This is a genomic window from Cupriavidus sp. CER-90 (genome assembly GCF_057652055.1).
The window spans coordinates 566,034-1,018,892 of the sequence record NZ_JBYGYM010000002.1; the positions used below are offsets into that span (position 1 = coordinate 566,034).

At 67.0% G+C, this 452,859-nt stretch carries 408 protein-coding genes, 2 tRNA genes, 1 other RNA gene and 1 riboswitch (2 of these 412 running past the window's edge); of the genes, 202 read left to right on the forward strand and 209 right to left on the reverse strand.

What is annotated here, in order from left to right:
- On the reverse strand, window positions 1-229 hold the start of the coding sequence (locus AC24R4_RS13165; RefSeq protein WP_400395879.1) for a replication-associated recombination protein A. Its footprint begins 1,136 nt before the window's first position; 229 of the gene's 1,365 nt are visible here — the first part of the coding sequence; its start codon is at window positions 227-229; its stop codon lies off the left edge, out of view.
- Window positions 230-459: 230 nt separating this feature from the next.
- Here AC24R4_RS13165 and AC24R4_RS13170 point away from each other — a divergent pair, with 230 nt between their 5' ends.
- Window positions 460-1,143, forward strand: a complete 684-nt coding sequence (locus tag AC24R4_RS13170) for a hypothetical protein (RefSeq protein WP_153946770.1) — start codon at window positions 460-462, stop codon at window positions 1,141-1,143.
- A 161-nt stretch (window positions 1,144-1,304) separates the two neighbouring features.
- On the forward strand, window positions 1,305-1,475 hold the full coding sequence (locus tag AC24R4_RS13175) for a hypothetical protein (protein WP_400393231.1): 171 nt from the start codon (window positions 1,305-1,307) through the stop codon (window positions 1,473-1,475).
- Between the two features lie 49 nt (window positions 1,476-1,524).
- Here AC24R4_RS13175 and AC24R4_RS13180 read toward each other — a convergent pair whose 3' ends face one another.
- From AC24R4_RS13180 to AC24R4_RS13190, 3 genes are all read right to left on the reverse strand, one after another.
- Window positions 1,525-1,959 (reverse strand): hypothetical protein, encoded by a 435-nt coding sequence (locus AC24R4_RS13180; RefSeq protein WP_400393233.1) that lies wholly within the window; start codon window positions 1,957-1,959, stop codon window positions 1,525-1,527.
- A 61-nt stretch (window positions 1,960-2,020) separates the two neighbouring features.
- Window positions 2,021-2,656, reverse strand: coding sequence for an outer membrane lipoprotein chaperone LolA (gene lolA / locus AC24R4_RS13185; RefSeq protein ID WP_400393235.1), 636 nt, complete (start codon window positions 2,654-2,656; stop codon window positions 2,021-2,023).
- Between the two features lie 128 nt (window positions 2,657-2,784).
- On the reverse strand, window positions 2,785-5,118 hold the full coding sequence (locus AC24R4_RS13190) for a DNA translocase FtsK (protein ID WP_400393237.1): 2,334 nt from the start codon (window positions 5,116-5,118) through the stop codon (window positions 2,785-2,787).
- A 181-nt stretch (window positions 5,119-5,299) separates the two neighbouring features.
- Here AC24R4_RS13190 and trxB point away from each other — a divergent pair, with 181 nt between their 5' ends.
- The 3 genes from trxB to AC24R4_RS13205 all read left to right on the forward strand — a co-directional run bounded on the left by trxB (window position 5,300) and on the right by AC24R4_RS13205 (window position 7,689).
- Window positions 5,300-6,253: a thioredoxin-disulfide reductase gene (gene trxB, locus AC24R4_RS13195; RefSeq protein WP_400393239.1), complete on the forward strand. Its 954-nt coding sequence runs from the start codon at window positions 5,300-5,302 to the stop codon at window positions 6,251-6,253.
- Between the two features lie 115 nt (window positions 6,254-6,368).
- Complete coding sequence (locus AC24R4_RS13200; protein ID WP_400393241.1) at window positions 6,369-7,034, forward strand: Smr/MutS family protein; 666 nt, start codon at window positions 6,369-6,371, stop codon at window positions 7,032-7,034.
- Between the two features lie 7 nt (window positions 7,035-7,041).
- A complete protein-coding gene (locus tag AC24R4_RS13205; RefSeq protein WP_400393243.1) occupies window positions 7,042-7,689 on the forward strand; it encodes a trimeric intracellular cation channel family protein in 648 nt (215 codons plus the stop codon).
- Between the two features lie 60 nt (window positions 7,690-7,749).
- Here AC24R4_RS13205 and glnK read toward each other — a convergent pair whose 3' ends face one another.
- Both glnK and AC24R4_RS13215 read right to left on the reverse strand, forming a co-directional pair.
- A complete protein-coding gene (gene glnK / locus AC24R4_RS13210; protein WP_006162803.1) occupies window positions 7,750-8,088 on the reverse strand; it encodes a P-II family nitrogen regulator in 339 nt (112 codons plus the stop codon).
- Between the two features lie 116 nt (window positions 8,089-8,204).
- A complete protein-coding gene (locus tag AC24R4_RS13215) occupies window positions 8,205-10,295 on the reverse strand; it encodes an NAD(+) synthase (RefSeq protein ID WP_400393244.1) in 2,091 nt (696 codons plus the stop codon).
- A gap of 165 nt (window positions 10,296-10,460) precedes the next feature.
- Between AC24R4_RS13215 and AC24R4_RS13220 the strand changes: the two genes are divergently transcribed.
- Window positions 10,461-11,660, forward strand: a complete 1,200-nt coding sequence (locus AC24R4_RS13220; protein WP_400393246.1) for a GNAT family N-acetyltransferase — start codon at window positions 10,461-10,463, stop codon at window positions 11,658-11,660.
- Window positions 11,661-11,684: 24 nt separating this feature from the next.
- On the opposite strand, the gene AC24R4_RS13225 is transcribed toward AC24R4_RS13220, so the two are convergent.
- Together AC24R4_RS13225 and ppa are read right to left on the reverse strand one after the other, a co-directional pair.
- Window positions 11,685-12,260 (reverse strand): cytochrome b, encoded by a 576-nt coding sequence (locus AC24R4_RS13225; RefSeq protein WP_487523216.1) that lies wholly within the window; start codon window positions 12,258-12,260, stop codon window positions 11,685-11,687.
- Window positions 12,261-12,396: 136 nt separating this feature from the next.
- Window positions 12,397-12,924: an inorganic diphosphatase gene (gene ppa / locus AC24R4_RS13230; RefSeq protein WP_400394202.1), complete on the reverse strand. Its 528-nt coding sequence runs from the start codon at window positions 12,922-12,924 to the stop codon at window positions 12,397-12,399.
- A gap of 184 nt (window positions 12,925-13,108) precedes the next feature.
- On the opposite strand from ppa, the gene AC24R4_RS13235 reads away from it, so the two are divergent.
- The 4 genes from AC24R4_RS13235 (at window position 13,109) to AC24R4_RS13250 (ending at window position 16,982) form a co-directional block, all read left to right on the forward strand.
- Window positions 13,109-14,545 carry an aldehyde dehydrogenase family protein gene (locus AC24R4_RS13235; RefSeq protein ID WP_400394203.1) on the forward strand — a complete coding sequence of 479 codons (1,437 nt, stop codon included), beginning with the start codon at window positions 13,109-13,111 and terminating at the stop codon, window positions 14,543-14,545.
- Entirely contained in the window at window positions 14,538-14,777 is a 240-nt protein-coding gene (locus AC24R4_RS13240; RefSeq protein ID WP_153946759.1) for a hypothetical protein, read from the forward strand. Before AC24R4_RS13235 ends, AC24R4_RS13240 begins: the two co-directional genes overlap by 8 nt.
- Before the next feature lie 74 nt (window positions 14,778-14,851).
- Window positions 14,852-15,613, forward strand: coding sequence for an SDR family oxidoreductase (locus AC24R4_RS13245; RefSeq protein ID WP_400394205.1), 762 nt, complete (start codon window positions 14,852-14,854; stop codon window positions 15,611-15,613).
- Window positions 15,614-15,668: 55 nt separating this feature from the next.
- The gene (locus tag AC24R4_RS13250) at window positions 15,669-16,982 is read left to right on the forward strand and encodes an MFS transporter (RefSeq protein WP_400394206.1); all 1,314 of its coding nucleotides are present in this window, start codon (window positions 15,669-15,671) and stop codon (window positions 16,980-16,982) included.
- A 57-nt stretch (window positions 16,983-17,039) separates the two neighbouring features.
- Here the strand turns inward: AC24R4_RS13250 and AC24R4_RS13255 are convergent, their stop codons facing one another.
- From AC24R4_RS13255 to AC24R4_RS13280, 6 genes are all read right to left on the reverse strand, one after another.
- Entirely contained in the window at window positions 17,040-23,099 is a 6,060-nt protein-coding gene (locus AC24R4_RS13255) for an Hpt domain-containing protein (protein ID WP_487523217.1), read from the reverse strand.
- Window positions 23,100-23,137: 38 nt separating this feature from the next.
- Window positions 23,138-25,333, reverse strand: a complete 2,196-nt coding sequence (locus tag AC24R4_RS13260; protein WP_400392736.1) for a methyl-accepting chemotaxis protein — start codon at window positions 25,331-25,333, stop codon at window positions 23,138-23,140.
- Window positions 25,334-25,388: 55 nt separating this feature from the next.
- Window positions 25,389-25,940, reverse strand: a complete 552-nt coding sequence (locus tag AC24R4_RS13265) for a chemotaxis protein CheW (protein ID WP_153946754.1) — start codon at window positions 25,938-25,940, stop codon at window positions 25,389-25,391.
- A 119-nt stretch (window positions 25,941-26,059) separates the two neighbouring features.
- Window positions 26,060-26,428 carry a response regulator gene (locus AC24R4_RS13270; protein ID WP_092594954.1) on the reverse strand — a complete coding sequence of 123 codons (369 nt, stop codon included), beginning with the start codon at window positions 26,426-26,428 and terminating at the stop codon, window positions 26,060-26,062.
- A gap of 33 nt (window positions 26,429-26,461) precedes the next feature.
- The gene (locus AC24R4_RS13275) at window positions 26,462-26,956 is read right to left on the reverse strand and encodes a response regulator (protein WP_153946821.1); all 495 of its coding nucleotides are present in this window, start codon (window positions 26,954-26,956) and stop codon (window positions 26,462-26,464) included.
- A 358-nt stretch (window positions 26,957-27,314) separates the two neighbouring features.
- A complete protein-coding gene (locus AC24R4_RS13280) occupies window positions 27,315-27,485 on the reverse strand; it encodes a rubredoxin (RefSeq protein WP_011298773.1) in 171 nt (56 codons plus the stop codon).
- Between the two features lie 255 nt (window positions 27,486-27,740).
- Between AC24R4_RS13280 and hemL the strand changes: the two genes are divergently transcribed.
- A complete protein-coding gene (hemL, locus tag AC24R4_RS13285; RefSeq protein ID WP_400392738.1) occupies window positions 27,741-29,033 on the forward strand; it encodes a glutamate-1-semialdehyde 2,1-aminomutase in 1,293 nt (430 codons plus the stop codon).
- Window positions 29,034-29,149: 116 nt separating this feature from the next.
- On the opposite strand, the gene dapA is transcribed toward hemL, so the two are convergent.
- Window positions 29,150-30,028: a 4-hydroxy-tetrahydrodipicolinate synthase gene (gene dapA / locus AC24R4_RS13290; RefSeq protein WP_400392740.1), complete on the reverse strand. Its 879-nt coding sequence runs from the start codon at window positions 30,026-30,028 to the stop codon at window positions 29,150-29,152.
- A gap of 367 nt (window positions 30,029-30,395) precedes the next feature.
- Between dapA and AC24R4_RS13295 the strand changes: the two genes are divergently transcribed.
- From AC24R4_RS13295 to AC24R4_RS13305, 3 genes are read left to right on the forward strand one after another with little or no spacing between them, the layout of a single operon-like run.
- Complete coding sequence (locus AC24R4_RS13295; protein ID WP_400392742.1) at window positions 30,396-31,010, forward strand: LemA family protein; 615 nt, start codon at window positions 30,396-30,398, stop codon at window positions 31,008-31,010.
- 37 nt (window positions 31,011-31,047) lie between these two features.
- Complete coding sequence (locus tag AC24R4_RS13300) at window positions 31,048-31,896, forward strand: TPM domain-containing protein (protein WP_400392744.1); 849 nt, start codon at window positions 31,048-31,050, stop codon at window positions 31,894-31,896.
- A gap of 40 nt (window positions 31,897-31,936) precedes the next feature.
- A complete protein-coding gene (locus AC24R4_RS13305) occupies window positions 31,937-32,473 on the forward strand; it encodes a TPM domain-containing protein (RefSeq protein WP_400392745.1) in 537 nt (178 codons plus the stop codon).
- A 30-nt stretch (window positions 32,474-32,503) separates the two neighbouring features.
- On the opposite strand, the gene AC24R4_RS13310 is transcribed toward AC24R4_RS13305, so the two are convergent.
- Window positions 32,504-33,766, reverse strand: coding sequence for an MFS transporter (locus tag AC24R4_RS13310; RefSeq protein WP_400392747.1), 1,263 nt, complete (start codon window positions 33,764-33,766; stop codon window positions 32,504-32,506).
- Window positions 33,767-33,856: 90 nt separating this feature from the next.
- Between AC24R4_RS13310 and AC24R4_RS13315 the strand changes: the two genes are divergently transcribed.
- The 4 genes from AC24R4_RS13315 (at window position 33,857) to AC24R4_RS13330 (ending at window position 38,990) form a co-directional block, all read left to right on the forward strand.
- Complete coding sequence (locus AC24R4_RS13315; RefSeq protein ID WP_400392749.1) at window positions 33,857-34,780, forward strand: LysR substrate-binding domain-containing protein; 924 nt, start codon at window positions 33,857-33,859, stop codon at window positions 34,778-34,780.
- Window positions 34,781-35,809: 1,029 nt separating this feature from the next.
- Entirely contained in the window at window positions 35,810-37,186 is a 1,377-nt protein-coding gene (locus AC24R4_RS13320; protein WP_487523953.1) for a sigma-54 dependent transcriptional regulator, read from the forward strand.
- A 55-nt stretch (window positions 37,187-37,241) separates the two neighbouring features.
- Window positions 37,242-37,715: a GtrA family protein gene (locus AC24R4_RS13325; RefSeq protein WP_487523218.1), complete on the forward strand. Its 474-nt coding sequence runs from the start codon at window positions 37,242-37,244 to the stop codon at window positions 37,713-37,715.
- 54 nt (window positions 37,716-37,769) lie between these two features.
- Window positions 37,770-38,990 carry a glycosyltransferase family 87 protein gene (locus AC24R4_RS13330; RefSeq protein WP_487523219.1) on the forward strand — a complete coding sequence of 407 codons (1,221 nt, stop codon included), beginning with the start codon at window positions 37,770-37,772 and terminating at the stop codon, window positions 38,988-38,990.
- 48 nt (window positions 38,991-39,038) lie between these two features.
- Here the strand turns inward: AC24R4_RS13330 and AC24R4_RS13335 are convergent, their stop codons facing one another.
- The 3 genes from AC24R4_RS13335 to AC24R4_RS13345 are packed head-to-tail and all read right to left on the reverse strand — an operon-like array spanning window position 39,039 to window position 42,604.
- Window positions 39,039-40,055 carry a glycosyltransferase family 2 protein gene (locus AC24R4_RS13335; RefSeq protein WP_487523220.1) on the reverse strand — a complete coding sequence of 339 codons (1,017 nt, stop codon included), beginning with the start codon at window positions 40,053-40,055 and terminating at the stop codon, window positions 39,039-39,041.
- A complete protein-coding gene (locus tag AC24R4_RS13340) occupies window positions 40,048-41,334 on the reverse strand; it encodes a glycosyltransferase family 87 protein (protein ID WP_487523221.1) in 1,287 nt (428 codons plus the stop codon). Before AC24R4_RS13340 ends, AC24R4_RS13335 begins: the two co-directional genes overlap by 8 nt.
- 1 nt (window position 41,335) lies before the next feature.
- Window positions 41,336-42,604 carry a glycosyltransferase family 87 protein gene (locus AC24R4_RS13345; protein ID WP_487523222.1) on the reverse strand — a complete coding sequence of 423 codons (1,269 nt, stop codon included), beginning with the start codon at window positions 42,602-42,604 and terminating at the stop codon, window positions 41,336-41,338.
- A 1,077-nt stretch (window positions 42,605-43,681) separates the two neighbouring features.
- Here AC24R4_RS13345 and AC24R4_RS13350 point away from each other — a divergent pair.
- The 21 genes from AC24R4_RS13350 (at window position 43,682) to AC24R4_RS13450 (ending at window position 65,400) form a co-directional block, all read left to right on the forward strand.
- Window positions 43,682-43,855 carry a Flp family type IVb pilin gene (locus tag AC24R4_RS13350; protein WP_487523223.1) on the forward strand — a complete coding sequence of 58 codons (174 nt, stop codon included), beginning with the start codon at window positions 43,682-43,684 and terminating at the stop codon, window positions 43,853-43,855.
- 93 nt (window positions 43,856-43,948) lie between these two features.
- Window positions 43,949-44,125 (forward strand): Flp family type IVb pilin, encoded by a 177-nt coding sequence (locus AC24R4_RS13355; protein ID WP_487523224.1) that lies wholly within the window; start codon window positions 43,949-43,951, stop codon window positions 44,123-44,125.
- 41 nt (window positions 44,126-44,166) lie between these two features.
- Window positions 44,167-44,340 carry a Flp family type IVb pilin gene (locus AC24R4_RS13360; RefSeq protein WP_153946739.1) on the forward strand — a complete coding sequence of 58 codons (174 nt, stop codon included), beginning with the start codon at window positions 44,167-44,169 and terminating at the stop codon, window positions 44,338-44,340.
- 35 nt (window positions 44,341-44,375) lie between these two features.
- A complete protein-coding gene (locus AC24R4_RS13365) occupies window positions 44,376-44,879 on the forward strand; it encodes an A24 family peptidase (RefSeq protein WP_487523225.1) in 504 nt (167 codons plus the stop codon).
- Between the two features lie 74 nt (window positions 44,880-44,953).
- On the forward strand, window positions 44,954-46,366 hold the full coding sequence (locus tag AC24R4_RS13370) for an ATP-binding protein (RefSeq protein WP_487523226.1): 1,413 nt from the start codon (window positions 44,954-44,956) through the stop codon (window positions 46,364-46,366).
- Between the two features lie 45 nt (window positions 46,367-46,411).
- On the forward strand, window positions 46,412-47,260 hold the full coding sequence (gene cpaB / locus AC24R4_RS13375; RefSeq protein WP_487523227.1) for a Flp pilus assembly protein CpaB: 849 nt from the start codon (window positions 46,412-46,414) through the stop codon (window positions 47,258-47,260).
- 66 nt (window positions 47,261-47,326) lie between these two features.
- Window positions 47,327-49,198: a type II and III secretion system protein family protein gene (locus AC24R4_RS13380; protein WP_487523228.1), complete on the forward strand. Its 1,872-nt coding sequence runs from the start codon at window positions 47,327-47,329 to the stop codon at window positions 49,196-49,198.
- A 26-nt stretch (window positions 49,199-49,224) separates the two neighbouring features.
- Window positions 49,225-49,572 carry a hypothetical protein gene (locus AC24R4_RS13385; protein ID WP_487523229.1) on the forward strand — a complete coding sequence of 116 codons (348 nt, stop codon included), beginning with the start codon at window positions 49,225-49,227 and terminating at the stop codon, window positions 49,570-49,572.
- A 34-nt stretch (window positions 49,573-49,606) separates the two neighbouring features.
- A complete protein-coding gene (locus AC24R4_RS13390; RefSeq protein ID WP_487523230.1) occupies window positions 49,607-50,914 on the forward strand; it encodes a pilus assembly protein TadG-related protein in 1,308 nt (435 codons plus the stop codon).
- Window positions 50,915-50,923: 9 nt separating this feature from the next.
- Window positions 50,924-51,445, forward strand: coding sequence for a TadE/TadG family type IV pilus assembly protein (locus AC24R4_RS13395; protein ID WP_487523231.1), 522 nt, complete (start codon window positions 50,924-50,926; stop codon window positions 51,443-51,445).
- Window positions 51,442-51,900 (forward strand): TadE/TadG family type IV pilus assembly protein, encoded by a 459-nt coding sequence (locus tag AC24R4_RS13400; protein WP_487523232.1) that lies wholly within the window; start codon window positions 51,442-51,444, stop codon window positions 51,898-51,900. Before AC24R4_RS13395 ends, AC24R4_RS13400 begins: the two co-directional genes overlap by 4 nt.
- Before the next feature lie 49 nt (window positions 51,901-51,949).
- The gene (locus tag AC24R4_RS13405) at window positions 51,950-53,143 is read left to right on the forward strand and encodes a CpaE/TadZ family protein (protein WP_487523233.1); all 1,194 of its coding nucleotides are present in this window, start codon (window positions 51,950-51,952) and stop codon (window positions 53,141-53,143) included.
- A gap of 70 nt (window positions 53,144-53,213) precedes the next feature.
- Window positions 53,214-54,584: a TadA family conjugal transfer-associated ATPase gene (locus AC24R4_RS13410; RefSeq protein ID WP_487523234.1), complete on the forward strand. Its 1,371-nt coding sequence runs from the start codon at window positions 53,214-53,216 to the stop codon at window positions 54,582-54,584.
- A 43-nt stretch (window positions 54,585-54,627) separates the two neighbouring features.
- A complete protein-coding gene (locus AC24R4_RS13415; RefSeq protein ID WP_487523235.1) occupies window positions 54,628-55,605 on the forward strand; it encodes a type II secretion system F family protein in 978 nt (325 codons plus the stop codon).
- 52 nt (window positions 55,606-55,657) lie between these two features.
- A complete protein-coding gene (locus AC24R4_RS13420; protein WP_487523236.1) occupies window positions 55,658-56,629 on the forward strand; it encodes a type II secretion system F family protein in 972 nt (323 codons plus the stop codon).
- A gap of 221 nt (window positions 56,630-56,850) precedes the next feature.
- Window positions 56,851-57,639 (forward strand): metallophosphoesterase family protein, encoded by a 789-nt coding sequence (locus AC24R4_RS13425; protein WP_487523237.1) that lies wholly within the window; start codon window positions 56,851-56,853, stop codon window positions 57,637-57,639.
- A gap of 216 nt (window positions 57,640-57,855) precedes the next feature.
- Window positions 57,856-60,315: a type VI secretion system Vgr family protein gene (locus tag AC24R4_RS13430; RefSeq protein WP_487523238.1), complete on the forward strand. Its 2,460-nt coding sequence runs from the start codon at window positions 57,856-57,858 to the stop codon at window positions 60,313-60,315.
- 32 nt (window positions 60,316-60,347) lie between these two features.
- On the forward strand, window positions 60,348-62,156 hold the full coding sequence (locus AC24R4_RS13435; RefSeq protein ID WP_487523239.1) for a lipase family protein: 1,809 nt from the start codon (window positions 60,348-60,350) through the stop codon (window positions 62,154-62,156).
- Entirely contained in the window at window positions 62,153-63,052 is a 900-nt protein-coding gene (locus AC24R4_RS13440; RefSeq protein WP_487523240.1) for a T6SS immunity protein Tli4 family protein, read from the forward strand. The genes AC24R4_RS13435 and AC24R4_RS13440 overlap by 4 nt, the downstream gene beginning before the upstream one ends.
- Window positions 63,053-63,181: 129 nt before the next feature.
- Window positions 63,182-64,180 (forward strand): T6SS immunity protein Tli4 family protein, encoded by a 999-nt coding sequence (locus AC24R4_RS13445; RefSeq protein ID WP_487523241.1) that lies wholly within the window; start codon window positions 63,182-63,184, stop codon window positions 64,178-64,180.
- Between the two features lie 320 nt (window positions 64,181-64,500).
- On the forward strand, window positions 64,501-65,400 hold the full coding sequence (locus AC24R4_RS13450; protein ID WP_487523242.1) for a T6SS immunity protein Tli4 family protein: 900 nt from the start codon (window positions 64,501-64,503) through the stop codon (window positions 65,398-65,400).
- Between the two features lie 348 nt (window positions 65,401-65,748).
- On the opposite strand, the gene groL is transcribed toward AC24R4_RS13450, so the two are convergent.
- Window positions 65,749-67,392, reverse strand: a complete 1,644-nt coding sequence (gene groL / locus AC24R4_RS13455) for a chaperonin GroEL (protein WP_092595012.1) — start codon at window positions 67,390-67,392, stop codon at window positions 65,749-65,751.
- A gap of 88 nt (window positions 67,393-67,480) precedes the next feature.
- Window positions 67,481-67,771, reverse strand: coding sequence for a co-chaperone GroES (gene groES / locus AC24R4_RS13460; protein WP_008644494.1), 291 nt, complete (start codon window positions 67,769-67,771; stop codon window positions 67,481-67,483).
- A 350-nt stretch (window positions 67,772-68,121) separates the two neighbouring features.
- Between groES and AC24R4_RS13465 the strand changes: the two genes are divergently transcribed.
- Window positions 68,122-70,449, forward strand: coding sequence for a patatin-like phospholipase family protein (locus AC24R4_RS13465; protein WP_487523243.1), 2,328 nt, complete (start codon window positions 68,122-68,124; stop codon window positions 70,447-70,449).
- Window positions 70,450-70,468: 19 nt separating this feature from the next.
- Here AC24R4_RS13465 and AC24R4_RS13470 read toward each other — a convergent pair whose 3' ends face one another.
- The 5 genes from AC24R4_RS13470 to AC24R4_RS13490 form a co-directional block, all read right to left on the reverse strand.
- Window positions 70,469-71,692, reverse strand: coding sequence for an alpha/beta fold hydrolase (locus AC24R4_RS13470; RefSeq protein WP_400395073.1), 1,224 nt, complete (start codon window positions 71,690-71,692; stop codon window positions 70,469-70,471).
- Complete coding sequence (locus tag AC24R4_RS13475; RefSeq protein ID WP_400395072.1) at window positions 71,689-72,978, reverse strand: MASE1 domain-containing protein; 1,290 nt, start codon at window positions 72,976-72,978, stop codon at window positions 71,689-71,691. The genes AC24R4_RS13470 and AC24R4_RS13475 overlap by 4 nt, the downstream gene beginning before the upstream one ends.
- A gap of 113 nt (window positions 72,979-73,091) precedes the next feature.
- The gene (locus AC24R4_RS13480) at window positions 73,092-73,376 is read right to left on the reverse strand and encodes an ArsR family transcriptional regulator (protein WP_400395069.1); all 285 of its coding nucleotides are present in this window, start codon (window positions 73,374-73,376) and stop codon (window positions 73,092-73,094) included.
- A gap of 240 nt (window positions 73,377-73,616) precedes the next feature.
- Window positions 73,617-74,027 carry a cupredoxin domain-containing protein gene (locus tag AC24R4_RS13485; RefSeq protein ID WP_400396141.1) on the reverse strand — a complete coding sequence of 137 codons (411 nt, stop codon included), beginning with the start codon at window positions 74,025-74,027 and terminating at the stop codon, window positions 73,617-73,619.
- The gene (locus AC24R4_RS13490) at window positions 74,027-74,920 is read right to left on the reverse strand and encodes a metallophosphoesterase family protein (protein WP_400396140.1); all 894 of its coding nucleotides are present in this window, start codon (window positions 74,918-74,920) and stop codon (window positions 74,027-74,029) included. The genes AC24R4_RS13485 and AC24R4_RS13490 overlap by 1 nt, the downstream gene beginning before the upstream one ends.
- Window positions 74,921-75,098: 178 nt before the next feature.
- Here AC24R4_RS13490 and AC24R4_RS13495 point away from each other — a divergent pair, with 178 nt between their 5' ends.
- Window positions 75,099-75,728 carry an RNA polymerase sigma factor gene (locus AC24R4_RS13495; protein WP_400396138.1) on the forward strand — a complete coding sequence of 210 codons (630 nt, stop codon included), beginning with the start codon at window positions 75,099-75,101 and terminating at the stop codon, window positions 75,726-75,728.
- Window positions 75,715-76,512 (forward strand): anti-sigma factor family protein, encoded by a 798-nt coding sequence (locus tag AC24R4_RS13500; protein WP_400396136.1) that lies wholly within the window; start codon window positions 75,715-75,717, stop codon window positions 76,510-76,512. The genes AC24R4_RS13495 and AC24R4_RS13500 overlap by 14 nt, the downstream gene beginning before the upstream one ends.
- A gap of 179 nt (window positions 76,513-76,691) precedes the next feature.
- Here AC24R4_RS13500 and AC24R4_RS13505 read toward each other — a convergent pair whose 3' ends face one another.
- The 4 genes from AC24R4_RS13505 to AC24R4_RS13520 form a co-directional block, all read right to left on the reverse strand.
- Window positions 76,692-78,944 carry a xanthine dehydrogenase family protein molybdopterin-binding subunit gene (locus tag AC24R4_RS13505; RefSeq protein ID WP_400395279.1) on the reverse strand — a complete coding sequence of 751 codons (2,253 nt, stop codon included), beginning with the start codon at window positions 78,942-78,944 and terminating at the stop codon, window positions 76,692-76,694.
- A 9-nt stretch (window positions 78,945-78,953) separates the two neighbouring features.
- A complete protein-coding gene (locus AC24R4_RS13510) occupies window positions 78,954-79,421 on the reverse strand; it encodes a (2Fe-2S)-binding protein (RefSeq protein WP_400395276.1) in 468 nt (155 codons plus the stop codon).
- Window positions 79,422-79,584: 163 nt separating this feature from the next.
- On the reverse strand, window positions 79,585-80,463 hold the full coding sequence (locus AC24R4_RS13515) for a c-type cytochrome (protein ID WP_487523244.1): 879 nt from the start codon (window positions 80,461-80,463) through the stop codon (window positions 79,585-79,587).
- A gap of 135 nt (window positions 80,464-80,598) precedes the next feature.
- Window positions 80,599-81,009, reverse strand: coding sequence for a nuclear transport factor 2 family protein (locus AC24R4_RS13520; protein ID WP_400395272.1), 411 nt, complete (start codon window positions 81,007-81,009; stop codon window positions 80,599-80,601).
- Between the two features lie 318 nt (window positions 81,010-81,327).
- On the opposite strand from AC24R4_RS13520, the gene AC24R4_RS13525 reads away from it, so the two are divergent.
- From AC24R4_RS13525 to AC24R4_RS13545, 5 genes are all read left to right on the forward strand, one after another.
- Entirely contained in the window at window positions 81,328-84,699 is a 3,372-nt protein-coding gene (locus AC24R4_RS13525) for a diguanylate cyclase (RefSeq protein ID WP_487523245.1), read from the forward strand.
- A 302-nt stretch (window positions 84,700-85,001) separates the two neighbouring features.
- Window positions 85,002-86,306 carry a dicarboxylate/amino acid:cation symporter gene (locus AC24R4_RS13530; RefSeq protein ID WP_400393869.1) on the forward strand — a complete coding sequence of 435 codons (1,305 nt, stop codon included), beginning with the start codon at window positions 85,002-85,004 and terminating at the stop codon, window positions 86,304-86,306.
- Window positions 86,307-86,557: 251 nt separating this feature from the next.
- Window positions 86,558-88,450, forward strand: a complete 1,893-nt coding sequence (locus AC24R4_RS13535) for a sensor histidine kinase (protein WP_400393868.1) — start codon at window positions 86,558-86,560, stop codon at window positions 88,448-88,450.
- On the forward strand, window positions 88,440-89,816 hold the full coding sequence (locus tag AC24R4_RS13540) for a sigma-54-dependent transcriptional regulator (RefSeq protein ID WP_400393866.1): 1,377 nt from the start codon (window positions 88,440-88,442) through the stop codon (window positions 89,814-89,816). Before AC24R4_RS13535 ends, AC24R4_RS13540 begins: the two co-directional genes overlap by 11 nt.
- A gap of 496 nt (window positions 89,817-90,312) precedes the next feature.
- Window positions 90,313-90,912 carry a helix-turn-helix domain-containing protein gene (locus AC24R4_RS13545; RefSeq protein WP_153946709.1) on the forward strand — a complete coding sequence of 200 codons (600 nt, stop codon included), beginning with the start codon at window positions 90,313-90,315 and terminating at the stop codon, window positions 90,910-90,912.
- Between the two features lie 68 nt (window positions 90,913-90,980).
- Here the strand turns inward: AC24R4_RS13545 and AC24R4_RS13550 are convergent, their stop codons facing one another.
- Together AC24R4_RS13550 and AC24R4_RS13555 are read right to left on the reverse strand one after the other, a co-directional pair.
- Entirely contained in the window at window positions 90,981-92,084 is a 1,104-nt protein-coding gene (locus tag AC24R4_RS13550) for an ornithine cyclodeaminase (RefSeq protein ID WP_487523246.1), read from the reverse strand.
- Between the two features lie 12 nt (window positions 92,085-92,096).
- Window positions 92,097-92,969: a dimethylarginine dimethylaminohydrolase family protein gene (locus tag AC24R4_RS13555; protein ID WP_400396895.1), complete on the reverse strand. Its 873-nt coding sequence runs from the start codon at window positions 92,967-92,969 to the stop codon at window positions 92,097-92,099.
- Window positions 92,970-93,158: 189 nt separating this feature from the next.
- On the opposite strand from AC24R4_RS13555, the gene AC24R4_RS13560 reads away from it, so the two are divergent.
- Window positions 93,159-93,581, forward strand: a complete 423-nt coding sequence (locus AC24R4_RS13560; RefSeq protein ID WP_092595042.1) for an Lrp/AsnC family transcriptional regulator — start codon at window positions 93,159-93,161, stop codon at window positions 93,579-93,581.
- Window positions 93,582-93,593: 12 nt separating this feature from the next.
- On the opposite strand, the gene AC24R4_RS13565 is transcribed toward AC24R4_RS13560, so the two are convergent.
- Window positions 93,594-95,399 (reverse strand): chloride channel protein, encoded by a 1,806-nt coding sequence (locus tag AC24R4_RS13565; RefSeq protein ID WP_487523247.1) that lies wholly within the window; start codon window positions 95,397-95,399, stop codon window positions 93,594-93,596.
- A 156-nt stretch (window positions 95,400-95,555) separates the two neighbouring features.
- Here AC24R4_RS13565 and AC24R4_RS13570 point away from each other — a divergent pair, with 156 nt between their 5' ends.
- From AC24R4_RS13570 to AC24R4_RS13595, 6 genes are all read left to right on the forward strand, one after another.
- Window positions 95,556-96,716, forward strand: a complete 1,161-nt coding sequence (locus AC24R4_RS13570) for an HPP family protein (protein ID WP_487523248.1) — start codon at window positions 95,556-95,558, stop codon at window positions 96,714-96,716.
- Between the two features lie 121 nt (window positions 96,717-96,837).
- Window positions 96,838-97,941 (forward strand): AI-2E family transporter, encoded by a 1,104-nt coding sequence (locus AC24R4_RS13575; protein ID WP_400394809.1) that lies wholly within the window; start codon window positions 96,838-96,840, stop codon window positions 97,939-97,941.
- Window positions 97,938-98,615, forward strand: a complete 678-nt coding sequence (locus tag AC24R4_RS13580) for a paraquat-inducible protein A (protein ID WP_400394807.1) — start codon at window positions 97,938-97,940, stop codon at window positions 98,613-98,615. Before AC24R4_RS13575 ends, AC24R4_RS13580 begins: the two co-directional genes overlap by 4 nt.
- Window positions 98,616-98,674: 59 nt before the next feature.
- A complete protein-coding gene (locus AC24R4_RS13585) occupies window positions 98,675-99,382 on the forward strand; it encodes a paraquat-inducible protein A (RefSeq protein WP_400394813.1) in 708 nt (235 codons plus the stop codon).
- Window positions 99,369-101,000, forward strand: coding sequence for a PqiB family protein (locus AC24R4_RS13590; RefSeq protein WP_400394806.1), 1,632 nt, complete (start codon window positions 99,369-99,371; stop codon window positions 100,998-101,000). Before AC24R4_RS13585 ends, AC24R4_RS13590 begins: the two co-directional genes overlap by 14 nt.
- A complete protein-coding gene (locus AC24R4_RS13595) occupies window positions 100,997-101,692 on the forward strand; it encodes a PqiC family protein (protein ID WP_487523249.1) in 696 nt (231 codons plus the stop codon). Before AC24R4_RS13590 ends, AC24R4_RS13595 begins: the two co-directional genes overlap by 4 nt.
- A gap of 4 nt (window positions 101,693-101,696) precedes the next feature.
- Here the strand turns inward: AC24R4_RS13595 and AC24R4_RS13600 are convergent, their stop codons facing one another.
- Window positions 101,697-102,248, reverse strand: a complete 552-nt coding sequence (locus tag AC24R4_RS13600) for a nucleoside 2-deoxyribosyltransferase (protein WP_487523250.1) — start codon at window positions 102,246-102,248, stop codon at window positions 101,697-101,699.
- Window positions 102,249-102,706: 458 nt separating this feature from the next.
- On the opposite strand from AC24R4_RS13600, the gene AC24R4_RS13605 reads away from it, so the two are divergent.
- The 5 genes from AC24R4_RS13605 to AC24R4_RS13625 all read left to right on the forward strand — a co-directional run bounded on the left by AC24R4_RS13605 (window position 102,707) and on the right by AC24R4_RS13625 (window position 109,109).
- Complete coding sequence (locus AC24R4_RS13605) at window positions 102,707-103,297, forward strand: fimbrial protein (protein WP_487523251.1); 591 nt, start codon at window positions 102,707-102,709, stop codon at window positions 103,295-103,297.
- Between the two features lie 135 nt (window positions 103,298-103,432).
- Entirely contained in the window at window positions 103,433-104,176 is a 744-nt protein-coding gene (locus tag AC24R4_RS13610; RefSeq protein WP_487523252.1) for a fimbrial biogenesis chaperone, read from the forward strand.
- Window positions 104,177-104,178: 2 nt separating this feature from the next.
- Window positions 104,179-106,746, forward strand: coding sequence for a fimbria/pilus outer membrane usher protein (locus AC24R4_RS13615; protein ID WP_487523253.1), 2,568 nt, complete (start codon window positions 104,179-104,181; stop codon window positions 106,744-106,746).
- A gap of 17 nt (window positions 106,747-106,763) precedes the next feature.
- Window positions 106,764-107,807, forward strand: coding sequence for a fimbrial protein (locus AC24R4_RS13620; RefSeq protein ID WP_487523254.1), 1,044 nt, complete (start codon window positions 106,764-106,766; stop codon window positions 107,805-107,807).
- Between the two features lie 255 nt (window positions 107,808-108,062).
- Window positions 108,063-109,109 (forward strand): fimbrial protein, encoded by a 1,047-nt coding sequence (locus AC24R4_RS13625; protein WP_487523255.1) that lies wholly within the window; start codon window positions 108,063-108,065, stop codon window positions 109,107-109,109.
- A 36-nt stretch (window positions 109,110-109,145) separates the two neighbouring features.
- On the opposite strand, the gene AC24R4_RS13630 is transcribed toward AC24R4_RS13625, so the two are convergent.
- Together AC24R4_RS13630 and AC24R4_RS13635 are read right to left on the reverse strand one after the other, a co-directional pair.
- Complete coding sequence (locus AC24R4_RS13630) at window positions 109,146-109,964, reverse strand: tetratricopeptide repeat protein (protein WP_487523256.1); 819 nt, start codon at window positions 109,962-109,964, stop codon at window positions 109,146-109,148.
- A 10-nt stretch (window positions 109,965-109,974) separates the two neighbouring features.
- Window positions 109,975-112,038 (reverse strand): bifunctional 2',3'-cyclic-nucleotide 2'-phosphodiesterase/3'-nucleotidase, encoded by a 2,064-nt coding sequence (locus tag AC24R4_RS13635; RefSeq protein ID WP_400393584.1) that lies wholly within the window; start codon window positions 112,036-112,038, stop codon window positions 109,975-109,977.
- Window positions 112,039-112,310: 272 nt separating this feature from the next.
- Between AC24R4_RS13635 and modA the strand changes: the two genes are divergently transcribed.
- Genes modA through AC24R4_RS13650 form a run of 3 tightly spaced genes read left to right on the forward strand, consistent with a single transcriptional unit; the run spans window position 112,311 to window position 114,588 of the window.
- Entirely contained in the window at window positions 112,311-113,081 is a 771-nt protein-coding gene (gene modA, locus AC24R4_RS13640) for a molybdate ABC transporter substrate-binding protein (protein WP_400393586.1), read from the forward strand.
- Between the two features lie 60 nt (window positions 113,082-113,141).
- Window positions 113,142-113,858 (forward strand): molybdate ABC transporter permease subunit, encoded by a 717-nt coding sequence (modB, locus tag AC24R4_RS13645; protein ID WP_400393588.1) that lies wholly within the window; start codon window positions 113,142-113,144, stop codon window positions 113,856-113,858.
- Window positions 113,859-113,865: 7 nt separating this feature from the next.
- Complete coding sequence (locus AC24R4_RS13650; protein WP_400393590.1) at window positions 113,866-114,588, forward strand: sulfate/molybdate ABC transporter ATP-binding protein; 723 nt, start codon at window positions 113,866-113,868, stop codon at window positions 114,586-114,588.
- 3 nt (window positions 114,589-114,591) lie between these two features.
- Here the strand turns inward: AC24R4_RS13650 and AC24R4_RS13655 are convergent, their stop codons facing one another.
- From AC24R4_RS13655 to AC24R4_RS13675, 5 genes are all read right to left on the reverse strand, one after another.
- Entirely contained in the window at window positions 114,592-115,110 is a 519-nt protein-coding gene (locus AC24R4_RS13655; RefSeq protein ID WP_400393592.1) for a class IV adenylate cyclase, read from the reverse strand.
- Between the two features lie 3 nt (window positions 115,111-115,113).
- The gene (locus AC24R4_RS13660) at window positions 115,114-115,917 is read right to left on the reverse strand and encodes a TOBE domain-containing protein (protein ID WP_400393593.1); all 804 of its coding nucleotides are present in this window, start codon (window positions 115,915-115,917) and stop codon (window positions 115,114-115,116) included.
- A 79-nt stretch (window positions 115,918-115,996) separates the two neighbouring features.
- On the reverse strand, window positions 115,997-116,239 hold the full coding sequence (locus tag AC24R4_RS13665) for an RNA recognition motif domain-containing protein (protein ID WP_153946688.1): 243 nt from the start codon (window positions 116,237-116,239) through the stop codon (window positions 115,997-115,999).
- A gap of 91 nt (window positions 116,240-116,330) precedes the next feature.
- A complete protein-coding gene (gene fabI / locus AC24R4_RS13670) occupies window positions 116,331-117,110 on the reverse strand; it encodes an enoyl-ACP reductase FabI (protein ID WP_400393595.1) in 780 nt (259 codons plus the stop codon).
- 84 nt (window positions 117,111-117,194) lie between these two features.
- The gene (locus tag AC24R4_RS13675; RefSeq protein WP_487523257.1) at window positions 117,195-119,531 is read right to left on the reverse strand and encodes a DUF3141 domain-containing protein; all 2,337 of its coding nucleotides are present in this window, start codon (window positions 119,529-119,531) and stop codon (window positions 117,195-117,197) included.
- Between the two features lie 271 nt (window positions 119,532-119,802).
- Here AC24R4_RS13675 and AC24R4_RS13680 point away from each other — a divergent pair, with 271 nt between their 5' ends.
- Complete coding sequence (locus AC24R4_RS13680; protein WP_487523258.1) at window positions 119,803-120,750, forward strand: bifunctional enoyl-CoA hydratase/phosphate acetyltransferase; 948 nt, start codon at window positions 119,803-119,805, stop codon at window positions 120,748-120,750.
- 12 nt (window positions 120,751-120,762) lie between these two features.
- Window positions 120,763-121,986 (forward strand): acetate/propionate family kinase, encoded by a 1,224-nt coding sequence (locus tag AC24R4_RS13685; RefSeq protein ID WP_400396599.1) that lies wholly within the window; start codon window positions 120,763-120,765, stop codon window positions 121,984-121,986.
- A gap of 15 nt (window positions 121,987-122,001) precedes the next feature.
- Here the strand turns inward: AC24R4_RS13685 and AC24R4_RS13690 are convergent, their stop codons facing one another.
- A complete protein-coding gene (locus AC24R4_RS13690; protein WP_487523259.1) occupies window positions 122,002-122,778 on the reverse strand; it encodes a tyrosine-protein phosphatase in 777 nt (258 codons plus the stop codon).
- A gap of 171 nt (window positions 122,779-122,949) precedes the next feature.
- On the opposite strand from AC24R4_RS13690, the gene AC24R4_RS13695 reads away from it, so the two are divergent.
- The gene (locus AC24R4_RS13695) at window positions 122,950-123,645 is read left to right on the forward strand and encodes a transglycosylase domain-containing protein (protein WP_153946684.1); all 696 of its coding nucleotides are present in this window, start codon (window positions 122,950-122,952) and stop codon (window positions 123,643-123,645) included.
- Between the two features lie 15 nt (window positions 123,646-123,660).
- Here AC24R4_RS13695 and AC24R4_RS13700 read toward each other — a convergent pair whose 3' ends face one another.
- The 5 genes from AC24R4_RS13700 to AC24R4_RS13720 all read right to left on the reverse strand — a co-directional run bounded on the left by AC24R4_RS13700 (window position 123,661) and on the right by AC24R4_RS13720 (window position 129,792).
- The gene (locus tag AC24R4_RS13700; protein ID WP_487523260.1) at window positions 123,661-123,903 is read right to left on the reverse strand and encodes a formate dehydrogenase subunit delta; all 243 of its coding nucleotides are present in this window, start codon (window positions 123,901-123,903) and stop codon (window positions 123,661-123,663) included.
- Window positions 123,904-123,911: 8 nt separating this feature from the next.
- Window positions 123,912-124,760 (reverse strand): formate dehydrogenase accessory sulfurtransferase FdhD, encoded by an 849-nt coding sequence (gene fdhD / locus AC24R4_RS13705; RefSeq protein WP_400394111.1) that lies wholly within the window; start codon window positions 124,758-124,760, stop codon window positions 123,912-123,914.
- 13 nt (window positions 124,761-124,773) lie between these two features.
- Window positions 124,774-127,647 (reverse strand): formate dehydrogenase subunit alpha, encoded by a 2,874-nt coding sequence (gene fdhF, locus AC24R4_RS13710; RefSeq protein WP_400394113.1) that lies wholly within the window; start codon window positions 127,645-127,647, stop codon window positions 124,774-124,776.
- Between the two features lie 73 nt (window positions 127,648-127,720).
- Entirely contained in the window at window positions 127,721-129,277 is a 1,557-nt protein-coding gene (locus tag AC24R4_RS13715; protein ID WP_400394114.1) for a formate dehydrogenase beta subunit, read from the reverse strand.
- Window positions 129,274-129,792: a formate dehydrogenase subunit gamma gene (locus AC24R4_RS13720; protein WP_153946679.1), complete on the reverse strand. Its 519-nt coding sequence runs from the start codon at window positions 129,790-129,792 to the stop codon at window positions 129,274-129,276. Before AC24R4_RS13720 ends, AC24R4_RS13715 begins: the two co-directional genes overlap by 4 nt.
- Window positions 129,793-129,928: 136 nt before the next feature.
- Between AC24R4_RS13720 and AC24R4_RS13725 the strand changes: the two genes are divergently transcribed.
- Window positions 129,929-131,020, forward strand: a complete 1,092-nt coding sequence (locus tag AC24R4_RS13725; protein ID WP_400394117.1) for a substrate-binding domain-containing protein — start codon at window positions 129,929-129,931, stop codon at window positions 131,018-131,020.
- A 45-nt stretch (window positions 131,021-131,065) separates the two neighbouring features.
- Here AC24R4_RS13725 and AC24R4_RS13730 read toward each other — a convergent pair whose 3' ends face one another.
- From AC24R4_RS13730 to AC24R4_RS13740, 3 genes are all read right to left on the reverse strand, one after another.
- Window positions 131,066-132,763, reverse strand: a complete 1,698-nt coding sequence (locus AC24R4_RS13730) for a M30 family zinc metallopeptidase (RefSeq protein ID WP_487523261.1) — start codon at window positions 132,761-132,763, stop codon at window positions 131,066-131,068.
- A 196-nt stretch (window positions 132,764-132,959) separates the two neighbouring features.
- On the reverse strand, window positions 132,960-133,910 hold the full coding sequence (gene ppk2, locus AC24R4_RS13735; protein ID WP_400396581.1) for a polyphosphate kinase 2: 951 nt from the start codon (window positions 133,908-133,910) through the stop codon (window positions 132,960-132,962).
- Window positions 133,911-134,010: 100 nt separating this feature from the next.
- Window positions 134,011-135,066 (reverse strand): transporter, encoded by a 1,056-nt coding sequence (locus tag AC24R4_RS13740; protein WP_400396578.1) that lies wholly within the window; start codon window positions 135,064-135,066, stop codon window positions 134,011-134,013.
- Window positions 135,067-135,312: 246 nt separating this feature from the next.
- On the opposite strand from AC24R4_RS13740, the gene adh reads away from it, so the two are divergent.
- Window positions 135,313-136,833, forward strand: a complete 1,521-nt coding sequence (gene adh / locus AC24R4_RS13745; protein WP_487523262.1) for an aldehyde dehydrogenase — start codon at window positions 135,313-135,315, stop codon at window positions 136,831-136,833.
- Between the two features lie 34 nt (window positions 136,834-136,867).
- Here the strand turns inward: adh and AC24R4_RS13750 are convergent, their stop codons facing one another.
- Window positions 136,868-138,760 carry a sigma-54-dependent Fis family transcriptional regulator gene (locus AC24R4_RS13750; protein ID WP_487523263.1) on the reverse strand — a complete coding sequence of 631 codons (1,893 nt, stop codon included), beginning with the start codon at window positions 138,758-138,760 and terminating at the stop codon, window positions 136,868-136,870.
- Between the two features lie 69 nt (window positions 138,761-138,829).
- Window positions 138,830-140,344: a sigma-54 interaction domain-containing protein gene (locus AC24R4_RS13755; RefSeq protein WP_487523264.1), complete on the reverse strand. Its 1,515-nt coding sequence runs from the start codon at window positions 140,342-140,344 to the stop codon at window positions 138,830-138,832.
- A gap of 275 nt (window positions 140,345-140,619) precedes the next feature.
- On the opposite strand from AC24R4_RS13755, the gene AC24R4_RS13760 reads away from it, so the two are divergent.
- The 3 genes from AC24R4_RS13760 (at window position 140,620) to AC24R4_RS13770 (ending at window position 144,549) form a co-directional block, all read left to right on the forward strand.
- Window positions 140,620-142,011: a GntP family permease gene (locus AC24R4_RS13760; protein ID WP_400396455.1), complete on the forward strand. Its 1,392-nt coding sequence runs from the start codon at window positions 140,620-140,622 to the stop codon at window positions 142,009-142,011.
- Window positions 142,012-142,030: 19 nt separating this feature from the next.
- Window positions 142,031-142,807: a 3-hydroxybutyrate dehydrogenase gene (locus AC24R4_RS13765; protein ID WP_400396452.1), complete on the forward strand. Its 777-nt coding sequence runs from the start codon at window positions 142,031-142,033 to the stop codon at window positions 142,805-142,807.
- Window positions 142,808-142,980: 173 nt separating this feature from the next.
- Entirely contained in the window at window positions 142,981-144,549 is a 1,569-nt protein-coding gene (locus AC24R4_RS13770) for a diguanylate cyclase (protein ID WP_487523265.1), read from the forward strand.
- Window positions 144,550-144,559: 10 nt separating this feature from the next.
- On the opposite strand, the gene AC24R4_RS13775 is transcribed toward AC24R4_RS13770, so the two are convergent.
- The 6 genes from AC24R4_RS13775 to AC24R4_RS13800 form a co-directional block, all read right to left on the reverse strand.
- The gene (locus tag AC24R4_RS13775; RefSeq protein ID WP_487523954.1) at window positions 144,560-145,303 is read right to left on the reverse strand and encodes a response regulator transcription factor; all 744 of its coding nucleotides are present in this window, start codon (window positions 145,301-145,303) and stop codon (window positions 144,560-144,562) included.
- Between the two features lie 153 nt (window positions 145,304-145,456).
- On the reverse strand, window positions 145,457-145,864 hold the full coding sequence (locus AC24R4_RS13780) for a cupin domain-containing protein (RefSeq protein ID WP_487523266.1): 408 nt from the start codon (window positions 145,862-145,864) through the stop codon (window positions 145,457-145,459).
- A 4-nt stretch (window positions 145,865-145,868) separates the two neighbouring features.
- On the reverse strand, window positions 145,869-146,348 hold the full coding sequence (locus AC24R4_RS13785; RefSeq protein WP_487523267.1) for a carboxymuconolactone decarboxylase family protein: 480 nt from the start codon (window positions 146,346-146,348) through the stop codon (window positions 145,869-145,871).
- A gap of 195 nt (window positions 146,349-146,543) precedes the next feature.
- A complete protein-coding gene (locus AC24R4_RS13790) occupies window positions 146,544-147,044 on the reverse strand; it encodes an Ohr family peroxiredoxin (protein WP_487523268.1) in 501 nt (166 codons plus the stop codon).
- A 15-nt stretch (window positions 147,045-147,059) separates the two neighbouring features.
- On the reverse strand, window positions 147,060-147,809 hold the full coding sequence (locus tag AC24R4_RS13795; RefSeq protein ID WP_487523269.1) for an SDR family oxidoreductase: 750 nt from the start codon (window positions 147,807-147,809) through the stop codon (window positions 147,060-147,062).
- A 154-nt stretch (window positions 147,810-147,963) separates the two neighbouring features.
- A complete protein-coding gene (locus tag AC24R4_RS13800; RefSeq protein WP_487523270.1) occupies window positions 147,964-148,935 on the reverse strand; it encodes a GlxA family transcriptional regulator in 972 nt (323 codons plus the stop codon).
- A gap of 514 nt (window positions 148,936-149,449) precedes the next feature.
- Here AC24R4_RS13800 and AC24R4_RS13805 point away from each other — a divergent pair.
- The 3 genes from AC24R4_RS13805 to AC24R4_RS13815 are packed head-to-tail and all read left to right on the forward strand — an operon-like array spanning window position 149,450 to window position 152,252.
- A complete protein-coding gene (locus tag AC24R4_RS13805; RefSeq protein ID WP_487523271.1) occupies window positions 149,450-150,286 on the forward strand; it encodes a sensor histidine kinase in 837 nt (278 codons plus the stop codon).
- Between the two features lie 23 nt (window positions 150,287-150,309).
- Window positions 150,310-151,359 carry a LysR family transcriptional regulator gene (locus tag AC24R4_RS13810; protein ID WP_487523272.1) on the forward strand — a complete coding sequence of 350 codons (1,050 nt, stop codon included), beginning with the start codon at window positions 150,310-150,312 and terminating at the stop codon, window positions 151,357-151,359.
- Complete coding sequence (locus tag AC24R4_RS13815; protein ID WP_487523273.1) at window positions 151,356-152,252, forward strand: DMT family transporter; 897 nt, start codon at window positions 151,356-151,358, stop codon at window positions 152,250-152,252. Before AC24R4_RS13810 ends, AC24R4_RS13815 begins: the two co-directional genes overlap by 4 nt.
- A gap of 100 nt (window positions 152,253-152,352) precedes the next feature.
- Here AC24R4_RS13815 and sodB read toward each other — a convergent pair whose 3' ends face one another.
- Together sodB and xseA are read right to left on the reverse strand one after the other, a co-directional pair.
- The gene (sodB, locus tag AC24R4_RS13820) at window positions 152,353-152,931 is read right to left on the reverse strand and encodes a superoxide dismutase [Fe] (RefSeq protein WP_153946660.1); all 579 of its coding nucleotides are present in this window, start codon (window positions 152,929-152,931) and stop codon (window positions 152,353-152,355) included.
- Between the two features lie 184 nt (window positions 152,932-153,115).
- On the reverse strand, window positions 153,116-154,501 hold the full coding sequence (gene xseA / locus AC24R4_RS13825; RefSeq protein ID WP_487523274.1) for an exodeoxyribonuclease VII large subunit: 1,386 nt from the start codon (window positions 154,499-154,501) through the stop codon (window positions 153,116-153,118).
- 1,005 nt (window positions 154,502-155,506) lie between these two features.
- Here xseA and AC24R4_RS13830 point away from each other — a divergent pair.
- The 7 genes from AC24R4_RS13830 (at window position 155,507) to AC24R4_RS13860 (ending at window position 160,858) form a co-directional block, all read left to right on the forward strand.
- Window positions 155,507-156,127, forward strand: coding sequence for a MotA/TolQ/ExbB proton channel family protein (locus AC24R4_RS13830; RefSeq protein ID WP_400395938.1), 621 nt, complete (start codon window positions 155,507-155,509; stop codon window positions 156,125-156,127).
- Window positions 156,128-156,145: 18 nt separating this feature from the next.
- The gene (locus AC24R4_RS13835) at window positions 156,146-156,577 is read left to right on the forward strand and encodes an ExbD/TolR family protein (protein WP_400395937.1); all 432 of its coding nucleotides are present in this window, start codon (window positions 156,146-156,148) and stop codon (window positions 156,575-156,577) included.
- A 128-nt stretch (window positions 156,578-156,705) separates the two neighbouring features.
- Window positions 156,706-157,821 carry a tetraacyldisaccharide 4'-kinase gene (gene lpxK, locus AC24R4_RS13840; protein ID WP_153946656.1) on the forward strand — a complete coding sequence of 372 codons (1,116 nt, stop codon included), beginning with the start codon at window positions 156,706-156,708 and terminating at the stop codon, window positions 157,819-157,821.
- Window positions 157,802-158,002 (forward strand): Trm112 family protein, encoded by a 201-nt coding sequence (locus AC24R4_RS13845; protein ID WP_153946655.1) that lies wholly within the window; start codon window positions 157,802-157,804, stop codon window positions 158,000-158,002. The genes lpxK and AC24R4_RS13845 overlap by 20 nt, the downstream gene beginning before the upstream one ends.
- Before the next feature lie 44 nt (window positions 158,003-158,046).
- Window positions 158,047-158,856 carry a 3-deoxy-manno-octulosonate cytidylyltransferase gene (gene kdsB, locus AC24R4_RS13850; RefSeq protein WP_487523275.1) on the forward strand — a complete coding sequence of 270 codons (810 nt, stop codon included), beginning with the start codon at window positions 158,047-158,049 and terminating at the stop codon, window positions 158,854-158,856.
- Between the two features lie 398 nt (window positions 158,857-159,254).
- Entirely contained in the window at window positions 159,255-159,920 is a 666-nt protein-coding gene (adk, locus tag AC24R4_RS13855) for an adenylate kinase (RefSeq protein WP_400393034.1), read from the forward strand.
- A 179-nt stretch (window positions 159,921-160,099) separates the two neighbouring features.
- Complete coding sequence (locus AC24R4_RS13860) at window positions 160,100-160,858, forward strand: 3-hydroxyacyl-CoA dehydrogenase (RefSeq protein ID WP_400393036.1); 759 nt, start codon at window positions 160,100-160,102, stop codon at window positions 160,856-160,858.
- A 12-nt stretch (window positions 160,859-160,870) separates the two neighbouring features.
- Here AC24R4_RS13860 and AC24R4_RS13865 read toward each other — a convergent pair whose 3' ends face one another.
- On the reverse strand, window positions 160,871-161,665 hold the full coding sequence (locus AC24R4_RS13865; RefSeq protein ID WP_400393038.1) for a helix-turn-helix transcriptional regulator: 795 nt from the start codon (window positions 161,663-161,665) through the stop codon (window positions 160,871-160,873).
- A 131-nt stretch (window positions 161,666-161,796) separates the two neighbouring features.
- Between AC24R4_RS13865 and AC24R4_RS13870 the strand changes: the two genes are divergently transcribed.
- Window positions 161,797-162,567 carry a class I SAM-dependent methyltransferase gene (locus tag AC24R4_RS13870; RefSeq protein ID WP_400393040.1) on the forward strand — a complete coding sequence of 257 codons (771 nt, stop codon included), beginning with the start codon at window positions 161,797-161,799 and terminating at the stop codon, window positions 162,565-162,567.
- Window positions 162,568-162,603: 36 nt separating this feature from the next.
- On the opposite strand, the gene AC24R4_RS13875 is transcribed toward AC24R4_RS13870, so the two are convergent.
- Entirely contained in the window at window positions 162,604-163,509 is a 906-nt protein-coding gene (locus AC24R4_RS13875) for a LysR family transcriptional regulator (RefSeq protein WP_400393042.1), read from the reverse strand.
- A 94-nt stretch (window positions 163,510-163,603) separates the two neighbouring features.
- On the opposite strand from AC24R4_RS13875, the gene AC24R4_RS13880 reads away from it, so the two are divergent.
- On the forward strand, window positions 163,604-164,629 hold the full coding sequence (locus AC24R4_RS13880; protein WP_153946648.1) for a bile acid:sodium symporter family protein: 1,026 nt from the start codon (window positions 163,604-163,606) through the stop codon (window positions 164,627-164,629).
- Between the two features lie 66 nt (window positions 164,630-164,695).
- Here the strand turns inward: AC24R4_RS13880 and AC24R4_RS13885 are convergent, their stop codons facing one another.
- Together AC24R4_RS13885 and tsaE are read right to left on the reverse strand one after the other, a co-directional pair.
- Window positions 164,696-166,207, reverse strand: a complete 1,512-nt coding sequence (locus AC24R4_RS13885; RefSeq protein WP_400393044.1) for an N-acetylmuramoyl-L-alanine amidase — start codon at window positions 166,205-166,207, stop codon at window positions 164,696-164,698.
- The gene (gene tsaE, locus AC24R4_RS13890) at window positions 166,201-166,734 is read right to left on the reverse strand and encodes a tRNA (adenosine(37)-N6)-threonylcarbamoyltransferase complex ATPase subunit type 1 TsaE (RefSeq protein ID WP_400393046.1); all 534 of its coding nucleotides are present in this window, start codon (window positions 166,732-166,734) and stop codon (window positions 166,201-166,203) included. Before tsaE ends, AC24R4_RS13885 begins: the two co-directional genes overlap by 7 nt.
- Window positions 166,735-166,750: 16 nt before the next feature.
- Between tsaE and queG the strand changes: the two genes are divergently transcribed.
- The gene (gene queG / locus AC24R4_RS13895) at window positions 166,751-167,953 is read left to right on the forward strand and encodes a tRNA epoxyqueuosine(34) reductase QueG (protein WP_400393048.1); all 1,203 of its coding nucleotides are present in this window, start codon (window positions 166,751-166,753) and stop codon (window positions 167,951-167,953) included.
- Between the two features lie 10 nt (window positions 167,954-167,963).
- Here the strand turns inward: queG and AC24R4_RS13900 are convergent, their stop codons facing one another.
- Complete coding sequence (locus AC24R4_RS13900; protein WP_400393050.1) at window positions 167,964-168,857, reverse strand: AEC family transporter; 894 nt, start codon at window positions 168,855-168,857, stop codon at window positions 167,964-167,966.
- Between the two features lie 154 nt (window positions 168,858-169,011).
- On the opposite strand from AC24R4_RS13900, the gene AC24R4_RS13905 reads away from it, so the two are divergent.
- The 6 genes from AC24R4_RS13905 (at window position 169,012) to plsY (ending at window position 173,619) form a co-directional block, all read left to right on the forward strand.
- A complete protein-coding gene (locus tag AC24R4_RS13905) occupies window positions 169,012-169,629 on the forward strand; it encodes a chalcone isomerase family protein (RefSeq protein ID WP_400393052.1) in 618 nt (205 codons plus the stop codon).
- 105 nt (window positions 169,630-169,734) lie between these two features.
- A complete protein-coding gene (locus AC24R4_RS13910) occupies window positions 169,735-170,724 on the forward strand; it encodes a tripartite tricarboxylate transporter substrate binding protein BugE (RefSeq protein WP_400393054.1) in 990 nt (329 codons plus the stop codon).
- A 272-nt stretch (window positions 170,725-170,996) separates the two neighbouring features.
- The gene (locus tag AC24R4_RS13915) at window positions 170,997-171,476 is read left to right on the forward strand and encodes a methylated-DNA--[protein]-cysteine S-methyltransferase (RefSeq protein WP_400392683.1); all 480 of its coding nucleotides are present in this window, start codon (window positions 170,997-170,999) and stop codon (window positions 171,474-171,476) included.
- Complete coding sequence (gene xerD / locus AC24R4_RS13920) at window positions 171,473-172,381, forward strand: site-specific tyrosine recombinase XerD (protein WP_400392685.1); 909 nt, start codon at window positions 171,473-171,475, stop codon at window positions 172,379-172,381. Before AC24R4_RS13915 ends, xerD begins: the two co-directional genes overlap by 4 nt.
- A gap of 22 nt (window positions 172,382-172,403) precedes the next feature.
- Window positions 172,404-172,895: a Cys-tRNA(Pro) deacylase gene (gene ybaK / locus AC24R4_RS13925; protein ID WP_400392687.1), complete on the forward strand. Its 492-nt coding sequence runs from the start codon at window positions 172,404-172,406 to the stop codon at window positions 172,893-172,895.
- A 115-nt stretch (window positions 172,896-173,010) separates the two neighbouring features.
- Entirely contained in the window at window positions 173,011-173,619 is a 609-nt protein-coding gene (gene plsY, locus AC24R4_RS13930; RefSeq protein ID WP_400392689.1) for a glycerol-3-phosphate 1-O-acyltransferase PlsY, read from the forward strand.
- A gap of 28 nt (window positions 173,620-173,647) precedes the next feature.
- Here the strand turns inward: plsY and AC24R4_RS13935 are convergent, their stop codons facing one another.
- Window positions 173,648-174,931 (reverse strand): ATP-binding protein, encoded by a 1,284-nt coding sequence (locus AC24R4_RS13935; RefSeq protein ID WP_400392691.1) that lies wholly within the window; start codon window positions 174,929-174,931, stop codon window positions 173,648-173,650.
- A 36-nt stretch (window positions 174,932-174,967) separates the two neighbouring features.
- Entirely contained in the window at window positions 174,968-175,702 is a 735-nt protein-coding gene (locus AC24R4_RS13940) for a response regulator (RefSeq protein ID WP_066739401.1), read from the reverse strand.
- Window positions 175,703-176,010: 308 nt separating this feature from the next.
- Between AC24R4_RS13940 and AC24R4_RS13945 the strand changes: the two genes are divergently transcribed.
- From AC24R4_RS13945 to AC24R4_RS13960, 4 genes are read left to right on the forward strand one after another with little or no spacing between them, the layout of a single operon-like run.
- Window positions 176,011-177,555, forward strand: coding sequence for an MdtA/MuxA family multidrug efflux RND transporter periplasmic adaptor subunit (locus AC24R4_RS13945; RefSeq protein ID WP_400392693.1), 1,545 nt, complete (start codon window positions 176,011-176,013; stop codon window positions 177,553-177,555).
- 22 nt (window positions 177,556-177,577) lie between these two features.
- Entirely contained in the window at window positions 177,578-180,766 is a 3,189-nt protein-coding gene (locus tag AC24R4_RS13950) for an MdtB/MuxB family multidrug efflux RND transporter permease subunit (RefSeq protein ID WP_400392694.1), read from the forward strand.
- Window positions 180,766-184,062, forward strand: a complete 3,297-nt coding sequence (locus AC24R4_RS13955) for an efflux RND transporter permease subunit (protein WP_400392696.1) — start codon at window positions 180,766-180,768, stop codon at window positions 184,060-184,062. The genes AC24R4_RS13950 and AC24R4_RS13955 overlap by 1 nt, the downstream gene beginning before the upstream one ends.
- A 14-nt stretch (window positions 184,063-184,076) precedes the next feature.
- Entirely contained in the window at window positions 184,077-185,561 is a 1,485-nt protein-coding gene (locus AC24R4_RS13960) for an efflux transporter outer membrane subunit (RefSeq protein WP_400392698.1), read from the forward strand.
- Here the strand turns inward: AC24R4_RS13960 and AC24R4_RS13965 are convergent.
- Complete coding sequence (locus tag AC24R4_RS13965; protein WP_487523276.1) at window positions 185,546-187,189, reverse strand: hypothetical protein; 1,644 nt, start codon at window positions 187,187-187,189, stop codon at window positions 185,546-185,548. The two genes, AC24R4_RS13960 and AC24R4_RS13965, sit on opposite strands and share 16 nt — an antisense overlap.
- Before the next feature lie 213 nt (window positions 187,190-187,402).
- Window positions 187,403-188,302, reverse strand: a complete 900-nt coding sequence (locus AC24R4_RS13970) for a LysR family transcriptional regulator (protein WP_487523277.1) — start codon at window positions 188,300-188,302, stop codon at window positions 187,403-187,405.
- Between the two features lie 122 nt (window positions 188,303-188,424).
- Between AC24R4_RS13970 and AC24R4_RS13975 the strand changes: the two genes are divergently transcribed.
- Both AC24R4_RS13975 and dacB read left to right on the forward strand, forming a co-directional pair.
- Window positions 188,425-188,874 (forward strand): PACE efflux transporter, encoded by a 450-nt coding sequence (locus AC24R4_RS13975; RefSeq protein WP_153946631.1) that lies wholly within the window; start codon window positions 188,425-188,427, stop codon window positions 188,872-188,874.
- A 93-nt stretch (window positions 188,875-188,967) separates the two neighbouring features.
- Window positions 188,968-190,557 carry a D-alanyl-D-alanine carboxypeptidase/D-alanyl-D-alanine endopeptidase gene (dacB, locus tag AC24R4_RS13980; protein WP_400395838.1) on the forward strand — a complete coding sequence of 530 codons (1,590 nt, stop codon included), beginning with the start codon at window positions 188,968-188,970 and terminating at the stop codon, window positions 190,555-190,557.
- Between the two features lie 271 nt (window positions 190,558-190,828).
- Here the strand turns inward: dacB and AC24R4_RS13985 are convergent, their stop codons facing one another.
- The 7 genes from AC24R4_RS13985 to AC24R4_RS14015 all read right to left on the reverse strand — a co-directional run bounded on the left by AC24R4_RS13985 (window position 190,829) and on the right by AC24R4_RS14015 (window position 198,547).
- A complete protein-coding gene (locus AC24R4_RS13985; RefSeq protein ID WP_400393814.1) occupies window positions 190,829-191,821 on the reverse strand; it encodes an L-threonylcarbamoyladenylate synthase in 993 nt (330 codons plus the stop codon).
- Window positions 191,822-191,827: 6 nt separating this feature from the next.
- Window positions 191,828-193,072 (reverse strand): 5-(carboxyamino)imidazole ribonucleotide synthase, encoded by a 1,245-nt coding sequence (locus AC24R4_RS13990; protein WP_400393816.1) that lies wholly within the window; start codon window positions 193,070-193,072, stop codon window positions 191,828-191,830.
- A gap of 27 nt (window positions 193,073-193,099) precedes the next feature.
- Complete coding sequence (gene purE, locus AC24R4_RS13995) at window positions 193,100-193,597, reverse strand: 5-(carboxyamino)imidazole ribonucleotide mutase (protein WP_400393818.1); 498 nt, start codon at window positions 193,595-193,597, stop codon at window positions 193,100-193,102.
- Window positions 193,598-193,615: 18 nt separating this feature from the next.
- Window positions 193,616-194,524, reverse strand: a complete 909-nt coding sequence (locus AC24R4_RS14000) for a phosphoribosylaminoimidazolesuccinocarboxamide synthase (protein ID WP_400393820.1) — start codon at window positions 194,522-194,524, stop codon at window positions 193,616-193,618.
- Between the two features lie 107 nt (window positions 194,525-194,631).
- Window positions 194,632-195,696 (reverse strand): class II fructose-bisphosphate aldolase, encoded by a 1,065-nt coding sequence (gene fba, locus AC24R4_RS14005; RefSeq protein ID WP_400393821.1) that lies wholly within the window; start codon window positions 195,694-195,696, stop codon window positions 194,632-194,634.
- 112 nt (window positions 195,697-195,808) lie between these two features.
- Entirely contained in the window at window positions 195,809-197,254 is a 1,446-nt protein-coding gene (pyk, locus tag AC24R4_RS14010) for a pyruvate kinase (protein ID WP_153946624.1), read from the reverse strand.
- Window positions 197,255-197,350: 96 nt separating this feature from the next.
- A complete protein-coding gene (locus tag AC24R4_RS14015) occupies window positions 197,351-198,547 on the reverse strand; it encodes a phosphoglycerate kinase (RefSeq protein ID WP_400393823.1) in 1,197 nt (398 codons plus the stop codon).
- Between the two features lie 370 nt (window positions 198,548-198,917).
- Here AC24R4_RS14015 and AC24R4_RS14020 point away from each other — a divergent pair, with 370 nt between their 5' ends.
- A complete protein-coding gene (locus AC24R4_RS14020) occupies window positions 198,918-200,027 on the forward strand; it encodes a helix-turn-helix transcriptional regulator (RefSeq protein WP_400393825.1) in 1,110 nt (369 codons plus the stop codon).
- A 146-nt stretch (window positions 200,028-200,173) separates the two neighbouring features.
- On the forward strand, window positions 200,174-201,331 hold the full coding sequence (locus tag AC24R4_RS14025) for a helix-turn-helix transcriptional regulator (RefSeq protein WP_487523278.1): 1,158 nt from the start codon (window positions 200,174-200,176) through the stop codon (window positions 201,329-201,331).
- Here the strand turns inward: AC24R4_RS14025 and AC24R4_RS14030 are convergent.
- From AC24R4_RS14030 to AC24R4_RS14050, 5 genes are all read right to left on the reverse strand, one after another.
- On the reverse strand, window positions 201,328-201,651 hold the full coding sequence (locus AC24R4_RS14030; protein WP_092595218.1) for an AzlD domain-containing protein: 324 nt from the start codon (window positions 201,649-201,651) through the stop codon (window positions 201,328-201,330). The two genes, AC24R4_RS14025 and AC24R4_RS14030, sit on opposite strands and share 4 nt — an antisense overlap.
- Window positions 201,648-202,445 (reverse strand): AzlC family ABC transporter permease, encoded by a 798-nt coding sequence (locus AC24R4_RS14035; RefSeq protein ID WP_153946620.1) that lies wholly within the window; start codon window positions 202,443-202,445, stop codon window positions 201,648-201,650. Before AC24R4_RS14035 ends, AC24R4_RS14030 begins: the two co-directional genes overlap by 4 nt.
- A gap of 242 nt (window positions 202,446-202,687) precedes the next feature.
- Complete coding sequence (locus tag AC24R4_RS14040) at window positions 202,688-204,019, reverse strand: MFS transporter (RefSeq protein WP_400396167.1); 1,332 nt, start codon at window positions 204,017-204,019, stop codon at window positions 202,688-202,690.
- 74 nt (window positions 204,020-204,093) lie between these two features.
- On the reverse strand, window positions 204,094-205,581 hold the full coding sequence (locus tag AC24R4_RS14045; RefSeq protein WP_487523955.1) for an amidase: 1,488 nt from the start codon (window positions 205,579-205,581) through the stop codon (window positions 204,094-204,096).
- 402 nt (window positions 205,582-205,983) lie between these two features.
- Window positions 205,984-208,914: a DEAD/DEAH box helicase gene (locus tag AC24R4_RS14050; protein ID WP_400394574.1), complete on the reverse strand. Its 2,931-nt coding sequence runs from the start codon at window positions 208,912-208,914 to the stop codon at window positions 205,984-205,986.
- Between the two features lie 241 nt (window positions 208,915-209,155).
- On the opposite strand from AC24R4_RS14050, the gene AC24R4_RS14055 reads away from it, so the two are divergent.
- The 5 genes from AC24R4_RS14055 to AC24R4_RS14075 all read left to right on the forward strand — a co-directional run bounded on the left by AC24R4_RS14055 (window position 209,156) and on the right by AC24R4_RS14075 (window position 212,565).
- The gene (locus AC24R4_RS14055) at window positions 209,156-209,350 is read left to right on the forward strand and encodes a zinc-finger domain-containing protein (RefSeq protein WP_029051276.1); all 195 of its coding nucleotides are present in this window, start codon (window positions 209,156-209,158) and stop codon (window positions 209,348-209,350) included.
- Between the two features lie 130 nt (window positions 209,351-209,480).
- Complete coding sequence (gene waaF, locus AC24R4_RS14060) at window positions 209,481-210,503, forward strand: lipopolysaccharide heptosyltransferase II (RefSeq protein ID WP_400394573.1); 1,023 nt, start codon at window positions 209,481-209,483, stop codon at window positions 210,501-210,503.
- Between the two features lie 10 nt (window positions 210,504-210,513).
- A complete protein-coding gene (locus AC24R4_RS14065) occupies window positions 210,514-210,954 on the forward strand; it encodes a YybH family protein (protein ID WP_066739424.1) in 441 nt (146 codons plus the stop codon).
- Between the two features lie 14 nt (window positions 210,955-210,968).
- Window positions 210,969-211,985, forward strand: a complete 1,017-nt coding sequence (locus AC24R4_RS14070; protein WP_400394575.1) for a YheT family hydrolase — start codon at window positions 210,969-210,971, stop codon at window positions 211,983-211,985.
- 10 nt (window positions 211,986-211,995) lie between these two features.
- Window positions 211,996-212,565 (forward strand): DUF2946 family protein, encoded by a 570-nt coding sequence (locus AC24R4_RS14075; protein WP_487523279.1) that lies wholly within the window; start codon window positions 211,996-211,998, stop codon window positions 212,563-212,565.
- Between the two features lie 57 nt (window positions 212,566-212,622).
- Here the strand turns inward: AC24R4_RS14075 and AC24R4_RS14080 are convergent, their stop codons facing one another.
- Window positions 212,623-214,533, reverse strand: coding sequence for a beta-barrel assembly-enhancing protease (locus AC24R4_RS14080; protein ID WP_487523280.1), 1,911 nt, complete (start codon window positions 214,531-214,533; stop codon window positions 212,623-212,625).
- Between the two features lie 101 nt (window positions 214,534-214,634).
- Here AC24R4_RS14080 and moaC point away from each other — a divergent pair, with 101 nt between their 5' ends.
- The 3 genes from moaC (at window position 214,635) to AC24R4_RS14095 (ending at window position 216,315) form a co-directional block, all read left to right on the forward strand.
- Window positions 214,635-215,111 carry a cyclic pyranopterin monophosphate synthase MoaC gene (gene moaC / locus AC24R4_RS14085; RefSeq protein ID WP_400397619.1) on the forward strand — a complete coding sequence of 159 codons (477 nt, stop codon included), beginning with the start codon at window positions 214,635-214,637 and terminating at the stop codon, window positions 215,109-215,111.
- A gap of 212 nt (window positions 215,112-215,323) precedes the next feature.
- Complete coding sequence (locus AC24R4_RS14090; RefSeq protein WP_487523281.1) at window positions 215,324-215,794, forward strand: hypothetical protein; 471 nt, start codon at window positions 215,324-215,326, stop codon at window positions 215,792-215,794.
- The gene (locus AC24R4_RS14095) at window positions 215,791-216,315 is read left to right on the forward strand and encodes a hypothetical protein (protein ID WP_487523282.1); all 525 of its coding nucleotides are present in this window, start codon (window positions 215,791-215,793) and stop codon (window positions 216,313-216,315) included. Before AC24R4_RS14090 ends, AC24R4_RS14095 begins: the two co-directional genes overlap by 4 nt.
- 8 nt (window positions 216,316-216,323) lie before the next feature.
- On the opposite strand, the gene AC24R4_RS14100 is transcribed toward AC24R4_RS14095, so the two are convergent.
- The 9 genes from AC24R4_RS14100 to recA all read right to left on the reverse strand — a co-directional run bounded on the left by AC24R4_RS14100 (window position 216,324) and on the right by recA (window position 225,781).
- Entirely contained in the window at window positions 216,324-218,138 is a 1,815-nt protein-coding gene (locus AC24R4_RS14100) for a PglL family O-oligosaccharyltransferase (RefSeq protein ID WP_487523283.1), read from the reverse strand.
- A gap of 143 nt (window positions 218,139-218,281) precedes the next feature.
- Window positions 218,282-218,767 (reverse strand): pilin, encoded by a 486-nt coding sequence (locus tag AC24R4_RS14105; protein WP_487523284.1) that lies wholly within the window; start codon window positions 218,765-218,767, stop codon window positions 218,282-218,284.
- A 277-nt stretch (window positions 218,768-219,044) separates the two neighbouring features.
- On the reverse strand, window positions 219,045-219,473 hold the full coding sequence (locus tag AC24R4_RS14110) for a pilin (protein ID WP_487523956.1): 429 nt from the start codon (window positions 219,471-219,473) through the stop codon (window positions 219,045-219,047).
- 389 nt (window positions 219,474-219,862) lie between these two features.
- Entirely contained in the window at window positions 219,863-220,558 is a 696-nt protein-coding gene (locus AC24R4_RS14115) for a TerC family protein (RefSeq protein WP_249640939.1), read from the reverse strand.
- 321 nt (window positions 220,559-220,879) lie between these two features.
- A complete protein-coding gene (gene sucD, locus AC24R4_RS14120) occupies window positions 220,880-221,761 on the reverse strand; it encodes a succinate--CoA ligase subunit alpha (protein ID WP_092595242.1) in 882 nt (293 codons plus the stop codon).
- A 59-nt stretch (window positions 221,762-221,820) separates the two neighbouring features.
- On the reverse strand, window positions 221,821-222,987 hold the full coding sequence (gene sucC / locus AC24R4_RS14125) for an ADP-forming succinate--CoA ligase subunit beta (protein WP_092595244.1): 1,167 nt from the start codon (window positions 222,985-222,987) through the stop codon (window positions 221,821-221,823).
- Window positions 222,988-223,077: 90 nt separating this feature from the next.
- Window positions 223,078-223,749 (reverse strand): DUF2889 domain-containing protein, encoded by a 672-nt coding sequence (locus tag AC24R4_RS14130; protein WP_400393918.1) that lies wholly within the window; start codon window positions 223,747-223,749, stop codon window positions 223,078-223,080.
- 403 nt (window positions 223,750-224,152) lie between these two features.
- Window positions 224,153-224,620, reverse strand: coding sequence for a recombination regulator RecX (recX, locus tag AC24R4_RS14135; protein ID WP_400393916.1), 468 nt, complete (start codon window positions 224,618-224,620; stop codon window positions 224,153-224,155).
- A 99-nt stretch (window positions 224,621-224,719) separates the two neighbouring features.
- On the reverse strand, window positions 224,720-225,781 hold the full coding sequence (gene recA, locus AC24R4_RS14140) for a recombinase RecA (protein WP_092595250.1): 1,062 nt from the start codon (window positions 225,779-225,781) through the stop codon (window positions 224,720-224,722).
- A gap of 281 nt (window positions 225,782-226,062) precedes the next feature.
- Here recA and AC24R4_RS14145 point away from each other — a divergent pair, with 281 nt between their 5' ends.
- The 5 genes from AC24R4_RS14145 (at window position 226,063) to AC24R4_RS14165 (ending at window position 231,004) form a co-directional block, all read left to right on the forward strand.
- On the forward strand, window positions 226,063-226,752 hold the full coding sequence (locus tag AC24R4_RS14145) for a response regulator (protein WP_092595252.1): 690 nt from the start codon (window positions 226,063-226,065) through the stop codon (window positions 226,750-226,752).
- 12 nt (window positions 226,753-226,764) lie between these two features.
- Entirely contained in the window at window positions 226,765-228,339 is a 1,575-nt protein-coding gene (locus AC24R4_RS14150) for a sensor histidine kinase (protein WP_092595254.1), read from the forward strand.
- Window positions 228,336-228,716 (forward strand): DUF4212 domain-containing protein, encoded by a 381-nt coding sequence (locus AC24R4_RS14155; RefSeq protein WP_487523285.1) that lies wholly within the window; start codon window positions 228,336-228,338, stop codon window positions 228,714-228,716. The genes AC24R4_RS14150 and AC24R4_RS14155 overlap by 4 nt, the downstream gene beginning before the upstream one ends.
- 307 nt (window positions 228,717-229,023) lie before the next feature.
- Entirely contained in the window at window positions 229,024-230,715 is a 1,692-nt protein-coding gene (locus AC24R4_RS14160) for an MFS transporter (protein ID WP_400395590.1), read from the forward strand.
- Between the two features lie 212 nt (window positions 230,716-230,927).
- Window positions 230,928-231,004 (forward strand) — tRNA-Met (locus AC24R4_RS14165).
- A 126-nt stretch (window positions 231,005-231,130) separates the two neighbouring features.
- On the opposite strand, the gene panP is transcribed toward AC24R4_RS14165, so the two are convergent.
- The 3 genes from panP to AC24R4_RS14180 all read right to left on the reverse strand — a co-directional run bounded on the left by panP (window position 231,131) and on the right by AC24R4_RS14180 (window position 235,368).
- Window positions 231,131-232,726 carry a pyridoxal-dependent aspartate 1-decarboxylase PanP gene (gene panP, locus AC24R4_RS14170; protein ID WP_400395591.1) on the reverse strand — a complete coding sequence of 532 codons (1,596 nt, stop codon included), beginning with the start codon at window positions 232,724-232,726 and terminating at the stop codon, window positions 231,131-231,133.
- A 177-nt stretch (window positions 232,727-232,903) separates the two neighbouring features.
- A complete protein-coding gene (locus tag AC24R4_RS14175) occupies window positions 232,904-234,337 on the reverse strand; it encodes an N-acyl-D-amino-acid deacylase family protein (RefSeq protein ID WP_487523286.1) in 1,434 nt (477 codons plus the stop codon).
- A 14-nt stretch (window positions 234,338-234,351) separates the two neighbouring features.
- Entirely contained in the window at window positions 234,352-235,368 is a 1,017-nt protein-coding gene (locus AC24R4_RS14180; RefSeq protein ID WP_487523287.1) for a Bug family tripartite tricarboxylate transporter substrate binding protein, read from the reverse strand.
- A gap of 112 nt (window positions 235,369-235,480) precedes the next feature.
- Here AC24R4_RS14180 and AC24R4_RS14185 point away from each other — a divergent pair, with 112 nt between their 5' ends.
- The gene (locus AC24R4_RS14185; RefSeq protein ID WP_487523288.1) at window positions 235,481-236,401 is read left to right on the forward strand and encodes a LysR substrate-binding domain-containing protein; all 921 of its coding nucleotides are present in this window, start codon (window positions 235,481-235,483) and stop codon (window positions 236,399-236,401) included.
- A gap of 16 nt (window positions 236,402-236,417) precedes the next feature.
- On the opposite strand, the gene AC24R4_RS14190 is transcribed toward AC24R4_RS14185, so the two are convergent.
- On the reverse strand, window positions 236,418-237,104 hold the full coding sequence (locus AC24R4_RS14190) for a LuxR C-terminal-related transcriptional regulator (RefSeq protein WP_487523289.1): 687 nt from the start codon (window positions 237,102-237,104) through the stop codon (window positions 236,418-236,420).
- A 79-nt stretch (window positions 237,105-237,183) separates the two neighbouring features.
- On the opposite strand from AC24R4_RS14190, the gene AC24R4_RS14195 reads away from it, so the two are divergent.
- Window positions 237,184-237,330, forward strand: coding sequence for a hypothetical protein (locus AC24R4_RS14195; protein ID WP_487523290.1), 147 nt, complete (start codon window positions 237,184-237,186; stop codon window positions 237,328-237,330).
- Window positions 237,331-237,433: 103 nt separating this feature from the next.
- Window positions 237,434-237,883 (forward strand): universal stress protein, encoded by a 450-nt coding sequence (locus AC24R4_RS14200; RefSeq protein WP_487523957.1) that lies wholly within the window; start codon window positions 237,434-237,436, stop codon window positions 237,881-237,883.
- A 46-nt stretch (window positions 237,884-237,929) separates the two neighbouring features.
- Here the strand turns inward: AC24R4_RS14200 and AC24R4_RS14205 are convergent, their stop codons facing one another.
- Both AC24R4_RS14205 and AC24R4_RS14210 read right to left on the reverse strand, forming a co-directional pair.
- Window positions 237,930-238,979, reverse strand: a complete 1,050-nt coding sequence (locus AC24R4_RS14205) for a serine/threonine protein kinase (RefSeq protein WP_400397508.1) — start codon at window positions 238,977-238,979, stop codon at window positions 237,930-237,932.
- Between the two features lie 12 nt (window positions 238,980-238,991).
- Window positions 238,992-240,587 (reverse strand): DEAD/DEAH box helicase, encoded by a 1,596-nt coding sequence (locus AC24R4_RS14210; protein WP_487523291.1) that lies wholly within the window; start codon window positions 240,585-240,587, stop codon window positions 238,992-238,994.
- A gap of 249 nt (window positions 240,588-240,836) precedes the next feature.
- Between AC24R4_RS14210 and AC24R4_RS14215 the strand changes: the two genes are divergently transcribed.
- The 13 genes from AC24R4_RS14215 (at window position 240,837) to AC24R4_RS14275 (ending at window position 255,474) form a co-directional block, all read left to right on the forward strand.
- Window positions 240,837-242,525: a ClcB-like voltage-gated chloride channel protein gene (locus AC24R4_RS14215; RefSeq protein ID WP_400395934.1), complete on the forward strand. Its 1,689-nt coding sequence runs from the start codon at window positions 240,837-240,839 to the stop codon at window positions 242,523-242,525.
- A gap of 160 nt (window positions 242,526-242,685) precedes the next feature.
- Window positions 242,686-243,111, forward strand: a complete 426-nt coding sequence (locus AC24R4_RS14220) for a hypothetical protein (protein ID WP_487523292.1) — start codon at window positions 242,686-242,688, stop codon at window positions 243,109-243,111.
- A 61-nt stretch (window positions 243,112-243,172) separates the two neighbouring features.
- Window positions 243,173-244,525 (forward strand): tRNA (N6-isopentenyl adenosine(37)-C2)-methylthiotransferase MiaB, encoded by a 1,353-nt coding sequence (miaB, locus tag AC24R4_RS14225; protein WP_400395170.1) that lies wholly within the window; start codon window positions 243,173-243,175, stop codon window positions 244,523-244,525.
- Between the two features lie 6 nt (window positions 244,526-244,531).
- The gene (locus AC24R4_RS14230; protein WP_153946592.1) at window positions 244,532-245,530 is read left to right on the forward strand and encodes a PhoH family protein; all 999 of its coding nucleotides are present in this window, start codon (window positions 244,532-244,534) and stop codon (window positions 245,528-245,530) included.
- A 2-nt stretch (window positions 245,531-245,532) separates the two neighbouring features.
- The gene (gene ybeY / locus AC24R4_RS14235) at window positions 245,533-246,285 is read left to right on the forward strand and encodes an rRNA maturation RNase YbeY (protein ID WP_400395168.1); all 753 of its coding nucleotides are present in this window, start codon (window positions 245,533-245,535) and stop codon (window positions 246,283-246,285) included.
- Window positions 246,286-246,396: 111 nt separating this feature from the next.
- A complete protein-coding gene (locus AC24R4_RS14240; protein ID WP_153946590.1) occupies window positions 246,397-247,284 on the forward strand; it encodes a CorC family transporter in 888 nt (295 codons plus the stop codon).
- Window positions 247,285-247,400: 116 nt separating this feature from the next.
- On the forward strand, window positions 247,401-248,921 hold the full coding sequence (gene lnt / locus AC24R4_RS14245; RefSeq protein WP_487523958.1) for an apolipoprotein N-acyltransferase: 1,521 nt from the start codon (window positions 247,401-247,403) through the stop codon (window positions 248,919-248,921).
- Window positions 248,922-249,384: 463 nt separating this feature from the next.
- Window positions 249,385-250,338, forward strand: coding sequence for a glycine--tRNA ligase subunit alpha (gene glyQ / locus AC24R4_RS14250; protein ID WP_153946588.1), 954 nt, complete (start codon window positions 249,385-249,387; stop codon window positions 250,336-250,338).
- Window positions 250,335-250,955, forward strand: coding sequence for a hypothetical protein (locus AC24R4_RS14255; protein WP_153946587.1), 621 nt, complete (start codon window positions 250,335-250,337; stop codon window positions 250,953-250,955). The genes glyQ and AC24R4_RS14255 overlap by 4 nt, the downstream gene beginning before the upstream one ends.
- A gap of 30 nt (window positions 250,956-250,985) precedes the next feature.
- Window positions 250,986-253,109 (forward strand): glycine--tRNA ligase subunit beta, encoded by a 2,124-nt coding sequence (gene glyS, locus AC24R4_RS14260; protein ID WP_400394260.1) that lies wholly within the window; start codon window positions 250,986-250,988, stop codon window positions 253,107-253,109.
- 37 nt (window positions 253,110-253,146) lie between these two features.
- Window positions 253,147-253,749 carry a D-glycero-beta-D-manno-heptose 1,7-bisphosphate 7-phosphatase gene (gmhB, locus tag AC24R4_RS14265; RefSeq protein ID WP_400394262.1) on the forward strand — a complete coding sequence of 201 codons (603 nt, stop codon included), beginning with the start codon at window positions 253,147-253,149 and terminating at the stop codon, window positions 253,747-253,749.
- Between the two features lie 34 nt (window positions 253,750-253,783).
- Window positions 253,784-254,545: a lysophospholipid acyltransferase family protein gene (locus AC24R4_RS14270; RefSeq protein ID WP_400394264.1), complete on the forward strand. Its 762-nt coding sequence runs from the start codon at window positions 253,784-253,786 to the stop codon at window positions 254,543-254,545.
- Window positions 254,542-255,474, forward strand: coding sequence for a M48 family metallopeptidase (locus AC24R4_RS14275; protein WP_400394266.1), 933 nt, complete (start codon window positions 254,542-254,544; stop codon window positions 255,472-255,474). The genes AC24R4_RS14270 and AC24R4_RS14275 overlap by 4 nt, the downstream gene beginning before the upstream one ends.
- A 35-nt stretch (window positions 255,475-255,509) precedes the next feature.
- Here the strand turns inward: AC24R4_RS14275 and AC24R4_RS14280 are convergent, their stop codons facing one another.
- A complete protein-coding gene (locus AC24R4_RS14280) occupies window positions 255,510-258,299 on the reverse strand; it encodes an autotransporter family protein (protein ID WP_487523293.1) in 2,790 nt (929 codons plus the stop codon).
- Window positions 258,300-258,558: 259 nt separating this feature from the next.
- Here AC24R4_RS14280 and gloA point away from each other — a divergent pair, with 259 nt between their 5' ends.
- Window positions 258,559-258,966, forward strand: a complete 408-nt coding sequence (gloA, locus tag AC24R4_RS14285) for a lactoylglutathione lyase (protein ID WP_066739460.1) — start codon at window positions 258,559-258,561, stop codon at window positions 258,964-258,966.
- Between the two features lie 11 nt (window positions 258,967-258,977).
- Window positions 258,978-259,883: a DMT family transporter gene (locus AC24R4_RS14290; protein WP_400392082.1), complete on the forward strand. Its 906-nt coding sequence runs from the start codon at window positions 258,978-258,980 to the stop codon at window positions 259,881-259,883.
- 65 nt (window positions 259,884-259,948) lie between these two features.
- Here the strand turns inward: AC24R4_RS14290 and trpS are convergent, their stop codons facing one another.
- From trpS to AC24R4_RS14315, 5 genes are all read right to left on the reverse strand, one after another.
- Complete coding sequence (gene trpS / locus AC24R4_RS14295; RefSeq protein WP_400392080.1) at window positions 259,949-260,977, reverse strand: tryptophan--tRNA ligase; 1,029 nt, start codon at window positions 260,975-260,977, stop codon at window positions 259,949-259,951.
- Window positions 260,978-261,057: 80 nt separating this feature from the next.
- Complete coding sequence (gene rsmA, locus AC24R4_RS14300; protein WP_400392077.1) at window positions 261,058-261,900, reverse strand: 16S rRNA (adenine(1518)-N(6)/adenine(1519)-N(6))-dimethyltransferase RsmA; 843 nt, start codon at window positions 261,898-261,900, stop codon at window positions 261,058-261,060.
- 3 nt (window positions 261,901-261,903) lie between these two features.
- Entirely contained in the window at window positions 261,904-262,968 is a 1,065-nt protein-coding gene (gene pdxA, locus AC24R4_RS14305) for a 4-hydroxythreonine-4-phosphate dehydrogenase PdxA (RefSeq protein ID WP_400392075.1), read from the reverse strand.
- Between the two features lie 17 nt (window positions 262,969-262,985).
- Entirely contained in the window at window positions 262,986-264,455 is a 1,470-nt protein-coding gene (locus AC24R4_RS14310; RefSeq protein ID WP_400392073.1) for a peptidylprolyl isomerase, read from the reverse strand.
- A gap of 9 nt (window positions 264,456-264,464) precedes the next feature.
- Window positions 264,465-266,939, reverse strand: a complete 2,475-nt coding sequence (locus tag AC24R4_RS14315; RefSeq protein WP_400392071.1) for an LPS-assembly protein LptD — start codon at window positions 266,937-266,939, stop codon at window positions 264,465-264,467.
- A 179-nt stretch (window positions 266,940-267,118) separates the two neighbouring features.
- Here AC24R4_RS14315 and AC24R4_RS14320 point away from each other — a divergent pair, with 179 nt between their 5' ends.
- From AC24R4_RS14320 to AC24R4_RS14400, 17 genes are all read left to right on the forward strand, one after another.
- A complete protein-coding gene (locus tag AC24R4_RS14320) occupies window positions 267,119-268,177 on the forward strand; it encodes an aminoglycoside phosphotransferase family protein (RefSeq protein ID WP_400392069.1) in 1,059 nt (352 codons plus the stop codon).
- A gap of 86 nt (window positions 268,178-268,263) precedes the next feature.
- The gene (locus tag AC24R4_RS14325) at window positions 268,264-268,953 is read left to right on the forward strand and encodes an AzlC family ABC transporter permease (protein WP_400392087.1); all 690 of its coding nucleotides are present in this window, start codon (window positions 268,264-268,266) and stop codon (window positions 268,951-268,953) included.
- Window positions 268,950-269,273 (forward strand): AzlD domain-containing protein, encoded by a 324-nt coding sequence (locus AC24R4_RS14330; protein ID WP_400392067.1) that lies wholly within the window; start codon window positions 268,950-268,952, stop codon window positions 269,271-269,273. Before AC24R4_RS14325 ends, AC24R4_RS14330 begins: the two co-directional genes overlap by 4 nt.
- Window positions 269,270-269,980 carry an N-acetylmuramate alpha-1-phosphate uridylyltransferase MurU gene (murU, locus tag AC24R4_RS14335; RefSeq protein WP_400392065.1) on the forward strand — a complete coding sequence of 237 codons (711 nt, stop codon included), beginning with the start codon at window positions 269,270-269,272 and terminating at the stop codon, window positions 269,978-269,980. Before AC24R4_RS14330 ends, murU begins: the two co-directional genes overlap by 4 nt.
- 136 nt (window positions 269,981-270,116) lie before the next feature.
- On the forward strand, window positions 270,117-271,514 hold the full coding sequence (locus AC24R4_RS14340; RefSeq protein WP_400392063.1) for an aminopeptidase P N-terminal domain-containing protein: 1,398 nt from the start codon (window positions 270,117-270,119) through the stop codon (window positions 271,512-271,514).
- On the forward strand, window positions 271,511-271,975 hold the full coding sequence (locus tag AC24R4_RS14345; protein WP_400392060.1) for a hypothetical protein: 465 nt from the start codon (window positions 271,511-271,513) through the stop codon (window positions 271,973-271,975). The genes AC24R4_RS14340 and AC24R4_RS14345 overlap by 4 nt, the downstream gene beginning before the upstream one ends.
- Window positions 271,953-273,227 (forward strand): UbiH/UbiF/VisC/COQ6 family ubiquinone biosynthesis hydroxylase, encoded by a 1,275-nt coding sequence (locus tag AC24R4_RS14350; protein ID WP_400392059.1) that lies wholly within the window; start codon window positions 271,953-271,955, stop codon window positions 273,225-273,227. The genes AC24R4_RS14345 and AC24R4_RS14350 overlap by 23 nt, the downstream gene beginning before the upstream one ends.
- Window positions 273,228-273,401: 174 nt before the next feature.
- The gene (gene dusB / locus AC24R4_RS14355) at window positions 273,402-274,472 is read left to right on the forward strand and encodes a tRNA dihydrouridine synthase DusB (RefSeq protein ID WP_400392057.1); all 1,071 of its coding nucleotides are present in this window, start codon (window positions 273,402-273,404) and stop codon (window positions 274,470-274,472) included.
- Window positions 274,469-274,702: a Fis family transcriptional regulator gene (locus AC24R4_RS14360; RefSeq protein ID WP_066739474.1), complete on the forward strand. Its 234-nt coding sequence runs from the start codon at window positions 274,469-274,471 to the stop codon at window positions 274,700-274,702. The genes dusB and AC24R4_RS14360 overlap by 4 nt, the downstream gene beginning before the upstream one ends.
- A 16-nt stretch (window positions 274,703-274,718) precedes the next feature.
- Window positions 274,719-276,293, forward strand: a complete 1,575-nt coding sequence (purH, locus tag AC24R4_RS14365; RefSeq protein WP_400392053.1) for a bifunctional phosphoribosylaminoimidazolecarboxamide formyltransferase/IMP cyclohydrolase — start codon at window positions 274,719-274,721, stop codon at window positions 276,291-276,293.
- Window positions 276,294-276,399: 106 nt separating this feature from the next.
- The gene (ruvC, locus tag AC24R4_RS14370) at window positions 276,400-276,945 is read left to right on the forward strand and encodes a crossover junction endodeoxyribonuclease RuvC (protein WP_153946805.1); all 546 of its coding nucleotides are present in this window, start codon (window positions 276,400-276,402) and stop codon (window positions 276,943-276,945) included.
- A gap of 112 nt (window positions 276,946-277,057) precedes the next feature.
- Window positions 277,058-278,233: a glycerophosphodiester phosphodiesterase gene (locus AC24R4_RS14375; RefSeq protein WP_487523294.1), complete on the forward strand. Its 1,176-nt coding sequence runs from the start codon at window positions 277,058-277,060 to the stop codon at window positions 278,231-278,233.
- A gap of 54 nt (window positions 278,234-278,287) precedes the next feature.
- Window positions 278,288-278,869, forward strand: coding sequence for a Holliday junction branch migration protein RuvA (gene ruvA / locus AC24R4_RS14380; RefSeq protein ID WP_400396997.1), 582 nt, complete (start codon window positions 278,288-278,290; stop codon window positions 278,867-278,869).
- A gap of 84 nt (window positions 278,870-278,953) precedes the next feature.
- Window positions 278,954-280,021: a Holliday junction branch migration DNA helicase RuvB gene (ruvB, locus tag AC24R4_RS14385; RefSeq protein ID WP_487523295.1), complete on the forward strand. Its 1,068-nt coding sequence runs from the start codon at window positions 278,954-278,956 to the stop codon at window positions 280,019-280,021.
- 228 nt (window positions 280,022-280,249) lie between these two features.
- Window positions 280,250-280,840, forward strand: coding sequence for a hypothetical protein (locus AC24R4_RS14390; protein ID WP_153946565.1), 591 nt, complete (start codon window positions 280,250-280,252; stop codon window positions 280,838-280,840).
- Window positions 280,841-280,904: 64 nt separating this feature from the next.
- Window positions 280,905-281,492: a BPSL1445 family SYLF domain-containing lipoprotein gene (locus AC24R4_RS14395; RefSeq protein ID WP_487523296.1), complete on the forward strand. Its 588-nt coding sequence runs from the start codon at window positions 280,905-280,907 to the stop codon at window positions 281,490-281,492.
- A 165-nt stretch (window positions 281,493-281,657) separates the two neighbouring features.
- Window positions 281,658-282,392 carry a queuosine precursor transporter gene (locus tag AC24R4_RS14400; RefSeq protein WP_153946563.1) on the forward strand — a complete coding sequence of 245 codons (735 nt, stop codon included), beginning with the start codon at window positions 281,658-281,660 and terminating at the stop codon, window positions 282,390-282,392.
- Window positions 282,393-282,422: 30 nt separating this feature from the next.
- Here the strand turns inward: AC24R4_RS14400 and AC24R4_RS14405 are convergent, their stop codons facing one another.
- The 4 genes from AC24R4_RS14405 to tyrS are packed head-to-tail and all read right to left on the reverse strand — an operon-like array spanning window position 282,423 to window position 285,539.
- Window positions 282,423-283,097 carry a histidine phosphatase family protein gene (locus AC24R4_RS14405; protein WP_092595342.1) on the reverse strand — a complete coding sequence of 225 codons (675 nt, stop codon included), beginning with the start codon at window positions 283,095-283,097 and terminating at the stop codon, window positions 282,423-282,425.
- Window positions 283,098-283,152: 55 nt separating this feature from the next.
- Complete coding sequence (locus tag AC24R4_RS14410) at window positions 283,153-283,800, reverse strand: YbhB/YbcL family Raf kinase inhibitor-like protein (RefSeq protein WP_400394789.1); 648 nt, start codon at window positions 283,798-283,800, stop codon at window positions 283,153-283,155.
- A 19-nt stretch (window positions 283,801-283,819) separates the two neighbouring features.
- Window positions 283,820-284,290 carry a D-aminoacyl-tRNA deacylase gene (gene dtd / locus AC24R4_RS14415; RefSeq protein WP_066739485.1) on the reverse strand — a complete coding sequence of 157 codons (471 nt, stop codon included), beginning with the start codon at window positions 284,288-284,290 and terminating at the stop codon, window positions 283,820-283,822.
- Between the two features lie 7 nt (window positions 284,291-284,297).
- Entirely contained in the window at window positions 284,298-285,539 is a 1,242-nt protein-coding gene (gene tyrS / locus AC24R4_RS14420; protein WP_400394786.1) for a tyrosine--tRNA ligase, read from the reverse strand.
- A 216-nt stretch (window positions 285,540-285,755) separates the two neighbouring features.
- Between tyrS and AC24R4_RS14425 the strand changes: the two genes are divergently transcribed.
- Both AC24R4_RS14425 and AC24R4_RS14430 read left to right on the forward strand, forming a co-directional pair.
- Window positions 285,756-287,150: a M23 family metallopeptidase gene (locus tag AC24R4_RS14425; RefSeq protein WP_400394783.1), complete on the forward strand. Its 1,395-nt coding sequence runs from the start codon at window positions 285,756-285,758 to the stop codon at window positions 287,148-287,150.
- Between the two features lie 3 nt (window positions 287,151-287,153).
- Window positions 287,154-288,293, forward strand: a complete 1,140-nt coding sequence (locus tag AC24R4_RS14430; RefSeq protein ID WP_487523297.1) for an anhydro-N-acetylmuramic acid kinase — start codon at window positions 287,154-287,156, stop codon at window positions 288,291-288,293.
- 73 nt (window positions 288,294-288,366) lie between these two features.
- Here AC24R4_RS14430 and erpA read toward each other — a convergent pair whose 3' ends face one another.
- From erpA to rplM, 5 genes are all read right to left on the reverse strand, one after another.
- Window positions 288,367-288,735, reverse strand: a complete 369-nt coding sequence (gene erpA / locus AC24R4_RS14435) for an iron-sulfur cluster insertion protein ErpA (protein ID WP_066739489.1) — start codon at window positions 288,733-288,735, stop codon at window positions 288,367-288,369.
- Window positions 288,736-288,834: 99 nt separating this feature from the next.
- Window positions 288,835-289,395 (reverse strand): bactofilin family protein, encoded by a 561-nt coding sequence (locus tag AC24R4_RS14440; RefSeq protein ID WP_487523298.1) that lies wholly within the window; start codon window positions 289,393-289,395, stop codon window positions 288,835-288,837.
- 22 nt (window positions 289,396-289,417) lie between these two features.
- Entirely contained in the window at window positions 289,418-290,173 is a 756-nt protein-coding gene (locus tag AC24R4_RS14445; RefSeq protein WP_487523299.1) for a DUF6776 family protein, read from the reverse strand.
- Window positions 290,174-290,412: 239 nt separating this feature from the next.
- Entirely contained in the window at window positions 290,413-290,805 is a 393-nt protein-coding gene (gene rpsI, locus AC24R4_RS14450; protein ID WP_066739492.1) for a 30S ribosomal protein S9, read from the reverse strand.
- 14 nt (window positions 290,806-290,819) lie between these two features.
- Window positions 290,820-291,248, reverse strand: a complete 429-nt coding sequence (rplM, locus tag AC24R4_RS14455) for a 50S ribosomal protein L13 (RefSeq protein ID WP_019447062.1) — start codon at window positions 291,246-291,248, stop codon at window positions 290,820-290,822.
- A gap of 761 nt (window positions 291,249-292,009) precedes the next feature.
- Between rplM and AC24R4_RS14460 the strand changes: the two genes are divergently transcribed.
- Window positions 292,010-292,432, forward strand: a complete 423-nt coding sequence (locus AC24R4_RS14460) for an OsmC family protein (RefSeq protein ID WP_153946555.1) — start codon at window positions 292,010-292,012, stop codon at window positions 292,430-292,432.
- Window positions 292,433-292,533: 101 nt separating this feature from the next.
- Here AC24R4_RS14460 and rnpB read toward each other — a convergent pair.
- The 5 genes from rnpB to AC24R4_RS14485 form a co-directional block, all read right to left on the reverse strand.
- Window positions 292,534-292,878, reverse strand: an RNA gene (gene rnpB / locus AC24R4_RS14465) — RNase P RNA component class A.
- A 35-nt stretch (window positions 292,879-292,913) separates the two neighbouring features.
- On the reverse strand, window positions 292,914-293,717 hold the full coding sequence (locus AC24R4_RS14470; protein WP_487523300.1) for a DUF3025 domain-containing protein: 804 nt from the start codon (window positions 293,715-293,717) through the stop codon (window positions 292,914-292,916).
- A 5-nt stretch (window positions 293,718-293,722) separates the two neighbouring features.
- A complete protein-coding gene (pyrC, locus tag AC24R4_RS14475) occupies window positions 293,723-294,757 on the reverse strand; it encodes a dihydroorotase (RefSeq protein WP_153946553.1) in 1,035 nt (344 codons plus the stop codon).
- Window positions 294,758-294,772: 15 nt separating this feature from the next.
- Entirely contained in the window at window positions 294,773-296,071 is a 1,299-nt protein-coding gene (locus tag AC24R4_RS14480) for a glycerate kinase type-2 family protein (RefSeq protein WP_400395253.1), read from the reverse strand.
- Entirely contained in the window at window positions 296,068-297,141 is a 1,074-nt protein-coding gene (locus tag AC24R4_RS14485) for a tartrate dehydrogenase (protein ID WP_400395255.1), read from the reverse strand. Before AC24R4_RS14485 ends, AC24R4_RS14480 begins: the two co-directional genes overlap by 4 nt.
- A gap of 121 nt (window positions 297,142-297,262) precedes the next feature.
- Here AC24R4_RS14485 and AC24R4_RS14490 point away from each other — a divergent pair, with 121 nt between their 5' ends.
- Window positions 297,263-298,093, forward strand: a complete 831-nt coding sequence (locus AC24R4_RS14490) for a class II glutamine amidotransferase (RefSeq protein ID WP_153946551.1) — start codon at window positions 297,263-297,265, stop codon at window positions 298,091-298,093.
- Window positions 298,094-298,350: 257 nt separating this feature from the next.
- Here AC24R4_RS14490 and AC24R4_RS14495 read toward each other — a convergent pair whose 3' ends face one another.
- The 6 genes from AC24R4_RS14495 to AC24R4_RS14520 form a co-directional block, all read right to left on the reverse strand.
- Window positions 298,351-299,085 (reverse strand): amino acid ABC transporter ATP-binding protein, encoded by a 735-nt coding sequence (locus AC24R4_RS14495; RefSeq protein ID WP_153946550.1) that lies wholly within the window; start codon window positions 299,083-299,085, stop codon window positions 298,351-298,353.
- The gene (gene gltK / locus AC24R4_RS14500) at window positions 299,082-299,765 is read right to left on the reverse strand and encodes a glutamate/aspartate ABC transporter permease GltK (protein ID WP_153946549.1); all 684 of its coding nucleotides are present in this window, start codon (window positions 299,763-299,765) and stop codon (window positions 299,082-299,084) included. Before gltK ends, AC24R4_RS14495 begins: the two co-directional genes overlap by 4 nt.
- A gap of 11 nt (window positions 299,766-299,776) precedes the next feature.
- The gene (locus tag AC24R4_RS14505) at window positions 299,777-300,505 is read right to left on the reverse strand and encodes an amino acid ABC transporter permease (RefSeq protein ID WP_400394325.1); all 729 of its coding nucleotides are present in this window, start codon (window positions 300,503-300,505) and stop codon (window positions 299,777-299,779) included.
- Between the two features lie 65 nt (window positions 300,506-300,570).
- Window positions 300,571-301,470 (reverse strand): glutamate/aspartate ABC transporter substrate-binding protein, encoded by a 900-nt coding sequence (locus tag AC24R4_RS14510; protein ID WP_153946547.1) that lies wholly within the window; start codon window positions 301,468-301,470, stop codon window positions 300,571-300,573.
- Between the two features lie 313 nt (window positions 301,471-301,783).
- A complete protein-coding gene (locus AC24R4_RS14515; RefSeq protein WP_066739501.1) occupies window positions 301,784-303,091 on the reverse strand; it encodes a Glu/Leu/Phe/Val family dehydrogenase in 1,308 nt (435 codons plus the stop codon).
- Between the two features lie 131 nt (window positions 303,092-303,222).
- Window positions 303,223-304,179, reverse strand: coding sequence for a LysR family transcriptional regulator (locus AC24R4_RS14520; protein ID WP_400394323.1), 957 nt, complete (start codon window positions 304,177-304,179; stop codon window positions 303,223-303,225).
- Window positions 304,180-304,368: 189 nt separating this feature from the next.
- Between AC24R4_RS14520 and AC24R4_RS14525 the strand changes: the two genes are divergently transcribed.
- Together AC24R4_RS14525 and AC24R4_RS14530 are read left to right on the forward strand one after the other, a co-directional pair.
- Window positions 304,369-304,923: a cysteine dioxygenase family protein gene (locus tag AC24R4_RS14525; RefSeq protein ID WP_400394321.1), complete on the forward strand. Its 555-nt coding sequence runs from the start codon at window positions 304,369-304,371 to the stop codon at window positions 304,921-304,923.
- 61 nt (window positions 304,924-304,984) lie between these two features.
- Complete coding sequence (locus AC24R4_RS14530; RefSeq protein WP_092595370.1) at window positions 304,985-305,443, forward strand: Lrp/AsnC family transcriptional regulator; 459 nt, start codon at window positions 304,985-304,987, stop codon at window positions 305,441-305,443.
- A 10-nt stretch (window positions 305,444-305,453) separates the two neighbouring features.
- On the opposite strand, the gene AC24R4_RS14535 is transcribed toward AC24R4_RS14530, so the two are convergent.
- The 5 genes from AC24R4_RS14535 to AC24R4_RS14555 form a co-directional block, all read right to left on the reverse strand.
- A complete protein-coding gene (locus tag AC24R4_RS14535; RefSeq protein WP_487523301.1) occupies window positions 305,454-306,119 on the reverse strand; it encodes a hypothetical protein in 666 nt (221 codons plus the stop codon).
- 238 nt (window positions 306,120-306,357) lie between these two features.
- A complete protein-coding gene (locus tag AC24R4_RS14540) occupies window positions 306,358-307,131 on the reverse strand; it encodes an ABC transporter permease (RefSeq protein WP_153946543.1) in 774 nt (257 codons plus the stop codon).
- A gap of 2 nt (window positions 307,132-307,133) precedes the next feature.
- A complete protein-coding gene (locus tag AC24R4_RS14545) occupies window positions 307,134-308,003 on the reverse strand; it encodes an ABC transporter ATP-binding protein (RefSeq protein WP_487523302.1) in 870 nt (289 codons plus the stop codon).
- 17 nt (window positions 308,004-308,020) lie between these two features.
- Window positions 308,021-309,079 carry an ABC transporter substrate-binding protein gene (locus tag AC24R4_RS14550; RefSeq protein ID WP_400391051.1) on the reverse strand — a complete coding sequence of 353 codons (1,059 nt, stop codon included), beginning with the start codon at window positions 309,077-309,079 and terminating at the stop codon, window positions 308,021-308,023.
- Window positions 309,080-309,251: 172 nt separating this feature from the next.
- The gene (locus AC24R4_RS14555; protein ID WP_400391048.1) at window positions 309,252-311,144 is read right to left on the reverse strand and encodes an ABCB family ABC transporter ATP-binding protein/permease; all 1,893 of its coding nucleotides are present in this window, start codon (window positions 311,142-311,144) and stop codon (window positions 309,252-309,254) included.
- 113 nt (window positions 311,145-311,257) lie between these two features.
- On the opposite strand from AC24R4_RS14555, the gene AC24R4_RS14560 reads away from it, so the two are divergent.
- Window positions 311,258-311,659 carry an acyl-CoA thioesterase gene (locus tag AC24R4_RS14560; protein WP_101680068.1) on the forward strand — a complete coding sequence of 134 codons (402 nt, stop codon included), beginning with the start codon at window positions 311,258-311,260 and terminating at the stop codon, window positions 311,657-311,659.
- Between the two features lie 114 nt (window positions 311,660-311,773).
- Here the strand turns inward: AC24R4_RS14560 and AC24R4_RS14565 are convergent, their stop codons facing one another.
- From AC24R4_RS14565 to clsB, 7 genes are all read right to left on the reverse strand, one after another.
- On the reverse strand, window positions 311,774-312,550 hold the full coding sequence (locus tag AC24R4_RS14565; protein WP_400391045.1) for an enoyl-CoA hydratase: 777 nt from the start codon (window positions 312,548-312,550) through the stop codon (window positions 311,774-311,776).
- 35 nt (window positions 312,551-312,585) lie between these two features.
- The gene (locus tag AC24R4_RS14570; RefSeq protein ID WP_400391042.1) at window positions 312,586-313,542 is read right to left on the reverse strand and encodes a DegV family protein; all 957 of its coding nucleotides are present in this window, start codon (window positions 313,540-313,542) and stop codon (window positions 312,586-312,588) included.
- A 115-nt stretch (window positions 313,543-313,657) separates the two neighbouring features.
- The gene (locus tag AC24R4_RS14575; protein WP_400391060.1) at window positions 313,658-314,857 is read right to left on the reverse strand and encodes an acetyl-CoA C-acyltransferase; all 1,200 of its coding nucleotides are present in this window, start codon (window positions 314,855-314,857) and stop codon (window positions 313,658-313,660) included.
- Window positions 314,858-314,877: 20 nt separating this feature from the next.
- A complete protein-coding gene (locus AC24R4_RS14580; RefSeq protein WP_400391039.1) occupies window positions 314,878-317,304 on the reverse strand; it encodes a 3-hydroxyacyl-CoA dehydrogenase NAD-binding domain-containing protein in 2,427 nt (808 codons plus the stop codon).
- Between the two features lie 95 nt (window positions 317,305-317,399).
- Window positions 317,400-319,187 carry an acyl-CoA dehydrogenase C-terminal domain-containing protein gene (locus AC24R4_RS14585; RefSeq protein WP_400391036.1) on the reverse strand — a complete coding sequence of 596 codons (1,788 nt, stop codon included), beginning with the start codon at window positions 319,185-319,187 and terminating at the stop codon, window positions 317,400-317,402.
- 90 nt (window positions 319,188-319,277) lie between these two features.
- Window positions 319,278-319,868 carry a TetR/AcrR family transcriptional regulator gene (locus tag AC24R4_RS14590; RefSeq protein WP_092595388.1) on the reverse strand — a complete coding sequence of 197 codons (591 nt, stop codon included), beginning with the start codon at window positions 319,866-319,868 and terminating at the stop codon, window positions 319,278-319,280.
- A 408-nt stretch (window positions 319,869-320,276) separates the two neighbouring features.
- Window positions 320,277-321,704: a cardiolipin synthase ClsB gene (gene clsB / locus AC24R4_RS14595; protein WP_400391033.1), complete on the reverse strand. Its 1,428-nt coding sequence runs from the start codon at window positions 321,702-321,704 to the stop codon at window positions 320,277-320,279.
- 57 nt (window positions 321,705-321,761) lie between these two features.
- Between clsB and mobB the strand changes: the two genes are divergently transcribed.
- Window positions 321,762-322,274, forward strand: a complete 513-nt coding sequence (gene mobB / locus AC24R4_RS14600) for a molybdopterin-guanine dinucleotide biosynthesis protein B (protein WP_400391030.1) — start codon at window positions 321,762-321,764, stop codon at window positions 322,272-322,274.
- 45 nt (window positions 322,275-322,319) lie between these two features.
- On the opposite strand, the gene AC24R4_RS14605 is transcribed toward mobB, so the two are convergent.
- From AC24R4_RS14605 to AC24R4_RS14680, 16 genes are all read right to left on the reverse strand, one after another.
- Window positions 322,320-323,075, reverse strand: coding sequence for an endonuclease/exonuclease/phosphatase family protein (locus tag AC24R4_RS14605; protein WP_153946533.1), 756 nt, complete (start codon window positions 323,073-323,075; stop codon window positions 322,320-322,322).
- Window positions 323,072-323,560, reverse strand: coding sequence for a dihydroneopterin triphosphate diphosphatase (nudB, locus tag AC24R4_RS14610; RefSeq protein WP_400391027.1), 489 nt, complete (start codon window positions 323,558-323,560; stop codon window positions 323,072-323,074). The genes AC24R4_RS14605 and nudB overlap by 4 nt, the downstream gene beginning before the upstream one ends.
- An 85-nt stretch (window positions 323,561-323,645) precedes the next feature.
- Window positions 323,646-324,614 carry a hypothetical protein gene (locus AC24R4_RS14615; RefSeq protein ID WP_400391024.1) on the reverse strand — a complete coding sequence of 323 codons (969 nt, stop codon included), beginning with the start codon at window positions 324,612-324,614 and terminating at the stop codon, window positions 323,646-323,648.
- Between the two features lie 199 nt (window positions 324,615-324,813).
- Window positions 324,814-326,622, reverse strand: coding sequence for an aspartate--tRNA ligase (gene aspS / locus AC24R4_RS14620; RefSeq protein WP_092595400.1), 1,809 nt, complete (start codon window positions 326,620-326,622; stop codon window positions 324,814-324,816).
- 48 nt (window positions 326,623-326,670) lie between these two features.
- Window positions 326,671-327,366, reverse strand: coding sequence for a DUF502 domain-containing protein (locus AC24R4_RS14625; protein WP_249640935.1), 696 nt, complete (start codon window positions 327,364-327,366; stop codon window positions 326,671-326,673).
- A 13-nt stretch (window positions 327,367-327,379) separates the two neighbouring features.
- Window positions 327,380-327,685: an FmdB family zinc ribbon protein gene (locus AC24R4_RS14630; protein WP_400391020.1), complete on the reverse strand. Its 306-nt coding sequence runs from the start codon at window positions 327,683-327,685 to the stop codon at window positions 327,380-327,382.
- 194 nt (window positions 327,686-327,879) lie between these two features.
- Window positions 327,880-329,316 (reverse strand): high affinity choline transporter 1, encoded by a 1,437-nt coding sequence (locus AC24R4_RS14635; RefSeq protein WP_400391017.1) that lies wholly within the window; start codon window positions 329,314-329,316, stop codon window positions 327,880-327,882.
- A 280-nt stretch (window positions 329,317-329,596) separates the two neighbouring features.
- Window positions 329,597-331,174: a ubiquinone biosynthesis regulatory protein kinase UbiB gene (ubiB, locus tag AC24R4_RS14640; RefSeq protein WP_153946529.1), complete on the reverse strand. Its 1,578-nt coding sequence runs from the start codon at window positions 331,172-331,174 to the stop codon at window positions 329,597-329,599.
- 57 nt (window positions 331,175-331,231) lie between these two features.
- Complete coding sequence (locus AC24R4_RS14645) at window positions 331,232-331,909, reverse strand: ubiquinone biosynthesis accessory factor UbiJ (protein WP_400391013.1); 678 nt, start codon at window positions 331,907-331,909, stop codon at window positions 331,232-331,234.
- 114 nt (window positions 331,910-332,023) lie between these two features.
- Window positions 332,024-333,022, reverse strand: coding sequence for a Tim44 domain-containing protein (locus AC24R4_RS14650; RefSeq protein WP_400391010.1), 999 nt, complete (start codon window positions 333,020-333,022; stop codon window positions 332,024-332,026).
- Between the two features lie 50 nt (window positions 333,023-333,072).
- Window positions 333,073-333,804 (reverse strand): bifunctional demethylmenaquinone methyltransferase/2-methoxy-6-polyprenyl-1,4-benzoquinol methylase UbiE, encoded by a 732-nt coding sequence (gene ubiE, locus AC24R4_RS14655; RefSeq protein ID WP_400391007.1) that lies wholly within the window; start codon window positions 333,802-333,804, stop codon window positions 333,073-333,075.
- A gap of 22 nt (window positions 333,805-333,826) precedes the next feature.
- Complete coding sequence (locus AC24R4_RS14660; RefSeq protein ID WP_066739527.1) at window positions 333,827-334,243, reverse strand: gamma-butyrobetaine hydroxylase family protein; 417 nt, start codon at window positions 334,241-334,243, stop codon at window positions 333,827-333,829.
- A gap of 59 nt (window positions 334,244-334,302) precedes the next feature.
- The gene (locus tag AC24R4_RS14665; RefSeq protein ID WP_400391004.1) at window positions 334,303-336,213 is read right to left on the reverse strand and encodes an ABC transporter ATP-binding protein/permease; all 1,911 of its coding nucleotides are present in this window, start codon (window positions 336,211-336,213) and stop codon (window positions 334,303-334,305) included.
- A gap of 210 nt (window positions 336,214-336,423) precedes the next feature.
- Window positions 336,424-336,858, reverse strand: a complete 435-nt coding sequence (locus AC24R4_RS14670; RefSeq protein ID WP_400391001.1) for an HIT family protein — start codon at window positions 336,856-336,858, stop codon at window positions 336,424-336,426.
- Window positions 336,859-336,940: 82 nt separating this feature from the next.
- Window positions 336,941-340,915, reverse strand: a complete 3,975-nt coding sequence (locus AC24R4_RS14675; protein WP_400390998.1) for a DUF3683 domain-containing protein — start codon at window positions 340,913-340,915, stop codon at window positions 336,941-336,943.
- 201 nt (window positions 340,916-341,116) lie between these two features.
- Window positions 341,117-341,695: a YqaA family protein gene (locus AC24R4_RS14680; protein ID WP_400390995.1), complete on the reverse strand. Its 579-nt coding sequence runs from the start codon at window positions 341,693-341,695 to the stop codon at window positions 341,117-341,119.
- Between the two features lie 256 nt (window positions 341,696-341,951).
- On the opposite strand from AC24R4_RS14680, the gene AC24R4_RS14685 reads away from it, so the two are divergent.
- From AC24R4_RS14685 to AC24R4_RS14720, 8 genes are all read left to right on the forward strand, one after another.
- The gene (locus tag AC24R4_RS14685; RefSeq protein WP_400390992.1) at window positions 341,952-342,446 is read left to right on the forward strand and encodes a (2Fe-2S)-binding protein; all 495 of its coding nucleotides are present in this window, start codon (window positions 341,952-341,954) and stop codon (window positions 342,444-342,446) included.
- A 12-nt stretch (window positions 342,447-342,458) separates the two neighbouring features.
- Entirely contained in the window at window positions 342,459-344,843 is a 2,385-nt protein-coding gene (locus AC24R4_RS14690; RefSeq protein WP_400390989.1) for a xanthine dehydrogenase family protein molybdopterin-binding subunit, read from the forward strand.
- 14 nt (window positions 344,844-344,857) lie between these two features.
- A complete protein-coding gene (locus AC24R4_RS14695) occupies window positions 344,858-345,658 on the forward strand; it encodes an FAD binding domain-containing protein (RefSeq protein ID WP_400390986.1) in 801 nt (266 codons plus the stop codon).
- Between the two features lie 398 nt (window positions 345,659-346,056).
- Window positions 346,057-346,953, forward strand: a complete 897-nt coding sequence (locus AC24R4_RS14700) for an AAA family ATPase (RefSeq protein ID WP_400395444.1) — start codon at window positions 346,057-346,059, stop codon at window positions 346,951-346,953.
- A gap of 13 nt (window positions 346,954-346,966) precedes the next feature.
- The gene (locus AC24R4_RS14705) at window positions 346,967-348,190 is read left to right on the forward strand and encodes a vWA domain-containing protein (protein WP_400395443.1); all 1,224 of its coding nucleotides are present in this window, start codon (window positions 346,967-346,969) and stop codon (window positions 348,188-348,190) included.
- Window positions 348,181-348,765, forward strand: coding sequence for an SRPBCC family protein (locus AC24R4_RS14710; RefSeq protein ID WP_400395440.1), 585 nt, complete (start codon window positions 348,181-348,183; stop codon window positions 348,763-348,765). The genes AC24R4_RS14705 and AC24R4_RS14710 overlap by 10 nt, the downstream gene beginning before the upstream one ends.
- Window positions 348,738-349,787 carry an XdhC family protein gene (locus tag AC24R4_RS14715; RefSeq protein ID WP_400395437.1) on the forward strand — a complete coding sequence of 350 codons (1,050 nt, stop codon included), beginning with the start codon at window positions 348,738-348,740 and terminating at the stop codon, window positions 349,785-349,787. The genes AC24R4_RS14710 and AC24R4_RS14715 overlap by 28 nt, the downstream gene beginning before the upstream one ends.
- A complete protein-coding gene (locus AC24R4_RS14720; RefSeq protein WP_400395435.1) occupies window positions 349,784-350,389 on the forward strand; it encodes a nucleotidyltransferase family protein in 606 nt (201 codons plus the stop codon). Before AC24R4_RS14715 ends, AC24R4_RS14720 begins: the two co-directional genes overlap by 4 nt.
- Window positions 350,390-350,567: 178 nt before the next feature.
- Here AC24R4_RS14720 and AC24R4_RS14725 read toward each other — a convergent pair whose 3' ends face one another.
- Genes AC24R4_RS14725 through otsB form a run of 3 tightly spaced genes read right to left on the reverse strand, consistent with a single transcriptional unit; the run spans window position 350,568 to window position 354,656 of the window.
- Window positions 350,568-351,962 carry an alpha,alpha-trehalose-phosphate synthase (UDP-forming) gene (locus AC24R4_RS14725; protein WP_400392957.1) on the reverse strand — a complete coding sequence of 465 codons (1,395 nt, stop codon included), beginning with the start codon at window positions 351,960-351,962 and terminating at the stop codon, window positions 350,568-350,570.
- Window positions 351,963-351,993: 31 nt separating this feature from the next.
- Window positions 351,994-353,859, reverse strand: coding sequence for a glycoside hydrolase family 15 protein (locus tag AC24R4_RS14730; RefSeq protein ID WP_400392959.1), 1,866 nt, complete (start codon window positions 353,857-353,859; stop codon window positions 351,994-351,996).
- Window positions 353,856-354,656: a trehalose-phosphatase gene (gene otsB / locus AC24R4_RS14735; RefSeq protein ID WP_400392961.1), complete on the reverse strand. Its 801-nt coding sequence runs from the start codon at window positions 354,654-354,656 to the stop codon at window positions 353,856-353,858. The genes AC24R4_RS14730 and otsB overlap by 4 nt, the downstream gene beginning before the upstream one ends.
- A 188-nt stretch (window positions 354,657-354,844) precedes the next feature.
- Here otsB and ilvA point away from each other — a divergent pair, with 188 nt between their 5' ends.
- Entirely contained in the window at window positions 354,845-356,380 is a 1,536-nt protein-coding gene (gene ilvA, locus AC24R4_RS14740; protein WP_400392963.1) for a threonine ammonia-lyase, biosynthetic, read from the forward strand.
- 8 nt (window positions 356,381-356,388) lie between these two features.
- Window positions 356,389-357,222 (forward strand): NADPH-dependent 7-cyano-7-deazaguanine reductase QueF, encoded by an 834-nt coding sequence (gene queF, locus AC24R4_RS14745; protein WP_400392965.1) that lies wholly within the window; start codon window positions 356,389-356,391, stop codon window positions 357,220-357,222.
- A 33-nt stretch (window positions 357,223-357,255) separates the two neighbouring features.
- On the opposite strand, the gene AC24R4_RS14750 is transcribed toward queF, so the two are convergent.
- Entirely contained in the window at window positions 357,256-358,695 is a 1,440-nt protein-coding gene (locus tag AC24R4_RS14750; RefSeq protein WP_400392967.1) for a carbohydrate porin, read from the reverse strand.
- 248 nt (window positions 358,696-358,943) lie between these two features.
- Between AC24R4_RS14750 and AC24R4_RS14755 the strand changes: the two genes are divergently transcribed.
- From AC24R4_RS14755 to AC24R4_RS14775, 5 genes are read left to right on the forward strand one after another with little or no spacing between them, the layout of a single operon-like run.
- Window positions 358,944-359,618, forward strand: a complete 675-nt coding sequence (locus AC24R4_RS14755; protein WP_400392969.1) for a TetR/AcrR family transcriptional regulator — start codon at window positions 358,944-358,946, stop codon at window positions 359,616-359,618.
- Window positions 359,619-359,639: 21 nt separating this feature from the next.
- Window positions 359,640-360,611 (forward strand): HlyD family secretion protein, encoded by a 972-nt coding sequence (locus AC24R4_RS14760; protein ID WP_400392971.1) that lies wholly within the window; start codon window positions 359,640-359,642, stop codon window positions 360,609-360,611.
- Window positions 360,608-361,645, forward strand: a complete 1,038-nt coding sequence (locus AC24R4_RS14765; RefSeq protein WP_400392973.1) for an ABC transporter ATP-binding protein — start codon at window positions 360,608-360,610, stop codon at window positions 361,643-361,645. Before AC24R4_RS14760 ends, AC24R4_RS14765 begins: the two co-directional genes overlap by 4 nt.
- Window positions 361,642-362,820: an ABC transporter permease gene (locus AC24R4_RS14770; RefSeq protein ID WP_400392975.1), complete on the forward strand. Its 1,179-nt coding sequence runs from the start codon at window positions 361,642-361,644 to the stop codon at window positions 362,818-362,820. The genes AC24R4_RS14765 and AC24R4_RS14770 overlap by 4 nt, the downstream gene beginning before the upstream one ends.
- Before the next feature lie 16 nt (window positions 362,821-362,836).
- On the forward strand, window positions 362,837-364,312 hold the full coding sequence (locus tag AC24R4_RS14775; protein ID WP_487523303.1) for an efflux transporter outer membrane subunit: 1,476 nt from the start codon (window positions 362,837-362,839) through the stop codon (window positions 364,310-364,312).
- Between the two features lie 199 nt (window positions 364,313-364,511).
- Here AC24R4_RS14775 and AC24R4_RS14780 read toward each other — a convergent pair whose 3' ends face one another.
- The 3 genes from AC24R4_RS14780 to AC24R4_RS14790 all read right to left on the reverse strand — a co-directional run bounded on the left by AC24R4_RS14780 (window position 364,512) and on the right by AC24R4_RS14790 (window position 367,974).
- A complete protein-coding gene (locus tag AC24R4_RS14780) occupies window positions 364,512-365,711 on the reverse strand; it encodes a pyridoxal phosphate-dependent aminotransferase (protein WP_487523304.1) in 1,200 nt (399 codons plus the stop codon).
- Between the two features lie 81 nt (window positions 365,712-365,792).
- Window positions 365,793-366,638 (reverse strand): beta-keto acid cleavage family enzyme, encoded by an 846-nt coding sequence (locus tag AC24R4_RS14785; RefSeq protein WP_400394903.1) that lies wholly within the window; start codon window positions 366,636-366,638, stop codon window positions 365,793-365,795.
- Between the two features lie 10 nt (window positions 366,639-366,648).
- Window positions 366,649-367,974: an aspartate aminotransferase family protein gene (locus AC24R4_RS14790; protein ID WP_400394900.1), complete on the reverse strand. Its 1,326-nt coding sequence runs from the start codon at window positions 367,972-367,974 to the stop codon at window positions 366,649-366,651.
- A 183-nt stretch (window positions 367,975-368,157) separates the two neighbouring features.
- On the opposite strand from AC24R4_RS14790, the gene AC24R4_RS14795 reads away from it, so the two are divergent.
- Window positions 368,158-369,054: a MurR/RpiR family transcriptional regulator gene (locus tag AC24R4_RS14795; RefSeq protein WP_400394898.1), complete on the forward strand. Its 897-nt coding sequence runs from the start codon at window positions 368,158-368,160 to the stop codon at window positions 369,052-369,054.
- A 120-nt stretch (window positions 369,055-369,174) separates the two neighbouring features.
- Here AC24R4_RS14795 and AC24R4_RS14800 read toward each other — a convergent pair whose 3' ends face one another.
- From AC24R4_RS14800 to AC24R4_RS14820, 5 genes are all read right to left on the reverse strand, one after another.
- On the reverse strand, window positions 369,175-370,092 hold the full coding sequence (locus AC24R4_RS14800; protein ID WP_153946501.1) for a glutamate/aspartate ABC transporter substrate-binding protein: 918 nt from the start codon (window positions 370,090-370,092) through the stop codon (window positions 369,175-369,177).
- A 156-nt stretch (window positions 370,093-370,248) separates the two neighbouring features.
- A complete protein-coding gene (locus tag AC24R4_RS14805; protein ID WP_487523305.1) occupies window positions 370,249-371,610 on the reverse strand; it encodes an MFS transporter in 1,362 nt (453 codons plus the stop codon).
- 104 nt (window positions 371,611-371,714) lie between these two features.
- On the reverse strand, window positions 371,715-371,924 hold the full coding sequence (locus AC24R4_RS14810) for a DUF2783 domain-containing protein (protein ID WP_400396641.1): 210 nt from the start codon (window positions 371,922-371,924) through the stop codon (window positions 371,715-371,717).
- Between the two features lie 44 nt (window positions 371,925-371,968).
- Entirely contained in the window at window positions 371,969-373,723 is a 1,755-nt protein-coding gene (locus AC24R4_RS14815) for an FAD-dependent oxidoreductase (protein WP_400396643.1), read from the reverse strand.
- 211 nt (window positions 373,724-373,934) lie between these two features.
- Window positions 373,935-374,894 (reverse strand): MBL fold metallo-hydrolase, encoded by a 960-nt coding sequence (locus AC24R4_RS14820; protein ID WP_400395558.1) that lies wholly within the window; start codon window positions 374,892-374,894, stop codon window positions 373,935-373,937.
- A 265-nt stretch (window positions 374,895-375,159) separates the two neighbouring features.
- Between AC24R4_RS14820 and AC24R4_RS14825 the strand changes: the two genes are divergently transcribed.
- A complete protein-coding gene (locus AC24R4_RS14825; protein ID WP_400395557.1) occupies window positions 375,160-375,942 on the forward strand; it encodes an IclR family transcriptional regulator in 783 nt (260 codons plus the stop codon).
- Entirely contained in the window at window positions 375,939-376,736 is a 798-nt protein-coding gene (locus AC24R4_RS14830) for an IclR family transcriptional regulator (RefSeq protein WP_400395554.1), read from the forward strand. The genes AC24R4_RS14825 and AC24R4_RS14830 overlap by 4 nt, the downstream gene beginning before the upstream one ends.
- A gap of 48 nt (window positions 376,737-376,784) precedes the next feature.
- Here the strand turns inward: AC24R4_RS14830 and AC24R4_RS14835 are convergent, their stop codons facing one another.
- The 13 genes from AC24R4_RS14835 to AC24R4_RS14895 form a co-directional block, all read right to left on the reverse strand.
- Window positions 376,785-378,527: a SulP family inorganic anion transporter gene (locus AC24R4_RS14835; protein ID WP_487523306.1), complete on the reverse strand. Its 1,743-nt coding sequence runs from the start codon at window positions 378,525-378,527 to the stop codon at window positions 376,785-376,787.
- Between the two features lie 221 nt (window positions 378,528-378,748).
- Complete coding sequence (locus AC24R4_RS14840) at window positions 378,749-379,516, reverse strand: DeoR/GlpR family DNA-binding transcription regulator (protein WP_487523307.1); 768 nt, start codon at window positions 379,514-379,516, stop codon at window positions 378,749-378,751.
- Between the two features lie 127 nt (window positions 379,517-379,643).
- The gene (locus AC24R4_RS14845) at window positions 379,644-381,866 is read right to left on the reverse strand and encodes a TonB-dependent receptor (protein WP_400396327.1); all 2,223 of its coding nucleotides are present in this window, start codon (window positions 381,864-381,866) and stop codon (window positions 379,644-379,646) included.
- Between the two features lie 33 nt (window positions 381,867-381,899).
- Window positions 381,900-382,159: riboswitch (cobalamin riboswitch) on the reverse strand.
- A gap of 106 nt (window positions 382,160-382,265) precedes the next feature.
- Complete coding sequence (locus AC24R4_RS14850) at window positions 382,266-383,015, reverse strand: amino acid ABC transporter ATP-binding protein (RefSeq protein WP_487523959.1); 750 nt, start codon at window positions 383,013-383,015, stop codon at window positions 382,266-382,268.
- A 28-nt stretch (window positions 383,016-383,043) separates the two neighbouring features.
- Window positions 383,044-383,697 (reverse strand): amino acid ABC transporter permease, encoded by a 654-nt coding sequence (locus AC24R4_RS14855; RefSeq protein WP_153946491.1) that lies wholly within the window; start codon window positions 383,695-383,697, stop codon window positions 383,044-383,046.
- An 86-nt stretch (window positions 383,698-383,783) separates the two neighbouring features.
- Window positions 383,784-384,572 (reverse strand): transporter substrate-binding domain-containing protein, encoded by a 789-nt coding sequence (locus AC24R4_RS14860; protein ID WP_487523308.1) that lies wholly within the window; start codon window positions 384,570-384,572, stop codon window positions 383,784-383,786.
- Between the two features lie 418 nt (window positions 384,573-384,990).
- Window positions 384,991-385,449, reverse strand: a complete 459-nt coding sequence (locus tag AC24R4_RS14865; RefSeq protein WP_153946489.1) for a chromate resistance protein ChrB domain-containing protein — start codon at window positions 385,447-385,449, stop codon at window positions 384,991-384,993.
- Between the two features lie 36 nt (window positions 385,450-385,485).
- The gene (locus AC24R4_RS14870) at window positions 385,486-386,685 is read right to left on the reverse strand and encodes a chromate transporter (protein ID WP_487523309.1); all 1,200 of its coding nucleotides are present in this window, start codon (window positions 386,683-386,685) and stop codon (window positions 385,486-385,488) included.
- 19 nt (window positions 386,686-386,704) lie between these two features.
- Entirely contained in the window at window positions 386,705-387,673 is a 969-nt protein-coding gene (locus AC24R4_RS14875; RefSeq protein ID WP_487523310.1) for a chromate resistance protein ChrB domain-containing protein, read from the reverse strand.
- An 81-nt stretch (window positions 387,674-387,754) separates the two neighbouring features.
- Window positions 387,755-387,949, reverse strand: coding sequence for a hypothetical protein (locus tag AC24R4_RS14880; RefSeq protein WP_487523311.1), 195 nt, complete (start codon window positions 387,947-387,949; stop codon window positions 387,755-387,757).
- Window positions 387,950-388,022: 73 nt separating this feature from the next.
- A complete protein-coding gene (locus AC24R4_RS14885; RefSeq protein WP_153950441.1) occupies window positions 388,023-388,721 on the reverse strand; it encodes a hydrolase in 699 nt (232 codons plus the stop codon).
- A 318-nt stretch (window positions 388,722-389,039) separates the two neighbouring features.
- On the reverse strand, window positions 389,040-389,591 hold the full coding sequence (locus AC24R4_RS14890) for a single-stranded DNA-binding protein (RefSeq protein WP_400393837.1): 552 nt from the start codon (window positions 389,589-389,591) through the stop codon (window positions 389,040-389,042).
- A 228-nt stretch (window positions 389,592-389,819) separates the two neighbouring features.
- Complete coding sequence (locus AC24R4_RS14895; protein ID WP_400393835.1) at window positions 389,820-391,070, reverse strand: MFS transporter; 1,251 nt, start codon at window positions 391,068-391,070, stop codon at window positions 389,820-389,822.
- Between the two features lie 394 nt (window positions 391,071-391,464).
- Between AC24R4_RS14895 and uvrA the strand changes: the two genes are divergently transcribed.
- On the forward strand, window positions 391,465-394,329 hold the full coding sequence (gene uvrA, locus AC24R4_RS14900) for an excinuclease ABC subunit UvrA (protein WP_400393833.1): 2,865 nt from the start codon (window positions 391,465-391,467) through the stop codon (window positions 394,327-394,329).
- A gap of 41 nt (window positions 394,330-394,370) precedes the next feature.
- Here the strand turns inward: uvrA and AC24R4_RS14905 are convergent, their stop codons facing one another.
- Both AC24R4_RS14905 and AC24R4_RS14910 read right to left on the reverse strand, forming a co-directional pair.
- Window positions 394,371-396,047 carry a Na/Pi cotransporter family protein gene (locus AC24R4_RS14905; protein WP_400393831.1) on the reverse strand — a complete coding sequence of 559 codons (1,677 nt, stop codon included), beginning with the start codon at window positions 396,045-396,047 and terminating at the stop codon, window positions 394,371-394,373.
- Between the two features lie 145 nt (window positions 396,048-396,192).
- Window positions 396,193-396,765 carry an adenine phosphoribosyltransferase gene (locus AC24R4_RS14910; protein ID WP_400393829.1) on the reverse strand — a complete coding sequence of 191 codons (573 nt, stop codon included), beginning with the start codon at window positions 396,763-396,765 and terminating at the stop codon, window positions 396,193-396,195.
- Between the two features lie 120 nt (window positions 396,766-396,885).
- Here AC24R4_RS14910 and AC24R4_RS14915 point away from each other — a divergent pair, with 120 nt between their 5' ends.
- Together AC24R4_RS14915 and AC24R4_RS14920 are read left to right on the forward strand one after the other, a co-directional pair.
- Window positions 396,886-397,464, forward strand: coding sequence for a DJ-1/PfpI family protein (locus AC24R4_RS14915; RefSeq protein WP_101680002.1), 579 nt, complete (start codon window positions 396,886-396,888; stop codon window positions 397,462-397,464).
- 46 nt (window positions 397,465-397,510) lie between these two features.
- Window positions 397,511-397,927 (forward strand): ribbon-helix-helix domain-containing protein, encoded by a 417-nt coding sequence (locus AC24R4_RS14920; RefSeq protein WP_487523312.1) that lies wholly within the window; start codon window positions 397,511-397,513, stop codon window positions 397,925-397,927.
- A 34-nt stretch (window positions 397,928-397,961) separates the two neighbouring features.
- On the opposite strand, the gene AC24R4_RS14925 is transcribed toward AC24R4_RS14920, so the two are convergent.
- A complete protein-coding gene (locus AC24R4_RS14925; RefSeq protein WP_400391316.1) occupies window positions 397,962-399,941 on the reverse strand; it encodes a monovalent cation:proton antiporter family protein in 1,980 nt (659 codons plus the stop codon).
- Between the two features lie 149 nt (window positions 399,942-400,090).
- On the opposite strand from AC24R4_RS14925, the gene AC24R4_RS14930 reads away from it, so the two are divergent.
- The 11 genes from AC24R4_RS14930 (at window position 400,091) to AC24R4_RS14980 (ending at window position 409,636) form a co-directional block, all read left to right on the forward strand.
- Window positions 400,091-401,074 (forward strand): KpsF/GutQ family sugar-phosphate isomerase, encoded by a 984-nt coding sequence (locus AC24R4_RS14930; RefSeq protein WP_400391318.1) that lies wholly within the window; start codon window positions 400,091-400,093, stop codon window positions 401,072-401,074.
- Window positions 401,075-401,077: 3 nt separating this feature from the next.
- On the forward strand, window positions 401,078-401,707 hold the full coding sequence (gene lptC, locus AC24R4_RS14935) for an LPS export ABC transporter periplasmic protein LptC (RefSeq protein WP_400391321.1): 630 nt from the start codon (window positions 401,078-401,080) through the stop codon (window positions 401,705-401,707).
- A gap of 64 nt (window positions 401,708-401,771) precedes the next feature.
- Window positions 401,772-402,416 carry a lipopolysaccharide transport periplasmic protein LptA gene (gene lptA / locus AC24R4_RS14940; protein WP_153948984.1) on the forward strand — a complete coding sequence of 215 codons (645 nt, stop codon included), beginning with the start codon at window positions 401,772-401,774 and terminating at the stop codon, window positions 402,414-402,416.
- Window positions 402,417-402,439: 23 nt separating this feature from the next.
- Window positions 402,440-403,240 carry an LPS export ABC transporter ATP-binding protein gene (lptB, locus tag AC24R4_RS14945; protein ID WP_153948985.1) on the forward strand — a complete coding sequence of 267 codons (801 nt, stop codon included), beginning with the start codon at window positions 402,440-402,442 and terminating at the stop codon, window positions 403,238-403,240.
- 175 nt (window positions 403,241-403,415) lie between these two features.
- On the forward strand, window positions 403,416-404,897 hold the full coding sequence (locus tag AC24R4_RS14950) for an RNA polymerase factor sigma-54 (protein WP_400391325.1): 1,482 nt from the start codon (window positions 403,416-403,418) through the stop codon (window positions 404,895-404,897).
- A 50-nt stretch (window positions 404,898-404,947) separates the two neighbouring features.
- Window positions 404,948-405,301: a ribosome hibernation-promoting factor, HPF/YfiA family gene (gene hpf / locus AC24R4_RS14955; RefSeq protein ID WP_066739680.1), complete on the forward strand. Its 354-nt coding sequence runs from the start codon at window positions 404,948-404,950 to the stop codon at window positions 405,299-405,301.
- Between the two features lie 500 nt (window positions 405,302-405,801).
- The gene (ptsN, locus tag AC24R4_RS14960; protein ID WP_066739687.1) at window positions 405,802-406,257 is read left to right on the forward strand and encodes a PTS IIA-like nitrogen regulatory protein PtsN; all 456 of its coding nucleotides are present in this window, start codon (window positions 405,802-405,804) and stop codon (window positions 406,255-406,257) included.
- A gap of 66 nt (window positions 406,258-406,323) precedes the next feature.
- Entirely contained in the window at window positions 406,324-407,295 is a 972-nt protein-coding gene (gene hprK, locus AC24R4_RS14965; protein WP_092603200.1) for an HPr(Ser) kinase/phosphatase, read from the forward strand.
- 195 nt (window positions 407,296-407,490) lie between these two features.
- Window positions 407,491-407,829: a PsiF family protein gene (locus tag AC24R4_RS14970; protein WP_153948988.1), complete on the forward strand. Its 339-nt coding sequence runs from the start codon at window positions 407,491-407,493 to the stop codon at window positions 407,827-407,829.
- Between the two features lie 169 nt (window positions 407,830-407,998).
- Window positions 407,999-408,925, forward strand: coding sequence for an RNase adapter RapZ (gene rapZ, locus AC24R4_RS14975; RefSeq protein WP_400391330.1), 927 nt, complete (start codon window positions 407,999-408,001; stop codon window positions 408,923-408,925).
- Between the two features lie 57 nt (window positions 408,926-408,982).
- Window positions 408,983-409,636 (forward strand): LON peptidase substrate-binding domain-containing protein, encoded by a 654-nt coding sequence (locus AC24R4_RS14980; RefSeq protein WP_153948990.1) that lies wholly within the window; start codon window positions 408,983-408,985, stop codon window positions 409,634-409,636.
- 48 nt (window positions 409,637-409,684) lie between these two features.
- On the opposite strand, the gene mutY is transcribed toward AC24R4_RS14980, so the two are convergent.
- The 3 genes from mutY to mutM form a co-directional block, all read right to left on the reverse strand.
- Window positions 409,685-410,848 carry an A/G-specific adenine glycosylase gene (gene mutY / locus AC24R4_RS14985; protein ID WP_400391333.1) on the reverse strand — a complete coding sequence of 388 codons (1,164 nt, stop codon included), beginning with the start codon at window positions 410,846-410,848 and terminating at the stop codon, window positions 409,685-409,687.
- Between the two features lie 71 nt (window positions 410,849-410,919).
- Window positions 410,920-412,863, reverse strand: coding sequence for a dynamin family protein (locus AC24R4_RS14990; protein ID WP_400391335.1), 1,944 nt, complete (start codon window positions 412,861-412,863; stop codon window positions 410,920-410,922).
- Window positions 412,864-413,222: 359 nt separating this feature from the next.
- The gene (gene mutM / locus AC24R4_RS14995; protein WP_400391338.1) at window positions 413,223-414,125 is read right to left on the reverse strand and encodes a bifunctional DNA-formamidopyrimidine glycosylase/DNA-(apurinic or apyrimidinic site) lyase; all 903 of its coding nucleotides are present in this window, start codon (window positions 414,123-414,125) and stop codon (window positions 413,223-413,225) included.
- Between the two features lie 272 nt (window positions 414,126-414,397).
- Here mutM and AC24R4_RS15000 point away from each other — a divergent pair, with 272 nt between their 5' ends.
- From AC24R4_RS15000 to pth, 7 genes are all read left to right on the forward strand, one after another.
- Entirely contained in the window at window positions 414,398-416,218 is a 1,821-nt protein-coding gene (locus AC24R4_RS15000; protein WP_400391340.1) for a tetratricopeptide repeat protein, read from the forward strand.
- A gap of 147 nt (window positions 416,219-416,365) precedes the next feature.
- Window positions 416,366-416,980, forward strand: coding sequence for a lipoprotein insertase outer membrane protein LolB (lolB, locus tag AC24R4_RS15005; protein WP_400391343.1), 615 nt, complete (start codon window positions 416,366-416,368; stop codon window positions 416,978-416,980).
- 8 nt (window positions 416,981-416,988) lie between these two features.
- A complete protein-coding gene (gene ispE / locus AC24R4_RS15010) occupies window positions 416,989-417,867 on the forward strand; it encodes a 4-(cytidine 5'-diphospho)-2-C-methyl-D-erythritol kinase (RefSeq protein ID WP_400391346.1) in 879 nt (292 codons plus the stop codon).
- A gap of 65 nt (window positions 417,868-417,932) precedes the next feature.
- A tRNA-Gln gene (locus tag AC24R4_RS15015) sits at window positions 417,933-418,009 on the forward strand.
- A gap of 94 nt (window positions 418,010-418,103) precedes the next feature.
- The gene (locus tag AC24R4_RS15020) at window positions 418,104-419,057 is read left to right on the forward strand and encodes a ribose-phosphate pyrophosphokinase (RefSeq protein ID WP_153948997.1); all 954 of its coding nucleotides are present in this window, start codon (window positions 418,104-418,106) and stop codon (window positions 419,055-419,057) included.
- Between the two features lie 164 nt (window positions 419,058-419,221).
- Window positions 419,222-419,833: a 50S ribosomal protein L25/general stress protein Ctc gene (locus AC24R4_RS15025; RefSeq protein WP_153948998.1), complete on the forward strand. Its 612-nt coding sequence runs from the start codon at window positions 419,222-419,224 to the stop codon at window positions 419,831-419,833.
- 103 nt (window positions 419,834-419,936) lie between these two features.
- Window positions 419,937-420,533 carry an aminoacyl-tRNA hydrolase gene (pth, locus tag AC24R4_RS15030; RefSeq protein WP_153948999.1) on the forward strand — a complete coding sequence of 199 codons (597 nt, stop codon included), beginning with the start codon at window positions 419,937-419,939 and terminating at the stop codon, window positions 420,531-420,533.
- A gap of 120 nt (window positions 420,534-420,653) precedes the next feature.
- Here pth and AC24R4_RS15035 read toward each other — a convergent pair whose 3' ends face one another.
- From AC24R4_RS15035 to AC24R4_RS15055, 5 genes are all read right to left on the reverse strand, one after another.
- Complete coding sequence (locus tag AC24R4_RS15035) at window positions 420,654-420,914, reverse strand: YfhL family 4Fe-4S dicluster ferredoxin (RefSeq protein ID WP_153949000.1); 261 nt, start codon at window positions 420,912-420,914, stop codon at window positions 420,654-420,656.
- Between the two features lie 67 nt (window positions 420,915-420,981).
- Window positions 420,982-421,467: a pantetheine-phosphate adenylyltransferase gene (coaD, locus tag AC24R4_RS15040; protein WP_066739714.1), complete on the reverse strand. Its 486-nt coding sequence runs from the start codon at window positions 421,465-421,467 to the stop codon at window positions 420,982-420,984.
- A gap of 234 nt (window positions 421,468-421,701) precedes the next feature.
- Entirely contained in the window at window positions 421,702-422,337 is a 636-nt protein-coding gene (gene rsmD, locus AC24R4_RS15045) for a 16S rRNA (guanine(966)-N(2))-methyltransferase RsmD (protein ID WP_400391351.1), read from the reverse strand.
- Window positions 422,338-422,410: 73 nt separating this feature from the next.
- Window positions 422,411-423,775, reverse strand: a complete 1,365-nt coding sequence (locus AC24R4_RS15050) for a M16 family metallopeptidase (protein WP_400391354.1) — start codon at window positions 423,773-423,775, stop codon at window positions 422,411-422,413.
- A 22-nt stretch (window positions 423,776-423,797) separates the two neighbouring features.
- Window positions 423,798-425,333 carry a M16 family metallopeptidase gene (locus tag AC24R4_RS15055; protein ID WP_400391357.1) on the reverse strand — a complete coding sequence of 512 codons (1,536 nt, stop codon included), beginning with the start codon at window positions 425,331-425,333 and terminating at the stop codon, window positions 423,798-423,800.
- A gap of 60 nt (window positions 425,334-425,393) precedes the next feature.
- Here AC24R4_RS15055 and ftsY point away from each other — a divergent pair, with 60 nt between their 5' ends.
- Window positions 425,394-426,677 (forward strand): signal recognition particle-docking protein FtsY, encoded by a 1,284-nt coding sequence (ftsY, locus tag AC24R4_RS15060; protein WP_400391360.1) that lies wholly within the window; start codon window positions 425,394-425,396, stop codon window positions 426,675-426,677.
- A 104-nt stretch (window positions 426,678-426,781) separates the two neighbouring features.
- Here the strand turns inward: ftsY and AC24R4_RS15065 are convergent, their stop codons facing one another.
- From AC24R4_RS15065 to AC24R4_RS15080, 4 genes are all read right to left on the reverse strand, one after another.
- The gene (locus tag AC24R4_RS15065) at window positions 426,782-427,075 is read right to left on the reverse strand and encodes a hypothetical protein (protein WP_487523313.1); all 294 of its coding nucleotides are present in this window, start codon (window positions 427,073-427,075) and stop codon (window positions 426,782-426,784) included.
- Entirely contained in the window at window positions 427,072-427,362 is a 291-nt protein-coding gene (locus AC24R4_RS15070) for a hypothetical protein (RefSeq protein ID WP_487523314.1), read from the reverse strand. The genes AC24R4_RS15065 and AC24R4_RS15070 overlap by 4 nt, the downstream gene beginning before the upstream one ends.
- Before the next feature lie 451 nt (window positions 427,363-427,813).
- The gene (maiA, locus tag AC24R4_RS15075) at window positions 427,814-428,461 is read right to left on the reverse strand and encodes a maleylacetoacetate isomerase (protein WP_487523315.1); all 648 of its coding nucleotides are present in this window, start codon (window positions 428,459-428,461) and stop codon (window positions 427,814-427,816) included.
- Window positions 428,462-428,465: 4 nt separating this feature from the next.
- Window positions 428,466-429,167 carry a fumarylacetoacetate hydrolase family protein gene (locus AC24R4_RS15080; protein WP_400396569.1) on the reverse strand — a complete coding sequence of 234 codons (702 nt, stop codon included), beginning with the start codon at window positions 429,165-429,167 and terminating at the stop codon, window positions 428,466-428,468.
- 182 nt (window positions 429,168-429,349) lie between these two features.
- Between AC24R4_RS15080 and AC24R4_RS15085 the strand changes: the two genes are divergently transcribed.
- The 5 genes from AC24R4_RS15085 to ybiB all read left to right on the forward strand — a co-directional run bounded on the left by AC24R4_RS15085 (window position 429,350) and on the right by ybiB (window position 434,629).
- Entirely contained in the window at window positions 429,350-429,985 is a 636-nt protein-coding gene (locus AC24R4_RS15085) for an ANTAR domain-containing response regulator (protein WP_400396566.1), read from the forward strand.
- A gap of 481 nt (window positions 429,986-430,466) precedes the next feature.
- Window positions 430,467-431,777 carry a CmpA/NrtA family ABC transporter substrate-binding protein gene (locus AC24R4_RS15090; RefSeq protein WP_400392120.1) on the forward strand — a complete coding sequence of 437 codons (1,311 nt, stop codon included), beginning with the start codon at window positions 430,467-430,469 and terminating at the stop codon, window positions 431,775-431,777.
- Window positions 431,778-431,878: 101 nt separating this feature from the next.
- Window positions 431,879-432,748, forward strand: a complete 870-nt coding sequence (gene ntrB, locus AC24R4_RS15095) for a nitrate ABC transporter permease (protein ID WP_400392117.1) — start codon at window positions 431,879-431,881, stop codon at window positions 432,746-432,748.
- Window positions 432,749-432,761: 13 nt separating this feature from the next.
- Window positions 432,762-433,565 (forward strand): ABC transporter ATP-binding protein, encoded by an 804-nt coding sequence (locus AC24R4_RS15100; RefSeq protein ID WP_400392114.1) that lies wholly within the window; start codon window positions 432,762-432,764, stop codon window positions 433,563-433,565.
- Window positions 433,566-433,639: 74 nt separating this feature from the next.
- Complete coding sequence (gene ybiB / locus AC24R4_RS15105) at window positions 433,640-434,629, forward strand: DNA-binding protein YbiB (RefSeq protein WP_400392112.1); 990 nt, start codon at window positions 433,640-433,642, stop codon at window positions 434,627-434,629.
- A gap of 88 nt (window positions 434,630-434,717) precedes the next feature.
- Here the strand turns inward: ybiB and AC24R4_RS15110 are convergent, their stop codons facing one another.
- Window positions 434,718-435,590: a pirin family protein gene (locus tag AC24R4_RS15110; RefSeq protein ID WP_400392109.1), complete on the reverse strand. Its 873-nt coding sequence runs from the start codon at window positions 435,588-435,590 to the stop codon at window positions 434,718-434,720.
- Between the two features lie 354 nt (window positions 435,591-435,944).
- On the opposite strand from AC24R4_RS15110, the gene rpoH reads away from it, so the two are divergent.
- Window positions 435,945-436,880 (forward strand): RNA polymerase sigma factor RpoH, encoded by a 936-nt coding sequence (gene rpoH, locus AC24R4_RS15115; protein ID WP_400392107.1) that lies wholly within the window; start codon window positions 435,945-435,947, stop codon window positions 436,878-436,880.
- Between the two features lie 140 nt (window positions 436,881-437,020).
- On the opposite strand, the gene AC24R4_RS15120 is transcribed toward rpoH, so the two are convergent.
- From AC24R4_RS15120 to AC24R4_RS15140, 5 genes are all read right to left on the reverse strand, one after another.
- Window positions 437,021-437,635 (reverse strand): SCO family protein, encoded by a 615-nt coding sequence (locus AC24R4_RS15120; RefSeq protein ID WP_153949014.1) that lies wholly within the window; start codon window positions 437,633-437,635, stop codon window positions 437,021-437,023.
- A gap of 95 nt (window positions 437,636-437,730) precedes the next feature.
- Window positions 437,731-438,657 (reverse strand): heme o synthase, encoded by a 927-nt coding sequence (gene cyoE, locus AC24R4_RS15125; RefSeq protein ID WP_194946565.1) that lies wholly within the window; start codon window positions 438,655-438,657, stop codon window positions 437,731-437,733.
- Window positions 438,658-438,665: 8 nt separating this feature from the next.
- The gene (locus AC24R4_RS15130) at window positions 438,666-439,769 is read right to left on the reverse strand and encodes a COX15/CtaA family protein (RefSeq protein WP_400392103.1); all 1,104 of its coding nucleotides are present in this window, start codon (window positions 439,767-439,769) and stop codon (window positions 438,666-438,668) included.
- A 76-nt stretch (window positions 439,770-439,845) separates the two neighbouring features.
- Window positions 439,846-440,481: an SCO family protein gene (locus tag AC24R4_RS15135; RefSeq protein WP_228771002.1), complete on the reverse strand. Its 636-nt coding sequence runs from the start codon at window positions 440,479-440,481 to the stop codon at window positions 439,846-439,848.
- 48 nt (window positions 440,482-440,529) lie between these two features.
- The gene (locus AC24R4_RS15140) at window positions 440,530-441,249 is read right to left on the reverse strand and encodes an SURF1 family protein (RefSeq protein WP_487523960.1); all 720 of its coding nucleotides are present in this window, start codon (window positions 441,247-441,249) and stop codon (window positions 440,530-440,532) included.
- Between the two features lie 99 nt (window positions 441,250-441,348).
- On the opposite strand from AC24R4_RS15140, the gene AC24R4_RS15145 reads away from it, so the two are divergent.
- A complete protein-coding gene (locus tag AC24R4_RS15145; protein ID WP_092603143.1) occupies window positions 441,349-441,558 on the forward strand; it encodes a twin transmembrane helix small protein in 210 nt (69 codons plus the stop codon).
- Between the two features lie 127 nt (window positions 441,559-441,685).
- Here AC24R4_RS15145 and AC24R4_RS15150 read toward each other — a convergent pair whose 3' ends face one another.
- From AC24R4_RS15150 to AC24R4_RS15185, 8 genes are all read right to left on the reverse strand, one after another.
- Window positions 441,686-442,546: a cytochrome c oxidase subunit 3 gene (locus tag AC24R4_RS15150; RefSeq protein ID WP_092603141.1), complete on the reverse strand. Its 861-nt coding sequence runs from the start codon at window positions 442,544-442,546 to the stop codon at window positions 441,686-441,688.
- A gap of 96 nt (window positions 442,547-442,642) precedes the next feature.
- A complete protein-coding gene (locus AC24R4_RS15155; RefSeq protein WP_092603139.1) occupies window positions 442,643-442,858 on the reverse strand; it encodes a DUF2970 domain-containing protein in 216 nt (71 codons plus the stop codon).
- Between the two features lie 11 nt (window positions 442,859-442,869).
- Complete coding sequence (locus AC24R4_RS15160; RefSeq protein ID WP_400392095.1) at window positions 442,870-443,469, reverse strand: cytochrome c oxidase assembly protein; 600 nt, start codon at window positions 443,467-443,469, stop codon at window positions 442,870-442,872.
- Window positions 443,470-443,506: 37 nt separating this feature from the next.
- The gene (locus AC24R4_RS15165) at window positions 443,507-443,653 is read right to left on the reverse strand and encodes a cytochrome oxidase small assembly protein (RefSeq protein ID WP_175460007.1); all 147 of its coding nucleotides are present in this window, start codon (window positions 443,651-443,653) and stop codon (window positions 443,507-443,509) included.
- Window positions 443,654-443,742: 89 nt separating this feature from the next.
- Window positions 443,743-445,374, reverse strand: coding sequence for a cytochrome c oxidase subunit I (gene ctaD, locus AC24R4_RS15170; RefSeq protein ID WP_092603135.1), 1,632 nt, complete (start codon window positions 445,372-445,374; stop codon window positions 443,743-443,745).
- Window positions 445,375-445,416: 42 nt separating this feature from the next.
- A complete protein-coding gene (coxB, locus tag AC24R4_RS15175; protein WP_400392092.1) occupies window positions 445,417-446,682 on the reverse strand; it encodes a cytochrome c oxidase subunit II in 1,266 nt (421 codons plus the stop codon).
- A complete protein-coding gene (locus AC24R4_RS15180; RefSeq protein ID WP_400392123.1) occupies window positions 446,679-447,260 on the reverse strand; it encodes a DUF2244 domain-containing protein in 582 nt (193 codons plus the stop codon). Before AC24R4_RS15180 ends, coxB begins: the two co-directional genes overlap by 4 nt.
- A 263-nt stretch (window positions 447,261-447,523) precedes the next feature.
- Entirely contained in the window at window positions 447,524-448,462 is a 939-nt protein-coding gene (locus AC24R4_RS15185) for a methyltransferase domain-containing protein (RefSeq protein WP_400392089.1), read from the reverse strand.
- Window positions 448,463-448,564: 102 nt separating this feature from the next.
- Between AC24R4_RS15185 and AC24R4_RS15190 the strand changes: the two genes are divergently transcribed.
- Both AC24R4_RS15190 and trmL read left to right on the forward strand, forming a co-directional pair.
- Window positions 448,565-449,275: a ComF family protein gene (locus tag AC24R4_RS15190; RefSeq protein WP_487523316.1), complete on the forward strand. Its 711-nt coding sequence runs from the start codon at window positions 448,565-448,567 to the stop codon at window positions 449,273-449,275.
- Window positions 449,276-449,326: 51 nt separating this feature from the next.
- Window positions 449,327-449,797 carry a tRNA (uridine(34)/cytosine(34)/5-carboxymethylaminomethyluridine(34)-2'-O)-methyltransferase TrmL gene (gene trmL, locus AC24R4_RS15195; protein WP_101679962.1) on the forward strand — a complete coding sequence of 157 codons (471 nt, stop codon included), beginning with the start codon at window positions 449,327-449,329 and terminating at the stop codon, window positions 449,795-449,797.
- Between the two features lie 27 nt (window positions 449,798-449,824).
- On the opposite strand, the gene AC24R4_RS15200 is transcribed toward trmL, so the two are convergent.
- The 4 genes from AC24R4_RS15200 to grxC form a co-directional block, all read right to left on the reverse strand.
- Complete coding sequence (locus AC24R4_RS15200; RefSeq protein ID WP_487523961.1) at window positions 449,825-450,808, reverse strand: Bug family tripartite tricarboxylate transporter substrate binding protein; 984 nt, start codon at window positions 450,806-450,808, stop codon at window positions 449,825-449,827.
- Between the two features lie 48 nt (window positions 450,809-450,856).
- On the reverse strand, window positions 450,857-451,882 hold the full coding sequence (locus tag AC24R4_RS15205; protein ID WP_487523317.1) for an NAD(P)H-dependent glycerol-3-phosphate dehydrogenase: 1,026 nt from the start codon (window positions 451,880-451,882) through the stop codon (window positions 450,857-450,859).
- A gap of 131 nt (window positions 451,883-452,013) precedes the next feature.
- Complete coding sequence (gene secB / locus AC24R4_RS15210) at window positions 452,014-452,532, reverse strand: protein-export chaperone SecB (protein ID WP_066739790.1); 519 nt, start codon at window positions 452,530-452,532, stop codon at window positions 452,014-452,016.
- A gap of 206 nt (window positions 452,533-452,738) precedes the next feature.
- On the reverse strand, window positions 452,739-452,859 hold the 3' end of the coding sequence (gene grxC, locus AC24R4_RS15215; RefSeq protein WP_066739793.1) for a glutaredoxin 3. 137 nt of this gene lie beyond the right edge of the window; only the last 121 of its 258 coding nucleotides appear in the window; its start codon lies off the right edge, out of view; its stop codon occupies window positions 452,739-452,741.

A 452,859-nucleotide genomic window follows, 5' to 3' on the forward strand; every position in this document is an offset into this window, starting at 1 on the left:
CGTCGAATGCATTGGCCATCAGCCGCGCCAGCGTGGTCTTTCCCACGCCGGGCGGGCCCCACAGGATCATCGAATGCGGTTCGCCGGAGGCAAAGGCCACGCGCAGCGGGCGGCCGGCGCCCAGCAGGTGCTGCTGGCCGATGACTTCGTCGATATTGCGCGGGCGCAGGCGCTCGGCCAGCGGCTGTCGGGAACGTTCAGGAGGGCCGGAAAACAGCGAATCCGCCACGGTACGGGAGCCTTTGTCGTGTGGTAGCGCCGCCACAGGCGGCACGGAACGCCACAGTGTAGACGATCGGGGCCGGCGCGATCGGTTTGCGTCCGCCCCTAAAGTCGGCTCCGGATCTGCCGATAACGTCCAATGGCCCGCGTTTCATGCACGCGGGAAGGTCGACGCCGGCACAACGACCGGCGGCTCACTTCAGAACCACTCACTGTTTGCGAAATTCGGGGATTTGTATGCTGCGATACCGCATGCTGATGTTCAAGCTGAACCGGCTGGCGAACAAGAACAAGCTCAACGGCGTGGAAGAAATCTCGCTGGCTGGCCAGTTTGCCGAACTGATCGAATCGCAGGAAGAAGCCGATCAGGTCATCACCGACCTGTTCGAGCATGAGAACGCGCACGTGCGCCGCATCGGCCTTGCCGCCATCCGCCGCTCCCGGCGCTACGGTGGCCGCCTGCTGCAGGCGGCGCTGCTGCGCCGCATGATCGACGTGGAAGGCTGGATCCGCCATGACGCGGTCTGGATTGTCCAGGAAGCCGACATGGACGGCGCCGAAGTGCGCGCTTCGCTGCGCCGCATCGCCGCCAACGTCAAGCTGCCGCAGGACGCCGTGCGCGCCAAGCAGAATCCCGCCGACGGCATGCTGCACGCGGCCGTGCGCGCCCGCCAGTATCTCGATGTGCTGATTGCGCGGTCAGCGGCCGCTCACAACGAGGCGCTCGCGGCTGGCGGCGGGCTGGCCGGCGCTACCGATGGTAAGCCATATGCCCAGGATTCGGTCGGTCATATCCGCGCCGTCCACCGCCAGTTGCAACGCAAGCTGGCCGGTCGCAAGCTCAAGAGCAGCACCAAGCTCAAGTTCCGCAAGGTGGAACCCCGTTACGACGAAAACGACAACCGGCGCTTCCTGCTCTGACGGGCGCCCCGGTGGAGTCATTGCGCGGTGCAGCAATGAGCGCGCTTGTGGTCCGATCTGAATTCTTTTGAAATGGGGCGCGCCGGGATGGGGGCGCCGTACCATGGCTGGCAGCCGGCGCGACCGCACCGGCCTGACCGGATCAGGAGGACACCACTGCCATGGCCATCACCACCCGCATGCGCAAGAAGAAGCAGTACAAGAAAGCCGTGCTGAAGCTGCGCGCCGCCATCAAGCGCGGCAATGAAGAGGCGATCCGCATCCGGCGCGAACAATTGCAGGCGCTGCCCAAGCCGCGCCAGCGCTACGCCCGCGAGTCATTGTCGACGTAGGGGCCAGCCTCACGGGCTGCCCTGGCGCGTCAGTGGCGCGCGTAGCCCGTCAGCCCTTGGCCCGTTCGGTCAGGGTCTTCATCGCATCCGCGGGCAGCGGCCCGTGGCAGCTGCGCTCGCCATTGGCCTGCCCAACGATCAGCCAGACCTTGTCGGGGGAGCCCGCGGGGTGCAACACCCATGCCGGGCCGCGCGCCGTGTTGCTGGCGGGCAGGTCTTCCAGCACGCCGTTGTGCGGAGACTGCAGCAGCGTGGCACATTCGCCCTGCCCGATGCGCGTGGCCTTCAGGAAGTCGGAATTGCCCAGCACCTCGGGCAGCGCAGTGTCCGAGCCGCGCAGGAACGCATCGACGTCGAACTTGCTGGCCTGGCTGTGCGCGCAGGCGGACAGGACCAGCGCGGCGGCCAGCGCGCCACCCGGGGCGGCCAGACGGGATACCGGGCGCAGGCTCGGCAGTCGGGGGAAGGCGGGGGCGTCTTTCATGGCTGTCCTCTGGCGTCTTTGTGGCTCTGTTTCGCGCTGTCTCGCTTCTCGGGCGCGCGCCTTACTGCTTCATCACGTCGGCGCCCTTGGGTACCGTGAAGCGGAAGGTATCCGCGGGCAGCGACGGATTCTTCTGGATGGCCGTGAACGTCAGCAACGTGGTATTGCCGAACGCGTCGCGCAGCTCCATCGCTTCGAGGTTGCCGCTCTTGAAGCCAATGCCGATGCGCTCGAACTGCGTGTCCTTCGACTTCGGCGTCAATTCCAGCCATTCCACGCCATCGCGCGTGGCGCCGTTCTTCACATCGAAGTTCTTCGACAGGTCGTTGCTGCCGAACAGGATGGCCGCCGGGCTGGAGCCCAGCGCGTTGTCCAGCTTGCGCTCGGTGACCTGGTTCAGGTCCTTGTCGTAGATATAGAGCGTCTGGCCGTCGGCCTGCAGCAGCTGGTCATAGGGCTTGGTATAGCGCCAGGTGAACTTGCCCGGACGCGAGAAAGCGAAGGTGCCGCTCGACGTGCCGGCCACCTTGGCGTCGCCCCCCTGCCCCTTGATCTGCTTCTGCGTGAATTCGCCCCGGGCGGTCTTCACACTGGTCACAAAGGTCTGCAGCTGGTCGGTGGCGGCAGCGTGCGCGGCCGGCACGGCGGCCAGCAATGCCAACGACGCGCACAGCGGCGCGAGAATGCGATGTCGCATGGATCGTTCCCTTACGATTTGGCTGATGTCCGATTAGAGCACGCCCCGGATCGGCAATTCCGCGACAGGCTGTGACGGGCGTAACGGTATATTACCCGTCACTTCAGTTTGTGCGGAATGCTGCGGCGTCAGTCTTCGGCCGTGGCGCTGCTGCCGGCCGGCACCAGGATGTCGCGGTTGCCGTTGCCCGACATGGCCGAGACCAGACCGGCCTTTTCCATATCCTCCAGCAGCCGTGCGGCGCGGTTGTAGCCGATGCGCAGATGCCGCTGCACCAGCGAAATCGACGCCCGGCGGTTCTTGATCACCACTTCCACGGCCTGGTCATAGAGCGGATCGGCCTCCCCGCCGCCTGCGCCGCCGATGCCGGCGCCACCGCCCAGGCTGTCGCCGGCGCCATCGCCATCGACCAGCCCGCCTTCGAGGATGCCCTCGATATAGTTGGCCTCGCCGCCCTCCTTGAGCTTGTCGACCACGCGGTGGACTTCATCGTCGGACACGAACGCGCCGTGCACCCGCACCGGCATGCCGGTGCCGGGCGCCAGGTAGAGCATGTCGCCCATGCCCAGCAGCGCCTCGGCGCCCTGCTGGTCCAGGATCGTGCGCGAATCGATCTTGCTGCTGACCTGGAACGCGATTCGTGTCGGCACATTGGCCTTGATGAGGCCGGTAATCACGTCCACCGACGGCCGCTGCGTCGCCAGCACCAGGTGCAGGCCGGCGGCACGGGCCTTTTGCGCGATGCGGGCGATCAGCTCCTCGACCTTCTTGCCCACCACCATCATTAGGTCGGCCAGTTCGTCGATCACGATGACGATCGTCGGCAGCTTGTCCAGCGGCTCGGGGGCGTCCGGCGTCAGGCTGAACGGGTTCGGAATCTTCTCTTCCTTTGCCGCGGCCTCGTCGATCTTCTTGTTGTAGCCGGCCAGGTTGCGCACGCCCAGCTTGCTCATGAGCTTGTAGCGGCGCTCCATCTCGCCCACCGCCCAGTTCAGCGCATTGCCGGCCTGGCGCATATCGGTCACCACCGGGCACAGCAGGTGCGGAATGCCCTCGTAGACGCTCATTTCGAGCATCTTCGGATCGATCAGGATCAGGCGCACCTGGTCGGCGCGGGCCTTGTATAGCAGCGACAGGATCATCGCGTTGATGCCCACCGACTTGCCCGAGCCCGTGGTACCGGCCACCATGCAGTGCGGCATCTTGGCCAGGTCGGCCACCATCGGCTTGCCGGCAATGTCCTTGCCCAGCGCCATGGTCAGGCTCGACACGCTCTCGTTGTAGACCTGCGAGCCCAGAATTTCCGCCAGGCGCACGGTCTGGCGCTTCGGATTCGGCAGTTCCAGGCCCATGTAGTTCTTGCCTGGGATCGTCTCGACCACGCGGATCGACACCAGCGACAGGCTCCGCGCCAGGTCGCGCGCCAGATTCACCACCTGGCTGCCCTTCACGCCCGTAGCCGGCTCGATCTCGTAGCGCGTGATCACGGGGCCCGGATAGGCGGCCACGACCTTGACCTCGACGCCAAAGTCCTTGAGCTTCTTCTCGATCAGGCGCGACGTGTATTCCAGCGTCTCGGCGCTCACCGTTTCCTGCTGGGTCGGCACGGCGTCCAGCAGCGACAGCGGCGGCAGGTCCGTATCCTGGATATCGGCAAACAGCGGCTGCTGTTTCTCGCGTTCCACGCGCTCGTGCTTGGGCACGGCCTGCTGGCGCACGATCTGCACCGGCGCAGCTTCTTCGTGCTTCACGCGCTGCACTTCAACGGTTTCGGTACGTTCCACCTTGGCGGCCGCGCCGATGATGCGGTCCTGCTTCTTCTCGCGGCGGGCCTTGAAGCCCATGAACAGCGTCTCGACAAAGCCGCCCACGTGCTCGGCCACCGACAGCCACGAGAAATGGAAGAACAACGACAGGCCGATGGCAAAGATCAGCAGCAGCAACAGCGTGGCGCCCGAGAAACCCAGCGCCAGCTGCAGCCAGCCGCCGAGCAGGTCGCCCAGTACGCCACCGGGGGCGCGCGGCAGGGCCGAGCGCAGCGGATACATGCGGATGGCTTCCAGGCCCATGCTGGACACCAGCGTCAGCGCAAAGCCGATCCAGCTGACGGCGGTGCTGTGCTGGGGTTCCGGCACGCGCTCGGGCAGCTCGGCCGTCAGCACGCGCCAGCCGCGCCAGCAGCGGCGCATCAGCAGCACGCTCCACCAGTAGGCCGAAAAGCCGAAGATGAAGAAGAGGATGTCGGCCACCCAGGCGCCCACGCGGCCGCCAAGGTTGCGGATATCGGACACCTGGCTGGCATGCGACCAGCCGGGGTCCGCCTTGCTGTAGCTGGCCAGCACGCACAGGAAGCCGAGCGTCACGGCAAGCAGCAGGAACCAGCGCACCTCGCCAAGCAGCTTGCCGATGCGCGATGGAAGTGCCGACGGGTCGGTCCGGGTAGTCGTGGTAGCGCGAGCCATGCGTCAGGGTCTGTTCGATCGTGCGAAGTGGACGATGGCGGCCATTTTAACCTCGGCTGCCCCTATCGCCTTCATTGGAATTTGCAACAGTCGGCAAACGCCGCGCCACATATAATGGCGGTTTCGAGTGACACCGGGGCGAATGCCGCACCGGCTCACTTGCTGTCTACAGGAACGCATCATGTCCGCAAAACACGCAAAAGTGCTGATTCTCGGGTCCGGCCCGGCCGGCTACACCGCCGCCGTCTACGCGGCCCGCGCCAACCTGAACCCGGTGCTGATCACCGGCCTGGCCCAGGGCGGCCAGCTGATGACCACGACCGACGTGGAAAACTGGCCCGCTGACGCTAACGGCGTCCAGGGCCCGGACTTGATGCAGCGATTCCTGGCGCATGCCGAGCGTTTCAACACCGAAATCATTTTCGATCACATTCATACGGCCAACCTGACCGAGAAGCCGATCCGGCTGATCGGCGACGCCGGCGAGTACACCTGCGACGCGCTGATCATCGCCACCGGCGCCTCGGCACAGTACCTGGGCCTGCCCTCGGAAGAAAGTTTCATGGGCCGCGGCGTGTCCGCCTGCGCCACCTGCGACGGCTTCTTCTACAAGAACCAGGAAGTGGCCGTGATCGGCGGCGGCAATACGGCCGTGGAAGAGGCGCTCTACCTGTCGCATATCGCCAGCAAGGTGACCGTGATCCACCGCCGCGACAAGTTCCGCGCCGAGCCGATCCTGGTGGACCGCCTGCTCCAGCGCGTCAAGGAAGGCCGCGTGGAACTGCGCTACGACCATACGCTCGACGAAGTGCTGGGCGACCAGTCCGGCGTGACCGGCCTGCGTATCCGCAGCACCAAGGATACGACGAAGACCGAGGATCTCAAGCTTTCGGGCGTGTTCGTGGCCATCGGCCACAAGCCGAACACCGACCTGTTCGTGGGCCAGCTGGAAATGCATAACGGCTACATCGTGACCAAGAGCGGCCTGTCGGGCGATGCCACGGCCACCAGCATCCCGGGCGTGTTCGCCGCCGGTGACGTGCAGGATCACGTCTATCGCCAGGCCATCACCAGCGCCGGCACGGGCTGCATGGCCGCGCTGGACGCCCAGCGTTATGTGGAAGCACTGAAGTAACTTCGCGCCGGCCGGCCGCTGGCCGGCCCTGGCGCAACGCCTACGGGGACGCCCGCCTTGCAGCGGCCGTCCCCGTTTTCCTTATAATCGGTGCCGAGATTTCAGAGATTCTGCTATGTCGCAAGGCGCCAAAACCCCACCCAAGCGATTCGGCCTGCACGATCTGGCCGTGGTGCGTGACGGCCTGAAGGCCGATGCCGAGCGCCGCGAGGCCGAACGCAAGGCTGCCGAGGCCGCTGCCCGGCGGGCCGAGGAAGAGGCCAATGTCTTCCGGTCCAGTATCGGCTCGGTCAGTTCCCTGCGCGACCGCAACCGCGTGCAGCATGCCGCCAAGGCCCCTGCCCCCATCCCGGTACAGACCCAGCTCAATGACAAGGCCGTGCTGGCAGCGTCGCTGTCGGACGAATTCGACGTCGAGAACCTGCTCGATATCGACGAGACCATGTCGTTCCGCCGGCCCGGCATCGGCGAGGATGTGATCAAAAAGCTGCGCCGTGGCGAGTGGGTGCCGCAGGACAAGGTGGACCTGCACGGCCTGCGCAGCGACGAAGCTCGCGAGGCGCTGGCCAGTTTCCTGCGCCGCTCGGTACGCAACGGCGTGCGTTGCGTACGGGTGATCCACGGCAAGGGCATCGGCTCGCCGGACAAGCTGCCCGTGCTGAAGGGCAAGGTCCGCAGCTGGCTGGTGCAGAAGGAAGAAGTGATCGCTTTCGTCCAGGCCCGCGAGTCGCAAGGCGGCGCGGGCGCCCTGATGGTTCTGCTGCGCCAGCCCAAAGCCTGACGCCCCTATGCACTTTCACCTGCCGTTCGATCTGCTGATGGGGCGGCTGCCCCTGATCCTCCATGTCATGGAGATCACCGGGGTACTGGCGTTCGCCGTGTCGGGCGTGGTCGATGCCCGCAAGCAAAGGCTGGACGCGGTGGGCACGTTCATCGTGGCCTTCGCCACCGCCTTTGGCGGCGGCACCGTGCGTGACGTGCTGCTGGACCGGCGGCCGTTCTACTGGGTCGAGCACGAATACTACGTGCTGCTGATCTTTGCGATGTCGATTGGCGCGGCGATGGTGTTCCGGGTGGTCAGCACCGTGGCGTCCGACCGCGCGATGCTGGTGGCCGATGCCATCGGCCTGGGGCTGTTCTCCGTCACGGGCACGTCGCTGGCGCTGGTGGCGCAGATGACCCCGACCGTGGCCGTGATGATGGGCATCATCTCCGCCGTGTTTGGCGGCGTGCTGCGCGACGTGCTGTGCAACGAAGTGCCGATGATCCTGCGCGACCGCTCGCCCTATGCCAGCTGTTCGTTCGTGGGCTGCTGGGTCTACGTGGGGCTGACGTGGCTGCGCGCCGACCAGGAGGTGGCGCTGCTGTCCGGCGCGCTGGTGACGATGGGAATGCGGCTGCTGTCGGTCCAGTTCGGATGGAAGCTGCCGAGTTAGCCGGGCACAGGCATAAAAAAACCGGCCCATAAGCCGGCTTTTCGTCAAACGTGGTGTCGCTCAGACCGCCGCTTCGTCCTGTTCGCCGGTACGAATGCGGATCACGCGTTCGATTTCGGTCACGAAGATCTTGCCGTCGCCAATCTTGCCCGTGTGGGCGGCCTTGACGATGGCATCGAGAACGGTGTCCAGCTGGTTCTCAGCCACCACCACTTCGATCTTGATCTTCGGCAGGAAGTCGACCACATACTCGGCGCCGCGGTACAGCTCGGTATGACCTTTCTGGCGGCCAAACCCCTTTACCTCGGTCACCGTCAGACCGGTCACGCCCACGTCGGCCAGTGCTTCGCGCACTTCGTCAAGCTTGAACGGTTTGATGATGGCGGTAATCTGCTTCATGGCTGGCCTCTGTCTCTAAAGGTGTCGGAAGATGTCAGATTCTAGCCCGAAACACCACACGCCGATTGCGGGAAGTCCCACATTGCCCGCAATCGGCGTGCCAGACGCCGTCACCATCAGTCCGCCTGGTCCGGAATCCGGGCCAGATCGCGTACCCACACGACCGACTCGCCGTCGCTGGGCGCCCGCCAGTCGCCGCGCGGCGACAGCGAGCCGCCCGACCCCACCTTGGGCGCGTTCGGGATGCACGACCGCTTGAACTGGCTGGTCCGGAAGAATCTGTCGACGAAAATCCCGAGGATGCGCTTGATTTCCGGCAGTTGATAGCTGTTACGGGCGACATGCGGACCGTTCGGCCAGGTGCCGCGCGCCACGTCGCCCCAGGCGTGCAGCGCCAGGAACGCGACCTTGGACGGCGCATAGCCATAGCGCAGTGTGTAGTACAGGTTGAAATCCTGCAGTTCGTACGGCCCGATGATCTGCTCGGTCTTCTGCCCAGGCGCCTCGTCCTGCCCCTTGGCGGCGGGGGCGCTGGGCACCAGTTCGGGGCTGATATCGGTATCCAGCACCGCCAGCAGCACGTCCTCGCCCCCCTCGCCGATCTGGCTGGTCTCGGCCACCCAGCGCACCAGGTGGCTGATCAGCGTCTTGGGCACGCTGGCGTTGACGTTGTAGTGCGACATGTGGTCGCCCACGCCATAGGTGCACCAGCCCAGCGCCAGTTCGCTGAGATCGCCGGTGCCGATCACGATCGCGCCGTTGTGGTTGGCCAGCCGGAACAGGTGGTTGGTGCGCTCGCCGGCCTGCACGTTCTCGAACGTGACGTCATAGACCGGCTCGCCCCGTGCATAGGGGTGATCCAGATCCTTCAGCATGGCCAGGCAGCTTGGCCGGATGTCGATCTCACGCGCCGTGCAGCCCACGGCCTGCATCAGTTCGCGCGCCTGCTTCAGCGTGCGGTCGCTGGTGGCGAACCCCGGCATCGTATAGGCCAGGATATTGGCGCGCGGCAGGCCCAGGCGGTCCATCGCCTTGGCGCAGACCAGCAGCGCATGCGTGGAATCGAGCCCGCCCGACACGCCTATCACCACTTTCTGGATGCGGCTGGACGACAGCCGTTGCACCAGCGCCTGTACCTGGATGTTGTAGACCTCCATGCAGCGTTCGTCGCGGCGGCGCGGGTCGGCCGGCACATAGGGGAATCGCTCGACCTTGCGCTCCAGCGGCAGCGCCTCAGCGGTCGGCAGTGCCATCTGGAAAGCCACCACGTCGAACTTCTGGACCTCTTCCTTGTGCCGGCGCACCGACTGGCCGAACGACGTCTGGTGCATGCGCTCGCGCGACAGGCGCTCCAGGTCGATATCGGCGAACAGCAGGTGCGAGGTGTCGGCAAAACGCTCCGATTCGCCCAGCAGCTCGCCGTTTTCGTAGATCAGCGCCTGGCCGTCCCAGGCCAGGTCGGTGGTGGACTCGCCCTTGCCGGCCGACGTGTAGAGGTAGGCCGCCAGGCAGCGCGCCGACTGCTGCGACACCAGCTGATGGCGGTAGCCCGACTTGCCGACCACGATATTCGACGCCGACAGGTTCACCAGCACCGTGGCGCCGGCCAGCGCCGCAAACGACGACGGCGGGATCGGCACCCAGACGTCCTCGCAGATTTCGGCATGGAAGCGGAAGAACGGGATGTTCTCGATCTCGAACAGCAGGTTCGCCCCGAACGGCACTTCGGCGCCCAGCAGCGACACCGTGTCGACGGCCGCACAGTCGGCGCTGCTGAACTGGCGCGCCTCGTAGAATTCCCAGTAGTTCGGCAGGTAGGTCTTCGGCACCACGCCCTGCACCACGCCGTTGGCCACCACCACGGCGCAATTGAACAGCTGGTGCTCCACCAGCACCGGCATGCCGACGATCATGGCAGCCCCGATGCCGGCCGAGGCTTCGACGATGGTCTGCAGCGCCAGCTCGCATTCGCGCAGCAGCGCGCGCTGGTGGAACAGGTCGTCACAGGTATAGGCCGGCAGGCCCAGCTCGGGAAACGCCACCAGCACGGCGCCGCCGTCGGCGGCCTGGCGCGCCAGGGCAAGGGTCTGTTCGGCGTTGTAGGCGGGATCGGCCACGCGGCACTCGGGCACGCCAACGGCCACGCGCGCAAAGCCGTGGGAATAGAGGTTGAAGAAGGGGTGCGTGGGGTGCGTGGGGTGCGTCATGTCTGGACCCGTACCGGGAAGGCACGTCGGGGGAGTGGACATCGGAAAAGGGATATGCGCATTCTACGACGCCCTGCGCCAGGCCGGCGTCAGCGTCACGCTGACGACGCCTGCAGCACAATTTCAATTCCGGTAGACTCGCCCGGGACCTATGCCCACCCGTCCATGAGTGATTCGCGCCCCAACTACCGCACGGAAATCGTGCTGGACCTTGCCGAAATCGAAGCCGCCGACTGGGACGCGCTGCAGGCCGCGCAGGCCGAACCCACGCCGTTCCTGCGCCACGCCTTCCTGCACGCCATGCACGCCAGCGGCAGCGCCACCGACGCCACCGGCTGGTCACCCCGCTTCCTGACGCTCTGGGTGCCCGACGGCAACGGCCCGGGCCGCGACCGCCTGGCAGCGGCCATGCCGCTCTATGCCAAGTCCCACTCGTATGGCGAATACGTGTTCGACTGGGCCTGGGCCGACGCCTATCGCCAGCACGGGCTCGACTACTACCCGAAGTGGCTGGCGGCGGTACCGTTCACGCCGGTGCGCGGCGCCCGGCTGCTGGCCGAGGACGACCTGGCGCGCACGGTGCTGCTGCGGTTCGCGCTGGCGCTGGCCGAGGAAAGCCAGCTGTCGTCGCTGCACATCCTGTTTCCGTCCGACCACGAGGCCGACCTGATGCAGGAGGCCGGCATGATGATGCGCCACGGCGTGCAGTTCCACTGGACCAACCCGGGCTACGCGGACTTCGACGCCTTTCTGGCCACGCTGTCGCAGAAGAAGCGCAAGAACATCCGCGCCGAGCGGCGGCGCGTCGCCGAGGCCGGCATCACGTTCCGCCAGTTGCGCGGCGCGGCGATCGACGACGCGGCCTGGAAGTTCTTCAACCGCTGCTACCGGCAGACGTACCGCGAGCACCATTCCACACCCTACCTGAACCTGGATTTCTTCCGGCGCATTGGCGCGGCGATGCCGGAGAACCTGCTGCTCGTCATCGCCACGCGCAACGGCGCCGATATCGCCAGCGCCCTGCTGGTCTACGATGCCGATCCGGCGGTCAGCACGCTGTACGGCCGCTACTGGGGGGCGCTGGAACACCACCCGTGCCTGCATTTCGAGACGGCCTACTACCAGCCGCTGGAGTTCTGCATCGCCGAGGGCATCGGCACGTTCGAAGGCGGGGCGCAGGGCGAGCACAAGATGGCGCGCGGCTTCCTGCCCGTTGCCACCCGTTCGGCGCACTGGCTGGCCCATCCGTCCTTTGCCGACGCCGTGGAACGCTTCCTGGAGCGCGAGCGCCAGGGCATGGATGCCTACCTGGACGAGCTGAACGACCGCAATCCGTTTGCGCGGCCGGCGGGCGGCGGCGACTGAGGCACACCGGGCCCGCCTGCCAGTCTATCGGCGCGGCAGCATCCGCCGCATCGTGTTGTCGCCCAGCATGTAGTGGTGGAACAGCGCGGCCATCGCGTGCAGGCCGATCACCAGATAGAAGGCGTTGCCGATTGTCTCGTGGATCTCGCCCAGCCAGTCCTTGAGCGCGGCGTCGGGCGCGATCAGCGGCGGCAGGCCGATGCCCGTGCCCGGCAGCATCAATTCGCGTCCGGCCGCGTTCATCATCAGGATGCCAAGGATGGGCTGCGCCACCAGGAACAGGTACAGCAGGCCATGCACGGCCGCGCCGGCCAGCTGGCCCAGGCGCGGATACGCTTCGGGCGCCGGCGCACCGCGCACCGCACGCCAGAGCAGGCGCGGCACGATCAGCGCCAGCACCAGCGCGCCGGACCATTTGTGGACTTCCATGGCCACCATGCGCGCGGCGGTGCCCTTGTCGGTAAAGCCGCGCAGTTCAATGGCGGCGTACGCCACGGCCACCAGCACGAACATCAGCCAGTGAAATGCGATGGCCACCGCGTCATAGCGGGCGAATGCGGCCGCGTCGGGCGCGGTCGCGGTGCCGTTGTGAACAGGCATCGGTACTCCATTTGCTTGTGGGGATGGGCCGGAAGCTTAGCGTCCGGGCCCCGCGCGTCGCTTTGCCGCCGATCATTCCCAACAAAAAACCCCGCCATCGGGCGGGGTTTTCCTCGGACCATCGGCAGCGACGCGATTACTTCTTGAAGTTCGCCACGCCGTCGGTGATTTCCTTGTGGGCTTCCTCGATGCCGGCCCAGCCTTCGACCTTGACCCACTTGCCTGCTTCGAGTGCCTTGTAGTTCTCAAAGAAGTGCTGGATCTGGTCGAGCGTATTTTGCGCCACATCCGACAGGCCCTTGATGTGGGCGGTGGCGGGGCTCAGCTTGTCCACGGGCACGGCCACCAGCTTGGCGTCCACGCCCGACTCGTCGGTCATCTTCAGCATGCCCAGGGCGCGGCAGCGCACGACGGCGCCGGCCAGGATCGGGAACGGGGTCAGCACCAGCACGTCCACCGGGTCGCCGTCGCCCGACAGCGTCTGCGGGATGAAGCCGTAGTTGGCCGGGTAGCGCATTCCCGTGCCGATGAAGCGGTCCACGAACAGCAGGCCGGTTTCCTTGTCGGCCTCGTACTTCACCGGATCGCTTTGCGCGGAGATCTCGATGATGACGTTGAAATCGTTGGGAAGGTCCTTGCCCGGGGAGACGAGGTTGAAGCTCATGCGAGTTCTCCGAATACCTGTGGAATGGGATGGGCGGCATTATAGCGGGTCGGCCCTGACCGCAGCCTGACACCCGCCGCCGCGCCGTGTGGCGTTTGATGCCTTGCACGCCCGGCGCGGTGCGCGATAATGCGGCATTCCCGATTTCAGCATTTGCTCCATAACCGGAGCCGTGGAGACCTGCATGCATGCCCAGCATTTCGTCGCCAATCGCCTGATCGCCCCCGATTCCGGCCTGCGCATCAAGGTGTTCGACCCCTCCAACGGCGAGCCGTTCGCCGAGATCGCCCGCGGCAATGCCACCGATATCAGCGTGGCCGTCCGTGCCACCCGCCAGGCCTTCGAAGGCCAATGGGGCGCGATGAACCCGGCCGACCGCGTGCGCCTGCTGAACCGCGTGGCGCTCAAGCTGATCGCGCACGAGGACGAACTGGCCGCGCTGGAAGCGCGCGACACCGGCAAGCCGCTGCGCCAGGCCCGCGCCGACGCCCGCGCCGTGGCCCGCTATTTCGAGTTCTACGCGGGCGCGGCCGACAAGCTGCACGGCGAGACCATTCCCTACACCACCGGCTACACGGTACTCACCGTGCGTGAACCCCATGGCGTGACCGGCCACATCGTCCCGTGGAACTACCCGCTGCAGATCTTCGGCCGCAGCGTGGGCGCGGCGCTGGCCACCGGCAACGCCTGCGTGGTCAAGCCCGCCGAGGACGCCTGCCTGTCGATCCTGCGCGTGGCCGAACTGGCTGCCGAGGCCGGGCTACCCGAGGGCGCGCTGAACATCGTCACCGGCTACGGCCACGAGGCTGGCGCGGCGCTGGCCCGCCATCCGGGCATCAACCATATTTCGTTCACGGGGTCGCCGGACACCGGCAAGCTCGTGTCGCAACTGGCCGCCGAGAACCACGTGCCGGTGACGCTGGAACTGGGCGGCAAGTCGCCCCAGGTGGTGTTTGCCGATGCCGACCTCGACGCGCTGCTGCCCGTGGTGGTCAACGGCATCGTGCAGAATGCGGGCCAGACCTGCTCGGCCGGCAGCCGCCTGCTGGTGGAGCGGCCCGTCTACGAGGCCCTGCTCGACCGGCTGTCGGGCGTGTTCGAGTCGCTGCGTGTCGGCCCGTCGGCACTGGACCTGGAATGCGGCCCGCTGATCAGCCGCAAGCAGCAGCAGCGCGTGTGGGATTTCGTGTCCGATGCCCAGCACGACGGCATTGCCGTGATGGCCCAGGGCCAGATCGTGGGCGAGGCGCCGGAGTCCGGCTACTACCAGGTGCCGATGCTGTTCCGCGACGTGCCCGCCACGCACCGGCTGGCCCAGGAAGAAGTGTTCGGGCCGCTGCTGGCCGCCATGCCGTTCGATACCGAGGACGAGGCCATCCGCCTGGCCAACGGCACCGCGTATGGCCTGGTGGCAGGGGTCTGGACGCGCGACGGCGGCCGCCAGATGCGGCTGGCGCGCAAGCTGCGGGCCGGCCAGGTCTTCATCAACAACTATGGCGCCGGCGGCGGCGTCGAGCTGCCGTTCGGCGGCACCGGCCAGTCGGGCTATGGCCGCGAGAAGGGCTTCGAGGCCCTGTACGGATTCACCACTCTGAAAACCATCGCCATTCAACATGGGTAGCATCAACTTTCTCTCGGTCGCCTTCGCCATCTTCTTTTTCTGGATGGCGTGGCATGTGCGAAACAAGCGCGCCACCAATCCGTCCGGCATGCCCCGCCTGCAGGTGTTCAAGCGCAAGTGGGGCGATACCGTGGGCGACCGCGTCCACTGGTGCATGTACGTGGCCCTGCCCTTCCTGCTCGGCATCATGATGGTAGCCAACGCCCTGCAGAACAAAGGCCCCTTCCACTGATTTCACAATTCCGATGTTCCGCCCGTAGTGCGGCAACAGACCGCGCCGGGCTTCACCCAACTGGAGACTTGGCAATGACCAGACTGGCTGGCAAGGTAGCGGTAGTGACGGGCGGCGGCTCGGGCTTTGGCGAAGGCATCGCCCAGACATTCGCGCGCGAAGGCGCCAGCGTGATGGTGGCCGACCTGAACCTCGACGCCGCCCATCGCGTGGCGGCGGCCATCCGCGACGCGGGCGGCAAGGCCGACGCGGTGCGCGCCGACGTATCGCGCGGCGACGACGTGGCCGCCATGCGGGATGCCACGCTGGCCGCCTTTGGCGACGTCCACTGCGTGGTCAACAATGCCGGCACCACCCATCGCAACAAGCCGATCCTGGAAGTCACCGAGGAAGAGTTCGACCGTGTCTACGCGGTCAACGTAAAGAGCATCTACTGGTCGGCGCACCATTTCATCCCGCACTTCCGCCAGCGTGGCGGCGGCAACTTCGTCAACGTGGCCTCGACGGCCGGCATCCGGCCGCGCCCCGGCCTGGTCTGGTACAACGGCAGCAAGGGCGCCGTGATCGTGGCCAGCAAGGCCATGGCCGCCGAACTGGGCCCCGACAACATCCGCGTCAACTGCGTGAACCCGGTGATCGGCGCGACGGGCCTGCTGGAGCAGTTCATGGGCGTGCCCGACACCCCCGAGAACCGCGCCCGGTTCCTGGCGACCATCCCCATGGGGCGCATGTCCACGCCGCAGGACGTGGCCAATGCCTGCCTGTACCTGGCGTCGGACGACGCCAGCTTCATCACCGGCACCTGCATCGAGGTGGATGGCGGCCGCTGCGTCTGACCATCCGCGGGCATCCGCAACACAACTAGAACCACATCCCAACGAGGAGACACCGATGACAACCACCGCAGTCAACGCCGGCGCGCGCGACGCCGGCTTCGAGGACGCCACTTACCGCAAGGTGACGTGGCGCCTGGTGCCGTTCCTGCTGCTCTGCTACGTCGTGGCCTACCTGGACCGCGTCAACGTGGGCTTTGCCAAGCTGCAGATGCTCAACGACCTGCAGTTCAGCGAAACCATCTACGGGCTGGGCGCCGGCATCTTCTTCATCGGCTATTTCCTGTTCGAAGTGCCGAGCAACGTGATCCTGCACAAGGTGGGCGCGCGGCTCTGGATCGCCCGGATCATGATCACGTGGGGCCTGATCTCGGCGGCCATGATGTTCGTCACCACGCCGACGATGTTCTACGTGCTGCGCTTCCTGCTGGGGATCGCCGAAGCCGGCTTCTTCCCGGGCATCATCCTGTACCTGACCTACTGGTATCCAGCCAGCCGGCGTGGGCGCACCACCACGTTCTTCATGACGGCCATCGCGCTGTCGGGGGTGATCGGCGGCCCGCTGTCGGGCTGGATCATGCAGTCGTTCGACGGCCGCAATGGCTGGGCCGGCTGGCAGTGGATGTTCCTGGTGGAAGGCATCCCGTCGATCCTGGTGGGTATCTGGGTGCTGCTGTACCTGGACGACCGCATCGCCTACGCCAGGTGGCTGAGCGACGACGAAAAGGCGCTGCTCCAGCGCAATATCGCGGCCGAAGACCAGCACAAGGACGATCCGGCCGTCACGCAGGTGCTGTCCAGCCCGCGCGTCTGGTTGATGAGCGCGATCTACTTCAGCTTCGTGATGGGCCTGTACGGCGTGAGCTTCTGGCTGCCGACGATCATCAAGCAGACCGGCGTCAAGGGCGCGCTCGACGTGGGCCTGCTCACCGCCATTCCGTATGGCTGCGCCGTGGTGGGCATGATCCTGTTTGCCTATAGCGCCGACCGCCGCGGCGAGCGCCGCTGGCATATCGCCGTGCCGGCACTGCTCGGCGCGCTGGGTCTGGTGCTGTCGGTGCAGTGGCATGGCGATACGACGATGGCCATGGTGGCGCTGACGCTGGCCACCATCGGCATCCTGACCACGCTGCCGCTGTTCTGGAGCCTGCCCACGGCCTTCCTGGCCGGTACGGGCGCCGCCGCCGGCATTGCACTGATCAACTCGCTGGGCAACCTGGCGGGCTTTATCAGCCCCTACGCGGTCGGCTGGCTCAAGGACATGACGCACAGCACGGACTCGGGCATGTACCTGCTGGCCGCCTGCATGGTGGTGGGCGCGGCACTGACGCTGTCGGTGCCGGTGCGGATGGTGAATCAGAAGCAGGATTGAGTTTGCAGCGCCCCTCTCCCACAAGCGGGAGAGGGGCGCCAACGCAGGCTGGGCGGCTTACGCCTCGCCCAGCATCTGCGCCACTGACGATGCGGTGGTGGCGGCCTTCTCGCCGATCAGCTGCTGGAGCGTGCGCAGCAGTTCGTCTTCGTTGAACGGCTTGCCCAGGTAGACGTTCACGCCGATCTCCGCCGCATAGCGGCGATGCTTCTCCGCCGTACGCGACGTGATCATGACCAGCGGCATGCGGCTGGTGCGGGCATCGGCCCGCACGTTGCGCGTCAGGTCGAAGCCGTCCATGTTCGGCATCTCGATATCGACCAGCATCGCGTCGGGCATCACTTCCTGCAACTGGCGCAGCGCGTCCACGCCATCGCGTGCCAGCACCACCTGGTAGCCGGCGCGCGTGAGCAGGCGCTGGCTGGCCTTGCGCACGGTCAGCGAATCGTCCACCACCATCACGGTCGGCTGCGTCATCAGCCCCGGCACGGGCACCGCCGCGCCAGCGTCGACGAACTCGGCCACCGCGCCGGTCTGGCCGCCGTGTTGCAGCGCGGCCAGCACCGGCCTGGCCGGCGCCGTGGCGCCGCGCTCCCGCTCCCAACGCTGGGCCAGCACCACCGGGTTGTAGATCAGCACGATCTCGCCATCGCCCAGCGTGGTCGCGCCGGCAATGCCTTCCATCCGGGCCAGATGCGGGCCGATGTGCTTCACCACCACTTCGCGGTTGCCCAGCACGTCGTCCACATGCACGGCCACGCGTTCGGCCCCCGAGCGCACCACCACCACCGGGGAATACTTGCGGCCCGACGCCATGCCGGCAGTTTCCTCCAGCAGCGCGCCAAAGTAGAAGAACGGCACTTCGATGCCGGCGGCGCTGAAGCGCCCGGCGTTGTAGGCCTCCAGCAGCGGCTTCTCGCGCAACTGGTGGACCTGGTCGATCATGCCGCTCGGCATGGCGAACAGGCGTCCGCCCAGCGACACCAGCAGCACCTGCGTGATCGCCGTGGTCAGCGGCAGGTGCACCGTGAAGCTGGTGCCACGGCCGGCTTCGGTCGACAGCGTGATACGGCCGCCCAGTGCCACCGTTTCGGCCCGCACCACGTCCATCCCGACCCCACGGCCAGCCAGTTCGGACACCGCGTCGGCAGTCGAGAAGCCCGGCGCGAAGATCATTTCGGTCAGGCGCGCCTCGCTGGCATCTTCGTCGGGGGCCATCAGCTGGCGCGCCACGGCACGCTCGCGAATGCGGGACAGGTTCAGGCCGCTGCCGTCGTCGAAGAACGTCAGCACCACCTCGTTGCCTTCCTGCTGCACTTCCAGCGTCAGCGCGCCGGTGGCCGACTTGCCCGCCGCTCGCCGCACGTCGGCCGGCTCGATGCCATGCACCACGGCGTTGCGGATCAGGTGCTCGATCGGCCCGGCCATGCGGTCCAGCACCGAGCGGTCGATTTCCACGGTACCGCCCTTGATCAGCAGGCGCACTTCCTTGCCGGTCTCGGTGGCCGACTGGCGTGCCACGCGGTACAGACGTTCGGCCAGCGCATCGAACTGCACCATGCGCGCCTGCATCAGGCCGCGCTGCAGGCCACGCGTCAGCCGCGCCTGCGCCGCCAGGTCACCCGACGCGCGGTCGAAGCCGCGCTGCAGGTTCTGCTCCACGGTGGCCACGTCGTTGACCGATTCGGCCATCATCCGCGTCAGCTCCTGGAAGCGCGTGAAGCGGTCGAATTCCAGCGGATCGAATTCCTGATTGTGCTGCTGGTCGGCGATCCGCGACGCCATCTGCGTTTCGGCCTGGATTTCGATCTCGCGCAGCTGCATGCGCAGACGGGCGACGTTGTCGTTCAGTTCGCCCAGGTAGCTGCGCAATGCCTCCAGTTCGCTGTCCAGGCGCGCGCGCGTCGCGCTCACTTCGCCGGCGTCATTGATCAGCGTGTCCAGCGCGCGGGCCTGCACGCGCACCAGTGCGCGCTGGCGGTCGGCGTCGGTCGGCAAGGCGGCCGGGGTGGCCGGCATCATCGGCGCGACCGGGGCTACCGGGGCTACCGCGTGCTGCGGCGCGCCTTGCGTCGCCGCATGGCCCAGGGCCTCCGGCGTCGCCAGCGCGGCGGGGCCGGCGGGCGCGGCGACCAGGCCGTTGACCACGTCGGCATCGTCCACCGGCAGCAGGCGGCCGTTCTGCAGCGCGTCCACGTGCGCCAGGATGCGGTCGTACCACGCGTACAGCTTGCCGAACAGCTCCGGCGACACGCGCTGGCCGCGCACGCTGGCTTCGAGCAGCGTTTCCATTTCGTGGGCCGCCTGGCCCAGCGCCATGGCCCCGGCCATGCGCGCACTGCCCTTCAGCGTGTGCAGGCCACGCAGGATCAGGCCGCCGTGCTGCGCCTCGTCGGGCGAGGCTTCCCACGTGCGCACCAGCTTGCCGAGATCGGGCAGCGCGCCATGGGCTTCTTCCAGGAAGATCTCGACCAGCGCCGGGTCCAGTGCCGACGCGTCGGTCGAGGTGTCCTCGGGCGGCGTACCGGCCATGTCGGGCGTGTCGGGGGAATGCGGCGTGACGTGCGCCACGGCGATCGAATCATGGCGCGGCGCGGTCGGCAGCGAAATCACCACGGCGTCCTGCACCGGGGTGACGGGTGTCAATACCGGGCCCGCCGGCGCCGACACCGGCGGCAGCGACGTGATCGGCGTCAGCTTCACGGGCGGCAGTTCCGCCTCCGGCGCCTGCACATCGGCGTCGATCTCGGGCAGCGGCGTCGTCGAATTCTGACCGAACAGTTGGGACACCGAGCCTTCCTGCCCGGTGGACTGGGCGGCCGGCAGCGCGGCGCGCGGACGCACCAGCGCGCGCTCGCCGAAATCGTTCAGGTCGCGGCACAGCGAGGCATCGGCATCGGGCCAGATGCCGGCGGCAAACTGATGCAGCATCGCGCGCAGGCGGTCGACGGCCATGTCCAGCAGGCGGAAGTCGGCCGGATGCATGACCACCGGATGGCGGCCCAGCAGCAACAGCAGATGTTCGAGCGCCTCGGCAATCTCGCGTACCGGCTCCAGGCCAACCGTCGACGCGCTGCCCTGCAGCGTGTGCGCCACGCGCATTGCCAGCTCGCTCGGGCACGGATGGTTCTCGTGCCGCCACTCGGACAGGTCCGTGGCGAACTGGCGCAGCAGGTCGTCGGCTTCCTGCAGGTAGACGTTGTACAGCGCCAGGCCAATGCGAACCGGACCGATGACCTTGTAGCCCTCGTCCTCGTCGGCCAGCCCGCCGGACAGCCGGAACGGCAGCACGTTGTCGTCGGCCGGCGCGGCCTCGTCGGCGCCGCCCAGGGCGGCCGTCTCCCCGCCGGTTCCGGCGGGCTCCGTCATAGCGATGCCATCCGACACGTCCGCGGGCTCGGCGGACGTGGACCGCGTGTCCACCGATGCCGGCGGTGCCGATGCCTGCGCCAGCAGTGCATCCAGTGAATCGATCGAGCCGAACGGGTCGGCCTCGGCCGCGTCCTTTGCCACGCCGCCCGGCTGGCGCAGCGCCTGCGCGGCATCGACCAGCGGATCGATCTCGCGTAGCGTCGAGGGGTCCTCAAGCAGGGCCAGCGCCCATTCGCGCAGCAGGTCGTGCGCCTGTTGCAGCAAGGCGGGCAGCGCGGGCACCGGCTCGCGCGCCTCGGCAATCCACAGGTTCATCACCTGCTCGACGGCCCATGCGGCTTCGCCGTAGCGGTTCAGGCCGACCATGCGGCTCGATCCCTTGAGCGTGTGGAAGGCGCGGCGCAGACGGCTCAGCACGTCGGTATCGCGCAGGGCGTCCAGGCCGCCGGCCAGGTCGGTGGCGATATTGCCCAGCACCTCTTCGGCTTCGGACAGGAAGATTTCCAGCAGTTCGGCGTCGATCGCGGCGGCATCGGACGGCATCGACGCGGCGGGCGCGGCCGTCACCGGCGCGACGGCGGCCGGCAACGGATCGGCCAGCGCCACCACCATGCGCTCGGCCGCCGATTCGCTGCCGGCCAGCCAGGCGTGCAGCTGCGTGGTGGCCTCGCTGGCCTGGCGGCGCAGCGCGGCATCGTCGTCGATGGCAGCCTGGTCGGCCACCTCCTGCAGCGCGGCACGCAGCCGCTGGATCTCGGGAGCGTCCGCAGTGGCCGCCACGCGGATGGCATCCATCGCGGCACTGCGCGCCGCGCCCAGCGCGCCTTGCGGGGCGGCGTCCTGGCGTTGCGTGTGCAGCGCGAACGGATCGTCGCTGGCGGCATCGTTCTGCTTGCGGCCAAATTCGAGCAGGTCGGCAAACGCATGGACCGCGCCCAGTTCGGCCGCGATATCCGACAGCTGGCCGATACGCGCGGCATGGTCGGTGGTCTCACGCAGCACGCCAAGGCGCTGCAGCACCGAGCGCACCGACGCCAGCGCGGCTTCGGTCTCGACGTCGATCCCCTCGGGCAGCGCGGCGCTGCCGTGGATGCGTTCGACCGAGGCCAGCAGCGCGCCAAAGGCTTGTGCGGCATCGTCCAGGGCATTGCCCGCATCGGCCCGTGCCGCATTGCGGTCATAGGTATCGAGCCACGATTCGCCGCTGTCCAGCTGGGCACGCACCTGCGCCACGGCTTCGGTGCGCTGCGCCTGGGCGCCAGCGGACTGCACCAGTTCGGCCAGCCAAGCGGGCGCTTCCGCCTCCGCGTCGGCCAGGCAGGCGGCCAGCGTCTCGCAGCGCGCGGCGAACTCGGCCGCCGATGCGTGGCCGGACTTGCCGTGGACGCGCCACGGCATGGCCAGCGCGCGCGACAGGAAAAGCGCCACGCCGCCACGGCCCAGCGCATCGCCCGCCGGCCGCTGGCCCGCGTACGCCGCGGCGGCGGTCAGGCATTGCTGCAGCGCCGGCTGCGCCAGCGGCATGGCGGCCTCGGCCAGCGATGCCAGCGCAAGCTCCCAGCCCGACTGGTCGTCGGCGGCGGCCCGCTCGATGGCGGTGGCGGCATGCTGCAGGTTGCGGGTATCGATCGGATCGAGCCAGCCGTAGTAGCGTTGCCGGTAATCGGCCCGCGCCACCACGTGCGCCGGGTCTACCCGGTACGCCTGCAGGCTGCGTGCGATATCGACGCGCAGTACCTGCACGGCGGCCTGCACCACGGGCGGCGTGGTGTCCTCGGGGCCGTCGGGGGTCAGGCCGGTGCTGACCAGCAGGAAGACGGCGTCGTTGAGCAGCGCCTGCGGCACGCGCACCTGGCCCTGCAGGTACTGGCGCACCAGCAGGTGGGTACGGGCGGCAAAACGCTTGGCCAGCAGGTCGGACGGCAGCAGGCCGTGAGCCAGTGCGCGGAACACCAGGGCCAGCGTGTGCCAGATGCCGCGGTCGGGCGTATCGGTGGTGCGGCGCGCGTCCTGCTCGTGGTTGCGCACATCGTCGAGCACCGACTGCAGCGGCAGCCAGGCCTCGCGCAGCAGCGACGTTTCGGTGCACGGCGTGGGCAGGCGCAGCGCCTTCAGCAACGCGGCCTCGAAACGCTGGCGCGCGCGCGTCACGGCGGACGCCGAGCGCGTGGGCAGCAAGATGCCGGGCAGCATCTGCAGCTCGTCCAGCCACAGGTCGGCCGGATGCACCCGCTCTTCCTTCATCATCGAGAGCGCGGCGGCATAGGGCTGGAACAGGCGCAGCGGGTCTTCCGCGTCGCCCGCCATCAGGTCGTCGACGTATTCGGCCAGGGCCTGCACGCCGGTGCGGAACACCGCCAGCATGGCGGCGTCGGCGGCCACGGTGCCGGCATCGACGGCTTCCAGCAGGCGGCGCAGCGCCTGGCAATAGGCATCCACCCCGCGCAGGCCGACGATATGCACGGCGCCGGCGGCCTGGTGCAGGTGCTGGCCGGCCAGGCGCAGCGACGTGGTGTCGCGGGCGCCCAGTGCTTCCGGCGTTTGCCGGATCTCGTCGACATAGTGGCCCAGCTCGCTCGCGGCGTCGTCCAGCGCGGTGCGCAGGCTTGGCGCGAGCCAGGCCAGCACCGAGAGGTCGCGCTGCGGGGCAGCCGGCACCCCGGCTGCGGCCGTATCCGGCGTGGCATGCGGTTGCGACGCGGCCCTGGCGGCCTCGTCGCTGGTAAGGATGGAATTCAGGGACATGACCAGTTCCGGTGCGGCCGTCAACGTACGGGCGGGCGTCAGGCGATCTTGAATCGCGACACCGAGTTACGCAGTTCTTCGGTCAGCGCGGTCAGCTGGCGCACCGACGTGGCGGTGTGGCGCGTGCCGGCCGTCGTCTGGGCGGTAACCTGCAGGATGCCTTCGATGTGATGGGCCACGTTGGTGGCCAGGCTCGCCTCGTGCGACGTGGTCTGCGCGATCTGTTCGATCAGCTCGGCCAGCTGGCGAGACACGCGTCCGATCTCCACCAGTGCGGCGCCGGCGTTGTCCGACAGCCGCGCCCCTTCCACCACGCCCGCCGTGCTCTGCTCCATGGCGTGCACGGCGTCCTGCGTGTCGGTCTGGATCGTGCGGATCAGCGCGCCAATCTGCTTGGTGGCCTCGCCCGAGCGTTCGGCCAGGCGCTGCACTTCTTCCGCCACCACCGAGAAGCCGCGACCCGCTTCGCCTGCCGACGCCGCCTGGATGGCGGCGTTCAGTGCCAGCACGTTGGTCTGTTCGGTAATGTCCGAGATCAGCTCGACGATTTCGCCGATCTCCTGCGACGATTCGCCCAGGCGCTTGATCCGCTTCGAGGTTTCCTGAATCTGGTCGCGAATGTCGTTCATGCCCGCGATCGCGTTCTGCACCGCCTGCTGGCCCTGTTCGGCCGCCGACAGCGACGCACGCGCCACGTTGGCGGATTCGGCCGCGCCGCGCGATACCTGCGTGATGCGGTCCGCCATCTCCACCACCGACTCGCCGGTCTGGCGGATCTGGCGCGACTGCTCTTCGGTCGTGGCCGCCAGCTGCACCGAGGTGTCCTGCACCTGCGACGAAGCGTGCTGCACCTGTCCGGCGGTCTGCTGCACGCGGCCCACCAGCTCTTTCAGTTCTTCCACCGTGTAGTTCACCGAATCGGCGATGGCGCCGGTGATGTCCTCGGTCACGGTGGCCTGGCGCGTCAGGTCGCCGTCGGCGATGTCCTGCAGCTCGTTCATCAGCTGCAGAATGGCCTTCTGGGTGGCGTCGTTGTTGCGCTTTTCCTCCAGGCGGCGCGCTTCGGCTTCACGCTCGCGCGCTTCCGCTTCCAGCGCACGCACGCGCGAATCGCGCAGGTACAGCGCCGCCAGCCCGGCCAGGCACAGCAGCGTGGCCACGGCCGACACCACCATCGCGCCAAACGTCCACGGGCGGAACCGCGCCCCTTCGGCGTACGACGTCTGCAGTTCGGCCAACTCGGCGCGCAGCGCCTCGTTGTCGTTGAAGATCTGCTGCTGCGCGCGCTTGGCGGCGATCAGGCCCGGCAGGTTCTGCAGGATGGTCTGCGTGGTCTTCTGCACCGCCTCGAACCGCTGCGACAGCTGCTGCAGGTAGTTGCGCGTCTCGGCATCGGTGGCCGGCGCCAGGCGCAGGGCTTCGGAGCCGTTGGTCAGCCCGTCCAGCGTTTCGCGGAAGGTGTTGGTGTCCTTGCCCAGCAGGAACGCGGTTTCGGGGTTGACGCCTTCGCCCGAGAGGAACTCGTTCAGGTTCTTACCCAGGCGCTGCGTCAGCATCACCAGCTGCGCGGAAGCGGCCACCTCGCGGGTGTTCGATCCGGCCTGCAGCTTGATGGCGGCCACCTGTTCGGCCGCTTCGAGCAGTTCGGGGTTCGACGCGTTGAAGATCTGCAGCGTCTGGCCGATCGTGGTCAGAATGGGCTGCTGGGCCAGCACGTCGGCCGCGCTCTTTTCCGATCGCTTCCACGACCCGAACGCCTTTTCGAGCAGCGGCTCGGCCGGGCCCGACGTGGCACGCACGTGCTTTTCGTCGCTGCCGTTCTGCAGCGCCAGCAAGTCGGCGGTCAGCTGTTCCTTGGACTGGCGCAGCTGCGTGAATGCCTGCGCGTTGCCGAGCAGCGCCACCGGCACCGCTTTACCCAGACGCTGCGAGTGCATCAGCATGTTACCGGCGATCTCGATCTGCGCCGCGCCGTTGTTGGCCTGGCGGTTATCAAGATAGACCGATGCCAGCAGCGCCAGCAGCGACGCCACCACGCCGCCGGTCAGCAACCGTTGCTGGGAAGAGAACGGCATGCGCGTCAGCCAGCCCGACATCCTCTCCACGGGCGTCTGGCCCGCCACACCCTTGCCCGCGCCGGCCTTGGCGAATACCGATGCGCGCGGCGCCGCCGCGTCGGCAGCGGCACCGGCGGTAGCGGTGCGACGGCCCAGGCTGATCTTCTTGATTCCCATGGCAACCCTCTGTTCGTTCGTTTTCTGTTTGGTTCTTGTGCCCGGACGTCAGGCCTCAGGCCGCGTCGCGGCCGGCCTGCAGGAAGGCGGGCGCGTCCAGCAACTGGCGGATGTCCAGCACCTGCCAGTCGCGCCCGTCCCGGTCCGCGAAGGCGGCACCGCGCCAGGCTTCGGGTTCCGCGCCACCGGCCGGCGTCAGGTCCACGGCGTGCCGCAGCCCCACCACGCGCGTGGCGATGATGCCGCAGGCGCGTTCGACATGGCGCGACAGCACCACGATCTTGCTGCCAGGCTGCACCGGGGTCGGACCGTCGCCGCAGAACATGCCGAAATCGATCACGCCCAGCAGGTTGCCCCGGGCGTTGACCAGGCCGCGATACCACGGCTGCGTCAGCGGCACGGGCGCGGGCGCGCGCATTTCCAGCACCTCGCCGGTGTCCATCAGCGGCAGCAGCCAGTTGCGCTGGCCCACCAGCACGCCCAGGTAGCTGTCGACGGCGGGCAGGTTGCGCGCCTCGCGCAGGCGCCGTGCCAGCATGGCCTGATAGTCATGCAGGCGGGTCTGGCGAGTCTGGCGGGTTCGGATGTCTTGGCGCGGCGCGTTCATGATCGGATACCAGTGAAACCTGGAAACCAGTGGTGAGACCAGTTGTCATGGCCGTGCGCGGGCGCCGCCGGCGTCCCAGGACACCCGCGCCCACTGCGGCCCCTTGGCTGCCGCGGCGCTCAGTGCGCCAGCGCGGCGATCTTCGAAAGCAGTTCCTCGCCGTCCACCGGCTTGACGATGTAGTCCGACGCGCCCTGGCGAATGCCCCAGATGCGGTCCGTCTCCAGGCCCTTGCTGGTGCACATGATCACGGGGATGTCCTTGAAACGGTCGTCGCGCTTGATCGCGCGGGTGGCCTGGTAGCCGTTCTGGCCCGGCATCACCACATCCATCAGGATCAGGTCGAAGGTTTCGGCCTCGAGGCGCGTCATGGCCTGTTCGCTGTTGCCGGCCACCGAGACCTTGAAACCCTTCTTGCCGAGCAGGTCGGACATGAACAGGGCTTCGGTGGGCGAATCGTCGACGATAAGGATTTTGCTGATGGTCATTGTTTCATTCCTGGATACTTCGGGCGGCATGCGTCATGCCGCCACGGCCGCACCCTCTTCCGGCACGCAGCCCGCCAGGCAGGTCTGCACCGCCTGTAGCAGGGCTTCGCGGGAAAACGGCTTGGCCAGATGGTTGTGCGCGCCGACGAGCTTGCCGCGCGAGCGGTCGAACACGCCGTCGCGGGACGACAGCATGATCACGGGGATAGCGTGGAAGCGTGGGCTTTTCTTGATCAGGGAGCAGGTCTGGTAGCCATCGAGCCGCGGCATGAGGATGTCGCAGAAGATGACGTCCGGATGGAGGTCGCCCACCTTGGCAAGCGCCTCGAAGCCGTCCTCGGCCAGCATGACCTGGAAGCCTGCCTGCGTCAGAAAGATCTCCGCCGTCCGGCGGATGGTGCTGGAGTCGTCGATCACGAGCACCTTCACAGCGGCCTTGCGCGCTGTGGATGCCTCGCTGGCACCGGCGGTGGCGCCGGCGTTGACCCCATCGACAGACGTGTCTTGTTCTGTTTGAGTGACCCGCATCTTGTTCCCGCGACCCACGTCCTGCGTGACACAACAGGCGTAGGCATTCACTTGAGAACTTCCGCACGGCGCCATGAATGGCTGGCCGGCGGCCCCCGATTTTCCATTTCCCAGTCAAAAAAATACCCGGCAACCCGGCCGGTGGCGGCGCGCTTCTTGTCCGCGCCTGCCCGTTACTGCCATGTTCTTGTGCCGCGGCACCCCGTCTTCAGCCTGCCAGTGGGGCGCGGCCGGACGGATGTTCAGTTTTGCCGCAGAGTGTGACAACTCGTGGGGGGGCCGTCAATCCGGACACCCCGCTGCCACGGGCCGTTCTGTCGCTTTGGCGCGACGCACGGCCATTTCCGGACGACAGGCCTCAGATGGCCACCATCTCGAAATCTTCCTTGCGTGCCCCGCATTCCGGGCAGGTCCAGTTGATGGGCACGTCCTCCCATTTGGTACCCGGGGCGATGCCGTCTTCCGGCGCGCCGGTGGCCTCGTCATAGATCCAGCCACAAATCAGGCACATCCAAGTCTTGTATTCCATATGCAGGCTCTTGCCAGTCTCCATTAAAATCCAGCGCATGATGGTACCCAATCGGCGCCGATGACGCCACCCATGGGCCTGCGCAAATGGCCCAATATCGCCGCGTTCGTGCAATTTGACGTGCAGATGCCGCCTGAACGGCACCCTTTCGGCCAGGATTGCCCGCATTTCGGGCAGACCGCGGCTTGAGGCACGAGCAAGCCGCCCCCGGCCGGACGCCTGTCTTACCCAGTCTTCTCTTTTGGCCAGATTCCCATGTCCCGTAACCAGCAGCTCTTCGACCGCGCCCAGCAGACCATTCCCGGCGGCGTCAACTCGCCCGTGCGCGCCTTCCGTTCCGTCGGCGGCACGCCGCGCTTCATCACCCGTGCCGAGGGCGCGTACATGTGGGACGCCGACGGCCAGCAGTACATCGACTACATCGGCTCCTGGGGTCCGATGATCGTCGGCCACGCGCACCCGGACGTGGTGCGCGCCGTGCAGGAAACCGCCGTGCAGAGCTTCTCGTTCGGCGCCCCCACCGAGGCCGAGATCGTGATGGCCGAGGAAATCTGCAAGCTCGTGCCGTCGATCGAGCAGGTGCGGCTGGTGTCGTCGGGCACCGAGGCCACCATGAGCGCGCTGCGCCTGGCGCGCGGCTTCACGGGCCGGGACCTGATCATCAAGTTCGAGGGCTGCTACCACGGCCACGCCGACAGCCTGCTGGTCAAGGCCGGCTCGGGCCTGCTGACGTTTGCCGATACCACCCAGAACGCGCCGTCGTCGGCCGGCGTGCCCGCCGACGTGACGCGCCATACGATGGTGCTCGAGTACAACAACGTGACCCAGCTCGAAGAAGCGTTCGCGCGCCACAAGGGCGAGATCGCGGCGGTCATCGTCGAGCCCGTGGCCGGCAACATGAACCTCGTGCGCGCCAGCGAGGCCTTCCTGAATGCGATGCGCAACCTGTGCAGCGAACACGGCAGTGTCCTGATCTTCGACGAAGTGATGACTGGCTTCCGTGTGGCGCTGGGCGGCGCGCAGTCGCACTACGGCATTACCCCGGACATGACCTGCCTGGGCAAGGTCATCGGCGGTGGCATGCCGGCGGCGGCGTTTGGCGGCCGGCGCGACATCATGGCCAAGCTGGCGCCGCTGGGCGGGGTCTACCAGGCCGGCACGCTGTCGGGCAACCCGCTGGCCGTGGCCGCGGGCCTGGCCACGCTCAAGCTGATCCAGGCACCGGGCTTCTACGACCGCCTGGCCACGCAGACGCGCAAGCTGACCGACGGCCTGACCGCCGCCGCCCGCGCCGCGGGCGTGCCGTTCTCGGCCGATGCCATCGGCGGCATGTTCGGCCTCTACTTCACCAACGCAGTGCCGGCCAGCTTTGCGGAGGTCACCCAGGCCGACGTGGGCCGCTTCAACCGCTTCTTCCACGCCATGCTGGCCGAAGGCGTCTACCTGGCGCCGTCGGCCTTCGAAGCCGGCTTTGTCTCGGCAAAGCACGACGACGCCATCATCGACGCAACGGTCAAGGCCGCCGAAAAGGCGTTCAAGGCGGGCTAACACCCCTGAACCAGCAGGAAGCCGCCGGTCGGATCCAGCCCGGCGGCGCCTGATTCGTCCGCCCTCTCCCCCAACCCCTCTGCCCCCTTGCGGGAGAGGGGAGCAAACCCGTGGCGTCAAGCCGAAACCCCATCGAACATCTCCGCGAGCTGGTTCGCCAGTTCCGGCGATGCGCTGGTCATCGGCGCGCGCAGTTCGTCGCGCAACCAGCCAAGGCGGGCCAGCAGCGCCTTGGCCGGCCCCGGGTTGGGCTCGGCGAACAGGGCCTGGACCAGCGGCATCAACGCATGGAACAGGCGGCGCGCGTCGGCGAGCCGCCCTGCTTCCGCCGCGCGCCATATCTCCACGAACAGTTCGGGCCGGAAATGCGCCGAGGCGATGATCGCCCCGCGCCCGCCCAACGCGAGCGTGCCCAGCAACTGGTGATCCTCCCCCGCCAGCACTGACAGCCTGCCATCCGCGATCAGCGCCTGGGTAGGCTGCGCATTGCCGCCGCAATCCTTGATGGCGACGATATTTTCGTGGTCAGCCAATGCCAGCAGCGTGTCCAGCGTCAGCGTGGCGCCGGTGCGATAGGGAATGTCATAGAGGACCAGCGGCGCCCGGGCAGCATCGGCCAGCCGCGTGAACCAGTCGCGCAATCCCGCCTGCGACGGGCGGATGTAGTAAGGCGCGGGCGCCAGCACCCCCGCCAGCGGACGGCTGTCGAGCTGTTCCAGCCGCGCCATGGCATGCCCCAGGTGGTTGCCGGCCAGACCCATCACCACGGGCAGGCCCGCGGCCGCTTCCAGCACGGTATCGAGCACGGCCAGTTGCTCGGATGCGTCGAGCGCGGCCGCCTCGCCCGTGCTGCCGCAGACCACAAAGCCGGCCAGCCCGGTGGCGCGGTAGTGCATCACCAGGCGGCGCAGTGCGGCATGGTCGACGGCATTGTCGATAAAGGGGGTCACCAGCGGCAGCCAGATGCCCTGGAAGGAAGTTTGCGTGGTTTGCATCCATACACTCCGGATCGACCGGTTCAAAAAACCGTCGATGCGCGACAAGGCAGGACTTGCGGCAAGGGGAGAAAAACCGGGCGGGTACGCCCTCTCGGCCGGTGGGTGCTGTTCCGTCGCCCATCTGACGGAACAGCGCGCTCCGGTCAGACGAGCGACTGTTTTTTGGCTTTGGCGCGCGCAGCCCGGTCCACCGTGCCCAGGACGGGTACGGACAGGACGAAGGAAAGGCGGTTGGCGCACGGCATGGGCATGCAATCTACCGGCCGGCAGCGACCATCGTCAAGCGGCACGTACTTTGCCCGGCGGCTTGACCACGCTGCGCTACACTGCAGAATTGCCATTCCGGAGATCGAGGAGTCCCTTGATGCGCACTGCCACCGCCCCTGCCACCACCCCCGCCCTGTTCCGCTGGCTGCTGCTCGGCCTGCTGGCCAGCCTGCTTTCGGCCTGCGGCTACAACGATTTCCAGAAGAAGGACGAGGCCGTCAAGGCCGCCTGGGGCGAAGTGGTCAACCAGTACCAGCGGCGCGCCGACCTGATTCCGAACCTGGTGGCCACCGTCAAGGGCTATGCCAGCCACGAGCGCGAGACGCTCGAAGCCGTGACCAAGGCCCGCGCGCAGGCCACCAGCATCCAGGTCACGCCGGAAACGCTGAACGACCCCGAAGCGTTCGCCCGCTTCCAGCAGGCGCAGGGCCAGCTGACCAACGCGCTGTCGCGGCTGCTGGCGGTGTCCGAGAACTATCCGAACCTGAAGGCCGACGCGTCGTTCCGCGACCTGCAGAGCCAGCTGGAAGGCACCGAGAACCGTATCACCGTGGCCCGGCAGCGATATATCGCCGCCGTGCAGGACTACAACGTGCTGGCGCGCAGCTTTCCGACCAACGTGACGGCGATGGTCTTCAAGTACCCGGTCAAGCCATCGTTCACCGTGGAAAACGAGAAAGCCATTTCCACCCCGCCGGCCGTGAAGTTCTGAGCGCCCGGCACTGCAACGCGAAACCCGAAAGACCATCATGCGAAGACTGGTCAAGCTCTCGTTCCTGGCATGGATGCTGGCCATCGTGCTGGCAGCGCCGGCCCGGGCCGCCGACGGCTTCGTGGCCGTGCCGCCGCTGAACGCGCGCGTGACCGACCTGACCGGCACCCTGAGCGCCGACCAGCGCAACGCGCTGGAAAACGTGCTGGCCGAATACGAGCAGCAGCGCGGCAGCCAGATCTTCGTGCTGATGCTGCCCACCACCGACCCCGAGACCATCGACGCCTACAGCATCCGCGTGGCGGAGGCGTGGCGCGCGGGCCGCAAGGGCATCGACGATGGCGTGATCGTGATCGTCGCCAAGGACAATCCGCCCGGCCTGCGCAAGATGCGCATCGAGGCCGGGCGCGGCGTGCAGGGGTCGCTGACCGACGCCATGTCCGGCCGCATCCTGCGTGACGTGATGGCGCCGCATTTCCGCCAGAACGATTTCTATGGCGGGCTGGCCGCCGGCATCTCGGCCATCCAGGCCGCCATCGACAAGGAAGGGCTGGCCGCGCCGGACCGCCGCAAGCCGCAGGGCAATGTCGATATCGGCGACTGGCTGCCGGTGCTGTTTCCGCTGGCCATCATCGTGTTCTTCTTCCTGTCGGCCATGCTGCGCCGCGGCGGCAGCCCGCACGTGGTGACGGGCCGGCGCGGCTGGCCCACCGGCACGGCCGGCGGACTGGGCGGCATGACCGGCTACGAGATCGGACGCCACTGGGGTAGCGGCGGCGGTTTTGGCGGTGGCGGCTTTGGCGGCGGGGGCGGCGGCGGGGGCGGTGGCTTTGGCGGCGGCGGGGGCGGCGGCTTCGATGGCGGCGGCGCGTCCGGCAACTGGTAACGGTGGATAACGGTGGCTAATCGTGGGTAACGAAGATCCGATGCACAAACCCCAGGCGTCGCACCCCGCGTCCAGGCGGTCGCTCAGGCGCGTGCTGCGCCATCTGGGCACCGGCCCCGGCACGGCCCGCAAGGCCTTTCCCGACGAAGCGCGCCATCAGCTCCAGGTGGCCGTGCACAAGGGCGAGCAGCATCACCGTGGCGAAGTGCGCGTGGTGATCGAAGCCAGCCTGCCGCTGGCGCTGGCGTGGCGCGGCACTTCGGCGCGCGAACGGGCGCGGGCGCTATTTGGCGCGCTGGAGGTCTGGAATACCGAGGACCATACGGGCGTGCTGCTGTATATCAATCTGGCCGACCATGCCGTGGAACTGCTGGCCGATCGCGGCATCGACGCCTGCGTCACGTCCCGGCAATGGCAGCAGATCTGCGCGCAACTGGCGCAAGGGCTGGCCAGCGACCTGTCGGTCAAGCCCGTGCTCGACGCCATCGCGCAGATCCACGCGCTGCTGACCACGCATTTTCCCACCCACGGCGGGCGCAACCCCAACGAACTCGACGACCGGCCCATCGTTCTGTGACCAAGCGCGCCGCCGCGGCCTGACGGCGCCCTAGGGCTGCTTCTCCATCAGATACCAGATCGCCGCCAGCACCTGGACCGCCACCAGGCCGGCCCAGACCCACAGATGGGCCGACGCCGGATAGTGGCCGCCCGTGGCCGGAAAGAAATCGAGCACGAAGCCGATGCCGACCTGGAACACGAAGGTGGCCAGGAACACGGTCAGCGTCATGGCCGTGGTGGCGCGGCCGATCAGCGCATCGGGAAAGCGCCGGGCCAGCAGCGCGTAGGTCAGGATGCCGCTGGAGCCGAACACACCATAGGCACCCCACAGCACGGCAAGCGAGACAAACGGCAGGCGGGCCATCAGCAGCAGCTGGATCACGATAAAGCCGATCATGCCGAAACCGGCGAAGGCATAGAGGCTGATGCCGCGCCGCTCCAGATGGCGGGCCGCCCAGCCCGCGCCCACGCAGCCGGCCATCATCGCGATACCGATCACCGACACCAGCCGCGCGCCCGCGCCTGCGGCCAAGCCCTGCACATCGCGCATATAGGCGCTGACCCACAGCGTCTGCACGGCCAGGAAGATGCCCTGGTTCAGCAGGGTCAGCGGCACCACGCGCCAGAAGCGTTCGCTGCTCAGGATCGTCCGCGTGCCGCGCAGCTGCTCGGCAAAGCTCTCCTTGCCCACCCGCTTGACGTCGGGCACCCCGAACCAGAGCAAGACGGCCATGCCGAACGAAATCGCGGCCAGGCCGGCGCTGACCGTGCGCCAGTCCGTCCAGGACAGCAGCCACGACAGCGGGGCGCCCACCACCACCGCGCCCAGCCCGCCAATGGCCATCACCAGCCCGTTCAGCAGCGGCATGCGCGACAGCGGAAACCACATCGACAGCGCCTGGATGGCGGCGCCCAGGCACACCGACACCCCAACGCCGATCATCGCGCGGCCCACGGCCAGTCCGACCATGCCCGGCGCCCAGGCAAACACCAGCGATCCGGCCACCGCCAGCATCAGCAGCACGGCCTCGGTGCGGCGCGGGCCTAAACGGTCCAGCAGGATGCCGGCGGGCAGCTGCGCGCAGGCGAAGCCAAGGAAGTAGAAGCTCGTCAGCAAGCCCAGGTCGCCGGCGGTCAGCCCCAGTTCGCGCGTCAGGAACGGCGCGAAACCGAGGTTCACGCCACGGAAGATGTACGACACCAGGAATCCGAGCGAAAAGAACGCCAGGACACGCCAGCGCGCCGGCGCAGCATGATTTGGCTGCGCCGCGGCGGCAGCCGGTCGGGTGGGATGAGCGGTGGAAGTGTTCATGCCCTGCATTGTGATCACCAGCTTGGTGCAAGACCAGCGAAAGATACCCGCGGCAATTGTGAGTAGAATTTGACGACATTCCGCACCGCCATGGTCAACAGTCGCCCCCCTCACCTGCCCCCGCTCCAGGCGCTGCGCGCGCTGGAAGCCGCCGCGCGGCACCGCAGCTTCTCGCGTGCCGCCGAAGAACTGGCGCTGACGCACAGTGCCATCAGCCATCACATTCGCGCCCTGGAAGACAACCTCGGCACCAAGCTGTTCCGGCGCACCGGGCTGACGATGACGCCCACCAGCGCCGGCGCCCGGCTGGCCGAACAGGTGCGCGGCGCGCTGGACCAGCTGGAAGTGGCACTGCGCGAGGCCAGCGACGTGGCGGCCCCGCCGGTGGTCCGGCTGCAGGTCAGCGTCATGGCCGACCTGGCCAACGCCTGGCTGATCCGCCGGCTGCCGAGCCTCCATGCGCAGGCGCCCGAACTCGATTTGCATCTGCGCCTGCATGCGGAGATTTCGCCACCCGACCCGTATTCGGTCGATGTCGGCATCTGGCACCAGCGCGTGGACCTGCCCGGCTTCGAGTGCCACAACCTGATTGAAGACCATGTGATTGCCGTGGCCAGCCCGGCCTTGCTGGCCAGGTATCCGGGCTTTACCGTGGCCGACCTGCCCCGGCTGCCCATGCTGCGTTTTGCGCTGCGCCCGTGGCGCGACTGGCTCCTGATGGCCGGGCTGCCGCCCGAGGAACCCGAACGCGGCCCGATCTTCCAGGACGCCGGGCTGATGCTGCAATCGGCAGTGGCCGGGCTGGGCGTGGCCACGGCCCGGGCGCAACTGGCGCAGGACTACCTGGCCAGCGGCCAGCTGGTGCAGATCGGCACCACGCGTATCCCGTCGAGCCTGCATTACTGGGTGACCTGGCGTGAAGGGAATCCGCGCGAAAAGGCCATCCATCGCTTTCACGCGTGGCTCAAGGAGCAGATTGCCGGCATTGCGCCTGCGGAGGAACTACAGCAGTGAAACAGACTGCGCATGCCGCCTGCCGGCTTGTTTCACGTTTGCAACCATTTAGAGCAGGAGTTGGAGGTCGAGCGCAAATCCCCTCCAAACTCATCCGTACAGGCGAGGCCGAACCGCGGAATTCGACCAAATGACGGACGGAAATCGGCATGTCGTCTCGCGCGGACGCCGAGTATCGATAATGATTTGCAACCCCCCAGCGGTTTCTTCAGCCTTCATTAAGGTAACCGACCGCGCCGCAGCAATGTCTGCCACCCCAAGTATCAAAAGAGAGACATCCTTCCAGGGAAATATCCCTCCCGCATCGGCCTCCCCGGAAGTGGCGGAAACATTCCCTGTCCCCACTTGCGTGGGGAGAAAGATGTCATGCGGGATATCTGCATTTGTCACCGATGGGCGGTGCTCCCCGGATATTGCGGGCGCCTCCACCCTGCCGCCGGAGGACAAAGTTTCATAAATGGAACACTTTTGCCGCGGCAAGCGGCCGCAAATTTGAGTCAACGAAAAAATACAATAGAAATCAATGACTTAACATAGGCGGACGATGGGTGACTATATTGCCATCAACGGGCTGATTCCAGGGACGGGTCGGTCTTGCGGAGCTGGAGCGTTCCCAGGCGAGCCAAACCCGCAACCAGTGATGGACTGACGCAGCAATGTGCAGATCCAATCCGCGTGGCGGCATCCGGGCAACCAGCCGGATTGCCGCCACGACATATATGCCCAGGGTTTTTTCTTCTGTTGCACGCGGCCGAATGGGGTGAACAGCGTATCCGGCGGGCCGACCGGAAAGTTTGCGGGAAAACGGGAATCGGCGAATTCAGAGCCGGAACCGGGGGATTACTCTCATCACGAAGCAGCGGCACGGGTCGCGCATCACCGCCGCTCCGCTTGGCCAGGCGCAACCGCGCCGGATGGGCTTGCCCCCAACGATTCAACGTTTCCTTTCTCCCGCAAGCCAGGTGGTGGAGTCCGTATTTGACTCGTCGCCACGGCAGTTGGAAAAAACAAAAAATGCTGGGGGAAATCATGAGCTATTACGTCAACCGCCCGTTGCTGTATCTGTCCAGGCATCACGATGCGTCGTTGTGCCGCTTTTTGTCCGGCCAGGGATGGAAGCTGGTATTTGCCAACAGCCTCGAGGACCTGGCCGGGCTGCCACTTGACGGGCCGTTCTCGGCGGGCCTGCTCGATTTCCACAGCGGCTTCAGCGACGTCGAAATCGAGCTGATGGAGCCGTGGCTGGCCGCGCGCCACATCGGCTGGATCGGCGCGATCAGCAGCTCTGACGCACTGACCGACACCACGCGCAAGCTGCTGACGCTGTACTTCATCGACTACTACACGGCACCGTTCAACACGGCCGATCTGAGCCGCGCGCTTGGTCACGCGGTCGGCATGGCCGCCCTGCGTCCGGGGCGCGAGCAGCCAACAGTGCCCGAGGCGCGTCCGCACGGCATCATCGGCGAATGCCACGCCATGCAGGCGCTGTACCGCAGCATCGACAAGGTGTCCAGGTGGGACACGCCGGTGCTGATCTCGGGCGAGTCCGGCACCGGCAAGGAACTGGCGGCACAGGCCATCCACCGTGCGTCGCGCCGCGGCAGCCAGCCGTTTGTCGCGGTCAACTGCGCGGCCATTCCGCCCACGCTGCTGATGTCCGAACTGTTCGGCTACGAGCGCGGCGCCTTCACGGGCGCCACCAAGCGCAAGCCGGGCCGGATCGAGATGGCGCAGGGCGGCACGCTGTTCCTGGACGAAATCGGCGACATGCCCCTCGAAAGCCAGACCAGCCTGCTGCGCTTCCTGGAAACCGGGCGTATCGAACGGCTGGGCGGCACCGAATCGGTGGCGGTCGATGTCCGGGTCATCTCGGCCACGCACGTCGACCTCGAAGCGGCCGTGGCGGCCGAGCGGTTCCGTGGCGACCTGTACCACCGCCTGTGCGTGCTGCGCGTCAAGCAGCCGCCGCTGCGCGAACGCGGCTCCGATGTGCTGCTGCTGGCCGAACATATCCTGGAGACCGTGCGCAAGGACTCGCCCGAGCATATCCGCGGCTTTTCGCCGCTGGCCTTGCGCGCCATCACCGCCCATGCCTGGCCGGGCAATGTGCGGGAACTGCTGAACCGCATTCGCCTGGCCGCCGCCATGTGCGAGAACGGCGTGATCCAGCCGTCCGATCTCGAACTCGGCGCGCCCGTGGAGACCAAGCCGCTCACGCTGGCGGCCATTCGCGAAACGGCCGAACAGAACGCGATTGTCGAAGCCCTGCAACGGCACCACGAGCGCCTGATCGACGTGGCGGCCGAGCTTGGCATCTCGCGCGTCACGCTGTTCCGGCTCATGCGCGACTACAAGCTGCAGGTGCGCAAGGGCAACGTGGGTCTGGTCTGCGTCCAGAACTGAACTGACCAGATCAGCCGATCAGCGGATCAGCCGGCAGCCGACGCGGAGCCCGACCATGCAGCACGCCCAGTCTCCATCCCGCCTGCGCGACAGTGGCGCGCCGGGCCAGACGACGGACAGGCCGACGGACCGGCCGACAATCTGGCAGCGCATGCCGTCGCGGGACACCTTCGTGCGGCTGATGCGCTTCGGCGTATCGGGCGTCATCGCCACGGGCATTCACGTGGCGGTGGCCACGCCGCTGATCTACCTGCTGCATGCGTCGCAGGTGAGCGCCAACGGCGTGGCGTTCGTCGTCGCCAATATCGCGTCGTACCTGCTCAACACGCTGTGGAGCTTCGGCGCCACGCCCTCGCGCGACAGCTACGTGCGCTTTCTGATCGTATCGCTGCTGGGCCTGGGCCTGACGCTTGCCATATCGGCCGGCGCGCAGGCGCTGGGGCTCGGCTACTGGGCCGGCCTGGCCGTGATCCTGTCAGTGGTGCCGGCCGTCACCTTCGTATTGCACCGGGCCTGGACGTATCGCTAGCCGGGCCAGCCCTCACTTCCATCGGGCCGGACCGGCCCATCAAGAGGAGCCCCCATGCCAGCGGCCACCGACCTGCCCACGCCCGCGACACACGGCGGCGCGCAACCCGCCCGCTGGCTGACGCCCGGACGGATCTGCCTCTATGCGGCCACCTTGCTGGTCCTGGAGTGCATCGTGATTGGCGCATGGTGGTACAGCCACGCGATCATCGCCAATCCAACCGTGCCGGGGATGGGCTGGGATTTCGTGGTGTACTGGTGCGCGTCCTCGCTCGCGCACCTGCATGGCGCACCGGCCGCCTATGACTGGGAACTGCTGCGCGCCGCCGAGCGCCCGCTGCTGCAGATCGCCTTCGGCCCGTTCGCCTATCCGCCGACGTTCCTGCTGCTGATCTATCCGCTGGCCCTGTTGCCGTTCGGGCTGGCGCTGGTGCTGTTCTCGCTGGCCGGCGTCGCGGTGTATCTGGGCTACCTGCGTACCGTGATTGGCCGGATACACCGCTACTGGTTCGTGCCGGCACTGGCCTTCCCGGGCGTCTGGGTGGCGCTGATCGCGGGCCAGAACTCGCTGTTCACCGCCGTGGCCGCCGGCGGGGCACTCTGGCTGCTGCGGCGCCATCCGATTGCCGCTGGCGCCTGCATCGCGCTGCTGTGCGTCAAGCCGCAACTCGGCGTGCTGTTTCCGCTGATGCTGCTGTGCGAGCGGCGCTGGGTGGCGTTTGCGGCGGCGGCAGGCTGTACGGCGCTGTTCGTCGGCCTGACCACCGCTGCGTTCGGCGTGGACGTCTATCCGGCGTTCTTCCGCAGCATGGCGATGTTCCGTGAGGCGGTGGCAGTCAACAGCGGCGTCCTGCGTGGCGCGCCGACGCTCTTCGGCATGTTGCGCGTGGCCGGCATCGACGTGCCGCTGGCCTACGCCGTACATGCCGCCGTGGCGCTGTGCGCGGTGGCCGCATGCGTGTGGATGTGGTGTGGCCGGGCGCGGCTCGCGCTGGGTGCGTCGGCATTGGTGGTCGGCACGCTGATCGTCCAGCCCTATCTGATCTACTACGATCTGGCCTGGCTGGCGATACCGCTGGCGCTGCTGTGCGTGGACATGGTCCGGCATGGCAGCCGTGCGTGGGAGCGCCTGCTGCTGGCGATCACGTGGCTGGTACCGGTGCAGGCGATGAGCCCGCTGGTGATCGGTGGCATGCCGCAGATCACCCCCTTCGTGCTGGCCGGCCTGCTTGCGCTGATCGTGGCGCGCCATCAAAGCAACGCCGCCCGATCCTAAACCGGACCGGGCGGCGCCCCACCCCTCGGAAAAACCCCCCGGAAAAACCTACTGCCGCTTGCCGCCCGCCGCGATCGAGATCACCCGGCCGCCACTGCCGAAGCGCCCTTGGGGCCGGCGGTCCTGATAGCGGCGCTTGACCAGGTAGATCGGGCGCGCCTTCGATTCATCGTAGATGCGGCCGATGTACTCGCCCAGCACGCCCAGCCCGATCAGCTGCAGTCCGCCGAAGAACAGCAGCAGCGACAGCACCGACGCATAGCCGGGCACATCGACACCAAGCAGAATCGTCCGGGCCACGATGAACGAGCCGTAGCAGAACGCGACCATGGCGACGAACGAGCCGACGTAGGTCCAGCTGCGCAGCGGCAGCGTGCTGAAACTGGTGATGCCCTCCAGCGCCAGGTTCCAGAGCCGCCAGCCGGAAAACTTGGACTCCCCGGCGCTGCGCGGGGCCCGTTCGTACTGGACGATCGCCGTGGTGAAGCCCACCCAGGCAAACAGGCCCTTCATGAACCGGTGCCGCTCGGGCAGCTGCTTCAGCGCGTTGACCACGGAGCGGTCCATCAGCCTGAAGTCGCCGACGTTCTCGGGGATCTTCAGGTCCGACAGCCAGTTGTGCACGCGGTAGTAGGCGGTGGCGGTCACGCGCTTCAGGAAGGTATCGCTGGCGCGGCTGGCGCGTTGGGCCAGCACCACCTCGGCACCGGCGCGCCATTTTTCGACCAGCGCGGGAATCAGCTCGGGCGGGTCCTGCAGGTCGGCGTCGATCGGGATCACCGCGTCGCCAAACGCCTCGTCGATGCCGGCGGTCAGTGCCGCCTCCTTGCCGAAGTTGCGCGTCAGGTCGATCACGCGGACACGTGCATCGCGTCGCGATACCGCGATCAGGCGCGCCAGCGTGTCGTCGCTGCTGCCGTCGTTGACGCAGACAATCTCGAAGCGCGTCCGCGGCACCGATTCCAGTACCGGCACCACGCGTGCGAAGAAGGCCTGCAAGGCGTCGCCCTCGTTGTAGAACGGCACCACCAGCGACAAGAGCTGGTTATCGTCATAGTCAGCCATGATCTCTTTCCTCCCGGCGCGTGTGGTCGCGCGCCACGTCTCCCGGCATCGGGCGATGCCCCTCCATCCTTTCCATCCGGATTCGCCACACGCCAAGGCCCAGGGCAAGCATCAGCCCGAGCGGCAGCGGCTGGCATCCAATCTCCGCATCGGTCACGCGGGTCCACAGCGGCATGAGCCACAGCACGGCCAGCAGTTCCCGCTCGCCCCGCAGCCAGCCCACCCGATGCGCATGCACGCCCAGCCACGCAATGGCCAGCCCGAGACACACCAGGTCGTAGTCGTACAGGTAGGCAGGCAGCAGCAGCCCGCCCGTGACAAGCACCGCCGCACGCAGCGCGAAGCTGCAGGGCCCGGTCCACGCATAGATGACCGATGCCAGCGCAGCCGCGGCCACCATGCCGTGGATGGCATAGGGCAGCAGCACGCCGCCGCTGATCAGCTTCACCGCCGCAAACACCGTGGGCATGCGCGCCAGGAGCGCGGCGCCCTGCTCCACCGATTCGCGCGCCATGGCGGCGTTGCGCAGGAACGCGGCGAACGGCTCGGTGCCAAACGCGAGCAGCGAGATCAGCGTCAGCAACAGCGTCGTGGCGACCATGGCGCCCAGCGCACGCCAGGCACGCGCGCAAAGCAGGGCTACCGGGAACATCAGCGCAAGTTGCGGCTTCATCGCCACCGCGCCCAGCAGCACGCCCGCCAGCACCGGACGCCGTTGCAGGCAGGTCAGCGCGAGTCCGGCGCAGCCCGCCAGCCACAGCGCGTTCTGTCCGGTAGCCAGCACGACGACGATGCCCGGAAACGCCACCGCCGCCAGACGCGCGTCACGCCAGGGCAGCGTGCGGTGCATCGCCCATGCGTACCAGGCCGCACCCCCCGCCAGAAAGACAAAGGTGGCCAGCCCATAGGGCAGCAACCCGAACGGCAGCACGAACCACAGCGATGCGGGCGGATACAGCCACGGCAGCACGCCGTCGCCAATGGCAAGACCGGGCACGGCGGACAACTCCATCTGCCGCAGCGCGGCGAAGTCGTAGGGCGCGGCCGCCCCGCTGGACAGTGCCAGCTTTGCCGCGCTCCAGAACACGACAAAGTCGCCGCCCGGCGCAAATACGCCAGGGCTATTCAGCACGCAGGCGCGCAACAGCCAGATGCCGAAATACAGCGCGTAGCACCCCAGCGCCACGCATGCGTAGAGACGCAGGCGCCGCTGGTCGAGCCAGTGCGCCGGGGACGCGGCGGCCCCGCTGCGGTGGGTGGCGGCGTGTACCGTGGCCATGTCAGGTTCCCACCGGCGCCGGAACCGGCGCGCAAGCGGTGCGCGCCATCACCCGGCGCACCGCCACCAGCACCAGCAATGCCGATACGAGCGGGCCGATCTGGGGCATGCCAAGCTTGGGATTCACGTGCTCGAAGACCGGCAGCCACCATGCCACCAGCAGCAAGGCGCGCTCGCGGCTGGCCAGCCCGTGGCGAATGCCGTCGCCGACCAGTCCCGCCGCGGCAATGCCCATCCATGTCAGCTCGTAATGGCGCACGTACGGCGTGGCCAGCAGCGCGGCGGCGGCCAGCACGGCCACGCACAGGGGTGCCTCACGTGTGCGGGACCAGACGTAGGCCACGGACGCCGCCGCCGCCAGCGCCGCCAGCCCTTGCACGGCATAGGCGGCGGACGGGCCGAGCCCCGCCAGCTGCGCGGCCGCCAGGACGGACGGCATGGCGTACCACCCCTCGGGCGTGCCTTCCACGAGATTGGCGCGGGCCCACGCGATGCTGCGCAGGAACGCCGGAATGGTCTCCCAGCCGCAGATGGCCACGCTGACCGCCGCAAAGATCGCGGCCGTGGCCGCCGCGCTGGCCAGTGTGCGCAGATGGCGCCCCGCGATCAGCGCCACCGGCACCAGCAGCGCCAGCTGGGGCTTGATGGCCAGCAGCCCGATCAGCACGCCGGCCAGCACCGGGCGCTTGCCCATCAGGCACACCGCGCCGCCGATCAGCGACGCCGTCAGCAGCGAGTTCTGGCCCAGGATGACGGAAATCAGGACGGCCGGCGACGCCAGCACCGGCAGCCACAGGCCGCGCCGCAGCAGCGATCCGGCGCCCACCAGTCCGCCGATCGCCCGCAGGTAGGCGTAGGCGCCCGCCATTGCGAACAGCACATAGCTGAACGCGAGCGGCAGTGCCGCCAACGGCAGCACGACCAGCAGGAACGTGGGCGGATACAGCCAGGGCAGCACGGCTGTGCTGTCCACGCCGAGCGGCCCGTAGGCCGCCATCACCTCGAGGTGCCGGGCCACGTCGTAGGCGTGTACCGCGCCTTCGCTCAGTGCCAGGTAAGACGCGCTCCAGAACACGGCGAAGTCGGCGCCGGGCCGGCTGACGTGGCTGTCGGTGAAGCCGCGGCTGTACCACGCCCAGGTCACCATCAGGAGCACGAACAGGAGCAGGAACGCCGCGCTGTAGGCGCGCGCCCGGTCCAGATCCAGCCATGCGCGACCGGCGTGCTGGCCATGCTTCCCGGTGTCTGTCCGGACTGCTTGCTGATTCATGACTTGCCCCGTTCCGTTGTTGTCCTGCAGGCCGCTTGTCGCCGTTCCCTGAATCTCGGCAATGCCTGGCGTTGCCTAAGTCTTGTCATGCGAGGACGTTTGCGCAAGACACGCCAGGCCGCAAAAGCAGGCCGGAGGCCGCCTGCAACCCGGTGGGCACCGACAACGTTTCCGTTCTGAATCACGGGTGGGTTCCTGGCCGGAAATGGCGCCACGCAAGCGTTTGCGGGCCAGGTGGGAAAGCCGGCGCGCGCGTCGGCCTGCACACGGCGACGCCGTGGATGATTCCATTCGGAAACGTCGCCCCCGCGGCCGGGCGGTTCATCCATCAGACGGGCCATGCCATGCGCCGCACGGGTCCACCCCAGCGGTTGTCATCCAACGGCGTGACCGCGCCCGGCCACCGGCCTCGTCCGCCTCATGCTTTCGGATGAGCGCGGCCGCCGTGCAGCCGCGTCGCCCCGGAACGGCGGTCGGATAGGCCCTCATCCCTGGGTGGCCTCATCCAAAAAAAATCGCCTCGCCAGCGTTTCCGGCTGGCAACGACGAAGGCCCGAAACGGCGCCTGCAGCGCGCATCGCCTCGCCCGCCGTGGGACACACCTGCCCGCAAAGCCTTGCCGCACAAGGGTCCTGGCATGGCTGGCCCGCGGTTTGCCTATGCCTGGCATGCGGCACCGATTCACCGGGACTGCCGCACTGCCCGCGATGACCGTGATTGCAGGCAGACGACCACAACAATTCGGGGAGCCGCACCATGCCAGCTTTCGGTCCGCTCGTGAGATTGCATCGGGCACAGGGTCGCACCGTCTCCGCCCGCGGCGGCGGCAGCGTGCCCTTCCGATGCATGGCACGCGCCAGCCACGCCCAACATGCGGCACGGTGCATCCATGCGTCCGCCGAACGCCGTCTGCAGGCACGCAGCCCGCAGGGCCCCGGCACGGGCGCCGGCCGCTGGCCATTCCACTGCTGCGCCATCTGCGCGCCGCCGCACTGTTGCCGTACCCGCCTCTGAATGTCGGATTGTCCTTACGTAGTTCCCATAGAAGCGTTTGTTCCACAACACAAGGAGCTTGCCATGCAACGACTGACCCAAACCCTGACGCGTTTTGTCCGTGACGACGACGGCGTGACCGCCATCGAATATGGCCTGATCGCCGCGCTCATCGCCGTGGTGATCATCGCCACGGTGCAGACCGTCGGCACCAACCTGAGCAAGGTGTTCAGCTACATCGGCGCCCAACTGGCCTGACGGACCGCAGGTTCCGCGGCGTAAAGCGTGCGTGCCCCACGCTGCGGAACCTGCGACGCCCCGCCTCACGGACCCCAACCTAGGAGAGCACCCATGCGCAACCCCATTGCCAGCCTGAAGACGTTTCTTCGCGACGACGACGGTGTCACCGCCATCGAGTACGGCCTGATCGCCGCGCTCATCGCCGTGGTGATCATCGCCACGGTGCAGACCGTCGGCACCAACCTGAGCAGCGTCTTCAGCTTTATCGGCGCGGAGCTGGCCGCCTGACGGACCACTCACCAAGCTACGGCCCCACTGAGGAGACCACCATGCGCGGCATCCAAACCCTGTGCCGGAACTTCCGCTGCGATACACGCGGCGTGACGTCGATCGAGTACGCATTGCTGGGCGCCCTGATTGCGATGGTGATCATTGGAGCCGTGAGCGTCCTTGGCAGCAATGTCAAGGCGCTCTACGAACTCATTGCAGCGGAGATGCCCTGAAACGGCCACGCCAACCCAGACGAACCGAGCCCGCCATGTCCACGATCCCGTCGCTCTCGCCCTTTGTCGGCCCCATCGCCATCGTGGTGGTACTGACTGCCGCCGCCACGGACCTGCAGCGCCGCCGCATCCCGAACTGGCTGACGTTCGGCGCATGGCTGGCGGCGCTGCCGGTCCAGATGATGGTGCACGGGCCGGCTGCGGGCACCTCCGCATGGGCGCTCGGCTGGCTGACCGGCTTCGGCATCTTCCTGCCCGTCTATCTGCTCCGCGGCATGGCTGCGGGCGACGTCAAGCTGATGGCCGCCGTGGGCGCCTGGCTGGGCGCCAGTCTTGCCGCATGGATCGCGCTTGCGTGCTTCGTGATCGGCGGCGCCTGGGCGCTGATGCTGGTACTCGCGACCGGCAAGGGGCAGCAGTTGCTGCGCAACCTAGGCGGCATCGCGCTTGCCGGCCAGACGGGCCCGTCGGTGGGCTCGCTGCCCTACGGCGTGGCCATCGCCGCCGGCACGCTGACGATGCTGTTCGCCCGGACATGACGGGCCCATCGATGTCTCCGGGCGGCGCCATGCCACGCCACGGCAATGCAGACCAACATTCAAGGGGAAAGGCAATGTCAGAACACCACGAAGACCAGGCGACACCACTGCCCGAGGCACTCGCCTCGGTGGTCCGGCACGCCCAGATCGATCAGGCGCCGCCACCCGCCTGGGCCGTGCCGCCGCGCACCATCGCGGATACCGGGCTGGAGGTGTCGCTGCTGCTGGGGCTGCTGCTGAAGGCCGCCTACCTGCACCGCAGCGTCTCGCTGGCCATCCTGATGGATACGCTCCGGCTGCCCGCTTCGGTGGTGAACGAGATCGCGGCGCTGGGTGTGCGCGAACGGCTGCTCGAGGTGGCGCATCGCGGCGCCAGCGACATCGACGTGCGATTCCGCCTCACCGACGCCGGCTATGCCCGCGCCGCCGAGACCGCCGCGCGCTGCAGCTACACGGGCGCCGCGCCGGTCACGCTGCAGGCGTACATCGACGCCATCGCCCTGCACTCGATCCACCATACGTCGGTGACCAAGACCGAAGTGTCCCGTGCCTTCCAGGAACTGGTGGTGCCGGGGGCGCTTCTCGAATCGATCGGCATGGCCCTGAACACCGCGCGGGCGCTGATGATCTACGGTCCGCCGGGCAGCGGCAAGACCTACCTGGCGCAGCGCCTTGGCGCACTGCTGCCCGGTGCCGTGCCCGTGCCGCATGCGATCACGGTGGCAGGCGAGATCATCCAGGTGCTGGACCCGCTGGTGCACACGCCGGTTGCCGCCGGCGACGCACCGGGCTCCCACCGCGCCATGGACCGCCGCTGGGTGGTCTGCCATCGGCCCGTGGTGCTGACCGGCGGCGAACTGACGCTGTCGATGCTGGACCTGCGCTACGACAGCGCCTCGGGCTTCTACCAGGCACCCCCGCACATGAAGGCCAACAACGGCATCTACATCGTGGATGACCTGGGCCGGCAGATGGTGGGCGTGGAACAGCTGCTGAATCGCTGGATCGTGCCACTGGATCGCGGCATCGACATGTTCACGCTGCACAGCGGCGTGCGGTTCTCGGTGCCCTTCGACGTATGGCCGGTGTTCTCCACGAACATGGAACCCGGCCAGCTCGGCGACGACGCCTTCCTGCGCCGGCTGGGCAGCAAGCTCTACGTGGGGCCGCTGTCGGTCGACGACTATCGCGAGGTCTGCCTGCGCACGGCCGCCGACCTGGGCCTCGCCTGGCCGGAACCGGCCTTCGAATTCCTGCTGGAGAGCCTGCACTTTTCCAGCGACATCCCGTTGCTGGCCTGCATTCCGCGCGACCTGCTGCGGCTCGTGGCGTCGCACCTGCGCTACCACGACGATGCCCCGCACGTGACCGCGGAAGGGCTTTGCCGGGCCTGGCAGAGCTACTACGGCCTGCGCGCCAGGCCGGAAGTGTCGTCACCCGTCACCAGCGAACACTGCTGGCCAGTCGGCCATCCCGCAGCGGGCTGAACCGGCCCGGCCAGGAAGCACGTACCTACGTAGGGGAGAGTCATCATGAAGAACACGCGAGCAATCCTGATGCTGCTGGTTGCGCTGGTCGCCGGCGCGGCAGCGGTGGTATCCGCATCCCGATGGCTGCTCCAACAGTCGTCGAGTTCGACCAGGCAGGTGGTGGTGGCCGCCAACGACCTCGACCTTGGCCAGCCGCTCAACGGCAGCCAGCTCAAGCTGGTGAGCTGGCCGGCCGCCAGCGTGCCGCCGGGCGCATTCGAGGACCTCAAGGCCCTGGACGGGCGCGTGGTACGGACCAGCCTGCAGCGCGGCGAGCCCATCCTCGACGCCAAGCTGGCGCCAATCGGCACCAAGGGCGGCCTGTCGGCGGTCATCAATGACGGCAAGCGCGCCATCACGGTTCGGGTCAACGACGTGGTGGGCGTGGCGGGCTTCGCGCTGCCCGGCAACTACGTCGACGTGATCGTCAACACGAACGAGGAAGCCAGGAGCACCCAGAACGGCAACATCTCGAAGATCGTGCTCGAGAAGATCCTGGTGCTGGCGGTGGCCCAGCAGGTGAGCCGCGACGACACGCAGCCCAAGGTGGTCAACGCCGTGACGCTGGAAGTCACCCCCGACCAGGCCGAAAAGCTCGATGTGGCGCGCAGCGTGGGCACGCTGTCGCTGGTGCTGCGCAACCAGATGGACGTGGCCGACATCAACACCGGCGGCGCCACCAAGCACACGCTGCTGGGCCGCGCCGATCCGCCCGCGCCGGCTCCGGCCGCCACGCCGGCCGCTGCGCCGCGCACCGTGGTCAAGACCCGCACCATCGTGGCCGCGCCGGCGCGCCCGGGCAATTGTGTCGGGGTGCTGGCAGGTGTTCAGGGCAGCCTCGAGTGCTTCTGAACACGGACGGTGACGAACGAGACGCGCAACGCATCCATCCGAATCATTCTCCGGGGGGAGATCATCATGAAAAAGAAAGCATCCGAAGCCGCACGCGGCACACGCCTGGTCGTGCTGGCGGCCATCCTTTGCACACCGCTGGCCGCCGCGGCCCAGGTCGCCGTCGATGCCGGCAACATCGCCAAGGCGACCACGCCGGCGGCATCGGCGGCGCCCGGGGTCAAGGTACCGGCAACGGGCGGTCCCGTGCAGATGACCATCAGCATGACGCCGGTTCCGGCCGCGCCGTCCAACGCCGCCGAGGTGCGGGGCCCGAGCTGCTCCGGCGCCATCCGCAATGAATCGAGCGTGATCGTGCCGGTGGGCAAGTCGCAGCTGATTCCGCTGCCGGAGCCCATTCGCAACCGCACGCTGGGCAACCCGAACGTCGTGCAGGCCACGATGGTGTCTCCGCAAACGCTCTATGTGCTGGGTCGTACCGTGGGCACCACCAACATGATCGTGCAGGGTCGCAGCGGCGCCTGCAGCATCATCAACGTGGTGGTCAACGCGGACGCGAACGGTCTGCAGACATCGCTGGCGCAGCTGCTGCCCGGCGAATCGGGCATCCGCGTGATGACCGCCGCCGACAACCTGGTGCTGACCGGCAGCGTGTCCAGCTCGCAGGCGGCCCTGCAGGCCATGGACATCGCCCAGGCCTATGCCAACGCGGCCCAGGCCGACGGCGGCAATGCCAGAAAGGGCGGCGTGCTCAACATGATGTCGGTGGATACCCCGCAGCAGGTGATGCTGGAAGTGAAGGTGGCCGAGGTCTCCAAGACACTGCTGAACCAGCTGGGATCGGCCGTCAACATCCAGGGCGGCTTCGGGTCGTGGACCGGCGGCGTGCTCACCAACCTGCTCACGGGCGCGGCGGCCGGCTTCTTCGGCAGCAAGGCCAACAACAAGCCGTTCAACCTGGCCATCGACGCGCAGAAGAACGACAGCCTGGTGAAGGTGCTGGCCGAGCCGAACCTGGTGACCATCAGCGGCCAGGAAGCCAGCTTCCTGGCGGGCGGCAAGATCTACATCCCGGTGGCGCAGAGCAACGCGCTGGGCGGCGCCTCGACCATCACGCTGCAGGAAGAGGAATACGGCGTGGGGCTGAAGTTCACGCCCACGGTGCTGGCCAATGGCCGCATCCACCTGAAGGTGTCGCCGGAAGTGTCGGAGCTGTCGCCCACGGGCGCCACGGTCAGCGGCAGCAGCCTGACCGGCCAGACCATCCTGCCGCTCATCACGACGCGGCGAGCATCCACCACCGTGCAGATGCGCGATGGCGAGAGCTTCGCGATTGGCGGCCTGCTGCAGGACAGCGCGCGGGGCGCGTTGAAGGCCCTGCCTGGCGCGGGCGAAGTGCCGGTGCTTGGCACGCTGTTCCGCAGCACGCAGTTCCAGCAGGACCTGACCGAGCTGGTGTTCATCATCACGCCGCGCCTGGTCAAGCCGATGACGAACCAGAACTACCCGCTGCCGACCGACGGCTTCAGCACGCCTGACCCGCTGTCGCTCTACTTCATGGGCAACATGGAAGGCCGCGGCAAGCCGCCGCAGCAGCCCGCCCCGGCCCCGTCGCAGCCGGCCGCACCGGCCACGGCCCCGGCACCCGCCCCTTCGGCACCGCGCACCGAGAACACCCCAGGCACGCCGGTCCCGACGGTCCCGGTCGGCAAGGTCCTCGACGAACCGGCGCCCTCGGCCCCCGCGTCTCCGGCCGCACCCGTGGCTGCCGCGCGGCCACGCCCGCCCCGGGCGCCCGTGACGGGCACGGCGCCGGCCGCCACGGCCGAAGACCAAAGCGCGCGCGTCGCACGCATCGAAGCCACCGCGCAGCGCCTGGCCCAGGCCCGCGCCGCGACGGCCACCGCCACCGGCCCCGGCACCCCGGGCAGCAACTGATCCGCCGCGCCTCCAGGAGAACGATCATGAACAACACACGCAAGCTTTCGCGCAGCGCCGCCACGCTGGTAGTCGGCACCCTGACCTGCCTCGGGCTGTCGGCCTGCATGACCTCGACCCCCGTGTGGGACCATCACCGGGGCGAGGCGCTGGCCGCCATCAAGCAGCAGCAGATCATCAACCCCGAAGCGCCGGCCGGACTGCCCACCGTCGAAGGCACCGACGGCAAGACGGCCGTGGCCGCGATGCGCAATTTCGACCGCTCGCTGATGCGGATGCAGCAGGGCACCGGCGCGCCCAGCGTCTTCGGCATCGATTTCGGTTCGGGCGGCGGCTACGGTGGCGTCGGCATGGGCGGCGGCGGCCAACGCTGAAGCCAACGCAACGCTTTCCGGGGAGGGTGCCATCATGTCCAGAACCAGGCCTCGCGGCAAGCCACTGCTCCGCATTCACGCGCGGCAGCGCGGCGCCGTCGCCATCATCGTCGGCCTCATGATCGCGGTGCTGGTCGGCTTCATCGGCCTCGCACTCGATCTGGGCAAGCTGTACGTGAGCAAGAGCGAACTGCAGAACCGGGCGGACGCGTGCGCGCTGGCCGCGGCGCGCGACCTGACCGGCGCCACCCCGCTCACGGTTTCAGAGGCCGCAGGCTTTACCGCCGGGGCCCGCAACCTGGTGCTGTTCCAGGGCAAGCTGGAACAGCAGCCGGGCATCAAGTCCACCGAGGCCGTGACCTATACCGATTCGCTGGCAAACCCCTTCCTGGACAGGAACTCGGTCACGTACCCGCTCAACACCATCAAGTACGTGAAGTGCGAGGTCTCGCGCGCCGGCATCGCCAACTGGTTCGCACAGGCGCTCAATGCCCTGCCCGGCACGCACATCGGCCCGAGCACGGTCGCCGCCTTTGCCGTGGCCACGACTACATCGGCGCAGACCACCTGCGCGATCCCCGTGTTCGTCTGCAAGGCCGACACCGCCACGCCGCCCGTGCCAGGCGGCTACACCATCGGGCAGTGGCTGACGACCAAGGCGGGCACAGCGGACGTGCAGGATTTGTCATACGGCGGCGGAAACTTCGGCTGGGCGGACCTGAGCGGCGGCACCAGCGCCAAGGACCTGGCCAACCAGCTCAAGGGCGCCGGCCAATGCAACCTGCCGGCCACGGGCGCCGAAATCGGCACGACCGGCAACAAGGCGTCGATCTCCGACGAATGGAACAGCCGCTTCGGCATCGTCAAGGGCAGTACCGTGGGCGTGACCGACTTCACGGGCTTCGCCTACACCCCCACGTCGTGGAAAGCGCAAAGCAACGCCTACAGCGGCACGTCGACCGACACCAAGGGGGCGACGCAGTCCAACTTCCTGGCCAACCGCAAGGCCTACGCGCCCTATCAGGGCGACACGGCCGCCGGGCTGACCACGCAGGGCACCACGGCGAGCGGCCCCACCTACCAGGCCGGCGCCGACCGCCGCCTGGTGCTGGCACCCATCGTCGACTGCTCGCCGCTCGGCACCCCGGGCGCGCACAAGGTGACCGTGACGGGCTGGGCCTGCCTGCTGATGCTCGACCCGATGCAGAAGGGGGGCGCCAACGACACGGTGCATCTCGAGTATCGCGGCGATTCGAGCTTGCCGGGCAGCCCTTGTGCCACGCAGGGCATGCCCGGCGCCAGTACCGGCGTCGGTCCGCTGGTTCCCGTGCTGGTGCAATAGGAGTCGATCATGAAACGGCTGACACACTCCCGACCCCACACCCGCAGGCACCAGCGCGGCGTGGCGGCGGTCGAGTTCGGCATCCTGCTCGTGCCGATGGTGCTGATGGCCTGCGGCGTCGCCGAGTTCGGACGCGCGGTCTATCAGTACGACACGCTGACCAAGGCCACGCGCTCGGCGGCCCGCTACCTGTCGCAGTTCTCGCCCGACGACGTCACGTACCCGACGGCGGCGACCAAATGCCTGGCCGCCTATGGGAACACCGGCTGCTCGGGCCAGCCGCTGGCGCCGGGGCTGACCACCGCGATGGTCGTGATCTGCGACCGCGTCGATGGCACCGGATGCCCGGGTCAAGCCTTCAGCAATGTCGCCACCTACGACAACCCCTCAGGCACCGGCACGCAGGCCGGCACCGTGAACCTGGTGGCCGTCCGCATCAGCGGCTTTGCCTACTCGCCGCTGCAGTCGTTCATCAAGCTTTCCGGGCTGAAGTTCGGCGATATCACCACCGTCATGAGGCAAGTGCTATGACACATCGTGCTCACCCCCTCGGGCTTGCCCGGCAGCGCGGCGTTGCCGCGGTGGAGTTCGCGCTGATCGCGGGCGTGTTCTTCACGCTGCTGATCGGCATCATCGAATTCTCGCGGGTGCTCTTCTACTGGAACACCGCCGCGGAGGTCACGCGCCTGGCCGCTCGGTCGGCCGTGGTGTGCGACTCCAACGCCAGCATCATCAAGACGAAGATGGAGAACATGCTGCCGCTGCTGCAGAACTCGAACATCAGCGTGGCCTACTCGCCCACGGGCTGCGACAGCGATCCGGCCACCGCGCGCGCCAGCTGCCAGTCCGTGACCGTCAGCGTGACCAATGTGACGATTGCCACGGTGATCCCGGTGATGCGCCTGCGTATCGGTATGCCGGCGTTCACCACCACCATGACGCGCGAAAGCATGCAGACATCGACCGGCGGGTCGGTGTGCAGCTGACGCGCAGGCACCCATTCGCTCCATCCGCCCCGAACATCGCGAGGACACCATGCTCAAGATCCTGATCGCATCCGACGACGCCGAACGGCTGGCTGAGATCAACCGGCTCACGGCCAACGCCGGCAACTTCCAGACCATGTCGATGCAGGAGGGGCTGGCCCGCCTGCCGCTGCAGGCCAGCCGGCTGCGCATGGCGGACCTGCTGATCCTGGAGCTGCCCGATATCGCGCCCGCCCAGATGTTCGCGGTGGAAACCCTGCGCCAGCAGCATCCCGACCTGCCCTGCATCCTGATCACGCAGTCGCACGATTCCAGCGTGCTGATCCAGGCCATGCGCGCCGGCGTGCGCGACGTGCTTTCCTGGCCGCTGGACAAGAGCCAGCTGGCCGAAGCGCTGAAACGCGTGGAAGCCACGCACGTGCCGCGTTCGCACGACGTGGCGCAGGTGGTGTCGATGATCTCCTGCAAGGGCGGCGCGGGCACCAGCTTCATCGCCGCGAACCTGGGCGATGCACTGTCGCGCCACTTTGGCAAGCGCGTGCTGGTGGTGGACCTGAACCGGCACTTTGGCGATCTCACCTATATCGTGACCGACAAGGCGCCGCCCAGCACGCTGTCGGAAATCTGCAGCCAGATCGACCGTATGGACGCGGCGTTCCTGGAGGCTTGCCTTGTGCATGTCAGCGACGGCCTGGACATGCTCGCGGGTGCCGCAGACCCGGTGCGGGCCAGCCAGATCCAGAAGGAAAAGCTGGAGTGGATCCTGTCGGTCATGCAGCCCAACTACGACTATGTGATCTTCGACGTGGGCCAGAGCATCGATCCGCTGTCGATCAGCATGCTCGACCACAGCGACCGCATCTGCGTGGTGACCGAACCCAGCATCGCCTTCGGCCGTCCCAGCCGCCGGCTGCTCGATATCCTGCGCGCCCTGCACTACCCCGACGACAAGATCCGGGTGGTACTGAACCGCACGGGCCGCAAGAACGAAGTGCCGCGCGCCACGATGGAAGAGATCTTCGGCATGAAGGTGGCGTTCACCCTGCCGGACGACCCGGCCACCGTGGACGAGGCCGTCAGCCACGGCGAACCGGTGGCCAAGCTGAGCAAGCGCAGCAGCATTGCGCGCGCACTGCAGTCGATGGCCATGCAGCTGGCCCCCAGCCAGGAAGCCGAGCGCCGCAGCCGGCAGGAAAGCGTGTCGCCGCTGCGCAAGCTGATGCTGCGCGCGCGCAGCACCTGAAGCCGCCTGCCCGAGTCAGACCGATCCGCCCGAACACCCGGAACCGAATCCGCCAAGCCAGGAGTCCATCATGTCAATCCGCGAACAGCTCGCCAATGCCGGGACGCCCTTCACGGCCAACGGCCATGCCACGATCCACTTTGGCACTGCCGCCAGCACGAACACTCCGGGATACCACGCGCTCAAGCGCAATGTCCACGAGTCCGTGCTCGACCGGGTGGAACTGGAGCGCCTGGCGCACTTTCCGCAGGAGCAGGTGCGTCAGGAGATTTCCACACTGGTCAATCTCATCATCGAGGAGCAGAAGGTGCTGCTCAACGACAACGAGCGTCGCCAGCTGACCGTGGAGATCTACGACGAAATGTTCGGCTTCGGCCCGCTGGAGCCGCTGCTGAACGATCCCACCGTGTCGGACATCCTGGTCAATACCGCGCGGCAGACGTATGTGGAGCGGCGCGGCAAGCTCGAGCTGACGAACGTGGTGTTCTACGACGACGCCCATCTGATGAAGGTGATCGAGAAGATCGTGTCGCGCGTGGGACGCCGGATCGACGAAACCAGCCCCATGGTGGATGCCCGGCTGCCGGACGGCTCCCGCGTCAACGCCATCATCCCGCCTTCCGCCATCGACGGGCCGCTGCTGTCGATCCGCCGGTTCTCGGTGAATCCGCTGCAGGTGTCGGACCTGGTGGCGCTCAAGAGCCTGACGCAACCGATGGCCCAGTTGCTGCAGGCGCTGGCGCATGCGAAGGTGAACGTGCTGGTCTCGGGCGGCACGGGCAGCGGCAAGACCACGCTGCTGAACATCTTGTCCGGCTTCATCCCCGAAGACGAACGCGTGGTGACCATCGAGGACGCCGCCGAACTGCAGCTGCGCCAGCCCCATGTACTGCGCCTGGAAACCCGGCCGCCCAACATCGAGGGCAAGGGCGAGATCACGCAGCGCGCCCTGGTGCGCAACGCGCTGCGGATGCGGCCCGACCGCATCATCCTTGGCGAAATCCGCGGCGGCGAGGCGCTGGACATGCTCAACGCGATGAACACCGGCCACGAGGGTTCGCTGACCACCATCCACGCCAATACGCCGCGCGACGCGCTGACCCGGCTCGAGAACATGGTCAGCATGGCCGGCCTGACCATGCCGGCCAAGGCCATGCGGCAGCAGATCGCCTCGGCGATTACCGTCGTGGTCCAGGCCGCGCGCATGACCGACGGCAGGCGCAAGATCATCAGCATCCAGGAAATCACCGGCATGGAAGGCGACATCATCAACACGCAGGAGATCTTCACCTTCCAGCGCACCGGCGTGGCCGAGGATGGCGCGGTCCGGGGTCACTTCAAGGCCACCGGCGTGTATCCCAAGTTCGCCGAGCGGCTGCGTGTATTCGGCGTCGGCCTGCCGGACGAAATCTACGACCCCGCGCGCCGCTTCGAGGTGTGAACCCGCGCACGCGCCAACGACAACATCCCCGGGGGGGTCACACATGAGCACGATCTTTTACGCCTTCGGCATCCTGCTCTTCGTCGCCGTGGTGCTCGGCGTCGAAGCCATCTACCTATGGTGGAACAACGCCCACGGCCCCGCGGCCAGGCGCATCGAGGCGCGCCTGCGGGCGCTGTCGGCCGGCGGCCATGTCAGCGCCGAGCGCCTGTCCATTCTCAAGAAGCGGCTGCTCAGCGATTCGCCGCGCATGCAACGCTGGCTGATGAACGTGCCGCGCATCGGCGCACTGGACCGCTGGCTCGAACAGTCGGGCAGTTCGTGGTCGGTGGCACAGCTGCTCGGCTACTGCGGACTGGTGGTGCTATGCGCGGTGGCGCTGATTCCGGTCGCGCCCTTGCCGATGCCCGTCATGCTCGGCGGCGCCGCGTTCGCGTGGACGCTGCCCTTCCTGCATGTCATGCGGCAGCGTGCCAGGCGGCTCAAACAGCTGGAATTGCAACTGCCCGATGCGGTGGACATGATCAGCCGGGCGCTGCGCGCCGGCCACTCGTTTTCCGGTGCGCTGGGCATGGTTGGACAGGAAATCAAGGCGCCGCTGGGCCCCGAGTTCCGCACCACGTTCGAAGAGATCAACTACGGTGTTGCGCTTGACGAGGCCATGACGAACCTGGCCATTCGCGTGCCGGTGGCCGATCTCCGCTACTTTGTCATCGCCGTGCTGATCCAGCGCGAGAGCGGCGGCAATCTGGCGGAGATCCTCGACACCATCGCAACGATGGTGCGCGAGCGGCTCAAGCTCTTCGACAAGATTCGAGTGCTGTCGGCAGAGGGCCGGCTCTCGGCCTGGATTCTTGGCCTGCTGCCGTTCGGCACGGCCGGCATGATCCTGGTCGTCAACCCCGACTTCATGAAGGTGCTCTGGGAAGACCCGCTTGGATGGCGAATGATTGGCGGCGCCATCACGTCGATGGTCTTCGGTGTGGTGTGGATGCGCAAGATCATCCGCATCCGGGTATGAGTCGGATAACGACAGGCAGGCTTGGACGGTCAACCTGAGGGGGAGTTCGATCATGCAAGACATCATGCAGGGCTTTCGGATAGATCAGTGGATCGTGCTGGCACTGATCTTCGTCGCGGCGTTCGGCACCGTATTCGGCGTGCTCTACGCGTTTTCGCCCGACCGGATGCGCGGCCGGATGGAACGGATTGCCAGCGAGACGAGCCCCTTCACCGGCGACGCCGGGCAACGCCAGGCCCTGATCGAGACAATCGTCCGATGGGCCCAGCCTGTCTCGCGGCTGTCGCTGCCCAAGGAGGGCTGGGAGAATTCGCAGCTGCGCATCCGCTTCATGAACGCCGGATGGCGCAACGCGAATGCCGCCCCGCTGTACTTCGCGGCCAAGACGCTGCTGGCGGTGGCGCTGCCGATGCTTGGCCTGGTGGCAACGGCCAGCACCCCGGCATTCCAGCAGGAGAGCGCGATGTTCGCGATGCTCGCGGTGCTGGCTGCCATCGGCTACTACATTCCGAACATCCTGCTCTCGCGCAAGGTCGCCACGCGCCAGCGGACGGTCTTCGAGGAATTCCCGGACGTCATCGACCTGCTGACCGTCTGCGTGGAAGCCGGCCTGGGGCTCGACGCCGCGCTGATGCGCGTGGCCGACGAACTGGCGCTGCGCTGCCCCGTGCTTGCCGACGAACTGCAGCTGATGCTGCTGGAACTGCGCTCCGGCTTCTCGAAAGAGAAGGCGCTCGGCAATCTGTCGCTGCGCACCGGCGTGGAAGATGTCGACAAGTTCGCATCGATGCTGGTCCAGGCCGACCGCTTCGGCACCAGCCTGGGCGAGTCCCTGCGCGTGCTGTCCGACATGCTGCGGACCAAGCGCCGCATGCGGGCCGAGGAACAGGCCGCGAAGATCGCGCTGAAGCTGCTGTTCCCGCTGATCTTCACGATTTTCCCCACGCTGCTGCTGGTCCTGCTGGGGCCGGCGTTCATCCAGATCTACCGGGTTCTGCTGCCCACCATGGCGGGCAGCAACTAACGCCACATCAAGCGGCGCATCGTCATAACGGTTCCCCCGGCTGTCCTCCCCTGGTGCAATGCCAGGCAGACAGTCTTGCCCGGACAAGTCCGGGCTTTTCTGCTTGGTGCCACGCCAGCGCGCCGCCCAGGCAACCGTGCAGCTTGACGGGAGCCCCCAGTCTTCTTAAGAATGCTTGCAGACCAATTCGCGCCCGTATGCAGATACGGGGGGCCAGCCCCATGAAAATCCGCATCCTCAGTGATCTCCACATCGAACACCACATGCCGGAGGATGTCCCCGGCTGCAGCGCCGATCTGACGATCCTGGCCGGCGACATCGCCAACGGCCGCGACGGTATCGACTGGGCCGCCCGTACCTTCGCGGGCCCTGTGCTCTACATCCCCGGCAATCACGAATACTACGAAAGCGCGTTCGATCCCGTGGACCAGCAAATGGCGGAAGCCGCCGCCGCGTCCGGCAATGTGACGCTGCTCAATGGCGCGGTAGCGGAATTTTCCGACGCCCCGGGCGGCCCGGTGCGGGTGATCGGCACCACGTGGTGGACCGACTATGCGTTGTACGGCGAGAACCGTATCGACGAAGCCATGGCGGCCTGCGCCAAGGTGATGGTCGATCACCGGCTGATCGCCACCACTGGCGACGACGGCCTGCCCCGCCCGTACACGCCCGCCGACGCCCTGGCGCGCCACCGCGCGGCCACGGCGTGGCTGGCCGAAACTCTGGCGCAGCCGTTCGACGGCAAGACCGTCGTGGTCACCCACCACGGGCCCGATCTCGGCAGCCTCGATGCGCGCTACGCCCACGACATCGTCTCGGCCGGCTTCATTTCACGGCGTCCCGACCTCGTGGCCCAGGCCGATCTCTGGGTCCATGGCCACACGCACACCAGCTTCGACTACTGGATCGACGACACGCGCGTGGTCTGCAACCCGCGCGGCTATATCTCGCGCAGAACCGGCGTGCCCGAGAACGCCTTTTTCGACTGGGGCAAGGTCGTGGAAGTCTGAGGCAGCCTCGGATTTCTCTGATCCGAGGAATTGGTCGGTCCGATCGATACGTCGGCGCTATCGCAGGTCATCGTTCCCCGCACACCATTGTCAATCGCAAAGCGGCGATTATGACGACGGGTTGCGTCGGATTAGTTCGCTGCGGATTCGTTGACGCACTCCGCAAGCAGTCGGTGTAGCGTGCCACCCACAGCAAACAGCACGTGGCGCGCACCGATGATCGACAAGGACGCTCTGGTATCCGGCGGGCAGTGGTTTCTTCAGCATGCAGGTCCGAAAACCTACCGCCTCGAAGTCCCCGCCGCGCCCACCGCCATCGCGCTGTCGGTGGTCTCGTTCAAGGCCGTCGAGGCACTCGGCAAGCCTTACGAGGTCACCGTCCAGCTGACCCACCCGCTGGAACTGGACCGTGCCGACTACCTGAATCGTCCCGCCACCTTCGTCATCGACCCCGGCGATGGCAGCGAGCCGCGCCGCTTTGCGGGATGGATTCCGGCGTTCTCGAAGACCCGCCAGACGCGCGACTTCCATGGCTACGAGATGGTCGTGGAGCCGCTGGTGACGCGCCTGCGGCTGACGCCGCGCAGCCGTGTCTATCAGCACAAGACCGCACCGCAGATCATCGAGGCGATCCTGCGCAGCCACGACCTCGAAGGCCACCAGTTCGCTTTTCGGCTACGCCGGGAGTATCCCGAGCACAAGTTCCGCCTGCAGTACCGGATGTCCGATTGGGACTACGTGCGCCTGCTGATGGAGCAGGAAGGCATGTACTGCTACTTCGCGCCGGGGAAATTTGGCGAAATTGTGGTGTTCGGGGACGACATCGACCACTACATCTATCAGCCGGAACTGCGGGTGCCCTATCGGGAGACGGCCGGACTGGAGTCCGGCACCGAAGCGGTCTTTGCCATTCGTACCAATACGAGAACCGTCGCCAGATCGGTCCTGGCATCGGACTACAACCCCGCGCACGCCTACGAGCGGCTCAAGGCCGATGCCAACATTGCATACAAGGATCGGACGACTTATGGCGAGCCATACATCCATGGCACCCATCATCGGGATATGGCTGGCGCGAAGTGGGAGGCGCTGCTGCGCCACGAGGCGGCCATCGCCGGGCAGGTCGTCTATCAGGGTGAAAGCAATGTGCTGGCGTTGCGCCCGGCGCGCATCCTGCGCATGGATACGACGCTGCCCGATGCGCCCAACGGCCAGGTCATTACCGAAGTCATCCACACGGGCGCCCGCGATCAGGCTTATCGGAATACCTATCAGGCGATTCCGTCGGACCGGCGCTTCCGTCTGCCGGTCGACGACACCAAATGGCCGCGCATCGCCGGCACGCTGAGCGGTCGCGTCACCTCGCCGGGCCAATACAAATATGCCTACCTGACGCAGGACGGCCATTACACCGTCCGCTTCGATCTCGACTTCGACGAATGGCCGAATGGCCAGGAAAGCGTACCGCTGCGGCTGGCCAAACCGTTCGCCGGCCCGGTGCAGACCGGCTTCCACTTCCCGCTGCTCGAAGGCACCGAGGTCGCCATCGCCTTCCACGACGGCAACCCGAACCGTCCCTATATCGCCCACGCGCTGCACAACAGCCACAAGCCCGACCTGATCATCGGCCGGGACGGCTGGCAATCACGCAACGTGATTCGGACGCAGCGCAACAACAAGCTGCGCTTCGAGGACTGGGTGGGGCATGAGGGGATCAAGCTGTCGACCGAGTACGGCGGCAAGTCGCAACTGAACCTCGGATATCTGGTGGACCGCCAGATGAAGGAGCGGGGGCAGGGGTTCGAGTTGCGGACATCGCACTGGGGCGCGGTGCGGGCGGGCAAGGGGCTGTTTTTGTCGGCGGATGATCAGCCTGCAGCGTCTGGCCCGCAGCTTGACATGGCAACCGCGAAGCGGCTTCTGGAACAGGCGCTCCAGCACAGCGAATCACTGTCCTCGGCAGCCCGTGCCGCCCAGGCGCATGCCGCGGACTGCGAACGGCAACGTGCACTGCTCCGGGATGCCCTCGATCAACTGCAGGCGGCTGGCATCCTCGTCAGCGCACCAGCCGGCATCGCGCTGGCGTCTGGCTCGGACCTGCAACAGTCGGCTGCGGGAAACCTCATCGCCACGGCGGGCCGCCACGCCGACTTCAGTGCGCTCAAACGTTTCACCGTGGCCGCTGGCGATCTTGTGTCGCTCTTCGCGCAGAGGCTCGGCATCAAGTTGATGGCAGCAAGAGGCAAGGTCGAGATTCAGGCCCAGAGCGATGACATGCAACTGCGCGCGGACAAGAACATGGTGATTTCCAGTGCGAACGGCCGGGTCGTCATCGAGGCCAGCCAGGAACTGTTGCTCAAGTGCGGCGGCTCCTACCTGCTGATGAGCGCGACCGGCATCGAAGACGGAACACGAGGAGAGCGCACGATCCGGTCTAACGGGATCGGCAGGCAAGGCCCCGCTTCGCTGGCGCAGACGATGAACACCTGGGACAAAGCCGATTTCGTGGCCCGCCAGGTAGTGCGGAATCCGTCGACAGGTGAGCCGGTATCGGGGTTCAACGTCACCATGACGCGGGATGACGGCACCAGGCTCCACGAGACATCCGATTCGACCGGGAATCTTTCGCCCCAGAAAAGCAACGATATCGAATCGGTCAGGAGCAACGTCCAGTAACCCCGAAGTTTGCCACCGTAGCCATCCATTCCATGCCACAGAATTCAAAGCGCGTCATTTCGCCAACGTTCGTCGACGACAATGGGCAAACCTTCAGTGTCTCCACGATGAGCGCCGCGTCCGACAATGTCGAGCACGTCATCCTGTCCAAACCGTGCATCATTCCCGTGTTGTTCCTGCCCGGCATCATGGGAACCAACCTTCGCGACACGCAAAGCAAGAAGGCAGTCTGGCGCCCGCCGAGCACCGATTTCCAGGGCCTGGCCGATGCGCTGCTGCAACTCATCGCCTACGCCTTTACCTCTGCGCAGACCCGAGCCGCATCGCTGTTGATGGATCGGGTCGAAGTCGATCCGAATGGCACCATCGACGCTGGCCGGAGCGGCTTGCCGATCAATGTGCTGACGCTACGTGGATGGGGAACCATCATGCGTGGCAGCTACCACGCATTCCTGTCCAATCTGCAGTACTACCTGAACAACCTGGCCCGGTACGACTTCGAACGTTGCGAGGTGAACTTCGAGGAATGGGCCGCCGAGGCGGGAACGGAGCCGCCCACCGACTGGGGCAGCGAAAAAGGCGAGGCGCTCACCCGCGGCGAAATCCTCCACGCGGCGCGGTACCAGTTCGACGTGTGGGTGGGCGGCTACAACTGGCTCCAGAGCAACCGGGATTCGGGCGAGCGAATCAAGGCGTATATCGAAAAGGAGATCCTGCCCTACTACAACGAGGGCGGGGCGATTCTGCTTCACGATACCCCCGATGGCGCAGGCAGGGACGACAGAGGCATGGCGCGCAAGAAGCCGTCGCGCATCGTGGCCGAGAAGGTAATTGTGGTCACGCATTCCATGGGCGGCTTCGTCAGCCGGGCACTGACCGAGATCCACGGCTGCGACAAGGTTCTGGGGGTGTCTCACGGCGTTCAGCCCGCCACGGGCGCACCGGCTGCCTACAAACGCATGCGGGCCGGCTTCGAAGGCGTGTCCCAGGTCGTCCTGGGCCGCAACGCCGCCGAGGTCACTGCCGTCACCGCCAATTCGCCAGGGGCGCTCGAACTACTGCCATCAGCCGACTACAACGGTGGAAAACCATGGCTCTTTGTCCGCGAACCGCGGAACGCTGATGGCTCGAAACCGCCGGCCATCCTCGCCCTTCCCCGAAACGGTGACCCGTACTCGGAGATTTATCAGTCGTCAGCGTGGTATGGGCTGGTGCCTTCGCACAATGAATGGATGTTGGGTCTTGGTGCGACGAACGAGGTTATCGAAGAGGATGACATCCAAACGTCTGAAACGGATCGCCAAACCTTTGCAGAGAACATTAGGACCGTCAAAGAGTTTCACGCCGCAATCGGCGGGCGATACAAGCTACCGACTTACACCCATTACGGCGCGCAGGGCGAGCGAGATCCCGCCCTGGATAAGGGCGGACTGTTTGGTAGCGGGCTCATGGCCGCCGACAACAGGTGTGCATGGGGAACTGTGTCGTGGATAGGCCAAGGTGTCGCCAGGCATGACCCGGGCACGATGCAAATAGAGCTCGATGATGGGAACGGCAGAATTCGAACGAGTGATGGAACATGGTTGCATATCGCCGATCCCGAGTCTCCCGGCGACGGTACGGTACCTGTCGAATCCGCTGCGGCACCAGCAGGTCGGCGGAGCGTAGTCTTGTCGTTCTCGCATGGCCACGGTCGCCCTGGTAAATGGAATCGGAAGTTCGGCTATGACCACCAGGATAGCTATAAGGATGAACGAGCGTTATACGCCAGTCTCTACGCAATCATAAAGATCGCCCAGGACGCCGACTGGTATCCGACGTTTGAACAGGAGTCCGCATGAGCAGCTCGACGACTATGGCCATCGGCCGTCATTTGGTAGATGTGCCCGAGGATGCCGTGATTGTTCCTCAGTGGAGATTCAATAACAGCCCGCTGGCTTTTCGCGACGACATTCGTACAGATGTGGCGTATGACGCCATGATCAACCAGCGTGAGCAGGCCCTGCGTGCTGCTCCGCACGAGCAATATGGCAGTCTGTTCGTTCAACGAGTGGACCACTCGCCCCATCGCGGCGTGACTTTGGTTTCCTGGAATCGTCCAAGCGGCACGATCATGTACCAGTTCGACTCATACTTCCGCATTGGGGGCCGGACATTGTCGTATCTGATGAGAGTGTCGAACGACCGTCGCGACTCTCAGCTGAAGCTTTGCGCGGAGATTGCCGATAGGCTGCGGCCAGTGGATGGCGCGTCGGTGCCTCGGCGAAAAGGCTTTGTGGCGGGCAGCGTCATATTGGAAGACACCCGATTCAACCGCGAAAGCTGGTCCTTGACCATCAAGCTCCCAAACAAACCCGACGCATGGATCCAGGTGTCGGCCTTCGCTCAATATCGCGTAGAGCCCGGCCTGCGCAAACGCGCCGGCGGCTTGCTGACCAGCTTGCTGGGCTCGATTGCCGGCATGCATCAACTACGCAACCGTGCGCGGCCGGTCGGCCCCATCGAGGCCGACGAGATCCTGATCGCGGGGACGGAGAAGGGAAAGCGACTCTACGCCTTCAAATGGGAAGCCTCCGGCAAAGCGCATTCGCTCGCGGAGCCACAGCTCAATGCCGAGCTCGACGTCATCGAGAGCGTCTACAAGACCAACAACGAATCATTCGCCAGCGACGAAGAAGCGCTGGAGCTATGGGACAGGTTGATCGATTCCATCCGCCTGCGGCCGGGAGCCGTCTGACCATGGATACAGCCCGACCATGACACCCATGACAAAAGCGAACCACTTGCGTCCGCGGGTGCTGCTCGCACTTGCCTCGGCATACTGCTTCACGATACCCCGGAGGGCAAAGGCGGGGACAGCAGAGGCATGGCGCGCAAGAAGCCGTCGCGCATCGTGGCCGAGAAGGTGAGCCAAGATCGCTCAGGGTGCTCAATGGTATCCGTTACTCGAACAGGAGTCCGCATGACCCGAAGTTGGATAACCATCTCCATCGGCCGTCACCTCGTGGACGTGCCGGAGGATGCGACGCTCGTGCCGCAATGGCGGTACAACACTGATCCTCTAGTCTTTCGCAACGACATCCGCACAGACTTGGCGTATGACGCCATGATCAACCAGCGTGAGCGGGCCCTGCGTGCCGCGCCGCACGAGCAATTCGGCAGTCTGTTCGTTCGGCGAGTGGACCATGGCATCAATCGCGGCGTCACGCTTGTGTCATGGAATCGACCGGGGGGCACGATCATGTATCAGTTCGATTCGTACTTCCGCGTGGGCGGCCGGACTCTCGCGTATCTCAGGGAAGTTTCGAACGACCGTCTCGATTCGCAATTGGAGCTTTGTGCGGAGATTGCCGACAAGTTGCGGCCCGTGGACGGCGCGTCGGTGCCTCGGCGAAAGGGCTTTGTGGCAGGCAGCGTCATATTGGAAGACACCCTGTTCAACCGCGAAAGCTGGTCCCTGACCATCAAGCTGCCCAACAAACCCGACGCATGGATCCAGGTGTCGGCCTTCGCCCAGTATGGCGTCGAGCCCGGCCTGCGCAAACGCGCCGGCGGCTTGCTGACCAGCTTGCTGGGCTCGATTGCCGGGATGCATCAACTGCGCAACCGTGCGCGGCCGGTCGGCCCCATCGAGGCCGACGAGATCCTCATCGCGGGGACGGAGAAGGGAAAGCGGCTCTACGCCTTCAAATGGGAAGCCTCCGGCAAAGCGCATTCGCTCGCGGAGCCACAGCTCAATGCCGAGCTCGACGTCATCGAGAGCGTCTACAAGACCAACAACGAATCATTCGCCAGCGACGAGGAAGCTCTGGAGCTATGGGACAGGCTGATCGGTTCCATCCGCCTGCGGCCGGGAGCCGTCTGAACATGGATACAGCCCAGCCCATGGCAAAGGCGAACCACTTGCGCCGGCGGGTGCTGCTCGCACTTGCCTCGGCATACTGCTTGACGATACCCCGGATGGCAAAGGCGGGGACAGCAGAGGCATGGCGCACAAGAAGGCGTCGCGCATCGTGGCCGAGAAGGTGATCGTGGTCACGCATTCCATGGGCGGCTTCGTCAGCCGAGCAATGACGGAGATTCACGGCTGCGACCAGTTTCCCCTGGTGACGGTACGGCTCCAATCGAATCTGGCGCAGCCCCCAAAAACAAGACAGGCGTTGCGCCCTTCGCACAGGAGTCCGAATGAACCCCAGCTGGAAAACGGTGGCGATTGGCCGTCATTTAGTAGATGTGCCAGCGGATGCCGCGGTGGTGAGTCAATGGAAGTTCAATACCGTTCCAATCGTGTTTCGCAACGACGTCCGTACCGACGCAGCGTATGACGACATGGTCAACGAACGCGAGCAGGTTCTGCGCTCGACGCCGCACAATCAATACGAATGCATGTTCGTTGAACGCGTGGAGCACGCCAATCGCGGCGTGACGCTCGTATCCTGGAACCGGCCGGGTGGGACTATCATCTACCGCTTCGAGACCTACTATCGCATCGGGAGCCAGACGTTGTATTACGCTGGCGACGTGACAGATGACCGTCGTGTCAGCGCGCTGAAAACTTGTGACGATCTGAGTCGCGCATGGCGGGTGTTCAACGCCGACGATGCGCCTCCGGGTCCCGGCTTCGTTGCGGCAAATGTGATTCTGGTCGACACCCTGTTCAACCGCGAAAGCTGGTCCCTGACCATCAAGCTCCCAAACAAACCCGACGCATGGATCCAGGTGTCGGCCTTCGCTCAGTATCGCGTAGAGCCCAGCCTGCGCAAGCGGGCCGGCGGCTTGCTGACCAGCTTGCTGGGCTCCATTGCCGGCATGCATCAACTGCGCAACCGTGCGCGGCCGGTCGGCCCCATCGAGGCCGACGAGATCCTCATCGCGGGGACGGAGAAGGGAAAGCGACTCTACGCCTTCAAATGGGAGGCCTCCGGCAAGGAATACTCGCTCGCCGAACCGCAGCTCAATGCCGAACTGGACGTCATTGAAAGCGTCTACAAGACCAACAACGAATCATTCGCCAGCGACGGAGAAGCCCTGGAGCTATGGGACAGGCTGATAGATTCCATCCGCCTACGGCCGGGAGCCGTCTGATCATGGATACAGCCCAGCCCATGGCACCCAAGACACCCATGACACCCATGACAAACGCGAACCGCTCACGCCGGCGGGTGCTGCTTGCACTTGCCTCGACTCCCCTGCTTCCCCACGCCGGCATTGCGTACGCCGGCAGGTGGCAACGGCACGCTGCCGTATCGACTGGCGCGGCAATGCAATGGCTGAGGGCGGAATTGCTTCCGTCCTTGCGCCAGCGGCAAGACGCCCCGCACGCGATTGCGGCGCGCGCTCGCTGAAGGCCGCACAAAACAAAAACCCCCGAGGGCTCGCACCCTCGGGGGTTTTTTGACAGTCAGGCCGTCTGGCCCGGCAGTCCGGCGCGATTTACATCATGCCGTCCATGCCGCCCATGCCGCCCATGCCGCCCGGCATTGCCGGAGCCGACTCTTCCTTCGGCGTTTCGGCAACGGCGCAGTCGGTCGTCAGCATCAGCGAAGCCACCGAAGCGGCGTTCTGCAGCGCGGTGCGGGTCACCTTGGTCGGGTCCAGCACGCCCATTTCCACCAGGTCGCCGTACTCGCCCGAAGCGGCGTTGTAACCGTAGTTACCCTTGCCTTCGATGACCTTGGCCACCACGACCGACGCTTCTTCACCAGCGTTCAGCACGATCTGGCGCAGCGGCTCTTCCATGGCGCGCAGCACGATCTTGATGCCGGCGTTCTGGTCGGGGTTGTCGCCTTGCAGCGCCGAGATGGCAGCGCGGGCGCGCAGCAGGGCCACACCACCGCCGGGGACGATACCTTCTTCCACGGCAGCGCGCGTCGCGTGCAGTGCATCCTCCACGCGGGCCTTCTTTTCCTTCATTTCGACTTCGGTGGCAGCGCCAACCTTGATCACGGCAACACCGCCGGCCAGCTTGGCCACGCGCTCTTGCAGCTTCTCGCGGTCGTAGTCCGAGGTCGCTTCCTCGATCTGGGCGCGGATCTGCTTCACGCGGCCTTCGATCGCAGCTGCGTCACCGGCGCCGTCGATGATGATGGTGTTTTCCTTGCCGATCTCGATGCGCTTGGCCTGGCCCAGGTCCTGCAGCGTGGCCTTTTCCAGCGTCAGGCCGATTTCCTCGGCGATCACCGTGCCGCCCGTCAGGATGGCGATGTCTTCCAGCATGGCCTTGCGGCGGTCGCCGAAGCCCGGAGCCTTCACGGCGGCGGTCTTCAGGATGCCACGGATGTTGTTCACCACCAGCGTGGCCAGGGCTTCGCCTTCCACGTCTTCGGCGATGATCAGCAGCGGGCGGCCAGCCTTGGCCACTTGCTCCAGCACCGGCAGCAGGTCACGGATGTTCGAGACCTTCTTGTCGAACAGCAGAACGAACGGGTTGTCCAGCTGAACAACCTGCTTTTCCGGGTTGTTGATGAAGTACGGCGACAGGTAGCCGCGGTCGAACTGCATGCCTTCCACGACTTCCAGCTCGTCGGCCAGCGACTTGCCGTCTTCCACCGTGATCACGCCTTCCTTGCCGACCTTGTCCATGGCTTCGGCGATGCGCTCGCCGATCGAGGCGTCGCTGTTGGCCGAGATCGCGCCAACCTGGGCGATTTCCTTGCTGGTCGTGGTCGGCTTGCTCAGCTTCTTCAGCTCTTCCACGGCCGAACCCACGGCCTTGTCGATGCCGCGCTTCAGGTCCATCGGGTTCATGCCGGCGGCCACGAACTTCATGCCTTCGCGGACGATCGACTGGGCCAGAACCGTAGCGGTGGTGGTACCGTCACCGGCGTTGTCGCTGGTCTTGGAAGCCACTTCCTTGACCATCTGGGCGCCCATGTTCTGCAGCTTGTCCTTCAGCTCGATTTCCTTGGCCACGGACACACCGTCCTTGGTCACGGTCGGGCCGCCGAAGCTGCGCTCCAGCACCACGTTGCGGCCCTTCGGGCCCAGCGTCACTTTCACTGCGTTGGCGAGAATGTTCACGCCTTCAACCATCTTGGCACGTGCGGCGTCGCCGAACACTACGTCTTTTGCTGCCATGTTCTGAATCTCCGAATCTGGGAAGACCGCCCCGCGCATCGGGCTGGGCGGTCAGGAATCTGGGTATGTCTGGAAGGACGGGCGTCGATTACTTGTTGACGACAGCCATGATGTCTTCTTCGCGCATGACCAGCAGCTCCTGGCCATCCACCTTCACGCCCTGGCCGGCATACTTGCCGAACAGCACGCGGTCACCCACCTTCACGTCGAGGGCAATGTTGTTGCCCTTGTCATCCTTCTTGCCCGGGCCAATGGCGAGCACTTCGCCTTGATCCGGCTTTTCGGCTGCATTGTCGGGAATCACGATGCCGGAAGCGGTCTTCGTTTCATTGTCCAGACGCTTCACGATCACACGGTCGTGCAGAGGACGCAGGTTCATACGGACTCCTAAATACAAAAAAAGTGAGTTTTAATTCACAAAACGGCCGTTATCAGGGGTGCCTGGCACCGTTCGGCAACGGCCATCGGGTTTTCGGGTATACCGCAGGGAAGGGGCAACAGCTGGCTGTTAGCACTCTCCCCCAGCGAGTGCTAATTATAGGGACGGGGTATTTCGTTTTCAAGACGCGGGCTGAATGGGGGTTTTCCCGTACCCTGCGGTTTTTTTCTTCGCCGCGCGCCAGATCGCCACTTTCTGGCCGCATCCCCTGACAATGTCCACGAAAAGTCCCGCTGCGACGTTGGCAGACGGGTTCTCCACCGTTGTCCGCCCTTTCCGAAGTGACCGTCATGTTTCGCCAACCCATTGCGCCGCACCGAGCCCCGCCGGGGTGGGCTGTCCTGTTCGGTCTGTTCCTGCTCGGTTTGCTGTCGTGGCAGCACGCCCATGCGGCATGCGGCGCCGGGCCGGCCAGTGGTCCCGACGGTGCAAATGGCGCCCCGCCCGCCCGGCCGCGCATCGGCCTGGTGCTGTCCGGCGGCGGCGCGCGGGGCTACGCCCATATCGGCGTGCTCAAGGCGCTGGAGCAGATGCATATCCCCGTGGACTGCATTGCCGCGACCAGCATGGGTGCCGTGGTCGGGGGGCTGTACGCGAGCGGCATCGGCGCCGACGAGCTGGAAACCCGGCTGTCCCGGGTGAACCTCAGCGACATCGTGTTCGACCGCAACGAGCGCGCGCAGCTGCCGCAGACGCTCCGGGAGGACAGCTTCCAGTATCCGATCGGCATTTCGGCGGGGCTTGGCAAGGATGGCGTCAAGCTGCCGATTGGCCTGGTGCAGGGCAACAAGCTGCTGACGCTGCTGCAGGACTGGACATCGGCATGGCCCGGCGACGTCGATTTCAATACCCTGCCGGTGCCGTTCCGCACGATCGCCACCGACCTCGGCACGGGCGCGCCCGTGGTGCTGGACCACGGCTCGCTGCCCCGTGCCATCCGTGCCAGTGCCGCCGTGCCCGGCCTGTTCGCGCCGTTCGCCGTGAACGGACGCACGCTGGTCGATGGGGGGCTGGTCAGCAACCTGCCGGTGCAGATGGCGCGCGACATGGGCGCCGACATCGTGATTGCCGTCAACGTGGCCACCCCGCTCGACGATCCGGCCACGCTGGACTCTCCGGCAGCCGTCACCCAGCAGATGGTGACGATCCTGACCAACCAGAACGTGGCCACCCAGAAGGCGCTGCTGGGCCCGCGCGACGTCCTGCTCGAGCCCGACCTGGGCAAGCTGTCCTTCACCGATTTCTCGCACGCCGGCGACGGTATCGGGCTCGGTTATGCCGCCACCAGCGCCATCGCGCCCCGGCTGGCCGGGCTGGCCCTGCCGCGCGAGGCCTGGGACCAGTACATCGCGTCGCGTGCCACGCACGTGGCCACCGCGGAACCGCGCCGGGTCGACGCGATCGAGGTACACACGTCGGGCCGCATTCCGGCGTCGTACGTGCGCCAGTACCTGCGCGTGCGCGAGGGTGACCGCTACGACACGGCCGCCGTCAACCACGACCTGACCCAGTTGTCGACCAGCGGCGATTTCGAGAGCGTGACGCAGGAACTGGTGACCGAGAACGGCCGCTCGGTGCTCAAGGTCGATGCGCACGAAAAGTCATGGGGCCCGCAGTTCCTGCTGTTCGGCTTCGGACTGTCCACCACGTTCGACGGCAAGGGCGCCTTCAACCTGCAGCTGGGCCACCGCTATCCATGGCTGACACAAGGCGGGCTCGAATGGCGCAATGACATCGTGCTGGGCAGCAACCAGGCGAAATGGCATACCGAACTGCGCCAGCCCGTGTTCGACCGGCTGGGTTTCTATATCGCGCCCTATCTGGAATACGCCCGCAAGCACGTGGACATCTATCCGGACAATGGCGACAAGCGCAATGCCACGCCGCTGACCGCCGTGCGCGTGGACACCGCCCAGGCCGGCATCGACTTCGGCCTGCCGATCGGCCGCCTGGGCGAGTTCCGCCTCGGCGCGAACTACCAGCAGGTGCGCTACGCCTCGGACTACCTGCTGGCCGGCGCGCCCAACGGCCGGTTCAGTGCCCGGGTGCGCCAGCCCGTGGTGCGCGCCCAGCTGACCATCGACCAGCTCGACGACCCGCTCTTCCCGCGCAAGGGCTATTACCTGTACGCGGTGAACCAGCTGTCGTTCGGCGGGGCCGACAACACTTTCGACGACGTCCACGCCAAGGCGCTGTGGGCCGGCAGCTACGGCCGTCACACGCTGAACCTGGCCGCCGAAGGTGCCATGACGTACAACGACCACCGCTCGAACAACAGCGTCAGCGGCGGCCTGGGCTTCACGCTGGGCGGCTTCCAGCGGCTGTCCGCCTATGCGCCGGACCAGTTCTCGGGCAACTACCTGCTGTATGGGCGGCTGACCTATCTGAACGAACTGCGCGAGTTCACGCTGCCGGGGCTGCGCAGCACGGTCTTCGGCACCAGCCTCGAAATCGGCGATGTCTGGCTCAGGCGGCGCAACTTCGGCAGCGGCCCGTACAAGTCCAGCGCCAGTGCGTTCATCGGGGGGAACAGCGTGATCGGCCCGCTCTACTTCGGCTTCGCGGCGGCCCCGAAGGGCGTCTGGAACATCTACCTGCAGCTGGGCCGCGTGTTCTGAAGGGCCCCGGCCGGCATGCTCAGACGGCCTGGCCGGCCAGCGCCGCCGGGCTGGCCACCGCCATCGCCGAGCGGTATTCGACGGCCGCGATGCGGCCATTGCGCAGCTGCAGCGTCTGGGTGCCATGGCCCTGCATCGGCGTGCCGTCGAACAGATAGGACACGCTGATATCCACCTCCACGGTCTGGCCGTCGATGCGCGGCGCGCCCGCCACGTCGATGCGGATCGTGTCGCCAGCCAGTTGCGCCAGGCGCTGGAACAGGCCGATCACGGCATCGCGGTCGCCATACTCGCCGGCCAGCGGGTGATCGCCCACGTGCCGCCAGACGATGGCCGGATCGAGCTGCGGATAGATGGCCTCGAAATGGCGCGAGGTCAGCGCGGCCAGGTAATCCTGCACCAGCGCCTGCACGGCCTCTACGGCCATCGGCGCCTCGACGGCGCGGCGCGTGCGCGCGCGGCCGGCGCCGGCGTCGAGCCCAAGGAATCCGGCCACGCTGGCCATCACCTGCTCGCGGTCGTTGTCCACGCAGATCATGTGATAGCTGTTTTCGACCACCACGCCTTGCACCTGCGGCACGTTCGCCAGCAGGAAGTCCGCCGACCGCACCGACGTCAGTTCGTCCTCGCGGGCATGCACCACCAGCGTCGGGCAGGCCACGCGACGCGCGCCGTCGAGCACCCAGCGCCGCAGGCGGTCCACCTGGCGGATGCAGGTCAGCGGCACCCATCGGTAGTGGAAATTGTCGCCGCGCTCGAACTTGGCCTTGACGATGGCGCGCACCAGATCGTTCTTGATGCCGAACGGCTCGTTTTCCTCGACCTTGATGCGGCCCGGCAGCACGGGCAGGTGGTAGACCACGTGCCGCAGCCAGCGGTACGGCGGGGTTGACCAGCCGTCGATATAGACCGGGGCGGACAGCGCCACGAGCTTGCCCTTGCGGTGCTGGCGCCGTTCGGCCAGCGCCACCGCCAGCAGCGCTCCCATGCACATGCCGATCACGTGGAACGTGTCGTACTGGTCGACCAGCGCGTCGTAGGCCTGCGTGACCGACGCCATCCACTGCTCGGCCCGCACGTGCAGCAGGTCTTCCGGCGTACCGCCGTGGCCCGGCAGCGTCACGGCGTGGGTTTCCACGCCGCCGCGCCGCAGTACCTTGTGCATCGGCCCCAGGTCATACTGGGTGCCGCCCAGCCCATGGATCAGCAAGGCCCCGACGCGCGGTGCCTGTTCGGTCGTCATGCTGCGCGCCGCCCCTCGGTGTCGTGGCTGGCGACGATGCGCCAGGCCCCGGCGATCAGCGCCACGGAGTCGTCGCCGTCCAGCAGCGGGCCGCTCATGTCCACCACCGTGGTGGTGGCGCCCGCCGGCAGCAGCAGCCGGAAGGTCAGATCCCCGCGCACTTCCCCATCGCTTTCGCGCAGCCAGCGCCGGCGTACCTCGGCACGGTCGTCGGGATGCACGCAGGCCAGCACGTCGTCCAGCGTGGAGAAGGCCGGCTCGGCCATGCCAAACGCCTGTTCGACACTGCCGCTCCAGCGCAGCCGGCCGCTATGCGGGTCGAGGTTGTACACCAGCTGCCCGCTGGCGGCCAGCGCCAGTTCCACGTCGTTCTGACGGCTCGCCGCCGCCTCGTGCAGCTGCTCGCGGGCCGTGCGCAGCGTGCTGATCAGCAGCGTGAGCAGCGCGGCCACGGCCAGGTAGAGCTGGGCCACCAGCAGCGAATTGCCGTGGTAGACCGCCGTGTCGGCGAACGGGCCGTCGCCCTGGGCGGTGTTGACCAGTACCAGCGCCGACAGCAGCGCCACCGCCACCGAGCCGCCCCGTCCGCCCAGCAGCAGCGCCGCGATCGCCACGAAGAACAGCGGGATATAGGTCAGCGCATAGGCCACGTCCAACGACAACTGCACGATGCGGGTGCCGTCGAACACGACCGCGGCCGTCACCAGGACGGCCAGCAGCGCGGCGATACCGGCCAGGAATTCGCCCCGGCGCCGGCCGCCCGAACGGGCCGCGCTGAAGCGCGCCCAGCCCGCGAATACCGGTGTGACGATCAGTACACCCACGAAGTCGGCGGCCGCCCAGACCTTGGCAGTGGCCCAGAACGGCACGTCCAGGAACAGCCAGAACCAGCCCGCCCCGAACACCGCCCCGCCCACGCTGCTGACCACGGCGGCCACCAGCACGCCGCGCAGGAAGGCCAGTCCTTCGAGCGAGAACCGCATCATGTGGACCAGTGCCACGGCCAGCGCCGCAAAGCCGATCTCGTCCAGCGAGAACAGCACCATGCGGAACGGATCGCGCCCTTCCACCACGCCCAGCAGCATCTGCGCGGCCAGGAAGGCCAGCCCCAGCGGCACCCAGCGGCGGGCCGGCGCCAGCATGAAGGCGGCCACGGTCACGCCGGCCGGCAGCCAGATATAGCCGGTGGCCGAGAACGGCCCGTTGATCTGGTGCGACGCGTAGCCGAAGACGAAATACAGGATCGCCCACAGCGGCAGTGTCACGATCCGGTTCGAAAATTTCACGGTGGATTCCTGATGCAAGGCGCAACCCGGCAACGGCCGGTCGCCCTGAATGAACGGAGAACCACGCCGGCCAGTTGACCGGCGCCCTCAAAAAAGCGCCTGAAGCAGCACTGTCAGTTCAGGCCGCTGCGATCGACGAATTCCAGCGCCTCACGCACCGCCCGGCGCGCCTTGAGCGCATAGCAGACCTGGTGGTCGCGGATGACCAGCGCCAGCACCTCGGCCTGGACCATCTCCTGGAAATGGTGGGCGGCACGGCGCAGTGTCACGCCGGACGCTTCGGCCAGCGCAATGGCGGGCAGGCAATCGTCGCCGGCCTCCAGCAGCGCGCGGCAGATGGCCGCGCGGGCCGGCACCGTCAGCAATGCGAGGGTCAGGGTGCTTTCCTGGGTTTCCATGGTGGTCTGCCTGAGAGAAGTTGGCCGCAAGCCCGATGATGCACGACTGCCCTGGCATCGTACGCTGAAACAGGCAGTCATACGCCCTTCGTATCCCCGCATGTCGCGGGGTAAGGTGCGCATCGTATCCTTGTCGAGTCAAGCGATGGGCGTCCGACCGAAGCCTGCAATGGTCCCGTCCCGCCCCGCCCCGCCGCCACCCCGGGCGCTTTTCCTCTCCCCCGTCCCCGCTCCCGACCGCTACGCCACGCTGATCGTGCCGCTCATGCTCTCGTGGCCCGAGCCGCAGAAGATGTCGCACAGGAAGGTGTAGGTGCCGCGCTGCTTCGGCGCGGTCAGCCTCACTTCCACCGCCTTGCCCGGGGGGAGATCGGCACGGACCGAGAAGTCCGGGGCCGAGAAACCCATGATCACGTCCTCGGCGGTCACCGCCAGCACGACGGTCTCGCCGGGCTTGAGCGTCAGCTTGTCGGGGATGAAGACGAAGCGCCGCGCGCGCATCGGAATCACGCGCGGCGCGGCGGCCCCGCCCATCGCGGGCACGACGGCGGCGGCCAGCACCAGGCCCATGACCTGTGCCAGCATCCGGCGCCGGCCCGCGACGGCGGGCGGGGTGGCCTGGGCGGCCGGATCGGTCGGATGGTTCATCATCACGCCCTCCCGATCACCGGCTGCTCGGCCAGCTGGAATGCATCCTTGCCCGGCGACGCCGTGGCGTTCACCTCGCGCCAGCCAAGGCCCTGGTACGGATGCGCGGCATCCCAGGGCACCGGCAGCCGGCGCGGCTGCGACCCCGCCACCGGCAGCGGAAACATCAGCGAGCGCGCCGCGTGATGCGCGATATGCCCGGTCATGCGGTGATGTTCCTGGTGGATATGCCCGTAGAACACCGTCACGTTCTGGTACGGCATCAGCTGGTCGATCACCTTGGCGCCATCGCGCGTGGCCCAGTCCCACTGCGGATACAGGTCGAACAGCGGCCGGTGCGTGAAGAGCACGATACGCGCGTCGTGCGGCTGCCTGGCCAGGTCGGCGGCCAGCCAGGCCAGCTGGGCCTCGCCCACCTGCCCGGCCGGGTCCGACACGTTGTCCAGCACGATCGCGTGCAGGCCCTTGTGGTCGAACGTGTAGTGCGTGGGCCCGAACAGCTCCTGGTAGGCCGCGCCGTTGTCCAGGCTGGCATCGTGCTCGCCCGGCATCAGGTGGACGGCCCCGGCGCGCAGCGGGGCGATGATGTCGCGGAATTCGCGCATGCGGCGGCGGCGCTCGGCCGGGTCGTCGGTCGTATGGGTCAGATCGCCCGTAAACATCACGAAATCGGGCGGCTGCGGCAATGCGTTGACCGCCGCCACGGCCTTGGGCAGCGTGCCGCGCGCATCGGGATTGGGCGGCCCCTCGAACCCCCAGTGCGCATCGGACAGCTGGACGAACACGAAGTCGTCATCGCGCCCGGCTGCCCAGCCCGGCAGGGCCGATGCGAACACGGCGCCGCCGGCCGCACCCGCCAGGCGCAGGATGTCGCGCCGGCTCCAGTTTCCATTCATGACCGTCTCCGTTGGGTGGATGGTGACTGTCATACCCGGGCGGCCCGGCGTTTATTCCCTGCGGGTCTGCCCCGTTGGCGCGCGGCGGCCGGCGGGAATAGAATCGGCCCAGCGCCGGTAATACACGGGAGACGCCCCATGCCGCAGTGCCCTGCCGATCCGCCCTTCGAGGACTGACTTGGACGCCGCCAACACGCGCCGCAGATTCGACACCCTGGTGCTGCCGCACCTGGATGCCGCGTACAACCTGGCCCGCTGGCTGTGTGGCAATGCGGGCGATGCCGACGACGTGGTGCAGGAGGCCTTCCTGCGCGCGTTCCGGCTGTTCGGGGGCTTCCGCGGCGACCAGGCCCGGCCATGGCTGCTGGCCATCGTGCGCAACACGTGGTTCACCACCTGGCAGAAGCGCCGCGCGGCGGCGGAAACGGGCTACGACGAATCGCTGATCGATGCCGACCTGCCCGACTGGCACGGCGCGCCCGGCGATCCGGAACAGTGGCTGCTGCGCGACGAGGACGTCCGGCTGGTCCATGCGGCGCTGGAGCGGCTGCCAGTGGCGTTTCGGGAGGTGCTGGTGTTACGCGAACTGGAGGAACTGCACTATCGCGACATCGCGCGCATTGCCGACATTCCGGTAGGCACCGTGATGTCGCGGCTGGCGCGCGGCCGCCGCATGCTGGCCGCCGCCGTGGTGGCGCTGCGCGATGGCACGCCGCAGCCGGCGGCCAGCGGCTTGCCGGCCGCCTCCGGCCTGAACCCCGACGACCCCATTCCCCCCGCAGGAGACCGGCGCCATGGATTGCAATGAAGCCCGCCAGCTGCTGCACGCCACCGCCGACGGCGAGGTGGGCGCGGCCGACAGCGTGCGGCTGGAACGGCATCTCGAAGACTGCGACGGTTGCGTGGACGCCCTGAGCCACCTGCAGGCGCTGCACCGCGCCACGCGGCGCGGCGCCACCTACCACCGCGCCCCGGCCGAACTGCGCGCCCGCATTCTCGACGCCCTGCCCGACCCCGCCGACAGCGGGCTCGCCGATCCGTCACCCGACGCACCGGCCGGCTGGCGGCGCTGGTTCGCGTGGTCGCCACCGGTCAATGCCGCGCTGGCCGCCGTGACGGCGGCGGCCGTCGGCCTGAGCCTGTTTCAGTACAACACCGCGCCGTCGCCGGACGACCTGCTGGCCAGCAGCATCGTCGCCAGCCATGTGCGCGGGCTGATCTCGAACCGGGCCAGCGATGTGTTCTCGACCGACCAGCACACGGTCAAGCCGTGGTTCAACGGCCGCATCGACTACGCGCCCGATGTCCGCGACCTGGCTTCGGCCGGTTTTCCGCTGGTCGGCGGCCGGGTGGACTTTGTCGACGGGCAGCGCGTGGCCGTGCTGGTCTATCAGCGCCGCCAGCATCCGGTGGACGTCTTCGTGATACCGGGCGCGGGCGCCCGCGTGGGGGAACGGGTCCGGCAGGGATACCAGCTCGAAAGCTGGACGGCCGGCGGCATGCGCTACGTGGCGATCACCGACGCGTCGGCGGGCGACCTGCGCAAGTTCGTGCAGGCGTGGCGCAATGCGGAGGATGGGGAGCGCCGGTGAGGCGTAAGCCCTGATGGTCTGAGTGTTTGCTCCCCTCTCCCACTTGTGGGAGAGGGGTTGGGGGAGAGGGCGAGCGGCTCAAGCCACGACACGTCGCAATTTGAAACGCCATGCCCTCTCCCCCGGCCCCTCTCCCGCATCGCGGGAGAGGGGAGCACACAAGGGCAGGAAGAATCCGCTCAGGCCATCACGAACGGCAGCTGACGCTGGCGCTTGCCCGTGAGGCGGAACAGCGCGTTGGCCACGGCCGGGGCAATGCCGGGCGTGCCCGGTTCGCCCAGGCCGGTCGGGTTGTCGTTCGACGGCACGAAGAACACGTCCACCACCGGCGTGTCGGGCATGCGCGGCGGCGGATAGTCGGGGAAGTTGCTGTTCTTGACCATGCCGTTTTCCATCTCGATGGCAAAGCCCGGCTTGATCATCGATAGCCCGAACACGCAGCCGCCCTGGACCTGCGCCTCGGCGGTCAGCGGATTGACCACGCGGTTCGCATGCACGCCGGCCGTCACGCGATGCACGCGCGGCTCGCCCTTCACCACCGACACGTCGACGATATAGGCCACCACCGAGCCGAACGACTCGTGCACGGCCACGCCCCAGGCATGCCCCTTCGGAAGCTTCGTCTTGCCATAGCCCGACCTGTCCACGGCCAGCTGCAGCGCGGCGCGATGGCGCGCGTGCTTCTTCTCGTCCAGCCGCGCCAGGCGCCAGGCCACCGGGTCCTGCCTGGCGGCCGTGGCCATCTCGTCGGCCAGCGTTTCCTTGACGAATGCCGTGTGCGTGTTGCCCACCGAGCGCCACCACAGCACCGGCACATCCACCTTCGGATGGTGCACGTGCACCTGCAGCGGCAGGTCGTAGTCGTTCTCGACGATGCCTTCGGTCATCGTGGCGTCCACGCCGTTCTTGACCATCATCGGCTCGAACGGCGTACCGGTGATGATCGACTGGCCGACGATGGTGTGCTGCCAGCCCACGACCTTGCCCTGGGCGTCCACGCCGATGCGGGCGCGATGCACGTGCAGCGGGCGGTAGTAGCCGCCCTTGATGTCGTCCTCGCGGCTCCACATCACCTTGATCGGCTCGGTATGGCCGTTGGCCACCCAGGCGCGCAGCACGTTGGCCGACTCCACGAGGTAGTCCGACGTCGGCACGGCGCGGCGGCCGAAGCCACCGCCGGCCATCATCGTGTTCAGCGTCACCTTCTCGGGCGTCAGTTGCAGCGTGCGGGCGATGGCGCCCTGGTCGATGGTCTGGAACTGCGAGCCCACCCACACCTTCACGGCGGTCACCTTGTTGCCGGCCACCTCGGGCTGCAGCGTGCAGTTCAGCGGCTCCATCGGCGCGTGGGCCAGGTACGGCACGCGATACTCGGCGTCGATGACCTTGGCCGCGCCCGACAGCACGGTGTCGATATTGCCGCCTTCGAGCGGCCTGGCCACGATGCCCGGCTGCGCGGCCAGCTTGCTGAACTGGTCGAACAGCGCGGCCGTGCTGACCGTCGAACCGGCGTCTTCCCAGACGATCTCCAGCGCGTCGCGCGCGGTCTTGGCCGGCCAGTAGCCGTCGGCCACCACCGCCACGCCCGAACCGCCGCGATCGGTGTTCACCAGCATCACATCGGCCACGCCCTTGATCTTGCGCGCGCGGTCGGCGTTGAACGACTTGACCTTGCCGCCGAAGCGCGGCGGGTGCGCTACCACGGCCACCTTCATGTCCTTGAGCCGGACGTCCATGCCGAACACCGGGTCGCCGTGCAGCTTCGATGCGGCGTCCAGGCGCGGCGTGGGCTTGCCGACGATGCGGAACTGGGCCGGGTCCTTGAGCTTGACCTGGGCCGGCACCGGCAGGCCCATGGCCGCCTGCGCCAGTTCGCCGTACGTGGCGCGGTTGTTGCCCGACGTGACCACGCCCATCGACGCGGTGCAGCTGGCCGGATCGACCTCCCACTTCTGCGCGGCGGCGCCGATCAGCATGGCCCGCGCCCGCGCACCCAGTTCGCGGTACTGCTCGAACGAATGGTTCAGCGCCGTCGAGCCGCCGGTCATCTGGATACCGAACATCGGGTCCTTGTACGCATCACCGGCCGGGGCCAGGATGGCGCGCACGTTCTTCCAGTCGACGTCCAGTTCCTCGGCCAGCGCCATCGGCAGCGCCGTATGCACGCCCTGGCCGAATTCGAGCCGGTTCACGGCGATGGTCACCGTGTTGTCCGGCGCGATGGTCAGGAACGCCTGCGGCGGCGCCGCCGGCCTGGCCGGCGCCTGCTGGGCCAGCGCGGCATCCACGCCGACGATGCCGAGCGCAAACCCGCTGCCCGCCAGGCCCGACATCTTCAGAAAGCTGCGCCGCGACAGCGTGGCCGCCGCTTCCGGTTGCGCAGCGGGCGCACCGCTGCCGCCCGCCAGGGCTTCAATCCCTCGAATACGCATGGCAGCCCCTTATGCCTTGACGGCGATGGCACGCGAGGCGTCCTTGATCGCCGCGCGAATCCGTTGATAGGTGCCGCAGCGGCAGACGTTGCCGGCCATGGCCTGGTCGATATCGGCATCGCTGGGCCGCGGCTTGCTGCGCAGCAGGCCCACGGCGCTCATCACCTGCCCGTTCTGGCAGTAGCCGCACTGGGCCACGTCGTGCTTGAGCCAGGCCGCCAGCACGGCCTTGCCGACCGGGTCGTCGCCCATGCTTTCAATCGTGTTGATCTTGCTGCCGGCCGTGGCCGAGATCGGCATCACGCAGCTGCGCGTGGCCTGGCCGTTGATATGGACGGTGCAGGCGCCGCACGCGGCCATGCCACAACCGAACTTGGTGCCGGTCATGCCAAGGTTGTCGCGCAGGGCCCACAACAGTGGCGTGGACGGATCGGCGTCCACCTCCACGGTCTTGCCGTTGAGGGTGAGGGTCGTCATTTGGGGGTGCTCCTTGGGTGCTTGGCCCAGTCGGTTATTCGCGCGTCACGCCGGGCCAATGGCAAAAGATCCCTGGCCACCCGGCGAACCCGTGGAGCATAGTAGAAATATGAAAAGCTTGCGCAGTCCCGCTCACATCCTGCGGTGCGCACCATAACCGGGATTATTTCTGGCTCAGGAACAGATAGAGCGCCTGCAGGTCGGTTTCGTTCATGTTGGCGAAGGCGGTGAACGGCATCACGCGGCTGACGTCGGTGCCGTCGGGCCGTTTGCCGGTGCGCATCATGGTCACGAACTGGTCGGCCGCGGGGTAGTGCTTCATCGCCCCGCCCGGCTGCAGGTTGGCGGCGGGCGGCCAGTCGGGCGGCGCGCCGGGGATATGGCCGCCGCGCAGCTGGGTCCCGTGGCAGCCCTTGCACGAATTGGCCACGTACGCGCCGTACTGGGCGTTCACGGCCGCGGCCACCGGGGCCGCGGGCGGCAGGCTGTGGTCGATCTTGCCGGCGGCGTCCTGGATCACGCCAGCGCCATACATGCCCCGGATGAACCATGGCAACTGCACCTCGCCGGGACGGCCCGGGCCGGGTGGCAGGCTCTGGACATAGGCCACCAGCGCGCCAAAGTCTTCGTTGGACAGCCGGTTGTAATCCTCGCTGGGCATCACCAGCAGCGGCCGGCCCGACGGCGCCACGCCATGCCGGATGGCACGGTCCCAGTCCTGGGGCTGGAATCTGGCGATATCGGGGTTGGCGCGGGTCAGGTCGGGGGCGAAGACCCGGAATCCGTTGGATTCATCGAACACCTGGCGGCCGTTGCCCTTGGCGCCGTGACAGTCCGCGCAGCCGCGCGACTCATATAGATACCTGCCATGGGCGATGGCCGTGGCGTCGGTCGGGATCGTCACCGGCTGCACGGCCACGTCGATCTTGCGCTGGAGCTTGCGGCCGCCCCACCAGTACGTGCTGCCCACGGCCAGCACCACGAACACCACGAAGGCAACCAGCGCGGCGCTGGCAATGCGGAAGAATCGCTTGACGTCCATGGGTATCCCCCGTGAGCGGCCATCGAGAAAGCGCAGATTGCGCCGCCCGATTGAAACGGGCGCGCGCGTCGCGTTCCGTGCGGGATCGTACAGAAGCTGCGCCAGCGCCGCCAGCCCGGGGGATACGCGCGGCGCTCAGCCCGCCAGCCCGGCCGGGGCGCGGTCGATAAAGCCGGTCATGCCGGCCAGGCGGCCATCGTCGGCAATCGTGGCAAAGTCGGTGCCCACCACCAGCGCGGCTTCGCCGGCCGGGCCCAGTTCCCAGGTAAAGCGCAGGTTGGCGCCGTGGGCGTCCACCGGCGATACGCGGCGGAACACGAAGCCGGGGAAGCGGGCCTGCACGCCGGCAATCATGGCGTCGATGCCGGCGTGGCCGTCGCCGCGCATCAGCGGGTCCACGTACACGGCCGACTCGGTCCAGGTCCGGCCGATCAGGGCGCGGCGGCGGACGGCGTCGGTTTCGTTCCAGGCGGCCAGGTAACGGTCGGCCAGTTCTGCCAGGTCGGTCGTGGCGGCGCTGGCGTTCGGGGCGATGGTGGCGGTCATGGCATTGCTCCTTGTGGTTGAGGACCTGCAGGGGTTGATCACGTCATGGCCTCATCATGGATGCCCGCCGGCCGCAGCACGATTACGCCTCAGGTAATCGCCACGATTCCGCCGCCAGGCGCCGCCCACGCCGCCCGCCATACCAGCTTTCGGCCTGCGGCGCCAGTCCCAACAAAGCCATGCAGATGCCCCTATCCCGGCCGTCAGATTCCGCCTGGCGCGACTACAGTGCCACCTACGCTGGGCAGGGTGCGGCCATTGCATTCCTGCCGGCATGGCTTTCGGCGCGCCAGGCGCGCCCCAGGAAACCCGAATCTGATGACGCCTGACAGGGCCGCGCCCCCTTCGAACCTTCCGTCCATCGCACGCCTCGGCATCTGGCGTCCGCTGCTGCTGGCGGCTGCGGGCTACTTCGTGCTGGCGCTGGCCGGCCTGTGGCTGGCGCGCGTTCCGGGTCACGCGGCGGCCGTGTGGCTGGCCAATGCCTTTGGCCTGGGCATGCTGCTGCACCGCCCCACCCGCGAGGCGCCGGCGCTGCTGGCGACCATGCTGGCTTCCAATATTGCCGCTGACATCGTCGTCGCCGGGCATCCGCTGGGCGCCGCGCTGCTGCTGTCGGCCGCCAACCTGGTCGAACTGGCCGGGTCGGCCGTGCTGCTGCAGGTCATGGTCGGCCGCCATGCGCTGGCCCGTCCCGGACAACTGACCACCTTTGCGCTGACGCTCGGCATTGCCTCGACCGTCGGGCCGGCCCTGAGCGGGCTGCTGGGCGCCTGGGTCATCTCGGCGCGCTATGGCACGCCGTTTCCCACGGTCTGGTGGAACTGGTGGAATGCCGGCGCCGTCGGCATGGTGATGCTGCTGCCGCTGATGGTGTCGCTGTCGCGCGAACGCGTGCGCGCCACCTGCCAGCGCCCGATGCTGCTGCGGCTGGCCGGGCTGTTCACGCTGTGCGTGGGCATCGGCGCCGGCGCCATCCGCGCCGGCCATGACCCGTTCGTGGTGATGTCGTTGCCGCTGGTCATCGTCGCGCTGGCCAGCAACCCGTTTGCCACGGCGCTGCTGGCGCTGCTGTCGGCGGTGGCCGCCGAATGCATCGGGCTGGTCTCGGGCACGGAATTCCTGGCCGCCCGCTCGGTGCCGTTGTCGGGGGCGCTGGTCATGGTGTTCCCGGTCTGCATTGCGTTCATGACCGAGCAGAACCGCAAGGGCCGGCTGGAATTGCGCAGCAGCGAGCGGCGCTTTCGCCAGGCGCTGGAGCACTCGGCCATCGGCATGGCGCTGGTGGGCATGGACGGGCGCTGGCAGATGGTCAACCGCGCCATGGTCGACCTGCTGGGCTACAGCGCCGACGAACTGCGCGACCTGCCGTTCCAGCTGATGACCCACCCCGACGACCTCGCGGCCGACCTCAGGCTCGTAGAACGGCTATTGGCCGGCGAGATCGACTCGTATCGTCTGGAAAAACGCTACCGTCACAAGAGCGGCCATTACCTGTGGACGCTGCTGGCGGTATCGCTGGTGCGCGACGACAACACCGGACGGCCCGACCATTTCATCGCGCAGGTGGAAGACATCCACACGCGCAAGCTGGCGCAGGAACAGCTGGAACAGCTGACCCGCCGCACCCAGCTGGCCGTGGAAGCGGGCGGCGTGGGCATCTGGGAATGGGATTTCACGCAGGCGGCGATCACCTGGGACACCCGCATGCACGCGCTGCACGGCACCGCGCCCGAGCTTGGGCCGCCGACGCTGGCCCAGTGGATCGCGATGGTCCACCCCGAGGACGTGAGCCGCGTCAGCACCGAAATGCGCCAGGCCATCCGGGGCGTGCGCCGCTTCGACACCGAATACCGCGTGGTGCGGCCCACGGGCGAGATCCGCCACGTGCGCGCCATGGCCACCATCTCGCGCCACGAGGACGACACCACGCGGGCGCTGGTGGGCACCAACTGGGACATCACCGAACAGCGCAACCTGAACCGGGCGCTGTTCGAGGAGAAGGAACGCCTGCACATCACGCTGCGCTCGATTGGCGATGCCGTGATCTGCACGGACCGCGTGATGCGCGTGACGTTCATGAACCCGATTGCCGAGCAGCTGACCGGCTGGAACCTGGACGCCGCCATGGGCCAGCCGCTGGACCAGGTGTTCCGCATCGTCGACGAAGACACCGACCTGGTCATCCCCAGCCCGGTCGAGCAATGCCTGGAAACGCTGCGTCCGGCCTATCTGCAGGAAGGCGCGGTGCTGCAGAGCCTGACCGGCGAACGCCATGACGTGCAGGATTCCGCCGCGCCCGTGCTGGCCAACGACGGCAGCGTGCTGGGCGCCGTGCTGGTGTTCCAGGACATCACCACGTCGCGGGCGCTGCAGCGCGAACTGGCCCACTCGGCCACGCACGACGCGCTGACCGGCCTGCCCAACCGTGCCTGGTTCGAAAAACGCCTGCGTGAAGCCTGCGAGAGCGCCCGGCTGCACGGCCATCGCGCCGCACTCTGCTTTATCGACCTGGACCGTTTCAAGATCGTCAACGACACGGCCGGCCATGGTGCGGGCGACGTGCTGCTGCGCGAACTGGGCTACGTGATCCGCCACCAGGTGCGGCCCGACGACCTGCTGGCCCGCCTGGGGGGCGACGAATTCGCGCTGCTGCTCAAGGACTGCAGCATCGAACACGCCGAGCAGGTCTGCATGAAAGTGATCGACGCCGTGCGCGAACGGCGCTTTCCGTGGGATGGCCGCGTCTACGACGTGGGCGCCAGCATCGGCATCGCCGCCATCGACAACGACGTGCCGCCGGTCAGCGAACTGATGAGCCGTGCCGATGTGGCCTGCTACGCCGCCAAGGCCGCCGGGCGCAACCGCGTGTCGGTCTATCGCCGTGACGAAAGCGACGCACGCCGCCATCACCGCGAACTGGAGGTGGCCGCCGGTATCCATTCGGCGCTGGAAGCCAACCGCTTCCGGCTGTACGCGCAGGAAATCTGCTCGCTGCGTCCGGGCGAGGACGATTCGCGCCACGTGGAAATCCTGGTGCGGATGGTGGACGAACAGGGCACGCTGATCATGCCGGGCGCGTTCATCCCGGCCGCCGAACGCTACGACCTGATGGGCCATATCGACCGCTGGGTGATCCGCAACGTGCTGCAGCAGTACGGCGACCGCCTGGCCAGCGTGCCGGGGCTGTCTGTGTCGATCAACCTGTCGGCCAATTCGCTGGGCGAGCCGTTCCTGCTGCCCTTCCTGCATGCCGCGCTGGAAGACTCGGCCCTGCCGGCCGACCGCATCCGGCTGGAAATCACCGAGACCGCGCTGATCAACAACATGACCGCCGCCAGCCGCGTGGTGGCCGACATGCGCAGCGCGGGCTGCACCGTCGCGCTGGACGATTTCGGCGCCGGCCTGTCGTCGTTTGCCTATCTGAAGCAGTTCCCGGTCGACTATCTCAAGATCGACGGCAGCTTTATCCGCAACCTGGCCAAGAACGCCGTGGACCGCGAGATCGTCAGCTCGATCAACGACATCGGCCATCGGCTGGGCGTGCGCACCGTGGCCGAATGGGTCGAGGACGAAAGCACGCTCCACACACTGCGGGCCATCGGGGTCGATTACGCGCAGGGCTATGCCATCGGCAAGCCCATGCCGCTGGAAGCCTTTCTCGACACCTGCGAGGGCCTGCCGGCCTGATCCTTCCCGCGCGCGGCGCGAAATTGCGCACCGCAGCATGCGCCGGACACCACATTGCCGCGCAACGCCGTTCGGAAATCCGGACGGCGTTTTGCGCTGGGCGTTCGGATTCCCGAACCGTGCGCCGGCGCCGCTTCAAAAATCCCTTTGTATTCATCGCTTTACATCTGTATCCAAGTGCAACCGGGCTGGCACGGCTCGTGCAATCTAGCCGCCGCCGTATGACATCCGGTCCCGGGTGCGCAGCCCTCCCCCAGGGCCGTTCGTGCGCCCGGTCCGGCACAAAGGAGGATGTACCCACGATGACAAAACGACTGCCAACCCTGATTTTTGTTGCGATGCTGCTCGGCGTGATCGTCGGCAGTGCCGCGCACAACATGGCCCCGGACGCGGCCATGGCCAAGTCGATCGCCGATCACCTGTCGATCCTGACCGACGTGTTCCTGCGGATGATCAAGATGATCATCGGCCCGCTGGTGTTTGCCACGCTGGTGTCGGGCATTGCCAGCATGGGCGACGGCAAGACCGTCGGCCGCATCGGCCTGAAGGCCATGGCGTGGTTCATGGCCGCATCGATCACGTCGCTGCTGCTGGGCCTGCTGATGGCCAACGTGCTGGCCCCGGGCCATGGCATGAACCTGCCCCTGCCGGCCGCCGACGCCGCGTCGAACCTGAAGACCGGCGCCCTGAACCTGCGCGACTTTGTCGCCCACATGTTCCCGAAGAGCTTTGTCGAGGCCATGGCCACCAACGAGGTGCTGCAGATCGTGGTGTTCTCGCTGTTCTTCGGCTTCGCGCTGGGCACGCTCAAGGACGGCGTGGGCAAGCCCGTGCTGGCCGCCATCGACGGCCTGGGCCACATCATGCTGAAGGTCACCAACTACGTGATGGCGTTCGCGCCGCTGGGCGTGTTCGGCGCCGTGGCGGCCGTGATCACCGCGCAGGGCCTGGGCGTGCTGGTGGTGTACGCCAAGCTGCTGGGCAGCGTGTACCTGTCGCTGGCGCTGCTGTGGATCGCGCTGATCGCCGGGGGCTACTACTTCCTGGGCCGCGACATCTTCAAGCTGATCCGCCAGCTGCGCGCGCCGCTGATGATCGGCTTTGCCACGGCCAGCAGCGAATCGGCCTATCCGAAGGTCATCGACCAGCTGAACCGCTTTGGCGTGAAGAGCCGCATCACCAATTTCGTGCTGCCGCTGGGCTATTCGTTCAACCTCGACGGCTCGATCATGTACACGTCGTTCGCCGCGCTGTTCGTGGCGCAGGTGTACGGCATCCAGCTGTCGCTGTCGCAGCAGATCACGATGCTGCTGGTGCTGCTGGTGACCAGCAAGGGCATCGCCGGGGTGCCGCGCGCATCGCTGGTGGTGGTGGCCGCCGTGCTGCCGATGTTCGGCCTGCCCGAGGCCGGCATCCTGCTCGTGCTGGGCATCGACCATGTTCTGGACATGGGCCGCACCGTGACCAATGTGCTTGGCAACGCCATTGCCACAACCGTTGTCGCCAAAAGCGAGAACGCGATTGGCGCGCCGGAACTGTCTGACGAGGCAGATACCTCGGCTGACGACGCCGGCCTGACACCCGTTCAGGCCCTGGCCAGCAAGTAAGCTGGCTGGAGGCGTGCCAGGGGCCCGGCTGCCGATCAGGCGGCCGGGCCTTTTTGCGTTTACGGATTCCGGCGGCGGCAGGCAGCGTGACCCGAACGGGTGAACCCCCAAGGCGCCGCTTCGGACGGCGTGGCCGCCGGCTGTGGTAAAACGTCGCCTTGCCGCACCGCACCGGGCAATTTGCGAGTGGTCCTCCGATCACATACCCCGCCCGATACGCCACCCGGCAACGTCCGCATTCCCGAATCCGCATGATCGTGTCCCCCTCCGACGGCGACCAGGCGTCCCTTTCGCCCTGGCGCCGCATGGCTCCCTTTGTCGCCCTGCTTGCGCTGGCCGTCCTGGTCACCGGGGCCGGCTGGCTGGGCTATCGCTATACCTACGATGCCGCGTTGACCCGCCAGGCCGAGCGCGGCCAGGTGCAGATGCGGCTGTACGCCCAGGCGCTGGAAAGCGAACTGGCCCGCTATGACTACGTGCCGAGCCTGCTGTCGCTGGACGCGCGCATCGACGCCCTGCTGCGCCATCCCGGCTCGGCCGAGCGCGTGTCGCAGGCCAACGCCTACCTGGCGGCCCTGAACGGCCGCGCCGGCACCCGGGTCATCTACCTGCTCGACGCCCGCGGCAAGGTGCTGGCCACCAGCAATTTCCAGCGGCCGGACAGCTATCTGGGCGAAGACCTGAGCTTCCGCCCGTACTTCCGCACCGCCATCGAAGGCCAGCTGGGGCGCTTCTACGGCGTGGGCACCACGCGCAGCGAGTCGGGGTACTACCTGTCGGCGCCGCTGGGCGACCGCGATCACCCGGTGGGCGTGGCCGTGGTCAAGATCGGGCTGGAACCGCTGGAAAACCGCTGGCAGGGCAACGACAGCCAGATGCTGCTGGCCGACGAGAACGGCGTGGTGATCCTGGCATCGGACCCATCGTGGAAGCTTGCCGCGCTGCGGCCGCTGTCGGACGACCAGCGCGCGCGGCTGGACCGCAGCCTGCAATACAACCGCGCCCCGCTGCCGCAACTGGCGCTGAGCACGGTGCGGCCGCTGGCCAATGGCCCGTCGCAGGGCGGCGACGCGCTGGTGCGGCTGCGCCAGGGGCCGCCGATGCTGGCCCAGCACCTGGCCCTGCCCGGCACCGACTGGGACCTGACCCTGCTGACCAATACATCCCAGGCACGCGTGGCCGCGCTCAACAGCGCCGCGCTGGCCGGCGTGCTGGCCGCCTTCGTGCTGCTGCTGGGCGCCGCCTGGAACGTGCGGCGGCGCATCGTGGGCGAGCGCCTGGCGGCGCGCGCCGCACTGGAAGCCGCCAACAGCGAGCTCGAACGCAAGGTGGCCGAGCGCACCGCCGACCTGTCCGCCACCAACCAGCAGTTGCAGGCCGAGGTCGGCGAGCGGATCCGGACCGAAACCTACCTGCGCCAGGCCCAGGACGGACTGATGCAGGCCGGCAAGCTGGCTGCCGTGGGACAGATGTCCGCCGGCATCGCCCACGAACTGAACCAGCCGCTGGCGGCCTTGCGCACGCTGTCGGGCAACACGGGCAAGTTCATCGCCCAGGGCGACTACGACACCGCGCAAGGCAACCTCGAACGGATCATCGGCCTGGTGGAGCGCATGGGCCGTATCACCGGCGCGCTGAAGTCGTTCGCGCGCAATCCCGCCGCTGGCCAGGGCCACAGCGCCCGGCTGGCCGATGCCGTGGACAACGCGCTGTTCCTGCTGGAAACGCGCGTGGCCGACGTGGGCCCGCGCATCGAGCGCGATATCGACGCCTGCCTGACCGTGCGCTGCGACCCGAACCGTCTGGAGCAGGTGCTGGTGAACCTGATCGGCAACGCGCTCGATGCGCTGAAGGGCCGGCGAGACCCGCGCCTGTCGCTGCACGCCTACGCGTCGGGCGGCATGATCCACCTGACCGTACGCGACAACGGGCCGGGGCTCTCGGAGACCGCGTTCGCGCGGTTGTTCGAGCCGTTCTTCACCACCAAGCCCGCCGGCGAAGGCCTGGGGCTGGGGCTGACGCTGTCGGCCGGCATCCTGAGCGAAAACGGCGGCACCCTGACCGCGATCAATCACCCCGACGGCGGCGCCTGCTTCACGGTGGCCCTGCCGCGCGTTACCGAGGAACTGCGCCATGTCGGCTGAACCGGGCCACGTCATCGAAGCGGCCGGCGCCCACGCCGCCCTGACGGTGCTGATCGTCGAAGACGATGCCGACGTGCGGCTGGGCTGCGAACAGGCGCTCCGGCTCGAAGGTATCGCCACGCGCGCCGTGGGCAGCGCGGAAGCCGCGCTGCGCGAGGCAGAGGCCGGTTTTGCCGGCATCGTCGTCAGCGACATCCACCTGCCCGGCGCCGACGGCATGGCCCTGCTGCGCGAACTCGGCGCGCGCGATGCGGCGTTGCCCGTGATCATGATTACCGGCCATGGCGACGTATCGCTGGCGGTACAGGCCATGAAACAAGGCGCCTACGACTTTCTTGAGAAGCCGTTCTCGCCGGAGCGGCTCGTGGCCACCTGCCGCCGGGCGCTGGACAAGCGCCGGCTGGCCCTGGAAGTGGCCGACCTGCGCGCCCGTCTGGCAGGCCGCGAGGGCCTGGCCGCGCGGCTGATCGGCCATTCGCCGGCCATCGAGCGGCTGCGCCAGATGATCGCCGGCATTGGCGACACGGCGGCCAACGTGCTGATCCACGGCGAAACCGGTACCGGCAAGGAACTGGTGGCGCGCTGCCTGCACGAAGCCAGCGGGCGCCGCGCGAAACACTTCGTGCCGATCAACTGTGGCGGCCTGCCCGAACAGCTGTTCGAGTCCGAGATCTTCGGCCACGAGGCGGGCGCGTTCACGGGCGCGGCCAAGCGCCGGATCGGCAAGATCGAGCACGCCGAAGGCGGCACGCTGTTCCTCGACGAAATCGAGAGCATGCCGATGCCGATGCAGATCAAGCTGCTGCGTGTGCTGCAGGAGCGCGTGGTGGAGCGGCTCGGGTCAAACCAGCCGGTGCCGGTGAACACGCGCGTGGTGGCCGCCACCAAGGCCGATCTGCGCGCGCTGGCCGATGCCAGTCAATTCCGCGCCGATCTCTACTATCGCCTGAACGTGGTCACGCTCGAACTGCCGCCGCTGCGCGAACGCCGCGAAGACGTGCCGTTGCTGTTCGAACACTTTCTGGCGCAGGCCGCGTTGCGCTTCGAGCGCGAGGCCGTTCCGCCCACGCCGGCCGAAATGGCGGCCCTGGTGGCCTACCCGTGGCCCGGCAACGTGCGCGAACTGCGCAACCTGGCCGAACGCCATGTGCTGGGACTGGGCTGCGATCCCGCCCAGGGCGGCGCCGCGCCCGAGGCGCTGCCGTTGCCCCAGGCCGTGGAGCAGTTCGAACGTGCGTTGATCGCCGATGCATTGCGCCGTCACGCCGGCAACCTGACGCGTGCCGGCGAGGCCCTGGGCGTGGCCAAGACCACGCTGTTCGACAAGGTGCGCAAGTACGGCCTGTCGAGCGGCGGTGCCAGCTAAGTACAACGCCACGGGCGCAAATGTGTCAAATGTATATAACCGGGGAACCTGTACGTCGCGTGCGCAGTCTGTTGATCCGGTACGCGACGCCTGCGGCATAAATGTCGGGCGTCATGCCGTTGTCCATCGCTGTCTACCGAATTGCAACGATGTTCGTTAAACAACAAAAGTGTGACGCCAATCATTGCTTTCCCTGTGGCAACGAATCATCTTGAAGCCATACTATTGGCATCCGGCAATCGGGCGGCGCCACAAGCGTCGCGGCGATGGCTGACCAGGCGACAAAGATCGCCACTGCAGCAAGCGGGCACGGCTACCTGAAGCCGTTGCTACGTCAACAGGAACAAAGCAACAAAGACCGGCCGGGGAGCGGGTCGACAGCAATCAGGGTCAGTAAAAACAGCAGCCCGGTCATTTGACCGACGTGGCGTGTCCGAGGACGCCCGTGCGGCACGCGCGTCGTGCTGTGCTGCTGATCGACACTACGGGTGATTGGATGAAACTGGATCCAGAACTGGCTGAAAAGCCGTACTACAGCACGCGAACCGCTGCAAAACTTCTCAACGTATCGCTGGGCACCGTCCAGAAAATGGTGGAACGCGGTGAACTTGGCGCCTGGAAAACCAATGGCGGCCACCGGCGCATCCACAAGGAAACCGTGCATCGCCTGCTGGCAAACCGCGCCATGCCGGATGTCGGCATCGAGCACAATCTCGACCTCGTGGTGTTCCACCCGAACCACACCGAAGCGCAGCGCATCAGTGCCCAGCTGGGCAAATGGTCGCTGCCGCTGAAGACGCAGGTACTGGAGGACGTGGTGGACACGGTCATTACTTCGGTCGATGCGCGGCCTCGCGTGGTGCTCTACTACGTGGAGGAACTCAACGACGCGGAATCCGCCACGATCGAAAAACTGCAGAACTTCTTCTCGCGGCAGCGCGTGATCTTCGCGGTCATCACCAACCGCCAGGCCTACGACGGCGTGGCGGACGCCCTGCAGCAATGGGGCATCATGGTGTTCCTGAAGACACCGTCGCTGGAGGAAATCAAAGGCTTCCTGCGTGCCCAACTGATGATGGGCCGCACCGGCGCTTAAGGTTTCATTAAGGTTCGACGTGCAACGGCCCGGACACCGCGTCCGGGCCATTTTTTTTGGCGCGCCCGTCAGGCCGATGCGACGGCCTCGCGCGCCTGCGCAAGCATCCCCCCGCCGTCGGCCTGCATCATCCACCCATAGAGATCGCGCGGGTCCGGAGGCATGGCCACAAGCGCCACGAAGCGGCCGGCATCGCGCTGCGCCGCGGCCGCATGCAACCACCGCAGCGCCGCATAATCCTCCAGCGCAAAGCCGACCGAATCGAAAACGGTCACCTCCCCGGCATGCGCGCGGCCCGGCGCCGCACCCGAGAGCACCTGCCACAGCTCGCTGACGGGCGCCTCGGGCCACTGCTGGATCTCGCCTTCGATGCGTGACTGCGGCGCATACTCCACCACAATGCGCGCGCCACGCAGGATATCGACGTGCAACTCGGTCTTGCCAGGACAGTCGCCGCCCACGGCGTTCAGATGCATGCCCGGTTGCACCATGTCAGGCGTCAGGATGGTCGCGCGGGTCTTGTCGGCGGTGACCGTGGTCACGATGTCGGCACCCGCCAGTGCATCGCGCACCGATCGGACTGGCACGATCTCCAGACCTGGCACTTTCGCCAAATTGCGCGTCAGCCGCGCCGTCGCCGACGGATCGATATCGAAGGCCCGCACGGTCGTGATGCCCGCGATGGCGTGAAATGCCAGCGACTGGAACTCGGCCTGCGCGCCGTTGCCGATCAGTGCCATGGTGCGTGCCCCCGGCCGGGCCATGGCCTGTGCGGCCAGCGCGGAAGTGGCCGCGGTGCGCAGCGCCGTGGCCAGGGTCAGATCGGCCAGCAGCAGCGGAAAGCCGGTCTGCACATCGGCCAGCATGCCGCACGCCATGACCGTGGGCAGCGCGAACCGTGCATTGCGCGGATGCCCATTGACGTACTTGTATGCGAACCGCGTGCCATCGCTGACCGGCATCAGTTCGATCACGCCCACCGCCGAATGGCTCGCCAACCTCGCAGATTTCTCAAATTCGTGCCAGCGCAGGAAGTCATCACGCACACAGCCGGCCATCTGCACGATGGCTTGCGGGACGCCCACGCCCCGCACCAGCGCCGCGACATCGTCTGCATCGAGAAAGCGCGTCAGCACGTTCGCTTCCCGGGTCAATTCCGTGTTCGTTCTCATGGCGGATCTCCTTCATGCCGCAGCGGCACGCCGCATCGGCGTGCTGGCGCGGTCGAGCCGCAAGGTCATGCAGTACGCGCCGCCGCCCGACAGCATGTACGGCGTCAGGTCCACCTCGTGCAGCCGATACCCGCGCCGACCCAGTTCATGGCGTAAATGCGATGTGGTGCGCGTCATCACCACGTGGTCGTCCAGATTGACCGCGTTGACGCTGAAGTGGCGCAGGTCGTCCTCGGTGGCCTCGATGCGCTGGACCATCGGGACGCGTGCGCGCAGCGTGCGCAGCGCATTCTCGGTGAAGGCCGGCGGGTAGTACAGCACTTCGCCGCCCGATAGCGGACAGAAGCACACGTCGAGGTGATAGCTCTGCTCGGTGGCCAGTTCCAGCGCCACCACCTCCTGGTCGAATTCGCGCGCCATGGCGTCGGCTGCCTCGCGGGACGAGCGCGGCCCGTAGCCGGCCCAGAAATGGCCGCGCCGCGCGTCCCAGATGCAATCGCCCGCGCCTTCCTGAAAACAGCCGTCGGGCAGCAGCGCCACGCTGTCGATCAGGCCGCGCGCCCGCAGGTCGTCGAAGATCGCCGCGAACGGCTGTTCCTCGCCGCGCCGCTGCGGGTAGCGAAAGCGCGCCAGCACCGCCTTGCCATCGAGCACCACGGCGGCATTGGCCGGAAACACCATGTCGGGCTGGCCCGCCACACCCTCGGCCACTTCCACGGCAAACCCGGCACGGCCCAGCGCATCGTGCAGCGCGTCGAACGACGCCAGCGCGCGCAGGTGCATGCCGCCGGGGTCGCGCGCCCAGGCGTCGGGGTCCATCCACGGATTGATGCTGTATGACACGTCGTAAAACGTTGGGGCCACCAGCAGGATGGTCGGGCGCATAAGGGGGCGGATGGTCGGGGGATGGATCACGGCGGCTCTCCTCTGTTCTGGATGAATGGCGATGTCGTGAGTGCATTCTCCTGCCCGTCGGCGCCAACGAATAGTTAGCAAACTGGACAAATCGCTATGCACGTTTGACAATTTGTCGGCATTGGCTGGCAATCTGCCAAGACCTGCCGGAGAGACGCCATGGATGCGACCGATCGACAACTGCTGGGCCTGCTGCGCGACAACGCCCGCACGCCGGTGACGGCGCTGGCCCGCGCCCTGCGCGTCTCGCGCGCCACGGTGCAGAACCGGATCGAGAAACTGGAGAAGGAAGGCCAGATCGTGGGCTATACGGTGCGGCTCAAGCCTGAGGCCGAACCGCACCGCATCCGCGCATGGATGACGGTGGCCGTGGAGGGCAACAAGGCGCGCCAGGTGCTGCAGGCGCTACGTGGCGATCCCAACGTGCAGACGCTGCATACGACCAACGGCCGTTGGGACATCATTGCCGAACTGCGCGCCGATACGCTGGAGCAGTTCGACCGCACGCTCGACCGCATCCGGCTGGTCGATGGCATTTCGGCCACCGAGACCAGCATCCTGCTGTCGAGCTACAAGCTGTAGCCGCCGCCCCGCCTACGAACCCTGGCGCGCGGCCGCCTGCACGGCGCCGCGCAGCCGCTCGCGGTGCGTTTCCTCGTGCAGCGCATGCTCGCTGGGCGCCAGCAGGTCGCGCAGCGACACGATCCCCACCAGCCGCATGCTGACCAGGCTGTCGACCACCGGCATGCGCGCCACGCTCAGCGCCGCCATCTGCCCGGCCGCCGCGCGCCCGGTTTGCGCCGGCAGCAGCACGGTAGGCGTGCCCTTGTCGGAAAGCCCGGCCTGGGCGGCGATCAGGTCGCCACAGCACAGGCCCGCATCGTCGCCGGCATGGGCGGCCGTGATGGCGGATCGATGGAGCATGCCCAGCACCCGCCCTTCGGCCACCACCGGATAGGCACGATGCGCGGCGTGGCTGCCGAAGTGGCGCGCTAGCGCCACGGCCACCGGCATGGCGGCGTCGATGGTCACCACATCGCGCGTCATCAGGTCTTCCACATGCGAGCGTTCCAGCGGATCGACGCCATATTCGCGGTAGATGTGCAGGCCGCGCCGCGCGATCTTCTCGGTCATGATGCCGCGCTTCATGGTCAGCACCGAGAAGCCGCAGGCCACCGCCGTGGTCAGCAGCAGCGGCAGCAGGGCCTCGCTGTCATGCGTCAGGCCGAACGCAAACACGATGGCGGTCAGCGGCGCGCCGAGCACGCTGCCGAGCACGCCGGCCATGCAGACCAGCGCCCACAGGCCCGGCGAGCCGCCCGGGAGAATCGGGCCCAGCACTACACCCAGGCCGGCGCCGAGCATCAGCAGCGGCGCCAGCACCCCGCCCGACGTGCCCGAGCCCAGCGCGGCAATCCAGATCACGGCCTTGACCGCCAGCAGCGCCACGGCCACCTCGATGGCCAGCCGGTTGTTGAGCAGGTCGCCGATCACGTCGTAGCCCACACCCAGTGCGCGCGGCTCGAAGTATCCGCCGATGCCCACCACCAGGCCGCCGATGGCCGGCCACCACATCCAGTGCAGGCGCAGCTTGCCGAAGGCATCCTCGGTGCGGTACAGCGCCAGCGTCAGCGCCGCCCCCAGCACGCCGCACAGTAGCCCGGCCAGCACGCACGACCCCAGCGCCACCGTGCCGGCGGCGGCCGTCTGCAGCGGAAACAGCGGGCCCGCCTCGAACACGAACGGCCGCAGGAAGCCGGCCACCGCGCAGGCCAGCGCCACCGGCAGCAGGCTGCGCGGGCGCAGTTCGAACAGCAGCAGCTCGATGGCCAGCAGCACGGCGGCCACCGGCGTGCCGAAGATCGCCGTCATGCCCGCGCAGGCGCCGGCCACCAGCAGCGTCTTGCGCTCGGCGGCGGTCAGGTGCAGGTATTGCGCCAGCAGCGACGCAATCGAGCCGCCCGTCATGATGATCGGGCCCTCCGCGCCGAACGGGCCGCCGCTGCCGATCACGATGCCCGACGACAGCGGCTTGAGCACCGCCACCTTTGGCGACATCTTGCTCTTGCCGAACAGCACGGCCTCGATGGCCTCGGGAATGCCGTGGCCGCGGATCTTGTCGCTGCCGTAGCGGGCCATCAGCCCGACGATCAGGCCGCCCAGGGCCGGTACGACGATCACCCAGGGCCCCAGCGCATGGTGGGCCGGCGAGCGCTCGGCGAACGACAGGGTCTGGAAAAAGAACAGATTGGTGAAAAAACGGATCAGGTTGACCAGCACGAATGCTGCACCTGTACTGATGCCGCCAATGACCAGCGCGATGCCTGCCAGCATGGGCAGGCGGCCGTTGACGGCGTAGTCGCGCTTGACGGAATGGTGCGTTGCGGAATGATTAGACATGGACGAATGCCGGGGGCGGCTGGGATGATACGAAGTACAGCCAGCGCAATATATCATGCTGTGATACATTGCCGGCTCGGCCAATGCGCCACGACGCCCCGCCGCTCGGCCAATGCGCCGACCGCCCCCAACGTTCCAAAGCCGCCCCCGCTTTCGATGCCCGCTGCATTCGACCCGACCTCTTCCGTCGCCGAGGCCCGTGCCTGGCTGCGCACCTTCGTCCCCCTGCCCATCGCCGCGAGCTGGCGCGAGCGGCTAAAGAGCTGCCTGGGCGCCCTGATCGGCCTGGCGCTGACCGAATGGATCTGTCGCCAGTTCCTGCTGGGATTCAATCCCTGGTTCATCGCGCCCATGGGCGCCTCCGCCGTGCTGCTGTTCGGGGTGCCGGCCAGTCCACTTGCCCAGCCGTGGTCGATCATCGGCGGCAATATGGTGGCCGCTACCGTCGGCGTGGCCTGCGCGAAATGGATACCGGACCCCGGCCTGGCGGCGGGCGTGGCGGTGGCTGGGGCCATCGCGCTGATGTTCCAGCTGCGCTGCGTGCACCCGCCCAGCGGCGCGGTGGCCGTGACCGCCGTGTTCGGCGGGCCGGCCGTGCAGGCGCTGGGCTTTGGCTTCGTGGTGATCCCGGTGGCCATCAATTCGATGCTGCTGCTGCTGACCGCCCTGGCCTTTAACAACCTCGCCCGGCGCCGCTATCCGCACCGCCCACCCGAGCCGGCGGCGCAGCATCACACCAAGGACGTGCCGCCCAGCAAGCGGGTGGGCTTCAACCGGGCCGACCTCGATGCGGTGCTGGCGGCACGCGGCGAATTCCTGGACATCGAGGAGGATGACCTGGAAGCCATCCTGGTGGCGGCAGAGCTGCGTGCGCATTCGCGTCGCTTCGGCGAAGTGCTGTGTGGCGAGATCATGTCGCGCGACGTGGTGGCGGTGCGTCCGGGCCAGTTGGCCGCCGATGCGGCCGCGCTGATGACGCGCCATCACATCAAGGCGCTGCCCGTGGTGGACCGGCAGCGCCGCCTGCTTGGCATCCTGACGCAAAGTGACTTTTTCCGCGCCTATCGCGTGAATTCGCGCCGCGTGAATGGGGCGGTGCGCGACCTGATGACGCGTGCCGTGATCACCGCGCGCGCCGAGCATCCGATCGTCAGCCTGGCCCAGGCGTTCTCCGACGGCGGCCTGCACCATGTGCCGGTGCTGGACGAACGCAACCGCGTGGTGGGCATGGTCACGCAATCGGACCTCGTGGCCGCGCTGCTGCGCCAGAGCGACCAGGCCATGGACAGGGCCGAAGCCGGCACGCCGGCGGGGTGATTCGCCGCCGGGCGCCTCGCCCGGCAATCGTTGACCCGGCAAGGGATTACCCGGAACCCGCATCGAATTCCGCTATGCTTACGGCGTTCTCGCAACATGGGCGCCGGACTGGCGTGCAACGATGAGTTCCGGACAACTGATTGAAAAGCTCGCCGCGGTCTTTGCGCTGATCGCCCTGATCGGCGGGTCCCTGCTGGTACTGGCCCCGTTTGCCACCGCGCTGGTCTGGGGCGCGATCCTGGCCTACAGCTCGTGGTATCCCTACACCGTGCTCACGCGGTGGCTGGGCAACCGGCGCGGGCTGGCCGCGCTGATCTGCGTGCTGATCGCCACGATCATCGTGCTGGGCCCGTTCGTCTATGCCGGCGCCAGCTTCTCGGCCCATATCGACGAACTGACCGGCCTGGTCAACCGCTACGCCGAACGCGGCATCCCGCAACTGCCCGAATGGCTCAGCAGCCTGCCCTATGTGGGCCCGCAGCTGCAGTCGAACTACGACCAGATCATCCACGCCGACTCCGAAATGGTGGCCAACCTGCGCAAGCTGATCGCGCCGGTGGGCCATGCGGTGCTGGGCGCGGGGCTGTCCATCGGCGGCGGCCTGGGCCAGCTGGCCCTGTCGATCATCCTGGCGTTCTTCTTCTATACCGGCGGCGAACTGGCCGTGGACTGGCTGCGTGGCGGCATGCGCCGGGTGGCCGGCGAGCGCGCCGACCACCTGATGGCGCTGGCCGGCGGCACCATCAAGGGCGTGGTCTACGGCGTGCTGGGTACCGCGTTCGTGCAGGCCGTGCTGGCCGCCATCGGCTTCTGGATCGCGGGCGTGCCCGCCGCGGCCATCCTGGGCCTGATCACGTTCTTCCTGTCGGTGGTGCCGATGGGCCCGCCGCTGGTGTGGATTCCGGCCGCGCTGTGGCTCTATCACAGCGGCGACACCGGCTGGGCCATCTTCATGGTGGTCTGGGGCGGCGCGGTGGTGGGCATGGCCGACAACGTCATCAAGCCGCTGCTGATCAGCAAGGGCACCAGCCTGCCGCTGATCTGGATCATGATGGGCGTGCTGGGCGGCGCACTGGCGTTCGGCTTCCTGGGCGTCTTCCTGGGCCCGACCGTGCTGGCGGTGGCCTACGCGCTGCTGCGCGACTGGACCATCGGCTCGCAGGAACGCCCCGGCGTGACCGACGTGACGCCGGCGCCGCCCTCGCAATTGACGCCGGACGCATGACGCCGGACGCGCACGTCTCGTCCCCGCCCCCGGCGCAGGCCCTGCACCGGCTTGTGGCCTGCGAGTATTGCGACGCGCTCTACGAGCGCACCGCGCTGGCGCCGGGCGAGCGCGCCACCTGCCTGCGCTGCGGCGGCGTGCTGTACCGCGAGAGCAGCCGCGCCTACCAGCGCCTGCTGCCGCTGGTGGTGACCGCGCTGATCCTGTTCCTGGTATCGAACACGTACCCGATCGTCGAGATGGACCTCAAGGGCGTGCGCACCGAGACCACGCTCTGGGGGGCCGTGCAGGCGCTGCACAGCGACCACATGACGCTGGTGGCGATGCTGGTGTTCGGCACCACGATCCTGTTCCCGCTCGCCGAGATGCTCATGATGTGCTACCTGCTGGTGCCGATGGCGCGCCACCGCATGCCGCCCGGCTTCGACCGGATCGTGCGCGGCATCCGCCAGACGCGGCCGTGGGGCATGATCGAGGTCTTCATGATCGGCGTGCTGGTGACCGTGGTGAAGCTGTCGACCATGGCCCAGGTGATTCCGGGCGTGGCGCTGTGGTCGTTTGGCGCGCTGGTGGTGGTGCTGGCCGCGATGCTGTCGTTCGATCCGCGCGATCTGTGGCACTACCTTGAGCCGGCCGGCGCCGACGAGGCCCCGCCCCGGGAGGACACCGCGTGACCGGCCCGCGCCCCTCGCGCACGGCCCAGGCGCGCGAACAGCTGGCCCGCTCGCGCCGCATGGCCGCCGACGTGGTGGCCGAGCTGACCGACGACGACGAACGCACGCCCCTGGCGCAAGTGCCCACGGCGTCATCGCGCGGCCTGCTGTCCTGCCACGCCTGCGACCTGGTCAGCCCGATCGCGCTCGCGGGCCAGCCCTGCCCGCGCTGCGGCGCCACGCTCCACCAGCGCAAGCCGGCCAGCCTGGCCCGTACCTGGGCCTTCCTGCTGTCGGCGTTCATCCTGTACATCCCGGCCAACCTGCTGCCGGTGATGGTGACCGAATCGATCCTGGGCACGCAGCGCGACACGATCATGTCCGGCGTGATCTACCTGTGGCTGTCGGGCTCGCACATGCTGGCCGGCGTGGTGCTGATCGCCAGCATCATCGTGCCGCTGCTGAAGATGCTGATCCTGACGCTGCTGCTGGCATCGGTCCATTTCAGATCGACATGGCGCATCCGCCAGCAGACCCGGCTCTATGGCCTGGTCGAAATCATCGGCCGCTGGTCGATGCTCGATATCTTCGTGGTGGCCCTGCTGGCGTCGCTGGTACGCGCCGGCGCGCTGGCCACCATCATTCCCGGGGGCGGGGCGCTGGCCTTTGCTTCCGTCGTGGTCATGACCATGCTGGCGTCGCTGTCGTTCGACCCGCGCCTGCTGTGGGATTCGCTCGACCCGCCCGCCCCTTCGAAATTGCCGGAATCCGACAATGCCCGATCCTGATACCCCTACCCCATCGCCCGGCGTCCCCCAGCCCGCGCGCAAGCGCCGCGCCCCGTGGCTGCCATCGCTGGTCTGGCTGATCCCGATCGTGGCGGCCGTGGTGGGCATCTCGCTGCTGGTCAACACGCTGACATCGCGCGGCCCCGAGATCACCGTCACCTTCCGCACCGCCGAGGGCCTGACCCCGGGCAAGACCGCCGTGCGCTACAAGGACGTGGACATCGGGCTGGTCAAGTCGGTGCGGCTCGCGTCCGACCGGTCTCACGTGCTGGCCTCGATCGAGCTGACCAAGGACGCCGAGAACTTTGCCGTCAAGGACACGCGCTTCTGGGTGGTGCGGCCGCGCTTTGCCATCAGCGGCGTGTCGGGGCTGGAAACCCTGCTGTCGGGCGCCTATATCGGCGTGGATGCCGGCAAGTCCCCTGAAAGCCGGCGCAGCTTCACGGGCCTGGAAGTGCCGCCGGTGGTCACCGCCGATGCGTCGGGGCGGCAGTTCGTGCTGCGTGCGCAGGACCTGGGATCGCTGGATATCGGCTCGCCGGTCTACTACCGGCGCGTGCCGGTCGGCCAGGTGGTGGCCTACCAGCTGGAGCCCAACGGGCGCGATATCACGCTGCGCGTGTTCGTCAACAAGCCCTACGACAAGCTCGTGACGGCCGATACCCGCTTCTGGCACGCCAGCGGCGTGGACCTGAAGCTCGATGCCGGCGGCCTGAAGCTGTCCACGCAATCGCTGGTCACCGTGCTGCTGGGCGGCGTGGCATTCCAGGCGCCCGAGAACACCAGCGCGCACGAGGCCGCCGCCGAGAACACCCAGTATCTGCTGGCCGCCGACCAGGCCGAGGCGATGAAGGAACCCGAGGAACTGGCGCCCACGCTGGCCGTGCTGAACTTCGACCAGTCGGTGCGCGGGCTGTCGCCGGGCGCGCCGGTGGACTTCCGGGGCGTAATCGTGGGCCAGGTGCGCTCGATCGGCATCGAATACCAGCGCGACAAGAAGGCGTTCCGCATGCCGGTGGTGGTGGAGCTCTATCCGTCGCGCATGGGCTTCCGCGAACGCGACGTGGCCGACGAGGCGCGCAAGCGCACCATCGTGCAGGCGCTGGTCAAACGCGGCATGCGCGCGCAGCTGCGCACCGGCAACCTGCTGACCGGCCAGCTGTACGTGGCGCTCGACTTCTTCCCGAAGGCGCCGCCGGCCAAGGACATCGACCTGGAAGCCCCGATGCCGGAATTCCCGACCACGCCGGGCACGTTCGACGAACTGCAGGCCAAGCTGGGCGATATCGTCAACAAGATCGACAAGGTGCCGTTCGAGCAGATCGGCCAGGATGCGCGCACGGCCATCGTGTCGATGAACAAGATGCTGGAAACGGCCGACAAGCTGGTGGCGCAGCTCAATGGCGACGTGGCGCCGCAGGTGCTGGCCGCGCTGCAGGATGCGCGCCGGACGCTGACGGCGGCCAACGGCACGCTGGCGTCGGATGCGCCGCTGCAGCAGGACACGCGGCGCATGCTGCAGGAACTGACGCGCACGGCGGTGTCGCTGCGCGCGCTGACCGATTATCTGGAACGCCACCCCGAGGCGCTGCTGCGCGGCAAGACGGAGGACAAATGATGAAACGTTCGCTGACACTTGGCGCGACGCTGCTGGCGGCGGCATGGCTGGCCGGCTGTGCCTCGCCCGAGCCCCGCTACTACACGCTGGCGACCGGTGCCGCCGCACCGGCCGGCGCGCCAACCCCGGCCGCCAATGCCACCGCCACGCAGCCGGTATGGATCGAGGTGGCGCCGGTGCGCGTGCCCGAGCGCCTGAACCGCGCGCAACTGGTGGTGACCGATGGCAATACCGGCAATGTGAAGCTGCTCGACCAGTCGCGCTGGTCGTCGCCGCTGCCCGACGAACTGCGCGATGCGCTGTCGCAGCAGTTGCAGGGCAACCTGGGGGCCGTGGACACGTACCAGCAAGGGATCTCGGATGTCTCGCCGGTGTTCCGCATCACGACCGAAGTGGTGCGGCTGGACGCCGATCCGGGCCAGCGCGCGGGGGCATCGATTGCATGGACGGTGCGCCGGCTGCCCGATGGCCGCGTGCTGAGCGGGCGCACCGAAGCCGACCTGCCCGCGCCGGGCCAGGTCGATGGCGTGGTCGGCGCCTATCGCCAGATCGTGGCCACCACGGCATCGGAGATTGCCGCCGGCGTGCAATCGCTGCGCGTGCAGGGCGGCACGGCCGCATTCTCGACCCCCACTTTGGCCCCCACCCCGGCCCCCGCCCCGGCCTCACCGGCCCGCCAGGCGGGTAAGTAGGCAGCTAGTCCTCCGGGTCGCCATTGGCCTGCGCCTGCGCACGACGCGCGGCGCGGCGCCGGTCGGCCCCGGCCATCTCGGCCAGGCAGGCCTCGGCATCGCCCTTCACCAGCCGCACGCTGCAAGCCAGCATCAGGTTCATCGGCAGGCCGAAGTTCTCGACCACGTAGTCGTTGGCGTCGCGCGCATCGCCATCGTCGTCGGTCGACACACGCACGCGGTCCAGCAGCGTGCCGGCATCGGCCGCGTAGCCCCACACCGGTTTCTGTAGCGCCACGGCAAAGCCAACCTCGAAGGCGGTGCCGCTGTCGGGCTCGCCGGGGCCGCGAAAGTCGTCCAGGTTCGCCATCACGATATCGGCGCGCCGGATCAGCGCGATATTGGCCTCGTAGATCCACTGCGCGGTGTCGGGCCCCGACAACCCCTTCGGGGCCGCCTTGTCTAGCGGATAGCACCCTTCGAAGCCATACCGGGCGCAAAGCGCCTTCAGATGTTCGCCCCAGGCGAGCGCATCCTTGCGAAATACGTCGAAGCCGGCGAGGTAGATGGTCTTCATGGCGGGTCCTCGGTTGGGGGCACGCCGGAAGCATACCGCAGGCGGCATCGCCGTTTCGTGGGGTCGTCCCGTTCGGTGCGAATTAGGGAAATTTCCGATTAGAAATCGGCATTCGATTCCGTGCCGGACGATGAATACGGCCATGGCATTTGATTATTCGCCCGGGCCCGCAGAGCCACGCACGCTGGCCGCTCGGACGATTCCGAAAATCAATAGAAATAGTCCCAAAAATCAAATAATTATTTTCGGCAAATTCCAGAAAATAACGATTCAGCAGGATTACCCGTATCGGTACTGTTTGCTCCGTCAGGAAAAGCGTGATGCGCAAGCCGCGTCATGCGCGCCGTGCCGGGGCGGATGCCTTTTGCATGGTTGCGCCTGATTCGCGGCATGGCTGTCCTTGCGTTTCGCCCGACCTTCCCGGTCCGGCCTGGCAGCGATCCCTCTCAACCCATGACATGAGGTCCACAGTGAACCACCATCGAACGAAAATCCTCGCAGCGTCCCTACTGCTTGCCGTGTTGAGTCCGGCCGCGTCCGCCTCCGACGGCACCATCACCTTTACCGGCCGGATCACCTCGAACACCTGCACGATCTCCGGCAACGGCGGGGGCACCGACTTCACGGTGGCCTTGCCGCCCGTATCGTTGTCGACCCTGGCGGCCGCAGGCAATATCGCCGGCCGTACGCCGTTCAACTTCCAGCTCACCGGCTGCACGCCCAACGCCGGCAACGTGGCGGTCTACTTCGAGCCCGGCGCCGCCGTGGACCTGGCCACGGGACGCCTGATCAACACCACCGTCAGCGCGCCCGGGGTCGGCGACACCCCACCGGTCGTGGCCGCCACCAACGTGCAGATCGGGGTGCTGAATGCCGACCTGACGAACATTGCCGTGGGCGCTGCGTATGCGTCGCAGAACAGCCAGCGCGTGGCGTTCACGGGCGGCACGGCTTCGCTGCAGTACTACGCGCAGTACGTGGCAACGGGCGGCGCGGCCACCCAGGGCACGTTCACCTCCGCGTTGACGTATTCGGTCGTGTACCCGTAGCCAGGGCGCCATCCCGCTCGTCCGACGGCATGCCCTCCCGCATGCCGGCACTACCGGCCGGCCTCGTGCCGGCCTTACTGCCCGCCTTACTGCCCGCCGTTCATCATGCTCAAGACATTCCGCCATCGCGCGACCATGGCTGCCGTTCTTCTGGCCTTGGCCGCGCCCGGCGCCCTTGCGTCCGTGGTCCTGAACGGGACCCGTGTCGTCTATCCGGAATCGGAACGCGAAGTCACCCTCAAGGTCACCAACGAGGGCGACACGCCATCGCTGGTGCAGGCATGGATCGACGACGGCGACGCCAACGCCTCGCCGGAGGAAGCGAAATCGCCATTCACGCTGACGCCCCCGCTGTTCAGACTGGACCCGAAGAAGGGACAGACGCTGCGCATCATCCACCTGCAGCAGCCCCTGCCCGCTGACCGCGAGTCGCTGTTCTGGCTGAACGTGCTCGATGTCCCGCCGGTGGCGTCGGGCGGCACCGCGCAGCAGAACTCGCTGCAGTTTGCATTCCGGACGCGCATCAAGCTGCTGTTCCGCCCCGCCGGCCTGCCCGGCGACGCGTCCAGCGCGCCCGCGCGGGTCGCCTGGCGCGTGGTGCGCAAGGACGACGGCGGCCAGGTGCTGACCGCCCTGAACCCCACGCCCTATCACATCACCTACACCAAGGTGGAGGCCACCGTGCGCGGCCATGTGTACGCCGTTGACGCCGGAGACATGGTGAAGCCCGGCGCGACGGTGGAGTTCCCCCTCGACGGCACGCACCCCGCCTCGGGCGAGCCGGACCAGGTGCATTACACGTTCATCAACGACTTTGGCGCTGCCGTCACGGGCACCCACAGGAAGCGGCCGGCCGCGCCAACTGTCACCGGGCAATGACGATGCACAAGCCAAGACCAAGGCCGTCGCGCGTGCTGGCCGCGCACTGGGTACTGGTCACGTCGCTGCCGGCGACGGCATTCGCCGGTGAGTCCGGCAACGCGGCCACGGTGGCCACGGTACAGTTCAACGCGCAGTTCCTGAAGCGGTCGGACGGCTCCACGGTCGATGTCAGCCGTTTCGCCAACGGCAACCCGGTCTCGCCGGGCGACTACCCCGTCGACATCTACCTGAACGGCGCCTGGATTGCGCGCGAGACCGTGCGGTTCCGTCCGCTGGACACCGGCGTGGCGCCCTGCATGGACGGCGCGGTCATTGCCCGGCTCAACCTCGACGAACAGGCGTTGCCGTCCACCAGCCGCAACGCCATTGCGCGGGCCATCCGGGGCCAATGCACCGAGCCCGCGGCGATCTCGGAAGACATCGGCTGGTCGTTCAACCTCAACGACCTGCGCCTGGACATCAGCATTGCCCACGCGCTGCTGCGCCGTACGCCGCGCGGCAGCGTCAGTCCCGAACTGCTTGACGATGGCGTGCCGTCGGCCACGGTTGCCTACAACCTCAACACGTTCCACACCACCGGGCATGGCGGGGGCACGTTCACTTACCTGGGTCTCGATGCCGGCCTGAACATCGGGCCCTGGCACTTGCGCCAGCGGTCCTCGATGAGCTGGCAGTCGGTCGGCCAGGACAGCTACAACTACCAGAACATCGCCACCTATGTGCAGCGGGACATTTCCGCCTGGCGCAGCCAGCTCACGCTGGGCGATGCCTATACCGATGGCGCCGTCTTCGACAGTTTTTCCGTGCGCGGCGCGAACCTGGCCAGCGACGACCGGATGCTGCCGGACTCATCGCGCGGCTATGCGCCGCTGGTGCGCGGTGTGGCGCGCTCCAACGCGCGCGTCACGGTCACGCAGAACGGCAACAAGCTCTACGAGACGACCGTCGCCCCTGGCCCGTTCGAGATCAGGGATCTCTATGCCACCGGCTACGGCGGCAACCTGCTGGTCACGGTGACCGAGGCCGATGGCAGCCAGAGCAGCTTTACCGTGCCCTACGCATCGGTCGTGCAACTGCTGCGACCCGGCATCACCCGCTATTCGGCGGCGGCAGGCGAATACCGCACCGGGTCGAGCGTCCAGAAAAAGCGCGAGAAGCTCGTGCAGGGCACGGTGCAGCACGGCTTCAACAATCTCGTCACGGGCTACGCGGGCCTGGTGCTCTCGGAGGGATACCAGGCGGGCCTGCTGGGTGCCGCCTTCAACCTGCCCGTGGGCGCCTTCGCACTGGACGCCACGCATGCGCGCGCCATGATCCCCGGCTTCGAGGACAGCAGCGGGCAGAGCGTGCGCATCAGCTACAGCAAGTTCGTGCCGTCGACCAGCACCAACATGACCATCGCGGCATACCGCTACGCGACCCGCGGCTTCTGGACGATGCGCGATGCGTTTGCCGCTCGCTCCAGCGGTGGCAACGCCCGCGCGGTGGACCGCCAGCGCAGCCAGGTCCAGCTCACCTTGAACCAGAGCCTGGGCGAGCGATGGGGCAATCTCTATCTGACCGGCACGTCGGCCGAGTACTGGAACCGGCGCGGCACGGCGCTGATGTTCCAGGTGGGCTACAGCAACGCCGCCAACCTGTTGGGGCTGCCGATGACCTACAACATCGCGGCGTCGCGGCAGCGCGAACTGCTGACCGGGCGGTTCAGCACGCAGGTCTTCGCCAGCCTGACCGTACCGCTGGGCAAGGGCAGCCATGCCCCGATGCTGTCGTTCTCGGGCACGCACAACAGCGGCAGCGATTCGTCGCAGCAGATGCGGCTGAGCGGCACGGCGCTGGAAGACGACGCGGTGACCTACGGCCTGAACGTCGACCGGATGCCGCACGCGACAACGGGCGGCGGCAATGTCCAGTACCGCACGCCGTACACCACGGTATCGGCGTCGGTCAGCGGCGGCAGCCAGTACACCCAGTACTCGGGCGGGCTGCAGGGGGCACTCGTGGCCCACGCGGGCGGCGTCACGCTGGCCAACTACCTGGGCGACACCATTGGCATCGTCGAGGCCAAGGGCGCCTCGGGCGCGCGCGTTGCCAATGCGCCGGGCGTCAGGATCGACGCGTTCGGCTACGCCATCGTGCCGTACCTGCAGCCCTACAACATGAACACGATCGAACTGAACCCCAAAGGCTTGCCGCTGGACGTCTCGCTGGACACAACCAGCACCCAGGTGGCGCCCCGTGCGAACGCCGCGGTCAAGATCACGTTTGCCGCGGTGACTGGCCGCTCGGCCATCGTGTCCGCCACCCTGCCCAACGGCAAGCCGCTGCCGTTCGGAGCGACGGTGTCCGATGACAGGCAGGCCGATATCGGCGTGGTCGGCCAGAGCGGCATCATCTTCGCGCGCGGCATCGAGCAGGCCGGACAGTTGCAGGTGACCTGGGGCACGGATCACAGCCAACGCTGCACCATTGCATACGAACTGCCGCCGCGGGACAAGAACGCCACCACGTATGCCCAGGTGCGCGCCGTATGCCAGCCCCAGCCCGACACGGAGGTCAAAGCGTGATAAGCGTGATAAGCGTGATGCCACACCCGCACCACGGCCCATGCCTGGGCAGGGTAATCGCGTCCGGACTGCTGGCCTGCCTGCCGGCCATCGTCCATGCGCAGGATCGACCGGTCAGGCAATGCACGATCCGGTCCGATGCGACCTCCATCGCATTCAACGGGTTCAGCATCCCCAGGGACGCCGCGGTGGGCACCGCCTTGAGCGAAGTCGTGACCACCACGGCAAACGTGACGTGCCCGGCCAATCCCGCTGACTATGGCGGCCCATCCGTCGGGGGCCCCGGATTCTATCTGCAGCTGTTTCCCAACCTGCGCCTTGCCACCGGCGTACCGGGCGTGTGGGCCACCGGGACCCCGGGCGTCGGCGTGCGCGTGATCTCCGTGAATTACGGGAACGCGGTGGTGTCGCGGGTGGGCACGGGTGGCAAGACCGATTTCGGGCCACGCGTTGCGCGTCGGGCCCCCTACACGGGGACGTTCCGCTTCTCGTACCAGTTGATCAAGACGGGGCAGATCGTCGGCCTCGGCCATATTCCCACTGGCAGCATGTTCGCCCTGCGCAGCCACAATATTCCCGCCAACGTTGTCTCGGCAGCAAAGGCACAAGTGTTCCTGCGCGACTCGGCGTTCAACGCACTGACTTGCCGCGTCACCACGCCCAGCGTCGATGTCCCGCTGGGCAATGTCAATGTGACCGAGCTCCGGACCGTTGGCGCCAGCGCCGGCCGGACCCCCTTCTTCATCGGGCTGCAATGCGATGCCGGCTCGGACGTCCATATCACGCTGACCGACGCGACAAGACCCGCCAACCGCACCAACCTGCTCACGCTCACCAGTGCCTCCACGGCACGCGGTGTCGGCATCCGCATCCGCAACCCTGACGACAATCCCGTGCGTTTCGGGCCGGACTCGCCGGTCGCGGGCAACACGAATCAATGGCGGGTGGGCACGTCGGACGCCACCGACAGCATCGCGATGAGCGCCGAGTACGTGGCCAGCGGCACAGTCAGCCCGGGCACGGTCCGGGCGCTGGCCACCTTCACGATGAGCTACCAGTGATTGGGGAGTAGAAGCCCGTCCCGTCCGGGGCGGCAACGCTGCCGATGGACGACGGGCATTGCCCAATGGGGGTTTCAGCGCCCCCTGTTCTTCGGTGACCGCCGAGCTGAAAACAAACAGACGTGCCGCCCCAACAGGGTCGATGTGGGGCATGGCACGCGGGCGGCGGCGCCACACCTGCTGCAACTTTGCTCGATGGATTTACTGCTACCCACCCGCCCATCAGCGGGCGGAAGCCAGTACATGAGGGATAACATGGCAACACTTCAGACCTGTGCGCGTCGTCCTGGACGACTTCTCTTCGCAATGCTGCCGGGGCTCGTCGGGGGCCTGCTCGGCCTGACGCCGGACCGCGTCCTCGCCCAGCAGTGCACGCTCGGCCCCCAATCGTCCAGCTTCGCCTTCTCGAATATCAACGTTTCGCGCGATGCGCCGATCGGGGCCACGATCAGCGAACAGAGAACGCTGACGATTTCAGTCAGATGTCCGCGCATGAGATACAACAGCCGGGGCGTATCCGTCCAGCTGATGCCCACGCTGAATACATCCACCACGGTTCAGGACGTGTGGGAATCGGGAGTTCCCGGCATTGGCATTCGCGTCACGGCCCGAAGAACTGGCCGCGACGGCCGGGAGGGCAGGGCTTCCGACACGTCCGCAGGCACTTACAGGACGCTCTCCACGTACGCGTACTCGCTGACGAACGGCTACACGGGCAGCACGGTCATGACGCACCAGCTGGTCAAGACCGGGCAGATCAGCACCAATGGCCAGATCAACATCGGCCCCATCTACTCGCTGCGCAGTCTCAACCATGACAACGGCCGGGCGTCGGGAACGCAAGCCACCGTTTCGATGGGCAACAGCACCCTGGCATCGCGATCGTGCCGCGTCACCACCCCCAACGTTGCGGTACCCATGGAACCCGCACATGCCATGGCACTGGAGGAAGCCGGCGCGACCACCGGAAGCACCGGATTCTTTATCGGTCTGCACTGCGATAACGACACCAACGTCTTCATCACGCTGACGGACGCCACGATGCCGGGCAACCGGACCGACCTGCTGACGCTGGCACGCGATTCCACCGCGCAAGGGGTTCGCCTGCGCATCCGCAACCCGGAAAACCAGCCTGTCAGGTTCGGGCCCGACTCGGCCACGGCCGGAACGGTGAACCAGTGGCGTGTCGGTCAATCCAGCGGCGCCACCAACATCCGGATGAGCGCCGAGTACGTATCGACCGGCAACGTCACGGCGGGCACCGTCCGTGGCCTGGCGACGTTCACGATGAGCTATCAGTAGCCGGTGCCCGTCGTGGCGCGCCCGCGCGGCCGGCCATCAGGGATTGATGGCCGGATGCTTGAGCGCGTGCGCCGCCTCGGCCATGTGCTGCCGGTAGTGGCGGTCGTCCCGCGCGAGCCCCAGTTCGCCGTTGCGATAGGCCATGGCCAGCGTCTGGATCGACGCGGGATGCTCGCGTTCGGCCGCCGCTTCGTACCACGCCACCGCGCGGGCATCGTCCTGCGCCACGCCCTCGCCTTCGCGATAGGCATTGCCGAGCAGGAACATGGCCTGCGCCACACCGCCATCGGCCGCCACCTTGAACCAGCGTGCCGCGCTGGCCGGATCGGGCGTGCGGCCATGGCCGCCGCGATACAACAGGCCCAGGTAGTAGGCCGCGCCGATGTCGCCGCCATGGGCCGCCGCGTCGAGCAGGCGCCAGGCCAGCGGCAGGTCTGTCCGGCCGCTGGCCAGCGTGCCCAGCATCGCCGCCTTGCCGAGCAGGAAGCGGGCACGCACATGGCCGCTGTCCGCCGCCATGCGCAGCCAGCGTTCGCCCTCTGCGCGCGTGGCCGCGTCGGTGCGCGACATCATCGTTTCGCCAAGTGCGGCCCGCGCGGCGGTTTCGCCGGCGCGGGCGGCCTGCTGCAGCTGATCGAGCGCCCCGGCATCGTCAGCCGATGTCGCCAGCCACTGCCACTGCGACAGTTCGGCGTGGCGCGTGTCGGCCTGGTGCCGCCACATCGCTGCGCCGGCCACGCCGGCTGCGGCCACCGTCACCGCCAGTGCGGCGGCCACGAACAGCGGATGGATGCGCGACAGGCGGCGCGATGCGGCGGGCGCGGGCGTGGCGGAAGCGGTAGCAGAAGCTTGCATCGTGGATGGATTACTGGTTCAGATCGATCTTGTACTTCGACAGGTTCTTGCCCGAGCCGTCGTCGGCTGCGACCAGGGACACGCCGGCCACGCCGCCCGCCGCTGCCTGCGCCAGCATGCCTACGCCCGAGCTGAACACCACGTCGCCGGCGGTCGCCACCTTCGTGAAGTGCCAGCTGCGGGCGCTGCCGTTGGCGGCGCGGGTCACGTTGGCGACGGCCTTCACGTACTGGATCAGCACGTCGCGGTTGGCGTCCGGCGACGCGTAGACCGTCCGGGTGCCGTCCAGGCCCGGGAAGTTGCCGCCGCCGCTGGCGCGGTAATTGTTGGTGGCCACGATGAAGTCCATGGCCGACGTGACCGGCGCCCCCTTGTAGGTCAGGTTCTTGATACGGTTGCCCACCGTCTGCGTCACGTCGATTTCGTACTGCATGTCCGCGTCGGTGAACATGTCGAAGTTGTAGCCCGGGAACGTGCTGATCAGTGGCTGCTCGGTGGTCAGCGCCGGGTTGATCTGGTTGAATCGCCTGGCCGCGGTTTCCAGCCAGGCCTTCAGTTCGTCGCCATTGACCTTCACCGCGTAGACGGTGTTCGGGTACAGGTAGAGATCGGCCGCGTTATTGATGGCCAGGTTGCCGGACGCCACGTCGGTATAGTCGTTACCGCCGCCGAAACCGCTCTTGAACGGTGCCGACACGGACAGCACGGGCAGCGAGGCCAGCGCCGGCAGGTTGGCGGCGATGTAGTCCTTCACGTACTTCGCCTGCGCCTGGTTCACGATCTGGATGGCGCCCGGGTCGCCCACATCGGCAAAGTAGCTGGTCATGCGGTAGTTCGTGCTGCCGATCGGCGTCTTCACGTACTGGATGGTGGCCTGGTGTTCGGTGTCGATGGCCGGTGCCACGCTGGCGTCGGCGGCCACGTAGGTCTTGTCGGCATTCTGGATCGAGCGGGCCTCCACCCTGGTGTTGGCCCGGTCCACGCTCCAGTTCTTGCCATCGTGGTTCAGCGCCAGGTTGACCACGCCCAGGTGCTTGCCCCAGTAGTTGGCCATCACGGTCGGCACGCCGTTGACCGTGCCGCGGGCCTTGTCCACGCCGGGCAGGTTGAACTGGCTCACCGTACTGGTGGCATCGGGGAAGATCTGGTGCGAGTGGCCGATCAGCATGGCGTCCACGCCCTCCACCTTCGACAGGTGATAGCTACCGTTCTCCATCGTCGGCGAGTACGTGGAATTGTCCAGCCCGCCGTGCGAGATCACGACCACCAGGTCGGCGCCCTTGGCGCGCATTTCGGGGATGTACTTCCTGGCAGTCTCGACCACGCCTTCGGTGTAGACCTTGCCGTCGAGCCAGCGTTTGTCCCAGCTCAGGATGGCCGGCGGTGCAAAGCCGATGATGCCGACCTTGATCGGTGCCGACACGGTCTTGCCGTCCGGGCCCGTCGCCGTGATCGTCTTGTTCAGGATCGCGTACGGCTGGAACAGCGGCTGGCGCGTCTTCACGCTGTAGACGTTGGCCAGCACCTGCGGAAACTTCGGCCCGGCGCAGGTCTGCTGCGCGGACGGGTCGGGCAGGCCGTCGACATGGAAGCGGTTGCCCGTGACCTGGCTCAGGTACGGCAAGCCGTAGTTGAATTCGTGGTTGCCGATGCCGCCACCGTCGAATCCGGCCGCATTCATCACCTTGTACATGGCCAGCGTCTCGCCGCAGCCGATCGGCTTGACCAGCGCCTGGTAGTCGGACAGCGCGGTGCCCTGGATGGTGTCCCCGTTGTCCAGCAGCATGCTGTTCGGGAATTCGGCGCGTGCCGCCTTGATCAGCGTGGCCACGCGCTCGAAACCGATCGACTTGTCCTCGGCGAGCTTGAAATAGTCATAGCTCAGCACATTGGTGTGCAGATCGGTGGTTTCCAGCAGCGCCAGCGTGGACTTCGTGCCTGCCGGGATCGACGTGTTGCCGTTGTTCTCGTTGTTGCCGCTGCCCGCGTTGGTGTCGTCGTCGGCGCCGCAGGCGGCCAGCGCGGCGCTGGCCACGGCCGCCAGCATGGCGGCGCGGATGCGATGGTTTTGCATGGTCTCGGATTTCCCTGTCGTGTTCTGTTTATGGTGCAGCCGGGGAATTGTCCGAAGCCGGGATGGCAGGGAAGTGGCGAAATCGCGTCATTACCGTGACAATCCGCGCATATATGACAAAAACGTCATATATACGCAGTGCCGGGGCAGCCAGGATGATTTCGGCCCGCTGAAGATCCTTATTCATTGGCGCAATTGACGCTGCGTTATATAGGCGCTTATATTGCGGATGCAAACCATCGCGCACGCCATCCCCTTCCGCCACATCTGCCATGAGCCTTTATCCCCTTGCGCGCCGTGCCGCCGCCGGCGCCGCCCTGCTTGCCCTGACCCTGGCCGCGCCGTCGGCCTTTGCCGCCGACCTGGTGGTGTCTGCCGCCGCCAGCCTGACCAACGCGTTCAAGCAGCTGGGCGAGCAATTCGAGCGCGCCCATCCCGATACCAGGGTGGTGCTGAACTTTGGCGCGTCGGACGTGCTGATGCAACAGATCGTCAAGGGTGCGCCGGCCGACGTGTTCGCCTCGGCCGACCAGAGCGCCATGGACAAGGCCGAGGCCGAAAAGGTCGTGCAGGCCGCCACGCGCAAGGATTTCGCGGCCAATGCGATCGTGCTGATCGTGCCCCATGACAGCAAGCTGAACATCGCCGCGCCGAAGGACCTGACCCGTGCCGATATCAGGCGCGTTGCCTACGGCAACCCGTCGTCGGTGCCGGTGGGCCGCTACACCAAGGGCGCGCTGGCGTCGCAGGGGCTGTGGGATGCAGTCGAAGCCAAGGGCGTGCCGGCCCAGAACGTGCGCCAGGCCCTGGACTATGTGGCGCGCGGCGAGGTCGATGCCGGCTTCGTGTTCGCCACGGACGCCGCCGTGATGCCGGAGAAGGTCAAGGTAGCCGCGCGCGTGCCGGCCGCCACGCCGGTGACCTATCCGATCGCCGTGACCACGCAAAGCAGGCAGGCCCCCCAGGCCAACGCGTTCGTGCAGTATGTGCTGTCGCCGGAAGGTCAGGCCACGCTGGCGCGGTACGGTTTCCAGAAGCCCTGATTCACCACGGCCTGCCCCGGGTCACCCCGTTCCCCCGAATCACTGTCTGAAATCATCGCCATGGATGCTGTCTGGGTTCCGCTGCTGCTGTCGCTCAAGGTGGCGGGATGGGCCACGTTGCTCAATGCCGTGCTGGGCGTGGCCGCCGCCTATGCCATCGCGCGCTGGCGCTCGCGGGCGCGCGATGTGGTCGATGCCATCCTGACGCTGCCGCTGGTGCTGCCCCCTACCGTGCTGGGCTACTACCTGCTGGTGCTGGTGGGACGGCGGGGCGTATTCGGGGCCTGGCTGGAAAATCTGGGCATCGAACTGGTGTTCACCTGGCAGGGCGCGGTCCTGGCTTCGACCGTGGTGGCGTTTCCGCTGGTACTCAAGTCGGCGCGCGCGGCGTTCGAGGGCGTCGATCACCAGCTTGAAAATGCGGCCCGCGTGCTGGGCGTCTCCGAATCCGCCATCTTCTTCCGCGTAACGCTGCCCATGGCGTTGCCCGGCATCGTGGCCGGTGTGCTGCTGGCCTTTGCGCGGGCGCTGGGCGAATTCGGTGCCACGCTGATGGTGGCCGGCAACCTGCCGGGCCGCACGCAAACGCTGTCGGTCGCCATCTACGAGGCCGTGCAGGCCGGCAACGACGACACGGCGAACCTGCTGGTGCTGGTGACGTCGCTCACCTGCATCGTGCTGCTGGTGGTGGCCGCGCGCCTGGTGCCGCCGGCCCAGCGCGGCACCGGGGCCGTGTTCGAGCGGCGCAAGTTCCGGCGCGACGCCATCAGCGGGTGAGATCGACATGAGCATGCAGATCACCGTCCGGAAACGCATGGCATCGCAAGATCGCCAATTCGCGCTCGATATTTCCTTCGCATCGGATAGCCGCCGCATTGCGCTGTTCGGCCCGTCCGGCGCCGGCAAGAGCCTGACGCTGCGGGCCATTGCCGGCCTGATGGCGCCTGACAGCGGCCGCATCGTGCTTAATGGCCGGACGCTGTTCGACAGCGACACCGGCATCGACGTCCGGCCGCAGGAGCGCCGCGTGGCCTACCTGTTCCAGGATTACGCGCTGTTCCCGCACCTGACCGTATCGCAGAACATTGCGTTCGGGCTCAGGCGAGGCTGGCGCAATCCGGCACGCCGCGCGCTGCCGCCCGAAGCCGCGCGCTGGGTCGAGGCATTCGGCCTGGAGGAGATCGTCAACCAGTATCCGTCGCAGATTTCAGGCGGGCAGAAGCAGCGCGTGGCGCTGGCCCGCGCCCTGGTGGCACGGCCCGACATCCTGCTGCTGGACGAACCGTTTTCGGCGCTGGACCCCGCCTTGCGCACGCGGATGCGCGAGGAACTGCGCGCGCTGCAGGAAAGCCTGGATGTGCCGATGCTGATGATCTCGCACGACCCCGAAGACGTCGAAGTGCTGGGCGACCACGTGCTGGAAATCCGCGAAGGCCGTATCCACGCCAGTGGGCGCGCGCACCGGCACCCGCCGGTCTACGCGCCCGCGAGCCCCCACGCCGTGTAGCGGTCAGGCACCCTGCTGGCGCAGCAGGTCAAGATAGGCGCCCTCGATCAGCGCATCGGGCGCCACGCCCAGCCGGGCCATCAGCGCGTGGGCCTCCGCCACGCCGGCATCCACGGGCTCGCCGTCGCGCAGCACCACTTCCAGCTCCAGGAAATCGCCCAGCCCTTCCACGCGGTCCAGATGCACGCGGGTGCGGCCCACCAGAAACAGCGTGCGCACCTTGCGCACCCGGCCGATGGTGCCGTGCGCGGCGGTCAGCGCGTCGCGCAGCGTGTCGGGCGACGCGGTGGGCGACAGGATATAGAAGCTCTCCTTGGGCCCGGCCTGATCGGGCCGCGCGTAGAAGATCAGCTGGCCCGACGTGGCGTCGAACGCGCGCAGCTTCAGGCGCCCGTTCGGGCACGGGAAGAAGGTGTCGTCCTGCTCGATCCGTTCCGGGCCCTCGGTGGCGATAGCCGCGGCACGCGGCACCAGCGCGCCGACGCTGTCGATGCGCGCCTTGATTTCCACATTGCGTGCCATGGTTCAGATCATCGTCCCGAGTATGACGCTCGACGCCTTGAAGATTGCCAGCGCGCGCACACCTTCCTTCAGGTCCAGGTCGGCCAGCGCCCCGTTGTTGATGATGGCCGCCACGGTGCCGCCGCCATCGAGTTCGAGTACCACCTCGGCATTGACGGCGCCGGGCACCACACGGGCGACCGTGCCGGGCAACTGGTTGCGGGCGGAAAGCCGTGCGGCGGGGTCCGGCAGCCCGATCAGCACCGACGACGCCTTGACCAGCGCGAACGCCTCGGCGCCGGGCGCCAGGCCCAGTGTTTCCACGCTCTCGTGCGTGATCGTGGACACGATGCGCAGGCCGCCCGGCAGCGCCAGCGTGACTTCGTCGTTGACGGCGCCGGCCCGCACGGCCTCCACGCGGCCGAACAGCTTGTTGCGCGCACTGGTCTGAATCATCATGCGTTGGATCAGGTGGATATCTTCGGGATTGGCATCGGACATCGCCCCGGCCCGCTCCAGATGGGCGATGAACCGGGCGTGCTCGGCTTCCATTGCGCGGAAGGTGGCGATCAGGCGCGCGGCCCGCTCGGTCAGCCGTGTGCCGCCGCCGCCCTTGCCGCCGGCGGCGCGTACGACCAGTGGCTCGCCGGCGCTGTTGTTCATGGCATCGATGGCATCCCATGCGCCCTTGTAGCTGATGCCCACGGCACGCGCGGCGGCCGTGATCGAGCCGTGTTCGCCAATGGCGGCAAGCAGCGCGATGCGGTCGCGGCCGCCCCAATCCTGCTTGCCGGCACGAAACCAGATGGCGCCCTGGAGTTCGAGCATGCGCTGACCTGTGTGTAATGAAGGGAACGCGTATGGTACCGCCAGAACCACCCGGTGCGGGCCGGGCAGCGGTCCGGCGTCAACTCTGGTGGGCCGGGATGTACCAGCGCATGATGCTGCCGGCAAAGTACTGCTTGTCGAACTGCCGCAGCAGGCGCCAGCAGGTGAACGGGTCGACCGCCAGGTCCACCCACGCCCACGGGTGATCGGCGTCGCCGTCGCGCACGATCTCGACGGAGTTCACCGTGGCGTAGTCCTTGAGTTTGTCCCGCAGCATTTCCTCGGTCACATCACGATGCAGCCCGCGGATCAACACCTGCATGGCAGCCTCTCCCGCATTGGAAAGTAGTGATGCATGTATTCTAGGCCGCGCTTTGCCTCGTGGCGGCCGGCCGATGCGGCAATCGCACGTTTCACGCCATGATGTGTACGCCACCGTCCACGTACACCGTATTGCCCGACACGCGGCGGGCATACGGCGTGGCCAGGTACGCGGTGGTAAAGCCCACATCCATGATGTCGACCAGTTCGCCCAGCGGCGCACGGCCGGCTGCCTCGGCCAGCAGGACATCGAAATCCTTGAGCCCGGACGCCGCGCGCGTCTTGAGCGGCCCCGGCGAGATGGCATGCACCCGGATGCCCTTCGGCCCCAGCTCGTAGGCCAGGTAGCGGCAGGTGGCCTCCAGCGCGGCCTTGACCGGCCCCATCAGATCGTAGTTCGGCACCACGCGGTTGGCGCCGTCATAGCTCATCGCGAACAGCGTGCCGCCCTGCCCCATCAGCGGCACCGCCCGCCGCGCCATGCGGATGAACGAATGGCATGACACGTCCATGGCCCGCGCGAAACCGGCGGCCGACGACTGCAGCAGCCCGCCCTGCAGGTCGGCCTTGGGCGCGAAGGCCACCGAATGCACGACCGAATCGAGATGGCCCCACACTTCGCCGATGCGCGCGAACAGCGCTTCCATCTGCGCGTCGTCTTCCACGTTCAGCGGCATCAGGATTGGCGCCCCGATCTGCTCGGCCAGCGGCGCGACATGCGGGTAGGCCTTGTCGTTCAGATAGGTCAGGGCCACTTCGGCGCCCATCTCGCGAAACGCACGTGCGCAGCCCCACGCGATGGAATCCTCGTTGGCGACGCCAACGACGAGCACGCGGTTGCCGGACAGCGGGGGACTAGGAACCTGGAGCATGCGCAAACCTCCCATTGTTGGCGCTTTCTGCTGGCTTCGCCGCTGCGCCTTTCGCGGGCAAGGCAGGAAGCCAGCGACATACCGCTACGCCCGCGCTTCCTGCGTGGCCTTGCCGTTGCCGTGGTCGGTGCCGAAAATCTCGGCAACCTCGCGGTAACGGGCCAGCCATTCGGCATCGAGCGGCCCACCCACGGTCAGCACGCGGTGCGCCAGCACCATGATGCGGCGGCGCTCCTTCATCTCGGGCACCAGTGCCGGCAACGCCCGGATGGCGCCTTCGGGGTCGAGGCTGACGATATAGCTCTGCCGGCGCACGGCGTCCTTGAATTCCGCCAGCGTGATGCGCTGCTCCGGCGGGTTCTCGCGCGCCAGCTTGCGCAGCAGGTTGAACGGCCGCTCCTCGATGGCCGAGCGGCCCTGCGTCACATACGACAGCACGCGCAGGAAGGCATCGAGCGGCGTGCCGGTGTCGATCTCGCGTTCCGCCTCGCGCCGCCGCAGTTCGGCCACCTCCTTGCGCAGGGCCGTAATGGCGGGCGACTCCGGTGCCTTCGGCGTGGCCGTCATGCCCAGCATCGCCGGCAGCCACGGCGTGGCGTAGAGCGATTCGAACACGCGCTCCTGCCAGGCGTCGCGCGCATCGCGATACTGGTCCAGCGAGCGCACGATCTGGTCGGACACGGCCTGCTGCATCGCCAGGAACGGATTGTCGGCGGACACCGGCTGGCGCGCGTCGCGCACGACCGGCGCCATCGTGGCAACCCACTGCATCCACGGGTTGCTGTCGGCAAACAGCGAGCGTTCGAGCCGCGACGGGTGAATCGCACGAATACCCTCGGCCGTGGCCTCGTTCGAGATGGCGCGCACGAATGGCGATGCGTAGGTATCGTAAAGATGCTGGTTGATCTCCGCCACGCGGCGCACCACTTCGAACGGCTGCTCGTCCTCGCGGCCGTCGTCCAGGGCCAGGATGTCGTCGATGGTCCGACGCTCGAAACGCACCAGGTAGCGGCCTTCGATCAGGTCGGTGTGCGGGGACCCGGGTGCAACGTCCTCGATCTTCGCTTCATACAGTCCCGGGGGCAGCACGTCGATCAGGTCCAGCGCGCAGAACAGCTCCGAGTGCTCCTTGTTGGCCACGCTGCCCGAGACAAAGATGCCCAGGTGTCCGATGGACGGATGCAGGCAATAGACGATGGTCTGATCGTTGGCCACCAGTTCGTCCACGCTCGCGTAGAGATCGGGAATCCAGTTCAGCGCCTGCTGCGGCGGCGTGATGTTGTCCCCCCAGGAGGCGAACACGATCACCGGCGAGCGCACGTTGCGCAGGTCGATCACGGTCTGGCCGTCGCTGCTGCGTACCTCGCCCGCCGTCAGGTGATTGCCGACAAACAGGTTCTGCACGATCCAGTCGATCTCGCCGCGGTTCATCAGGAAGTGGCCGCCCCACCAGCGTTCGAACTCCAGGAAGCGGGGCCCTTCCGTATCGACCTTGGCATAGACGTTGTACAGCTTTTCCCATAGCGTGTTCGACGGGTTCAGCTTCTCGAAATTCTGCACCAGCCAGGCGCCGTCGAAACGGCCATTGCCCAGGTCGGCCGCCAGCGACGACAGCCACGTGCCACCGAGCAGGCCGCCCGAATAGCGCATCGGATTCTTGCCGCGCACGCCCGACCAATATGCCACGGGCGCGCCGGCCAGCAGGATCGGGCCCGTCGCTTCCGGCGAAGCGGCCGCAAGGATCAGCAGCGCCCAGCCGGCCTGGCAATTGCCGACGACGAACGGCTTGCCCGGCGCATCGGGATGGCGCTCGGCCACGGCCTGCAGGAACTTGCCCTCGGTACGCGCCACATCCTCGATCGTCTGGCCCGGGCACGGGTCGCGGAAGAACGTGATGAAGTAGCACGGATGGCCGGTGCGGATGGCGTTGCCGATCTCGCTGTCGGCCTTGAAGCCGCCGATGCCGGGGCCGTGACCCGCGCGCGGGTCCATCACCACGAACGGGCGCCGGGTCATGTCGGTGGGATGCGCGTCCGGCGGCACGATGCGCAACAGCGCGTAGTTCACCGGCCGGGGCAGATCGCGCCCGTCCATCAGTACCTCGTAATCGAAGACGAGCACGGGCGGCATGCCACCGCGCTCGTGCTCCGCGGTCTCGTTGCCCCGCTGGCGCAGCACGTCGAGAAACAGGATGGAACGCTGCCAGGCGTCGAGCCCGTATTCCCAGGCAGCCTGCGCCACCGGATTCATCGGCACCGGCGGGAACATGGCGGACGGGAACATCGCGGAAGGAAATGGTGAACCGGGGAGGGTGGCCTGGGCAGCCGATGCGGCTGGATCAGCCGGCTTGCCCTGCGGGGCGGCCTGGGCGGGGGCGTCCTGTCCGGATGCTTGCCCCGGGACAGGTTGGCGTGCATTCATTTCCGTTTCTCCTTGGGGATTGGCGGAGTCAGATGGCATGCAGCGTGGCGCGAACATCGCTTGCTGCGATGCAACAGTAAAAATCTACCAGTCCGGGGGCGCGCTGACAACCGTTACCAAAGTCCAATGCGTCGGACCGCTTCGCCCGTGACAGAACCAAGTCATCGATACGGCGCCCGCGTTGGCCTATACTGGCTCGGAACGTTTGCGCAACGCAGCATCCACATGCCCCTGCCGGGTGCTGTTCCGATGGCTCACCAGGTACATGCCCATGCCGACCCCATCGTCCGACGACAAGTACGCCCGGCTGCTCGCACGTTGCGAGGGTCTTCCGCCCATCCCGACCGCCGTGGCGCATCCCTGCGACTATTCTTCGCTCGATGGCGCGCTGGAAGCGGCGCGCCTCGGGCTGATCGTGCCCATCCTGTGCGGCCCCGCGGCCCGCATCCGCGCAGTGGCCGAGGAGCATGGGCTGGCGCTGGGCGACACCGAAATCATCGACGCGCCGCACAGCCATGCGTCGGCCGATTGTGCGGTCGAGGCCGTCCGCACGGGCCGGGCCGAACTGCTGATGAAGGGCAGCCTGCACACCGACGAATTGCTGCATGCGGTGGCGCGCAGCGCCAGCGGCCTGCGCACCGGGCGGCGGCTGTCGCACGTGTTCGCGATGGATGTGCCGAGCTATCACAAGCCGCTGTTCATTACCGACGCCGCCGTCAACATCTTTCCCACGCTGAACGAAAAGGCCGACATCGTGCGAAATGCCATCGACCTGGTGCGCGTGCTCGGGGTCGAGCGGCCCAAGGTGGCGATCCTGTCCGCCGTGGAGACGGTCACCGACAAGATCCCGTCGACGATCGAAGCCGCCGCGCTGTGCATGATGAGCCTGCGCGGGCAGATCGAGGGCGGCCTGCTCGACGGGCCGCTGGCGTTCGACAACGCCATCAGCAAGGCGGCCGCCGACACAAAGGGCATCAAGTCGGAGGTGGCGGGCGACCCCGATATCCTGCTGGTACCGGACCTGGAAGCCGGCAACATGCTGGCCAAGCAGCTGACGTTCCTGGCCGGCGCCGAGGCCGCGGGCATCGTGCTGGGCGCCCGGGTCCCGGTCATCCTGACCAGCCGCGCCGACAGCGTGCGCGCCCGCATCGGCAGCTGCGCCATCGCGGTGCTGCTGGCGCATTCGCGGCGCACCGCGCAAACCGCCGTACCGGCCTGAGGAGACCCTGGCGTGAGCACACCACATCCCGTCATTCTCGTCGTCAACGCCGGTTCGTCGAGCGTCAAGGTGTCGATCTACGTGGTGCCGGACGCGGCGCACGAGAACGTCGATATCCAGCCGTCGCTGGCCGCGCATGGCCAGATCGAAGGCATCGGCGTGGCACCGCGCCTGGTGGCGCGCATGGCCGACGGCCGCGAAGTGACCGATCAGAAATTTCCCGTCGAGCAGGTGCCCGACCACGACGCGGCCTTCCGGCTGATCCGGCTGACGCTGAGCGTGGCGCTGCGCGACACGCCGCCGGTGGCCATCGGCCATCGCGTCGTGCATGGCGGCAGCGACTTTGCCGATGCGGTGCGCATCGACGACGCGGTGATTGCCAGGCTGGAAACGCTGGTGCCGCTGGCGCCCTTGCACCAGCCCCACAACCTGACGGCGATCCGTGCCATCCGCGCCGCGGCACCCGACCTGCTGCAAGTGGCCTGCTTCGACACGGCGTTCCACGTCGGCCGCGACGAGCTGGCGCAGCTGATGGCGCTGCCCTATGAATACTACGAGCAGGGCGTGCGGCGCTACGGCTTTCACGGGCTGTCATACGCGTATATCGCGCGCCGCCTCAAGCAGGTGGCGCCCGATCTGGCCGAAGGCCGTGTCATCGTGGCGCATCTGGGCAACGGTGCCAGCCTGTGCGCGATGCACGGCGGCAAGAGCGTGGATTCGACCATGGGCCTGACCGCGCTCGACGGCATGCCGATGGGCACGCGCTGCGGGTCGATCGATCCCGGCGCGGTGCTGTACCTTGCCGCGCAGGGCATGAGCCCCGATGCGATCCAGTCGATGCTGTACGGGCAGTCAGGCCTGAAGGGCATCTCCGGCATCAGCAGCGACATGCGGGCGCTGCTGGCCAGCGACAGCCCGCGTGCGAAGCTGGCCGTCGATTTCTACGCGTATCGCGCGGCCCAGGAAATCGGCAAGCTGGCGGTCACGCTCGGCGGCCTGGACGCCCTGGTCTTCACGGCAGGGGTGGGCGCCAACTCGCCCGACATTCGCGCCCGCATCTGCGCGCACCTGACCGAACTGTTCGGCGTTTCGCTGGACCCCACCGCCAACGGCGACAACTGCCAGCGCGTGAGCCGCGATAGCAGCCGCATCCCGGTACTGGTGTTGCCGACCGACGAGGAAGGCATGATCGCGCTGTCTACGGCGCGCATCCTGCGCGAGAGCGGCGGGCGCTGAGACCGGGATGTCGGCCTAGGGCGCGAGGTAGTGGGCCCGCAGCAATGCGGTGTCCACGCCGAGGTCGTCAGACAGAAAGCGTTCCAGGCTGCCGTATGTCGCGGTGATGGCATCCATCGATGCCTCGATGTACTCGGGGCGCACTTCCAGCAGCGGCAGCATGGCCTCCGCCGTCACGCCGATCTGCGCGACGCCGGCCAGCATCTTTTCATTGAATCGCTGGTTCCAGTGGTTCGACTCGAGGTAGTTGGCCACGATATCGTCCTGGGACACGCCGAGTGCGCCCAGCAGCAGCAGCGACGCAAAGCCGGTGCGGTCCTTGCCCGCCGTGCAGTGGTAGTAGAGCGTCTTGCCCGCTTCGGCGTGGCGCAGGAACGTGCGGAAAGCGTCGCGGTAGCGCACCGGGAAATCGCGATACACGTCGAGCATGAAGCCGTGCATCTGCGCGGCGTTGCTCGCACGCAGTCGGGGCAGCAATACGTCCATCGACATCGCGCCATCGAGTACCGGCACCGCCAGCCACGCGAAACGCTCGCCGAATGCCTGCTCGCCGGGGGATTTCTCGCCCGGCGACCGGAAGTCGACGACGATGTCGAGCTGCAACGCGTGCAGCTTGTCGAGATCCGCGGCGCAACCGAGTGCCGGATTGGCGCTGCGGTACAGCTTGTTCTGGCGAATCCGGCGGCCGGCATGCCCGGTCAGCCCGCCCAGGTCGCGCGCGTTGGCGATGGTTTCCAGGTCCAGACAGGGCCGCATTGTGGCGGCCGCGCTATATAGGTTATCGGTCTGCATGGCTCTTGAAAATGTTCGGCATTGGCGTCGATTATTTCAGATCGCCAACGGCGACGACACCCTGATTATCACCAAATGCCCTCGGCGCGGGCGCGCGGGCGCCCCCGGGCCCTCCCTCGGGATGCGGCCGGAAAATCGGGTATCGCGCCTGGCAATGGCACAATACGCGCCATGCAACGTATCTGGTCCGCCTTCGTCAAGTTCGTGCTGCTCGCCGTGGTGGGCGGCACGTTGCTGGTTGCATTCGCCGTATTGATGGCCAACCGGCAGTTGCCGTCGCTCGACGCCATGCTGGCCTTCCGGCAGACGCCGGGCTACGTCAGGCTGGCGGATTTTCCCCACACGCTGCCCGAGGCCGTCGTGGCCATCGAGGATGACCGCTTCTACCTGCATGATGGCGTCGACTATGTGGGCGTGATGCGCGCCGGCATCGCGAACCTGTCGGACGAACTATCGCAGGGCGCATCCACCATCACCATGCAGGTGGCCCGCAACTTCTTCCTGTCGCGCAAGAAGACCTACACGCGCAAGCTCTACGAAATCCTGCTGGCGTACCGCATCGAGAACGCGCTGAGCAAGGACGAGATCCTCGAGCTCTACCTGAACAAGATCTACCTGGGCCAGGGCGCCTATGGCTTCTCGGAAGCCGCCGACACCTACTTCGGCAAGCCCGTGGACCAGTTGTCGCTGGCCGAATGCGCGATGCTGGCCGGTCTGCCCAAGGCACCGTCGGCCAACAATCCCGTGGTGAACCCGCGCCGGGCGCGGCAGCGGCAGAGCTACATCCTGCTGCGGATGATGGAGCTGGGCCGGATCACCCGTGCCCAGTACGACGCCGCGCTGCTGGAGCCGCTGCGTCTGCGTTGACCGTCTTGTCAGCGCTCAGGCCGCCGCCCGCAGGACGATCTGGAGCATTTCGGGATGACGCGCCACCGCTTCCACGACGATGGGGTGCACCCCCTCGCCGCCGGCTTCGATATGCGCCAGGAACGCCCGCTTCATGCGGGGCTCCCAGAACTTCTTGATATGCGAGGCGATATCGGCCAGCGCCTCGTCACGATCGGGCATCGCCTCGAAAAAGCTGCCGATCTGGTTGGCCATCTTGACCAGGTTCTCGATATGCATGCCAGACCTTATCCAGTATGTAGTCGTTGAGGATGGCTGTAGACCACCATGGTGCCGCCCCGGACAAAGCCGGCCAGCGTGATGCCTGCCGTCTCGGCCAGGCGCACCGCCATGGCCGTGGGGCCGGACACCGCCGCCAGCACGCCGGCGCCGATGGCGGCGGTCTTCTGCACCATCTCGTAGCTCGCGCGGCTGGTCACGATGACCGCGCCGCGCGCAATGTCTTCCTGGCCCCCGCGGGCCAGTGCGCCGGCCAGCTTGTCCAGCGCGTTGTGCCGGCCCACGTCCTCGCGCACCAGCGCGACCTCGCCATCAGGCCGCATCCACGCCGCCGCATGCGTGGCGCCGGTGTCGCGCAGCAGCGCCTGGCGCTTGTGCAGCACCGCGAACGCATGCTCGAACACGCGCGGATCGAACTCGGCCTGGCTGCGCACCGGTTCCGGCATGCGCATGACCTCGTCCAGCGATTCGGTGCCGCAAAGCCCGCACCCGGTACGCCCGGCCATGGCCCGCCGGCGGCCCTTGAGTTCGACGAAGGCGCCCGTGGCAATCTCCACCTTGACCGTGATGCCCTGCGCGCCGGCCTCGACGTCGACGCCGTAGATGTCGCTGGCGGCCGCCACAATGCCTTCGCTGAGGCTGAAGCCCAGCGCGAAGTCCTCCAGATCGGCCGGCGTGGCCAGCATCACCGCATGCGAGATGCCGTTGAACTCCAGCGCCACCGGCACTTCCTCGGCCAGATGATCGACCTCGGCCGTCAACACCCCGTGACGCCAGCGGCTGACCGGGAACGTGCGCTGCGCCGGCACCTCGTCGGTGCCGGCCGCGCTGTCCGGAGATGGCACATCGCGTTTCATCGCCGCTCCCGGGTCAGCCCGCCTGCGCCGTCTCGCTGGCGGCGCGCAGGTGGCCAAGCTGCTCTTCGTTGAACGCCTGGTAGTTGCGCTGCCAGGTGGACGGCTGCGCCACCGGCATCACCTGCACCGCCGTCACCTTGTACTCGGGGCAGTTGGTGGCCCAGTCCGAATTGTCGGTGGTGATCACGTTGGCGCCCGACTCGGGGAAGTGGAAGGTCGTGTAGACCACGCCGGGCTGCATGCGCTGGCTGACGATCGCCCGCAGCACGGTCTCGCCGGCCCGGCTCTGCACGCCCACCCAGTCGCCGTCCTTGATGCCACGCTCTTCGGCATCGTGCGGGTGGATTTCCAGCCGGTCCTCGTCGTGCCAGTGCACGTTGTGCGTGCGCCGCGTCTGCGCGCCCACGTTGTACTGCGACAGGATGCGGCCGGTGGTCAGCAGCAGCGGGTACTTCTGCGTCACCTTCTCGTCGGTCGGCACGTACTTGGTGATGATGAACTTGCCCTTGCCGCGCACGAATCCGTCGACGTGCATGGTCGGCGTGCCCTGCGGCGCCTCGGCGTTGCACGGCCACTGCACGCTGCCCAGCTCGTCGAGCTTCTGGTAGCTCACGCCCGAGAACGTCGGCGTCAGGCGCGCAATCTCGTCCATGATCTCGGACGGATGCTTGTACGCCATCGGATAGCCCAGCGCCTTCGACAGCAGCAGCGTCACTTCCCAGTCCGAATAGCCGGCCTGCGGCGGCATCACCTTGCGCACGCGCGAGATGCGACGCTCGGCGTTGGTGAACGTGCCGTCCTTTTCCAGGAACGACGAACCGGGCAGGAACACGTGCGCGTACTTGGCCGTCTCGTTCAGGAAGATGTCCTGCACGACGATGCATTCCATCGACGACAACGCCTCGGCCACGTGCTGCGTGTTCGGGTCCGACTGGACGATATCCTCACCCTGGCAGTACAGGCCCTTGAACGTGCCGGTCAGCGCGGCCTCGAACATGTTCGGGATACGCAGGCCCGGCTCGGGGTTGATGCCCACGCCCCACGCGGCCTCGAAGCTGCTGCGCACGGTCGAATCCGACACATGGCGATAGCCCGGCAGTTCGTGCGGGAACGATCCCATGTCGCACGAGCCCTGCACGTTGTTCTGGCCGCGCAGCGGGTTCACGCCCACGCCTTCGCGGCCGACGTTGCCCGTGGCCATGGCCAGGTTGGCGATGCCCATCACCGTGGTGGAGCCCTGCGCGTGTTCCGTCACGCCCAGACCGTAGTAGATGGCCGCATTGCCGCCGGTGGCGTAGAGCCGCGCGGCGCCGCGCAGCGTTTCGGCCGGCACGCCGGTGGACGCCTCCAGCACTTCCGGCGAGTTCTCGGGCAGGGCCACGAAGTCGCGCCATTGCTGGAATGCGCGGTCTTCGCAACGCTCGGCGATGAACTGCTCGGCCAGCAGGCCTTCCGTGACGATCACGTGGGCCATCGCCGTGACCACGGCCACGTTGGTGCCCGGGCGCAGTTGCAGGTGATAGTCGGCACGGATGTGCGGCGAATCCACCAGATCGATCTGGCGCGGATCCACGACGATCAGCTTGGCGCCTGCGCGCAGGCGGCGCTTCATGCGCGAGCCGAACACCGGGTGGCCGTCGGTCGGGTTGGCGCCGATCACCATGATCACGTCGGACTTGGCCACCGAGCGGAATGTCTGGGTGCCCGCCGATTCGCCCAGCGTGGTCTTCAGGCCATAGCCGGTCGGCGAATGGCAGACCCGTGCGCAGGTGTCGACGTTGTTGTTGCCGAACGCCGCACGCACCAGCTTCTGCACCAGGTAGCCTTCCTCGTTGGTGCAGCGCGACGACACGATGCCGCCGATCGAATCGGTGCCGTGTTCGGCCTGGATGCGCTTGAACTGCGACGCGGCGTAGCCGATGGCCTCTTCCCACGACACTTCGCGCCAGGGATCGGTGATCTTCGCGCGGATCATCGGCTTGAGGATGCGGTCCTTGTGCGTGGCATAGCCCCAGGCAAAGCGGCCCTTCACGCAGGCGTGGCCTTCGTTGGCGGCGCCGTCCTTGTGCGGGACCATGCGCACCACCTCGTTGCCCTTCATCTCGGCCTTGAACGAGCAGCCCACGCCGCAGTACGCGCACGTGGTCACCACGTTGTGCGACGGCTGGCCCAGCTGGATCACCGACGTCTCGGTCAGCGTGGCGGTCGGGCAGGCCTGCACGCAGGCACCGCACGACACGCAGTCCGATTCCATGAACGGCTGGCTGGTGCCGGCGGACACGCGCGAATCGAAGCCCCGGCCGCTGATGGTCAGCGCGAAGGTGCCCTGGGTTTCCTCGCAGGCCCGCACACAGCGGTTGCAGACGATGCACTTGGACGGGTCGTAGGTGAAATACGGGTTCGACTCGTCCTTCTTCATGTGCGTGTGCGTGGCGATCGGGGCGGCACCGCCGGCGCCATCCGCGTAGCGCACTTCGCGCAGGCCCACCACGCCGGCCATGTCCTGCAGTTCGCAGTTGCCGTTGGTCGGGCAGGTCAGGCAGTCGAGCGGGTGATCGGAGATATAGAGCTCCATCACGCCACGGCGCAGTTCGCCAAGCTTGCCGCTCTGCGTGCGCACCTTCATGCCCGGTTCCACGGGGGTGGTGCACGAGGCCGGATAGCCGCGCCGGCCTTCGATCTCCACCAGACACAGCCGGCAGGAGCCGAACGGTTCCAGGGAATCGGTGGCGCAGAGCTTGGGCACGCCAATGCCGGCTTCGGCAGAGGCGCGCATGACAGAGGTGCCGGCCGGCACGGTGACGGATACCCCATCGATCTCCAGCGTGACCAGAGTGTCGGAATCGATGGCCGGGGTGCCGTAGTCGAAATCGTCGCGAGCGTTCAAGGGATGTCTCCCGTAATGCACTGCTTTTTGTGGATGCGCGCCCCTGAGGGGCACGTCGGTTCTGGAATATCGTTCAGGCGGCGCGGGCCGGCTTGGCCGACAAGCCGAAGTCCTCGGGGAATTCGTTCAGCGCGGACAGCACCGGGTACGGCGTCATGCCGCCCATCGCGCACAGCGAACCCGCCAGCATCGTGTCGCACAGGTCGCGCACCAGCGCCACATGCTTCACGGGCTGGTCGCCCGCGATGATGCGGTCGATCACCTCGACGCCACGCGTCGATCCGATCCGGCACGGCGTGCACTTGCCGCACGACTCGATGGCGCAGAACTCCATGGCATAGCGGGCCATCTTGGCCATGTCCACGGTCTCGTCGAACACCACGATGCCGCCGTGGCCCACCACCGCGCCAAACGCGGCATAGGCCTCGTAGTCCAGCGGCGCATCGAAGCGCGATTCGGGCAGGTAGGCACCCAGCGGGCCGCCCACCTGCACGGCCCGGATGGCCCGGCCGCTGCGGGTGCCGCCGCCGAAGTCGAACATCAGCTCGCGCAGCGTCACGCCGAACGCCTTTTCCACCAGACCGCCCTGCCGGATATTGCCGGCCAGCTGGAACGGCAGCGTGCCGCGCGAGCGGCCCATGCCGAAGTCCTGGTAGAACCTGGCGCCGCGCGCCAGGATCACCGGCACCGTGGCCAGCGAGATCACGTTGTTGATCACGGTGGGCTGGCCGAACAGCCCCTTCAGCGCCGGCAGGGGCGGCTTGGCGCGCACCACGCCCCGCTTGCCTTCCAGGCTTTCGAGCAGCGCGGTTTCCTCGCCGCATACATAGGCACCGGCGCCCTTGCGGACTTCCAGCGTGAAGCGCTTGCCGCTGCCCTGGATGTTGTCGCCCAGCCAGCCCGCCTGCGTGGCGGTGGCGATGGCGGCCTCGGTGGCGGCAATCGCGTGCGGGTATTCGGAACGCGTGTAGATATAGCCGGACTCGGCGCCCACGGCCAGGCCGGCGATCGTCATGCCCTCGATCAGCATGAACGGGTCGTCTTCCATGACCATGCGGTCGGAGAACGTGCCCGAGTCGCCTTCGTCGGCGTTGCAGACGATGTACTTGACCGGCGACTGCGCAGCCAGCACGGTCTTCCATTTGATGCCGGTCGGGAACGCCGCGCCGCCCCGGCCGCGCAGGCCGGAGTCGAGCACCTCCTGCACGATCTGCGCGGGCTCCATGGTCAGCGCGCGCGTCAGGCCGGCATAGCCCTCGTGGGCGATGTAGTCGTCGAGCGACAGCGGATCGGTGATGCCCACGCGGGCAAAGGTCAGGCGCTCCTGCTGCTTCAGGAACGGAATCTCGTCGGTCAGCCCGAGCGCCAGCGCATGCTGGCCGCCGGTCAGCAAGCCGGCGTCGAACAGCGCGGCGACGTCGTCTTCCGTCACCGGGCCGTATGCCGTGCGTCCGGCAGCGGTCTGTACCTCGACCAGCGGTTCCAGCCAGAACATGCCGCGCGAGCCGTTGCGCACGATACGCACGTCGGCGCCGCGCCGTGCGGCTTCGGCGGCGATGGCCTGCGCCACCTCGTCGGCACCCAGCGCCAGCGCGGTGGAGTCGCGCGGAACGAAGATGGTGGTGGTCATGCGCGGGCCTCCTGGTCTTCACGGACGGCATCGACAAGTTTGTCGAACCGTTTGGCATCGACGCGCGCGTGAATGCGGTCGCCGATCATCATCGACGGGCCGGTGGCACACTGCCCCAGGCAGTAGACCGGCTCCAGCGTATATTGGCCGTCGGCCGTGGTCTCGTGGAAGTCGCAGCCAAGCTTGCGGCAGGCGTGTTCGGCCAGCGCGTCGGCACCGACCGACTGGCACGCTTCGGCACGGCACACCTGCACGACGTGGCGTCCGGCCGGCTGCTCGCGAAAATGGTGATAGAACGTGATGACGCCATGCACTTCGGCACGCGACAGGTTCAGGGCCTTGGCGATGACCGGCACGGCATCGGCCGGGATATAGCCCTGGGTGTCCTGGATCTCGTGCAGAATCGGCAGCAACGCGCCAGGCATGTCACGCCTGGCCGCGACGATGCGCGCGATATCTGCGGAATCCGTCCGGCCATTGCCGGCGGGCGCCGTGGGGATGGCGGTGTCTGGCATGCTGTCTCCATATTGTTCTGTCGGTTCCGAAACCGGCTTTTTTATTCATATTCCGGAACATCACAACGGGCTTTTTGGCCTCTTTATGCGACTATAGAACCGTGTTTTGCCCCGTTCAATATGCTATTTTCCGCATATGCTACGCATTTCGATCCTTCCGCACCTGCAGATCCGCGACGACGCCGCCCCGGGACCCGCGCCAGCACTGGATGTGTCGCGCCTGGTGGCCCTGCTGGGCCTGATCGAATCCACGGGAAATATCGCCCAGTCGGCCGAGGCCATGGCGTTGTCATACCGCTACGCCTGGGGCATCTTGCGCGATGCCGAGACGCTGTTCGGCGGCGCGCTGATCGCCAAGACGCGCGGCCGGGGGTCTACCCTGACGCCGCTGGCGCAACAGCTGGTGTGGGCCAGCAAGCGCATTGCCGCGCGCCTGTCGCCCACGCTCGACAGCCTGGCCTCGGAACTGGAGATCGAACTCAAGAAGCTGATGGCGGCCAGCGATCCGGCCGTGCGCATCCACGCCAGCCATGGCTTTGCCGTGGCGGCGCTGCGTGACTTCCTGGACGAACAGAAGGTGCGCCACGACCTCAAGTATTGCGGCAGCCTGGAGGCCGCCGCCGCGCTGTCCGAGGGCGCCTGCGACGTGGCCGGCTTTCACGTGCCGGTTGGCGAGTTCGAGGAAGAGACGCTGCGCGGCTTCTCGCGCTGGTTGCACCCCGAAAAGCATTGCCTGATCCACCTGGCCACGCGCCAGCAGGGGCTGTTCGTGCGCCCCGGCAATCCGCTGAACATCCGCTCGCTGGAAGACCTGACGCGCGCCGACGTGCGCTTCGTCAACCGCCAACTGGGGTCCGGCACCCGCCTGCTGCTGGACTTGATGCTGGCCCGGCGCGGCATCGACAGCAGCCGCATCGAGGGCTTCAACAACGGCGAATTCACGCACGCGGCCGTGGCCGCCTACATCGGCAGCGGCATGGCCGACGTGGGATTCGGCGTGGAAACGGCGGCCCGGCGCTTCAACCTGGAGTTCGTGCCGGTGCTCAAGGAACGCTACTTCTTCGCGCTGGAAACGGAAGCCCTGCACAGCCCGGCGCTGCAGGGCGCGGTATCGGCGATGAAGAGCGGCAGCTTCCGCGAACGCGTCAACGCCCTGCCCGGCTACGACGGCGAACTGACCGGCACGGTGCAGACGTTCGCCGAGGCATTTCCGGGGGTGGTGCTGTAGGCCGCAAGGCGCAGCCCCCGGCCATCGCCAACGAACCGCCTGCGCTCAATACACCACCACCGACAGCGTCACGCCGGCCGGCACGCGCACCTTGTCGCTGTACACGCCGTTGCTGGCGCTGCGCGGTGCGATGTAGCTGCCGTAGCTCTGAAGCATCGACGGTGCGGTGGCCGGCAACTTGCGCAGCGCGGTGTACGCGGCGCCGGACGGATCGATTTCCGGCAGTGTGTACGTGCCGTCAGACCACTGCGGATAGCCGAAGCCCTGCGGCGTGAGCGCCAGCGGCATGTTGCTGTTGGTGCTGGCGCGCCAGTTGGTCAGGGCCTGATCGAAGGTCCAGCCGCCGCCCACGATTGCGGCGGCCAGCACCGCCTTGGAGCCCGGCTGCTGACGGGTCAGCAGGTCGCGGAAGAAGCCGATGCCCAGCTGGCGGTTCAGGAAACCGCCGAAGCTGCCCGACACCGCATAGCTCTCGCACGACACGCCGAAGCCCGTGAACGCCGTCAGGTTGCAGTTGTAGTCGCTGTAGCGGTAGTAGTCCGGCAGGCGCACGTCGCGGATCGGGTTGTAGTTCGACAGGATGGCGCCGCTCAGGAAGTCCTCCATCTGCATCGCCGTCATTTCCTCGAGCCAGGTGTCGTAGGCGTAATCGGCGCCCATGCTGATCTGGCGGCGATAGAAGTTCTGCATGTGCGTGCCTTCGTGCGCCATCGTGGTCTTGACAGACCGCAGGCCAGCCGCATTGCCCAGCGACAGCGTTTCGCTGTCCAGATACAGCGACACCGACTCGTTGCTGTTCGGTTCCTTGGTCTTCAGGAAGTTGTGCAGGCCCCAGAAGTAGCCCACGGTGCCGTAGGGCTTGCCGTCGCGGTTGAAGTTGAGCACGACGATATCCACGGGCGCGCCGGCCGGCAGCATCGACGTGCCGTACGAATTGGCACCCCAGACCCGCCCGCCCACGTTGAGCAGCCGATCGTAGATCATGCTGCTGCCCGCAAAAGCGGTGGCCAGCTCAAGAACTGTCGCATCCGGCACATTGGCGGCCTCGGCGGTCTCCACCCAGACGTTGACGATGGTGCCGTCGCTGGCGCTCACCTGCTTGCGCAGCGTGGCAGCACGCTGGGTCCCGTCCGTGTGATACCAGTTGCGGGTGGCGCCTTCCGGCAGGCCCGCGGTGCCGATCGACGCGGCCAGCGGCGCCGGCACGCCCAGCGTGCTGAGCATCGGATCCCCCGACGTGCGCGTGGCATCGACCCAGCCCTTGCGGTTGTACTCGCCAATGGCCCGCTGGGTGGTTTCGTCGGCCGACGCCTGGCTCAGCGCCTGCGGTGCGATCATCTCTGCCGCCACCTGCGACGACAGGCCGGCCGGCATGGCCACGGCGGCATCGCCCTGATTGGACAGTTGCAGCCAGATCGTCTTGCCGGCCACGCCGGAAATTGCATACTGCGCGTCGACCGCCGCGCCAGTGTTGTTCGGGTAGCCCCAGATCCCGGCATCGGTGCCCCCGTACGTGCTCTCGCCCGTGGCGCCACAGCCGGTGCACGACTTCGTCAGCCCCACCTGCTGGGGCGGCGGAGTCGTGGCGGTGGCCGTGCTGGCGGCCTGGCCGGCGGCGGCGCTGTCGCCGCCGTCACCGCCCCCGCCGCAAGCGGTCAGGGCAAGCGCGGTCAGGGCCGCAAGACCGGTCAATCCGGCGGGAAAACGATGGCGCGTGCCGGCACGCGGGGTCATGCGACGCATTGGGTGGCTCCGAAACTAAGCGGTCTCCGGGGCCGGGCGCGCGCATCGCGCCCGATCGGAGTGGTCACCCAATAACGACGCGGAACGCAGCAGGTTTAGCGCCATTACATCGCTTTTCTGCGATGGTTCGCGCCAACAACCGTTTCAATCTGTCGTGATACGCACGCAGGCCCGCTGCGGGCGCCGGCACCGTTCGCTAGTAGATCTCCGGAATGATCATGTTGTCCGGCACGGGCTGGCGGACATAGTCGGCATGCCGTTCGCGCTCGGGCAGGACGATGGACGGCTGCGCCGGCTCCACATAGGGCATCTGCTGCAGCAGGTGGTGGATGCAGTTCAGCCGGGCGCGCTTCTTGTCCACGGCCTGTACCACCCACCACGGCGCCTCGGAGATATGCGTGCGCTCCAGCATGATCTCCTTGGCGCGCGTGTAGTCTTCCCAGCGGCGGCGCGACTCCAGGTCCATCGGGCTCAGCTTCCACTGCTTGAGCGGGTCGTGGATGCGGCTCAGGAAGCGCATGTGCTGTTCGTCGTCGGTGATCGAGAACCAGTACTTGATCACCTGGATACCGGAACGCACCAGCATCCGCTCGAACTCGGGCACGGAACGGAAGAATTCCTCGTACTGCTCGTCGGTGCAGAACCCCATCACGTGTTCCACGCCGGCGCGGTTGTACCAGCTGCGGTCGAACAGCACCATTTCGCCAGCGGCGGGCAGATGCGACACATACCGCTGGAAGTACCACTGGGTGCGCTCGCGGTCGTTCGGCGCCGGCAGCGCGGCCACGCGGCAGACGCGCGGATTCAGCCGCTGCGTGATGCGCTTGATCACGCCGCCCTTGCCGGCCGCGTCGCGCCCCTCGAACAGGATCACCACCTTGTGCCCCGTGGCCACCACCCAGCTCTGCAGCTTCACCAGTTCGCCCTGCAGGCGGAACAGCTCGCGGAAGTAAAGACGACGCTCGGCGCGCTCGGCTTCGTCGCCGTTGAGGTTGCTGTTGTCGCCGGGGCCGCCTGTCTCGCCCGCCAGCACCCGCTGCACCAGCAGCGGATCGCGGTCTTCCAGCTCCAGTTCGAGCTCTTCGTCGTAGTAGTCCGCCACCTCGCGGTGAATGCGCCGGATCAGCGCTTCGTCGTTGTAGTCCATGGCTTTCCTCCATTGCGCACGCCGAACGCTGTGCGCCTTGGTGACTGATCGTACGCCTGCAATATGGCAATTTTACGAATTGTCATAGAGGCATCCTGCATCACATCATGCCGCTTTCCTGCTTGCGGAACGCCCAGCGCCCGGCCAGCACCGTGAAGCTGGCCACCAGCACCACCAGCACCCAGAACCCGTGCGGATGCGCGGCCAGCGGAATCCCGCCCACATTCATGCCGAAAAAGCCGGCCACGATATTGATCGGCAGCGCCAGCACCGTGACCAGCGTCAGCGTGAACAGCGTGCGGTTGGTCTGTTCGTTGAGCTTGGCGGCGATCTCTTCCTGCAGCAGCTTGATGCGTTCCACGAGCGCGGCCAGGTCATTGAGCACCAACGAGAATTCTTCGGTCGATTCGCGCAATTCCTGCAAATCGGTGTCGAGCAGCCACGCGGGCGGCCGGTTCAGCAGCCGGAACAGCGCGCCGGGCTCGGGCGCCAGCAGCCGCTGCAGGCGCACCAGGCCTCGCCGCATGGCGCCCAGGTCCGCCCGGTTCGACTGCAGCCGCTGCGACAGCAGCTGGTCTTCGATCTGGTCCACGCTGACACCCGTCTCGCGCACGATCTGTACCAGCACGTCGGCCTGGTCCTGCAGCAGGTGCACCACCAGGTTCAGGGGCGACCGGAACCGCTCGCCACGCCGCACGGCGGCGCGCAGCCGGTCCACCGACCGCAGCGGGCGTGCCCGGGCGGTCACCACCAGCCGGTGGTCGGCATGCGCCCAGAGCGTGGAAATATCGGTCGAGGCCACGCCGAAGTTGTAGATCACGTCGTTGACCACGGCCAGCAGCGCGGCGTCCTGGCGTTCGATGCGGGTCGAATGGGAACCCTGCCGCAGCGCCTCGAAGAAATCGTCGGGCAAGCCAAGCTGGCCGCGCATCCAGCGTTCGCAGGCGCTGTGCGACAGGTTGAAGTGCAGCCAGACAAACGGGCGCTCGGTCTGCGCCACCGCGTCGTCCGGGCCCGCCGCCGGATGCTCGCGAAGCCAGGCGGCGGCCGCGCTGGAATCGATCTCGCGCCCCGGCTGCCCCGGTTCGAACAGGAAACCGCTGACCAGACCGACCGGGTCGGAACCATAGCCGGCTTCGACAATGCCCGATTGCATGCAAACTCCCTTCACGTTGCCTCGCGTGACGTTATCACGCCGCCATGACGCCCGGTGCGGCGGCCGCGTCCGTTGTACCGGCCCGCAACACCTGCTCCATTCTGGAACACCCCGCCGTCCCTGCCACCCGCCCCCGCCGGCCGCCATCCCGCATGGCAGCGTCGGGCGCCGACCCGGCACGGCGCTTGCAGTCGGTCCCGGCGTGCCCAATGGCACGACCAACGATATCGACAAGTGGAGCGAGACATGAACATGGCTGAAATTGCCCAGCTGGGCGTGCCCTACCCGTTCAAGGAACAGTACGACAACTACATTGGCGGCGCCTGGGTGCCGCCGGCGGACGGCCAGTACTTCGAAGCCGTCACGCCGCTCACCGGCAAGCCGTTCACGCGCGTGCCGCGCTCGAACGAAAAGGACGTGGAAGCCGCGCTGGACGCGGCCCACCGGGCCCGCGCGGCGTGGGGGCGCACGTCCACCGCCGAGCGCGCGAACCTGCTGAACCGCATCGCCGACCGGATCGAGGCCAACCTGACGCTGCTGGCCGTGGCCGAGACCATCGACAACGGCAAGCCCGTGCGCGAGACCTCCGCTGCCGACCTGCCGCTGGCCGTCGACCATTTCCGCTACTTCGCCGGCTGCATCCGCGCCCAGGAAGGCTCCATCTCGGAAATCGACCACGACACCATTGCCTATCACTTTCACGAGCCGCTAGGCGTGGTGGGCCAGATCATTCCGTGGAACTTCCCGCTGCTGATGGCCGTGTGGAAGCTGGCCCCGGCGCTGGCGGCCGGCAACTGCGTGGTACTCAAGCCGGCCGAGCAGACGCCGGCGTCGATCCTGGTGCTGATGGAACTGCTGCACGACCTGCTGCCCCCGGGCGTGATCAACGTCGTCAACGGCTTTGGCGTGGAAGCGGGCAAGCCGCTGGCGTCGAGCCCGCGCATCGCCAAGGTGGCCTTTACTGGCGAAACGACGACGGGCCGGCTGATCATGCAGTATGCGTCGCAGAACCTGATCCCGGTGACGCTGGAACTGGGCGGCAAGTCGCCAAACATCTTCTTCGAGGATGTGATGGCTGCCGACGACGCCTACTTCGACAAGGCGCTGGAAGGCTTTGCGATGTTCGCGCTGAACCAGGGCGAAGTCTGCACCTGCCCGTCGCGCGTGCTGATCCAGGAATCGATCTACAAGGCGTTCATGGCGCGCGCGGTCAAGCGCGTGGAGGCGATCCGCCAGGGGCATCCGCTGGACACGTCGACGATGATCGGCGCGCAGGCCTCCGAAGAGCAGTTGCAGAAGATCCTGGCCTATATCGACATCGGCAAGCAGGAAGGCGCCCGCGTGCTGACCGGCGGCGAGCGCAACGCGCTGGGTGGCGATCTGGCGGGCGGCTACTACGTCAAGCCGACGATCTTCGAGGGCCACAACAAGATGCGCATCTTCCAGGAGGAAATCTTCGGCCCGGTGGTCTCGGTCACGACCTTCAAGGACGAGGAAGAGGCGCTGGCGATTGCCAACGATACGCTCTACGGGCTGGGCGCCGGGGTGTGGACGCGCGACGGCGCGCGCACGTTCCGCATGGGCCGCGGCATCGAGGCCGGCCGCGTGTGGATCAACTGCTATCACGCCTATCCGGCCCATGCCGCGTTCGGCGGCTACAAGCAGTCGGGCGTGGGCCGCGAAAACCATCGGATGATGCTGGACCACTATCAGCAGACCAAGAACCTGCTGGTCAGCTACAACCCGAATCCGCTCGGATTCTTCTGATCCGCCAGGCGCGGCGGCGCCGGCCAGGCCGATGTTAGCGACGCCGGTAGATGGTATTGCGCGACACGCCAAGCTCGCGCGCCGCGGCACTGACATTGCCGCCGTGGCGCGCCAGGGCTTCGCGAATGCGCGCCGCTTCCCAGTCGCGCATGCTGCCCGCGCCGGCATCGGCATCGGCCGTGGCCCGGGCGGCCGGCGTGGCCTGCATCGCCGGCTGCGCGGCAAAGTCGTCCGGCAGGTGCTCGACGTCGATCCGCGCCTCGCCTTCGGCCATCAATGCTGCGGTACGCAGCACGCTGGCCAGCTCGCGCAGGTTGCCCGGCCATGCATGCCGGCGCAGCAGCGCCAGCGCCGGTGCGGAGATGGCCTGCGGCCCGTGTGCGCATTCGTCCTGCAGGATGCGCGACACCAGCGCGTCGAAATCGCTGCGCCCGGCCAGCGGCGGCAAGGTCACGGCCAGCCCGTGGATGCGGTAGTACAGATCTTCGCGGAACGTGCCGTCGGCCATCTGCGCGCGCAGGTCGCGGTGCGTGGCGCAGACGATGCGGATATCGACCGGCGTGCTGTGCGTGCCGCCCAGCGCGGTCACCGCGCGCTCCTGCAGCACGCGCACCAGCCTCACCTGCTGCGCCAGCGGCATGTCGCCGATCTCGTCCAGGAACAGCGTGCCGCCGTGCGCCTGCGCGATCTTGCCGGCGTGGCCGCGTCGCCGCGCGCCCGTGAACGCGCCGTCTTCGTAGCCGAACAGCTCGGCCTCGATCAGCGTCTCGGGAATGGCCGCGCAGTTGACGGCCACGAACGGGCCGCTGGCCCGTGGCGAATCGGCATGCACGGCCCGCGCCAGCCATTCCTTGCCGGACCCGGTGCGCCCCAGGATCAGCAGCGGGATATCGCGCCCGCGCAGGCGCGCCACGCGCTGGAGCACGGCGGCCATGCGCGCGTCGCCGGTGTCCAGGCGCGCCAGCGCCGACGACGGCTGGACCGCCGGCTGCGGCACGCTCGACGGGGCGGCAGATTCCGCCCGATGCGACAGCCGCGCGTAAATGCGCACGCCGCTCGGCAACGCCACGTCGCGCAGCAGCGTATCGGCGGTGCCGGACGGCGGCATCGGCAGGCCGAACAGTTCGGTGAAAGTGGCGCCGGCCAGCACATCGGCCCGCATGCCAAGCTGGAACCAGCCGCTGCGGTTGGCGGCCAGGAACGTGCCATCGGACGCAAACGCGGCCATGCCCTCGAACAGGGTGCCGACCAGTTCGGGCCGGCCGTGAAAGCGCACCAGCAGTGCATCGGCAAACTGGGCGGCGAACAGCTGGTTCTCGATGGTCTGCGCCGACATGCGCACCAGCGCCATCGTGTGCGGATGAAAACCGCGCGGGTCGCCGCTGACGTCGAGCGCGCCCAGCCAGTCACCCGTCGGGCTGGCTATCGGCGTACAGGAACAGGTGAGCTGGCGATGGGCGTGCAGGAAGTGTTCGTCGCCATGGATGATGGCGGAGCGTCCCTCGGCCAGCGCGGTGCCGATGGCGTTGGTGCCCTTGCTGGCCTCGGACCACGATACGCCGGGCGCCAGCGCCACGTCGCGCGCACGCGCGGCAAAGCCGCTGCCATCGCCGTCGCCCACGCTGTGCAGGATGACGCCGCCGCTGTCGCTCAGCAGCACCAGGCTGTCGGTGCCGGCCACCTGCCGGTACAGGCCTTCCATCACGGGCAGCGCCAGGCGGTACAGCGCGCGGTTGCGCTCGACGCGTTCGCCCAGCGCGCGGCGGCTCAGCGGTTGATAGTCGGGAACTTGCGCGGCGTCGAGCCCGAAACCGGCCGAGCGTCCGTGGGCACGGCGCAGCAGTTCGCTGCGGTCGGCCACGTCATCGTGTCCGGCGGCAAGCACGTCGGCCTGCAGGGCATCCTGGAATGTCAGCGCATTGCGCATCGGCGGTCTCCTGGCTGGCGCTCTCGCCGCGATCAACACCAGGGCGGAGCCTCTCTGCCGGCGACCTTATCACAGCCCGCCGCGCGTGGCGGCCAACTTCTTGTAGAAGGCCGCCCGGCTGATGCCGATGCGCGCGGCGGCCTCTGCGACGCGTCCGCCACATGCATCGAGCGCCTGGGCCAGGAACGCGGCTTCGAATTGCGCCATGGCCGCCGCGTAGGTCTGCGCGGGCGCTGCCGGCGCAGGCGCGGGAGCGGGCACGACGGCCTGCGGGGCCTGCGCGACGGGTGCGGACGGTTCGTCCCTGGAAACCTCCGGTTCGGCCACCGGCGCCGGGCCGGTGCGGCGCGTGCCAAGCAGCGGCGCCAGCGTGGCCGCGTCCACCGAATCCTCGTCGCACAGCATCACCACGCGCTCCAGCACGTTGCGCAGTTCGCGCACGTTGCCGGGCCAGTCATAGTCGTGCAGCAGCCGCAGGGCATCGTCGCGCAGGCCCATCGGGTGGCGCTCGGCCTTGATGCTCAGTTCCTCGACGATGGCGTACACCAGCGGCAGCAGATCCGCCCGGCGCTCGCGCAGCGGCGGCAGGTCGATCGACAGCACATTGAGCCGGTAATAGAGATCGGCGCGGAAACGGCCTTCGGCGACCAGCGCGGGCAGGTCTGCGGACGTGGCCGCGATGATCCGCACGTCGCTGCGCACGATGCGGTTCGACCCCAGCGGCTCGAATTCGCGGTCCTGCAGGGCGCGCAGCAGCTTGCTTTGCAGCGCCAGCGGCATCTCGCCGATTTCGTCGAGGAACAGCGTGCCGCCATCGGCCAGCTCGAACTTGCCGACGCGCCCCTTGCGGTCCACGCCCGTGTAGGCGCCCGGCGCGGCACCGAAGAACTCCACTTCCAGCAACGTATCGGGAATGGCCGCCACGTTGACGGTGACCAGCGGCCGCTCGGCACGCGCCGAACCCGCGTGGATGCCGTGCGCCAGCAGTTCCTTGCCGGTACCCGTTTCGCCCAGCAGCAGCACCGGCGACTCCACCAGCGCGGCCCGCCGGGCCTGGCGCTTGACCTCCTGGGCCGCCGGGCTGGCACCGACGAAACTGGCGAACGTGTACTTGGCCCGGCGCGCATGATCGAGCGAGCGGCGCGCCGCCGCCAGTTCGGCCTGGGCCCGCGAGTAATGCGCAAAGATCGGCGTCAGCGCCTTGAGTTCGTCAAACAGTGCGAACCCGACCCCGCCGATGGTGCGCCCGCTGTCGTCCTTGATCGGCAGGCGCGTGACGATCATCGGTTCGCGGTCGGTTTCAAGCAGGTCCAGCAGGATCGGCTTGCCCGTGGTGACGACCTCGCGCATCAGGCTGTTCGGAATCACCTGCTCGCAATCGAGCCCGATCGCGTCCTGCGGGTTGGTGAACCCGAAGCGCGCCGCATAGCGTTTGTTGATCCAGACCACGCGCGCGTGCTCGTCCACCACGAACGTGCCTTCGCTGAAGTTTTCAAAGGTGCGGAACAGCGACTCCATGGCACGTCGCGCCACGTAGTCGTAGTCGAACAGCAGGGCGCCACTTGGGTCGGCGATCTTGTGCATGGCTGCGGGTCCGGGAAAGGGTTGTCTCGATTTGTAGACGCGAAGTGTCTCATAACGGAGACTTCAACGCCGTGCGCATCGCTTGCTTTGTCTCAATGAAGAGACAACAGGAGCCAGACTACACTATTTGCGCCTTATTCTTAACTTTTGAATGTGGCACGGAGCCTGCTAATCAAGCGGTCCCCTGTCATCCGCGCAGGGGACTCTCGCATTACACGGCACCGGGGTAACCTGCCACGGCTCGACCGCATTCAAGAACAAGCAATGGAGACCTCATGTCTTTTGTCATAGTGCTCGCCGCACTGGCCTTTCTCATGTTCGCCGCCTATCGCGGCTACAGCGTGATCCTCTTCGCGCCGCTGGCTGCGCTGGGCGCGGTGCTGCTGACCGACCCGTCGGCGGTGGCGCCCGTGTTTTCCGGCATCTTCATGGAGAAGATGGTCGGTTTCGTCAAGCTGTACTTCCCGGTGTTCATGCTCGGCGCCGTGTTCGGCAAGGTCATCGAACTGTCGGGCTTTTCCGAATCGATCGTGGCCGCGGCCATCCGCTACATCGGCCGCTCGCGCGCCAACGCGGTGATCGTGGCGGTCTGCGCGCTGCTGACCTACGGCGGCGTGTCGCTGTTCGTGGTCGTGTTCGCGGTCTACCCGTTTGCCGCCGAGCTTTACCGCCAGAGCAATATCCCCAAGCGCCTGATGCCGGGTGCCATCGCCCTGGGCGCGTTCTCGTTCACGATGGATTCGCTGCCGGGCACGCCGCAGATCCAGAACATCATCCCGACCACGTTCTTCAAGACCACCTCGTGGGCCGCACCGGCGCTGGGCGTGGCGGGCTCGCTGTTCATCATCATCGTCGGCCTGTCGTATCTGGAATGGCGCCGCCGCGCGGCCGCCGCCCGTGGCGAGGGCTACGGCACGAACCTGCTGAACGAGCCGCAGCGCGTGGAAGGCGGCAAGCTGCCGCCGCCGCTGCTGGCCATCCTGCCGCTGGTGGTGGTGGGCGTGTCCAACTTCTGGCTGACGCGGATGATCCCGCTCTGGTACGGCCAGTCCAACAGCGTGTCGCTGCCGGGCCTGCCCAAGCCGGTGGAAACCAAGATCGCCAGCGTGACCGCCATCTGGGCCGTGGAAGGCGCCCTGCTGCTGGGCATCGTCATCGTGCTGCTGACCGCGTTCGGCGCCGTCAAGGCGCGCTTTGCCGAGGGCACCAAGAGTGCCGTGTCGGGCGCGCTGCTGGCGTCGATGAACACGGCGTCGGAATACGGCTTTGGCGGCGTGATCGCCGCGCTGCCGGGCTTCCTGGTGGTCAGCGATGCCCTGCGCAGCATTCCGGACCCGCTGGTCAACGCCGCCGTGTCGGTCAGCACGCTGGCCGGCATCACGGGCTCCGCATCGGGCGGCATGAGCATTGCGCTGGCCGCCATGTCCGACCTGTTCATCCAGGGCGCGCAGGCCGCGCAGATTCCGCTGGAAGTGCTGCACCGCGTGGTGTCGATGGCCAGCGGCGGCATGGACACGCTGCCGCACAACGGCGCGGTGATCACGCTGCTGGCCGTGACCGGCCTCACGCACCGCGAGTCGTACCGCGACATCTTCGCCATCACGCTGATCAAGACGCTGGCCGTGTTCTTCGTGATCTTCGTGTTCTACACGACCGGTCTGGTCTGACCGCACCCAGGGAAGCATCATGGTCAATCTGCATGGCAAGACCGCGCTGGTCACCGGCTCCACGAGCGGCATCGGTCTGGGTATCGCCCAGGCGCTGGCGCAGGCCGGCGCCAATATCGTGCTCAACGGCTTCGGCGACATCGAGGCCGCCCTGGCAAGCATCCGCACCCTCGGCGCCGAGGTGATCCATCACGCCGCCGACATGCGCCGCCCCGACGAGATCGAGGCCATGTTCGCGCTGGCGACCGCGCGTTTCGGCGGGGTCGATGTGCTGGTCAACAATGCGGGCATCCAGCATGTGTCGCCCGTGGAGGATTTCCCGGTGCAGAAGTGGGACGACATCCTGGCGATCAACCTGACGTCGGCCTTCCATACGTCGCGCCTGGCGCTGCCGGGCATGCGCGCCGCCAACTGGGGCCGCATCGTCAACATCGCCTCGGTGCATGGGCTGGTCGGCTCCGCCGGCAAGTCGGCCTATGTGGCCGCCAAGCACGGGCTGGTGGGCCTGACCAAGGTCACCGCGCTGGAAACGGCCGCCACCGGCATCACCTGCAACGCGATCTGCCCGGGCTTCGTCCTGACGCCGCTGGTCGCCGCCCAGATCGACGCGATTGCCCAGCGCGACGCCATCACCGCCGAGGCCGCGCAGGCCCGCCTGCTGTCCGACAAGCAGCCCTCCGGGCAATTCGTCACGCCCGAGCAACTGGGCAACCTGGTGCTGATGCTGTGCTCGCCGTTCGGCGACCAGGTACGCGGCGCCGCCTGGGCGATGGACGGGGGCTGGACGGCGCAATAGCCGTTTCCTTCCCCTTGTCGCCTGATCGATGGCCCTGGCACCCGCCGGGGCCATTTTTTTCGCATAAACCGCGGCCAGCTTGTATGCTCTGGGCGTCAGTCTCCCCCGTCGGCCGCTAGCCTGCGCAGGCTGCGGCAAACGCTTCCCGCCCGGAACGTAACCTCCGCACGCTCATGGCACGCCAGAAAATCGACCTGCGAACCCTGATTCTGGGCCTGACGCTGACAGCCTGCGTCGTCACGCTGGGCAACTGCCTCTACGCCGCGTACCGGATCGAGCGGCAAACGCTGGTGGAGCGGTCGCTGGAAGCCAACCGGGCCTACAGCGCGCGCGTTGCGTCCTCGATCGACGGGTTCCTGCGCGAGGCGCAGTTTCGGTTCCAACAAGCCGGCGAACGGCTTGCCGATCACTTCGACGACCCCGCGGCCCGCCGCGACGCCGTGGAGCGGCTGACGTCGCTGGGCCGGGATTTTGACGCCGTCGCCATCGTCGACGCCAGCGGCCGCATCGTCGCGGCCCTGCCCGAGGCACTGCACCTTGAGCAACGCACGGTCGAGTCGCCGGAACAGATCGGCGCGGTCCGTGGTCGCAAGCCAGTCGTCAGCAACGCGTATCAGTCGCTTGCCGGCAACCTGGTGATCTTCGTCTCCGTGCCGATCTTCGACCGTCATGGCACGTATCTGGGACTGATCGGCGGATCGCTCCATCTGCTGAAGGACGGCCGGCTGCATGAACTGATGAGCCAGCATTTTTTCCTCACCGATTCTGAGGTCTACGCGGTCGATGGCCGGCACCAGTTGCTGTTCCATCCGGTCAAGGCGCGGATCGGCGCCGTCGCCGCGGCCAATCCGGCCACCGAACATGCGCTGGGCGCCGGACAAGGCAGCATCGAGATGGTGGACGCCGACGGCCGCGCGATGCTGGCGGGCTATGCCAGCATCCCCACCGCACGCTGGGCCATCGTCAGCCAGCAGCCGCTGGCTTCGGTGCTGGCACCGATCGACACGCTGATGCAGCGGTTTGTCGTCGCCAGCGCGCCGATTGCCGTGATCGGCTTCGTGCTGATATGGATCCTGACACGGTACATTGCCAGGCCGCTCAGGCAGCTGGCCGACAGCACCACGTCCACGGGTCTGATCGAAAGCACCGGCTCCGTGGCGCAGGTCAACGCCTGGTACTTCGAGGCCAGCCATCTGAAGCAGGCGCTGCTGCACGGCATCGACCTGGCCAGAATGCAGGTGATGGGGCTGGAAATCGCATCGCAGACCGATCCGCTGACCGGCCTGCTCAATCGCCGCGCGCTCGACGCCAGCCTGGCGGCGCTGGAGGCCAGCGGCCAGCAGGTGGCCGTGATCGCGCTCGACATCGACCACTTCAAGCGGGTCAACGATACCTATGGCCACGATGCTGGCGACATCGTGCTGCAGCGGCTGGCGGAGATGATGCGCCAGGTGTGCCGCGCCACCGACCTGGCGTTCCGGGTGGGCGGCGAGGAGTTCCTGATGCTGCTGCCCGACATGCATGCCGGGTCGGCGGGCGAAGCCGCAGAGCGCCTGCGGCGGCTGGTCGAGCAGACCGCCATCGCACCGGTTGGTCACATCACCATTTCGCTTGGCGTCACCACGTGGCCGCGCAACGCCGCGTCGCTGGCCGAAGCCCTGAAGGACGCCGACACGCTGATGTACCAGGCCAAGCAGGCCGGCCGGAACCGCACGGCCGTCGCCGGGCAGGCGTCGGCGTAGGTCTGCGTTGTCAGTGCGCGACCATCGGCTGGTCTACCCCGCTCAGGACGGCGCGCGGCGCCTGGGCGGCCGGCGGCGCGGCCAGCGTCGCGGCCATACGGGCGGTGTCGGCATCCAGTCGCAGATCGAGCTCGATCGCCATCTTGACCAGGTCGGCAAACGTGCGCGCGGCCATCTTGCGCATGGCGCGGCTGCGGTGGATCTTGATCGTGACCTCGCTGATGCCGATCTTGCCGGCAATCTGCTTGTTCATCAGGCCCGACACGGCCAGTGCCATCACCTCGCGCTCGCGGCCGCTCAGCGTCGCAAAGCGCGCGCGCAGATCGTCCCCGCATTGCAGTGCCTGGCGGTTGCAGCGGTCCACGGCGATCCCTTCGGTCACGGCGTCCAGAAAGTCCTGGTCGCGGAACGGCTTGGCCAGGAAATCGAGCGCGCCGGCCTTCATGGCGCGCACCGTCATCTCGATATCGCCATGGCCCGTGATGAACACCACCGGCAGGCAGATGCCGCGCCGGGTCAGCTCGCGCTGGACTTCCAGGCCATTGGCGCCGCGCAGCCGCACGTCCATCACCACGCAGCCGGGCGCCGGTTCGAGCGGCGCTCTCAGGAACGCGTCGGCCGACAGGAACGAACGCGCGCGCAGGCCGACCGACCGCAGCAGGTCCGCCAGTGCGTCGTTCAGGTCCCCATCATCGTCGACGATGTAGACCACGGGTTCGGTGGCCTCGCGGCGGCCGCCGGGCGTTGACGTCATGGCGTTCACGATGGGACTCCGGTATCTCTGCGGTGGCCTGGCGGGACGGAACAACGATCGATACGCATGGCGGAGGGATGGGTGAAACGAGGGGGGGAACGGATGCGGCAGGCGCGCGCGGATCTGGCGCGCCTGCCGGCCCGATGGCACCGGCTACTTCACGGGTGTCAGGATCGGCGCGCCCTGATTCTTGATCAGGAACACGATAAACCTGGCCGGCTTGGTGGTGCTGGCGTTGCGCCCGACCGTATGGATGTCGTCGGGACCTTCATGGAAGGTCTGGCCCGGCTTGAGCGTGACTTCCTTGCCGCCCTTCACGCCCATGATGATGGTGCCCTCGAGCACGTAGATGAAGCCATGGGCATCGTGGCGATGCACGGGGTCGTAGCCGCCGGGCGGGTATTCCACCATGATCATCTGCACCTCCTTGCCCGGATACTCGGGCAGCGGTTCGGTGGCCAGCGGCGTGACCTTCGCGTCGGCCGCCGCGGCAAAGGCCGGCGGTGCCAGCAGCGCACATGAGGCAGCCAGCATGGCCGCGATGGACAGGACGCGTCTCATGGCCTTACTCCAGTCCGGCCTTGTCGAGACCGAACATCTTGTCGGCCGAGCCCGGCACCATCTGGAATGCCACGTTAAGCCGGTTCCACGCATTGATGGCGCCGATCTGGAACGTCAGGTCGGACAGCTCCTTCTCCGAAAACTGCGTGCGTACGTGCTCGAACACCTCATCGGGCACCCCATGGGCGGGCAGCTGGGTCAGCGCCTCGGTCCAGGCCAGCGCGGCGCGTTCGCGCGGCGAGAACAGCGTGGACTCGCGCCAGATGGCCACGTGATGCAGGCGCAGTTCGCGCTCGCCGTGGATCTTGGCCTGCTTGACATGCATATCGACGCAGAATGCGCAGCCGTTGAGCTGCGACGCGCGGATTTCCACCAGCTCGCGGATGTGCTGCTCGAGCGTGGTCTTCTGGAACAGGGCACCGAGTTCGACGAGCTTCTTCGTCAGTTCCGGCGATTGTTGGAAGTAGTTCAAACGTTGTGACATGTGTCTCTCCTGCGGAACCAAGGGGGATACGTTCGCCGCCCGCCGCAGTGCGTTGCGCAACGGAATCGGCTTGATATGGATCGTAGTGCGCGGCCCGCCGTGCCGGTAGTACCGCCAAGGTGCGCAGTCTGTTGCCGCGCCGGCACCAATGGCGCACTGCCCGGCACGGCGGGCCCTCATGCACCGGTCCGTTGCTCAGTCGATGACGCGCACGATGCTGTAGATGCCCCCGCGGGCCATCTTCGCGTACGGGCACAGCCGCTCGGTGTCACGCACGAGTGCCTCGGCCACGTGCCGGGCCACGCCGGGCATGCGGATGCGGATCTCGGCAATCAGCGCGTAAGCGCCGTCAACGGGATCGCGGCCAAACGAGACTTCGGCCGCAACGGTGGCGTGGGCCATCTCCACCTGCGCGCGCCTGGCCAGCAGGCTTAGCGCACCGTGAAAGCACGCAGCGAAGCCTGCGGCGAACAACTGCTCGGGATTGGTTCCGCCGCCGGGGCCGCCCATGGCCGCCGGCAACCGCAGTTCGAGGAAGAGGCTGCCATCGTCGGACCTGGCGACGCCGGATGCGCGGCCATGCGCCGTCTGGCCGCCGCCGACCGTGACGGTCGTCGTGTACAGCGCCGTGAAGCCCTGGCCCCGGTATCTGTCGAGCAGCGTCAATGGCGGAGGCTGCAACCTCTCGTTCTCCATCGCGTCGTCTCCAGACTATTTCTGCAGTTGACGAATCCAGTCTGCGAAATGAATGTGGCCCAGACGCGCCTCGCCTTCTGGCACGAGCGTGCCTTCCTGCAGGTCGGCGCCGAAGTAACGCGCGGCGGGATCGGCCACGACCGTGTGGCGGTCGCCGGTGGCCTGCAGGTAGCGTTGCACCAGGTCGCTCATGCGGAAGCGTTCGGGGCCGGCGATGTCGATCGTGCCGTTGACGGGGGCGGCCAGCGCGGCATCGGCTACCGCATCGGCCACGTCATCGGACGAAATCGGCTGAATCAGGGCCGTGGTGAGGCGGATCGTGTCCGCCTGCCCCGCCGACTGCGCAATGCCGGCCAGGAATTCCAGGAACTGTGTCGAGCGCACGATCGTGTACGGAATGCCCGCCTGCCGGATCAGGGCTTCCTGGGCGATCTTGGCGCGGAAGTAGCCGCTTTGCGCGAGCTTGTCGGTACCCACCACCGACAGCGCCACATGGTGCGCCACGCCGGCTTCCTTTTCGGCGGCCGCCAGGTTGCGGCCCGAAGTCTCGAAGAAGTGCAGCACCGCCTGGTCTTCGAACGATGGCGAATTGGCCACGTCCACCACCACCTGGGCCCCGGCCAGCGCCTGTGCCAGGCCTTCGCCCGTCAGCGTATTGACGCCGGTGCCCGGCGACGCGGCCAGCGCGTCATGCCCCTGCGCGGCCAGCCGCGCCATCACCTTCTTGCCGATCAGGCCGGTGCCCCCTACGACTACGATCTTCATGATGCGTCTCCATGCTCGAAAGTGGAACGAGTCCACGTGCCTTGCATGCTAGATGCGGCCGGGGCGGCTCACCAGACCGACGCCCGGCGCACGGTGTTTCCTGATTTGCACCAATCAGATCGAAAAAGCACGCAGGGGCGGACGGCGCGCGGTCCTAGCGATTGACCTTGAGCCGGTATTCGCTCGGCGACAGCCCGAAATGACGCTGGAACGTCACGCGCATGCGCTCCTCGCTGCCAAAGCCGCACTCGTGGGCGATCACGTCGATGGGGCGGCCCGGGTCCTGCAACTGCCGCCGCGCCGCTTCCAGCCTGAAGTGCTCCACGCCCTTGGCCGGCGTACGGCCGGTCTTTTCCTTGTAGACCCGTGCGAAGTTGCGCGGACTCATGCCGACGTATCCGGCCAGCTGCTCGACGGACAGGTCCTGCGTGGCCAGGTTCTGCACGATCCACAGGTGCAGCGCCTCGAACACCGGCACCTGCCGGCTCTGGGAGATCAGGATCTCGCTCAGCTGCGGTTGCGCGCCGGGCCGCTTCATGTAGACCGCAAGTTCCTTGGCGGCATTGAGCGCCACCTCGTGGCCATAGTCGGCTTCCACCATGGCCAGCGCCAGGTCGATGCCGGTGGTGACGCCGGCCGACGTCCACAGGTTTTGCTGCCGCACGAAGATCGCGTCGGGATCGAGGTCCACCGTGGGAAACAACTCGCGGAAGCGATCGAGCATGGCCCAGTGCGTGGTGGCGCGCTTGCCGTCGAGCAGGCCCGCGAATGCCAGCAGGAAGGCGCCGCTGCACACCGACGCCATGCGGCGGATCGTGCCCGACGCATTGGCCAGCCAATCCAGCAGCGCGGTCTCGTGCTTCGCCACCTCCAGGATGATGGGCGACCCCGGCACGATCACGGTGTCGATCATCCGCAAGTCGAACGATGCCAGCGACACCGAATCCATCGTGGTGCCCTCCACCGTCGCCACCATGCCGCCGGCAAAGCTGGTCGTGTGGCAGCGATAGCCGGGCAACCCACGCGCACGTGCGTAGTTGGACGCGGCCCAGAACACGGTCTGGGGCCCGGCAAGGTCGAGCAGGCTCACATCGGGGTATGCCACGAACAGGATGTTGCGCGGCATGTCTTCAATGTTTCCGGCGGAGGGAGGCGGCTGGTGCTGAAGCATGAGGGGGATTGCGGTAGTCGACCGATGCTATGCCAACGGGACGATCCCTTGCAAGCCGGCGCCCGTGCCTGGCCCGCCGGCGGCACGGCCGTTTCACCGCCGGCACACCCGGGACGATGCGCGTGAGCGTTGGCAAGGCGGTCATTGTTCGTCTCCTCCCGTGTGTCGCGGGCTCGGTGTCACGTATGGGGCCTGGCCGGCGCCGGGCATGGGCCGGGCATCCCCGCGACGGTTCGGGCCGGCGGGGTCGTGGCGGCAAGGCAAGTTGGGCGCGAGTCTAGTCAGTGCGGGGGTCGGTCACAAGCCCGCGCCCCGCGCAGGGCTGTTTCCACAAACGCACCAATTGCACAGGACGTTTGCCCGACGTGCCGGGAGCGGCTGGCAGTCTGGCAGAAAAAACGGGAACGCTGTCATTTACGGTCAATTCACCGGTTATTAACATCAAGTCCAGGTCGGCAAGGGGGTGGGCATGAGTGCCGGCGGCCATATCGGCAAGATCGACAGCGAGAAGGACATGACTGAACCAGTTCGCGGCGCCCCGGCGTGCAGGGGCGACCATGGACACGTGCGCCTGCAGGCGCCGGCCGTGCACGCGGACCGGCTGGCGTTACTGGGTCGGTGCCTGGCCATGGTCGTCCACGACGCCGTGCAGCCGGTGACCTCGGTGGTGACACGGGGCCAGTCGGCGCTGCGCTGGCTGCGACACGACCCGCCCGACGTGGAGGCGGCCATCGTGTCGCTCGAACGCCTGGTGGCCGACGCGCAGCGCGCGGGCACGCTGCTGGCCCACCTGAGGGCGCTGGCATCGCCCGTCGTACGGCCACGGCAGCCGGTGCTGCTCCACGCGGTGCTGCGCGACACGCTGCACTGGCTCGACGACGACCTGCGGCGTCAAGGTATCCACGTGGCGGCGAACGCGCGCCACGACGACGTCGTCGTCATGGCCGAGCCCGCCGCACTGCAGCAGCTGTTCGGCAACCTGATCGTCAACGCAATGGAAGCCATGGCCGAAACGCCAATACAGGCCCGCCAACTGACCGTGGATCTGTCGGCGGACGGCCACGATGCGGTGGTGGCCATCCGCGACCGGGGTTGCGGCATCGCGGCCGACGACCTGCCGCGCCTGTTCGACGCGTTCCATACCACCAAGGACGATGGGCTGGGCGTCGGGCTGGCCATCTGCCATCGCATCGTGACCGACCACGGCGGCAGCATCCGCGCGCAAAGCCGCCCCGAAGGCGGCGCGTGCTTCGAAATTCGCCTGCCCCGGCAGGATCAAACGGCTTCCCGCGCCGCACCAAGGTAGCGCCGGGAAGCGCAGGGGAAATCATGGAACCGATACAACCGGCCGACGCGCCGGACCGCAATTTCAGGCTCAGCCTGCCAAACCGCGCCGACGCACTGTCGACGAGCTTTGCCGCCAGCTACGCCGGCATCATGGCGTTCATGGCCGTGGCCAGCGAAGGCAGCTTCGCCAAGGCCGGCGAGCGCCTGGGCATCGGGCGCTCGGCGGTCAGCCGCAACGTGCAGAAGCTGGAAACCCAGTTGAGCACGCGGCTGTTCCTGCGCACCACGCGCACCACGCAGCTCACGCGCGAAGGCCAACGCTTTTTCGAAAACTGCCATCAGGGCGTCACGCATATCGTGGAGGCCATGAATGACATGCTGGAACTGCGCGAGGGCCCGCCACGCGGCCTGGTGCGCATCAGTGCCACCGTGGGGTTCGGCCGCAAGATCGTGGCGCCGCTGCTCGACAGATTCGTCCAGCGCTACCCGGACATCGCCATCGACCTGCTGCTGGACGACCGGCCCACGGACTTCGCATCGGAACAGATCGACGTCGCCTTCCGCAACGGGCGGATCGAGGATTCGAGCATCATCGCCAAACAGCTCATCCCGATGCAGATGGCGCTATGCGCCGCGCCGTCCTACGTGGCCCGCCACGGGCTGCCGCAGACGCTGGACGACCTGCCGCAGCACGAGTGCATCAACTTCCGCTTTTCCAGCGGGCGCATCTTCGAATGGGAGTTCAAGGCCGACGGCATCGTCCGCAAGTTCCTGCCCCGCGCGCGCATGACGTTCAACGACGCCGACCTGGTGCTGCACGCGGTGCTGGCGGGCTGGGGGGTCGCGCAGATGGCCGGCTACCAGATCTGCGACCACATCGCCCGTGGAGAACTGTTGGTGGCGCTGGCGCGCCATGCGCCCGACGATCGGGGCCACTACATCTGCTACCTGAGCCGCCAGCATCTGCCCACGCGCATCCGCGTGTTTATCGATTTCATGACCGAGCAGATCCGCGCCATGAAACTGAATTGCCTGACGGACTTCAACGTGGCGGACGACTGCGAAGGCACCGCCCTGGGAGCGGCGGCATGAGGCTCGTCGCATGGCTCTGCGCCGCCGGCGCGATCCTGCTCTGGGCGTCGTTCGCAACGCTGGTGTCCCACGCACCCGACGTGCCGCCGCTGCTGCTGACGGGCCTGGCGCTGTGCCTGGGCAGCGCGACCTGCCTGCACCGCGTACGCGAGTGGCGTGTGCCGCCGCGCACGCTGGCGTTCGGCGTGACGTGCCTGTTCGTGTACAACGCGGGCCTGGTCATGGCGTTCAGGCTGGCGCCGATTGCCCACGCCAACCTGATCAACTACCTGTGGCCGTTGCTCCTGGTGCTGCTTGGCACCACGGTCTGGCGCGGCATCGACGGCATCACCAAGGTCGCCGGCGCGCTATGTGGCTTTGGCGGCTGCATCGTTGCCATCACGGCGGGATCGGGCGCCGGCGCATTCGGCGCGGACGTTGGCGGACCGGACGGCACGCACATGGCCGGCTATGCGCTGGCGCTGCTGGCCGCCATCGTCTGGGCGGTCTATTCGCTGGGCGCGCGATGGTTGCCGCCGTTCTCGTCGTGGGCCGTCGGCGCTTTCTGCCTGGGGGCCGGGCTGATGGCCATTGCCAGTCACCTGCTGATCGAGCCGCGCTTCGTGCCATCGGCCAGCGACCTGGCGTGGGTCGCGGCGATCGGCCTGGGGCCGCTGGGCATCTCGTTCGTGCTGTGGGACTACGCCATGCGGCATGGCAACACCGCGCAGATCGGCATCCTCGGCTACGGCACACCCGTATTGTCGATGCTGTGCCTGGCGCTGGCGGGCAAGGTCACCGACCGCGATGGGTCGATGATCTTTTTGGCCTGCGCGCTGATCGTGGCAGGCGTGACGCTGGCGTCGATGGGGCCCGTGGCATGGCGGCGCGCGGGCTGGGCGCGCGAACCGTAACGCTGCACGCCGTTCCGTGCGCAAACGAAAAAGCCCCGGAATTTCCGGGGCTCTTTGCTGGGGACCGCACCTGGCCGCCTGATGCGGCCAGCGCAGGCACTCAGGCGAAGTTCTTCGAAGCGAAGTCCCAGTTCACGACGTTCCAGAATGCCTCGACATACTTCGGACGGGCATTGCGGTAGTCGATGTAGTAGGCGTGTTCCCACACGTCGCAGGTCAGCAGCGGCTTGGCGTCGGTGGTCAGCGGCGTGGCGGCGTTCGAGGTGGACACCAGGTCCAGCGAGCCGTCGGTCTTCTTGACCAGCCAGGCCCAGCCCGAACCGAAGGTGCCAACGGCCGTCTTCGTGAACTCTTCCTTGAACTTGTCGAACGAACCGAACCTGGCGTTGATCGCGTCAGCCAGGGCACCGGTCGGCTGGCCGCCGCCGTTCGGCTTCATCGATTCCCAGTAGAACGTGTGGTTCCACACCTGGGCAGCGTTGTTGAAGATGCCGCCCGACGACTTCTTGACGATTTCTTCCAGCGAAGCGTTCTCGAACTCGGTGCCCTTGATCAGGTTGTTCAGGTTCGTGACGTACGTCTGGTGGTGCTTGTCATGATGGAACTCCAGGGTCTCCTTGGAGATGTGCGGAGCCAGGGCGTCATGCGCGTACGGGAGAGGAGGGAGCGTGTGTTCCATTGTTCTGTCTCTACGGTTTTGGTGGGGAGAATGGCCGATTGTAGGTGACTTGCCAGACCCGCGCAAACGGCCCCGGAAAGCCCCCTGACCTCATGTTAGTTTCCCCTGCGGCCGCCCAGGGGAGCCATTGCAATCGACTGAGAATCAGTCGCAACCAGGGGCGGCGCGCGCGCCTCGGAAACCCTCAGAAAGCCGCCAGTTTGGCCTGTACATTGGCGATTTCCAGGTCCGCCGTGCCGTCCGCCAGATGCGCCTCGACAATGCTGCCGGCGCGCAGGTCGCTGGGCGACCGCAGGGCCCGCCCGCGATTGTCGAGCAGCACCGCGTAACCGCGTTCCAGCGTGCGCTGCGGGGCCAGCAGTTCCAGCGCCCCGGCCGCGCGCGCCAGCCGCTGTGTTTCACGTTCGTGACGGCGTTCCAGCGCGGCGTCCATGCGCGCCGCCATACGGTCCAGCGCCGCCTGTGCCGCACTCGTATCGGGCCGGCAGGCCCGCCAGCGCATGGCCAGCACGTCATGCCGATGGCGCTGCGCGGACACCGTATCGCGCAGTGCCGCACGCAAGTGTCGGGCCAGATTGTCGACGTGCGCGCGCCGTTCCTGCACTTGCGCCTGCGGGCTGCGCAACTGGCGCGACAGCCACTGCAGATGCTGCGCGCGACGTTCGAGCTGGCGGTCCATGCACTGCGCCAGCGCCTCGCGGGCGCGGCGGGCGGCCTGGAGCAGATGCGCGCGGTCCGGGCTGACCATTTCGGCCGCGCCGGTCGGCGTGGGGGCGCGGACATCGGCCACGAAGTCGGCAATCGTGAAATCGGTTTCGTGACCCACCCCGGACACCACCGGTACGCGGCTGCGCGCGATGGCCTGCGCCACCACTTCCTCGTTGAACGACCACAGGTCCTCGATACTGCCGCCGCCGCGGCACAGGATCAGCACATCGCATTCGTCGCGCGCGCTGGCCGTATCGAGCATGGTGGCGATCTTGTCCGCCGCGCCGGCGCCCTGGACTGGTACGGGGTATACGATCACGTTGACGTGGGGCGCACGCCGCTGCAGCGTGGTCAGTACGTCGCGCATCGCGGCGGCCTGCAACGACGTGATCACGCCGATGGTGCGCGGATGCGACGGGATCGGCCGCTTGCGTGCGGGATCGAACAGACCCGCCTGTGCAAGTTTTTCCTTGAGCCGCAGGAACGCTTCGTAGAGATTGCCCAGGCCGGCGCGGCGCATGGCTTCCACGCCCAGCTGCAGTTCGCCGCGCGCCTCGTACATCGACACCACGGCGCGCACTTCGACGGCCTCGCCCTCGCGCGGCGCGAAGTCCACGTGTTGGTTACGTCCCCGGAACATCACGCAGCGGATTTGCGCGCGGGCATCCTTGAGCGAGAAATACCAGTGGCCGCTGGCCGCGCGGGTGAAGTTCGAGATCTCTCCCCTGACCCAGGCCAACGGAAAGCTGCGTTCGAGCACGCCGGCAATCGCATGGTTGAGTTCGCTGACCGGAATCACGTCGCGCGTGCGCGAGGGCGGCTGAGACGGCGCAAAACGCGAAAGGTTCTCGTTCTCTGGCATGGTGCACAACCGCGCAGGCGGCGTGAGATGGACATGTCCACAGCATAACCGCTATGTCAAGAGCCACCGCCCAGTCCCCATGTGTTCGCCGGCATTCCGCATGAGTCGGTACAAGCTATTGATTCGTTTGAGGTTTCTGGCGGGACCAAAAAACAGGCAATGTAAGAGAAAGCCTTACGCGTCAACCACTTACCAAAACCGGCCGGCGCTTGTTCACAAAGTTATCCACAGAAGCTTTGGATAATGGATTTGTCAAGGGTCTGGCCTGTGGACAACGTATACGTTGCGCATCGAAGCGCGCTGTGGCAACGCATGCGCTAGCGGGAAGTCGACCGTGCCGCACGGCACGCCCGGGCACCCGGGCTGCCCATTTTTTAGGCAGATACGTATACCGTCATATGGATCAAGGGGTTAGCCGGCTTCTCCCGGCCTTATCCACAACCGATCCACAATCCTGTCCTGTACCGATGTGGAAAGTTAACGCCCTTGGGTGGGCGGCAACGGGTGCCCGCTGCGCCAACGCATTGACCGTTTTTTAAGCACAACAATGCTTTCGCTTTCCGATCAATGGGTTAGCGCCTGTCTTCGACGGCTTTCCACAGCCGATCCACAACACTGTCCCGCCAGTATGTGGAAAGTTGTGATGGAAACGGCCGATGGCGCCCGTCGAACCGGCAAACCCGGTCGATTCCGTGTGCTTTGCCCGTGCTGCACAAAAAACAGGCAATGACCCGGCAATCCTTTCGAATCAATGGGTTAGCCCGTTTTTCCGAAGGCTTTCCACAAGTGGTCCACAATGCTGTCCCGCGTCAGTGTGGAAAGCCGCAGACAGCGGCCTCCAACGCGGCTTGCCGGGCTGGCCGGGAGCGGGTTAGAGTGGCGCCTGCAATTTTTCGAGCATTGCCGGTGCGCACGGGAGCCAGCGCGCATCAAAGGCTGCCGCGCAGTTTGTCGTCACGCCGTCCATTTCGGGTCTGTCGCTTTCGTAGAATTTCGGGGGTCCACGTGTTTTCCATCATTCAAGCGGCCGGCTGGCCGATCTGGCCGCTGCTGCTGGCCTCGGTCATTGCGCTCGCGCTGATCGTCGAACGTTTCGTTTCCCTCAAGCGCAGCAAGATCCTGCCGCCGAAGCTGTACGAGGAGGCGCTCTCCGCCGCCCAGCAGCGCAAGGCCACGCCCGAGGTCGTCAACAATCTCGAAAAGAACTCCCCGCTGGGCCGCGTGCTGGCCGCCGGCCTGCGCCATGTGGTGCTGCAGCCGCAAACGTCGCGCGACGCGGCCAAGGACGTGGTGGAAGAAGCCGGCCGCATCGTGGCGCACGACCTGGAACGCTACCTGAACGCACTGGGCACGATTGCCTCGGTGGCGCCGCTGATGGGCCTGCTGGGCACCGTGATCGGCATGATCGAGATCTTCGGCAACCAGGGCGGCACGGGCGCCAACCCCGAGCAGCTGGCGCACGGCATCTCGGTGGCGCTTTACAACACGGCCTTCGGCCTGATCGTGGCGATTCCGGCCCTGATCTTCTGGCGCTACTTCCGGCGCCTGGTGGACGACTACGTGGCCGAGCTCGAATTCCGCGCCACCGCGTTCCTGGACGCCATCCTGCCGCAGCGCAGGGCCTGACGCGGCCGGGAGCACGCCATGCGTTTCCGTTCCCGCCAGCGGCGCGAGGAGCCGGAGATCAACCTGATCCCGCTCATCGACGTGCTGCTTGTGATCCTGATCTTCCTGATGATCACGACCACGTACTCGCGCTTTACCGAACTGCAGATCCAGCTGCCCACGGCCGATGCCGACCGCGCACAGCAACACCCGACCGAGATCGTCGTATCGGTTTCGGCGCGCGGGGTCTACTCCGTCAACAAGCACGTGCTGGAGCAGAAGGACGTCACCAGCCTGGCCGACCAGCTGCGCAGCGCCGCCGGCCCGGCCGGCAGCGGGCAGCAGCCGGTGGTCATCGTCAATGCCGATGCCCAGGCCACCCACCAGGCCGTCATCAACGTGATGGAAGCGGCCCGCGTGGCGGGGCTGTCGCGCCTGACCTTCGCCACGCAGACCGCGCAGCAACGCTGACCCCCGCACCGGGCGCGCAGGGCCGGACGGGCGGCAAACTTGCCGCATGCGCTGCGCAATGCCCATAATGTCTGCATCGGGCCGATGCCACCCCAGGGTGGCATCGCCTTTTTCCATCCGTCCCGCTCATGCCCGCTCCCCGACACGCCCTTGCCGACTTCGTCACCGCCCAGTGGCAGCGCCGCGGCTGGTTCGCCTGGCTGATGTGGCCGCTGTCGCTGCTGTTCGGGCTGATCGCGCGCATCCGGCGCCACGGCTACCGCCAGGGCTGGTTCCAGTCGACGCGCCTGCCGATGCCGGTGATCGTGGTCGGCAACGTGACGGTGGGCGGCACCGGCAAGACGCCGGCCGTGATCGCCCTGGCCCATGCGCTGTGCGAGGCCGGGCTGCGTCCCGGCGTGGTATCGCGGGGCTACGGCGTGGCACTGAAGCACCCGCGCCGGGTCAAGCCGACCTCGAAGGCCGTGGACGTGGGCGACGAACCGCTGCTGATCGCGCGTGCCACCGATGTGCCCGTGTGGGTGTTCCCCGACCGGGCGTTGTGCGCGCAGACGATGCTGGTGTCGCATCCGGGCGTCAACGTGCTGCTGCTCGACGACGGGCTGCAGCATTACCGGCTGCAGCGCGACTTCGAGATCGTCATGTTCGATGCACGGATGGGCGGCAACGGCATGCTGTTGCCGGCCGGGCCGCTGCGCGAGCCGCTGAGCCGGCCGCGCGACGCCACGCTGATCAACGACCCGAACTTCAAGGCCACGCCGGACAAGCCCGACGTCTATGGAATGCGGCTGGAGCTCGATGACGCCTGGCAGCTCAACGACCCCACCATGGCGCGCCCGGTCGCGCAGTTCGCGGGCAAGCGCGTGCTGGCCGCGGCCGGCATCGGCAATCCGGAACGGTTCTTTGCCAGCCTGCGCCGGGCGGGCCTGACGCCCACGGCGACGATGCCGCTGCCCGACCACTACGATTTCGCCGACGACCCGTTCGCCGGCAACGACGATGCGCTCCATGCGGACGTGATCCTGATCACCGAGAAGGATGCCGTAAAATGCGAGCGTTTTGACGACCCGAGGATCTGGGTCGTCCCCACCACGCCCGTGATCGACGCGGGCCTGATCGACAAAATCCGGCGCGTCGTACTGGCGCGCAACCCGGCCGTCGCCACCCCCGTGACCACGGGGCAATCCTCCGGCGCGGCGACCGGACTCGACAAGGAACACCAGGATGGACAACCGGCTGCTTGAAATCCTCGTCTGCCCGCTGTGCAAGGGCAAGCTGGAGTACGACCGCGCCGCCCAGGAACTGATCTGCCACGCCGACAAGCTGGCCTACCCGATTCGCGACGGCATTCCGGTCATGCTGGCCGACGAAGCGCGCCAGTCGGTACCGGGCCGCGTGGTGCCCGTGGAACCGTCCGACCACTGAGCGGACCCCCGCGCCGCCCGCGTCGGCGCGATCCGGCAATCATCATGAGCATTCCCGCATTTACCGTCGTCATTCCGGCGCGCCTGGCGTCCACCCGGCTGCCCAACAAGCCGCTGGCCGATATTGGCGGTCATCCGATGATCGTGCGCGTGGCCGAACGCGCGCATGCGTCGTCGGCGCAGCGCACCGTGGTGGCCACCGATGCGCCCGACGTGGCGGCCGCCTGCGCCGCGCGCGGCGTGGAGGCCGTGATCACGCGCGCCGACCATCCGTCGGGCACGGACCGCCTGTCCGAAGTGGCCGCCCAGCTGGGCCTGGCGGACGACGCCATCGTGGTCAACGTGCAGGGCGACGAGCCGCTGATCGATCCGAACCTGATCGACGAGGTGGCGCTGCACCTGGCCGCGCACCCCGATTGCGCGATCGCCACGGCCGCGCATCCGCTGGACGATGTGGCCGAGGTCTTCAATCCCAACGTCGTGAAGGTGGTGTGCGACAACGCTGGCCGCGCGCTGTACTTCTCGCGCGCGCCGATTCCATGGGCACGCGACGCCTGGGCCGCGGTGCCGACCCAGCCGGCCGCCACCGCGCAGGTGCCGATGCCGGCCATGCCCGTGCTGCGCCATATCGGCATCTACGCCTATCGTGCCGGCTTCCTGCGGCGATTCCCGACGCTGGCGATCTCGCCGGTCGAACAGGTGGAAGCGCTGGAGCAGCTGCGCGCCATGTGGCACGGCGAGCGTATTGGCGTGATGGTGACGGCGGCGGCGCCAGCCCCGGGCGTGGACACGCCGGCCGATCTGGAGCGCGTGCGCGCGCTCTGGGCGCAGGGCATGGCACAGGACGGTCCCTGAGCATCACTCGGCCGGTGCCGTAGACCCCGGTTTCCCGCTGGAGTTCATACTGCTGCAACCTGGACGAAGGCCGAACCGGCATTGCCCATGGCATAATGCCTGCCGATACAGAGCCCGCAGCCGTGCGCGACACGGCGGCAAAGGCTCGGTGGGGAGATAAAGATCGAGCCGCCCGGATGCGCGCCGCTGGCCAGTCGCCGCGAATTGCAGGACTTTCGCACGACAGCCGGACGACGCCGCGCTTCGGGCGCCGCGCATGAGCGGACGCCAGCATATGCCTTGACCTTCACGTAGCGACGTCGAGGCATGGCCGGACGTAAGTCCCGCGTCAAGTTGCAGCGGTACCCTCCTTCCATAGATCCCGCCAGACCGAATTCAAATACCTTGAGGACCCGTAAATGCGTTTGATCCTGTTGGGCGCGCCTGGCGCCGGCAAAGGCACGCAAGCCAAGTTCATCTGCGAGAAGTTCGGCATTCCGCAAATCTCCACCGGCGACATGCTGCGCGCCGCGGTGAAGGCCGGTACGCCGCTGGGCATCGAAGCCAAGAAGGTGATGGACGCGGGCGGACTGGTGTCGGATGACATCATTATCGGCCTCGTGAAGGACCGTCTTAAGCAGCCGGACTGCGCAAAGGGCTATCTGTTCGACGGATTCCCGCGCACGATTCCGCAGGCCGAGGCCATGAAGGAAGCCGGCGTGGCCATCGACTACGTGCTGGAAATCGACGTGCCGTTCGATGCCATCATCGAGCGCATGAGCGGCCGCCGTGTCCACGTGGCGTCGGGCCGTACCTACCATGTGCGCTACAACCCGCCGAAGGTGGAAAACGTCGACGACGAAACCGGCGAACCGCTGATCCAGCGCGACGACGACAAGGAAGAGACCGTGCGCAAGCGCCTGGAAGTCTATTCGCAGCAGACCCGCCCGCTGGTGGACTACTACTCGGACTGGGCCACCAAGGGTGACGCATCGGCCAAGGTTGCGCCGCCGCAGTATCGCAAGATCTCGGGCGTGGGCGACGTGGACAAGATCACGGCAAGCGTGTTCGAGGCGCTGAAGTAATCCGCCCTCCGTTGCAGGACACCGGAAACGGCCCAGGCATTCCTGGGCCGTTCTTGTTTTTGGGGCTGACCCGGGCTTACGTGGGGCGGCGGTTTACGTTAACGTAAACGGCACCCAACTTGCGGCACTCAACTTGCGGCACCCGGATCGCCGCATTTCAAAAACAAGGAGACAGACCGATGGACATCCAGGGCAACGTATTCATTGTCACCGGCGGCGCGTCGGGGCTGGGCGCGGGCACCGCGCGCATGCTGGCGCAGGTGGGCGGCAAGGTCGTGATCGCCGACCTCAACGAGGCAGCCGGCACCGCGCTGGCCCAGGAGCTGGGCGGCCAGTACGTGAAGTGCGATGTCACGTCGGAGGCCGATGGCCAGGCCGTGGTCGATGCGGCGCGCAAGCTCGGCCGGCTGTCTGGCCTGGTCAACTGCGCCGGCATCGCGGTGGCCGCCAAGACCGTGGGCAAGAATGGCCCGCATCCGCTCGACGCGTTCGAGAAGACCATCCGCGTGAACCTGATCGGCACGTTCAACATGATCCGCTTGGCGGCGGCGGCAATGGTGGAAAACACCCCCGATGCCGAAGGCGAGCGCGGTGTGATCATCAATACGGCGTCGGTGGCGGCCTTCGATGGCCAGATTGGCCAGGCGGCCTATGCGGCGTCCAAGGGTGGCGTGGTGGGCATGACGCTGGCCATCGCCCGCGATCTGGCCCGCGACGGCGTGCGCTGCATGACCATCGCGCCGGGGCTGTTCGAAACGCCGATGTTGCTGGGCATGCCGCCCGAAGTGCAGGACGCGCTGGGCAAGATGGTGCCGTTCCCGCCCCGCCTGGGCCGTCCGACGGAGTTCGCAAAGCTGGCGCAGGCCATTATCGGCAACACGATGATGAACGGCGAAGTGATCCGCCTGGACGGCGCGATCCGCATGCAGCCGAAGTAAGGCAGCCCCGGCCTACGCCGGCGGCAGCAGCATCGCCAGCATCAAGCCCGGCACGGCCGGCGGCACCAGCGTCAGCTGCTCCAGATAGATCAGGCCGTGCGCGGGATGATGAAAGCCGCGCCGGCCGCCCTGCCTTTCCTCAACATCCTGCGACCGCCAGGCGTTGGCAAATGCCGGACTGTCCGCCATCAACTGCTCTACCAGCCCGCGCGTGGGCGGGTCTTCCGCATGGCGCAGGCTATGCACGCGAAATTCCGCCACCAGCCGCGCCGCCCGGTGCGGCCAGTCTTCCACCAGCGTCTGCAGGCCGGGCGACAGGAACATGGCCCGCAACAGATTGCGCTCGGTGCTGGCGTCGTCGAGCCATCCCACGAACAGATCGGCCGCCGCATCGTTCCAGGCCAGGGCCGTCCACTGCCGATCCAGCAGATAAGCCGGTGCCGCAATCGCCTGCACACTGGCCAGCAGCGCCTGGGGGACCATCGGCTCGGCGTCGTGCCGGGGCTCGGGCTTGCCGGCCAGCGCAAACAGATAGGCGCGTTCCGCGCGCGACAGGCGCAGGGCCTGCGCCAGGCTTTCCAGCGCACGCACCGACATCGCCACCGGACGCCCCTGCTCCAGCCACGTGACCCACGTGGCGCTGAGCCCGGCCAGTTGCGCGACTTCCTCGCGGCGCAGACCCGGCGTGCGGCGCCGCCGGCCCGGTGGCAGGCCCACATCGGCCGGGTTCAGCCGTTCGCGATGATTGCGCAGGAAGGCACCCAGTTCGGATTCGCGCGAGGGGGCGGGAAGGGGTTCGACGGACATGGCTGGTGGCGCTTATACCAGGATAAATGAGTGACTTGTACCGGGAAAACACGGCGTCTACAGTACGTGAACCCCCGGGCCCGGGCAATCCCCCTTCCTTTCATCCTTCCAAAAAGAACGAGGCACCCCTCATGCAACAGCAGGAACTCGTCGCCGCCCAGTTCGGCGCCACCGCCAGTGCGTATCTCACCAGCACCGTCCACGCCCAGGGCGCGGATCTGGAACAACTCAGGCAGGCGCTGGCACACCTGAAGCCCGTGGCGCACAGCCGCGTGCTCGACCTGGGCTGCGGCGCCGGCCATGCCAGCTTTGCCGCCGCAACGGTTGCCAACGAAGTGGTGGCTTACGACCTGTCGGCCGACATGCTCGAGGTCGTGGCCGGCGCCGCCCGGGACCGTGGCCTGTCCAATATCACCACCCGGCAAGGTGCCGCCGAACGGCTGCCGTTTGACGATGCCAGCTTCTGCGCCGTGATCTCCCGCATGAGCGCGCATCACTGGCGCGACGTGCCGGCCGCGCTGCGCGAAATCCGCCGCGTGCTCAAGCCCAACGGCAAGGTGGTGCTGATCGATATCGTCGGCGCCGAAGACCCGCTCTGCGACACCTGGTTGCAATCGGTGGAACTGCTGCGCGATCCGTCGCATATCCGTGATTACACGCCGGTGGGCTGGGCGCGCCTGTTCGGGCAGGCGGGATTCGAGGTAGAGGTGTCGCCGGTGTGGCGCATCGACATCGAATTCCAGAGCTGGGTGGCGCGCATGCGCACGCCGGAGGTAGCGCAGGCGGCCATCCGCCACCTTTGGGACAAGGCGCCTGCCGAAGTGCGCGACCGCTACCGCGTGCAGGCCGATGGCAGCTTCGCGCTGGAGGCCGCGCTGGTCACGGCCGTGCCGGCGCGCTGATGCCCGGCAGCTTCGAAACCATGGCGCCCTGGTGACCTAGTCAGTCACCACTTCGGCCGGGATCGGCATGGTCTGGACCATTTCCCAGACAGCGGCGGCGGCTGGCGACAGCGATCTGTCTTCGCGCCGCACCATGACGATGCGGCGTTCCTCGCGCGGGGTCAGCGGCCGGGACACCAGCGGCGACGCCGCCGGCAACGGCAGCGAGAACGACGGCAGCACCGAGGCGCCGATCCCCGCCTCCACCATCCCGAACACGCTGGCCGAGTGGCCCAGCTCCTGTACCACCTGGGGGGCCACGCCGTGGCGCGCCAGAATGCGGTCGATCAGCGGCCGGCTGCCCGACGCAAAGTCCAGCAGCACCAGGCGCTCGCCATGCAGGGCGCTCCAGGGCACGGAATCGGCGCCGGCCAGCGGGTGGTCGCGCCGGCATACGAAGCAGAACGGATCGGTGGCCAGGGGCGCAATGGTCAGCCCTTCCCGTGCCAGCGGATCGATCAGCACGCCGAAGTCCACCGCCCCGGCGCGAATCTGTTCGAGTCCGTCGGCCTGCACGTTGTCGCGTACAAACAACCGGATCTCGGGGTACCGGCTGGCGCAGGCCGCCACATACATCGGCATCAGCCGCGCCGAGATGGTCGGCGCACTGGCTATCACTACCCTCCCCCGATAGCGTTCCCCTAACTGCCGGGTTTCTTCGAGCGTGTCGTCGAGCTGGCCCAAAAGTCGCTCCAATGCCGGGACCAACGCGGTGCCGGCGTCAGTCAGCACCACTTCACGCGTGGTGCGGTCCAGCAACCGGACGCCAAGCGCCTCTTCCAGTTCGGCCACACCCCGGCTGACGGCCGGCTGGGTAAGGCCGACGGCATCCGCCGCCCGGCTGAAACTGCCGTGCGCGGCCACCGCGAGAAAGACCCGTAACTGCCGGAGTGTGTAATTCATGCAACTAAAAAATGAATAAATACGATAAATGAATTTGCATTCTAAGCAAGACAAGCGTCCAATACCAAGCGGAAACCCTTACGCACTATCCCCAATGGCTACCCTCCTCGCCCCTTTCAAAAAGATCTACGACCTGATTGACGGGTTCGTTCTCATCATGCTGTGCGCGATCGGCATTGCGCTGGTGGCGCCGGAGATTGGCGCCGGCAATGGCCCGCTGCATCTCGGCATCGTCACCAGCCTGGGTGTCGCGCTGGTGTTTTTCCTGCACGGCGCCGCATTGTCGCGCGACAAGCTCGTGGCCGGGGCCAAGCACTGGCGCCTGCACGTCTTCGTGCAGTCGTTCACGTACATCGTGTTTCCGATCGTGGGTGTACTGCTGATGCTGTCGCTGCGCAACACGCTGCCGGCCGAACTGCTACTTGGCGTGTTCTACCTGTGCGCGCTGCCGTCCACGGTATCGTCGTCGGTGGCCATGACGTCGATGGCGCGCGGCAATGTACCGGGCGCCATTTTCAACGCCACCATCTCGGGCCTGATCGGCATGGCGCTGACCCCACTGCTGATGGGCCTCGTGATCAGCGCCAGCGGTGCCTCGATGCCGCTGGGCCGCGCGCTGACCGGCGTGGCACTGCAACTGCTGCTGCCGTTTGCACTGGGCCAGGCCTTCCGCCCGCTGATCGGCAACTGGCTGGCCAGGAAGAAGCAGATCACCAACAAGATCGACCGTGGCGTGATCGTGCTGATCGTATATTCGTCGTTCTGCGATGCCACCGCCGCCGGCCTGTGGCACCAGTACTCATGGCAGACGATTGGCGCGGTGATGGGTATCGCCGCCGTGATGCTGTTCGTGATCCTGGGCACCACCACGTTCACGGCGCGTCGCCTGGGTTTCTCGGTCGAGGACGAAATCACGGCCGTGTTCTGCGGCTCGAAGAAGAGCCTGGCCAACGGCATCCCGATGGCCAAGATCCTGTTTGCCGGCCATCCGGCGCTGGGCCTGCTGGTGCTGCCGCTGATGGTCTACCACCAGCTGCAACTGATCGTCTGCTCGGTCATCGCGGCGCGCTATGCCAGCCGCGACGAAGTCAAGGAAGCCCGCAACGCGGTGCGCGCCTGATCGCACTTCGTCCAGTCCAACAAAAAAACGGCGCTTCGGCGCCGTTGTTTGTTGAGATTCGGCGTGTTACACCGACGGATTCCTCGACAGCGGCGGGTTCTTGGCGAAGTACGCCTTGATACCGCGCAGAATCGCGTTGGCCAGTTGCTCCTGGTGGGCGTCGTCGTTGAGCTTGCGCTCCTCTTCCGGATTGGAAATGAACGCGGTCTCGATCAGGATCGACGGGATATCGGGCGCCTTCAGCACGGCAAACCCGGCCTGCTCGACGCTGCCCTTGTGCAGCCGGTTGATGCCGCCGATTTCCTGCAGCACCGACTTGCCCACCTGCATGCTGTCGTTGATCTGCGCCGTGGTGGACAGGTCCAGCAGCACGCGCGACACCTGGGCGTCCTTGTTGCCCATGTTGGTGCCGCCGATCAGGTCGGCATTGTTTTCCTTGTTGGCCAGCCAGCGCGCGGCCGAACTCGACGCGCCGCGCTCGGACAGCGCGAACACCGACGCGCCGCGCGCCTCCGGCGACACGAAGGCATCGGCGTGGATCGACACGAACAGGTCGGCCTGCACGCGGCGCGCCTTCTGCACGCGCACGTTCAGCGGCACGAAGAAGTCCGAATCGCGCGTCATCATGGCGCGCATATTGGGCTCCGAATCGATCTTCTTGCGCAGGCGCGACGCGATCTGCAGCACCACGTCCTTCTCGCGCGACCCGGCCGCGCCAATGGCACCCGGATCTTCGCCACCGTGGCCGGGGTCCAGCGCCACGGTCAGCAGCCGGCGCATCTTGAACTGGCTTGGCGGCGGCACATTGGTCTGGGCGATCGGCGGCGGCACGGGCGGCGCGGCCGGTTTGTCCCCCGTGGACGGCGCCGACGGCTTGGGCTTCACGGCGGCGATGGCGGGCGGCGGTGCCGTGGTGGCCGGCGGCAGCTGGCCACGGTCCTCGAACTTGCGAACGATGGCGCCGATGGCGTCTTCCTCGGCCCCGGCGGGCGCGCCGGCAACCGGGGCGTCACTGCCCGCGGGCGGCGTGGTCGAGGCAAACCGGCGCTGCTTGTCTTCGGTGTCGCGCACGAGCTTCCAGAGCGGATCGGGCGGATTGACCGGATACAGGTCGAACACAAGCCGGTTCTTGTACTCGGCAATCGGCAGCAGCGTGAACACCTGCGGAGACACGTCTTCCTTCAGGTCGAACACCATCCGCACCACGCGCGGCCGGTTCTGGCCCACCCGTACCGACTGGATATAGGGGTCGTTCGGCGTGATCTTGGCCACCAGCTCGCGCAGCGTGGGCGAGAGGTCCAGGCCATCGATGTCCACCACCAGGCGGTCCGGGTTGCGGATCATCTGGTGGACGGCCACGAGCTTTTCGTCCGATTCGATCGTGACGCGGGTGTAATCCTCGGCGGGCCAGACACGCACGGCCACGATGCCGGCGCCAAAGGCGATCTGCGGGCCGCACAGCGACAGCACCACCGTCCCGGCGCCAGCCTTCAGGGCCTGCGCCATCCATTTGCGGCGGGCCTGAAGCAGTCCGTCGGGTCCATCGGGTCGGTCGGTGGCAAGTCGCTTGATCAGCATGCGTTCAGCAGGGTAAGTCCAGTGGGAGTATAGGCGCGCAGCGTTGCCATGCGGCGATCCGCGCCATCTTCATTCCCATTAACGGCAATTTGTGGCACGCGGTTGTCCGATTGGAGCAACACGTGCAGGTCGGGTTCCCCAAGCAGACGCCCGGCCTTCTCCGGCCACTCCACCAGGTTGAACGCCGGCTCGGCGAAACAGTCGCGAAAACCGGCGTCGAGCCATTCCTCGGGATCGGCAAAGCGGTACAGGTCGAAGTGGTAGACGGTCAGCGGCGAGCCGTCGGCGCGCTGCACGTCGTAGGGCTCGCACAACGTGTAGGTGGGGCTGCGGACCTTGCCGGCATGCCCCAGCGCACGCAGCACGGCGCGCGACAGCGTGGTCTTGCCCGCGCCAAGGTCGCCGGACAGCTGGACATGCACCGTGCGCGGCGGCATGTGGCGCACCGCGCCGGCCAGCGCCGCGCCAAACCGTTCGGTGGCGATTTCGTCGGGCAGCGGCAGGAGGCGTTCTTCGAGCAGGGGCATTGCGTACAATTCAGGGATGATCGACCGTGCAGTGCCCGCCCCGACCCCCGCGCAAATCGCGCACCCCGCAGAAGATTCCGCTCCGGCGCGCCCAGATTCCGCCTCCGTCACCACGGACGTGGACCTGGCATCGCTGGCGGCGTCCCTGCGCGGCTGGGGCCGCGCGCTCGGATTCGATGACATCCGTATCGCCGATGTCGATCTGCGGCACGCCGAGGCGGGCCTGCTGGCGTGGTTGCAGGCGGGCTACCACGGCGACATGGATTATATGGCCAACCACGGCGCAAAGCGCGCCCGGCCGCATGAACTGGTGCCCGGCACGGTGCGCGCCATCGTCGCCCGCATGCCCTACCTGCCGGCGCAGGGGCCCGACGACTGGCGCCGCCACGAACTGGCGCGGCTCGACGATCCCGCCACCGCCGTGATCTCGCTCTATGCGCGCGGCCGGGATTATCACAAGGTGCTGCGCAACCGGCTGCAGCAGCTGGCGGCACGCATCGAGACGGCCATCGGCCCGTTCGGCTACCGCGTGTTCACCGATTCGGCCCCGGTCATGGAAGTGGCGCTGGCCAGCCAGGGTGGCCTGGGCTGGCGCGGCAAGCACACGCTGCTGCTGGACCGCGACGGCGGGTCGATGTTCTTCCTGGGCGAGATCCTGGTCGATATCCCGCTGCCGGCGGACCCGGCAGAAGCGCCCCATTGCGGCAATTGCCGCCGCTGCATCGACATCTGTCCCACCGGGGCCATCCTGGAGCCGTTCCGGCTCGATGCGCGCCGTTGTATTTCTTACCTGACGATCGAGCACAAGGGCGCGATTCCCGAGCCACTGCGCGCGCCAATGGGCAACCGGGTGTACGGCTGCGACGACTGCCAGCTGGCCTGCCCGTGGAACAAGTTCGCGCACCGTGCCACGCTGCCCGATTTCGACGTGCGCAACGGCTTGGACGCCCCCGACATGGCCGACCTGTTCGGCTGGACCGAAGCCGAATTCAACCAGCGGCTCGAAGGCAGCCCGATCCGCCGCATCGGCCATGAACGCTGGCTGCGCAACCTGGCGGTGGGGCTCGGCAACAGCCTGCGCGTGGCATCGGCCAGCGATCCCGCCCTGGCCCAGCGCATTCGCGCCGCGCTGCTGGCCCGGCGCGACGCTGCCACGCCGCTCGTGCGCGAGCACATCGACTGGGCCCTGGCCCAGGACACCGCCGGCCGAACCGCCTGAGGCCCGCGACCTAGCGGACCAGCGACAGCCAGACCGGCGTGGTCACCACCGCCGCCACCGTCATGGCGGAAATGGTGGCGGCCACCATCGGCCCGTTGCCGCCCATGCGCACGGCCAGGATATAGGCGCTGGACGCCGTCGGCAGCGACGCATAGATGACCACGATCTGGTACTGCAGCGCGGTCAGCGGCAGGTATTTGCCGACCAGCCACGCAAAGCACGGCATGGCCAGCAGCTTCACGCCGCTCCACCACGCCATCGGGCCGGCCGTGCCGGTGGCCCCGCTCATCTGCAGGCCGGCGCCCACGGTCATCAGGCCCAGCGCGGTCGATGCCGAACCCAGGCGGCCCAGCGTCATGCCGATCACCTCGGGCGGATGCAAGCCCAGCAGGTTGGTGGCCAGGCCGATGGCCGTGGCCAGGATCAGCGGATTGCGCGCCAGTTCGCGCAGCAGCGTCGATTCGCCATGCCGCGCCAGCGCCCAGACCGCCGCCACGTTGCACAGCGGCACTGTCACGCCCACCAGCAGCGCCATCAGCGCCAGCCCGTCTCCGCCACCGAGCCGCGCCGCCAGGGCCAGCCCGATATAGGAATTGAAGCGGAAAGCGGTCTGGAAGCCCGAGGCGAAATCGATCGGGGCGGGCCGCAGCACGTAGCGCACCAGATAGGCGGTGGCCATGCCGAAGGCCATCGTGGCCAGCGCCAGGCCGAGCATGGCCGAGGTCGACGAGACGTCGAACTTCGCACTGTTGGTGGATTGCAACAGCAGCGCAGGGAACAGCACGAAATAGACCAGGCGTTCCACGCTGGCCCAGAACACGCGGTCAAAGGGGGTAAATCGGACCAGCAGCCAGCCGATGAGGATCAGGCTGAAATCCGGCACCAGCAGCAGGGCGGCAGACATGTCTCGAATGCTTTGTCGTTATCGTGGCGCCCGACGGCCGGCTTCGCGAAAAGTGAAGCCTAGGGCAGATCCGGATGGGTATTTTTTCAGAATTCCACGAACATGGCACGCTGAATTTCGCCTTGCCCGCGGCTTTGCCGCCGCCTGCCGCACCATGAAGTCCACGCCGTCTTCGTTCCGCCGAGCCACGCCTGCCCGCCGCCTTGCCGTTTCGCTGTGCGCGACGCTGGCGCTCGGCCTGCTGTTGCCGTCGGTATCGGCGATGGAGATCGACGGCGTGCGATTCGACGACATGGCCCGCCTGGGCGGCCGGCAGTTGTCGCTCAACGGCACGGGCCTGCGGCAGGTATTCGTGATCAAGGGCTACGCGGCCGGGCTGTACCTGCCCGAGCGGGCCCGCAACGCCACCGTGGTGCTGGGCTCGCCGGGCCCGAAGCGGCTGCAGATCCGCCCGCTGCGCGAGGTGGAATCGGCGCAGTTCGTGAAGGCCCTCAACGAGGGGCTGCGCGAGAACCACTCCGAGCTGCAGATGCAGCTGCTGTCCGAGCGCGTGACGCAGCTGGAACGCACGATGAGCCAGCTGGGCACGGCCCAGCGCGGCGACATCATCAATTTCGACTTCACGCCCAATGGCGGCACCGCCGTGACGCTGAACGGCATTCCGCGTGGCCAGGCCATTCCGGGCGAAGACTTCTACCAGGCGGTGCTGCGCATCTTCCTGGGCGAACACCCGGTGGACCGCAACCTGAAGCGCGGCCTGCTGGGCGGCTGATTCCGAAGCACGCCGGCGCACCGCCGCAACCGCGGCGGCACGCCGGTGTTTCATGACCTCCCCGGGCGCGATCCGCCCGGCTTCAACGACGGGAGACTCTCCTCAATGCAAGCTCACAAGAAAGCACTGATCCTGGCTTCGACGGTCTTCATGGCCGCCGGCTCCGTGGCATCCGTAGCACAAGCACAGAGCAACTATCCGACCAAGCCGATCCGCCTGATCATTCCGTTCGCGCCGGGCGGCACGACCGACATCGTCGGCCGTGGCGTGGCCGACCAGATGAGCCGTATCCTGGGTCAGCCGGTGGTGGTGGAAAACCGCGCCGGTGGCGGCGGCTCGATCGGCGCCGACGCCATCGCCAAGTCGGCCCCGGACGGCTACACCATCGGCATCTCCACGGTGTCGACGATGGCCGTGAACCCGGCTTGCAACCCGAAGCTGTCGTACGACCCGATCAAGGACTTCAAGCCCATCGCCAACGTGGCGAACGTGGCCAACGTGATCGCGGTGAACCCGAACTTCCCGGCCAAGGACTACAAGGAATTCCTGGCCGTGCTGAAGGCCAACCCGGGCAAGTATTCGTATGCGTCGTCGGGCACCTGCGGCTTTGGCCACATGCTGGGCGAGCAGTTCAAGGTATCGACCAAGACGTTCATGGTGCACATTCCGTACCGTGGCGCGGGCCCGGCGCTGAACGACGTGCTGGCCGGCCAGGTGCCGATCATGGTGGACAACCTGCCCTCGTCGATGCCCTACATCAAGGCCGGCAAGCTGCGCCCGATCGTGGTGGCCTGGAACAAGCGCGTGGACGGCCTGGCCAACGTGCCGACCTTCGGCGAAATGGGCCTGAAGGAGCCGAACGACCCGGCCTGGTACGGCCTGGTGGCCCCGGCCGGCACGCCTGACGACATCATCGCCAAGCTGAACGGCGCGGTGGTCAAGGCGCTGCAGGACAAGGGCTTCGTGGATCGCCTGCAAGCCGCCGGCGCCGAGCCGTCGGGCAACACGCCGGCCCAGCACGCCGCCGAAATCAAGAAGGAATTCGACAAGATGAAGAACCTGGTGAAGGTTCAGAACATCAAGCTGGAGCAGTAAGCCGTTTGCCAGGCCTTGGGGTCTCCCCCCTCCCGTTTGCGGGAGAGGGGTCGGGGGAGAGGGTAAAGCGCCTGATTTCCCGGCAATTTTCGTCAAGGACCACTTCGCGTGGTCCTTCTTTTTTGCGGTGCGGGTTCTGGCCGTGGCAGGTGCCTGACGCGCCTTTGCCTCTCCCCCGCCCCTATCCCGCGCCCGGGAGAGGGAAGAAAACCAGGGGTGTGCAAGACAAATAGGCATAAAATCCGGCCTAGCCCTCTCAACCGCCATCCTTCATGCCACATCCCTTCGATGCCGTCCTGCCCGCGCCATTCGGCAAGGTCGGCGTACGTATCGATGGCGCGCAGGTGCACGAGCTCGTCTATCTGCCCGACAGCTTTGCCGACGTTGCGCCAACCAGCGCATTGACGAAGCGAGTGGCCGAACAGCTCGCGGCCTACTACGACAACCCCGACATGGTCTTCGACCTGCCGCTGGCCACGCGCGGCACCGATTTCCAGCGCAAGGTCTGGGATGCCATCCGCGCCGTGCCGCGCGGCGGGCTGACCACGTACGGCACCATCGCCAGATCGCTGCAGAGCATGCCGCGCGCGGTGGGCCAGGCGTGCGGGCAGAACTGGTTCCCGATCGTGATCCCGTGCCACCGCGTAGTGGCGGCCAACGGGCTCGGCGGCTTCGCCCATCACGGCGAGGAAGGCTTCCATCTGGGCGTCAAGCGATGGCTGCTGCGCCATGAAAGGGCGATGCTCCTATGAGCGCGGGGCTGGCCGAAGACCTGGCGCTGGTCGACCGCTTCTGCGATGCGCTGTGGCTGGAAGACGGGCTGTCGAAGAACACCATCGACGCCTATCGGCGCGATCTGGCGCTGCTGGCGCGCTGGCTGCACGACAGCGACACCTGCGCGCTGCTGGCCGCCGACGACACGGCGCTGTCCGCCTACTTCGCGGCACGCCACGCCGCCACCCGGGCGTCGTCGGCCAACCGTCGCCTGACGGTGTTCCGCCGCTTCTACCAGTGGGCGCTGCGCGAGCACATGATCGACGCCGATCCGTGCCTGCTGCTGCGCCCGGCCAAGCAGCCGCCGCGCTTTCCGAAGACGCTGTCCGAAGGTCAGGTCGAGGCGCTGCTGGAAGCCCCCGACGAGGACACCCCGCTGGGCCTGCGCGACCGCACCATGCTCGAACTGATGTATGCCAGCGGGCTGCGCGTGTCGGAACTGACGAACATGAAGACGATCGAGATCGGGCTCAACGAGGGCGTGGCGCGCGTGGTGGGCGGCAAGGGCAACAAGGAGCGGCTGGTGCCGTTTGGCGCCCAGGCCGGCGACTGGCTGCGCCGCTACCTGGCCGAAAGCCGCCCCGCGCTGCTGGCCGGCCGCGCCTGCGACGCACTGTTCGTCACCCAGCGCGGCGAAGGCATGACGCGCCAGACGTTCTGGCACCTGATCAAGAAGCATGCGCGCGAGGCCGGCATCCATGCCCCGCTGTCGCCGCATACGCTGCGGCACGCCTTTGCCACGCATCTGCTGAACCACGGCGCCGACCTGCGCGTGGTGCAGCTGCTGCTGGGCCATGCCGATATCTCCACCACGCAGATCTACACGCACGTGGCGCGCGAGCGCCTGCGCGAGCTGCACCAGCATCACCATCCGCGCGGCTGAGCCGGCGCTGCCATTCCGTTCCATGAGCAAGCAGAAACACGTCTCCGAGACACCGGCCACGCAGATGCTGCGCAAGCAGGGTGTGGCGTTCGGCGAGCATACCTACGACTATGTCGACCACGGCGGCACCGCCGAATCGTCGCGCCAGCTTGGCGTGCCCGAGCACAATGTGGTGAAGACGCTGGTGATGGAGGACGAGGCCGCCAGGCCGATGATCGTGCTGATGCATGGCGACTGCTCGGTATCGACCAAGAACCTGGCGCGGCAGATCGGCGCCAAGAGCGTGCAGCCGTGCAAGCCCGAGGTGGCCCAGCGCCACAGCGGCTACATGGTGGGCGGCACGTCGCCGTTCGGCACGAAGAAGCGCATGCCGGTCTACGTGGAAGGCACCGTGCTGGCGCTGGACACTATCTATATCAACGGCGGACGGCGCGGCTACCTGATCAGCATCGCCCCGGGCGTGCTGACCGATCTGCTGGACGCCAGGCCGGTGGCTTGCGCGTTGCCCGACTGATGGCGATCAGGCCGCCCGCCGGATTGTCGGACGCCGGGGAAACCACGGCGTGCGCCGGCGCCGTGCCGCGCTACAATCGCGCCAGCCTGAAATTCCTTGTCTTTATTCCCACACAATGGTCAACCTGATATTTGCCGTCATCGCCTACCTGATCGGATCGGTGTCGTTCGCCGTGGTGGTCAGCAAGGTCATGGGCCTGCCCGATCCGCACAGCTACGGCTCCGGCAACCCCGGCGCCACCAACGTGCTGCGCACCGGCAACAAGAAGGCCGCGATCCTGACGCTGGTCGGCGATGGCCTGAAGGGCTATGTGGCGATCATGCTGGTCAAGCACCTCGGCCCCGGCTACGGCGTGGACGATACCGGCCTCGCGCTGGCCGCGCTGGCCGTGTTCCTGGGCCACCTGTTCCCGGTATTCCACCGCTTCGCGGGCGGCAAGGGCGTGGCCACCGCGGCCGGCATCCTGTTCGCGATCGACCCGCTGCTGGGCGCCGGCACGCTGGCCAGCTGGCTCATCATCGCGTTCTTCTTCCGCTATTCGTCGCTGGCCGCCCTGGTGGCCGCGATCTTCGCGCCGTTCTTCTACGTGCTGATGTTCGGCGTGGATATCATTGCCGGCGCCGTGCTGGTCATCGGCATCCTGCTGATTGCCCGCCACCGTAGCAATATCGCCAAATTGCTGGCCGGCAAGGAAAGCCGGATCGGGGAAAAGAAGAAGGTCTGAGAGCCGGATTGCCGAGACAGGGCCGCGATCAGGCCGCCTGCGCCATCGCCGTGAACGGGAACACCATCTCCACGCGCAGGCCGCCTTCGTCGCGGTTGGTGATCGTCAACCGGCCACCGCCCTGCCGGACCAGACGGTCGACAATGGCCAGGCCCAGCCCGGAATGCGCATTGCCGCCGCGCGCCGGATCGAGCCGCACGAACGGCATGGTCACGCGCTCGATGGCGTCGGCCGGGATGCCCGGGCCCTGGTCTTCCACGGTCAGGCACCAGCCCTCGGTGGTGCGCGACGTCGCCACATAGACCGGCGGGGCCCCGTAGGCATACGCGTTGTCCACCAGATTGCCGATGATGCGGTCCAGCTGGGTGGCGATCATGCGGAAGCCGTCGCCGGCGGTCAGTTCCAGCACCACCTGCCTGTCCTGCTCCTGCAGCGACGCCGCCAGTTCTCCAATGCGCTTGTCCACCGGCACCGGCCGGGCCGTGGGCTCGCTGCTCTGCGCAAAGGTCAGGAACTGCTCCACGATGGCCGACATCGAGTCCACGTCGCGCGTCACACCGGCCGCCGCCTTGGGATCCGACAGCATCTCGGCCCGCAGGCGCAGCCGCGCCAGCGGCGTCTTCAGGTCGTGCGCGATGCCGGCCAGCATCGTATTGCGCTCCTGGTCGATGCGGAACAGGTCGGCCACCATGCGATTGAAACGCACGATCAGCTGGCGCAACTCGTGCGGCCCGCGCTCGCGCAGCGGCGGCACGGCCTGCTGGCGCGACAGCTTTTCGGCCGCCTCCGCCATATCGCGCACCGGCCGCTGGATCTGCCACGCCACGAACAGCGCAAAGACGATGGCCACCCCTACCACCAGCACCACGCCCGGAATCAGCCGGTTGTCGGGCGGCGGGTTATGCACGAACAGGATCGGCATGGCGATCCAGCGATTGCGGTTGGGCAGCTTGATCCAGAGCCGGGGCGTGGACAGTTCGTCCTCCAGCCGCACTTCGGACCCCGGCGGCAGGCGGCGCGTGAACTGGTCCACCAGGCGGCGCGGCCGCCCACCTTGCGGACGGCCGGCGTGCTCGTCCGCCGCGGCGGTATCGGCCACTTCGACCAGGCTCGGCAGCGGCACGGGCGGCCTGGCGTCGAGGGCGCGCTGGATGCTGTCCAGCTGGAACAGCATCTGCTCGACCGAATAGTCGATCTGCTGCTGGCGCCGATCCATGCGCAGGATGGCCAGCCACGAGAAATGGCTGATCATCAGCACGGCGGCGATCAGCAGCGCCATGCGGCCGAACAGGGTGTCGATTCTTAGCTTCATGCCTTGGCTTCATGCGGAGGCTCCGTGACGGGAGCCTTATTGCGGAACGCTGTCCTCGGCTTCGTCAGGCACAAAGGTGTAGCCCCGGCCACGTACGGTCTGGATATAGCGCGGGCGCTGCGCGTCTTCGTCCAGCAGCCGGCGCAGGCGCCAGATCTGGACGTCGATGCCCCGGTCGCTGATGCCATTGGCGGTGCCATACATCAGCTCGACGATCCGCTCGCGCGACAGCACTTCCAGCGGATGCATCAGCAACAGCTTCAGCAGCGCGAATTCGGTATCGCTGATCGACACGGCCTGGCCGCTGCGTTCCAGCGAACGCTGGCGGAAATTCACCCGGAACGGGCCGAAGGCGATCGATTCGCGGTCTTCCGGCGCGGCGGCAGGCCGGGCCAGCTTGCGGCGCAGCACGGCGTTGATGCGGGCCAGCAGCTCGCGCGGCGAGAAAGGCTTGCCCAGGTAGTCGTCGGCGCCGATCTCCAGCCCGACGATGCGGTCGATCTCGTCGCTGCGCGCGGTCAGCAGGATCACCGGGATGTCGTCGTTCTTGGCACGCAGGTTGCGCAGGGCGGTCAGGCCATCGACCTTGGGCATCATCAGGTCCAGCACGATCAGCGCCGGGCGCTCGCGCTCCAGCCGGGCCTGCAGGCCATCGCCATCGTGCAGCACCGACACCGCAAAGCCCTGCGAGGTCAGGTATTCGCGCAGCAGGTCGCGCAATTCGGGATCGTCGTCGACGACGAGAATCTGTGTGGGCTGGTTTGTACGCATAGGCACATGATAGTCAGGACGGGCCTGCAACCTTGCAAATGCCCGGGACGGTTTTGTTTCTGGACGTTACACCCAAGCCGCCCGTAACCCGCTGTAATAAAAGCGGGAAACCGCGAAATACGTGGGATCACGGCTGCACATTATGCTTGCATCCATGACGCGCCCCGCCGGGCGCCATCCCACCTGACGGCGGGTCGCCCTGCCCTCGCGATGCGGCATACTGCTGCCACTTCGCCGTCACAGTCGCTGTGCGAATACCGTTTGGCACGCGCGCCTTTTATGTCGTGCCGGTTCCCAGGATTCCGTTCATGTCCCACCCAGAACAAGGTCAAACTATCCCCCCCACTCCGCCGCGCGGCCCGGTCCGTTCGCGCCGCCGCACCTGGATTGCCGTCGCCGTCATGGTCGTGCTGGCGGGCGCCGGCTGGTACTGGCACAGCCACCGCAAGGCGGCGCAGGAGGCCGCGGCCGGCACACCCGGCGCCGCCAGCGGGGCGGCGGGCATGGGGGCAGGCCGGCGCGCGGCGGGCGGGCCCGGCGGCCAGGGCGGGCCGAACGCCATGCCGCGCTCGCCCGTGGTGGTCAATACGGTCAGCAAGCGCAACATGGATGTGGTGCTCAATGGCCTGGGCAACGTGACGCCGGTGGCCAACGTCACCGTGCGCGCGCAGGTGTCCGGCCCGCTGCTGAAGGTGTTGTTCAAGGAAGGCCAGATGGTCAAGGCCGGCGACGTGCTGGCCGAAATCGATCCGCGCCCGTTCCAGGCCGCCCTCGACCAGGCCGTGGGCCAGCTGGCCCGTGACCAGGCGCTGCTGCAGAACGCCCGGCTGGACCAGCAACGCTACAAGACGCTGCTGGCGCAGGATTCGATCTCGAAGCAGCAGGTGGACACGCAGGACGCGCTGGTGCGCCAGTACGAAGGCGTGGTCAAGACCGACCAGGGCAACGTCGACAACGCACGGCTGAACCTGGGCTACACGCGCATCGTGGCGCCCACCTCGGGCCGCATCGGCCTGCGCCAGGTGGACCCCGGCAACATCGTCAGCACCGGCGACACCAATGGCATCGCCCTGATCACGCAGATCCAGCCGATCACCGTGCTGTATACGATCCCCGAGGACAACCTGCCCGCCGTGCTCAGGAAGCTGAACGCCGGCGAGAAGCTCCAGGTGCAGGCGTGGGACCGGCAGATGCGCAACCAGCTGGCCGAGGGCTCGCTGTTGACCACCGACAACCAGATCGATACCACCACCGGCACGGTCAAGCTCAAGGCCATCTTCCAGAACACCGACGGCATGCTGTTCCCGAACCAGTTCGTGAACGTGCGCACCCGCGTGGATACCATGGAAGACGCCACGGTGATTCCGGTGGCCGCCATCCAGCGTGGCCAGCAAGGCACCTTTGTCTACGTGGTGGGCGACGACAACACCGTGAAGGTTCAGGTGGTGACGCTGGGCCCGAGCGATGGCGCCCGCACCGCCGTGCTCAAGGGCGTGGAGCCCGGCCAGCGCGTGGTGGTGGACGGCGCGGACCGCCTCAAGGAAGGCATGGTCGTGGAAGCGGTGGACCCGGCCGCGCGCGCCGCGCAGCTGCAGCCGTCGAGCGCGCCGCGGGCGCGTGGCCGGCGCGGCAACTGGGGGGGCGCCAGCGGCGCGCATGGCGGCGCAAGCGGCGCGAATGGCGGCGCAAGCGGCGCCCACGCGGCACCGGCCAGCGATGGGGCTGGCGCTTCGGCCGCGGCTGGCGCACCGGGCGAACGCCGTCGCCTGCGCGACGCGGACGCCAGCCCGAATCCGGCCACCAGCACGCCGGCGAACCCGGGCGCCAGCGTGGGCCAGCGGCCGCAGCAGTAAGAGAAGAGGACAGGGAAGCGGCATGAATCCTTCGCGCATCTTTATCGAGCGGCCGGTGGCCACGGCCCTGCTGATGCTGGCCATCCTGCTGTCGGGGCTGGTCGCATTCAAGCTGCTGCCGCTCTCCGCCCTGCCCGAGGTCGATTACCCGACCATCCAGGTCACCACGCTGTACCCCGGCGCCAGTCCCGACGTGATGACGTCGTCGGTCACGGCGCCGCTGGAGCGCCAGTTCGGCCAGATGCCGGGCCTCAAGCAGATGTCGTCGTCGTCATCGGGCGGCGCGTCGGTCATCACGCTGCAGTTCGAGCTGACGCTGTCGCTGGACGTGGCCGAGCAGGAGGTGCAGGCCGCCATCAACGCCGGCGGCAACCTGCTGCCCGCCGACCTGCCGATGCCGCCGGTCTACAGCAAGGTCAATCCGGCCGACGCGCCGATCATGACGCTGGCGATGACGTCAGACACCCTGCCGCTGCCCAAGCTGCAGGACATGGTCGACACCCGCGTGGCCGCCAAGATCTCGCAGATCCAGGGCGTGGGCCTGGTCACCATCAGCGGCGGCCAGCGCCCCGCCGTGCGCATCCAGGCCAACCCGACGGCACTGGCCAACCTGGGCATGTCGATCGACGACCTGCGCACCGCCATCGGCAGCGCCAACGTCAACGGCGCCAAGGGCAGCTTCGACGGCCCGTCGCGCGCCTCGACCATCGACGCCAACGACCAGCTCAAGTCGGCCGACGAGTACCGGCAGATCATCATCGGCTACCAGAACGGCGCGCCGATCCGCATCACCGACGTGGCCGACATCATCGACGGCCCCGAGAACAGCCGCCTGGCCGCGTGGGCCAATGCCAGGCCGGCCATCGTGGTCAATATCCAGCGCCAGCCGGGCGCCAACGTGATCGAGGTGGTGGACCGCATCAAGACGCTGCTGCCGCAGCTGCAGTCGGCGCTGCCGGCCTCGGTCCATGCGCAGGTGCTGACCGACCGCACCACCACGATCCGCGCCTCGGTCAAGGACGTGGAGTTCGAACTGCTGCTGGCCATCGCGCTGGTGGTGATGGTGATCTTCGTCTTCCTGCGCAACCTGTCGGCCACGATCATCCCGGGCGTGGCCGTGCCGCTGTCGCTGGTGGGCACGTTCGGCGTGATGTACCTGGCCGGCTTCTCGATCAACAACCTCACGCTGATGGCGCTGACCATCGCCACGGGCTTCGTGGTGGACGACGCCATCGTGATGATCGAGAACATCATGCGCTACATCGAGGAAGGCGATTCCCCGATGGAGGCCGCGCTGAAGGGGTCGAAGCAGATCGGCTTCACCATCATCTCGCTGACGTTCTCGCTGGTGGCCGTGCTGATTCCGCTGCTGTTCATGGGCGATGTGGTCGGGCGGCTGTTCCGTGAATTCGCGATCACGCTGGCGGTGTCGATCCTGATCTCGGCCGTGGTGTCGCTGACGCTGACGCCGATGATGTGCGCCCGCCTGCTGCGCCATGTGCCGGAAAGCGAACAGTCGCGCTTCCACCTGGCCACGGGCCGCTTCTTCGACAACGTGATCGACCGGTACGGCCGGGCGCTCGAATGGGTGCTGGCGCGCCAGACCGCCACACTCGTCGTGGCCGTCGGCACGCTGGTGCTGACCGGCCTGCTCTATCTGCTGGTGCCCAAGGGCTTCTTCCCGGTGCAGGACACCGGCGTGATCCAGGCCATCACCGAGGCAGCGCAGACCAGTTCGTTCCAGTCGATGGGACGCAAGCAGGAAGCCGTGCAGAAGGTGATCCTGGCAGACCCGGCGGTGGCCAGCGTGTCGTCGTTCATCGGCGTGGATGGCACCAACCAGACCATCAACGCCGGGCGCATGCTGATCAACCTGAAGCCCAAGGGCGAGCGCGATTCGATGGCCGTGGTGACCGACCGCCTGCAGGAGGCGGTGCACAAGCTTGGCGGCGTGTCGCTCTACATGCAGCCCGTGCAGGACCTGACCATCGAAGACCGCGTGGCGCGCACCCAGTACCAGTTCACGGTGGAAGATCCCGACCCGACCGTGCTGGCCGAATGGGTGCCGAAGCTGGTCGAACGGCTGCAGCGCGAGCCCGAGCTGCGCGACGTGGCCAGCGACCAGCAGAACAACGGCCTGCGCGCCTTCGTGGAAATCGACCGCGACGCCGCCGCGCGTTTCGGCATCACCACGGCCGTGATCGACAGCGCGCTGTACAGCGCATTCGGCCAGCGCCTGATCTCGACCATCTTCACCCAGTCCAGCCAGTATCGCGTGGTGCTGGAAACCATGCCGGAATTCCGCACCGGCCCCGCATCGCTGGCCGAACTGCGGCTGCCGTCGTCGTCGGGCGGGCAGGTGCCGCTGGGCTCGATCGCGCGGATTTCCGAACGCACGGGCCCGCTCGTGATCAACCACCAGGGGCAGTTCCCGGCGGCCACGATCTCGTTCAACCTGGCGCCGGGCGAATCGCTGGGTGCCGCCGTCGACAAGATCACCAAGGTGGAACAGGAAATCGGCCTGCCGATCTCGATGTCCACCGAATTCCAGGGCGCCGCGCTGGCCTTCCGGGCCTCGCTGTCGAACACGCTGTGGCTGATCCTGGCCGCCGTGATCACCATGTACATCGTGCTGGGCGTGCTGTACGAGAGCACCATCCACCCGGTGACGATCCTTTCCACGCTGCCGTCGGCGGGTGTCGGCGCGCTGCTGGCGCTGCTGGTCTTCCAGCAGGACCTGGGCATCATCGCGATCATCGGCATCATCCTGCTGATCGGCATCGTCAAGAAGAACGCGATCATGATGATCGACTTCGCGCTCGAAGCCGAACGCGAGCATGGCATGAAGCCGTACGACGCCATCTTCCAGGCCTGCCTGCTGCGGTTCCGGCCCATCCTGATGACCACCATGGCCGCGCTGCTGGCGGCGCTGCCGATGATGCTGGGCGCCGGCATCGGCTCGGAACTGCGCCGGCCGCTGGGTATCACGATGGTGGGCGGCCTGCTGGTCAGCCAGGTGCTGACGCTGTTCACCACGCCGGTGATCTACCTGGCGTTCGACCGCGTGGCATACCGCCTCAAGGACTGGCGCGTCCGCCGGTTCGGCAACCCGAACGGCGGCGACGATGACCGCGGCGACGGCGACGATGGCAGCCACGGCGGCCACGGCGGCCACAGCGTGACGCCGCGTCCGCAGGAGCCGAACGCCTGATGAACCTTTCGGCCACCTTCATCCACCGCCCGGTCGCGACCGCGCTGCTGACCATCGGCATTCTGCTGGCCGGCATTGCCGCGTTCCGGCTGCTGCCGGTGTCGCCGCTGCCGCAGGTGGACTTTCCCACCATCTCGGTCTCGGCGTCGCTGCCCGGCGCCAGCCCCGAGACCATGGCCGCCACCGTGGCCACGCCGCTGGAGCGTGCGCTGGGCGCCATCGCGGGCGTGACCGAGATCACGTCGAGCAGTTCGCTGGGCTCCACGCGCGTGACGCTGCAGTTCGACCTGTCGCGCGACATCGACGGCGCCGCCCGCGACGTCCAGGCGGCCATCAATGCGTCGCGCGCCACGCTGCCCACCAGCCTGCCGAACAACCCCACCTACCGCAAGGTGAACCCGGCCGACGCGCCGATCATGATCATCGCGCTGACGTCGCCGACGATGACGCGCGGCCAGCTGTACGACGCGGCGTCGACGATCCTCGCCCAGAAGCTGTCGCAGGTGGAAGGCGTGGGCCAGGTGACGATCGGCGGCTCGTCGCTGCCGGCCGTGCGGGTGGAACTGAATCCGACCGCGCTGAACCACTACGGCATTTCGCTGGAGGACGTGCGCAACACGATCAGCGCCACCAACGCGAACCGGCCGCTGGGCATCCTGGACAACCCCAGCACGGCATGGCAGGTCTATGCCAACGACCAGGCGATGGCGGCCAAGGATTACATGCCGCTGATCATCCGCTACGCCACGCCGGGCACCTATTCGTCGACATCGGCCGGCGCGCTGATCGCCAGCACGGCCAACGCGGCCGCAGGCGGCAACGTCAGCACCAAGACCGTCAACGGCGTCACCACCACCACGATCACCACCAGCAGCGGCACCACCACCATCAGCACCGGTGCCACGGGCGGCAACGTCAACAGCGGCGGCCCGAACTCGTTTGCGGTGCCGGTGCGGCTGCAGGACGTGGCCAATGTGGTGGATTCGGTGCAGGACATCCGCAACGCGGGCTCGGCCAACGGCCAGCCGTCGGTGCTGCTGGTGCTGAACCGCTCGCCGGGCGCCAACATCATCGAGACCGTGGACCGCGTCAACGACCTGCTGCCGCAGCTGCGCAAGATGGTGCCGGCCACGATCTCGCTGGACGTGATGATGGACCGCACCCCCACCATCCGCGCGTCGCTGCGCGAGGTGGAGCACACGCTGATGATCTCGGTGGCGCTGGTCATCATGGTGGTGTTCGTGTTCCTGCGTAACGTGCGCGCCACCCTGATCCCGAGCGTGGCCGTGCCGGTGTCGCTGGTGGGCACGTTCACGATCATGTACCTGGCCGGGTTCTCGCTGAACAACCTGTCGCTGATGGCGCTGACGATTGCCACGGGCTTCGTGGTCGATGACGCCATCGTGGTGCTGGAGAACATCTCGCGGCACATCGAGGAAGGCATGAAGCCGTTGGCCGCCGCGCTGCGCGGTGCGCGCGAAGTGGGGTTCACGGTGCTGTCGATGAGCCTGTCGCTGATCGCGGTGTTCATCCCGCTGCTGCTGATGGGTGGCATCGTGGGCCGGCTGTTCCAGGAATTCGCGATCACGCTGTCGGTGGCCATCCTGGTGTCGCTGGTGGTCTCGCTGACCACCACGCCGATGATGTGCGCCCGGCTGCTGCGCCCGGTGCATGAGGAGACGCAGGGCCGCTTCCACCGGGCCACGGAACACCTGTTCGTGCGCCTGCAGAACGGCTATGCGCGCACGCTGGGCGTGGCGCTGCGCCATGGCCCGGTGGTCTGGATCGTGCTGCTGCTGACCATCGCGCTGAACGTCTACCTGTACGTGATCGTGCCAAAGGGCTTTTTCCCCCAGCAGGACACGGGGCGGCTGATCGGCTTTATCCGTGCGGACCAGGCCACGTCGTTCCAGCTGATGCGCACCAAGCTCGACAACTTCATCAAGATCGTGCAGTCGGACCCGGCCGTGGTCAACGTGACGGGCTTCACGGGCGGGTCGCAGCGCAACACGGGCCAGATGTTCGTCACGCTCAAGCCACTGTCCGAGCGCAAGGAGACGGCCGACCAGATCGTGGCGCGGCTGCGCGGCAAGCTGGCCAGGGAGCCCGGCGCGAGCCTGTTCCTGACGCCGGTGCAGGACATCCGCATCGGCGGGCGCCAGAGCAGTTCGGCCTACCAGTTCACGCTGCAGTCCGATGACCTCGATGTGTTGCGCGCATGGGAACCCAAGGTGCGCGCGGCGATTTCGAACATCAAGGGCCTGGAGGACGTGGACACCGACACCAACGACAAGGGCCTGCAAACGTCGGTCATCATCGACCGCGATACGGCATCGAAGCTCGGCGTCACGGCCCAGCAGGTCGATGCCATCCTGAACGACGCGTTCGGCCAGCGGCTGGTGTCGACGATCTATCACCCGCTGAACCAGTACCGCGTGGTCATGGAGCTGAGCCCGGAATACCTGCAGGGCCCGCATGCGCTGCAGGACATCTACGTGGTCACCGGCGGCGGCAAGCGCGTGCCGCTATCGGCCTTCGCGCGCGTGACGCCCACCAGCACGCCGCTGGGCGTGAATCACCAGGGCCAGTTTGCTGCGTCCACCATCTCGTTCAACCTGGCCGAGGGCTATTCGCTGTCGCAGGCCACCGACGCCATCAAGCTGGCCATGGCGCAGATCGGCGCACCCGAGACGCTGCAGGCCAACTTCGCAGGAGGCGCCAAGGCCTTCCAGGATTCGCTCAAGAGCCAGCCGCTGCTGATCCTGGCCGCCATCATCACGATCTACATCGTGCTGGGCATACTCTACGAAAGCTACGTTCACCCGCTGACGATCCTGTCGACGCTGCCGTCGGCGGGCGTGGGCGCGCTGCTGGCGCTACTGCTGTTCAAGACCGAGTTCAGCATCATCGCGCTGATTGGCGTGATCCTGCTGATCGGCATCGTCAAGAAGAACGCCATCATGATGATCGACTTCGCCATCGACGCCGAACGGCGCGACGGCCTGAGCCCGCGCGACGCCATCTACCGCGCCTGCCTGCTCCGTTTCCGGCCGATCATGATGACCACGGCCGCCGCGCTGCTGGGCGCGGTGCCACTGGCGCTGGGCCGTGGCGATGGCGCCGAACTGCGCGCGCCGCTGGGTATCTCGATCGTCGGCGGCCTGGTGGTCAGCCAGTTGCTGACGCTGTACACGACGCCGGTGGTCTACCTGACGCTCGACCGCTGGCGCCTGAAGGTCAATGCCTGGCGCGCACGCCGGCAGCAACGCGGCGCCGCGCCGCAACTCGAATCCTGAAGAACGCATCCGCCATGTTCCAACGCTCCTATTCTCTTTCGGTGGTGGCCCTGGCCTGTGCCCTGCTGGCCGGCTGCGCGGTCGGCCCCGACTACCAGCGCCCCGACGCGCCCGTACCCAAGGCCTTCAAGGAAGCCAGCGACGCCATGCCCGCCTGGACCGGCGACTGGAAGACGGCCGAGCCGCAGGACGCCGCCGGCCGCCCCGACTGGTGGCGCGTATTCAACGACCCCACGCTGGACGATCTGATATCGCAGGTGCAGGTGTCGAACCAGAACATCAAGGCAGCCGAGGCGATCTATCGCCAGGCGACCGCATCGCTGGCGGCCGCACGCGCGGGCTACTTCCCGACGGTGGGCGCCAATGTCGGCGTATCGCGCGGCAAGTCGAGCGCGGCCGGACATGTGGTCGACGGCCAGAACGCCACGCTGTCGGCCAGTTGGGAAATCGATATCTGGGGCCGCATCCGCCGCCAGGTGGAAAGCGCCGAAGCGGGCGCGCAGGCCAGCCAGGCCGACCTGGCATCGACGCTGCTGTCCACGCAGGCCACGCTGGCGCAAAGCTACTTCTCGCTGCGCGTGGCCGACGCCCAGCGCGCGCTGCTCGATCGCACCGTGGCCGACTACGCCAGGTCGCTGCAACTGGTGCAGAACCAGTACAAGGCCGGCACCGCGCAACGCTCCGACGTGCTGCAGTCAGAGACACAGCTCAAGTCGGCCCAGGCCCAGCAGCTCGATATCCAGATCAGCCGCGCGCAACTGGAACATGCCATCGCCATCCTCGTCGGACGGCCGCCTTCGGAACTGAACATCGCGCCGGCCGATTTGCAGACCCCGGTGCCGGTGGTGCCAGTGGCCGTGCCTTCGCAAATGCTGGAACGCCGCCCCGACATCGCCGCGGTCGAACGCCGCATGGCGGCGGCCAATGCCGAGATCGGCGTGGCGCAGGCGGCCTACTATCCCACCCTGTCGCTGTCGGCCACGGGCGGCCTCACGGCCAGCACGCTGGCGCGCTGGCTGTCGCTCCCCGACCGCGTGTGGTCGGTCGGCGCCGGCCTGGCCGGCACGGTGTTCGACGGCGGCCTGCGCAGTGCCGCCAAGGCGCAGGCCGTGGCCGCCTACGACCAGACCGTGGCCAATTATCGCCAGACCGTGCTGAGCGCCTTCCAGGAAGTCGAAGACAACCTGGCCTCGGCACGCGTGCTCGAGCAGGAAGCCGTGGTCCAGGGCGACGCGCTGCGCTCCGCGCGCGAGGCGCTGTCGCTGGTCAACAACCGCTACAAGGCCGGCACCGCCGGCCTGCTCGACGTGCTGACCGCCCAGACGGCGGCCTACACCGCCGAAACCACGACGCTGCGCATCATGGATCGCCAGTACACGGCCGCCATCACGCTGATCAAGGCGCTGGGAGGCGGATGGCATGGGTATGACGCCGAGGCGGCGCAGCAACAGCCCGCGCCGCCGTCATCGGCGTCCGCCCCGGATCAGCACTCGTCGTAGTCCGGGAGGAAGGTCCAGTCGGCGTTGCTGCGCTGGTTGGCCGGCATCGGGCCATAGCTGCTCTTGTTGAGCTGGTAGTACTCGCGCAGCCCCGACGTTGCGTTGACCTGGTAATAGACCGTGCCGATCAGGCCCCGATTGTCTGGAGCAGGCCGCCAGCTGTTCGGGACAGGCTTGTAGCAGGCCCGGATGCTCGAGATATTGTCGTTCATCCCCAATCGGCTCAAATCGGTCTGACTCGCGTCGCCTCTCAGGATATGGCATCGCCCGGCAAAGCCGGCGTCTTCGCAGATCTTGTAGGCATGGTCGGCAGGCGCCTCGATGGAGCTGATCGCATTGTTGCTGCGGCCTTCCAGGCGGGCAACAACGCCACTCGGCGGTAGACACAGCAGCAAGGTCTTGTGGCGAGCCGCGTCATAGGCACACACGCCCGATTCGGTGTACGGCAGATCGGGGTAGAACGGCCGTACCGTCAGCCCCGACCACCAGTTGCCAGTGGTATTGCTGAAGATGTCATAGATCGAATAGCCGTAGTCGGCCAGCGTGTAACGCGTATTGACGACTGGGATTTCCGAGCCTTTGCGACCCCACCACTCGCCCACGACACCATCGTCGTACCGTTTGTTCACCCAGGTGTTGGCTGAACCGCCCGCCCCGATGGAAACCCGGAATCTTCTGACGTCGTGCAGGCCATCACACTTGACCGCGACCAGATCGGCCAACGGGGCCTGGCCTGTCACCGTCTGACAGCCGAGAGGCGCCTCGATGCTGGAATAGCCCTCGCGCTTGACGCGCGTCTGCCATGGCACATAACGCTTGACTTCCTCGCCGGTGATCGGATCGACAACCGATGCCGCCGAGTCGTCCTCGCGAATCGAAAAGTAATTGCAGGCCTTGGCACGGGTGGAATCGTCCACCGACCGCTTGCGGCGGCGATCCTCCTCTTCTTCTTCGGTGATGTTGCAGAGCGAACAGACCGAGGCAAGCGCATTCGCTGTGCCGGGCAACGCCGGGGCGACAAGCTGTACCGTACTGGTCGGGGCACTGCTGATAAAGAACGGGTTGTTGTTGGCTACCGTGTTCCCCGGGACGTAATTTGGATTCCGCTGCTCGGCGACGACTTCCATTTGCCCCGTGTCGGCATTGCGCTCGAATATCCGGACGGATTCCACCAGGTCGTTCGGCACGCCGTAGTGGGCCATCCATTCGTCCTCGTGCCGGAAACGGTCGGCGGTGCTCCGGAAGATCACGTTCCCCAGCCGCGTGTACGCGTCCCGCAACGACGCATAGGCGCTATAAAAGCTGTCTGTCGCCCGAATGCGATACACATAACTGCGGCTGCCGCGCCCCAACAGCCATCGGCTGGCAAACTGATGCGCAACGGCTTCCTCTGCCGACGTCGGAACGAACGCGGAGGTCCTCTCCATGCATGAGCTGCCGCCCACGTGCTGGTACACGTCGCTGTTGGTTCCCGGGCTCGGGAAGCCATTTTGGAACACCTGTTCCGGCGGCAAATTCGAGCCGCGATAGACAAAGGCCGGCGGCGCGGCGGATGCCCATCCCACCACCGACATCAATATCACGGCCAGCATGGCCGCGCGCATGTACGACAAGACAGATACCCGCATCGTTACCTCCTCGCGTTGAACTGCAAGTATCTATATCGGTGCCGAGACCTTCCGTCTGCCGTAGACAATCCAAATTCAGCGTTTTATGCGAATTATCAAATATGGCGTGATCAGCAATCCGTTTCCGACGGCTCCTGTTTTCGGATGCAAATTTGCATAACCAGCGACGTCTCCCGACTCTTCTTCGGCAGATAGCGATGACCGCCATCCCGTCTATCGCGCCTCCGGCACCGGCAACGCCTGCTGGCTGACCCGTTCCTTCAGCCACGTGGCGGCCTTGCCCAGGGGGCGCTGCTTGTGCCAGACGATTTCCATGGCGACGGGCCAGTCCTGGTCCTGGAATGTCAGCTGCGGCGACACCAGGCCGGCTGCCGCCGGCGAGTTGGCGGCGACGTGCCAGGGCACGAACGCCCAGCCCAGGCGGCGCTTGACCAGTTCGACGATGACCCACTGGCTTTCCACCCACCAGACTTCGGCGGCCACGCGCAGGCGCTTCTTTTCCTCGCTATCGCTGCGCGTTGCCACCATCAGTTGGCGGTAGCGTTTCAGTTCCTCGAAATCCACGCGCGGCTGGGCGGCCAGCGGGTGGTCGGGTGCGCAGATGATCGGCATCGGCACCCAGCCGAGCGCGTGGAAGCCCAGTTCCGGCGGCAGGATTTCCTGGCGCCACATGATGCCCAGGTCCGCGCACTGGCTCAGCACCAGGCGGCTGACGTCTTCCATCAGCGGGAACAGGATTTCGAGTTCGACCGACGGGAATCGCTCGGAAAACTCGGTCAGCAGTTCGCCCAGCGTTTCTTCGGGATACAGCTCGTCCACGGCCAGCGTGAGGCGCGACTCCACCCCCTCGCCCAGGCTCTTGGCCACGCCCCGGAAATGCTCGCAGCGTTCCAGGATCACGCGCGCTTCCAGCAGCAGCCGTTCGCCGGCCGGTGTCAGCACCGGGTAGCGGGCGCTGCGGTCGAACAGCGTGGCGTCGAGGTCGACTTCCAGATTGGCCACGGCGGCGCTGATGACCGACTGGGCCTTGCCGAGCTGTCGGGCGGCGGCAGAGAACGATCCGGTCTCGGCGGCGGCCGCAAACGCCTGGAGTTGGTCGAAGGAGAGAGACATGGGAAATACGGCGCGTGTTCGCCGCCATCTATCGGATTTTCAGATGGTATCCAACTTGCGATCAGCTGTCGCGCCGATAGAATGCCGTCTATTGTCGAAATTCGCTGAAATTGGAGAGCCTCATGCGTACCACTGCAGACCGTATTCGTCACACCGTCGGTTTCGAGGTGATCGGTCTGATCGCATTCGCGCCGCTGGCCAGCCTCGTATTCGGGTACGAGCTGCACCAGATGGGCATCGTTGGCGCGGTGGCGGCCCTGATCGCCGCCACGTGGAACTACATCTACAACATCCTGTTCGACCGCGCGATGCTGCGCTTCACGGGGCAGCTCAAGAAATCGACGCCGATCCGCGTGCTGCACGCAATCCTGTTCGAGGGCGGCCTGCTGATCGTGTTCCTGCCGTCGGTGGCGTGGTACCTGAAGATCGGCCTGGTGGAAGCCTTCATCATGGACATTGCCGTGGCCGGCTATTACATGGTCTACGCGTTCTTCTACAACTGGGCCTACGACGCGATCTTCCCGATTCCGAATGCCACGCCGTCGGCATCCGATTGTCAGTCGGCCAACTGAGCGGACCGAGCGCCGCGTAGTCGACCTCGCTCACGAAATGCGGCCTGAAACGGCCGCATGACGTCATCCGGCGCGCATGGGCCATGCGTTAACATGCTCGCCATGCCCATCCGTCCGCCCCTGCTCCGCCGCAGCCTGTCGCCCGCCATCGTCGCGGCCACGCTGCTCATCCTGGGTCTGTCCGCAGCCCAGGCCAAACCCGTCAAGAATACCAAGGCCGCCCGCGCGGCCACAGCCGCCACGGCCGTCGCCGCGACAGCCGGCGCCGCCCGTGCCAAGGCCGAACCCGCCGATCCCGCCGCCGCGCGCAGCGGGCTGCCGGCCACCGTGACCGCCGCGCTGCGCCGCGCCCATGTGCCGCTGTCCGCCGCGAGCTTCTACGTGGTCAAGGTGGGCGCCCCGCAGGCGCGCGTGAGCTGGAACGCCGAGACGCCAATGAATCCGGCCTCGACGATGAAGGTGGTCACCACCTTCGCCGGCCTGCAGCTGCTGGGGCCCGATTTCCGCTGGCTGACTTCGCTCTATGCCGACAATCAGCCCGGCCCCGACGGCACGATCAACGGCAACGTCTATCTGCGCGGCCGGGGCGACCCCAAGCTCGTGCCCGAGGAAATGGCCAAGCTGGTGGCCACGGCCCGGTCCGCTGGCGCCACCACCATCAATGGCGACGTGGTGCTCGATCGCAGCTTCTTTGCCGATGGCATGGACGGCAGCTACACCATCGACGGCGAGACGCAGCGCGCCTACAACGTGAATCCGGACGCCCTGCTCTACGCGTTCAAGACGCTGTCGTTCACGATCACCCCGGACGCCGCCAACCGCACCGTGGACGTGGCCGTCACGCCCGCGCTGGCGCAGTTGCGCGTGGACAACCGGATGACGCTGGCCAACGGCCGCTGCGGCGACTGGAAGTCGCGCGCCACGCCCAGCATCATGCCGCAGCCGGACGGCACCGTCGTGGCATCGTTCGATGGCAGCTACGCGGCCGATTGCGGCGAGCACATCGTCAACCTGGCCACGCTGAGCCACAGCGACTTCATCTGGGGCGGCTTCGTCGCCGAATGGCAGAACGCCGGTGGCCGCTTCGCGCGCCCGCCCGGCCTGCGCAGCGGCCCGGTGCCGCGCAACGCCTTCCTGCTGGCGCGCCACTACGGCCAGCCGCTGGGCGATATCGTGCGCGATATCAACAAGTTCTCGAACAACGTGATGGCCCGCCAGCTGTTCCTGACGATTGGCGCGGAAATGGATCGGAAGGGCCCAGCCAGCACCGACAAGTCGTCGCGCGTGATCCACCAGTGGCTGGCCAGGCAGGGCCTGGACATGCCGAACCTGGTGCTGGAGAACGGCTCCGGACTGTCGCGCGACGAGCGTATCAGCGCCTACGACATGGCCCGCCTGCTGCAGCAGGCGCTGGCCAGCAACGTGGGGCCGGTGCTGATCGATTCGCTGCCGATCCTCGGCGTGGACGGCACGCTGCGCAACCGCCTGACACGCGCCAATGCGGCAGGCAACGCCTACCTGAAGACCGGCACGCTGGCCGATGTGCGCGCGTTGGCGGGCTATGTCGATGCGCTCAATGGCGAACGCTACGTGGTGGTGGCCTATATCAACCACCCCAACGCCTCGGGTGCCCAGGAAGCCCACGATGCGCTGATGCAGTGGGTGTACAAGGGCGCGCCTTGAGGCTGGATTCGGGCGTGGCGAGGATTTGACATGCCCGCCCTCTCCCCCAGCCCCTCTCCCGCGTGCGGGAGAGGGGAGAAAACCGGGGGCATCAGGAGGTGCCGGCTGCTTGCGTTTGCGTTTGTGTTGCGTTTGCGTTGCGTTTGCGTTGCGTTTGCGTTGCGTTTGCGTTGCGTTTGCGTTGGCGTAGAGAAAATACAAACACCGCCGGTCTGCTCCCCTCTCCCGCCCAGCGGGAGAGGGGCCGGGGGAGAGGGCCCGCGGCTACATCTCAGCTGTCTTCGAACGCTGCCGCAGCGCGGCCCAGGCGGTCGCGCACACCGTCCCACTCGTGCGAATCGGGCACCGGCTCGAACACCAGCCGCTGATAGCCTTCCTTGTCGAGCTTGCGCAGCAGGCCGTACAGCGCCTGGGCATAGGCGTCGGGCGTGGCCGGTGCGGCCACGAACACGCAGCGCGGATCTGCGCTGGCGGACGCCTTGCCGACAAACGCCAGCCGTCCGCCCTCGGGCAAGCCCTGTAGCAATTGCGGCAGGGCCTCGGCCTGCGCCAGCGTCAGCGTGGTGCGCGGCGCGTAGTGGGCCTTGAGCGTGCCCGACGCGCGCGGCGCGGCGGCATCGGGCGGCAGCGGCAGCGTGCCCAGCACGTCGGCCATCATTGCCGCCGTGATCGCGCCGGGGCGCAGCAGCACGGGGCCCAGCGTATCCAGACGCGACAGGTCAACGATCGACGATTCGATGCCGACATCCACGCCGTCGCCTTCCAGCACGTAGACGGTGCCGCCGAATTCGTCGCGCACGTGCTCGGCCGTGGTCGGGCTGACCTGGCCGAACTTGTTGGCCGACGGCGCGGCAATGCCGCCCCGGCCGCGCCGGAAACGCGCCAGCAGCGCCTGGGCCACGGGGTGCGACGGGCAGCGCAGGCCGATGCTGTCCTGCCCGCCCGCCACGGCGGCCGGAATATGCGCGGCGCGCTTCAGGATGATCGTCAGGGGACCGGGCCAGAAGGCGTCGATCAGCTTCTGCGCGGCCTCGGGCACCTCATCGGTCCAGTAGCTGACGTCGCCGCCATCCACCACGTGCACGATAACCGGATGGTTCGACGGGCGGCCCTTGGCGGCGAAGATGCGCGCCACGGCTTCGGGGTTCTCGGCGTCCGCGCCCAGGCCGTAGACGGTCTCGGTCGGAAACGCCACGAGCTGGCCGGCTTCGAGCAGGCGAACTGCCTCGTCAAGCTCGGCGGCCGTGGGCATGCGTGAAGACATCGAATCTCAGAGCGGGATATGCAGGGCGGTGGCGGCGGCGTCGAACGCGGCGGCCGCGGCCTCCGCCCGGTCGCCCACGCAGTTCACGTGGCCCATCTTGCGCGACGGGCGCGCGTCGTTCTTGCCATACAGATGCAGCTTGGCGCCGGGCTGCACCAGCACCTCGTCCCATGCCGGCGTGCGCTCCAGGCCGAACTCGAACCAGCAGTCGCCCAGCAGGTTCAGCATCTTGCCGGCCGAATGCTGGCGCGTGCTGCCCAGCGGCAGGCGGGCCATGGCGCGCACCTGCTGCTCGAACTGGCTCGTCTCGCAGACATCCATCGTGATATGACCGGAATTGTGCGGGCGCGGGGCCATCTCGTTGGCCACCAGCGTGCCGTCGGTCAGCACGAAGAACTCGATGCACAGCACGCCGACATAGCCCATTTCCGAGGTGATGGTGGCGGCGGCGGCGCGGGCGCGCGTGGCGATGTCGTCGGACACGCTCATCGACGGCATCGTCGTGGAAAACAGGATGCCGTCGCGATGCACGTTCTCGGCCAGCGGCCACGTGGCCGTGGTGCCGTCGGCGCCGCGGGCCGCCAGCACGGAGACCTCGTAGGCCAGCGGCAGCATCTGCTCCAGCACGCACGGCACATGCTGCATGGCCTTCCAGGCGGCGCGCACGTCCTCGCGCGTCTTCACGCGGGCCTGGCCCTTGCCGTCGTAGCCCATGCGCGCCGTCTTGAGGATGCCGGGCAGCACGTTGTCGGGCACGTTGTCCACATCGGCGTCGTGCTGGATCACCCAGTGCGGGGCCGGCGGCACGCCCGTACGCTCGGCGCACGCGGCAAAGAACTTCTTCTCGCCGATACGGTTCTGCGCAATCGACACGCAGTAGCCGCGCGGCGCCACGAACACGCCCGCCTGCTCCAGGCGGTCCAGCGAGATCGACGGCACGTTCTCGAACTCGGTACTCACGGCCTGGCACAGGCTGGCCAGCTCGGCCAGCGCGGCGTCATCGGTGTAGGTGGCGCAGATATGGCGGTCGGCCACGTTGCCGGCCGGGCTGTCCTGGTCGGGGTCGAGCACGCAGACGCGATAGCCCATCGACTGCGCCGCGTGCGTGAACATGCGGCCCAGCTGGCCGCCGCCGAGCATGCCCAGCCAGGCGCCGGGCAGGATGGGCGCGCCGGGGGCGTCCACGCCAAATTCGGCGCGCGACTCCGGCGTATGGGCTTCGGACAGGTAAGGATGGATATCGGTCGGCATGGCTCGGGCTTTTGTTACGGCTGAAACTTAGACAGGCAGGGTCATCGCGCGCGCGGCGTCGGTCTGCCTGGCGCGGAACGCTTCCAGTGCGCTGGCCAGCGCATCGTCGGTGGTGGCCAGCGTGGCGATCGCATGCAGCGCCGCGTTGGCGGCACCGGCTTCGCCGATCGCGAAGGTGGCCACGGGCACGCCCTTGGGCATCTGTACGATCGACAGCAGCGAATCCTCGCCGCGCAGGTACTTCGACGGCACGGGCACGCCGAACACCGGCACGATCGTCTTGGCGGCGATCATGCCCGGCAGGTGCGCGGCACCGCCGGCGCCGGCGATGATCGCGCGGATGCCACGGCTGCGCGCCGACTCGGCGTAGCGGAACATGTCGTCGGCCATGCGGTGCGCCGACACGACCTGCGCCTCGAACGCCACGTTGAAATCCTTGAGCATGGCCACGGCGTGCTGCATCACGTCCCAGTCGGAACTGCTGCCCATCACCACGCCCACCACCGGCTTTGCTGCATTGCTCATGTTCTGGTCCCTTCCGCCTTACTGCAGCTGCTCGCCGGTCAGGCGGGTCAGCGCTTCCTTGTACTTGTCGGCGGTCTTCTGCACCACGTCATCGGGCAGCTTCGGCGCCGGCGCGGTCTTCGGCCACGGCTTGCCGTCGATGCGCACGGCTTCCAGCCAGTCGCGCACGAACTGCTTGTCGAACGACGGCGGATTGGTGCCCACCTGGTACGAATCGGCCGGCCAGAAGCGCGACGAATCGGCGGTCAGCACCTCGTCCATCAGCGTCAGCGTGCCGTTTTCGTCCAGGCCGAACTCGAACTTGGTGTCGGCGATGATGATGCCGCGCGTGGCCGCGTACTCGGACGCTTCCTTGTACAGGCGGATCGAGACGTCGCGCATCTTTTCGGCCAGTTCGCGGCCGATGCGCTGCACGACCTCGTCGAACGAGATGTTCTCGTCGTGCTCGCCCATCTCGGCCTTGGCCGCCGGGGTGAAGATCGGCTCGGGCAGCTTCTGCGCGTTCTGCAGGCCGGCCGGCAGTGCGATGCCGCACACCTTGCCCGTGGCCTGGTAATCCTTCCAGCCGCTGCCAGCCAGGTAGCCGCGCACCACCGCTTCCACCAGGATCGGCTTCAGGCGCTTGACCACCACGGCGCGGCCCTTGACCTGCGCCACTTCGTCGGGCGCCACCACGCTTTCCGCCGTCACGCCCGTCTCGTGGTTCGGCACGATGTGCGCGAGCTTCCGGAACCAGAAGTTGGCCATCTGGTTCAGCACGCGACCCTTGGCCGGAATCGGCTCGCCCATGATCACGTCGAAGGCCGACAGGCGATCGGTCGTCACGATCAGCAGCTTGTCGTCGCCGACGGCGTAGTTGTCGCGGACCTTGCCGTGGCCGAGCAGCGGCAGGGACTGGATGGAGGATTCGTAGAGGGCGTCAGACATGGTGTGAAAGCGGCTGCGGCTGAAAACAAGCGGGGCTTCGTGCGGTTGGCGAAGCCCCATGAAGTACGAACGCCCCGCGCGCCGGGCGGGCGGGGCGGTGAAACGATTTACTGCACGACCTGGGCGAGCTTGCCCGACGCGTACTGGCTGGCGATATCGGCCAGCGACACGGCCTTGATCTTGCTGGCCTGGCCTTCGCAACCGAAGGCGATGTAGCGCGCCTTGCACACCTGCTTGGCGGCTTCGCGGGCCGGCTTCAGGTATTCGCGCGGGTCGAACTTGCTCGGGTTTTCCGCGAAGAAGCGGCGGATCGCGCCGGTCATCGCCAGGCGGATGTCGGTGTCGATGTTGATCTTGCGCACGCCAAACTTGATGGCTTCCTGGATCTCTTCCACCGGCACGCCGTACGTTTCCTTCATGTCGCCACCGAACTGGCGGATCTCGGCCAGCAGTTCCTGCGGCACCGACGACGAACCGTGCATCACCAGGTGCGTGTTCGGAATGCGGGCGTGGATTTCCTTGATGCGGCCGATGGCCAGGATGTCGCCCGTGGGCTTGCGCGTGAACTTGTAGGCGCCGTGCGAGGTGCCGATGGCGATGGCCAGCGCGTCCAGCTGGGTCGCCTTGACGAAGTCGGCGGCCTGCTCCGGATCGGTCAGCAGCATCGAGTGGTCGAGCTTGCCTTCGGCGCCGATGCCGTCTTCCTCGCCGGCTTCACCGGTTTCCAGCGAGCCCAGGCAGCCCAGTTCGCCTTCCACGGTCACGCCCAGCGCGTGGGCCATCTGCACGACCTTGCGGGTCACGTCGACGTTGTATTCGTAGTCCGCCGGGGTCTTGCCGTCTTCCTTCAGCGAGCCGTCCATCATCACCGACGAGAAGTTCAGGTCGATGGCGGCCTTGCAGATCGCCGGCGACTGGCCGTGATCCTGGTGCATCACCACGGGGATGTGCGGATAGGCTTCCACGGCGGCTTCGATCAGGTGACGCAGGAAGTGCTCGCCAGCGTATTTGCGCGCGCCTGCCGAGGCCTGCATGATCACCGGGGCATTGACCTCGTCGGCGGCCTGCATGATGGCCTGAACCTGTTCGAGGTTGTTCACGTTGAAGGCCGGCAGACCGTAGTTGTTCTCGGCGGCATGGTCCAGCAGCTGGCGCATGGATACGAGTGGCATGTCTAACTCCTGAATAAAAAAACGGTATCTGGTATTTTTTCGATGCTGCGCCGGGCAGGTTCGCGCATCCGCGGTGCGCCGTCCGTGCAGCGCACCACATCGGACGTCATCTTTACTTGAACTTGCTGCCGACCCTCACGATCTTCAGCGTGTTCGTGCCGCCGGCCTGGCCCATCGGCTCGCCGATCGTCAGCACAATGAAATCGCCATGCTGCACGGCACCCTGCGCCAGCAGCAGTTCCTCGGCCTGTTCCAGCGCCTCGTCCCGGTCGGTGCTCGACTGCAGCGGCAGCGGCACCACGTTGCGGTACAGCTGCATCTTGCGCTGCGACGCCAGATTGGGCGTCATGGCATAGATCGGCACATGAATGCGGTGACGGCTCATCCACAAAGCCGTGGCACCCGAATCGGTCAGCGCGGCAATGGCCTTCACGCCTAGATGATAGGCCGTGAACAGCGCACCCATGGCAATCGACTGGTCGATGCGCGAGAACGTCTGGTTCAGGAAATCGGTGTCCAGCTGCACGACCTCGGACTTTTCGGCCTCCAGGCAGATCGCGGCCATGGCCTCGACCGTTTCCACCGGATAGCGCCCGGCGGCGGTCTCGGCCGACGTCATCACGGCGTCGGTGCCGTCCAGCACGGCGTTGGCCACGTCCGACACCTCGGCGCGCGTCGGCACCGGGTTGACGATCATGCTCTCCATCATCTGGGTGGCCGTGATGGTCAGCTTGTTGGCCTCGCGGGCCAGGCGGATCATGCGCTTCTGCAGCGCCGGCACCGCCGCGTTGCCCACTTCAACGGCCAGGTCGCCACGGGCCACCATGATGCCGTCCGACGCGTTCAGGATTTCCTCGAGCACGCCCGGGCGGATGGCCTCGGCGCGTTCGATCTTGGCGATCATGCGCGCCTTGTGGTTGTGCGGCTGGCCGGCCACGTTGGCCAGCTGGCGCGCCATTTCCATGTCGGTGGCGTTTTTCGGGAAGCTCACGGCCACGTAGTCGGCGTGCAGCGCCATGGCGGTCTTGATGTCCTCCATGTCCTTGGCGGTCAGCGCCGGCGCCGACAGCCCGCCGCCCTGGCGGTTGATGCCCTTGTTGTTCGACAGGTCGCCGCCAACGCGCACCGTGGTGAAGATCTCGGTACCGATCACGCGGTCCACCACCAGCACGATCAGGCCGTCGTTGAGCAGCAGCACGTCGCCCGGGCCCACGTCGCGCGGCAGGTCCTTGTAGTCCAGCCCCACGCGGTCCTGGTTGCCGGTCTCGCAGTTCGAGTCCAGCACGAACGGGTCGCCGGCCTTCAGCGTGACCTTGCCGTTCTCGAACCTGCCGACGCGGATCTTGGGGCCCTGCAGGTCGGCCATGATGGCCACCTCGCGGCCGCAGGCCGTGGCCGCCTCACGCACCAGCGCGGCGCGGTCGATATGGTCCTGCGCCGTGCCGTGCGAGAAGTTCAGGCGCACCACATCGACACCGGCCCCGATCATGCGGGTCAGCACTTCCAGCGAACTGGACGCGGGGCCAATCGTGGCGACGATCTTGGTGGAACGGGTCATGCGGGCGGTTTCCTGGGGTTAGCTGGCGGGGGGGGCCTGGGGGCAACTGGCTATGGCTATGGGCCGGCCGGCTCGCGCCGCCAGCCCGCACGGGTTTCAGCCGGCAGCGCGTTGTTCCAGCACTTCGAACGCCGGCAGCGTCTTGCCTTCCAGGAACTCCAGGAAGGCGCCGCCGCCGGTGGAGATGTAGCCGATGCGGTCGGCGATGCCGTACTTGGCGATGGCGGCCAGCGTGTCGCCGCCACCGGCGATCGAGAACGCCTTCGACGATGCGATGGCGTCGGCCAGCACCTTGGTGCCGTTGCCGAACTGGTCGAACTCGAACACGCCGACCGGGCCGTTCCAGACGATGGTGCCGGCGGCCTTGAGCTGGTCGGCCAGCATGGCGGCCGTCTTCGGACCGATGTCCAGGATCATGTCGTCGTCGGCCACGTCCTTGACGTCCTTGACCGTGGCGGCGGCCGTGGCGCTGAATTCCTTGGCGCAGACCACGTCCACCGGAATCGGCACCGATGCGCCGCGCGCGGCCATGATGTCGATGATGGCGCGGGCGTCGCCCACCAGGTCGGGTTCGGCCAGCGACTTGCCGATCTTCAGGCCGGCGGCCAGCATGAACGTGTTGGCAATGCCGCCACCGACCACCAGACCGTCCACCTTGTCGGCCAGCGCCTTCAGGATGGTCAGCTTGGTCGATACCTTCGAACCGGCCACGATGGCCACCAGCGGACGGGCCGGCTGGCCCAGCGCGCGGCCCAGCGCGTCGATCTCGGCGGCCAGCAGCGGGCCGGCGCAGGCGATCGGGGCGAATTTGGCGATACCGTGGGTGGTGGCTTCGGCGCGGTGCGCGGTGCCGAAGGCGTCATTGACGTAGACGTCGCACAGCCGGGCCATCTTCTGGGCCAGTTCGTCGCTGTTCTTCTTCTCGCCCTTGTTGACGCGGCAGTTTTCCAGCAGGACCACCTGGCCCGGCGCCACTTCCACGCCATCGACCCAGTTCTGGACCAGCTTCACCGGCTTGCCGAGCAGTTCCGACAGGCGCGTGGCGATCGGGGCCAGCGAATCCTCGGGCTTGAACTCGCCCTCGGTCGGGCGGCCCAGATGTGACGTTACCATCACGGCAGCGCCGGCTTCCAGGCAGGCCTGGATGGCCGGCACCGACGCGCGGATGCGCGTGTCCTCGGTGATGTTGCCTGCGTCGTCTTGCGGCACGTTCAGGTCGGCGCGGATAAACACACGCTTGCCGGTAAGTTTGCCTTGGGAAATGAGATCGGTAAGACGCAGGACAGAGGTCATGGCGATAAGAGCGGGGACGGGGACGGCATACAACCGTCCACAGAAGTCTGGAAAACCGCCATTTTACCTGATCGCCGTGACGGATTTGCGCCTTGCCGCGGGGGTGCCGCAGGGGCATCACATGGCGGGCCGGCAAAGACCCTACTTAAGGAGGGGATGTTGTCTTAACAACTTCTGCCCCGTATGCGGTAATGTACGCCCTAAATGTACTAAACGTATGCATAGTCAGACACTCGAACTATTTTTGATAGTTTTAGTACATCATGACACCAGACGACAGCCGGCAAAGACCGGCTCCGCCATTTCCACGGACGTGCGCAACGGATAAGTGGAAAGGAACCGATGTTGGCGAATGCAAGGGGGTAGTCAGATGGAACAAGCCGCCGCCATTCACGGCGCGATTCGCGGGTTGTATGAAGGCGTCCTCGATCCCGCCGCGTGGCAGCAAAGCCTGCGGACGCTGACCGAGATTGCCGACACGGCGCATGCGTCGATGATGGTGTGGGACACGGTGCGCGACCAGGTGACCGTCAACGAAGTGGTCAACCCGGTGGCGGAGCTGTTCACCACCTATGAGAACGATTTCCAGTCCATCGATCCGGCCAAGGCGTTCGCGCCCCGGCTGGTGCCGGGCGCGTGGTACATCGACGCGCGCGATCTTGGCCCGCAGGCCATGGCGCGCCATCCGTTCTATCGCGATTTCTTCAACCGGTTCGAACTGCGCTCGTACGTGGCCTGCCTGGTGGAACGGCAGCCGCATTACGAGGTGTATTTCTCGATGCAGCGCGCGCTGTCGCAGGACGCCTTCTCGGGCGAGGACACGCGCCGGCTCGACTGGGTCATCCCGCACATGCGCAGCGCCATTGCCATGCGCGACCGCACGCTGGCGCTGTCGACCATGGCGTCGATCTCGGCCCGCCTGCTCGAACGGCTGGCCTTCGCCGTGGGCATCTACACGCCGGACCGGAACCTGCTGCTGGCCAACACGGCTGGCGAACGCTGGGCGCGCCGCCTCGAACCATCGGGCAAGACCACGACGTGGCACCTGTCGCGGCCATTTGCCGAGATGGTGCAGGCGGCCTGCGACCCCGGCAATCCGCTAGGCGCGCAGGCCGCGCGCGCCAGCGACGATCACGGCAACCATGCCGAAGTGCTTGTCCTGCCACTGCCGCCCACGCACGCATTTGCGTCGCAGTGGCAGCAGCCGGCGGCGCTGGTGGTGGTGCACGAGGCGGGCGCGCCTTCCGTCCTGCTCGACACCGTGCTGCGCAACCTCTACGGCCTGACCCCGGCCGAAACGCGGCTTGCATCGCGGCTGGCGACGGGCGAAGGCTTGCCCGAGGCGGCGCAGCACATGCGGATTCGCCACGAGACCGCGCGCACCCAGCTCAAGGCCGTCTTCCTCAAGACCGGCTGCACGAGCCAGGCGCAGTTCACGCACCTGCTGACGAAGCTGGCGGCCACGCTGGACGGAGGCTGACGCCCCTCCTGCCCTCCACCGCAGGCAATTCCGCGCCCCAGCCCTGGCACGCAAAGACCACGTCGCCCCTTTTCGCAGGGTCGCGATGCACGGCGGCACCCTTCGCTTGCGCGCTCGCCGTCGAACCGGACAAAGGAAGTCATGTAATGAACGCATCTGACATGCACGAGACCATTCGCGGTCTCTATCTGGGCGTATTCGAGCCCCTTGCGTGGCAGCGCAGCCTCCACGCGCTGTGCGAACAAAGCGGCAGCCTCCAGGCATCGCTGCTCGTGCTGGATACCGTGCAGCAGACCGTGCAGGTTCGCCACCTGGTCAACCGCGCCCCCGACAACCTGGCCATCCTGCCGCCGCCCTACCGGCTGCACGGCGGCATGCCGGCGTCGGGGTCCATGGCGGTGGGCGGCTGGTATATCGACCAGCGCGATACCGCCGGCGCCACGGCCCAGCACCAGCCGTTTCGCGGCGAACCGTTCGACGACGTGGTGCTGACATCGGTCATGGCCTGCCTGGTCGACCGCCGTCCGGCGCATGAAATCTACCTGGTGCTCCAGCGTCCGGCCAACGAGGACGGCTATGCGGAGGCCGACGCCCGCGGGCTGGATTGGGTCATTCCGCACCTGCGCGAAGCCATGGCCCTGCGCGACCGCACGCATGCCGTCGCGGCGCGCGGCCACGTTTCTGCCGACCTGCTGGACCGGCTGCCTTTCGGGGTGGTCGTCTTTTCGGAATCGGGCAAGGTCCTGCTGGCCAATGCCGCCGGGCAGCCCTGGACGCGCCGGCTGCAGTCCGGCGAGGCCGCGGACCCGCACGCCGGCATCCATGGCAACGGCAATGGCTGGCGCCTGTCGCGGCCGTTTGCCGATGTCGTGCGTGCGCTGTGCGACCCCAACACGCTGCAGCCGGCGCAGGCCATCCACGCCACCGGCACCGATGGCCGCGGGGCACAGATCGTGGCCGTGGCGCTGACGCCGGCGCTCTACCTGTCGTCGGAATGGGAAGGACAGCCCATCCTGGTGGCCATCCACGAGACGAATGACCCCCCGCGTGCGGTGCCGGCCGTGCTGCGCGATCTCTACGGCCTGACGCCGGCCGAAAACCGGCTGGCCATGCTGTTGGTCACGGGCATCGGCCTGCCCGATGCGTGCATGCAGCTCGGGATCAAGCGCGAAACGGGGCGTTCGCAGCTCAAGGCCATCTTCACCAAGACCGGGACCAGCACCCAGGCCCAGCTGGCCCACCTGCTGACGCGCCTGGGCAGCATCCTGGCCGAGCCGGCCCATCGGGAAGCCCAGCCCGTCTAGCCCAGCAGTCGCAGGGCGGTGTACACCGCCATGCCCACCACGATCATCCCGACCATGCGCTTGGTCAGCACATAGCAGACCGTGGCGGCAATGCCCGCCATGAGCTTGTCGTTGCCGGGGCCGATCGTGAAATGGCCTTCGAAGGTCAGCAGATCGGGCAGGATGATGGCCGCCAGCGCGGCGGCCGGCGCGTAGCGCAGCGCGCGCTGGATGCGGTCGGGCACCGTGACGCGCTCGCCCGCCATCAGGAACAGCGCCCGCGAGAACACGGTCACCACGGTCATGCCGAGGATGGCGATCCAGGTATCGAGATGGCTCATGCCTGGTCTCCGGTCGGCTGGCGGCCCTTGCGGGCACGGATACCGCGCAGCGTGGCGCGCGCCGCCATCTCGTCGCTGGCCATGCCGGCGGCAATCGCGGCCACCACGGCAATCACCAGCGCCAGACGGTACGGCAGGTCGAAGCACAGCAGCGCCACCACCGCCGCCACCACCACGGCCATCAGCGTCGAGCGCGAGTTGATCGTCGCGATCATCACCGGGATCAGCGCCAGCGTGCCGGCCAGCGCCAGGCCCCAGCTGTCCGGGAACAGGCTGGCCAGCACGATGCCGATGATCGACGACACCTGCCACGTGGCGCAGTTGATCAGCGCCATGCCCCAGAAATACCCCTCCTTGCCTGGCGCGTAGCCCGGCTCGGCGTACCGCTGCATGAAGTAGACAAAGTGCAGGTCGCCGTTGAAGAAGCCCAGCAGCGTACGGCGCCAGCCCGGCAGATAGTTGAAATGCGGCTGCAGCGCGGCGCTGAAGATCACGAAACGCAGGTTGACGACGGCGGCCGTGAGCCAGACCGTCCAGATCGGCATGCCCGCCGCGAACAGCGGCAGCACGGCCAGTTGCGCGGACCCGGCATAGACCAGCAGCGACATGCCGATGGCCTCGGGCACGGTCAGCGCCGATTTGCTCATGGCCACCCCGGTGACCAGGCCCCACGAAAATACCGCGGGCAGCGAGGGCGCGAAAAATCGCGCGCCGTCGAGAAAGGCGTTGCGCTCCACCTCGGCAAAGCGATGCCAGAGGCGCAACCACACCGGGGACGACTGTCGGGGTGTCATGGCGAGATGAGAAGAGACGGTACGGCAGGCCGTCTTGTGCGGCATTGCCGTCAGGAAGGACCATCGGCCACGCTCGAAACGCGTGGCCGATGGCGGAGCAGCCATTATAGGGCCGCCGGCGCCGCTGGTAAGCAGCGGCTTAATTGCGCACGGGGCGACTGTTGTTTCGAGGTCAAAGCGCCACCGTCACATGGCGATCCGGCCCCGGCCTTCCGGCACCTCGCTGCGGAATCCCGTCCGGTTCAGGCCGGCTTGCTGGCCGGCGCGGCAGGCGCCAGCGGCACTGCGGTGGCGCCCACGGGCTCGGCGGCATCGTCGTGGTCGCCGCCGCCGGCCTGTCCCAGGTCGATGCCCGACGTTTCGGGCAGCAACGCCGCCGATACCATCACCAGCGCGTAGCCGACGCCAGCCACCATGGCGATGGCCAGCGCCAGCGACGTGCGACCGCTGTTGAGCCAGCCCACGGCCAGCGGGAAAAACGATCCGATCACGCGGCCCAGGTTGTACGCCACGCCGTAGCCGGTGGCCCGCACGCTGCTCGGGTACGACTCGGAGATCGTGGCGCCGATGCCCGAGAACACGCCCTGCATCAGCACCCCGAGCGGAAAGCCCAGGAACAACATCGACGTGTTCGATACCGGAATCACCATATAGATCATGGCCATCACGAAGGCGCCCGCCGCAAAGGCGATGTAGGTCAGGCGCCGGCCCCAGCGATCGGTGGCATAGGCGCCGGCCACGTAGCCGACCAGCGAGCCCAGGATCGTCACGGCCAGATAGGAACTGGTGCCGAATACCGACAGGCCGCGCTCGGTCTTCAGGAACGTCGGCAGCCACGTGGCAATGGCGTAGTAGGCACCCAGCATGCCGCCCGACAGCAGGCTGCACAGCAGCGTCTTCTTCAGCAGCGGCTTGCGGAACACGCGCGCCAGGTCGGCAGTGGCCGAGACCCTGCCGCGCTCGGCCCGGCTCTTCAGGAAGACTTCGGGCTCGTCCAGGTTGCGGCGCAGGTAGACCACCACCAGCGCGGGCAGGATGCCCAGGAAGAAGCAGACCCGCCACGCCGTTTCGGGCTCGAACAGGTTGAACGTGATGGCATAGGCGATGGCCGCGCCGCCCCAGCCGAACGAATAGCTGCTGGCCGTGAAGCCCGAATATTTGCCGCGATGCGCCGGATTGCGGATCAGTTCGGTCACCAGCACCATGCACAGCGACGATTCCCCGCCAAAGCCCAGGCCCTGCAGCATGCGGAATACCATCAGCTGTTCTGGCGAATTGGCGATGCCGCAGAGGAAGCAGGACACCGCGAACACCAGGATGGTCCAGCGCAGCACGCGCACGCGGCCAAAGCGGTCGGCCAGCAGGCCCGCGCCGACGGCGCCCACCAGCGACGACACCAGCGTCCACGTGACGATGGCGCCGGCCATCGACTTGCTCATGCCCCACTGCGCCAGCAGCGTCGAAATCAGGAACGAATAGATCATGAAGTCGAACACATCGACCGCATGCCCCAGGAACGCCCCGTAGAACCCCTTGCGCTCGGCGCGCGACAACTCCTTGAACCAGTCCAGCATGATCGCCCTCCCCTTTTAGCGATATTGCGAATTTGCGATGTAGCGATGTCGTAACTTGTTGGTGATTTAGCGATCTAGCGATCTGGCGATTTGGCGATGCGCGGGGGCCGGAAGCCATGGCCGGCGTCTTCCAGCAACTGCGCGAGGCGCAACGATGTGAGATCGCCGTAGCGGCGCGCCACGATCTGCACGCCCACCGGCAAGCCGTCGCGCGCCGGGCCGATCGGCGCCACCGTCGAGGGCAGACCGCACAGCCCCGAATGGCCGGCCCAGAACAACTGCGACGTCAGCGGCCACGGCTGGCCATTGACCGTGATCGTGCGTTGCCACGGCTCTCCGTCCTCGTCGATTGGAAAGGCCGTGGTGGACGCGGCCGGGCATAGCAATACGTCGAAATCGCCGAAGAAACGATTCCAGGCCCGGGCAAAGGTCTCGCGCGCATGCTGCATCAGCAGCCAGTGCCGATGGCTCAGCGCGGCACCGGTGAACTGCAGCGAGGCGTACTCGGCGTCGTCGCCGTCGGGGTCGCCGGCACGTGCCAACGCATCGGCGAATGCGGCGTCATCCATATGCAGCGACGTGGTGGCGCGCAACAGCAGCACGTAGATGCGCCACAACTGCGCGGCATCGAAGTCTGGTCGGACATTCCAGGCCACCTGGGCGCCGGCTGCCGCCAACTGGTGCCCCAGCTGCTCGATGGCGCTGCTGACGGTGCCATCGACCTCGGCCAGCGGGTGGGTCGGCAGCACGGCCACGCGGAAATCGGACAGCCGGGTGTGGTCGCACGGCGGCAGGTCGAGCCGCCATGCCGGCGCGTCGGCGGCATCTGGCCCGACTATGGCGCGCAGCACCAGTTCCAGGTCGCGCGCGCTGCGGGCCACGGGGCCGGCCACGTTGATGTCCTGCGCGGCAAACCCGGCCCGCGCATTGCCATGGCCGCGCAACGGCACGATGCCGTGGCTGCTCTTGTGCGAAAACACGCCGCAGTAATGCGCCGGGTTACGCAGCGACGAGCCGATGTCCGAGCCGATATCGAAGAAACTCATGCCGGCGCAGACCGCCGCGGCGCTGCCGCCCGAGGACCCGCCCGGCGTGCGCGACAGGTCGTGCGGATTGCGGGTGGTGCCGTAGACCGCGTTGTAGCTCTGCCAGTCGCGCAGGCCCAGCGGCACGTTGGTCTTGCCCAGCAGCACGGCGCCGTGCGCGCGCAGGCGCTCGACCACCACGGCGTCGGCCCCCGCGCGATGCGTGGCGCGCGCCGGCACGCCGCACGTGGTGGGCCAGCCGGCCACATCGAACGATTCCTTGATCGAGAACGGCACGCCGTCGAGCGGCCCGCGCGAACGACCCGCCTGCCGGCGCGCATCGCTTTGCATGGCCGCCTCGCGGGCCGCCTCGAAATCGGCCAGCACGATCGCATTGACCTGACCGTGATGGGCGTCCCAGGCCGCCTGGCACGCATCGACCAGCGCCAGCGCCGTGGTCTCGCCGCGTGCCAATTGCGCGGCAGCAACGTGGGCGGGCATCCAGCGGACATCTGGCCGGGACGGATCGGCCGGCATGGGGTCAGGCAGGGTCACAGTGGCTCCGTTGTTGTCATGGGCGCGGCGCAAAAGGTTGGCCGAACCTGGGGGGCGTGTCGGAAGCTGGGCGTCGAATTTCGACAATTCGGTATACTATATTCCGCATTCGCAGAATCTCAAGGCAGTATTTGTGCCAAGGCGCGATGCACCGCAGCAAGGACGCGGGACCGCCATGAATTCCCCTTCTCCCGCTTGCGGGAGGGGGGCCGGGGGAGAGAGCAGGCACCTGACACCGGTCACGCCGCAAAAAACGCACCTTGCCAACAAGACCTGAGATTGTGCGTCCGCACCAAATGGGTGACGATTTTGTATACCGTTTGGTGCAATCCCTCAGGCCCCTCTCCCGCAGGCGGAGCGGGGAGACAAACATCGGGAGCGAGCTCAGCGCCGCAGCAAACCCACCAGTTCGTCGATATCGGGCAGCGGCACGTCGCGGCCGGTGGCTTCACCGGCGGACGCGTCGAGCACCCCTTCGGCCAGGGCGCGCTTGCCCTGGTGCAGATCGACGATGCGCTCCTCGATCGTGCCGGCCGTGATCAGGCGGTAGACCGTGACCGGCCGCTGCTGGCCGATGCGGTGCGCGCGGCCCATCGCCTGGTCTTCGGCGGCCGGGTTCCACCACGGGTCCGCGATCACGACGTAATCGGCCGCGGTCAGGTTCAGCCCAAAGCCACCGGCCTTCAGGCTGATCAGGAACACATCGCCCTCGCCGGCCTGGAAGGCCGCCACCCGCCGGGTGCGTTCGGCGGCGGGCGTGGCGCCGTCCAGGTACTGGCAGGCCAGCCCGGCCTCGTCCAGCGGCTGGCGCAGCAACTGCAGGAAATCGACGAACTGGCTGAACACCAGCGTCTTGTGGCCATTGGCCGCCAGCGTGGCCGCCAGTTCGGCGAAGGCGCGCACCTTGGCGCCGGGATGGCCGGTCTCGGGCGTGACCAGGCGCGGATCGCAGGCCGCGCGGCGCATGCGCGTCAGTTGCGCCAGCACGTGGATGCGCGCCTGCGGCTCGGGCAGCGTGGCGCGCGCCTTGCGGTCCGTCTTCGGCCGGAACAGCGCGCGTTCGGCCTCGGACAGCGCCTGGCGGCGCAGCGCCTCGTAGTGCGCGGCCTCGGCCGGTTCAGGGGCCACGCGGATCACCAGCTCCGTGCGGGATGGCAGTTCGTCCAGAACTTGCGCCTTGGTCCGGCGCAATACGAATGGCGCGATCATCCGGCGCAAGCGGGCGCGCGGGTCGCGGGCCCCGTTGCGCTCGATCGGATTCGCAAAATGCTCGTTGAAGCGCGCCAGCGATCCCAGCAGTCCGGGATTGCAGAAGCGCATCACGGCCCACAGTTCCGCCAGGCGGTTTTCCACGGGCGTGCCGGACAGCGCAATACGGCCGTCGGCCTGCAACGCGAACATGGCCTGCGCGCGTCGCGACGACGGGTTCTTGAACGACTGTGCCTCGTCGGCCACCACGGTGTGCCAGGACCGCTCGCAGAACGCGCGGCGCGCCTGTTGCAGCAGGTTGTACGAGACGATCACCAGATCGTGCGCGCCGGCCTGTTCGACGATGGCCGACCGGTCGCCTTCGGCATAGACATGCACCCGCAGCGCCGGGGCAAAGCGCCGCGCCTCGGCCGCCCAGTTGCCGCAGACCGACGTGGGGGCCACCACCAGCGCCGGGCCGCCCGCCGCGCGCGCCAGCAGCACGGCCAGCGCCTGCAGCGTCTTGCCCAGGCCCATGTCGTCCGCCAGACAGGCGCCGAAACCGGCCTCGGCCAGCGACATCATCCAGCGATAGCCCTCCACCTGGTACGCGCGCAGGTCGGCCGCCAGCGTGGCGGGTACCGGCGCATCGGCCTCCCGCGCGCTGTGCAGCCGCTTCACGCGCGTGCGGAAGTGCGCGTCGGGATCGATGCCCACGCCGGCCAGCACGTCGTCGAGCCACGGCGTGGCCACCAGCGGCACGCGGATGCCATCGCGCACGCCGTCGCCCACGGCGGCCAGGTCGCGCAGGCGCTCGCGCAGCTGGCGGGTCAGCGCCACGTACACGCCGTGGTCCATCGCGATAAAGCGGCCCGCATGGCCATGGGCCCAGGCCACGAGCTTTTCCAGCGACAGCACCAGGCCTTCGGCCACGTGCAGTTCGCCCACCAGCTTGAACCATTCGCTGCCGGTTTCCACGCTGACCGCCAGTTGCGGCAGATCGGCGGACAGCACGCGCAATGCGCGGCCGCGCGGCCATTCGAGGTCGATCACGCCGGCCAGGCCCGGCAGGGTCTCGATCACGGTCAGCGCGTCTTCGGGGTCGTCCAGCGTCCAGCTATGCTCGCCGCCGGCGGGCGCCTGCTGCACCAGGAACGGCAGCGCATCGAACACCTCGGCCACATGGGCCTGCTCGGCCGCCAGGTCGCGATGGGTGACCAGCGTGTCGCCGCCAATCGTCGCCATCAGCTGGGCGCGGCCATGCGCCGGGGCCATGCGCGGGCCAAGCGGCCCGAGCGGTGTCACCACCAGGCGCAGGCTGATGCCGCGCCCGACCGGCGCCACTTCGGCCCGCAGCCGCGATTCGGGGTCGCGTTCGCGCGCTTCGCCCGAACTGTCGGCGTGGATCTGGAAGTGGCCGGCCAGCGCGCGCAACGTGCTGTCCAGCCGCGCCTGCGCGGTGGCCGGCACGGTCAGGCCCCCGGCGATCAGCCTGGCGGCCTCCTGCTGGGCCGCGGTGAAGCGGATCACGCGCAGGCGGCGCGCGCCGTCCTGCAGCACCGTCACCTGGCGCAGGGCTTCGGCTTCCTGTTTCGCGGCGGCCGGCAGGAAATCCTCCATCGACTTCGGCGCACGCATGGGCGGCACGATGCGCAGCGCAAAGCGGTCGCCTTCGCGCACGGCCTCCAGCGCGGGTGCCGCCTCAAGCACCTCCATCGGCACGGTGGGCGCGTGCGCCAGCACCACGGCAGGATGGCCGACCATCGCCATGATGGCGGCGGCGCGGTCCAGCACCAGACGGCGGTTGCGTGAACTGTCGCGCCGGATGGCGCGCGCCACGCGGGCATCCCAGGGCGGCAGCGTGTCGTCGTCGGCCACGCGCGCCAGCGTCACGGGGCGCGGGCGCGTCCAGCCACGCGCGCCCCAGCTTTGCTCCATCGGCTCGATGGTGCCGATCTCGCCGTCCGCATCGAGCGTCAGCGCCCACAGCAGGCGGCGGCCCGTGCCGGTGGCGTCCGGGGCCGGTTCGCCACCGGCCAGTGCCTCGAGCGCGCCCAGCGCGTCCTGCCAGCGGTCGCCGCGGGCAGGATCGTCAGGTTCGTCGGAGGTGGGATCGGGCTGGGACACGGGTAGCGGGCGGCGCGCGGGTCGGATCGAAGGTGCGATTGTAGAACGCTGTGTGTGCCGCGCCGCGTTGGCACGCAAGGCCCCCCGGCTTACAATGGCGCCTTTACGGCTTTTGTCTGTGCCACGCGTGCTCCGCGGCCGTGGGCGGTACCGACGAGACGTACAGGAAGTGGCTGACGCCGGTCTGATCGGTGCCGTCCGCCACAATCCGCATCCATCCCTGCAACACAACCGCAAGACCATGACGCAAACCGCAACCGTCGTCGAAATCGGCGCAGAAGACATTCCGCTGCATTGCCCCACCGGCAACACCCCGGCCTGGAACTACCATCCGCGCGTCTTCCTGGACGTGGTGGACACCGGCGAAGTGAAGTGCCCGTACTGCGGCACCGTGTACAAGCTCAAGCCCGGCACCGTGCTGAAGGGTCACCACTGACCTGCCCGACCCACGCCATTTCCTGCCGTTTCGACCTGACGCCCCGGGCCGCCCAGCGCCCCGGGGCGTTGACATGCCCGGGCAAGCAAAACAGGGCCACGCAACAAAGGGCCAGGCAATACCCACAGACATGAAAAAAGCCCTAGTCATCGCCCCTAACTGGATTGGCGACGCGCTGATGGCGCAACCGCTGTTCGCGTTGCTCAAGGCGCGCCATCCACGCCTGGTCATCGACGCCCTGGCGCCCAAATGGGTCGCCCCGGTGCTGGCACGCATGCCCGAGATCAGCAAGGTGTTCCCGAGCGATCTGGCGCACGGCAAGCTGCAGCTCAGCGCGCGCCTGATGTTCGCGCAGCAGCTCAAGCACGAGGGCTACGACGTGGCCTACGTGCTGCCGAATTCGCTGAAGTCGTCGCTGATCCCGTTCCTGGCCGGCATCCCGCTGCGCGTCGGCTATCGTGGCGAAGCGCGCTTCGGCATGCTCAACGTGCGCCATGCCAACCCGCCGCGCGACAAGCGTCCGCCGATGGTGGAGCACTACGCCCGCCTGGCGCTCAAGCCCGGCGCGCGGCTGCCCGAATCGATTCCCGATCCGCGCCTCAAGGTGGACCCGGCGCGCATGGCCGCCACGGCCGCGCGCTTCGGCATCGCGCCGGGCACGCGCGTGATCGCGTTCTGCCCCGGTGCGGAATACGGCCCGGCCAAACGCTGGCCCGCCGCGCACTTCGCGGCGCTGGCGCAGATGCTGCGCCGGTCCTATCCGTATGCACAGATCGTCACGCTGGGGTCGGGCAAGGATGCCGAGATTGCCGAAGAGATCGTGCAGGGCGCGCCGTTCGTGCGCAACCTGTGCGGCCAGACCTCGCTGGACGATGCGGTGGACCTGCTGGCGCTGTCCGAGGCGGCGGTCTGCAACGACTCGGGCCTGATGCATGTGACCGCCGCGCTGAACCGGCCCCAGGTGGCCGTCTACGGTTCCAGTGACCCGCGCCATACGCCCCCACTGTCACAGGCAGCGAGTATCATGTGGCTGCAACTTGAGTGCAGCCCCTGCTTCAAGCGCGAGTGCCCGCTGGGCCACCTGCGCTGCCTGAAGGAAATCGAACCCGAAATGGTGTTCGTCGAGTTGCGCAAGCTCCTGCACCGTCCCTGACCCAATCAACATGCCCCGTTTCGCCCGTCTGTTCGATTCCGCCGAAGACATCGTCGAGGCCTTCCGTGAAGCCATGAAGCTGCGCGACGCCGATGGCGCGCTGCGCCTGTGGCTGGACGAGGATTCGGTCACCTGCGTCATGCCCGACGGCCAGCGCCTGATCGGTCATGAGAACCTGCGCCAGGCCTTTGCGCAGTTGCTGGAAGAGCAGCCCGTGCTGATCGACGCCATCGAGACCAGCAGCCATGCGTCGCTGGGCGTGTCGATCTTCGACGTTACCGAGGCCCTGCGCTTTGGCGAAGGCCGTGTGGAAGCCGACCTGTTCGTCCACACCACCTATGTGCTGATGCAGAACCACGAAGGCTGGCGCCTGGCCCATATCCACTGCAGCCCTGCCAACGCCGTGCAGGTGGCCGCCGTGGCCGCCGCACCGGGGCAGGCGCTGCATTGACGGCTGCGCGGGCCATGCTGTTCGGCGACACGTTCCAGACACCGTGGTGGCTGCGCGGCGGCCACGCCCAGACCATCCTGCCGGCCCGCTTCACGCGGCACCGCCGCATCGCGTTCCGCCGCGAACGCTGGGCCACGCCGGACGGCGACTTCATCGACCTGGACTGGACCACCCACCCCACGACGCCCGGCGCGCCGCTGGTGGTGATGTTCCACGGCCTGGAGGGCGACTCCAGCAGCCACTACGCGCAAACGCTGATGACGGCGCTGCAAGACCGTGGCTGGCAAGGCGTGATTCCGCATTTCCGGGGCTGCTCCGGCGAACTGAACCAGGCGCCGCGCTTCTATCATTCGGGCGATTCGGCCGAGATCCGCTGGGTACTGCACCGGCTGCGCGACCAGCAGCAGGCCACCGGGCCCGGCCGGCCAATGCTGGCCGTGGGCATCTCGCTGGGCGGCAACGCGCTGCTGCGCTTTCTGGGCGAGGATGGCCGCGACGCCAGCTTCCTGCGCGGCGCGGCGGCCATCTCGGCGCCGCTGGATCTGGCAGCCGGCGGCGCCGCGCTCTCCAGCGGCTTCAACATGCTCTACACACGCATGTTCCTGCAGACGCTCAAGCGCAAGTCGCTGGCCAAGCTCGACCAGTTCCCGGGCCTGTTCGACCGCGAAACCATGCTGCGCAGCCGCGACCTGTACGCGTTCGACAATGTGGTGACCGCGCCGCTGCACGGCTTTCGCGATACCGACGACTACTGGGCCCGCGCCGCCAGCAAACCCATCCTGGGCGAGATCCGCATCCCGACGCTGGTGCTCAATGCCCGCAATGACCCGTTCCTGCCCGCCCGGCACCTGCCCGGCCCGGCCGATGTCAGCGCGGACGTGCTGCTGGAGCAGCCCGAGTACGGCGGCCACGTCGGCTTCATGACCCCGCGCGGCGGCCTGCTGGGCCAACTGCCGCTGCTGCCCCGAGCCGGCCATATCGAATGGCTGCCCGAGCGGATCCTGGGCTTCTTCGACGGCATCGGCACATAAAGGAGACACCATGGATGAAGTGGTCAAGCAAGCCATGGCGCGCTGGCCGAACGTGCCAAACTGCTTCGGCTGGCTGGCGCTGGACCGGCGCGGCCAATGGCGCATGCGCAACGAGTTCGCGCAACAGCACGGCCTGTCCGGCGACCCGATCCGCCATGAGGCGCTGATCGGCTTTATCGAACGCAACTACACGCACGACGCGCGCGGCGCCTGGTATTTCCAGAACGGCCCGCAGCGCGTGTTCGTGTCGCTGGCGTATGCGCCGTGGATCGCGCGCCTGCACAACGGCGCGCTGGCCACGACCACCGGCCGGGCGTTCACGCCAGCCGCATGCTTTGCCGACGAGCACGGCAACGTCGTGCTGTCCGGCACCGTGGAAGGGGTGGAAGGCGAGCAGGCGGTACTGCTGCACGATCACGATCTGGACGCCTTCAGCACGGCCAGCGACTGGCATGGCGACGCATGCGGCGCGGTACTGGGTGTTTTTCACCACGCCGGGCGCAATCTCGACATCGAGCCGATCGTGGAAGCGGAGGTGCCAAAGCGGTTCGGCTTCGTGCGGACGCCGGCGGCGGAGTAAGCGCAACAAGGCGGAACAGGGCACAACAAGGCGGAGTCAGTCCCCCGCCCCGGAGCGCTAGTTCGGCATGCCCTTGTTGTCCTGCCGGTCTTCCTTGAACTGAAGCTGCAGCTGGTGCAGGCGCGCGTCGACTTCCGACAGGGTATAGAAATCGCCGTCCCCGGCCTTGCGCGCAATCTGCAGCTGTTCGATGGCCGCCTGGTACGAGCCGTCCATCGCGTATTTCTCGGCCAGTGCCTGATGCTGCTGCAGCCGCTTGCCCTGCGCGGCATAGGCGCGCGCCAGCAATTCCCACCATTCCGACCGGCCCGTTTCCTCGCGCGTGCGCGCGCGCAGGAAGGTCACCGCGTCGTTCAGCCGGTTGGTGGCCAGCAGCGTGTCGGCATAGGTCAGCGCGGCCGCGTGCGATAGCGGGAAGGCCTTCAGCGTGGCGGTCGCCTGCGTCAGCGCGTCCTGCTGGCGGCCTTCGCTGCGCGCCAGTTCCACCGCCATCACATCCAGCATCGGCGTACCCGACGTGGCGCCCGGAATCGTTCCGTATAGGCGGCGTGCCTCGGCCAGGGCCTTGTCGGCCTCCACAAAACGGCCCAGCTGCTGGTTGGCGAACGCGATACCGTAATACACGGCCGGCAGCCGGACAGGCGGGGCCTTGGACACCTGGGCCTGGAACGAGGCCAGCAGGTTGCGCAGGTCGTTCGGCGTGGGCGACTGCAACACCGCCGCGCGCACGCGGGCGAATTCATAGTCCGGGGTATTGCCAACCTTGTGCGCGGCCACGTGCCGCACGCGATCCTGCATGTCCGCGATACGCTCGGAAGTCAGCGGGTGGGTACGCACGTAGGCGGGCACGGAATTGTCCGAGATCCCCATCACGCGCTGCAGGCGCTGGAAGAAATCGGGCATGCCCTGCGGGTCGAAGCCGGCGGCTGTCATGATCTGGAAGCCCACGCGATCGGCCTCACGCTCGGCGCCCCGCGAAAACGACAGCTGGTTGGCGATGGCCGCGCCCTGCCCGCCCATGGCAAGGGCCGCCGCCGCGTCGCCGCTCTTGGTGGCGGCCAGGCCGGCCAGCACCATCGACGCCAGCGCAATCCACATCGACTGGTCTTGGCTGGTGATGCCGCGGGCGATATGCCGCTGCATGACGTGGCCGATTTCATGGCCCAGCACCGACGCCAGTTCGGATTCCGTATCGGACTGCACCAGCAGCCCCGTGTGCACGCCGATATAGCCGCCCGGCATGGCGAACGCGTTGATCGACCGGTCACGCACGCCGAACAGTTCGAACCCGGTGGCAAAGGTGCCGGCGCCGTTCGAGCCGGCGATGTTCATGCGCCGCGCGGCCTGCACCAGACGATAGCCGAGCGCGTTCAGGTAGTCGTTCAGCAAGGCATCGGACACATAGTCCGGATCGCGCCGGATGCTGCGCATGATGCGGTCGCCAAGCCGCTTTTCCATGTCCGGCGACAGCGACGCCGTGGACGGATCGCCCAGGTCCGGCAACTGGATGCCGGCGCTTTCCACCACCGTGCTGCCGCTGCGCAGGCCGAATTCCGACTTCTGGCCGGCGCGAACGCTGCGGTTGAGGTTGTCATAGACCTGGTCGCTGACCGCGCCGTTCAGCGTGGGGACCGGCGCCGCGACCGCTGCCGATGGCGTTGCCGTGGTCGGGGACGCGGACACCCCCGGTGTTGCCGTGGCCAGCCGGGCATTGGCGGCCGCCGCGGCACTGGTCCGCCCCGGCTGCGCCGTCGTCGCGCCAGGGGCCGTCGTGGATGTGCCCTGCGGCCATGCCGGGGCCGCCATGGTCAGCACGAGCGCGGCCGCGACGGCGCGCGTCAGATGTGACGCACGGACGGCAGGCACGGTGGGCGCCGGGGCGCGGGCACTCGACCGGACGGGCAGGCGGCGAGGCCATGATGTCTTGGGCATGTTGCTATGATAGCGGCCTCTGCAAGCCGTTCCCATCGGGCCGGCCCCGGCGCGGGCCACCGTTGTGTTGCGCCACGTACCGGCCCGGTGCGATCAGGCTGCCCGCCCACCTTTCCGCTTATCTTCCTTCGCCGCCCATGAGTCAGCTCACCCACTTCGACACCGCCGGCCAGGCCCACATGGTCGACGTCGGCAACAAGACCAGCACCCATCGCGTGGCCGTGGCCACCGGCACGATCACGATGCTGCCCGAAACCTTCGCGCTGGTCCGCGACGGCACCGCCAAAAAGGGCGACGTGCTCGGCATTGCGCGCGTGGCGGCCATCATGGCCACCAAGCGTACGGCCGACCTGATCCCGCTGTGCCACCCCATCGGCCTGACCCGCGTGGCCGTCGATTTCGCGCTCGACGAGCCGAGCGCCACCATCGCCTGCGTGGTGCGCACCGAGACACACGGCCAGACCGGCGTGGAAATGGAAGCCCTGACCGGCGTGCAGGTGGCGCTACTCACCATCTACGACATGTGCAAGGCCGTGGACCGCGGCATGGTGATGGGCAACGTCAAGTTGCTGGAAAAGCACGGCGGGAAGTCGGGGGACTGGGTGGCGGCATAAGTCGGCGGTGTCGCGCCCTGGTGGCGCACCCTTGCCGCTGCGTTCGCTGTCTTCGTCCCGCCCGTAATAAAGGTAACGCCACATTTCCGGATGCCCCGAAATGCCCCTGCCTGCGGCAAATTGATATTCAATGCAAGACATGGCGGTTGCCGCCAGTCGTCCGGGCGCCAGCTTCGGACGTTAAGCACAGGCAGGAACTCGAGGTACACATCATGAACGGGCGCAAGCTCTGCCAGATCGTTCTGGCATTGGCCGCGATGGGCGCGGCGGGGTACAGCACCACATCGCTGGCCCATGGGTATTACCGTGGCGGCCACGGGCATGGACGCGTGGGCGTAGGGGTCTACGTGGGACCGGGCTGGGGATGGGGGCCGGGATGGGGCCCCGGCTGGTATCCGTATGGACCGTATTACGCACCGGGCTACTACCCTGGTTACTATCCTGCGCCTGCCGTCGTGGCGGCGCCTCCGGCGGAACCGCCGCAATACATCGAACAGGGCAGCGACGGCAATCCCACCATCACCGATGGGTCGTCGCCCAACGCCTGGTGGTATCACTGCGCCCGGCCCGAAGGCTACTTTCCGTACGTGAAGGAATGCCCGGGTGGCTGGCAGCGCGAGCAGCCCCATGCGCCGTCGTCCGCTGCCCCTATCCCTGCCCCTGCTCCTGGAGCCACCTCATGAGATTGCGTTCGCTGAGTCTGCTGATGGCCGCGTCGCTGGGCCTCGGTGCCTGCGCGGTGATGCCGTCGGGTCCGAGCGTGATGGCGCTGCCGGGCACCAACAAGACGTTCGACCAGTTCCGTGGCGACGACTACAACTGCCGGCAGTTCGCTTTCGGGCAGGTGGGCAGCACCACGCCGCAGCAGAACGCCAACACGGCCGCCGTGGGCAGCGCCGTGGTGGGCACGGCGCTGGGCGCGGCGGCAGGTGCGGCGTTTGGTGGCGGCGAGGGCGCTGCCGTGGGTGCCGGTGTCGGCTTGCTGACCGGCTCCGCAGTCGGGGCCGGCAATTCGTACAACGCCGGATACGGCTCGCAGCGGGCCTATGACGCCGCCTATGTCCAGTGCATGTACGCCAGCGGCAATCGCGTGCCGGTCTATGGACAGATGGTGACGGCACAGCCGCCGGCGCGCGCCGCGATGCCGCCGTCCAACTACCAGCCGTACTATCCGCCCCCGCCTCCGCCGGGCTACGTACGCTGATTCCTGCCTTAGTTGTCCTGCGTCGCCCGGTGCTGACCGCGCTGGGCGCGCAGGTGGACCCACGCGCAGAATTCGCGCGGCCGGCGATCGGCGCCCAGTGCATCGCAGTCGCGCGACAGCACGCCAAACTGTGCCGCCTCATCCCCCTGATAGTAATAGCGCAGGCGCTCCATCCAGAGGCGCGCCCGGTCCTGCTCGCCAGTCAGCGCAAGCAGCCACGCACTGCGGCGGATCAGGTTGGGCGTGGGCAGCAGGTGTAGCGCGTCGATATGGGCCGGCAGCAAGCCGGCTGCGCTATCGGGCGTGATGGCCGCCTGCTCGGCGACGTCAGAGGCCGCATGCTGACGGAACCAGACACGGGGCATTGGCAAGGCATCGCGATGCGCTTCACTCGCGTATTCGCGCGCCTCGACACGCTTGTAGTCCTGCCACAGCGTGGCAAGCGCCACCGCCGACACCGCCACGAATGCCAGGCTCGCCAGCATCGCGCCGGCCCGAGGCCATGGGCGGCCAAAGCCCGACGGCTCCAGCCAGGCCAGCAGAAAGCAGAACGGCAGGAAGAAGTACAGATAGTGCAGCGGATACTCAAGCATCGAGTGCGCCACGAGCATGGCCAGCCAGACCAGCACCGGCACCGCCATGCTTCGCTCGGCCTGGGTGCCGCGCCAGACGCGGTCGCGGATCACGCGCCAGAACCAGGCCCCCAGCACCACGACGACGCCCACCGTGCCGACCGCGCCCGTCTTGGCCAGCAGGTCGAGCATCGCATTGTGTGCATGCAGCGACATTTCCGCGACGACCTGCACTTGCGAGGCCACCTGGAACTGCGCCCAGCCGAATTCGCCATAGCCGACGCCGAGCCACGGATGCGCGTGAAACATCGCCAGCGCCTGGGACCACAGCGCGCCACGATAAGAGATCTGATTGCCCGACTGCAACTGCGACACGGTATCGAACAGCCGCCAGTCGAACGCCTGCCCCGCCATCTTGATGGCCGGCTGCAGCGCCACGATGCCCACGACCAGCAGCACGGCAGCGGCGACCAGACCGGGCGCCCGGTGCATCGGGCTGGCGCCGCGCGGCGTACCGCGCGCCATGGCGGCTGCCAGCAACGCGTAGACCGCGGTCAGCCCGACATGTACCAGACCGGTCCGCGACCCGGACAGCACGATGCCGCTTTCCAGCAGCACCGTCGCCACCAGCCACGACGGAAACTGCAGCCAGCTGCGCGTCGCCAGCCAGATGGCGGCGGCCAGCGCCAGCCCGTTGAGCGTCGCCTGATGATTCGGCTGGTTCAGGTTGCCCCAGAGCCGGCGATTGGTGTCATAGAAATATTCCGAGACGAGCCCGAACGCCTGGTCCTCCAGATGGAACACCTGTATCCACTGCGCCAGCGTGCCAAGCAGCCCGGCCACCAGAAAGGCGATGGCCAGCGCATCGACGATACTGGCCCGGCGATCCACCGACGACGCCTGCCCCATGCGCCAGGCGCCCAGCATCACGGCCGTGCCCAGCCCCAGGACCAGCTGCGTGGTCAGACGGCTGCCGGAGACATCGGCCATGCCCGAGGCCGCCTGCAGCACCGTGGTCGCGATCAGCCAGAGCGGGAACGCCGCCACCCACGGAAACGCCTTGCGTGGCCGCGAGCCCGACACATCGACGCGCACCAGGGCCAGCACGGCCACTAGCGCCACGCCGAGCAGCGCCGCCGTCCATTCGCCAAAGAACGTCGCCAGCGGCAGCGTGTGCCGCGACACCAGAAACGGAAGGGTAAAGGCGACGACAATCGCCGTCGCGGGAAGCGTGGCTCGGTGCAGCGGCATGCGCGCAGGGGCTCAAGGGGGCAAAGGCGCCATGATAGCGTGGCGGCCTGCGCCGATGGGGCAGAACCACTCAGACACCCATGCTGCGGGACGAAGGTCCGATTGGGAACGTTCGACCCGCGATGCCGACGATGGCGTCCAGATCAGGCCTTCTTGGCTTCCGTCGTGCATGCTTGCGGCAGGAAACGCTGCGCGATCTTGTCTGCCGAGCATACCCACTTGATGGAACCTTTGTCGGCATTGTCCATCGTCAGCGTCATGGCCTTGCCTTTCAGTTCCTTGGAAACCCCGTCCTGCCGGAACGTGGCGATGATGGTGCAGTTGCCGCGGTCATTGGCCGTCCCGCCAACATTCACGCGCTCCACGTACTTGCCATTGATATCGGCTGCAGCCGGAATGCCATTGGACATCGCGTTTGCGTTGTTCGGGCAAGTCCCGGTTTGCGAGAACGTTTCCGTGACCGACGCCTTCTGCCCCGACGCCAGCGTCAGCCCTTCCGATACCTGCGCCCGTGCGATGTAGTCCTGGTACTGCGGAATGGCAATCGCCGCCAGAATGCCGATGATTGCGACCACGATCATCAGTTCGATGAGCGTGAAGCCGGCCTGGCGACCATGTTGGTAGTGCATGTTGACCCCCTTCTGAAGAAGTTGTTGGAATGGCATTGCGCCGACAGCCGCCAGGGCCATCGGCACGGCAATCTTCGGGGGAGTGGCGGCGCCTACGGATTGATACAGGGCAAAGCGCCAGGCAATGTCGCAATTGCGGACAGGTGCGATAAACACGTTACGTATTGCCACGGTCAGCCTTTTCCCGGAGGCGGCTCGGACCACTCCGAGCCGCCTCCGGGGCTGGCACCGCTAGCCGCCGCGTGCGCGGCATGTCCGCCAGATGCTTATCCAGCTGTCACTGCGAGAGCTGCGTGCACGCTTGCGGCAGGTACTTCTTGTCGGCCGACGATTCGCACTTCCACGTCACCGAGCCCTTGTCCGCGTTGCCCATGGTCAGCGTCACGTACTTGCCAGTCAGGCCTTTGGCGATTCCACTATCCTTGAAATTCGCCCTGATCGTGCAGCCGCCCGCTTCGGTCGCGGTGCCGCCGACCTGCACGCTGTCGATGTAGCTACCGGAAATGGACGTTGAAACGGGAATGCCACTGGCTGCGCCGCTGGTGTTGTCGGGACAGCTGCCCGTGTTGGAAAACGCCTCGGTCACCGGCGCCTTCTGCCCCGATGCCAGATTGACCCCTTCGGAGAACTGCGAGCGCGCCACGTAGTCCTGGTACTGCGGAACCGCGATACCGGCCAGGATGCCGATGATGGCCACCACGATCATCAGTTCGATCAGCGTGAAACCTTGTTGCAATGCGGGCGCGGCATGGCCCCTGGTGCGGCGCGCGCCGCGATGGATGGCGTTGAGTGTGCGTTGCATATTGACCCTTTCGTTTTTCGTCGTCGAACCGACGTGTTGGATTGGAAGTTCAGCCACGTGCCGCGTGCCCGAAGGCCTGTGGCGCGTGACCGGGGTCATGATCGGAAGAACGCTGGCGAGGCACCAATGACCTCGGACAATTCCTACAGAAATGTGGGAATTGTTTGGAAATCCGCAGGAGTCCGTGGCGCGGATGCTGCAATTTGGGTGTTGTAAAAACAAAACGGGCGACCCGCATGGGGTCGCCCGTTTCAGGCTCGCGATACGACTTTCTGTACTGCCCGATGCAATCGTCAGGCGGTCTGTGCGCTTCTGCGGCGCATCAGCTTGCCGATCAGCACGACCAGCACGGCGCCGATCACGCCGAACACCAGGTGCGCATGCGGCACGTGCACCTGGAACCATTCGGCATCCACCGGATCGCTGACCAGCATTTCGCCAGCCAGGTAGCCCAGCAGCGCGGCGCCGAGCACGATGATGATCGGGAAACGCTCCATCACCTTCAGCAGCAGCGTGCTGCCGAAGACAATCAGCGGAATCGACAGGCCAAGGCCGATGATCAGCAGCATCAGCTGGCTGCCCTCGGGGCCCTTCTGCGCGGCGGCGGCCACGGCCACCACGTTGTCCAGCGACATGACCAGGTCGGCGATCAGGATCGTGCGGATCGCGGCCCAGATGTTGTCCTTGGCGTCATGACCTTCTTCGTCGTCATCGCCAGTCAGCAGTTGCACGCCGATGTAGACCAGCAGGACGGCGCCCACGATCTTCAGGTACGGCAGGCTCAGCAGCTTGACGGCTGCCACGGTCAGCACCACGCGCATGATGATGGCGGCGGCGCTACCCCAGAAAATGGCCTTCTTCTGCTGGGCGGGGGGCAGGTTGCGCGATGCGAGCGCGATCACGACGGCGTTATCGCCCGACAGGACGATATTGGTCAGGATGATCGACCCCAGCGCAATCCAGAACGTGCTGCTGGACAACAATTCCACGGCTAGACTCCTCGAAATTCCAAAGTTATGTTCCGTGCCCGCGGAAGCGGCCGGATGCGGCCAACTGCGGACTTTCGGATGTCTGAATTACCAGACATGAAGATTTATCGTACGAACCTTTCGATTCGGTTTCAACCGGGGTGGTTCATGTCTCCGGATATACCCTAGGACATTGCCACGCCAGAACGACATTGCCCCCGCCACAAGGACGGGGGCAATGAATCGCGGTGCGCGAGGCGTCATGTCGACTCCCGCGCCCCGCAGGTACGGCATGCCGTGCGATGTGCCGGACAGGGCACCGGCACGGCATTGGCTGGCTGCTTACAGCATTGCCTTCAGCAGACGGCCCATTTCCGACGGGTTCTTGGTGACCTTGATACCGCAGGCTTCCATGATTTCCAGCTTGGCCTGGGCCGTATCGGCACCGCCCGAGATCAGCGCGCCGGCGTGGCCCATGCGCTTGCCCGGAGGCGCGGTCACGCCAGCGATGAAGCCAACCACCGGCTTCTTCATGTTTTCCTTGATCCAGTAAGCCGCGTTGGCTTCGTCCGGACCACCGATCTCACCAATCATGACCACGGCGTCCGTATCCGGATCGTCGTTGAACATCTTCATCACGTCGATGTGCTTCAGGCCGTTGATGGGGTCGCCACCAATGCCCACGGCCGACGACTGGCCCAGGCCCAGCGCGGTCAGCTGGCCCACGGCTTCGTACGTCAGCGTGCCCGAGCGCGACACCACGCCGATGCGGCCCTTCTTGTGGATGTGACCCGGCATGATGCCGATCTTGATCTCGTCCGGCGTGATCAGGCCCGGGCAGTTCGGTCCCAGCAGCAGCGTCTTCTTGTTCTGCTTGCGCATCTTGTCCTTGACTTCCATCATGTCGCGGACGGGGATGCCTTCGGTAATGCAGACCACCAGGTCCAGGTCGGCGTCAACGGCTTCCCAGATGGCGGCAGCTGCGCCTGCGGGCGGCACGTAGATCACCGACACGGTCGCGCCGGTCTGTGCCTTGGCGTCCTTCACGCTGGCGTAGATAGGAATGCCTTCGAAGTCTTCGCCGGCCTTCTTCGGGTTCACGCCGGCAACGAACGCGTTCTTGCCGTTGGCATAGTCGCGGCAGCCACGGGTGTGGAACTGGCCGGTCTTGCCGGTGATGCCCTGGGTGATGACCTTGGTGTCCTTGTTGATCAGAATGCTCATTTGCTAGTCCTTTTAGTCGCCCCCGCCCGGCTGCGGCCAGGCGGCAACGAAAGTTGTCCTTACTTGCCAGCGACAGCGGCCACGACCTTCTGGGCGGCTTCTTCCATCGTGTCGGCCGAAATGATCGGCAGACCCGACTCAGCCAGCATCTTGCGGCCCAGCTCTTCGTTCGTGCCCTTCATGCGGACGACCAGCGGCACGCCCAGCTGCACGGCCTTCGACGCGGTGATCACGCCTTCGGCGATCACGTCGCAGCGCATGATGCCGCCGAAGATGTTGACCAGGATGGCCTGCACGTTCGGGTTCTTCAGCATCAGCTTGAAGGCTTCGGTCACTTTCTCGGTCGTGGCGCCGCCGCCAACGTCCAGGAAGTTGGCCGGCTCGCCGCCGAACAGCTTGATGGTGTCCATCGTGGCCATGGCCAGACCGGCGCCGTTCACCAGGCAGCCGATGTTGCCGTCCAGCGAGATGTAGGCCAGGTCGAACTTCGAGGCTTCGATTTCGTTGGCGTCTTCCTCGTCCAGATCACGGTACGCGACGATTTCCGGGTGACGGAACAGTGCGTTCGAGTCGAAGTTGAACTTCGCGTCCAGGGCGATGACCTTGCCGTCGCCGGTCAGGATCAGCGGGTTGATTTCGGCCAGCGAAGCGTCGGTTTCCCAGAACGCCTTGTACAGGCCTTGCAGTGCCTGGCGAGCCTGGGCAATGCTGGCGTCGGGCACGCCGATCTTGCGGGCGATGTCGTCGGCGTCAGCGTCCTTCAGGCCTTCGGCCGGATCGACGATCAGCGTGTGGATCTTTTCCGGGGTGTGGGCAGCGACTTCCTCGATGTCCATGCCGCCTTCGCTCGATGCCATCAGGGCCACCTTCTGCGACACGCGGTCCACCACCAGCGACACGTACAGTTCCTTCTTGATGTCGGCGCCTTCTTCGATCAGCAGGCGGTTGACCTTCTTGCCTTCCGGGCCGGTCTGGTGCGTCACCAGCGTCATGCCGAGGATGTTGCTGGCGTAGGTCTTCACCTCGTCGATGCTCTTGGCCACCTTCACGCCGCCGCCCTTGCCGCGGCCGCCTGCGTGGATCTGTGCCTTGACAACCCACACCGGGCCGCCGAGCTGTTCAGCCGCCTTCAGGGCCTCTTCGACCGAGAAAGCCGGGATGCCGCGCGGAACCGGCACATTGTATTTGCGCAGGATTTCCTTGCCTTGATACTCATGGATATTCATGCGTGTTTCCTTTCGGGTAGGCGTAAAGGGATTGGAAAAATAGTTGGAGACGAAGGGCTTGCGCCTGTTTCCTTGGGCCGACCGTGACGGTCAGCCCGACGTACCGTTGGGCCGGTGGGCCAGGGTGTCTTCGCCACCTGATGCGGGGGCATCGGCGCGTGACGCGGTCTGGGGGGACGACGCCGCAGCGCCGGCTTTCGGTTTCGGCTGGTGACCATACCAGCGCGGGTAAAACTGGCGAACCACCTCGCCCTCGAAATGGAGCGCGTGGCATCCATGGAGCTGCATCGGCGGTTCGGGATTGGGGTCGTCGGCGCCGTCGCGAATCTTGAACACATCGCCCGCGAAGGCCTGGATGGCGGCGGTCGGCAGCACGCCGGCCAGTTCGGTGAGATGGGTGCAGCCGGCGACATGGCCCAGCCGGTCGCGCACGGCCTTGCGGAACCCCTTGGTCAGGTTCAGGCCGATCAACTGCCGGTAGGCCGGGCCGATCGTGTCGCAATGCGTCGGATAAGGCACCCAGTCCGAACACGCCTCGGCGTCCACGATATTCAGGCGCAGATCGACCGTCACGCGCAGCCACAGGTCGTGCAACGGCTGGCCTTCCGGGCGGATGCGGTTGCCGGCCAGCTCGATATCGCGCGGCTTCGTGTCGGTCAGGCGCGCCTCGATGTCCCACAGGCCGTCATCCCGCAAATACGCTTCGGCCGTGATGGCACGGCGATGACGCAAGGCACGGTTGACGGGCGGGGAAAGCGGCATGACTGCGGGGCTGAAGCGGCAGGCTGAACGTGGCGGAATTCGGAGGCAGTACTTGCGCGGGGTTCGCTACGGCAAACTTCGCGGCTTCTCTTCCGTCCGGACGGCCCGGCGCATGCCGGACGGCCGTCTGGGCCGGATAACCCATGGAGTTTAACATGCCGCGCTGCTTTGACCGGGAACATCCTGCGCGACAGTCTGTCTGGCCCCGATTGTTGCAACGACAATGGCGGCAAACCGGCCTCACACCTGGGTTTCCGGCCGCCGACACGGCCCACCGCTGCGTTGCATCAGTGGTACGACAACTTGCTTGACGGCCGCGCGAATACCCCTTATGCGTACGCAGGTATGCAGATGGCCACCCGGCGTAGGGTCCCGCCGTGGCTCGCCGTTGGTACTCGTGCTGCTACTCGCCCTCGTACCCGTCCTCGGCGCCCCGGATGATCTTGCCGATCACGCTCCGCGAGAATCCCCGGGCCATCATGAACCGGATCTGCTTGGCCCGCGCTTCGGGTGAATCAGGCGGCACACCAAATCGCTTGCGCCACACTTCGGCGGCCCGTTCCAACTCGGTATCGCGCAGCCGGTCCTGGAGTTCCCGCAGCTGGTCGTTGCCAAGCTGGTGGGTCTTCGCCTCCTGCATCACGCGCGCCGCGCCATACCGGCTGGCGCGCCGGTGGACCAGGCTATCGACGAATCGATCATTCGACAGCCAGTTTTCGCGCTCCAGCGCATCGAGCAAGGCCTCCACTTCTTCGGCCGATTCGGCATGGGGCGCCAGCTTGCGCGCCAGTTCGACGCGACTGTGCTCGCGGCGCGAGAGATAGCCAACGGCGCGGGCCTTGAGGGAAAGCGGGGGACGGGTTCCGGCCATCAGGAATCAGGAGAGCGTTGGGGGGCAAGGAGAGGGACGAAAAACAAAAAAGCCGCCGCACTGTCATGCGACGGCTTTCGTTGCCGGCAGGCGTCAACCTCAGTCTTCGATCTCGGCCGGCGCGCCCAGCGCGGTGTTCGTCGGGGCCACACCCAGCGCCGCACGCACCTTGTTTTCGATCTCGGCGGCGATGTCCGGATTCTCGCGCAGGTATTCACGCGCGTTGTCCTTGCCCTGGCCGATCTTGTCGCCGTTGTAGCTGTACCACGCGCCCGACTTTTCGACGATCTTGGCGTCCACGCCCAGGTCGATGATCTCGCCCTGGCGCGAGATCCCCTGGCCGTAGAGGATGTCGAAGAACGCCTCGCGGAACGGCGGCGAAACCTTGTTCTTGACCACCTTGACCTTGGTCTCGTTGCCGACCACTTCGTCGCCCTTCTTGATCGAGCCGATACGACGGATGTCCAGACGCACCGAGGCGTAGAACTTCAGCGCGTTACCGCCGGTCGTGGTTTCAGGCGACCCAAACATCACACCGATCTTCATGCGGATCTGGTTGATGAAGATCACCAGGCAGTTGGTGCGCTTGATGGTGCCGGTCAGCTTGCGCAGCGCCTGGCTCATCAGGCGGGCCTGCAGACCCGGCAGCGAATCGCCCATCTCGCCTTCGATTTCGGCCTTCGGCACCAGCGCGGCCACCGAGTCGATCACGATCAGGTCGATCGAGCCCGAGCGCACCAGCGCGTCGGTGATTTCCAGAGCCTGTTCGCCGGTGTCGGGCTGGGAGATGAGCAGGTTGCCCACGTCCACGCCCAGCTTGCCGGCGTACTGCACGTCCAGCGCGTGTTCCGCGTCGATGAACGCGCAGGTGCCGCCCAGCTTCTGCATTTCGGCGACGACCTGCAGCGTCAGCGTGGTCTTGCCCGACGATTCCGGACCATAGATCTCGACCACGCGGCCGCGCGGCAGGCCGCCGACGCCCAGCGCGATGTCCAGGCCCAGCGACCCGGTGGACACCACCTGGATATCCTGTTCGACGTCGCCATCGCCCAGGCGCATGATCGAGCCCTTGCCGAACTGCTTTTCGATCTGGGAGAGCGCGGCGGCAAGCGCCTTCTGCTTCTCAGCACTTACGCCGGCGCCGGCCTTCTTGTCGTCCATGGTCGTCCTTCAGTCAATGGGTGGTCAATTGGTGTATAAATAGGCCGCATGCGGCGTGGCGCCTGCTTTTTAAGCCTTTTCCGATGGATTTCGGGCGGCTTTCGAAGGCTTTTGGCGCCTGGACTCGCCAGTCCCGGCCCTGCGCAGTCCCTTCCGGGACGACTCGCGCGGAATGTCGGGTACTGTATAAAAAAACAGTATGCTTGGCAAGCCCCACCGGCACCGCAAACCGGCGGCCGGCGATGCCGGCGCAAAAAAGGTGACAAGGGTGGAGACAAACCATGCGGATTCTGATCGCCGAAGATGACGACGTGCTGGCAGACGGCCTGACACGGTCGTTGCGCCATTCCGGCTATGCCGTCGATCACGTCGCCAATGGCGTGGAAGCCGACTCGGCCCTTTCCACGCAGAGTTTCGACCTGCTGATCCTGGACCTTGGCCTGCCCCGCATGCCCGGGCTGGAAGTGCTCAAGCGGCTGCGTGCGCGCGGCGCGATGCTGCCGGTGATGATCCTGACTGCGGCCGACGGCGTGGACGAGCGCGTCAAGGGGCTGGACCTGGGCGCCGACGACTACATGGCCAAGCCCTTTGCGCTGTCCGAGCTCGAGGCACGCGTGCGTGCGCTGGTGCGGCGCGGCGCCGGCGGGGGCGCCACGCTGATGCGCCACGGCCCGCTGGCCTTCGACCAGGTCGGCCGCATCGCCTTCCTGAACGACCAGATGCTGGACCTGTCGGCGCGCGAGATCGGCCTGCTCGAAATCCTGCTCACGCGCAGCGGCCGGCTGGTGTCGAAGGAACAGCTCGTCGACCACCTGTGCGAATGGGGCGAGGAAGTCAGCAACAACGCCATCGAAGTCTACGTGCACCGCCTGCGCAAGAAAATCGAGGTGGGCGGCATCCGCATTGCCACCGTGCGCGGCCTGGGCTACTGCCTGGAGAAATTCCAGCCGGCCATGGCCACCCACGGCTGACGCAAACCGCCCATGAGCCTGCTGCGCCTGCCCTGGCGACGCCATCCCGCCGCAGGCGCCGCCCCGCTGCCCGAGGCCGCGCGCCCCACGCTGGCCGACGCCGCCGCAGAGGATTCGGCGCTGGCGGACGCCCTGCCCCATCTCGAGGAAACCTCGGCCCATCCCGCCCCGCGATCGCTGTTCGGCGAGATCCTGGACTGGATGCTGGCGCCGCTGCTGCTGCTCTGGCCGATGAGCATCGCGGTCACCTACCTGGTGGCCAAGTCGATCGCCAATGGGCCGTTCGACCGGGCGCTGGAGGCCAGCGCCATCGTGCTGTCGCAGCAGGTGCGCGAGGTAAACGGTCGCGTGACGCTGCAGCTGCCGCTGTCGGCGCGCGAGATCCTGCGCGCCGACGAGACCGACAACATCTATTACCAGGTGGTGGGCAAGCGCGGCGAGTACGTGGCCGGCGACCACGACCTGCCGCTGCCGTCCGAAGAGGAACAGGGCCATGCCGGACTGGTGTCGATGCGCGACGACCGCGTGGCCGGTAACGATGTGCGCGTGGCTTATACCTATGTCGATCTGAAAAACGTCGGCGGCAACCAGCCGGTGCTGGTGCAGGTGGCCGAGACACTGGACAAGCGTGCCCGGCTGGCCAACGAGATCATCAAGGGCGTGATCCTGCCGCAGTTCGTGATCCTGCCGCTGGCCGTGGTGCTGGTGTGGTTCGGGCTCACGCGCGGGCTGGCGCCGCTGACGGCCATCCAGCAGCGCATCCGCTCGCGCAACCCTGGCGATACGAGCCCGATCGACGAACGCGCGGCGCCGCAGGAAATCACGCCGCTGGTGGCATCGTTCAACGACCTGCTGGCCCAGCTGGACCAGTCCGTGCAGACACAGAAGCGTTTCATTGCCGATGCCGCGCACCAGATGAAGACCCCGCTGGCGGGCCTGCGCATGCAGGCCGAACTGGCGCAGCGCGAGCAGTCGCCCGAGGAACTGCGGCGGTCGCTGGCGCAGATCGCCGGCAGTTCGGAGCGCACGGCGCACCTGGTGACGCAGCTGCTGTCGCTGGCGCGCATGGAAAACCTGGCCGGCGCCGGCGGCATGGCGCCGCTGGACCTTGCCGCACTGGCTCGCGACGTGGTCAAGGACTGGCTGCCGCAGGCATGGGCGCGCAACATCGACCTGGGGCTGGAAGCCGACGATCACCCCGTCATGATCACCGGCAACCGCCTGATGCTGACCGAAATGCTCAACAACCTCGTGGACAACGCCATCCGCTACACGCCGGCCGGCGGCCATGCCACCGTGCGCGTGGCCAGCGACGCCTTCGAGCCGTTCGCGTACCTGGACGTGGAAGACACCGGGCCGGGCATCGCGCCTGCCGAGCGCGAACGGGTGATGGAACGCTTCTACCGGGTGCTGGGCACCAACACCGAGGGCAGCGGGCTGGGGCTGGCCATCGTGCGCGAGATCGTGCAGCAGCATGGCGGCGAAGTCGCCATCGACGACAACGTGTACCAGGCATCCCCGCGGCTGGCCGGCGCGCGCCTGCGCATCACGCTGCGCCGGCTCGCCCCCGACGAGAATCCGGCATGAGCAGGAAAACGCCCCGCGACCGGATGACGCCGCTCGAACGGCGCGCCTGGCACCACAACGTGCGATGGATCGTGGGGCTGCTGGCGGCCTGGTTCCTGATCACGTTCGGCGTGAGCTGGTTCGCGCGCGAACTGCGCTTCGACTTCATGGGCTGGCCCTTTTCGTTCTGGATGGCCGCGCAGGGATCGCTGATTCTTTACGTGCTGATGGCCGCGCTGTACGCCTGGCGCATGAATCGCGCCGACGACGAGATGCACGCCCGCGAGCACGAACTGGCCCGCACGGACACCGGCATCGACGCCGGCACCGACGCCCATCCGGCGCCCCCCGCCGAACCTGACGCCGCCGGCGGCAAACCCCGCCACGCCTCCTTCTAAGGGTTTCCTCTCGGGCCGCGCCCTTTGCTGCGGCGCAAGACGGCGCCGCGGCGCGGCAGCGGGCGCCCGGCGCCCGGAATGCCTCGCAATGCAGCACGCGCCGGGCCGCGCATCGGCCCGGTTTGCCTAGCGTATACCCCGACCGATTCCCCCCGGTTTGCCCCCGATCTGTCAGAACTCAGTAAGTTTCGCCTCCCACAATCGTTCCAACCTTGGCGCAATGGGCCGGTACGTGCACACGTACCCGGGCCTGACGGCGGGGACCTGAAGATTTTCGACGGAAGAACGGAAACGGAGGAGACAACACATGGCAAACGCGCAAAACGTGGGGACCGTACCTGCGGCCCACAATGCGCCGATGACGAAGGAAGAGAAAAAGGTCATTCTGGCCTCTTCCCTCGGCACGGTATTCGAGTGGTACGACTTTTACCTGTACGGTTCGCTGGCGGCGGTCATCGCCAAGCAGTTCTTCGCCGGCCTGGACCCGACGTCGGCATTCATCTTCGCGCTGCTGGCCTTTGCCGCGGGCTTCATCGTGCGGCCGTTCGGGGCACTGGTGTTCGGCCGCCTCGGCGACATGATCGGCCGCAAGTACACCTTCCTGGTGACCATCCTGATCATGGGCCTGTCGACGTTCATCGTCGGTCTGCTGCCCGGATACGCCACCATCGGCTGGGCCGCCCCGATCATCCTGATCGCATTGCGCATGCTGCAGGGCCTGGCGCTGGGCGGCGAATACGGCGGCGCGGCCACCTATGTGGCCGAACACGCGCCGCACGGCAAGCGCGGCGCCTACACGGCATGGATCCAGACCACGGCCACGCTGGGCCTGTTCCTGTCGCTGATCGTGATCCTGCTGGTCCGCGAAGCCACCGGCCCGAACTTCGACGTCTGGGGCTGGCGTATCCCGTTCCTGGTCTCGATCCTGCTGCTGGCCATGTCGGTGTACATCCGCCTGTCGATGAGCGAGTCGCCGGCCTTCCAGAAGATGAAGGCCGAGGGCAAGACGTCGAAGGCACCGCTGACCGAAGCCTTCGGCCAATGGCGCAACCTGAAGATCGTGATCCTGGCACTGGTGGGCCTGACCGCCGGCCAGGCCGTGGTCTGGTACACGGGCCAGTTCTACTCGCTGTTCTTCCTGACCCAGGTGCTGAAGGTCGACGCCAAGACGGCCAACCTGCTGATCGCCGGCGCGCTGGTGATCGGCACGCCGTTCTTCATCTTCTTCGGCTCGCTGTCGGACAAGATCGGCCGCAAGTGGATCATCATGCTGGGCTGCGCCCTGGCCGTGCTGACCTACTTCCCGCTGTTCAAGGCGATGACCCACTACGCCAACCCGGCGCTGGAGCGTGCCCAGCAGTCGGCCCAGATCGTGGTGACGGCCGACCCGGCCACCTGCTCGTTCCAGGGCAGCCCGATCGCCCGCGAGATCGACTTCCGCAGCTCGTGCGACATCGTCAAGCGGACGCTGGCCCAGGCATCGGCCAGCTACGAGGTGGTGAACGCCCCGGCCGGTACCGTGGCGTCGGTCAAGATCGGTGACAAGGAGATCAAGGCCTTCGACGCCACCGTGGGCAACGGCACGTTCGACGACGCCAGCAAGAAGCAGATCGCCGATTTCAAGAAGGCGGTCAGCGGCGAGATGACGGCGCACGGCTACCCGACCAAGGCCGACCCGGCCCAGATGAACACGATCATGGTCCTGGTGATCCTGGTCATCCTGGTCATCTACGTCACGATGGTGTACGGCCCGATCGCGGCCATGCTGGTGGAAATGTTCCCGACCCGCATCCGCTATTCGTCGATGTCGCTGCCGTATCACATCGGCAACGGCTGGTTCGGCGGCCTGCTGCCGACCATCTCGTTCGCGCTGGTGGCCCAGAACGGCAATATCTACTACGGCCTCTGGTACCCGATCATCATCGCCGCCATGACCTTCGTGCTGGGCGCGCTATTCGTCCGCGAGACCAAGGACGTGGACATCTACGCCAACGACTGAACGGCCCCACGACAACGACGCGGCAATCCAGGCATTCGCCGGAGGGATACAACCGGTAACCCTCGCTCAGGATGGCTGGCCCACCGGCCAGCCGCTCCTTCCAGGCAGACCCTCGGGTCTGCCATTTTTTTGGGCGACCGCCGAAGCTTGCAGAAAATTGTCACAAAGGTGTTGACAGGCCGAAAACCGAAGGTATAATTTCGATCTTCGTTGGCGAATTAGCTCAGTCGGTTAGAGCGACGGAATCATAATCCGCAGGTCCGGGGTTCGAATCCCTGATTCGCCACCATCTATTTGAAAAGCCGCAATCTCTCATGGGATTGCGGCTTTTTGCTTTGGGGCTGCAACGGCCCGCCGCCGGGCCCGGGCCATCGCAACGTATCCGGGCCAGCCGTAGCGGCGGTTGCCCCGAGGATCAGACCAGCGCCATCAACGGCGCCAGCATCGGGCTCTGCGCGGCCAGCGTGCGCTGTTCGGCCAGTACGCCGCGCAGGATGTCGTGCGTCGTATCGGGGTTGGCCAGCACCACGCGGAATACCGCGATGGCCCTGCCGCCCCATTGCGACGATGTCAGCTGCGTGCGCGACACGAACGACCGCCCGGCGTCGCGCTGCATCTCCTGAATGCTGATGGTCAGCGCGTCCAGCGCCTGCTGGATCTGCTCGCGCGTCTGCGCCGGGGTTGACGCCGACAGCAGCGCCGCGCGCACGGCCTGGGGCACGTAGCGGTAGGTCAGGATGCAAAGCTGTGGCCGGCTGTCGAGTTCGAAATCGGGCTGCTGCGCGATCAATCCGGCAAAGAACTTCGCGTTGTCGATGCCGGTGTCGATCAGCCTGGCCAGGCCCTTGCGTCCCAGCAGGTGCAGGTTGGCATAGAGCATCACGGCCGCCGCACCGCGCGAGCCTTCCAGCGTATGGCGACCCAGGTCGACTGAACCCTTGCGCACGATGTAGTTCGCGTGCTGGATGATCTCCTGCGTCCAGGCCGGATCGCGGAACAGCACCATGCCGGCGCCCATCGGCACGTAGAACTGCTTGTGCGCGTCGATCACCACGGAATCGGCCCGTTCGATGCCGGCAAAACGCCCGCGTTCGCGCTCGGACAGCAAGGTGGCGCCGCCCCAGGCGGCATCGACGTGGAAGTGGCAGCCAGCTTCCTGCGCCACGTCGGCCATCGCGTCCAGCGGATCCACGGCGCCGGTCTCGGTCGATCCGGCGATGCCGACAAGGGCCATCGTGCGGACATTGCGCGCCTTCAGGTCCGCGAGCGTTTCGCGGAGCTTGTCGATCCGCATGCGGCCATCGCCATCGACCGCCACCGGCACCAGGTTGTCGCGGCCGATCCCCAGCACGTCGGCGGCCTTGCGCAGCGAATAGTGGCCACGCTCGGACACCACGATCGCCAACCCATCGTAGCCGTAGTGGCGCAGCGCCGCCATCAGGCCCGCACTGTGGATGCCCGGGAAGCCGTCGCGTGCGCGCAGCACGTTGTTGCGGCTGGCCCAGAGCGCCGCCAGGTTGGCCGTGGTGCCGCCCGCGCAGAACGCGCCAAGCGAATGCTCGGGGTTGTGCAGCCACTGCGCGTAGAAGCCGCCATCGCGCGCGAAGACCAGCTTGTGCAGCATGCCGATGACCTGGCGTTCCAGACCGGTGAGCGCGCCGGAGGTTTCCAGCTTCACGACGTTCTGGTTCAGCGCCGCCACGATCTTGGCCAGCGACGGCATGAACGACGGCAGCGACGACGTCATATGGCCGATGAAGCGCGGCGACGCCACCGGCATCACGTGGCGGAACACATCGTGCAACAGATGGTCGGCGTGCACCTGCGGCGCGGTCGGATCTTCGGGCAGGTCTACCGAGGAAAACTGCGCCTCGCGCGTGGCGCACGCGCCAACCGGATCGAAATCCTGGCTGGCGAAAAAGTCGGCGGGATGCTCGGCGATGCGTCGCTCGAGATCTTCGAACGCGCCCCGGTCCGCGTCGAACCAGTGCAGCGGACAGTCGTCGTCCAATTGGCGTTCGTGCGAGTTGTCTGACGTCTCCGTCTTCGGCGCGTTCATTTGCAAAAGCCCAGTCAATACCGTGCCGCCCCGGATGCGGCGCGGTGTGGCTGGGATTATGCCGGATAAGGGCCCGCCAGGGCCGGGCCAGACCGTACAGGGAACCGGCCAATGCCCACCCCGCGGGCGTCAGCGCGCCGCGCGCCGCAGGCTGCGGCCCGGCCGCGCGCCGGTCGCCGCCCCGTGCTCCCACACGGCCTGCCCGTTCACGAACACGTGCGCGATGCCGGCCGACGGCTGCTGTGGGTCGAGGTAGCTGGCCACATCCTTGACGGTCTTCGGATCGAACACGGTGACGTCGGCCGCATAGCCCTCCCGGATCTCGCCGCGTCCTGCCAGCCCGAAGGCGTGCGCGGTCATGCCGGTCATCTTGTGGACCGTCTGCTCCAGCGTCAGCAGGCCGAGATCGCGGCTGTAGTGGCCCAGCAGGCGCGTGAAGGTGCCCCACAGGCGTGGATGCGGGTAGTCGTCGGACGGAATCCCGTCGGACCCGATCATCGTGTCGGGATACGCCAGCACGCGCTGGACATCGCCTTCATCCATGAAGAAATACATGCCCATGCCGGGCATCACGCGGTCCAGCGCCTCGGCGCGCGAGCACTGCCATTCCTGCGCCAGGTCGGACAGCTTGCGGCCGGCGCTCCTGGGCTCGGACTGCGAATAGGTAATCAGGATCTCGTCGCTGATGGCCAGCCGTTCGCGGCGCAGCAGCGACGACGAGGCCGTGTACGGGTAGCAGTCCAGGCAGATCTTCTGCGCACGGCCCAGTTCGCCGATGCGTGCCAGCGTTTCGCGGGTGCGGCCGAAGTTGGGCTTGCCGATGACCTTGTGGTGCGAGATCACAAGCTTGACGTCGATGGCCCGCGCAATCCGGGCCGACTCCTCGATGGCCTCGATCACGCCGTCGCCCTCGGTGCGCATGTGCGTGGCATACACGCCGCCGAACCGCTTCAGGTCGCGCCCCACGCCGATGATCTCCTCGGCCGGCGCGGACGCCGCCGGCGGGTAGAAGGTGCCCGTGGACAGGCCGATCGCCCCCTGCTCCAGCGCGGCGTTGGCCGCCTGGCGCATGGCTTCGACCTCGGCGCCCGTGGCAGGCCGGTCGAGATCGGCCTGATGCACCGCGCGCAACGCCGTATGGCCCACCAGCGATGCCACGTTGACGGCGGCCGGCGTGGCGTCGAGCGCGTCGAGATACTGGCCGAACTCGGCAAATCGCCATGGAGGATCGACCGTGCGCAGCGGCAGCGGCGGGTCGCCGCCGCTCTGCCTGTATGGCGCCAGGCTGATGCCGCAGTTGCCGTTCACGACAGTCGTCACGCCCTGCGAGATCTTCGGCGCCATGCCCGGCGACTCCAGAACGGCGCGGTCGTCGTGCGCGTGACTGTCGATAAAGCCCGGCGCCACGACCATGCCGGCCGCGTCGATCTCGCGGACGGCGCGCTGGCCCGTGGCATCGCCAATGAACACGATACGGCCACCCTCGATGGCCACGTCGGCACGGTAGCGCGCCGCGCCGGTGCCGTCGATCACGTCGCCGCCGCGCAGTATCACATCGAACATGCTGGTCTCCCCTCTCAGTCGAGCTTGATATCGGTCTTGCGGATCAGGTCGCCCCATTTGCGGCTTTCCTTGCCGATCATCTGGGCGAAGGCCTCGGGCGAGCCGCCCACCACCACCGATCCGTTCTGTTCGGCTTCCTTGCGCGTCGCCGGCAGCTGCAGGTAGGCATTGATCTCGCGGTTCAGCCGCTCCACCACGGGCCGGGGCGTGCCGGCGGGCGCCACGATGCCACCCCAGGCATTGACCTCGAAGCCGGGCAGGCCGGATTCCTCCATCGTCGGCACATTGGGCAGCACCGGCAGCCGCGCCTTGCTGGTCACCGCGATGGCGCGGAGCTTGTTGCCCTGCACGGCGGCGATGATGGACGGCACGTTGTCGAACATGAAGTCGACCTGGCCGCTGATGACGTCGATCTGTGCCTGCGGCGCGCCACGGTATGGAATATGGCGAAACGCGATGTGCGCCTGGTCCTTGAGCATTTCGCCGCTCAGATGGCTGGTGGTGCCGTTGCCGCCCGAGCCCATCGTCAGCCGGCCCGGATTCTTGCGCGCGTAGTCGATCAGTTCCCTCAGATTTCGCACCGGCAGGCCGGGGCTCACGGCCAGGATGTTCGGGACGGTCGTGGTCGCGCAGACCGGCGCCAGGTCCTTGTCCGGGTCATAGCCGGGGCGCGCCAGCAGGCTGCGGTTGATCGCCATCGTCACGATATTGCCGAAGCCGATGGTGTAGCCGTCCGGCCGGCTGCGCACCAGCGTCTGCATGGCGATGCTGCCTGCCGCGCCGGGCCGGTTGTCCACCACCACCGATGTGCCGAGCTTGTCGCCCAGGTACTGCGCCAGCTTGCGGCTCGACTGGTCGGGCGTGCTGCCCGCCGCCGCCGGCACGATCAGCGTGAGCGGCTTGCCGGCCGGCCATTCCGCGGCCTGGGCGGTGCCGGCGGCACATGGGCCCAGCAGCCCGGCCATCATCCCCGTGATCACGGCACCGGTTTTAAGAATTTCAATGGCTTTGCGTCTCTGGGGTATCGTCATCGGTAACCTCGCGGCAAGCGTGCAATCTCAATGGGAACGCGCTATGTTGCGCCCGGCGCCGCGCGGCTGTATATCGAAGTTTCGGCAAGCGGCCATTCCTTTTTTTGATGACATGAAGCATCCCGCCAGACGTCATATCCCCTCCGTGGTCAACCTGAACACGTTCGAGACCATTGCGCGTCGCGGCAGCGTGACAGCCGCCGCCGACGAACTGGGCCTGAGCCAGGGCGCGGTCAGCAAGCAGCTGCTCGATCTCGAGAGCTTTCTGGGCACGACGCTGTTCGCGCGCAACAACGCCCGGCTGGCGCTGAGCGACGAAGGCGCCGGCTACCTGGCGCGCATCCGGCCGCTGCTGGATCAGCTGGAAGCGGCAACGGTGGCCGCCTCGGGCGCAGCCCAGCGGATGCGCGAGGTGCGCTTCTCGGTGCCGAACACATTCGGGCTGCTATGGGTCATGCCGCGCCTGTGCGGCTTCGCGGCGACGCATCCCGAAATCCGCATCCACGTGGCCAACCACATCGGGGCGGTATCGTTGCGCGACGCGGGGCTGGACGCCGCCATTGTCTATGCCGAGGACGGCCTCGACGACGACAGCGCCGATCTGCTGCACGGCGTGCGCAGCCTGCCCGTGGCGGCGCGCGAGCTGGTCCCCGGCCGGCTGCCGCTGCCGGCCAGCCGCATCGCCGCGCTGCCGCTGCTTCACCACACGACCGCGCCCAGCGCGTGGGCCAGCTACCTGCGCGATCTCGACGCCAGCATCGCCCTGCCGTTGCCGCCGGGCACGCAGTACAACCTCGTCACGTTCGCGCTCAAGGCCGCCGAAGCCGGGCTCGGTGCCGCCTTGGTGCCCGACTATGCCGTCGCCGACAGCCTGCGCGAGGGGCGTGTGGTGCAGCTCAATCAGGCGTCCGTGCCGTCGCGGCGCGGCTACTACCTGATTCGCCGCCCGGACCGCGCCGACGTGCCGGCCGTTAAGGTGCTGCGCGAATGGCTGATGGCCCGGCGCGCGGACGTCGTCGGCGTGAAGGACTAGCGTACGCGGGCGACGCCTAGCACGCCGCGGCGTCGCCCCGCCTGACGCGCGGCTTGGGCACGCGGGGCACCGGCTCGCCCTCCATGGGCAGGAGCCGATGCACGCGCGCAAATTCCGCCAGATCGATCAGCGAGCCCAGCCCCAGCTTGTCCATGATGCTGGCCTTGTGCGAACTGACGGTCTTGTTGCTGATCTCCAGCACATCCGAAATCGCCTTGTTGGAATGGCCCACGGCCAGCAGACGCAGCACGGTCAGCTCGCGGCGGCTCAGCAGGGCCTTCGGGTCCGCCGGGTTGGCCGCCGCGCGGCGGAAGGTCGGCAACGACTTCAGCGGAAACGCCGCGTAACCGCTCATCAGCGCGCGCACGGCGTCGGCCAGCCCTTCCAGCCCGGCGCCCTTGTCGATAAATCCGTGGGCGCCGCCCAGTAATGCACGCTCCGCGGCGCGCCGCTGCGCCGACAGCACCAGCACGCATGTGAGCGGCCAGGTCGACACCACTTCCTCGAGCACGGCGTCGCCGGGCAGGTCGTCGAGCTGCAAATCCATGACGACCAGATCGGCCGGGCGGTCGCGCAGCGCCAGCAGGCCGGGGGCGCCGCCGGCGGCCACGCGGACTTCCTCGAAGCCGGAGACGGTCTCGAGGATGTTGCAGACAGTCTTGCGAACGGCGATATGCGGATCAATAACGATTGCGTTGGGCATGCCAGGTCTCCGTGAAAGCGAACAGCGGGCAGCTTAGGCGTTCCTGCGCCTCGCCTGCGGCAGAACGGGCTGAAAATGCATGCTGAAACTTCTGGGTTTTCTTACGGAAATTTCAGGTGTTGAGCAGTTGCGTCCACGAGCGGGCCGAAGCGCGCGTGTCGACGACACGCGGGATCACATCGCCACGCAGATGACAATCGTGAAATCCTTAAAAATTACGGGCTGATTTGATCTACGTTACGGTGTGAGCACGGTCCACGTGCCATGATGATCACGTCGCGCCAGCCGTGCGCCCGTAGCGTTTCAACCAAGGAGATGCCATGCCCCCGATGTCCACTATCGTGCTTGCCACCGACGGTTCCGCCTTCAGCGACGCCGCCGCACGCTTTCTGGCCGATGGCAAGCTGCTGCAGGCCGGCTTCACGGTGCACGTGATTCACGTGTCGCCCGATGTCACGGGCCAGGTGCGTGCCTTCGTCAGCAAGGAAACCATCGACGCGTGGCACAACGAGGCCAGCGACAAGGCCATGACACCGGTCTGCGCCATCCTGGAAGCCGCGAAGATCCCGTTCGAGCGCCACGCGCTGCATGGCTATCCGCCCGAGAAGATCCTGGGCCATGCCAAGGCGGTGAATGCCAGCGCCATCGTCATGGGCACCCACGGGCGCGGGTCGTTCTTCGACGCCGTGCTCGGGTCGGTCGCCGGCCGCGTTCTGGCGCAGGCCACTTGCCCGGTGGTGATGGTGAAGGCGGAGGAAAAGGTCAAGCCGCAGGCTTGACCCGACGATCGGCCCTGGGGGGTCAGGAAGGGCCGATGCGGATGGATCAGACCGCCCAGAGCGGCGGTTCGTCCATCAGCGCGATCTGTTCGCGCAGTTCCAGGATGCGATCCTCCCAATAGCGCGCCGTGCCGAACCACGGAAACGCGGCCGGGAACGCGGGATCGCGCCAGCGGCTGGCCAGCCAGGCGCTGTAGTGCAGCAGGCGCAGCGTGCGCAGCGCCTCGACCAGCCACAGCTCGCGCGTATCGAAATCGGCAAAGTCCTCGTAGCCGGCCACGATGTCGGCCAGCTGGTCCTGCATCGCCGCGCGATCGCCTTCCAGCAGCATCCAGATGTCCTGCACCGCCGGGCCCATGCGGCTGTCGTCGAAGTCGACGAAGTGCGGCCCGGGCGTGCCCCGGCCGCGCGCATCGGCTTCGTCGATCCACAGCACATTGCCGCGATGGCAATCGCCATGCAGGCGCAGCAGGCGCACGTCGCCCGCCCGCTCGTAGCAGCGGCGCACCGCATCGAGCGCCAGGTCCACGGCCGCGCGCCACGGCGCCAGCAGATCGGCGGGAATGCAGTCGTGATCGAGCAGATAGTCGCGCGGGGCCACGCCGAACGTGTCGATATCGAGCGCCGGCCGTGCCTGGTAGGCCGTGGCCGCGCCACAGGCATGAATGCGGCCGATGAAGCGGCCCAGCCAGGTGCGCGTGGCGGCCTGGTCCAGCGGCGGCTCGCGGCCGCCGCAGCGCGCAAACACGGCAAAGCGGAAGCCCGCGTGCGCCCGCAGCGTGCTGGCCGACGCGTCGCCCATCGGCAGCGGCAGCGCCGGCACGGCGGGAATCTCCGCATCGGCCAGCTGCTGCACAAAGGCATGTTCTTCGAGGATGGCCGCGTCGCTCCACCGGCCAGGCCGGTAGAACTTGACCACCACGGGCGAGGCATCCTCGATGCCGGCCTGCCAGACGCGATTCTCGTAGCTGTTCAGGGCCAGCAGACGGCCATCCGGATAGAAGCCCGCCGCCTCCAGCGCATCGAGGATGCACTCGGGCGTCAGCCCCGCGTAGGGGACATCGTCGTCTGACAGCGGGTTATCCGGGTTGGCCATGGTTGGGTCCGATCAGGGAGCGGGCTTGCGGCTGCCGCCAAGCAGCGCGGCCTGCGGCGCCGGACGGCGATTGCGGGCCGGTGCCGCAGCCACGGCATCCTGTGCAGGACGCGATTGCTGGGGGCGAGCCTGCTGCGGGCGCGGTGGCTGTGGCGCGCGAGCCTGCTGGGGACGCGGCCCGGCCGGCTTGGCGGCGCCATTGCCTGCACCGTTGCCATTGCCATTGCCGTTGCGGCCTTCGCCACGTGCCGGCTGCGCGCCCTGTGCGGCACGCGGCTGGCGTGGCTGGCCTGGCTGACCCGCCGATTCCTGGCGCGGCCCTTGCGGGGCACGCGGGGCGCGGCGCTCGCCGCCATTGGCATTGCCGCCGCCGTTGCCGCGCGGCTGGCCGCCCCGGCCCTGCTGCGCGCCGCCACGTTGCTGGCGGCCCTTCTGGATCGGCTCGGCGGCAATGCTCGGGTCCACTTCAAACCCGGGCAGCGTCACCTGTTCGATCTGGCGCTTGATCAGGCGCTCGATATCGCGCAGCAGGCCATGCTCGTCGACGCAGACCAGCGAGATCGCCTCGCCCTCGGCACCCGCGCGGCCCGTGCGGCCGATCCGGTGCACGTAGTCCTCGGGCACATTGGGCAGGTCGAAGTTCACCACGTGCGGCAGCTGGTCGATATCGATGCCGCGCGCGGCGATGTCGGTGGCCACCAGCAGGCGCAGCGTGCCGGCCTTGAACTCGGTCAGCGCGCGGGTGCGGGCCGACTGGCTCTTGTTGCCGTGGATGGCCAGCGCGGACAGGCCGTCCTTGGTCAGTTGTTCCGCCAGGCGGTTGGCGCCGTGCTTGGTACGCGTGAAGACCAGCACCTGGTGCCAGTCGTGCTGGCGCACCAGATGGGCCAGCAGTTCGCGCTTGCGGTCACGGTCCACGGGGAATACGCGCTGCGCCACGGTTTCGGCCGTGGTGTTGCGGCGGGCCACCTCGATCGACGCGGGATTGTTCAGCAGGCGGTCGGCCAGCGCGCGGATATCGTCCGAGAACGTGGCCGAGAACAGCAGGTTCTGCCGCTTGGCCGGCAGCACGTTCAGGATCTTGCGGATGTCGTGGATGAAGCCCATGTCGAGCATGCGGTCGGCTTCATCGAGCACCAGCAGTTCCACGTGGGACAGGTCGATGGTGCGCTGGGACACGTGATCGAGCAGGCGGCCCGGCGTGGCCACCACGATGTCCACGCCACGCTTGAGCGCGTCGATCTGCGGATTGATGCCGACGCCGCCGAACATCACCATCGAGCGCAGCTTCAGGTACTTGCCGTAGTTGCGCACGCTTTCCTCGACCTGGGCGGCCAGTTCACGCGTGGGGGTCAGCACCAGGGCGCGGACCTGCGGGCGGCCGCCGCGCGGCGCGGGGTGGTGCGCCGCGCCTTCGGCAAGCAGCTGCAGCATCGGCAGGGTGAAGCCGGCGGTCTTGCCGGTGCCGGTCTGGGCGCCGGCGAGCAGATCGCCACCTTTCAGAATTGCGGGAATGGCTTGCGCCTGAATCGGGGTCGGCGTGGTGTAGCCCTGTTCGGCCACGGCACGCACCAGCTTGTCGGACAAGCCAAGATCGGAAAAAGACATGAAATGACGCTTCGGCTGCCCGTTGCGCAGCAGATGTGCGCCAATCGTGGGGCAGCTCGGGTAGAGAACCGTACCTGAGGGTCAGGGCCGGCGGGATGGGTCGATTGCCCCCGTTCCCGGGCTGGAAAGGCCCGTAGTGTACCAGTCTGTGGAAAGCGGCGCGCCGCTTGTCGGCGCCAGGTGGCGCTGCGCTATCATGACGGCCACCCGGTGCCGGCGCGCCCCCGTCCCTCGCCCTTCCCCATCGCCATGCGGTTCCGTTTCCTCGAAGACCAGGAAGTCACGCTCTTTGCGGCCATCCCCGTCGGGCTGCTGGCCGGCATCGTGACCACGCTGTTCAAGGACGCGCTGGAGGCCAGCGGCCTGGTCATGTTTGGCAAGGACGCCGACATCGTGCTGATCTTCGCGGGGCTGGCCCTGGCGTGGCGGGTCGTGATCCCGGTGATGGGGGGCGCCCTGGCCGGCGCGCTGCTGGTGGCGGCACGCCACTATGCCCGCAACGAGACCCTGCCCAGCGAATACATGGAAGCCGTGGCGCGCGGCACGGGCCGGCTGCCGGTACGCATCACGCTGCTGCGTGCGCTGTCGTCGTTCTGCTCGATCGTCTCCGGCAGCTCGGTGGGCAAGGAAGGCGCGATGATCCAGCTGGCCGCGCTGGCCGGATCGATCTTCCCGTCCGGGCGCGCCGACCAGGCCACCGGCGACAGCAACATGCGCCGCATGCTGACCGCGTGCGGCGCGGCGGCCGGCCTGGCCACCGCCTATCACACGCCCTTGTCGGCCGCGGTATTCGTGGCCGAAGTCGTGTTTGGCGCCCTGGCCGTGCAGCGCCTGATGCCGCTGCTGTTGGCGTCGGTGGCCGGCACCATGGTCAGCCAGTGGCACGGCGGGCTCGAACCGCTCTACTCGGGCCTGCATATCGGCCCCGACCTGCTCCAGCAACCGCACCTGCTGCTGGCCGCCGCCGGCATCGGCCTGATCGCCGGGGTGTCGGGCGCGGTCTTCCTGCGCGCCAACACGCTGGCCCGCAACGGATTCCGGCACGTGCCCGGCGGCCCGGTGGCGCGCCTGGCGCTGGGCGGCCTGCTGGTCGGGCTGCTGGCCATCGTGGTGCCCGAAGTGGTGGGCAACGGCTACTACACGATCCAGACCATCCTGCGCAACGAACCGCTGTCGGTGGCGGTCTGGGGCGTGCTGCTGGCCAAGCTGCTGGCAACCGTGGTCAGCATGGGCTCGGGCGCCGTGGGCGGCGTGTTCACGCCATCGATGTTCGTGGGCGCGGCCCTGGGCCAGCTCGTGGCGCTGGGCATTCCGGGCGGCACGTCCACGCCGGTGCTGCCGCTGGTCGGCATGACGGCCTTCCTGTCGGCCACCAGCCAGGCACCGCTGATGTCGATCCTGATGGTCTTCGAGATGACGCTGGCACCCACGCTGCTGCTGCCGCTGATGATCGGCGCGGTGGCGGCGTACTACACGGCGTCGCGCTGCCAGACGCTGTCGCTCTACAGCGTGGTGGTGGAGCGCGCGCAGGCCTCGGCGGCCGCGGAACGCGCGCGCGGCCTGCGGCTGGCCGGGCTGTGTGATCCGACCAGCACCGTGATCGACCCCACCGCCACGGTGGCCCAGGCGGCCGACAAGTTCGCCGAGACCGGCACGCGCTATCTGTATCTGGTGAACGCGGCCGGCACGCTGCTGGGTGCGATCTCGATCCATGCCGTCCAGCGCGCCCAGCGCGAGGCGCCCGATGCCACGCTGCTGTCCCTGGGCGATCTGGCGTTTCCGTCCCTGACCCCGGACTCCCGGCTGCGCGACGCGCTGGCCATCTTCTCCGAGCACGGCATCAACCGCATTCCCCTGGTGCGCGATGCCGTCAGCCGTGAACTGATGGGCACCGTGTCCAAGCAGCGTGTGCTGCAGGAGGCATCCTGCCTGTTCTGAGGCGGCTACGCCACAAGTGCCGGCCGTGCGGTTCCCCCGGCCACGGCGCAAACGGGTAAAATCGCGGGTTACCCTGCCTGCGCGATGGCTGCAAGCGTGATGGCGTCCGGCGCCGGCGGTATTCCAAGAACGATCGGTGTATTTCTTGTCGGGAGCCCTCATGCTGAAGCCGTTGTCGCGTTCGTCGCACATCGCGTGCGCCGCCGTGCTGCTGTTGTCCGCCGTCCCTGCCATGGCGCAGACCGCCCAGACCACAAACCAGCCCACTGGCCAGGTCACGACCCAGGTGGCGAACCTTGCGGTGGCCGGCGCCCCCGTGCGCGTGATACCGGCCGACGCCCCGATGGCGCGCCTGGAGCTGGCGCGGCCGGCGGCCACCGACCCGCTGCAGGCAAAGCTCGATGGCAAGGCCCATGGCGTGGCCCCCGGATTGCGGATCTTCAGCGCCGACACCGTGCTGGTCAATCCGAATGCGGTGGCGGGCAAGACGCTCAACGTGCGCTACAAGCTCGACCTCTATGGCCAGCTGCTGACCGCATGGGTACTGACCGACGCGGAAGTGAAGGCCTGGAAGGCCGCGCACTGACCCTTTAAGAATCGACCTGTTGTGCCCTGATGCCCCCAGGTAAACCACTGAGACCGGCACCATGAAGAAGGTATTTGTCAAAACGTACGGCTGCCAGATGAACGAGTACGACTCGGACAAGATGGTGGACGTGCTGAACGCCACGCAGGGCATGGAGCCCACGGACAACGTCGAAGACGCCGACGTGATCCTGTTCAACACCTGCTCGATCCGCGAGAAGGCCCAGGAGAAGGTGTTCTCCGAACTGGGCCGCATGAAGGCGCTGAAGGCCGCCAAGCCCGACCTGGTGATCGGCGTGGGCGGCTGCGTGGCCAGCCAGGAAGGCGCGGCGATCGTGTCGCGCGCCCCGTACGTGGACGTCGTGTTCGGCCCGCAGACGCTGCACCGCCTGCCCGACCTGATCAACCGCCGCCAGTCCACCGGCCTGTCGCAGGTCGATATTTCGTTCCCGGAGATCGAGAAGTTCGACCACCTGCCCCCGGCGCGCGTGGATGGCCCGAGCGCCTTCGTGTCGATCATGGAAGGCTGCTCGAAGTACTGCAGCTACTGCGTGGTGCCGTACACGCGCGGCGAGGAAGTGTCGCGGCCGTTCGAGGACGTGCTGGCCGAAGTGGCCGGCCTGGCCGACCAGGGCGTGCGCGAGGTCACGCTGCTGGGCCAGAACGTGAACGCCTACCGCGGCACGATGGGCGGCACCAGCGAGATCGCCGACTTCGCGCTGCTGATCGAATACGTGGCCGAGATTCCCGGCATCGAACGCATCCGCTACACCACCAGCCATCCGAAGGAATTCACCTCGCGCCTGGTGGAACTGTACGAACGGTGCGACAAGCTGGTGAACCATCTGCACCTGCCCGTGCAGCATGCATCGGACCGCGTGCTGATGGCGATGAAGCGCGGCTACAGCGTGCTCGAGTACAAGAGCATCATCCGCCGCTTGCGCACGATCCGCCCGGACATGTCGATGTCGTCGGACTTCATCGTCGGCTTCCCCGGCGAAACCGATGCCGACTTCGACAAGCTGATGGCCATGGTGCACGACATCGGCTACGACACGTCGTTCTCGTTCATCTTCAGCCCGCGCCCCGGCACGCCGGCCGCGAACCTGCATGACGACACGCCGCATGACGTGAAGCTGCGCCGCCTGCAGATCCTGCAAGCCGCAATTGAAGAAAATGTGGTGCGGATCAGCCAGGGCATGGTCGGCACGGTGCAGCGCATCCTGGTGGAGGGGCCGGCCCGCAAGGACCCGACCGAACTGCATGGCCGCACCGAGAACAACCGGGTGGTCAACTTCGCCCTGCCGGGCATCCCCCAGGCGCAGCGCGACCGCATGGTCGGCCAGATGGTGGACGTCAGCATCACGCAGGCGTTCCCGCACTCGCTGCGCGGCGAAATCGTTGTGCGCCAATAAGCCTTTATGAAGATTCCGACAGCAGAATTCGTCGCCCCCAAGGACGACAACACGCGCCTGCAGAACCTGTGCGGGCCGCTGGATGAAAACCTGCGCCAGATCGAACAGGCGCTGGACGTGACGATCCAGCGTCGCGGCCACCGCATGACCGTGCGGGGCGAGCGCGCGCAGGACGCCGCGCTGGCGCTGGAGCGCTTCTACAACAACGCCAAGGTGACGCTGTCGATCGACGACGTGCAGCTTGGGCTGGTCGAGGCGCGCCAGATCGCCGCGCATGGCGCCTACCTGCCCGGCAACGGCGACGACGCCGGATCGCCCGATCTCGAAGACGATTCGCCGGTGCTGCACACGCGGCGTGCCGGGCTGCAGGGCCGCACGGCCATGCAGCGCGAATACCTGCGCAACGTCCTGTCGCACGACCTGACGCTGGGCATCGGGCCGGCCGGTACCGGCAAGACCTACCTGGCCGTGGCCTGCGCCGTCGATGCGCTGGAACGCGATGCGGTCAAGCGCATCGTGCTGACGCGTCCGGCCGTGGAGGCCGGCGAACGGCTTGGCTTCCTGCCCGGCGACCTGGCCCAGAAGGTCGATCCGTACCTGCGCCCGCTGTACGACGCGCTGTACGACCTGCTCGGCTTCGATCGCACGCAGAAGATGTTCGAGCGCCAGATGATCGAGATCGCGCCGCTGGCCTACATGCGCGGCCGCACGCTGAACCACGCCTTCATCATCCTGGACGAGGCCCAGAACACCACGCCGGAACAGATGAAGATGTTCCTGACGCGGATCGGCTTCGGCTCCAAGGCCGTGATCACCGGCGACACCACGCAGATCGACCTGCCGCGCGGCCAGAAGAGCGGCCTGGTGGAGGCGCAGCACGTGCTGCGCGAGGTGCGCGGCGTCGCTTTTACCCGCTTTTCCAGCATCGACGTGGTGCGCCATCCGCTGGTGGCGCGCATCGTCGATGCCTACGACGAATACCACGCCCAGCACAAGGACGCCTGAACTTGACCAAGAAGTCTCCCGCAACCAAGACGCCCGACGCCACGCGCGTTGTCCTGTTCGATGCCGACGGCCGCGCCCGCAAGGCATCGGCGCACGCGCTGCGCATCCAGCTGGCCGACGGCCGCAGCCTGACGCTCGACCTGTCGCAGGCCCATGACGGCGTGGTGGCGCTGCTGGCCGAGCACACCGACACCCGCCAGCAGGCCGGCCTGCTGGTGCGCCCCGACAACGGCGACGCGCTGTCGGTGGCCGTGACGGCCACGCCGATCGTGACCACCACGGGCACGCCGGCCACGCCGGCCGAGGTGGAGCTCGACATCCAGTTCGGCGACGGCACGCGCAGGCGCCCCGGCGTACCGTCCCGCAAGCAGATCGAAAAATGCGTGAAGTCGGCCCTGTATGACGATGCCGCGCTGACCATCCGCTTCGTGGACGAGGAAGAAGGCCGCGCGCTGAACCGCACGTACCGGGGCAAGGACTACGCGACCAACGTCCTGACATTTGCCTATGCCGAGGGCGCCGACGACCCCGTGACCGGCGACATCGTGCTGTGCTGCCCGGTGGTGGAGGCCGAGGCAACGCAGCAGAAGAAGCCGCTGGAGGCGCACTATGCACATTTGATCGTCCACGGCGTGCTGCACGCGCAGGGCTACGAGCACGAGGACGACGCCGAGGCCGAGGAAATGGAGGCCATCGAAACCGAAACGCTGCAGGCGCTGGGCTTCAGCGACCCGTACCAGCCGGTGCGCGAATAGGCACAAAGGGCTGCGTCCCGTGACGCCGGCGCCATTGCAATCCGGCCGTCACGGGGCTGCAAGCCTTTTAGTGTATGCTTCAGACGATCTCCACCACGCGCTAGCCGCGACATGAACGACCCCTATCCCAGTTCGAAGCCTGCCAGCTACAGGCAGCCGGATCGGCCCCGATCCCTCCTCGAACGCCTTTCGGATTTCATCTCCCCCGAGCCGGACACCCGCGCCGAACTGCTGGAAGTGCTGCAGGACGCGCATGAGCGCAACCTGATCGACGCCGACTCCCTCTCGATGATCGAGGGTGTGTTCCAGGTGTCGGAGCTGACGGCGCGCGACATCATGGTGCCCCGTGCCCAGATGGATGCGGTCAACATCGCGGATACGCCAGAAGCGTTCATCCCCTACATGCAGCAGACGGCGCACTCGCGCTTTCCGGTGTACGAGGGCAATCGTGACAACATCATCGGCATCCTGCTGGCCAAGGATCTGCTGCGCTACTACACCGACGAGAATTTCGACCTGCGCGAAACGCTGCGCCCGGCCGTGTTCATTCCGGAGTCCAAGCGCCTGAACATCCTGCTGCGCGAATTCCGGATCAATCGCAACCATATTGCGATCGTTGTCGACGAGTACGGCGGCGTGGCCGGGCTGGTCACGATCGAAGACGTGCTGGAGCAGATCGTCGGCGACATCGAGGACGAGTTCGATCTGGACGAAGACCAGGACATGATCCTGCCAACCGCGGACGGCGCCTGGCGCGTACGTGGCCTGACCGAGATCGAACAGTTCAACGAGGCATTCGGCACGGCCTTCCCGAACGAAGACGTCGATACGGTGGGCGGCCTGCTGACCAACCACGTGGGCCATGTCCCGCATCGCGGCGAGGTCATCACCTTGCCGCCGATCCGCTTTGAAGTGTTGCGCGCCGACGCGCGCCAGGTGCATCTGCTGCAGGTACACCGCGAGGCTCCGGCCGACACCAACGGCGTGGCCGACGCATGAAGCGCGCCGGCACGCCCGACGCCGTGGGCACCCGTCGCGCCGATCCGCTGATCGGCGCCGGTCCATCTTCCCCTTCCTCCGCGCCCGCTGGCGCCCGCAGCGCATCGCGCCAGGGCATGCTGTTCCGGCTGCTGATCGCCGCCGCGCTGGGCGTGGCCCATACGCAGGCATTTGCGCCCCATGACTGGTGGTGGCTGCAGATCCTGTCGCTGGCCGGGCTGGTGGCACTGGTTGCCGATGCGGGCCGCCCGCGTGCGGCGGCCGCCACGGCATACGCATTCGGCATGGGCTGGTTCCTGTCCGGGATCTGGTGGCTCTATATCAGCATGCACGTCTACGGCGAGATGCCGGCGTGGATGGCCGCGCTGGCCGTGGTGCTGTTCGGCGCGTACCTGTCGCTATGGCCGGCGCTGGCCGCCGGCGTCTGGCACTGGCTGACGGCCCGCGGCCGTGGCGGCGTCCTGACCGCGCTGGCCTTCGGCGCGGCCTGGGCGCTGTCGGAATGGCTGCGCGGCGTGCTCTTCACGGGCTTCCCGTGGCTCGGTAGCGGCTATCCCCATACCAACGGCCCGCTGTCGGGCTTTGCGCCGCTGCTTGGCGTCTACGGCATCACGTTCCTGGCGGCGGCGACATCGGCGTTGCTGGTGGCCGCCGTACGCGCCGCGCTGCGCCGTGGCGAACCGGGCGCCACGCGCATCGCCGGCTGGTCCGCCGGGCTGGTGGCCGCCACGCTGGGCGGCGGCCTGGCACTGGTGCCGGTGGCGTACACCACCCCGATCGGCAAGCCCGTCAGCGTGCGGCTGTTGCAAGGCAACGTGGCGCAGGACATCAAGTTCGAGCCGGTGGGCATCCAGCGTTCGCTGGAGCTGTACCGCGACATGATGACGGCGGCGCCGGCGGACCTCGTCGTTACGCCAGAAACCGCATTCCCGGTGATCCTGCAGGACCTGCCCGTGGATATCGCCAGGGATGTGCGCACCTATATGGAGACGACCGGCACCACCGTGGTGTTCGGTGCGGCGGGCGCCGATTCGCCCGTCGACTTCACCAACAGCGTGTTCGCCATCGGGCCGGAGCTGGAGGCACTTTACCGGTACAACAAGCACCATCTGGTGCCGTTCGGGGAATTCATCCCGTACGGCTTCCACTGGTTCGTCAACATGATGAAGATGCCGCTGGGCGACTTCCGGCGGGGCACGCTGGATCAGCCGGCGGTACCGGTGCGCGGCATCCATGTGGCACCCAATATCTGCTACGAGGATCTGTTTGGCGAGGAAATCGCCGCCACGCTGCGGCAGCAGGCCACGCCCGCCAACCTGCTGGCCAATGTGACCAACCTGGCCTGGTTTGGCGACACCATCGCGCTGGACCAGCATCTGCAGATCTCGCGCATGCGGGCCCTGGAAATGCGCCGGCCGATGCTGCGCGCCACCAATACCGGCATGACAGCCGTGGTGCGGCCGGACGGGACGGTGCAGGCGAAGCTGCCGACGTTCGAAGTGGGTACGCTGACGGCGGACGTGCAGGGCACGCAAGGCCTGACGCCGTATATCCGCTGGGGCAACGTGCCGGCACTGGCCGGCAGCGTGCTCGTGTTGTGGCTGGCGCTGCGGGGGCGGCGCCGGTTGCCGGATTAACCGACCAGCGCGCCGGCCATCGACACGGCGGCGGCGGCCACCATCACGGCGATGGCGACGATATAAGGTTTGCGAGACAGCAGTGACATGACCAATCCCCTAAAGTTGTTGTTTCGAGCCCGCATCGCGTTATCGGCTGCCCCGGCCCAAAGCTGATGCTTCTGGCCCGGGCCCGGCAATCCGGCCTGGCGGCCATCTGGTTTTTGATTCGGTGACCGCGTGCTTTAACTGTATACAAAAACGGTATCGGCACCTATCGGACAGTTCTGAAACCCGTGTCAGGATTTACCCGACCCGTTGCGCCAAGCCGACACCCCCCGCATGCACGATTCGTGCCCTGCGGCACCGTTTTCCTGCGCCAACCCGGCTGAGACAGCCCAAAAACCCGATAGAATCCAAGGTTTGGCAAACCCGGCGCGAGACGCTTCGCGCACTTGCCGCCAGCTTTTCATTTCGTCTTCCTATGCTGACCTTCCAACAAATGATTCTGACCCTGCAGGCCTACTGGGACCGGCAGGGTTGCGCATTGCTGCAACCGATCGATCTGGAGGTCGGCGCCGGTACATCGCACGTGCATACGTTCCTGCGCGCGATCGGCCCCGAGCCGTGGCGCGCCGCCTACGTGCAGCCGTCGCGCCGGCCCAAGGACGGCCGCTACGGCGAAAACCCGAACCGCCTGCAGCATTACTACCAGTACCAGGTGGTGCTGAAGCCCGCGCCGGAAAACATCCTGGAGCTCTACCTGGGCTCGCTGGAGGCGCTGGGCCTGGACCTGAAGCAGAACGACATCCGCTTCGTCGAGGACGATTGGGAAAATCCGACGCTGGGCGCCTGGGGCCTGGGCTGGGAAGTCTGGCTCAACGGCATGGAAGTGACCCAGTTCACGTACTTCCAGCAGGTGGGCGGCATCGACTGCAAGCCGATCACCGGCGAAATCACCTACGGCATCGAACGCCTGGCGATGTACCTGCAGAAGGTGGAAAACGTCTACGACCTGGTGTGGACCGAGTGGGAGGAGAACGGCGTGACGCGCCGCCTGACCTATGGCGACGTCTACCATCAGAACGAGGTGGAGCAGTCCACCTACAACTTCGAGCACAGCAACACCGAGATCCTGTTCCGCCACTTTGCCGAGCACGAGGGCGAAGCGCGCCGCCTGATGGGCGATGCCGGCGAGAAGAACGAAGACGGCACGCCGAAGCTGACCGACACCCGCCTGGCGCTGCCTGCGTACGAACAGGTGCTGAAGGCCGCCCACACGTTCAACCTGCTCGATGCGCGCGGCGCCATCTCGGTGACCGAGCGCGCCGCCTATATCGGCCGCATCCGCAACCTGTCGCGCATGGTGGCGCAGGCCTATTACGATTCGCGCGAGGCGCTGGGCTTCCCGATGTGCAACAACGGGGCCCGCGCATGACGGCCCGCGTGCGCGGCGCGCTGGCACTGCTGGCTTTTGCCGTGCCGGTCGCGCTGTCGCCCGCCGGCAGCGCGCTTGCCGCCGCGCGGACGTCGCCCGCGCCGGCGCCGCAGGCCCTGTACCTGCCGGCTGACCTGGCCAATATCTGCGAGGCGGACAGCCAGGCGCTGCAGCAGGCCATCACGCGGCACTGGCGGCCGTCGCTGTCGTCGATCGACCAGTGGGCGCAGCTGGTGCGCTCGTTCTCGTGCGACCTGTCCGGGTCGCGCGACCTCGGCTGGCACCGCGTGCCGCTGCGCGCCTACGAGAGCGCCATCCGCTACCCGCTGCAGTGGGTCGAATGGGAAGACAACGCCGGGCGCTCGCGCCGCACGGTGCGGACGTACTATTCCGCCGCGCAGCTGCCCGCGAAGATCGATTTCTGGGTGGGGGGGCGCATCGACGAGATCCGCTACGACCGCCGTTCCCATCGCATCGACGCACGCTTCCCGGCCGCGGGCACCCGCGGCGCTTCCGGCGTGGCCGCGCAATGCGCCTACACCACGCTGCAATTCCGCCAGCAGAACGGCCTGTGGCTGCTGTCTGGCGTGGAACCCAATCTCGCGCCGCGCTGCTGACGCGCGCGCCCATACCTGTTGGATAGATTCATGTCGCAACCCATGACCGATTCGCTGCTGATCGAACTGTTCACCGAAGAACTGCCGCCGAAGGCGCTGGCCCGCCTGGGCGACGCCTTCGCACAGGGGCTGTTCGATGGCCTCGGCGCGCGCGATCTGCTCGAAGCCGGCGCCGCCGTGACGCCGTTTGCCACGCCGCGCCGCCTGGCCGCCCTGGTGACCGGCGTACGCCGCACCGCGCCGGACCGCGAACAGCGCGAAAAGGTGCTGCCGCTGACCGTGGCGCTGGACGCCAACGGCGCCCCGACCGCCCCGCTGGCCAAGAAGCTGGCCGCCCTGGCCAGGTCGGTGGGCGTGGCCGAGATCGACTGGCAGACGCTGGAGCGCGCCTCGGACGGCAAGGCCGATGCGTTCTTCTACCGCTACACCGCCAAGGGCGCCGCGCTGGCCGACGGCCTGCAGGCCGCGCTGGACGACACGCTTGGCAAGCTGCCGATTCCGAAGCTGATGAGCTACCAGCGCCCGGACGGCACCACGGTGCATTTCGTGCGCCCCGCGCACAGCCTGATCGCGCTGTACGGTGCCGAAATCGTGCCGGTGTCGGCGCTCGGCCTGCCGGCCAGCAACCTCACCCAGGGTCACCGCTTCCTGTCGCAGGGCGCCATCGAGATTCCGCACGCCGGCGAATACGCGAGCCTGCTGGAATCGCGCGGCCGCGTGATCGCCGGCTATGCCGACCGCCGCGAACGCATCCGCACGGCCCTGCTCAAGGAAGCCGGCACCGACCAGGTGATCATGCCCGAGTCGCTGCTGGACGAAGTCAATTCGCTGGTCGAATGGCCGGTGGTCTACCCGTGCCACTTCGAGGAAGCCTTCCTGGCCGTGCCGCAGGAGTGCCTGATCCTGACGATGCAGACCAACCAGAAGTACTTTGCGCTGACCGACGCCGCCGGCCACCTGCGCAACCGCTTCCTGATCGTCTCGAACCTGGCCACCGACACGCCGCAGTCGATCATCTCGGGCAACGAGCGCGTGGTGCGCCCGCGCCTGGCCGATGCCAAGTTCTTCTTCGACCAGGACCGCAAGAAGACGCTGGCGTCGCGCGTGCCGCAGCTCGGCAACGTGGTCTACCACAACAAGATCGGCAGCCAGCTGGACCGCGTGCAGCGCCTGCAGCAGATTGCCGGCCATATCGCCGACGCGATGAACGCCGCTGGCGCCCAGGTGGACAAGGCCGCCGCGATGCGCGGCGCCGAACTGGCCAAGGCCGACCTGCTGACCGACATGGTCGGCGAATTCCCCGAGCTGCAGGGCACCATGGGCACGTACTACGCGCGCCATGACGACGAGGCCGAGGACGTGGCGCTGGCGTGCTCCGAGCACTACCGCCCGCGCTTTGCCGGCGACGCGCTGCCCGAAGGCAACGTCAGCACCGCCGTGGCGCTGGCCGACAAGCTCGAAACGCTGGTGGGCATCTGGGGCATCGGCCTGCAGCCTACGGGCGAGAAGGACCCGTTCGCGCTGCGCCGCCACGCGCTGGGCATCCTGCGCATGCTGATCGAAAAGCCGCTGGCGGTGTCGATCGACACGCTGCTGGGCCTGACCGAGCAGGCGTTCGCGGGCATCGCCACCGTGAAGCCGGCGCGCGACGCGATCTCCGACTTCCTGTACGACCGCGTGCGCGGTTACCTGAAGGACAAGGGCTACACCACGAACGAGGTGGAAGCCGTGGTGAGCCTGCGTCCGCAGAGCCTGGACGACATCCTGGCCCGCATGGAAGCCGTGCGCACGTTTGCCGCGCTGCCCGAGGCCGAGGCCCTGGCCGCCGCCAACAAACGCATCACGAACATCCTGAAGAAGACCGACGAGGCCATCGGCACGGTTGACCGCGCCCTGTTCCAGGAGGCCGCCGAAAGCGCGCTGTTCGACGCCATCGAACGGGTGCGTCCGGGCGTGGAAGCCGCCTTCGCGGGTGGCGATTTCACCGCCGCGCTGCGCGACCTGGCCCAGCTGCGCGACGCCGTGGACCGCTTCTTCAACGACGTGATGGTGATGGCCGAGGACGCGAAGCTGCGCGCCAACCGCCTGGCGCTGCTGGCCACGCTGCACGGCCTGGCCAACCGCGTGGCAGACATTTCGAAGCTTGCCGCCTAAGCTGTCCAAGCCGTCTTCAAGCCGCCCCGGAGCCGCCATGCCACAGTCCCAGCCGAAGTTCGTGATCCTCGACCGCGATGGCGTGGTCAACCTGGACAGCGACCACTTCATCAAGACCCCCGACGAGTGGGTGCCGATTGCCGGCAGCCTCGAGGCCATCGCCATGCTGAACCAGGCCGGCTATCGCATCGTCATCGCCAGCAACCAGTCGGGCATTGGCCGGGGGCTGTTCGAGATGAGTGCGCTCAACGCGATGCACGAGAAGATGTACAAGGCGCTGGCCGCGCTGGGCGGCCGCGTGGAAGCCGTGTTCTTCTGCCCGCATACGGCCGCCGACAACTGCGACTGCCGCAAGCCGAAGTCGGGCCTGTACGAGCAGATCGGCGAGCGGTTTGGCATCGAACTGCGCAACGTGCCCACGGTGGGCGATTCGCTGCGCGACCTCGAAGCCGGCGTGGCCGTGGGCTGCGTGCCGCACCTGGTGCGCACCGGCAAGGGCCTGCGCACGCTGGACAAGGGCGGCCTGCCGGCCGGCACGCGCGTGCATGACGACCTGGCCGCGTTCGCGCGCTGGCTGATCGCCGAAGGGGCGCACAAGGCCCCCGCCCCGAGCGCCCACGCGGCGCAGCCCGCTCCCTGAGGCCTGCCCGCCTCCTGATTCTTCGCCCCCATCGATGACCTTTATCCGCTCCCTGCTGTTCGCGCTGTACCTGGTGGTGCTGACCCCGCCCTACGCGTGCATGTGTTTCATCGTCTTCCCGTTCATGAACGCGGAAAACCGGTTCCGCTTCGTGCGCGGCTGGCCGCGCCTGGTGATCTGGGCCGCGCGCCTGATCTGCGGCATCCATTACCGCATCGAAGGCATGGAGAAGATGCTGGCGATGCTGGACAAGCCCGTGGTGCTGCTGTCCAAGCACCAGTCGGCCTGGGAAACCGTGGCTTATGTGGCGCTGATGCCCAAGCCGCTGTGCTTCGTGTTCAAGCGTGAACTGCTGTTCGTGCCGTTTTTCGGCTGGGCGCTGGGCATGCTCAAGATGGTCCACATCAACCGCAAGGACGGCACCCGGGCGTTTGCCTCGGCCGCCCGGCAGGGCCGCGAGCGGCTCAACGAGGGCGCCTGGATCATCATGTTCCCCGAGGGCACGCGCACCCCGGCCGGCAAGGAAAACCCGCGCTACAAGAGCGGGGGCGCCCGCCTGGCCGTGGAAACGGGTGCCTGGGTCTTTCCGATGGCGGTCAACTCGGGCCGCCTCTGGCCGCGCAATTCGTTCCTGAAGTACCCGGGCATGATCACGATCTCGATTGGCGACGCGATTCCGTCGGCCAACAAGACCGCCGACGTGCTGAACCAGGAGGTGGAAGCCTGGATCGAGGCCGAGATGCGCCGCATCGATCCCGAAAGCTACCGCCGCGCAGGGAGCCAGGCCACCGCATGAAGCTGTTGCGCCCCACCGCCGACCCCAACGCGCAGCTGGAGCTGCCGCTGGCGGACGCCACGCCGCCCGTTCCGCCCGCGCAGCAGAACCTGCTTGCGCCGGCGCCCGACGCGCAGCCGGGTGCCGGCCCGGCGGGCGAGCGGACCGGCGAGCGGGGTAGTGACAGGGGTGGTGACCGGGCTGGCGATATGTGGCCGCCGATCCTGCCCAATGGCCGCATGCTGCAGGTCGGCGAGCGCACGCTGCACTATTCGCTCAAGCGATCGTCGCGCCGGACCATCGGGTTCACGGTGGATGACCGCGGGCTGTCGATCACGGCCCCGCGCTGGGTCACGCTGGTCGACATCGAGTCGGCCATCCTGGAAAAACAACGCTGGATCTTTGCCAAGCTTGGCGAATGGCGCCATCGGGAGTCGCGCCGCGTGCTGCCCACCGTGCAGTGGCGCGACGGCGCCGAACTGCCGTTCCTGGGCCAGCCGGTCACGCTGCGGCTGGAATCGCCGGCCGGCGTGCTGTGTTTCGATGCCGATACGCGCATGCTGCATCTGGCGCTGCCGGCACACGCCGAAGAGCAGCAGATCAAGGACCGCGTGCAGGGCTGGCTGCAGAACCAGGCCCGCCGGCTGCTGGCTGAACGGCTCGACATTTACGCCGCCAAGCTTGGCGTGCGCCATACCGGCTTTGCGCTCACGTCGGCGGCCACGCGCTGGGGCAGCTGCACCGCCGACGGCAAGATCCGGCTCAACTGGCGCCTGATGCATTTCCCGCTGTCGATGATCGACTACGTGGCCGCGCACGAGCTCGCGCACCTGAAGGAAATGAATCACAGCCCGCGCTTCTGGGAAACCGTCGAGTCGATCTTTCCCGAGTTCCGCGACGCACGCGCCCGCCTGCGCGCGCATCCGCCCGAACTGCTGCCGACGTTCTGACCGGCCGATGGGCTGGCTGGCTGAAGCCGCCCGGCTTACCAGGCATAGCGCGCGCCCAGCCGCAGCGCGTACTGCCGGTAGCCCTGGTTGCCCCACTGCCCGCCGATATTCCCCCAGCTGCTCCAGCCGCGTGAGAGCCTGGCGTCGATGCCGAGCTTGAGCTCGTAGCGGTCGCGCGGAAACAACTGCCCCAGCACCGCCTCGCTGAATCCGACCGATGTACTGGTCTGGTCGTGCCACCAGTTCAGCGTGGCATAGGGCTGCAGCCGCCCACCATCGTCCCGGTCCAGCGTGCGGAACATCCGCATGCCAAGCCGTGTCACCACGCCATTGGTATCGCCACCACTGACTTGCGTGCCGCCGGGCTCGGTCACGCTGACGCCACGGTGCCGCAGCCATGCCACCTGCGCCTGCGGTTCGACCCGCCATGACGACGCCGCCAGCGGCAGCGCCCATCCCCCTTCGAGCGACACGTTCCACGCCTGGCTGTGATAGCCGACCTTGGGCAGCTGGTCGCCGCGCACATGGCTGTCGAACCAGGCGTACTGGAACCAGGTGTCGACATAGGGCCCCAGGTCCGACGCGGCCTGGCCGAACCACGTGGCGTACACGCCCGCGCCGTAGCCGTTCACCTCGCCCTGCGCCCGGGCGGTGTTGCCCGCGGCCAGGCCGTCGGTCCGCACGTTGCCGTAGCCGAACATTGCGCCCACGTGCAGCCGGTCGGCCTCGCCGAACAGCGAGCCGCGCGCGAAGTCGCCGCCCCCCTGCAAGACCACCGTATTGGCCCGCGCGCTGTAGTCGTTGCCACGGCTGCCGCTTTCGGCGGTCTTGCCCATCACTCGCAGCCATCCGGCCGGTGCCGACGAAAATGGCATCTCGCCCATCCGGTCGTGCAGGCTGTGCAGGAACAGGCTGGTCGCCGCGTGCTCGTTGGCGATGTAGGCGGGCACTTCGGGCCGGTACATCGGCCGGGGCGGGGCCGGAGGGGCCGGCGGATCGGGAGGCGTGGGCGGCGGGTTGGGAGGCGTGGGCGGGTTGGGCGGTGTCGGCGGGTCGGGCGGTGTCGGCAGTTGCTGCGACCGCAGATACCAGTTGCCATCGGCGGGGCTCTGCGTGCTGCCGCGATACAGCCGGTATTCGTAAGGCCCGGCCACGGCGCGGCCCGACAGCACGAACGCGCCGGCCGGGGCGCTGCCACCGTTGATGGCCTCGATCACCCGGATCCCCTCGCTCGTCAGCGCCCCCTTGCCGCCGGCGTTGACAATGCGCACGCCCGTCACGCCGGTCACCGTGCCGGCATCGATCACGAGCTTGTCCGCCGGCGACCCGTCGCCCGCCAGCGCCGCCGTCAGCCCCAATGTGCCGCCCTGGCTGTGGTACTGGCTGACCGTGAGCGCATGGAACACGCCGTCCGCGGGCGGCGCGAAGGCCACCGTGCTGCCGATGTTCTCCAGACGCGTCAGGTTGGAGTCGTCCGTCACCAGCCAGGCAGAGTTGTCGCGCAGGGCCAGCCGTACCGCGTGCTGCCCGCCCCCTTGGGCGGGCAGCACCAGCGAGGCCCCGCGCAACGCCGACCCGCTGGCCGTGATATCGACAATGATCGGGGCGGTCCGGGAATCGACGATCAGCACGTAGTGGCCCGCCACGCTGCTGCCAGTGATCGCCACCGCTGCGGGACCGCCCAGGAACGACAGCGCGCTGCCCTGGCTGGCCAGGAGCGTGCTGCGCGTGATCTCGGCGGTCTGCAGCATCGAATCGTCGGTGCTGTACATCGACAGCGCACTGCCACCGGTGCCGGTGCTGACGGCGCTGCCGTTGCGCAACGCGATCCGGGCCTGGTCGATGGCCTGCACCGCCGACGTGGACATGCCCGACACCGTCACCGCCGTGCCATCGGCCACGATCTGGCTGCCCGTGCCACGCGCGGACAGGCCGTGCGCGCCGCGCATCAGCGTGGTGACGCTGCCGCCGGCCATCGTCACGGTGCCGCCATCGATGGCCTCGACGCCGACAGACCCGGGCCCGGTCGTGACGATCGTCGTGTCTTCGGCCTGCACGGCCGTGGCACTCTGCGCCAGCACGCCGAAGGCAGCGAGCCCACTGGTCGCGATATCCACGCCGCGCAGCGTGATCGTGCCCGATCCGTTCGCCGACCCGGCGCCCGGCGATTGCGTGCCGCTGGTCTGGATGGGAATGCGCGCGCCCTGCCCATCGACGGTGACACTCGATTTCGACGAAGTCAGGGCCACGCCGGGCGCGGTATCGCCGGTCGTGGTGATCGAACTGGCGCCGAGCAGCGACACCGAGCCCGTGGCCACGGTAATACCCGCTGCCTCCGCGCCCTGCGTCAGAATCCTCGAATCGTGCATCTGCAGGATGCCGCCATAGTCGGCAAACAGGGCGTGTCCGCGCTCGCCCGATGTGGAGATATCGACCTGCCCGGTGACCGTCGCGCTGCCGAATGCATGGACGCCGTTCGAATGCGCACCCAGCATCGTCAGGGTGCTGCCGGGCGCGTTGAAGTGGATGGCGCCGCCCGATTCGGCGTAGGCGCCCGTGGATTCGTTGCCGCCCGAGTGCAGGGTGACCGGCCCCGTGACGGTGATCGATCCGTTGTTGGCCGCATGAAAGACCGAAGCGTAGCCGCTGTTGCCGGTGTCGAACGTGCCGCCGGCAATCGTCCCGTTGCAGTTGTTGGCGGTGTAGGACTTCGCGGTGGGTGAGGGGGGCGCGCAATCCGCAGCGTGACCGGAAGGCACCGCCATCGCCATGGCCAGCACGCACGCCAGTGCGCCGCAGGTACTGCCCAGGCAGCATCGCGTCATACAGTTTCCCCTCTGTCAGAGAAAGCCTGTCGCGCGACCTTCGGCGCTGCCGCGCCGTGATGGACCGGCGTAGGCGTTCGTGCAGCTGTCGAAAGTAATCGGCAATGTAGCAACTTCCGGGCCTCCGCGCCCGCGCTGCCGATGTGAAATTTTCTTTGCCGCGTGTTCAGCGGTGCCACGGCGGGCCAGCCGGCACGATGGCGCGCGCGGGACTAGAATGACGGACTCTGTTGTCTCAACAACCCAAAGAAGGCCCCCTATGCGACTCCTCCACACCATGCTGCGCGTTGGCGACTACCAACGCTCGATCGACTTCTACACGCGCGTGCTGGGCATGCAACTGCTGCGCGAAAGCGACAATCCCGAGTACAAGTACCGCCTGGCCTTCGTCGGCTACGGCCCGGAAAGCGAAACGGCCGTGCTGGAACTGACCTACAACTACGGCGTCGACCAGTACGACCTGGGCACCGCCTACGGCCATATCGCGCTGGAAACCCCCAACGCCGCCGAGGCCTGCGACCGCATCCGCGCGGCCGGCGGCAAGGTCACGCGCGAGGCCGGCCCGGTCAAGGGCGGCACCACGGTGATTGCCTTCGTGGAAGACCCCGATGGCTACAAGATCGAACTGATCGAGCGCAATTCGACCCGCGACGCCGCCCGTCCGTAAGCGACGCGGCGATGTCCACACAACTGATAACAAGGCGCCCGCTGGACAGCATGGCCATCGGACTGATGGTATTGCTGTGCGCCGCATGGGGACTCCAGCAGGTGATCATCAAGGTCACCGCTCCGTTGATGGGCGCCGTGCTGCAAGCCGGCGTCCGCTCCGCCATCGCCGCGCTGCTGGTGTTCGCGTTTGCCGCGTGGCGTGGCACCCCGCTCTGGGAACGCGACGGCACGCTGCGCGCCGGGCTGGTTGCCGGCCTGCTGTTCGGCGCCGAGTTCTTCTGCATTTTCGTCGGGCTGGGCCACACCACGGCATCGCGCATGGCCGTGTTCCTCTACACGGCGCCGATCTTCACCGCGCTGGGCCTGCACCTGTTCGTGCCGGGCGAACACCTGCGGCGCGGCCAGTGGGCCGGCGTCGCGGTGGCGTTCCTGGGCATGGTGCTGGCATTCGCCGATGGCATCGTCGCCGCCTCCGCGCAGTCGAGCACGCTGCTCGGCGACGCGCTGGGCGTACTGGCCGGCGCCCTGTGGGCCGCCACGACGATCGTGGTACGCGGCAGCAAGCTGTCTCACGCGCCGGCCAGCAAGACGCTGCTCTATCAGCTGGCGGTGTCGGCGGTGCTGTTGCTGGTGATGGCGGTGGCCGCGGGCCAGGTCCATCGCGTGGAAGTCACGGGTTTCGTGGTGGCCAGCCTGTTCTACCAGTCGGTGCTGATTGCCTTTGCCAGCTATCTGATCTGGTTCTGGCTGCTGCGCCAGTATCTGGCATCGCGACTATCGGTATTCTCGTTCCTGACCCCGCTGTTCGGGGTGGCCTTCGGCGTGCTGCTGATGCACGACCACGTCGGCACGCGATTCGCGCTGGCGGCGGTGATGGTGCTGGGTGGCATCGTGCTGGTGAACCGGAAGGCCTGAGTGGCCTGCCGGGTTCGTCCCTCCCGGCTGGCGGGAGGGACGCATGGCGCGTGAAACGGCCCCGATTACTTCGGGAACGAGAACATGCCCACCGCGCCGCGCACTTCGTCCAGCGTCTGCTGGGTCAGTTCGCGGCCGGCTTCCGTGCCCTTCCTGAGGATGTCGAACACGTAGCCCGGGTCCTGCGCCAGTTGCTCGCGGCGCTCGCGGATCGGGCGCAGCATTTCCTGCAGGATGCCTTCCACACGGCGCTTGAGCACCATGTCGCCCAGGCCGCCGCGCTGGTAGTGTTCCTTGAGCGCCTGCACTTCCTCCACGTTCGGATCGAACGCGTCCAGGTACGTGAACACGATGTTGCCTTCGACCTGGCCCGGGTCCGACACCTTCAGATGGTTCGGATCGGTGTACATCTTGTGCACGGCTTCGCGGATCTGGTCCGGCGATGCGCCCAGCGGAATCGCATTGCCCTGCGACTTGCTCATCTTGGCCTTGCCATCGACGCCCGGCAGACGGCCATGCTTCGGAATCAGCGCGGCGGCCTCGGGCAGGATGTCGCGGCCCACCTGATGGTTGATGCGGCGCACGATTTCGTTGGTCTGCTCGATCAGCGGCGCCTGATCCTCGCCCACCGGCACCAGCACGGCCTTGAAGCCGGTGATGTCCGCGGCCTGCGAGGCCGGATAGCACAGGAAGCCGGCCGGGATGTCGCGGCCAAAGCCACGGGCCTGGATCTCTTCCTTGATCGTCGGGTTGCGCTCCAGGCGCGACACCGTGACGAAATTCAGGTACATCAGCGTCAGTTCGGCCAGCGCGGGCAGGTGCGACTGCACCGTGATCGTGGTCTTGGCGGGGTCGATGCCCACGGCCAGGTAGTCCAGCGCCACTTCCAGCACGTTGCGGCGAACCTTGTCCGGGTCGTGCGCGTTGTCGGTCATCGCCTGCGTATCGGCCAGCAGCACGTACTGCTTGTGCGTTTCCTGCAGGGCCACGCGGCTCTTGAGCGAGCCAACGTAGTGGCCCAGGTGCAGCGGGCCGGTGGGACGATCGCCAGTCAGGATGACGGGACGCGGATCGGTCTTGGTCTGTTCGGTCATGAGCGTCGCGATTGCTTCAGGATGTTCGGAGATTCAGCGGGAAATTCGAAATCGGTAGCGGCTGCGCTGGGGCCGCGGTGTCAGGCCGCGCCGCGCGCAGGCGGCACGGCGCCGTTGCCGACGATGCGGGCCAGTTCGACATACTCGGCCACCGGCACTTCCTCGGCGCGGCGGCCCAGGTCGAAGCCGAGCGCGTCGAAGTCCACCTGGTCGCGCAGGAACGACAGCGTGTTGCGCAGCACCTTGCGGCGCTGCGAAAACGCGGCGGTCACCACGTCGCCCAGCACACCGGGGTCGCACGCCGGATACGGCGAACGCAGCGTACCGTCTTCGGCGCGCGGCCAGGGAATCATGCGCACCACGGCCGAATCGACCTTGGGCGGCGGGTTGAACGACGCCGGCGGCACGTCGAGCACGTGTTCCATGTGGTAGCGCACCTGCAGCATGATCGACAGCCGGCCGAACGCCTTGCTGCCCGGCTCGGCCACCATGCGCTCGACCACTTCCTTCTGCAGCATGAAATGCTGGTCGCGCACGTGATCGGCGAAATCCATCAGATGGAACAGCAGCGGGCTCGAGATGTTGTACGGCAGGTTGCCCACGATGCGCAGTGCGCGGGCCGGCTCCTTGAGCTTGCCGAAGTCGAACGCCAGCGCGTCGCCGGCATGCACGGTCAGGCGGTCGTTGTAGCGGTTGCGCAGGCGCTCCACGAGATCGCGGTCGAGCTCCACCACCTGCATGCTGGGCAGGCGTTCGAGCAGCGGGTTCGTCAGCGCGCCCAGACCGGGCCCGATTTCGACCACGACGTCGTCGGGCTGCGGATCGATCGCGTTGACGATGCCGTAGATGATGCCGTCATCGACCAGGAAGTTCTGGCCGAATCGTTTGCGGGCCACATGGCCCTGATGCACGTTTGGACGCATAAGTCAGTGCCGGCCGTTGGCGGACGCGCCGTTGCCGTGGCGTCCGCTCGCATGGCCGGCCATGGTAATGGCACACCGGATGGCCTCGATCATGCTGCCGTGCTCCGCCCGGCCGGTGCCGGCCAGGTCGAGCGCGGTGCCATGATCCACCGATGTGCGGATAAAGGGCAGGCCCAGTGTGATGTTGACGCCGTGGCCGAAGGTGCCGTACTTGAGTGGCGCCAGACCCTGGTCATGGTACATCGCCAGCACGCAGTCGGCATCGCGCAGGTGCCGCGGCTGGAACAGCGTGTCGGCGGGATAAGGCCCGCGTGCGTCGATGTCGGCGTCGCAGGCCAGCGCCAGCGCCGGGCCGATGACGTCGATCTCCTCGCGGCCCATATGCCCCGATTCGCCGGCATGCGGGTTGAGCCCCGTCACCAGGATACGGGGGCGGGCAATGCCGAAGTGGCGCCGCAGATCGTGGTCGACGATCTTCAGCGTCTCCTGCAGCATCGGAATGGTCAGCGCGTCGGGCACGGCGCGCAGCGGCAGATGGGTGGTGGCCAGCGCCACGCGCAGCATGGCGTTGTCATGCGCGGGCTGCGGCCCGGCCAGCATCATCACCACGCGCGGCACGGCGGCGCGTTCGGCCAGGTATTCGGTATGGCCGGTGAACGGCACGCCGGCGTCGTTGATCGTGCTTTTCTGCACCGGCGCGGTGATCATGGCCGCAAAGCGACCGGCCTGCAGGCCGTCGATGGCGGTATCGAGCAGCGCCAGCACGTAGCGGCCGTTGCGGGCATCGAGCTGGCCGGCCTCGCAGGCCACGCCCAGTGCCACATCCTCGACGACCACATCGCCATCGGCCAGCCGGCGCTGCCACGCATGCGCCACGCCCAGCGCCTCGGCGCGCCGCGCCAGCAGGCGCGCGTCGCCGATCACATGGAACCGGTACGCGCCATGGCCCATGCCATTGGCCGCGCCGCCAAGCTGCAGCAGCGCCCCGATCGTGATGTCGGGGCCGATGCCGGCGGGTTCGCCGGTGGTGATGGCAAGCGCCAGGGGCGCAGGTGCAGGGTCGGGCATGGCAGGAGCGGCGCGCGTCAGCGTTGTCGGTTGATCCGGTATTCCACGTACGCCGCGCTGCGCAGCTGGCGCACCCAGTCATCATAGGCGGCGCGCAGCTTCTGTTCCCGCACTTCCTGCCGGGCGAAATCGCGCTGCTTCTCGGCGGAGACCTCGGTCTCGCGACGGTTTTCCACCTGGATCAGGTGCACGCCGAACTGCGTGACCACGGGCTCGGAGATTTCACCCGGGCGCAGGCGGTTCATGGCCTGTTCGAACGCCGGCACCAGTTCGCCCGGCGACACCCAGCCCAGTTCGCCGCCCTGCTGGGCGGAACCGTCCTGCGAGTAGCGGCGCGCCGCATCGGCAAAATCGGCGCCGTGCGCGAGACGGTCGCGCAGCGTCGTCATCTGGCGCCTGGCTTCCGCCTCCGGCATGTTCGGGCCGGTACGGATCAGGATGTGGCGCACCTGGGTCTGCGTGATGTGGTCGGCAGTGGCCTGCTGCGCCGGAGCCGCCGTGCGCTTGGCCGCCAGCTTGAGCACATGGAAGCCGTTGGCCGATTCCACCACGTCCGGCACCACCTTGCCCGGCTGCAGATCGACCACGGCATTGGCGAACAGCGCCGGCAGGCGGCCGATCTCGCGGAAACCGAGCGCGCCGCCCTGCGACGCTTCCGGCGCGTCCGAATTGGCCTTGGCCAGTTCGGCAAAGTCCGCGCCGCCCTGCGCCTGCTTGAGCAGGCCTTCGGCCTTGGCCTTGAGCTGTGCCTTCTGGGCCTCGGATGCGTCATCGGGCACGCGCACCAGGATCTGCTGCACGTTGTATTCGGCCGGACCCACGGCGGCGGGCTGGCCGCTGCGCGCCGCCAGGAAGTTGTCGATCTCGCCGTCGTAGACCTGCACCTTCGAGTCCACTTCGCGTTCGCGCAGGCGGATCACCTGCACCTGCTTGCGCAGTTCGTCGCGGTACTTGGTCCAGCTCATGCCGCTGGCCTCCACGCGGCTGCGCAGGTCAGTCGCCGACATCTTGTTCTGCTGCGCGACCGATTCGATCGCGCGGTCCACTTCCTGGTCGGTGACCTTGATTCCGGCGTCCTGCGCGGCCTGCGTCTGCACGCGCTCCATCACCAGCCGCTCCAGCACTTCGCCAAGCAGGTCCGGCCGCTCGGGAATCGGGCGATTCGCGGCCCGGAGCTGGTTCTCGATCTCGTCGGCCCGGTCAAGCAGCTCGCGACGCGTGATCACGCTGTTGTTGACGATGGCAACCACCTCGTCCACCAGCTGCGATCGCTTCTGCGCCGGCTGCGGAATGCCCATCTGCGGCTGGCTGGGCGCCACCGTGCTCGTCTGGCCACTCTGCTGCGGCACGAAGATGCCCTGGGTGCGCGCGCCCGGGGCGCGCAGTTGCGCGGCGGCCGGAGCGGCCAGCGTGACGAGCACCGCGGAGAGCAGCACCTGCTGCCAGGGATTCAGGCGGGACATAACCGAAAAGGCTTGACGTTTCATCTTGGTCCGTCATTCATAGTGATCGTACGGGGACGTGGGCACCGGTCGCGCGGTCACGGGCTCGTAGCCCGGCACGTTCAGGCGCAGCATGTCCAGCGGATTGGAGCCGACTTTCGACAATCCGCGGAATTCCACCTGCAGGAAGACCCGGCCGGTGTATCCGTTCGTGGTGTTGCGGAAACGCTGGTACACGAAGCGGCCGACCCAGCAGTCGGCCGTGTATTCAAAGCCGGCCAGCGCATCCACCAGCTGGTTGGCCGACTGGTCATACGCCACGCGGCCAATGCCGTAGACGCGCTGGGTGATCGGCCACTGGCCCGACACCTCGAACTGGTCGATCGCGGTATTGTCCGTGACCGACGTCGGCCGGCGGTAGCGATAGCCCATGTTGAGCAGCTTGCGCGACTCCGGACGCCACTGGAACGCCACGTTCGAGTAGTTGATACGGTTCTGGTCCGGATTCCACTGGATGCCCGCGTCCAGGTAGTAGCCGCGGAACAGCTGGATGGTCGTCGCGGCCAGCAGGTCCGAATACGTCGGCTTGGTATCGTTCAGCGTGCCGCCGATCTGCACGCGCTGGCCGGTGAAGTCGATCCGTTGCGCGATCGTACCGCGGAACCGCTCGACGCCGGTCTCGGACTCGATCAGGCGGGTGGTCAGGCCTGCGGTCAGCTTGTTGTTGTCGGCAATCCGGTCATTACCGCTGAACGGGTTCTCGGTAAAGATCTGGCCATAGCTGAAGTCCGACTGCACGGTGTCGAACAGCGGAAACTGGCTCTGGTCGCGGAACGGCGTGTAGACGTAGAACAGGCGCGGTTCCAGCGTCTGCGTGTAGTTCACGCCAAACAGCCGGCTCAGGCCCGGCGCATCGCGCTCGAACGTCATGCCCGAATCGACGCTGACGGTCGGAATCGCACGGCTCAGCGTGTTGGATGCGCCGGTCGTGTTCGTGCCCGCGTCCATGTTGTACTGCGCCGCGTTGAAGATCACCTTCGGCGTCACATACCAGCCCGGCCGGATGATCGGGTAGCTGATCGAAGGGTTGAAGTAGGCGCGGCTGCCTTCGGGTTGCTGGAATCCTGTCGACGTCAGCGGAATCTTGAAGCGCGTGTAATCGGTGTCCAAGGCGATATCGAATCCGCCAAGGTCATAGCGCGTGTACCTGGCACTGATCTGCGGCTCGCGCTCGTACGACGGCTCGCTGGGACGAAGCGTCTGGAATTTCTGGACCCGCGCCAGGAACGTCCAGTTCTGCCAGCCGTAAACCACGCCCCCTTCCTGCGTGTACTGACGCAGGGTTGACTGCGATACACTCCGCGTCAGGTCGTCCGGATACTGGTCATCCGAGACCTTGCTGACGTTCGCGTACGCCGTCATGCCCGGGATGATCGCCTGGCTGTGTTGGACCGAGTACGCCCAGCGGTCGCGGCCGGCCTTCTTGTCGTCGGGCAGGATCTCCGCACGGATGCGGCCGCTGTAGCCTGCGCCGATATACCGGAAATCACCGCCCAGCTGCACCCCGCGCGACGACAGGATACGCGGATACACGGTCAGGTCGCGGTTCGGCGCCAGGTTGAAGTAGTACGGCACCGTGAGGTCCGCGCCCGACTTCGAGCTGTAGCCGAACAGTGGCGGCAGCACACCGCTGCGGCGATCGTTGTTCAGCGGGAACGAAAACGCCGGCGCCGCCGCCACGGGCACGCCGAAGAAGTTCAGCACCCCGCCGTACGCCACGCCCACCTCGCGATCGCTATCCAGATCGAGCTTGCGCGCGCTGAAATACCAGTCGGCATTGTCGGGCGAGCAGGTCGTATAGGTGGCCTTCTTGAGCGTGCTGCGGTCAGGATCGAGAAAGTCGATCCGCTCGGCGCTGCCCGATCCCCCGGTCTGGTCGAAATAGTAGTCGGGCGACAGCATGTAGCCTTCGTTGGCCTGCACGCGCAGCTTTGCCTCCGGGCCCACCGCCAGCGTGCCGCTCTTGGACAAGCGCACGTTGCCCGTCGCGTGGGCCTCGTCGGTGTCCTGGTCGTAGGTCAGCTTGTCGCCCTTGACCACGCCGCCATCGCGGCGCAGTTCGGCGTTGCCTTCGAGTTCGACACCCTTCTCGTTGTACCCGGTCATCCGGTCGCCCGAGGCATAGGCCGGCGCATTCGGATTCGAGGGCGTAGACGAGGGCGCCACCCCCAGCGTGCTGCTGCCCGCATTGGCGGGCTGGCGCGGCGGTTCGGTCAGGCGCGGCACCAGCTCGCCCGCCTCGGGCGGCGGCGGCTCGGGCTCGGCAGCCTGGGTGACCACCGGCTCGATCATCTCGATATTGGGAATGGTGGACGCAGCGCCGTACTGCGCATGCGCGTTGACCGAAAGGCCGGCCATGGCCAGCACGAGCGGTCGCAGGGCGCTGGCGGGCACGCGGGCGCGCCGGGGCATGCCCTGGCGCGCAGGCGGTCGGGTGGCCGGATGATGCGGTTGTCGTTGTTCGGTCATGCAAACGGTTGTCGGTCGGCTCGGCGGCGGGCGCTGCGCGGGGCGTCGCAATGCGGCTCCCGCGCCCCCCAGCCCAATGCCGGAGCGGGCTGCGGGGCGACAAAGGCCCCTCCCGAGGGCCACCCGGCGCCCGGGTCTGGTCGGGTATTATACGGGGCATCGTATTCTCCCTTTCCGGCATGGCTGCACTTATTGACGACCCGGGTCACGACCCGCGTATCGAACAACTGAAATCGTGGGTGGCCGGACTCGGCACAACCTGGTCGATCGACCCCGCTTCGTGCGTGCCGGCATCGGCCGACGCCAGCTTCCGCCGCTACTTCCGGGTGCGGACCGGCCATCCCGGGCATCCGACCGCGATCGTGATGGACGCGCCCCCGACCCATGAGGACTGCCGGCCGTTCATCCACGTGGCAAAGCTGTTCGGCGATGCCGGCGTGACGGTGCCCACCGTGCTGGAACAGGACCTGGCGCAGGGTTTCCTGCTGCTGGCCGACCTGGGCAGCCAGACCTACCTGTCGCGGCTGGACGCCGCTTCGGCCCGTCCGCTGTATGGTGACGCCGCCGCCGCGCTGGTGCGGATCCAGCTGGCCACGCGCCCCGGCGAATTGCCCGCGTACGACCGCCCGCTGCTGCAACGCGAGCTGGACCTGTTCCCGCAGTGGTATGTGGGCCGGCACCTTGGCGCCACGCTCGACGACCGCCAGCAGGCCGACCTGCGCGAGGTCTTCGACACGATCCTGACCAACAACCTGGCCCAGCCGCAGGTCTACGTCCACCGCGACTACCACTCGCGCAACCTGATGGTGCTGCCCGAAGGCGCCACGGTAGGCGCCAATCCGGGCATCCTGGACTTCCAGGACGCCGTGATCGGCCCGATCACCTACGACGCGGTGTCGCTCTGGCGCGACGCCTATATCGAATGGGAAGAAGAGCAGCAGCTCGACTGGCTGATCCGCTACTGGGAACAGGCGCGCAAGGCGGGCCTGCCGGTGGCTGCCGATTTTGGCGATTTCTACCGCGATTTCGAATGGATGGGCCTGCAGCGCCACCTGAAGGTGCTGGGCATCTTCGCGCGGCTGTACCACCGCGACGGCAAGGACGGCTATCTGGCCGACATGCCGCTGGTGCTCAAATACACGCGCAGCGTGGCGGGCCGCTATTCGGAAATGCGCAAGCTCGTGCGTCTGCTTGACGCCCTGGAAGGCACCGAGCGGCCCACCGGCCTGACGTTCTGACCGTGTCCGCGCCTGTGGAAACGCCCCCGGACCCTTCCATCACGCGCCGCGGCGAGTGGTGGGCCGGGGTCTGCGCGCTGGCGCCGATGCTGCTGGGCGTGGTGCCGTTCGGGCTGATCTATGGCGTGCTGGCCGTCAACGCCGGCATGCCGGCCTGGCTGGCCTGCGCGATGAGTGCCATTGTCTTCGGCGGCGCGTCGCAGATGATCCTGACCCAGTTGTGGTCCGCCGGCACCCCGGCCCTGGTCATCGCGTTCACGGTGGCCATGGTCAACCTGCGTCACGCGCTGTATTCCGCCACCATCGCGCCGTCGCTGGCACCGCTGCCGCGCCGCTGGAAGGCCCTGGTGGCCTACCTGCTGACCGACGAGGCATTTGCCGCGATGACGCGGCGCCTGGGCGATACCGGCCCGCGTGCCCGCTACCGCCACTGGTTCTACTTTGGCGCCGGCTTCGCGCTGTGGTCGAACTGGCAGCTGTCGACACTGGCCGGCGTGCTGGTGGGCGCCCAGGTGCCGCGCGACTGGCCGCTCGATTTCTTCCTGCCGCTGACCTTCATCGCCATCATCGTGCCGAACCTCAAGCACCGCGCACAGGTGGCGGCCGCGCTGGTGGCTACCGCGCTGGCCGTGGCCTGCTACACGATGCCGCACAAGCTCGGCATCATGGTGGCGGCGCTGGGCGGCATTGCCGCGGGCATGCTGCTGCTTGAACGCAACCGCCGCGGCGGGCAACACGCCGCCGGCGCGCCCGAGCGCAAGGAGCACGTGGCATGACTTCGCTGACCCTGCTGTGGGTGTTCCTGGGCGCGGGCCTTGCCACTTACCTGATCCGGCTGTCGTTCATCGCCGTCGAAGGCCGCGTGCGCCTGCCGCTGTGGTTCCGCACCGCGCTGCAGTTCGTGCCGGCCGCCATGCTGTCCGCGCTGATCGCGCCCGACCTGCTGATGCACGACGGCGCCCTGTACCTGAGCCCCTACAACGCACGCCTGGTGGCTGGCCTGGTGGCCATCGTCGTGGCGGCCCGCACCCGCAGTGTGGGCTGGACGATTGCCAGCGGCATGGCCACCCTGATCGGCCTGGAGACCCTGTTTTGAAAGCGATGATCTTCGCCGCCGGGCGCGGCGACCGCATGCGCCCGCTCACCGATACCACGCCCAAGCCCTTGCTGGCCGTGGGCGGCAAGCCGCTGATCGTCTGGCAGATCGAGGCGCTGGCCCGCGCCGGGTTCCGCGACATCGTCATCAACCATGCCTGGCTGGGCGACAAGCTCGAAGCGGCGCTGGGCGACGGGCGGCAGTTCGGCGTGCGCATCCACTGGTCCGCGGAAGGCACCGCGCTGGAAACCGCGGGCGGTATCGCCCATGCGCTGCCGCTGCTGACCGCCGGGGGCGACGACGGAGTCTTCCTGGCCGTGTCGGGCGACATCTTCTGCGATTTCGACTATCAACAGCTGCTGCCGCGCACCCGGGCCATGGCGGCCGCCGCGCGCCCGCAGATGCATCTGGTGATGGTGCCGAACCCGCCTTTCCATCCGCAGGGCGATTTCGTGCTGGGCGATGACGGCCATCTGCGCATGCCCGCCGACGGCGCGGCCGGCCAGGCGCTGACCTTCGGCAATATCGGGCTCTACGACACGCGCCTGTTCCGCGATGTCGCGCCGGGCCAGAAGGTGGCCATGTCGCCGTATTACCGCGAGGCGATCCGCCAGGGTACGGCAACCGGCGAACGCTTCGATGGCCGATGGGAAAACGTCGGCACGCCCGAGCAGCTGGCTGCCCTGGACCGCGCGCTGCGCGGCTGAACGTCCGGATTCGCACGGCGCGCACCGCCCGAGCAGCCCTTCAGGCGCCTTTCAAGCGCCTTTCAGGTCGCATGTCGCGCCCGCATCGCGCGCCGTCGGGTTTAGAATCGGCACATTCCCCTCACCGGCTTCCCTCATGTCCGCACCCGATTCCGCTCTCCTTGACGCGTGCCGCGACCGCCGTGCCCGTGTGCTGAAACACCTGCGCGCCCATGGCGGCGGCGTGGCCATCGTGCCGACCGCCCCGGAAGCCATGCGCAACCGCGACAGCGACTATCCGTACCGGCACGACAGCTATTTCTATTACCTGACCGGCTTCACCGAGCCCGAGGCCGTGCTCGTGCTCGTGGCCGGCGCGGCGGGCGGCGGTGAGGACCGGAGCATCCTGTTCTGCCGTCCCAAGCATGAAGAGCGCGAGATCTGGGACGGCTTCCGCTTTGGACCGGAAGGCGCCCGCGCGACCTTCGGCTTCGACGAGGCCCATTCGGTCGAGGAGATCGACAAGCTGCTGCCGCCGCTGCTGGCCAACCGCGCGCAGCTGGCCTACCCGCTGGCCGCCACCACCGACATCGACGCGAACGTGCGCCGCTGGCTCGACGCCGTGCGCATGCAGGGCCGCGCCGGCGTGTCGTCGCCGTCGGTAGCGGTGGATGTGCGCACGCTGCTCGACGAAATGCGCCTGTTCAAGGATGCCGGCGAAATCGCCACGATGCGCCGCGCCGCCGAGATTTCGGCCCAGGCCCATGTGCGGGCCATGCGCACATCGCGTGCCGGGCTGCGCGAATTCCACCTCGAAGCCGAACTGCTCTACGAATTTCGCCGGCATGGCGCGCAGAGCGTGGCCTACAACTCGATCGTTGCGGCAGGCCCCAACGCCTGCGTGCTGCACTACCGCGCCGGTCCGGCCGAGCTGCGCGACGGCGACCTGTGCCTGATCGACGCCGGCTGCGAACTGGACGGCTACGCGTCCGACATCACGCGCACCTTCCCGGTGTCGGGCCGCTTCACGCCTGCCCAGCGCGAACTGTATGACCTGGTGCTGGCCGCGCAGGATGCCGCCATCGCCGAGACACGCGCCGGCGTGCCCTACAACGTGCCGCACGACGCGGCCGTGAAGGTGCTGGCGCAGGGCATGCTCGACACGGGCCTGCTCGACCGCAACAAGGAAGGCACGCTCGATGACGTGCTGGCCAGCGGCAGCTATCGCCGCTTCTACATGCACCGCACGGGCCACTGGCTCGGCATGGACGTGCACGACGTGGGCGAGTATCGCGTGCCCGGTCCGCTGCCGGCCGGCCAGGAAGGCGAACGCCCGTGGCGTCCGCTGGAACCGGGCATGGTGCTGACCATCGAGCCCGGCATCTACGTGCGCCCGGCCGAAGACGTGCCCGAACGCTACTGGCATATCGGCATCCGCATCGAGGATGACGCCGTGGTGACCTCGGGTGAATGTGAACTGATGACGCGCGGCGTGCCGGTAAAGGCCGACGAGATCGAGGCACTGATGCGCGGCAATGGAGGATCGTCGCGATGAAGGCGTTGTTGAGCAAGCTGTTTGGCGTGGGCGTGCCGAAGCACCGGCACACCGCCCAGCCCGTGGACCCGAACCAGCCCTTCGTGGTGAACCTGTATGACGACCGACTGGTCGTGCACCGCCCGGATGGCCAGCGCGAAGAACTGGCGTGGGACGGGCTGGAACGCGTGGTGGTGCGCGTCTCGGACCGCGCGCCCTGGGCGGGCACGCCGTGGCTGATCCTGGCCGGCGACGCCGACAGCCAGCAGGGCTGTGTGGTGCCAATGACGGCGGCCAACCACGATGCGCTGGTCGAACGGCTGCGGCAACTGCCGGGCTTCAGCCAGCAGAAGCTCGATAACGCGATGCGCGACGCCGCTGCCGGCAAGTCGCGCACCGACGCGAACCTGTGGAAGCGCGGCGCGGCCGAGGCGGCGCCCGTCCAGGAGGAAGCCAGCCATGACGCAAGCGGCCAGCCCTGACACGGCCGGTGCGGCACCGGTGATGGACACCGAGCCGCGCGATATTGCCATCGTCGGCGGCGGCCCGGTGGGGCTGGCGCTGGCCTGCCAGCTGCTGCGCACCACGCACTGGCGCATGACGCTGATCGACGCGGCCACGCCCGCCCGCGCAGCACGCGATCCGCGTGCCATCGCCCTGTCGCACGGCAGCCGCCAGTTGCTGGAGCAGATCGGCGCGTGGCCCGTGCCCGCGCAACCGATCGAGCACATTCACGTGTCCCAGCGCGGCCGCTTCGGCCATGTGAAGCTGCATCATGACGACTATGGCGTGCCGGCACTGGGTCACGTGGTCAAGTACGGCGACCTGTGCCAGACGCTGGAACGCGCCCTCGCCCGTGCCGCCGACGCCGCGCCGGGGCGCCTGCAACGCGTTTTCGAGACCCGCATCGAACATATCGATCAGCAAGACGACCGGGGCGAACGCGAACACGCTGCCCTGGTGCGGCTGAGCGGCACCACCCATGTCGACCAGGAAAGCCTGCCGGTGACGTATGCGGCACGCATCGCCATCCAGGCCGAAGGGGGGCTGTTTCACCAGCAGGTGCAGCGCCTGGCGCGCGGCACCGAAGTCACCCGGCGCCGCGACTACGGCCAGACCGCGATCATTGGCCATGTCACCTGCTCGCAGTTGCAGCCGGGCTGGGCCTGGGAACGCTTTACCGACGAAGGGCCGCTGGCCCTGTTGCCGCACGAGGATCACGGCGTGCCGGGCTATGCGCTGGTCTGGTGTTGCGCGCCGGAACAGGCGCAACGGCGCCTGGCCCTGTCCGACGCCGAGTTCGCCGAGGAACTGGGCCGGGCCTTCGGCACGCGCCTGGGCCGCTTCACGCTGGTGGGCAAGCGGCACGCCTTCCCGCTGGGACTCAATGCCGCGCCGGTAACCGTCAGCGGCCGGGTGGCCGCCGTCGGCAATGCGGCGCAAACGTTACATCCGGTGGCTGGCCAAGGCCTGAACCTGGGGTTGCGCGATGCCTTTGCGCTGGCCGATACGCTGAGGGCCGGGTGCACGCCGCAGGCATTGCAGACATTTGCCAGTCGCCACCGGCTGGACCGCGCCATGACGATCGGCATTACCGATCTGCTGCCGCGCGTGTTCGGTATCGGCGGGCCGCTGGCGGCCCATGCCCGCGGCGCATCGCTGGCGGCCCTGGCGTGCGTGGCGCCGCTCAAGCATGCGCTGGCCCGGCAAATGATGTTTGGCGCACGCCGGTAGCGCCACTGGCGGGGGGTGGCGCCCTCCCGCCCCACGATATTTGCTCATTTATTGGGCAACCGTATCAGTTTGGCGGTAAAATCCCGGCCTCGCCCATGACCCCGACCACGCCGACAGCTGTTCCGGCAGGGGCATGTTTTTGCCAGTTCCCAGCCAGATTCCAGCGTCGTCACCGTGCAGATCGGTCCCCACCAGCTCCGCAACAACCTCTTTGTCGCCCCCATGGCCGGGGTGACGGACCGGCCGTTCCGTCAGCTGTGCAAGCAGTTGGGCGCGGGTTACGCGGTGTCCGAGATGGTGGCGTCCAACGCGCAACTCTGGAAGAGCGAGAAGACCGTGCGCCGCGCCAACCACGCGGGCGAGGTCGAGCCGATCTCGGTGCAGATCGCCGGCGCCGAGCCGTCGATGATGGCCGAGGCGGCGCGCTACAACGTCGACCGGGGCGCGCAGATCATCGACATCAACATGGGCTGCCCGGCCAAGAAGGTGTGCAATGTGGCCGCCGGATCGGCGCTGCTGCAGAACGAACCGCTCGTGGTACGCATCGTCGAGGCCGTGGTGGGCGCCGTGGGCGACCGCGTGCCGGTCACGCTGAAGATCCGCACCGGCTGGGACCGCGAGCACAAGAATGCGCTGCGCGTGGCGCGCATGGCCGAAGACGCCGGCATCAGCATGCTGACGATCCATGGCCGCACCCGCGCCGACCTGTACCACGGCGAGGCCGAGTACGAGACCATCGCCGCGGTCAAGGCGGCGCTGCGCATTCCGGTGGTGGCCAACGGCGACATCACGTCGCCGCACAAGGCGAAGCTGGTGCTGGAAGCGACCGGCGCCGACGCCATCATGATCGGCCGCGCCGCGCAGGGGCGTCCGTGGCTGTTCCGCGAGATCGAGCACTTCCTGAAGACCGGCGAACTGCTGCCGGCGCCCGAAGTGGCCGAGATCCGGGCAATCATGAACCATCACCTGGCGGATCACTACGCGTTCTACGGTGAATTCACCGGCGTGCGCACCGCACGCAAGCATATTGCCTGGTACACGCGCGGGCTGAAGGGCGCGAACCTGTTCCGCCATCGCATGAACACGCTGGAAACCACGGGCGCGCAGCTGGAAGCGGTCAATGCGTTCTTCGACGAGCAGGCGGCCATCTCGGATCGCCTGGTCTATGTCGACGACACCGCCGCCGCCACGGACGAAGAAGAAAACATCCACAACAAAAAGAACCGGGAACTGCTTGCCGCATGAGCCGCAACGCTATCGACCAATGTATCCGGGACAGCCTGGATACCTATTTTCGTGACCTGGACGGCGAAGAGCCGTCCAACATGTACAACATGGTGCTGGAGGCCGTGGAACGGCCGCTGCTGGAAGCCGTGATGTTGCGCGCGGAGCGCAATCAGTCACTGGCGGCCGCGTATCTCGGCATCAACCGCAATACCCTTCGCAAGAAGCTGCAGCAACACGGATTACTTTGAAGCGTTCCCCCAAGCCATGATCAAGCAAGCCCTTCTCTCTGTTTCCGACAAGACCGGCATCGTCGACTTCGCCCGCGACCTGAACGCGCTCGGCGTCACGCTGCTGTCCACCGGCGGTACCGCCAAGCTGCTGGCCGACGCCGGCCTGCCCGTCACGGAAGTTGCCGACTACACCGGCTTCCCCGAAATGCTCGACGGCCGCGTCAAGACGCTGCACCCGAAGGTGCACGGCGGCATCCTGGCGCGCCGCGACCTGCCCGAGCACATGGCCGCCCTGGCCGAGCACGACATCCCGACGATCGACCTGCTGGTGGTGAACCTGTACCCGTTCCAGCAGACCGTGGCCAAGGATGACTGCACGCTGCCGGACGCCATCGAGAACATCGACATCGGCGGCCCGACCATGCTGCGCTCGGCGGCCAAGAACCACCGCGACGTGACCGTGATCGTGGACCCGGCCGACTACGCCGTGGTGCTCGACGAAATGCGCGCCAACGCCAACAGCGTGGGCTACGACACCAACTTCCGCCTGGCCACCAAGGTGTTCGCCCACACCGCCCAGTACGACGGCGCGATCACGAACTACCTGACCAGCCTCGGCGCCGACAAGTCGCACCAGGCCCGCAGCAGCTATCCGCAGACGCTGAACCTGGCCTTCGAGAAGGTGCAGGAAATGCGCTATGGCGAGAATCCGCACCAGTCGGCCGCGTTCTACCGCGACCTGAAGACCGTGGACGGCGCGCTGGCCAACTACGTGCAGCTGCAGGGCAAGGAGCTGTCGTACAACAACATCGCCGACGCCGACGCCGCGTGGGAATGCGTGAAGTCGTTCGACGCCGCCAACGGCGCCGCCTGCGTGATCATCAAGCACGCCAACCCCTGCGGCGTGGCCATCGGCGCCAACGCGCTGGAAGCCTACGACAAGGCCTTCAAGACCGATTCGACCTCGGCCTTCGGCGGCATCATCGCCTTCAATGTCGAGCTGGACGAGGCCGCAGCCCAGGCCGTGGCCAAGCAGTTCGTGGAAGTGCTGATCGCCCCGTCGTTCAGCACCGCCGCGCGCAACGTGTTTGCCGCCAAGCAGAACGTGCGCCTGCTGGAAATCCCGCTCGGCCGCGGTGTCAACCAGTATGACCTGAAGCGCGTGGGCGGCGGCCTGCTGGTGCAGGGCCCGGACGCCCGCAACGTGCAGCCGGGCGAACTGCGCGTGGTGACGCGCCGTCATCCGACCCCGAAGGAAATGGACGACCTGATGTTCGCCTGGCGCGTGGCCAAGTTCGTGAAGTCGAATGCCATCGTGTTCTGCGCCAACGGCATGACGCTGGGCGTCGGCGCCGGCCAGATGAGCCGTGTGGATTCGGCCCGGATCGCCAGCATCAAGGCCCAGAACGCCGGCCTGACGCTGGCCGGTTCGGCCGTGGCTTCGGATGCGTTCTTCCCGTTCCGCGACGGCCTGGACGTGGTGGTCGACGCTGGCGCCACCGTGGTGATCCAGCCGGGCGGCTCGATGCGCGATGACGAAGTGATCGCCGCCGCCGACGAGCGCGGTATCGCCATGGTGCTGACCGGCACGCGCCACTTCCGCCACTAAGCTGCGGCGGCCCCTCTCCCCGCTTTGCGGGAGAGGGGCGCAAACCTGCAGCATTGCAGGCGTGGGCAGCGTACACTACGCGCATCTGTTTCCCCCTCCCCGCTTCATGCGCATTCTCGGCATCGATCCCGGTCTGCGGACCACCGGCTTCGGCGTGCTCGAAAAGCACGGCAACAAGCTCGCCTATGTGGCCTCCGGCACGATCCGCAGCAATGGCGACGAAAGCCTGCCCCAGCGCCTGAAGACGCTCTATGACGGGATTGCCGAAGTCGCGCGCACCTATGCGCCCGATTGCGCGGCCATCGAGAAGGTCTTCGTCAACGTCAATCCGCAATCGACCCTGCTGCTGGGCCAGGCACGCGGCGCCGCCATCTGCGGCCTGGTGGGCCAGGGCCTGCCCGTGTTCGAATACACGGCACTGCAGCTGAAGGTGGCCGTGGTCGGTTATGGGCGCGCCAACAAGGACCAGGTGCAGGAAATGGTGATGCGCCTGCTGGCGCTGTCCGGCCGCCCCAGCAGCGATGCCGCCGACGCGCTGGGCGTGGCGATCTGCCATGCCAACGGGGGCGACACCCTCGGCACGCTGGCCACGATGGCGCCCGAACTGGCGCGCAAGGGGCTGCGCGTGCGGCGCGGCCGCCTGATCGGCTGACCCGGCTGCCCCGGCAGACAGATCTGCGCGCCGACTGACCTGTCGATGCGACGGGCCTGACGCCTGCGTCGCTTAGAATCGGCGTTCGAGCCCCCGCCCAGGAACGCCCCAGATGCCGCAATCCCTCGTTTTCCGATTTTCACTGGCTGCGGCCACGGCGACGCTGGTCGCCGGCTGCGTCACGGCGCCGCGCGCACCGGTTGCCACCGCGACGCCGCCGGCCACGGCACCCGCACCGGCCGCCCCGGCCCCCGCGCCCGCCGCCCCGGCGCTGGTTATCGGTCATCGCGGCGCCAGCGCCCTGCGGCCCGAGCACACGCTGGCGTCGTACCAGAAGGCCATCGACGACGGCGCCGACATCATCGAGCCCGACCTCGTGTCCACCAAGGACGGCGTGCTGGTGGCCCGCCACGAGAACGACATCACCGGCACCACCAACGTGGCCGAGGTGCCCGAGTTTGCCGGGCGACGCCGCATCAAGGTCATCGACGGCGAGCGCATCGACGGCTGGTTTACCGAGGACTTCACACTGGCCGAACTCAAGTCGCTGCGCGCCCGCGAGCGCATCCCCAGGCTGCGGCCCTACAACGCCAAGCTCGATGACCAGTTCGAAATCGCCACCTTCGACGAAATCCTGAAGCTGGCAGCGCAGGCATCGGGCCGCCGCGGCAGCCCGGTGGGCATTTATCCCGAGCTGAAGCACCCGAGCTACTTCCGCGGCATCGGCCTGCCGCTCGAAGAAAAGCTCGCCGCCACGCTGCAGGGCAATGCCTACGTGAAGACCGCGCCGGTCTACGTGCAGTCGTTCGAAGTGGGCCCGCTGCGGACCATGAAGCGGTTGCTGGGCAGCGCCATGCCGAACGTGAAAATCGTCCAGCTGATCGGCAACGCCAGGCAGCGCCCGGCCGACTGGCGGCTGGCGGGCGACAGTCGCACCTATGCGTCGATGCTGACGCCGCTGGGCCTGCGCGAGGTGGCCACCTACGCCAACGGCATCGGCCCCGAGAAGAGCCTGGTGATGCCGCGCGACGCCCACGGCAGCCTGGCGGCGCCCACGCCGCTGGTGGCTAACGCCCATGCCGCCGGCCTGGTGGTGCACCCGTACACGTTCCGTCCCGAGAACAGCTTCCTGCCGAAGACGCTGCGCGCGCCGGGCGACGATGCCACCCGCAACCCGGACGGCATGGTGCGCGAAGTGCAGGCCTTCCTGGCGGCCGGCATCGACGGCTTCTTCACGGACGACCCCGCACTGGGGCGTCGCGCCGTGGCCACGCCGGCCGGCCAGTAACCCTGAGGGCCGCGCTACACTTGCGGCCAGAATTCGCACCTGACCCCATCCATCATGATCGGACGCATCGCCGGCACCCTGCTTGAAAAGAATCCCCCGCATCTGCTGGTCGACTGCCACGGCGTCGGCTACGAGATCGATGTGCCGATGAGCACCTTCTACAACCTTCCCGCCACGGGGCAGCCCGTGGTGCTGCTGACGCAGCAGATCATCCGCGAGGACGCCCACCTGCTGTTCGGCTTCGGCACCGCCACCGAGCGCAACACCTTCCGGGAGCTGATCAAGATCACCGGCATCGGCGCGCGCATGGCGCTGGCCGTGCTGTCCGGCCTGTCCGTCCCGGAACTGGCGCAGGCCGTGACGATGCAGGAAGCCGGCCGGCTGACGAAAATTCCCGGCATCGGCAAGAAGACCGCCGAACGCCTGCTGCTGGAGCTGAAGGGCAAGCTCGGTGCCGACCTGGGCCATGTGCCCGGTGCCGCGCCCGTGCCCGACAGCGCCGTCGATGTGCTCAACGCGCTGCTGGCGCTGGGGTATTCGGAGAAGGAAGCCGCGCAGGCGATCAAGCAGGTGCCGGCCGGCACGGGCGTGTCCGAGGGCATCAAGCTCGCGCTCAAGGCGCTGTCAAAGGGATAACGCTGCCGGCGCGGGATGTCGCTGCGTGCTGGCGGGCCGTGCGCACCGGCAGCGTAGAATGGCGCCATATAGCTTTCCACTGCCATGATCGAAACCGACAAGCTGACCGGCGACCGCCCGCCGGAGCGCGTAATCTCCGCCACCCCCGCCTCCACCCAGGAAGAAGCCTTCGAACGCGCGCTGCGTCCGAAGCTGCTTGACGAATACGTCGGGCAGGAAAAGGTGCGTGGCCAGCTCGACATCTTCATGCACGCGGCCCGCAAGCGCCGCGAGGCGTTGGACCACGTGCTGCTGTTCGGCCCGCCGGGCCTGGGCAAGACCACGCTGGCCCACATCATCGCGCGCGAAATGGGTGTGAACCTGCGCCAGACGTCGGGCCCCGTGCTGGAGCGGCCCGGCGACCTGGCCGCGCTGCTGACCAACCTCGAGGCCCACGACGTCCTGTTCATCGACGAAATCCACCGCCTGTCGCCCGTGGTGGAAGAAATCCTGTACCCGGCGCTGGAGGACTACCAGATCGACATCATGATCGGCGAGGGCCCGGCCGCGCGTTCGGTCAAGCTCGACCTGCAGCCGTTCACGCTGGTGGGCGCCACCACGCGCGCCGGCATGCTGACCAACCCGCTGCGCGACCGCTTCGGCATCGTGGCACGGCTGGAGTTCTATACGGCCGACGAACTGGCGCGCATCGTCACGCGGTCGGCACAACTGCTCAACGCCACCATCGATGCCGGCGGCGCGCTCGAAATCGCACGGCGCGCGCGTGGCACCCCGCGTATCGCCAACCGGCTGCTGCGCCGGGTGCGCGACTTCGCCGAGGTCAAGAGCGACGGCGCGATCACGCGCGAACTGGCCGACGCGGCGCTGGCGATGCTCGACGTGGACAGCGTCGGCTTCGACCTGATGGACCGCAAGCTGCTGGAGGCCGTGCTGCACAAGTTCGATGGCGGCCCGGTGGGCGTGGACAACCTGGCAGCCGCCATCGGTGAAGCCCGCGACACGATCGAGGACGTGCTGGAGCCCTACATGATCCAGCAGGGCTACCTGCAGCGGACCCCGCGCGGCCGGGTGGCCACCGCCGCCGCCTATCGCCATTTCGGACTGGCGTCGCCGCGCAGCGACCGCGGCGACGGCGACGGCACCCTCCTCTGACATCCACCACGACCCGGTTGCACCGGCGGCGCAACAACCGCCCTGGCAGCCCCTTCGCGCTGCCGTCTACCCCGGCCCGCAAGCCGCTGTGCGTGCGGCCGGGCGCCAATTAAACGTTTTCGGCAACCCCTGCAAGTTTTTTCGAAGTGGATTGATGGCTTATGGCCAGTTGTCCACAATGGCTCCATCCTTTTTACAAAATGCGCACGCGCGCCAACAAGGACAGCCATGAAAATCAGAGCCCAGCACGCCCTTTCCATTGCCGCCTGCCTGATGTTCGCCTGGGGCGGCGCCGCCCAGGCCCAGAAACCGTCGACCCCGGCGCCCATCGGCGTGGCCGAGGAAGCGGTGGTCAGCGGCCGGGTCGTCAATGTCGATCCCGACTCGAAGGCCGTGCTGGTCAAGGGCCCGGGCGGCAATCTGGTCGAAATCATCGCGGGTGACGAAGCCAAGAACATCGGCAACGTCAAAAAGGGCGATATCGTCACACTGACGCGCGGCGCGGCCGTGGTGGCCGGGCTGGAGCCCATCGGCAGCAAGGACACCGCGCTGATGGAGCAGGTCGAGCGCATCTCGCACGCGCCCGAGGGCGGCAAGCCCGGCGTCATGCGCGAAATCACGACCACCATTACCGCACAAGTCACCAATGTGGATGTTGCCAAGCGCACAGTCACGTTCCGCGGCCCGCGTGAGACTCTGCGCACCGTGAAGGTCCAGGACCCGAATATCGATCTCGCCAGTATCAAGAAGGGCCAGATGGCCAAGTTCGTGATCAAGGAAGTCGTGGCGATCACGGTCAAGGCACCAACCGCTGGCTGACCGGTCCGGCAACCCTGCCGCATCGCCTCTGACGCAGTACCTTTCCCCTCCAGGAGAACAACAAATGGATCGACGTCAGTTTGTCACCCGGGTCGCCGGGTCGGGCCTGCTGGTCGCCACGGCCGCGTTTGCTGCCGGTTGCACGACGACGGGCACCAGCGCGGGCACCGATGCCGCGGCCCAGCGCCGCGAAATCGACGCCGGCGCCGATGGCGCGCTGAACCGGCTTTACGCTTCGGTGAAGAGCGCCCAGGAACTGGGCAATCGTGCGCAAGGCATCCTGGTGTTCCCGCGCGTGCTCTCAGGCGGCCTGGTGATCGGCGGCGAGTATGGCGATGGCGCATTGCGCAGCAAGGGCGTCACGCAGGGCTACTACCGGACGATTGCGGGCTCCATCGGCCTGACCGCCGGGGGCCAGTCCCGCTCGGTCATCATCATGTTCATGACGCCCGAGGCGTACAACAAGTTCGTGCAGTCGAAGGGCTGGACCGTCGGCGCCGATGCCAGCGTGGCACTGGCCAAGGTGGGCGCCAATGGCACCATCGACACCGTGACGGCGCAGCAGCCTGTCATTGCCTTCGTCCAGACCAACGCCGGGGCGATGGTCGATGTGTCGCTGAACGGCGCGAAGATCAGCAAGCTCGACATCTGACGCCTGGCGCCGGCCCCGCCCTGTCAGGGCGGCAAGGCGAGACAGCGGATGGAAACGCCCGGCTTCGGCCGGGCTTTTTCATGGGCGCACCACGCGCACGCGTCGCCACTGGCATAATCGCGCGAACCACGCCGCCCCCGCGCTGCCCGCCCCCGGATGCCACCCATGCAAGAACCGCTTGCCGCCACCGCCGCCCCCGGCCATTCCGGGCGGGTCTATCGCTACTACGACCTCGTGATGGTGGCCTTTGTCACGGTGCTGCTGTGCTCGAACCTGATCGGTGCGGCCAAGGCGGCGCAGGTCACGCTGCCGGTGATCGGGCCGGTCACGTTCGGCGCGGGCGTGCTGTTCTTCCCGGTCTCGTACATCTTTGGCGACGTGCTCACCGAGGTCTACGGCTACGGCCGCGACCGGCGCGTGGTGTGGGCCGGCTTCGCCGCGCTGGCGTTTGCCACGTTCATGGCCTTCGTCGTGCTGCGCATGCCCGTGGCGCCCTTCATGATCGATTACCAGAAAAGCCTGGAAGACGTGTTCGGCAACACCTGGCGCATTGCGTTGGGGTCCCTGATCGCGTTCTGCTGTGGCAGTTTCGCCAATAGCTACACCCTGGCCAAGATGAAGCTCTGGACCGGCGGCCGCTGGCTCTGGACGCGGACCATCGGCTCGACCCTGGCGGGCGAGCTCGTCGATTCGTCGCTGTTCTACGTGATTGCGTTCTACGGCATCTGGCCGCTGGAAAAGGTCATCCAGGTGGCCATCGCGCAGTACATCCTGAAGACCGGCTGGGAGGTCGTGATGACCCCCGTGACCTACAAGGTGGTGGGATTTCTGAAGCGGGCGGAGAACGAGGACTGGTACGACCGGAACACCAATTTCACGCCGTTCCGGCTGCGCGTGTAGGCGTTAGGCGCTGACCGCCCGCACCGCGTCTCACGGTACGCGGCGGTCGACCTCGTCCAGCGTCAGCGCCTCGAGATGGCTGACATCGGCCCATTGCAGCAGTGTCAGGTTGGCACTGTCGCACCGCAGCCGGTTGACGCTGGCGTTCAGCAGCTCGTGCGAGCGCGGCGCCTCCAGCGTCATGCCGGTGGCCTCGCGATAGAGGCAATCGAGCACACCGCCGTGGGCCACCAGCGCGATCCGTTCGCCCGGATGGCGGCGCGACAGCGACAGCGCGACCTCCACCGCCCGCTCGTGGAATTCACGCAGCGACTCACCGGCCGGCGGCGCATAGTCGGGCACGCGCGCCTGCCAGCGGGCAAAGTCGTCGGGCCGCTTTTCCGCCACTTCCGCATAGGTCATGCCTTCGAGCTCGCCGTAGCAGCGTTCGCGCAGGCGCGGCTCGGCGCGCACGGACAAACCCAGCGCCTGCGCCAGCGGCGTGGCCGTTTCGAACGCACGTCCCAGATCGCTGGTGTACACCGCATCGATCGGCTCGCCGGTCAGGGCTTCGGCCAGCGCACGGGCCTGGGCACGGCCCGTGTCATTGAGCGGAATGTCGATCTGGCCCTGCAGCCGCCTTTCGCGGTTCCAGGCCGTCTCGCCATGGCGGATCACGATCAGGTGGGTGTAGGCCAGCGACTGCGGGCCGTTACTTTGCAACATGCCAGTTCCTTGGGGGCGACGGATTTGGGCGGAGTGTGGCGCGGCGGCAGCCTGCTTACTTCACCAGCTTCGGGTTCAGCGTGTAGGTGCCGGTGTAGCTGGCCTGCGCCAGCACGTGGCCGTCGATCGCGCGGCGCACGTCGGCGCCGGTGAACTTGCCCTCCACCGGCACACGGTCGATGTCGAGCGCATACACGGTGAACACGTAGCGGTGCACGATGGCATCGTTCCACGGCGGGCACGGGCCGTCGTAGCCGAAATAGTCGCCCTTCATGTCAGGGTCGTTGGCGAACCAGCCCGTGTAGTCGTTCAGGCCGTGGCGCAGGCCGCCGGCCGTGGCGGTGCCCACCAGCGCCTCGGGTCCAGGCTTGCCGCGCGCGATCACGCCGTCGCTATGCGTGCCGGCCGAGATCGTGTTCAGGCCGGGCGGAATATCGACCAGCACCCAGTGGAAAAAGTCCACGCGCGGCAGCGACGCCGGCACCTCGCGGCCCGCCTGGTTCACGTCGTCGCCCTTGCTGGGCACGTCGGGGTCGTGGACGATCAGCGCAAACGACCGGGTGCCGGCCGGGAAGTCTTCCCAGTGCAGGTCCGGGTTGCGGTTCGCCGACAACGCCACATGGCTGGCGGCATCGGGTACGCAGAAGGCAAACTCGCCGGGAATCGGCGCGTTGTCGGCAAAAGCCTTGCTCCAGAGTTTCATGAAGATCTCCTTCGATATGTCAGGCAGTTCCGGCCGGAGGTACGCGCAGCCAGAACGTCACGGGGCCATCGTTGGTCAGGCTGACCTGCATCATGGCGCCGAACTCGCCGGTCTGGACCGACGGATGCGCGGCGCGCGCGCGGGTCACGAAATGATCATAGAGGCGGCGGCCGTCTTCCGGTGCCGCCGCCGGGGTGAAGCTGGGGCGCGTGCCGCTGTTGGTATCGGCGGCCAGCGTGAACTGGGACACCACCAGCAAGCCGCCCGCCGTGCCCTGGCCGTCGATGTTCTGCACGGGCAGGTTCATCTTGCCCTCGGCATCGGAAAACACCCGGTACGACAGCAGCTTGGCCAGCAACCGTTCGGCCTGCGCCTCGGTGTCGCCGCGCTCGGCGCAGACCAGCGCCAGCAGGCCGGCGCCGATTTCGCCGGTGGTGCGGCCATCCACGGTCACGCGCGCCTGCGATACGCGCTGGATCAGGGCGATCATCGCCGCGTCAGGACAGCGTCACGCGCGCAAAGCGGCGCTTGCCCACCTGCACGACATACGTGCCGGCAGCGACCTTGACCGCCTTGTCGCTGACGGTCTCGCCATCGATCTTCACGCCGCCCTGCTCGATATTGCGGTTGGCCTCCGACGTGGAGGGCACCAGGTTGGCCAGCTTGAGCAGCTGGCCGATGCCCAGCGGGGCGCCTTCCAGCGTCACGGCGGGGATGTCGTCGGGAATGCCGCCACGGGCGCGGTGGTTGAAAGCCTCGAGCGCGGCTTCGGCAGCGGCCTGGCTGTGGAAGCGCGCGACGATTTCCTGCGCCAGCAACACCTTGCAGTCACGCGGGTTGCGGCCCGCGGCGATTTCTTCCTTCATCAGGTCGATCTCGCTCATCGGACGGAACGACAGCAGCGTGAAGTACTGCCACATCAGGTCGTCCGAGATGCTCATCAGCTTGCCGAACATGTCGTTCGGGGCTTCGGTCACGCCGATGTAGTTGTTCTTGGACTTCGACATCTTCTCGACGCCGTCCAGACCCACCAGCAGCGGCATGGTCAGGATGCACTGCGACTCCTGGCCATATTCCTTCTGCAGCTCGCGGCCCACCAGCAGGTTGAACTTCTGGTCCGTGCCGCCGAGTTCGAGATCGGACTTCAGCGCCACCGAATCGTAGCCCTGCATGAGTGGATAAAGGAACTCATGGACCGAAATCGGAATCCCAGTCCGGAACCGTTTGGTGAAGTCGTCGCGCTCCATCATCCGGGCCACCGTGTATTTGGCTGCCAGCTGGATCATGCCGCGCGCGCCGAGCGGGTCGCACCACTCGCTGTTGTAGCGGATTTCGGTCTTCGCCGGATCGAGCACCAAGCTCGCCTGCTTGTAGTAGGTCTGGGCGTTGGCCTCGATCTGCTCGCGGGTGAGCGGCGGACGGGTCGAATTGCGGCCGGACGGATCGCCGATCGTCGACGTGAAATCGCCGATCAGAAAGATCACCTGGTGGCCCAGGTCCTGGAGCTGGCGCAGCTTGTTCAGCACCACGGTATGCCCGAGGTGGATGTCGGGTGCCGTGGGGTCCAGGCCCAGCTTGATGCGCAGCGGCACGCCGGTGGCTTCGCTGCGCGCGAGCTTCTGGAGCCACTCGGTTTCGACCAGGAGCTCGTCACAGCCGCGCTTGGTGATCTCCAGGGCGCGCATCACCGACGGCGTAAGTGGATAATTGGGCGCGGCGGCCGAGGACACTTCACTCATGACGTAAGTCTTTGAAATCTATAAAGAAACTGCGACGGACGACCGGAGCGGTTCTGGTATAATCCGCGCTTCGTGCCAGACGGGTCATCCGTCGGCAAACCGCCGCTCCAGGCGGCAATCAGACAACGCCCGCACCGCACCTCGGGGGAGGAAGGCAGACGAGAGATATCGTCGCGGCAGCGGCCTTGGCAATACCGAAAGCTTGAATTCTACGTGATGTGGTCTAGTCTCCGCGAAGTTTTCGCGCGTGAGCTGGTGGTCCTTGTTGACCCTACGAATCCCCAGCATACGCGCCGCCGCAAGCAGTTGACCGTTGCCGTCGGCACGGTCTTCACGCTCGGCATGGCGGCTGCAATGGGCGTTGCCCCCCGCAACGCCTACGACGATCCGCTCGCCCCGCGCGTGCTGCAGCCGCTGCGCATGCCCGACGTGCGCGAGCAGCTTGAACAGTTGACCGAAGTCGACGGCAACAACGTCTACGTCCGCCAGGAACGCATGCAGCGGGGCGATACCATCGCCACGCTGCTGCGCCGCCTTGGCGTGGAAGATCCGGACGCGCAGTCCTTCATCCTCAAGAATTCCACCGCCCGGGGCCTGTTCAGCCTGAATCCCGGCCAGACCGTGCAGGCCGAGATCGACGACAGCAACCTGCTGGTGTCGCTGCAGGCCAACCTGGGCGGTGACGCCGCGGCCTCGCGCGAACTGGTGATCGAGCGCGTGGCGCCAGCCAAGGAAGGCGGCGACTACACGTACAAGGCCCGCATCGCCACGGTCGAGAACGACCTGCACTACGAAATGGCGTCGGGCGCCATCGACACCAACGGCTTCTTCAAGTCGATGGACGCGGCCAACGTGCCTGACGAAGTGGTCAGCCAGATGATCTCGATCTTCTCGGGCGTGATCGACTTCCACCATGACATTGCGCGCGGCGACCGCTTCCGCATCGTCTATGAAGCCGGCTTCCGCGACGGCGCCTTCGTGCGCAACGGCCGTGTGGTGGCGATCGAGCTGATCAATCGCAACACTTTGTACCAGGCGCTCTGGTACGCGCCGCAGGATGGCGAGCCGGGTGCCTACTACACGTTCGACGGCCGCAGCATGAAGCGCCCGTTCCTGCGCTCGCCGGTGGAGTTCTCGCGCGTGTCGTCGGGTTTCGGCGGCCGCGACCATCCGCTCCACCACAAGTGGGCGCAGCACAAGGGCGTGGACTTCGCCGCACCGCAGGGCACCAAGGTGCTGGCGTCGGGCGAAGGCACGGTGGACTTTGTCGGGCAGCAGAACGGCTACGGCAACATCATCGTGCTGCAGCACGCCGGGGGGTATTCGACGTATTACGCCCACTTGTCCGGCTTTGCGGGCATCCGCGAGGGGCAGCACGTGAGCCAGGGCCAGGTGATCGGCTACGTGGGTTCCACGGGCTGGGCCACCGGGCCGCACCTGCATTACGAATTCCGCTATAACGATGTGCCGCAGAACCCGCTGACGACGACGCTGATGGAAGCGCCGACGCTCACCGGCAAGTCGCGCGCCGAATTCCTGAACTATTCGAGCGCCATGCTGAGCCGCATCAACATGCTGCGCACCTATAACGTCCTGACCGCCAGCAACTGATCCATGTCCATGTCCCCGGTGCCCAGCGACTGCTATATCGGCCTGATGTCGGGCACCAGCATGGATGGCGCGGACGGCGTGCTGGTGGATTTTTCCGGCGCGCACCCCGTCGTGCTGGCCGCCGCGCACGCGCCGTTTCCGCCGGCCTTGCGCGAAGCGTTCGGCGCGCTGCAGCAGCCCGGCGACGACGAGATCCATCGCGAGGCCCTGGCCGCCAACGGACTGGCGCGCGTGTATGCCGAGTGCGTGGCCGGGCTGTTGCGCCTGGCAAATGTCGCGCCGGGGCAGGTGACCGCCATCGGCGCACATGGTCAGACCATCCGCCATCGCCCCGGCCTGTATGACGGGACGGGCTACACGCGACAGACCCAGCATCCGGCCCTGCTGGCCGAGCTGACCGATATCGATGTGGTGGCCGACTTCCGCAGCCGCGACATCGCCGCCGGCGGCCAGGGCGCGCCGCTTGTACCGGCCGTCCACGCGGCGCTATTCGGCGCCCGCGATGAAACGCGCGTGGTCTGCAATATCGGCGGCATCTCCAATATCAGCATCCTGCCGGCCGCCCATTCCGGCCACCCGGTGACGGGCTTCGACTGTGGCCCCGGCAATGCACTGCTTGACCACTGGGTGCAGCAGCATCGCGGCCAGCCGTTCGACGATCGCGGTGCCTGGGGCGCCAGCGGCAGCGTCGATGCCGATCTGCTGTCACGCCTGCTGGCCGAGCCCTACTTCCGCGCGCCGCCGCCCAAGAGCACGGGGCGCGACCTGTTCCATCCGGAATGGCTGCAAGCGGTGCTGAACGGACTGCCCCGACAGATCGCACCCGCCGATGTGCAGGCGACCCTGGCCACGCTGACGGCCACGGCCATCGCCCAGGACGTGCGAACGCATGCCGGCAACGCCCGGCGCCTGATCGTTTGCGGCGGCGGCGCGCGCAATGACTATCTGATGGCGACGCTCGGCCAGTTGCTGCCGGGCATTGCGGTGCAGACGACCGAGGATTTCGGGGTGCCGGTATCGCAGGTGGAAGCCATCGCCTTTGCGTGGCTGGCGCGGCAGTGCGTGCGCCGGGCGCCCGGGAACGTCCCGACGGTCACGGGTGCAGCGGGGCCGCGCGTATTGGGCGCGGTCTATCCGCGCTGACTGGCGGCCTGGCCGCGCTTTCGGGAATAAAAAAAGCGCACCGTAGTGCGCTTTTTTGCCTTGGCGAAGCCGATCAGACCGAGAACGACGAGCCGCAACCGCAGGTGGTCGAGGCGTTCGGGTTCTTGATCACGAACTGTGCGCCGTTGATGTCTTCCTTGTAGTCGATCTCGGCGCCCACCAGGTATTGGTAGCTCATCGAATCGATCAACAGGGTGACGCCATTCTTGACCAGCGTCGTGTCGTCTTCATTGACGTCTTCATCGAACGTGAAGCCGTACTGGAAGCCGGAGCAACCGCCGCCCTGCACGAACACGCGCAGCTTCAGCTCGGCATTGCCCTCTTCCTCGATCAGCTGCTTGACCTTGTCGGCGGCGCTGTCGGTAAAGACGAACGGTGCCGGCATTTCCTCGGTAACAGGTGCCTCTGCGACTGCGTTCATGGGGAATTCTCCTGGTTAGATACGCCCGTATTCTACGGGCTACTCACAAATCGTGCCGAAGCCCTGTGTTTTCAAGGGTCTCTGGGCGAGTGCGTCACCTCAGGCCGGCACGCTGGCACCTTGGGTCGCCTTGCCTTCGCTGGCCTGGTCTTCGCTGCCCGCTTCGCTTCCCTTGGCTTCAGCCGCATCGTCGTCTGCCGCCTTGCCTTCCGCCGCATCGGCGTCCGGCGTCACCTCCGCTGTCTCGGCCTGTGCTTCCTTGACCTGCGCGGGTGGCATATGGTTCGGCAAGGCGCGAATTTCAGCTTGCACCAACGGCACGAGTCGGCCTTCTACAATCGCGCCCTGATGCATTTCGAGAGCCGCATAGCGCACTTCTCCGTAGACGCGCGCATGAGGCTGCAACTCCAGGAGTTCGGCGGCATGGACGGGGCCGGTCACGGTGCCGTTCAGGATCAGGTGATCCACGCGCACCTCGCCTTCGACCACGCCCTTCTCGCTGATCACCAGCATGCTCGATTTGCCCTCGGCGGCCACGACGTTGCCACGCACGCGACCGTCCAGCCGCAATCCCCCGGAAAAGGTCACATCGCCTTCGATGGCGGCGTCCTGCCCCACCAGCGTGTCGATGGACAAGCCTTTCTTCTTCGAAAACAGCATGTTGTACTCCTCTTTGCGCTGACTACGGCGTGGCCGTCTGCGTCGTCCGGACCTGGCCGTTCTGGACGATACGGACCGATACGGCGCGGACTTCGGCGTCCTGCGGAATCGCCAGGTCGCCTTCGATGCGTTGGTAATGCGTCAGCCGGATTGCCGGCAGTGGCGCATCGCCCGGCTGCGGCAACATCAACGTTAACGGCTTGCCGTGCCGATTTCCCGAGATGGTGAATTGCACTTCACCCCTGAACTCGGGCTGCTCGACAAAGGCCTTTGACCCACCCTGCATGACCAGCAGCCGGTAATGCAGGGCACGGGGCTGCGTTTCATCCATGGCCACCCGGAAGCTCCGGACGTGGATACCGGACGTGTCCCCCGAAGCCGGCAACAGGGATTCGAAGAATCCCAGATCCTCTTTGAGCTGTGCCACCTCGGCCTCGGCCGACTTGACCTGTTCCGCCATGCGTTCCTGCGCGGTACGCGCGATCTGCAACCGGGCCTCGGCCGTGTTGGCGCTCTGCCGCAAGCTGTCGCGCTCGGCGGACACCTCTGCCAGTTGCTGACGCAACTGTTGATGGGCCGCCGCCAGATCGGCATCGGTGGCAGGCAGCGGCGCCGAGCGGCGCCCGGCCTCATAGGCCGACAGGCCCGCGACTGCTCCCACCACGCCCACCAGCACAGCAACCAGCAGCCAGGTTCGCCACGGCCGATAGGTCCGGACAATGGCCCGCCCTGCCCGCAGCCTGCCGCTTCGGCGCAACGGCCGGTACTTCACCCCCATTGCGATATCCGCCAGGCTTTCCTGTGACCCATCGTCTATCTCCCCGATCCGCAGGCCCGTGATTGTATCGCCGGGCGATCATCGCGCGAATGAAAAGTGTAAGAAATGGCAAGTTTGCATCAGGGTTGAGACGATGTCGCGGGCTGGCTGGACGGGCGACAGGCGAAAAAAAACCGCACGACGAATCGTGCGGTTTCTTGCTGCCAGATCCGGCGAAGCCGGATCGGGACAACAGCGAATTAACGCTTCGAGAACTGCTTCCGGCGACGTGCCTTGTGCAGACCGACCTTCTTACGTTCGACTTCACGTGCATCACGCGTCACGTAGCCAGCCTTCGACAGGGCCGACTTCAGCGTTGCATCGTAGTCGATCAGAGCGCGGGTGATGCCGTGGCGAACAGCACCGGCCTGGCCGGTTTCGCCACCGCCGGTCACGTTGACCTTGATGTCGAACGTTTCGGCGTGAGCAGTCAGTTCCAGCGGCTGGCGCACGATCATCAGCGAGGTTTCGCGAGCGAAATACTCTTTGATGGGCTTGCCATTGACGATGATGTCGCCCTTGCCCGACTTGATGAAGACACGAGCCACTGCGCTCTTGCGGCGGCCAGTACCGTAATTCCAGTTACCGATCATGGATATTGGCCCCTTTAGATTTCCAGCACCTTGGGCTGCTGTGCGCTATGCGGATGCTCGCCTTCGGCATAAACCTTCAGCTTCTTGATCATCGCGTAGCCCAGCGGACCCTTCGGCAGCATGCCCTTGACAGCCTTTTCCAGGGCGCGGCCCGGGAAACGCTGCTGCATCTTGCCGAACGTGGTTTCGTAGATACCGCCGGGGTAACCCGAGTGGCGGTAGTACTTCTTGTCCTGTTCCTTGGTACCCGTCACGCGCAGCTTGGCGGCATTGACGATGATGATGAAATCACCGGTGTCGACGTGAGGAGTGAATTCCGGCTTGTGCTTGCCGCGCAGTCGGCGTGCCACTTCGCTGGCAACACGGCCGAGGACCTTGTCCGTCGCGTCAATCACGTACCAGTCGCGCTTTACCTCTGCAGGCTTGGCGGAAAAGGTCTTCATGATTTTTTCCTGATTTTGAAAACTGCCCGAGATGACGGTCGCCGTTTTAGCGTCCTGTCAGCGGCCGGCCCTTTGGACCTGGCCTTCCTGCTTGTATCTGCAGGCTCTCCCTGAATCTTTTTCCGGGGGCAATGACCGGAAAGCCGACGATTATACTGGGCGTTCTCGCCATCGCACAAGCAAAGTTGTGGCTTTTCGTCAAGCAGCCCGCACCCGGCAGCGGGACAAAGCGCCGCTAGCGCCGCAAAGACCGGCTTCCCACGGCCCTTGACCCTTGCAATCGACGAAAAAAAACCCAAGTCGTATTGGACTTGGGTTTGAATCCACCAAAGGAGGAGGGTGGAGGAGACACCGGGCGATCGACGGGGCCGGTCAGGGCGGGCGGTGCGGCGAGCGATTCGGGTACGTTACCGGCTTTCGCTTTCGCACTCTGGCGCGCTCATCAGCGCCGTCGTTCGATGGAATGAATTATACATACGGCCCTCCGGGATGCAAGAAAATTTGCACTGCGAAATGCAATACCACAATATGAAATGGAGAAAGCCGCGCTCACGATCCGTGGATATGTCTAAAAATCAATGAGTTAAGGGCAAGCGCGGGGTGGTGCATGGACACCACACTAGAGGAAACCTTCGGAATATTAGGGGTAATCCCGCACCCAAGGCGCCTGTGGCGATTGCCCTATACTCGCGGAATGCAAGCCGTACGACGCGCGCCGCCGTGCGCGTCAAAACACCATCAGGAAACGAGGAACGAAAAAAATGGAATGCAAAGTGACATGGTCGGGCCCGGAGGGCATGAGCTTTATCGCCCAGACCGGCAGCGGACACCTGGTGGCGATGGACGGTGCGCCTGACGGCGGCGGCAACAATCTGGCGCCGCGTCCGATGGAGATGGTGCTGCTGGGCACGGGCGGCTGCACCGCCTATGACGTGGTGCTGATCCTCAAGCGCGGCCGGCAGGACGTGCGCGGCTGCTCGGTCAAGCTCGAGGCGGAACGCGCCGACGCCGATCCGAAGGTCTTCACGAAGATCAACTTCCACTTCACGGTGACCGGCAAGAACCTGGACCCTGCCAAGGTGGAGCGCGCCATCGAGCTGTCGCACGAAAAGTACTGCTCGGCGTCGATCATGCTGGCCAAGACCGCCGAGATCACCCACACCACCGAGATCATCGAAGGCTGACCGACCCCGGCGCGGCACGCCGCGCCCGCCTCGAAAGCTGCCTGGAAAGCAAAACGCCCGGCGCAGAAGTGTCTGCGCCGGGCGTTTTTTTGTATCCGAAAGAGCAAAGCAGGCCGATAAGCCGGATTCTGTGCACACCGCATGCCTTTGCAGGCACACGGCATGTGACAACCATTCCTCTAGGCCGGCCGTTACCGGACGGCTCCAGCTCCCTACCCGCAGACTCGGCGGGCCGCTTCATCGTCTGCCTATTTGGGATTGCTCCAGGTGGAGGTTACCGCGTTTCACCCTTCCCGCCAGCCGAAGCCGGCGGCAAGACTCGTCTCTGTGGCCCTATTCCGCACGTTGCCGTGGATGGCTGTTAGCCAACACCCTGCCCTGTGGAGTCCGGACTTTCCTCCCCTCACCCCCTTGCGAGGGCAAGCAGCGATTGTCTGGCCTGCTTTGCGGGGCCGCAGTCTAACACCGAAGTGGACGCCGGTCAGCCCTGCGTGGCCGCCGCCGCTGTCCGGCGGCCCGGCCGGAACACGCTGGCATCGGCGTAGAACGACGGATCGGCATTGCCATCGCACCAGCCCGGAATGCCCAGCACCGGCAATGGCGCGAAGCTGCGCCCGCCGGCAAGGCGGCCGGCGTCGGCCGCACCGGCGAGCGAATCCGCCAGCAGCCGGTCGAGCTGGTCCAACGGGGTATCGGGCGCGGCCGGAATCCACCAGGCGTGGGCCGTGACCGACTTGTACGGTTGGACCAGCTTTTCCAGCAGCGCATGGCCGAACGGCACCACGGTACATCGGGCGTGCCACGCGTGGCGCCGCGAGACAAACAGCTCGTGCCACGCAAACCCGCGCAGCGCGTCGGACAGCGAGGCATCCGGACTGACGAAGATGACCGCGTTCTCGTCGAACAGCGTCGCTGCATCGCGCAGGCCGCCCCGCACCTGGCCGACGCCGTCGCGCGCGATGGCCTCGGCCTGCAGCCGGTTCAGCAGGCGCTTGGTTTCGGGGAAATGCAGCCACACAAGTGCGCTGAACGCATCGTGGAGGTTATCGCGCGTCGGCACATGGCCAGTGGCGTAGATATGGGCCTCGTAGGCGACGCCCTCGGGCAGGTCGGCCTGCGGCACGAACCGCAGCGGCAACCCTTGCGCGTTCCGCAGGTGAGGCAGATGCGCGGCGCGCGCGTTGAGCGCGTGGCACAAGTCCCCGCCGGTGAAGGCCGGGGTGGACGCGGCGAACCCGGCAAACGGCCGGAACCACGGCCGCGTCCAGTCGATGGCGGACAGCAAGCCGCTCAGCTGGCCTTCCAGCGCAGCGTTTCGCCGGCGCGCAGCGGCACCAGCGTGGTATCGCCGTACGGCAGTTCGGCCGGCAGCTCCCAGTCTTCGCGCGTCAGCGTCAGCGTGCCGGTGTTGCGCGGCAGGCCGTAGAACGCCGGGCCGTTGAAGCTGGCGAACGCTTCGAGCTTGTCCAGCGCGCCGGCCGTGTCGAATGCCTCGGCGTACAGCTCCATGGCGTGCAGCGCCGTGTAGCAGCCGGCGCAGCCGCAGGCGTGTTCCTTCAGGCCGCGTGCGTGCGGGGCGCTGTCGGTGCCCAGGAAGAACCGTTCGCTGCCCGACGTGGCCGCCTTGACCAGCGCGTCGCGGTGGATTTCGCGCTTGAGCACCGGCAGGCAGTAGTAATGCGGACGGATGCCGCCGGTGAAGATGGCGTTGCGGTTGTAGAGCAGATGGTGCGCGGTGATGGTCGCGCCGATGGGGCCTTCGGCCTCGGCCACGTACTGGGCGGCATCGCGCGTGGTGATGTGCTCGAAGACCACCTTCAGTTCGGGCATATCGCGGCGCAGCGGCTTCATCACACGGTCGATGAACACGGCTTCGCGGTCGAAGATGTCGATGTCGCCATCGGTCACTTCGCCGTGCACCAGCAGCGGAATGCCTTCGCGCTGCATCGCTTCCAGCGTCGGATAGCAGCGGCGGATATCGGTCACGCCGGCGTCGCTGTTGGTGGTGGCGCCCGCCGGGTAGAGCTTCACCGCATGGACGAACCCGCTGGCCTTGGCCGCGACGATTTCCTCGGGCGGCAGGTTGTCGGTCAGGTACAGCGTCATCAGCGGCTCGAACGCCACACCGGCCGGCAGCGCGGCCAGGATGCGGTCGCGGTAGGCTCGGGCCAGCGCGACCGTGGTCACGGGCGGCTTCAGGTTGGGCATGATGATGGCGCGCGCGAACTGGCGCGCCGTGTCGGGCAGCACCGCCGACAGCGCGGCGCCGTCGCGCACGTGCAGATGCCAGTCGTCGGGGCGGGTAATCGTAAGCTTCTGGGTCATGGGGACAAGCACAACTTAGAGAATCAGGATGGCGCGGTAATCGTTCACATTGGTACGCGTGGGGCCCGTCACCACGAGGTCGCCCACGGCGTCGAAGAAGCCCCACGCATCGTGCGTGTCGAGCTTCTGCCGCGCCGAGACACCGGCCGCTGCGGCGCGGGCCAGGGAATCGGGCCCGAGCAGCGCCCCGGCATTGTCCTCGGACCCGTCGATACCGTCGGTATCGGCCGCGATCGCGTGGATATCGGCCGCGCCGTCCAGTTCGATCGCCAGCGACAGCAGGAATTCCGAACAGCGGCCGCCACGGGCCCGTTCCGACGCACCGCTGGGCAATGTGACCGTGCATTCACCGCCCGAGATCAGCACCACCGGCGCGGAGAACGGCGCATTGTACTTGCGAATCTCGCGCACCAGTGCCGCGTAGACGCGCGCCACCTCCTGCGCCTCGCCGGTCACGGTATCGCCGAGCAGCACGGGCTGGATGCCCTGGCGGCGGAACTGCGCGGCGGCCGCGGCCAGACTGCCATGGGCCGTGGCGATCATACGATTGTCCACGCGGGCGAACAGTGCATCGCCCGGCTTTGGCGTTTCGGCGATCTCGCCGCGCGCGCCGCGATCGAGGTGCGCCTGGACGGTCGCCGGCACCGTGGCGCCGTAACGCTTGAGGATGGCCAGCGCATCGGCATAGGTGCTGGGGTCGGGCACGGTCGGCCCCGATGCAATCGCGCTGGGGTCGTCGCCGGCCACGTCGGACACGATCAGCGTGGTCACGGGCGCGCGGCTGGCCTGCGCGAGCCGTCCGCCCTGGATGCGCGAGACATGCTTGCGCACGATATTCATGTCGGTGATCGGCGCGCCACAGCGCAGCAATTCGCGGGTGGTGGCCTTCAGGTCCGCCATCGGAATGCCTTCGGCCGGCAGCGACAGCAGGCTTGATCCGCCGCCCGAAACCAGCACGATCAGCCGGTCGTCGGGGCCCAGCGACTGCACCTGCGCCAGGATGTCGGCCGCGGCCTGCTCGCCGGCTTCATCGGGCACCGGATGGCCGGCCTCGATCACGCGGATATGCTCGGTCGGCAGGCCATGCGCGTAGCGCGTAACCACCACGCCTTCGAGCGTGGCGTGGCCGGCGTAGGCCCGTTCGACCGCCAGCGCCATCGACGCGGCCGCCTTGCCGGCGCCCACCACCAGCGTGCGGCCGCCGGCATGGGGCGGCGGCAGGTGGCTGGCGACGATTTCCAGCGGATCGGCGGCCGCCACGGCGGCGCGGAAGCTCTCGAGCAGCAAGGTACGGGGGCAGCCCTGGAAGTTCACAGTGCCTCCGCGATGGCCTGGCCCAGATCGGCCGTGGAGGCGGTTCCGCCAATGTCGCGCGTCAGCGGCGCATGTCCCGGCCCGGCCGCCAGCACCTGCTCGATGGCCTGCAGCACGGCGGCGCCGGCCTCGGCGTGGCCCAGGTGTTCCAGCATCATCGCGCCGCACCAGATCTGGCCGATCGGGTTGGCGATGCCCTTGCCGGCGATATCGGGCGCCGAGCCGTGCACCGGCTCGAACAGGCTCGGATAGACCTTGTCCGGATTGATGTTGCCCGACGGCGCCACGCCGATCGTGCCCGTGCAGGCCGGGCCCAGGTCTGACAGGATGTCGCCGAACAGGTTGCTGGCGACCACGACGTCAAACCAGTCCGGGTGCTGCACGAAGTGCGCGGTCAGGATGTCGATGTGGTACTTGTCGACCTTCAGGCCGGGGTAGTTGGCGGCCATGGCCTCCACGCGCTCGTCCCAGTACGGCATCGTGATCGAGATGCCATTGGACTTGGTGGCCGACGTCAGATGCTTCCTGGGTCGTTTTTGCGCCAGTTCGAACGCGAATTTCAGGATGCGGTCCACGCCGTGCCGGCTCATCACCGTTTCCTGCACCACGATCTCGCGGTCGGTATTCGGAAACATGCGCCCGCCGATGCTGGAATATTCGCCCTCGGTGTTCTCGCGCACCACGTAGAAGTCGATGTCGCCGGGCTGGCGGCCGGCCAGCGGGCTCTTGATGCCCGGCATGAGGCGCACGGGCCGCAGGTTCACGTACTGGTCGAACGAGCGCCGGAACTGCAGCAGCGACCCCCACAGCGACACATGGTCGGCGATCTTCTGCGGCCAGCCCACCGCGCCGAAGTAGATGGCGTCGTACTTGACCAGCGTGTCGAACCAGTCGTCCGGCAGCATCTTGCCGTGGCGCTCGTAGTATGCGTAGCTGGAAAAGTCGAAGTGGTCCCACTGGAAGTCGATGCCAAAGCGCCGCGCCGCGGCGTCCATGACACGGATGCCTTCCGGCATCACTTCCGTTCCGATTCCGTCTCCGGGAATGACAGCGATCTTGTATTGACTCATGGCTGGGAAGGGCGAGGTGGCGGGGGGCGCGGGCGCCCGGCTTGGCAGCATCGGGCACGCGCATGATAATGTCTGCATTCTATTGCAAAGCGGCAGCCCCCTGCCGCACGGTGCCCACGCCATGTGCCAGCTGCTAGGCATGAACTGCGCCACGCCCACCGACGTGACGTTTTCCTTTACCGGCTTCGCCGCCCGCGGCGGCGTGACAGACCATCACGCCGACGGTTTCGGCGTGGCGTTCTTCGAGGACAAGGCCTGCCGGCTGTTCATCGACAACCAGTCGGCCGGTACGTCGCCGGTGGCGGACCTGATCAAACGCTACCCGATCAAGTCGAAGAACGTCATCTCCCATATCCGCAAGGCCACGCAGGGAACGGTGCTGCTGGAGAATTGCCACCCGTTCATGCGCGAGCTATGGGGCCGGCACTGGATCTTTGCCCACAACGGCGACCTGAAGGGCTTCACGCCGTTCCTGTCCGGGGTCTACCAGCCCGTGGGCGATACCGACAGCGAACTGGCCTTCTGCACGCTGATGCAGGGGCTCAGAAAGCGCTTTCCGGGGTCGCAGCCACCGCTCAACGAACTGGGCCATGCCCTGGCCGACATCACCCGCGACATCACGCTGCATGGCGTTTTCAACTTTTTGCTATGCAACGGGCAGGCGTTGTTCGCGCACTGCTCCACGCGGCTGTACTACATCGTGCGGCAATGGCCGTTTTCGAAGGCCCATCTGATCGATGCCGACCTGTCGATCGACTTCTCGCAGGTCACCACGCCGGACGACCGCGTGGCGGTGATTGCCACCGCGCCGCTGACCGACAACGAGACGTGGACCCAGTTTTCCCCGGGTGAGCTGATCATGTTCGAGGACGGCAGGCCCACCATGACGTGGACGGTGCCGATCCCGCCCGAGGTACAGGCGAAGAACGCGGCCAATACGGCGTGTACTTGAAGGGGATCGGGTGGTTTGCTCCCCTCTCCCGCGTAGCGGGAGAGGGGCCGGGGGAGAGGGCCGGCATATCAAGCGCTACCGTGCTGGATTAAACCAACGGCCTTGCTTGATGTGGTTCCTTGCTGAACCACCCCTCTCTCCCACTCTCTCCCCATGAGGGGAGAGAGGGCCAAGACATCGCTACTCATATGCGCTTGGGCGTGGCGAGCGGCGTTGGCCGTCAAACAACCGACGGCCTCGTCCAGGGTTTCGCTGCTTCAGTGGTGCAGGATCTTCGACAGGAACTGGCGGGCGCGCTCCGAGCGGGCGTCGATATTGCCGAAGAACTCTTCCTTCGGACAGTCTTCGACGATCTTGCCGGCGTCCATGAAGATCACGCGGTTGGCCACCTTGCGGGCGAAGCCCATTTCGTGGGTCACGCACATCATGGTCATGCCTTCCTGCGCCAGCTGAACCATCACATCCAGCACTTCGTTGACCATTTCGGGGTCAAGCGCGGACGTCGGCTCGTCGAACAGCATGCAGATCGGATCCATCGACAGCGCCCGTGCGATGGCCACGCGCTGCTGCTGGCCGCCCGACAGCTGGCCCGGATACTTCGATGCCTGGCTCTTCAGACCCACGCGCTCCAGGTACTTCAGGCCCTTGGCCGTCGCCTCTTCCTTCGAGCGGCCCAGCACCTTCATCTGGGCGATGGTCAGGTTTTCGGTGATCGACAGGTGCGGGAACAGTTCGAAGTTCTGGAACACCATGCCCACACGCGAGCGCAGCTTGGGCAGGTTGGTCTTGGGGTTGCCCACCGACGTGCCGTCGACCAGGATGTCGCCCTTCTGGAACGGCTCCAGCGCGTTCACGGTCTTGATCAGCGTCGACTTGCCCGAGCCCGACGGGCCGCACACCACCACCACTTCACCCTTGGCGACCTGGGTCGTGCAGTCCGTCAGCACCTGGAAGGCGCCGTACCACTTGGAAACGTTATTAATTTCGATCATACGGCCACCTTTTTCTGATAACGCTTGACCAGCAGCGAAGCGGAGAAACAAATGATGAAGTACACGAGGCCGGCGAACAGCAGCATCTCCACGATGCGGCCGTCACGCTCGCCAATGCCGTAGGCCTGGCCGAAGAAGTCCGCCAGCGCGCTCACGTAGACCAGCGACGTATCCTGGAACAGGATGATGCCCTGCGTCAGCAGCAGCGGCACCATGTTGCGGAACGCCTGCGGCAGCACCACCAGGCGCATGGTCTGGCCATAAGTCATGCCCAGCGCCTGCGCGGCGAACATCTGTCCGCGCGACACGCTCTGGATACCGGCGCGGATGATTTCCGAGTAGTACGCAGCCTCGAACAGCGAGAACGCGATCAGCGCGGATGTCATGCGCAGGTCGGACGCGGCATTCAGGTTGAACACCTTCTGCAGCAGCTGCGGGATGATCAGGAAGAACCACAACAGCACCATCACCAGCGGGATGGACCGGAACAGCGTCACGTACCCCTGCGCGAACCAGTTCAGCGGCTTGCTCGACGACAGGCGCATCATCGCCAGGATCGTGCCCCAGACGATGCCGACGATCACCGCCGTCACGGTGATCTTCAGCGACACCATCATGCCCTCGCCGAGCACGTGGAGGGTCGATGCGTTGATCGAGCTGAAATCGAATTCGTATGCCATGTTCCAGCTCCTTACTTGCCGCCGATGAAGCCCGGCACGCGGGTACGGCGTTCCACCCAGCGCATCAGGAACATCACCGTGAAGTTGATCAGCGCGTACAGCAGCGTGACCGCGATGAACGATTCATACGGGCGCGCGGTGTAGTCCACCAGCTGGCGGCCTTGCGCGGCCAGTTCCAGCAGGCCGATCGTCGACGCCACGGCCGAGTTCTTGAAGATGTTCAGGAATTCGGACGTGATCGGCGGCACGATGACGCGGAACGCCATCGGCAGCAGCACGTGGCGATACGTTTGCGACAGCGTGAAGCCCATGGCCAGGCCGGCGTTCTTCTGACCGCGCGGCAGCGAATTGATACCCGAGCGCACCTGTTCGCAAACCCGGGCGGCGGTAAACGTGCCCAGGCAGATCATGGCGGCCAGGAATTGCTGCGTGAACGGGTTCATCTGCTTGATGGCCTCGCCGCCGGGCAGCAGCTCGGGGCCGACGAAGTACCAGATGAACAACTGCACCAGCAGCGGAATGTTCCGGAAGATCTCGACGTAGGTGGCGGCGAAACCCGACAGCCACTTGTTCGGCACGGTGCGCAGCACGCCGAGCACGGAGCCGATGACGAGCGCGATCACCCACGAAGACAGGCCCAGCGCGATCGTCACCTTGAGACCGGAAATCATCCAGTCCAGGTACGTCTCGTTGGCGGCGGCCTGCTCGAGGAAGACTCCCCAGTGAAAAATGTAATCCATAGTGCGTCCTCAAAAAGAAACGGAAGGACTGCTCCTTCCGTTTCGCACTGCTCCAATCGCGCAGATCAGTCGAGTGCCTTGTCGTTCGGGTTCTTGAAGAGCGCCTTCATGTCTTCGGACAGCGGGAAGTCCAGGTTCAGGCCCTTCGGCGGCACCGGTTGCTGGAACCACTTGGTGTACATCTGGTTGATCGAGCCGTCCTTCATCAGGCCGGTGATCACATGATCGGCCAGCTTCTTGAACGGCACGTCGTCCTTGCGGATCATGCAGCCGTACGATTCACGCGACTGCGGCTTGCCCACCACGATCCAGTCGTTCGGGTTCTTGGCCTTGGCGCGCTCGCCGTACAGCAGTGCGTCGTCCATCATGAACGCCACGGCACGGCCCGATTCCAGCGTCAGGAACGACTGGCCATGGTCCTTGGTGCTGATGATGTTCATGCCCAGCTTCTGGTCGTCGTTCATCTTGCGCAGCAGGCGCTCGGACGTCGTACCGGCCGTGGTCACCACGTTCTTGCCCTTCAGGTCGGCCCAGTCCTTGATGCCGCCGTCCTTCTTCACCATGATGCGCGTGCCGATGATGAAGATGCTGGTGGTGAACGAGGCCTGCTTCTGGCGCTCGAGGTTGTTCGTCGTCGAGCCGCACTCGATGTCGATCGTGCCGTTCTGCAGCAGCGTGATGCGGTTCTGCGAGGTGATCGGGATTTCCTTGACCTGCAGGTTCGGGAGCTTCAGCTGGTCCTTGATGGCTTCCACGATCTTCATATTGATATCGTAGGAATAGCCTACCTGGCGCACACCGCCCAGGTTGTAGTTGAACGGAATCGAAGAGTCCCGCACACCCAGCGTAATGACACCCGTATCCTTGATCTTCTGCAGCGTACCCGTCAGCGGCTCGGCTGCCTGTGCGCTCGCGCACAGCATGCCTGCCGCAATCATCAGGCCGGCCAACTTGGCAACATTCATAACATCTCCTTGACCATGAAGAGAGAAAGGCGCGACTGTAACAGACAGTCCCGCCGGCGAAACAGTATTGCTTAGCTCGTCACCCAAGACAACGGGTTTTTCCCCTAACTGGTGCCATTTCGGGCAGCGTTTCGCGGCAATGCGCCAAAATGAGACACAACTGCCAACGTCCGATTGCAAGTTTCCGGAAGCGGCGTCAATAGAAAAACGGCGACCGGAACAAGTCCGGTCGCCGTTTCTCAGTGAATCAGGATAAGGGCCAGATTTGCTGCGTTGCAGCAGCCCTGGCGTCCCGTTCCTTGACCCGCCTGCATCAGGGATACAGACCGCGCATTTCGCGCGCCTGCAGGATCCGCGAGCAGGCGACGATGAACGCGGCCGTACGCAGCGTGACCTTGTTGTCCTGGGCAACCTGCCAGATCGCCCGGAAGGCTTCTTGCATGATTCGTACCAGGCGTTCGTTGATTTCCTCTTCGGTCCAGAAGAAGCTCGAGAAGTCCTGCACCCATTCGAAGTAGGACACCGTCACGCCGCCGGCGTTGGCGATCACGTCCGGGCAGACCAGAATATTGCGCTCGCGCAAGATGTCGTCGGCCTGCGGGGTGGTCGGGCCGTTGGCGCCCTCGATCACCAGCTTCGCCGTGATCTTCGGCGCGTTCTCGGCCGTGATCTGGCCTTCCAGCGCGGCCGGGATCAGGATGTCGCAGTCCACTTCCCAGAACTGGTCGCCCTTGATGACTTCGGCGCGATAACCCTCGATCGTGCCGCTGTGCGAGGCGTATTCCATCATCGCCGGCACGTCCAGGCCAGCCGGGTCGAACAGCGTCGTGCGGTGATCCTGCACCGCCACCACCTTGGCGCCGGCCTCATGGAACAGCTTGGCGGCCACGGCGCCCACGTTGCCGAAGCCCTGCACGGCCACGCGCGCCCCCTTGACGTCCATGCCCAGGTTGCGGGCAGCCTCGGAACCGACCACGAACACGCCACGGCCGGTGGCCTCGTGACGGCCCAGCGAACCGCCCAGCGAGATCGGCTTGCCGGTCACCACGCCGGTGGCCGTGCTGCCCGAATTCATCGAGTAGGTATCCATCATCCAGGCCATGACCTGGGCGTTGGTGTTCACGTCCGGCGCCGGAATATCCTTGGTCGGGCCGATGATGAGGTTGATCTCGCTGGTGTAGCGGCGCGTCAGGCGTTCCAGCTCGCCGTGCGACAGCGTGCGCGGGTCCACGCGGATGCCGCCCTTGGCGCCGCCGTACGGCACGTTCACGGCCGCGTTCTTCACCGACATCCACGCCGACAGCGCCATCACCTCGGACAGCGTCACGTCCTGGTGAAAGCGCACGCCGCCCTTGCCCGGGCCACGCGACAGGTTGTGCTGCACCCGATAGCCCTCGAAGTGGGCGATGGTGCCGTTGTCCAGTTCGATGGGTACGTCGACGATCAGCGCACGCTTCGGGCGCTTCAGGGTTTCCACCCAGCGTGCCAGCGAACCCAGGTAGGGCGTGACACGGTCGACTTGCTGCAGGTAGATGCCCCAGGGACCGAGATTGTCGGCGTTCAGGTACGAAGGCAGGGCGTGAGCATTGGAGACGTTTTGCGTCGGTGCTGCGGAAGACATCGTTGGTTTCCGAGTGAAGGTGACACGGAGCATATCGGCGCCCCCTTCCCCGAATCCAATGCCGTTTGCTCATCCACCACATGACGGTTATGCAAGACTTGCATAACGTTGGCGTGATGCCTCGGCCCTTGTCAGGCGGTCGTTGACGGGGCAACCAGGGTCGCCCACACCTTGTCCACCAGCTGGCGCTTGCGCCGAAGCTGGCTGCCGCGCCGTTCGCCGCCTTCGGCCGGACGCTCGCGGTAGAGCCGGATTTCCATGTCAATCGATTGGGGCAGGCCGCGCGCGGCTTCGGCCCGCACCAGGCGGCCGGCGGCGACGTCCTCGCGCACCGTGCTTTCTGGCAGAAATGCCATGCCGTGGCCCGCCAGCGCCATGACCTTGAGCGCCTCGGCCATATCGGTTTCGTAGCATTTGTCGAGCTTGAGCGAATCGGTGGATTCCGCCAGCAGCATGTCCACCATGCGGCCCAGGAACGCATTGGGCGTGTAACTGAGGAACGGCACCGGCTTCTTGTCGGTGCCAGGCAGCCGAAACAGCGGGCGGCCCGTGGCGTCGGGCACGCTGTACGGCGACAGCCGTTCCGTACCCAGTACCAGCATGTCGTAGTGCGCCGGATCGAGCTGGATGGCCTGACGCGGATGGTGGTACACCATGACAAGGTCGCAGCCGCCTTCCACCAGCATCAGCACCGCATCGTGGACGTTCAGCGCGCGCAGGCGGCATGGCAGCGTGCCCAGCTTGCGCTCCACGCCTTTGAGCCATTCCGGGAAGAACGTCAGCGACAGCGTGTGGGGCACCGCGAATTCCAGCACCTGCGCGTTGGCCGACCGCTGGCCGCGCATCAGTGCACGCGTTTCGCTGACCTGCGCCAGCATTGCCAGCGCCTGTTCGTAGAACACCTTGCCGGCCTCGGTCAGACTGGTGGGATAGCTCGACCGGTCGATCAGCTCGGTGCCCACCCAGGCCTCGAGCGACTGGATACGCCGCGAGAACGCCGGTTGCGTGACATGCCGCAGTTCCGCCGAGCGCGAGAAGCTGTGCGTCTCGGCCAGGCTGACGAAGTCTTCAAGCCATTTGATTTCCATGGCGCGGATTATCGCCTGATGGAGCAACGCCGGCGCAGTCCGCAAAAACATTCTCCAAAGTTGTGATTTATTGGAATGCAATTACAATGCAGGACAACTTGGGACGACATTTCGCATGCTGGTGCTCCGGACGCGCTTTTAAGATGAACGCTATCGCACATATCGCCCATCAAGAAGAACGCGCCCGCCATGGAAGCCGCCGCATCCCCCATCCGCTCCACGCCGTCCCCGCCGTCCCCGTTTTCCTCGCTGGCCTCCGGCATGGAAGCCACGCTCGCGCAGAACGCCCGCATGGTCGCCGCGCACGTGGCGGCCAGCCTGCCCGACGCGGACACGCTGCTGGCCAGCCTGCCGCCCGGGGCGCTCGAAGGCAGCCCCGACAACTACACGCGCCATCTGGTCTACGCCGATCCCTACGAGCGTTTTTCGGTGATGGTGCTGGTCTGGCGCCCGGGCCAGCACAGCCCGGTGCACGGCCATCGCACCTGGTGCGCATACCGGGTGCTGCGCGGCACGCTGTCCGAACGGCATTACCGCTGGAATTGCGAGAATCGCACGGCCAGCCAGACCGGCGCCGCGACGCGCGAGGCAGGCGACACGTTCAGCGTGCCAGCCGGCCTGCAGCATATCCACGCGCTGGGCAACGACAGCCACGCGGTGGCCGTGTCACTGCACATCTACGGCGTGGACCCGGACCGCATTGCCACCGGCGTGAACCTGCTGGTAGATACCATCGTCAGCTGACATCCGCCCCGGCAGGGTGGCCCGCGGCTGGCGCCCACCCACCTTACCGGACCTGACAACGATGGACCGCTATGACCGCCAGATCCTGGGCATCCTCCAGGAAGATGCCTCCGTACCCGTTGCCGACATCGGCGAACGCGTCGGCCTGACCTCCACGCCCTGCTGGCGCCGCGTACAGAAGCTGGAAGAGTCCGGCGTGATCCGCAAGCGCGTGGCGCTGCTCGATGCCGCCCGGCTCAATGTGGGCGTGACCGTCTTTGTCTCGATCCGCACCAGCCAGCACAACGTGAAATGGCTGAAGACCTTCCACGACCTCGTGGCATCGATTCCGGAAGTCACCGAGTTCTACCGCATGGCGGGCGACACCGACTACCTGCTGCGCGTGGTGGTGCCCGATATCGCCGCCTATGACGCCGTGTACAAGAAGCTGATCCAGGGCGTGGAACTGGCCGATGTCAGTTCCAGCTTCGCGATGGAGCAGATCAAGTACACGACGGCGCTGCCGCTGGACTACGCGTAGCGCCTGGGGACTACTTCGGCGAATGCACGACATCGACACCGAGCCGGAACGTGCCGATCTTCGGCTGCTTCGGCAGATCGGTGCCGATGGCGTCGATGACCAGACGCATGCCCGGCTTGGTCCGGTATCGTCCGCCGGGCTGCAGCCCGGGATTGTCGGCCGGGTCGTACCAGACGATCAGCGTGCCGCGACCGGCATGCCCGCCGACGGCCTCCAGCGGGCCCAGGGTGCCTTCCTGCCCCGAGCCGCTGACATTGCGCTGCGCACGCAGCCATAGCGGATAGACGCGGTTTCCATAGACGTCGCCTTCCATGCTGGCCAGCACCTTCAGCGCGGTATAGCCGTCCCGCGGGACCGCGACGACCTGCTTGCGCTGGGTGCCCCTGGCGACGAACTGGACGCGCGAGCCTTGCCACGGCGCCTCGGCGGTGTAGGTGAAGACCGTCGGCTGCGCAGCCGCGCTGGCGGCGACCACGTTCAGGTCGTCAAGCGTGTTGTCGCCGATCTTGTACCACCGCCGGTCATCGGCGCCAGGCCGTTGCCCGGCTTCGGCGTGGGCGTCATTGGCCCAGATGTACCTGCCGTAGGTCACGCAGCTTCCCAGCGGATACTCGCTCTTCTGCTGCCACCGCTCGATCGCGCTGCAATCGCCGGGGCGTTCTGGCGAATCTGCCATGGCATTCGCCGCAGATGACAGCAGCAACACCAGCGCCGCGGACGAAGCCGCCGCTCGCCGGCAAATCTGGCTTTTTCTTGGCATGGTCGAACCTTGAGTTTTTGGTTGATGGACGGCCAGGGCACGTTGCCCCGACGTCCACAACTCTAGGTATCGGCCCACGCGTCAACAATCGCCATCCGTCCAAAGATGGCGGTGTCTTGCTGCCGTCCCGGCCCAGCGGGACGGCGCGCCGCGATCAGCCCCGATGCGCCCAGCCTGTCATCCGCTTTTCCAGCACGGCGAACAGCTCGTACATGACCATCGCCATCACGGCGATCACCACCAGCCCGGCAAACGCCAGGGGCATCTTCATCGCCGATCCGGCCGACACCAGCAGGTAGCCGATCCCTTCGTTGGCCGCGTTCATTTCCGACACCGTGGTGCCCACGAACGCCAGCGTGATGGCGACCTTGAGCGACGCAAAGAAGAACGGCAGCGCGCGCGGCAGGCCCACCTTGATGAGCACGTCGCGCCGCTTGGCGCCCAGCACACGTAGTACATCCTCCAATTCCGGTTCCAGCGTGGCCAGCCCCGTGGCGATGTTGACCATGATCGGAAAGAACGAGATCAGGAACGCGGTCAGGATGGCCGGGCCGGCGCCCAGGCCGAACCACACCACCAGGATCGGCACGAAGGCCGCCTTGGGCAGCGCGTTGAATGCCGTCATCAGCGGGTACGTGGCCGCGTAGGCCAGCCGCGACGAGCCCATCAGCATGCCCAGCACCACGCCCACCACGATGGCCACGCCAAAGCCGACCATGGTGGTCCAGAACGTACGCCACGCGTGTCCGGCAATCACGCCGGCGTACTCGAACAGCGACGCCACGATCGAAGACGGGCTGGGCAGGATGAAGTCGGATACATCGAAGACCAGGCACGCGCCCTGCCACAACAGCAGGCAGGCGCCGAGCAGGACCCAGGGGGCGACGCGCTGTACGCGCTTCGCCTGGAGAGAGGACATCGTCGTCATGTTCAGGGCCGTCCCGCGTTGTCAGTGTGGTTGCCGGGCTTGTGGCCGATCTTCTCGCGTAGTTCGTGCACGCGTTCGGCAAACGGTTCGGTGTAGGTAATGTCCAGCGGGCGCGGACGCGGCAGGTCGATCTCGCGGCGCAGCACGATCCGTCCCGGGCGCGCGCTCATCACGTAGACGGTGTCGGCCAGGAACACGGCCTCGCGCAGGTCGTGGGTGACGAGGATCACGTTGAAGCGTTGCGCCTGCCAGAGGTCGCGCAGCACACACCAAAGTTCCTCGCGCGTGAACGCGTCGAGCGCGCCGAACGGCTCGTCCAGCAGCAGCATGCGCGGCTCGTGGATCAGCGCGCGGCAGATCGACGCACGCTGCTGCATGCCGCCCGACAGCTGCCATGGATACTTGTCCTCGTAGCCGGCCAGGCCCACCGTCTTCAGCAGCGCACGGGCGCGCTCCACATATTCGGCGCGCTTCTTGCGCATGGTCGACCGGTACGGCTCGACGATCTCCAGCGGCAGCATCACGTTGTCGAGCGTGGTGCGCCACGGCAGCAGCGTGGGGGCCTGGAAGGCCATCCCCACCTGCTTGAGCGGCCCCGTCACCTTGGCACCGTTGATGCTGACCGCGCCGCGCGTGGCCGGCCGCAGCCCCGTGGCCAGCTTCATGAACGTGGACTTGCCGCAGCCCGACGGCCCGACGATGGCGATGAATTCGCCTTCGCGCGCCTGCAGCGAGATATCCTCGACCGCGAACTCGCCGCGGCGGGCCAGTTCGTCGTCGTAGGCCAGCCAGACGCGATTGAAATCGACGAACGGCCGGGCCGGTTTGTCCGCCTCCGGCTTGTCGCCGGCCGGCGTGCCCAAGGCGGGCATCAGGGCTTCGCGCGCCATCATCGCAATACGTCCAGTTCGGCGGCCGAAGGCAGGTAGGCGTCGGTCCACAGCGCATCGGGATTGATGCGGCCCTTGGTGCCGAACGCGTCGGCCACCTGCGAAGCCATCAGCGACAGCCGCGGCTTGCTGACGCGGCCGAAGCCTTCGGCCTTGGCGTCGGGCGACTTCACCACGCTGTCCAGCGCGATCTTCAGACGGCGGAGTTCCAGCTTCTCGTCGATGATCCCGTCGCGCGCCTTGACGGCCTTGACACCGTCTTCGGGCCGCGCGATCACGTCCTTCGCCGATTTCGCAAACGCGCGCAGGAAGGCCTTGACGGCCTCGGGGTTGCTCTTCAGGAACTGTTCGGACGCGATGACCGCGTTGCCGTAGAGCTTCACGCCGTACTGCGGGTACGGCAGCACCACGATGTCCTCGTCCTTCACGCCGCGCGCGTTCAGGTTCAGGATCGACGTGAACGAGAAGCCGGTGATGGCGTCCAGATCGCCGCGCGCCAGCATGGTCTCGCGCAGCGTGGGGTCCATCGCCTGCCAGTTGAACGCCCCGGCCTGCAGGCCGTTGGCCTTGGCGAAGATCGGGAAGGCGCGGCGACCGGCGTCGAACACCGGGGCGCCAAGCTTCTTGCCGGCCAGGTCCTTCGGCGCCTTGATGCCGGACTTCTTCAGCGCCAGCACGGCGGCCGGCGTGTTGTTGTAGACCATCATCACGGCCACGGGGCGGTTCTTCGCGTCGGGGTTGTTGCCGTAGAACTCCATCACCGACGCCAGGTCGGCAAAGCCCATGTCGTACGTGCCCGAGGCCACGCGGTTGACCACGTTGCCCGACCCGTTGCCGGCATCGATGGCCACGTCGAGCTTCTCGGCCTTGTAGTAGCCCTTCTGTTCGCCCAGCAGGAACAGCGCCGACGGGCCTTCGAAGCGCCAGTCGAGCTGGAAGCGGATCTTCGTGGGGGCCTGCGCGTGCGCGGTGCCTGCGCAGAGTGTCGACAGCACCATCGTGGTGCCCAACGCGGTGCACAGCTTCAGCAGATGACGGCGCAAGGGGGATTGCGGCATGAACCTTCTCCAGTAGTTGATCTCTCTGGAGGGGGCTTTTCGCAAGGGACGTGCCAGCTTTTCACCGCCCCGTCATGCACCGGCGCAAGGCGTGCGCGCGGTGCATTGACGAACCATGATTGTGCGCGGGCCGCTGTCGGCGCGCGTTGCCGACAGCAATTGTCGACAATCGTCAGGCGTCCTGCGTGGCGTCGCCCACCTCGACGTCGCGCGCGTCGGCATCGGGCGAACCCTGCGCGGCGTTGCGCGCCTGGATCTGCCACATCTCGGCGTAGCGGCCGTTGGCACGCATCAGGTCGGCATGGGTGCCGCGCTCGACGATGCGGCCGTGGTCCATCACGAGGATCTGGTCGGCGTGGACCACGGTGGACAGCCGATGCGCGATCAGCAGCGTGGTGCGGTTCTGCGCCAGCCGCATCAGTTCGGCCTGGATGGCCTGCTCGGTGCGCGAGTCCAGTGCCGAGGTGGCCTCGTCGAACACCAGGATCGGCGGGTTCTTGAGCAGCGTGCGGGCGATGGCCACGCGCTGCTTCTCGCCGCCAGACAGCTTCAGGCCCCGCTCGCCCACCGGCGTGTCGTAGCCCTGCGGCAGTTCCCGGATGAAATGGTCGATCTGGGCAGCCTGGGCGGCGGCGATGACTTCCTCGCGCGTGGCCTCGGGCCGGCCATAGGCGATGTTGTAGTAGATGCTGTCGTTGAACAGCACCGTATCCTGCGGCACGATGCCGATCGACGCGCGCAGCGTGGATTGGCGTACGCGGCGAATGTCCTGGCCGTCCACCTCGATGTCGCCCTGCGTCACGTCGTAGAAGCGGAACAGCAGCCGGGCCAGCGTGGACTTGCCCGATCCGCTGTGGCCAACCACGGCCGTGGTGGTGCCGGCCGCGATCGTGAAATCCACGTCGTGCAGGATCACGCGATTCGATTCGTAGCCAAAGCCGACGTGGCGAAAGCGTACCTCGGCGCCGCTGACGCGCAGCGGCGGCGCGTCGGGGCTGTCGGCCACCTCCTGATGGGTGCCCAGCAGCACGAACATGCGGTCCATGTCGGTGGTGGCCTGCTTGATCTCGCGGTAGATCACCCCCAGGAAGTTGAGCGGGATGTACAGCTGGATCATCAGCGTGTTGACCAGCACCAGATCGCCCAGCGTGAGCTTGCCGGCCGCCACGCCTACCGTGGCGCGCCACAGGATCAGGATCAGGCCCGTGGCGATGATGGCCTGCTGGCCGAAGTTCAGGAACGACAGCGAGTTCTGCGAGCGGATGGCCGCGGTGCGATAGGTGCGCAGGTTCTCGTCGTAGCGGCGCGCCTCGTATTCCTCGTTGCCGAAGTACTTGACCGTCTCGAAGTTCAGCAGCGAGTCGATGGCCTTCTGGTTGGCGCGCGAATCCAGTTCGTTCATCTTGCGCCGGAAGTGCGTGCGCCACTCGGTCACGACGATCGTGAATGCGATGTAGCCCACCAGCGCGCACAGCGTGATGGCCGCGAACCAGATGTCGTAATGCAGGAAGAAGAAGCCGATGACCAGCGACATTTCCACCAGCGTCGGCAGGATGCTGTACAGCGAGTACGAAATCAGCGACTGGATGCCACGGGTGCCGCGCTCGATGTCGCGGCTCATGCCGCCGGTCTGCCGCTCCAGGTGGAACCGCAGCGACAGCGCGTGCAGGTGGCGGAAGACTTGCAGCGCGATCTCCCGGACCGCGCTTTGCGTCACCTTCGAAAAGAGGATTTCACGCAACTCCGTGAACAGTGAGCCCGACAGCCGCAGCACCCCGTAGGCGATGATCAGGCCCACCGGCACCACCAGCAGCGCCGTGGCGTCGCCCGGCTTGATGTCCATGGCGTCGACGAGCTTCTTCATCAGCACCGGCACACCCAGATTGGCCACCTTGGCGGCCACCAGGCAGGTCAGCGCCAGCATCACCCGCCACTTGTAGTGCCAGACGTAGGGCAGCAGGTTGCGGACGGTCTGCCAGTCGCTGCGGGGCGCACCGGCGCCCTTGAACAATGCATTGGCCGGCTCCGTGGGGGCGGGCTCGGCGGTCGTGGAATAGCGGCGCATACGTTAGAATTCGTGCCAATGCCGCGATTGTCGCAGAGATCGCCACGGCCGGCAGACCACCGTCCTGTTGCCTTATGAATTCCCCGTATTTCCCGCTCTCATCGGTCGCCGACATGTCCACATCCGCCCCCCTCTCCGAACTGCCAGCCGGCAAGAACCCGGCCCTGCGTGTCGTGCCGATGCCCGCCGACGCCAACGTGCACGGCGACGTGTTCGGCGGCTGGATCATGGCCCAGGTGGACATTGCCGGGTCGATCCCGGCGGTGGAGCGCGCCCAGGGCCGCGTGGCCACGGTGGCGGTGAACTCGTTCCTGTTCAAGCACCCGGTGTTCGTGGGCGACCTGGTCAGTTTCTACGCGGATATCGTCAAGACGGGCCGCACCTCGATCACGGTGTCCGTGGAGGTCTACGCGCAACGGATGCGCCACAGCCACGAGATCGTCAAGGTGACGGAAGCCACGCTGACGTACGTGGCCACCGACGAAAGCCGGCAACCGCGCGTGTTGCCGGCCTGATACGGCTGGTCTGACATCGGTTTCTGCCTGCCGGTCGTGGCATGCTGAACCGGAATTCCCTCTCGCCCGCCCTCTCCCGCGTGCGGGAGAGGGGTGCAAACCCAGGCAGCCGCCTCAGTCGAACTTCGAGAAATCCGGCTTGCGCTTTTCGAAGAACGCCGTGAACGCTTCCTTCGCTTCGGGTGCCACCAGCATGCGGCGGAACACCTCGCCCTCCTCGGCCATCTTCCTCTCGATGGTCACCACGTCATCCCCCTTCATCAGCCGCTTGGTCTCGCGCAGCGACGACGCCGGCAGCGCCGCCAGCTTCGCCGCCTGCTGGCGCACGTAGTCCGACAGCTCCGCCACGGGCAGCACCTTGGTCACCAGCCCGATCGCGAATGCTTCCTGCGCGCTGAATGCTTCGCCCAGCAGCAGCTTCTCGGCAGCCCGCTGGTAGCCCACCAGGCGCGGCAGCAGCAGGCTCGACGCCGCCTCGGGGCACAGGCCCAGTTGCGCGAACGGCAGCGACAGCTTGGCGGTGTCCGACGCGTAGACCAGATCGCAATGCAGCAGCAGCGTGGTGCCGATGCCCACCGCCGCGCCACTGACCGATGCCACCACGGGTTTGGTGGCATGGCTGATGGCGTGCAGGAACTGGAACACCGGCGGCTGGACGCCGTCGCTGCCCTGCGTCGGCGGACGCTTCATGAAATCCTCCAGGTCGTTGCCGGCCGTGAAGATCTCAGGCTTGCCCTCGATCACGATCACGCGCACGGCGTTATCGGATTCGGCGGCGCGCAACGCGTCGGCCATGGTCTGGTACATGGCGGCCGTAATGGCGTTCTTCTTGTCGATGCGATCGAAACCAATGGTCAGGATGCCCTGGTCGATGCGGGTGGCAATGCTCATGTCTTCCTCGTCTCGGTCGTGATGCAGACTGCCGCTCACACAAACGGTGGCGGCATGTCGGAAAGATAACTGAGGCCGAACGCGCCCGCGCCCACGTTGAGCGCGACGGTCAGGCTCATCGGCGCGAGCATCAGCTCCACGCCATACTTCGCGGCGGTCTCGGCCAGCGACTGCCATGCCGGCCACGATTCCACCTCGTCCAGATCGCCCGCATAGGCGGCGGCCACGGCGGGCGTCAGCAGGCACCTGGCCCGGATGCAGGCTTCCGCATGACCCAGCAGGCGGCGCACGCCGTCGTCGGCGCCGCGCACCTTGGCAATCGCCTCGGTCTCGCCCTGGTGCATGCGGATCACCGGGCGGATATTGAACGCGCTGCCCAGCATGTAGCGGCTCCAGGTGATGCTGTTCTCGCCCTTGTGCCTGGCGCGCGTGTACATGTACAGCAGTTCGTCGGGAATCAGGAACATGTGCGCGGCGTCGCGCAGACGGTTCTCCACGGCGTCCACCACTTCGGAAGCCGTGGCGCCATTGGCCAGCATGCGGGCCGCCTCGCGCACGATCAGCGCCTGGCCGGGGCCGATGGCGCCGGTATCGATCACGGTCAGGTCGAACAGTCCGCTGCGGCCGGCGTCCTTGCGCAGCTTGAAGCTGCGGGCAACCGTGCCCACCACGGCGCCCGTGGCATTCGCGTAGAGCTTGCTGCGGCTGCTGGCGATGGTCAGCAGGATGGCGCGGTCGCAGCCGGCCACGACGTTCTTCAGCAGATGGTCTTCCAGCTCGCGTTCGAGCAGCGGGATCGATTCGGCATAGTGGTCCTGCTTGCCGACCAGGTACTGGTGATAGAGGTCCGGCAGCGCGGCCTCGTCGCGCGTATCGACCACGAAGCGGTCGCCGGCGCGGATGCGGAACGGGATGGTGCGGACGCCCAGCGCGTCCATCATCGAACGCGGCATGTCGCATGCCGCGTCGGCCAGAATGGCGGTCTCCTGCATGTTGTTGTTCTCCTCCGGGTCAGTGCGTCAACGTGTTGGCATCTTCGTGTCCATACATTTCTTCATCTGATCGAAGGTTGGGACAGCCCTGCCCCGGGCTGTCCCTGCGGCGCGTTCAGACGCGCTCGAAGATTCCTGCGGCCCCCATGCCGGTGCCCACGCACATGGTGACCATGCCGTACTTCAGGTTGTGGCGACGCAGCGCATGCACCACGGTGGCCGAACGGATCGCACCGGTCGCGCCAAGCGGATGGCCCAGCGCAATGGCGCCGCCCATGCGGTTCACGCGGCCCGGATCGAGTTCCAGGTCGCGCATCACCGCCAGCGACTGCGCGGCGAACGCCTCGTTCAGCTCGATCCACTCGATCTGGTCCTGCGTCAGGCCACCGGCCTTCAGCGCGGCCGGAATCGCGGCCTTCGGGCCGATCCCCATGATCTCCGGCGGCACGCCGCGCACCGCGAACGATACGAAACGGGCCAGCGGCACCAGGTTGAACTGCTTGAGGATCTTTTCCGAGACCAGAATCAGCGCGCCGGCGCCATCCGACGTCTGCGAGCTGTTGCCGGCCGTCACGCTGCCCTTGTTGGCGAACACCGGGCGCAGCTTGGCCAGGCCTTCCACCGACGTGTCCGGGCGCGGACCTTCGTCCAGCGAGATAGTACGCGTCTTGACGCTGACCTGACCAGTGGCGAGGTCCGGAAACTTCTCGACTACCTCGATCGGGGTAATCTCGTCGTTGAATTCGCCAGCCTGCTGCGCGGCGATGGCCTTCTGGTGAGACGCCAGCGCGAACGCGTCCTGGTCTTCACGGCTCACCTGCCATTGCGTGGCCACCTTCTCGGCGGTCAGGCCCATGCCGTAGGCAATGCCGACGTTCTCGTCGCGCGCGAAGATCGACGGCGACATCGACGGCGAGTTGCCCATCATCGGCACCATGCTCATCGATTCCACGCCGGCGGCAATCATCACGTCCGATTCGCCCACGCGGATGCGGTCGGCCGCCATCGCCACGGCCGACAGGCCCGAGGCGCAGAAGCGGTTCACCGTAATGCCGCCCACCGTATTGGGCAGGCCGGACAGCAGCGCGCCGATGCGCGCCACGTTCAGGCCCTGCTGGGCTTCGGGAATGGCGCAGCCAACAATGGCGTCTTCGATCAGCGCCGGGTCCAGGCCCGGCACCTGGGCCACCGCGGCCTTCAGGATCGAGGCCAGCAGGTCGTCGGGGCGGGTGTTCTTGAACGCGCCCTTCGGGGCCTTGCCGATCGGCGAACGGGTAGCCGCAACGATGTAGGCGTCTTGCAGTTGTTTCATGATGTCGGTTCCTCGTTGGCGGATTAGTTGCGCACCGGCTTGCCCGTCTGCAGCATGCCCATGATGCGCTCCTGCGTCTTGCCGTTGCCCAGCAGGTCGATGAACGCCTTGCGTTCCAGCGCCAGCAGCCAGTCTTCGCTGACCAGCGAGCCCGCCTCCACGTCGCCGCCGCACACCACTTCGGCAATGCGCGACGCGATCAGGAAATCGTGCGCCGAGATGAAATTGCCATCGCGCATGTTGACGAGCGACGCCTGGATCGTGGCGATGCCCGAGCGGCCGGCCACCGGAATCAGCTGGCCCGGCAGCGGCGCGCGGTAGCCGGCATTGGCCAGCGCGCGCACTTCGCTCTGCGCCACGTACAGCAGTTCGTGCACGTTGTAGACGATGGTGTCGGTCGGCTGCACGTAGCCCATCTTCTGCGCATCGAGCGCCGACGTCGACACCTTGGCCATCGCCGCCGCCTGGAAGCGGCTGGTGACGAAGTTCAGGTAGTTCGTGCTGCCGGCGGCCTGCGCCGCCTTGGCCGCCGCAATCGCGGCTTCCTTCAGGCCGCCGCCGGCCGGCACCAGGCCCACGCCCACTTCGACCAGGCCCACGTAGCTTTCCATCGCCACCACGCGCCTGGCCGAATGCAGCATCAGCTCGCAGCCGCCGCCCAGCGCGATACCGGACACGGCCGGCACCACCGGCACCGCCGCGTACTTCACGCGCATCATCGTGTCCTGGAACTTCTTCACGAACGGCTCGATGCCCTTGGCGCCGCCCATCATGAAGGCCGGCATCGCGGCTTCCAGGTTGGCACCGGCCGAGAACGGACCGCCCGGCGCGCCCAGCTGCAGCGACGTCGGCTGCCAGACGACCAGGCCCTTGTACCCGGCTTCGGCCAGGTCCACGGCGCGCACGATGGTGTCGAGCACGTCCGGGCCAATCGTGTTCATCTTGCTCTTGAACGAGATGACCAGCACATCGTCGGCGCCTTCGCTGGTCCAGATGCGCGCACCGTCGTTCTCTTCGATGGTCTTGCCGGCGCGGCGCGGATCGGCCGCATCGGTGCCCTTGATGGCGGCACGGAACACCTGGCGCTCGTACACCGGCAGCGCGGCACGCTTGACGAAGCTGCTGGTCGCCGGCGACCACGAGCCCTGTGCCGTATGCACGCCGCCGTTGTCGGCCACCGGGCCTTGCAGCACCCAGGCCGGCAGCGGCACGTTGGCCAGCGCCTTGCCTGCGTCGATGTCTTCCTTGACCCACTGCGCCACCTGCGTCCAGCCGGCGGCCTGCCAGTCCTCGAACGGACCCGAGTTCCAGCCGAAGCCCCAGCGAATCGCCAGGTCGATGTCGGCGGCCGAACCGGCGATCTGCTCCAGATAGACGCCGATGTAGTGGAACACGTCGCGGAACACGGCCCACAGGAACTGCGCCTGCGGGTTGGTCGATTCGCGCAGCAGCCTGATGCGCTCGGCCGGGTCCTTCTTGAGCATGCGCACGACGATCTCGTCGGCCTTCTTGCCCGAATCCACGTACTGGCCGGTCTTGGCGTCCAGCACCTTGATGGCCTTGCCTTCCTTCTTGTAGAAGCCCGCGCCGGTCTTCTGGCCCAGCGCGCCGGCATCCACCAGGCCCTTGAGCACGGCCGGCGTCTTGTAGACGGCCGCGAACGGGTCGCCGGCCAGGCCGTCCTGCATGGTCTTGATCACGTGGGCCATCGTGTCCAGGCCCACCACGTCGGCGGTGCGGAACGTGGCGGACTTTGCGCGGCCCAGCTTGGTGCCGGTCAGGTCATCGACGATATCGAACGGAATGCCGTACTTTTCGGCTTCGGCAAACACGGCCAGGATCGAGAAGATCCCCACGCGGTTGGCGATGAAGTTTGGCGTGTCCTTGGCACGCACCACGCCCTTGCCGAGCGTGGTGGTCAGGAAGGCCTCCAGGCGGTCCAGGATCTCGGGCTTCGTGGTGGCGGTCGGGATCAGTTCCACCAGATGCATGTAGCGCGGCGGATTGAAGAAGTGCACGCCGCAGAAGCGTGCCTTCAGGTCGGTGTCGAAGCCGTCGGACAGCGACGTGATCGACAGGCCGGAGGTATTCGTCGCGAAGATCGCGTTCGGCGCCAGATGCGGCGCCACCTTCTTGTAGAGATCGTGCTTCCAGTCCATGCGTTCGGCGATCGCCTCGATCACCACGTCGCATTCCTTGAGCAGTTCCAGATCGTCCTCGTAGTTGGCCGCGCGGATCAGGCCCGCCTCGTCCTTGATGCCCAGCGGCGCCGGCGACAGCTTCTTGAGGTTTTCGATGGCACGCATGGCGATGCCGTTCTTGGGGCCTTCCTTGGCCGGCAGATCGAACAGCACCACGGGCACGCGGGCGTTGACCAGGTGGGCGGCAATCTGCGCCCCCATGACGCCGGCACCGAGCACGGCGACTTTCTTGACGATGAAATTGGACATGCGCGCTCCTAGAGTCGTGAGCGTTTGAGGAGAGATAAATATGCTGCGGGTGGACTCCCCTCTCCCGTTTCACGGGAAAGGGGAGACACCCCCGATCAGAACAGATCGGCGTCCAGCGCCATCAGCGTGGCCGAACCGGCGCGCGCCTTGCGGATTTCGGCGGCGGTTTCCGGCAGCAGCTTGGCAAAGTAGAAGCGCGCCGTCGCCAGCTTGCTGACGTAGAACTTGTCGCCGCTGTCCTGCTTCTCCAGCGCGATCTTGGCCATGCGGGCCCAGAAGTACGAGAACACCAGGTGGCCCACCACGCGCAGGTACGGCACGGCGGCGGCGCCCACCTCGTCGGGGTTGCCCATCGCCTTCATGCCGATTTCCATCGTGAGCTTCTGCACCTTGTCGCCGATGTCGGCCAGCGGGTTCACGAATTCCTGCATGGCTTCGTTGGTGCCCTCTTCCTCGACGAACTGCTGCACGATCTTGCCGAAGGCCTTCAGCTTGGCGCCCATGTCGCCCAGGATCTTGCGGCCCAGCAGGTCCAGCGACTGGATCGTGTTGGTGCCTTCGTAGATCATGTTGATGCGCGCGTCGCGCACGTACTGCTCCATGCCCCATTCGGCGATGTAGCCGTGGCCGCCGAACACCTGCATGCCCTCGTTGGTCGACGTGAACGCGTTGTCGGTCAGGAAGGCCTTGATCACCGGCGTCAGCAGCGCCACCAGATCGGCGGCTTCCTTGCGCACGGCCTCGTCGGGGTGCGACAGTTCGCGGTCGATCTGCAGCGCGGTCCAGTAGCTGAACGCGCGGCCGCCTTCGGCGTAGGCCTTCTGCGTGAGCAGCATGCGGCGCACGTCCGGATGCACGATGATCGGGTCGGCCGCCTTCTCGGGCGCCTTCGGGCCGGTCAGCGCGCGCATCTGCAGGCGGTCCTTGGCGTAGGCCAGCGAGTTCTGGTAGGCCACTTCGGTCAGGCCCAGGCCTTGCGCGCCCACGCCCAGGCGGGCCGCGTTCATCATCACGAACATGGCGTTGAGGCCCTTGTTGGCCTCGCCCACCAGCCAGCCGCGCGCGCCGTCCAGGTTCATCACGCAGGTGGCGTTGCCGTGGATGCCCATCTTGTGCTCGATCGATCCGCACTTGATGCCGTTGCGCTCGCCCGGGTTGCCGTTGGCGTCGGGGATGAACTTCGGCACGACGAACAGCGAGATGCCCTTGGTGCCTTGCGGAGCGTCCGGCAGGCGCGCCAGCACCAGGTGGATGATGTTCTCGGCCAGGTCGTGCTCGCCGGCCGAGATGAAGATCTTCGTGCCCGTGATGGCGTACGAGCCGTCGGCCTGCGGTTCGGCCTTCGAGCGCAGGATGCCCAGGTCGGTGCCGCAGTGCGGCTCGGTCAGGCACATCGTGCCCGTCCACACGCCCGACACCAGCTTGGGCAGGTAGGTCTGCTTCAGTTCCGGCGTGCCGTGCGCGTGCAGCGCCTCGTAGGCGCCATGCGACAGGCCCGGGTACATCGTCCATGCCTGGCCGGCCGAGTTCAGCATCTCGTACAGCGCGTTGTTGACCACGATCGGCAGGCCCTGGCCGCCGAATTCGGGGTCGCAGGCCAGCGCGGGCCAGCCGGCCTCGACATACTGCTGGTAGGCTTCCTTGAAGCCCTTGGGTGCGCGCACCACGCCGTCGCCGACGTAGGTGCAGCCTTCGCGGTCGCCGGGCTGGTTCAGCGGAAACACCACGTCCGCGCAGAACTTGCCGGCTTCTTCGATAACCTGGTTGATGGTGTCCGCGTCGATGTCCGCGTGTTGCGGCATCGCCTTGAGTTCGGCTTCTGCGCCGAGCAGTTCGTGGAGCACGAACTGCATGTCGCGCAACGGTGCGGTGTACTGGCCCATCAAAGACTCCTTGGAGGTTTGCTTAGTGCCGCCACACGCGCATGCCGCACGCCCTGGAGGGGACGCGTGCGACCGTTGCCCGGGGGCGGCTCAGGTACGGTAAGACTGAATCAGTTTGTTGAGCGCGACCATGGCAAGTTCGGCACTGTCCGGCAGGCGCAGAAATCGGGCGTCATGATGCAAGCCTAGTTCAAGGCTGTACATCTCGAACAGCATCAGGCGTGGATCGCAATCCGCGCGCAGGTGCCCCTCTTCCTTGGCCTGGTCGATGGCACGCAACAGCGCGGCCCGCCAGATCGTGACGCTCTTGACCAGCTCGTCACGCACCGGGCTTTCCGCGCGGTCGTCGTACTCGACCGCACCGCTGATGTAGATGCAACCCGTGGTCACTTCCTGGATGCGCTTTTCCATCCAGCGCCGCACCATCGACCACAGGCGAGGCAGACCGCGCGGCTCCTGCAGCGAGGGGTAGAACACCTCCTGCTCGAACCGCCGGTGATACTCGCGCACCACTTCCACCTGCAGGTCTTCGCGCGAACCGAAATGCGCGAACACGCCGCTCTTGCTCATCTGCATGCGTTCCGCGAGCAGGCCGATGGTCAGCCCTTCCAGCCCGTCGCGGGACGACAGTTCCAGTGCGGCATCGAGAATCGCCACGCGCGTCATCTCACCCTTTCGCAAGGGCGTGGGCGCGGCGGCGGATTCAAGACGAACTGACTGGTGTCGCATGGTTTTCTCTCCGTTCTCTGCAGCATCCCGCGGATGCTGTTTCCTGGCTTGACGCTGCTTTCGGCAGGCGCCGCGACAGCAAACCGCCATCGCAAATGCACGAAGTCTAAGCCAAAAAAGAACGGTCGTTCAGATTATTCTGGCGAGGCCGACTGGCATCAAGTATTTAATTAGACCCGTGTTTCTAAACACGCGGCCCCGATGGGGCCGGCCCCGGCGTCCGTTCGGCGCATTGCAGCAACGGCTTAAAAACCGCGTCCAATCGCGGCCCGTGCGCAACCGGGTATGGCAGCCCTGCGGCAAGGCACCATGTTACCGTGTGGCGCCGCGTCGGCGTCTCTTCGGCGTCTCCTCGGCGCCTCAGTAGCGCCCCGTCACCCCCGCGATGACGACGCCGAGACGCAACACGTAGTAGGCCGCCCAATTGGCAAAGCGCCGCAAACGCGGCAGCCTGGCATGCACCTCGGGCATCACACGCGCGCTGCGCTGGACCATGGCGCGCTCGAGCCGGAGCCGCAGCGTATTGGCGAATGCGGCGTCATAGACCGCCACATTCGCCTCGCGTGCCAGCAGCAGGCTGAACGGGTCCATGTTGCTCGACCCCACCGTGGCCCAGGTATCGTCCACCACCGCCACCTTGGCGTGCAGGAAGCTTTCCTCGTACTCGTAGATCTCGACGCCGGCCTCCAGCAGCCGCGCATAGAGCGCGTGGGTGGCGTAGTGCTGGAGCCGGTATTCGACCATGCCCTGCAGCAGCAGCCGCACCCGCACGCCGCGCTCGCGGCAGGCCAGCAGCGCGCGCCGCATCTTGTGGCCGGGCAGGAAGTAGGCGTTGGCCAGGATGACATCGCGGCGCGCCGAGCCCAGCGCGTACAGGTATTCGCGTTCGATGGTGCGGCGATTGCGCAGGTTGTCGCGCAGCAGCAAGGCGGCCGGCACCCCATCAGGCTGGACGTCGCTGCGCGCCTGCCGCGCGCCGCGCGTCAGCGCCTCCACTTCGGCAAACGCGTTCGCGGTTTCACGCAGGCCGCGCCGTTGTGCAATGCGGAACCAGAGCCGGGCCGATGCCAGCGCAATCTGCGCCACCAGCGGACCGCGCACGCGCACCGCGAAGTCGTAGCGCGGCCCCAGTTCCGGCAGGTCGATCGGCCCGTGGTTATGGTCGTCGATGATATTGATGCCGCCGACGAACGCCACCTTGCCGTCGATCACGGCGATCTTGCGATGGAGCCGCCGCAGGTGGCGCCGCGCAAACTTGAATCCGCGCAGCGGCCGGTAGATTTCCACATTGACGCCGCCGGCACGCAGGCGATCCAGCAGCGCGGCGGGCATGTCGCCGGCGCCAAACCCGTCCACCACCAGCCTCACATCGACGCCCCGCCGGGCGGCGGCGATCAGCGCATCGCCCACGCGCGCGCCCACGGCATCGTCGGCGTAGATATAGGTCTCCACCACCACGTGCCCCTGCGCCGCATCGATGGCGGCGATCAGCGCCGGAAAGAACTCCTGGCCGTTACGGAGGAGATCGACGAGATTGCCCGGCACCGGGCTGCCGCGGCGGCGCACCCAGCGCATCAGCCGGGCCCTGGCATGGGCCCCGGCGCTGCGCAACTCGTGGACGGGCCCGCTCGGGCCAGGCCCGGGCGTCGGCGGCGCGGCGGCGTCCACTGGCGCCGGGCGCCCATCGGGTACCTGGGTCACCTCGGGGGTCCGTGGCAATTCGGGTTCGGCGCGATCGTAAATCCGTGACATGGCTCGATTATCGGGCAACGGGCGGCTCCTGCACATGGCCCGGCCGAACTCTGCTATTGTCAGGCCATTGTGACGCCCAACAGGGAAAGCATTGTGAAGGTATTCGGTATCGCCGGTTCTTCGGGCAGCGGCAAGACGACGCTGCTGGACCAGTTGATCCCCCGCTTCGTGGCCGGCGGCCTGCGCGTCGCCGGCATCAAGCACACGCACCACGGTTTCGATCCGGACACGCCTGGCAAGGATTCGTGGCGCATGCGCCAAGGGGGCTGCGAGAACGTCGTGCTGGTGGGCGCCCGCCACCTGACGCTGATGCGCCACTACCCGGAAGACAAGCCGTCTCCGGAAATCGGCGAAGCCCTGGCTGTGCTGCCGCCCGACACCGACCTGGTCATGGTCGAGGGCTACAAATGGAGCGATTTCCCCAAGCTGGAAATCTATCGTCCGGCCAACGGCAAGGCGCCGCTCTGGACCGACGTGCCGGGCGTGGTGGCGGTGGCCACCGATGCGGTGGAACAGGTAGCCGGGCAGACGACGCTGCCGGTGATCGACCTGGCCGACGCGGACGCCATCTACCGCTGGATCCGCGACTACCTGGCATCGCACTGACGCCAGATTCCGGGGGTGTACCGGCCCCTGCGCTGTCTTGCCGCCTTACGCTTCCGGGATCGCCACGCGATGCGCCAGCTCGGCCATCAGCGGCACGTGATCCGATCGCTGCGCCCACTCACGGCCAGTCAGCGCCTGCGTGCGTTCGATATCGAAGCCGCGCACGTAGATGCGGTCGAGCTGCCACCACGGCATATGGCTCGGAAAGGTATGAATGCGTCCGTTCTTGGCGTGGGCCGATTCCACGGCATTCAGCGTGTTGCAGATGCGAGTATCGAGCTTGTGGTTCCAGTCGTTGAAGTCGCCCGCGATCACCAGCGGCGCGTGGTCGGGCACCACGGATCGCACCCGGTCCACCAGCGCACTGGCCTGCCGCACCCGGCTGCGCGCGAACAGCCCGAAATGCACGCAGATCAGATGCGCCTCCACGCCGTGGATGTCCGCCACGGCGTGCAGCAGCCCGCGCTGTTCGAAGCGATGATCCGAAATATCAAGATTTTCCGACATCAGGATCGGATGCCGCGACAGGATCGCGTTGCCGTGGTGCCCGTGCTCGTATACGGCGTTGCGCCCGTAGACCGAATGTGGATAGGCGTCGGTGGCCAGGTAGTTAAGCTGGGTGTGATCGGGGTCGAACAGTTCGGCGGCGATCAGGCGGTCATTGCGATCCTGCACTTCCTGCAGGAACACGATATCGGCGTCCATCGACTGCAGGCCGGTGCGCACGCTCTGGATGCGCGGCTTGCCCGAAAACCCCTTCACGCCCTTGTGGATGTTGTAGGTCACGACGCGCAGTTTCATCGCGCCTCTCCACGTACGGCCCCGGCTTCCACGCCCTGCGCCCCGGCCATGCGCCAGGCCAGCTGGCGCACCGCCTCCGCATTGCTGCTGGAAAAACAGCGTTCGGCGGCTGCCTGCCATGGCAGCCACTCGAACCGCAGGTGTTCACGGGGCGCCAGCGTCACCGGCAGCGGCTCCGGTACACACAGGCCGAACCAGTGCTCGGTATTGCGGGTGACGCCGGGCGCATAGCGATGACGCCACTGGGGGTAGATTTCGTAGTCGATCGTATGCCGCCAGTCGGTCAACTGGTAGTGGCTGGCCACGATGCCGGTTTCCTCGGCAACTTCGCGGGCGGCGGTCGCCATCAGCGGCTCGTCGTCGGCATCGAGGCTGCCCGTCACCGATTGCCAGAAGCCTGGCCGGTCGGCACGCTCGATCAACAGGACTTGCAGGTCTGGCGTATGAATGACGACCAGTACCGATTCGGGGATCTTGTAGCGCATGGGGCGGTGAAAGCAACAGAACCCAAGCATAGCGCAGCGGCGCCCCCTTCGGCGTCATCCGCTGTCTGAATACCGCGATGTGGAATCACGCGACGGTCTGCTCGCCCGCCGCCCGCGGCGTCAGGTAGTGTCCGCCCGGGACAGGACTGGCCACGCCGTCCGGCCCCGTGCCGGGCATGCTGCCCAGCCAGGTATCGAAGACCTCGGGCGAATCGCCGTGCCCCCAGGCGGCGCGCAGTTGCTGCATCAGCGGCGCCAGCGCCTGGGTATAACGCTGCGAGGCCACATGGGCATGTTCGGCCAGCGCATCGGTGCTTTCACGCACCTGGGCGGCCAGATCCGCACGCTCCTGGCCGATTTCCTTCTCGCGCATGCCGAGCTGGTTGTATTTCTGGATCAGGAACCGCTGGTAATCCCCCGCCTCCACGCCTTGCGCGGCCTGGGCGTTGACCTGTTCGAAGCGCAGCACGATGCTGGCCGTTTCCTGCTCGACATGGGCGGCCTCGGCGTTCACCTGCTGCAAGGCTTCCTGCAGGCGGAGCGCCTCGCGCCGATGGGTCTGCAGACGCGTCGCTTCGTCGTCAAACGTGCGCTGGGCGGTCAGGTAGGCCTGCACCACGGGTTGCGGCGCCACCACGAGCAGCGGGTCTGCCCCCCCGGCACGCCGGCCCGACAGCAACGCGTCCTCGGCCAGCCGCAGGTTGCCGACATCCTCCAGCCAGCGGCCGCGGGCCATCACGGTTGCCACGGTGTCCAGCGCCAGCTTGCGCAGCGCGTCGGCACGCTGCGCGGCCACGGGGCCCTCGCCCTGCACGGGCTGGGCGTAGTCGGCGAGCGGCTGCGCGCTCTGCACGGCATGCGCGATATCGGGCACGCAGGCCGCCACGGTGGTCGCCACCGATTCCGACATGGCCTGGGCCGACTTGCGCACTGCGCGGCGCAGCTCGAAGCGCGCCAGCAGCATCATGAGCAGCCCGGCCACCAGCCAGGTCAGGATGGTTTCCGCATGGGCCAGCACGAAGGCCCGGATCGTTTCCGTATCGAGTTGCAGCATCTGGTGTTGTCCTCCCACGTCACGACCGGCCTTTCGGGTGGGCCGGCTTCGCGCGCATCAGGCAGAAAGACATCATGCAGGGTGGCTTCGTTCCGGGTGGTAACAAATGGAAACGCATCCTTGCGCCGAAAACAAAAAAGCCGCGCGGGTGCGCGGCTTTCGTACCGGAACCGGAATAATCCGGTCGCGGGTCGGGCGATCAGGCAGTCGTCTTCGGCTCTTGCGCGCGCAGACGGATATGCAGTTCGCGCAGTTGCTTCTCGTCGACCGAGCTCGGGGCCTGCGTCAGCAGATCCTGGGCGCGTTGCGTCTTCGGGAAGGCGATCACGTCGCGGATCGAATCGGCACCGGCCATCATCGTCACGATACGGTCCAGGCCGAAGGCCAGGCCGCCGTGCGGCGGCGCACCATATTGCAGCGCGTCGAGCAGGTAGCCGAACTTGGCACGGGCCTCCTCGTCACCGATCTTCAGCGCGCGGAACACCTTGCTCTGCACGTCCTCGCGGTAGATACGGACCGAGCCGCCGCCCATTTCCCAGCCGTTCAGCACCATGTCGTAGGCCTTGGCGATGCACTTGCCGGGGTCGGTTTCCAGGTACTGCAGATGCTCGTCCTTGGGGCTCGTGAACGGATGGTGCATGGCCACCCAGCGGGCATCTTCCTCGTCGTACTCGAACATCGGGAAGTCGATCACCCACAGCGGCTTCCAGGTGTCCTCGAACAGGCCGGTGCTCTTGCCGAATTCCGAATGGCCGATCTTCAGGCGCAGCGCGCCGATGGCGTCGTTGACCACCTTGGCCTTGTCGGCCCCGAAGAAGATGATGTCGCCGTCCTTGGCTTCGGTGCGCTTCAGGATTTCGGCAATCGACGCGTCGTGCAGGTTCTTCACGATCGGCGACTGCAGGCCGTCACGGCCCTTGGCCACTTCGTTGACCTTGATCCACGCCAGGCCCTTGGCGCCGTAGATCGCCACGAACTGGGTGTAGGCATCGATCTCGCCGCGCGAGATGGCGCTGCCGCCCGGCACGCGCAGGCCCACCACACGACCGTTGTCGCTGTTGGCCGGGCCCGAGAACACCTTGAAATCGACGTCCTTCATGACGTCGGTCAACTCGGTGAATTCCAGCTTGACGCGCAGGTCGGGCTTGTCCGAGCCAAAGCGGGCCATGGCTTCGCGGAATTCCATCACCGGGAACTTGGAGACCAGGTCCACGTCGATGGCGTTCTTGAACACGGTGCGCATCATGTCCTCGAACAGGTCACGGATCTCCTGTTCGGTCAGGAACGACGTTTCGCAGTCGATCTGGGTGAATTCGGGCTGGCGGTCGGCGCGCAGGTCCTCGTCACGGAAGCACTTGGTTATCTGGTAGTAGCGGTCGAAGCCCGAGACCATCAGCATCTGCTTGAAGATCTGCGGCGACTGCGGCAGCGCGAAGAAGTGGCCCGGGTTCACGCGCGACGGCACCAGGTAGTCGCGGGCGCCTTCGGGCGTGCTCTTGCCCAGCATCGGGGTCTCGATGTCGATGAATCCCTGTGCGTCCAGGTACTTGCGCACTTCCATGGCCACCTTGTAGCGCAGGCGCAGGTTGTATTGCATCTGCGGACGGCGCAGGTCCAGCACGCGGTGCGTGAGGCGCGTGGTTTCCGACAGGTTGTCGTCGTCCAGCTGGAACGGCGGCGTGACCGACGGGTTCAGCACGGTCAGCTCGTGGCACAGCACCTCGATCTTGCCCGAGGTCAGGTTGCTGTTCTCGGTACCGGCCGGACGCGGGCGCACCTTGCCGACCACGCGGATGCAGAATTCGTTGCGGATCTCTTCCGCGGCCTTGAACATCTCCGGACGGTCCGGATCGCACACCACCTGCACCAGGCCTTCACGGTCACGCAGATCGACGAAGATCACGCCGCCATGGTCGCGACGGCGCTGCACCCAGCCCGTCAGGGCCACTTCCTGGCCGGTCAGTTGTTCGGTCACCAGACCGCAGTAATGTGTACGCATGGAAGACATAGGAGAAAGTCCCTGTAATGCACGGCCGCCGGGCAGCCGCGCGCAAATTCAGTTGGTATGGGTGTCGGCGACTTCGTCGGCAACCAGGGCGCCGTCGTCCGCGCGGGCATCGCCGCCGGTGCGGCGCGGCAGTTCGGTCGGCGCCACCACGCCCATCGACACGATGTACTTCAGCGCCGCGTCAACGGTCATGTCGAGCTCGATGGTGTCTGCCTTCGGCATCATCAGGAAGAAGCCCGACGTCGGGTTCGGCGTCGTCGGCACGTACACGCTGACGTATTCGCCCTGCAGGTGATTTTGCACGTCGCCGCCCGGACGTCCAGTCAGAAACGCAATAGTCCATGACCCTTCGCGCGGATACTGCACCAGCAGCGCCTTGCGGAACGCGTTGCCGGACGACGACAGCAGCGTGTCCGACACCTGCTTCACGCTGGTATAGATCGGCCCCACCACCGGGATATGGCCCAGCAACGCTTCCCACCAGCGCACCAGGCGCTGGCCGATGAAGTTGTGCGCCAGCACGCCCACCAGCAGGATGAACAGCAGGGTCAGGATGGCGCCCAGCCCCGGGATGCGGCGCCCGAAGATGTTCTCGGGCTGCCACGCCAGCGGCAGCAGCGCCATGCTCTGGTCCATCGTGCCGATGATCAGGTTGAGCACCCACAGCGTGATGCCCAGCGGCACGAGCACGAGCAGACCGGTCAGGAACCAGGTCTTGATGGCGGACGTTTTCTTGGTAGCCACGGCTTGCCGGCGCTCAGTTGCTGCCGGCGGCCGGCGTGGCCGGTGCCGCGGGCGCGGCAGCCGGGGCGGCCGGCGCGGCATCGGCTGCCGGCGCACCGGCCGGGGCGCTGGCCGCGGCGCTGGTGCCGCCGCTGCCGCCACGGAAATCCGTCACGTACCAGCCCGAGCCCTTGAGCTGGAAGCCGGCGGCGGTTAGCTGTTTCTTGAAGGTCCCCGCGGTGCCGCAGGATGGGCAGTCCGTAAGCGGGGCATCGCTCATCTTCTGCAGCACATCGCGCCCGTGGCCGCAGGCGTCGCAACGGTAGGCATAGATCGGCATGGTTCTTTCGTGGAATCTGAAACGTAAAGCAGGTAAGTGGCTGCGCCCGGTCGGATCGACAAGGGCCTGCGCACGAAAATACCCGCGCGGCGGTGCAAAGCCGTTGATTATAAACCGTCGGCGAGGCGTCTACGGGCAGGAAATGCGGGCTTTCGGGGGTGTAATCGTCACGATATCGCCCCGGCGCTTAAAAGTTAAGCAATATGCACTTCACGGACCGGCGGCCGGTCGCTGATCCATTGCGGCAGCAGCGAGCCGAACACCATGCCGCCAATCGAGCACAGCAGTCCCACCATCTGCGGCGGCACGGTAGCGTCGGCAAAGGCCACCTCGCAGGTCAGCCAGGAACTCAGGCCAAGCACAATGGCCAGCAGGCCGCCCTGGCGCGTGGCGGGCTTCCAGAACAGGCCGAACGCCAGCGGCACGAACGCCGACACCAGCGTCACCTTGTAGGCGTTTTCCACCATGTGGAAAATCGACAGGTGCGAGTTCAGCGCGAACAGCGTGACCAGCGTGGTAAAGACCAGCACCACCGCCTGCATCACGCGCAGGAACTGCTTGTCGCTCAAATGGCGGAAATACGGGCGCAGGATGTTTTCCGCGAACGTCACGGACGGCGCCAGCAGCGTGGCCGACGCGCAGCTCTTGATGGCGGACAGCAGCGCGCCGAAGAACATCACCTGCGCGAACATCGGCGCGTGGTTCAGGATCAGTTGCGGCAGGATCAGCTGCGAATCCGAATGGATGTACTTCTCGACCATCTGCGGGTCGATCAGCGTGGCCGAATAGGCCAGGAACATCGGGATGAAGGCGAAAAAGAAATACAGCACGCCGCCCAGGACCGACGCGCGGCCGGCGATCTGTTCGGTTTTCGACGAAGTCACGCGCTGGAACACGTCCTGCTGCGGAATCGAGCCGAGCATCATGGTGAACAGCGCCGCCGCAAACCCGATGATCTGCACCAGATCCAGCGACGGCAGGAACTCGAATTTGCCGGCCGCCGCCGCGTGCGACACCACGGCCGTCACGCCGCCGGCCTGGCCGCTGACCTCGTAGCCGATATAGAGCATGCCGACCACGATGATGATCATCTGGATGAAGTCGGTCACCGCCACCGACCACATACCGCCGAACAGCGTATAGACCAGCACGCTGGCCGCGCCGATCATCATCCCGGCTTCCTGCGACAGCGCGCCGTCCGACACGGTATAGAACACCAGGCCCAGCGCCTTGATCTGCGCCGCCACCCAGCCCAGGTACGACACGACGATGCACAGCGTGGTCAGCACTTCGGCCAGCCGGCCGTAGCGGTTGTGATAGTAGTCGCCGATGGTCAGCAGGTTCATCCGGTACAGCGGCCGGGCGAAGAACAGACCGACGAGGATCAGGCAGAGCGACGAGCCGAAGGGGTCGGACACCACCCCCGACAGGCCTTCCTTCAGGAAGACCGCCGGGATGCCGAGCACGGTTTCAGAGCCGAACCATGTGGCAAACACCGTGGCGGTGACGATGTAGAACGGCAGGCTGCGGCCCGCGACGGCGAAGTCGGCGGTGCCCTTGACGCGCAGTGCCGCCCACAGGCCGATGCCGACCGAGATAACCCAATAGATGATGACGAACCAGATCAGCATGCCGCTGCCCTATCCCAAATAGCCAGAAATGCCCTGGTGGCGAAAAACCGAATGCCGGCCGGATGCCTTGGAACACGCCAGGCTGACTCCGCCCGGAGTCCAATTCATCGGTCGGGGCCGCTGGCGCCCGGGAGGGGGCATAGGCGGTCGTAGCCGAATCAAAACGCGGATTATAGCGACGCAGACCCCCCGGAATGAAAAAAATTCCCCGGGGCGCGGTCAAATCCCCACACTCGCACCGGCACGGTGCAGCGTGGGGCGCACGGCATCTGGCGCAGCCTTACCAGTAGCCCGCCCAGGCCAGCGCCTGGACGATCACGATGCCCGCCAGGAAGCCGCCCATCAGCATCAGCGCGGTGGAAAGCCGGCGGTTGGTACGGCGCTGCTCGTGCACCAGCTGGGTCAGCAGCCGCTCCTGCTCGCCGTTGTTCAGCAGCGCACGGCGCTCCAGGAACTGGTGCGCCAGCCGCGGGAAGTCGGGCAGCATCTTGGCCCATTGCGGCGCCTCGACCTTGACGCGCTCCCAGGCGCCCTGCCAGCCGACCTGCTCGTACATCCAGCGTTCCAGGAACGGCTTCGCGGTCTTCCAGAGGTCCAGATCGGGGTCCAGCTGGCGGCCCAGGCCTTCGATATTGAGCAGCGTCTTCTGCAGCAGCACCAGCTGCGGCTGGATTTCGACGTTGAACCGGCGCGACGTCTGGAACAGGCGCATCAGCACCATGCCCAGCGAGATTTCGCGCAGCGGCTTGTCGAAATACGGCTCGCAGCAGGCGCGCACCGCCGATTCCAGTTCCTCGACGCGTGTCTCCGGCGGCACCCATCCCGACTCCACGTGCAGCAGTGCCACCCGGTGGTAGTCGCGGCGGAAGAAGGCGATGAAGTTCTGCGCCAGGTAGTTCTTGTCGAACTCGGACAGCGCGCCGACGATGCCAAAGTCCAGCGCGATATACCGGCCGAAGGTCTCCGGCTGCACCGACACCAGGATGTTGCCCGGGTGCATGTCGGCATGGAAGAAACCGTCGCGGAACACCTGCGTGAAGAAGATCTCCACGCCTTCCTCGGCCAGCTTGTGCATGTCGACGCCGGCCGCCTTCAGCGATTCGGTGCGCGAGATCGGAATGCCGTGCATCCGCTCCATCGTGAAGACGGTGCTGGTACACCAGTCCCAGTACACCTCGGGCACGCACAGCAGGTCGCTGTCGGCAAAGTTGCGGCGCAGCTGGCTGGCGTTGGCCGCCTCGATCATCAGGTCCAGTTCGTCGTGCAGGTACTTGTCGAACTCGGCCACCACCTCGCGCGGCTTCAGGCGGCGGCCGTCAACCCACACGCGCTCCAGCCACGTGGCCATGTCGCGCATCAGCGCCAGGTCGCTGTCGATCACGGGCAGCATGCCGGGGCGCAGCACCTTCACGGCCACCTCGCGGCCATGGTTCGGCCCGCCGCGCAGCGTGGCGAAGTGGACCTGCGCAATCGACGCGCTGGCCACGGGCTGGTGCTCGAAATTCTCGTACAGCTGCGCCAGCGGCCGGCCCAGCGACTTTTCGATGATCTTCACGGCCACCGCCGAATCGAACGGCGGCACCTGGTCCTGCAGCTTGGCCAGTTCGTCGGCGATATCGGGTGGCATCAGGTCGCGCCGGGTAGACAGCACCTGGCCGAACTTGACGAATATCGGCCCCAGGGTCGTCAGCGCCAGGCGCAGGCGCTCGCCGCGCGGCTGTTCCAGCTTGCGGCCGATAGTGATCACGCGCACCAGGAACTTGATGCGCCGGCTCTTGAAGCCGGACAGCACAAGCTCGTCGAGCCCGTAGTACAGGATGACGAAAATAATCTTGCAGAGACGCAGCAGGCGGGTCATGCGGGGATTTTCAAAAGACGGCGCCGCGCGATGCGGCAGCGAAGAGTGACATGGCGATTAACGGTGGGCCGACGGAAGCTGGCCCGAAGCCCCCTCCCCCTGTCCACCCGTGCGTTCCAGGCGTTCAAGCCGCTTTTCCAGCCGCGCCAGGTCGTCCCGCACACGCGCCACATCGGCACCGAACCCATCCAGCGCGGCATGGCGCACGAGGGTCGGCTGCTCGTCGAGCAGGTATTCGGTCACATTGTCCAGCAGTGCCCGGCCCACGCGCGTGGCGCTGTCATGCACCTGGCGCGCGCCGTCCACCATGCGCTGGGCCACGCTGTCGCTGACCGGGCCGCCCATCACGCCACGCAGCGCCCGGGACAGGTCTTCGGCCGCGTCCCAGCGGAGGTTGCGCGCCAGCGTCGACACCGCATTGGCCAGTTCCGCATCGCCTTCGATCCGGACATGCCGCATGGCGGCGGCCTGGCCGCCCTCGGCCACGTCGGCCACCACCAGCGGCCACGTCTGCAACGGCACCCGCAGCGTCACGGCGGGCGTATCGGCGTCGGCCGCCTGCTCGATGCCGCCCCGGTCCGTGATCCGCAGGGACAGCGCGAATGCCGCGGCGTCGAACCGGATGACGCGGCTGGCAAATGGCGCCAGCAGGCCGCAGGCCCAGGGCTCCTGTTCGATCAGGTGATTCAGTGCGGCGACGATCGGCGCGGCCAGGGGTGTCGGCAAGGCGTTCATGGCGTCCGGTTCCGGGCAGTCTGCCCAATAAAAAAGGCCCACGCGTACGTGGGCCTCCATTCTAAGCTACTCGGCCGCCGCTTCATGTCATCCATGCGGCGGCGGTCGCGCCGCTCAGGCTTCCTGCTGGATGCCAGCCAGCAGCCAGCCGCCGCCGGACGCCGACTTGGCAAGGTTCCAGACCTCGCCGAACGGCTGCGCCGCTTCGCCGGCCGTCTCGCGGATCATGCCCGAGAAACGCACGCTGGCAATATGCTGGGCCGGCGTGGTCTCGATGCCCAGCAGTTGGGCGTCCAGCGTCACAACGTCGGTCTTGTTGACGGACTCGCCGCGCTCGGACAGGTCCATCTTGATCTCGGCAAACATTTCCGGCGTGGTGAATTCGCGGATGTCGTCCAGGTTGCCGGCATCCCAGGCCGCCTGCAGACGCACGTAATGCACCTTGGCGTTGCGCAGGAAGGCTTCGGTGTCGAAGTCGGCCGGCACGCCCCATGGCTGCTGCACGGCCGCGGCGGCGGCACCGGCGGCCGCGCCGCCCATGACCGGGTTGGCTGCGGCGCCGTTGTAGCCGGCCGGCTGCACCGGTTCGGCCTGACGCAGCGTCGGCTCGGCATTGCGTGCCGCACCGCCGAACGGCGCGTTGTTGCCGTTGCCGCCCATGCCGGCGTAGGCCGGCGTCTGCGAACGGGCCGAGCCGCCACGGAACTTGCGGAACAGCCACAGGGCAATCATCGCGATCACGGCAAAGATGATCACGTTGGCCAGGAAGCTGGCTGCCGCGCCACCGAGACCGAAGTGCGACAGCAGGTAGCCCAGGCCCAGGCCAGCCGCCAGGCCGCCGAGCATGCCACCCCAGTTACGCTTGGGCGCCGCAGCCGCTGCGCCACCCGCGGCACCGGCAGTCGCCGGGGCAGCCTGCTGCTGCGCGGGCTGCTGCTGGGCCGGCGCATTCTGCTGCGGCGGCGTGGCCTGACGCTGCTGCGTCACGTTCGACGATTGCTTGCCGACGCTGCGCGACCCGCCGAGGCGTTTCGCATTGGCGTCGAGTGCGGCCCCCATGGCTACCGTCATGATCAGCGCGGCGGCCAGGAATTTTCCACGAAAAGAAGACATTTGAGCTTTTCCCCTGTCATTTTCGGCCTTTATCGGCCGAACATGGCGAATTAGTACTTTCTCCCGACGTGGAGCGCCACGACTCCGGCCGTCAGGTTGAAGTATTCGACTTGTTCCAGTCCAACTTGTTCCATCAAGCGTACAAGTGAACCCTGGTCCGGATGCATTCTGATCGATTCGGCGAGATAGCGATAGCTCGGGGCATCCCCAGCCACGCGCTCGCCCAGCCAGGGGAGCACCTTGAAAGAATAGACGTCGTAGAACTTCTCGAGCGGCTTCCAGACCTTGGAAAACTCCAGCACCATCACCTTGCCGCCCGGCTTGACCACACGGCGCATCTCGGCCAGGGCGCGGTCCTTGTGCGTCATGTTGCGCAAGCCGAAGGCGACCGTGACCAGGTCGAAATAGTTGTCCGGGAACGGGATCTTTTCGGCGTCGCACAGCGCCACCGGCGTGACGATGCCTTTGTCCAGCAGGCGGTCGCGGCCCACGCGCAGCATCGATTCGTTGATATCGGTCAGCCAGACCTCGCCCTTGGGGCCGGCCTGCTTCGCGAAGGCCTTGGCCAGGTCGCCCGTGCCGCCGGCGATGTCCAGTACCTTCTGGCCCGGCCGCACATTGGCCTGGGCGATCGTGAACATCTTCCAGACGCGGTGCATGCCACCGGACATCAGGTCGTTCATCACGTCGTATTTGCTGGCCACCGAGTGGAACACGCCGGCAACCTTGCCGGCCTTTTCCGATTCGTCGACCTTGTCGAACCCGAAGTGGGTTTCGCTCATTCTCAGACTCCAGGTACTAGATTCAGTGATGATGGCCGCATGCGTGGCCGCCGGCCGCCGGCATCGGCGCATCGCGGTCCAGCCCGGCCGCTTCCAGCCGCTTCAGGTAGCCGTCCCACAGCGTGTCCTGCTGGTCGCCCAGGCGGTACAGCAGTTCCCACGTGTAGATGCCGGTGTCGTGGCCATCGTCGAAGCGGATCTGGATCGCATAGTTGCCCACCGGCTCCACCGCCGCGATGCCCACGTGGCGCTTGCCGGTCTGCAGCGTTTCCTGGCCCGGGCCGTGGCCCTGGACTTCGGCGGACGGCGAGTATACGCGCAGCAACTCGAATGGCAGCCGCCAGGTGCGGCCATTGTCGAAGCCGATTTCCAGCACGCGCGACTGCGTGTGGACGGTCAGCGCGGTGGGGTGAGGAGTATCTTTGTCGAGGCCTGCCATGGTCGATGGTCGCGGCGCCCCGCCTGGGCGACCCCCAAAGGGCCGTTACAGCGGCGCCGTCATGCGTCTTGTACGACCCGATAGCTTACTCCACCCCCCTCGGCTTGCCCATCCCGCGGGCCGCCGCCGCTTTCGTCGTCGCCCCGGTTCACCGGCAGGTAGCGCAGGCGCCGGCCATGGAAGGCAGCCACGGTGCTGCGGTGCGCGATGCTGACGATGGCCGCCCCGGGCAGTTCGTCCACCATCAGCTGGTACATCGCGCTTTCGGTTTCCTCGTCCAGCGCGCTGGTGGCCTCGTCCAGGAACAGGTAATCCGGCTTCTGCAGCAGGGCCCGGGCAAAGGCCAGGCGCTGCTGCTCGCCGGGCGACAGGCGCAGCGACCAGTTGTCGAATACATCCAGATGCTTCGTCAGCATGCCCAGCCGCGCCTTGCGCAGCACGGCCACCAGCGTCTCGCGCGAATGGCTGTTGCCGGCGTCGGGGTACGACAGCGCGTCGGCCAGCGTGCCGATCGGCAGGTAGCTGCGCTGCGGCAGGAACAGCATGCGCCGGTGCGGCACCGTGATACGGCCGCTGCCATAGGGCCAGATGCCGGCCAGCGCACGGAACAGCACGCTCTTGCCGCAGCCCGACGGCCCGTGCACCAGCCAGCGTTCGCCCGGCGCGATCGACAGCGAGAACGGCGCCACCAGCGGGCGCTGCCCCGGATGGCTGTGGGGATCGACGCCTTCGTCGTCCACGCCGAGCCCGCCGCGCACCGGCAGCGCCAGGGCCAGGCCGCTGATCGAGATATCGCCCTCGGACGGGCTGGCGGACTGCACCACCTCGATATCGCCCGGGCCTTCGTGCGTCAGGTCCTGGCGTTCGGCCACGCGCATGGCGTCCTGGAAATCGATCAGACGGTTGGCGGCGGCCTTCCAGCCCACCAGCGTCGAATAGCTGTCGACGAACCAGGACAGCGCGCCCTGTACCTGGCCGAACGCGGAGTTGATCTGCATGAGGCCGCCCAGCGTGAGCTTGCCCGAAAAATAGCGCGGCGCGGCCACCAGCAGCGGGAAGATGATCGCAAACTGGCCGTAACCCGAGTTCACGAACGTCAGGCGCCGGGTGTAGCGCATGAGCTGGTTCCAGTTGGCCCGGATGCGCTCGAAACGGGCGCGCAGGCCCGCCTGCTCGGTCGGCTCGCCGCGATACAGCGCCACCGGCTCGCTGTTTTCGCGCAGCCGCACCAGCATGAAACGGAAGTTTGCCTCGTACTGTTCCTGCTGGAACGACAGGCCGATCAGCGGCCGCCCCACGAAGTGGGCGATCAGCGAGCCCACCACCGCGTAGCCGATGGCAAACCAGACCATGTAGCCGGGGATCGTCAGGTCCGTGCCGCCCAGCGCCAGCGTGATCGGGCCCGACACCACCCACAGGATGCCGATGAACGACACCAGCGTCACCGCCGAATTGAGCAGCCCCATCGACAGCGTCAGCGCGCCGTCGGTGAACTGGCGCAGGTCATCGGCCAGCCGCTGGTCGGGGTTGTCTGTGGCATGGGTCTGCTCGATGCGGTAGTAGGCCTGGTGCCCGAGCCAACGCTGCATGAAGGTGCCCGTCATCCACGTGCGCCAGCGCATCTGCAGCATCATCTGGTAGTACTGGCGCGAGATCGCCAGCACGATGAAGCAGGCCGCGATCCACGAAAAACGCAGCAGCAGCGCCTTGAACGAGACGAAGTCGCGCTGCTCGATGGCGTTGTAGAACACGCGGTTCCACTCGTTGAGCAGCACGTTGATATAGACGATGCCCAGGTTCAGCGCCACGACCAGCGTCAGCAGCCCCAGGCCGGCCTTGCGGTCTTCCGAGCTCCAGTACGGCTTGATCAGCGCCCAGGTGGCGGCCAGGCGCAGCCGGCTCTGGTTCTTGAGGGCCTCGGCCGGTACGGCAGGACCGGGCACGATAACGGACGACGGTGTGGATGACATGGCGCCAGCGGTTGGCCCGCCGCGCAAGGCCGGCGGGCATGTTGTTGTTCGACCGGAGTCAGACGCACCGCCCCGCGGGCGGGTTCCGTACCAGACTGCTACGGCACTTTACAAGGGGATGGGAAGGATTGCAGCGGAACCGGTCAATCACGGCCGCAAGTCGCCCGTGGCGGGCCGCTGGCCGGCAGCCCACCGCAGGCCGCGCCGGTGTCAGTCCGGATCGGTCAGCATCGAAAGTGCCGTGCGCAGCGCCGGTAGCCGGCTGCCCAGTTCGGCAATGCGCGCGGCATCGGCGGCCCGTTGGGGCGCGGCCCACACGGACTCCGGGAAATGGGTGTCCCAGCGGTAGCGCGGAATGATGTGCCAGTGCAGGTGCGGCACCATGTTGCCGAACGCGGCCAGGTTGACCTTGTCCGGCGTCATGACTTCGCGCACCACGCGCTCGACGCGTGCCACCAGCCGCATCAGCCAGGCCTGGTCGGCATCGTCCAGGTCGGTCAGCTCGGCCATATGGTCGTTCCAGACCACGCGGCAGAAGCCGGGAAAGCGGTCACGCTCGACCAGGATCACGCGCGCGCGGTCGCCCATCCAGACCAGCTCGCCGCCATCGGCTTCGCAGAGGGGGCAGTTGGGGAGTCGGGTCATCGGGTTACGTTTGCATTTGGCGATGGTTTGCTCCCCTCTCCCGCTTCATGGGAGAGGGGAGCGCATATCTACGGTTCGTGGTTTACACCAGCACCCGCTCGATACCACCCGCGTTCGCCCTGGCGACATACTCGGGCATCCAGTTGTCGCCCAGCAGGTGCTTGGCCATTTCCACGACGATGTAATCGGCCGTGACCGACGCATCCTCGTTGTAGCGCGACAGGCCCTGCAGGCACGACGGGCAGCTGGTCAGGATCTTGACGTCGCCGTTGAAGTCGTCGGTGCGCAGCTTGTCCGCACCCTTGCGCATTTCCTCTTCCTTGCGGAAACGGATCTGCGTCGACACATCCGGGCGCGTCACGGCCAGCGTGCCCGATTCCCCGCAGCAACGCTCGTTCTTCTCGATCTTGCCGCCGCCCTGGTTGCCGCCCATGAGGTCGTTCACGAGCTTGGTCGGGTCCATCGTCTTGATCGGGGTGTGGCAGGGGTCGTGGTACATGTAGCGCGTACCGGTCACGCCTTCCAGCTTGACCCCCTTCTCCAGCAGATACTCGTGGATGTCGATGATGCGGCAGCCCGGGAAGATCTTGTCGAACTCATACCCGGCCAGCTGGTCGTAGCACGTGCCGCAGCTGACCACCACGGTCTTGATGTCGAGGTAGTTCAGCGTATTGGCCACGCGGTGGAACAGCACGCGGTTGTCGCTGACCATCTTTTCGGCCTTGTCATACTGGCCGGCGCCGCGCTGCGGATAGCCGCAGCACAGGTAGCCCGGCGGCAGCACGGTCTGCACGCCCACGTGCCAGAGCATGGCCTGCGTGGCCAGCCCCACCTGCGAGAACAGGCGCTCCGACCCGCAGCCCGGGAAGTAGAACACGGCTTCGGTCTCGGCCGTGGTCGTCTTCGGGTTGCGGATGATCGGCACGATCTCGTTGTCTTCGATATCGAGCAGCGCGCGCGCCGTCTTCTTGGGCAGGTTGCCCGGCATCTTCTTGTTGATGAAGTGGATCACCTGCTCCTGCACCGGCGGCTTGCCAACCGTGGCGGGCGGATGCTGGGTCTGCTTCTTCGCGAACTTCTTGAGCACCTCGTTACCCAGGCGCTGCGCCTTGTAGCCCCAGCCGATCATGGCCGCGCGGGTCATGTTGATGGTCTGCGGATTGGTCGCGTTCAGGAAGAACATCGACGCGGCGGTGCCCGGGTTGAACTTCTTCTGGCCCATCTTGCGCAGCAGGTTGCGCATGTTCATCGACACGTCCCCGAAGTCGATCTTGACCGGGCAAGGCGTCACGCACTTGTGGCAGACGGTGCAGTGGTCGGCCACGTCCGAGAATTCGTCCCAGTGCTTGATCGACACGCCGCGGCGCGTCTGTTCCTCGTACAGGAACGCCTCCACCAGCAGCGACGTGGCCAGGATCTTGTTGCGCGGGCTGTACAGCAGGTTGGCGCGCGGCACGTGCGTGGCGCACACCGGCTTGCACTTGCCGCAGCGCAGGCAGTCCTTGACGCTGTCGGCAATGGCGCCGATGTCGCTCTGCTGCATGATGATGGACTCGTGTCCCATCAGGCCGAACGACGGCGTGTACGCATTGCGCAGGTCGGCGCCCGGCAGCAGCTTGCCCTTGTTGAAGCGGCCCTGCGGGTCCACGCGCTGCTTGTAGGCGCGGAATTCCCCGATCTCTTCCTCGGTCAGGAATTCGAGCTTGGTGATGCCGATGCCGTGCTCGCCCGAGATCACGCCGTCCAGCGAACGCGCCAGGTCCATGATGCGGGCCACCGCGCGGTGCGCGTCCTGCAGCATGTCGTAGTCGTCCGAGTTGACGGGGATGTTGGTGTGCACGTTGCCGTCGCCGGCGTGCATGTGCAGCGCCACGAACACGCGGCCGCGCAGCACCTGCTTGTGGATCTTCTGCGCCTCGTCCAGGATCGGCTTGAATTCGCCGCCGTTGAAGATCTTGCGCAGTTCGGCGCGGATCTCGTGCTTCCAGCTCACGCGGATCGTCCTGTCCTGCATCAGGTGGAACACCGTGGCGTCCGGCTGCGTCTGCAGGCGCTGCTCGAAGGCCGGGCCCAGCAGGCCCAGGCCGTGGCCGATCAGCGATGCGCGGGCGGTCTGCAGCGGCGTATCGAGGTGATCCTGCAGATAGCGCCAGCGCGCGCGGATCTCGCGCAGCAGCGTCAGCGCATGCTGCACGCGGTCTTCCAGCAGTTCCGCGCTCGGAATCTCGTTGGCGTCGTCGCTGCGGCCCAGCGGCAGGTTGCCGCGCGCGAAGAATGCTTCCAGCTCGTCCAGCAGCTTGAGCTTGTTCTTGGTCGACAGTTCGATGTTGATGCGCTCGATGCCGTCCGTGTACTCGCCCATGCGGGGCAGCGGAATGACCACGTCCTCGTTGATCTTGAAGGCGTTGGTGTGGCGCGCGATGGCGGCGGTGCGCGAGCGGTCGAGCCAGAACTTCTTGCGGGCCTCGGGGCTCACGGCGATAAAGCCTTCGCCGCTCTTGCCGTTGGCCATGCGGATCACTTCCGACGTGGCGCGCGCCACGGCGTCTTCGTCGTCACCGACGATATCGCCGATCAGCACCATCTTCGGGAAGGCATTGCGCTTGCTCTTGGTGGCGTAGCCGACCGCGCGCAGATAGCGTTCGTCCAGATGCTCCAGGCCCGCCAGGATGGCGCCGCCCTCGCGTCGGGACTCGGCATCGAGGAAATCCTTGATCTCTACGATGCTGGGAATGGCGTCGCGCGGCTGGCCGAAGAACTCCAGGCAGACCGTGCGGATGTGCTTCGGCATGCGGTGCAAAATCCAGCGCGCGCTGGTGATGATGCCGTCGCAGCCTTCCTTCTGCACGCCGGGCAGGCCGGCCAGGAACTTGTCGGTGACGTCCTTGCCGAGGCCTTCCTTGCGGAACTTGCGGCCTTCGATGGCCAGCGTCTCGGTGCGCAGCACCTTCTCGCCGGGGCGGCGGTTGCCGTCCGACCACTTCAGCTCGAACGTGGCCACCGGCACGTCGTGGATCTTGCCCAGGTTGTGATCCATGCGGGTGATCTCGAGCCAGTTGCCCTCGGGATCGACCATGCGCCACCACGCCAGGTTGTCCAGCGCCGTGCCCCACAGCACGGCCTTCTTGCCGCCCGCGTTCATCGCCACGTTGCCGCCGATGCACGATGCATCGATCGACGTCGGGTCCACCGCGAACACCAGGCCGGCGCGGTCGGCGGCATCGGCGACGCGGCGCGTCACCACGCCGGCGCCCGAGAAGATCGTGGCCACCTTGTGCGGCACGTTGGGCAGGTCGGACATCTCCACCGCGTCCAGCTGTTCCAGCTTTTCGGTGTTGATGACGGCCGAGAACGGCGTCAACGGCACGGCGCCGCCGGTGTAGCCGGTGCCGCCCCCGCGCGGAATGATGGTCAGGCCCAGCTCGAAGCAGCCCTTCACCAGGCCGGCGATTTCTTCCTCGGTGTCCGGGGTCAGCACCACGAACGGGTATTCCACGCGCCAGTCGGTGGCGTCGGTCACGTGCGACACGCGCGACAGGCCGTCGAACTTGATGTTGTCCTTCTGGGTCACCTTGCCCAGCACGCGCTGGGTGCGCTTGCGCAGCGCGTAGGCGTCGGCGAATTCCTGCTGGAACGACTCGATCGCCTGCTTGGCGAACGCGACCAGCTGCTCCACGCGGTGCGAACGGTCTTCGGCGGCGGGCTCGGCGTGCTCGGCACGGTCGGCGGCGCGGCGCTTCTCGATTTCGTTCAGGCGGTGGTGCAGCGCGCTGACCAGCATCTGGCGGCGCTTGGGATTTTCCAGCAGGTCGTCCTGCAGGTAGGGATTGCGGCGGACCACCCAGATATCGCCCAGCACCTCGTAGAGCATGCGGGCCGACCGGCCGGTACGGCGTTCGCCGCGCAGTTCGTCGAGGATGCGCCAGGCTTCTTCGCCCAGCAGACGGATGACAATCTCGCGATCCGAAAACGACGTGTAGTTATAGGGGATCTCACGCAGGCGCGGCGGGGCGTCCTGCGTGGCGAGCTTGGCATCGAGCACGAGTGGGGCGTTCATGGGCGGGACCGCTTCGAAGCAGCGCACGGGGACGGTGCGCGATTTTCGTCATTAAAGGGCGATTGTACTGCAACGCCCAGTTTCGCCGCACCGCAGCAAGCCCGTTTTGGGGGAATAACCCCTGAAAGGGTCCGGGATCGCCATCGATTGCATGCGATTTCGCGCATTTCCGGCATTTCCCGGCGCCTGCCCGGCCCCCGCCTAGAACCACTGCCGGATGGCCTCGCCCACGCCGTGCCAGAAAGAATCGGGAATCCAGAGCAGGCTGGCCGTCATGGCCAGGTAGCGCAGGAACTTGCCGATCGCCATATAGAAGAGGCTGCGCCAGAACGGCAGCCGCAGCCAGCCGGCCAAAGTGCACAGTGGATCACCAATGCCGGGCAGCCACGACAACAGCATCGTCGGCGGCCCGTAACGGCGCATCCATCGGAAATATCTGGCATCCAGCCGGGGCTTGTGCCGCTTGCGCGGGTGTTTGCGGTGCTCGGCATGTTCGCGCTCATGCTCGTGGTGCTGGCGCCGCTGGCGGTAGCGCACCACCGCCAGCTTGGCGGCGTACCCGAGCCACCAGTCGATGGCGCCGCCCAGCGTGTTGCCGGCCGTTGCCACCAGAATCGCCGGCCAGAACATGCCGGGATTGAGCTTCACGTAGCCGAAGACGGCGGGCTCCGACCCCAGCGGCAGCAGCGTGGCCGATACCAGGCTGACCACGAAAACGGCCGGCAGCCCGACCTTGGGCAGGGCTACGGTCTCGAACAGCCAGTCGATGAAGGCTTCCATGCGTGGGGACGTTGGACAGGCCGCTCAGGGCAGGGGAACCCGCATGGCAGCACCGAAGGTTTTGTGATTTACTTTTAGAGCCTGTGGCGGCGGATCGTTCATTCCGCCGCAAGACCGGGCAAACCCGGCAGCACCAATATCACGAAATAGCCGTCTCAACCAAGCGGCAGTACCGCGTCGTGGCCCGTCCCGCGCAGTCTTTCATTCGGGATCGGCGGAGCTGGCCATGCGCGCACCACCCCACATGGAGACAAGCATGGCGATTCCGATCCGCCTGACGGTCAACGGCAAGCCCGTTGACGCGCAGGTCGAACCCAATACCCTTCTGGTCCAGTTCCTGCGCGAGCAGCTTCGCCTGACCGGCACCCACGTGGGCTGCGACACCGCCCAGTGCGGGGCCTGTACCGTCCACCTGGACGGCCGCGCCGTGAAGTCCTGCAACATGCTGGCAGTCCAGGCGGACGGGGCCAGCGTGGCCACCATCGAAGGGTTGGCGGCCAACGGCGAGATGCATCCGATGCAGCAGGCGTTCCGCGAATGCCACGGCCTGCAATGCGGCTTCTGCACGCCCGGCATGGTGATGGCGGCCACATCGCTGCTGCAGCAGCAGCCGCATGCCGACGCCCAGGCCATCCGCGAGCAGCTCGAAGGCAATCTGTGCCGCTGCACCGGCTACCACAACATCGTGCGTGCGGTGCAGCAGGGGCAGGCCGCCATGCAGGGCGACCGCGCCGCGGTCTGCGCCGAATAAGGGAGGCCCGTCATGAACGCACCCGACAAGCACCCGTTCATCGGCACGCCCGTACGCCGCAAGGAGGACTACCGCTTCCTGACCGGCAATGGCCAGTACACCGACGACGTCACGCTGCCGCACCAGAGCTACGGCTACTTCGTGCGCTCGCCGCACGCGCATGCGCGCATCCAGTCCATCGACACGGCGCAAGCCCTGGCGTCGCCCGGCGTGATCGCCGTGCTGACCGGCGACGACATGGCGGCCGACAAGGTGGGCGGCCTGCCCTGCGGCTGGCTGATCCACAGCATCGACGGCTCGCCGATGAAGGAGCCGCCCCACCCCGCCCTGGCGCACGGCAAGGTCCGCCACGTGGGCGACCAGGTGGCGCTGGTCATCGCCGAGTCGCTGCAGCAGGCGCGCGATGCGGCCGAGCAGGTCGTGGTCGATTACGACGAGCTGCCGGCCGTGGTCAACGCTGCCGACGCCGCCGCGGCAACCACGCTGGTCCACGACGACGTGCCGGCCAACACCTGCTACACCTGGGGCCACGGCGACCGCGCCGCCACCGACGCCGCATTCGCCAGGGCTGCCCACGTGACCACGCTGGAGATCGTCAACAACCGGCTGATCCCGAACGCCATCGAGCCGCGCGCGGTCAACGCCAGCTACACCCGTCAGGACGACAGCTACACGGTCTACGTGTCCAACCAGAACCCGCACGTGGAACGGCTGCTGATGGGCGCCTTCGTGCTGGGGCTGCCCGAATCGCGCCTGCGCATCATCGCGCCCGACGTGGGCGGCGGCTTTGGCTCGAAGATCTTCCTGTATCCGGAGGACGTGGCGCTGACCTGGGCGTCGAAGAAGGTCGGCCGCCCGGTCAAGTGGACGGCCGAGCGGTCGGAATCGTTCCTGACCGACGCACACGGCCGGGACCACGTGACCAAGGCCGAACTGGCGCTCGATGCCGATGGCAAGTTCCTGGCCATGCGCGTGCACACCGTGGCCAACATGGGCGCATACCTGTCCACGTTCGCCAGCAGCGTGCCTACGATCCTCTACGCCACGCTGCTGGCCGGCCAGTACGCCACCCCGGCCATCTACGCCGAGGTGCAGGCGGTGTTCACCAACACGTCGCCCGTCGATGCCTATCGCGGTGCGGGCCGGCCCGAAGCCACCTACGTGGTGGAGCGCCTGGTCGAAGCCGCCGCGCGCGAGACCGGCACCGACCCCGCCACGCTGCGCCGCAAGAACTTCATCCGCACCTTCCCGTACGCCACGCCCGTGGGCCTGACCTACGACACCGGCGACTACGAACCCTGCCTGGCGCGGGCCCAGGAACTGGCCGACGTGGCCGGCTTCCCGGCGCGCCGCGACGCCGCGAAGCAGCGCGGCAAGCTGCGCGGGCTTGGCTATTCCTGCTACATCGAGGCCTGCGGGCTGGCCCCGTCGAACATCGCCGGGGCGCTTGGCGCGCGTGCGGGCCTGTTCGAAGTCGGCGAGATCCGCGTCCACCCGACCGGCACGGTGACCGTCTTCACCGGGTCGCACAGCCACGGGCAGGGCCACGAGACCACGTTCGCGCAGATCGTGGCGGACCGGCTCGGCATTGCAATGGATGCCGTGGAGATCGTGCATGGCGACACCGGCCGCGTGCCGTTCGGCATGGGCACCTACGGCTCGCGGTCGCTGGCCGTGGGCGGATCGGCCATCATGAAGGCGCTGGACAAGATCGAGGCCAAGGCCAAGAAGATTGCCGCGCACCTGCTGGAGGCATCCGACGCCGACATCGAGTTCCAGGACGGCGTGTTCCGCGTGGCCGGCACCGATCGCACCAAGACCTTCGGCGAGGTGGCGCTGACCGCCTACGTGCCGCACAACTACCCGCTGGACAAGCTCGAACCGGGCCTGAACGAAAACGCGTTCTACGACCCGACCAACTTCACGTATCCGTCCGGCGCCTATATCTGCGAGGTCGAGGTCGACCCCGACACGGGCGAGTCGCACGTCGTCAAGTTCACGGCGGTGGACGACTTCGGCAACGTCATCAACCCGATGATCGTCGAAGGCCAGGTACACGGCGGCATCGGCCAGGGGCTGGGCCAGGCCATGCTGGAGCAGTGCATTTACGACCCCGACAGCGGCCAGTTGCTGACCGGCTCCTATATGGACTACGCCATGCCGCGCGCCGCCGACCTGCCCGACTTCACGGTGGAAACCGCCAGCGGCACGCCCTGCACGCACAACCCGCTGGGCGTGAAGGGCTGCGGCGAGGCCGGTGCCATCGGGTCACCGCCGGCATTCATCAACGCGCTGGTCGACGCGCTGTCGCCGCTGGGCGTGCGCGACGTGCAGATGCCCGCCACGCCGCACCGCGTGTGGCAGGCCATCCAGGCTGCCCAGGGCAGCGCCGCATAACGGAGGAGACGACCATGTACGCATTCCAGTATGAACGCGCCACGGACGCCGGCGCCGCCGTGGCCAGGCTCAAGGCCGATGGCGAGGCCAAGTTCCTGGCCGGCGGGCAAAGCCTGCTGGCGGCCATGAAGCTGCGCCTGGCGGCCCCGTCGACACTGGTCGACGTGACACGCATTCCGGGCATCGCCGACATCACGGTGCAGGGCAACGAACTGGTGATCGGCGCGGCCGCGCGCCACGCCGACGTGGCCGCCAACGCCGAGGTCATGCGCCGCATTCCGGCGCTGGCCGCGCTGGCGTTCGGCATCGGCGACCGCCAGGTGCGCGCGATGGGCACGATCGGCGGATCGCTGGCCAACGACGATCCCGCCGCCGACTACCCGGCGGCAGTGCTCGGCCTGAACGCCACCGTCGTCACCGACCGCCGCAGCATTGCCGCCGACGACTTCTTCAAGGGCCTCTACGAGACTGCGCTGGCGCCTGACGAGCTGATCACGGCCGTACGGTTCCCCCTGCCCGACAAGGCCGCCTACATCAAGTTCCGCAACCCGGCGTCGCGCTTTGCGCTGGTGGGCGTGATGGTGTCGCGCACGGGCCAGGCCGTACGCGTGGCCGTGACCGGCGCGGCCGACAGCGTGTTCCGCGCCCCGGCGCTGGAGCAGGCGCTGACGGCCAGCTTCACCGTGGCAGCGGCACGCGCAGTGAAGGTCGATCCGTCCGGCCTCAACGGCGACCTGCATGCCTCGCCCGAGTACCGCGCGCACCTGATTCCGGTGCTGACGGCAAGGGCGGTGGAGCAGGCGCTGAAGGGATAGTGTCGCCTGCGGCGTGGTTTGCTCCCCTCTCCCGCAGGCGGGAGAGGGGCCGGGGGAGAGGGCACGGCATGTCAGGCGGCACCATGCTGGATCACACCGACGGCTTCGCCCGCCGCTCTGGTTTGCTCCCCTCTCCCGCAAGCGGGAGAGGGGCTGGGGGAGAGGGCACGGCATGTCAGGCATCACCATGCTGGACCACACCGACGGCTTCGGTGGATGTGGCCGCTTGCTGTACCACCCCTCTCCCCTGCCCTCTCCCCATGAGGGGAGAGGGAGCCGAGACACTACGGTCTGCGTCGACGTGGGCGTGGCTCGCGGCGGTGGCCGTTAAACAACCGACGGCTTCGTTGAACTGGCTTCGTTGAATTGGCTTCGTTAATTTGCTTGCTGCTGTGACCATGCTCCCGACCTCCATCGACCAGACCCTCACCCAGCTCGAAGCCCAGCAGTACTTCGCCGATCGCGAGGCGGCCACCGTGCTGTACCTGGCCCTGCGCATGCAGCGGCCGCTGTTCCTGGAGGGCGAGCCCGGCGTGGGCAAGACGGCGCTGGCGCAGGCCATGGCTGGCATGCTCGGCACGCGTCTGCTGCGGCTGCAGTGCTATGAGGGACTCGATGCCGCCAGCGCGCTCTACGAGTGGGACTACCCGCGCCAGATCATGGCGCTGCGCCTGGCCGAAGCGCGCGGCGAGCGGCCCGAGCAGCAATCGCTCTACCACGACGACTACCTGCTCAAGCGGCCGCTGCTCGAATCGCTGCTGCCGGACCCTGCCCGGCCCGATGTGCCGCGCGTGCTGCTGATCGACGAGATCGACCGCGCCGACGAGCCGTTCGAGGCGTTCCTGCTCGAAGTGCTGTCCGAATATCAGGTGTCGATCCCCGAAATCGGCGTGATCCGCGCCGAGCGCCCGCCGCTGATCGTCATCACGTCGAACCGCACCCGCGAGGTACACGACGCGCTCAAGCGCCGCTGCCTGTACCAGTGGATGGGCTACCCGGACCGCGACCGCGAACTGCAGATCGTGGCCGCCCGCGCGCCCGAAGCTGCGGCGGCGCTGCAGCACCAGGCGGTGGACTTCATCCACCGCCTGCGCGGCATCGACCTGTTCAAGGCACCCGGCATTGCCGAAGCCATCGACTGGTGCCGCGCGCTGGCCGCGCTAGGCGTGACCGAACTCGATCCGCAGTCGGTGCACGACACGCTGGGCGTGCTGCTCAAGTACCAGGACGACCTGGCGCGCGCCGATGGCCCGACCATCGCCGACCTGCTGGCCGGCGCCGCCCCGGCCGCCTGATATGCCGCCCGACATGGCGCCCCGCCCCGTCGCCTTGCCGATGCTGGCACGCAACGTCACCCATTTCACGCGGCTGCTGCGCGATGCCGGCTTTGGCCTGTCGCCCGCCCATGCCGTCGATGCGCTGGAAGCCTTGCGCCACATCGACATCGGCGCGCGCAGCGAAGTCCGTGCCGCGCTGGCCGCGTTGATGCTGTCCGGGCCCGACCAGCGGCCGCTGTTCGATGCCGCCTTCGACCTGTTCTGGCGCGATCCCGACTGGGAAGGCAAGCTGCGCGCGATGCTGCTGCCGCGCGTGGATGCCGGCGCGCCGCCGCCCAAACGCAGCAATCGCCTGGCCGATGCGCTGGCGGCGCGCCAGCCGGCCGCCGCCCGGCCCGCCCCGCCGAGGCGCGAGGAACGCTTCACGGCACCGCTGACCTTTTCCGACCGCGAGCGGCTGGCCAGCCGCGACTTCGAAACGCTGTCGGCCGACGAATGGCGGGCGCTGCAGCATCTGGTGCGCACGCGCCGCGCCCATCTGGCACTGCAACGCACGCGCCGGCTGCGGGCCGCCGCCTGCGGCACCCATGCCGACCTGCGCGCCAGCGCGCGGCTGGCCGTGCGCCAGCATGGCGAATGGCTGCGCTGGAAATACCGCAAACATGCCGAGCGCAAGCCGCCCGTGGTGCTGCTGCTCGACATCTCGGGCTCGATGAGCCAGTACTCGCGCGCGGTGCTGTACTTCTGCCATGCGCTGATGCAGTCCCGCGAACGCATGCACGTGTTCCTGTTCGGCACGCGGCTGACCCACGTCACCCGGGCGCTGCGCGAGCGCGACCCCGACGACGCCGTGACGCTGATCACCGAACAGGTGCGCGACTGGGCCGGCGGCACCCGCATCGGCGCCGCGCTGGCCGCCTTCAACCGGCAGTGGGCGCGCCGCACGCTGAGCGGGCGCGCCACCGTGCTGTTGGCCAGCGACGGCATCGACCTGGAACACATCGACCTGCTGGAACGGGAAATGGCCCGGCTGCGGCGCTTCGCGCACCGCATCGTGTGGCTCAATCCGCTGCTGCGCTACGCGGCGTTCGCGCCCCAGGCGCGCGGCATCCAGGCCATCCTGCCGCATGTGGACGCGCTGCGCCCGGCGCACAACCTCGACAGCCTGCTGGCACTGGAAACGCTGCTGGCGGACACCGGCAGGCCACCGGACAGACCAACCGCCCCCCGACAAGGAAATCCGCCATGGAAATGAACCAGACCCAGCGCCTGCCCGTGCCGCAACAGGTGGCATGGGAGGCGCTGAACGATATCGCCCTGCTCAAGCAATGTATTCCCGGATGTGAGAGCATCGAGCCCGATGGCGAAAACGCCTACCAGCTTGCGCTGACCGCCGCCGTGGGGCCGGTCAAGGCGCGCTTCAAGGGACGCATGGCCCTGCAGGACATCCAGGCGCCGGACAGCTACACGATCCAGTTCGACGGACAGGGCGGAGCGGCTGGCTTCGGCAAGGGGTCCGCCAAGGTCACGCTGACCCCCGAAGGCGACGAGACACTGCTGACGTACGCGGTGCAGGCGCAGGTGGGTGGCAAGATCGCCCAGATCGGCTCGCGGCTGGTGGATGCCGCCGCGCGCAAGATGGCCGATGCGTTTTTCGCGCGCTTCACCGAGGCCGTGGGCGCCAGCCCCGGCGGCGATGACGCGCCGGACAGTGACAACAACGACAACACCCAGAGCAACGGGGCTGCCGGGGCCGGCAACGGCGACGGCAGCGAGGAACAGACGAAGCAGCGGAAACGATCATGGACAGCGTGGATCTCGAAGTCCTGAAAAGCAGCGTGAAGTGGCAGCAGGAAGGACACGGCGTGTTGCTGGTGACGGTGGTCAGGACATGGGGCTCGTCGCCCCGGCCTGAAGGCGCGATGCTGGCCGTGCGCGACGACGGCCTGGTGGTCGGCTCGGTCTCGGGCGGATGCATCGAGGACGACATCATTTATCGCGTACACAAGGAAGGCATCCGGGCCACGCGCCCCGAAGCCATGAAGTACGGCATCAGCGCCGAGGAAGCCCATCGCTTCGGCCTGCCCTGCGGCGGCACCATCGAACTTGTGGCCGAACCGCTGGCACCCCACAGCGGCCTTGCCGAACTGCTGCAGGCAGTGGAAGGCGGCCGGCTGGTGGCGCGTTCGCTGGACATGGCCACCGGCCGCGCCACGCTGGGCCACGCCTTGGCCACCGACGGCCTGGCGTTCGACGGCCAGACGCTGATGACCGTCCACGGGCCCCGCTATCGCATGCTGGTGATCGGCGCGGGCCAGTTGTCGAAGTACCTGTGCCAGATCGCCGTCGGCCTGGGCTTCCAGGTCACCGTCTGCGACCCGCGCGAGGAATACACCGAGACCTGGGACATTCCCGGCGTGACGATGGTGCGCACGATGCCCGACGACACGGTCGAGGCGATGCAGCTCGACGAACGCTGCGCGGTGATCGCGCTGACGCACGACCCGAAGCTGGACGACCTGGCGCTGATGGAGGCCCTGCGCACCCCCGCGTTCTACGTGGGCGCGCTGGGTTCGCGCCGCAACAACCAGGCGCGGCGGGAGCGGCTCAAGGAATTCGACCTGACCGATCAGCAGCTGGCCCGCCTGCACGGGCCGGTGGGCATCTATATAGGCAGCCGCACGCCGCCCGAGATCGCGATCTCGATCCTGGCCGAGGTGGTAGCCGCCAAGAACCACGTATCGCTGCCCGACATCCTTCAGGTGGAAGGCGCCAAGGCCGCCCGCGAAATCGCCGCCGGCGAAGCCGAGTGTCCGATCCTGCCCGGCGGCGTTCCCGCCGCACAGCCATGAGCAAGCACGCCCGCGCCCCGCTGACGCAGACCGACCTGCCCACCGGCATCCTGCTGGCCGCCGGCTTCGGCCGGCGTTTCGATCCCGCCGGCCTGCGCAACAAGCTGCTCGAAAAGCTGCCCGATGGCCGTACCGTGGCGTGGCGCAGTGCGCGCACGCTGGCGGCCGGTCTGCCCAACTCGATTGCCGTGGTGCGCCCCGGCATGCCCGAACTGGCCGAGGAATTGCGCCGCGGCGGCTGCAAGGTGATCGAGGCGCAGGAAGCCGAAGCCGGCATGGGCGCGGCACTGCGCGCGGGCGTGGCAGCGTGCGCCGATGCGCGCGGCTGGGTGGTGGCCCTGGCCGACATGCCCTGGCTGTCGATGGAACTGGTGCGCGCGGTGGCCCTGACGATCACATCGCGCGACACCATTGCCGCGCCGTGGCGCGACGGGCAGCGCGGCCACCCCGTGGGTTTTGGCGCGGCCTGGAAAGACGAACTGCTGAAGCTCGATGGCGACGAAGGCGCGCGCGCGCTGCTGAAGTCGCAGCCGGTCACGCGCATCCTGACCGAGGATGACGGTGCGTTCCGGGATATCGACCTGCCGGGGGATCTGGTCTAGCGGACGACATACCGCCCGCTGCTTTCTGGCTCCCCTCTCCCATGCAATGGGAGAGGGGTGGGGGGAGAGGGCCTTGAGGTTCTGCTTGCCGATCCGTCGCATCTTGGATGGCCCGCCCTCTCCCCCGCCCCTCTCCCGCCAGCGGGAGAGGGGAGAAAACCCTCGACGTTCCGGGCCCTCAGCCCCCCTCGGTCTCCATCAGCGCCCGCAAATATTCGCTGCTCCACCAGTGCACGTCCTGCTGGCGGATGCGTTCGAGCAGCTTCTGGTGCCGGGCACGGCGTTCCGACAGCGGCATGTGCAGCGCCTGCTGGATCGCCTGCGCCGTGGCGCGGGTGTCGTAGGGGTTCACCAGCAGCGCCTCTTTCAGCTGCTCGGCGGCGCCGGCAAAGCGCGACAGCACCAGCACGCCGGGATCGTCGGGGTCCTGCGCGGCGATGTATTCCTTGGCCACCAGGTTCATGCCATCGCGCAACGGGGTAACCAGCGCCACGCAACTGGCGCGGCACAGGCCTGGCAAGCGCCGGCGCGACGTGGACCGGTGGATGTAGCGCACCGGCATCCAGTCCAGCTCGCCGTATTCGCTGTTGATGGCGCCGGTGATGCCTTCCATCTCGCGGCGCAGGTCGGCATAGGCGTCCACCGATTCGCGCGACGGCGCGGCAATCTGGATCAGCGTGGCACTCGACCGGTTCTCGGGGTACTCGGCCAGCAGCGTCTGGTACGCCTTGAGCCGCTGCGGCAGGCCCTTCGAATAGTCGAGCCGGTCGATACCGAGCAGCAGCCGGCGCCGCGCATACTGGCCGCGCATCATCTCGTAGGTTTCCACGGCCTCGTGGCCGCGTCCGAGTTCGGCAAATTCGTCGACATCGATGCCAATCGGGAACGCCTGCGCGCGCACGGTGCGGTGGAACGCGCGGAAGCGGTATTCGCCCATCGGCTCCGCGCCGGCCTCGCCCTGCACGTAGCGCGAGAAGTGGTCCAGGTCCGCCTGGCTCTGGAAGCCGAGCAGGTCGTAGGCGAACAGCGCGCGCATCAGCCATTCGTGCTGCGGGATGGCGGCCAGGATCAGCGGCGGCGGCAGCGGCACGTGCAGGAAGAACCCGATGCGCTGGCCGCAGCCGATGGCGCGCAGCTCGGCCGCCAGCGGGATCAGGTGGTAGTCGTGGATCCAGATCACATCGTCGGGCTTCAGCATGGGCGCCAGCTTGCGGGCGAACAGCTGGTTCACGCGGCGGTAGGCGTTGAGATTGCCGCCGGCGTCGAAGTCCGCCAGGTCCACGCGGTAGTGCAGCACCGGCCAGAGCACGCCGTTGCTGTAGCCCAGGTAGTACGCGTCATGATCTTCGCGGCACAGGTCCACGGTGGCCAGCGTCACGTTGCCCGCCTGCACCTGGTGCACCTCGCCTTCGCCGGGCGTGCCGCCCTGCGCGGTTTCCAGCACCTTGCCGCTCCAGCCGAACCAGAGGCCGCCCGTCTTGTTGAGCGCCTCGGAAAGCGCCACGGCCAGGCCGCCCGCCGCATGGTTGCGGGGGTCCGCGACCCGGTTCGATACCGCTACTAGTCTGCCCATATATCGTTTTTTGTTGTTGCCAATCCTTTCTTCAGATCACGGTGTCCCAGGGTGCCGACAACCGCATGGCACCGTTGATCAGGCCGACCATCGAATAGGTCTGCGGGAAGTTGCCCCACATCTCTCCGGTGACCGGGTGTGTGTCTTCCGACAGCAATCCCAGCGGATTGCGTGCGGCCAGCATGGCCTCGAAAATTTCGCGCGCCTCGTCGCGCCGCCCGATGCGCGCCAGCGCGTCGATGCGCCAGAAGGTGCAGATGTTGAAAGCGGTCTCGGGCTTGCCGAAATCGTCGGGCGCCTCGTAGCGCCGCATGTACGGCCCGTCGCACAGCGATGCCTCCAGCGCCTTGACCGTCGACACGAAGCGCGGGTCCTTCGGATCGATGAAATTGACCTCGGCCATCAGCAGCACGCTGGCGTCCAGCTCCTTGCCGCCAAAGCTCTCCGCGAACGCCTGGCGCTTTTCGTTCCACGATTCGTCCAGGATGCGCTGCTTCATGCGGCTGGCATGGTCGTGCCAGTAGGCGGCCCGCGCGGGCTGTTCGAGCTTCACGGCGATCTTGGCCAGGCGGTCGCACGCCACCCAGCTCATCAGCGCCGACGACGTGTGGATGCGGGCGCGCGTGCGCAGTTCCCACATGCCCGCGTCGGGGGTGCCGAACACGCGCACGGCCTGCTCGCCCACATCTTCGAGCCGCCGGAATTCGGCGGGCCCGCCGCGATAGAGCAGGCGGTGGTCGTGAAACGCCTGCGCGGCGGCCAGCACCACGTTGCCATAGACATCGTGCTGGAAGTGCTCCTGCGCCTGGTTGCCCACGCGCACCGGCCCCATGCCGCGGTAGCCGCCCAGGTGATCGAGAATGCTTTCCGGCAGTTCGCGCTCGAGCCCGATGCCGTAGAGCGGCTGGATATGCCCGTCCTGCGACTGCATCACCACGTTGGACAGCCAGCGCAGGTAGTCTTCCATCGTGCCGACTTCGGACAGGCTGTTCAGCGCCCGCACCACGAAGAACGCGTCGCGCAGCCAGCAGAAGCGGTAGTCCCAGTTGCGGCCGCTGCCGGGCGCCTCCGGGATGCTGGTGGTCATCGCCGCCACGATCGCGCCGGTTTCCTCGTAGAGCGACATCTTCAGCGTGATGGCCGCGCGGATCACCGCGTCCTGCCATTCGCGCGGCACGGCCAGCCGGCGGCTCCACAGCCGCCAGTACGAGGTGGTTTCCTGCTCGAAGTCCCGGGCGATGTCGTCCACGCCGTGCGTGAGTGTTTCATCGGGCCCGAGGATGAAGTTGTAGCCGCGCGTGACCAGGAAGGGCGTTTTCGACAGCACATAGGCCAGCGGCGCGTCGGTGGTCAGGCGCAGCGTCATGTCGTCGCCGACAAAACGCGCGTGGCTGCTGCCGCGCGTGACCTGCGGCTGGATGCGGCCCCAGTTGAAACGCGGCGCCACCGTCACGCGCACGCGCGGCGCGCCCCGGATCGGGCGGATGCGCCGCACCAGCGTCAACGGCCGGAAGTAACGGCCCAGCCGGAAGAAGCGCGGGCAGAAATCGGTGATTTCCAGGCAGCTGCCATGCTGGTCGATCAGCCGGGTGCGCAGGACGGCCGTGTTCGGCTCGTACCACTGCGTGGCCTCCTTGAAGTCCTCGATCTCGATATTGAAGTGGCCGGCGTTCTCGCTGGTATCGAGCAGCGCATTGAAGACGGGGTCGCCGTCAAAGCGCGGCATGCAGCACCAGACGATGCGGCCGCGGCCATCGACCAGCGCCGAGAACGCGCAGTTGCCGATCATGCCGAGCGACAGCGACGGATCGGCCTGGCGGCAGGAGCTGTCCGAATCCGTATTGACCGCCGGCGCCTCGGTGGCAATGGCGGGGTTCAGGTTGGCAGGGTCACTCACAACGGTTCCTCCCTTGCAGGCGATGGGGGTGAGAGGGGATCGGCGGGTGCCTCGCGGCGCGCCATCAGATGGGTCAGCGCGTGCGCGGAACGATGCAGCCAATCGCGCAGGACGGCGGGCGCAGGCACGCTGACCGACGCCGCCGTGGCCCGCTGGCCCACCAGCAGGCCCACGCCGCCCAGTTCGCGCACCACCGTAAAACCGGCCTCGTCGGTCACGTCGTCACCGGCAAATAGCGGCATGCGGCCGGCAAATGGCGCCGAGCGCATGAACGTGGCAATCGCCCCGCCCTTGTCCACGCCGGCCGGCTTGATCTCGATGACCATCTTGCCGGGCAGCGCATCGAGCCCCACCGCATCGCGCAGCACATCGGCCACGGCGGCGCGCACCAGCGGCTCCAGTTCCGGCACTTGGCGGTAGTGGATGGCCACGGCCACCGACTTGCGCTCCAGTTGCAGGCCCGGGTGCCTCAGCACCAGCGCCTCGAGCTTCGGCAGCAGCGGGCCGATGCCCGGCGCGGGCGGCCGCACGATGCTTTCGGCGCCATGGCGGAATTCCGCGCCATGCACGCCGGCGGCCGGCAAGCGCAACGGTTGCAGGAAATAGTCGAGTTCGTCCACGGGACGGCCCGAGACGATGGCCAGCGCGCCGTCCAGGCAGGTGTGCAGCGCACGCAGCGTGCCAACCAGCTCGGGCTCCACCTGCACCAGGTCGGGGCGTGGCGCAAGGTCGGCCAGCGTCCCGTCGAAGTCCAGGAACAGCGCGGTGTTGGGTTCGATGAGAGGTAGGGGGGGCATCGCGTGAAACCGTAGCACGCCGATTTGACGAGCGTCCACCGGGCGCTGTCCTACAACAGTGGCCCTTGCGGCACCTGGGGCGCCACCACGCGGTACCGGGGCCCACGTGTGCGCCATCCATTATCATTGGCGGTTTCCGCCGATTTTTCCGGCTTTTTTTGCCACGGCCAGCGTGGCGCCCGCAGACCATGACCCGCACCACCGCCAAGCCCGACTATTTGAAGAAGATCCTGACCGCCAAGGTCTACGACGTGGCCCAGGAAACCGAACTGACCTACGCCCCCGCGCTGTCGGCGCGCACGCACAATGCGGTCTGGTTCAAGCGCGAGGACACCCAGCCGGTGTTCTCGTTCAAGTTGCGCGGGGCGTACAACAAGATGGCGTCGCTGCGCCCCGAGGATCTCAAGCGCGGCGTGATCGCCGCGTCGGCCGGCAACCATGCCCAGGGCGTGGCGCTGTCCGCCGCCCGGCTGCAGTGCAAGGCCATGATCTGCATGCCGACCACCACGCCGCAGGTGAAGATCGATGCCGTGCGCGAGCGCGGCGGCGAATGGGTGCAGATCGTGCTGCATGGCGATTCCTACAGCGACGCCTACCTGCACGCGGCCGAACTGGAAAAGAAGCACAAGCTCACCTTCATCCACCCGTTCGACGACCCCGAGGTCATCGCCGGCCAGGGCACCATCGCCATGGAGATCCTGCGCCAGCACCCGGGCCCGATCCACGCGATCTTCGTCGCCATCGGCGGCGGCGGCCTGATATCGGGCATCGCCAGCTACGTGAAGGCCGTGCGTCCCGACATCAAGGTGATCGGCGTGCAGACGCTCGATTCCGACGCGATGAAGCGTTCGGTGGACGCCGGCAAGCGCGTGGAACTGAAGGACGTGGGGCTGTTTTCGGACGGTACGGCCGTGAAGCTGGTCGGCAAGGAGACCTTCCGCATCACGCGCGAGCTGGTGGACGACATCATCCTGGTGGATACCGATGCGATCTGCGCCGGCCTGAAGGATGTGTTCCAGGACACGCGCAGCATCCTGGAGCCGGCCGGCGCGCTGGCCGTGGCCGGCCTGAAGGCCTACGCCGAGCGCGAGAAGCTCAAGGGCCAGCACCTGGTGGCCATCGCCTGCGGCGCCAACATGAACTTCGACCGCCTGCGCTTCGTGGCCGAGCGTGCCGAGGTGGGCGAGGCCCGCGAGGCCATCTTCGCGGTCACCATCCCCGAGGAACGCGGCAGCTTCAAACGCTTCTGCGAACAGGTCGGCACCCGCAGCGTGACCGAATTCAACTACCGGATCGCCGATACCGGCGTGGCGCACATCTTCGTGGGCGTGCAGATCGCCAGCCGGGCGGAAAGCGACAAGATTGCCGCCAACTTCCGCCGCCATGGCTTCGACACGCTGGACCTGTCCAACGACGAGCTGGCCAAGCAGCACATCCGATACATGGTGGGCGGCCATTCGCCGCTGGCGCAGGACGAACTGCTGTACCGCTTCGAATTCCCCGAGCGCCCGGGCGCGCTGATGCGGTTTCTGTCGAGCATGAGCCCGAACTGGAACATCAGCCTGTTCCACTACCGGAACCAGGGGGCGGATACGTCGAACATCCTGGTCGGCATCCAGGTGCCCCGGAACGAAAAACGCGAATTCCGCACGTTCCTTTCCACGCTCGGTTACGTACACTGGGACGAGACCGACAACCCCGTCTACAAGCTGTTCCTGTCCTGAGACCGATCATGACGCTTCCTGAGCACTCGCCGCTGGGCAAGCCCTCGGCCTACAAGACCGAATACGACCCGACGCTGCTGTTCCCGATTCCGCGCCAGCCCAAGCGCACCGAGATCGGCCTGCCCGAAGGCAAGGCGCTGCCGTTCTTCGGCGTCGATATCTGGAATGCCTACGAGGTGTCGTGGCTGAACCTCAAGGGCAAGCCGCAGGTGGCGCTGGCCACCTTCATCATTCCCGCCGATACGCCGAACATCGTCGAATCGAAATCGTTCAAGCTGTACCTGAACTCGTTCAACCAGAGCAAGCTCGCGTCGGCCGAGGCGCTGCAGCAGTTGCTGCACCACGACCTGTCCGACGCCACGGGCGGCACGGTGCAGGTGCGGCTGGTGACCGAATCGGACCTCGGCACGCAGAAGATGGGCGAACTGGACGGCCTGCTGCTGGACCGCCTGGACATCGAGACGGACGTCTACGAACCCGATCCGACGCTGCTCAAGGCCGACCAGGACGAATCGCCGGTGGAGGAATCGCTGGTGTCGCACCTGCTGAAGTCGAACTGCCTGGTGACCGGGCAGCCCGACTGGGGCAGCGTGCAGATCCGCTACGTGGGCGCACCGATCGACCAGGAAGGGCTGCTCAAGTACCTGATCTCGTTCCGCAATCACAACGAGTTTCACGAGCAGTGCGTGGAGCGGATCTTTACCGACGTGATGCGCATGTGCAAGCCGGTCAAGCTGGCCGTCTACGCGCGCTATACGCGCCGTGGGGGCCTGGACATCAACCCGTTCCGCACCAACTTCAACACGCCGTGGCCGGACAACCGGCGCAACGCGCGGCAGTAAGGCAACCCGCCCGAAGCCGGCCGGGCCGGTTCGTCAGAACTCCGCGTGCGCGCGGATGCCGATGAACCTGGCCGGCCCGCGGTCGCGGTTGTAGCCCGGGTTGCGCACGTACTGGAAATCCGGGCTCAGCGTCAGCGTCTTCCATACCGCCACGCTGTAGTAGATCTCGATGATCTGCTCGGGCCCGTAGCGCAGCGCGCCATCGCCCAGAAAGGCACCCAGGCCGCCGGCGGCCAGGTAGTTGCGGTGCCCCGATCCCAGCATGTTCACGGCCACGGCCAGGCCCACCTCGTCCTTGGGACGCCCCCAGCGCGCGCCCTTCATCGTGCCGCCGGCCGATACCTGCCGGCCGATTTCGGTGAAGGCATAGGTCTCGGTCTTGTCGTCGGACCAGTTGGCACGCAGGAACACGCCGGCGTCGTCGGCCACTTCCTGCAGGAAGGCCAGCCCGACGCCCCACTTGCTGTGCTCGCGGCGCACATCGGCCACATCGGGCGTCACGCCGTTGGCCTGGCCGAACGCGAGGGCGTCGTTGAACGCACCCATGCGCGCCTTGTTCCGCCATAGCAGCAGGCGCGCCTGGCCGGGCCGGGCCGCAATGGTGTAACGCTTTTCCAGCTCCAGCATCTGGCCATAGTGCTGGAACAGCCGGGTATCCAGCTCACGCCCGTTCGATTCGACCGGCTGCAGGAAATGGCCCACGCGGGCCGACCAGCCATCGCCGATGTATTCGAGGGCCGCGCCCCAGTTATAGCCGCGCGAGTCGGCGGGATAGTCCCAGGAGCCGTGCGTCATGAACGACCAGTTCATGAACTGCGTGCGGGGGTCGGACCCATACGGGTTCTGGTCGAACACGTCGATCACGCCGAAGTTGCCGGCGGTCAGCACCAGGCGCTGCTTGTCCACCGTGCGGGCGAACTGGTTGAAGTCCGAGTCCAGCGTTTCATCGCCGCCGCCCAGGCCCCAGTACTGCCGGATAAAGGCGCGGGCCCGATAGACCTTCGGGCTCGTGCTGGCCGTCTTTGCCAGTTCGCCGTTGGACAGGCCGCCCATGCCGTGCAGGTCGGAAAACGGCACGCCCTGCGCCAGCTCGGGGTTGAGGTGGAATTCGGCCCCCTTCCACAGCCGCAGGCCCAGGTCGAGGGTGGCCGTCCACGAATAGCTCTTGGCACGGTTCGGCGTCAGGCTGTTCTCGCCCGAATAGGGCGCGCTGAACGCGGGCTTGCGCTGCCAGATATAGGTGGTCTGCCCGTGGAACGCGAACGGGCTCTCCATATCGTTGACGAGCGGCACGCCGGCGGCGGGCGCTGCGGGCGCGGCAGGCGCACTGGCGGCCGGGATGGCCCCGGGCGGCGTTTCCTGCGCGTGCGCCGCCCACGGCAACGCCGTACTCGCCACCATCCAGGCGGCAAGCTGACGGACAAAGCGCGGGCGTGGCCGCAGCACGGCGGCCAGGAAACGGAAGCACTGCATAGGAAAACCCGGGATGCGGATGCACCACCCATGGGCACCCTTCTGGACAGGCGCGAGCATAGCCAAGCCGACATGACATGTCTACCTCGTTTTGCTGCAATGCAGCATTCGCGGGACGCTTGTGTTGTCAAGCCTTGCGGTGGCGCAAAGCCGACGTTGTAACCGTCCTTGTATTAATTAATCCGAAAATTAATATGGATCGGAACCCTGCCATCTTTGTGGCGCTTCCGAAGTCTCGCACTGGCTCGATGCCCTCCCGCCCACCGACCGATCCCCCGCGCCGTCCCGGCCGCCCCGCCGCGCAGGCATCCGATGCCGGCCAGCGCGACCGCCTGATCGATGCCGCCGTCACGCTGTTCGCCCGCCATGGCGTGGCGGCCACCTCGACCAAGGCCATCGCCGCAGAAGCCGGCGTGACGCCGGCGCTGGTGCATTACTACTTTGGCGACCGCGACACGCTGCTCGACGCGATCTTCGAGGAACGGCTCCAACCGCTGATCGAACACGTGTTCGGCGCGCTGCAGGCTGGCCCGCCCGACCCCATCGCCCGCATCCAGGCGCTGGCGGAGCAACTGATCCGCACGGCATCGGCCACGCCATGGTTTCCGGGGTTGTGGATCCGCGAGATTGTCGGCACCGATGGCCAGCTGCGCGAGCGTCTGCTGCAGCGGGTGGCCCTGCAGCGCGCGCATCTGGTCGCCGGCCCGCTGGCGGCCGCCCATGCGCAGGGCCAGCTCAACCCCGGCCTGGCGCCCGCGCTGGTGATGGTGTCGCTGATCGGCCTGACACTGCTGCCGCTGGCCACCACGCACATCTGGCGCGCGCTGCCCGGCGCCGCCGACATCGACACCGACACGCTGGTGCGCCACGTCACCGCCCTGCTGGGTCATGGGCTGTCCGTGCCGCCCCAGGCCCCTGCCTGAACCTGGTATCCCGGAGCCCGCATGATGCTTCCCGTCCCACACCGCACCTGGCCCCTGCTGCTGGCCGCCCTGTCGTTGCCGCTGCTTGCTGCGTGCGGCAACGACAAGCCCCCCACCTGGCAGGGCTATGTCGAAGGCGAATTCGTCGCCGTGGCCTCGCCATTCGCGGGCCGGCTCGAAACGCTGTCGGTCGATCGCGGCCAGCAGGTCAGCAACGGCGCGCCGCTGTTCGTACTGGAATCCGATGACGAACGCGCGGCGCGCCAGCAGGCCGCCGAACAGGTGCGCGTGGCCGAGGCCCAGCTGGCCGACATCCAGACCGGCAAGCGCCCCGTGGAAGTGGCGGTCAACCAGGCGCAACTGGTGCAGGCCCAGGCGCAGGCCGGACGCAGTGCCGCCCAGCGCAAGCGCGACGAGGCGCAGTTCGACATCGGCGGCATCTCGAAGGCGCAGCTTGACGAAAGCCGCGCCACGGCCGATGCCGATGCCGCCCGCGTGCGCGAACTGCAGCGCGATATCGACGTGGCCCGGCTGCCCGGTCGCAAGGATCAGCTGGCCGCCCAGTCGGCCCAGGTGGACGCCGCGCGCGCCGCGCTGGCCCAGGCCGAGTGGAAGCTGTCGCGCAAATCGGTCAATGCCACGGTGTCCGGACTGGTCTACGACGTGCCGTTCCGCCCCGGCGAATGGGTGCCGGCGGGCAGCGCCGTGGTGCGCATGCTGCCGCCGGGCAACGTCAAGGTGCGCTTCTACGTGCCCGAGGCCGTGGTCGGATCGCTGAAGAACGGCCAGGCCATCACGATCCATTGCGATGGCTGCGCGGCCCCGGTGGCCGCCAAGGTCACCTATGTGTCGAACCAGGCCGAATACACGCCGCCCGTCATCTACAGCAACGAAACCCGCCGCAAACTCGTGTTCCTGATCGAGGCCAGACCCAGCGCCGCCGACGCGCCGAAGCTGCGTCCAGGCCAGCCGGTGGAGGTAACGCCATCATGAGCATCCAGCCCGGCAGCCGGCCGCAACCGGGCCAAGGCGACGGCAGCGCCACCGCCAACGGCCATCGCAACGGCGAACTGGTCATCGACGTGCACGACCTGAACAAGCACTTTGGCGACAAGCACGTGGTCAACAACCTGACCATGCAGGTGGCGCGCGGCGAGATCTTCGGCTTCCTGGGCCCGAACGGCAGCGGCAAGACCACCTCCATCCGCATGATGTGCGGGCTGCTGACGCCCGATTCCGGCTCCGGCACCTGCCTGGGCTACGACATCCTCAAGCAGGCCGCCGACATCAAGCGCAACGTGGGCTACATGACGCAGCGGTTCTCGTACTGGGAAGACCTGTCGATCCGCGAGAACCTCGACTTCGTCGCCCGCGTCTACGACATGCCCAACCGCAAGGACGTGGTGGCGCGCGCGCTGGAAGACCTGGGCCTGCAATCGCGCGCCGAGCAGCTGGCCGGTTCGTTGTCCGGCGGCTGGAAGCAGCGGCTGGCGCTGGCCGCGTGCCTGCTGCACGCGCCGCAACTGCTGCTGCTCGACGAACCGACTGCCGGCGTCGATCCCAAGGCGCGCCGCGATTTCTGGGAACAGTTGCACCAGCTGGCGGCGCGCGGCATCTCGGTGCTGGTCAGCACGCACTACATGGACGAGGCCGAACGCTGCCACAAGCTGGCCTATATCGCCTACGGCACGCTGCTGGCGCAGGGCACGTCCGATGAAGTGGTCGCCAGCCAGCACCTGAGCACGTGGAGCGTCGAGGGCGACAACCTGGCCGAGCTTTCCGCGCAGCTGCAGGGCAAGCCTGGCGTGGACCAGACCGTGGCGTTCGGCACCGCGCTGCATGTGACGGGCAAGGACGCCGCGCAGCTCGAACGGACGCTCCGGCAGTACGCGGGCGCCCACCACCGCCTGGTGCAGACCGAGACCAGCCTTGAGGACGTGTTCATCCACATGATGGGCGGCGCACAGGACAACATGGCCGCCCCGCCGCAAAAGAAGCCCGCGCACGGGCGCAGGGAGCCATCATGAGCGCCGCGCGCCCGTCCGCCCGCAATGCTTCGCGGCCAACGCACACGTCGTTCTCGCCGCAGCGATGGTGGAGCATCGTGCTGAAGGAATTCCTGCAGCTGCGCCGCGACCGCATCACGTTCGGCATGATCGTGGCCCTGCCGATCGTGCAACTGCTGCTGTTCGGCTTTGCCATCAACAGCGATCCGCGCCACATGCCCACGGCGGTGATCGTGGCCGAGCACAGCGATTTCTCGCGCACGTTCATCGCGGCGATGGAAAACACCACGTACTTCCGGGTGGTGCGCACGATGCCCGACGAGACCGCGGGGCGCGAGGCGCTGCTGCGGGGCGACGTGCAGTTCGTGGTCAATATCCCGCACGATTTCTCGCGGCGGCTGCTGCATGGCGACCGCCCCCAGATCCTGGTGGAAGCCGATGCCACCGACCCGTCCGCCACGGGCCAGGCCATCGCCGCGCTGGCGCAGTTGCCGGACACCGTCGCGCGCATCGATCTCAAGGGCGCGGTGGCGCCGCTGGCCGGCGGCAAACCGGCCTTCGACGTCAACGTGCAACGCCTGTACAACCCCGAAGGCATCACCCAGTACAACATCGTGCCGGGGCTGATGGGCACCATCCTGACGATGACGATGGTCATGATGACGGGCCTGGCCATGACGCGCGAACGCGAGCGCGGCACGATGGAAAACCTGCTGGCCACGCCGGTGCAGCCCATCGAGGTCATCTCGGGCAAGATCGTCCCGTACATCTTCATCGGCCTGATCCAGGCCACCATCATCGTGCTGGCCGCGCATTACGTGTTCTCGGTGCCGTTCCTGGGGTCGGTGCTGGCGGTGTACCTGGCCACGCTGCTGTTCATCGCGGCCAACCTGACGGTCGGCATCACGCTGTCGTCGCTGGCCAGCAACCAGCTGCAGGCGGTGCAGCTCACGTTCTTCTACTTCCTGCCTAACATCCTGCTGTCCGGCTTCATGTTCCCGTTCGCCGGCATGCCGACGTGGGCGCAGTGGATCGGCAACGTGCTGCCGATGACCTATTTCAACCGGATGGTCCGCAGCATCATGCTCAAGGGCAGCGGCTGGACCGAACTCTGGCCCAACGTCTGGCCCGTGGCGCTGTTCACGGTCATCGTCATGGGTATCGCCGTGCGCTTCTACAAGCGCACGCTGGACTGACAAGCGGAGCCTTGCCATGCGTACGTCCCCCCCCTTGCTGGCCCCGGTCGCCGCGCTTTGCGCGCTGCTGGCCGCCGGTTGCGCGGTCGGCCCGGACTTCCACAGCCCCGACGCGCCTGCCGACGCGCGCTACACCGCCGGCCCGCAGCCGCTGCAGATGCCGGCCCAGGGCTTCCCGACGCAAACGCTTCAGCCCGGCGATGTGCCCCCGCAATGGTGGACGCTGTTCGGCAACCCGCAGCTCGACGAGACGATACGCCTGGCGCTGGCCAGCAGCCCCACGCTGACGCAGGCGCGCGCCCGCCTGCGCGAAGCCCAGGAGAACCTGGCCGCGCGCACCGGGGCCACGCAATTCCCGCAGGTCGATGCCAAGCTCAACGCCACCCGCCAGCAGGTGGACCTGACCTCCGTCGGCATCACCCAGTTTCCGAGCCCCGGCCCGTTCACCCTCTACAACGCCAGCGTGCAGGTGTCCTACGCGCTGGATCTGTTTGGCGGGCAGCGGCGCGAACTCGAAGGCCTGCGCGCTGCGGTCGACTATCAACGCTACGAACTGGAGGCGGCCCGCCTGTCGCTGGCGGCCAACGTGGCCACCACGGCGATCCGCGAAGCCGGGCTGCGCGCGCAACTGGCCGATACGGTGGCCATCGCCGAAGCGCAGCAGCGTCAGCTTGGCATCATGCAGCAGCGACTGCAGGCAGGCGGCGTGGCCCGTGTGGACGTCCAGCGGCAGCAATCCGAACTGGCGCAGACGCAGGCGCTGCTGCCGGGGTTGTCGCAACAGCTCGACGCCGCACGCCATCAGCTGGCCGTCTACACCGGCCAGACCCCGGCCAGCGCGCAACTGCCCGAGTTCCGGCTTGACGACCTGCACCTGCCCGAAACGCTGCCGGTCAGCCTGCCCGGCGAACTGGCACGGCGCCGCCCCGATATCCGCGCGGCCGAGGCGCTGCTGCACCAGGCATCCGCCGACATCGGCGTGGCCACCGCCAATCTCTATCCGCAGATCACGCTGACGGCCAGCGGCGGCACCCAGCAGATGCGCGCCCGCGACCTGTTCAGCAGCATGAACGTCTGGAGCCTGGCCGCCGGCGTGGTGCAGCCGGTATTCCACGGCGGCGAACTGCGCGCGCAGAAACGCGCCAAGGAAGCGGCGTACGAACAATCGCTGGGCGCCTACCAGCAGGCCGTGCTGCAGGCGCTGCAAAACGTGGCGGACACGCTGCGCGCCCTCGACGCCGATGCCGGCACCCTGCAGGCCCGCGCCGACAATGCCCGGCAAACGCGCGACACGCTGGCCATCGTCAGCGAGCAATACCGGCTGGGCGGCGTGAGCCAGTTCACGGTGATCGACGCCGAACGCCAGGCCCGCCAGGCCGCGCTGGATTTGTCGCAGGCCCGCGCGGCCAGGCTGGCCGACTCGGCGGCGCTGATGCAGGCCTTGGGGGGTGGGTGGTGGGGGGAAGAGGCGACGGTGGGCAGCCTGAAATAGCGGGTGTCGGCACCGGAAACGCCCGCCCTCTCCCCCAGCCCCTCTCCCGCCCGCGGGAGAGGGGAGCGAACCGACGGTCCTTGTCACGCCGTGGCTCGCGAGTCAGCGGAGCGAACCGACAGTCCGTGTCACGCCATGGGTGTTCTCCCCTCTCCCGCGAGCGGGAGAGGGGCGGGGGAGAGGGCAAGCGCATCAAGTGCTATGCCCGTAGATATCCGCGCAACCGCCTCACCCCCTCATCCAGCCGCGTCACATCGCACGCGTAGCACCATCTGACAAAGCCCTCGCCCTCGTCGCCGAACGCGCTGCCGGGTGCCAGCCCAAGGTGTGCCTCGCGCACCAGGCGTTTGCAGAGCGCCAGGCTGTCCGCGGCGCCGGCTAGCCGGAAGAACACGTACATGGCGCCGTCGGGCGCGTGGGCTTCCACGCCTGGCAGGGTGGATAGCGCGCCGACCAGATGATCGCGCGACGTGCGCAGCCGCTGGACCAGGTCCTGGGTGAACGCCTCGCCCTGCTGCACGGCCACGATGCCGGCCTCCTGCACGAACGAGGGCGCGCAGGACGTGTTGTATTCGATCAGCTTGCCAAGGTCGTCCATCAGCGATGCGGGCAGCACCATCCAGCCCAGCCGCCAGCCCGTCATCAGCCAGGCCTTCGAAAACGAGTTCACCGCGATCACGCGTTCGTCGCGGCTGGCGATATCGAGGAACGACGGCGCGTTGCCCCCTTCGCTGCCGTAGTAGAGCCGTTCGTAGACCTCGTCGGCGATGATCCAGATGTCGTGGCGGCGGCAGTGGTCCAGCACGGCCTGCTGCTGGGCGCGCGGCATGACCCAGCCCGTGGGATTGTTGGGCGAATTGATCATCACCGCCCGCGTCCCGGGGGTCAGGGCGCGCAGCAGGCGGTCGATATCGAGGGTCCAGCCTTTGTCGCCGAAGTCGAGCGATACGGTGTCCACGGTGGCGCCGAGGATGCGCGGGATTTCCACCAGGTTGGGCCAGAGCGGCGTGACGCAGACCACGCGGTCGCCGGGGCCGGCCACCAGCTGGGCGGCCAGCATCAGCGCGTTGACGCCGGCGCTGGTCACGGCGATGTTGTCGACCGGCGTGGCGCCGTGCAGCCGCGTCACGTAGTCGGACAGCGCGGCCCGCAGCGGCGCGATGCCCAGGTTGTGCGTGTAGAACGTGGCGCCGCTGGCCAGCGCCTGCGCGGCGGCGTCGCGGATGAAGGCCGGGGTCACCTGATCCGACTCGCCGAACCAGAACGGCATGACATCGGGCAGGCCGATGCCCGCGTTGGCCACCTCGCGGATGCGCGAGGCGCGCAGGCCGTGGACGATGTCCCGCGCCAGCGGCACGGCTTCGTTGGTGGAAGGCAGGCGATACGGGCTGGCGGACATCGGCACTCCTGGAACGGAAACGGATGAAGCGCCTAGCGTACCGGAATCCCGCCGGGCCTGCCGGCGGGACTGCACTGGGGATTACGCGAAGCGGGCGCGCAGGTCGTCGGCCGTCATCGCCGCATAGCCCAGGCCGCTCAGCGGCGTACGCACGGCACGCAGCAGGCCGGCGTTGTCGGGCGCCGTGCTGCCGTCGGGCAATGTCATATTGTTCTCGAAACCGATGCGCGCATGCCCGCCCAGCATCACGGCCGCCGCCGCGCAGTCGGCTTCCTGCTTGCCGAACGCGCAAACCGCCCATTCGACACCGCTCTGGTCCAGCCCCACGTCGTGCCATGCGGCCAGGAACGGCAGCAGGTCCGTCGGCGACGACTTCTGGCCGGCCGAGTAGCGGCCCAGCACGAACAGCACCCAGTGCCGCCCGGCCGGAATGGTGCCGCTGGCCCGCAACGCGGCATAGCGGCGCACATCGTTGGCATCGTAGAGGATGTACTGCGCCACCACATGCTCGCGATGCATCCACTGGAAGAACGACTCGGCCGCCGGCAGCGCCGCATCGTCGGGCACCAGTTCGCGCACCGCCACCGACGCAGCCTCCGGCCGCAGCGCCCGCACCATCGCCATCTGCTGGGCCGGCTGGTAGATGCCCACCGCTTCGGTGGTCAACTGCAGCACCAGCTGCTGGCCGACGGCCTTGCGCACGGCCGCGATGGCCGGCTCGTAATCGGCAACTTCGAGGCTGTGCGTGGCGTCGGCCTTGCGGACGTGCAGGTGGATCATCGCCGCACCGGCCTCCACGCATTCACGCGCGCACTGCGCCAGTTCGTCGGGGGCGATAGGCAGCCGGGCGTGGTCGGCGTGGGTCTTGCGCGCGCCGTTGGGGGCCACGGCCAGGGCGAAGGGACGGCGCAGGGTATCGATCGTCATGGTTCGTTCCTCAGGCCGGCAGCACAGTGTTCACCGACTGCACGAAGCGGTCGACGATGTTGTCGATATCGGCCGGCGTGCAGATGAACGGCGGCGCGAACAGCACGTGGTCGCCATGGATGCCATCGACCGTGCCGCCCATCGGGTAGACCAGCAGGCCATTCTCCATGCAGGTGCGCTTGAGCACCGCGTGGGTCTTCTTCGCCGGATCGAGCGTAGCCTTGGTGGCGCGGTCGGCCACGAACTCCACGCCGACGAACAGGCCGCGGCCGCGCACGTCGCCCAGGTTCGGATGGCTGCCCAGCGCCTCGCGCAGCCGTGCACGCAGCTGTTCGCCACGCGCCAGCACGTTGTCGAGCAGCTTGTCCTCGGCAATCGTGCGCTGCACGGCCAGCGCAGCCGCGCAAGCGGTGGCGTGGCCGATATAGGTATGTCCGTGCTGGAAGAAGCCGCTGCCGCCGACGATGGCATCGTAGATCCGTGCGGTGGACATCATCGCGCCGATCGGCTGGTAGCCCGCGCCCAGGCCCTTGGCGATGGTCACGATGTCGGGCACCACGCCGTCTTCCTCGCAGGCGAACAGATAGCCGGTGCGGCCCATGCCGGACATCACTTCGTCCAGGATCAGCAGCACGCCGTACTTGTCGCACACCGCACGGATGCGCTTGAGGTAGTCCGCCACCGGCGGCACCGCGCCGGCCGTGGCCCCGACCACGGTCTCGGCCACGAAGCCGGCCACCGAATCGGGCCCCAGTTCCAGGATCTTGGCTTCCAGCTCGTCAGCCAGGCGCTGTGCATATTGCACGTCGGTCTCGCCGGCAGCCTGGTCGCGATAGGCATAGCACGGCGACACATGGTGCGCGGGCACCAGCAGCGGCAGGAACGGCTCGCGGCGCCAGGCGTTGCCGCCAATGGCCAGCGCGCCCAGCGTGTTGCCGTGATAGCTCTGGCGGCGCGCGATGAAATGGCGGCGCTGCGTCTGGCCCGTCTCGACGAAATACTGCCGCGCCAGCTTCAGCGCGGCTTCCACGGCCTCGGAGCCGCCCGACACGAAGTACACGTGGTTCAGGTCGCCCGGTGCGGCATCGGCCAGCGTCTGGGCCAGCGTTTCCGACACCTCGGTGGTAAAGAACGACGTGTGGGCGTAGGCCAGCGTATCCACCTGCTGCTTGATCGCCGCGATCACGCGCGGATGGCCGTGGCCCAGGCACGACACCGCCGCACCGCCCGAGGCATCCAGGTAGGCGCGGCCGTTGCTGTCGAACAGCTCGATACCCTTGCCGCCAACGGCGACAGGCAAGGTTTGCTTGGGATTGCGATGGAAGACGTGCGTCATGGTCGGCGTGCAAGAAAGCGCGTGGGGCGCGAAACAGGTAGCCAGTATAGGAACAACACACGGGCTACGCAACAACTGTTTCACGTAGACGACTCTACGAAACATACGATTCCCACGATTCCGCCAACACCGGCCGGCGAGCTATGCAACAATCGTTGCAAATCCCGCTTTTTCATCACATCGATGTCCGACGACCAGCCCAGCCCTCCCGAATCGCTCGACGCCCTGCTCGATCGACTGCGCACGGAATTTCCGAATCTCAGCGTCCAGTTCCAGGGCGGCGCGCGCTATCTGCTGGACCATCCGCGCGACATCGCCATCCAGTCGATGCGCAAGGTGGCCGCCAATGCCGGTGTGCAGCCGGCGACACTGGTGCGCCTGTCGCAGTCGTTGGGGTTCGACGGATGGCAGGGTCTGCGCGAGCTGTTCGTGACGGCCGTGCGCGAGGGCGGCAGCCAGCCGTACGCGCGCCGCGCGCGCAAGGTTGTCAAGGATTCGGACAAGCCCAGCGGCCCGGGCAAGATGCTGGCCGAGATGATCGAGGTGCAGCACCACAACCTCGACGCGCTGCTGGCCAACAATGCCGACACCCTGCCCCGCGCCGCCGACCTGCTGGCCGCCGCGCCCATCGTGCACGTGGCCGGCTTCCGCTCGTGCTTTCCGATCGCATTCACGTTCCACTACATCTACGGGCTGTTCCGCAGCTCGGTGCGACTGATCCGCGGCGACGCCGGCACACTGGAAATGGAACTGCGCGCGCTCAACGCCCGCGACGCCGTGCTGGTCGCCGGCTTCGCGCCCTACTCGCACGAAAGCCTGCGCGTGGCCCAGGCAGCGCGCGAGGCCGGCTGCAAGGTCATCGCCCTGACCGACAGCACCGTGGCCCCGATTGCCCTGGAGGCCGACTGCACGCTGCTGTTCGCCATCGACAGCCCATCGTTCTTCCCGTCGATTACGTCCGGCGTGACGATGGTGGAGGCGCTGGTCGAGCAACTGCTGGCCCGCAAGGGCAAGGGGGCGATCCGGGCGCTGGAGCAGACCGAGGGGCAGCTTCATCGTACGGGGGCATATTTGCCATAGCCGCTTTGGGCGGCGCCGGCACGGCAAAGCGAAGCGGTTCCGGCCGACGGCGTGGCTGCAGACAGTACGAGTGGTGCGGCCAGGCCACGCACAACGCCAGAATCGTCTTGGTAGCCGCGCTTACTCGAACGCCTCGTCGTTCGGATTCGCATACGCCTTCTTGATCTGCTCGCTCTGCGGCAGGTCGAACGAGATGTTCTTCGGCGGTACCGGCTTCTGGAACCACTTGGCGTAGAGCGTGTTGATCTCGCCGCTGCGCATCAGGCCCGTCATGGCGTTGTCCACCACCTGTTTGAAGCCGGGGTCGTCGCGGCGCATCATGAAGCCGTAGGCTTCGAAGGATTGCGGCGTGCCCACCACGGCCCAGTCGTCGGGCCGGGGCGCCAGGGTGCGGGCGCCGGACAGCAGCACGTCGTCCATCATGAATGCGGCCACGCGGCCCGACTGCAGGATCAGGAACGATTCCCCGTAGTCCTTGGCGCTCTGGATCGTCATGTTGGCGCCCTTTTCGTCGTTGAGCTTGCGCAGGATGCGCTCCGACGTCGTGCCCGCATTCGTCACCACGGACTTGCCGGCCAGGTCCGCGAAGTCGTGGACCGGGCTGCCCTTCTTGACCAGCAGCCGGGTGCCGGCCACGAAGTATGTGGTCGAGAACGCCACCTGCTGCTGGCGCGACTTCAGGTTGGTCGTGACGCCGCATTCCAGGTCCACCGTGCCGTTTTGCACCAGCGATTGGCGATTTTGCGATGTCACGGGGACCATGCGCACCTGCAGGTTCGGCGACCCGGTTTCCTTCTTGACGGCATCGACGACGCGGTCGCAGATGTCCTGGGCAAACCCGATCACTTTCTGGTTGGCGTCGTAATACGAGAACGGAATCGACGACGTCCGGTGCCCGATCGCGATCGTGTTGGACGACTTGATCTTGCTGAGCGTCGGGCTGGCGGCCACCGCCGCTGCGTCGGCGGCCAGCGCCGAACCGGCGCCACTGAACGCGGCCAGCAGCACCGCGGCACGGATCGGGAAGGACTGGGTCATGGAAACACTCCTGTTGAATGAAAGCGTCAGCTGTTGCAATGCTAGTCATTGAGCAACAAGTGTTCCATCATGGATAACCATGAAACAAATGGATTTTCCCCGAAGTCGGGCATGCGGCGCCCGGCTTTGGGGAAATGTGGCGGTGCGGCCGGGCGGTCAGTGCGCTGCCGGGGTGCGTGGAATGCCCTTCCACATGGCCAGTCCGCTTGCCAGCAGCAGGCTCGCCAGCAGGTACAGCGCGTTGTCCATGCTGCCCGTGTGCGTCTTGATCTGGCCGATCACCCAGGGGCTGACGATGCCGCTGGTGATGCCGATGCTGGAGATGAACGCGATACCCGTGGCGGCGGTCTGGGCCGGCAGGTGGCAGGGCGGCAGCGACCAGAAGATCGGCAAGGCGGCGAAGATCAGCACGGCCGCCACCGAGAGAATCGCCAGCGACACGCCCAGGCTCGGCACGTGCAGCGTCAGCGCCGCCAGGGCCAGCGCGCCGCCGGCGGTGCAGCACAGGAAGTGTCCATGGCGCTCGCCCAGCCGGTCGGAGCGGCGTGCGATCAGGATCAGCCCAACCGCGCCGATCGCATTCGGGATCACCGAGTACAGGCTGATCGCCATCACGTCGCGGATGCCGAAGTCCCGGATCATCAGCGGCATCCAGAACGACAGCGTCAGCGATCCGCAGGTCAGCGCGAAATAGATGAACGCGAACAGGTACAGGCGCGGATGGCGCAGCGCCTGACCCAGCGCCTGCAGCGAATGGGCGCGGCCGCCCTGGCCTTGCGTGCCGGCCGCGCGCTGCGCCACCAGGTAGTCCTGCTCGGCAGGCGTCAGCCAGCGCGCCTGGCGCGGGCCATCGACCAGACAGAACGCCGCCACCAGCCCCAGCAGCACGGCCGGCGCGCCTTCGATGGCGAACATCCATTGCCAGCCGTGCAGGCCCAGCACGCCGGCCATGTCGCGCATGATCCAGCCCGACACCAGCCCGCCCAGCACCCCGGCCACCGCCACGCCGGCAAAGAAGATCGCCATCACCGCGGCACGGCGGCGCGCCGGAAACCAGTAGGTCAGATACAGCACGATGCCCGGGAAGAAGCCCGCCTCGAACACGCCCAGCAGGAAGCGCAGCCAATAGAAGTGAGACGGCTGCGACACCAGCATCATGCCGACCGACGCCACGCCCCACAGCACCATGATGCGCGTGAATGTCCGGCGCGCCCCGAAACGCGCCAGCAGCATGTTGCTGGGCACCTCGCAGAGCACGTAGCCCACGTAGAACACGGCGGCGCCCAGGCCGTACATCGCATCGCTGAAGCCCAGGTCCTGCTTCATCTGCAACTGCGCAAAACCGATGTTGATGCGGTCCAGGAACGACACCACGTAGCAGACGAACAGGAACGGGATGATGCGCAGCCAGACCTTGCGGTACAGCGCGTCTTCCTGCGGCAGCGGCAGGCTGTGTGGCAAGGGGGCGGACGAGATGTCGGGCAATGCGGGGGCGGCGCCCAGGCTCTGGGTGTGCATGGTTGTCTCCGGATTCAGCAGGGTGGCAGGCGCGAGTCGCCCCCGGGGCGTCGGATTGCGCCCCTGCGGAGGTCGATCGCGGATTCGGTGGTGGTTAGGCGGAACTAGGCCGGCGCGGGCGCTTCGGCTGCCGCACGGGCCAGCCGCATGGCCTCGACCAGTGTGTCGTGGTCGCCGATATGGTTGGCCAGCAGCAGGATCAGCCGCGCGTTGACGGCCTGGCTGGCGGCGTCGTCGAGGTCGCGGTGCATGTCGATCAACGCCTCGTAGAAGTCGTCGGGGCGTGCAAGGTTGGGGGCGGTATTGAGCGGCATGGGGCCTGTCTCCTTCGGATGGCTGGGTTCAGGACTTCAGGGCTTCAGGCCAGGGCCGCTGCCTGGACCGGGGCGGAGGGCGTCAGGGTCCGGGATACCGGCGCGTTGCCGGTGGCACGGGCCAGTGCAGCGGCGATACCCGCCACATCGACACCGCGCCAGCGTGCGCATACGTGCTGGTCCGGCCGGATCAGGTAGCAGGTGCCGGCACGCGCGTCGTAGCGGCTGGCGGCCAGGCCCTCGGCATCGCGCAGCACCGTGGCACCGGGCCAGGCCTGTGCCGATGCCGAAATGGCCGGGTCGGTGACAAACACCACGCGCAGCGGAATGCCGCCCTGCTGCAGCGTGCGCAGCGCCTCGGCCTGCGCGGCATCGAGCCCGGCCGGCGGGCCGAACACCAGCACCACGAACGCGCTGCCCAGGTGCTGCAGCAGCCACGGCTTGCCGGCCGCATCGGCCACGGGTGCGTCCACGCATGCCGCCCCCGGCGCCATGGCGCCGCCGAATGCATCGGCATCGGCCGTGTTGAGTGTCGAATCGTGCAGCACCGCCGGCACCGACAGGCGACCGCTGTTGACCAGCTGCCGCGCGAACGCATGATCGCGCGCCAGCGTCAGCACGGCATCGCGGAACACCCGGCTGACCGCGCTCTTCGGCGTGATGAAATCGGTGGCGCGCGTGGAATTGCGGATGTTCTCGTCCGCCGCGTATTCGCGTTCGCTGGCGTAGGTGTCCAGCAGGCTGTCGGGCGCCTTGCCCTGCAGCACATAGGCCAGTTTCCAGGCCAGGTTCTCGGCGTCCTGCACGCCGCTGTTGGCGCCACGCGCGCCGAAGGGGGACACCCCGTGCGCGGCATCGCCGGCGAACAGCACGCGGCCATGGCGGAAGCTGTCCATGCGCACGCAGGCAAACGTGTAGACGCTGACCCATTCCAGTTCGAACTTCGCGTCGGGGCCCAGCAGCGCCTGCACGCGGGGGATCACGCGCTCGGGCGCCTTCTCGGCCACGGGGTCGGCATCCCAGCCCAGCTGGAAGTCGATGCGCCAGACGTTGTCGGGCTGGCGGTGCAGCAGCACCGACTGGTTCGGATGGAACGGCGGGTCGAACCAGAACCAGCGTTCGGCCGGAAACGGCGCCTCCATCTTCACATCGGCAATCAGGAAGCGGTCGCGGAACGTGTGGCCATGGCTTTCCTGCCCCAGCATCTTGCGCAGCGGGCTGCGCGAGCCGTCGGCCGCCACCACGTAGCGGCCGCACAGCGTGTAGCAGCCGTCGGGCGTCTCGATGGTCAGCGCCACGTGGTCGGGGTGCTGTGCCACGGCCACCGCGCGGCTCTTCCAGCGGATGTCGATATTGGGCATCGCCCGCGCGCAGTCGAGCAGGTAGCCCTCGACGTAATACTGCTGCAGGTTGATGAACGCCGGACGCCGATGGCCGGCCTCGGGCAGCAGGTCGAACGCGTAGATCTGGCGGTCCTGCAGAAACACCCTGCCCACATGCCAGCGCACGCCCTTGTCGACCATGCGGTCGCCGCAGCCCAGGCGGTCGAAGATGTCCAGCGTGCGCTTGGCAAAGCAGATCGCCCGCGAGCCGGTGGACAGCGTGCAGTCGTCATCGACCAGCACCACCGGCACGTCGTGGCGCGCCAGGTCGATCGCGGTGGCCAGCCCCACCGGCCCCGCGCCCACCACGATCACGGGATGCGGCCCCTCGGCCCGGTGGCCCGCCTGCTGCTCGGCACAGGGCACGTAGGCGTACGTCTGCTTCTGGTAGTCGATCTCGACTTCGGTACTGCTCATGGTGTCTCCGTCCACTTGTATGTGGTTGCGTTCTTTTGCTCCGCTGTCCCGCGAAGTGGAAGAGCGGTTGGGGGAGAGGCCTGGCGGTTCTGCTTGCTACCTGTGGCCAGTGGAACTGCCCTGCCCTCTCCCCCGCCCCTCTCCCGCCGTGCGGAAGAGGGGAGAAGACCATCGCACCGGCTTGCACCGGCTTGCGCCTGCCTATGCCGGCTTATGCCTGCAACGCCGCCCACATCTCCTGATCGCGCTGCGCCGTCCAGATGCGCGGATGCGTGATGCCGGACGCCTCGTCGAACGCGCGCGACACGTCGAACGGCAGGCAGTGCTCGTAGATGAATACGTGGCCGAACTTCGGGTCCATCGCCTTGCGCGTATGCGCCATGGCGGCCTTCAGGTCGAGCTTGTCGGCCACGGCTTCGCGGCCGGCCTGCAGCAGCGTGGAGACGAAATCCTTGGTGTAGGCCAGACCCTTGGCCACATCGGCCGGGGTGGTCAGCGCGGGGCCGCGGCCCGGCACCAGCTTTTCGGGCTGCAGCGCGGCCAGCGCGTCCAGCGTGGCCGGCCATTGTTCGAGCTGGGCGTCGCCGCAGTAGCAGGCGGCGTCGTACTCGACCAGGTCGCCCGAGAACAGCACCTTCTGCTGCGGCAGCCACACCACGGTGTCGCCCTTGGTGTGGCCCGCGCCCAGGTGGGCGATGCGCACTTCGAGCTTGCCCATGAACAGCGTGATCTCGCGCTCGAAAACCAGCGTCGGCCACGTCAGGCCCGGCACGGTTTCCACGCCGGCGAACAGGCGCGGAAAGCGTTCGATCTCGGATTTCATGTCGGCCTCGCCGCGCTCCACGATCATCTCGTAGGTGCCACGGCTGGCGATGACCTGCTGCGCGCCCTCGGCAAAGTAGGCCGACGCGCCCAGCACACGCACGGCGTGATAGTGCGACAGCACCACGTACTTGATCGGCTTGTCGGTGATCTCGCGGATGCGGGCAATCAGGTCCTGCGCCATGGCCGGCGTGGCGGTGGTGTCCACGATCATCACGCCGTCGTCGCCAATGATCACGCCCGAATTGGGGTCGCCCTCGGCCGTATAGGCCCAGGCGTTTTCCGAAAGCTGGGTGAAGGTGATCTGCTTGGCTTCCAGGTCGGCCTGGGATGCGAATGCTTTTGCCATGTCTGCCTCGTTGTCTTGTGTAGGGGGATGGGTCGGGCGATCACGCGGGGGGATCGGCGTGAATGAATCTTAGGAAGATGGCCATTTTTAGTCAATGGCAAATACGATTGCTATTTGCTAAATTACCCGCCAAGCCTTGTCGCAGCGTAGGCGACGCGGGAAAACCCCGATGCCGAGGCGCCGCGCCATGCGCCTGAGAGGCCGCCCGCTGGCGATGCATCGCGTACCATTGGGCTCTTTCCGACAGACAGGGCAGCACGCAGGCATGGCAAGACCCCCGGGCGAATCCGCCGGCAAGACACAGCGCGGCATCCAGAGCGTGGAGGTGGGTGGCCGCCTGCTGCAGGCGCTGGCCGATGCACGCCGGCCGCTGGCCCTGGCCGAACTGGCCGCCGCCGCGCAACTGGCGCCGGCGCAGGCGCATACCTACCTGGTCAGCCTGACGCGCCTGGGGCTCATCAAGCGCGATCATCTCGACGGCAGCTACGAACCGGGGCCGCTGGCCTTGCGCCTGGGCATGCTGCATCTGGACCACACGCCGGCGTACCGGGCGGCCGTGCCGCACGTGCAGGCGCTGGCCTCGGCCATCGGCTGGAACGTGGCCGTCAGCCTGCCCACGCCGCAGGGGCCGACCATCGTCCATTACGCGTCCGCCGGGTCGCCGCTGCACGTCAACCTGCATGTGGGTACGGTCATGGCCCTGGCCACCACGGCCACCGGCCGCACGTACTGCGCGTTCCAGCCGCCAGCGCACTGGCAGCCGATCTGGCGCCAGCAAGAGGCTGGTGCGTCTTCCGCGGATACCCTGCCCGCCTTCATGGATCAACTGGCCGCCGTGCGCCAGCGCGGCATGGAACGCAGCATCGATACGCCCAGCCCGGCCGTCAGCAGCCTGGCGATGCCGCTGCTCGATGCCGACGGCGCGCTGCGCCTGGTGCTGACCGCCATCGGATCCACGGGCGCCATCGACGTCGACTGGCAAGGCCCGGTGGCGCGCACGCTGCGCGGGGCCATCGACGACATCGCGCGGGCAATGGAGGCGACATGACCGAACTGGAAGACAGCAAACCCCAGCGCGGCATCCAGTCGCTCGACAATACCGGCCAGTTGCTCAATGCGCTGGCCGACGCCGGCCGTCCGCTTTCGCTTGGCGAACTGGCGCGCGCCGCCGGCATGGCGCCGGCCAAGGCGTTCCCGCATCTGGTCAGCCTGCAGAAAATCGGCCTGCTGACGCGCAATGCCGACGGCGACTTCGAGGCCGGCATGCTGGCGCTGGAAATGGGCCTGGTGGCGCTGCAGCGCCTGTCGCCCACGCGCGAGGCCGAGCCCGAGGTGGTGGCGCTGGCGCATGCCACTGGCCTGTCGGTGGCGATGGCGGTGTTCGGGCCCCTGGGGCCCACGGTGATCCGGCTGGAAGAAGCGTCGCGTCCGCAGCACGTCAGCCTGCGCGTGGGCACGGTGCTGTCGATGGTCAACACGGCCATCGGCCGCACGTTTGCCGCCCATCTGCCCGATGACGTACTGACCCAGGCGCTGGCGCAGGATGCGATCCGCATGGCGGGCGTGCCCGTGGATACGGCGACACGGCAGGCCGCCATCCCGCGCTGGCGCCAGATCCGCGACGACGGCATCGACAACGCCGTCAGCCGCCCCGTGCCCGGCATCGACACCCTGGCCGCCCCGGTGTTCGACCACACCGGCGCGCTGGCGCTGGTCATCGCCGTGATGGGCAGCAGCGGCAGCTTCGACAGCGCGCTGGACAGCGAGGTGGCCCAGCTGGTCAGGCAGGCGGCGCGGCGGTTGTCGTGGCGGTTCGGGGCGATGGGCGCCAGCGGGGGCTGACGCGGCATACCCGCCCGCGCCAGCCGCCGGCCGTGCCTCGCCCCATCGTCATTCGTCCAGTTTCCGGGCGCCGATGCTGGCCAGATAGTCGTCCACGGCGCTGCCCACGGTGGGATGGAAGCAGGCGTTGGGGAAGGTTTCGGTCAGCTCGAAGCGCCGCAGCTTGTCGCGGACCGGGTCCTTCATTTCGGCGAAATGCAGCGCCACGCCGTCCACGGCCAGGTTCTGGCTCAGTTCGCGCAGCATGTCGGCCGACGTGACGTCCACGCTGGTGACCGGCTCGGCCGCCACCACCACCCAGCGTACCGGCTTCGGCGCCGCCTCCACGGCCTCCGTCAGGCGCTGCTGGAACAGTTCGGCATTGGCAAAGAACAGCGGTGCGTCCCAGCGGAACAGCACCAGCCCGTCGATCAGCGCCGCATGGGGATAGCGTTTCAGGTCGTGGTAGCCGCGCAGGCCCGACACCCGGCCCAGTACCGCGAAATGCGGCCGCCAGCCGTCCCACAGGAATTCGATCACGGCCAGGACCACGGCCAGGCAGATGCCCGGAATCGTGCCGAATACGGCCACGGCGGCAAAGCACAGCATCGACAGCCAGAACTCCCACTGCTGGATGCGATAGATGCGCTGCAGATCCTTGAACTCGAACAGCCCGATGGCCGCCGCGATCACCACGGCGGCCAGCGCGCTGTTGGGCAGGTAGCGCAGCAGGTTGGGCGCCACCAGCAGCAGGGCCGCCACGGCAATGGCGCCGACCACGCCAGTCAGCTGCGTGCGGGCGCCGGCAGCCTCGGCCACCGGCGTGCGCGACGCGCTGCTGCTGATCGGAAATCCCTGGAACAGCCCGGCCGCCAGGTTGGCCACGCCCAGGCCCACCATCTCCTGATTCGGGTCCACCCGCGTATGGGTGCGCGCGGCATAGGTGCGCGACAGCACGCTGGTATCGGCAAAGGCGATCAGCGCCACGGCACAGCCGCCCAGTGCGACCCGGACGATATCCACGCCGCTGAACCACGGTAGCGCGAACGTCGGCAGCCCCTGCGGGATCTCGCCCAGCACCTTCACGCCCTGGTGATCGAGCCGCAACACGCTGACCGCCAGCGTGGCCAGCACCACGGCGATCAGGATGCCCGGCACGCGTTCGAATCGCTTCAGGAACAGGATCAACACCAGGCTGGCCGCGCCCACGGCAAAGCTGTACCAGTTGGCCTTGCCGTCAGCGATGGCCTGCGCCAGCCACCACAGCTCGCGCAGCGGCCCGGCATCGTCGACCTTGATGGCGAACAGCTTTGGCAACTGGCTGACCAGCACCGTCAGGGCGATGCCGTTCATATAGCCGTAGCGGATCGGCTTGGACAGCAGTTCGGTAATGAACCCCAGCCGCAGCAGGCCCAGCACGATGCAGAACAGGCCGGCCACGATGGCCATCAGGCTGGCGGTGGCCACCGCGCGCATCGGGTCGCCGCCGGACATGCCAATCACCACCGCCAGGATCGGCGCGGCCAGCGCGGAATCGGGCCCCAGCACCAGGATGCGGCTTGGCCCGAACAGCGCGTAGGCCAGCAGCGGGATGATGGTCGCGTAGAGCCCGTACACGCCCGGCACGCCCGACGCCTCGGCATAGGCGATACCCACCGGCACCAGCATCGTGGTCAGCACGAGCCCCGCCGCCAGGTCACGCGGCAGCCAGGCTGCCTCGTAGGTGCGCAGCATGGCCAGTCCGGGCAGCCAGCGCAGCCAGTGGGGGGCCGGCGCGTGGGCGGGCGTTGGAGTAGGCGCGGTGGATGCCATGGGACCCTTTTTGTGTTGGTGACACGCCGGAGATCGGTGTGATTCAGCATAGGTCCCGCATGCGCCAAAGCAAGCGCACGAATGTGTCGCATGACACACCCCCCTTCAGCTGGCACCCACGTACGGCCCCGCCGGGGGGCCCGGGCGATCAGCCCGTCAATCGAGGCGATCCGGTATCGGCGACGAAGGAAGACGCCCGCCGAGTCGGCGGTGCCGGGGGCTCAGCACAGATGCAGCGCCACGCCGGCGCGCTCGCACAGGGCCGGCAACGATGGCAGCGCGTCGGTGGCTTCGGCGTCTGTGAACAGGTGGTCGATCTGGTCCAGGCCGGCCACGCGGCACGGCGCGTGGCGCAGGCACTTGCTGCTGTCGGCCAGCAGCACGCGCAGATGGCTGTGCGACAGCAACACCTGGCTCAATTCGGCCTCCTCCGGCTGGAATTCGTAGAACGTACCGTCCGCGTCGATGCCGGCGGCGCCGCAGATCGCCACATGCGCACGAAAACGTCGGACAAAATCCAGGGTGACACTGCCCATCACATCGAAATCGCCGGCACGCAGCCGTCCGCCCGTGACCCAGGTTTCGATGCGGGGCTTGTCAGCCAGCGCATGCACGGCACCGAGGTTGTTGGTGATCACGCGCAGCGGCAGGTCGTCCGGCAGGGCGCGGGCAAAGTCGGCCACCGTGGTGCCATAGCCCAGGAACACCGTGGCATCGGCCTCGACGATGCCAATGGCTGCCTCGGCAATGCGCCGCTTGCGCTCCACATGCGCGGTACTGCGTTGCAGGTAGCTGATGTTGTGCTGGCTGGCCGGCAGGCTCAGCCCGCCGTGCATGCGTCGCGCCAGCCCTTGCACGCTCAATTCGTTAATGTCGCGCCGGATGGTCTGGCTGCTGACGCCAAAGCGGCTGGCCAGTTGTTCGGTACTGAGGTAGCCGGCATCATTCAGCCAGCCGAAGATTTCACGTTGCCGCAGGGTCAGGCTCATCGACGCTCATTCGCTCACGTTGCATGGTCGAACGAAATGTAAGCGCGCGATATGACACTTCCGTGACAGTCTTGCCCCCCCCCGCCTGGGGGGCCGGGCTGGGCGGCTACCCACCGCCCGATGCCACTCAGAAGTAGAAGTTCGCCGACAGTTCCGCCGAGCGCGGACGGCCCAGCAGCCACTGCTGGCCGCCGTTCGAGAACGATTCGGCGTAGTCGCGGTTGAACAGGTTGTAGACGCGCAGCGTCAGCGCCGCCTGCCTGGTCACGCGCCACGACAGCGCGGTATCGACCGTCGTATAGCTCGGCACGCGCACCTTGTTGGCGGTGTCCGCGTAACGGCCGCCCACGTAGCGCAGGCCCGTGGCGAACGTCCACTGCGGCATGAAGTTCCAGCTCAGCCAGGCGTTGGCCGCCTGCTGCGGCACGCTGGTCGGCACATTGCCGGCACGCGACACCGCCACGCCGCCCACCGATTCGGTGAAGTCGTCGTAGCGTGCCCGCAGCACCGTGCCGTTGATGTCCAGGCGCAGGCCGCGCAGCACTTCCACGCTGGCCGATGCCTCCAGCCCCCGCGACGACTGCTCGCCCACCTGCTGGGTGATGGTCGGATTGACCGGGTCGCGCGACAGCAGGTTGTTCTTGCGGATCTCGTAGGCCGCAACCGTCCATTCGCCGCGATGGCCCCAGAACGCCTGCTTCACCCCCACTTCCACCTGCTTGCCGGTGGCCAGCTCGAAATTGCGCTGCGCGTCGCTGGTCGTCACCAGCGAACCAAGCGGATCGGTGGCCGTGGCGTACTGCGCGTAGACCGACAGCGCCGGCGTGAACTGGTACACCGTGCCCACGCGCCACGTGGTATTGGCGAAGGTTTTCTCCCACCCCGTGTTGGCGACCAGATCGGTACGGTACAGCCGGGCGTGGTCGAAGCGCACGCCGCCGATCACCGACCACTGCGGCGTAAAGGAAATACGATGCTCGCCGAACAGCGCGTACTGCGTGGTGTTGGTCCGCAGGCGCGGCGAGGTGACGATGCCCGGCGGACTGAAGAACATCCCCGGATCGAAGTCGTACGCATTGACCGTCGACGCTCCGCCATACGGCGAATTGTTCGAATGCGTGAAGTTGATCTTGTTGATGTCGAAGCCGACCGTCGTGGCGTTCTCCAGCCCCAACAGCCGGCTCTTGACCGTCAGGTCCGCGCGGTTGCCCACCTGCTCCTGGTCGTGCAGGATTTCCAGATAGTCGGTGCGGCGCACCTGCGAGGTTGCCGGCAGAAACGCGTAGGTCTCGCTATCGCGCCAATGCCGATGGCTGGTCAGGTAATAGAACTGGTTACGCACCGTGACGCGGTCGTTGGGCGTCCATTCGGCGTTCAGGCGCGTCCAGCGGTCGCGGTAGCGGATCTGGGCATCGCCGACGTTGTAGTTCTTCTTGCGCAGCGACGTGTCCAGGCTGCCGTTCACCAGCGGCACGCCGAAGTACTGCTGCGGATGCTGGGTGCCGTCGTCATAGGACAGCGTCAGGTTGAAGTCCGGATTGACGTCCAGCCGCACCGACGCCGACACCATCAGGTTGTTCGAATCCCCGCGATCGACCCAGCCAGCCGAGCGGTTGTAGGCGGTGGCGAAGCGGTACGACAGGTTGTCGTTGACCTTGCCGCCGCTGTCGAACGCCACGCGCGCGGTCTTCTCGGTGCCGCCCGCGATCTGGAGTTCGTTCTCGATGGGCCCGCGGATCGGCTTCTTCTGCACCACGTTGACCACGCCACCGATCGCCCCTTCGCCATACATGACCGATGCCGGCCCGCGCAGCACTTCGATGCGATCCACCGACCAGGTATCGAACGGGAATGTGACCGTGCCCGACGCCACGTACATGCGCGTGCCGTCGAGCAGCTGCATGACCGAGCCCTGGCCGGCAAAGCCACGGGCCGTCAGCGACGTGCCGCCGTTGCCGGGCGCCGGGTTGCCGGTGATGCCGGTGGCCCGCGTCACCGCTTCCCGCACGGACTGGTCGCCGCGCGCACGGATCGTCTCGCCGCCGAGCACTTCGACGCTGGCCGGCGTTTCCAGCGGGGTCAGGCCCAGGCGGCTGCCTGTGTATTCGGGCGTGGACAGGGCCAGCCCGGGCGGGTCAAGCTGAGCCGCCCCGCTGACCGTGACGGCCGGCAACGTGCCTGCCTTCCGGTCGGAAGCGGCCTCCTGGGCCCATGCACCGGGGAAATTGAGGCTGGCGACGGTGCCAAGCGAGGCCGCCAGCAGATGTGGCCGGCGCGCACGCGCGGCGCCAGGGCGAAACGGGGCCGAGCGCGAGCGGCCGGCGGAATGCGCGGACAGATGGTGTGTCATCGTGAAGCCGGGCGACCCCGCCCGGGCAATGGATTTCGATGATGACAACAGGCCGGTATCCGGGCTTGCAGGGCGGCGCTTCTCGCGCCGGGGATGCCATCGCCTTCCCGCGCCATGTGCTGGCGCAGTGACCGCCGACCCGGATGGATCGGCCTGACGGTTCCCAACCTGCTTACCGTTGCGGGGGCAGCACAGGCATGGCCGCTCTCGTCGAAATCTGGACGATCGGCGACGCACCTGTTTCCCGTTTAACCGGCGAATGGCTCGCCGGCACCTGCAGTCACGGTCGGCACACGAGGGCCGTGTGCCGCGGGGCGCATTCTACCTGCAACAGCCTTGATACAAACGCGACAAAACGACACGCGCCCGGCGTGCCGGCCGTGGGGGCCGGCCCACGCCTCAGAACACGCGCGTCAGGAATTCCCGCGTCCGCGCCTGAACGGGCGCCCCGAACAGCTGCGCCGGCGGGCCCTCCTCGACCACCTTGCCGCCGTCCATGAAGACCACATGGCTGGCCACCTCGCGCGCGAAACCCATTTCGTGCGTGACCACCAGCATCGTCATGTGCTCGTCGGCCAGCTGGCGCATGGTGCGCAGCACTTCGCCGGTCAGTTCGGGGTCGAGCGCCGACGTGGGCTCGTCGAACAGCATGATGTCCGGCTCCATGGCCAGCGCGCGGGCAATCGCCACGCGCTGCTTCTGGCCGCCCGACAGACGCGACGGGTAGCTGTCGCGCTTGTCGAACAGGCCGACCTTGCGCAGCAGATCCTCGGCCAGCGGCACGATGCGGTCGCGCGGCATGCCCTTGACCGTCATCGGGGCCTCGATCAGGTTCTGCAGCACGGTCAGGTGCGGGAACAGGTTGAACGACTGGAACACCATGCCCATCCTGGCGCAAATACGACGCAGATCGGCACCCTTGGCGTAGCGCACGCCGCCGGCGTCGGTGGCCGCCAGCACTTCGCCCTCGATTTCCAGCGTGCCCCGGTCGATCAATTCCAGATGGTTCATGCACCGCAGCAGCGTGCTCTTGCCCGAGCCCGATGGGCCGATGACGGCGGTCACGTCGCCCTTGCGCAGCGACAGGGACACGCCCTTGAGCACCTCCAGCGCGCCGAAGGACTTGTGAATGTCGCGGGCCGACACCATCAACGGGCGCTCGCGCACGCCTGTGTTCTCATTGATCGTATCTTGCATAGCGTTTTTCGAGGCGTTGGAAGAGCCACGTCAGAACCAGCGTCATCACCAGGTAAAACAGGGCGGCCACCAGGAACGGGGTTGTCGTGAAATCGCGCTGCACGATGCTGCGCGCCGTGCGCAGGATGTCATTGAGCGCCAGCACGTAGATCAGCGAGGTGTCCTTGACCAGCGTGATGGTCTCGTTGCTCACCGGGGGCAGCACGCGGCCGATCATCTGGGGCAGCACGATCCGGCGCATGGTCTGGAAGTAGCTCAGGCCAAGCGTCTTGCTGGCCTCGTACTGGCCGCGCTCCACCGACTGGATGCCGGCCCGGAAGATCTCGGCGAAGTACGCCGCGTAGTTCAGCGCGAACGCGACCACCGCAGCGGGGAAATCGGGCAGCCGGATGCCGACATACGGCACGAACGGCAGCGCGAAATAGATGAAAAGCATCTGCAGCATCAGCGGCGTGCCGCGCATCAGCCAGATATAGCCATTCACCAGGCCGCTGACCGGCGCCCACGCCGAAATCCGCAGCAGGGCCAGCGCCAGGCCCAGCGGCACCGACAGCCCGAGCGTGATGGCGAACAGGGTCAAGGTGACCTTGGCCCCTTCCATCATCGGAGGCAGGAGAGAAAGAACGTAGTCCATGCTGAAACATTACGATGCAGGTGCAACAGGGCCGGTGCAATTTGCTTGCTTTCCCGAACCCTGCGCCGCCTGCAAGGTGGCTGTCCTTACTTCGTGATGTCCGCGCCGAACCACTGGGTGGCGATGCGTGCGGCCGTGCCGTCCTGCTTCATCGAAGCCAGCGTCTTGTTCAGCTTGTCCAGCAGTTCGCCGTCGTCCTTGCGCACGCCCACGCCGTAGTCTTCGGTGCCGAAGTTCTCGGTCAGGATGCGGTATTCGCCGGCGCGCTTGCTGGCGAGGTAGCGGCCCACCACTTCGTCGACCACCACGGCGTCCAGCCGGCCTGCCGACAGGTCCATCAGCGCCGTCACGTTGTCGCCAAACGATTTCAGTTCCTTCAGGCTGGCGGCCACGGCTGCCTCTTTCTTGATCGCGTCCACGGCGCTGCTGCCGTCCTGTGCGCCAACGATGCGGCCGGCCAGGTCGGCCTTGGTCTGGATCGGCGACTTTTCGGTCACGATGACGATCTGGTGGTTCGTCATGTACGGCGCGGTGAAGCTGATGTTCTTCTTGCGGTCCTCGGTGATCGTCAGGCCGTTCCACAGCACGTCAACGCGCTTGCCGTTCAGTTCGGCTTCCTTGGCGCTCCAGTCGATCGGCTTGAAATCCACCGCCATGCCAAGCCGCTGCGCCGCTTCCTTTGCCATGTCGATGTCGAAGCCGACCAGCTGGTTGTTGGCATCGCGGAAACCCATCGGCGGGAAGTTGTCGTCCAGGCCCACGACGATGCTGGTGCTGGCGCTGGCAGGCTTTGCCGCCGGCGTCGGGTCGCTCTTGCCGCAGGCGGCCAGCAACGAAAGACCGGAGATCAGGAGAACGGCTGCTATTTTTTTCATGATGTCGAGGAGAGATTAAGGGTGCGGCAACGCGTGCCGCCGCACCGATGGCAGGATCGCCGCCACCGGCACCATTCGCGCCCGTTGGCGCAACTGGCGCTCACAGCCAGGCAATGCCCGGGCGCCGCGCACAATTGCCCCGCCGCGCCGGGTTGGGGGCCGGCATGGTGTGAATATCGGGAAGTGGGCGCGGAATCCAGGCGATTCGGCAAGGCGATCCGCAGAGGTCGCTGAACGCGTGAGCCATCGGCCATCTGGCGTCCTGGCCCACCGGGTTGACCGATGGGCAGCGCCGGGTGGCCAGCCAACAGGCCGACATTCTACAGGGACGCACGGCGCGGCAGGCCGGGATCGGCGCCGCGCCTGATGTCATCCGTGTTGCGATTGATACCTGAAAAGCACTTTTTGGGGAGATCGTTCAGGCCGGCATGATCGGCGGCCAGTTGTGGGTCTCGGCCTGGCAGTGCTTGCACCAGGCGTACAGGGCGTCGTACATCACCATGCCCTGCCGCAGCATGTCATGGTCGTCGGCAAAGGTCTGCGACAGGCCCAGCGATATCGCATAAAGGCCGCCGGACTCGCGGGTGAGGTCCAGCCGCGACGTGTCGGCACCCCGGACGATGGCGGCAAGCTGGTCGAGCGAGGGGTCGGCCAGGCCGTACTTCTTCAGGAAGGCGTCGAAACTGCACAGGTCGCCTTCGTGCGACAGCTCGACGCCCGGTATGTCGTAGGGAATCGCCCCGCTGCGCTGCGCTTCGGCCAGTACGTCGCCGGCGGGCACATACAGAAACTCCGGCGAAGGATCGATAAACCGGGCCACCAGCCAGGGACAGGCAATCCGGTCGATCTTGGGGCGTTCTCGCGTGATCCATTTCATGATTGGCTCCTGAACATCCGCCGACGCCGGCTGACATCAGCCGCGCAGCAGCGGATAGACGATCAGCCCGATCACGGCCGCACCGAGCACGATCACCGGCTCTGGCAGTTTCTTGAAACGCCAGAGCAACAACACGGTCACCACGGCCAGCGCCACGGTCGGGACATCGACCAGCGAGCGCCGGGCCAGCACGATCACGGCGCCCGTGATGGCGCCGACGGCCGCGGCCGTCACGCCGTCCACGAAGGCGATGATGGCCGGCCGCTTGCCGTACTTCTTGAAGTAAGGCGCCGGGATGACGGTAAACAGATAGCACGGCAGAAACGTGGCCAGCGCGGCCACCACCGCGCCGGGCAGGCCGGCCACCAGATAGCCGATGAAGCCCACGGTAATCACCACGGGGCCGGGCGTGATCATGGCCACGGCCACGGCATCGACGAACTGCTTGTCATTGAGCCAGTGGTGCTCGGTCACCACGCCGCCGTACAGGAACGGCACGATGGCCAGCCCCGAGCCGAATACGAACGCCCCGGCCTTGGCGAAGAACACGCCGATCTGCATCAGCAGCGGCCAGTCCAGGCTGCTGGCGAACCCGCCGGCCATCGGCAACTGCGCGGCGGCGACGGCATTGACGCCCCGCTCGCGCAGCCACTTCGGCGGCGCGCGCCAGAACCAGACCAGCAGCCCGGCGGCCAGGAACAGCCAGGCGATTTCGGATTCGGTGATGACCGTGACCGCGCCCAGCACCAGATAGATGGCCCACAGCAACGGGTCCCGGCCCACGCTCTTGTTGGTCAGCTTGTACGCGCTGAGCGTGATGATGCCGATCACCGTCGCGCCGACGCCGTAGAACACCGACTGCATCCACGTCAGGCCGCCGAACTTCGTATAGGCCCAGCCCAGCGCCAGCACCATCAGGAACGACGGCAGCACAAAGGCAATCCCGACCAGCGTGGCGCCGACGATGCGGTAGTGGACATAGCCCAGATAGATGGCAAGCTGCGCGGCCATCGGCCCGGGCGCCAGTTGCGCCAGCGCGATGCCCTCCTTGTAGTCCCCGTCGGTGATCCATTGCCTGCGCTCGACCAGATCGCGATGCATGTAGCCGGCCAGCGCCACCGGCCCGCCAAAGCCGAGCGTGCCCAGGCGCAGCATGTAGCAGACCAGCTGCCAGAGGCCATAGCGGGGGCCGTCCTGGCCGATGTCCCCGGTGGGGGTCGTGTCTTGCGGATTCATGTGCGATGTCCCCAGGGTGCTACCGCTTGCGGCGGCTGGCGCTGCCGTAGTGGGTGTAAAGGGAATCCAGTACCGGGCCCATATCGCGCAGCAACGCGTCGTCGTCCGGCATACGGGTGCGTGCCCCGGTCAGCACGGCTTCGAAGCCGCTGGCCTCCGCAACCGGCGCCCCACCGACATCGAGCACGTGGATCAGTTGCGCCAGCTTGGCCAGCCCCTTGTCCTCGTCCAGCCCGAAGCTCGCCATCAGCACCTCGAACGACACGCGGTCGCCGACATGCGTGAACGTCGCGCCGTCGAAATCGAATCCGAGCGCATCGGCCGGGCACTGCCGTACGTCATCGAGCCACAGGAACCTGGCATGCGGATCGATAAAACGCTGGATCAGCCAGGCGCACGCGACGCGGTCTACCCAGAGGTGCTTGCGCGTGGCCCAGCAGCGCCCCTGGTACTGCGTGGGATCGCGCCTGGCGATGGCACCGGAGACGCCGTGCGGCTCGCCGGGAGACAGCGCGGCATCCACGGCGGCATTGAAATCGCGCCACTTTGCCTCGGCAATCGCCGCGGGCTCGCCGGGGAAGAAGTCGATCTTCCGGATCGCGTCATAGCCACGCCCCAACCGGCGCGCGACGCGCAACAGCTCGGCTTCGCCCAGGCCCGTGATGGCCTCGCGGGCAGCTGCCAGTTCAGCGGTCCAGTCGGCATATTCGGCCGAACGATCGAACAGCCGCCGATAGTCGGCTTCCTGTTCCTGCGTGGCCACGACCGATAGCAGCCAGACCTTGCCATCCTGATCCGCCGCATCGTCGGCAAGCGCCTGGAGCGGCGGCTGCAGTTCAGGCCGGTCCGGAACCAGGTAGACGCCATCGCGCAGCGCCGCGCCGCCCAGCGCCTTGATCGCGCGCCAGAACCGCATGCGGGCCGTGGCTGCCGACGTCGGCAGGCTGATGACCAGGAGCCGCCAGGTGGCGGAATGAAAAGTGTCCATGCCGGGCATCGTAGATGGCCGCAACATGCACTTCAAGTCTGTCACAAGCTCTACAACGGGGGTACGCTCCCGGCCAGGCGATCAATGCGCTGCCCAGGCCAGTCCTGTGGTGGCGGGGCGCCTGCCGAGCGCGCTGCGGGCGACCAGGGCACACACCGCCAGCGTCCCGGCCAGCATGCCAAGGGACGACGAGGTGTGCCCATGCGACGAGAATCCCGTCGCAAAGGCGACGGCGGCCATTTCCAGCTTGCGACCGATTTGTTGAGGGCGTGTCATAGCGGTTGCGCCTTTTGCCTGTGCGCTTGTTCCGGGTGGCCCGGCTCCGATGCCGCGCCACCCCCAGGGGATTTCAGTACTCGATCACCGGCGCATGCACCGGGGCGATCGACGGATGGGCGCTTTGCGTGCGCTGGGCGGCCTTGTGCACCATCGTGTAGGCGTAGTCGATGCCCATGCCGTAGGCGCCCGAATGTTCCTTCGCCAGGCCCGTCACCGCGTCGTACGTTTCCTTGTTCTTCCAGTCACGCTGCCATTCCAGCAGGACCTGCTGCCACGTCACCGGCACCACGCCGGCCTGGATCATGCGCTGCATGGCGTAGTCGTGCGCTTCCTTGGTGGTGCCACCCGAGGCGTCGGCCACCATGTAGATCTCGTAATCCCCTTCGAGCATGGCGCTCAGCGCGAAGGTCGTGTTGCAGACTTCGGTCCACAGGCCCGCCACGACGATCTTCTTGCGGCCGTTGGCGGCCAGCGAATCGCGCACCTTCTGGTCGTCCCACGAGTTCATCGAGGTGCGTTCGAGCGTTTCCTTGCCCGGGAAGACGTCGAGCAGTTCGGGGTAGGTGTAGCCGGAGAACGATTCGCTCTCGACGGTGGTGATGGTGGTCGGCACGTCGAAGATCTTGGCAGCCTTGGCCAGGCCCACGACGTTGTTCTTCATGGTCTGGCGGTCCATCGACTGCACGCCGAAGGCCATCTGGGGCTGGTGGTCGATGATGATCAGCTGGCTGTTGCGCGGGGTCAGGACTTGCAGTTTGGCGTTCGACATGATGGGCTCCGGCATTAAAAATGATTCAACAAGTTTGAGGGATGATCGGGCGGCGCTGGCTTCGCTTCGCGGGGTTCGCTGCGTGGCCGCGCTGTCCATGTGCAGAACTATAGCCACCAGCCTCCCGCACAAAGTGGGCTATCGTCGTCATAGTCATTCAAAATTATTGAATATTGGTGGGTGACTGGCTTCGCAATGCGGGAGAAACGAAAAAGCCGGCGGAGGCCGGCTTATCGATACTTGCGCACAGGACGGACAGACCAAAGAAAAAGCCCCGCACGGGGCGGGGCTCATCGTCACAACCGGTATGAGGCGGGATCAGAACGGAATATCGTCGTCCATGTCCTCGAAGCCATTCGACGGGGCCTGCTGCTGACGGCGCTGGCCACCCTGCTGGCCGCCACCGCCGCCCTGGCCGCCCTGGCCGCGGCCGCCGCCGTAGCCACCGCCACCGCCGCCTTGCGATTCGCGGCTGTAGCCACCGCCACCGCCGGCACCGCCGCCGTAGCCGCCTTCGTCGCCGCCGCCGCCACCCTGGCGGGCGCCCAGCATCTGCATCTGGTCAGCCACGATTTCGGTGCTGTACTTGTCCTGGCCCGACTGGTCCTGCCACTTGCGGGTGCGGATGCGGCCTTCGATATAGACCGACGAACCCTTGCGCAGGTATTGACCGGCGATCTCGGCCAGCTTGCCGAAGAAGGCGATGCGGTGCCATTCGGTCGCTTCCTTGAACTCGCCACTCTGCTTGTCCTTGTAGCGGTCGGTCGTCGCGAGCCGGATGTTGGTCACGGCGTCGCCGCTGGGCATGTAGCGGGTTTCGGGGTCGGCGCCCAGGTTGCCGACGAGGATGACTTTGTTGACCGATGCCATATAAGAGTTCTCCAAGGACCGCGCCCTTTCAGCGCGGCGTTAAACGTAGTGCGAGATTCGCAGAAAATGAATCGGGCCCGCGACCGCCACCCGGCACAGGCCCATCACTGGACGACCGTAAACGACATCACGCGCCGTTCGGAATACTCCGTCGGGCGCGTGTCGAATGCTACCGCCGATGCCGGGAAAAAGCGTGTCGGGCTTTTGCGGATAGGTCAAAATTTGTGTCTAAGCCGCCACTGCCGAGGCGCCCTCCTTGCTGCGAGCCGGCGGCGCCTTCATGCTCCAGGCGATTATAAGCCACAGCAGCAGCACCGCCGCGCAGGCCACGAACACCGCCGGACGGCCCTCGTGCTTGAGCAGCCAGCCGCCCGCCACGCCGCCCAGGGCCAGGCCCAGCGACTGCGTGGTGTTGTACACGCCGAGCGCGGCACCGCGGCTGGCGGCCGCGTAGCGCGACACCAGCGATGGCTGCATGGCCTCCAATACGTTGAACGCCACGAAGAACAGCAGCAGCACGCCCACGATCGGCCACAGCCCATGCACGGTGGCGAACAGCAGTTGCACGGCAGTCATCAGCGCCACCGACGCCAGCAGCACCGGCCGCACCTTGCCGTAGCGTTCGGCGGCCATCATCGGCGCCAGCATCAGCAGGAACGACACCAGCACCACGGGCAGGTACACCTTCCAGTGCTGGTCCAGCGGCATGCCGGCATCGCCCAGCATCGCCGGCACCACCATGAACATCGCCACCTGGCTGGCATGCAGCGCCAGCACACCGACGTTCAGGCGGATCAGGTCGGCATTGAGCAGCACCTTGCGAAACGGCATCTGCACCGGATGGGGCGGCGGCGGGTTCGGCACCACGAACAGCGTCACGCCGATGGCCAGGGCGCCCAGCACGCCCATCAGCCCGAAGATGCCCGACATGCCGATGCTGTGCAGCAGCGGCGACGCAATCACCAGCGACAGCGCAAACGTCAGCCCAATGCTGCCGCCAACCATCGCCATGGCTTTTGTACGATGCCGTTCGCGCGTCAGGTCGGCGATGCAGGCGGTAATGGCCGCCGAGATCGCGCCCATGCCCTGCAGGGCGCGGCCGATGGTGATGCCGGTCAACGTGTCGGAAAAGGCGGCGACCAGCGCCCCGGCCACGAACAGCAGCAGGCCGGCCACCATGACCGGCTTGCGGCCCACGCGGTCGGACAGCCAGCCCAGCGGGATATGCAGGAAGGCCTGCATCAGGCCGTAGATGCCCATCGCCACGCCCACGCGCTGTGCGTCGTGCCCGTCGGGCAGCGTCCGCGCGTATTCGGCGAAGACGGGCAGGATCAGGAACAGTCCCAGCATGCGCAGCGCAAAGATGCTGGCCAGCGACAGGCTGGCGTGCAACTCGCCGCGGGTCATGCGGTCGCGCACGGTTTCGGTGCGCGTGGGCTCGTTGGAAAGACTGGGTGAGGAAGGGGGGATCGACGGCATTGCGGTCGTGGGTGGAATTCTGGCTCGGTCGCGGGCTCGGTCAGCCTGGCAGCTTCGACACGCGCTGGCGCCCGGAAGTTGCCCCGGACCTTGCCTTGTCTGGCATCGCAGACATCCACGCAACAGACGCTGCCGCGATGCCTGCGGCCCCGCCGGCACGTCGCCGTCTTCAGTCCGTTTGGCGCCGGGTAACCCCGGAAACCGAAGTTCGGTATATTAGCAGGTTTGCTTCTCGCGCTTGTTCCATCACGTCCGGCTGCGGCCAGGCCTGAAATGTGCGTGAAGCGGCGGGCTGGCGCCCTTGTCGGGGGCGCCCCAAGCGTCTGGCCAGGCACATCGAATTTCCGCGGGACCGACCTGCTCGCAGGCCGCCCACCGGGCGAACGAACGGTATATGGAAGAAATCAAGATCCGTGGGGCGCGTACCCACAACCTGAAGAACATCAACCTGGACCTGCCGCGCAACAAGCTCGTGGTGATCACGGGCCTGTCCGGCTCCGGCAAGTCCTCGCTGGCGTTCGACACCCTCTACGCCGAGGGCCAGCGCCGGTACGTGGAATCGCTGTCCGCCTACGCCCGCCAGTTCCTGCAACTGATGGAAAAGCCCGATGTCGACCTGATCGAAGGGCTGTCGCCCGCGATCTCGATCGAGCAGAAGGCCACCAGCCACAACCCGCGTTCCACGGTCGGCACGGTCACCGAGATTCACGACTACCTGCGCCTGCTCTACGCCCGCGCCGGCACCCCCTACTGCCCCGACCACAACATCGCGCTGCAGGCCCAGAGCGTGTCGCAGATGGTGGATGCCGCACTGGCACTGCCCGAAGACACCAGGCTGATGATCCTGGCGCCCGTGGTGTCCGACCGCAAGGGCGAGCATTCCGACCTGTTCGATTCGATGCAGGCGCAGGGTTTCGTGCGCTTCCGCATCCGCTCGGGCGGCGGCACGGCGCACGAGGCCGAGGCGAAGGTCTACGAAGTGGACAGCCTGCCCAAGCTCAAGAAGACCGAGAAGCACTCGATCGACGTGGTGGTGGACCGCGTGAAGGTGCGCGCCGACATCAAGCAGCGCCTGGCCGAATCGTTCGAGACCGCGCTGCGCCTGGCCGACGGCCGCGCGCTCGCGCTGGAAATGGATACCGGCCGCGAGCACATGTTCAGCTCGCGCTTTGCCTGCCCGATCTGCTCGTATTCGCTGCAGGAACTGGAACCGCGCCTGTTCTCGTTCAACAACCCGATGGGCGCCTGCCCGAGCTGCGACGGCCTGGGCCAGATCACGTTCTTCGACCCGAAGCGCGTGGTGGCCTTCCCGAACCTGTCGCTGGCCTCGGGTGCCATCAAAGGCTGGGACCGCCGCAACCAGTTCTACTTCCAGATGCTGCAGAGCCTGGCGGCGTTTTACGACTTCGACACCGAGGCCGCGTTCGAGGACCTGCCCGCCGAAGTGCAGCAGGTGGTGCTGCACGGCTCGGGCGAGCAGGAAATCCCGTTCACGTATATCAACGAGCGCGGCCGCACCACGGTGCGCTCGCATGCGTTCGAGGGCATCATTCCGAACCTGGAGCGCCGCTATCGCGAGACCGATTCGGTAGCGGTGCGCGAGGAACTGGCCAAGTATCAGAACAACCAGGCCTGCCCGGCCTGCCACGGCACGCGCCTGCGCACCGAAGCCCGCCACGTGAAGATCGGCGAGGACGAGCAGGCGCGCGCGATCTACGAGATCAACGGCCTGCCGCTGCGCGACGCGCTGACGTGGTTCCTGACGCTGAACCTGCACGGCGCCAAGCGCGAGATCGCCGACAAGATCGTCAAGGAGATCTCGGCGCGGCTGAACTTCCTGAACAACGTGGGACTCGACTACCTGTCGCTGGAGCGCAGCGCCGACACGCTGTCGGGCGGCGAGGCCCAGCGCATCCGCCTGGCCTCGCAGATCGGCTCGGGCCTGACCGGCGTGATGTACGTGCTGGACGAACCGTCGATCGGCCTGCACCAGCGCGACAACGACCGGCTGATCGGCACGCTCAAGCACCTGCGCGACATCGGCAATTCCGTGCTGGTGGTGGAGCACGACGAGGACATGATCCGGGCCTGCGACTACGTGGTCGACATCGGCCCCGGGGCCGGCGTGCATGGCGGGATGATCGTGGCCGAAGGCACGCCCGCGCAGATCGAGCAGTCGCCGGCGTCGCTGACGGGGCAGTACCTGTCCGGCCAGCGCAGCATCGAGGTGCCGAAGAAGCGCGCCGCGCCCGACCCGGACCGGCTGCTGCGCATCGTCAATGCCACGGGCAACAACCTGCGCAACGTGTCGGCCGAGATCCCGGTGGGCCTGCTGACGTGCATCACCGGCGTGTCGGGCTCGGGCAAGTCCACGCTGATCAACGACACGCTCTACAACGCCGTGGCGCGCCACCTGTATGGCTCGACGGCCGAACCGGCGCCGCACGACCAGATCGAGGGGCTGGAACACTTCGACAAGGTCATCAACGTCGACCAGAGCCCGATCGGCCGCACGCCGCGCTCGAACCCGGCCACGTACACGGGCCTGTTCACGCCGATCCGCGAACTGTTTGCCGGCGTGCCGGCGGCCAAGGAGCGCGGCTACGATCCGGGCCGGTTCTCGTTCAACGTCAAGGGCGGCCGCTGCGAGTCGTGCCAGGGCGACGGCGTGATCAAGGTGGAGATGCACTTCCTGCCGGACGTCTACGTGCCGTGCGATGTCTGCCACGGCCAGCGTTACAACCGCGAGACCCTGGAAGTGCTCTACAAGGGCAAGAACATCTCCGAGGTGCTGGACCTGACCGTGGAGCAGGCCCACGAGTTCTTCAGCGCCGTGCCCGTGGTGCGCCGCAAGCTGCAGACGCTGCTCGACGTCGGCCTGGGTTATATCCGGCTTGGACAATCGGCTACGACGCTGTCAGGCGGCGAGGCGCAGCGGGTGAAGCTGTCGCTGGAACTGTCCAAGCGCGACACCGGCCGCACGCTGTACATCCTGGACGAGCCGACCACGGGGCTGCACTTCCACGACATCGAACTGCTGCTGGCGGTGATCCAGAAGCTGCGTGACCATGGCAATACGGTGGTGATCATCGAGCACAACCTCGACGTCATCAAGACGGCCGACTGGCTGATCGACATGGGCCCCGAGGGCGGCGCGGGCGGCGGCCAGGTGATTGCCAGGGGCACGCCGGAGACCGTGGCGGCCAGCAAGGCCAGCTTTACCGGCAAGTACCTGGCGCCGCTGCTGAAGCGGAAGTAAGGCGCCCGGAAGGCGCCCGGCGGTCCAGGCGGGCGGCGTGCCTAGCGCGCCTCCGCCACGTCGCCGATCTTGCCCGGCGTGTCTTCCTTCATGCGGCTGCGGTTCATCAGCCCGGCCTGCTCCAGCACCGGGTAGGCGGTGGCGCAGAACAGCGAATTGAGCCGCTTCATTTCGCTGATCACATCCAGGTGCAGCGAGCTGGTCTCGATACTTTCGACGGTCTGGACGGCCACGCGCTGCAGGTGCGAGCGCGCGTACTTGCGTTCCAGGTCGCGGAAATTGGCCTTTTCGGCCATCAACTGCTGTGCGCTGCGGATGTCGCCGGTCAGGAATACCGACAGACCCAGCCGCAGGTTGCCCACCACGCGCGCGTGCATTTCGGCGATTTCCTGCATGCCGGCCTCGGAGAACGACAGGTTGTGCGCGATCTTCTTCTCCCGGGCATCGACGATGACACGCTCGATGAGATCCCCCGCATGCTCCAGGTTGATGGTCAGCGAGATGATTTCGGTCCAGCGCTGGCCGTCGCGTTCGTCCAGCGCCTCGGTGCTGATCTGGGTCAGGTAGAGCTTGATCGCGGTGTACAGGTCGTCCACCTCGTTGTCGATCCGGCACGTGGCGTTGGCCAGCTTCAGGTCGTTGGTGCGCAGCACGCGCAGCAGGTTGTCGAGCATCTGCTCCACGCGGTCCCCAATGCGCAGCACCTCGCGCGCGGCATTCGACAGCGCCAGCGTGGGCGTGGACAGCGCGGCGGGGTCCAGGTGGCGCGGCGTCACCTGGCTGTCGCCGGTGTTGCGGCCGGGCAGGATGGCTTCGCACAGGCGCGCCAGCGGCGCCGTGGCGCCCAGCAGCACCACGGCCAGCGCCACATTGAACAACAGGTGGAAATTGACGATCAGCCGTTGCGGGTCGGCGTCGATGTGGGCCAGCAGGTCCTCGGCCTGGGTCAGCAGCGGCAGCGCGATCACGCAGCCCAGCAGGCGCGACAGCAGGTTGCCCAGCGTCACGCGCTTGCCGGGCTGGTTGTTGCCCGACGTGGTCAGCAGCGCCGAGATGCCGGACCCCAGGTTGGCGCCCAGCACCAGCGCCAGCGCCACGTGGATCGACACCACGCCGGCCGACGCCAGCGCGCCGCAGAACAGCACCACGGCCAGGCTGGAATAACAGAGGATGGTCAGGAAGGCGCCGATCAGCATGTCCAGCGCGGCGTCGCCGGTCAGCGTGCTGAACAGCACCTTGACGCCGGCCGCCTGCACCACCGGGCGCGTGGCAATCGAAATCAGTTCCAGCGCCAGCGTGATCAGGCCCAGCCCGATCAACACCCGGCCCACGTGGCCAGCCTTGCTGCCCTTCCAGCTCAGATGCAGGATCACGCCGACGAAGATCAGCAGCGGCGACAGCCATGACAGGTCGAGCGAGAACACCTGCACCATCACGGCCGTGCCCACGTTCGCGCCCAGCATGATGGCCAGCGCCGGGGCCACGGCGATCAGGCCCTGGCCTACGAAGGAGCTGACGATGACGGCGGTGGCATTGCTGCTCTGCACGAGCCCGGTCACGCCCAGGCCGGCCACGAATGCCTTGAAGCGGTTCGACACGCTGGCCGACAGCACATGGCGCAGATTGGCGCCGTACACGCGCAGGATGCCGACCTTGACGATATTGGTGCCCCAGACCAGGAGCGCCACGCCGGAGAGGAGATGAAGCAGTACGCCCATTGTGCGTCCCTTGTGACCGGTGCCGGCGGGTGGCAGGAGGCGTGCCGCCCGGTCATCGCGTTGTTATCAAGGGGGCATTATGCGCCCCGCTGTCATGTGGGGCAATTGGACGGGGTCCGACGTCCGCCTAAGCGTTGCGCCGGCGTCAGTGGCCGTCGAACTTGCAGACCGTGAACAGCGGCAGGCCGCTGCCGTGCAGCAGCTTCGACCCGCCCAGTTCTGGCAGATCGACGATTGCCGCGCCCTCCACCACCGTGGCGCCCAGGCGTTCCAGCAGCTTGCGGCCGGCCATCATGGTGCCGCCCGTGGCGATCAGGTCGTCGATCAGCAACACGCGGTCGCCGGCCTTGCAGGCGTCGGCGTGGATTTCCACGGTGGCGCTGCCGTATTCAAGCTCGTACTCCTCGGCCACGGTCTGGAACGGCAGCTTGCCCTTCTTGCGGATGGGCACGAAGCCCAGGTTCAGCTCGTACGCGATGATCGAGCCCAAGATAAAGCCGCGTGCGTCGATGCCGGCCACGAGGTCCAGTTGCTGGTCCATGTAACGGTGGACGAACACGTCGATCAGCACGCGCAGCGTCTTGGGGTTCTGCAGCAGCGGGGTGATGTCGCGGAACTGGACACCGGGCTGCGGCCAGTCCGGCACGGTGCGGATGCGGTCACGCAGGTAGCCGGTGACATCGCCGAGATCGGGGGACTGGATGATGGGATCTGCCATGGGGAATCTGTCTGGAAAGAGTTCATGCGGTAACGGGCTACCACCCGCGCCCCGCCTTGCCGCCGCACAATGGCCCGGCTGCTTGGGCGTCCGCAACCCGTAACCATACAGGAGACAGCTATGGCAAAGAAGATTCTGATGCTGGTCGGCGATTTCGCCGAAGACTACGAGACCATGGTGCCGTTCCAGGCACTGCAGATGGTGGGCCACACGGTCCACGCGGTCTGCCCCGACAAGAAGGCCGGTGACGCCTGCGCCACCGCCATCCATGACTTCGAGGGCGACCAGACCTACACCGAAAAGCGCGGCCACAATTTCACGCTCAATGCCACCTTCGCCGATGTGAACCCGGCCAGCTACGACGCCCTGGTGATTCCGGGCGGCCGCGCGCCGGAATACCTGCGCCTGAACGACCGGGTGATCGAGATCGTGCGTCACTTCGCCCAGGCCAACAAGCCGATCGCGGCGGTCTGCCACGGCGCCCAGCTGCTGGCAGCGGCCGATGTGCTGGAAGGCCGCACCTGCTCCGCCTACCCCGCCTGCGCCCCCGAAGTACGGCTGGCCGGCGGCAAGTACGCCGATATCCCCGTGGACCAGGCCCATACCGATGGCAACCTCGTCACCGCCCCGGCGTGGCCGGCACATCCGGCCTGGCTGGCGCAGTTTCTTGCCGTGCTGGGAACGCGGATCGTAGAGTAGAGGCTTCCGAAAGCGGCCAGCCCGGCCGCGGCGCACGGGAGGTCGCATGTGTGAGATTTTCATCCGGGCCAATCCGGATTCGTACCAGACCCAGTCGCGGTCGCTGCGCCTGCACGGCGTGGCGACCAGCATCCGGCTCGAAAACCTGTTCTGGGAAGTGCTGGAAGAACTGGCACAGCGTGACGGCATGAGCGTCAACCAGCTGCTGGCGCGCCTGCACGACGAGTTGGCCGAACATCGCGGCGAGGCGTCGCTCACCGCCAACTTCGCGTCTTTCCTGCGCGTGTGCTGCATGCGTTACTTACTGCTACAGAACGAAGGCCGCATCCCGGCCGATACCGATGTGCCGATCCGGTCGCTCGATGCCCGGTCGGTGCTGAGTGATCTACCCGCCTCGTGGGTCGAGGGTAGCAGCCCGCGCCGACCCACTCCGCGGGACGGACGGCAAACGCGCAGCGCCTAAGTCCGTCCCGAACGGGTAACGGTAAAGCCGGCGCCTACTGCCGCACCAGCCGTTCTTCGGCCGATTCGAGCGCCTCGGGCGTGCCGCGCAGCACGACGATGTCGCCCGGCTCCAGTACGGTTTCGGGCTCGGGATCGAAGGCCCGGATGCCGCGCCGGCGCACCGCCGTGACCTCCACGCCGATGCGCTCCAGCCCCAGCGTGCCCAGGCGCCGCCCCACCGCCGTATGCTCGGGCCCGAGCGATACCGAATGCAGCCGCACGGTATCGCGCTCCACCATGTCTTCCTCGTCGTCGCGGCCGTGGAAGTAGCCGCGCAGCAGGCTGTAGCGCGCGTCGCGCGCCTGCTGCACGCCGCGCACCACCCGGCGCATCGGCACCCCCAGCAGCACCAGCGCGTGCGACGCCAGCATCAGGCTGCCCTCGATGATTTCCGGCACCACCTCGGTGGCCCCGGCCTTCTGCAGCGTATCGAGCTCCGAATCGTCCACGGTGCGCACGATCACCGGCATCGCGGGCGCCAGTTCCTGCACGTGGTGCAGCACCTTCACCGCCGACGGCGTATTGGCGTACGTGATCACCACCAGCGCGGCCCGGTGGATACCGGCGGCGATCAGCGATTCGCGCCGCCCGGCATCGCCATAGACCACGGTGTCGCCGGCCGCGGCGGCCTCGCGCACGCGGTCGGGGTCGAGGTCCAGCGCCACATAGGTAATGCCCTCGCGCTCCAGCATGTGCGCCAGGTTCTGCCCGCTGCGGCCATAGCCGCAGATGATGGCGTGCTTTTCGGTCTGCAGGCTCTGGGCCGCGATACGGGTCATGTTCAGCGACTGCATCAGCCATTCGTTGGCCGCAAAGCGCAGCACGATGGCGTCGCTGTACTGGATCAGGAACGGCGCGGCCAGCATCGACAGCAGCATCGACGCCAGGATCACCTGGATCAGCACCGGGTCCACCAGCCCCATGCCGTCGATCTGGTTCAGCAGCACGAAACCGAATTCGCCGGCCTGCGCCAGCCCCAGGCCGGTACGGATGGCCACGCCCTGGCGCGACCCGAACAGCCGCGCCAGCCCGGTGATCAGCACCAGCTTGAACAGGATCGGCAGCACCAGCAGGCCCAGCACCAGCCAGATATGGTCGAACACCACGCGCACGTTGAGCAACATGCCGATGGTGACGAAGAACAGCCCCAGCAGCACGTCGCGGAACGGCTTGATGTCTTCTTCCACCTGGTGGCGGTACGGGGTCTCGGAGATCAGCATGCCGGCCATGAACGCGCCCAGCGCCATCGACAGGCCCAGCCGTTCGGTCAGCGCGGCCATGCCCAGCGTGACCAGCAGCAGGTTCAGCATGAACAGTTCCTGCGACCGGCGCGCCGCCACGATGTGGAACCAGCGGCTCATCAGCTGCTGCCCGACGAAGAAGATCAGGCCCAGGGCCACCACGATCTTGACCGTGGCCAGCCCCAGCGCCCAGGCCAGGTCGCCGGGGTCGCGCGACAGCGCCGGGATGATGATCAGCAGCGGCACCACGGCCAGATCCTGGAACAGCAGCACGCTGATGATGTTGCGGCCGTGCTCGCTTTCCAGCTCCATGCGCTCGGATAGCATTTTCACGACGATGGCCGTCGACGACATGGCCAGCGCGCCGCCCAGCGCCACCGACGCCTGCCAGGTCAGCGGGAACGCCCAGCTGAACAGCCAGCTGGCCGGCAGCACGGCCAGCAGCGACAGCGCCACCTGCGACCCGCCCAGCCCGAACACCAGCCGCTTCATGGCGCGCAGCTTGCTCAGGCTGAACTCCAGGCCGATCGAGAACATCAGAAAGACCACGCCGAATTCGGCCAGGTACTTGGTCTGGCCCGTATCGCTGGCCAGCCCCAATGCATGCGGGCCGATCAGGATGCCAACCGCCAGGTAGCCCAGCATGGGCGGCAGTTGCAGCATGCGGAAGGCCACCACGCCGAAAACGGCGGCGGCCAGCAGCACGAGGGTCAGTTCCAGCGGAGAATGCATTCGGCAGGCTTCAAAAACGACGGCCGGGCACGCGCCTGAGCCGGCATCTGCACCCCGCCGGCAAAAGACGGCAAGCGCGGCGGTCGTCGTGGCAGCCGGGCGGGTTGCCGGGCCAGACGCCATCGCATTCGTTGGTATACTCCAGCGCCATGATAGCCAATTTCGATGCGAATCGAGCACTCGAGCTCGCTCGCCACACCCTCCAGATCGAGGCCGACGCCGTTTCGGCGCTGGCCGGCCGCCTGACCCCCGCCTTTACCCGGGCCGTCGAGATGATTCTCGGCTGCACGGGCCGCGTGGTGGTCTCGGGCATCGGCAAGTCCGGCCATATCGGCCGCAAGGTGGCCGCCACGCTGGCGTCCACGGGCACGCCGTCGTTCTTCGTCCATCCGGCCGAGGCCAGCCATGGCGACCTCGGCATGATCACGCGCGACGACGTGCTGGTCGCCTTCTCGAATTCCGGTGAAACGGCCGAACTGCTGTCGATCGTCCCGATCGTCAAGCGCATTGGCGCCGGCCTGATCTCGATCACGGGCAACGCCGAATCGAACCTGGCCAAGCTGTCCGACGCCCACCTGGACGGCGCCGTGGCACAGGAAGCCTGCCCGCTGAACCTGGCCCCCACGGCCAGCACCACGGCCGCACTGGCCCTGGGCGACGCCCTGGCGGTGGCCGTGCTCGACGCCCGCGGCTTCGGCGAGGAAGACTTTGCCCGCTCGCACCCGGGCGGTGCGCTGGGCCGCAAGCTGCTGACCCACGTGCGCGATGTCATGCGCACCGGCAACGCCGTGCCGGAGGTGCGCGAAAGCACGCCGCTGGCCCAGGCGCTGATGGAAATCACGCGCAAGGGCATGGCCATGACCGCCGTGGTGGACCCCGAAGGCCGGGCCGTGGGCGTGTTCACCGACGGCGACCTGCGCCGCCTGCTGGAAACCCCGCGCGACTGGAAGACCGTGCCGATCGGCGAGGTCATGCACCACAACCCGCGTACGGTCCATCTGGACCAGCTCGCCGTGGAAGCCGTGCAGATCATGGAAACGAACCGCATCAACCAGTTGCTCGTCGTCGATGGCGACGGCCGCCTGGTGGGCGCGCTCCATATCCATGACCTGACGCGCGCCAAGGTCATCTGAACGATGCCGGACTTCCTGTCCAGACTCACCGGCATGATCATGCGGCTGCTGCCGCTGCTGCTGATGGCCATCGTCGCCGGCAGCACGTTCTGGCTGGTGCAGCTGAATTCGCCGCGCGAGGCCAGCGAGCAGTCGCGCGTCAAGCGCCATGAGCCCGACTACTGGATGGACCGTTTCTCGGCCACCGAACTGGCCGAGGACGGCACCACCAAGCTGCGCTTCACGGGCGTGAAGATGGTGCACTTCGAGGACGACCAGACCTACGAGGTGACCACCCCGGCCATGCGTTCGTACGAGCCGGACCGCCCGCCGGTCACCGCCAATTCCCAGCGCGGCACCATGAACGCCGAGGGCTCGATCATCGATCTCTACGGCAATGCGTTCGTGGTGCGCCAGGCCGGCGTCGACCCGTCCAAGGACCCGCGCATGACCGCGGCATCGCAATACTTCCAGTTGCTGGTCAACGACGACATCGTCAAGACCGACAAGGCGGTGGAGCTGACGCGCGGCCCGTCGGTCATGACGGCCAACGGCATGATCTTCAACAATGTCACCCGCGAAGTACAATTGCTGGGTAACGTACGCGGCACCATCATCATGAACCCGCCGCAGGGGCAGGCCAGGACCCAGTGACCCCGGGGGACGCAAACGCTCCGGCGCATCCTGGCCGCCGTCTTTATCTCACCATTCGCCAAACATGACTGCATCCCTGACGACATCGCCCTGTCGCCGCCTCGCGCCCGCCCTGCTGGCGTCCATCGCCGCCCTCGGCCTGACGCTGGCCGCGCCGGCCTTTGCCGAGCGCGCCGACCAGGGCAAGCCGCTGGTGCTGGAGGCCGACAACGCCAGCTACGATGACGTCAAGCAGATCTACACCCTGACCGGCAACGTGGTGCTGACCAAGGGCACCATGGTGCTGAAGTCCGACGCGGCCGAGCTGCGCACCGACCCCGAGGGCTACCAATACGCCATCGCCACCTCCAAGCCCGGCCGTCAGGCGTATATCCGCCAGAAGCGCGACGGCGTGGACGAGTACATCGACGGCTGGGGCGACCGCATCGAATACGACGGCAAGTCCGAGATCAACAAGCTGATCGGGCATGCCCGCGCGGCGCGCGTGTCGGGCGTCGGCGCGAAGATCATCGACGAGATCCGCGGCGCCGTGATCACCTACGACAGCCGCAACGAGTACTACACCGCCACCGGCGGCGACAACAACACCACGGCCGGCAATACGTCGGGCCGCGTGCGCGCGGTGCTGTCGCCGCGCTCGGACGCCAGCGCCCCCGCCGCCGCGGGCGCACCGCTGGATCTGAAGCCGTCCACCGCGCCCAAGCCTTAACGCCTTACCTCCAGCCAGTCCTGATGAACGATTCCGCCACGCTCACCGCCTCTGCCACGTCCTCCGCATCCGCCGTCCGCACCGACAGCAGCACGCTGGTCGTGCGTCACCTGAAGAAACGCTACGGCACGCGCACGGTGGTCAAGGACGTATCGCTCGATGTGAAAAGCGGCGAGGTGGTGGGGCTGCTGGGCCCCAACGGCGCCGGCAAGACCACGTCGTTCTACATGATCGTGGGGCTGGTGGCGCTGGACGAAGGCGACATCGTGCTCGACGACGAGCACATCAGCGGACTGGCCATTCACGAACGCGCCCGCATGGGCCTTTCGTACCTGCCGCAGGAAGCGTCGGTATTCCGCAAGCTCAACGTGGAAGAGAACATCCGCGCGGTGCTGGAACTGCAGGTGGAAAACGGCAAGCCGCTGCCCAAGGCCGAGATCGAACGCCGCCTGGATTCGCTGCTCGACGACCTGCAGATCGCGCATCTGCGCAACAACCCGGCGCTGTCGCTGTCGGGCGGCGAGCGCCGCCGCGTGGAAATCGCGCGCGCGCTGGCGTCGTCGCCGCGCTTCATCCTGCTCGACGAACCGTTCGCCGGCGTGGACCCGATCGCCGTGGGCGAAATCCAGCGCATCGTGAGCTTCCTGAAGGCGCGCAATATCGGCGTGCTGATCACCGACCATAACGTGCGCGAAACGCTGGGTATCTGCGACCACGCGTACATCATCAGCGAAGGCACCGTGCTGGCCGCCGGCCAGCCCGAGGAAATCATCGCCAACGAGTCGGTACGCCGCGTCTACCTGGGCGAAAACTTCCGCATGTAAGGCCCGGCCGCCTCCGCGGCCACACTGCCGACAGGCTTTCGGCAGGTCATCGGCAGGTCATTTTTACCGCACTTGCCCACGGCGATTTCAAAGCCGTTGCCGATCAGGAAGCCGAAGCGATAGGTTGTAGCAAATTCCGTTCCAACAACGGAAAGATGCGCATAGAATAGGTCGCATGAAACCTTCGCTTCAGCTCCGCCTCTCCCAACATCTGGCCCTGACGCCGCAACTGCAGCAGTCCATCCGGCTGCTTCAGCTTTCCACGCTCGAACTGCAACAGGAGGTGGAACAGGCGCTGACGGAAAACCCGCTGCTGGAACGCGAGAACGACTGGATCGAAAGCCCGCTGCGCGTGGCGGCTGACGGCTCCGTCAACCTGCAAAGCGCCCCGGCGCCGGCCCCGTCCGAACCGCAGGCCAACGGCGACGACCGCGGCGAACATGCGTCCGGCGGCGAGGAAGAAGGCTTCAGCGATTCCGGTGGCGAGGACTATGGCAACGACTGGAGCCTCGACGACTTCGCGCGCCGTCCGCAGAACGACGAAGACGAAAAGACGCCGATGCAGTTGCGCGATGCGGACCCCACGCTGCGCGAATACCTGATGGAACAGCTGACGCCGCTCAAGATTTCGGCGCGCGACAAGGGCCTGGCCATCTTCCTGATCGAATCGCTCGACGACGACGGGTACCTGAGTGCGTCACTCGAGGAAATCTGCACCGAACTGCCCGAAGAACTGGAATTCGAGGTGGAAGAAGTGCAGGCGATGCTGACGCTGCTGCAGAGCTTCGATCCGCCCGGCGTCGGCGCCCGCAATGCCGCCGAATGCCTGAGCCTGCAATTGAAACGGCTCCAGCATCCGCAGCGCGAACTGGCCCTGTCCATCGTCAATCATCATCTTGAATTGCTGGCGGTCAGGGATTACACGCGCCTCAAGAAAGCGCTGCAGGTGGACGAAATTGCACTAAAGGCGGCGCACGACCTGATCCGTTCGCTGGCACCGTACCCAGGGCATGCGTACAGCCGCCCCGACGCCGATTTCGTGGTGCCGGACGTGTTCGTGCGCAAGAGCGGCAGCGGCTGGATTGCCCAGCTGAATCCGGATGTGATGCCGCGCCTGCGCATCAACGACATGTACGCGCAGATCTTGCGCGGTGCAAAAGGCGAAGCGGGGGCTGCGGGACTGCAGCAAAAGCTGCAGGAAGCGCGGTGGCTTATCAAGAACATCCAGCAAAGATTCGACACGATCCTGCGGGTGGCGCAGGCAATTGTGGAGCGTCAGAAGAACTTTTTTTCGCACGGCGAAATAGCGATGCGGCCCTTGGTTTTGCGGGAAATTGCCGATACACTCGGTTTACATGAGTCGACCATTTCCCGGGTGACCACGAACAAATACATGGCCACGCCAATGGGTACTTTCGAGTTGAAGTACTTCTTTGGTAGCCACGTCTCCACGGAGACGGGCGGCGCGGCCTCTTCCACGGCGATCCGCGCGCTGATCAAGCAACTGATAGGAGCCGAAGAACCCAGGAATCCTCTTTCCGACAGCCGCATCGCCGAATTGCTGGGCGAACAGGGCTTTGTGGTCGCACGCCGTACGGTGGCCAAATATCGCGAAGCACTGAAGATCCCCGCAGTCAATCTCCGCAAGTCTTTGTAGCCGAGCCGCAACCGCCTGCCTGGTGCGGCTCTTTCAGAAGGAGAAGCGCTATGAACTTCAAGATCAGTGGACACCACCTCGACATCACGCCGCCGCTGCGTGAGTATGTGGAAACGAAACTGGAGCGAATTGTCAGGCATTTCGATCAGGTCATTGGCGTGAGCGTGCTGCTATCTGTCGACAACCACAAGGAAAAGGACAAGCGTCAGTACGCGGAAATCAATCTGCATCTCAAGGGCAAGGACATCTTCGTCGAAGCGCACCATGAAGACCTGTACGCCGCGATCGACTGTCTGGTCGACAAGCTCGACCGGCAGGTGATCCGCTACAAGGACCGCGTGCAGGGTCATGACCGGGAAGCGGTCAAGTACCAGATGGCTGAAGCCCAGCTACAGCAACAATAGGCTGGCAAATCCTTAACTGCCCCTCGAGGCGGACGTCAGCGTCCCCGAAGAGGACTGACAGGAAGAGAGCAAAGCCGCGCATCTGCGCGGCTTTTTTGATGGGCGCGCGCCCGCGTCGGACTGAAATCCTCCGTTACCTTCGCACCACGGCCGAAACCATTTGATTTGCCGGGGGTGTTCGCATCTTGCGCGGCTCGGTGTATGCTGCGCCATACAAGAACGACAGGCAGAACGGTCCCGGTGACCCGGACGGCAGGCCGCGTGACGGAAGATCATGCGGGCGCCGGCGGCAATATCCGGGTGGGCAATCCGGCCGGCCAATCCGCGGCACCACCCGCGGCGCCGGCGCTGCAGTGCACAAGCGCGCTGTGGCCCTGCTCTATAATGAGCCGGACGTTCCAATGCGGGCGTCCACCAAGCACTCGATATCCTGAATTGCCCCATCCGGCGGGACGGCATTTGTGCGCCGTATCGCCAACCTGACTTCTCGTGCATCGCCCATGAATCGTTTGGCCAAATTGCTGCCACCCGGCAACATCCATCTCGACGTCACCGTCACCAGCAAGAAGCGGGTCTTCGAGCAAGCCGGGCTCCTGTTCGAGAACAACCATGGTGTGGCCCGCGCCACCGTCACGGACAACCTTTTCGCCCGCGAATCGCTGGGTTCGACCGGCCTGGGTGCCGGCGTCGCCATCCCGCACGGCCGTATCAAGGGCCTGAAGCAGCCGCTGGCCGGCTTCATGCGCCTGGCCGAGCCGATTCCGTTCGAATCGCCCGACGGCAAGCCGGTCTCTCTGCTGATTTTCCTGCTGGTGCCCGAACAGGCCACCCAGCAGCACCTCGAAATTCTCTCGGAAATCGCACAATTGCTGTCCGACCGCGAGATGCGCGAAGGCCTGGCCACGCTGCCCACGCCCGAAGCCGTCCACCAGTTGCTGACCGAATGGCATCCGTGACGATCCGCAGGCCGGCCTGGCTGGCCGCCTGAAGCCATACCGCCCCCCTCGTAGAAAGCACCCCGCATGGAACTCACCGGCGTCACCTCGCAGTCGATCTTCGACGACAACGCAGCCGACATCAAACTGTCGTGGGTCGCCGGTCTGGAAGGTGCCGACCGGGCCTTTGACGTCGAATTCGCTCGCGAAGCCACTTCCGCCGCCGATCTGGTGGGCCACCTGAACCTGATCCACCCGAACCGGATTCAGGTGCTGGGCAAGCCCGAAATCCAGTATTACCAACGCCTGGACGACGAACCGCGCAAGCGCCAGATGGGGGAACTGATCCTGCTGGAGCCGCCGTTCCTGGTGGTGGCCGATGGCATGGAGCCCCCGCCCGACCTGGAACTGCGCTGCACGCGGTCCTCGACCCCGCTGTTCACCACGCCGGTGTCCTCGGCGGCCGTGATCGATCACCTGCGCCTCTACCTGTCGCGCATCTCCGCGCCGCGCGTGACGATGCACGGGGTATTTCTGGACATCCTCGGCATGGGCGTGCTGATCATGGGCGAATCGGGCCTGGGCAAGAGCGAGCTGGGCCTGGAACTGATTTCGCGCGGCCATGGCCTCGTGGCGGACGATGCCGTCGATTTCGTCCGGCTGGGCCCCGACTTCATCGAAGGCCGCTGCCCGCCGCTGCTGCAGAACCTGCTCGAAGTGCGCGGCCTGGGCCTGCTCGATATCAAGACGATCTTTGGCGAAACGGCGGTGCGCCGGAAGATGAAGCTCAAGCTCGTGGTGCAGCTGGTACGCCGCAACGATGGCGAATTCGAACGGCTGCCGCTCGATTCCCAGTACCTGGACGTGCTGGGCCTGCCGATCCACATGGTGAAGATCCAGGTGGCGGCCGGCCGCAACCTGGCCGTTCTGGTCGAAGCCGCCGTGCGCAACACGATCCTGCGGCTGCGCGGCATCGACACCCTGCGCGACTTCATGGACCGCCAGCGCGCGGCCATGCAGGCCGACGTGGTATCGCGCGGCCAGGGTCGGCTGCTCTGAGCCGCTACCGCGCCCGTCTGCAAACGCCCGCTTCATTCGCGGGCGTTTTTCATTTGCTTACAAGCCTGGCATAGCCCTTCGTCAACGAACTGCGGGCGGCCGCCGTTTTGTGCTGTAATGGGCGCCGAGCCCAGGTTCCGCCAGACGCCGGCATGGCGCGCGGCCACGATGTGTTTCCACAGCCAGGAGAGAAGCATGAAAAAGCTGATCGCGATGTGTTTGCTGGTTACCCCCCTGTTCGCCACGGCCGCGTTTGCCCAGGGCGCCTCCGCTCCGGCCGCTGCCGAGAAGTCCGGCAAGACCGCGCAGCAGGAAAAGATGGCGGCCTGCTCCAAGGCCAACAAGGGCAAGAAGGGCGACGAATACAAGAAGGCGCAGAGCGAGTGCCTGTCGGCCAGCGGCCCCGCCCCCGCCGCCGAGCCGAAGACCCAGCAGGAAAAGATGGCCGCGTGCGCCAAGGCCAACAAGGGCAAGAAGGGCGACGAATACAAGAAGGCACAGAGCGAGTGCCTGTCGGCCAAGCCGGCAACCTGATCGGCGCGGTTCGCAACCCCGGTTCATGACCCCGGGGTTCACAAACCGTTACGCGGCCCGATCCGGGCAATGTTCCCTCGGAAAATGGCGAATCCTCTGCGATTCGCCATTTTTGTCTGGGGCAAGCTGTCATGACGCGGTTACCTTGCGGTGCTATCCTTGCGTCGCTATGCGGATCATTCTCATCACCGGAATTTCCGGCTCCGGCAAGTCGGTCGCCCTGAACGTCCTGGAAGATGCAGGCTACTACTGCGTCGACAACCTGCCGGCCCAGTTCATCCCCGAGCTCACGGCCTATCTGGCCGACCAGGGCTATACCCATCTTGGCGTGGCCACGGACATTCGCAGCCGCGAGTCGCTGGCGCGGCTGCCGGACACCGTCCGCGAGCTTTCCGCCCATCATCAGGTGCAGGTGCTGTTCCTGACGGCCAATACCGATGCGCTGGTGCAGCGGTATTCGGAGACGCGCCGCCGCCACCCGCTGTCGACCCGCGTCGGCGTGGGCCCGGACGGTGCGCCGCTGGGGGTCCCGGAAGGTGCCGGGCCAGGCGGACCGGGCGCAACGGTCAGTACGTCGCTGATCGAAGCCATCGAAATGGAACGGGGGCTGCTCAGCCCGTTGTCCGAGTCCGCCCATCGCATCGATACCAGCAATGTGCGCACCAACACGCTGCGCAGCTGGGTCAAGGAACTGATTCGCAACGACAGCGCCAGCGGCCAGTCGCTCACGCTGCTGTTCGAATCGTTCGGCTTCAAGCACGGGGTGCCGAGCGACGCGGACATGGTGTTCGATGTGCGCTCGCTGCCAAACCCCTATTACGATCTGGCCCTGCGCCCGCTGACCGGCCGTGACGCGCCGGTGGTGGACTTCCTGCAGAGCCAGCCGATGGTGCTGGCCATGGCCGAGGACATTCGCGCCTATGTCGAGAAGTGGCTGCCGAGTTTCATTGCGGACAACCGCAGCTACCTGACCGTGGCCATCGGCTGCACGGGCGGCCAGCATCGGTCGGTCTTCATTGCCGAACGACTCGCCAACTATTTCCGGGCCCATGGTAATGTGCTGGTCAGACACCGCGAATTGGCCCCGGCCGGCTGACACGCGGGCTTGAAGGAACGGCCCTGGCGCCGTCCCGCCACTGGAGCGGCCAATCGCATGTCGACACTCCCCCCAGACACCGCATCCCCGGGCGCCATCATCGAGGCGCTGCCGCTGTTTCCCCTCAACACGGTACTCTTCCCCGACGGCCGCCTGCCGCTGCGGGTGTTCGAGAAACGCTACGTCGACATGGTGCGCAACTGCATGCGCGATGGCACGCCGTTCGGCGTCTGCCTGATCACCAGCGGCGAGGAAGTCGCGCGTGCCGGCCACGAGACGGTGCCCGAGGAAATCGGCTGCCTGGCGCAGATCGTCGACTGCAACATGGAGCAGCTGGGCGTGCTGCTGATCGAGACCCGCGGACGGCGGCGCTTCCGCGTGCTGTCCCACGCCACGCGCGACGACGGCTTGCTGGTGGCCCAGGCCGAAGTGCTGCCCGACGATGTCATCGACTGCAAGCTGGAGCTGCTGAGCGAGTGCCTGGAGGCGCTGCGCCGCATCGTGGCATCGGTGCATAGCGAACAGCCGGACAAGTCCCGGCTGCCGTTTGCCGAACCGTATCTCTGGGACGACCCGACCTGGGTGGCCAACCGGCTATGCGAACTGCTGCCCGTGCCGCTCAAGGCCAAGCAGATGCTGATGGCGCTGCCCGATGCCGGCATGCGCATCGAAATCGTCCACCGCTACATGCGGCAGCACCACATCGTCTGACGGCACCAATCAATCGTCAGAACGCCAGAAACTCAGGAACTCAGAAATTCAGAAAAGTCCGATGCGCGCCTGGTCTTCGAGCAGGCGCCGCACGGGTGCGGGCGTGCCCAGCGCGTCAAGGTCGTCCAGCGACAGCCAGCGCCGCGCCTGGCCCATATCGCCGTTGGCGGGCCGCGTTGCCGCGTCGAGGTCCACGCGAACCGCACGGATCAGCAGCCGGAAGTGCGTGAACACATGCGTCAGTTCCCCAGCCAGATGCGCGCGCACGGGCTGGCCGAATTGCCGCGCCGACTCCAGCGCGGCATCCTCGGCGGCTTCCGCGTCGAACGGCAGGCTGTCCACCGCGATCTCCGGCAGGCTCCACAGCCCGCCCCAGATGCCGCTGTCGGGCCGCAGGTTGACGAGCACATCGCGGCCATGGCGCACGATCAGCATCACGGTGCTGCGTTCGGGAATCGCGGCACGCGGCTTGGGCGTGGGCAGCAGCGCCGTCAGGCCGTCCCGGCGCGCCACGCAGTCCACCGCGAGCGGGCAGCTGTCCGCATCGCCCAGGCACGCCGGCTTGCCGCGCGAGCAGATCGTCGCGCCCAGATCCATCAGCCCCTGCGTATAGGCCACCATGTCTTCGGCCTGGTTCGGTCCGGCCGGCGGCAGCGCCTGGCCGGCCAGCGCCCACATGCGCGCCTCGACGGCACGTTCGCCGGGGTAGCCGTGGATGCCGAACACGCGCGCAAAGACGCGCTTGACGTTGCCGTCGAGGATGGGCGAGCGCACGCCCGCGCTGAACGCGGCGATGGCCGCCGCCGTCGAGCGCCCGATGCCGGGCAGCGTGACGAGCACGTCGGGATCGGTGGGGAACACGCCGCCGTGGTCTTCCATGACGGCCTTCGCGCAGCGATGCAGGTTGCGCGCACGCGAGTAGTAGCCCAGGCCGGCCCACAGCGCCATGACCTCGTCGGCCGGCGCGGCAGCCAGCGCCGCCACGGTGGGCAGCGCCGACACGAACCGCCGGAAGTACTCGATCACGGCCGCCACCTGGGTCTGCTGGAGCATGATCTCCGAGAGCCAGATGCGGTATGGGTCGCGCGTGTTCTGCCACGGCAGGTCATGCCGGCCATGCTGGCGCTGCCATGCGACCACACGCATGCCGAAATCGGCGGGTACGGCGGTTTCATCGGGGAGCACGGGCACGGCAGCAGGCTTGCGGGGCATTGCGGGGAGTCTGGAAAAGAAAAGGCGCCGCTCGAAGGCGGCGCCACATGATACCAACGATGGCGGAACGGCTATGCAGCGCGGGCCGCAGCCTCGACCGGAACCTCCACCAGCTTGCGCGTGAAGGATTCGATCCGGGTGCTGCGCTCGTCCAGGCCGTTCAGCACATCCTCCAGTTCGGCGATGCGGCTTTCCAGCGTGTCGGTGGCCTCGTGGATGCGCTCGATCGAATCCACGCGGCGGCGCAGCTGCTTCTGGTGCTCGCGCACCTGCGCTTCCAGCGGCGTCATCACCGACTTGAGCCAGATCTCGATGTCGCGGTTCAGGTCGCGGAAGTTCTCCAGCACGCGGCTGGCCATCGTCGCAAACGCATTCTGGACCAGTTGCGGACGCGAACGCGTCAGCATGTTGACGGTGCCGAAGTGCGCGTTGACCAGCGCCAGCGTCTCCTGCAGCTCGGCCGCGTAACGCGACGTCACGAACTGCATCGGCGACGGCAGCGTGAAGCCGTGCTCGGCGTTGAAGCGGCGATACATGCTGTCCACCAGCTGGTGCAGGCCGGCGATCTTCTGGTCGGCGTCCCGGATCAGCCCGGCAAGCTGGCCGAACAGCGCCTCCATGTCTTCGCGCAGGCCGCGCGAGAAGAATCGCTCCTTCATCTGCTCGCGCTTGTCGCGCATGGTGCGGCGCACGTCGCGCAACTGCAGGCTCTTGATGATGTCGGCGCTGTGGCGGCCGAACACCAGGCGCAGCGCCTGGAACTTGGCGATGCTCTGCTCGAACTCTTCCTTTTCGCTCTGCACGCGCATCAGCATGTGCTTGACCATCGCGTGGTTCTTGCCGCGCAGGCCGCGCAGTTCGAACAGCTGCTCGACGATATCGCGCCGGCGGCTCTGCAGCAGCTGCTGCGCACCGCGCGACATCTCCTGCACCAGGCGATGCACCTGGTCGGACACGATCTCGCGCCGCTGCGGAATCAGCTGGTCGGACAGCACGTTCTCGAACTGCATCAGGTTGCTGCGCACCAGCATGGGCTGATCGTGCGTGACCTTGGCCACCAGGCCCTTCTGCGCCGACACCGGATACACGCGGCGCTCCTCGATGCCGAGCGTCTGCGCCGTGGTGCGAACCTGGCGCGCGATCTCGCCCGCGATCTCGGGCGACGACTTCAGCGGGTCCCACAGGCCATCGATCTTGTTGAGCACGGCCAGGCAGCCCCGGCGATGGCCCGCGCCCACGTGGCTGCGCCACAGCGCCAGGTCGCTCTTGGTCACGCCGGCATCCGCGGCCAGCACGAACACCACCACGTGCGCATCGGGAATCAGCCGCAGCGTCAGTTCCGGCTCGGTACCGATCGCGTTCAGGCCCGGCGTGTCCAGGATCACCAGGCCCTGTCGCAGCAGCGGATGCGGGAAGTTGATCACCGCATGGCGCCAGCGCGAGATCTCGACCATGCCGTCGGCATCGACCGAATAGGCGGCATCGGGGTCGTTCTCGTTGTACAGGCCCAGCGATTCGGCCATGGCCGGCGTCACGCGCGTGGTTTCCACCACGTGCTGGAACGCGGCCAGCATGCCCTCGGGCGACGACGGGTCCAGCGGCACCGTGGTCCAGTGCGAATTGGACGAGCCGGGCTCCATGAAGTCGGCCGTGGAGGCGTCCTGCAGGCGCGTTTCGATCGGCAACAGCCGGATGCAGGGCGGCTCGTGCTCGTCGTAGCGCAGCTCGGTCGGGCACATCGTCGTCCGTCCGGCGGACGAAGGCAGGATGCGGCGACCGTAGTCGGCAAAGAAGATGGCGTTGATCAGCTCGCTCTTGCCGCGCGAAAACTCGGCAATGAACGCCACCTTGAGGCGGTCGCTCTTGAGCACGCTCTGGATGCGCTGGGCGCGGTCGTCCGCGGTGGCGTCATGCAGGTCGTACTGTTGCAGCCAGGACTGGAATTCGGCGAGTGACTGAAGGACCCCGGTTCTCCAGGCGCCATATTGTTCGAATTGTTGGGCGAGGCTCGTCATGAGGGATTCGCTGTGTCGGCTTGGATTTATGGTGTTGGGCGCGTACTGCACGACTGGCACCGGGCTTGTCCGTTGACCCGCGGACCCGAAGCCACTCGTCTTTGCCGGATGCCGTTGTCATCGGGGCGAATCCGGCCGTTTTGTAACTTTTTATGACTGGGCACACGATACAGGTTTCCGGACACATTTTGTGGAATTCACGTCCCTTGTTACGGTTCTGTGCCCGGAGTGTTGCGCCGACCCATCGGCAATGTATGGCCACAAGGTTTCGCCATCGGATTGCCATGGTCGGCGCCGTGCCCGACCGCGCCGACCGTTGCAGGCTCAACAACGCCGGACGGCAGTTCTGGGGCGCCGTTTCAGTGCTGGCAATGCGGGCAGTAGAAGGTCGAACGCTGGCCCTGGACGATCTGCCGGATCGGTGTGCCGCAAACGCGACATGGCTCGCCTGCGCGGTCATAGACCAGGCAGTCGAGCTGGAAGTAACCGCTGCTGCCGTCGCTGCCCACGAAGTCGCGCAGCGTGCTTCCGCCGCGCGCAATGGCTTCGGTCAGCGTTTCCCGCACGGCGGCGGCCAGCTTGTCGTACCGCGCCAGGCTGATCTTGCCCGCCGGCGTGGTGGGACGGATGCCCGCGCGGAACAGGCTTTCCGAGCAGTAGATATTGCCCACGCCGACGACGATCTCCCCGGCCAGCAGCGCCTGCTTGATCGCCACCGAGCGGCCGCGCGTGAGCCGGTGGAACCACTCGCCGTCGAAACGCGGGTCGAAGGGCTCGATGCCGAGCCGCCGCAGCAGCGGGTGTTCGGACAGCGCCGCTTCGGACAGCGGGGTCCAGATAATCGCGCCGAAGCGGCGCGGGTCGCGGAAGCGCAGCACCATGAGCGGGCCGTCTTGCGCGTCACCCGGGGCGCCGGCCGGTGCCAGGGCGATGTCGAGGTGGTCGTGGGGGCCAGCCGGCGGCGCGTCGGGGTACACGCGCAGCGTGCCGGTCATGCCCAGGTGGACAAGCAGCCAGCCGGGCGAATCGTCTCCGGGCCCCGGGCTGCGCCCGCCAGCGGGCGCCGGCAGGCATTCCAGCAGCAGGTATTTGCCGCGCCGTTCGATGCGGCCGATCACGCGGCCGGTCAGGCGCGCCTCCAGTTCGGGCTCCACGGGCCAGCGCAATCCGCGATGACGCACGGTCACCTGGACGATGCGGCGCCCCACCACGTGCGGCAGCAAACCGCGCCGCGTGACTTCGACTTCCGGTAGTTCTGGCATGGCACCCCGTGATTTTCGGCCGGAATCCGGCCCCGCTTTCCCAACCTCGCAGAACCTATGGACGGCTTTTGCGCTCCAATGACGCAGGGAATTCCCTGCCGCCATGCCTGCATGTGCGGGTTCCCATACGTAAGCGCCCCGCGGGGCAAGCAGCGCATTGTAGCGGCAGGCTACAATGCCCCCATCCATTCCCACGCCCCGTGCGCCGGAGCTTTGCTTTCATGCCGGACAACATCTTGCCCTCTCAAGCCATGCGCCCGGAACCCATCCAGATGAACACTTTCCGTTTCCGTCGCCATGCGCGCGCCCTGGGCGTGGCCGCGTGCCTGGCGTTTGCATCGCTGGCCCACGCCGCCCCGGCAACGGTCGCGCAGGACGATGACGAAGTCATCGAAGTGCCTGCGCCGTCAGCCGGCGCCAAGGCCCCACGCACGCCGCTGCCGAACGTCGCGTTGACCCCGGACATCCTGTACCGCGTGCTGGCTGCCGAAATCTCGATGCAGCGCGGGCTGGTGGGACCAGCCTACCGCACGTACATGGACCTGGCACGCGAAACGCGCGATCCGCGCCTGGCGCAACGGGCCACGGAAATCGCCTTCAATGCGCGCGTCGCGCAGCAGGCACTCGACGGGGCGCGGCTCTGGGCCGACCTGGCACCGAAGTCGCCCGCGGCGCGACAGGTCCTGTCCACGCTGCTGGTGCTCAACGGCCGCTGGGAAGACGCCGAACCGCTGCTGGTGCAGCAACTGGCGGCCGCCCCGGCCAACCATCGCGGCGAAGCGATCCTGTTGATGCAGCAGCAGATGGCCCGCACCAGCGATCCGGCTGGCGCAGTGGGCGTGCTCCAGCGCATCACGGCCAACGACGCGAGGCTGGCCGAAACGCACCTGGCGCTGGCGCGTGCGCGGGAGGCCGCCGGCGACAATGCCGGCGCGCTGGCCGAACTGGACCAGGCGCTGCGCATCAAGCCCGACCTGGAGCCCGCCGCACTGATGGCGGCCGAACTGCAGGCCGAGTCGGCCACCGACAAGTCGATCGAGGTGCTCAAGCGGTTCCTGGCCAAGTCGCCGTCGTCGGTCAATGGTCACATCACGCTGGCGCGGCTGTATCTGCAGAAGAACGACATGGAAGCCGCGCGCGCCGAATTCGAGGTGCTGCGCAATGTGGCCCCGAACGACCCGCGCGTGCCGCTGGCGCTGGGCCTGACCAGCCTGCAGGCCCGCAACTACGACGACGCCGAACGCTATCTGAAGGAATACCTGCAGATGGCCGAAAAGTCGCCGGCCGCCAGCCCCGACATCGCGTACCAGTACCTGGCCCAGATCGCCGAGGAAAAGAAGGACTACCCGGCGGCCATCGGATGGCTCGACAGGATCGAGGACGGCCGCCTGGCCACCGCGGCGCAGGCCAAGCGCGGCCAGCTGATGGCGCGCATGGGCAAGCTCGACGACGCCCAGGCCGTGTTCGGCGACCTGCTGGCCGATGCCGAGGATATTTCCGATCCGGTGCAGCGCGCCCAGCGCATGACCGCGATCCGCCAGGCCGAAGTGGGCGCACTGCTCGAAGCCAAGGCCTACGATCGCGCGCGCAAGGTGCTGAACGAACGCGTGAAGGTCGAGCCCGAGAATGCCGACTGGCTCTATGAGCTGGCCATGCTAGACGAACGCGAAAAGCGTTACGACAGCATGGAAAAGGGACTGCGCAAGGTCATCGCACTGCAGCCCGAGCAGAAACAGGGCTACAACGCGCTTGGCTATTCGCTGGCCGATCGCAACGAGCGCCTGCCCGAAGCGCGCAAGCTGCTTGAACGCGCATCGGAACTGGGGCCCGACGATCCGTACATCATGGACAGCCTGGCGTGGGTAAAGTATCGCCAGGGGGAACTGCAGCCCGCCGCCGACCTGCTGAAGACCGCCTACAGCAAGGCGCCCGAAGCCGAGATCGGCGCGCACCTGGGTGAAGTGCTCTGGCAACTGGGCCAGCACGAGGAAGCGCGCAAGACGTGGACCGAGGCGGCCAAGGTGGAGCCCGAGAACCCCACGCTGGTCGACACGCTGCGCCGCTACAACCAGAGCGTATCGCTGTCGAAGTAGCCCGCATTTGGTATCTTGTCTGGCTGCCCGGGCCCCGCGCCCGGGCGCTGCTTTCTGGCGATCCATCCGGTGCCGGGCCATCGCCCCGGCCACCGCGTTGTGTCGCCAGCGAACATCGAACGCCGTCCAACTCCCGACATCTTGCCCATGCTCCGATCCCGACGCCTGGCCCTGCTCTGCGTGGCCGCCCCGCTTTGGCTTGCCGCGTGCAGCACCATCACGCCATCCCGCAGTTTCGACGCCAGCGAGACCGCGCGCAGCGAGCACTACACCGGGCGCTTCGCCGCCAACTACACGCGCTACGGCCGCAGCGAGGGCGTGCAAGGCAGCTTTCGTTGGCAGGAACAGGGCCGCAACGTGCGGCTCGACCTGATCTCGCCGCTGGGTCAGACGCTGGCCGTGGTGACCAGCACCCCGTCCGGCGCCACGCTCGACCTGCCCAACGAAAAACCGCGCAATGCCCCCGAGGTGGACAGCCTGATGGAGCAGGCGCTGGGCTTCTCGCTGCCGGTGTCCGGCATGCGCGACTGGCTGCATGCGCGGCCCGCGCCCGGCGCGCCCTCCAGCGTCACGCGCGACGCCAGCGGACGGCCCGACACGCTAAAGCAAAGCGGCTGGACGGTGCGCTACGTGACCTGGCAGGACGCGCCAGAAGGCACCCCTGCCCCTCCCGCCCAGCCGCGCCGCATCGACATGGCGCGCGACGGCAACGAAGCGCCGCTGTCCGTGCGGCTGGTGATCGATCCCAAATCCGAACAATGACGCAAGCCATGACCGCAGGCACCGCCCTGCCACCCGCCGAACTGCGCAACTGCCCCGCGCCGGCCAAGCTCAACCTGTTCCTGCATGTGACGGGCCGCCGCCCTGACGGCTACCACACGCTGCAAACGGTGTTCCAGCTGATCGACTGGTCGGACACCCTGCACTTCCACCGCCGCGACGACGGCGTGATCGCGCGGGTCACGGATATCCCCGGCGTGCCCGCCGATACGGACCTGGTGGTGCGCGCGGCACGCGCGCTGCAGCAGGCCTGCGGCACGCGCTACGGCGCGGACATCGCCATCGACAAGATCCTGCCGATGGGTGGCGGCATCGGTGGCGGATCGTCCGACGCGGCCACCACGCTGCTGGCGCTGAACCATCTCTGGGGCGCGGGCGTGCCGCGCGAAGAACTGATGCGCATCGGTCTTGCGCTGGGCGCCGACGTGCCCGTCTTCGTGTTCGGCCAGAACGCCTTCGCCGAAGGCGTGGGCGAGGAACTGACGCCCGTGGAACTGCCCGAGAGCTGGTTCGTGGTTATCCATCCGCGCCAGCATGTACCGACTGCTGCAATTTTTTCGGATGAACGCTTGACAAGGGATTCCCCTATCTCTATAGTTGCGGACTTCGCTGCTTGCACAAACAAATTCGCTTTCGGTCGCAACGACTTGCAAGCGATAGCAACAGCGAAGTTCGGCGAAGTTGCCCGAGCCCTTGAATGGTTGAGACAATATAGTCCGCATGCAAGGATGACCGGTTCCGGAGCCTGCGTATTTGCCCGTTTCGAAGACGAGCAGGATGCGCGGAAGGTGATGGAAAGGTTGCCGTCCGATTGGGATGGCAGGTGTGTGAAAAGTTTGTCTCACCACCCGCTCGCAACGTTCGCATAGCAGGTTTTCGTTTGGCGAAGTACTGAAGTAAAGTTCGGTTCGGCGACAGACGTTAAAGGTTGTGTAGGGGAGTCGCCAAGTTGGTCAAGGCACCGGATTTTGATTCCGGCATTCGAAGGTTCGAATCCTTCTTCCCCTGCCATTACTTCCTATAGTGTCCAAACGGACATGCAGATATCGCTACCGGCGCTGGCCGGTGGCGCAAAGCTCCCCCAGCAGCAAGACAGGTGCCCCGAATGAGCGTCGAAGGCTTGATGGTATTTACCGGCAATGCCAACCCTAAACTCGCGGAGGCTGTCGTACAGCACCTCGGCATTCCGCTGGGCAAAGCTCTGGTCGGCCGTTTCTCCGACGGTGAAGTCCAGGTAGAAATCCAGGAAAACGTTCGCGGCAAGCACGTCATCGTGCTGCAGTCCACCTGCGCGCCGACCAACGACAACCTGATGGAACTGATGGTGATGGTCGATGCGCTCAAGCGCGCCTCGGCACGCAGCATCACCGCCGCCATGCCTTACTTTGGCTATGCGCGCCAGGATCGCCGTCCGCGTTCCGCCCGCGTGGCCATCTCGGCCAAGATCGTGGCCAACATGCTAGAAGTCGCCGGTGTGGAGCGCGTCCTGACGATGGACCTGCACGCCGACCAGATCCAGGGCTTCTTCGATATCCCCGTCGACAACATCTACGCTTCGCCGGTCCTGCTGGGCGACCTGCGCGAGAAGAACTACGGCGACCTGCTGGTGGTTTCGCCGGACGTCGGCGGCGTGGTGCGTGCCCGTGCGCTGGCCAAGCAGCTCGACTGCGACCTGGCCATCATCGACAAGCGTCGTCCCAAGGCCAATGTGTCCGAGGTGATGAACATCATCGGTGAAGTGGCCGGCCGCAACTGCGTGATCATGGACGACATGATCGATACCGGCGGCACGCTGTGCAAGGCTGCCCAGGTGCTGAAGGAACGTGGAGCGCTGAAGGTGTTTGCCTACTGTACGCACCCGGTGCTGTCGGGCGGTGCCGCCGCCCGCATCGCGGCTTCGGAACTGGACGAAGTGGTGGTCTGCGACACGATTCCGCTGTCCGACGAGGCCCGCCAGTCCGGCAAGATCCGCCAGGTTTCGACCGCCCCGCTGCTGGCCGAGACCTTCACCCGGATCGTCAAGGGTGACTCGATCATGTCGCTGTTTGCCGACCACTGATCGGCAAGCAAGCGCAGGACGGGCAAAAGCCTGCTAGAATTTTGGGTTTACCGCATTGGCCACCTCAGGGTGGCCAATGTGATTCATGCGGTACGGTTTGAGTGTCGTATCGTCAGTCGAGGCTGTCTGGTCGCGGACAGCCTTCTTCACATCTGGAGTTGAACATGAAAGTAGTAGCTTTCGAGCGTAGCGTACAGGGAACGGGTGCGAGCCGCCGCCTGCGCAATTCGGGCAAGACCCCCGGCATCATCTACGGCGGCGCCGCCGAGCCGAAGATGATCGAACTGGATCACAACGCCCTGTGGCACGCCCTGAAGAAGGAAGCGTTCCACTCGTCGATCCTGGACCTGGAAGTGGCTGGCAAGGCTGAAAAGGCGCTGCTGCGCGCATTCCAGATGCACCCGTTCAAGCCGCTGGTGCTGCACGTTGACTTCCAGCGCGTGTCGGCCACGGAAAAGATCCACGTGAAGGTGCCCCTGCACTTCATGAACCAGGAAACTGCGCCTGGCGTGAAGCTGGGCCACGGCATCGTGAACCACATCCTGAACGACCTGGAAGTGTCGTGCCTGCCGGCCGACCTGCCCGAGTTCATCGAAGTGGACCTGGCCGCAGCCGAACTGAACCAGACCATCCACCTGTCGGACCTGAAGCTGCCGAAGGGCGTGACCGCCATCACCCACGGTGACGACAACCCGGCCGTGGCCAGCATCTCGCTGCCGGCTGGCGCCCAGTCGTCGGAAGCCGCTGAAGGCGAAGGCGAAACGCCGGCTGCCTAAGCTGCCCGCGCTTCACGAAAAGACCGCCGGTTCGCCGGCGGTTTTTTTTCGTACGCGGTTTTCGCGTATCCTTTCACGCCTGCTTTTTCGCTTTTTTCAGCCCATGATCAAGCTCATCGTCGGCCTCGGCAATCCCGGGGCGGAATACGAGGCCACCCGCCACAACGCCGGTTTCTGGCTGGTCGACCAGCTCGCCCGCGTGGGCAGCACCACGCTGCGCGTGGAAGGCCGCTTCCACGGCCTGGCCGGCCGCGCACGGCTATGGGACCAGGACATCTGGCTGCTCAAGCCGTCCACGTTCATGAACCGCTCGGGCCTGTCCGTGGTGTCGCTGGCGCGCTTCTACAAGATCCTGCCCGACGAGATCCTGGTGGCGCACGACGAGATGGACCTGCCGGCCGGCTCGGTCAAGCTCAAGCGCGGCGGCGGTTCGGGCGGCCATAACGGCCTGAAGGACATCTCCGCCCATCTGACCACGCAGGACTACTGGCGCCTCCGCCTTGGGGTGGGCCATCCCCGCAACACACCGGGCGGCTCCGCCGGCGGGCGCGAGGACGTGGTCAATTATGTGCTGAAGCCGCCACGCAAGGAAGAACAGCAGGCGATCGACGAAGCGATCGACCGCTGCATGGGCCCGCTCGGCGTCCTGGCGCGCGGCGAGAGCGAGCGCGCGATGATGGAACTGCACACGAACCGCTAGACCGGCGCGCGGCAAGGCGCCATGAAAAAACCCCGCCGACCTTGCGGTCGTGCGGGGTTTTTCGTTTCTGCCTGTCTGCTTTGTGGGGCCGGAACGAAGGGGCCGGATGTGTCTCCGGCTTCAGGCCACATGCTTGGCCGCTGTCAGCAGCCGGTAGCGTTGCATCAGCACCTCGTGCGTCTCGATGCGGTTCGGATCCTTCGGAATGCAGGCCACAGGACAGACCTGCTGGCATTGCGGTTCGTCGAAGTGGCCGACGCACTCGGTGCACTTGTTGGGGTCGATCTCATAGATCTCGGGCCCCATCGAGATGGCTTCGTTCGGGCACTCGGGTTCACAAACGTCGCAATTGATGCAGTCGTCGGTGATCAGTAGCGCCATGATGGTTCCTTCCAGCGATCCCACCCGCACCCGGACTGGCCACGTCGGCGGAATCGAAGCCCGTATTTTATTCCGGTTTGCCGATCTTCTCCTGAAGCCAGCGTTCCACGGAGGGGAAGACAAACTTGCTGACATCACCGCCGAGCACGGCGATCTCGCGCACGAACGTGCCGGAGATGAACTGGTACTGGTCGGACGGCGTCAGGAACATCGTCTCGACATCGGGCAGCAGGTAGCGGTTCATGCCGGCCATCTGGAATTCGTATTCGAAATCCGACACCGCGCGCAGGCCCCTGACGATCACGCGCGCATTGTTCTTGCGCACGAAATCCTTGAGCAGGCCCGAAAAGCCTTCGACCCTGACATTCGGATAGTGGCCCAGCACCTCGCGGGCAATGCCGATGCGCTCTTCGAGCGAGAAGAACGGGCGCTTGTTGGGGCTGTGCGCCACGCCGACCACGAGTTCGTCGAAGATATTCGACGCACGACGGACGAGATCCTCGTGTCCCCGGGTCATGGGATCAAAAGTACCGGGATAGACGGCGACGACCATGTTTCCTCCTTTGGGGCTGCCCGTTGCCGGCCCGCGATGCCGGGGCCGCTCTCGAATACTGCCTGCGTGACGGGCGTTGGACAAACAACAGCGGCGTAGTGTAACCCCAAACGCAGCTTTTGGAAGTCCGCCCGGCCGGCTTTTTGCCGCATTGCAGCAGCCCGCAAACGCTTGCCCGGCGCGGCAACCCGCCAGGCAGTCGTCATATGACCAGCATCCTCTGACGATGCGGGTTTACTGGTCCGCCCCGTTGCCGGTTCGGTGCTGCAGCAAGTGAAAATGCACGGCGCCGGCGCGCGCCTGGCGAATGATTTCCAGCGCGGCCGGCACGGGCGCATCGGCGCCGATCAGTGCCTTGTCCGACTCGACATAGACCACGCCGCCCGGCCGGGTCAGGCGCGCCGCGTGCTCCAGAGCGGGTCCGATCCAGTCCTCGGCAAACGGGGGGTCCAGGAACACCACGTCGAAACCGCTGGCCGGCATCTGTGCGGCCGCGGCGAATGCATCGGCCTGGACGATCCGCACCTGCGAGGCGTCGAGCTTGTACTGGTTGTCGCGCAGTTGCTTGGCCACGCGCGGATTGGCTTCGACCATCGTCACCGCGGCCGCGCCGCGCGAGGCGGCTTCGAATCCCAGCGCGCCCGAGCCCGCGAACAGGTCCAGGCACACCAGGCCGGCCAGGTCCTGGCCGAGCCAGTTGAACAGCGTTTCCCGCACGCGGTCGGGCGTTGGGCGCAGGCCTTCGGCTTCCAGCACGGGCAGCAGCGATCGTTTCCAGCGGCCACCGATGATGCGCACCTGGGCCGGTGCCTGGCGGGACAGAGAAGTTCGCCCGCGCGGTGCGGGCGAAGGTCGGGATTGCGGATTCATGCCGTGATTGTAGAGCCTGCCACGCCCCGGCACAGGGCCACGGCGTGTCCTGCCCAACGATCCGGCCCGAAGATCACTTTTCCGGGCCGCCGACGATGACCGTCGCCATGGCATCGGGATGCACGTGGCGCTGGAAGGCGGCACGCACCTGGTCGCGCGTCACCTTGTTGATCTGCGCGGTCCACGTATCCAGATAGTCGAGGGGCAGCCCGTACCAGCCGATATTGGCCACGTTGGTCAGCAGCTTGCGGTTGCTGTCGATGCGCAGCGGGAAGCCATTGACCAGGTTGTCCTTGGCGGCCTTCAGTTCGGCATCGGTCGGGCCCTGCGCCACATACTGGGCCAGAATCTGACGCACCAGCCCCAGCGCCTCGTCGGTGTTTTCCTTCTTGGTCTGCAGCGTGATGCTGAACGGCCCCGGCTGCTTGGACGGCGCGAAGAAGCTGTCCACGCCGTAGGTGAGCCCACGCTTCTCGCGCACCTGATCGGTCAGACGCGAGCTGAAACCGCCGCCGCCCAGCACGTAGTTGCCCACCAGCAGGGCAAAGTAATCGGGGTCGCCACGCGCGATGGCTGGCGCGCCGATGGCCACGCTGGCCTGCTGCGCCGGGTGCGGAATGCGCTTCTCGCTGGCCGGAATCGACATCTGCACGTCGGGCAGCTTCGGTGCCCCGGTGCCCTCGGGCAGGCCGCGCGTCATGTCCTCGGCAATCTGCTCGGCCTGCTTGCGGTCGATGGCACCGATCAGGGTCACCACCGCGCGCCTGGCCGTGTAATTGTCACGCCAGAACTTCAGCAGGTCATCGCGCGTAATGGACCCCACCGATTCCGGCGTGGCCGAAACGCCATACGGATGGCTCGGGTAGATCGCTTTCGACAGCGTCTTGTCGGCAATCACGCCGGGGCGCGTGTCCCCCTCGCGGATGGCGGTAATCAGGCGCTGCTTCTCGCGCGCCACGACGGCATCGGGATAGGCCGGGGCCTTGATCAGCTGCCCCGCCAGCCGTAGTGACTGCTCACGTTCCGGCGACGCTGTCAGCGTACGCAAGCCGATGCCGCCCCGGTCGCCGCCGGCGGCGCCGCCAAAATCGGCGCCGGTATCGGCAAAGGCGTCGGCAATCTGCGCCTCGTTGCGGGCGGGCTGGCCATCCTGCGCGTTGGCGCCCTTGTCGAGCAGCGCCGCGGTCAGCGTGGCCAGGCCGGACTTGCCGGGCGGGTCATAGCGGCTGCCGGCGTCGAAATCGATATTGACGTCGAGCATCGGAATCGACGGGCTCGGCACGAAAAACACCTTGGCGCCGGTGGATGCCGTCCAGCTTTCGATCGGAATGGCGGCATGGGCCACCGCGCCGGCAAGCAGCGCGGCCGCCCCGCATGCGGCGGCAGCCAGGCGGCGCAGCAGACGTGGGGATGCAATGGTCATGGCGGACAGGGACATTGTTTCTCCTTGGACTCTGTCCTCAGTGGCGCAGCCCTTGGGGCGCGGCGGTCTTGGGCTTGTTCGGGTCGATCGGCTGCGGCAGCAGCGTGGCCACGGTCAGGTTGTCGTCGCTGAAATACTTCGCGGCCACTGCCTGCACCTGGGCCGGCGTGACTTCCTTGACCTTGTCGAGCATGCGGTCGATCTGGCGCCACGAGATGTTCGAAATCTCGGCCACGCCGATTTCCATGCCCTGCCCGAACACCGAATCGCGCTTGTAGATCTGTCCGGCCACCACCTGCGCCTTGACGCGCTTGAGCTCTTCCTCGGACACCCCGTTCTTTGCGATGCGCTGCAGTTCCTCGCGCAGCGCCTTCTCGATTTCCTCGGTGGTGTGGCCGCTGGCCGGCGTGCCGTCGAGCACGAACAGCGATTCGTTGCGGTTGATGCTGTCGTAGCCGACGTTCACGTCGTCGGCCAGCCGCTGCTGGCGCACCAGTTCGCGCGTCAGGCGGGCGTTGTCATAGCCGTTCAGCACGGCCGACAGCACCTCCAGCGCATACGGATCGACGTCCTTTTCCACGTCATGCAGGCGCGGCACCTTGTAGGCCAGCACGATGTACGGGTTCTCCGCCGGCGCCTTGACCCAGATCCGCTTGATGCCCTGCTGGGACGCCTCCAGCTGTGTCTTGCGCAGCGGCAGCGGGCGCGCCTTGAGCTTGCCGTAGTAGCGTTCGGCCATCGCGCGCACCTCGTCGGCCTTCACGTCGCCGGTCACCACCAGCAGCGCGTTGTTCGGCACGTACCAGGTCTTGTACCAGTCCTGCACGTCTTCCACGCGCATGTTGACCAGGTCATCCATCCAGCCGATCACCGGGTGCCGGTACGGCATGGCCGTGTAGACGGTGGCCAGCAGCTGCTCGTAGACCTTGCCGCGCGGGGAGTCGTCGGTCCGCAGGCGACGTTCTTCCATCACCACCTTCATCTCGCGGTCGAACTCTTCCTTCTTGATGATGAGGTTGGCCATGCGGTCGGCCTCCAGCTCCATCATCTTTGGCAGGTACTGCTTGGCGATCTGCTGGTAGTAGAGCGTGAAATCGCGGTTGGTCAGCGCATTCTCGCGGCCGCCCAGCAAGGCGATCTGGCGCGAGAACTCGCCGATCGGCACCTTGGGCGTGCCCTTGAACATCATGTGTTCCAGCATGTGCGCCACGCCGGTGGTGCCGCTGACTTCGTCGCTGCCGCCGGCCCGGTAATAGATCTGGTGCGCCACCGTGGGCGCGCGATGGTCTTCCTTGACGATCACGCGCATGCCGTTGGACAGCCGGAATTCCGTGGTGCCGGCCTCGGACTGGCCAATCTGGCCGGCCGTGGCCATGCCCGAAGGCGGCCCCTGCGGCGTGGTTGCCCGAGCGGTCTCCCCCTTGGCCTGCGCCCAGGCGGTGCCCGCCAGCGGGGCGGCAAGCGAGGCGACGATCAGGGTGGAAAGAAGGCGCCGCGAGAATCGGGCGGTGCCGGTGGACGGCGATGCAACGCGGGCGGCGCCCGCCTGGGACAAGTCAGCGCAATGGTTCATGCGACCCCGTCTGCTAGAATTTTGGCGATTGATTCTACCGGGGTATTGACCCCTTTCCCAATGTTTAGTTTCTGGAAGAAGCGCAAGGCCGAGCCGGCTCCCGCGCCCGTCGAGCCGCCGGCGGCTGCGCCTTCGCCCGCACCCTCGCCCGCGCCGGCACCCTCGCCGGCCCCTGCGCCCGCACCGCTTCCCGCCCCCACTCCTGCGCCCGCTCCTGCGCCCGCTCCTGTGCCGGCGCCTGTTCCGGTGCCGGTTCCTGTGCCGGTTCCGGTCCCCGTGCCGATGCCCGCGCCCGCCCCGGCGCCTGCACCCGCCCCGGTGCCCGTACCGGTGCCTGTGCCCGTGCCGGCCCAGGTGCCGCCGCCCCCGCCCGCCCCGGTTGCCTACGCGCCGCCCGTGGTCGAGGAATTGGAACTGGTGCCGCCGCCCGCGCAGAGCGCCGAGGCCAAGCGTGGATGGATGTCACGCCTGAAAGCCGGCCTGTCGAAGACCAGCCGCAACATCGGCGTGCTGTTCGTCGGCGTGAAGGTCGACGAAGCCCTTTTCGAGGAACTGGAAACCGCGCTGCTGATGTCGGATGCCGGCGTGGAAGCCACCGAGTACCTGCTGGGCGAACTGCGCCGCCGCGTGAAGAGCGATCGCATCGAGACCGCCGAAGGCGTGAAGGCCGCGCTGAAGGATCTGCTGGTGCAGCTGCTCAAGCCGCTGGAAAAGACCATGGAGCTGGGCCGCGAGCAGCCGCTGGTAATGATGATTGCCGGCGTGAATGGCGCGGGCAAGACCACGAGCATCGGCAAGCTCTGCAAGCACTTCCAGAGCTACCACCAGTCGGTGCTGCTGGCCGCCGGCGACACCTTCCGCGCCGCCGCGCGCGAACAGCTGACCATCTGGGGCGAGCGCAACAACGTGACCGTAGTGGCCCAGGAAAGCGGCGATCCGGCCGCCGTGATCTTCGATGCCGTGAACGCCGCCCGCGCCCGCAAGATCGACATCGTGATGGCCGACACCGCCGGCCGCCTGCCCACGCAGCTGCACCTGATGGAAGAACTCAAGAAGGTCAAGCGCGTGATCGGCAAGGCCATGCCCACGGCCCCCCACGAATGCTTGCTGGTGATCGACGCCAACACGGGCCAGAACGCCCTGGCACAAACCCGCGCCTTCGACGACGCGCTGGGCCTGACCGGCCTGATCGTGACCAAGCTCGACGGCACGGCCAAGGGCGGCATCCTGGCCGCCATCGCCCGCCAGCGCCCGGTGCCGGTGTACTTCATCGGCGTGGGCGAGAAAGTGGAAGACCTGCAGCCGTTCAAGGCCGAGGAGTTTGCGGAAGCGCTGCTGGGGTGATACCCAGCCGGCGTTCCGGCCCTGCAAAGGCGAAGCCCCGCTGACGCGGGGCTTTGCCTTTTGCAGATGACGCCTTGTCCTAACAGTGGACTTGCCGCGATACGCTAATCTCCGTCCTCACGAACGACTTCATGGTGCTGGAGGCCGCAGACAAGTAGTGAGATCCAGAGCGCTACCAGCGGTCCCGAATGCGCGGTTGCCAAAGCCAATTTCCATTCGTGCTGGAATCCCAGAACGGATATCGCCAGATTGGCGACGTACATCCCCATCGCTGCAAACGCCACAGCGGCATAACGATCCTCGCGCAGGGATCGAATCAACACATATCGCGGCGCGAGAAATACGAAGGCTACGCCTGTGTAAACGCCGAAGGCGGCTGTGAATGTGTCGCCAGTCATTTCTCTAGATCTCGGCTCGCACGTCGCTCTGCCGCGCAGAATATCAATGACAACACAATGGACATGAATGAACCCATGGTCGCCGTATCAAATGCCGACAGCCGCGGATGAGGAAAATACAGTGCGCAGACGACAACGTTCACGACGTATAGCCCCAGCGTCATCACGGCAACAAATACAAATCTGCGCTTGGCAAAGGCCTTGATTAACACGTATCGCGGAATCAGGCCGAAAAAGACGACAGACGTGTACGCCAGAAATAATCCGGAAATCGTTTCAGATTCCATACCGTATCTGCAGGGCCCGCCGAATCGGGATAAATTGCTGCCCGATCTGGATGTAGATCGGGCCGGTCGCCACGGCACCGCTTGACTGTTGGTGCTGCAGCTCCGCACGAATAGTCGAGCTGCTGCCGCACTACGCTGTCATCACGTAGCTTTGTCCATGGTTTGACCGTCAGTGCCGTGTGCGCGCCGAGATGGCGCACATGGACTTCAGCCGCCGACACCTCTCCAGTACTGGCAAGACTCCCTAGTAAAACCCACATCGCACGGCTCCACATAATGCAAACGAGAATCGTTATCATGTAAGTGTGCGAAGCTTAGCCAAACCGACATCGAAAGTCCCGCTTTTGTCGCAAATTGGTACAGCTGCACCAATGCCGCGAATGAAAAAGCCCGGCATCAATGCCGGGCTCTTCGGACAAGCAAATCGGACTATTCCGAACTGGCGAAACGCCTACTCGCTATCCGGCTGCACCCCCGGTGCCGCCTTCTGGAACGCTTCCAGTTCCATGCAGTTGGCGTGGATCTTCGCGATGGTCGGGAACGGGGTCAGGTCCACGTTGAATCGCTGCGAGTTGAACACCTGCGGCACCAGGCACAGGTCCACCAGCGTCGGCGTATCGCCAAATGCGTAGCGGCCCACGTGGCCCAGCTGCTGCAGGTTGATCTCCAGCGAGGCGAAGCCCTGCTCGATCCAGTGCCGGTACCAGCCGTCCTTGGCCTCCTCCGACACCTTCAGTTCATGCTTCAGGTACTTCAGCACGCGCAGGTTGTTCAGCGGATGGATCTCGCAGGCGATTTCCTGGGCCAGGCCGCGCACCACGGCGCGCTCGAACGGGTCTTTCGGCAGCAGTGGCGGCTCGGGGTGGGTCTCGTCGAGGTATTCGATGATGGCCATCGACTGGATCAGCGGACGGCCGTCGACCACCAGCGTCGGCACCACGCCGTCGGCGTTCAGCGCGCGGTACTCGGGCTTGAGCTGCATGCCGCCGTCCTTGAGCAGGTGCACGCCCTTGTAGTCGTAGGGCAGCCCCTTCAGGTTCAAGGCGATGCGTACGCGAAACGAGGCCGAGCTGCGGAAGTAGCTGTGGAGCGCAAGCATGGCCTCAGACCACCTTGACGGTCAGGTCGCCCACGCCGGCCACGTGGCACTGCATGACGTCACCTTTGACCACCGGGCCCACGCCTTCGGGCGTGCCGCTGTAGATCAGGTCGCCCGGCTGCAGCTCGAACAGTTTCGACAGGTAAGACACCATTTCGGGCACCGACCAGATCAGGTCCGACAAGTCGCCGCGCTGCTTTTCCACGCCGTTCACGGCCAGCGTCACGGCGCCCTTTTCCGGGTGGCCGATGGCGGACACCGGCACGATCGGGCCGATCGGTGCCGACTTGTCGAACGCCTTGCCGGTTTCCCAGGGGCGGCCGGTCTTCTTCGACTCGTTCTGCAGGTCGCGGCGCGTCATGTCCAGGCCGATGGCGTAGCCGTAGACGTGGCTCGCGGCCTGTTCCACGGGGATGTCCTTGCCGCCCTTGCCGATGGCCACGACCAGTTCCACCTCGTAGTGGCAGTTGCCGGTGCCCGGCGGGTACGGGAACGTGCCCTCGGTGTTGTCGGCCACGTAGCTGACCGCGTCGGACGGCTTGCAGAAGAAGAACGGCGGTTCGCGGTCGGGATCCGAGCCCATTTCACGTGCATGCGCGGCATAATTGCGGCCCACGCAATAGACCCGGCGCACGGGGAAGCCTGCGCTGCTGCCACGGACCGGCACCCCGACGGGGGCCTGCGGGGCGAATACGAACTCGGTCATCCAAACTCTCCTGCTTTCTCTTTTTTGATGGGACGCCGCGCCGGTGCATTCGGCGTGCCCGGGTTTCGATGCGGAAATCGGGGGCGCGGCAGGGCCAAAGCATACACCCGGCGTACGGTGGCATACAGTGCAGGCAGCCCCGGCGCGAATCTTGCATATTGCAGTGCAACCCAGCGACCGTCATGAACCGCCGCACCTCGCCCCCACCTGCCAGTCCACCGCCGGCCGCAGGCTCCCGCACCCTGAGCATCCTGCTGGTGCGCGACCCGCACGACGCCGATCCGCTCAATGTGGAGACAATCCGCGCCGGATTGGCGCAGGCCGGCTTCACGACGGTGCAGACCGTGGACGCCGACCTGCGGCTGCCCGACGTGATCGCGGCCACGCTGCCCGACCTGGTCATCATCGCGTCCGAATCGGCCGCCCGCGACACCATCGAGCATGTCTGCGTGTCCACCCAGCACGCCCCGCGCCCGATCGTGCTGTTCACCGACAACGACGATTCCCAGCGCATCAAGGCCGCGCTGTCGGCCGGCATCACCGCCTATATCGTCGACGGCCTGCGCGCCGAGCGCGTCAAGACCGTGCTGGACGTGGCCTATGCGCGGTTCGAGCTCGACCAGCAACTGCGCGCCGAGCTGGACGCCACCAGACTCAAGCTGGCCGAGCGCAAGACCGTGGAGCGCGCCAAGGGCCTGCTGATGGAGTCGCGCGGCATCACCGAGGACGAGGCGTACAAGCGGCTGCGGTCGATGGCGATGGAGCGCGGCATCAAGCTCGTGGAAGCCGCCCAGCGCGTGATCGACGTGATGGGCTGAGGCCTGTCCATCCCCCGCCGACCTTCCGCCATCCCTTCCGCCATCCCTGCCTCCCGCGTCCCTCCCCAACACCAGCCCGGTGCATGCGCGGGCGCGGCGCTGCACCAGTTCCGCCTCCCGCCGCTTTCCCGCCCCATTTCCCGCACGGTTTGGCGCCGACTTTCCGCTCCCCGAGGCCCGCGCGGCAGGCCCCGGCATGCACCGTCCCCACGCGTGGCGCCTCGGCCTGGTGAAAAGCGCCGCCGGACGCACGGTTTTGTGCACCGCAACGGGCATGGCATGACGCTTGCGTAGTGGCTGGCAAGGCCAACGACGGCCGGCATCACCCTGTAGTGCCCGGTATCAACCACAACATGCATGCACGCGCGCCAACGACGGCACGCGCGGCATCGGACAACGGCGTCCTGCACCGCACCCCCCGGCTTCTGTCGAAACCTGGGGCTGCGGTCGGGACGCCTTTTTTCTTCTCGGAGCCATCGCAATGCCCTCTCGCCTCAAGATTGCCAAGCCCAACGTCGCCGACAACGCGGCCGCCGACCGCGCTCCGGCCAGCCACGGCCGCCGCCGCGCGCTGGCCACCCTTGCCGGCGCCAGCGTGATGACGCTGGTCGATCCGCTGGTGCGCAGCGGTGCCTGGGCAGCCGGCTCCGATGCGCCCGAGAAGGCCGAAGTCAGGATCGGCTTCATCCCGCTGACCGACTGCGCCTCGGTGGTCATGGCGTCGACGCTGGGCCTGGACAAGAAGTACGGCATCAAGATCACGCCGAGCAAGGAGGCGTCGTGGGCAGCCGTGCGCGACAAGCTGGTCAACGGCGAGCTCGATGCCGCGCACGTGCTCTACGGCCTGGTCTACGGCGTGCAGCTCGGCATCGGCGGCCCGCGGAAGGACATGGCGGTGCTGATGAACCTGAACCACAACGGCCAGGCCATCACGCTGTCGCAGAAGCTGGCGGAAAAGGGTGTCAAGGATGGTGCCAGCCTGAAGGCGCTGATGACCCGCGACAAGCGCGAGTACGTGTTCGCGCAGACCTTCCCCACCGGCACGCATGCGATGTGGCTCTATTACTGGCTGGCCGCCAACGGCATCAATCCGATGCAGGACGCCAAGGCCATCACCGTGCCGCCGCCGCAGATGGTAGCCAACATGCGCGTGGGCAACATGGACGGCTTCTGCGTGGGCGAACCGTGGGGCGCGCGGGCCATCGCCGACAAGATCGGCTTCACGGCCGAAACCACCCAGGCCATCTGGAAGGATCATCCCGAGAAGGTGCTCGGCACCACATCGGATTTCGTCCAGAAAAATCCGAACACGGCCCGCGCGATGGTGGCGGCCGTCCTCGAAGCATCGAAGTTCATCGACGCATCGGCCTCGAACCGCCGCAAGACCGCGGAGACCATCGCGGCCAAGTCCTATGTCAACACCGACATGGACATCATCCTGGACCGCATGCTGGGCCGCTACAGCAACGGCCTGGGCAAGACCTGGGACGACCCCGATTCGATGAAGTTCTATCAGGACGGGCTGGCCAACTACCCGTTCCTGTCGGACGGCATGTGGTTCCTGACGCAGCAGAAGCGCTGGGGCCTGCTGAAGGACCACCCCGACTACCTGGCCGTGGCCCGGCAGGTGAACCGCATCGACGTGTTCAAGCAGGCCGCCGCCGCTGCGCAGGTGCCGCTGCCCAAGAGCGATTTCCGGACCGCGAAGCTGATCGACGGCGTGACCTGGGACGCCGCCAAGGACCCGAAGGCCTACGCCGACGGCTTCAAGATCAAAGCCGGCGCCCTCTGACCCCGCACGCGTTGTTCGCGACCTGATCGCCCTCTGGAAAGGAGCCTGCCGTGAATGCCCTCGCCCCTGCCGTTACCCCCACTCCTGCGCAAGGAGCCGCCATGGATGCCGATGTCCTCGATACGGAAGCCAAGGAACAGACGCGCCGCCGCGCCCAGGAGCTTGCCATCCAGGCGAAGCAGGCCGCGCGGCGCGAAGCCGTAGCCGGCTTCGTGCTCAAGTGCGTGCCGCCGCTGGCCGGCTTCGTGCTGTTCCTGCTGGTCTGGCACGGCATCGCCACGCTGATCCCGGCCTTGCCCACGCCCGGTGCCACGTGGAATGCCGCCGTGCCGCTGTTTGCCGATCCGTTCTATCGCGACGGCCCGAACGACCAGGGCATCGGCTGGAACGTGCTGGCGTCGCTGGCACGCGTGGCGGCCGGCTTTGGCCTGGCGGCGGTGATCGGCATTCCGGCCGGCTTCCTGCTGGGGCGTTTCGCCTTCCTGAACGCGATGGCGGCACCGGTCATCAGCCTGCTGCGGCCCGTGTCGCCGCTGGCCTGGCTGCCCATCGGCCTGCTGCTGTTCAAGGCCGCCAACCCGGCCGCCATCTGGGCCATCTTCATCTGCTCGATCTGGCCGATGATCATCAACACGGCGGTCGGCGTGACCCGCGTGCCGCAGGACTACCTGAACGTGGCGCGCGTGCTGGACCTGTCCGAATGGAAGATCTTCCGCAGCGTGCTGTTCCCGGCCGTGCTGCCGTACATGCTGACCGGCGTGCGGCTGTCCATCGGCACCGCGTGGCTGGTGATCGTGGCCGCCGAGATGCTGACCGGCGGCACCGGCATCGGCTTCTGGCTGTGGGACGAGTGGAACAACCTGAAGGTCGAGCACATCGTCATCGCCATCTTCATCATCGGCGTGGTGGGCCTGGTGCTGGAGCACCTGCTGCTGGCCCTGGCGCGCCGCTTCAGCTACGGCAACACCTGATCGGAGCCCCGTCATGGAAAAATTCGTCAGCATCGAACACGTCGGCCAGACGTTCAAGACGCGCAAGGGCCCGTTCGTGGCATTGCGCGACATCAACCTGTCGGTTGCCGAAGGCGAGTTCATTACGCTGATCGGGCATTCGGGCTGCGGCAAGTCCACGCTGCTGAACCTGATCGCCGGGCTGACCACGCCCACCGCCGGCGCGCTGATCTGCGCCGGGCGCGAGATCGCCGGGCCCGGGCCGGAGCGCGCGGTGGTCTTCCAGAACCATTCGCTGCTGCCGTGGCTGACGTGCTTCGAAAACGTCCACCTGGGCGTGGAGCGCGTGTTCGGCGCCACGGAGAGCAAGGCGCAGCTGAAGGCCCGCACGCACGACACGCTGGCGCTGGTGGGCCTGACCCACGCAGAAGGCAAGTATCCGCACGAGATCTCGGGCGGCATGAAGCAGCGCGTGGGCATCGCCCGGGCGTTGGCGATGCAGCCCAAGGTGCTGCTGATGGACGAGCCGTTCGGCGCGCTCGATGCGCTGACCCGCGCCCACCTGCAGGACGAACTGATCAAGATCGTGGCGCGTACGAAGAGCACCGTCGTCATGGTCACGCACGATGTGGACGAAGCCGTGCTGCTGGCCGACCGCATCGTCATGATGACCAACGGCCCGGCGGCCACCATCGGCGAGATCGTCGGCGTCGATATCCCGCGCCCGCGCGACCGCGTGGCGCTGGCCGACGACAAGACCTACCACGCCTGCCGCACGGCCGTGCTGGACTTCCTGTACCGCAAGCAGCGCAACCCGGCGCTGCAGGAAGCCGCCTGAGGCCCTGCGGGACCCATTGCCGGCGGCAATCGTGGGCTATCATGAACCCCACCCCCACGATTCCGGCAGTCATCATGACCACAGCAGCAGATTCGCCATTTTTGGCGGCAAAGTACATCAAGGAAATCGGCCGCGGCGTCAACGGCGCCCGCGCGCTGCCGCGCGAGGATGTCCAGGCGCTGTTCGACGCCATGCTGGCAGGCCGCGTTTCCGATATCGAAATGGGCGCGGTGCTGATGGCGTACCGCATCAAGGGCGAGGCCCCGCATGAACTGGCCGGCATGCTCGAAGCCGCGCACCAGCATTGCCAGCCGCTGGCGGCGCCGCCCGACAAGCCCGTGGTGGTGATCCCCAGCTACAACGGCGCGCGCAAGCAGCCCAACCTGGTGCCGCTGCTGGCGATACTGCTGGCGCGCGATGGCGTGCCGACGCTGGTGCATGGCGTGCGCGCGTTCCACGGCCGCGTGACCAGCATGGCCCTGTTCGACGCGCTGGGCGTGCCGCTGTGCGCCACCACCCAGGCCGCGCAGGACCAGCTGCGTGCGGCATCGAACCCGCTGGCCGTGCTGCCGATCGACGTGCTGTCGCCCGCGCTGTCGGCCCTGCTCGACAAGCGCGCCATCATCGGCCTGCGCAATTCGTCGCACACGATCGTCAAGATGCTGCAGCCGGTAGGCGCCCATACGCCGGCCGAAGCCCTGCGCCTGTACAGCTACACCCACCCCGAATATCGCGAAACACTGACCGACTATTTCTCGCACGAGCCGGCCAATGTGCTGCTGGGCCGGGGCACCGAGGGCGAGGTGGTGGCCGATGCCCGCCGCAGCACGCGCATCGACTGGCTGCACGACGGGCACCAGCGCACGATGGTGGACCCGGTGGGCGGTTCCATCGCCGAAGTGCCGGCGCTGCCCGCCGGCACCGACGTGGCCGACACGGCGGCCTGGATCCGCAAGGTGCTCGATGGCGCCGAGCCGGTGCCCGCCCCCATCGCCACCCAGATCGCCACGATCAAGGATTGCCTGCGGCAGGCGACGCGCGTGGCCTGGGCCAGCCCGGTCTGATCGCTCGATCCGCCGCCCAGCCCGGCCAGCGCGCCCAGTGCGCCCAGCGCGCTGAACGGCTGCCGGCGCGCGTCGGCCGCGCTGCGGCCTAACGCCGCACCGGCAGCGGGATGCGCTCGGTTTCGCCGGGCACGTGCGGGAACTGGTCGTCCTGCCAACGCTGGCTCGCTTCCTCGATGGCCTCCTTGCTGCTGGCCACGAAGTTCCAGAAGATAAAGCGGCGGCCGTCGGTCGGGTCGCCGCCCAGCAGCATCACGCGCGACGGGATAGTCGCCGTGATCGTCACCGGCTCGCCCGGCGTCAACACCACCAGATGCTCGGCGGGCAGCGTCTCGCCATCCATTTCCAGGTTGCCGTCCACCGGATACACGCCGCGCTGCACATGTTCCGCCGGAATCACCAGGCTGGCGCCGGCATCCATCTCGATGGCCACATAGAGCGTGCGGCTGTACACCCGCACCGGCGATTCGGCGCCGAAGGCATCGCCGGCAATCACCGTCATCCGCACGCCGGGCAGTTCCAGCTTGGGCAGCGTGGCGCCTGGATGGTGGTGAAACGACGGCGGATCGTTCTCATGGGCCAGCGGCAGTGCCACCCAGGTCTGGATGCCATGCAGGCGCGGGCCTGCCTCGCGGGCCGCATCCGGCGAACGTTCCGAATGGACGATGCCGGTGCCGGCCGTCATCCAGTTCACGTCGCCCGGCCGGATTACCTGTTCGCTGCCCAGGCTGTCCCGGTGCATGATCTCGCCCTCGAAAAGGTACGTCACCGTGGCCAGACCGATATGCGGATGCGGACGCACATCCATGCCCTGCCCCGGCGCCATCTCCACGGGGCCCATGTGGTCGAAGAAAATAAACGGCCCGACGGTCTGGGTCGTGGCGGCGGGCAGCAGGCGGCGGACGGTGAACTCGCCGATATCCCGCACATGCGGCTTCAGCAAGTGTTCGATAGCAGACATGGAAACGTCTCCAAGGAATGGTGCAATGCGGCTGGAAAACAACTTCAGTGTAGCGAATCCCGCAATTCACCATCCCGAATTTGCATTGAATTCGTGGGAAACCGATTGACCATCGCCTTCTCTAATATTCCTGTCGGGATCACGCTGCCCGCCAGGCCTTGTGGGGACTAGGGCGAGATCCGAAGCCGACGACGATCAGACGCTATCGGGATCACGCGCCCGATGTGACGGAACTATTAACCCCATCGGCCCTCTAAGTTAGCACTCGTCCGGTTCGAGTGCTAATATGCGTTGCAATGCGGTGTCCTTCCGGGACACACCGGCAACCCACCGCCGGATGCGAAAGGAGTCATAGTGAACGCAGTCCTGTCTGCCGATCAAAACCAAGTTTCCCGCCGTCTGCCGACGGCGCCCCAGAGTGCTGCCGCGAACAGCCTTGCGCTGACGTTTCCGGGCACGCTGGGCAATCTGGATAGCTATATCCAGGCGGTCCATCGCATTCCGCTGCTTACCCCCGAGGAAGAGCTGAGGCTGGCCCGCGACCTGCGCGACAACGATTCCGTCGATGCCGCCCGCCGCCTGGTGATGTCGCACCTGCGCCTGGTCGTGTCGATCGCCCGCCAGTACCTGGGCTACGGCCTGCCGCACGCCGATCTGATCCAGGAAGGCAATATCGGTCTGATGAAGGCCGTGAAACGCTTCGACCCCGAGCAGGGCGTGCGCCTGGTGTCGTACGCGATGCACTGGATCAAGGCCGAGATCCACGAATACGTGCTGAAGAACTGGCGCATGGTCAAGGTGGCCACCACCAAGGCCCAGCGCAAGCTGTTCTTCAACCTGCGCAGCCACAAGCAGGGTGCGCATACCTTCACGCCCGAGCAGATCGAAGCCGTTGCGCGCGAGCTGAACGTGAAGCCCGAGGAAGTGATGGAGATGGAAACCCGCATGTCGGGCGGCGATATGGCGCTGGAAGGCCAGATCGACGATGGCGAGGAAGAATTCGCCCCCATCGCCTACCTTGCGGACAACCACAACGAGCCGACCAAGGTCATCGAGGCCAAGCACAACGACCGGCTGCAGGTGGAAGGGCTGGAAGAAGCGCTGAGCAAGCTCGACCCGCGCAGCCGCCGCATCATCGAGGCGCGCTGGCTGGACGTGAACGACGACGGCTCGGGCGGCTCCACGCTGCATGAGCTGGCCGACGAATTCGGCGTGTCGGCCGAGCGGATCCGCCAGATCGAGACGGCCGCGATGAAGAAGATGAAGGGTGCGCTGGCGGCATTTGCCTAAGCCGCGCCCGTGCGGTAACGCGGAACGCAACAAGCGCAACAATAAGCGCAACAATGAAGAGGCCGGTCGATTGACCGGCCTTTTTGTTTGCCCGGGCGTTCCGGCAGCGCCGCCGCGCGCCCGGCACGTCCATCAGGACATCAGGACATCAGCGCCTTCAGGTCGTGGGCGATCGGCTCCGGACCCTGGCCGTGGCGGATGAACAGCCGCAGCTGGCCGTTCTGGTCGAATACGTAGCTGCCGGCCGAGTGATCCATCGTGTAGTTGTTCGGCGACGAACCGGGCACCTTGGCGTAATATACCTTGAAGTCCTTGGTCACCTGCTTGAGCGCGGCCTCGTCAGCCGGGCGCAGGCCCAGGAAGCGCGCGTCGAAGGCCGGCACGTACTGGCCCAGCAGCGCGCCGGTATCGCGGTCCGGGTCCACCGTGACGAACAGCACCTGCACCTTGTCGGCATCGGGGCCCAGCTGCTCCATCACCTGCTTGAGCTCGACCATGGTGGTCGGGCAGACGTCCGGGCAATGCGTGTAGCCGAAGAACATCAGCACCACCTTGCCCTTGAAGTCGCCCAGCGTGCGGGTCTTGCCGGCGGGGTCCTGCAGCGCGAAATCCTTGCCGAAGTCGCTGGCGCCCGAGATATCGACGTTCTTGAACGACGGCTTCGGCTGGCCGCAGGCGGCCAGGAGCGCGGTGCACAGGGCGAGCAGGCAAAAGCGGCGAAATGTGGCGAAAAAGCCAGAGGCGGAGGTCGGCATGCGTCGGAGCGATGGGAAGCAAGATACGCCCGGAAGTATCGCCGATCACGCCGGCCGTGGACTCCGGGCGCGGCAAGATGCCGCAGGCAGACCGATCAGACCTGCGGCACGAACTTGAAGTAGTGATCCACCAGCAGCGCCGCGAACAGCAGCGACAGGTACAGGATCGAATAGCGGAAGGTGCGCTGCGCGAGCTGGTCCGAGTAGTTGCGGAACAGCTTCCAGGCGTAGCCCAGGAACACCAGGCCCAGCGCCAGCGCGGCCACCAGGTAGATGACGCCGCTCATACCGTAGACGAACGGCAGCAGCGTGGCGGCGATCATCACCAGCGTGTACAGCAGGATATGCAGCAGCGTGTAGCGCTCGCCGTGGGTAATGGGCAGCATCGGCAGGCCGGACTTGGCATAGTCCGCGCGGCGATACAGCGCCAGCGCCCAGAAGTGCGGCGGCGTCCACGTGAAGATGATCAGCACCAGGAACCAGGCCTCGGCCGGCACGGTGCCCGCCACCGCGGCCCAGCCCAGCGCCGGCGGCATGGCGCCCGACAGCCCGCCGATCACGATGTTCTGGGGCGTGGCCGGCTTCAGCAGGATCGTGTAGACCACCGCGTAGCCCAGGAACGTGGCGAAGGTCAGCCACATCGTCAGGTCGTTGGCGAACACGTGCAGCAGCCACATGCCCGCGCCACCAAGGATGGCCGAGAAGATCAGCGTCTGGGTGGTGGTGATCTCGCCGGTGGCGGACGGACGCCAGGCCGTGCGGCGCATCAGCGCGTCGATCTTCTGTTCCACCAGGCAGTTGATGGCGAAGGCCGCGCCGGCCAGCAGCCAGATACCGGCGGCGCCGCCGATCAGGACCGACCAGGGCACCATGCCCGGCGTGGCCAGGAACATGCCGATGACCGAGCAGAACACGGCCAGTTGCGTCACGCGCGGCTTGGTCAGTGCGGCGTATTGGCGGGCCAGGTGACGAATCCGGCCCACGGAAGAGTGGGGGTGGGTAGCGGTAACCACGGGGGGCATCTTGTCCTTCATGTGGCGCGCGCCGCGATGGCGGACTGGGCGGCGGCGCCTGCGGAGCGGGTCGCGAGGCCGATATTGTAGTTGAGACGGAGCAACAGCATCAGCAACAGGGCTGCTCCGCCGTTATGTGCCACCGCCGCCACCAGCGGCCAGTCGAACACGATGTTCGACATCCCGGTGGCCAGTTGCAGCGCCAGCACGGCCAGCAGCCACTTGCCGTGCCGCGCCAGCCCTTCCAGCCGGCGGGCGCGCAGGCCGAACCACAGCAGGTAGCCCAGCACCACGAACGCAAAGCCGCGATGCACCCAGTGGATGGCTACCAGCGCCGCGTGCGGGATGTAGTCGCCATCGGCGGTCATCCCCAGCTGGCGCCACAGCGTGAAGCCATGGCGGAAGTCCATCTCGGGCACCAGCTGGCCGTTGCAGAGCGGGAAGTCGGTACAGGCCAGCACCGCGTAGTTGGTGCTGACCCAGCCGCCCAGGAAGATCTGGACCCCCAGCAGCACGATGGCCAGCAGCCCCGCCCGGCGCAGCGACGCCGCCTGGGGCGCCACCGCGTGCGGCTGGTCGTTGCGCGAGCCAAGCCAGATCAGCGATGCCAGCAGCAGCATGGCCAGCATCAGATGCGTGACCACGATGATCGGCTGCAGCTTCATGGTGACCGTCAGCATGCCGAAGGCACCCTGCACGCAGACCAGCACGAACACGCCCGTGGCAAACCATGGCGACTGCCTGAGTTCGCGCCGCTTCACCCAGGCCAGCACCGTCAGCGAGATGATCAGCACGCCCACTGCCATGGCGAAATAGCGATGGATCATCTCGATCCAGGCCTTGACCAGCGTAACCGGGCCGCTCGGCAGCGCCGTCTCGGCCGCGCGGATCGGCTCCATCGCCGCATGCGGGTTCGAATGGCCATAGCAACCCGGCCAGTCCGGGCAGCCCAGGCCCGAGTCGGTCAGCCGCGTAAAGCTGCCGAACATGATCAGGTCCAGCGTCAGAAACGCCGTGATCCACACGAGCTTGCGATATTTGTCACGGCTGCCGCGCACCATCACATAGGACAGTGGCAGCAGGGCGATCAGGATGCCGATGATGGCGAGCTGGAGCAGCATTTGGGTACAGCCGGTAATTCAATGAAAAAACGATCGGGATGGATCGGTCGGTGCGCCAGGATGGTTCCGGCGCGCGTCAGCCGATGCGCGAATACTTGAGCAGCTTCTTCAGGTCGCCGCTCACCTTCTTCGGGTCGGGGTCCTTCGGCCAGCGCATCATCAGATTACCCAGCGGATCGACCAGGAACAGCGTGTCCTCGACGCGGCCGCCTTCCTGGGCCGGCAGCCATTGCGCGATGGCCGCACGGTCCATGCGCAGGAAGCGCACGCCGGCATAGGGTTCGTTGTAGGCGGTAGATAGCCGATCGTCCACTTTACCGGCGTCCTGGATCAGCCAGACCGGCACGATCCGCTCGCGGTCCTCGCCCTGCCCCGCGCGGATCTGGCGCATCGTGAACAGCTTGCGCGCGCAGGCTTCGTCGCAGGCGGACGGATCGGTCATCAGCATCAGCCACTTGCCGCGCATCGACGTCAGCGGCACGGCCTCGCCGCGCTCGTTGACCAGTTCGACCGCCGGCATCGGGCGCTGCGGGTCCACCAGCGCGCCATAGTTGGTGCTGCCGCCGGTCGGCTTGATCACGTAATAGGTGAAATACGAGAACAGCACCGGCGATGCGCACACCAGCAGCAGCATCAGCATTTGCAGACGGCCACGGCGCGTGCGGGCATCGATGCGGGGGTCGGGCGTGGCCGAGGGATCTTGCTGCGGCATGGAGGATGTCTGTACGTTCATCGTTCGATCAATCTGATCACTCTCGGGTCATTCGGTGGCCGTGGCCGGTCCGGCCTCGCGCCGGGCACGGCGCCACCCCAGCACGGCCACCAGCACCACGGTCAGCGCGGCCAGGCCGAACCACTGCGCGGCGTAGCCATAGTGGCGGTCGGCGCCGGAATCGGCGGGCGCCCAGTCGCGCGCCAGGCCATCGCCCGTATCGCTCGACTGTTCCAGCACCACTGGCAGCAGTGGCGTACCGATCTCACGCGCATACGCGGCAAGGTCGATATTCTGACGTATCTTGCGGCCGGCTTCCGCGGCGGGGTCCTGGCCGAGGCTGTACACGCGCGGCACGGCGGCCAGCGCGGTGCCTTCGACGGTGACCTCGCCGGCCGGCGTCGGGAAAGGCGCGATGCGCGTGCGGTCCTGCGCGTCGCGTGGCAGCCAGCCGCGCAGCACCAGCACCTGCCCGCCAGTGGCCAGCCGCAGCGGCGTCAGCACCAGAAATCCGGCGCGGCTGTCGGTGCCGTTGCCATGCGACCGGTTGTCCAGCAGCACGGTGCGGCTGTCGTCGAAGCTGCCGCGTGCGCGCACGTGGCGATCCACCAACGCCGCCGGGTCGGCCTGCCCTGCGGTCAGTTCGACCGGCGCCTGGGCCGCTGCCGCCGCCAGCCGCGCGGCGCGGCTGGTCTTCTCGTGCGCGCGGCCCAGTTGCCAGTTGCCCAGCGCGCAGGTCACCCCGATCACCACCAGCGCGGCAATCATCGGCACCGCGCCCGGCGCGCGCCACCGCCTGCGGGTCGTCACGGGTTTCCTCCGGCGGCGGCGATGCCATAATGGGCGCTTGCCGAAAAGAGCCCCCACATGCGCTTTGTCATCATCGTCGCCTTTATCCTGATCATCGGCAGCCTGGCGTCCGCGCTGTTCTTCATGATGCGCGACCGTGGCCGCACGCCCAACATGATGCGCTCGCTGATGCTGCGCGTCGGCTTCTCGATCGCACTGTTCCTGTTCATCCTGTTCTCGCACTGGATGGGCTGGATCCAGAGCACCGGCATCCACATGTCCCCCTGAGCCGTCCGGATGCCAAACAAAAAGCGCCGCTGAGACCGACCTCACGCGGCGCTTTTCGTTTGTGGCTGGCTTCGCGCTCCCGCCGCGCGGCAGAGCGGCTGGGGGAGCGCGCAGCCACCACCCGGCGTTACAACCAGTACACGACCACGTACAGGCCCAGCCAGACCACGTCCACGAAGTGCCAGTACCAGGCGGCGCCTTCGAACGCGAAGTGGTGGTCCGGCGTGAAGTGGCCCTTGAGCACGCGGCCCAGCACCACCGCCAGCATGATCGCGCCCATCGTCACGTGAAAGCCGTGGAAGCCCGTGAGCAGGAAGAACGTCGAACCATAGACACCCGACGTGAGCTTCAGGTTCAGCTCGTGGTAGGCGTGCATGTATTCGTAGACCTGCAGGCACATGAAGATCGCGCCCAGCAGGATGGTCAGCACCAGGCCCTGGATCAGCTGGTTGCGCTTGCCGGCCAGCAGCGCGTGGTGCGCCCAGGTCAGCGTCACGCCCGAGGTCAGCAGCAGCGCCGTGTTGATCGTCGGGATCGGCCACGGGCCCATGGTCTGGAAGGTTTCCACGGTGCCCGCCGGGCCGGTGTTCGGCCACACGGCCGAGAAGTCCGGCCAGATGATCTTGTTGTTCAGGTCGCCCAGCCACGGCATGGCGATGGTGCGCGCGTAGAACAGCGCACCGAAGAACGCCGCGAAGAACATCACCTCCGAGAAGATGAACCAGCCCATCGACCAGCGGAACGACACGTCGATGTTCTTGCCATACAGCCCGCCCTCGGATTCGCCGATGGCGTCGCCGAACCAGCTCTTGAGCACGAACAGGAACCAGATCAGCCCGAAGCCGCACAGGTACGGCGCCCACGGCTGCCCGTTGACCCAACCGGCCGCTCCCGCGCCGGTCATCAGCAGGCCGAACGCCGCCGTGATCGGATGGCGCGACGGGCCCGGCACGAAGTAGTACGGGGCGTTTGCGCGATTCGCACTCATTCTTCTATCTCCAGCTCAAAGTCTCGATTCATGTTATCCGCCCGTCCGGCCCCGACATCTGGCCGGCGGCGTGCTCGCTTTGTATCTGCTGCCCTGCTATGCCTGGCTGACCACGACGCGCACGATGGCGATCAATACCGCCACGAACACCGCTGCCGCAATCAGCCCGGCGATGATCACATGCACCGGGTTCAGGCGCGCCATGTCGGATTCATGCTCCGACCCCTTGCGCAGCCCGATGAACGACCACAGCACCGCGCGCACCGTCTGTACGAATGACGCCTTGCGATGCACCGGATCGTCCGTCGCCATGCCCAGCCTCCTCAGCTGCCCTGCCGCGTTGCCGTCACCCCGGCTTCCGGGGCCTGCGCCACCGGCGTGCCGATCTCGAAGAACGTGTACGACAGCGTGATGACCTTCACATCCTTCGGCAGCTTCGGATCGACCACGAAGACCACCGGCATCTCGCGCGCCTCGTTCGCCTTGAGCGTCTGCTGCTTGAAGCAGAAGCACTCCACCTTCTTGAAATACTCCGTGGCCTGCTTGGGCGCGTAGCTCGGGATCGCCTGCGCCGAAATGTCGCGCGACTGGCCATTGGCCACTTCGTAGACGATCGTCGTCAGCTCGCCCGGGTGCACCTCCATCGAATGCCTGACCGGCCGGAATGCAAACGGGCCGCGCGCATTCGAATCGAACTCCACGGTAATCGTGCGGGTCGTGTCGACCTGGGTATTTTTTACCGCCGCGCCGGCGCCATACAGGTCGCGCGTGGTCACCACGTTCAGCCCGGTGATGTCGCAGATCGCCTTGTACAGCGGCACCAGCGCGTAGCCAAAGCCGAACATCAGCGTCACCACGACCAGCAGCCGCATCATCATGCCGCGGTTGAAACGCTTTTCGAGGGCTTTGTCCTGCGCGTCCACTGCCTTGTCTCCGGCTATTTGCCTTGTTCTTATCGGATCAGCCGCCCAGGAACTTCATCTTGGCGACAAATCCCAGGAAAAAAACCAGCGCCACCGACAACAGGATCCAACCCAGGCGCCGGTTGGCGGCTTTCTGGCTGGCCTGGCGTTCCAGCTGCGACGGGCTTTTTGCTGAGGGCTGCATGATTCGGATCTCGCTGGCCGGACGCCCGTGGGCATCCGGCCGATTGGCACGACTTCGCACGACTTCGTAAAACTACGACGTCCCTGCGCTTACTTCACCACCGGCGGCTCTTCGAAGGTGTGGAACGGGGCCGGCGACGGCACGGTCCACTCCAGGCCTTCGGCGCCATCCCACGGCTTGTCGCCGGCGGCCTGGCCGCCACGGTACGACGGCAGCACCACCGCGAAGAAGAAGTACACCTGCATCAGGCCGAAGCCCAGTGCGCCCAGCGACGCCACGGCGTTGAAGTCCGTGAACTGGGTGGGGTAATCGGCATAGCGACGCGGCATGCCGGCCAGGCCCAGGAAGTGCATCGGGAAGAAGGTCACGTTGAAGAAGATCAGCGAGCCCCAGAAATGGATCTTGCCGCGCATCTCGTCGTACATGAACCCGCTCCACTTCGGCCCCCAGTAGTAGAAGCCCGCGAACAGCGCGAACAGCGAGCCTGCCACCAGCACGTAGTGGAAGTGCGCCACGATGAAGTACGTGTCCTGCAGCTGGATGTCGATCGGGGCGACGGCCGGCATCAGGCCCGTGAAACCGCCGATCGTGAACACGAAGATGAAGCCGATCGCGAACAGCATCGGGGTCTCGAACGTCATCGAGCCGCGCCACATCGTGGCAATCCAGTTGAAGATCTTCACGGCCGTGGGCACCGCGATCAGCATCGTCGCGTACATGAAGAACAGCTGGCCCGTCACCGGCATGCCCGTGGTGAACATGTGGTGGGCCCAGACGATGAACGACAGGATGGCGATCGACGCCGTGGCGTACACCATCGAGCTGTAGCCGAACAGGCGCTTGCGCGCGAAGGCCGGCACCACGTGCGAGATGATGCCGAACGCCGGCAGGATCATGATGTACACCTCGGGGTGCCCGAAGAACCAGAAGATGTGCTGGTACATCACCGGGTCACCGCCGCCGGCGGCCGAGAAGAAGCTCGTGCCGAAGTGGCGGTCGGTCAGCACCATCGTGATGGCGCCAGCCAGCACCGGCATCACGGCGATCAGCAGGTAGGCGGTGATCAGCCACGTCCAGCAGAACATCGGCATCTTCATCAGCGTCATGCCGGGGGCGCGCATGTTGAGGATGGTCACGATGATGTTGATCGAGCCCATGATCGACGACGCGCCCATGATGTGCATGGCGAAGATGGCCATGTCCATGCCCGGGCCCATCTGCACCGACAGCGGCGCGTAGAGCGTCCAGCCCGCGGCGGTGGCGCCGCCCGGTGCGAAGAACGAGCCCACCAGCAGCAGCGCGGCCGGCGGCATCAGCCAGAAGCTGAAGTTGTTCATGCGCGCGAACGCCATGTCCGAGGCGCCGATCTGCAGCGGGATCATCCAGTTCGCAAAGCCCACGAACGCCGGCATGATCGCGCCGAACACCATGATCAGGCCGTGCATCGTGGTGAACTGGTTGAACAGTTCGGGGCGGAAGAACTGCAGGCCCGGCTCGAACAGCTCCAGGCGGATCAGCAGTGCCAGCGCGCCGCCCGACAGCAGCATCGTGAACGAGAACAGCAGGTACAGCGTGCCGATGTCCTTGTGGTTGGTCGCGAACAGCCAGCGGCGCCAGCCATGCGGATGATCGTGCGCGTGATCGTCATGGCCGTGACCATGGTCGTGATCGTGCGCGTGGTCGTGCGGATGGCCCAGTGTCTCCGGGGTAGCGGTACTCATCGCAATGACTCCATCAATTCCTGAATGCGGGGCTGCCGCGGGTCAGCCTGCGACGCGGTTGCCCGCGAGGCTGGCCTGCTTGTCGTGGGTCGGCGTGGCGGCCTTCCTGGGGGCCGTGTCGCCGGCTGCGGCCTGTGCGCCGCCACCTTCCGGGAACTTGCCGGCGCGGGCTTGCGAGAAGTCCGCCGGCTGGATCACTTCGCCGGTCTTGTTGCTCCAGCTGTTACGCGTGTACGTCATGACCGCGGCCAGCTCGGTATCCGAGAGCTGCTTCCACGACGGCATGCCGCCCTTGCCTTCCAGCAGGATGTGCATCTGGCCGGCCTTCGGGCCGTTGACGACCTTCGAGCCGTCCAGCGCCGGGAACGCGCCCGCACCCTTGCCGGTCGGCTGGTGGCAGACCGCGCAGTTGGCGGCGTAGACCTTCTCGCCGCGCACCTTGATCTCGTCGAGCGTCCAGGTCTTGTTGGGATCGTCGGCGGCCGCGGCCATCAGCTTCTTCTTGTCGTCGACCCACTTGGCGTATTCGCCATCGGACACCACGCGCACCACGATCGGCATGAACGCGTGCTCCTTGCCGCACAGCTCGGCGCACTGGCCACGGTAGACGCCGGTCTTCTCGGCGCGGAACCACGTGTCGCGCACGAAGCCCGGGATCGCATCCTGCTTGACGCCGAACGCCGGGATCATCCAGGCGTGGATCACGTCATTGGCGGTCGTGACGATGCGGATCTTCTTGTTGACGGGCACCACCAGCTCGTTGTCCACCTCCATCAGGTAGGTGTTCGACTTTTCCTGCTGGTTGTTGATCTGCTCGCGCGGCGTGGTCAACGTGGACACGAACGAGATGCCCTCGCCCTGGCCCTTGAGGTAGTCGTACCCCCATTTCCACTGGTAGCCGGTGGCCTTGATCGTGATGTCGGAGTTCGTGGTGTCCTTCATCGCCACCACGGTCTTGGTCGCCGGCAGCGCCATGGCGATCACGATCAGGAACGGCACGATGGTCCAGACCACTTCCACGGTGATGCTCTCGTGGAACGAGGCCGACTTCGCGCCCTTGCTCTTGCGATGCTTGAAGATGGAATAGAACATCACGCCGAACACGGCGATGAAGATCACCGTGCAGATGATCAGCATCATCCAGTTCAGCCAGTGAATCTGTTCGGCGATCTTTGTAACGGGTTCGGCCAGGTTCAGCTGCCGGACGGCTGGGCCACCCGGCATGTCACTGACCGCGGAGGCCGCCTGGCTGACAAGCAGGGACGTGCCTGCAAGACATGCTGCGGATGCCTTCTTCCACATTTTCATTGTTTATCTACCCAATTTACAGATTCAAATCTGTCCCCGCCCTGCCCCGCAGCACGTCCGGTCCGGACGTCATGCAGGGCCGCCGCGAGTTCCTGCGCGAACTTGCGCCGCCGGTGCGGGTCCAGATACGACCCCACCCGCACGGTGCGCTTGCCCGACCGCAGAACCACGAGCGCCCGGAACGATTCACCCAGTTCAATCCGCACCCACTGTGGATTGAAGACTTCCCGCGTGACCCGACTGGCGCTGGCTGTCTCCACGACCAGCATGCCGTCGGTCACACTCACGCGTTCATGATCCGTCGCATGGCGCGCATACGCCAGCAGGGCAATCCCCAGCCCGGTCAATTCCAGGCCAGCAAACGGCAGCACGAGCCAGGCCCCATGCCACACGGTCAGAAACGCCGCGATGGCAATGGAAAAACATGCGATGGAGAAGTAGAACCAGCCGACCTGGCGCGGAGAGAGCGAACAATTCCGCTTCATCAGCCAGTCGTTGGCCGGCAAGGGGGTACGTCCGCCGGGATTTCCGCCGGAGTCACCTACTGCCGTCTGGAATGCGATACCCAAGTCTTGCATCGCCAACCACTCTGCATCGGATGCACGCCCGGGACGAAATCCGCCCCAGGAGCGCACGTGCGGAGTGCCTTCCAGGAACGTTCTTGTGCCAGGGGACCACTGCGACAAACCGGCCCATTATATGGCGCTTCGCATACTCGAACAACATAGGATTTGACCGAAGTGCTTGCCATCGGCACAAATTTGTGCATGAGCTTTTTAGCCCCGATAGGCAACACAAACGGCAAGCCCCGATTGTCGGGCAACCGTCCTGCTGGCGCGCTTCAGCGGCGCGCCTGGGCGCGGCCGATCTTGTCGACGGGGATGATCGCGCGGCCCTGATCGTCGGTGGCCTGTTTGCCGCGGGCCGGGATTTTCCATGCATGGCCGTAGACAATCTCGAACGTCAGCGGGATCACGCCATCCTCGTTGCGCATGCGATGCAGGGCGGCAATCACGGCGCGGAGCCACTTGCGCCCGCGCAGCCCGACCGGGCCCGGCCGGCGCATGCCGCCGAAGGCGCGCACTTCGTCCAGCAGCTTTTCGGGCGATTCGTAGGTGACGGTCAGCGTCTCCATGTCCATCACGGGCGTGGACCAGCCGCTGTGCACGAGCATGTCGCCGATGTCGTGCATGTCGACGAAGCGCAGCGTGTGCGCGTCGACGTCCACGTCGGCAAATGCGGCTCGCAATTCCTTCAAGGTGTCGGGGCCAAACAACGAGAACATGACGAGCCCGTCGTCGGCGGTGACCCGATGCCATTCCGGGAACACGCGGTGCGGCTCGGGATGCCAGTGCAGCGCCAGGTTCGACCACAGCAGGTCGAAGCTGGCCGCGCCAAAGGGCAGTGTGGCAAGATCGCCCTGCACCAGGTCGAACATCGGGCGCTTGCCCAGCAGGCGCCCCACCCAGCCGGGCCGGCGCTGTGGGTCTCGCCCGGCGGCCTGCTGCAGCATCGCGCCGGAGATATCGATCCCGGCAATCTGCGCATCGGGAAACCGCGCGCGCAAACCCGCCAGACCCTGGCCATGGCCGCAGCCGATATCGAGCGCGCGGCCCGGCGACAGCTTGACCACTTCCATCCGCTCCTGCATGCGCTGGCCTATCTCGCCAAGCAGGAAATCGAGCTGGCCGAAGCGCGGGCTACGGCGATCGAAGGCAAGCCGGGTCAGCCGCGCGGGCGGCAACCAGGCATCTGGGGAGTCGGAGGCATGCAGGGACACGGACAGGCGAGGCAGCAAGGGTCGAATCAGCAGGTGCGGCAAAGTGTCGCACCCTCGGAGACCGCACGGGGCGGGCCGGCGGAAGTATACGCGCCAGGACCCATGCGTGCCCGAAGGGTCTTTGCCGGACCGGCCGCGCGGTTGTGGCGCGCGCTGTTGCCATCGGCCTGCCTGGTCTGTGCCGCCGTGCAGCGCGACGTGGTGTGCGCCGCTTGCGCCGATGCGTTGACGCGGCCCGTATCGCGCTGCCCCCGCTGTGCCACGCCGGGCAGCCACGGCGCCTGCGGGCTGTGCGCGGACGACGATCCGCTCGATGCCACGCTGACGCTCGGCGACTACGCCGCACCGTTCGACCAACTGATCCTCCAGCTGAAATTTGGCGGCCGGCTGCCCGCTGCGGGATGGATCGCCGACCGCCTGGCCACGGTGGCCGGCACCGGCCGCGCCCGCCACAGTCTTCCGGACCTGCTGGTGCCGATTCCGCTGTCACCGGCCCGCCTGGCAGAACGCGGCTTCAACCAGGCGTGGGAAATCGCCCGCCCGCTGGCGCGTCACCTGGGCATCCGCGCATCGGCCACGCTGCTGTCGCGTCGTCGCGACACCCTCAGCCAGCGCACGCTGGACCTGGCCGCGCGCCACGCCAATTTGCGACAGGCGTTCGTCGTCAGCCACAACACGTCGCCGCGCGGGCTGCATGTCGGCCTGATCGACGATGTGATGACCACTGGCGCCACGTTGCGCGAAGCCGCCCGGGTGCTGAAAGCGCACGGTGCGGCCCGCGTCACCGCACTGGTGGCCTTGCGCACGCCGTGACACGACGCGGCGCACGCGGTAAGCTGCGCTCCGGTTTTTTGCTGCCATCCCATGTTCAACGTCGTCCTTGTCGAACCCGAAATCCCGCCGAATACCGGCAATGTGATCCGCCTGTGCGCCAATACGGGCGCGCAGCTGCATCTGGTCAAACCGCTGGGATTTCCGCTGGAAGACGCGCGCATGCGGCGCGCGGGACTGGACTATCACGAATACGCGACGATGCGCGTGCACGAAAGCTGGGACGCGCTGATGGCCGCCGAACAGCCCGACCCCACCCGCATGTTCGCGCTGACCACGCACGGCTCCACGCCGTTCGGCCAGGTCAGCTTCCAGCCGGGCGACTGGTTCGTGTTCGGATCGGAAACGCGCGGCCTGGCGCCCGAGCGGCGCGAGTGGTTTCCCGCCGCGCAGCGCATCCGCCTGCCGATGCGCCCCAACAACCGCAGCCTCAACCTGTCGAACACGGTCGCCGTGGTCGTATTCGAGGCCTGGCGCCAGAACGGCTTCGCGGGCGGCGCCTGAGCGCGCCCACGCCAGACGCGTCCGGCGTCAGTCCTCCGGCTGCACGTTGGCGGTGCGGATCACCTTGTCCCAGCGTGCCTTCTCGCTGACCATCGTCTGCCGCAGCGATGCCGGCGCCGTACCGGCCGGCACGAAATACTGCGCACGCATCTTGTCGCGCACGTCGGCGCTGCCGATGATCGTCACCAGTTCGCGATACAGTCGGTCCACGATCGGCGCCGGCGTCCCGGCCGGTGCAAGGATTGCCTGCCACGAGATCGCCTCGAAGCCCGGATAGCCCGACTCCGCCACCGTCGGCACCGAAGGCAGCAAGCCGGTGCGCCCCGACGACGTCACCGCCAGCAGCCGCAGCTTGCCGGCCGTCACAAGCGGCATGGCAATCGCCGGCACCATGAAGCCCGCCTGCACCTGGCCGCCGACGATTGCCGTCGTGATCTGCGGAAATCCCGCATAGGGCACGTGCTGCAGGTCGATGCCGGCCATCGCCTTGAGCTGCTCCATCGCCAGATGCGCCGCGCTGCCGTTACCGACTGATCCATAGTTCATCACGCCCGGCTTCGACTTCGCCAGCGCCACGAACTCGCGCAGGCTGTGTACGGGCAGCCGGGCATCGATGACCAGCACATTGGGCGACGTGGCCACCAGCGTCACCGGCGCCAGCTGCTTCATCGGGTCATAGCTCAAATGGCGATACAGCGACGGCGCCGTCACCAGCGGGCCATTGATCGTGAACAGCAGCGTGTAGCCGTCGGGCGCGGCCTTGGCCACCAGCCCCGTGCCGATATTGCCGCCCGCGCCGGGCCGGTTCTCGACCACCACGGCCTGTCCCAGCACGGCAGCCAGCTTCTCGGTGACGATACGGGCGATCAGATCCGGCGACGAGCCGGCCGGAAACGGCACGATCATGCGGATCGGCCTGGCTGGCCAGGTGTCGGCCTGCGCGAGCGCGGGCCACGCGAGCGCGGCGGCGCAGGTGGTCAGGGCCTGAAGTACCCGGCGGCGAGTGAATATGTCCATGCGGTTCTCGATGTGCTGGCGGCCGTTCCATCCCTCGATGCGTTACTCGTCCCGCGCGTCGCGCTGCAGCAAGTGGTCCACGGCATCGGCCGCCGGCAAGCCGTCGAACAGCACCGCGCACACCGCACGCGTGATCGGCATCTCCACGCCCTTGCGCGCGGCCAGGTCGGCCACCGCCCGCGCGCAGCGCACGCCTTCGGCCACGTGGCCCAGGTCATGCAGGATCTGTTCGAGCGTCTTGCCGCTGGCCAGTTGCTGGCCCACCTTGCGGTTGCGCGACAGGTCGCCCGTGGCGGTCAGGATCAGGTCGCCCATGCCCGCCAGACCCATGAAAGTCTCCATGCGGCCGCCCAGCGCCAGGCCCAGGCGCGTCATTTCGGCCAGGCCCCGCGTCACCAGCGCCGCGCGCGCATTGAGGCCCAGCCCCAGCCCGTCGCTGGCGCCCGTGGCGATGGCCAGCACGTTCTTGACCGCACCGCCGACCTCGACGCCGATCAGGTCGTCGCTGCCATAGATGCGCATCGCGTGATGGTGGAACGCCGTCTGGGCCAGATCCGCCAGCGCGTGCGTCGAGCCCGCCACGGTGAGCGCGCACGGCAATCCCTGCGCCACCTCCCTGGCAAAGCTCGGCCCGGTCAATACGCCGTATTCGATCTCGCCGGGCGCCACGCCCAGCGCGTCGAGTTCCTCGCGCACCATCTGGTGTGGCAGCGCGTGGGTATCGGCCTCGAAGCCCTTGCACAGCCACAGCATGGCCAGCGGTCCGCGGCGGCGCGCCGCCAGCCGGCGCGTCATCTCGCGCAGGCCCGATACCGGCGTGGCCACCACCAGCAGGCCCTGTGCGTCGGCCAGCGCATGGTCGACGGCGCGGTCGAAATCGGCTTCGCAGGCCAGCCGGGGCGACAGCGTCACGCCGGACAGGTAGGTCGCGTTGGTGCCCGTGGCGGCGATGCCGGCCAGCTGGTCCGCATCGCGCCCCCAGAGCACCACGTCGTGGCGGGTATTGGCGGCAGCGTGGCTGGCCAGAGCGGTGCCCCATGCTCCGGCGCCCAGGATGGTCAGTTTCATGGCAGATCGAGGATCGGGCCGCACGGATGCGCGGTCATGCAGACAGTATGGATGGCACGGGACCGTGGGCCATCAGAAAGCGCAAACGGGGCCGAAGCCCCGTTTTTGGTCCAATCCGGCCGTGGCGCGGATCAGTGGCGAGCCTGGCTGCCGTCCGGCAGCACGATGCCCGAGTCGCCGCCCTGGGCTTGCGCCTCTTCCATGGCAGCCTGCAGGCGTTGCTCGTACAGCGCCTGGAAGTTGATTTCCGACAGGTGGATGGCCTGGAAACCGGCACGCGTGATCACGTCGGCGATGTTGCCGCGCAGGTACGGGTACAGGATGGTCGGGCAGGCGATGCCCAGCAGCGGGTCCAGTTGCTCGGCCGGCACGTTGCGGATATCGAAGATGCCGGCCTGATGGGCTTCCACCAGGAATGCCACCTTGTCCTGCACCTTGGTCGTCACGGTGCCCGTCACCACCACTTCGAAAATGCCTTCCTGCAGCTGGGCCGCGCCGACGTTGACCTGCACTTCCACCGACGGGGCTTCCGATTCGAGGAAGATGGCCGGCGAGTTCGGCTGCTCGAGCGACATGTCCTTTAGGTACACGCGCTGGATGTTGAAGAAGGGCTGATCGTCCTGCTGGGTGGCTTGTTGCTGGTCGCTCATGAAAGGCTTCCGGATGAATCGGTTTGGGCGCGCGGCGCCATGCGCAGCCGGATGCCGAAGCCCCGGCGGCGGTTTGGAAAGCGCATATGGTACATGACGCCGATGGCGAATTCACCGTACCGCGGCATTATCAGATTTATCGCTTGATCTGCTGCAGCGCAGCGAAGCCGGCGCCCTGCACCCGGCCGCGAGCTTTTCCGGCCGGCTCAGGCGGCCAGCAGCGGGACGAGGCCGCCCTGGCGATCCAGCGCCGACAGGTCGTCGAAGCCGCCCACATGGGTTTCGTCGATATAGATCTGCGGCACGGTACGACGGCCCGTACGGGTC

Bases quoted from the DNA above. Each gene is read 5' to 3' on its own strand.
- AC24R4_RS13170 (WP_153946770.1), top strand. From the start codon at position 460: ATGCTGCGATACCGCATGCTGATGTTCAAGCTGAACCGGCTGGCGAAC.
- AC24R4_RS13175 (WP_400393231.1), top strand. From the start codon at position 1,305: ATGGCCATCACCACCCGCATGCGCAAGAAGAAGCAGTACAAGAAAGCC.
- AC24R4_RS13180 (WP_400393233.1), bottom strand. From the start codon at position 1,959: ATGAAAGACGCCCCCGCCTTCCCCCGACTGCCGAGCCTGCGCCCGGTA.
- lolA (WP_400393235.1), bottom strand. From the start codon at position 2,656: ATGCGACATCGCATTCTCGCGCCGCTGTGCGCGTCGTTGGCATTGCTG.
- AC24R4_RS13190 (WP_400393237.1), bottom strand. From the start codon at position 5,118: ATGGCTCGCGCTACCACGACTACCCGGACCGACCCGTCGGCACTTCCA.
- trxB (WP_400393239.1), top strand. From the start codon at position 5,300: ATGTCCGCAAAACACGCAAAAGTGCTGATTCTCGGGTCCGGCCCGGCC.
- AC24R4_RS13200 (WP_400393241.1), top strand. From the start codon at position 6,369: ATGTCGCAAGGCGCCAAAACCCCACCCAAGCGATTCGGCCTGCACGAT.
- AC24R4_RS13205 (WP_400393243.1), top strand. From the start codon at position 7,042: ATGCACTTTCACCTGCCGTTCGATCTGCTGATGGGGCGGCTGCCCCTG.
- glnK (WP_006162803.1), bottom strand. From the start codon at position 8,088: ATGAAGCAGATTACCGCCATCATCAAACCGTTCAAGCTTGACGAAGTG.
- AC24R4_RS13215 (WP_400393244.1), bottom strand. From the start codon at position 10,295: ATGACGCACCCCACGCACCCCACGCACCCCTTCTTCAACCTCTATTCC.
- AC24R4_RS13220 (WP_400393246.1), top strand. From the start codon at position 10,461: ATGAGTGATTCGCGCCCCAACTACCGCACGGAAATCGTGCTGGACCTT.
- AC24R4_RS13225 (WP_487523216.1), bottom strand. From the start codon at position 12,260: ATGCCTGTTCACAACGGCACCGCGACCGCGCCCGACGCGGCCGCATTC.
- ppa (WP_400394202.1), bottom strand. From the start codon at position 12,924: ATGAGCTTCAACCTCGTCTCCCCGGGCAAGGACCTTCCCAACGATTTC.
- AC24R4_RS13235 (WP_400394203.1), top strand. From the start codon at position 13,109: ATGCATGCCCAGCATTTCGTCGCCAATCGCCTGATCGCCCCCGATTCC.
- AC24R4_RS13240 (WP_153946759.1), top strand. From the start codon at position 14,538: ATGGGTAGCATCAACTTTCTCTCGGTCGCCTTCGCCATCTTCTTTTTC.
- AC24R4_RS13245 (WP_400394205.1), top strand. From the start codon at position 14,852: ATGACCAGACTGGCTGGCAAGGTAGCGGTAGTGACGGGCGGCGGCTCG.
- AC24R4_RS13250 (WP_400394206.1), top strand. From the start codon at position 15,669: ATGACAACCACCGCAGTCAACGCCGGCGCGCGCGACGCCGGCTTCGAG.
- AC24R4_RS13255 (WP_487523217.1), bottom strand. From the start codon at position 23,099: ATGTCCCTGAATTCCATCCTTACCAGCGACGAGGCCGCCAGGGCCGCG.
- AC24R4_RS13260 (WP_400392736.1), bottom strand. From the start codon at position 25,333: ATGGGAATCAAGAAGATCAGCCTGGGCCGTCGCACCGCTACCGCCGGT.
- AC24R4_RS13265 (WP_153946754.1), bottom strand. From the start codon at position 25,940: ATGAACGCGCCGCGCCAAGACATCCGAACCCGCCAGACTCGCCAGACC.
- AC24R4_RS13270 (WP_092594954.1), bottom strand. From the start codon at position 26,428: ATGACCATCAGCAAAATCCTTATCGTCGACGATTCGCCCACCGAAGCC.
- AC24R4_RS13275 (WP_153946821.1), bottom strand. From the start codon at position 26,956: ATGCGGGTCACTCAAACAGAACAAGACACGTCTGTCGATGGGGTCAAC.
- AC24R4_RS13280 (WP_011298773.1), bottom strand. From the start codon at position 27,485: ATGGAATACAAGACTTGGATGTGCCTGATTTGTGGCTGGATCTATGAC.
- hemL (WP_400392738.1), top strand. From the start codon at position 27,741: ATGTCCCGTAACCAGCAGCTCTTCGACCGCGCCCAGCAGACCATTCCC.
- dapA (WP_400392740.1), bottom strand. From the start codon at position 30,028: ATGCAAACCACGCAAACTTCCTTCCAGGGCATCTGGCTGCCGCTGGTG.
- AC24R4_RS13295 (WP_400392742.1), top strand. From the start codon at position 30,396: ATGCGCACTGCCACCGCCCCTGCCACCACCCCCGCCCTGTTCCGCTGG.
- AC24R4_RS13300 (WP_400392744.1), top strand. From the start codon at position 31,048: ATGCGAAGACTGGTCAAGCTCTCGTTCCTGGCATGGATGCTGGCCATC.
- AC24R4_RS13305 (WP_400392745.1), top strand. From the start codon at position 31,937: ATGCACAAACCCCAGGCGTCGCACCCCGCGTCCAGGCGGTCGCTCAGG.
- AC24R4_RS13310 (WP_400392747.1), bottom strand. From the start codon at position 33,766: ATGAACACTTCCACCGCTCATCCCACCCGACCGGCTGCCGCCGCGGCG.
- AC24R4_RS13315 (WP_400392749.1), top strand. From the start codon at position 33,857: ATGGTCAACAGTCGCCCCCCTCACCTGCCCCCGCTCCAGGCGCTGCGC.
- AC24R4_RS13320 (WP_487523953.1), top strand. From the start codon at position 35,810: ATGAGCTATTACGTCAACCGCCCGTTGCTGTATCTGTCCAGGCATCAC.
- AC24R4_RS13325 (WP_487523218.1), top strand. From the start codon at position 37,242: ATGCAGCACGCCCAGTCTCCATCCCGCCTGCGCGACAGTGGCGCGCCG.
- AC24R4_RS13330 (WP_487523219.1), top strand. From the start codon at position 37,770: ATGCCAGCGGCCACCGACCTGCCCACGCCCGCGACACACGGCGGCGCG.
- AC24R4_RS13335 (WP_487523220.1), bottom strand. From the start codon at position 40,055: ATGGCTGACTATGACGATAACCAGCTCTTGTCGCTGGTGGTGCCGTTC.
- AC24R4_RS13340 (WP_487523221.1), bottom strand. From the start codon at position 41,334: ATGGCCACGGTACACGCCGCCACCCACCGCAGCGGGGCCGCCGCGTCC.
- AC24R4_RS13345 (WP_487523222.1), bottom strand. From the start codon at position 42,604: ATGAATCAGCAAGCAGTCCGGACAGACACCGGGAAGCATGGCCAGCAC.
- AC24R4_RS13350 (WP_487523223.1), top strand. From the start codon at position 43,682: ATGCAACGACTGACCCAAACCCTGACGCGTTTTGTCCGTGACGACGAC.
- AC24R4_RS13355 (WP_487523224.1), top strand. From the start codon at position 43,949: ATGCGCAACCCCATTGCCAGCCTGAAGACGTTTCTTCGCGACGACGAC.
- AC24R4_RS13360 (WP_153946739.1), top strand. From the start codon at position 44,167: ATGCGCGGCATCCAAACCCTGTGCCGGAACTTCCGCTGCGATACACGC.
- AC24R4_RS13365 (WP_487523225.1), top strand. From the start codon at position 44,376: ATGTCCACGATCCCGTCGCTCTCGCCCTTTGTCGGCCCCATCGCCATC.
- AC24R4_RS13370 (WP_487523226.1), top strand. From the start codon at position 44,954: ATGTCAGAACACCACGAAGACCAGGCGACACCACTGCCCGAGGCACTC.
- cpaB (WP_487523227.1), top strand. From the start codon at position 46,412: ATGAAGAACACGCGAGCAATCCTGATGCTGCTGGTTGCGCTGGTCGCC.
- AC24R4_RS13380 (WP_487523228.1), top strand. From the start codon at position 47,327: ATGAAAAAGAAAGCATCCGAAGCCGCACGCGGCACACGCCTGGTCGTG.
- AC24R4_RS13385 (WP_487523229.1), top strand. From the start codon at position 49,225: ATGAACAACACACGCAAGCTTTCGCGCAGCGCCGCCACGCTGGTAGTC.
- AC24R4_RS13390 (WP_487523230.1), top strand. From the start codon at position 49,607: ATGTCCAGAACCAGGCCTCGCGGCAAGCCACTGCTCCGCATTCACGCG.
- AC24R4_RS13395 (WP_487523231.1), top strand. From the start codon at position 50,924: ATGAAACGGCTGACACACTCCCGACCCCACACCCGCAGGCACCAGCGC.
- AC24R4_RS13400 (WP_487523232.1), top strand. From the start codon at position 51,442: ATGACACATCGTGCTCACCCCCTCGGGCTTGCCCGGCAGCGCGGCGTT.
- AC24R4_RS13405 (WP_487523233.1), top strand. From the start codon at position 51,950: ATGCTCAAGATCCTGATCGCATCCGACGACGCCGAACGGCTGGCTGAG.
- AC24R4_RS13410 (WP_487523234.1), top strand. From the start codon at position 53,214: ATGTCAATCCGCGAACAGCTCGCCAATGCCGGGACGCCCTTCACGGCC.
- AC24R4_RS13415 (WP_487523235.1), top strand. From the start codon at position 54,628: ATGAGCACGATCTTTTACGCCTTCGGCATCCTGCTCTTCGTCGCCGTG.
- AC24R4_RS13420 (WP_487523236.1), top strand. From the start codon at position 55,658: ATGCAAGACATCATGCAGGGCTTTCGGATAGATCAGTGGATCGTGCTG.
- AC24R4_RS13425 (WP_487523237.1), top strand. From the start codon at position 56,851: ATGAAAATCCGCATCCTCAGTGATCTCCACATCGAACACCACATGCCG.
- AC24R4_RS13430 (WP_487523238.1), top strand. From the start codon at position 57,856: ATGATCGACAAGGACGCTCTGGTATCCGGCGGGCAGTGGTTTCTTCAG.
- AC24R4_RS13435 (WP_487523239.1), top strand. From the start codon at position 60,348: ATGCCACAGAATTCAAAGCGCGTCATTTCGCCAACGTTCGTCGACGAC.
- AC24R4_RS13440 (WP_487523240.1), top strand. From the start codon at position 62,153: ATGAGCAGCTCGACGACTATGGCCATCGGCCGTCATTTGGTAGATGTG.
- AC24R4_RS13445 (WP_487523241.1), top strand. From the start codon at position 63,182: ATGGCGCGCAAGAAGCCGTCGCGCATCGTGGCCGAGAAGGTGAGCCAA.
- AC24R4_RS13450 (WP_487523242.1), top strand. From the start codon at position 64,501: ATGAACCCCAGCTGGAAAACGGTGGCGATTGGCCGTCATTTAGTAGAT.
- groL (WP_092595012.1), bottom strand. From the start codon at position 67,392: ATGGCAGCAAAAGACGTAGTGTTCGGCGACGCCGCACGTGCCAAGATG.
- groES (WP_008644494.1), bottom strand. From the start codon at position 67,771: ATGAACCTGCGTCCTCTGCACGACCGTGTGATCGTGAAGCGTCTGGAC.
- AC24R4_RS13465 (WP_487523243.1), top strand. From the start codon at position 68,122: ATGTTTCGCCAACCCATTGCGCCGCACCGAGCCCCGCCGGGGTGGGCT.
- AC24R4_RS13470 (WP_400395073.1), bottom strand. From the start codon at position 71,692: ATGACGACCGAACAGGCACCGCGCGTCGGGGCCTTGCTGATCCATGGG.
- AC24R4_RS13480 (WP_400395069.1), bottom strand. From the start codon at position 73,376: ATGGAAACCCAGGAAAGCACCCTGACCCTCGCATTGCTGACGGTGCCG.
- AC24R4_RS13485 (WP_400396141.1), bottom strand. From the start codon at position 74,027: ATGATGAACCATCCGACCGATCCGGCCGCCCAGGCCACCCCGCCCGCC.
- AC24R4_RS13490 (WP_400396140.1), bottom strand. From the start codon at position 74,920: ATGAATGGAAACTGGAGCCGGCGCGACATCCTGCGCCTGGCGGGTGCG.
- AC24R4_RS13500 (WP_400396136.1), top strand. From the start codon at position 75,715: ATGGATTGCAATGAAGCCCGCCAGCTGCTGCACGCCACCGCCGACGGC.
- AC24R4_RS13505 (WP_400395279.1), bottom strand. From the start codon at position 78,944: ATGCGTATTCGAGGGATTGAAGCCCTGGCGGGCGGCAGCGGTGCGCCC.
- AC24R4_RS13510 (WP_400395276.1), bottom strand. From the start codon at position 79,421: ATGACGACCCTCACCCTCAACGGCAAGACCGTGGAGGTGGACGCCGAT.
- AC24R4_RS13515 (WP_487523244.1), bottom strand. From the start codon at position 80,463: ATGGACGTCAAGCGATTCTTCCGCATTGCCAGCGCCGCGCTGGTTGCC.
- AC24R4_RS13520 (WP_400395272.1), bottom strand. From the start codon at position 81,009: ATGACCGCCACCATCGCCCCGAACGCCAGCGCCGCCACGACCGACCTG.
- AC24R4_RS13525 (WP_487523245.1), top strand. From the start codon at position 81,328: ATGACGCCTGACAGGGCCGCGCCCCCTTCGAACCTTCCGTCCATCGCA.
- AC24R4_RS13530 (WP_400393869.1), top strand. From the start codon at position 85,002: ATGACAAAACGACTGCCAACCCTGATTTTTGTTGCGATGCTGCTCGGC.
- AC24R4_RS13535 (WP_400393868.1), top strand. From the start codon at position 86,558: ATGATCGTGTCCCCCTCCGACGGCGACCAGGCGTCCCTTTCGCCCTGG.
- AC24R4_RS13540 (WP_400393866.1), top strand. From the start codon at position 88,440: ATGTCGGCTGAACCGGGCCACGTCATCGAAGCGGCCGGCGCCCACGCC.
- AC24R4_RS13545 (WP_153946709.1), top strand. From the start codon at position 90,313: ATGAAACTGGATCCAGAACTGGCTGAAAAGCCGTACTACAGCACGCGA.
- AC24R4_RS13550 (WP_487523246.1), bottom strand. From the start codon at position 92,084: ATGAGAACGAACACGGAATTGACCCGGGAAGCGAACGTGCTGACGCGC.
- AC24R4_RS13555 (WP_400396895.1), bottom strand. From the start codon at position 92,969: ATGCGCCCGACCATCCTGCTGGTGGCCCCAACGTTTTACGACGTGTCA.
- AC24R4_RS13560 (WP_092595042.1), top strand. From the start codon at position 93,159: ATGGATGCGACCGATCGACAACTGCTGGGCCTGCTGCGCGACAACGCC.
- AC24R4_RS13565 (WP_487523247.1), bottom strand. From the start codon at position 95,399: ATGTCTAATCATTCCGCAACGCACCATTCCGTCAAGCGCGACTACGCC.
- AC24R4_RS13570 (WP_487523248.1), top strand. From the start codon at position 95,556: ATGCCCGCTGCATTCGACCCGACCTCTTCCGTCGCCGAGGCCCGTGCC.
- AC24R4_RS13575 (WP_400394809.1), top strand. From the start codon at position 96,838: ATGAGTTCCGGACAACTGATTGAAAAGCTCGCCGCGGTCTTTGCGCTG.
- AC24R4_RS13580 (WP_400394807.1), top strand. From the start codon at position 97,938: ATGACGCCGGACGCGCACGTCTCGTCCCCGCCCCCGGCGCAGGCCCTG.
- AC24R4_RS13585 (WP_400394813.1), top strand. From the start codon at position 98,675: ATGGCCGCCGACGTGGTGGCCGAGCTGACCGACGACGACGAACGCACG.
- AC24R4_RS13590 (WP_400394806.1), top strand. From the start codon at position 99,369: ATGCCCGATCCTGATACCCCTACCCCATCGCCCGGCGTCCCCCAGCCC.
- AC24R4_RS13595 (WP_487523249.1), top strand. From the start codon at position 100,997: ATGATGAAACGTTCGCTGACACTTGGCGCGACGCTGCTGGCGGCGGCA.
- AC24R4_RS13600 (WP_487523250.1), bottom strand. From the start codon at position 102,248: ATGAAGACCATCTACCTCGCCGGCTTCGACGTATTTCGCAAGGATGCG.
- AC24R4_RS13605 (WP_487523251.1), top strand. From the start codon at position 102,707: ATGAGGTCCACAGTGAACCACCATCGAACGAAAATCCTCGCAGCGTCC.
- AC24R4_RS13610 (WP_487523252.1), top strand. From the start codon at position 103,433: ATGGCTGCCGTTCTTCTGGCCTTGGCCGCGCCCGGCGCCCTTGCGTCC.
- AC24R4_RS13615 (WP_487523253.1), top strand. From the start codon at position 104,179: ATGCACAAGCCAAGACCAAGGCCGTCGCGCGTGCTGGCCGCGCACTGG.
- AC24R4_RS13620 (WP_487523254.1), top strand. From the start codon at position 106,764: ATGCCACACCCGCACCACGGCCCATGCCTGGGCAGGGTAATCGCGTCC.
- AC24R4_RS13625 (WP_487523255.1), top strand. From the start codon at position 108,063: ATGGCAACACTTCAGACCTGTGCGCGTCGTCCTGGACGACTTCTCTTC.
- AC24R4_RS13630 (WP_487523256.1), bottom strand. From the start codon at position 109,964: ATGCAAGCTTCTGCTACCGCTTCCGCCACGCCCGCGCCCGCCGCATCG.
- AC24R4_RS13635 (WP_400393584.1), bottom strand. From the start codon at position 112,038: ATGCAAAACCATCGCATCCGCGCCGCCATGCTGGCGGCCGTGGCCAGC.
- modA (WP_400393586.1), top strand. From the start codon at position 112,311: ATGAGCCTTTATCCCCTTGCGCGCCGTGCCGCCGCCGGCGCCGCCCTG.
- modB (WP_400393588.1), top strand. From the start codon at position 113,142: ATGGATGCTGTCTGGGTTCCGCTGCTGCTGTCGCTCAAGGTGGCGGGA.
- AC24R4_RS13650 (WP_400393590.1), top strand. From the start codon at position 113,866: ATGAGCATGCAGATCACCGTCCGGAAACGCATGGCATCGCAAGATCGC.
- AC24R4_RS13655 (WP_400393592.1), bottom strand. From the start codon at position 115,110: ATGGCACGCAATGTGGAAATCAAGGCGCGCATCGACAGCGTCGGCGCG.
- AC24R4_RS13660 (WP_400393593.1), bottom strand. From the start codon at position 115,917: ATGCTCGAACTCCAGGGCGCCATCTGGTTTCGTGCCGGCAAGCAGGAT.
- AC24R4_RS13665 (WP_153946688.1), bottom strand. From the start codon at position 116,239: ATGCAGGTGTTGATCCGCGGGCTGCATCGTGATGTGACCGAGGAAATG.
- fabI (WP_400393595.1), bottom strand. From the start codon at position 117,110: ATGCTCCAGGTTCCTAGTCCCCCGCTGTCCGGCAACCGCGTGCTCGTC.
- AC24R4_RS13675 (WP_487523257.1), bottom strand. From the start codon at position 119,531: ATGAATGCACGCCAACCTGTCCCGGGGCAAGCATCCGGACAGGACGCC.
- AC24R4_RS13680 (WP_487523258.1), top strand. From the start codon at position 119,803: ATGCCGACCCCATCGTCCGACGACAAGTACGCCCGGCTGCTCGCACGT.
- AC24R4_RS13690 (WP_487523259.1), bottom strand. From the start codon at position 122,778: ATGCAGACCGATAACCTATATAGCGCGGCCGCCACAATGCGGCCCTGT.
- AC24R4_RS13695 (WP_153946684.1), top strand. From the start codon at position 122,950: ATGCAACGTATCTGGTCCGCCTTCGTCAAGTTCGTGCTGCTCGCCGTG.
- AC24R4_RS13700 (WP_487523260.1), bottom strand. From the start codon at position 123,903: ATGCATATCGAGAACCTGGTCAAGATGGCCAACCAGATCGGCAGCTTT.
- fdhD (WP_400394111.1), bottom strand. From the start codon at position 124,760: ATGAAACGCGATGTGCCATCTCCGGACAGCGCGGCCGGCACCGACGAG.
- AC24R4_RS13715 (WP_400394114.1), bottom strand. From the start codon at position 129,277: ATGACCACCACCATCTTCGTTCCGCGCGACTCCACCGCGCTGGCGCTG.
- AC24R4_RS13720 (WP_153946679.1), bottom strand. From the start codon at position 129,792: ATGCCAGACACCGCCATCCCCACGGCGCCCGCCGGCAATGGCCGGACG.
- AC24R4_RS13725 (WP_400394117.1), top strand. From the start codon at position 129,929: ATGCTACGCATTTCGATCCTTCCGCACCTGCAGATCCGCGACGACGCC.
- AC24R4_RS13730 (WP_487523261.1), bottom strand. From the start codon at position 132,763: ATGCGTCGCATGACCCCGCGTGCCGGCACGCGCCATCGTTTTCCCGCC.
- ppk2 (WP_400396581.1), bottom strand. From the start codon at position 133,910: ATGGACTACAACGACGAAGCGCTGATCCGGCGCATTCACCGCGAGGTG.
- AC24R4_RS13740 (WP_400396578.1), bottom strand. From the start codon at position 135,066: ATGCAATCGGGCATTGTCGAAGCCGGCTATGGTTCCGACCCGGTCGGT.
- adh (WP_487523262.1), top strand. From the start codon at position 135,313: ATGAACATGGCTGAAATTGCCCAGCTGGGCGTGCCCTACCCGTTCAAG.
- AC24R4_RS13750 (WP_487523263.1), bottom strand. From the start codon at position 138,760: ATGCGCAATGCGCTGACATTCCAGGATGCCCTGCAGGCCGACGTGCTT.
- AC24R4_RS13755 (WP_487523264.1), bottom strand. From the start codon at position 140,344: ATGCACAAGATCGCCGACCCAAGTGGCGCCCTGCTGTTCGACTACGAC.
- AC24R4_RS13760 (WP_400396455.1), top strand. From the start codon at position 140,620: ATGTCTTTTGTCATAGTGCTCGCCGCACTGGCCTTTCTCATGTTCGCC.
- AC24R4_RS13765 (WP_400396452.1), top strand. From the start codon at position 142,031: ATGGTCAATCTGCATGGCAAGACCGCGCTGGTCACCGGCTCCACGAGC.
- AC24R4_RS13770 (WP_487523265.1), top strand. From the start codon at position 142,981: ATGGCACGCCAGAAAATCGACCTGCGAACCCTGATTCTGGGCCTGACG.
- AC24R4_RS13775 (WP_487523954.1), bottom strand. From the start codon at position 145,303: ATGACGTCAACGCCCGGCGGCCGCCGCGAGGCCACCGAACCCGTGGTC.
- AC24R4_RS13780 (WP_487523266.1), bottom strand. From the start codon at position 145,864: ATGAGACGCGTCCTGTCCATCGCGGCCATGCTGGCTGCCTCATGTGCG.
- AC24R4_RS13785 (WP_487523267.1), bottom strand. From the start codon at position 146,348: ATGTCACAACGTTTGAACTACTTCCAACAATCGCCGGAACTGACGAAG.
- AC24R4_RS13790 (WP_487523268.1), bottom strand. From the start codon at position 147,044: ATGGAGAACGAGAGGTTGCAGCCTCCGCCATTGACGCTGCTCGACAGA.
- AC24R4_RS13795 (WP_487523269.1), bottom strand. From the start codon at position 147,809: ATGAAGATCGTAGTCGTAGGGGGCACCGGCCTGATCGGCAAGAAGGTG.
- AC24R4_RS13800 (WP_487523270.1), bottom strand. From the start codon at position 148,935: ATGCCGCGCAACATCCTGTTCGTGGCATACCCCGATGTGAGCCTGCTC.
- AC24R4_RS13805 (WP_487523271.1), top strand. From the start codon at position 149,450: ATGAGTGCCGGCGGCCATATCGGCAAGATCGACAGCGAGAAGGACATG.
- AC24R4_RS13810 (WP_487523272.1), top strand. From the start codon at position 150,310: ATGGAACCGATACAACCGGCCGACGCGCCGGACCGCAATTTCAGGCTC.
- AC24R4_RS13815 (WP_487523273.1), top strand. From the start codon at position 151,356: ATGAGGCTCGTCGCATGGCTCTGCGCCGCCGGCGCGATCCTGCTCTGG.
- sodB (WP_153946660.1), bottom strand. From the start codon at position 152,931: ATGGAACACACGCTCCCTCCTCTCCCGTACGCGCATGACGCCCTGGCT.
- xseA (WP_487523274.1), bottom strand. From the start codon at position 154,501: ATGCCAGAGAACGAGAACCTTTCGCGTTTTGCGCCGTCTCAGCCGCCC.
- AC24R4_RS13835 (WP_400395937.1), top strand. From the start codon at position 156,146: ATGCGTTTCCGTTCCCGCCAGCGGCGCGAGGAGCCGGAGATCAACCTG.
- lpxK (WP_153946656.1), top strand. From the start codon at position 156,706: ATGCCCGCTCCCCGACACGCCCTTGCCGACTTCGTCACCGCCCAGTGG.
- AC24R4_RS13845 (WP_153946655.1), top strand. From the start codon at position 157,802: ATGGACAACCGGCTGCTTGAAATCCTCGTCTGCCCGCTGTGCAAGGGC.
- kdsB (WP_487523275.1), top strand. From the start codon at position 158,047: ATGAGCATTCCCGCATTTACCGTCGTCATTCCGGCGCGCCTGGCGTCC.
- adk (WP_400393034.1), top strand. From the start codon at position 159,255: ATGCGTTTGATCCTGTTGGGCGCGCCTGGCGCCGGCAAAGGCACGCAA.
- AC24R4_RS13860 (WP_400393036.1), top strand. From the start codon at position 160,100: ATGGACATCCAGGGCAACGTATTCATTGTCACCGGCGGCGCGTCGGGG.
- AC24R4_RS13865 (WP_400393038.1), bottom strand. From the start codon at position 161,665: ATGTCCGTCGAACCCCTTCCCGCCCCCTCGCGCGAATCCGAACTGGGT.
- AC24R4_RS13870 (WP_400393040.1), top strand. From the start codon at position 161,797: ATGCAACAGCAGGAACTCGTCGCCGCCCAGTTCGGCGCCACCGCCAGT.
- AC24R4_RS13875 (WP_400393042.1), bottom strand. From the start codon at position 163,509: ATGAATTACACACTCCGGCAGTTACGGGTCTTTCTCGCGGTGGCCGCG.
- AC24R4_RS13880 (WP_153946648.1), top strand. From the start codon at position 163,604: ATGGCTACCCTCCTCGCCCCTTTCAAAAAGATCTACGACCTGATTGAC.
- AC24R4_RS13885 (WP_400393044.1), bottom strand. From the start codon at position 166,207: ATGCTGATCAAGCGACTTGCCACCGACCGACCCGATGGACCCGACGGA.
- tsaE (WP_400393046.1), bottom strand. From the start codon at position 166,734: ATGCCCCTGCTCGAAGAACGCCTCCTGCCGCTGCCCGACGAAATCGCC.
- queG (WP_400393048.1), top strand. From the start codon at position 166,751: ATGATCGACCGTGCAGTGCCCGCCCCGACCCCCGCGCAAATCGCGCAC.
- AC24R4_RS13900 (WP_400393050.1), bottom strand. From the start codon at position 168,857: ATGTCTGCCGCCCTGCTGCTGGTGCCGGATTTCAGCCTGATCCTCATC.
- AC24R4_RS13905 (WP_400393052.1), top strand. From the start codon at position 169,012: ATGAAGTCCACGCCGTCTTCGTTCCGCCGAGCCACGCCTGCCCGCCGC.
- AC24R4_RS13910 (WP_400393054.1), top strand. From the start codon at position 169,735: ATGCAAGCTCACAAGAAAGCACTGATCCTGGCTTCGACGGTCTTCATG.
- AC24R4_RS13915 (WP_400392683.1), top strand. From the start codon at position 170,997: ATGCCACATCCCTTCGATGCCGTCCTGCCCGCGCCATTCGGCAAGGTC.
- xerD (WP_400392685.1), top strand. From the start codon at position 171,473: ATGAGCGCGGGGCTGGCCGAAGACCTGGCGCTGGTCGACCGCTTCTGC.
- ybaK (WP_400392687.1), top strand. From the start codon at position 172,404: ATGAGCAAGCAGAAACACGTCTCCGAGACACCGGCCACGCAGATGCTG.
- plsY (WP_400392689.1), top strand. From the start codon at position 173,011: ATGGTCAACCTGATATTTGCCGTCATCGCCTACCTGATCGGATCGGTG.
- AC24R4_RS13935 (WP_400392691.1), bottom strand. From the start codon at position 174,931: ATGAAGCTAAGAATCGACACCCTGTTCGGCCGCATGGCGCTGCTGATC.
- AC24R4_RS13940 (WP_066739401.1), bottom strand. From the start codon at position 175,702: ATGCGTACAAACCAGCCCACACAGATTCTCGTCGTCGACGACGATCCC.
- AC24R4_RS13945 (WP_400392693.1), top strand. From the start codon at position 176,011: ATGTCCCACCCAGAACAAGGTCAAACTATCCCCCCCACTCCGCCGCGC.
- AC24R4_RS13950 (WP_400392694.1), top strand. From the start codon at position 177,578: ATGAATCCTTCGCGCATCTTTATCGAGCGGCCGGTGGCCACGGCCCTG.
- AC24R4_RS13955 (WP_400392696.1), top strand. From the start codon at position 180,766: ATGAACCTTTCGGCCACCTTCATCCACCGCCCGGTCGCGACCGCGCTG.
- AC24R4_RS13960 (WP_400392698.1), top strand. From the start codon at position 184,077: ATGTTCCAACGCTCCTATTCTCTTTCGGTGGTGGCCCTGGCCTGTGCC.
- AC24R4_RS13965 (WP_487523276.1), bottom strand. From the start codon at position 187,189: ATGCGGGTATCTGTCTTGTCGTACATGCGCGCGGCCATGCTGGCCGTG.
- AC24R4_RS13970 (WP_487523277.1), bottom strand. From the start codon at position 188,302: ATGTCTCTCTCCTTCGACCAACTCCAGGCGTTTGCGGCCGCCGCCGAG.
- AC24R4_RS13975 (WP_153946631.1), top strand. From the start codon at position 188,425: ATGCGTACCACTGCAGACCGTATTCGTCACACCGTCGGTTTCGAGGTG.
- dacB (WP_400395838.1), top strand. From the start codon at position 188,968: ATGCTCGCCATGCCCATCCGTCCGCCCCTGCTCCGCCGCAGCCTGTCG.
- AC24R4_RS13985 (WP_400393814.1), bottom strand. From the start codon at position 191,821: ATGTCTTCACGCATGCCCACGGCCGCCGAGCTTGACGAGGCAGTTCGC.
- AC24R4_RS13990 (WP_400393816.1), bottom strand. From the start codon at position 193,072: ATGCCGACCGATATCCATCCTTACCTGTCCGAAGCCCATACGCCGGAG.
- purE (WP_400393818.1), bottom strand. From the start codon at position 193,597: ATGAGCAATGCAGCAAAGCCGGTGGTGGGCGTGGTGATGGGCAGCAGT.
- AC24R4_RS14000 (WP_400393820.1), bottom strand. From the start codon at position 194,524: ATGTCTGACGCCCTCTACGAATCCTCCATCCAGTCCCTGCCGCTGCTC.
- fba (WP_400393821.1), bottom strand. From the start codon at position 195,696: ATGCCACTCGTATCCATGCGCCAGCTGCTGGACCATGCCGCCGAGAAC.
- pyk (WP_153946624.1), bottom strand. From the start codon at position 197,254: ATGACCCGTTCCACCAAGATCGTCGCCACGATTGGCCCCGCGTCCAGT.
- AC24R4_RS14015 (WP_400393823.1), bottom strand. From the start codon at position 198,547: ATGACCTCTGTCCTGCGTCTTACCGATCTCATTTCCCAAGGCAAACTT.
- AC24R4_RS14020 (WP_400393825.1), top strand. From the start codon at position 198,918: ATGGAACAAGCCGCCGCCATTCACGGCGCGATTCGCGGGTTGTATGAA.
- AC24R4_RS14025 (WP_487523278.1), top strand. From the start codon at position 200,174: ATGAACGCATCTGACATGCACGAGACCATTCGCGGTCTCTATCTGGGC.
- AC24R4_RS14030 (WP_092595218.1), bottom strand. From the start codon at position 201,651: ATGAGCCATCTCGATACCTGGATCGCCATCCTCGGCATGACCGTGGTG.
- AC24R4_RS14035 (WP_153946620.1), bottom strand. From the start codon at position 202,445: ATGACACCCCGACAGTCGTCCCCGGTGTGGTTGCGCCTCTGGCATCGC.
- AC24R4_RS14040 (WP_400396167.1), bottom strand. From the start codon at position 204,019: ATGCTGGACTGGTTCAAGGAGTTGTCGCGCGCCGAGCGCAAGGGGTTC.
- AC24R4_RS14045 (WP_487523955.1), bottom strand. From the start codon at position 205,581: ATGCCGGCCGATCCGTCCCGGCCAGATGTCCGCTGGATGCCCGCCCAC.
- AC24R4_RS14055 (WP_029051276.1), top strand. From the start codon at position 209,156: ATGACGCAAACCGCAACCGTCGTCGAAATCGGCGCAGAAGACATTCCG.
- waaF (WP_400394573.1), top strand. From the start codon at position 209,481: ATGAAAAAAGCCCTAGTCATCGCCCCTAACTGGATTGGCGACGCGCTG.
- AC24R4_RS14065 (WP_066739424.1), top strand. From the start codon at position 210,514: ATGCCCCGTTTCGCCCGTCTGTTCGATTCCGCCGAAGACATCGTCGAG.
- AC24R4_RS14070 (WP_400394575.1), top strand. From the start codon at position 210,969: ATGCTGTTCGGCGACACGTTCCAGACACCGTGGTGGCTGCGCGGCGGC.
- AC24R4_RS14075 (WP_487523279.1), top strand. From the start codon at position 211,996: ATGGATGAAGTGGTCAAGCAAGCCATGGCGCGCTGGCCGAACGTGCCA.
- AC24R4_RS14080 (WP_487523280.1), bottom strand. From the start codon at position 214,533: ATGGGAACGGCTTGCAGAGGCCGCTATCATAGCAACATGCCCAAGACA.
- moaC (WP_400397619.1), top strand. From the start codon at position 214,635: ATGAGTCAGCTCACCCACTTCGACACCGCCGGCCAGGCCCACATGGTC.
- AC24R4_RS14090 (WP_487523281.1), top strand. From the start codon at position 215,324: ATGAACGGGCGCAAGCTCTGCCAGATCGTTCTGGCATTGGCCGCGATG.
- AC24R4_RS14095 (WP_487523282.1), top strand. From the start codon at position 215,791: ATGAGATTGCGTTCGCTGAGTCTGCTGATGGCCGCGTCGCTGGGCCTC.
- AC24R4_RS14100 (WP_487523283.1), bottom strand. From the start codon at position 218,138: ATGCCGCTGCACCGAGCCACGCTTCCCGCGACGGCGATTGTCGTCGCC.
- AC24R4_RS14105 (WP_487523284.1), bottom strand. From the start codon at position 218,767: ATGCACTACCAACATGGTCGCCAGGCCGGCTTCACGCTCATCGAACTG.
- AC24R4_RS14110 (WP_487523956.1), bottom strand. From the start codon at position 219,473: ATGATCGTGGTGGCCATCATCGGCATCCTGGCCGGTATCGCGGTTCCG.
- sucD (WP_092595242.1), bottom strand. From the start codon at position 221,761: ATGAGCATTCTGATCAACAAGGACACCAAGGTCATCACCCAGGGCATC.
- sucC (WP_092595244.1), bottom strand. From the start codon at position 222,987: ATGAATATCCATGAGTATCAAGGCAAGGAAATCCTGCGCAAATACAAT.
- AC24R4_RS14130 (WP_400393918.1), bottom strand. From the start codon at position 223,749: ATGCCGCTTTCCCCGCCCGTCAACCGTGCCTTGCGTCATCGCCGTGCC.
- recX (WP_400393916.1), bottom strand. From the start codon at position 224,620: ATGGCCGGAACCCGTCCCCCGCTTTCCCTCAAGGCCCGCGCCGTTGGC.
- recA (WP_092595250.1), bottom strand. From the start codon at position 225,781: ATGGACGACAAGAAGGCCGGCGCCGGCGTAAGTGCTGAGAAGCAGAAG.
- AC24R4_RS14145 (WP_092595252.1), top strand. From the start codon at position 226,063: ATGCGGATTCTGATCGCCGAAGATGACGACGTGCTGGCAGACGGCCTG.
- AC24R4_RS14150 (WP_092595254.1), top strand. From the start codon at position 226,765: ATGAGCCTGCTGCGCCTGCCCTGGCGACGCCATCCCGCCGCAGGCGCC.
- AC24R4_RS14155 (WP_487523285.1), top strand. From the start codon at position 228,336: ATGAGCAGGAAAACGCCCCGCGACCGGATGACGCCGCTCGAACGGCGC.
- AC24R4_RS14160 (WP_400395590.1), top strand. From the start codon at position 229,024: ATGGCAAACGCGCAAAACGTGGGGACCGTACCTGCGGCCCACAATGCG.
- AC24R4_RS14175 (WP_487523286.1), bottom strand. From the start codon at position 234,337: ATGTTCGATGTGATACTGCGCGGCGGCGACGTGATCGACGGCACCGGC.
- AC24R4_RS14180 (WP_487523287.1), bottom strand. From the start codon at position 235,368: ATGACGATACCCCAGAGACGCAAAGCCATTGAAATTCTTAAAACCGGT.
- AC24R4_RS14185 (WP_487523288.1), top strand. From the start codon at position 235,481: ATGAAGCATCCCGCCAGACGTCATATCCCCTCCGTGGTCAACCTGAAC.
- AC24R4_RS14190 (WP_487523289.1), bottom strand. From the start codon at position 237,104: ATGCCCAACGCAATCGTTATTGATCCGCATATCGCCGTTCGCAAGACT.
- AC24R4_RS14195 (WP_487523290.1), top strand. From the start codon at position 237,184: ATGCTGAAACTTCTGGGTTTTCTTACGGAAATTTCAGGTGTTGAGCAG.
- AC24R4_RS14200 (WP_487523957.1), top strand. From the start codon at position 237,434: ATGTCCACTATCGTGCTTGCCACCGACGGTTCCGCCTTCAGCGACGCC.
- AC24R4_RS14205 (WP_400397508.1), bottom strand. From the start codon at position 238,979: ATGGCCAACCCGGATAACCCGCTGTCAGACGACGATGTCCCCTACGCG.
- AC24R4_RS14210 (WP_487523291.1), bottom strand. From the start codon at position 240,587: ATGTCTTTTTCCGATCTTGGCTTGTCCGACAAGCTGGTGCGTGCCGTG.
- AC24R4_RS14215 (WP_400395934.1), top strand. From the start codon at position 240,837: ATGCGGTTCCGTTTCCTCGAAGACCAGGAAGTCACGCTCTTTGCGGCC.
- AC24R4_RS14220 (WP_487523292.1), top strand. From the start codon at position 242,686: ATGCTGAAGCCGTTGTCGCGTTCGTCGCACATCGCGTGCGCCGCCGTG.
- miaB (WP_400395170.1), top strand. From the start codon at position 243,173: ATGAAGAAGGTATTTGTCAAAACGTACGGCTGCCAGATGAACGAGTAC.
- AC24R4_RS14230 (WP_153946592.1), top strand. From the start codon at position 244,532: ATGAAGATTCCGACAGCAGAATTCGTCGCCCCCAAGGACGACAACACG.
- AC24R4_RS14240 (WP_153946590.1), top strand. From the start codon at position 246,397: ATGAACGACCCCTATCCCAGTTCGAAGCCTGCCAGCTACAGGCAGCCG.
- lnt (WP_487523958.1), top strand. From the start codon at position 247,401: ATGCTGTTCCGGCTGCTGATCGCCGCCGCGCTGGGCGTGGCCCATACG.
- glyQ (WP_153946588.1), top strand. From the start codon at position 249,385: ATGCTGACCTTCCAACAAATGATTCTGACCCTGCAGGCCTACTGGGAC.
- AC24R4_RS14255 (WP_153946587.1), top strand. From the start codon at position 250,335: ATGACGGCCCGCGTGCGCGGCGCGCTGGCACTGCTGGCTTTTGCCGTG.
- glyS (WP_400394260.1), top strand. From the start codon at position 250,986: ATGTCGCAACCCATGACCGATTCGCTGCTGATCGAACTGTTCACCGAA.
- gmhB (WP_400394262.1), top strand. From the start codon at position 253,147: ATGCCACAGTCCCAGCCGAAGTTCGTGATCCTCGACCGCGATGGCGTG.
- AC24R4_RS14270 (WP_400394264.1), top strand. From the start codon at position 253,784: ATGACCTTTATCCGCTCCCTGCTGTTCGCGCTGTACCTGGTGGTGCTG.
- AC24R4_RS14275 (WP_400394266.1), top strand. From the start codon at position 254,542: ATGAAGCTGTTGCGCCCCACCGCCGACCCCAACGCGCAGCTGGAGCTG.
- AC24R4_RS14280 (WP_487523293.1), bottom strand. From the start codon at position 258,299: ATGACGCGATGCTGCCTGGGCAGTACCTGCGGCGCACTGGCGTGCGTG.
- gloA (WP_066739460.1), top strand. From the start codon at position 258,559: ATGCGACTCCTCCACACCATGCTGCGCGTTGGCGACTACCAACGCTCG.
- AC24R4_RS14290 (WP_400392082.1), top strand. From the start codon at position 258,978: ATGTCCACACAACTGATAACAAGGCGCCCGCTGGACAGCATGGCCATC.
- trpS (WP_400392080.1), bottom strand. From the start codon at position 260,977: ATGACCGAACAGACCAAGACCGATCCGCGTCCCGTCATCCTGACTGGC.
- rsmA (WP_400392077.1), bottom strand. From the start codon at position 261,900: ATGCGTCCAAACGTGCATCAGGGCCATGTGGCCCGCAAACGATTCGGC.
- pdxA (WP_400392075.1), bottom strand. From the start codon at position 262,968: ATGCCCGACCCTGCACCTGCGCCCCTGGCGCTTGCCATCACCACCGGC.
- AC24R4_RS14310 (WP_400392073.1), bottom strand. From the start codon at position 264,455: ATGAAACGTCAAGCCTTTTCGGTTATGTCCCGCCTGAATCCCTGGCAG.
- AC24R4_RS14315 (WP_400392071.1), bottom strand. From the start codon at position 266,939: ATGACCGAACAACGACAACCGCATCATCCGGCCACCCGACCGCCTGCG.
- AC24R4_RS14320 (WP_400392069.1), top strand. From the start codon at position 267,119: ATGGCTGCACTTATTGACGACCCGGGTCACGACCCGCGTATCGAACAA.
- AC24R4_RS14325 (WP_400392087.1), top strand. From the start codon at position 268,264: ATGCTGCTGGGCGTGGTGCCGTTCGGGCTGATCTATGGCGTGCTGGCC.
- AC24R4_RS14330 (WP_400392067.1), top strand. From the start codon at position 268,950: ATGACTTCGCTGACCCTGCTGTGGGTGTTCCTGGGCGCGGGCCTTGCC.
- AC24R4_RS14340 (WP_400392063.1), top strand. From the start codon at position 270,117: ATGTCCGCACCCGATTCCGCTCTCCTTGACGCGTGCCGCGACCGCCGT.
- AC24R4_RS14345 (WP_400392060.1), top strand. From the start codon at position 271,511: ATGAAGGCGTTGTTGAGCAAGCTGTTTGGCGTGGGCGTGCCGAAGCAC.
- AC24R4_RS14350 (WP_400392059.1), top strand. From the start codon at position 271,953: ATGACGCAAGCGGCCAGCCCTGACACGGCCGGTGCGGCACCGGTGATG.
- AC24R4_RS14360 (WP_066739474.1), top strand. From the start codon at position 274,469: ATGAGCCGCAACGCTATCGACCAATGTATCCGGGACAGCCTGGATACC.
- purH (WP_400392053.1), top strand. From the start codon at position 274,719: ATGATCAAGCAAGCCCTTCTCTCTGTTTCCGACAAGACCGGCATCGTC.
- ruvC (WP_153946805.1), top strand. From the start codon at position 276,400: ATGCGCATTCTCGGCATCGATCCCGGTCTGCGGACCACCGGCTTCGGC.
- AC24R4_RS14375 (WP_487523294.1), top strand. From the start codon at position 277,058: ATGCCGCAATCCCTCGTTTTCCGATTTTCACTGGCTGCGGCCACGGCG.
- ruvA (WP_400396997.1), top strand. From the start codon at position 278,288: ATGATCGGACGCATCGCCGGCACCCTGCTTGAAAAGAATCCCCCGCAT.
- ruvB (WP_487523295.1), top strand. From the start codon at position 278,954: ATGATCGAAACCGACAAGCTGACCGGCGACCGCCCGCCGGAGCGCGTA.
- AC24R4_RS14390 (WP_153946565.1), top strand. From the start codon at position 280,250: ATGAAAATCAGAGCCCAGCACGCCCTTTCCATTGCCGCCTGCCTGATG.
- AC24R4_RS14395 (WP_487523296.1), top strand. From the start codon at position 280,905: ATGGATCGACGTCAGTTTGTCACCCGGGTCGCCGGGTCGGGCCTGCTG.
- AC24R4_RS14400 (WP_153946563.1), top strand. From the start codon at position 281,658: ATGCAAGAACCGCTTGCCGCCACCGCCGCCCCCGGCCATTCCGGGCGG.
- AC24R4_RS14405 (WP_092595342.1), bottom strand. From the start codon at position 283,097: ATGTTGCAAAGTAACGGCCCGCAGTCGCTGGCCTACACCCACCTGATC.
- AC24R4_RS14410 (WP_400394789.1), bottom strand. From the start codon at position 283,800: ATGAAACTCTGGAGCAAGGCTTTTGCCGACAACGCGCCGATTCCCGGC.
- dtd (WP_066739485.1), bottom strand. From the start codon at position 284,290: ATGATCGCCCTGATCCAGCGCGTATCGCAGGCGCGCGTGACCGTGGAT.
- tyrS (WP_400394786.1), bottom strand. From the start codon at position 285,539: ATGAGTGAAGTGTCCTCGGCCGCCGCGCCCAATTATCCACTTACGCCG.
- AC24R4_RS14425 (WP_400394783.1), top strand. From the start codon at position 285,756: ATGTGGTCTAGTCTCCGCGAAGTTTTCGCGCGTGAGCTGGTGGTCCTT.
- AC24R4_RS14430 (WP_487523297.1), top strand. From the start codon at position 287,154: ATGTCCATGTCCCCGGTGCCCAGCGACTGCTATATCGGCCTGATGTCG.
- erpA (WP_066739489.1), bottom strand. From the start codon at position 288,735: ATGAACGCAGTCGCAGAGGCACCTGTTACCGAGGAAATGCCGGCACCG.
- AC24R4_RS14440 (WP_487523298.1), bottom strand. From the start codon at position 289,395: ATGCTGTTTTCGAAGAAGAAAGGCTTGTCCATCGACACGCTGGTGGGG.
- AC24R4_RS14445 (WP_487523299.1), bottom strand. From the start codon at position 290,173: ATGGGGGTGAAGTACCGGCCGTTGCGCCGAAGCGGCAGGCTGCGGGCA.
- rpsI (WP_066739492.1), bottom strand. From the start codon at position 290,805: ATGATCGGTAACTGGAATTACGGTACTGGCCGCCGCAAGAGCGCAGTG.
- rplM (WP_019447062.1), bottom strand. From the start codon at position 291,248: ATGAAGACCTTTTCCGCCAAGCCTGCAGAGGTAAAGCGCGACTGGTAC.
- AC24R4_RS14460 (WP_153946555.1), top strand. From the start codon at position 292,010: ATGGAATGCAAAGTGACATGGTCGGGCCCGGAGGGCATGAGCTTTATC.
- pyrC (WP_153946553.1), bottom strand. From the start codon at position 294,757: ATGACCCAGAAGCTTACGATTACCCGCCCCGACGACTGGCATCTGCAC.
- AC24R4_RS14485 (WP_400395255.1), bottom strand. From the start codon at position 297,141: ATGAGTCAATACAAGATCGCTGTCATTCCCGGAGACGGAATCGGAACG.
- AC24R4_RS14490 (WP_153946551.1), top strand. From the start codon at position 297,263: ATGTGCCAGCTGCTAGGCATGAACTGCGCCACGCCCACCGACGTGACG.
- AC24R4_RS14495 (WP_153946550.1), bottom strand. From the start codon at position 299,085: ATGATCGAAATTAATAACGTTTCCAAGTGGTACGGCGCCTTCCAGGTG.
- gltK (WP_153946549.1), bottom strand. From the start codon at position 299,765: ATGGCATACGAATTCGATTTCAGCTCGATCAACGCATCGACCCTCCAC.
- AC24R4_RS14505 (WP_400394325.1), bottom strand. From the start codon at position 300,505: ATGGATTACATTTTTCACTGGGGAGTCTTCCTCGAGCAGGCCGCCGCC.
- AC24R4_RS14510 (WP_153946547.1), bottom strand. From the start codon at position 301,470: ATGAATGTTGCCAAGTTGGCCGGCCTGATGATTGCGGCAGGCATGCTG.
- AC24R4_RS14515 (WP_066739501.1), bottom strand. From the start codon at position 303,091: ATGTCTTCCGCAGCACCGACGCAAAACGTCTCCAATGCTCACGCCCTG.
- AC24R4_RS14520 (WP_400394323.1), bottom strand. From the start codon at position 304,179: ATGGAAATCAAATGGCTTGAAGACTTCGTCAGCCTGGCCGAGACGCAC.
- AC24R4_RS14525 (WP_400394321.1), top strand. From the start codon at position 304,369: ATGGAAGCCGCCGCATCCCCCATCCGCTCCACGCCGTCCCCGCCGTCC.
- AC24R4_RS14530 (WP_092595370.1), top strand. From the start codon at position 304,985: ATGGACCGCTATGACCGCCAGATCCTGGGCATCCTCCAGGAAGATGCC.
- AC24R4_RS14535 (WP_487523301.1), bottom strand. From the start codon at position 306,119: ATGGCAGATTCGCCAGAACGCCCCGGCGATTGCAGCGCGATCGAGCGG.
- AC24R4_RS14540 (WP_153946543.1), bottom strand. From the start codon at position 307,131: ATGACGACGATGTCCTCTCTCCAGGCGAAGCGCGTACAGCGCGTCGCC.
- AC24R4_RS14545 (WP_487523302.1), bottom strand. From the start codon at position 308,003: ATGCCCGCCTTGGGCACGCCGGCCGGCGACAAGCCGGAGGCGGACAAA.
- AC24R4_RS14550 (WP_400391051.1), bottom strand. From the start codon at position 309,079: ATGCCGCAATCCCCCTTGCGCCGTCATCTGCTGAAGCTGTGCACCGCG.
- AC24R4_RS14555 (WP_400391048.1), bottom strand. From the start codon at position 311,144: ATGCGCCGCTATTCCACGACCGCCGAGCCCGCCCCCACGGAGCCGGCC.
- AC24R4_RS14560 (WP_101680068.1), top strand. From the start codon at position 311,258: ATGTCCACATCCGCCCCCCTCTCCGAACTGCCAGCCGGCAAGAACCCG.
- AC24R4_RS14565 (WP_400391045.1), bottom strand. From the start codon at position 312,550: ATGAGCATTGCCACCCGCATCGACCAGGGCATCCTGACCATTGGTTTC.
- AC24R4_RS14570 (WP_400391042.1), bottom strand. From the start codon at position 313,542: ATGCAGGAGACCGCCATTCTGGCCGACGCGGCATGCGACATGCCGCGT.
- AC24R4_RS14580 (WP_400391039.1), bottom strand. From the start codon at position 317,304: ATGTCCAATTTCATCGTCAAGAAAGTCGCCGTGCTCGGTGCCGGCGTC.
- AC24R4_RS14585 (WP_400391036.1), bottom strand. From the start codon at position 319,187: ATGGGCCAGTACACCGCACCGTTGCGCGACATGCAGTTCGTGCTCCAC.
- clsB (WP_400391033.1), bottom strand. From the start codon at position 321,704: ATGTGCAGGAGCCGCCCGTTGCCCGATAATCGAGCCATGTCACGGATT.
- AC24R4_RS14605 (WP_153946533.1), bottom strand. From the start codon at position 323,075: ATGAAACTGCGCGTCGTGACCTACAACATCCACAAGGGCGTGAAGGGG.
- nudB (WP_400391027.1), bottom strand. From the start codon at position 323,560: ATGCGCTACAAGATCCCCGAATCGGTACTGGTCGTCATTCATACGCCA.
- AC24R4_RS14615 (WP_400391024.1), bottom strand. From the start codon at position 324,614: ATGCTGCAACTCGATACGGAAACGATCCGGGCCTTCGTGCTGGCCCAT.
- aspS (WP_092595400.1), bottom strand. From the start codon at position 326,622: ATGTCTTCCATGCGTACACATTACTGCGGTCTGGTGACCGAACAACTG.
- AC24R4_RS14630 (WP_400391020.1), bottom strand. From the start codon at position 327,685: ATGCCGATCTATGCCTACCGTTGCGACGCCTGCGGCCACGGGCGCGAT.
- AC24R4_RS14635 (WP_400391017.1), bottom strand. From the start codon at position 329,316: ATGCTGATCTGGTTCGTCATCATCTATTGGGTTATCTCGGTCGGCATC.
- ubiB (WP_153946529.1), bottom strand. From the start codon at position 331,174: ATGACCCGCCTGCTGCGTCTCTGCAAGATTATTTTCGTCATCCTGTAC.
- AC24R4_RS14645 (WP_400391013.1), bottom strand. From the start codon at position 331,909: ATGAACGCCTTGCCGACACCCCTGGCCGCGCCGATCGTCGCCGCACTG.
- AC24R4_RS14650 (WP_400391010.1), bottom strand. From the start codon at position 333,022: ATGTCTTCTTTTCGTGGAAAATTCCTGGCCGCCGCGCTGATCATGACG.
- ubiE (WP_400391007.1), bottom strand. From the start codon at position 333,804: ATGAGCGAAACCCACTTCGGGTTCGACAAGGTCGACGAATCGGAAAAG.
- AC24R4_RS14660 (WP_066739527.1), bottom strand. From the start codon at position 334,243: ATGGCAGGCCTCGACAAAGATACTCCTCACCCCACCGCGCTGACCGTC.
- AC24R4_RS14665 (WP_400391004.1), bottom strand. From the start codon at position 336,213: ATGTCATCCACACCGTCGTCCGTTATCGTGCCCGGTCCTGCCGTACCG.
- AC24R4_RS14670 (WP_400391001.1), bottom strand. From the start codon at position 336,858: ATGACCCGACTCCCCAACTGCCCCCTCTGCGAAGCCGATGGCGGCGAG.
- AC24R4_RS14675 (WP_400390998.1), bottom strand. From the start codon at position 340,915: ATGAACGCCCCACTCGTGCTCGATGCCAAGCTCGCCACGCAGGACGCC.
- AC24R4_RS14680 (WP_400390995.1), bottom strand. From the start codon at position 341,695: ATGGAAGCCTTCATCGACTGGCTGTTCGAGACCGTAGCCCTGCCCAAG.
- AC24R4_RS14685 (WP_400390992.1), top strand. From the start codon at position 341,952: ATGGCGATTCCGATCCGCCTGACGGTCAACGGCAAGCCCGTTGACGCG.
- AC24R4_RS14690 (WP_400390989.1), top strand. From the start codon at position 342,459: ATGAACGCACCCGACAAGCACCCGTTCATCGGCACGCCCGTACGCCGC.
- AC24R4_RS14695 (WP_400390986.1), top strand. From the start codon at position 344,858: ATGTACGCATTCCAGTATGAACGCGCCACGGACGCCGGCGCCGCCGTG.
- AC24R4_RS14700 (WP_400395444.1), top strand. From the start codon at position 346,057: ATGCTCCCGACCTCCATCGACCAGACCCTCACCCAGCTCGAAGCCCAG.
- AC24R4_RS14705 (WP_400395443.1), top strand. From the start codon at position 346,967: ATGGCGCCCCGCCCCGTCGCCTTGCCGATGCTGGCACGCAACGTCACC.
- AC24R4_RS14710 (WP_400395440.1), top strand. From the start codon at position 348,181: ATGGAAATGAACCAGACCCAGCGCCTGCCCGTGCCGCAACAGGTGGCA.
- AC24R4_RS14715 (WP_400395437.1), top strand. From the start codon at position 348,738: ATGGACAGCGTGGATCTCGAAGTCCTGAAAAGCAGCGTGAAGTGGCAG.
- AC24R4_RS14720 (WP_400395435.1), top strand. From the start codon at position 349,784: ATGAGCAAGCACGCCCGCGCCCCGCTGACGCAGACCGACCTGCCCACC.
- AC24R4_RS14725 (WP_400392957.1), bottom strand. From the start codon at position 351,962: ATGGGCAGACTAGTAGCGGTATCGAACCGGGTCGCGGACCCCCGCAAC.
- otsB (WP_400392961.1), bottom strand. From the start codon at position 354,656: ATGCCCCCCCTACCTCTCATCGAACCCAACACCGCGCTGTTCCTGGAC.
- ilvA (WP_400392963.1), top strand. From the start codon at position 354,845: ATGACCCGCACCACCGCCAAGCCCGACTATTTGAAGAAGATCCTGACC.
- queF (WP_400392965.1), top strand. From the start codon at position 356,389: ATGACGCTTCCTGAGCACTCGCCGCTGGGCAAGCCCTCGGCCTACAAG.
- AC24R4_RS14750 (WP_400392967.1), bottom strand. From the start codon at position 358,695: ATGCAGTGCTTCCGTTTCCTGGCCGCCGTGCTGCGGCCACGCCCGCGC.
- AC24R4_RS14755 (WP_400392969.1), top strand. From the start codon at position 358,944: ATGCCCTCCCGCCCACCGACCGATCCCCCGCGCCGTCCCGGCCGCCCC.
- AC24R4_RS14760 (WP_400392971.1), top strand. From the start codon at position 359,640: ATGATGCTTCCCGTCCCACACCGCACCTGGCCCCTGCTGCTGGCCGCC.
- AC24R4_RS14765 (WP_400392973.1), top strand. From the start codon at position 360,608: ATGAGCATCCAGCCCGGCAGCCGGCCGCAACCGGGCCAAGGCGACGGC.
- AC24R4_RS14770 (WP_400392975.1), top strand. From the start codon at position 361,642: ATGAGCGCCGCGCGCCCGTCCGCCCGCAATGCTTCGCGGCCAACGCAC.
- AC24R4_RS14775 (WP_487523303.1), top strand. From the start codon at position 362,837: ATGCGTACGTCCCCCCCCTTGCTGGCCCCGGTCGCCGCGCTTTGCGCG.
- AC24R4_RS14780 (WP_487523304.1), bottom strand. From the start codon at position 365,711: ATGTCCGCCAGCCCGTATCGCCTGCCTTCCACCAACGAAGCCGTGCCG.
- AC24R4_RS14785 (WP_400394903.1), bottom strand. From the start codon at position 366,638: ATGACGATCGATACCCTGCGCCGTCCCTTCGCCCTGGCCGTGGCCCCC.
- AC24R4_RS14790 (WP_400394900.1), bottom strand. From the start codon at position 367,974: ATGACGCACGTCTTCCATCGCAATCCCAAGCAAACCTTGCCTGTCGCC.
- AC24R4_RS14795 (WP_400394898.1), top strand. From the start codon at position 368,158: ATGTCCGACGACCAGCCCAGCCCTCCCGAATCGCTCGACGCCCTGCTC.
- AC24R4_RS14800 (WP_153946501.1), bottom strand. From the start codon at position 370,092: ATGACCCAGTCCTTCCCGATCCGTGCCGCGGTGCTGCTGGCCGCGTTC.
- AC24R4_RS14805 (WP_487523305.1), bottom strand. From the start codon at position 371,610: ATGCACACCCAGAGCCTGGGCGCCGCCCCCGCATTGCCCGACATCTCG.
- AC24R4_RS14810 (WP_400396641.1), bottom strand. From the start codon at position 371,924: ATGCCGCTCAATACCGCCCCCAACCTTGCACGCCCCGACGACTTCTAC.
- AC24R4_RS14815 (WP_400396643.1), bottom strand. From the start codon at position 373,723: ATGAGCAGTACCGAAGTCGAGATCGACTACCAGAAGCAGACGTACGCC.
- AC24R4_RS14820 (WP_400395558.1), bottom strand. From the start codon at position 374,894: ATGGCAAAAGCATTCGCATCCCAGGCCGACCTGGAAGCCAAGCAGATC.
- AC24R4_RS14825 (WP_400395557.1), top strand. From the start codon at position 375,160: ATGGCAAGACCCCCGGGCGAATCCGCCGGCAAGACACAGCGCGGCATC.
- AC24R4_RS14830 (WP_400395554.1), top strand. From the start codon at position 375,939: ATGACCGAACTGGAAGACAGCAAACCCCAGCGCGGCATCCAGTCGCTC.
- AC24R4_RS14835 (WP_487523306.1), bottom strand. From the start codon at position 378,527: ATGGCATCCACCGCGCCTACTCCAACGCCCGCCCACGCGCCGGCCCCC.
- AC24R4_RS14840 (WP_487523307.1), bottom strand. From the start codon at position 379,516: ATGAGCCTGACCCTGCGGCAACGTGAAATCTTCGGCTGGCTGAATGAT.
- AC24R4_RS14845 (WP_400396327.1), bottom strand. From the start codon at position 381,866: ATGACACACCATCTGTCCGCGCATTCCGCCGGCCGCTCGCGCTCGGCC.
- AC24R4_RS14850 (WP_487523959.1), bottom strand. From the start codon at position 383,015: ATGGTGTCGGCCCGCGACATTCACAAGTCCTTCGGCGCGCTGGAGGTG.
- AC24R4_RS14855 (WP_153946491.1), bottom strand. From the start codon at position 383,697: ATGGACTACGTTCTTTCTCTCCTGCCTCCGATGATGGAAGGGGCCAAG.
- AC24R4_RS14860 (WP_487523308.1), bottom strand. From the start codon at position 384,572: ATGAAAAAAATAGCAGCCGTTCTCCTGATCTCCGGTCTTTCGTTGCTG.
- AC24R4_RS14865 (WP_153946489.1), bottom strand. From the start codon at position 385,449: ATGAAATGGATCACGCGAGAACGCCCCAAGATCGACCGGATTGCCTGT.
- AC24R4_RS14870 (WP_487523309.1), bottom strand. From the start codon at position 386,685: ATGAATCCGCAAGACACGACCCCCACCGGGGACATCGGCCAGGACGGC.
- AC24R4_RS14875 (WP_487523310.1), bottom strand. From the start codon at position 387,673: ATGGACACTTTTCATTCCGCCACCTGGCGGCTCCTGGTCATCAGCCTG.
- AC24R4_RS14880 (WP_487523311.1), bottom strand. From the start codon at position 387,949: ATGACACGCCCTCAACAAATCGGTCGCAAGCTGGAAATGGCCGCCGTC.
- AC24R4_RS14885 (WP_153950441.1), bottom strand. From the start codon at position 388,721: ATGTCGAACGCCAAACTGCAAGTCCTGACCCCGCGCAACAGCCAGCTG.
- AC24R4_RS14890 (WP_400393837.1), bottom strand. From the start codon at position 389,591: ATGGCATCGGTCAACAAAGTCATCCTCGTCGGCAACCTGGGCGCCGAC.
- AC24R4_RS14895 (WP_400393835.1), bottom strand. From the start codon at position 391,070: ATGCCGTCGATCCCCCCTTCCTCACCCAGTCTTTCCAACGAGCCCACG.
- uvrA (WP_400393833.1), top strand. From the start codon at position 391,465: ATGGAAGAAATCAAGATCCGTGGGGCGCGTACCCACAACCTGAAGAAC.
- AC24R4_RS14905 (WP_400393831.1), bottom strand. From the start codon at position 396,047: ATGGGCGTACTGCTTCATCTCCTCTCCGGCGTGGCGCTCCTGGTCTGG.
- AC24R4_RS14910 (WP_400393829.1), bottom strand. From the start codon at position 396,765: ATGGCAGATCCCATCATCCAGTCCCCCGATCTCGGCGATGTCACCGGC.
- AC24R4_RS14915 (WP_101680002.1), top strand. From the start codon at position 396,886: ATGGCAAAGAAGATTCTGATGCTGGTCGGCGATTTCGCCGAAGACTAC.
- AC24R4_RS14920 (WP_487523312.1), top strand. From the start codon at position 397,511: ATGTGTGAGATTTTCATCCGGGCCAATCCGGATTCGTACCAGACCCAG.
- AC24R4_RS14925 (WP_400391316.1), bottom strand. From the start codon at position 399,941: ATGCATTCTCCGCTGGAACTGACCCTCGTGCTGCTGGCCGCCGCCGTT.
- AC24R4_RS14930 (WP_400391318.1), top strand. From the start codon at position 400,091: ATGATAGCCAATTTCGATGCGAATCGAGCACTCGAGCTCGCTCGCCAC.
- lptC (WP_400391321.1), top strand. From the start codon at position 401,078: ATGCCGGACTTCCTGTCCAGACTCACCGGCATGATCATGCGGCTGCTG.
- lptA (WP_153948984.1), top strand. From the start codon at position 401,772: ATGACTGCATCCCTGACGACATCGCCCTGTCGCCGCCTCGCGCCCGCC.
- lptB (WP_153948985.1), top strand. From the start codon at position 402,440: ATGAACGATTCCGCCACGCTCACCGCCTCTGCCACGTCCTCCGCATCC.
- AC24R4_RS14950 (WP_400391325.1), top strand. From the start codon at position 403,416: ATGAAACCTTCGCTTCAGCTCCGCCTCTCCCAACATCTGGCCCTGACG.
- hpf (WP_066739680.1), top strand. From the start codon at position 404,948: ATGAACTTCAAGATCAGTGGACACCACCTCGACATCACGCCGCCGCTG.
- ptsN (WP_066739687.1), top strand. From the start codon at position 405,802: ATGAATCGTTTGGCCAAATTGCTGCCACCCGGCAACATCCATCTCGAC.
- hprK (WP_092603200.1), top strand. From the start codon at position 406,324: ATGGAACTCACCGGCGTCACCTCGCAGTCGATCTTCGACGACAACGCA.
- AC24R4_RS14970 (WP_153948988.1), top strand. From the start codon at position 407,491: ATGAAAAAGCTGATCGCGATGTGTTTGCTGGTTACCCCCCTGTTCGCC.
- rapZ (WP_400391330.1), top strand. From the start codon at position 407,999: ATGCGGATCATTCTCATCACCGGAATTTCCGGCTCCGGCAAGTCGGTC.
- AC24R4_RS14980 (WP_153948990.1), top strand. From the start codon at position 408,983: ATGTCGACACTCCCCCCAGACACCGCATCCCCGGGCGCCATCATCGAG.
- mutY (WP_400391333.1), bottom strand. From the start codon at position 410,848: ATGCCCCGCAAGCCTGCTGCCGTGCCCGTGCTCCCCGATGAAACCGCC.
- AC24R4_RS14990 (WP_400391335.1), bottom strand. From the start codon at position 412,863: ATGACGAGCCTCGCCCAACAATTCGAACAATATGGCGCCTGGAGAACC.
- mutM (WP_400391338.1), bottom strand. From the start codon at position 414,125: ATGCCAGAACTACCGGAAGTCGAAGTCACGCGGCGCGGTTTGCTGCCG.
- AC24R4_RS15000 (WP_400391340.1), top strand. From the start codon at position 414,398: ATGAACACTTTCCGTTTCCGTCGCCATGCGCGCGCCCTGGGCGTGGCC.
- lolB (WP_400391343.1), top strand. From the start codon at position 416,366: ATGCTCCGATCCCGACGCCTGGCCCTGCTCTGCGTGGCCGCCCCGCTT.
- ispE (WP_400391346.1), top strand. From the start codon at position 416,989: ATGACCGCAGGCACCGCCCTGCCACCCGCCGAACTGCGCAACTGCCCC.
- AC24R4_RS15020 (WP_153948997.1), top strand. From the start codon at position 418,104: ATGAGCGTCGAAGGCTTGATGGTATTTACCGGCAATGCCAACCCTAAA.
- AC24R4_RS15025 (WP_153948998.1), top strand. From the start codon at position 419,222: ATGAAAGTAGTAGCTTTCGAGCGTAGCGTACAGGGAACGGGTGCGAGC.
- pth (WP_153948999.1), top strand. From the start codon at position 419,937: ATGATCAAGCTCATCGTCGGCCTCGGCAATCCCGGGGCGGAATACGAG.
- AC24R4_RS15035 (WP_153949000.1), bottom strand. From the start codon at position 420,914: ATGGCGCTACTGATCACCGACGACTGCATCAATTGCGACGTTTGTGAA.
- coaD (WP_066739714.1), bottom strand. From the start codon at position 421,467: ATGGTCGTCGCCGTCTATCCCGGTACTTTTGATCCCATGACCCGGGGA.
- rsmD (WP_400391351.1), bottom strand. From the start codon at position 422,337: ATGAATCCGCAATCCCGACCTTCGCCCGCACCGCGCGGGCGAACTTCT.
- AC24R4_RS15050 (WP_400391354.1), bottom strand. From the start codon at position 423,775: ATGTCCCTGTCCGCCATGACCATTGCATCCCCACGTCTGCTGCGCCGC.
- AC24R4_RS15055 (WP_400391357.1), bottom strand. From the start codon at position 425,333: ATGAACCATTGCGCTGACTTGTCCCAGGCGGGCGCCGCCCGCGTTGCA.
- ftsY (WP_400391360.1), top strand. From the start codon at position 425,394: ATGTTTAGTTTCTGGAAGAAGCGCAAGGCCGAGCCGGCTCCCGCGCCC.
- AC24R4_RS15065 (WP_487523313.1), bottom strand. From the start codon at position 427,075: ATGACTGGCGACACATTCACAGCCGCCTTCGGCGTTTACACAGGCGTA.
- AC24R4_RS15070 (WP_487523314.1), bottom strand. From the start codon at position 427,362: ATGGAATCTGAAACGATTTCCGGATTATTTCTGGCGTACACGTCTGTC.
- maiA (WP_487523315.1), bottom strand. From the start codon at position 428,461: ATGCTTGCGCTCCACAGCTACTTCCGCAGCTCGGCCTCGTTTCGCGTA.
- AC24R4_RS15080 (WP_400396569.1), bottom strand. From the start codon at position 429,167: ATGACCGAGTTCGTATTCGCCCCGCAGGCCCCCGTCGGGGTGCCGGTC.
- AC24R4_RS15085 (WP_400396566.1), top strand. From the start codon at position 429,350: ATGAACCGCCGCACCTCGCCCCCACCTGCCAGTCCACCGCCGGCCGCA.
- AC24R4_RS15090 (WP_400392120.1), top strand. From the start codon at position 430,467: ATGCCCTCTCGCCTCAAGATTGCCAAGCCCAACGTCGCCGACAACGCG.
- ntrB (WP_400392117.1), top strand. From the start codon at position 431,879: ATGGATGCCGATGTCCTCGATACGGAAGCCAAGGAACAGACGCGCCGC.
- AC24R4_RS15100 (WP_400392114.1), top strand. From the start codon at position 432,762: ATGGAAAAATTCGTCAGCATCGAACACGTCGGCCAGACGTTCAAGACG.
- ybiB (WP_400392112.1), top strand. From the start codon at position 433,640: ATGACCACAGCAGCAGATTCGCCATTTTTGGCGGCAAAGTACATCAAG.
- AC24R4_RS15110 (WP_400392109.1), bottom strand. From the start codon at position 435,590: ATGTCTGCTATCGAACACTTGCTGAAGCCGCATGTGCGGGATATCGGC.
- AC24R4_RS15120 (WP_153949014.1), bottom strand. From the start codon at position 437,635: ATGCCGACCTCCGCCTCTGGCTTTTTCGCCACATTTCGCCGCTTTTGC.
- cyoE (WP_194946565.1), bottom strand. From the start codon at position 438,657: ATGCCCCCCGTGGTTACCGCTACCCACCCCCACTCTTCCGTGGGCCGG.
- AC24R4_RS15130 (WP_400392103.1), bottom strand. From the start codon at position 439,769: ATGCTGCTCCAGCTCGCCATCATCGGCATCCTGATCGCCCTGCTGCCA.
- AC24R4_RS15135 (WP_228771002.1), bottom strand. From the start codon at position 440,481: ATGCCGCAGCAAGATCCCTCGGCCACGCCCGACCCCCGCATCGATGCC.
- AC24R4_RS15140 (WP_487523960.1), bottom strand. From the start codon at position 441,249: ATGATTGCCGCGCTGGTGGTGATCGGGGTGACCTGCGCGCTGGGCAAC.
- AC24R4_RS15145 (WP_092603143.1), top strand. From the start codon at position 441,349: ATGCGCTTTGTCATCATCGTCGCCTTTATCCTGATCATCGGCAGCCTG.
- AC24R4_RS15150 (WP_092603141.1), bottom strand. From the start codon at position 442,546: ATGAGTGCGAATCGCGCAAACGCCCCGTACTACTTCGTGCCGGGCCCG.
- AC24R4_RS15155 (WP_092603139.1), bottom strand. From the start codon at position 442,858: ATGGCGACGGACGATCCGGTGCATCGCAAGGCGTCATTCGTACAGACG.
- AC24R4_RS15165 (WP_175460007.1), bottom strand. From the start codon at position 443,653: ATGCAGCCCTCAGCAAAAAGCCCGTCGCAGCTGGAACGCCAGGCCAGC.
- ctaD (WP_092603135.1), bottom strand. From the start codon at position 445,374: ATGAGTACCGCTACCCCGGAGACACTGGGCCATCCGCACGACCACGCG.
- coxB (WP_400392092.1), bottom strand. From the start codon at position 446,682: ATGAAAATGTGGAAGAAGGCATCCGCAGCATGTCTTGCAGGCACGTCC.
- AC24R4_RS15180 (WP_400392123.1), bottom strand. From the start codon at position 447,260: ATGCAAGACTTGGGTATCGCATTCCAGACGGCAGTAGGTGACTCCGGC.
- AC24R4_RS15190 (WP_487523316.1), top strand. From the start codon at position 448,565: ATGCGTGCCCGAAGGGTCTTTGCCGGACCGGCCGCGCGGTTGTGGCGC.
- trmL (WP_101679962.1), top strand. From the start codon at position 449,327: ATGTTCAACGTCGTCCTTGTCGAACCCGAAATCCCGCCGAATACCGGC.
- AC24R4_RS15205 (WP_487523317.1), bottom strand. From the start codon at position 451,882: ATGAAACTGACCATCCTGGGCGCCGGAGCATGGGGCACCGCTCTGGCC.
- secB (WP_066739790.1), bottom strand. From the start codon at position 452,532: ATGAGCGACCAGCAACAAGCCACCCAGCAGGACGATCAGCCCTTCTTC.